This window comes from Xanthomonas sp. NCPPB 3200, assembly GCF_056393585.1.
Window position 1 is genome coordinate 1,777,451 of the sequence record NZ_CM150785.1, and the last position, 455,868, is coordinate 2,233,318.

Genomic DNA, 455,868 nt, shown 5'->3' on the forward strand with positions numbered 1-455,868 from the left:
ATGTCCTCGCTGGTGCAGGCGAAATGCACGAATTCCAGCGCCGGGCCCAGCTCGGCATCGTCCTTGAGCTGTTCCTTGATGAAGTATTCCACCGCCTTGACGTCGTGGTTGGTGGTGCGCTCGATCTGCTTGACCCGCGCGGCATCGCTGACGCTGAAGTCGTCGGCCAGGCGGCGCAGGGTCTGGGTGGCGGCGGCCGAGAACGGCGCCAGCTCGGCGATGCCCGGCTCGGCGGCCAGCGCCAGCAGCCATTCGATCTCGACCTTGACCCGCGCCCTGATCAGGCCGTATTCGGAGAAGATCGGGCGCAGCGCATCCACTTTGGAAGCGTAGCGGCCGTCGAGCGGGGACAGGGCGAGCAGGGCGGAATCCGACATGGGCAGGGCACTGGGAGGCTGGCGGGGGTGCGTATTCTACGCCGCCCCGGCGCCGGCTTCGCCGATCGTCCGCACCGTGATGGCCTGGATCCGGTGCCCGGCCATGCGCCGCACCGTCAGTGCGTGGCCGTCCAGCTCCAGGGTTTCGCCTTCTTCGGGCAGCCGCTGCAATTGGTGCACGATCAGCCCGCCGACCGAATTGACGTGGTCCGGCGCGCTCAGGTCCTGGCCCAGCAGGCGTTCCAGGCGGAAGATCGAGGTGCTGCCGGCCACCAGCAGCGAGCCGTCCTGGCTGCGGATCGGGGCATCGCGTACCACGTGGCGGTGCTCGTCCTCGATCTCGCCGACCACCACTTCCAGCAGGTCTTCCAGGGTGAAAAAGCCCAGGATGCGGCCCTCCTCCCCCACGCACAGCGCCAGATGGGTGGTGCCGGTGCGGAACTGCTCCAGCGCGCTGGGGATCGGCGTTTCCAGGGTCAGCAGGGTGGGCGGGCGTAGCAACGGGCGCAGATCGTCCAGATCCTGGCTGCGTGCCATCGCCACCAACAGATCCTTGGTATGCAGGATGCCCAGCACCTGCTCGCCATCGGCGTCGAACCACGGGTAGCGGCTGTAGCGCGACTCGCTGAACTCGGCCAGCACCGATTCCAGCGTCATGCCTTCGCGCAGGCTGCGCAGGTGCTCGCGCGGGCGCATCAGGTCGCCGGCGACCAGGTCGGGCAGTTCCAGGGCGTGGCTCATCAGGGCCAGCCCGTGATCGGGCGTGGCGGCGTTGGGATCCTGGCGGCCGACGATCAGCATCAGCTCCTCGCGCGAATAGCGGTGCGACTGGTGTTCCACATCGCCCCAGCCCAGCACCCGCAGCAGGCGGTTGGCGCTGGTGTTGAGCACCCAGATCGCCGGGTACATCAGCCAATAGAACACGTAGAGCGGCGCGGCGGTCCACAGCGACATCCGCTCCGGGCGGCGGATCGCCATGGTCTTGGGCGCCAGTTCGCCCAGCACGATGTGCAGGAACGAAATCAGGCTGAAGGCGATCGCCAGTGCGGTGAACTGTGCCGCTTCCGGCGACAGGCCGGCGGTATCGAACAACGGCTGCAGCAGGTGCGCGAAGGCCGGCTCGCCGACCCAGCCCAGGCCGAGCGAGGCCAGGGTGATGCCGAGCTGGCACGCCGACAGGTAGGCATCCAGATGCGCATGTACCCCGAGCAACAACCGCCCACGCCAACCGTTGTTCTGCGCCAGGCCCACCGCCTGCGTGTGGCGCAGCTTGACCAGCGCGAACTCGGCGGCGACGAAGAAGCCGTTCAACAGCACCAGCAGCAATGCGACGAACAACAGCAGCACGTTACCCAACATGGCGTCCGCCTCCATGGCGCGTAGCGGCAGTGACGCGGTATGTCAGCGGCTGCGCGTCGGTGCCGGGGCGGTGTGCAAGCAAGCAAGACGCAAACGATGCGTTTCTACAGTCAGGGTCGTCGCCCATGGCGGCGTGGTACCTCGTATGGATCATTGGGCAGTCTAGCCCAGGGCTTGCGACGACACGGTCGCAACGCTGCGAGCGAGTATCGTAGGCAGCCTCGCCAGCGTGGGCACGCCCGCTGCCAGCCATCCATCACCACAAACCAACCATGTGCGGAGAGTGCAGATGAGCGAACGTTTCAGGACCGAACACGACAGCATGGGTGAGCTTCAGGTGCCTGCCGATGCCTTGTGGGGCGCGCAGACCCAGCGTGCCGTGCAGAATTTTCCGGTGTCCGGCCAGCCGATGCCGCGCGGCTTCATCCGCGCGCTGGGGCTGATCAAGGCCGCTGCGGCCGGCGTCAATGCCGAACTCGGCCTGCTGCCCAAGTCGATCGGCAAGGCCGTGCAGGACGCGGCGCTGCAGGTCGCCGACGGCGCGTATGACGCGCAGTTTCCGATCGACGTCTACCAGACCGGCTCGGGCACCTCGTCCAACATGAATGCCAACGAGGTGATCGCCACGCTGGCCACGCGCGCCGGCAAGGACGCGGTGCATCCCAACGATCACGTCAATCTCGGGCAGAGTTCCAACGACGTGGTGCCCACCGCGATCCGGGTGTCGGCGTTGCTGGCGGTGCAGGAACACCTGCAGCCGGCGCTCAAGCATCTGCGCAAGACCATCGACAAGCGCGGCAAGGGGCTGGACAAGGTGGTCAAGACCGGGCGCACGCATCTGATGGATGCGATGCCGCTGACCTTTGGCCAGGAATTCGGTGCATGGTCGGCGCAGCTGAGTTCGGCGCAGGAGCGCATCGACGATGCCCTCAAGCGCCTGCGCCGGCTGCCGCTGGGCGGCACCGCGATCGGCACCGGCATCAATGCCGATCCGCGTTTTGGCGGCAAGGTGGCCAAGGCCTTGTCGGGCCTGAGCAAGTTCAAGTTCGAGAGTGCGGACAACAAGTTCGAAGGCCTGGCTGCGCAGGACGACGCGGTGGAGTTGTCCGGTCAGCTCAATGCGCTGGCGGTGGCATTGATCAAGATCGCCAACGACCTGCGCTGGATGAATGCCGGCCCCCTGGCCGGACTGGGCGAGATCGAGTTGCCGGCGCTGCAGCCGGGCAGTTCGATCATGCCGGGCAAGGTCAACCCGGTGATTCCCGAAGCCACCGTGATGGCCTGCGCACAGGTGATCGGCCACCACACCGCGATAACCGTGGCCGGGCAGACCGGCAACTTCCAGTTGAACGTGACGCTGCCGTTGATCGCCTACAACCTGCTGGATTCGATCAACTTGCTGGGCAATGTGGCGCGGCTGCTGGCCGATAGCGCGATTGCCGGGTTGAAGGTGCGCCAGGAGCGCGTGCGCGAGGCACTGGACCGCAATCCGATCCTGGTCACCGCGCTCAACCCGATCATCGGCTACGAGAAGGCCGCGGCGATCGCCAAGCGTGCCTACAAGGAACAGCGCCCGGTGCTGGACGTGGCGCTGGAAGACAGCGGACTCAGCGAAGCGGATCTGCGCCGTTTGCTGGATCCGGCTGCGCTGACCCGCGGTGGCATCCAGGCTGGCAGCACTGGCGGCGGTGGCTGACCACCGTAGCGCGCGTGCGTAGGAGCGCACCTGGGCGCGATGGGGCTTTATCGACAACGCCCCGTCGCGCCCAGGTGCGCTCCTACACGGCTTTGCGCGAATCCGCGGCGTCGCCAGGACTCAGTGCCGCTCGGCCTGCACGTTGCCGAAGCTCTCGCGATACGGCTGCAGCGACGGGATTTCATCGAGCAATTCGCCGCTGAGCTTCTGGATCTCCGGCGTGGCCGTCAGCTTGATCGACTTGTATTCCGGGTCCGCGCCAGCCTCGTTGACGGCCTGCTGGCGCAGCATCTGCAGGTGCCCGAACAGCAGCTGCAACTTGGCGCGCGTCGGTTCTTTCTGCGGCAGCGCGATATCGTCGATCTTCAGCGTGCCGTCCGGGGTGATTTCCGCATTGGCGGCCGGTGGGCGGCGGATCATCACCGACTGGGTGGTGATGGCAACGCGCGGCTTGCCGCGTTCGGCGCGCCGCGACGACTGGTCGCCGCAGGCGGTCAGGGCGCATAGCAGGAGCGCCATGCAGAGCATCACCAACTTGTTCATGGGGTCGCCGGATTCAGGGGAGCGTACTAGTGTAATCCCGCTCCGGCCAGCCGATCGGTGCCTGCGGCACATGGCGCGGCTGACAAGATGTCGCAGGCCGATGTTGGGTGCCTGGCGTGCGCGCAGCAATCGGCGTGACGATCCATAAGGTTCCGGTCAGCCGCTGCGCCCGTCGATGCGGGCGCAGCGGCGATCAAGGCCGCGCTTACTTGCGGCAGTCGTCGATATCGTGCTGGCTGAGGGTCGAGTACGGCGCGAATGCCGGCACCAGTTGCGCGGCGGCGTCCTGCGCGTTGCGCAGCTTGGCCAGCTGATCGCAGATCTGCATCGCAGTGTGTTTGAAGGTTTCGGCCTGCGCTTCGATCTTGTCGCCGATCTGGTCGGTGTTGCCGCTGAGCACACCCTTGAGCGCTTCGCCGGCGGCATGCGCACCGAAGGCCGCGCCCTGCGTGCCGATGTCGATGCCTTTATCGGCGACGCCCTGGATCTGCACGTAGAAACCGCGCATCGCCTGGCGCTGCGCATCGTTCAGGCTCACCGGCTTGCCGGCGATGCTGAGCGCGCCATCCGCGCCGATGGTGGCCGCGGGCAGGCCGTCGCGGTGGAGCGTCAGGCTCTTGCCGTTGAAGATCACCCCGTTCGCGTTGGTCTTGCCCGACACCACGACCGTGGGTTCGGACTTGCCGCAGCCGACCAGCAGCGCGCCCACCAGTACCGCACAAATCAACAGTTTCATCAGCCGTTCCCCTCTTGAATGGTCAATGCAATGGTCAGTTGTCGGTCGGCACGCGGGTGGTGCCGGCCACATCGCTGACGTCGATGTCGCCGCTGCCCTTGCGCGCGACGCTGACGTCGCCGCGCACCTTGTGCACGCTCAGGGCGCCGGAGTTGACCGCTTCCACGCCGACATCGCCTTGCACATCGTCGATGTCGACATCGCCGGAGCCGATCGTGCCGAACTTGACGTTGCCTGCCACGCCGCGCAGCTTGACGTCGCCCGAACCGACCTTGCCGACCTCCGCCGCGCCATGCACCTGCCTGGCCTTGAGATCGCCCGAGCCGACCGCCAGCACGCGCAGCGATCCCATCTCTTCCAGTTCGATATCGCCGGAGCCGACCTTGGCGGTGACCCGGCCCCTGGTGCGGCGGATGGCCATGTCGCCGGAACCGACATCGGCACTCACGGCGGCAGCGCCGCTGATCTCGGCGTCACCGGAGCCCACGTCGAACTGCACCAGCAGCGTGTCCGGCACGCTGCCGCGCAGGTCCAGGTACGAATAGCTGTCGCCGATGGAGATGCGCAGCGGGCGGTCGTCGGCCAGCGTGACCACCAGCTTGTCGCCGACCCGCTTCTGGGTGACGGTCAGGCCCTTGAGCAGCTCGGCCCTGGCGGCGCAGGCGCGGCCGCTCAAACGCCCGCCGTTGCCCGGCGCGGCGTCCAGATGCAGGTCGTTGGAGCCGACCTCGAACAGCACCGACTTCACTCCGCTCAGTTTCAACTCCAGGCTGCGCGGTTCGGAGAACTTGCATTGCTCCTCGGCAAACGCAGCGCCGGGCACGGCGAACAGGATGGCCAGACTCAGCAGACGACGCATGGGATGTCCTTCAGGCTTCGGAGCGCCGACGGCGCAGGTAGATGGAGGCGGCGATCAGGGCAACGCCGATTGCAGCGCCGATCCAGATGTCCGGATTGCCGTAGACCCGTGCGCTGTCGGTGTGCTGCAGCGCCCACTGCACCAGATCGCTGGGGTTCTGCATCGCGCTGCTGTCGAGGTTGCCGCTGACCGCGCGCGGCGACCAGGTGCCGGGCAGGGCGCTGAGCAGGCCGCGGTAGCCGACGATGTACCAGATCCAGCCGATCGGCAGCGAGATACCCGGCATCGCCGAGAGGATGCTCAGCATCACGCAGGCCAGCAGCGGGAACAGCACCGCCCACAGGAACGGCTTGCTGGTGGCCCAGGCCGAGCAGAACATCAGCCAGCCCACTGTCGGCAACGCCCACAGCAGACTCATCGGCACGGTCTTCAGCAACAGCCACAGCAACGCGAACGGGTGCGAATGGGTGGCCAGGGCCCAGGGGCTGGGGACGCCGGCGATCGAGGCGCCCACGATGGCGATCAGCCACAGTGCCAGGCCGACCAGCACGCCGATCACGATGGAAATCAGCGGCGCCAGCAGCAGCGCCCAGGCGGCCTTGGACAGCACCGTCTGCACATCGGACACCGGCAGCGATTTCCAGAACAGCACGCTGCGGTCGCGGCGGTCGTCGTACAGGCTGCCCAGCGAATAGAAGAACACCACGAACGCCAGGACCACCGAGGCGATGCCGATGCCGCCGAGCAGCAGGCCGTCGCCGACCTGGCCCAGGGTGCGCGTGTATTCGGCCAGATCGTCCATCGTGATGCTGTCGCCGATCATGTTGCGACGCGCGCTGATCGCGCCGATCACCGCGCCCAGCAGCGCGAAGAACACCGCGATGCCGCCGGTGATGATCTGTGCCCAGACGAAACCGCCACGGTGTTCCCAGTACTCGCGTTTGAGCAGCCAGCCGAACGTGCGTGCGGGAGAAGCTTGGTGGGTGAGTGCATTCATGCGTAGGTCCCCTTCATGACCGCAACGAACAGGTCGGCAAGGCCGGGATTGCGGGTTTCGCCAAAACGGGCGAGCTGCGCTTTCGGCACGCCGTCGAACAGCATCACGGTCTTGCCAAACGGGAGGCTGCGCTCGTCGATCGGCTGCAGGCCTCTGGCGGCGTCGAGATGCTCGGCACCCACCAGCACTTCGGTGTACCGCTCGGCCACGTTTTCCATGTCGGCGGTCAGCACGATGCGGCCGTCGCGGATGAACATCACATCGGTGAGGATGTGTTCGATCTCTTCGACCTGATGGGTGGTGACGATGATGGTCTTCTGCTCGTCGAAGTAGTCCTCCAGCAGGCGTTGGTAGAACTGCTTGCGATACAGGATGTCCAGGCCCAGGGTCGGCTCGTCCAGAACCAGGATGCGGGCATCGATGGCCATCACCAGCGCCAGGTGCAGCTGCACGATCATGCCCTTGGACAACTCGCGCACCCGCGACTTGCGGTTGAGCTGCGTATTGGCCAGGAAGCGCTCGCACTTGGCGCGATCGAAGCGCGGGTGCACGCCGGCGACGAAGTCGATCGCCTCGCCAACCCGCAGCCAGCGCGGCAGTACCGCCACGTCGGCGATGAAGCAGACCTCGTTCATCAGTGCGTTGCGCTGGGTGCGCGGATCCATGCCGAGCACGCTCAGGTCGCCATCGAAATCGGTCAGCCCCAGCACCGCCTTGAGCGCAGTGGTCTTGCCGGCGCCGTTGGGGCCGATCAGGCCGACGATGCGCCCGGCGGCGATGGTGAAGCTGGTGTTGTCCAGCGCGAGCCGATGCTTGTAAGCCTTGCGCAGGCCACGTGCGTCGACCACATGGTCGGAGGAGACGGCGGTCATGGTGTTTTTCCCTGTGGCAACAGATCGTCGATGGACAGTCCCAGGCGCTGGATGCGTTCCAGCACTGCGGGCCATTCTTCATTCAGGAAACGCTCGCGCTCGCTGCCGCGCAATTTCTGTGCGGCCTCCGGGGTCATGAACATGCCCAGGCCGCGGCGTTTCTCCACCAGGTTCTCGTCAGCCAGTTCCTGGTAGGCGCGCGAGACGGTGATGGGATTGAGTTGGTAGTCGGCCGCCACCTGCCGTACCGAGGGCAGGGCGTCGCCAGGCTTGAGGATTCCATCGAGCATCATGGCAATCACCCGTTCCTTGAGTTGGCGGTAGATGGGAGCGCCGTCGCTCCATTGGATGTCGTTCATGGTCAGCTCCGTGGGCGCAGAACCTGCGCGAAGGAGAAATAGGGCATCGACAGCGAAGCGCGCAGGTGCCGGCTGGGCCGGGTGCGCGCCTCGGGGGGAGTTGTCGCGTTTTCCGTAACCGCCTCCGACACGCCATAATCGGCGCCGGACTCCGTGACCTGACTGGAAGCGGCTCCCAGGCAACCAATGGCGAACAGGGCGCTGCCGAACAGCAGCAATGGAGCTGGTCGCGAGAAGCGTGTGCTGTTCATGCTTTCCCCTGCGTTGGATGACTGGTGTTGTATTCAACTATAACACCGACACGCAGGCAGTCAACTGCCTGTCATACCCAACTGATGGCACCCCGCGTCGGCGGGTGGCCCGGACCTATCGAAAGGGATCGCTCATGTTGCTCAAGCGTCTGCTGGTCGTTGTATTCGCTGGCTTTTTCTCCGTCTCGGCGCTGGCTGCTGGCGCGCCGGTGCTGGATCTGGATTACCGGCCGCTGGCCGGCAAGGCGCCAATCAACCTGAACCGTACCTACGGCGGCAAGGTGCTGATGGTGGTCAATACCGCCAGCAAGTGCGGCTACACCCCGCAGTACGAAGGGCTGGAGGCGCTCAACCAGCGCTTCGGCAGCCGCGGTTTTTCGGTGCTGGGCTTTCCGTCCAACGATTTCCAGGGGCAGGAACCCGGATCTGAGAAGCAGATCCAGGAATTCTGCACGCTGACCTATGGCGTCAAGTTCCCGATGTTTGAGAAGGTGCATGTGCTGGGTGCGCAGGCCACGCCGCTGTATCAGCGCCTGACCCAGGCCACCGGTGTGGCGCCGGGCTGGAACTTCCACAAGTATCTGATCGGGCGCAATGGACGGGTGGTGGCGCAGTTCCCCAGCAAGATCAAACCGGACGATCCGAGCGTGCTGGCGGCAATCGAACGCGAGCTCAACGCGCCGTCGCGCTGAGCACGGCGCTCGCAAGGCCACGCGCACATGCGACAATGCGCATTCAGCGCCGGCGTCGGCGTGTCTTTTCACTTTCGGGAAGTGCATCGAATGAAGATGGGAAAGCGCGGCGCGGCGGCGTCGCTACTGATGGTGGCACTGTCGGCATCGATGCCGGCGATGTCGCAGCAACCGGCCGCAGCGGCCACCAAGGAGAAGCCAGTTTTGAATGCATCGTCTGAGAAGAGCACGCGCGACAACGTCAGCTACGCCATCGGTATGGACGTGGCACGTTCGTTCGAGCCGATTGCCCAGGACATCGATGTGAGCGCACTGCAACGCGCCATCGAGAATGCATTCAAGGGCGGCAAGCCGCTGTTGTCCGACGAGCAGACCCAGGCCACCGACACCGCACTGCGCACCGCGCTGGCGGCGCGTAACGGCCAGCAGGTTCCGGGCATGGCGCCGGGTAGCGCGCCGGCCGCGCCGTCCAAGGAAAATGTCGGCCTGATGCTCGGCGATCGCGCGGTCGGTCCGTCGCTGGCCGGCATCAAGGACGAGATCGACCTGTCGATCCTGATGGAAGCGGTGCGCACCGTGTTCGCCAAGGGCACCACGCGTCTGACCCAGCAGGAAGCCGCTGCCACCATGCAGGCGTTCGCCTCTGCCAAGCAGGGCGCTGCCGGTGCCAAGAATCGCGAGGAAGGCAATGCCTTCCTGGCCAAGAACAAGACCGAGAAGGGCGTGATAACCACCGCGTCGGGCCTGCAGTACATGGTGCTGCGCCAGGGCAGCGGCGAGCGGCCGATGCCCACCAACACGGTGCGCGTGAACTACGAAGGCAAGCTGCTCAACGGTCAGGTGTTCGACAGCTCCTACCAGCGCGGCCAGCCGGCCGAATTCGGTCTGAATCAAGTCATTGCAGGTTGGACCGAGGGCGTCGCGTTGATGCCGGTCGGTTCGAAATACCGTTTCTGGATTCCATCCAACTTGGCCTATGGCCCGAACGGCACGCAGGGGGGGCCGATCGGACCAGACGCAACGTTGACGTTCGATGTCGAACTGATGGGTATCCTTCCCTGATCCCCCACAGGAGTACCCCCACCCATGCGAGTTGCGATCTTTGGTACCGGCTATGTTGGTCTTGTCACCGGTACCTGTCTGGCGGAAGTAGGTCATCACGTTATCTGCGTGGATATCGACCAGGCGAAAGTTGATGGTCTCAATCGTGGGGTGATTCCCATCTATGAACCCGGCCTGGAGCCGATGGTGAAAGCCAACCACGCCTCTGGCCGGTTGCGCTTCACCACCGATGCGGCCGAGGCGATTGCGCACGGCGAAATCACCTTCATCGCCGTGGGCACGCCGCCGGACGAGGATGGCAGTGCCGACCTGCAGTACGTGCTGGCGGTTGCGCGTACCGTCGGTCGCCATATCGATGGCCCCTCGGTGGTCGTCAACAAGTCCACCGTGCCGGTCGGCACCGCCGACAAGGTGCGCGTGGCGATCCAGGAAGAGCTGGACGCACGCGGCGTGGACCATGAGTTCGATGTGGTCTCCAACCCCGAGTTCCTCAAGGAAGGCGACGCCGTGGCCGACTGCATGCGTCCGGATCGCATCGTGATCGGCGCCAAGAAGCCGGCGGCCATTGCCCGCATGCGTCGTCTGTATGCGCCGTTCAACCGCAACCGCGACCGCATCGTGGAGATGGACGTGCGTTCGGCCGAGCTGACCAAGTACGCGGCCAACGCAATGCTGGCGACCAAGATCAGTTTCATGAACGAGATCGCCAATATTGCCGAGCGCGTCGGTGCGGACGTCGAGCACGTGCGTAACGGGATCGGTTCGGATCCGCGCATCGGCTGGCACTTCATCTATCCCGGCGCCGGTTATGGCGGCTCGTGCTTCCCGAAGGATGTGCAGGCACTGGCCAAGACCGCCGAGCAGTACGGCATGGAGCCGACCCTGCTCAACGCGGTGGAAAGCGTCAACAACGCGCAGAAGGGGCACCTGTTCGAACTGGTGCAGCGGCATTACGGCGCCGAAGGCACCGGCAGCATTGCCGGCAAGACCTTCGCGGTGTGGGGCCTGGCGTTCAAGCCCAATACCGACGACATGCGTGCCGCGTCCAGTCGCCGTCTGATGGAGCAGTTGTGGGAAGCCGGTGCCACCGTGCGTGCCTACGACCCGGAAGCGACCCATGAAGCCAAGCGCATCTTCGGCGAGCGCGACGATCTGACCTTCTGCGACGAGGCATTTGCCGCACTGGAAGGCGCCGACGCCCTGGTCGTGGTCACCGAGTGGAAGCAGTTCCGCAGCCCGGATTTCGGCAAGATCAAGCAGGCCTTGAAGGACGACGTGGTGTTCGACGGCCGCAACCTTTACGACCCGCAGGAAATCGAAGCTGCAGGTCTGGCCTACTACGCCATCGGACGAGGCCGTTCGTTGCATGCATGAGCAACTCTCGCCGCGCGACCAGGAACTGGACGCGCGGTTGGTTGAACTGGAAACGCGCCTGTCCTTTCAGGAGCAGGCGCTCAATGAACTGAGTGAAGCACTTGCGGACGCCCGTTTGACGGGCGCCCGCAATGCCGAACTGATCCGCCACCTGCTCGAGGATCTGGGCAAGGTGCGCTCCACGTTGTTTGCCGACGCAGCGGATGAACCGCCGCCTCCGCATTATTGATTGCAGATTGCCACCGCCATGAGCGATACCTTACGTGACCAGTTGCTTGGGTTGGGCTTCAAGTCCGCACCCAAGCCCGAACGCAAACCCGACGCACGGCCTGCCGCGCGTCAACATGGCAACGGTGGCAGGCCTGCGCCCGGCGGCAACAAGCCGGGTGGCCAGGGCAGGGGACCGCAGCGGCCGCATGCCGCTGCGGCGACCGACGGCAAGGGCGAGCGCAAACACGACGGCAGGCCGGAGCGTCGCAACGATGGCAAGCCGGCAGGATCGCAGCGTCCGCCGCAGTCCACGGCCGACCGCCGCGGACCCAGGCCGGCACGCACGCGTGAGGACATCGACCTGGCCAAGGCCTATGCGATCCGCGCGCAACGCGAGAAGGACGAGCGCATCGAAGCCGAGCGGCTGAAACAGGAAGAAGCACGCCTGCGTCGCGAAGCCAAGGCCAAGCTCGAAGAGCTGCTCAAGGACAAGGGGCTCAATCTTGCCGATGCGGATATCGCCCGGCATTTCCCGTATGGCGGCAAGATCAAGCGTATCTACGTGACTGCCGATCAGCTCAAGGCGCTCAACGCCGGCGAGCTTGGCGTGCTGCAGCTCAACGGTCGTTACCTATTGGTGACTGCCGAGGTCCTGGCCGACGCCGAAGCGGTATTCGCGCCATCGGTGGCATTGAAGGTGGACCCGAATGCGCCGGCAGGCGAAGACCCGTATGCCGATCCCCAGTACCAGGTGCCCGACGACCTGGTCTGGTAAGGCTGCGTAGATAGGTTTGTGTTGGCACATGGGCACCTGATGGGTGCCCATGTTTTTGTGCGTTGCCTGTGTGTTGCGTCCTTGAATCGTTACTTGCGCGCCTTCTGGTCGAGCTATGCGACAAACGTGCCGCTGGCGATACACGGGCCGGTCACGGCGCGCGCGGCACCATCGCCGCGTTATTGTCGACGCAGCCGGGCATGTTGCCCACTGCGTCGCTGCCCACTTCTGCCGATGGTGCCGCGTATGTCCATGTTGTCGAACGTGTTGAAGTCCCGTGCCGTTGCGTCGGTTGCCTCCACCGCGCGTGGCGCTTCGGGTTTGCAGGCGACGCGCGCAATGGTGTTGGCCGCTGCCATGTTTGGGTTATGCGGGATGAGTGGGCAGGCCGCTGCACAGACGGAGGATGCCCCTGCGTTCGACCGTCCCGGCATTCCGTTTGCCGCCGAAGTGCTGCAGCCCGGCGTGTTCGCCTGGGAGCAGGGTCTGCCGGATGCGAGTACCGATCGCAGCGACGGGCAGCGGATCACCCAGTACACCGCCGATACGGTGCTGCGCCTGGGCCTGTTCCAGAACGTGGAACTGCAGGTCGGCAGCGACAGCTACAACTGGCAGCACGGTGGCGGTGCTTATGTGCGTGGCGGAGGCGATAGCCATATCGGCCTGAAGGTGGCATTGCCGTCGCAGTCGGACAGCTTTCATTGGGCCGCGCTCGGCAGCTACAGCGTGCCGACCGGCAGCGCTGCCTTCAGCGATGGCTACGCGCGCGAACTGGGCGTGACCGCGTCCTGGGATCTGGCCCAGCAGCGCGCACTGGCGCTATACGTCAACTATGCGCGCGACAGCGATGGGCATACCTGGACCTTCTCGCCCAACTACACGTTCTTTTCCGGCGAGCGTTTCAGCAGTTATGTCGAGGCAGGCTTCGATACCGGCAGCGAGCATTCGCGCGTGGCCGGCGCCGGCGGTGCCTGGCAGTTGCCGCATGCGATGCAGCTGGATGTCTCGGTGCTGCGCGGGCTGACCTCGGAGAGCCCGGACTGGCAGGGCGGGATCGGCCTGTCGATTGCCTTTCAGTGATGGCATGATGGAAGGCGGCGGCAGCGTCGCGGCCGCTGTCCATGTTGCACTGCCGCATGCATTGAGTGCCCGGAAAAGGCCTAATTGGATCGATCCAATCGACGCCAGATGCATGCGCACTTCTCCCCTTGCAAGGTCGGCAACGTGACGCGTGCCAAACCGGCGCCCTCCGCTTCGGAGGACGGCGACGCGCGCCGTAACGGACGCGGGGCGGTGACCCTGCGCGATATCGCCAGTGCCATCGGCGTATCGCGCGCGACGGTGTCGTTGGTGCTGCGCGGCAGCCCGCTGGTGCATGCGACCACACGCGCGCGTGTGGAGGCCGAACTGGATCGGCAGCACTACGTCTACAACCGTGCTGCGGCCAATCTGCGCTGCCGCACCTCATCCAGCATCGCGCTGGTCATCAACGATCTGTCCAATCCGTTCTTTGCCGAATTCGCCGCAGGCGTGGACGAAGCGCTGGGCGCGGCGGGTTATGTGACCCTGCTCGGCAGCACCGGCGAATCGACGCAGCGCCAGCAGGCGGTGCTGACCTCGTTGATGGAGCATACCCCTGCCGGCATCATCCTGTCGCCGGCCGAAGGCAGCCAGGCACAGGCGCTGACCCAGGTGCTGGGACGACAACACAACGTGGTGTTGTTCAACCGCGAAGTGGAGGGCGCGGGCTGGGATCTGCTGGCGCTGGACAATGAGCAGGGCGCGTTGCTTGCCTGCGCGCATCTGATCGCGCAAGGCCATCGGCGCATCGTGTTCTTCGGTGGTCATGCCGAATCCAGTTCCTGCCGGCAACGCCGTGCCGGTTACGCGCGCGCAATGGCCGACGCCGGTCTGGCCGTGCATTACGTTGAATCCGCACCGAATCGACAGGATGCTGCGCTGTGCGCCGGTCGCATGTTGGACAGCGCCGAGCACGATCGCGCAACTGCGGCGGTCTGCTACAACGATAGCGTCGCGTTGGGCCTGATGGCGGCGCTGGCGATGCATGGCATCGTGCCGGGGCGCGACTTCGCGGTGACCGGTTTCGACGATATCGCCGAAGCCGCCTTGTTCACGCCCGCGCTGACCACGCTGGCCGCAGATCCGCGCGCGCGCGGGCGCCAGGCTGCGCAATTGGTGTTGCAGCGTATCGGGAGTCCCGCCCTTGCATCGCAGCGCCTGACCGCCGCAGTCGAATTGAAGATCCGCGCCAGCAGCGCCAGCGCGTCAAGCTCCGTGGTTCCGCTTCACTCCCCCAGTGATTCTCCCGCCCATTCCCCCACCAAGGCCTCAGGCCGCTGACCAGGCAATTCCTATGGTTTCCCTTTCCACGCAGTCCACAGTGCCTAGCGGCAACAAGGCGCCCGTCAACAACGGCGTTGCGTTGTCGGTGGTCACCACGATCTTCTTCATGTGGGGCTTTCTCACCTGCCTCAACGACATCCTGATTCCGCATCTGAAGGCGGTGTTCGAGCTCAACTTCGCGCAGGCGATGCTGGTGCAGTTCACCTTCTTCGGCGCGTACTTCCTGATGTCGCTGCCGGCCGGTTGGCTGGTGGCCAGGCTTGGCTACAAGCAAGGCATCGTGGCCGGGCTGGCGGTTGCCGCGGTCGGTGCGCTGGGCTTCTGGCCTGCGGCGGAATTGCGCGTCTATGGCGCATTTCTCGGCGCGCTGTTCGTGCTGGCCACCGGCATCACCATCCTGCAGGTGGCGGCCAACCCGTATGTCGCGCTGCTGGGCCCGGAGCGCAGTGCGTCCAGCCGCTTGACCCTGGCGCAGGCGCTCAATTCGCTGGGTACTGCGATCGCGCCGCTGTTCGGTGGCTGGCTGATCCTGTCCAACACCGTCATGAGCGGCGACCAGCTCAAGGTGCTGCCGGAAGCCGAGCAACTGGCCTATCGCGTGCAGGAAGCGCAAGCCGTGCAGGGGCCGTACATCGGTCTGGGCATTGTGCTGTTTCTGCTGGCGATCTTCGTGTTCCTGTTCCGTCTGCCGGCCCTGACCGATGCGGGCGCGCAGAAGGATGAAAGCAGGCATTCGCTGCTGGATGCGCTGGCGCATCCGCATGTGCGTTTTGGTGTATTGGCGATCTTCTTCTATGTCGGTGCGGAAGTGGCGATCGGCAGCCTGATGGTCAACTATTTCTCGTTGCCGCAGATCGGCGGGTTCACCGAACGCGAAGCGACCCACTACGTGTCGGCGTACTGGACGTTGGCGATGATCGGCCGCTTCATCGGTTCGGCCTTGCTGGCCAAGTTGTCGCCGCGCGTGCTGTTGTCGGTGTTCGCCGGGATCAACGCACTGCTGCTGGGCCTGACCATGGCCAGCGGCGGCATGCTGGCGGTGTATGCGCTGGTGGCGATCGGTCTGTTCAATTCGATCATGTTCCCGACCATCTTTACGCTGGGCATCGAGCGGCTTGGCCCGCTGACCGGCCGCGCCTCGAGCCTGTTGATCATGGCCATCGTCGGCGGCGCCATCGTGCCGTATCTGCAGGGCCTGCTGGCCGACAGCATCGGTCTGCACGAGTCGTTCGTGCTGCCGCTGGTGTGCTACCTCTACATCGTGTTCTACGGCATCTGGGGTTCGCGTCTGCGCGGCGCACTGGCGGAGGCGCGCGCATGAGTGCCTTGAAGAACCGGGTGGTATGTTTTGGCGAGGCCTTGATCGACATGCTGGCACTGCCGCAGGCCGGTCCGGATGAGGCGCGCACGTTTGCGCAATACGCCGGCGGTGCGCCAGCCAATGTCGCAGTCGCGGTGGCGCGCCTGGGTGGCGCAGCGCATTTCGTCGGCATGCTGGGGCGCGACATGTTCGGCGATTTTCTGCTGCAGAGCCTGCAGCAGGCCGGTGTCGCCACCGAGGGCATCGTGCGCACCGATGAGGCCAAGACTGCGCTGGCTTTTGTTGCACTGGATGAAGCCGGCGAACGCAGTTTCAGTTTCTACCGTCCGCCTGCGGCGGATCTGCTGTTCCGGCCGGAGCATTTCGCCGCGGACGGCTTCACGCAGGCTGCCGTGCTGCATGTGTGTTCCAACAGCATGACCGAGCCTGCGATCGCGCAATGCACGCTGGACGGCATGCGCCGCGCACGCGCCGATGGCGCCATCGTCAGCCTGGATCTCAACCTGCGCCCGATGCTGTGGCCGCAGGATGTGGACCCGGCTGCACTGCTGTGGGAGGCGTTGGCGCTGGCCGATGTGGTCAAGCTCTCGCGCGAAGAACTCGATTACCTGGCCGGCACGCTCGATGGCGACGCCAGCGCGGTCACCCGCAAGCTCTGGCAGGGCCAGGCCAGCTGGTTGCTGGTCACCGACGGTGGTGGCCCGGTGCACTGGCAGACACGCACCGATTCGGGTCAGGTTCCGGCCTTCCGCGTGCAGGTGCGCGACAGCACGGCAGCGGGCGATGCGTTCGTCGGTGGCTTGCTGTTTCAGCTGGCGACGCGTGCATCCACGCTGGAGCAGCTGTCCGGCGATGCCGCTGCGATCACCGAGGTGATCCGCTTTGCCGCGGCGGTCGGTGCGCTGGCGGTGACGCGTAAGGGCGCGTTTGCGGCGATGCCGAGCGTCGATGAAGTCCATTCCCTGATCCAGGAACAATCATGAGCCGTTTGCCTGCGAGCCCCGCACCCGATTTCCGTTCGGCCGATGTACTGCGTCAGCATATCGCCGACACCATGGCGTTCTACCACCCGCGCGCGATCGACCCGGCGGGCGGGTTTTTCCAGTATTTCCGCGACGATGGTTCGATCTACGATGCCGGGCATCGGCATCTGGTCAGCAGCACGCGCTTCGTCTTCAACTACGCGATGGCGTATCGCGAATTCGGCGATGCGCAGTACCTGCAGGCGGTGCGTCACGGCCTGGACTATCTGCGCAACGTGCATCGCAATCCGGCCACCGGCGGTTACGCATGGACCTTGCGTGACGGCGTGGTCGAAGACGACATGAATCACTGCTACGGCGTGGCCTTCGTGCTGCTGGCGTATTCGTGCGGCCTGAAGGCGGGTGTCGAGGAGGCGCGCGCATGGATGGACGAGACCTGGCAGCTGCTGGAAAAGTATTTCTGGGAGCCGGAATTCGGCCTGTACCGCGACGAGGCCGATGCGCAATTCAACTTCACCAGCTACCGCGGCCAGAACGCCAACATGCACATGTGCGAGGCGATGATCGCCGCGTACGAAGCCAGTGGCGAGCAACGCTACCTGGACCGTGCGCTGTCGCTGGCCGACACCATGACCCGGCGCCAGGCGGCCAAGGCCGACGGTCTGGTGTGGGAACACTACGATCTGCATTGGAACATCGACTGGGACTACAACCGCGACAATCCCAAGCACCTGTTCCGCCCCTGGGGTTTCCAGCCGGGCCATCAGACCGAATGGGCCAAGCTGCTGATGCTGCTGGATCGCTACGCACCGACCGACTGGTTGTTGCCGACCGCGCAACACCTGTTCGATGTGGCGGTGGAGCGCTCCTGGGATGCGCAGCGTGGCGGGCTGTATTACGGCTTCGACCCGGACGGCAAGGTCTGCGACGACGACAAGTATTTCTGGGTGCAGGCCGAATCGTTGGCGGCGGCGGCGTTGCTGGCGCAGCGCAGCGGCGAGCCGCGCTATTGGCAGTGGTACGACAAGCTTTGGGCGTATTCCTGGGAGCACATGATCGACCATCGCTATGGTGCGTGGTACCGCATTCTGGACGCGGACAACCGCAAGTACAGCGACGAAAAGAGCCCCGCCGGCAAGACCGACTACCACACCATGGGCGCCTGCTACGAGGTCTTGAACGTGTTGCGGCCGGCTGCTTGATGCTGGCGTGATAAAGGGCGCCGCCGTGCAATGCGTCGGCGCCGCGTAGGAGCGCACCCGGGCGCGACGAGGCTTTACCGGTAAAGCCTCGTCGCGCCCGGGTGCGCTCCTGCGATGTCTGTGGTCTGCGGCTGTGCTTATTCCGGGTCGTAATCCAGATTCGATGCCAGCCAACGTTCGGCCACTGCCACGGTGATGCCCTTGCGTTTGGCGTAGTCGGCCACCTGTTCCTTGCCCAGGCGCCCGACCACGAAGTACTGGCTCTTGGGATGGCTGAAGTAGTAGCCGGAGACCGCTGCGGTGGGCAGCATCGCGAAACTTTCGGTCAGCGTCATCGTGGTATGACGCTCGGCATCGAGCAGGTCGAACAGGGTGCGCTTTTCGCTGTGCTCGGGGCAGGCGGGATACCCCGGAGCCGGGCGAATGCCACGATAGCGCTCGGCGATCAGCGCCTCGTTGTCCAGCATCTCATCCTCCACATAGCCCCAGAATTCGGTGCGCACGCGTTGATGCAGGCGCTCGGCCAGCGCCTCGGCCAGACGGTCGGCCAGGGCCTTGAGCAGAATCGCGTTGTAGTCGTCGTGTGCGGTTTCGAACCGCGCCACATGCGGCTCGATGCCGATGCCGGCGGTGACCGCAAACGCGCCGATCCAGTCCTGCTTGCCGCTGCTCTTGGGCGCGATGAAATCGGCCAGGCAGAAGTCGGGGCGGTCGACGGGTTTGTCGACTTGTTGGCGCAGGAAGTGCAGGGAATGGGGAATAGAGAATCGGGAATGGTCGGGCGCTGATGCATCGCCTTGCGATTCCCGATTCCCGATTCCCGATTCTGCAGGCTCGGTCAGCACGACAACATCATCGCCGACTGCATTGGCCGGCCACAGCCCGAACACCGCCTTCGCGGTCAGCCATTTTTCGGCGACGATGGTGCGCAGCATCTTGCGTGCATCGCGGTACAACTCGCTGGCCTGGGTGCCGACCACCTCGTCGCTGAGGATCGCCGGGAACTTGCCGGCCAGCTCCCAGGCCTGGAAGAACGGGGTCCAGTCGATCAGCTCGATCAACTCCTGCAGCGGATAGTCGTCGAACACGTGCAGGCCTGGCTGACGCGGGGCGGGCGGTGTGTAGGTGTCCCAATCACCGTCGAAACGCTGTGCGCGTGCCTTTTCCAGCGACACCAGGCGTTTGGCGTCGCCGCGATTGCGATGGCGCGCGCGGATCTCTGCATAGTCGGCATCGTTGGCGGCGACGAAGGCCTGGCGCAGGTCGCGCGAGATCAGCGATTGCGCAACGCCCACCGCGCGCGAGGCGTCCTTCACCCACACGGTGGGGGCGGTGTAGTGCGGGTCGATCTTCAAGGCGGTGTGCGCCCGCGAGGTGGTGGCGCCACCGATCAACAGCGGAATCTCGAAGCCTTGCCGCTGCATCTCGCGTGCGACATGCGACATCTCTTCCAGCGACGGCGTGATCAGGCCGGACAAACCGATCAGGTCCGCATTCTCTGCGCGTGCACGGTCCAGTATCACCTGCGCCGACACCATCACGCCCAGATCCACCACGTCGAAGTTGTTGCATGCCAGCACCACGCCGACGATGTTCTTGCCGATGTCGTGCACATCGCCCTTGACGGTGGCCATGATGATCTTGCCGTTGGACTTGCCGACATCGCCGGTCCGCAGCTTTTCCGCTTCGATGAAGGGCAGCAGGTACGCCACCGCCTTCTTCATCACACGCGCGGACTTGACCACCTGTGGCAGGAACATCTTGCCAGCGCCGAACAGGTCGCCGACCACGTTCATGCCGTCCATCAGCGGGCCTTCGATCACGTCCAGCGGGCGGGTGGATTGCTGGCGCGCCTCCTCGGTATCGGTTTCCACGAATGCATCGATGCCGTGCACCAGCGCATGCGCCAGCCGCGCACGCACCGGCTTCTCGCGCCAGGCCAGGTCTTCGACTTTCGCCGCGCCCTTGCTGCCTTTGTAGCGCTCTGCAATTTCCAGCAAGCGTTCGGTGCCGTCCTTGCGGCGATTGAGGATCACATCCTCCACGCGTTCGCGCAGTTCCGGGTCGAGCTCGTCGTAGATCGGCATGCCGCCGGCGTTGACGATGCCCATGTCCATGCCGGCCTTGATTGCATGGAACAGGAACACCGAGTGGATCGCCTGGCGCACCATCTCGTTGCCGCGGAACGAGAACGACACGTTGGAAACGCCGCCGGAAACATGGCAATGCGGCAGCGTGCGTTTGATCTGCCGGGTGGCTTCGATGAAGTCCACCGCGTAGTTGTCGTGCTCCTCGATGCCGGTGGCCACGGCAAAGATGTTCGGGTCGAAGATGATGTCTTCCGGCGGAAAGCCCACCTGCTCGGTCAGCACCTTGTAGGCGCGCGTGCAGATCTCGACCTTGCGCGCGCAGGTATCGGCCTGGCCCACTTCGTCGAAGGCCATCACCACCGCGGCAGCGCCATAGCGCAGCACCTTGCGCGCCTGTTCGATGAACAGCGCCTCGCCTTCCTTGAGCGAGATCGAGTTGACCACGCTCTTGCCTTGCAGGCACTTCAGGCCGGCTTCGATCACGCTCCACTTGGACGAATCCACCATCACCGGAATGCGCGCGATATCCGGCTCGGACATGATCAGGTTGAGAAAACGCGTCATCGCCTTTTCCGAATCGATCAGGCCCTCGTCCATGTTGACGTCGAGGATCTGCGCACCGTTGGCGACCTGCTGGCGCGCTACCTCCACCGCCTCTTCGTAGCGCTCTTCCTTGATCAGCTTGCGGAACTGCGCGCTGCCGGTGACGTTGGTGCGCTCGCCCACGTTGACGAACAACAGGTCCGGGGTGATGACCAGCGGTTCCAGGCCGGACAGGCGGGTGTGGCGGGGAGTGCTCATGCGATGCTCTGAAGAAGGGCGGCCGCGTTGCTAGCCCGGATCGGAAAAGGAAGTGACGGGACGCAGCCGTCCGCACTCATCCGGCGCTGCACGCCTGCTTCCCCCGCATGCGGATGAAGGTGCCCGAAGGACGGATGAGTGTCATCGCTCTGCATCACGCTGCCAGCTCCTGCGCGCCAGGCAATTGCCGCGGCGGCAGGTCGGCGACCGCTTCGGCGATCGCACGGATGTGATCCGGCGAGGTGCCGCAGCAGCCGCCGACCAGATTGAGCAGGCCGGCCTGCGCAAATTCGCGCAGGGTTTCGGCCATTTCTTCCGGGGTTTCGTCGTACTCGCCGAAGGCATTCGGCAGGCCGGCATTGGGATGCGCGCTGACGTAGGCGTCGGCAATCTGCGCCAGCGTTTCCACATGCGGGCGCAGGTCCTTGGCACCGAGCGCGCAGTTCAGGCCCACCGACAGCGGCCGCCCGTGCGCGACCGAGGCGTAGAACGCCTCGGCCGTCTGGCCGGACAAGGTGCGTCCGGAGGCATCGGTGATGGTGCCGGAGATCATCACCGGCAGGCGCCCGCCGCGTGCTTCGAACACTTCCTCGATCGCATACAGCGCGGCCTTGGCGTTGAGCGTGTCGAAGATGGTTTCCACCATCAGCGTGTCGGCGCCGCCGTCGATCAGGCCGTCGATGGCCTCGCGGTAGGTGTCGCGCAAGGCATCGAAGCTGGTGTTGCGGTAGCCGGGGTCGTTGACGTCCGGGCTGATCGAGGCGGTGCGGCTGGTGGGGCCGAGCACGCCGATCACGAAGCGTGGCTTGTGCGGGGTCAGCGCCTCGACTTCATCGCAGCAGGCGCGCGCGACCTGCGCGCCGGCCTTGTTCAATTCGTAGACCAGATGTTCCAGGTGATAGTCGGCCTGGCTCACCGAGGTGGCGTTGAAGGTATTGGTTTCCAGCAGGTCGGCACCGGCGTCCAGATAGGCGCGATGGATGCCGGCGATGATCTCCGGGCGCGACAGCAACAGCAGGTCGTTGTTGCCTTTCAGGTCGTGGCCTTCCGGCGCGTGTGCGTGATCGCAGCCCGCGCCATGCACGTGTACCTGCGCGCTGTCGTAACCGTCGGCAAAGCGGCTGCCGCGGTAGTCGCGCTCCTGCAGATCGTGGCGCTGGATCATCGTGCCCATCGCGCCATCGATGATGAGGATGCGTTCGGCGAGCGCGGCAGTGAGTCTGGCGGCGCGCTCGGGATGCAGCCAGGGCAGTGCAAACGGGATTGGGGGTTGGGAATTGGGGGTTGCTGCGGGCGTCATGATGCGATTCTCCGTGAGGCAGTGGCGCCGCTTTCAACGATTCCCGATTCCCGACTCCCAATTCCCGGCTTCACCGCAATCAACGAAATCACCTCGAAATGCGGCGGGCGCTTCTCGCGCGTCACCGTCTCCAGGCTGGACACGTCCAGACCGGCTTTCTCGGCGAACCTGCGCAGTTCCTTGGCAGCAAAGCCAAGATTGACGTGGCCATAGGCATGCACCGCGGCGCGGTGTTCGTGCTTGGCCAGGCTGCACAGCAGCAGGCGGCCGCCGGGGCGCAGCACGCGCGCGGATTCGGCCACTGCCTGCGCCGGCTTGGCTGCGTAGGTGAGCGCATGCATCAGCACCACCAGATCGAAGCTGGCATCGGGAAACGGCAGCGCATGCATGTCGCCCTCGCGCACTTCCACATTGCGCAGCTTGCGCAGGCGCTCGCTGGCGGCGGCGACCACGCGTGCGCTGGTGTCGATGCAGATGTAGCGGGTGGCATGTGGTGCCACCAGCTCGGCCAGCACGCCGTCGCCGGAGGCGATGTCGAGCACGTCGCCGGTTTCCAGCAAGGGCAGGGCGGTGCGCGCCAGCGCCTCCCAGGTGCGCCCCGGGGAATAATGCCGCTCCATGTCGCCGGCCACCGAGTCGGCCCAGTTCTGGTCGGCGGCGCGGTTGGCCAGCACTGCGGCCACGCGCTCGGCGTCCTGACGCAGCAGCGGGTCGTCGCTGCCGGTGCTCAATGCCAGCCACAGGGCGCGCTGCGCCGGGTCCAGCGACACCTCATCGAAACGGTAGTAAGCCGACACGCCGGCGCGGCGGTCGCGCACCAGCCCGGCTTCCTTGAGCTTGGCTAGGTGCGTGGACACGCGCGGCTGGGCCAGGCGGGTGATCGCCGACAGCTCGGCCACGGTGAGTTCTTCCTGCTCCAGCAAGGTCAGCAGGCGGACGCGGGTGGCGTCGGCGAATACCTTCAGGCGCGCCGACCAGTCTTCCAGATCCATGAATATCTCTATATCGCGATATGGAGATATTTTCGGCGGGGCAGGGTGTGGGGTCAACTACATACGCATGCGAATGGTTGGAGCTACAATGGGCGCTCAGCCTAGGCCTGGAGGGGTGCGACGTGGATTTCAGCTTTACCGAAGAACAATTGATGATCCAGGATGTGGCGCGCCGCATCGCCCAGGAAAAGATCGCCCCCAGCGCGGAGCAGTTCGATCGCAGCGGCGAGTTCCCGCTCGAGAACATCCGCCTGCTCGGCGAGAACGGCCTGATGGGCATCGAGGTGCCGGCCGAGTACGGTGGGGCCGGCATGGACCCGATCAGCTATGCGCTGGCAATGATCGAGATCGCCGCCGCCGACGGCGCGCATTCCACCATCGTGTCGGTCAACAACTCGCTGTTTTGCACCGGCATCCTGAAGAACGGCAGCGAGGCGCAGAAACAGCTGTACGTGCGCGCGATCGCCGAAGGCGCGCAGATCGGCGCGTTCGCACTGACTGAGCCGCAGTCCGGTTCGGATGCCTCGGCGATGCGCTGCCGCGCGGTCAAGCAGGCCGATGGCAGCTTTGTGATCAACGGCAAGAAGAGCTGGATCACCTCCGGCCCGGTCGCCAAGTACATCGTGTTGTTTGCGGTGACCGAGCCGGACAAGGGCTCGCGCGGCATCACTGCTTTCATGGTCGACGCCGATCGCGCCGGCTTCCATCGCGGCAAGACCGAGCCCAAGCTCGGCATCCGTGCCTCGGCCACCTGCGAGATCGAATTTGCCGATTACATCGCCCAGCCCGAGGAAGTGCTGGGCGTGGAAGGCGAGGGCTTCAAGACCGCGATGAGCGTGCTCGACGCCGGGCGCATCGGCATCGCTTCGCAGGCGGTCGGCATCGCGCGTGCCGCTTATGAGGCGACCCTGGCCTACGTCAAGGAGCGCAAGGCCTTCGGCGCGGCCATCGGCACCTTCCAGATGACCCAGGCCAAGATCGCCGACATGAAGTGCAAGCTGGATGCAGCGCTGCTGCTGACGTTGCGCGCGGCCTGGTTGAAGGGGCAGGGCCAGAAGTTCGGCACCGAAGCGGCCGTGGCCAAGCTCACCGCCTCGGAAGCGGCGATGTGGATCACCCATCAGGCGGTGCAGATCCACGGCGGCATGGGCTATTCGAAGGAAATGCCGCTGGAGCGTTACTTCCGCGACGCCAAGATCACCGAAATCTACGAGGGCACCTCGGAAATCCAGCGCCTGGTGATCGCGCGTGGCGAGACCGGCTTGCGCTGAAGGGCCTGATCCGGCACTACGCCGCGGTCGACACCATCGGCCCGAGCTGCGCAGCAGTCGATCCGGCGCCGTGGCGCTGGCGATTGCCTCGCACGGTGTAGGAGCGCGCTTGCGCGCGATGGGGCGTTATCGATAACGCCCCATCGCGCGCAAGCGCGCTCCTACGCAAACGTGAGCGGTCAGATATCGCGGAGGCGCCGTGTCAGCGGCCTGGCGCCGGCACACCGCAAGCAACGTCACAGTCTTACATCGCGCGTAGTTGCGCCCGACCTTGTCGCGCGCGGCGCGCGCGGATCACAATCGCAGCTTCTCTGGCCTCTGGTGCGCGCATGCCCCGGTCCTTGCACGCTGTGTTTTCCCGCCTTTCGTTGTCCGCCCGTGTTCCGGTGCTGGTGTGTTGGGGGCTGTTGCTGGTCTGCGCTGCGGCAACTGCGCAAACGCCGCCGCCCTCGATCGTGCCCACCGACCGCCTGCAGGAAGCCTGGTGGGCGCAGCGTCATGCGCAGGTGCTGGAGCAGGTGAAACAGCACGCCGACACGCCGCTGTTGTTGATCGGTGATTCGATCACCCAGAACTACGAAAAAGCCAAGGCACCGGACGAGGATTTTCAGCCGACCTGGCAGACCTTCTACGGCAGCCGTGGCGCGCTCAACCTGGGCTTCAGCGGCGACGGCACCGAGAACGTGCTGTGGCGGCTGGCCAATGGTGAGGTCGATGGCCTGCAGCCCAAGGTCGCGCTGGTATTGATTGGTACCAACAACACCGGCCACCTCGGCCAGACCGCGGAGCAGGCTCAGCTCGGTATCGATGCGGTGGTGGCGGCGATCGAACAGAAATTGCCGCGCACTCAGATCTTGCTGGTGGGCGTGCTGCCCAGTGGCATCTCCAGCGAGAAGTCGCGCCGCGATGCGCAGATCAACCAGGGCCTGGCGGTGCGCTATGGCGACAATGCACGCGTGACCTATCTGGATGTGGGGTCGATCTTCCAGCGCGACGGCAAGCTGCGCACCGAGCTGTTTTACGACACCCGTTTCCGCCCGCCGGCCGCTGCCCTGCATCCGGACACGCAAGGCCAGCGCATGCTGGCCGAGGCGATCGAGCCGACCCTGGCGCGCCTGCTCGGCGAGCCGCCGGTCAAGCCGGTTGCCGCGCTGGGCCGCGATTTTGCGACCTCGCTGATTCCAGTCGACCGGCTGGAGCAGGACTCCTACGACTGGTACGCGCGTCACCATGCGGCGCTGGCCGCAGCGCGCACCCTCAAGCCCGAGGTGGTGATGATCGGCGATTCGATCACGCACTTCTGGGCCGGCCCACCGCAGGCCACGCGTGTCAGTGGCCCCGAGTCCTGGAGCTGGTTGTACGGCAGGCGCCCGGTGCTGAATCTGGGCTTTGGCTGGGACCGCACCCAGAACGTGCTGTGGCGGATCCGCCAGGGCGAGCTCGACGGCCTGGATCCGCGCTGGGTGGTGCTGCATATCGGCACCAACAACCTCACCGGCACCGCGCAAGCGCGCGCCTCCACGCCGGCCGAGACCGCCCAGGGCGTGGAGGCGGTGGTGAGCGAGGTGCGTCGCCGTTTGCCCAGGAGTCAGCTGATCCTGATGGCGATCATGCCGCGCGGCCGCCATGCCGGGGATGCGCAGCGCGCGCCCATTGCCGAGACCAATCGGCTTCTGGCCGCGCGTTATGGCAAGGATCGGTCCGTGCGTCTGGTCGACATCGGCCCTCGGATGCTGCAGCCGGACGGGACCTTGCCCGAGGCGCTGATGCCTGACGGCACCCATCCCAGTGAGACCGGGTATGCGATCTGGGCGACGGCGCTGCGCGAGGCGGGCATCACGGCAACGCCATAATCAGCCTGCGTTGCAGAGTCAGGGCTGCGGCGTCGAAGAGGGCGCCGCCGCCGCGCAGCAGGCTATACGGTTGCCCAGTTGCCGCGTCATGGCGTGAGCGGAATGAAGCGCCGGCCGCCGATCAATAGCGGGCTGCCATCGGCCGGCAACGCAGGCGCACGGCCACCAGCAGAACTTTCCGGACCCCAGAAACCAGAAGACCCCCGATCGCTCGGAGGTCTTTTTAAACTGGTGCCCAGAAGAGGACTCGAACCTCCACGAAGTTGCCCCCGCTAGCACCTGAAGCTAGTGCGTCTACCAATTCCGCCACCTGGGCAGGTGAGCCGCGAATTTTGCAGACTCCCGGCGGGCTTGTCAATGCCTGGCGGCCGGCAATTGCGACCGGCCGGGCGAGGCGTGCCGCCCATGGCGCGGCCGCAAGGGGTACCATGTAAGCAATGACAAAGAAAAACACCCCAGATTCCGATCGGCCCAGTCGCCGCAAGTCCACCAGCCCGGGCGAGTCCACCACCGCCGAAAAACAGAAGTTGCCGGGCTGGATGCCGGACTTCCTGGTCCGCGCCGCCGCCGGTGCGTCGACCAAGTCCGCCAACAAACGCGCTGCCGACAAGGCCGCCAACACTTCGCCAGAGCTGCCGGTAGCGCCCGCGCTGCCCACGCCGCCGGCACCACGCGCACCGCATCCGCGCAAGAGTGGTCCGCCGGCGCCGCCGCCGGAACGCTTCCAGCAGGCGCCGACCGAAGCGCCCGCGCCGGCGGCGGAGTTCAAGGATCCGCATGCCGACCGCGAGGCACTGCGCTACGCCGAGCCGATCGCCAGCCGCGAGGCCATCCTGCAGTTGCTCGACGCCTGCGATGGCCCGCAGACCGCCGAGGAAATCGCCGAACAACTCAATCTCAGCGACCGTATCGACGCGCTGGGCAAACGTCTGGCGGCGATGGTGCGCGAAGCGCAGCTGGTGCAGAACCGTCGCGGCGGCTACGCGCCGGTGCAGCAGACCAGCCTGATTGCAGGCGTGGTGATCGCCAATCCGGAAGGCTTCGGTTTCCTCAAGCCGGACGAGGGTGGCGACGACCTGTTCCTGCCGCCTTATGAAATGCGCAAGGTCATGCACGGCGATCGTGCGCTGGCCAACGTCACCGGCATCGACCGCCGCGGCCGTCGCGAAGGTGCGATCGCCCGCGTGCTCGAACGCCGCATGTCGCGCATGCTCGGACGCTTCTTCTACGAGCATGGCGTGGCCTATGTCGACCCGGACGACAAGCGCGTGCAACGCAACGTGCAGATTGCACCTGACGGTATCGGCGAGGCGCGCGAAGGGCAGTTGGTGGTGTGCGAGCTGATCGCGCCGCCGGACGCGCGGCGCCCGGCGATCGGCAAGATCATCGCGGTGCTCGGTGACAAGCTCACCCCGTCGCTGGTGGTGGAGATGGCCATCCACGGCCATGAGCTGCCGCACGAATTTCCGCAGGAAGTGCTGGACGAGGCCGCGGCAGTGCCGTTGGTGGTCGAGCCGCAGATGATCGGCGGGCGCGTGGATCTGCGGCAGATGCCGCTGGTCACCATCGACGGCGAAGACGCCAAGGATTTCGACGACGCGGTGTATTGCGAGCCCAATGTCGACGGTTTCCGTCTGGTGGTGGCGATCGCCGACGTGTCCAACTATGTGCGTCCGGGCACGCCGCTGGACGATGAAGCACAGAAGCGTGCCACCTCGGTGTATTTCCCGGGGTTCGTGGTGCCGATGCTGCCGGAGACGCTGTCCAACGGCATCTGCTCGCTGATGCCCAAGGTCGACCGCATGTGCTTCGTCTGCGACATGCAGGTGGGGCGCGACGGCGAAGTCACCGGTTCGCGTTTCTACGAAGCAGTGATGAACTCGCATGCGCGCCTGACCTATAACCAGGTCTGGAAGGCGGTGGGCGAAGACGACGCCGACACCAAGGCCTTCATCGGCCCGTTGCTGCCGCAGGTGCAGCGCCTGCACCAGCTGTACAACGTGCTGTCCAAGGCGCGCACGCAGCGTGGCGCGATCGAGTTCGAAACCTCCGAAGTGCGCTTCGTGCTCGACAACACCGGCGAAGTCACCCAGGCCGGCATGCTGGTGCGCAACGATGCGCACAAGTTGATCGAAGAATGCATGATCGCCGCCAACGTCGAGGCCGCGCGTTACCTGCTGAGCATGCATGTGCCGGCGCCGTACCGCGTGCACGAGCGGCCGCCGGAGAGCAAGTACGAAGACCTGCTGGAGTTCCTCAAGGAATTCCAGCTGAGCCTGCCGGCATGGAGCAAGGTGCGCCCCGGCGACTACACCAAGTTGCTGAAGAAGGTGCGTGCGCGCCCGGATGCGGCGCTGCTGGAATCGGTGCTGCTGCGCAGCCAGAGCCTGGCGGTGTATTCGCCGGACAACAACGGTCACTTCGGTCTGGCGCTGGAGGCGTATGCGCACTTCACCTCGCCGATCCGGCGTTACCCGGACCTGCTGGTGCACCGCGCGATCAAGCACGCCCTGACCGGTGCGAGCCCGGAAAAATACATCTATACCCCGCGTCAGATGGCGGCCTTGTCGCTGCAGTGTTCCGAGCGTGGTCGGCGTGCCGACGAAGCCGAACGCGAAGTCGACGAGCGGTATCGCGCCGCGTGGATGGAAAAGCATGTCGGCGGCCAGTTCGATGGCGTGATCAGCGGCGTGACCGGATTCGGCCTGTTCGTGGAGTTGACCCAGTCCAAGGTCAACGGCCTGGTGCATGTCACCCAGCTGCCGCAGGACTATTACCAGTTCGATCCGATTCGCAAGACGCTCAGTGGCGAGCGCCGTGGCCGCACGTTCCGTCTGGGCGATCCGGTGCGGGTGCTGGTGCTGAAAGCCAGCATGGAGGAGCGCAAGATCGACTTCCGCCTGGCAGAGGATCGCGGCGATTCGCCCGAACCGCCGCCGCCGCCGAGCGCTCAGCCGGCCAAGCGCAAGAAGAAGCAGTACTAAGCGCGTCTGCAGGACCGCGAGCCGCCGTCCGGCGGCGGCTCGCGATGCGTACGGACCGCCGGATATGAGCGGCAGGTCGTTGCGGGCAGACGCTCGCAACGCGCGCTGGGTGCCCACTTTCAAGGCTTGAGGCGACGATGGACGCAGCAATCGAGTACAGCGGTGGCTGCCAGTGCGGTGCCGTGCGTTTCCACGTGCGCGGCAGGCTGACGGACGCCTCGATCTGCCATTGCCGCATGTGTCAAAAAGCCTTCGGTGCCTACTACGCGCCGTTGGTTTCGGTGCGCGGTACCGAGTTCAGCTGGACACGCGGCGAGCCGAAGCGCTTCGCCTCTTCATCGTTGGTGTTGCGTGGCTTCTGCGCCGAATGTGGAACGCCGCTGACCTATGAAGCGCCCGACGGCCTGGCGATTGCTGCCGGTGCGTTCGATACGCCCGAGCGGCTGCCTCCGGCAATCCAGTACGGGGTGGAGCGCAAGCTGCCCTTCGTCGATGCATTGGCCGATCTGCCGGCGCGCACCACCGAGGAAGATGTCGCCGCATTGACCTTTCTGGCCGATGTGGTGTCAAGGCAGCACCCGGATCACGATACCGCGCAGTGGCCAATGTGAGTCCGCGCCCGCAGGCGTGAGTGCCTACCGCAGGGGCGCGCGACAGCAAGTGCGTGCAGGTGCCGGCGCCATCACAACGGTGCGAGCGCCATCTTCGATCCCCGCAATCGGCCGTACAGCGTGCTGAAGTTCTGGCCGTGGCCCAGGAGCACCGCGATCTCCTTGCCGCCATCGCCGTCTGCGCTCCGGCCGTGACGTGGCAGGCCGCAGGCCCTACCATTCCCCTTTATCTCTTCGTATCCGGCGCAATGAGCAGCAAGCAGAATCAGTGGATCGTCGGCGTCAACGCCGTCGCCTCGTCCGTCGAGAACGACGCCGACAACGTGCGCGAGGTCTTGATCGAGGCCGGCAGCAAGAATCCGCGCCTGATCGAAATCGAAGAGCAGGCCCGCCGCAAGGGCATCGACGTGCGCCGGGTCAACACCCAGGCACTCGATGGCGTCGGTGGGCAGGTGCGCCACCAGGGCGTGGTCGCCCGCTATGCCGCAGCGCGGCTGTGGGCCGAAAACGAGCTCGAAGCGCTGGTGACCGCCGCCGAGGGACGTGCCTTGCTGCTGATCCTCGATGGCGTGCAGGACCCGCACAATCTCGGCGCATGCCTGCGCAGCGCGGCCGCGGCCGGCGTCACTGCGGTGGTCATTCCCAAGGACAAGTCGGCCACGGTCAACGCGACCGTGCGCAAGACCTCGGCCGGTGCGGCCGACCGTATTCCTGTGGTCGCGGTGACCAATCTGGCGCGTTGCCTGCGCGATCTGCAGAAGCAGGGCGTGTGGCTGTATGGCCTGGCCGGCGAAGCCGAGGCGTCGCTGTACAGCGTGGACCTGCGCGGCAACGTCGGGCTGGTGCTCGGCGGCGAGGCCGACGGCCTGCGTCGTCTCACCCGCGAGCATTGCGATGGTCTGGTCAAGATCCCGATGCCGGGCGATATCGAAAGCCTCAACGTGTCGGTGGCCGCCGGCGTGACCCTGTTCGAAGCGGTACGCCAGCGCCTGGGCGCCTGAAGCGGCGACCGAAACGACTGCGCTTACCGCCAGGTGGGTGCGGGCGCAGCCGATGCCCTGACTCGGCACGCACCCCACCGTGCACTGCGCTTGCTGCACGTCTTCCGCATCCAGCTGGCGACTGTTCGCCCTGTGTTGCCAACCACTCTGCATCGCACGTGCGTGCCAATGGCGAGCGCAGGTCGATCGGCATGGCGAGATCGCGCGTGCGGCGCGGTTTCGATCCGCGCACCCACGCAGTGGCCGATCTGCGCAAACAATGGCGCTGGTGCGCTTGCCGCTGCAGTGCCGGGCGCGCAGGTGGCCCGCCGCGCATGACGTTGACCAAGGCGTACGACAATTGACCGGCGCGCGTGCCCGTTTTTGCCTACCATATCGCCAGCGAACGGCGTGTTATGTCTGATGAGAGATGGGGCGGGGGCCTGGTCGACGGGCGAGAACGGATGCGATGCCAAGGCGTCGGCACGGGGAGACAAGCGGCCGCAGCGCTGGCTCGGTGCCGTTGTCTGCATGCTGCTGGCGCTGTGCTCACTCGCGGCACTGGCTGCACCGGCCGGCACGGCGCCATTGCGCGACTACGCGATCGACAGCTGGAGCTCGCGTAACGGCCTGCCGCACAACTCCTTGCGCGATATCGCCCAGACCCGCGATGGCTACCTGTGGTTCGCCACCTGGGAAGGCCTGGTGCGTTACAACGGCCTGGAATTCGGCATCATCGACCGCAGCACGCGTCCCGGCCTGCCCGACAATGGCGTCGGCGCCTTGTACGTCGACCACGACGGGGCGCTGTGGCTCAGCGATGCGCGCGGCAATCTGGTGCGGCACGGCAGCGACGGGCAGTGGCGGCACTGGCAGCGGCAGGGACCGTGGCCGCAGGCGCTGATCCATGCAATGACCATGGATGCGCGCGGTCGCATGTGGTTGCTGTTCGAGGGCCACGGGCTTGGCTGCCTGTGGCCGGATGGGCGCTTCGAGTATTTTCCGCCGCGCGATGGCGTGCCGCTGCAGAGCAGCTTTCCGCGCATGGCATTCGACGACCAGGGCCGGCTGCTGATCGGCACGCTGGACGGCCTGATCTATCGCGAACCGGACGGGCGCATGCATCGCGCCCCGGCCGCCTTCGGCCTGCCGCCGGGGCTGGCGTGGCCATACCGCGCGCCGGACGGCACGCTGTGGGTCGTCGCCGGCGAGCAGCTGTATCGGCTGCGGGGCGAGACTGCCGAGCTGGTGCGGCGGGTGCCCGGGCAGGGCCATTTCACCGCGATGCTGCAGGACCACCATGGCGACCTGTGGCTGGGCAGCGAAAATCAGGGGCTGCTGCGCATCGGCAGTCATGGAGTGGAGCATCTGCCGGCTGGTCGCAGCCTGCCGACCGGGCGCATCGTCAGCTTGCGCGAGGATGCCGAAGGCAGCATCTGGGTCGGCGCCAACGGCGGGCTGTTTCGGCTGCGCGAGACGTTGTTCAGCAGTTACAGCCAACGCGATGGGCTGAGCGGCGACTACGCCCGCGCGGTGCTGGAAGACCGCGACGGCAGCCTGTGGATCGCCAGCACCGCCGGCCTGGATCGGATGCTGCCGGACGGGCGCATCGTGCCGGTGGCGGTGACCACGCCATCCGGGCGCAAGCTCTCGGTGCTCAGCCTGGCGCTGGATCGGCACGGCGATCTGTGGGTGGGCACCTATGCCGATGGCGTCTTCGTGCTGCGCGACGGACGCCTGCTGCGGCATTACGGCGACGCCGAGGGCATTCCCAGCGGGCATATCCGCGCCATCGTGATCGAAGAATCCGGCGTGGTGTGGCTGGCCACGCAGCGCGGCGTGGTGAAGCTGGTGAACGGCAAGCGGGTGCCCCTGGCGGTCGACGGCCTGCCCGATGGCGTGGTGACCGCGCTGGCCAGCATCGATGGTGCGCTGTGGATCGGCTCGGTCGACGGCGCGGCGGTACTGCGCGCCGGAAAACTGCAGCAATTGAATCTGGAAGCGCTGGGCGGCGCGCGGAGCGTGTTCGGTTTTCAGCGCATCGGTGACGCTGTCTGGATCTCGACCGATCGCGGCCTGTACCGGGTGCGCAACGGCAGGCTCGCACGCGTGGGGCTGGAGCAGGGCATGCCGGTCGATACGGTGTTCCAGCTGGTCGGCGACCGGTTCGGCAATGCCTGGATCAGCAGCAATCGCGGCGTGTTGCGCACGCAACTCACGCAGCTCAACGCGGTTGCCGATGGACGCGCCCGGCTGGTCATCGAACGCTATGGCGAGATCGACGGCATGGGCAACGCGCAGGCCAACGGCAGCTCCGGGCCGAGCATGATCGCGCGTGCCGATGGCTCGATCTGGGTGGTCACCGCTGGCGGCGTGAGCACGGTCGACCCGGCGCGCCTGCAGCGCTTTCGCGAGCGGCGCGCGCCGCCGGCGGTGATCGAAAGCGTGCAGCAGGACGCACGTCCGCTGACATGGCGGCAGCAGGCGCGCCTGCCGGGCGGGCATCGCCTGAACGTGTCCTACGTCGGCATGAGCTTTCTGCTGCCGGAGCGGATCGAGTACCGCACGCGCCTGGAAGGCCTGGACAGCGACTGGACCGAGCGTGGCCGGCAACGCAGCGTGGAATTCATCGGCCTGCCGCCGGGGCGCTACCGTCTGCATGTGGCGGCCCGTCATCCGGGCGGTGCCTGGAGTCCGCACGAGGCGGTGTGGGCGTACGAGGTGCTGCCGCTGTGGTGGCAGCGCCAGGACGTGCGCCTGGCCGCGGTGCTGGGTGCGATTTTATTGCTGGCGCTGGTGTATCGGTTCCTGCTACGCCGCTATAAGAGCCATAACGCACGCCTGGCCGAACTGGTGCGCAAACGCACCGAAGATCTGCAACTGCAGGCGCAGCGTTTGCTGCAGGCCAACCAGGAAAAGAGCGAGCTGCTGACACGGCTGCGCATCAAGTCGGATGTGTTCGAGCGCCAGGCGCACGAGGACGCCCTGACCGGGCTGCCCAACCGCAGGCATTTCGACGAGGCGCTGGCGCGCGACATCAGCCGCGCACGCCGCAGCGGGCGGCCGTTGGTGCTGGCAATTCTGGATATCGATCATTTCAAGCGCATCAACGACCACTATTCGCACGCCAGTGGCGATGCGGTATTGCATGAAGTCGGTGTGCTGCTGACCGCCGCCGCGCGCGCGTCGGACCTGCCGGCGCGCCTGGGCGGCGAAGAGTTCGCCCTGCTGCTGGCCGACACGACGCTGGAGGATGCACAGGCGCTGTGCCAGCGCATCCGCGCGCTGTTCCACGCGCGCCACGGCTGGGGCGGCGTGGAAGGCCTGCAGGTGACCTTCAGTGCCGGCGTGGCCCAGTTGCGCGACGACGACACCGGCTCATCGCTGATGCAGCGCGCCGATCAGGCGCTGTACCAGGCCAAGAGCGCGGGGCGCGATCGCATCGGTGTGGGTTAGGTGCTGGGATTCGGGATTCGGGATTCGGGAATCGGGAATCGGGAATCGCAGAGCCAAGGTGCCTGGCGCTTTCCTTCTCCTGCGGGAGAAGGTGCCCGAAGGGCGGAGGAGGGTAAGGGCACGCGCAGTGGCGCCGCCAACTGCTGATGTCTTAAGCAGGGAGCCCCGCTGCTTTAACGATTCCCCAATCCCGATTCCCGATTCCCGGCTCGCTCAGCCCGCGCCAGGCCCCGGCCAGGCATTGGCGATCGTGCAGAACAGTCGCGCGGTCTGCTCGGTGTCGTAGACCGCGCTATGCGCATCGGCGGCATTCCATTCCAGGCCTGCGGCTTGTGCCGCGCGCGCCAGCACGGTCTGCCCGTAGGCCACGCCGGCCAGGGTCACGGTGTCGAACACGCTGAACGGATGGAACGGGTTGCGTTTGTGGCCCACGCGCGCAACTGCGGCGTTGAGGAAGTTCAGGTCGAAATGCGCGTTGTGGCCGACCAGGATCGCGCGCTGGCAGCCGTATTTCTTCACTGCCGCACGCACCGGCGCGAACACATGGTCCAGCGCGTCCTTTTCCTGCTTGGCAAAGCGGAACGGGTGGTCGAGCACGATGCCGGTGATCTCCAGCGACTTCGGGTCGATCTCCAGTCCTGGCGCCGGCACCAGATGGGCACTGGCGGTGTCGCCGGGGAAAAACCGCCCGTCGGCATCCATTTCGATCGGCACGCAGGCAATTTCCAGCAGGGCGTGCTTGTTCCAGTCGAATCCTCCCGTTTCCACATCCACCACCACGGGCAGATAGCCGCGGAAGCGCCTCGACATGGGCAGGAAGGAGGGGGCAGGTTGCAGGTCGACCGGTTCGTTCATCGGCATAGCCTAGCAGGTCGTACGGCCGGCCCGATCGTGGCAGCTGGCGGCCTGCCCGCGTGTACTGAGCGGCGATCCGGCAAACAAAAGCCCGACCCGTGTTGCCACCGATTGGGCCCGGAAGCTGTGCTACACCGCTGGCGTCAGCGGGCGGCGACCACGCTTGCGATCAGCCCGGTGGCCACCGCAATCAGCACGTAGTTGTTGTCCACGCGGCGCCATTCGTGCCCGCGCTGCGGCGTGTTCAAGTGATGCTTGCGGTAGTCGGCCACCCGCGTGCCGCGATGGTCCGGTGCCAGACGTTCGCCACGCCGGTACGGCGGGCCGCGACGATCGTTGCGGTGGTCGTCGTTGTGTGCGCTGGGGCGGTGGTCACGCTTGTCATCGTGCCTGTCGTCGCGATGATCGTCGCGGCGGTCCGGGCCATGCGCGTCGTGGTGCTGCGCACCGCGGTCGCGGTCGTCATGCTGTTGCGGCGTGGCGAACGCTGCGCCGGACGTCAACAGCGACACAACCATGAGGGATCCGATGATGCGTTTCATCTGCCTACTCCTGCGTCACAGGAACAGCCTGTGCGAGCTCACCGTAGGCATTTGGAGCTGAATACGTAATGAAATAAGGCGTTGCGGGCTGTGCCGGCAAATACCGCCGGCACACGTTGACGATCAGATGACGCCGGTGGTGCTGGTGTCGTCGCGCTTCAGGCGCGGCGGCAGCGGCTGTTCGCCGTGGACCAGGAACCACACGTTCTCGGCGATGTTGGTGGCGTGGTCGCCGATGCGCTCCAGGTTCTTGGCCATGAACAGCAGGTGCGTACACGGAGTGATGTTGCGCGGGTCTTCCATCATGTAGGTCAGCAACTCGCGGAACAGCGCGGTGTATTGCGCATCCAGGCGTGCATCTTCGTCGCGCACGCGGATGGCCGCATCGGCATCCTTGTTGCGGTACGCCTGCACCGCTTCGCGCACGGCATCGGCGGCCATCTGGCCGAGCGCACGCAGGCCCACCGTCTGTGGCAGCGGCGGTGCGGAATTAAGCGCGATCGAGCGCTTGGCGACATTGGCCGCGTAATCGCCAATGCGTTCGATATCGGCCGGAATGCGCAGGCCGGCCAGGATCTCGCGCAGGTCGCGCGCCATCGGCCCACGCAACGCCAGCCGCATCACGTCGTGGCTGATCGCATGCTCCAGCGCATCGATCGCCTCGTCGTTGACCACGATGCGATGCGCGGCGTTGTCGTCGCGACGCTCCACCACATCCAGTGCGGCTTCCAGCTGCGCCACCGCCGTGTCGCCCATGCGCACGATCTCGGCGACAAGACGGTGCTGCTCCTCGTCGTAGCTTTTGACGATATGGTCGTTGAGGTGCTGGTTCATCGTGATCTCGATTCGTGGCGGTGGTGGATGTCCGCCGTACCCCTGGCGACATCGCGGGTGATGCAAATGTCGTGCCGGGCAGTGCGGCGGAGCTGCGTCAATGCGGCGTTGCGATGGCCCGCCTTACATCAACCGAAACGGCCGGTGATGTAGTCCTCGGTCTGCTGCTTGGACGGCTGGGAGAAAATCGTTTCGGTGCGGTCATGCTCGATCAGGTCGCCCAGGTACATGAAGGCGGTGTAGTCGGAGACACGCGCCGCCTGCTGCATGTTGTGGGTCACGATCACGATGGTGTATTCGCGCTTGAGCTCTTCCACCAGTTGCTCGATACGGCTGGTGGAAATCGGATCCAGCGCCGAGGTCGGTTCGTCCAGCAGCAACACGTCCGGGCGCAGCGCCACCGCGCGTGCGATGCACAGCCGCTGCTGCTGGCCGCCGGACAGGCCCAGCGCGCTTTGCCCCAGCTTGTCCTTGACCTCGTCCCACAGCGCGCCCTGGCGCAGCGCCTGCTCGACCCGGTTCTGCATGTCGGCCTTGGACAGTTTTTCGTGGTGGCGGATGCCGTAGGCGACGTTTTCGAAGATCGTCATCGGAAACGGCACCGGCTTCTGGAACACCATGCCGACCTTGCTGCGCAGCCGGTTCATCGGGTACTTCGGCGACAGGATGTTTTCGTTGTCCAGCAGCACTTCGCCGCGCGCTTCCATCTTCGGATACAGCGCATAGATGCGGTTGAAGATGCGCAGCAGGGTGGACTTGCCGCAACCCGACGGCCCGATCAGCGCGGTGACGCGCTTTTCCGGAATCTCGATGTTGATGCCCTTGAGCGCGTGGTACTTGTCGTAATAGAAGTCCAGATTGCGTGCGGCCACTTTCACCGGCGCCTGCGCGGCCGGTGCTCCCTTGGCGGCCGGAACGGCGATGCGATGCATCGGCATGGCGTTTTGGAGATCGTTCATGTCGGGTGTCCGGAGGGAGAGGTCAGTCATTGGAAATCTTGTTGCGCAATAGCAGGGCGCGCGCGCCCAGGCTCACCAGCAGCACGAACACGGTCAGCACCAGCGCACCGGACCAGGCCAGGGTCTGCCAGGTCTCGTAGGGGCTGCCGGCGAACTGATTCATGATCACCGGCACGCTGGCCATCGGCTGGAACACGTTGCTGTTCCAGTACTGATTGCCGAAGGCGGTGAACAGCAACGGCGCGGTCTCGCCGCTGATGCGGGCCAGGGCCAGCAGGATGCCGGTGAGGATGCCGGCCGAGGCGGCGCGATACAGCACCTGCACTGTGACCTTCCAGTGCGGGATGCCCAGCGACAATGCCGCTTCGCGCATCTGCGCCGGCACCAGGCGCAGCATTTCGTCGGTGGTGCGCACCACCACCGGCAGCACGATGAAGGCCAGCGACAGCGCGCCGGCAAACGCGGAGAAGCGCCCGCCGGTCTGCATCACGTAGAGCGTGTAGACGAACAACCCCAGCACGATCGACGGTGCCGACAACAAGATGTCGTTGACGAAGCGCACCACCAACCCGGCCTTGCGTGCATTGCCGTATTCGGCCAGCCAGGTGCCGGCGGCAATGCCCAGTGGCGTGCCGATCGCCAGCGCCAGGCCGCACATCACCGCACTGCCGAAGAAGGCATTGAGCAGGCCGCCTTCCTGCATCGGCGGCGGTGTCATCTTGGTAAACAGGTTGACGTCGATGCCCGGCACGCCCTTGGACAACAAGGTCCACAGGATCCAGGCCAGGAAGAACAGGCCGAATACCGCGGTGACGCAGGACAGCAACAGTGCGATCGCGTTGGTCACGCGGCGGCGGTTGTACAGCGATTGAGAGACCGAGGACATCAGTTGCCCTCCCGACGCGACAGCTGCATCAGCATGAAGCGCGCAATCGCCAGCACGATGAAGGTCACGATGAACAAGACAAAGCCCAGCAGCAGCAATGCCGAGCGATAGGTTTCGGTGGCCTCGCCGAAGTCATTGGCGATCAGCGCGGCGATGGTGGTGCCGGGCTCCAGCAGCGACGGCGACAGCCGCACCGTGTTGCCGACCACGAACGCCACTGCCATGGTTTCGCCCAGCGCACGGCCCAGGCCCAGGAACACGCCGCCGATCACCGCAGAGCGGGTATAGGGCAGCACGATGTCCCAGCTGACTTCCCACTTGGTCGACCCCAGCGCATACGCCGATTCCTTCAGGCGCGTCGGCACGGTCAGGAACACCTCGCGCATCACCGAGGAGATGAACGGAATCACCATGATCGCCAGCACGAAGCCTGCGGTCAGCAACCCGATTCCCAACGGCGGGCCCTGGAACAACGGGCCGATCAAGGGCAGCGTGCCCAGGTGATCGTTGAGCCAGGGCGTCACGTGCTCGGTCATCACCGGCACCAGCACGAACAGGCCCCACATGCCGTAGATGATCGACGGGATGCCGGCCAGCAGTTCGATGGCGGTGCCGACCGGGCCGCGCAGCCAGCGCGGCGCCACCTCGGTGAGGAAGAACGCGATACCGAAACTCACCGGCACCGCAATCACCATCGCAATCAATGCGGTGACCAGGGTGCCGTAGATCGGCGCCAGCGCGCCGTATTTGTTTTCCACCGGATTCCAGTCGGCGGAATAGAAAAAGCTCAGGCCCTGCATCTGCAAGGCATGGCGCCCGCCCCACAGCATCGACAGCGCGGCGCTGCCGAGCGCCAACAGGACGAAGACGACCGTGGCGGCCAGCGCAAGCTTGAACAGGCGATCGGCACGTGCATCGCGCAGGTCGCGGCCGCGCGGGGCGGTCATCGCTTCGGGAATGGCGGTGGCATTCATTCGATTGGACTCGTCACCCGCGCACTGGCGGGAGCGTGAGACAGCAGGAACGGCGAGGCGCCCGCAGGCACCTCACCGCAGCGCAACCCGCCATCACAGCGGGTGCAGGGCATCACTTGAACTCGCTGGCCCAGTAGGCCTGGATTTGCTTGACCAGTTCCGGCGGCAGCGGCACGTAATGCAGTTCGCTGGCCTGGGCCTGGCCGTTGTCCAGCGCCCACTTGAAGAAGTCCAGCGTCGCCTTGCTGCGCGCCGCATCCTTGGGCTGCTTGTGCATCAGCATGAAGTTGGTCGCGGTGATCGGCCAGGCCTTCTCGCCCGGTGCGTTGGTGATCACCAGGTTGAAATCCTTGGCGTTGGCCCAGTCGGCGCTGGCGGCAGCGGCGGCGAAGCTTTCCGCATTCGGCTCCACCCACTGGCCGGCCGCATTCTGCAGCGAGGCGTAGGGCATCTTGTTCTGCAGGGCGTAGGCCAGTTCGACATACCCGATCGAACCCTTGATCTGCTGTACGTACGAGGCCACGCCTTCGTTGCCCTTGCCGCCGACGCCACCTGGCCACTGCACCGAGGTGCCTTCGCCGACCTTGCTCTTCCACTCCGGGCTGACCTTGGACAGGTAGTTGGAGAAGTTGAAGGTGGTGCCCGAACCGTCGGAGCGATGCACCAGGTTGATCTTGGTCGCCGGCAGGGTCACGCCCGGATTGGCCGCGACGATCGCCGCGTCGTTCCACATCGTGACCTTGCCCAGGAAGATGTCGCCCAGCAGCGCGCCGGTCAGGCGCAGCTTGCCCGGTGCGATGCCTTCCAGGTTCACCACCGGCACCACGCCGCCGATCGCCGACGGGAACTGGCCCAGGCCGGCCTGCTGCAGTTCGGCGCTGTCCAGCGGCTTGTCGGTCGAACCGAAGTCCACCGTGCCGGCCTTGATCTGCGCGATACCGCCGCCGGAGCCGATCGACTGGTAGTTCACCTTGTTGCCGGTGGCGGCGTTGTAGTCGGCCGACCACTTGGAGACCAGCGGATAGATGAAGGATGCACCGGCGCCGGAGATCTCGGCGCTCTTGCTGTCGCCAGCGGTGGCACCTGCGGCGGTGGCACCCTTGGCGGTGTCGCCGGACTGCGCATCCTTGCCGGGCGAGCAGGCGGCAAGGGCGAGGGCGATGGTGAGGGACAGGGCGGTCAGGCTGGCCGACTGCAGTTTCATGGAAGCTCCGAGGCTGGGTTGGCCGGGGGACCCGGCAGACCACGCTATGAAATGATGTTTTTGTTACACGTGCATGACAGTGCCTTTTGGAGAAGGCATCACAAAAAAGACGCGACCCCGTGGGGGCCGCGTCCCGGTGCCGACGCCGGGGAGAGAGACGGCGTCGTTCCTGTCGCTGTGGCTGGCGTTACTTGGGCAGGTTCTTGGCCCAGTAGCCTTCGATCTGGGTCACCAGGCTGTCCGGCAGCGGCACGTAGTCCAACTGCTTTGTCTGCGCATCGCCCTTGCTGTAGACCCAGCGGAAGAACTCCAGCGTGTTCTTGAGGCCGGCCGCGTTCTTGGGCTTCTTCTGCACCAGGATGAAGTTGGTGGCGGTGATCGGCCAGGCGTTGTCGCCGGAGGCGTTGGTCATCACCAGGTAGAAGTCCTTGCTGTTGCCCCAGTCGGCGCTGTTGGCGGCGGCGGCAAAGGTCTCGTCAGAAGGCTGCACGAACTTGCCGGCGGCGTTCTTCATCGCGGTGTAGGCCATCTTGTTCTGCAGCGCATACGACAGCTCGACGTAGCCGATGCCGCCCTTGATCTGCTTCACGTACGCGGCCACGCCCTCGTTGCCCTTGCCGCCGATGCCGGTCGGCCACTGCACCGCGGTGCCTTCGCCGACCTTGCCCTTCCAGTCCGGGTTGACCTTGGACAGGTAGTTGGTGAAGTTGAAGCTGGTGCCCGAACCGTCGGAGCGATGCACCACGGTGATCTTGCCGTCGGGCAGCTTCATGCCCGGGTTGAGCGCGGCAATCGCCGGGTCGTTCCAGGTGCTGACCTTGCCCAGGAAAATGTCGCCCAGGGTCTTGCCGTCCAGCTTCAGCGCGCCTGCCGCCACGCCGGGCACGTTGACCACCGGCACCACGCCGCCGATCACCGACGGAAATTGCGCCAGGCCGGCCGCGGCCAGTTCTTCCGGCTTGAGCGGCGCATCGGACGAGCCGAAATCCACGCTGGCTGCCTTGATCTGGGCGATGCCGCCGCCCGAACCGATCGATTGGTAGTTGACCTGCTTCTTGGTGGCCGCGTTGTAGTCGGCCGACCACTTGGACATCACCGGGTAGATGAACGACGCACCGGCGCCGGTGACATCGGCGGCCTGGGCGCACAAGGCCAGCGAGGCGGTGAGCACGCCGACGGCCAGACGGGTCTTCAGAGAGTGGATCACGGAACAGCTCCTGTAGCGAAGGGATGAGGACGTCCCGCGGTCGTGCCATTGCAGGGCAGGGGCATGACGGCGCGATGTCCGGGAGATGACATGCAGATGACGGCGTTGCGGCGGGGCGCGTTGCCGGGTGGGATCAGGGTGATTGCCGCCGTGGCACGCTCACGGGAGCGCAGCACGGCAGCCGATCCAGCGCGCACTTACCAATAGAACTGCGCACGTGCCTCGATGATCGACGGGTTGTCGTCGACCAGGCCACGCGTGGCGCTGTTGTAGCGGGTGCTTTCCACCTTCGCGTAGTCGAGTGCGAACTTGAAGTTGGAGCGCCAGTACCAGTTGGCACCGATCGTCCACACATCCATCTTGCCGCCCAGCACGCCGTCCACGAACGGCGTGGTGCCGTTGGAGACCAGGTGGCCGTCGTTGAGGTCCAGGGTGTCGTAGCGCACCGCCAACTGCCACATCCCCGAGGCCGGCGCGTTCGGCAGCGGGGTGGTCGGCACGCCGGCCTTGTAGCCCCAGGTCTCGCCGGTGATGTTCCAGACGCCGCTGACGTACCAGCCGTCACTCTTGTAATCGTTGGCGTTGTTGCCGATGCGCTTGGCGTTTTCCTGGAAGAACTCGCTCTGCAGCTTGAACGGGCCGGTGATCCACATCGCCTCGGCGCCGGCCACACCCACGCGGTCCACGTTGGTGATGGCGCCGCTGTCGATCAGGCGCACCGTGGTCAGGTCGGCGTCGGGGCGTGCGCGCAGGCGCAGGGTGTCGTCGTCGGTGTCATAACCCAGGTAGCTCAGACCGAAGTGCAGCACGTTGCCGCTCTCGTTGATCGGCGCCCAGGTGCCGCGCGCGCCGTAGCCGCTGCCGTGTGCCTGGTTGCGGGTCAGTTCGCGGCCGAACGCACTGGCGGTGATGCTCCAGTCGTTGTCGCCCATGCCGTAGGCCACGCCCAGCCGGCGCGAGATGCCGTAGGTGTTGGTCACTGCGGCCTTGGAGACGAAGTCGTTGTTCTTGGTGCTGGACAGCTCTTCCAGGCTGTTGGGCTGCTTGAACTGGCCGACCTGCAGGTAGTTGTTGGCGTTGCCGGCGAACTTGTACTTGATGTTGTTGTCGAGGAAACGCCCGGTGCTGCGGATGGTGGTGCCGCGGATGGTGACTTCCTTCAGCACGCTGGGGTCGTAACCGGCCACCCATTCGAAATTGCCCGGGCCCTTGCCCTTGAGCACCAGCTCGGCACGGCGGATGCTGAATTCGGAATTGTCGCCATTGGCACCGATCGGGCCATTGAGGTCCTGCACATCGTTGTGGAACCAGTTGCCGTCCGCCTGGACCAGGCCTTCGAGCGACATCTCCGAGCCGCCGATCACGTCGATGGCGATTTCGGCGTGCGCGGCGGGTGCGGCCAGCGCCAGCAGCAGGGCGGAGCCAAGCAGGGTGGGAGAAAGTTTCATATGTGCCTTGCGACCTGAGAAAGTGAGCGCAGGCTATGGCGTGAAAGTTGCGTTAATGTGACAACTTCAGATCGCGTTGCAATCTGATTTTTGTCAACAAAGACAAAGATTTACGCGTGTTTGTTTTTTGTCAGTGTGTGTCATGAGTCTGAACAGGTCGCGTCGTATGACAGATGTGACAGTGGCGCAGTTCACCGTTTCAGCGAGCTCAAGCTTATTGCGACCTGAACCAACTAAGTGGAACTGCGGCGTATCAAGCGCTTTGTGCGTCGCACCACTTGCACAGGCGCGTTCTAAATTGTTAGTTTCGAGGCCATGTTTCCTCGATTCCTCCAGTTGCTGTTGGTCTGCCTGCTCGCGCTCACTGCGTGGTCGGCGGCCGATGCGCACAGCCGCATCCACGATGCGCTTGTGGGCGACGGCGTGGCGGTAATGGCGGACGCTGGCGAAGAACGTGATGCAGCCGATGAGCTGCAGGGCGACGGGGACGCACAGACCCAGGTCGATACCCATTCTGCAGACGATATCCCCTTGCTCTCCCAGGCATGGCCGGTGGTCGCACGTTATTTCCCCTCTTGGTACGCGCATTACGCGCCGGCAACTCAAAAACGCGACCTGATCCCGCAACTGCGTCCTCCCAACGCAGTGCGCGCCTGATCCTCCGTTAGTCGCGTCAACCGGTGCAGCGCACCGGATTCCTTTGACTTGTTCGTCTTTGCACTTCGCGGTTCGCGCCGCGGAGAGCCATCCGTTGCCTAGAGGTATCTCCCATGGAAAGTTTGCTAGAAGGTTTTCGTCATTTCCGTAAGGAAGTGTATCCGCGCCAGAGTGCGCGCTTTCAGGAACTGGCCGGTGGCCAGAGTCCGCATACGTTGTTCATCACCTGCGCCGATTCGCGTGTCATGCCGGAGCTGATCTTCTCCGCACAGCCGGGCGAACTGTTCGTCTATCGCAATATCGGCAATGTGGTGCCGCCTTACTCCCAGCACGTCAGCGGCGTGGTTGCGGCGATCGAATACGCCATCGCCGTACTGGGCGTGCGGCACATCGTGATCTGCGGTCATACCGACTGCGGTGCAATGAAGGCGGTGCTCAAGCCGGAATCGCTGGAAGACGTGCCGTCCGTGGCGGCCTGGCTCAAGCACACCGATGCAGCGCGTCACGTCACTGCCCATCACGGACACGATCCGCACAGCCAGGAAGCGCTGAGCTGCATGACCGAAGAGAACGTGGTCTCGCAGCTGGACCATCTGCGTACGCAGCCGGTGGTCGCCGCGCGTCTGGCGGCCGGTACCTTGCGCATCCACGGCTGGATCTATGACATCGCCCATGGCGAGATCCGCGCCTTCGATGCCGAGAAGGGTGGCTTCCGTCCGTTGTTGGCGGACAACACCCCCGAAGCCACCCCACGTCCGCGACTGCAGCAAGTCGTGCGCGCTGAACTCGCCTGACGGAGCACATCATGAACACATCAGGTATCGGCGGATATTTCCGCCAGGGACTGTTCGGACGTGATTTGTTGTCGTCTGTCGTGGTCTTCCTCGTCGCGCTCCCGTTGTGTATGGGCATTGCGATCGCTTCCGGCATGCCGCCGGCCGCAGGTCTGATCACCGGCATCATCGGTGGGCTGGTCGTCGGCTTCCTGGCGGGCTCTCCTCTGCAGGTGAGCGGACCGGCCGCCGGCCTGGCTGTGTTGGTGTTCGAGCTGGTTCGCGAGCATGGCGTTGCCGCCCTCGGTCCGGTGATCCTGCTGGCCGGTGCGATTCAGTTGATTGCCGGCCTATGCCGCGCAGGCGTGTGGTTCCGGATGACGTCGCCGGCCGTGGTGGCCGGCATGTTGTCGGGCATCGGCATCCTGATCGTGGCCTCGCAGGCGCATGTGCTGATGGACGCCGCTCCCAAGGCGCGCGGTCTGGAAAACTTCGCTGCATTGCCGGCCGTGGTGTGGCAGGCGATCACCGAAGGAACCGGCCGCACCGCGTTGTTCGTGGGTCTGGCCACCATCGGCATCATCCTGGCTTGGGACAAGCTGCGCCCGCAGCGTCTGCGCTTTTTGCCGGGTGCGTTGATCGCGGTGGTGGTGGTCACGGCGACGGTGCAGTTGCAGGGCCTGAACGTCAACAAGGTCGACGTGCCGACCAATCTGTTCTCGGCGATCAGCATCCCCAGCGTGGCGGACATCTTTGGCGTGTTCAATGCGACCTTGCTGGTGTCGGCGGTGACCTTTGCCTTCATCGCCAGCGCAGAGACCTTGCTGTCGGCGGCAGCGGTGGATCGCATGCATCAGGGCGCGCGTACGCAGTACGACCGTGAGCTGGCGGCGCAGGGTGTGGGCAATATGCTGTGCGGCTTCCTGGGCGCATTGCCGATGACCGGCGTGATCGTGCGTAGCGCGGCCAATGTGCAGGCCGGTGCGGCCACGCGCATGTCCACGGTGCTGCATGGCGGCTGGTTGCTGGTGTTCGCGATGCTGCTGCCGTGGCTGTTGCGGATGACGCCGGTGGCGTGTCTGGCCGGCATCCTGGTCTACACGGGCGTGAAGATGATCAAGATCGGGCAGGTCAAGGAGCTGGCGACCTATGGTCGTGGCACCGCGGCGATCTACCTGGCGACCACCTTCGCGATCGTGGCGACCGACCTGCTGACCGGCGTGCTGATCGGCTTCGGCCTGTCGTTGTTCCGTCTGGCCCTGCATTCTTCGCGCCTGAAGGTGGACGTGCGTGAGCACGAGCACAAGAAGGACGAGATGCATCTGACCCTGCAGGGTTCGGCGACGTTCCTGAAGGTGCCGGCGATGGCGCGTACGCTGGAAAGCGTGCCGCCGAACACCGCATTGCATCTGGACGTGGCCAAGCTGCATCACGTCGACCACGCCTGCATCGAGTTGCTGCGCGACTGGAGCCGGAACGCGGCCTCGCGCGGCTGCGAGCTGGTGGTGGACTGGAACGAGCTGGATCGACGCGTGGAAGGCCAGCCGACGGTGGAAAGCGCGCTGGTCGAACAGCGCGTGGAGCAAGCCAAGGCGGCGTAGACCTGCTGCAGACGCCCGGCGCTCGCGCCGGGTGACATCTATCGTGACCGGGTGATGCATGGCGCCGCAAGACGCATCATCCCGGTCGCGATTTTTTTTTGGGCGGGGATTGGGGAGTCGGGATTTGGGATTCGTAAAAGCGCACGCTGGCCTTGCCGGCGTGATTGCTTGGCCGTCGGTTTGCGGGTTGGTTGGTTGTTGAGACGCGCGTTAGCCTTTTGCTGTTATCGGCCTTTCGGCGGGTGCGGGGGTCTTGTCGCGGTAGCGGCACAGGTCGTGGATCACGCAGCCTGGGCAATCGGGTTTGCGTGCCTTGCAGACGTAGCGGCCATGCAGGATGAGCCAGTGGTGTGCGTCGTGCAGGAACTCGGCAGGAATGACCTTGACTAGCTTGTCCTCGACCACGCGCACGTCCTTGCCCGGTGCAAGACCGGTGCGGTTGGCGACGCGGAAGATATGCGTATCCACCGCCATGGTGGGCTCGCCGAACGCGGTGTTGAGCACGACGTTGGCGGTCTTGCGGCCGACGCCGGGTAAGGCCTCCAATGCAGCGCGATCGTGCGGCACCTCGCCGCCGTATTGCTCCAGCAGAATCCTGCAGGTGGCAATGACGTTCTTGGCCTTGGCGTTGAACAGGCCAATCGTGGCGATGTAGCGCTTCAGCCCTTCTTCGCCCAGATCGAGAATGTCGCGCGGGGTATTGGCCACCGGGTACAGCTTGCGGGTGGCCTTGTTGACGCCGACATCGGTGGCTTGTGCCGACAGCAGCACCGCGATCAGCAACTCGAACGGCGTGGTGTATTCCAGTTCGGTGGTCGGGTGCGGATTGAGCTCGCGCAGGCGCGCGAACATCTCCTGTATTTCGGGCTTGCGCATGTTGCTGCCGCGCCGTGCCGGCGCGGTGACGTGGATCGCGTTCATGGCTGTGCTCCACCAGCGGCCTTGGCCTTGGCGCGCGCCAGGATGGCCGCAGCCAGCGGCGGTAATGCAGCGGCCGCCGGTTGGCTGGGCGCCGCTGCCGGCGTCCGGCGTGCATCGCGTTCGGCAGCGCGACGTTGCAGGCGCGCGGCGCGTGCACGGTAGCGGTCGCGTGCTGCCCAGGCGTCGCGTAGCCGTTGTTGTGCGGCCAGCAGCACCGCGCTCAGTTGCGGGCAGGCCGGATCCAGCAGGTCGTCGCGTGGATCGGGCCGGTACTCCATCAGGCCCAGTGCCAACGCACGATCGAGATCGTCGGCGTGGACGCAGTCGAACAGCTGCAGGGCCAGTGGACGTGGTGCCGATGTGGGGTCGAACGTCATGGCAGGCCGATCAGCGGTTGAGAAAGTGTGCGGGGCGTTTTTCGAGAAAGGCGCCGGTGCCTTCGCGCATGTCGTCGCTGGCGAACAACAGTGCAAATTGCGCGGTTTCCAGCTGCAGGCCTTCTTCGATGGCGCATTCGCCACCGAACACCACCGCATCCAGGATGCCGCGCAGCGCGAGCGGTGCGGCGGCGGCTAGGCGTTGTGCCAGGGCGAGGGTTTCGTCCTGCAATGCCTCCGGCTCGACCACGCGATTGACCAGACCCAACTGGAACGCGCGCGCAGCATCGATCGGCAGGCCGAGCAGGCACAGTTCCAGCGCTGCCGCTCGCCCGGTCAGACGCAACAGCCGTTGCGTGCCGCCGAAGCCCGGGATTAGGCCAAGATTGATTTCCGGCTGCCCCAGGCGCGCGCTGGATGCGGCGATGCGCAGATGGCAGGCCATCGCCAGCTCCAGCCCGCCGCCGAGTGCAAAGCCATTGACCATGGCGATCACCGGCTTGGGCATGCGCTCGATCCGGCGCATCAGCTGCTGGCCGAGCAGCGAGAACTCGCGGCCCTGCATCGCCGACAGATCGCGCATTTCGGCGATGTCCGCGCCGGCGACAAACGCCTTGGGGCCGGCACCGGTCAGTATCACCACGCGGATGTCGTCCGCGCTCGCTGCCTCGGCGAAGGCGTGATCCAGCGCCTGCAGCGTTTCCTGGTTCAAGGCGTTCAGTTTGTCCGGTCGATTGACCGTGATCGTCCGTACACTGGCGTGGTCGGCGATCAGAATGACGTGATTGGACATGGAAATCCTTACGAACGTAAAAAATTAGTAAATGCGGAACTTCCGAAAGCCTTGCTGGTCATAGCTTTCGTGATAAGTAGCGGTTCGCTATCGCGGCCGCTATCCTAGCGCGTCATCTCAGGCGGCAGACCCGTCCTGTGCCACCACCCTGGAGAATTGTTTGATGAAGTTGCGTTCTATCGCGGTCGCTGTGGCGGCCCTGGCCCTGACGGGCAATGCACTGGCCCAGGACACGACGTCCGAGAAGGGCAAGTTGAGCTACTACTTCGGCTATGACTACGGCAACAACCTTGCCGAACTCACCGGCCGCGGTGAGCAGCTCGACATCAACTCGGTGGTAAAGGGTCTGCAGGACGCCTATGCCAAGAAGCAGCCGGCGATCACCGCCGACCAGCTGAAGCCGGCTGTCGAAGCGTTCCAGAAGCGTGAGCAAGGCCGTGCCCAGCAGGCCAAGGCCGAATACGACAAGGCCGCTGCTGCCAACAAGACCAAGAGCGACCAGTTCCTGGCGAAGAACAAGGGCACCGCTGGCGTGCAGACGCTGCCGAGCGGCGTGCAGTACCGCGTGATCGAAGCTGGCAAGGGCGCCAAGCCGACCCAGGCCAGCACCGTGCAGCTGGAAGTGGCCGGTCCGTTCCCGTTCGGCGACCGCGAGAAGGCCCGTCCGGCGCAGCAGATCCCGGCCATCAAGGTCAGCGAAGTCGAAATGCAGGCCATGCGCGACACGCTGCTGCAGATGCCGGCCGGCTCGAAGTGGGAAGTGACCCTGCCGCCGGAGAAGGCCTACGGTGCCGACCCGCGTACCCCGTTTCCGCCGAACGTTGCCGTGCAGTTCGAGATCAAGCTGGTCAGCGTCAAGTAATTGCGTTTGCTGTTGCTGTGACAACGCCGGCCACCAGGCCGGCGTTGTCGTTTGGGTCCACCGGATGCGCGACAGGATGGACGGACGGCGTGAGGATGCGGTGCGGCGGGAGCCAGCGATGAGCGACACGGATTCGAACCGCAGTGGCCTGCCCAGCCCGTGTATCGGTGTATGTTCGTTGGACGCGCAGGCGCACTGTGTCGGCTGCCTGCGCAGCCTGGATGAAATTGCACGCTGGATGAGCATGAGCGACGGCGAACGTCAGGAGTATCTGCACACGGTTCTGCCCGCGCGCGCGTTGGCCGCGCGGCTGCCCGAATGCGCGCAGCTGCAGCGTGCGCTGTATGCGCTGGACACCGCGCCCGACGGGCCGGGCTGGAATCATGCCGAATTGATCGACCTGACCGAAGGCGGCGCGTCTGCCGAGGCCGCAGTGCTGTGCGGTCTGGTGCCGCGCGCGCAGGGCACCATGGTGCTGCTGACCCGGCGCACCGACAGCCTGCGTCACCATGCCGGACAAGTCAGTTTTCCCGGTGGCCGGGTCGAGCCGTCGGATGCGGATGCGGCCGCTGCGGCCTTGCGCGAGAGCTGCGAGGAAATCGCGCTCGGCGCCGGCCAGGTGCATGCGCTGGGATATCTGGATCCGTTTCTGACCGTGAGCGGGTTTCGCGTCACCCCGGTGGTGGCGGTGATCGATCCGGCGTTCGTGGCGGTGCCGCAGCCGGATGAAGTGGCCGAGGTGTTCGAGGTGCCGTTGGCCTATCTGATGGACCCGGACAATCTGCGCAGCGTGGAGCTGGAGTTTCGCGGCAGGCCACGCCGCGTGCTGGAATACGACTGGCCGGGCCACCGCATCTGGGGCGCCACCGCGGCCATTCTCCTCAATCTTCGTCGTCGTCTGGAGCAGGTTGCATGAGTGCGGAACCCCACTGGACCACGCTGGTCGACAGCGCCACGCTGGCCGCGGCGTTGCCGCATCCGCAGTTGCGACTGCTGGACGCGCGCGCTGCGCCACCGACTGCGCCGGACCCGGATGCAGCGCGCAAGGCCTATGCACAGGGGCATCTGCCAGGCGCGTACTACGCCGATCTCGACGAGGATCTGGCCGATCTGTCGCAGCCTGCGCAAGGGCGGCATCCGCTCCCGCAAAGCGCGGCATTCGCCAGGCGGCTGGGCGAGTGGGGGATCGACCCGGACAGCCAGGTGGTGATCTACGATGCCGCCGACGGCAGCATGGCCGCGGCGCGGGCATGGTGGATGCTGCGGTTGCTGGGGCATCGCCGCGTGGCGGTGCTCGATGGCGGGCTGGCCGCCTGGCGCGCGGCGGGGTTGCCGGAAAGCACCGAGCCGCCTGCACTGCACGCTGGCGCGGCGTACCCGAGCAGCTTCGATGGCGGTGCCGTGGTCGAGGCCGGGCAGATCCTGGCGCGGCTGGATCAGGCGCCGGGCTGGTTGCTGGATGCGCGCGCCGCTGAGCGGTTTCGCGGCGAGGTGGAGCCGGTCGATCCGGTGGCCGGGCATGTGCCCGGTGCGGTGAGTCGTCCGTTGGGAGTGAGCCTGCGCGATGGGCGTTTCAAGCCGGCCGAGGAACTGCGCAGCGAGTTGTCAGCGCTGCTGGGCGCGTATCGCCCCGAGCAGGCAGTGGTGATGTGCGGCTCGGGCGTGACCGCCTGCCATCTGCTGCTGGCGCTGGAAGTGGCCGGCTTGTCGGGCGCGCGCGTTTACGCCGGCTCCTGGAGCGGTTGGTTGCAGGATGCGACACGCCCGGTCGCGACCGGCCCCTGATTGCAGGCACAATGGCGGCAGGAACGGTGACCTGTGGGGACGCAGGTTCGCTGCGCGGAGCGCAGTTTCTCGCAGTGCTGGGTGACTCATGCGGTTGCAGTTGCAGGTCGGCGCGCTGTGCGTCGCGATGCTGTCGATGGCGGCCTGTTCGGCGGGATCGACCGCCGACGCCAACGGTGCGCGCATCGCCGGTCGTGGACAGAGCGACCGCCATGCGGTGTATCAGGTCGAACTCGAACGTGCACGCGCCGAGCGCTTGCAGCGCTTGCGCGCGCCCGACGGTTGGCTGAGCTACACCGGCTCCGGGCGTGTGCGCGCAGGCCGTTACCAGGTGGGCAGCGATCCGCGCAGCGATCTGGTATTGCCGGCCGGTCCTGCGCAGCTGGGGCAGCTGACGCTGGATGGCGACGGCCGCGTGCACTTCGACGCCGCCGCACATGTACCGGTGTACTTGAACGGGGAGCGCGTCGATCGCGTACGCCTGGAGCCGGAGCGCGCAGGGCAGCGGGGCGATCGCCTCGATGTGGAAGGGCGGCAGTTCTATCTGGTGCAGACCGGCAGCTTGTTCGGCTGGCGTTTCCGCGACCCGGCAGCGCCGCTGCTGAGCCATTTCGCCGGGCTGGAATATTTTCCGACCGATCCGCACTGGCGCATCCAGGCGCGCTGGCAGGCGTATCCCACCCCGCGCACGACCACGCTGCTGACGTCGATCGGCACGCCGCTTACCGTCGAGATACCGGGCGAGGCGGTGTTCTCGCGCAATGGCCAGGAGTACCGCTTGCAGCCGATCGTCAGCGACGACGGGGAGGGCCTGTTCTTCCTGTTCGCCGATCGCACCAGCGGCAAGGAAAGTTATGGCGGCGCGCGTTATCTCTACACCGCGCCGCCACACGATGGCCGGCTCGTGCTCGACTTCAATCTGGCCGAAAATCCGCCCTGCGCGTTGACGCCGCATGTGGTCTGCCCGATCGCATCGCCGGAAAATCGCCTGGATCTTGCGGTGAATGCGGGCGAGAAGACCTACCGCGCAGCCGAGCGTTGAGCGCTGTACCAGCGAAGGCAGAATGCTGTTTCGATGGGGGCACCGCTGCTAGCGCGGTGCATGCGACCAGCTGACCGCCGCTTCGATCTGCGGCCACGGAAACAGCGGGCCGGGATCGAGCTTGCGCTGGATCTTGCGCGACGGGTCGTCGCTGGCCGCTTCCTGGGTGGTGTCCAGTGCCTGGTGGCCGGCAATCCGGCGTACCGACGGCAACTGTTGTTGCAGCCATTGCAGCAGCGTGATCAGCGCGTTGATCTGCACCTGCGGGTACGGTTCGTTCATGCACTGATGGCGCGAGTCCAGCCAGTGCGGATAACGGCCGCTGTTGACCAGTTCGATGCCCAGCGTATGCGGGTTGTGGCCGCGTACGTGATGCGCGACGCGCTCCAGCGCGACGTACTGCTGGATGCTGCCGTTGCGGTCGATGTAGTAATGCCCGCTGTTGCCGGTGCCGCTGTCGTAGAGCACGCGTTCGCCGTATTCGCGCGCCATCGCCATGTCGGGCAATTCGGTGCAATGGATGACCACCATGTCGATCTGCGTGAGCGCGCGTCGCGCCAGCCGCGATTCGTAGGACAACGGCGCGTAGGTGATCGGTGGCGACGGCAGGACGGCATCGGACATGGGGCGGATGCTAGCATTCGACGATGGCTTTGAATCCCGACAGCCCTTTGGGCAAATTGATGGCAACCCTGCCGCAGACCGGCCAGGTGACCTGGATCGGCGTGCGCCCGGCGCGCGACGTGGACATGATCGAGGTGGACGCGGCGCAGGCCACCACCGGCATCGGCCTGGTCGGCGACCGCTACAAGGGCGGCAGCGGCAAGCGTGGCGTGACCCTGATCCAGGCCGAGCATCTGCCGGTGATCGCAGCGCTGGCCGGTCATACAGAAATTGCGCCGGCCACCTTGCGCCGCAACCTGGTGGTGTCCGGCATCCCGCTGATCGCCTTGAAGGGGCGGCGCTTCCGCATCGGCGATGTCGAGCTGGAAGGCACCGACCCCTGCGATCCGTGCTCGCGCATGGAAGATGCGCTGGGCGCGGGTGGCTATAACGCCATGCGCGGCCATGGCGGCTTGTGCGCGCGCATCCTGCGTGGCGGCGTGCTGCGCATCGGCGACACGGTGCAGGCGCTATGAGCCGCGGTCACTGCATCCTGTCGCACGGCTTCGAGAGCGGCCCGGATGCGCTGAAGGTCACCGCCCTGGCCGATGTCGCCGGGCAGCTGGGCTGGACCCACGAGCGCCCGGACTACACCGATCTGGACGCACGCCGCGATGTCAGTTCGCTCGGCGACGTGCAGGGCCGGCTGCAACGCCTGCTGGAGATCGCGCGGGCGGCGGCCGACAAGGGCCCGCTGGTGCTGGTCGGTTCCAGCCTGGGCTCGTACATCGCCGCGCAGGTGTCGTTGCAGGTGCCCACGCGCGGGCTGTTCCTGATGGTGCCGCCGACCCGGATGGGGCCGTTGCCGGCACTGGATGCGGCGCGCGTGCCGATTTCCATCGTGCATGCCTGGCGCGATGAATTGATTCCGGCCGGTGAGGTGATCGCCTGGGCGCAGGCGCGGCATGCGCGCTTGCTGCTGGTCGACGACGAACACCGGCTGGCGTCGCATGTGGATGCGTCGGCGCGCGCCTTCGCCGAACTGTTGCAGAGCCTGTGATGCGCAATGGTCTGAAGACAAGCGGGCCGCGGGGCCTGCGATGAACGTGCTGATTCGCGAAGCCAGCGATGGCGATGCTGCGGCGATCGAGCTGCTGACGATGGTCGCGTTCATGCGCGACGAACATAGCCGCCACGACGAGCAGCATGTGACCGCCGCCTTACGCAACGACGGCGCGCTGGCGCTGTCGCTGGTGGCCGACCACGACGGGTATGTGGTCGGCCACCTGGCGGTATCGCCGGTGTCGCTGTCGGACGATTCGCCCGGCTGGTACGCATTGGGGCCGCTGGCGATCGGGCCGGGGCATCAGCGCCAGGGGCTGGGCACGCGCCTTGTGCAGGCGGCGCTGGGCAGCTTGCGCGAGCGTGGCGCCGCCGGTTGCCTGGCATTGGGCGAGCCGGCCTTTTTCCGGCGTCTGGGCTTTGCGGTGGAACCGGGGCTGGTGTTGCCCGGCGTCCCGGCGTCCGAGCTGCAGGCGCTGGCGTTCGGCGACCGGCTGCTGCCGCTGGCCGATGTCGCCTATCACCCGGCCTTCGGGCTGGGTTGAGTCCAGCCGTTGGCGACCGCTTGGCATGATCCACGCCAGGCACTGGGTCGGCAGGGGATGGTTTCCGCGGGCTTGAGGACGCAGGGACACCGGATCCCGGCAATTGCGTACCGGCGAGCGCTCGCCGCGGTCTCCGGGGGCGCCAGGAGGTCGGCGAGGTGCTGGCCTGCAGGAGCGTGAACCGCCATGAACGCCGGTGCTCGCCATGCTGGGCTTGACCGCGGCCACGCCTGCGATTTGGCCTGGCTCGCAGGCTGACCTACACTTTGCCGCATTGCCCACTGTCTGAGGATTGGTCCAATGCGCCATTGATGCCGCCGTCGTGATGACGGCCTTACCCGCTGCCGGTCCGGCTGGATCGGTGCGTGTGCTGGCATGCAATGGAGACCCGTATGACCTGTCCGTCGCTGACGCTGGAAAGCGTTGCGTATGTGCTGCCCGATGGCAGCCCGCTATTTTCCGATCTGTCCATCCACATCGACCAACGCGCCACCGGCCTGGTCGGGCGCAATGGCGTGGGCAAGAGCGTGCTCGCGCGCCTGCTGGCCGGCGAGGTGCTGCCCAGCGCAGGGCGTTACGTGCGCAACGGCAGCGTGCATTACCTGCCGCAGCGCGTGCGCGTGGCGCCGGGGCAGAGCATTGCCGAACTGGCCGGTGTCGCGCCGCTGCTGGATGCGCTGGACCGTATCGCCGCCGGCAGCGTTGCGCCCGCCGATTTTGAACTGGTCGGCGAGCGCTGGACCGCCCATGCGCAATTTGCCGCAGAACTCGAACGACAAGGTCTGGGTGGGCGCGATCCGCGTGCACCGGCCGCGCAGCTCAGCGGCGGCGAAGCGACGCGCGTGGCACTGGCCGGTGCGTTTCTGACCCGGCCGGACCTGTTGATTCTGGACGAGCCCAGCAATCACCTGGATGGCCCGCAACGGCAGCGGCTGATGGATCAGTTACTGGCGTGGAGCGGTGGCTTGCTGGTGATCAGCCACGACCGCGACCTGCTCGATGCGATGCAGCGCATCGTTGAATTGTCCGCGCAGGGGCTGCGCAGCTACGGCGGCAATTACACGTTCTATGCACAGCAGCGCGCCATCGAACAGCAGGCGGCCAGCACGTTGCTGGCCCAGCGCAAACAGGCGCGTTCACGCGGTGAGCAGGCGCTGCGCGAACAGCAGCAGCGTCAACAGCAACGCCAGGCACGCGGCGCGCGTGCCGCAGGGCAGGCCAACCAGCCCGCGATCCTGCTCGGCGCGCAGAAGCAGCGCAGCGAGCTCAGCGCGGGGCGGCTGCAACAGCAACGCCAGGGCGAACAGGCGCGGTTGAGCGAGGCGGTGGTGCAGGCCGCAGCGCTGGTGCAGGACGACCCCACGATCGCGCTCCTGGCGCCGACATCGCCCGCCGGCGTATCGCGGCAGCTGGCCACGCTGCAGCAGGTGGAGCTGGCCGACGGACGGCTGGGCGGGCGGCGGGTGGATCTGCTGCTGCATGGGCAGCCGCGGATCGGCCTGGTCGGCCCCAATGGCAGCGGCAAGTCGTCGTTGCTGCAGCTGCTGGCCGGGCGCCTGCAACCCAGCGCGGGGCGTTGCCAGGTGCATGTGCCGGTGGCGTACCTGGATCAGCACCTGGGGCTGCTGGATCCGGCGCGCTCGGCCGCTGCGCAGCTGCAGGATGCAGCTCCGGACGCGCCAGCACACGCGCAGCGGCTGCGCCTGGCGCTGCTGGGCCTGGACCAACAGCGTGCCGACCTGCCCACCGGCCAGCTCAGCGGCGGCCAACGGCTCAAGGCGGTGCTGGCCTGTGCGCTGTACCGGGCGCAGCCGGCGCAACTGCTGTTGCTGGACGAGCCGACCAACCATCTGGACCTGGCCGCGGTGGAAGCGATCGAGGCGCTGCTGCGCAGCTACCAGGGGGCGCTGATCGTCGCCTCGCATGATGCCGCCTTCCTGCAGCGGCTGGGCCTGCGGCAGCGCCTGGAGACTGCGCAGCCGCAGTGGCGGCTGGCGCCGTGGTGAACCGCGCGGTGGGCGATCCGGCCGGCGGGCTGGTAAAGCCGGCTCCGATGGCCGACCATTTGCGCCCCGCCCGCGGCGGCCACGGCTTTGCCCTCCCGGGCGCCGGCCCAGCGTCCTGCTCCCACGCTCGCCCCCACGGCCAGCGTCTCCATCGATACCTGCCTACGTGAAATTCTTCGCATCCTGTGCCAAGGGCCTGGAATACCTGCTTGCCGACGAGCTGCTGTCGCTCGGTGCCAGCAAGGCCACCGCCACCATCTCCGGCGTCAACGTCGAAGGCGACCTGCGCGACGCGCAGCGCGCCGTGCTGTGGTCGCGCCTGGCCAGCCGCGTGTTGTGGCCGCTGAGCGAATTCGATTGCCCGGACGAGGACGCGCTGTATGCCGGGGTGGCCGAATTGCCGTGGGACGAGCACCTGTCCGTCGGCCACACGCTGTCGGTGGACGCGCATGTCTCCGGCACCGCGATCACGCATGCCCGTTACGCGGCGCAGCGGATCAAGGACGCGGTGGTCGACACCATGCGCCGGCAGGGCCTGGAGCGTCCATCGGTGGATGTGGACAACCCGGATCTGCGTTTGAACCTGTCGCTGCGCAAGGGCCGCGCCACCATCTCGGTGGATCTGGGCGGCGGCCCGCTGCACCGGCGTGGTTGGCGCATGGCGCAGAACGATGCGCCGCTCAAGGAGAATCTGGCTGCGGCGGTGTTGCTGCGCGCCGGTTGGCCGCGCGCCTACGCCGATGGCGGCGGCCTGCTGGATCCGATGTGCGGCAGCGGCACCCTGCTGATCGAAGGCGCGCTGATGGCCGCCGACGTGGCGCCCGGCCTGCAGCGCTATGGCAGCGATCTCCCCAGCCGCTGGCGCGGCTTCGACCGCGAGGGCTGGCAGCAACTGGTGGGCGAAGCGCGCGAGCGCGATAGTCTTGGCCGCGCCGCGCTCCGGCAGGTGATCCACGGCAGCGACATGGACCCGCATGCGATCCGCGCCGCGAAAGAAAATGCGCAAGTGGCTGGCGTGGCCGAGGCCATCTGGTTCGGCGTGCGCGAGGTGGGCGACCTGCAGACCCCGCCGCAGGCCACCGGCGTGGTGGTGTGCAATCCGCCTTACGACGAACGTCTGGCCGCCGATGCGGCGCTGTATCGCCGCCTGGGCGATACCCTGCAGCGCGCCGTGCCGCAATGGCGGGCCAGCCTGCTGTGCGGCAACGCCGAGCTGGCGTATGCCACCGGCCTGCGCGCGGGCAAGAAATACCAGTTGTTCAATGGCGCAATCGAATGCGCGTTGATCGTCTGCGACCCGATCGCGGTGCCGCGGCGCACCCCGCTGGCGGCGCCGACCGCGCTCAGCGAAGGCGCACAGATGGTTGCCAACCGCCTGCGCAAGAACCTGCAGAAGTTCAAGAAGTGGCGCGCACGCGAAGGCATCGAATGCTTCCGCGTCTACGACGCCGATCTGCCGGAATACTCCGCCGCCATCGATGTCTATCAGCAAGCCGATGGCGATCGCCGCGTGTTTCTGCATGTGCAGGAATACGCGGCGCCGGCGACGATTCCCGAAGCCGACGTGCGCCGCCGTCTGGGCGAACTGCTGGCCGCCGCACGCGAGGTGTTCGAGGTGCCGGGCGAACGCGTGGCGCTCAAATCGCGCGAGCGCGGCAAGGGCGGCAGCAAGTACGGCCGCTTCGAGCAGCGCAACGAGTTCATCAACGTGCGCGAGCATGGCGCGCTGCTGCGGGTGAATCTGTTCGATTACCTGGACACCGGCCTGTTCCTGGATCATCGCCCGTTGCGCGGCACCATGGCCACGCAATCGAAGGGGCGGCGCTTCCTCAACCTGTTCTGCTACACCGGCGTGGCCAGCGTGGAAGCGGCGGTAGCCGGCGCGAGCTCGACCACCAGCGTGGACCTGTCCGGCACCTATCTGCAGTGGTGTGCCGACAACCTGGCCTTGAACGGCCAGGCCGGCAGCAAGCACAAGCTGGTACAGGCCGACGCGCTGGCCTGGCTGGAAGCCGAGCGCGCGCATTTCGACGTGATCTTCTGCGACCCGCCGACCTTCTCCAACTCCGCACGCGCCGAAGACTTCGACATCCAGCGCGAGCACGTGCGGCTGTTGCGCGCGGCAGTGGCGCGCCTGGCGCCGGGTGGGGTGCTGTATTTCTCCAATAACTTCCGCCGCTTCAAGCTGGACGAGGAACTGGTGGCCGAGTTTGCGCAGTGCGAGGAAATTAGCCCGCGCACCATCGACCCGGATTTCGAGCGGCATGCGCGCATCCATCGTGCCTGGCGATTGACCGCCTGAGGAAGTGGCCCGGTGGCGTCTGGCCGGGCAGTACGCGCAGGGCGCGCGCGGGATTGCCGCGCCCGTTGCGCTGACGTGCGCCGTGTCACCGGTGGCGCCCGATCCCGATCGCGCAGGCGCAGGCGCGTCCGCGCAGGCGCAGGCGCGTCCGCGCAGGCGAGGGCGGGGCGGCTAGCCAACAAGCCCACCACAGCGCTGCGGTATGCTGATTCGCATGCTCTGGAGTCAACGATGACCGCACCACCCCGGATTGCCTTTCTCGCCAGTCACGCCGAGCCGGCGGTGACCGCGCGCGCGCGTCTTGTGCAGCGCTATGGCGATCATGCGCTGGACACCGCCGACATCGTCTGTGCCCTGGGCGGGGACGGCTTCATGCTGCAGACCCTGCACCGGCACGGCGCTGCCAGCAAGCCGGTGTTCGGCATGAAGCTGGGCTCGGTCGGGTTCTTGATGAACCAGTACCGCGACGACGAGGACGACCTGCTCGCGCGTCTGCAACGTGCCGAACCGGCGCACCTGCGCCCGCTGGAAATGCAGGTGCAGACCGAGTCCGGTGCCAGCACGGTGTCGCTGGCCTACAACGAGGTCTCGCTGCTGCGCCAGACCCGCCAGGCCGCGCACCTGAGCGTGGATCTCAATGGCCAGACCCGCATCGCCGAGCTGATCGGCGACGGTGTCATGGTCGCCACGCCAGCCGGCAGCACCGCCTACAACTATTCCGCGCACGGGCCGATCCTGCCGCTGGGCTCGCACACGCTGGCACTGACCCCGATCGCCCCGTATCGCCCGCGCCGCTGGCGTGGCGCCATCCTCAAGGCCGACACCGAAGTGTGCTTCCGCGTGCTGGACCCGTACAAGCGCCCGGTCAGCGTCACCGCCGACTCGCACGAGATCCGCGACGTGGTCGAAGTGACCATCCGCGAATCCACCCAGCGCCAGGTGACGCTGCTGTTCGATCCCGAACACAATCTGGAAGAGCGCATCTTCAGCGAACAGTTTGCGGTTTGAGGAGCGGGGATTGGGGAGTGGGGATTCGGGATTGGCAACGGCAGCAGCGTGCTACGTCGTCTTTAGAACGCGCGCACGCGCTACGATGCTGCGCAGATGGGCGATCAAATCCCGATCCAGTTCCTGCTTTAAACCAATCCCCAATCCCGATTCCCCATTCCCGGCACCCCAATGGCTGATAATTCCCCAAGACTCCTGACCGTCGCAGTGACCTCGCGCGCGCTGTTCGATCTCGAAGAAGGCCACGCGCTGTTCGAGGCCGATGGCGTGGAGGCGTATTCGGCGTTCCAGCGCGAGCATGAGGACGACATCCTGGAGCCGGGCGTGGCCTTTCCGGTGGTGCGCAAGCTGCTGGCGCTCAACCACGATGTGCCCGAAGAAACCCCGCGTGTGGAAGTGATCCTGCTGTCGCGCAATTCCGCCGACACCGGGCTGCGCATCTTCAATTCGATCCAGCACTACAACCTGGGCATCGTGCGGGCGACCTTTACCTCGGGTCAGCCGACCTGGCCGTACGTGAAGCCGTTCGGCACCGACCTGTTCCTGTCGGCCAACCCGGAGTCGGTACGGCGTGCGCTGACCCATGGCATTGCGGCGGCGACCATCATGCCGCGCGCGCCGGGCGAACGCGCCGAGGCCGCCGCGGCGATCGTGGACAACGACGAAAGCCGCCTGTCGACCCAACTGCGCATCGCCTTCGACGGCGATGCGGTGATCTTCGGCGACGAGAGCGAACGCATCTCGCGCGAGCAGGGCGTGGAGGCATTCGGGCGCCACGAGCGCGAACGAGCGCGCGAGCCGTTGTCGGTGGGGCCGTTCCGCAATTTCCTGTCGGCGCTGCATGCGCTGCAGGCGGCATTCCCGCCGGGCGAGGCCTCGCCGATCCGCACCGCGCTGGTCACCGCGCGCTCGGCGCCGGCGCACGAACGGGTGATCCGCACCCTGCGCGAGTGGGGCGTGCGTCTGGACGAGGCGCTGTTCCTCGGTGGGCGGCACAAGGGGCCGTTCCTGGAGGCGTTTGGCGCGGACATCTTCTTCGACGATTCGCAGCACAACATCGACAGTGCGCGCCAGCACCAGCACGTGGCGGCCGGCCACGTACCGCATGGTGTGGCCAACGATCTGCCGGGCAGGTGAGCGAGGCACCGAAGCCGGCCGGACGCGCCGCGCTGCGCTCCAGCTGGCGCCAGCTGGAGTTGTACTTCGCCGACGACACCGTGCAGACCCGCATGTCGCGCTGGGCACCGTACCGGCTGATGCTGCCGTATACGCGCGGCATGCTGGCGGCGCTGTGGCTGCAGCCGCGGCCCGAACGCATCGGTCTGATCGGCTTCGGCGGCGGCGCGCAGGCCAAGTTCTGCCACCGCTATCTGCGCAGCACGCGCATCGAGGCGGTGGACGCCGATGCGCAGGTGCTGGCGTTGCGCGATGCGTTTGGCGTGCCGCGCGACGATGCGCGGCTTGAGGTCACGCATGGCGACGGTGCGCAATGGATCGGTACGCGTGCCGGGCGCTACGACCTGTTGCTGCTGGATGCCTACGATGCCGATGGCATCCCACCGGCGTTGTGCACCCCCGAGTTCTACGCCGCTTGCCGCGCTGCGCTGACGCCCGGCGGTGTGCTGGCGCTGAACCTGTTCCAGGTGCCGCTGGCCGGGCATCTGGCCGCGCTGCGCGAGGTATTCGATGGGCGGGTGCTGCTGCTGCCCGAGCCGGATCCGCGCAACCAGCTGCTATACGCCTGGAACGGCAAACGCACGCCGGGCACTGCGGAGCATGCACTGGCGACATTGCCGTGGCCGGCGCGCCGGCAACTGCGGCCGTCGATGCTGCGGCTGCAGGCAGCGTGGATGGAGCGGGCCTGGCGGTTTTCGTGAGCCGCTGTCCGGCGCGCGGCGTCAGCCTGCGAAGGAGAACACTTCGACCGCGCTCGCAGGCGCGCGGTCATGGGGGCAGCGAAGTTTCCGCATCTGCCAGCGGCAGCTGGATATCGGTCAGCCGCCAGCGCAGCCCTTGCCGGGTCAGCACGAACACCACCGGCGCCCCGGTCGCGGTGCGGGTGGTGGCGGTGAAGCGGCGGGTGGATTCGAAGCGCTGCTCGGCGCCTTGCAGCGGACGCGCCGGCGCCGGGGCCGCATAGGTGTCCGGGCTGACGGTGGTGCCGGTGACGCGATTCCACACGCTATGGCCTTGCAGCAGCGCGCCGATGCCCAGCGGCGTCACCAGCGTGTCCACGCCGGCACCGCTGATACCGCTGGCGAGCTGCAGGGCGAACCCGCCGAGCAGGCTCGATTGCATGCGGCTGCCGGCCTGGCGGACCAGGTAATCGTCCAGCTGCGCCTTGAGGTTGACCCGCAGGCTGGGGAAATCCACATGGCGTTCCAGTTGCGCCGTGTCGCGATTGGCGACGGCTTGGCTGATGCCGCGAATGGCCAGGTACGGGCCTGCAACCACATAGCTGACAAGCAGCAGTACGGCCAGTACGGGCAACAGCAACCAGCGTTTGTTCATGGTGTGCAGTCCATCGCGGTGGTTGGTGCAAGACGCAGCGATGCACAGCGCCGCGCAGCGAGAGATCGCTTCGGTGTGCCGATCGCCGGCGCCGCGTCGATGGCCGTCGGCGCCGCGCGATCCATCAAAATTCCAGATCCAGCGCGGCGCACAGATAATCGACGAACGGCGCCAGCACCACCAGGTCGGCCTCGATGGTCTGACGCAGGCGCGGGCCAGTCATGACGGCATCGTCGAGATGACGCAGGTAGGCCCAGTTGCGGTGCTTGAGATCGTCGATGAACTCGAACTCGTTGGGAAAGCCGCGCGGTGCACGCACCAGTTTCTCGCTGTCATCCAGCGCGAACTTGCGGCGCAGTCTGGGTTCGTAGGCGGCCGCTTTCCAGTTGGCGGGATTGTCGAAGATGAACTGGCGCAGCTTGCGCTGGGTGTCCGGCTCCGGATGCCACAGCCCGGCACCGACGAAGCTCTCGCCCGGCTGCAGATGGATATAGAACGACGGCGCCGGCACCTGGCGGCGGCGCTCATGGAACAGGCGCGCGCCCTGCCAGTTCTTGTACGGCGACTTGTCGTTGGAAAAACGTGCATCGCGGTAGATGCGAAACAGCGAGCCGCCCTGGGTCTTGGGGTCGGCGCGATAGTGCTCGCTGACCTCGGCCAGGGCCGGCTGCAGGTCGGTGATGAGCTGCAGGAACGGCTGGCGCACATGCGCCTCGTACTGATGCCGGTGATCGTTGAACCAGGTCTTGTCGTTGTGGCGCGCCAGTGCGCGCAGGAACTTGAAACTGGCGTCGGAAAAATAGGTGGTCATAGCGTGCGTTGGAGGTCCAAACCCCAGGCGGCGAGCTGATCGAGCAGGGACTGCTTGGTAGCATCGTCGGGGTGAGCAAGCCGTAAATCCGCGATCTGCGCATGGAATTGATCGAGCGTGAGCTCGCCCAGGCCACGGTCGTCGAGCAGGCGTTGACGGCGATAGACGTTCCAGCGTTCCTGCTCTTCGAACGACAACGTCTGCGGCCAGTTGCGGGCGCGGTAGCGGAACAGCAACTCGACCAGGCGCGGGTCGCGAAAGCGCGACTCCAGTGCGCCCAGTTCGGCCGGCGCACTGGCGCGCACCTGCGCCAGCAGGCGCTTGTCGCCTTCGGCCAGGAAGCCGTCGTAGAGCGAGGCATCGGCATCGTTGACCGCCGGCGCGGCAGCGCGCTCGTTGCCGTACACCTGGCGCACTTTTTCGGCCAGCTCAGGGCCGAGCTCGCGCAGGCGTGCAGCCTTGGCCAGCACCGCGTCGTGGTCGATGCCCAGGCGCTGGAAATCCGCTGCGCGCAGATGCTGCCAGGCCACCAGCGCCGGCGACTTGTTCAAGTGCACTTCCTTGAGCGGAATGCGCTGCTCGCCTTCGGGCAGGTCGGCGGCGCGGATATACAGCCGGTCGGCGATCTCGTCCGGGCTCAGGCGCAACAGCACTTCAGGGTCGCCATCCAGATCGAACACGATCACGCGGCTGTCGATGCGCGGATGGCGCGTCAACGGCAGCACCGCGGCGGCGCACATGCGCGAGGCGGGATAGCGCTGCGAGATATGCAGCACCGGCTGCATCGCGATGACGTCCAGCAGCGCCGCAGCAAAGCGCTTGTCGCGCAGGCGCAGTGCGTAGTCCCACAACTTGGGTTGATGTTGCTGGAACCTGCGCGCCATGCCGATGGTGGCGTACACGTCCGACAGCGCCTCGTGCGCGTCGCCTTCGCGCACTGCGTTGGCATCGGCCAGGTGTTCGAGCTTGAACGAGGTGGCGCCGTCTTCGCGCTGCGGCCAGACGATGCCGTCAGGGCGCAGCGCATGCACCAGCCGCAACACGTCGAGCAGGTCCCAGCGCGAATTGCCGCCGCGCCACTCGCGCTCGTACGGGTCGTAGAAATTGCGGAACAGCCCGCAGCGCACGAACTCGTCGTCGAAGCGGATCGAGTTGTAGCCCAGCGTGCAGGTCTGCGGCCGGCTCATCTGCTCGGAGATGCGCGCGAACGCTTCGGCCTCGCTCACGCCTTCGCGCAGTGCGTGTTGCGGGGTGATGCCGGTGACCATGGTCGCGTACGGCGAGGGCAGCAGATCGTCGGCCGGTTGCACATAGAAACTGATCGGCTCTTCGATCACGCGCAGTTGCGCATCGGTACGCACCGCGGCGAACTGTGCGATACGCGTGCGGCGTGGATCCTGGCCGAAGGTTTCCAGGTCGTAGAAGAGAAAGCTGTCAGGCATGCCGTATGAAATCCAGGTCCGCGGCGCGCTGCGCAGGGCGCCGCCAGTGCCGCCTAGTATCTCTTATCCGCGCCTACGCCTGCTGACGCCGGCCTGTGCGGGTGGATCAGTGCGCGCCTTCCAGCGGCTGCAGGCGCGCATGCACGACCGCTTCCAGCGCGGCCCAGTCGATGCGCGACAGGTCGCTGTGCCCGCGCGTGGCCTCGACCAGGATCTGGCGCTGGATCTCGCTGCGCGCCAGGGCGATCGAGTAGCGCGTGCGCAGGAAGGTCACCATCGTGTAATGCGGCACGAAACGGGTGGGCCAGCGCGCCTGCAATTGCTGTTCGAGCGCGCGTTGCAGCAGGAAATCGGGATCGTCGACGCGGTCGCGCATCTCCAGGTAATTCTCCAGCGCCATCTGCTGGATCGCTGCGGCGTCGTCATGGCGTGCGGCCTGGAACGCGGCAAACGCAGTTTCCAGATCCTCGTGCGCATCCAGCTGCTCTGCCAGCGCCACGCAATCTTCGAACGCGCAGTTCATGCCCTGGCCGTGGAACGGCACCATCGCGTGCGCGGCGTCGCCGATCAGCAGTGCGCGGCCGCCCAGATGCCAGCGGTCCAGGGTGAGGGTGCCGAGCAGGCCGGGCGGATGTTCTTCCCAATGCTCCTTGAGCTGCGGGATCAGCGGCAGGGCATCGGGAAAATCACGCGCAAACAGGGCCAGCGCTTCGTCGCCGGTACGCGTGGTGGCAAAGCTGGGCTCGCCGGCGTTGGGCAGGAATAGCGTGACGGTGAAGGTGCCGCCGTCGTTGGGCAGCGCGATGCACATGTAGCGCCCGCGCGGCCAGATGTGCAGCGCATTGCCTTCGATGCGGAAACCGCCACCGGGCAATGGCGGAATTTCCAGCTCCTTGTAGGAGTGATCGAGGAATTCGGTGCGCTCGCCCAGCGGCGACTTGCGCTGCATCGCCGCGCGCAACGCCGAGCCGGCGCCATCGCTGCCGATCAGGCTCTGGAAGTGGATTTCGTGCGGCTGGTCGTCGCGGTCGTCGATGAAGCGCGCATAGCCGGCATCGAAGTCCACCGTGTGCAGGCGGCGATAGAAATGCACGCGTGCACCAGCCTGTTCGGCCAGATCCAGCAGTGCGACGTTCAACGCGGCGCGGTGGATCGACCAGATCACTTCGCTGTCGTCGCGTCCGTAGCGTTGCAGCTGCGTTTCGCCGATCAACGGATGCACCATGCGCCCGCGCATCATCACCGCCTTGGCCATCACCGCGTCTTCGGCACCGGCCTGGCGCAGCGCATGGCGGCCGCGCTCGGCCAGCGCCAGGTTGATCGAGCGGCCGGACTCGTAGCCCTTGATGCGCGGATCGCCGCGGCGCTCGTAGACGGTGACCTGCCAGCCGCGGCGCGACAACAGGATGGCCAGCAGGCAACCGGCCAGGCCAGCGCCGATCAAGGTCAGGGAACGGGGAGAGACTGCGCTCAATGCGGTATCCGGCAGCGGCCGGACGCAAGTGCCGGCGAAGGGGGAGAACGGGGATGGCTGGCAACGGCACCTGCCGCGATCAGCCAGGTGCGGGTTCGGAGTGTACGTGCGCGTGTGCCGGTTCCGGCCCACGCACCGATCTGGTCGATGGCACAGTCTGTGCCGTGCGTACTCAGGCGCTGGCCCAGGTTTCCACCTGTTCGACCAACCGATGCAGATCGCTGAAGCGGTTGTACAGCGGCACCGGTGCGATGCGGATCACGTCTGGCTCGCGCCAGTCGCCGAGCACGCCGACCGACTGCAGGTACTCGAACAGCGAGCGCCCCTGCGCGCGGCCACCGGCCACCCGCAACGACAACTGGCAGCCGCGTTGCGCCGGCTCGGCCGGGGTGATGATCTGCAGCACCTGCGGCACGCGGGCGTGGATCAGCTGTTCCAGGTGCCCGGTGAGTTGTTCGGACTTGGCACGCAGCGCCGGCATGCCGGCCTGATCGAACAGCTCCAGCGACGCGCGCAGCGGCGCCAGCGCCAGCACCGGCGGATTGCTCAGCTGCCAGCCTTCGGCGCCAGGCGAGGGCACGAACTGCGGCTGCATGCGGAAGCGGCTCTGCTGCTCGTGTCCCCACCAACCGGCCATGCGCGGCAGGTCGCTGTTGGCATGGCGTGCGTGCACGAAACAGCCACCCACCGCGCCGGGGCCGGCGTTGAGATATTTGTAGTGGCACCACACCGCAAAATCCGCGCCGTCGTCGTGCAGCGTCAACGCGATATTGCCGACCGCATGCGCCAGGTCGAAACCCACCATCGCGCCCTGCGCGCGTGCCAGCCGCGCGATTTCGCCCAGCTCGAAGGCCTGGCCGGTGCGGTACTGGATGCCGGGCCACAGCACCAGCGCCAGCCGCGGACCGTGCCGTGCGATGGCATCGGCGATCGCCGCCATCGATACCGTGCCATTGGGTTGGTCGGCTTCCACTTCGATCAGCTGCGTGGCCGGATCCAGCCCATGCAGGCGCAGTTGCGATTCCACCGCATGGCGGTCGGACGGAAACGCGCCGGCTTCGATCAGGATGGCGCCACGTTCGGGCGTGGGCCGGTAGAAGCTGGCCATCATCAGATGCAGGTTGACGCTCAGCGTGTTCATCGCGACCACCTCGCCGGGCTGTGCGCCGACCACGCGCGCCAGGCCATCGCGCACCAGCTGGTGATAGGTCAGCCACTGGGTGGGACCAGTGAAGTGGCCTTCCACCGCGAGCGCGCCCCACTGGTCGAGCACCTCGGCCACCATCGCGCGCGCGCCGCGCGGCTGCAGGCCCAGCGAATTGCCGACGAAATAGGTCTGGTCCTGGCCGGCATGCTGCGGGAACACGAAGTCATCGCGCAGGTGGCGCAGCGGGTCGGCGGCGTCCAGGGCAACGGCATGGGCGCGGGACAGCAGGTCGGTCATGATCACGGCTCGCAACGCAGGTCAGTGACGCAGTTTACCCGCCGGCACCGTGTGCGCCGTCATGCGCGGCCGCTGCCTCGGTTGCAGCGGTGGTCGAGGCTGGCCGGGCAGGGCGCAGTAGATGCGTCAAGGTGCCGATACTGTCGGTGATGCGGTCGATGGTGTCGGCCAGTGCGGCGGTGGCGGGCGAGCCGTCGGGCAGGGCGGCCAATGCATCGGACAGCTGGCGCTCGGCGCCGCGCAGGGTGGCTGCGGCGGGAATGCCGCCGTCGACCAGGCAGGCGATCAGCTCGGACAATGCCTGGTCGGCCTGTTGCGCGAAGGCGGGCAGCGCTTCCAGCGCAGGCAGGGGATGGCCGTCGCGCAGCACCGCCTCCAGCGACAGGGTGGCGCGGATCAGCCGGTTGCCGTTGGTCAGCAAGGATTCGGCGAGTTTGAGCTCGTGCAGATTGCGCCGGCTGCGTGGCTCGCCGCGCAGGCGTTCGATCGAGGCCTGCGCGTTGGTGCGCGCCACGCGTGCGGCAGCGCGGGTGTCGCCCAGATCCTCCATCCTGCCGAGCAGCAGATTGCGCAGATGATCGCGATAGGCGCTCAGCAGCTGCGCCAGCGAGGCGCGGATATGCCGACGCTCGCGCGTGGGCCACACCGCGTAGGCGATCAACGCCCATGCACTGCCGGCGACCGTGGCCTGCAGACGCGCACCGATGGCCTCGCCCGGTGCCACGCCTTCGAAGGACAGCAGCAGCACCAGCATGCCGGTCAGAAACGCCACGCCGATGCCGTAATTCACCTGCGTCAGCAGGCGGAAGCCCAGGCAGAACAGCGCCAGCAACGCCAGGCGGACGCTGGCGCCGTCCATCGCCAGGTGCGCCAGCAAGGTCGCCACCAGCAGGCCGACGAAGGTGCCGGCCACGCGCAAGGCGCCGAAGCTGAAAGTGCCGCCGAAATCCGGCTTGAGCACGATGGCGGTGGTCATCGGAATCCAGAAGCCGTGCGGGATCTGCTGCCAGCGCTGGAAGGCGATCGCCAGCGCCAGGCACACGCCGCAACGCAAGGCATGCCGGAACGCCACCGAGGACAGATCCAGGTTCGCGCGCAGCGTGGCCCAGGTCGCCGCGGGCCTGAGTGCCGCCGGCAGGCGCGCTTCGGCCAGCTGCGCCTGGATCTCGCCACGGCTGCTGGCCCAATGCGCGTTGCGGATCAGGGCGCGCAGCTGGCCGCCCAGGCCTTGCGCGCGCGCCACCGCCACCCGCACCAGCCGGCGCTCGCGGGTATCGGCGTTGTCGTGCTGGAACTGCGCCAGTGCGGCGACCAGATCGTCGAAGCCGGTCATCGAGGCATTGGCGGCGAGCGGGTCTTCGCCCACCGTCATCGCATGCGCGAGCTGTTCCAGCACGATGGCGCTGCGTTCGAGCACGCGCTCGATCGCTGGGCGCGCTTGCGAGTCGGTCAGGCGGGTATCGACATCGGCCAGCGACAGCAGCTCGAGCCGTACGCGCTCGCACAGCTCGGCGATGATGCGGAAGCTCTGCACGGCGATCGCGCGCGAGCGATGCTCGCCATGCAGCATCACCATCGCATCGAGCACTTCCTGGGTGGCCGGTGGCGGGGCGCTGGCTTCCGGACGCTGGCGTGCGATGCCGGCCAGTTGACGCATCAGGTCGGCCAGCGCGAAGCGCTCCGGGCGATAGCGTTGCAATGGCCAGGCCGCCAGTGCCAGCACTACCTGGAGCAGGCCGCCGGCGAAGATCAATGCCGCCACGCCCGCGGCCTGCTGCACCGGCAGGCGCATGTCGGCGCTGACCACCAGCAGGATCATGCTGGTCAGCCCCACCCGCGCTGCCACCGGGCCAAGTGCCACCAGCAAGCCGCCGCCAAGACCGAGCAGCAGCCCGGCGATCACCAATGCCGGGGTGTTGTGGCCGACCCAGATGCCAAGCAACGCAGCCAGGCCCGCTGCCAGCGCGGCCATCAGCATGCGCTGCAGGCGCGCACGATACGGGCCGGGCTGGTCTGTGAACATGGTGTTGAGCGCGCCGGTACACACGGCCAGACCGGCGGCGACATGCCCGGTGGCCACGCCGACCGCCAGCGGCAGCACCACCGCGGCGGTGTTACGCAACGCAACGCGCAATGGCACGTCGCGCGGCTTGAGGTCGATCAGCGTGCGCAGCATGGCATGGGGTTCAATGCGGACGCACGGCGCGGCTGCGGCGCGTGCACACGCTCGACACACGGTGCGCTGCGCGCAGCTGCATCGTCATTGCGTTGCGCGGCATTGCGAGGGCGCGGCGGCGCGCCGATGGCCACCGCCGAGCGAATGCGCTCGAAGACCTGTGCGACGCGTGCCTGGAATTGCCCCGGCCATCGCCCACTCATGCCTCGACAGTGGCATAGCGCTCCGGCGCAGGGTGCAGATGCCCGCACTGGCTGCAGGTGCGCAGCGCGAGCGAACGATAGAAATGATCGAACACCGGCGGAAAATCGGTTTCGATGTCCTGCAGCGGAAACATCGCCTCGTACAGTTTGTGATTGCACTGCGGGCAATACCACTGCAGCCCGTCCTGCTCGTTGGGCAAGCGTTCGCGTTCGATCACCAGGCCGATCGAGCCGGCCGCGCGTTGCGGCGAATGCGGCACCTTCGGCGGCAGCAGGAAGATCTCGCCGGCGCGGATCGGGATGTCGCGTGCCACGCCTTCGTCCTGCACCTTCAGCACCATCTCGCCTTCGAGCTGGAAGAACCACTCCGGGCCTTCGTCGTAGTGATAGTCGGTGCGCGCATTCGGCCCACCGACGATCATGATGATGAAGCCGTCCTGCTGGATGCACTTGTTGCCCACCGGCGGCTTGAGCAGGTGGCGGTGTTGCTCGATCCAGGCTTGCAGGTTGATCGGCGGGACCAGCATCGACGTTCCTCGGCAAAGAAGACGTCCAGCATAGCCAACCGACGGCGCCGATGGGCGCCGCGGCTGGATGGCGTGCGGGTGCGGCTCAGCGTTCGGCGTGATCGGCCTGGATGCGCGCCAGTGCGGCGTCGTAACGTTCCTGCAGCAGCTCCGGGCGGTCGATCGACATACCCAGGTCGTGCGCACGTCCGTCGCGCAGGCTGTAGACCCAGCCATGCACCTGCAGTGCCTGGCCGCGGTCCCAGGCGTCGCGCACGATGGTGGTGCGGCAGACATTGACCACCTGCTCGAGCACGTTGAGCTCGCACAGGCGCGCGTGCTGCACCGGGAGGTCGCCCGCCTCGTGCAGGCAGGCCTCGTGCTTGTCGGCCACATCGGTGACGTGGCGGATCCAGTTGTCGACCAGGCCCATGCGCTTCTGGGTCAGGCTGGCGAACACGCCGCCGCAGCCGTAATGGCCGACCACCAGGATGTGCTTGACCTTGAGCACGTCGACGGCGAACTGGATCACCGACAGGCAGTTCAGGTCGGTATGTACCACCACGTTGGCGATGTTGCGGTGGACGAACACCTCGCCCGGGGCCATGTCGATGATCTGGTTGGCCGGCACGCGCGAGTCAGAACAGCCGATCCACAGGTACTCGGGCGTCTGCTGGGTGGACAGCTTGGAGAAGAATTCCGGGTCCTCGCGGCGGATGCGCTCGGACCAGGCACGGTTGTTTTCAAGCAAATGGTTGAGCTCGTTCATGCGCGCAGTATTCCAGAAAACGCAGTGTTGGTGGCCCCTGTCGGGGCCCGGGATGAATCAGCTTTCAGGCTTCGTAGTATCGGTGAAGGGCCGATGTGCCGCTATTGCACCGATGCGGAAACTGGCGCCACCGATCAATTCAACAGGTGGCGCCGATGGCTGACTTCAACATGTTTTTTCCAACCCTGCTCAAGCACGAGGGCGGCTTCGTCAACGACCCCGCCGATCCGGGCGGTGCCACCAACAAAGGCATCACGCTGCTGACCTTCAAGGCCTGCGCCCAGAACTTGCTCGGCGTGGAGCCAAGCTTGGCGAACCTGCGTGCATTGACCGATGCCCAAGCCGGGGTCATTTACAAGACGCAGTACTGGGACCGGCTACGCGCCGACCAAATCGCACTGCAGCCGTTGGCCAACATCTTGTTCGACTTCTATGTCAACGCCGGCGGCAACGCGATCAAGCTGCTGCAGACCGTGCTCAACGCCCAGACCGGCGGCGCGCTGGTGCTGGACGGACGGATGGGGCCGGCGACCTTCGCCGCCCTGGCATCCAGCAACCAGCAAGACCTGTATGCACGCTACAAGGTCGGCCGCAAGGACTACTACCAGCGACTGGTCGCCGCGCGACCGGCGCTTGGCAAGTTTCTCAAGGGGTGGCTGGCACGCGTGGATAGCTTTCCCAGCGCGGTCTGAGCCGTCACCGTCCCCGCGACATCTCCGACCAACGAGCCCAACATGGCGCAAATCTCCCTCAATGATCTGATCGAAGCGCTGGCCGGGGCAGTTATCGACGCCCAGGACCGGATCGAACAGCACCAGATGGCTAACCTGGGCGCGTTCTTTGACGAGGACAACCGTCCCAGAAGCGTTCTGATCCGCTTGCCGTCGCAGCACCCGGAAGCGGGCGAGAACGACGAAGACCTGTATCGCGCACCGCTGTTGCCGCTGGTGTCGTCCAACGTCCTGCGCATCAAGGACGTAGAGATCAGCTTCGATGCACAACTCGGCGAGCTTAGCGAACTGGACGAAGCCGCGTTGCCGGCGTCGCTGGCGGTTCCTGCCGCAGTGGATGACTGGCATCCCAAGCCGCCAGCGCTGCCCGGCCAGATCGGCATCGACCTCGGCTCCAATGCAAAAAGTGCGCGGCACAGTGCGGTGCATGTCGTGTTACGCGTGGAAGGCAGCGAGCCGACCGAAGGCGTGGCACGTCTCATCAATCGCCTTGCGCAGTCGCAAGGCGTGTTCAAGACGGTCAAGGGCGATTGATCCCCGCCGTCATCGATTGTTTTTCAAACAACCACTCTTCAGGAGAACACCATGAGCGATATTGTCAATATGTCCGACCAATTCAAGGGCCTGCCGATGGCGGACCTGATCGGCGCCCCGTTGCGTGCAGCCTGCGATGCGCAAGTCATGCTGGCCCGCGCCACCGCCGACTTCATCAAGGTCATCGGTTTTCTGCCGCCGACCGACCCTGCTGCCGATCCCAACGGAAACGGCGGTACGCGGACCGCGCAGTTCAAGTTCAAACGCCCGGTCGAAGACCCCAGCGGTACCGGGATGGCCGAGGAGGAAGTCGAGATCGTCGTGCCGCTGCTGACCTTGGTCAACGTTCCCAATTTGAGCATTCAGACCGTGGACGTGACCTTCGACATGGAAGTCAAATCCTCGTTTTCGGAAAAGGAAGCCGAAGACAAGAGCCTCAAGGTGGATTTGGAGGCAAGCGTCGGCTGGGGCGTGTTCAAGGCCAAGGTCAACGTGCAGGGGGCGGTGTCCAGCCACAAGGAAAACACGCGCTCTTCCGATAACTCGGCCAAGTATCACGTCGCATTGCACGCCGAAGATCGCGGTACCCCTGAAGGGCTGTCGCGCGTGCTCGACATCCTGCAGACCGCCGCAGCGCCACGTAAAGTCACTGCGCCTGTGCCGGTGCCGTAAGCGTCGCTGTTGAGTCCTACACCTTTCTATCACCCGAGTCGTTGCCGATGATCGATTTGTCAGAAGTGAGCTACATCAAGCGCATCGTCGTCGGCAGCGACAACCCGGCAAAGATGCAGACCGCCGAGCAGGTCGAGGCCGCGCAGCATCTGCTCAATCGCTGCCTCAGTGAAGCACCCAAGGGAACGATTCTCGGGATCGAGAAGAGCTTCACCATTGTGCAGCTGGGCGAGCATCAGGTGGTGCTGCAATGGTTGTGCTATCACGTTGGGTTCAAGCGCAAGCCGATCTGGCTGACGGAGTCGTAGATGGCACACGCGGGCTATTCCCTGGACGCCTTCGTGGAGCTGCTCGACCAGGCCGTCCGACAAGCGCAACAGCGATGCCGTCAGCGCCACGCCGCACTGGTGGATGCTGCGGTGGCCGCCTGCGACATGCAGGTTCGCTGCATGCATGATGAAGGAACGGCCCAGGGCGAAAGGGAGACCCTGCTGTCCATTCCGGTCTGCCAATTGCGTGCGCTGCGGCTATCGCAAATCAGCGAGTTTTCGTTGACGCTGCAAGTGCAAATAGAGCCGGTCACGCAGAGCGACGGCGCTCCCGGACTGGCGCTGCGTATCGCGCCGCCACGCAGCCGTACGCCAAGCCACGCGCTGAAAATCGGCTATCAAGGCAGCGAGTGTCCGCGGGGCGTGCTTTGGTTCGATGGCATCGCGCTGAAGGAATGGACGCTTCATCCGTTCGTGGACGTGCCATCTTCCGATCCCGGAGCGGTGCCGTGAGGTTGCTGCTGTCAGACGCCGATGCCCGCGCGCTCGCCGAGCGGCTGGGAACCGATGTGGCGGCCCTGCATGCGGATCTTTGCCGGCGGTCTCGGTGCCGGCGGCGATCCATCTCCATCATTTGCTTGGTTGCAGTTCTGGTAGTTACTGCAGCCGGTGTGCTGAGCAGCAGCTTGATCGATCTTTCCATCCTGTCCAACTTCTTATCGGAGCTTTCTCATGTCTACCCAACCTCATCATCGACGTCACGTTCTCCGCATCACCTCAGCACTGGCCTTGTGTCTTTCGTTGACTGCAGTACAGGCCGCTCCGGCTGGTAGCATTCCGACGGGTGACTGGCGCGGAATCCTGTCCGCCAGCGGCGGTGCGGGCCCGGTTTATGTCCGCCTGAGCGGGCGCGCGGTGGGAGCCGACGGCACCCAAACGGCGGACGTGCGGTTTGGACCTCCTTTCAATTGTGCGCTGGAGCTACGAGCGCAGCCGGACGGTTACGCGCTGCTGTCTCGCAATGGCGGCAGGTTTTGCGATGCGCTAGCCGGTGGCCGCGCCCAGCTTGAGGTGACGGAGGGTGCGACGTCCGGCATGCAACTCACGCTGCCCGGCCGCGATTCGCCGTTGGTCGTTGCCTTGGATCAGAGCAGCGCAGGTTTGGCCGAAGCGGGGCGCTGGCGTGGGGCGGGCCTGATTTCCGCCCAGCTGGAGATTGTGGCGACCACCGTCCGCCCGGGAGACGTGCTCGGTCGCCTGCGCTATGGCGCCCCCCGCGACTGCCAGGTGGAATTGCGCTATGCCGGGCGTGCGGCAGGCGCGTTGAATGCCTGGGTCGGGGCCAACGATAGAGGCTATTGCCGCCAGCTCAGCGATGGCCAAGCCAGTCTGCGGATTCGCGACGATGGCAGCGCAGAGCTTGCTCTTGTTGTGAAAGGTCAGCGCGATACGGCGCTGTTCGAACGGATGCCCTGAGGTCGGGCTGGATGCGCGCCTGCATGTTGGGAATCATTTATGTGGAAGCGAACCAGGATGCGCGTCGGCCTGCGGCGACGCGCGGTGGCCCAGTCCGTCTCGTCGGCAGGATTCACCGGGCCGGTCTTCTCCAGCGTGCTTGAACAGCTGGAGCTCGAATGTCGGGCCATGGTGTCGTATGCGCTAAAGCAGGGGTTGGCGATGTCCGCCGATCTGCCTGGCCGGTTGGCGGAACTACGGGTGATGCCTGGCACCTCCCTGCATGGCGAAGCTGGCGCGCGCGAACTGGCCGCTTTGCACCGACAGCTAGTTTGCGCGATCCAACCCGCAACGCCGCAAGCGGTGGTGCTGATCGAGCGGGAGCGTTTGCGCGGTGGCTTTTTGCGCTGGCTCGGTCCAATTCCGCTGATCCGCACCTTGACCTTAAGCTCGGTCGGCTGTCTTGCCTCAGTGGTCGGGCTGGCGATGTCCAGCCTTGTCAACGAGCAGAACATCGCGCTGGGATTTCTCGACTCCTCGGGCAGTACGCTGGGCTGGAATGTGATGTTCATCCTGGCCTGTGCCGGGCTTGGCGCAGCGTTTTCCGCCCTGTTCCAGGCCCATCGTTACGTCGCCGACGCGACGTACGATCCGCGATTCGATTCTTCCTATGCCGCGCGCATGATTCTGGGCTTCATCGCCGGTCTGATCTTGGTGGAGTTGTTGCCGGAGGATCTGTTTGCCGAAAGTAGCCTGGGCGCGTTCGGAAAACCCGCATTGGCGATGATGGGTGGATTTTCGGCAAGTGCCGTCTATCGCCTGCTGCAACGCATGGTCGATGTCATGGAAACGGTCGTACGCGGCGATTCCAGCCAACACGCCGCTGCAGCGATCCAGTCTCAGCGCGCATCGGTCGAGTCCGAAGGTATCCGCGCGCGTGGCGAACTTGCCGCAGGTCTGCTGGACCTGCAGCGCGAGTTGGAAGCGGACCCGCGTCTGGATCAGGTGCGTCAGCAACTGACTGGCCTTGCCAGGCAGATGATGTCCGGCGATTCGTAATCTTTCGCGGTTGAGCTGCAGCTGGAACCGCGTTCGCTTTTATCGGCAGTCTTATGCAGAAACGATGTCTGGCACAGCGTGCCAAGCATTAGGTGGCGGTGTGGGTTGGTTCGGAGCGGCACAGTCCGCTTCGGCTCCGGTGCAACGTGCGTAACACACTTCAGTCAAACCTACCCGTCATTGCGTCGCACCGACATCTACACCGTTGTGCAAACCAGCATTCGACGGTCGCCAAATCAGTCCAGAACCGATGGTGTCGAGATGAGCGTATGACAAGCTCGCTCAAGTGCTCCTGCCGAGCATCTGTCGATTCGCTGCAGCGCGCCGCTCGAATGCCGCTGCACATCGCGGTCCCCATTCGTGTAACCGAGGGAATGATGAAGACACGTATCGTCGTCGCTGCTGATCGCACCATCCTCGTGGAAGGCATGGTCGCTTTGCTGCAAAAGGTTCCGGGTTTCGAAGTGGTGGGGCATGCCGAAGACGGACTGGCGTGTCTGCAGATCGCTGCCAGAGAGCAGCCGGATATCGTCCTGGTGGATGTCCTGCTCCCTGGCCTCAATGGCATCGATCTGACGCGACGTTTGATTCAACGCAGTCCCGGCAGCCGGGCAATCTGCATTGCTCCGTCCGATGCCTGCATGCGTGCCAGCGCGGTCTTCGAAGCTGGCGCAAAAGCCTATCTGGCGCGAACCAGTACCTTCGCCGAGTTGCTGCGTGCGATTCAACTCGTTGGTCAGGATCAGATCTATATCAGTCCGCAGATGTCGCGTTCGTTGATCGCAGGACTGCGTCGAGCCGCCAAAGACGATTCTGCGTATACCCGGCTGACCTCACGTGAGCGCGAAATCGTGCAGCTCTACTCCGAAGGCCTGTCGACCAGGCAGATTGCCACGCGCTTGCACTTGAGCGTGAAAACGGTGGGCACGCATCGCGAAAACTGCATGTTGAAACTCAATATTCAAAGCATTGCCCAGCTCACCCGCTATGCAATCGCGCAAGGACTTTCTCCGCTTGATCCCGCATCCGGCTGTGGCAGCGATCCCTGTGAGGCGCTTGTGCCGCAGCGATCGCGCCGGGCTGGCTGAGTTGCACTAGCCTTCGGGGAAATAGGGGGCCAGGCACGCCGGCGTTGGCCGACAATGTGGCCGACGCGTCCCAACCCTCTGGTGATCCGTCTTTCCAATGCGCAACTGAGGCCGTCTCAGCGCGTCGGATTGGCGTCCATGGCCGCCTGCATCAACGCTGCGATCGCGTTCGAGGCTTGGTCGGGTTGCTGCGCCAGGAACTGGCTGACGCTGCGCTGATTGGCGGCCGGATGGTTCTGGCTGAGCTTGAAGGTCAGCTCGATGCGGCTGGGAACGAAGCGGAAGCCAATCAGGCCGCGTAACTGGCGGCGGTGGCTGTCGCGTTCCATCTCGAACAGCCAGTCGCTGCCGACGCGTTGTTCGAAGTGGGTGCTCATGCGGCCGATCAGCTCGCCCAGCGCCGCCTCATCGCTCACCTGCTCGCAGCGTCCATGCAGATGCGCCACGGCGTAGTTCCAGGTCGGCACGCGTGCGGCCGCTTCCTTGTCCGGATACCAGCTCGGCGACACATAGGCGTGTGGACCCTGCACCACGAGGACCGCATCGCCGGGGTTGCGTGCCTGCGGATTGGGGCGCGCCCAGTGGCCTTCGATGACCACGGATTGCGCATCGCGTCGGTACAGCACCGGCAGATGCGAGATCGCCGGCTGTCCGTCCTCGCCGTGGCTGATGATGGTGACGAACGGGTCGCGCGCGATCAGCCAGTCCAGCAAGGCCAGATCGGTCTGCGCGAACGCGCGTGGGGCGTACATGTCAGGCGCGACCGCCCAGGGTCAGCACCATGCGTTCGTGCAGGTCCGCATCGTCGTCGCCGCGCGGCGGCGAGACCTCATCGAGCGAGAAGCCACGCATCAGCGCGTCTTCTTCGTCCAGCCCGTCGAGCGCGACGAATTCGGCATCGAACAAGGCCGCGCGGGCGCTGTCTTCGCTGTCGTAAGGCAGGATCTTGCCGTCGCTGTCCAGGACTTCGGCGGTACCGGCCTGCTTCACGCGCAGGCGCGCCCAGATCAGCGTGCGGCCGATCGTGGCCAGCCACCACGAATCGTGGTCGTCATGTGCGGTGTCTTGCGGTGTATTCATGGCATTACCTTGGAAAGCAGGCCGAGCAGGGCTGCCATGCCCAGGCCGAAGAAGATGGTCAGCAGCGACAGCCAGGCCGGCGTGGCCAGGCCGGACAGCGCACTGTCGCGATGGCTGCGGTAGCGCCGCGCCAGCAACCAGCGCAGCGCCGCAGGACTGATGAAGGCCGGCTCGCCGAAGCTGGCCAGCGCCTCGGGATGTCGGTCGCGCAGGTGCACCAGCGTGAGCGGCCAGAAGATCAGCAAGGCGGTGAGGCCGGCAACCGCCACACCGACAAAACACAGTGCAAAGAACAGGGTCATGTGCCCGCCAGCATCAGTGCGAGTTGGGGAAGTGCTGCGCTGATCACCAGCGCAGTGATGGTCCACCATAGCGGACGCACGGCGTGGATGATCGCCCTGCGTGCCGTGTCACCCTGCCACCACGCGCTGGCACCCGGATGTGCGGCTGCCCGCTGCGCCAGCCGGACGCCGCGCACCCCGGCGATGCCGGCGCCCAGCAACGCCGCCGCGAAGGCCAGCAACTGCAGCGTGGCGGCGGCCAGTAGGCTCACATCAGAACTCGGCGCTGCCCGGCGCGCGCGGGTAGGGGATGGCGTCGCGGATATTGCTCAGCCCGCACACGTAGACCACCAGGCGCTCGAACCCCAAGCCGAAGCCGGCATGCGGCACCGAGCCGTAGCGGCGGAAATCGCGGTACCAGCTGTAGTGCTCCTGGTCCAGGCCGAACTGCGCCATGCGTGCATCCAGCACATCCAGACGCTCTTCGCGCTGGCTGCCGCCGATGATCTCACCGATGCCCGGCGCCAGCACGTCCATCGCCGCGACGGTCTTGCCGTCATCGTTCAGGCGCATGTAGAAGGCCTTGATGTGCTCGGGGTAGTTGGTCACCACCACCGGGCGGCCGATATGTTCCTCGGTCAGCCAGCGCTCGTGCTCGGTCTGCAGGTCCAGGCCCCATTCGACCGGGAAGTCGAACTTCTTGCCCGAGTTCTGTAGCAGTTTCACCGCCTCGGTGTAGTCGATCTGCTCGAACGGGGCATTGATGAAGGCCTCGAGTTTGGCGATCGCGTTCTTGTCCACGCGCTCGGCCAGGAATGCCAGATCGTCGCCACGCTCGTCGAGCACCGCGCGGAACAGGTACTTGAGGAACTGCTCGGCCAGGCGCGCGTCTTCGGCCAGATCGGCAAAGGCGATTTCCGGCTCGATCATCCAGAATTCGGCCAGATGGCGCGTGGTGTGGCTGTTCTCGGCGCGGAAGGTCGGGCCGAAGGTGTAGACCTTGCTCAGCGCCAGGCAGTAGGCCTCCACGTTGAGCTGGCCGGACACGGTCAGGAAGGTTTCCTTGCCGAAGAAGTCGCGGCTGAAATCCACCGCGCCGCTGGCATCGCGCGGCAGGTTGACCATGTCCAGCGTGGAGACGCGGAACATCTGCCCGGCGCCTTCGGCGTCGGAGGTGGTGATGATCGGGGTGCTGATCCAGTTGAAGCCGTTCTGGTGGAAGAAGCGGTGCACCGCCTGCGCCAGGCAGTTGCGGATGCGGGTGACTGCGCCGAACAGGTTGGTGCGCGGGCGCAGGTGCGCCACTTCGCGCAGGAACTCCGGCGACATCGGCTTGGGCTGGATCGGGTAGGTCAGCGGGTCTTCGACCCAGCCGACGATCTCCACGCCGCTGGCCTGGATCTCGAACGACTGACCCTTGCCCTGCGACTTCACTAGCACGCCCTTGGCGATCAACGAGCAACCGCTGGTCAGGCGCTTGATCTCGTCAAAGTTGGGCAGGGTGTCGTTGGCCACCACCTGGATCGGAGCGAAGCAGGAGCCATCGGTCACGTTGATGAAGGCCAGTCCGGCAGATCCGCGCAGCGTGCGCACCCACCCCCGTACCGTGACTTCGCCGCCTTCCGGGAGTTTTCCCGCAAGCGCATGTTCAACGCTGACCACCGTCATGACTTGTCCTCGCCGTAGCGACTTTGAATGGTCTGCGAGTTTACTGGCTGCGGGCGCGCCGGCGCGAGCATCTGAACCGCTTGCGGATGGTTGCGCTTGTCCAAGGCCGGACATGGCCCCATCTGGGGAACACGTCGTCGCAGCGGCTGCAGCCCCGGTGATTGCAGCCTCGCTATACTTGCCACCATCGTTTCCGGAGCACCCCCCATGGCCATCAGCCTCACCCCCGCCGCGCTGGAGCGCGTGCAGCGTTTCGTGCAGCAGACCCCGGGGACGCTGGGTCTGCGCTTTGGCGTGACCAAGACCGGTTGCTCGGGCTGGGGCCATGTCACCGACTTGGCGCGCGAGAAACGCGACGACGACGCGGTGTTCGAGCAGGAGGGCGTGCGCATCTTCGTCGACCCGGTCAGCCTGCCGCTGGTCGATGGCACCTGCATCGATTTCGGCAAGCACGGCCTGAGCGAGACCTTTACCTTCCGCAATCCCAACGCGACTGCCGAGTGCGGCTGCGGGGAAAGTTTCACGACCGAAGCCGAGCATCGCTGAGCTCGCTGGTGCGCGCTATTCCTTCTCCCACCGGGAGAAGGTGCCCGGAGGGCGGATGAGGGTACGGGGCGAAGCCTCGCGCGGTTAGACGTCACCAGTGGCTTCGCCGCGGACCCTCACCCCAACCCCCGCGCCCCGGCCCGCGCCTGCGGCGCGGGCGTTCCAAGGCACGCGCGCCAGTGGCGCGCAAGCGGTGCCTTATCGCCCCGGTGGGAGACGGGCTCAAGCAGTCGCTGCGCAGATGTCCTGTTCGTGGGCTCGCCCGCTGGCTCGGCCAGGTTGCGGCTAAGCGCCTGAACTGCCATACTTTCCTGCTTCCTGCCTGGTTCCGGGTGGGAATCCTTGCTCCACCGGCCGCCGTGCGCGGGTCACCGGGGAGCTGTCCGGCCCACGTGGCCACATCCGAAAGGTAATACAACATGAGTCGTCATTACGAAGTCGTGTTCCTGGTCCACCCGGATCAGAGCGAGCAGGTCCCGGCCATGATCGAGCGCTACAAGTCGCTGATCGAGGGCGGTAACGGCACCATCCACCGTCTGGAAGACTGGGGCCGTCGTCAGCTGGCCTACCCGATCCAGAACTTGGTGAAGGCGCACTACGTGCTGCTCAACATCGAAGTCGACCAGGCCGTGCTGAGCGAGCTGGTGGAAAGCTTCCGCTTTAACGATGCGGTGCTGCGTCACCTGGTCGTCAAGCGCGATGGCCCGGACACCGAGCAGTCGCTGATCATGAAGAGCAAGGACGAGAAGGGCGACAAGCCCGAGCGTAGCGAGCGTCGTCGTCGCGATGACGATGAGGGCGATGCTGCACCTGCCGCCACCGATACCGACGGCGACAACGCCGAAGCCGCTTAAGGAGCGCTGTCATGTCCAAGTTCTTCCGTCGTCGCAAGTTCTGCAAGTTCACCGCCGAGGGCGTGAAAGAGATCGATTACAAGGATCTCAACACCCTGCGTCAGTACCTCACCGAGAACGGCAAGATCGTGCCGAGCCGCGTGACCGGTACCAAGTCCAAGTACCAGCGTCAGCTGGCCACGGCCGTCAAGCGCTCGCGTTTCCTGGCGCTGATCCCGTACACGGACAATCACGACGTTTAATCCGAGTCGTTGATGTGAGTTCCTCACAAGAGCCCGCACGGTTGTATGTGAGTCCCTCACAAGAGCCCGCACATCCATGTGCGGGTTATTAAAAATATAGAGGCCGGTCATTCGAGATGCGGTGTTGATCGTGCTCTTGCGATTCCCAAATCCCGATTCCCGAATCCCGTCTTTTCGGACAGCAAACGTTGCGTCGGCCAAAGTGCCGGCGCTAACGAATAACGGAGCACCACCATGGATCTGATTCTTCTGCAGAAAGTGACCAATCTCGGCGGCCTGGGCGACAAGGTCAGCGTCAAGCCGGGTTACGGCCGCAACTTCCTCGTGCCGCAGGGCAAGGCCGTTCCGGCCACCGCTGCCAACGTCGAAGCATTTGAAGCCAAGCGTGCCGATTACGAAGCCAAGGCCAACACCATCCTGGCCGACGCACAGAGCCGCGCCGGCAAGTTCGAAGGCGCCAGCGTCACCATCGGCGCGCATGCGTCGACCGAAGGCAAGCTGTACGGCTCGGTCGGCCCGCGCGACATCGCCGAGGCGTTCACCGCCGCCGGCCTGCCGCTGGAAAAGAGCGAAGTGATCCTGGGCGAAGGCGCATTCCGCAATGTCGGCGAGTACGACGTTGTGCTGCACCTGCACGCCGATGTGGAAACCTCGGTCAAGGTCATCGTCGAATCCGACGCCTGATCCACGCTGCACGCTGTACCCGAAGGGCGCCTGGTTAGGCGCCCTTCGTTTTTCTGCGGCCACGCCAGCGATGCCAGGGCCGCTATACTCATGCTCCATTGCCGGTTCCACGGCCCATAGATCTTGTGGATCAAGGGCTTAGGAGGCGGCTTCACAGGAAAAAGCGCCTGCCGGCCTCGCCCGTGCGGTGCCCGGAACCTTCAGTCCCATGCGCCTGTCCACGATCAAACTGTCCGGTTTCAAGTCGTTCGTCGACCCGACCACGTTGCACCTGCCCACCAACATGACCGGCATCGTCGGTCCCAACGGCTGCGGCAAGTCCAACATCATCGACGCGGTGCGCTGGGTGATGGGCGAAAGTTCGGCCAGCCGCCTGCGTGGCGACTCGCTGACCGACGTGATCTTCTCCGGCTCCTCGGCGCGCAAGCCGGTGTCGCAGGCGACGGTGGAGCTGATCTTCGACAATTCCGATCACACCATCAGCGGCGAGTTCGCCTCGTTCAACGAGATCTCGGTCAAGCGCCTGGTCAGCCGCGACGGCAACAGCGCCTACTACCTCAACGGCACCAAGTGCCGGCGCCGCGACATCACCGACCTGTTCCTGGGCACCGGCCTGGGGCCGCGCAGCTACTCGATCATCGAGCAGGGCATGATCAGCCAGATCATCGAGGCGCGCCCGGAAGACCTGCGCGTGTACCTGGAAGAAGCCGCCGGCATTTCCAAGTACAAGGAGCGCCGCAAGGAAACCGAAACGCGCATCCGGCATACCCGCGAGAACCTCGATCGCCTGGGCGACCTGCGCGAAGAGATCACCAAGCAGCTGGCGCATCTGCAGCGCCAGGCGCGCCAGGCCGAGCAGTATCAGGCCCTGCAGGAAGAGCGCCGGATCAAGGACGCCGAGTGGAAGGCGCTGGAATACCGCGGCCTGGATGGCCGGTTACAGGGCCTGCGCGAAAAACTGAATCAAGAAGAGACCCGGCTGCAGCAATTGATCGCCGAACAGCGCGATGCCGAGGCGCGGATCGAAACCGGGCGCGCGCGTCGCGAGGAAGCCGCCGAAGCGGTGGCCAAGGCGCAGGCCGATGTCTATCAGGTCGGTGGCGCACTGGCGCGCATCGAGCAGCAGATCCAGCATCAGCGCGAACTCTCGCATCGCCTGCACAAGGCGCGTGACGAGGCGCAGAGCCAGTTGCAGGAGCTGACCCAGCACATCAGCGGCGATTCGGCCAGGCTGGCGGTATTGCGCGAGGCGGTGGACGCTGCCGAACCGCAACTGGAACAGCTGCGCGAGGACCACGAATTCCGCCAGGAGTCGCTACGCGAGGCCGAGGCGCGCCTGGCCGACTGGCAGCAGCGTTGGGAAACCCATAACCGCGACACCGGCGAAGCCTCGCGTGCCGGCGAAGTGGAGCGCACGCGCGTCGATTATCTCGATCGCCAGTCCCTGGAGGCCGAGCGCCGCCGCGAAGCGCTGGTCAACGAGCGCGCCGGGCTGGACCTGGATGCGCTGGCCGAGGCGTTCGAGCAGATCGAGCTGCGCCACGAAACCCAGAAGACCTCGCTGGACGGGCTGACCGAGCAGGTCGAAGCGCGCAAGCACGCGCTCGGCGGGCTGCAGGAACAACAGCGCGCCAGCCAGGGCGAACTGGCCGACGTGCGCAAGCAGGCGCAGGCCGCGCGTGGTCGGCTGTCGTCGCTGGAAACCCTGCAGCAGGCCGCACTCGGCCAGGAGCAGGGCGCCGCAGTGGCGTGGCTGAAGTCGCGCGGGCTGGATTCTGCCGCACGTGTCGGCGAGCGCATCACAGTCGAAAGCGGCTGGGAAAACGCGGTGGAAGGCGCGTTGGGGCAGTTGATCGAAGGCGTGCTGGTGGATGCGCCGGAACAACTGGTCGATGCGCTGGGCGAATTGGGCGAGGGCCGCATCGCGCTGGTGTCCGGTGCCAGCGACAACGCGAGCTTCGCGCCGACCTCGCTGGCGGCCAAGGTGCAGGGGCCGATCGCGATCCGTCGCCTGCTCGCGCGCCTGCACGCGGCCGAGGATCTGGAGGCCGCGCGCACGCTGCAGCGTAGCCTGCCCGAAGGCGATTCGGTCATCACCCGCAGCGGCGAGCGGCTGGGCGAGGGCTGGGTGCGGGTGTCGCGCTCCGGTGCCGCCAAGCAGGGCGCCTTGCTGCGCGAGCGCGAGATTCAGGAGCTGCGTGCGCAGATCGAAACGCTGCAGGAGCGCGAGGCCGAACTCGAGCAGCGCCTGGGCAGCTTCCGCGAGCAACTGCTGGCGGCCGAGCAGCAACGCGAAGATGCGCAGCGCCAGTTGTACATGGCGCACCGCAGTGTGTCCGAGCTGGCCGGCCAGCTGCAGAGCCAGCAGGGCAAGGTCGATGCCGCGCGCACGCGCATCGAACGCATCGAAAACGAATTGTCGCAGCTGCTGGAAACACTGGACACCAGCCGCGAGCAGGCACGCGAGGCACGCGCCAAGCTCGAAGACGCGGTGACCCTGATGGGCGACCTGCAAGGCACTCGCGAGGCGCTGGAGAACGAACGCCGTCAGCTCACCGATGCACGCGATCAGGCCCGCGATGCCGCACGTGGCGTGCGCGATGCGATGCATGCATTGGCACTGACGCTGGAATCGCAACGTACCCAGATCACCTCGCTGAGCCAGACGCTGGAACGTATGGACAGCCAGCGCGGCCAGCTCGATACGCGCCTGGAGGACCTGGTCGCCCAGCTCAGCGACGGCGACTCGCCGGTGGAAACGCTGGAGCACGAGCACCAGGCCGCGTTGAGCGAGCGTGTGCGCACCGAGCGCGTGCTGAGCGAAGCGCGCACCATGCTGGAGAGCATCGATGGCGAGCTGCGCAGCTACGAGCAGACCCGCCAGCAGCGCGACGAACAGGCGCTGGCCCAGCGCGAGCGCATCTCCCAGCGCAAGCTCGATCAGCAGGCGTTGGTGCTCAGCGCAGAGCAATTAGAGGCCGCCGTGGTGAAAGCCGGCTTCGTGCTCGAGGACGTCGTCAATGGGTTGCCGGAAGCCGCGAACGTGGCCGAGTGGGAAGCCGCGGTCGGCCAGATCGACGGCCGCATGCGGCGGCTGGAACCGGTCAACCTGGCCGCGATCCAGGAGTACGGCGAAGCGGCGCAGCGTTCGGAATATCTGGACGCACAGAATCTGGATCTCAACACCGCACTGGAGACGCTGGAAGAGGCGATCCGCAAGATCGACCGCGAAACCCGCGGCCGCTTCAAGGACACCTTCGACCGGGTCAATTCCGGCGTCCAGGCGCTGTATCCGCGCCTGTTCGGCGGTGGTCATGCGTATCTGGAGCTCACCGGCGAAGACCTGCTCGACACCGGCGTGACCATCATGGCGCGCCCGCCGGGCAAGCGCGTGTCCAGCATCTCGCTGCTGTCCGGTGGCGAGAAGGCGATGACCGCGGTAGCGCTGGTGTTTGCGATCTTCCAGCTCAATCCCGCGCCGTTTTGCCTGCTCGACGAGGTGGACGCGCCGCTGGACGAAGCCAATGTCGGCCGCCTGGCCAACATGGTGCGGGAAATGAGCGAGAAGGTGCAGTTCCTGTTCGTCAGCCACAACAAGGCCACGATGGAGGCTGCGCGCCAGCTCTCGGGCGTGACCATGCGTGAGCCGGGCGTCAGTCGACTGGTCAGCGTGGACCTGGAAGAGGCCGCACGTTTGGCGGGTGCGGCATGACGTGCCATGCTTGTCGGAATATCGACACCTGTCACTCTTATGCGGAGGCACGCTGAATGTCCGACATGGCCATGATCCGGATCGGGATCTTGATCGCTGGACTGCTGCTGGTCGCGGCCATCTTCCTGTTTGGTCGCCCGAAAAAATCGCCGCAAGGGCGCCGGGTCGACAAGGACGACGGGCAACCGCGCGAGCGCCGCGAGCCGGTGATCTCCAGCGAGCCTGGCGTGGAGGGCGACCCGTTCGAGCGCAATGAAGGCGCCGAGCAAAGCGAACTGAACCTGGACGATGCCGATACGGCCGGCGGCAACGATGTCGGCAAGCGGCCCAACCAGGATTTCGACAAGATCGTCTCGCTGTTCGTGGCCGCCAAGGCCGGCCAGGTGCTGCGCGGCGAAGATGTGGTGGTCGCTGCGGAGAAGACCGGGCTGGTGTTCGGTCACATGAATGTCTTCCACCGTTTGGTGGAGGGGCATCCGGAGCGCGGGCCTATCTTCAGCATGGCCAGCATCCTCAAGCCCGGCAGCTTCGACATGGCCAACATCCGCGAGATGCAGACCCCGGCGATTGCGTTCTTCCTCACCTTGCCGGCGCCGATGACCGCGCTGGATGCCTGGGAAAAGATGCTGCCGACCGTGCAGCGCATGGCTGAACTGCTCGACGGCGTGGTGCTGGACGACAGCCGCAATGCGCTGGGCCGCCAGCGCGTGGCGCATATCCGCGACGAACTGCGCGCCTACGATCGCCAGCACCAGGCACCGCCGCTGACCAAGTCGCCGCGCTGGTGAGTGCGTATTGCTTTCAAGTGTGCGCTGCTTGTGATGTGCGTGGGTGGTGATTGCGCACCGCTGGTGATCGAGCGTCGCTGAGTCAGTGATTGCGAGCCATTGACCGCGAGTCATCCCGACCGTGAGTCGTCCATACGCGGTCTAAGTCGCGACCTGCCGCAGGACGCGTTCTAGCGTAGAGGTGAACGATGTGGAGCTTGCAGGGCGCGCTGGCGGTGCTGATGTTGCTGGCGGTGTGGGCCATCCTGGCCGCACCGCTGCTATGGATGGCGTCGCGGATTGCGCTGCGTTTGCGCAAAGGCGCGTCGACAAGCCCACATCGCGCGCAATGGAGGTCGATCGGGTTTGCCGCTGCAGTGGCGCTGCTGGTTGCGCCAGTGCCAACGCCCATCGTCACTGTCTTCCTGCCGCATGCGATCGCGCTGTTGGATGCAAGCTACTACGCGCGCATCTTTCAGGGCCCGCCGATGCTGCGCCAGCTCCTGGTGTGGATTGCGGTGTCGATGGCGCTGACGTTTGCGCTCAGCTACGTGTGGATCCGGCGCGTGCTGCGTCCGAATGCTGCCGCGCCGTTTCCAACTCCCACGCGATAGGAAATCAACGCCCCTCTCCGGCGGGAGAGGGGTTGAGGTGAGGGTACGGAGGCGAAGCAGTGCAGCAGTCGGTGATTCAGGTCTGATGGCGCGTGGCGACGCGTTTGTCATTACAGGTGATGGTAGATCTCTTAGGCGCACCCTCATCCGCCCTTTCGGGGCACCTTCTCCCGAGAGGGGAAGTGATGGCCACTCTGTGCTTGGCGATCAGCGCTTGGCCTTGGTAAACGCCTCGCGAAAGCGCAGCATCTCCGCCTCGGTGCCGACGCTCACGCGCACGCGCTTGGGCCAGATCGGCCAGCTGCGGCCGACGATGACGCCCTGTTTCTGCATCGAATCGGCGAACACGCCAGCGTCGCGCTTGACGTCGAGCAGGAGGCAATTGGCCTGCGTGGGCAGGCAGGTGTAGCCCTTGCTCTTGAGCCAGGCGATGGTGTCGTCGCGCACGCGGGCGTTCTCCGCGCGGCGGGTCTGCACCAGCTGCGGGTCGCGCAGGCTGGCGATGCCGGCGGCCATTGCCGGTACCGACAACGGGTTGCTGCCCAGGCTGGCGAGCTTGGTCTGCAGCCCCGGCGGCGCCAGCGCGGCGCCCAGGCGCAGGCCAGCCATGCCGTAGAGCTTGGAGAAGCTGCGCAGCACGATCAGGTCCTGGCGCTGGCGCACCAGGTCCGCCATGGACGGCTCGTTGCTGTAGTGGATATACGCCTCGTCGACCACCAGCACTGCGCTGGCCGGCTTGTTGGCCAGCAGCCACTCGATGTCGGCGCGCGGGGTGATGGCGCCGCTGGCGTTGCCGGGGTTGCACAGGTAGATCAGGCCGGCGGACGGGTCGGCCTTGGCCATCGCCTTGACGTCGTGCGCGCCATCGGCCCGCAGCGGCACCTTGCGTACCGGCACGCCGCGGGCGGTGGCGCTGTCGATGATCGGGTCGAAGCTCGGGTCGGCCACCACCAGCCCGGCACGTGCCGAGGTGAACAGGCTGCCGGCACGAAGCAGTGCGTCCCTGGAGCCGGGAAAGAACGCCAGATGGTCGCCGGGCAGTTGCAGCTCGCCGGTCATCAGGTTGCGCAGGTCCTGCTCCATCTCGAACTGATAGCGGCCTGCACGTGCCAGCGAGCGCGTTGCCGCGTCCACTGCGGCGGGCGAGGGGCCGAGCGGATGTTCGTTGAGATTGAGAAACACCGCGCCCGCTGCCGGCGCCACGCCTGGCTTGGCCGGCGCAGCCGCACGCTTGCGGGCTGCCTCGGCTGCCGGTGCCAGTCCCAGTGCGGAGATCGCCACGCCAACGCTGGCAAGGCTGAGAAACGAACGGCGCGAAACGGGCAACGGCACGGTGAGCTCCAGGCGAGCAGGCAAAGAGGGCGCCACGCTAGCGGGTTTGTGCCTGTCTGCCTATCGGGAAATCGCTGCCGGGCTCGCTGTCGCGCGATTTGGTCGGCGGTCCGGCAGCACTTGCACACCGGCACGGCCCGTTAGAATGGGCGGCCCAGAGCCAGCCCAGCGATCGTATGACTGTCAGCCCGGATCCCGCTCAGCGCATCGACGCCCTGCGTCATCGTATCGAGGACGCCAACTACCGCTATCACGTGCTCGACGAGCCGCAGATGGCCGACGTCGACTACGACCGCCTGATGCGTGAACTTGAGGCCCTGGAGGCGGCGCACCCGGAGCTGGCCAGCGCCGATTCGCCGACCCAGCGCGTCGGCCACCTGGCCGCGTCGCGCTTTGCAGAAGTGCGCCATGCCCTGCCGATGCTGTCGTTGGGCAATGCCTTCAGCGACGAGGAAGTGACCGAGTTCGTACGGCGGATCAGCGAGCGGCTGGAGGTGAAGCAGCCGCTGTTCTCGGCCGAGCCCAAGCTCGATGGCCTGGCGATCAGCCTGCGCTACGAAAACGGCGAGTTCGTGCAGGGCGCAACGCGGGGCGACGGCGCCACCGGTGAGGATGTCAGCGCCAATCTGCGCACCGTCAAGGCGATTCCGCTGCGCCTGCGTGGTGAAGGCTGGCCGCAGGTACTGGAGGTGCGCGGCGAGGTGTACATGCCGCGCGCCGCCTTCGAGACCTACAACGCGCAGATGCGCCTGCAGGGCGGCAAGGTGCTGGCCAATCCGCGCAATGGCGCTGCCGGCTCGCTGCGTCAGTTGGATGCGCGCATCACTGCGCAGCGCCCGCTGAGTTTCTTTGCGTATGGCGTGGGCGAAGTGAGTGAAGGTGCGTTGCCGCAGACGCATTCGGCGATCCTGGCGCAGTTGCGCGCATGGGGTTTCCCGGTCAGCGCCCTGGTCGAGGTGGTGCAGGGTAGCGACGGCCTGTTGGCGTACTACCACCGCATCGGTGAGGCGCGCGACGGCTTGCCCTTCGATATCGATGGCGTGGTCTACAAGCTCGACGATCTGGCCGGGCAGCGCGAGATGGGCTTTGTCTCGCGTGCGCCACGCTGGGCGATCGCGCACAAGTTCCCGGCACAGGAGCAGTCCACCACGGTGGAGGCGATCGAGATCCAGATTGGCCGCACCGGTGCGGCCACGCCGGTGGCGCGGCTCAAGCCGGTGCACGTGGCCGGGGTGATCGTCACCAACGCCACGCTGCACAACGCCGACCAGATCGCGCGGCTGGATGTGCGCGTGGGCGATACGGTGATCGTGCGGCGTGCCGGCGATGTGATTCCCGAAGTGGCCGGCGTGGTTGCCGATCAACGGCCGCCCGGCACCCAGCCATGGCAGATGCCCACGCACTGCCCGGTCTGCGGGTCGGAGATCGTGCGCGAGGAAGGCGAGGCGGTGTGGCGCTGCTCCGGCGAGCTGACCTGCCCGGCGCAGCGCAAGGAAGCGTTCCGGCATTTCGTCTCGCGCCGCGCGATGGATGTCGATGGCCTGGGCGAAAAATTCATCGAGGTGCTGGTCGACAGTGGCGTGGTGCAGGGCGTGGCCGATCTGTATCTGCTCAACGTGGACCAGCTGCTGCAATTGCGCATGATCAGCACTGCCGAAAGCCCGCACGCGTTCCTGCGCGAGGCGCGCGAGCATCTGGCCAGCGGTGCGTACGGCCAGCTGGAAAACACCGTGGTCGGCATCGGTGTGGACCTGGCCGGCGAGCGCGAGGCGCCGCACACCTGGCAGGCGGATCTGTTGCGCGCCGGGCTGCCGGCGTTCGACTGGAACCGCAAGAAGATCGCCACCAAATGGGCGGAAAACCTGATCGAGGCGATCGAGCAATCGCGCGATACCACGCTGGAGCGTTTCCTGTTTGCGCTCGGCATCGAGCATGTCGGCGAGAGCACCGCCAAGGCCTTGTCGGCGTGGTTCGGCGATCTGGAGTTGATCCGCCATCTGCCGTGGCCGCTGTTCAAGCGCGTGCCCGACATCGGTGGCGAGGTGGCGCGCTCGCTCGGGCACTTCTTCGACCAGCCCGGCAATCAGCAGGCCATCGACGACCTGCTGCAACGTGGCGTGCGCATCGGCGATGCGCATCCGCCATCACCTAAACTGCGCGAGGCGCTGAGCTTTGCCAGCGTGCTGCAGGACATGGATATCCCCAAGGTGACGCCGGTGCGTGCGCAGCAGCTGGCTGCCGCGGTGGCCTCCTTCGATGCGCTGCGCAGCGCCGGGTCCGATGCCTTGTTGCAGGCCGGCGTTCCCGCGCCGGTGGTGGCGTCGCTGCTGCAATGGCTGGAGCGGCCGGAAAATGCGGCCTTGGCAAGCGCTGCGCAGCAGGCGATGGAAACGGTGCTGTCGCGTCTGCCCGACGCCGACGCGCTGCAAACCGGCCCGCTCGACGGCCAGAGCGTGGTGATCACCGGGACCCTGGCCGCGCTCACCCGCGATGCGGCCAAGCAACGGCTGGAAGCGCTGGGTGCCAAGGTCGCCGGCAGCGTCTCCAAGAAAACCGCGTTTCTGGTGGCCGGCGAAGAAGCCGGCTCAAAGCTGGACAAGGCGCAGTCGTTGGGCGTGGAGATCTGGGACGAGGCGCGCTTGCTGGCCTTCCTCGGCGAGCAGGGCCAGCAACCATGACTACGATGCAGGTCGATCTGGACGCGTTGCGGTTGCGCGCGCGGCTCAACGCGCTGATCCGCGCTTTCTTCGCCGAGCGCGACGTGCTGGAAGTGGAGACGCCGGTGCTGTCGGAGGCCGGCAACACCGAGCCGAATATCGACAGCTTCAGCACGCGCTTCAGCGGCCATGTCGATGCCGGCGCGCCGGTGCGCTGGTTGCGCACCTCGCCGGAATATCCGCTCAAGCGGCTGCTGGCGGCCGGGGTGGGCGATTGCTACGAGCTGGGGCGGGTGTTCCGCAATGGCGAGGCCGGCGGCCGCCACAATCCCGAGTTCAGCATGCTCGAGTGGTACCGGGTGGGTTGGGACGATCGCGCCCTGGCGCAGGAGACCGTTGAGTTGGTGCGCCGCGCGCTTGCGCTGGTCGGGCGCCAGGCGCAGGTGCAGGTGCTGAGCTATCGCGCGCTGTTCGTGCAGGCGCTGGGCATCGACCCGTTGCGCGATCCGATCGAAACGCTGCGCGCACCGCTACACGACATCGCCATCGATCCGGATGGCCTGACCCGCGACGACTGGCTGGATCTGCTGATGACCCATCGCCTCCAGCCGGGCTTTGCCAGCGACACGCTGACCGTGGTGCACGACTGGCCTGCCAGCCAGTGCGCGTTGGCGCGCATCCGCCCCGGGGAGCCGCCGGTGGCCGAGCGCTTCGAGCTGTATCTGGGCGCTTACGAGGTCGCCAACGGGTACCACGAGCTCAACGATGCGCAGGAGCAGCGGGCGCGTTTCATGCGCGATAACGCGGTGCGTGCGGCGCGCGGATTGCCGCAGCTGCCGGTGGATGAGCGGCTGCTGGCGGTGTTGTCGCAACTGCCCGATTGCGCGGGGGTGGCGGTCGGTGTGGACCGGCTGTTGATGGCCATGCGTGGCACCACGCAGATTGCCGATGTGCTGGCCTTCGCCTTCGCCCGCGCCTGACCCACGGCGGTACCCAGTGTCTGCGCGGCACCGGGCGCGCGCCCGGTGCCATCCCGCTGTCATCGCCACCGTATTGCTATCTTCACATCGATGATGCTCTCATCGTGGCGTCCACGGGGGCGCGGCGCAGAGTGTGTTTGGGTGAGGATTGTCGGCATGAAGTGGCTGATCAGCTTATGCGGTTTGTGGTGCTTGCCGCTGCTGATGCTGGCCGATGCGCGTGCAGCGGATCGCGCCGCCGGCGTGGTGCGCTGCGAGTCCAAGGATATGGCGCGCGTGCATTGTCCGATGGATACCGAGCACGGCGTCCAGCTGGTGCGCCAGCTGTCCGAGACCAGTTGCATCCGTGGCAGCGAGTGGGACATCGAACGCGGTGGCGTCTGGGTTGAACAGGGCTGCCGTGCGGAGTTTGCGACCGCACGGGCGCTGAGCGCTCCGCAGATGCGCCGCGTGGTGCGCTGCGATTCCAACGGCGGCAAGGTGGTATGCCCGGTGGTGCTGCGTGGTGCGCCTGTGCGCCTGCTGCGCCAGCGCTCGGTGTGGCCGTGCAAGGAAGGCCGCAGCTGGGGTGCGCGCCGTAACGAAATCTGGGTCTCGCGCGGCTGCGATGGCGAATTCGAGGTCGCTGCCGAGGACGGTTCCGGGTTCGTGGCCATGCCACGCATGGTGACCTGTGAATCGAAGAAGGGCGCACGCCGCACCTGCGGGATCTCGGTGGAGCGCCAGGTGCGTGTGGGCCGGCAGATCTCCAAGAAGGAATGCGTGGAAGGCCAGACCTGGGGCTGGAGCCGCGACGGCGTGTGGGTCAACGACGGCTGCCGCGCCGAGTTCATCGTCGACTGATGGACTGACGAAGCCGCTGCTCTCCATCGCATAGGTGGGCGTAGCCGGCGCCGTGGCCCCGTCAGCACGCGACCAGGCTGGTGAGGGTGTCTAGCCCTCAACCAGCTCTGCTTGGAACATCCAGACCACGCTGAAGCTCAAGCTCCCAGTTGTCTTGAGATGTGATTGAACGGGGTGCGGATGCGTCGGGTGTGGAGCGGGCGATCTGCGGGTTTTCTGCAGGGCCCTTGCCTGCCCACCATCGCGGGACACGCCGCAAGTACGTCCCTGTAGGCGCTTACGCGGCATCCATGCCGCGTAAGGTCCCGCGACGGTAGGCGGGCAAGGACCCGTCGGGATGGTCGGTGTGCATGGTGCAAGCTGGGCATGACGTGCGCTGGTTGGATCACTGTGCGTCGGCCAGCTTCTCTTTGCCTTGCCATTGCAAGCCGGGCAACTGAAAGGCGTTCAACACGCCACCTGCCAACTTCTCATCCGCCTCGCGCAGGCTGCGCAACGGGCTTTCAAGAAGCAGCCGGCCAACTCTCTGGCGCGGTGCGGGCACCGCGCACTCGACCAGTTCGGTTTGCGGCATCGCCGGCGGGCCGAGCGATGCGGCCACTGACTGGGCTGCCCGCGCGCCTTACAATGTCCGGATGAACGACAGCGCCCATATCGATTACGCCCGCTACGACCATATCCGCCCGCTGCTGTGGACGGGCGATGCCCTGGAACTGCTCGACCAGCGCAAGCTGCCCTTCGTGGTCGAGCATGTACGTTGCGACACCAGCGATGCCGTGGCCGAGGCGATCCATTCGCTGGCCGTGCGCGGCGCGCCGGCGATCGGCATTGCGGCCGGGTGGGGCGTGGTGCTGGCGGCGCGCGACATCGTTGCCGACGACGGCAGTGCGGCCCTGCAGAAGCTCGAACCGGCGCTGTTGCGGCTCAATGCCGCGCGTCCGACCGCGGTCAACCTGGCCTGGGCGCTGATGCGCATGCGTCGCGTGCTCGGCGCTGCCGGTGCCGACTGGCGCGAGGTGATCGCGCGCGAGGCGCAGGCCATCGCCGACGAAGACCTGGCGGCCAACCGGCATATGGGCGCGCTGGGTGCGTCGTTGATCGAGACCGGCAGCGGCGTGCTGACCCATTGCAATACCGGTTCGCTGGCCACCGCCGGCTTTGGCACCGCGCTGGGCGTGATCCGTGCCGGCATGGCGCAGCAGCGCATCGCCAAGGTGTTTGCCGGCGAGACCCGGCCGTGGTTGCAGGGCGCGCGCCTGACCGTGTGGGAGCTGCAGCAGGACGGCATCGACGCGACCCTGATCGCCGATTCGGCCGCCGCGCATCTGATGAAGTCCGGGCTGGTGCAGTGGGTCATCGTCGGTGCCGACCGCATCTGCGCCAACGGCGATACCGCCAACAAGATCGGCACCTATCAGCTGGCGATCGCCGCGCGCCACCACGGCGTCAAGTTCATGGTGGTGGCACCGTCGTCCACGGTGGACATGGACACCGCCAGCGGCGATCAGATCGAGATCGAGCAGCGCGACCCGGGCGAATTGTTCGGGGTCGGCGGCGTGCGCACGGTGGCCGATGGCATCAATGCCTGGAATCCGGTGTTCGATGTCACCCCCGGCAGCCTGATCGATGCGATCGTCACCGAACGCGGGGTGATCGCGCAGCCGGACCTGGCGCGCATGCAGGCGGCGTTCGGCGGCTGAGGCCAGTGCGGCGCACTATCGCCGCATCGTCCCGTCAAAATCCTGCAAGTGCTTGTTTCTGGCCGGTAAACCGGCGGCATCGTGGTGCCCCTTCGTGATACAATCCGGGGCTTGAATCGATCGGCGGGAGCGTGGGGTCGGCAGCCTGTTGTCAGGGCGCCCCCGACGCGGCTTTCCGGCTCGCCCGCCACCTCACTTACGGAACCCGAATGGCAGAAACCGCCAAGGAAATCATCCAGGTCAATCTGGAAGACGAGATGCGCAAGAGCTATCTCGATTACGCGATGAGCGTGATCGTGGGCCGCGCACTCCCCGATGCCCGTGATGGCCTCAAACCCGTGCACCGTCGCGTCCTGTACGCCATGCACGAGCTGGGCGCACACAGCAACAAGGCCTACTTCAAGTCGGCGCGTATCGTCGGCGACGTCATCGGCAAATACCACCCGCACGGCGACCAGTCGGTGTACGACACGCTGGTGCGCATGGCGCAGCCATTCTCGCTGCGCTACATGATGGTGGACGGCCAGGGTAACTTCGGTTCGGTCGATGGCGACTCCGCCGCGGCGATGCGTTACACCGAGTCGCGCATGTCGCGGCTGGCGCATGAGCTGATGGCCGACATCGACAAGGAAACCGTCGATTTCCAGCCCAATTACGACGAGAAGGAACAGGAGCCGACGGTCATGCCGACCCGGTTCCCGAGCCTGCTGGTCAACGGCTCGGCCGGTATCGCGGTGGGCATGGCCACCAATATCCCGCCGCACAATCTGACCGAGGCGATCAACGCCTGCATCGCCTTGATCGACACGCCGGAGCTGGATGTCGAAGGCCTGATGGAATACATCCCCGGCCCGGATTTCCCCACCGCCGGCATCATCAACGGCACCGCCGGCATCGCTGCCGGTTACCGCACCGGCCGTGGCCGCGTGCGCATGCGCGCCAAGGCCGATGTGGAAGTGGCCGACAACGGCCGCGAAGCGATCATCGTCACCGAGATTCCGTATCAGGTGAACAAGGCGCGGCTGATCGAGAAGATCGCCGAGCTGGTCAAGGAAAAGAAGCTCGAAGGCATCAGCGAGCTGCGCGACGAGTCCGACAAGGACGGCATGCGCATCTACATCGAGGTCAAGCGCGGCGAGTCGGCCGAGGTTGTGCTCAACAACCTGTATCAGCAGACCCAGATGGAGTCAGTGTTCGGCATCAACATGGTGGCGCTGATCGACGGCCGCCCGCAGTTGATGAACCTCAAGCAGATGCTGCAGGCGTTCATCCGCCACCGCCGCGAAGTGGTCACCCGCCGCACCATCTTTGAACTGCGCAAGGCGCGTGCGCGTGCGCACGTGCTGGAAGGCCTGACCGTCGCGTTGGCCAACATCGACGAGATGATCGAGCTGATCAAGACCTCGGCCAACCCGCAGGAAGCGCGCGAGCGCATGCTGGCCAAGACCTGGGAACCGGGTCTGGTCGGTGCGCTGCTGGGCGCCGCCGGTGCCGAAGCCTCCAAGCCGGAAGATCTGGCGCCGGGCGTGGGCCTGGCCAACGGCTTCTATCAGCTCAGTGAAGTGCAGGCCTCGCAGATCCTGGAAATGCGCCTGCATCGCCTGACCGGGTTGGAGCAGGAAAAGCTGACCGACGAGTACAAGCAGTTGCTCGAGGTCATCCAGGGCCTGATCCGCATCCTGGAAAACCCGGACGTGCTGCTGCAGGTGATCCGCGACGAGCTGATCAACATCCGCGAGGAGTACGGCGACGAACGCCGCACCGAGATCCGTCACAGCGAAGAAGATCTGGACATCCTGGACCTGATTTCGCCGGAAGACGTGGTGGTGACGCTCTCGCATGCCGGCTATGCCAAGCGCCAGCCGGTGAGCGCGTATCGTGCGCAGCGCCGTGGTGGCCGTGGCCGGTCGGCGGCGGCGACCAAGGAAGAGGATTTCATCGACCAGCTGTGGCTGGTCAACACGCACGACACGCTGCTGACCTTCACCAGCAGCGGCAAGGTGTTCTGGCTGCCGGTGTACCAGTTGCCGGAGGCCGGCTCCAATGCGCGTGGCCGTCCGATCATCAACTGGATTCCGCTGGAACCCGGCGAGCGTGTGCAGGCGGTGCTGCCGGTGCGCGAATACGCCGACAACCGCTATGTGTTCTTTGCCACGCGCAACGGCACGGTCAAGAAGACCCCGCTGAGCGAATTCGCGTTCCGGCTGGCACGCGGCAAGATCGCGATCAACCTCGATGAGGGCGATGCGCTGGTCGGTGTGGCCTTGACCGATGGCGATCGCGACGTGTTGTTGTTCGCCTCCAACGGCAAGACCGTGCGCTTTGGCGAATCCACCGTGCGTTCGATGGGCCGTACCGCCACCGGCGTGCGCGGTATCCGTCTTACCAAGGGCGAAGAAGTGGTCAGCCTGATCGTGGCCGAGCGTGCCGGCGGCATCGAAGGCGATGTCGAGGACGAGGGTGTCGAGGACGTGGTGGAGAGCACGGACGGTGTCGAGGCAGAGGTGATCGACGTCGCCGAGAGCGACGACATGGCCTACATCCTCACCGCCACCGAGAACGGCTACGGCAAGCGCACCCCGCTGACCGAGTACCCGCGCAAGGGCCGCGGCACGCAGGGCGTGATCGGCATCCAGACCACCGAGCGCAACGGTAAGCTGGTGCGTGCGGTGCTGCTGGGCGCCACCGACGAAGTGCTGCTGATTTCCGATGGCGGTACGCTGGTGCGCACCCGCGGTTCGGAGATCTCGCGCGTGGGTCGCAATACCCAGGGCGTGACCTTGATCCGCTTGTCCAAGGGCGAAAAGCTGCAGGCGGTCGAACGCCTGGATGCCTCGCTGGATGAGGCCGAGGACGTGCTGGACGATGCAGCGGTTGCACCGGCAGCAAGTGCAGGCGACCTGCCACCGACCGAAGCGTGATCGCATCTGGCAAGCAACGCAGCTGAAGAAAAACGCCGGCGCACAGCCGGCGTTTTTTATTGCACGCGATGACATCTGCAACGCAGTGTTTTTCGACGGCGTTCGCAAAGAACGCGGTTTTTTCACCGCAGCGGGTCGAAGGTTGGGGGTGGTGCGGCGGCGTTGCGTCGCCGCAGATCGAAGAGGAATAACTGATGACAACATTGCATCGTCCTTCCCGTCGCGGCCACTGGGCGCTGGCGACGTTGGGAGGCGTGATTGGAGTGCTGGGCGCCGTGCTGCTGGCAGGCGGCGTGCGGCTGGCCGCGCTGGGCGGCTCCTGGTATTACGCGCCTGCGGGCGCGGCCTTGCTGATCGCCGGCGTATTGCTGTTTCGCCGTCGCAATGCGGGCGCGTGGTGGTTTGCCGCAGTGGTGGCGGCGACGTTGCCGTGGACATGGTGGGAATCGGGCAGCGACTACTGGCGTTGGGTACCGCGGCTGGGCTTGATCGTCGGCCTGGCGTTCGTGCTGGCGCTGCTGCTGCCGAAGCTGGAGCGCCCGGTGTCGCGTGCGGTGTCGCGCAGCGTGGCCGGCGTTCTGGCGGCGGTGTTCGTGGTGGCCTTCGCGCTCGCCTTCGTGCCGTTTGGGGTGACCGAGGCCGATGGCGCGCTGGCACACGCCGCCGGCATGGCCGCGGGCCTGGTCAAGCGCAGCGCGTCTGCAGCGCCGGCCGCCGCCGACGGGCAGCCGGGCAATGCGCCTGCCGACGACGACTGGGCCGCGTATGGACGCAGCCAGGCCGGGCAGCGCTATTCGCCGTTGCAGCAGATCAACCGCGACAACGTTGCGCAATTGAAGCAGGCCTGGGTCTTCCACACCGGCGACCTGCCGAGCAAGCGCTGGGGTGCGGAAACCACGCCGCTGAAGGTGGGCGACAGCCTGTATCTGTGTACTGCGCGCAATCAGGTGATCGCGCTGGATGCCGCCAGTGGCAAGGAGCGTTGGCGCTACGATCCCAAGGTCAAGGACGAGGCGATTCCGTATACGGCCGCCTGCCGCGGTGTGTCGTACTACCAGGTGCCGGCGGCAGCCAACGACGCAGCAGCAGCAGTGGCAGCGGATGGGGCGCCGCTGTGCCGCACGCGCATCATCGAAGGCACGCTGGATGGCCGCCTGATCGCCCTGGATGCGCGTAGCGGCAAGCCGTGCACGGACTTCGGCAACAACGGCCAGGTCGACATCACCGTCGGCATGGGGCAGACGCCGCCGGGTTATGTGTCGATCAATTCGCCGCCCGCCATCGTGCGCGGGGTGGTGGTCACCGGCCATCAGGTGCTGGACGGGCAGAAGCGTTACGAGCCGTCCGGTGTGATCGAGGGTTTCGATGCGGTGACCGGCCAATTGCGCTGGGCCTGGGACATGACCCATCCGGACTGGAACGGCGCACCGCCGCCGGGCCAGACCTGGACGCGTGGCACGCCGAACATGTGGACCACCGCCGCGGCCGACGAACAGCTGGGCTATGTGTATCTGCCGATGGGCAACTCCACCGCCGATTACTGGAGCAGCTCGCGCACGCCGCAGGAGAATCGCTACGCGACCTCGCTGGTGGCGCTGGATGTCACCACCGGCAAGCCGGTGTGGAATTTCCAGACCACGCATATCGATGCGTGGGATTACGACCTGGGCTCGCAGCCGAGCCTGATCGACTTCCCCAAGGGCGGCGTCAACGTGCCGGCGGTGTTGTTGCCGAGCAAGCAGGGCGAGTTGTACGTGCTGGATCGGCGTACCGGCAAGCCGCTGGTGGGCGTGGAAGAACGCGCAGTGCCAGGCGGTGGCGTGGAGCCGCAGATGCGTGCCAAGACGCAGCCGTTTTCGCTGTACCACACGCTGCGCAAGCCGGATCTGACCGAGCGCGACATGTGGGGGATGACGCCGATCGATCAGCTGGTCTGCCGCATCCAGTTCCGCAAGGCCAGCTACAAGGGCATCTACACGCCGCCGGAAGCCGACCGCCATTCGATCGAATACCCTGGCTACAACGGCGGTTCGGACTGGGGCAGCGTGTCGGTGGATCCGCAGCGCGGCGTGATCGTGGCCAACTACAACGACATGCCCAACTACAACCTGCTGGTGCCGCGCGCCAAGGCCGACAAACTGGGCTGGGCACCGCGCGATGAAGTGCGCGGCGATGCCGGTGGCGCAGAAGGCGCGGGCGATCCGCAGGCCGGCACGCCGTATGCGATCAACGTCAACGCCGGCTGGCGTCTGCCGTTCACCAAGCTGCTGTGCAAGCAGCCGCCGTATGGCGGCATCCGTGCGATCGATCTGGCCAGCGGCAAGACCCTTTGGGACCGCCCGTTCGGCAGCGCACGCGGCAATGGTCCGTTCGGCATCCGCTCGGGTCTGCCGATCGAGATCGGCACGCCCAACAACGGCGGTTCGGTGGTGACGGCCAGTGGCTTGATCTTCATTGCCGCAGCCACCGACGACCTGATCCGCGCCATCGATCTGTCCACCGGCAAGGAGCTGTGGCATGCCAAGCTGCCGGCCGGCGGCCAGGCCAACCCGATGGTCTACGCCTACAACGGCCGCGAGTATCTGGTGATCATGGCCGGCGGCCACCACTTCATGGAAACGCCCGCAGGCGATGCCGTGGTGGCCTACGCGCTGCCGCAGCAGGCACCATGACGCAGGCAGGGACCAAGCTCGCCAACCAAGGCAAGCCGGCCATTCCCGAGGCCTGAAACGAAAAAGCGCACCGCAAGCGGTGCGCTTTTTTCATGGGCAATCGCATCACAGCACTCGCCAAACACCCTGCATCGAGTAGCGGTCAATTACCCGTTGACCTGACAGAACCCCGCACCCACGCTCTTGCGATTCCCGATTCCCGATTCCCGATTCACCCAACGTTAGCCGCAACCGCATCCTCCATCACCGCATCGCGCACATCCTGCGCCAGCGTCGCCTTGACGATGATCGAGCGGATGGCATCGGTGGCATCCGACAGCGGCACATCGCTGCTCAGGCGCTGGAAGGTGTCGCGGCTGTTGTAGCCAGACCCGTCCTTCAGATAGTGGTCGTACATCGACAGCAGATCCTGGCAGGCGGTGATCAGCGCCGCGACGTTGCCGCGCAACAGGGCATAGCCGATCTGGTCGAAGCTGTGCAGGCAATCGGCCAGCCAGTGCAGGTCGTAACGGGCGGTGGCCGGTTCCGGCGCAGTGTGGCCGCGGCTGTAGGCGCTGTAGCGGCGCAGGCTGCGTGCCACCCGTGCGACGTGCGCGAACAACGTGCCGATCTCGTTGGCGATATCCAGCCGCTGCACCATCACCATCGGAATCACCTGGCTGTCGGCAGCCGGCGCCTGTTCGGCGGCCGTCTGTTCCTGCTGCTCCAGCGATTGCTTGAGGATGGTGTAGCTGCGCTGCAGCGATTCCAGCTCCAGCACGCTGGCGGCCGCACGCGCCTTCGCCTGCGAGAGCGCGGCCTGGTAGCGGGCAAGGCTGTCCTGGGTGCTGGCGAGCTGGCCGGATTCGGCGCGCAGCTGCCGGCCACGCACGAACGCCAGCACGGTGGCAATCAGCGCCCAGAGCGCGAATGCAGGCACCAGGTAGATCAAGATGCCCATGGAGAGTCCTCGAAACGTTGCATACCTTGTCGGCCTGCACGCGGCGGACTTGAGGGCAATCGCCGAGAATGTGATGGGCAACGATGTCCTCGCTTGCAACCCGACGCCGGAAGCTGTCGCGCCCCCTGACCAAAGGCACGTGGCGGGCGGTATCCCGGCATGCTCGAATCAGCGCACCCGCCAGCCCGGAGCCTTGCATGCGCAGATGGATCGATCGCTGGCCGCCAACGCTGCGGCGCGTCCGCTCAGCCGGACTGATCTGGGTCGTGATGTGTGCCACCGTGCAGGCCGCGCCGGCCATGCCGTCATCGGCACCCGTGCAGGTGGATTACAGCGAGGCCACGGACCTGTTCAACCTGCTGGATAACCTGTCGGACTGGTTGCCCGGCTATACGGCGCCCGTCTATCGCAGCTATTTCGAAACCCATGGCGGGCTGGACCCGGCCGATCGTGCAGCGCTTGTGGCTTACGCAGCTTTCCGTCGGCGCACCTCGGGGCTGGCAAAGGACGACGATCTGGAGGTGCTCGACCGTGTGTTTGCGCCAGATGCCACCCGTGAGGTAGATCCTTTCTCCCGGCATTTCCTCGGGAATGCGGGATTCGAGGCCTCAGCGGACGCCGCCATTGCCGAGCAGTCGGCAGACGACCAGGCGATGTTGCGCGCGTATTTTGCCCGCTTCGTTCCGCGCGCCAGGCACCTGGTCGCCGTTGCACCGCGCTTCGAGCAACAGGCGCGCGAGCTGGGCGAGGAACTGTCCAACCCCAACGTTTTGCGGTTGGCAGCGCAGATGCGGGCGTTCTTTACGGTACCGGAGCCTGCGGTATTCCAGGCAAGATTCGTCTGGTGGCCGGAGACGGACACCACCCAGGCCAAGGTACGTGGACGCACCATGCTGCTGTATTCGCAGCATGATGCGCGTACCGGCACGGCCTCGATGGACTGGGCGCCGATCGTGTTGCATGAATTGAGTCACTACCTGTCTGCGGGGCAGCCCTCGACGCGCAAACGCATGCTCGCTGCCGACTTCGTGCGGCTGTGTCCGGATGCGGCCACCTTGCGTAACCCACTCAACGCGCTGGAAGAGCCGTTGGCGATCTACTGGGGACAGTATCGCTTCGAGCAGGCGGTGCGCGGGCGTTCGCTGCCGCCGTCGTCGCAGTGGTATATCCAGGCGGACGCCGATCGCGCGGCGAAGGCGATCGCAGCCGCCTATCCAGCAAGCGGGGCGGCACCGGTGCTCGATGACAACGCATTGCTGGCCGCTGCTGCATCGGCCTGCAAGTAGACCGTGATGGAGCTGGAAGCCGCCGGCAGAACGCAGCGGATCGTCGTCGCCTGCTGTGGACGCTGCGCCCACAACCGGTGATCTCCGCGTGCTGCATGCCGACCGCGTGTGGCGTGCACGCGGTCGGCGAAACAGCCGGGGCCGAGAATCCTCAGCCGAGAATGCCGGGCAAATCCAGGCCTTTTTGCTTCGCGCAGTCGGTGGCGATGGCGTAGCCGGCATCGGCGTGGCGCATCACGCCGGTGGCCGGGTCGTTCCAGAGCACGCGCTCCAGGCGTCTGTCGGCTGCCTCGCTGCCGTCGCAGACGATGACCATGCCGGCGTGTTGCGAGAAGCCCATGCCGACGCCGCCGCCGTGATGCAGCGACACCCAGGTCGCACCGGACGCGGTGTTGAGCAAGGCATTGAGCAGCGGCCAGTCGGAGACCGCATCCGAGCCATCGGCCATGGCTTCGGTTTCGCGGTTGGGCGAGGCGACGCTGCCCGAATCCAGATGATCGCGGCCGATCACCACCGGCGCCTTCAGTTCGCCACTGCGCACCATCGCATTGAAGGCCAGGCCGAGCCGATGGCGGTCGCCCAGACCGACCCAGCAGATCCGCGCAGGCAGGCCCTGGAAGGCGATCTTTTCGGCAGCCATGTCCAGCCAGCGGTGCAGATGCGCATCGTCGGGAATGAGCTCCTTGACCTTGGCATCGGTCTTGGCGATGTCGTCCGGATCGCCACTGAGCGCGACCCAGCGAAACGGACCGATACCGCGGCAGAACAGCGGCCGGATATAGGCGGGCACGAAGCCGGGGAAGTCGAACGCGTTGTCGACGCCTGCTTCCAGCGCCATCTGGCGCAGGTTGTTGCCGTAATCGACGGTGGGCACGCCGAGTGCGTGGAAGGTGAGCATGGCGCGGATGTGGTTGGCCATCGAGTCGCGCGCGGCCGCTTCCACCTCCTTCGGTGCGCTCACGCGTTTCGCGTCCCATTCCTCCACCGTCCAGCCCTGCGGCAGGTAGCCGTTGATCGGGTCGTGCGCGGAGGTCTGGTCGGTCAGCAGGTCCGGCTTGACCCCGCGTAGCAGCAGTTCGTCCAGCACGTCTGCGACATTGCCGAGCAGGCCGACCGACAGCGGCTTCTTCGCCGTGCACGATTCCTCGATCAGGCGCAGCGCTTCGTCCAGGTCGTCGGTCCAGGTGTCCAGGTAGCCGGTGCGCAGGCGCATGTCGATGCTGGAACGGCGGCATTCCACCGCCAGGCACGAGGCGCCGGCCATCACCGCGGCCAGCGGCTGCGCGCCGCCCATGCCGCCCAGGCCGCCGGTGAACAGCCATTTGCCGGCCAGGCTGCCGCCGTAATGCTGGCGGCCCATTTCCACGAAGGTTTCGTAGGTGCCTTGCACGATGCCTTGCGCGCCGATGTAGATCCAGCTGCCGGCGGTCATCTGGCCGTACATCGCCAGACCCTTGCGATCGAGTTCGTTGAAATGCTCCCAACTGGCCCAGCGCGGCACCAGGTTGGAGTTGGCGATCAGCACGCGCGGCGCATCGGCATGCGTGCGGAACACCCCGACCGGCTTGCCGGACTGCACCAGCAGGGTCTGGTCGTCGTCCAGGCGCGTCAGCGCGGCGACGATCGCATCGAAGGATTCCCAGTCGCGCGCGGCGCGGCCGATCCCGCCATAGACCACCAGTTCCTGCGGGCGTTCGGCCACGTCCGGGTCCAGATTGTTCATCAGCATGCGCAGCGGCGCTTCGGTGAGCCAGCTTTTTGCGGTGAGCGTGGTGCCGGTGGCGGCGCGGATGACGCGGGTTGCATCGTGACGGGTCATGCCGGTTTCCTTGCAATCAACGGTGCGCCGCAGGCGGCGTGGTGGCGGAGGAGTGAGCGGTGGTATTGGCAAACTGCAGGCAGGCCAGCAGCACGTGGCGCAGCACCGCGCGTAGTGCGACCGCATGCGCGGGGAGCCAGGGCGTGGGCCAGTTCTGCGGGGTGATGGTGTCCGGCTCGCGCATATAGCCGCGGCACGCCAGCTCCATCTGCAGCGTATGCACGCCATGCCCGGGCTGCGCGTAATAGCGGGTGATCCAGCCGCCCTTGAAGCGCCCGTTGCGCACGGTGCTCGAGCCGCTGCTGCGGCATAGCTGCTCCACGGCATCGGCGAGGGCCGGATCGCAACTGCGGTCGTCGTTGCTGCCGATGTTGAACTGCGGCAGCTCGCCATCGAACAGATGTGGAATATGCGAGCGGATCGAATGCGCGTCGTAGACCACGATGCTGGCGTGCTGCGTGCGCAGGCGCGCGATCTCGGCAGCGAGCGCAGCGTGATAGGGGTCGAACCACTGCGTGCGGCGCCAGGCGATCTGCGCTTGGTCGGGTTCGGCGCCGTCGGCATACAGCGGCTGGTTGTCGAAGGTGGTCAGCGGGCACAGGCCGGTGGTGTTCTGGCCCGGGTACAGGGACGCTCCGCTGGGATCGCGGTTGACGTCGATCACCGAGCGCGAGATCGCGGTGCGCACGGTGGTGGCGCCGAGCGATTGCGCGAAGTCGTACAGCTGATGCACCCACCAATCGGCATCGCGGCGTGCCAGCCAGGGCGAGACGAACTGGTCGACCATCTCCTCGGGCAGCTCGGTGCCGGTATGCGGGAAGCTGAGGATCAGCGGCGCATCGCCGCGGTGGATCTCGAGCCAGGGCAGGGCACTCATCGCGGTGCGCCTTGTGCTGGTGCGATCGTCAGGACGCGACGATGTCGTGCCTGCATCCGGCCGGCGCGCACCACGGCCTGACGCGCAAGCAGTCCGCGCGCGCGTATCGGCCGCAGTGCATGTTCGTCGCGCAGATGCGCGCTCGGCAGTGACGCGAGACCTTGCACGCGCGGACACGACGCTGCCGAGCTCATTCCAGCGGCTGCGAGGTGGCGCGTCATGCGTGCTGCTCCACGCCTGGCAAGGCGATGGCGACCGCCTGCGCGAGCGCGCCCGAACGCACCAACGCACTGGCCGCCAGCATGTCGGGATGGAAATAGCGGTCGTCCTGCAGGGTCGGTACCTGCGCGCGCAGCAGGGCGCGCGCGGCTTCCAGCGCGGCGCTGGAGCGCAGCGGCGCATGGAAGTCGCAGCCTTGCACGGCCGCCAGCAGTTCGATGCCAATCACGTGCGCGGCGTTCTCGGCCATCGCCAGCAGACGCCGCGCGCCATGCGCGGCCATCGACACATGATCTTCCTGATTGGCCGAGGTCGGGATCGAATCGACACTGGCCGGATACGCGCGCTGCTTGTTTTCCGACACCAGGGCCGCAGCGGTGACCTGCGGAATCATGAAACCGGAATTCAGGCCCGGGCGCGGGGTGAGGAACGCCGGCAGGCCCGACAAGGCCGGGTCAACCAGCATCGCGGTGCGGCGTTCGCTGATCGAGCCGATTTCGCAGACCGCCATCGCCAGCATGTCGGCCGCGAAGGCCACCGGCTCGGCGTGGAAGTTGCCGCCTGACAACGCCTCGCCGGTATCGCTGAACACCAGCGGGTTATCCGAGACGCCATTGGCCTCGGTCTCCAGCGTGCGGGCGGCCTGACGCATGATGTCCAGCGCCGCGCCCATCACCTGCGGCTGGCAGCGCAGGCAGTACGGATCCTGCACGCGCACATCGCCGAGCCGGTGCGATTCGCGGATGCTCGAATCGGCCATCAGCGCGCGCAGCGCGGCAGCGATGGCGATCTGCCCCGGTTGGCCACGCAAGGCATGGATGCGCGCATCGAACGGCGTGTCCGAGCCCTTGGCCGCTTCCACCGACAGCGCGCCGGTGACCAACGCGGCCTGCAACACGGTTTCGATCTCGAACAGGCCGGCCAAGGCGCAGGCGGTGGAGAACTGGGTGCCGTTGAGCAGCGCCAGGCCTTCCTTGGCGCCCAGCACGCGCGGCTGCAGCTGCGCCTGCGCCAGCGCGTCGGCGGCAGGCAGGCGTTGCCCGCCGACGAAGGCTTCGCCGACGCCGATCATCACCGCGGCCAGGTGCGACAGCGGTGCCAGATCGCCGGAGGCACCGACCGAGCCCTGGCACGGCACCACCGGCGTGATGCCCAGGCGCAGCATCGCGTCCAGCAATGCCAGCGTCTGCGGCTGTACCCCGGAAGCACCCTGGGCCAGGCTGGTGAGCTTGAGCGCCATCATCAACCGCACCACCGGCACCGGGGTGGGCTCGCCGACCCCGGCGGCGTGCGAGAGCACGATATTGCGCTGCAGGGTCTGCAGGTCCTCGCGTTCGATGCGCACGCTGGCCAGCTTGCCGAAGCCGGTATTGACGCCATACACCGGCTCGCCGCGCGCCACGATGGCCTCCACCGTCTGCGCACTGCGCAGCACCGCGGCCGCGCAGGCGTCGTCCAGCACGACGCCGGCGCCGCGATACAGCGCACGCCACTGCGCCAGCGTGACCTGGCCGGGCTGCAAGACAATAGAAGCACTCATGACGACTCCGGATTCAGCAGGAATGCCCGCGCCAGACGCGGGCATGAAGAGGGTTGAAGCCCATGCGATAGACCAGGTCGGCTGGCGCATCGATGTCCCAGATCGCCAGGTCGCAGTGCAGGCCGGCGCGCAGCCGGCCCAGTCGCTCGCCGCGCCCGAGCGCGCGTGCGGCTTCGCGGGTGAACCCGGCGATGCATTCGTCCACGGTCATGCGGAACAGCGTGGCGGCCATGTTCATCGCCAGCAGTGGGCTGGTCAGCGGCGAGGTGCCCGGGTTGCAGTCGGTGGCCAGGGCCAGCGGCACGCCGGCGGCGCGCAACGCCGCGATCGGCGGCAGCTGGGTGTCGCGGGTGAAATAGAACGCGCCCGGCAACAGCACCGCGACGGTGCCGGCGCCGGCCATTGCAGCAATGCCGGCGTCATCCAGGTATTCGATGTGATCGGCCGACAATGCGCCATGGCGTGCGGCCAGTTGCGCGCCATGCTGATTGCTCAGTTGCTCGGCATGGATCTTGATGTCCAGGCCGTGTGCCTGCGCGGCGCGGAAGACCTGTTCGGCCTGCGCGGGCGAGAACGCCAGATGCTCGCAGAACACGTCCACCGCCTCGGCAAGCCCTTGCGCGGCGATCGCCGGAATCATCTGCGTGCAGACGGCGTCGATATAGCTCTGCGCATCGCCGCCCGGCGGCACCGCATGCGCACCGAGGAAGGTCGGTACCACTTCGACCTTGCGCAGCGCAGCGAGCTGGCGTGCCACGCGCAGCTGCTTGGTTTCGTCCTCCAGCGTCAGCCCGTAGCCGGATTTGATTTCCAGCGTGGTCACGCCTTCGGCGAGCATGGCGTCCAGGCGCGGCAGGCTGGCGGCCAGCAGCGCTGCGTCGTCGGCAGCGCGGGTGGCGCGCACCGTGGCCACGATGCCGCCGCCGGCTGCGGCAATCTCGGCATAACTGGCACCGCGCAGGCGTTGCTCGAATTCGTTGGCGCGATTGCCTGCATACACCAGATGGGTATGGCAATCGATCAGGCCGGGGCTGATCCAGCGGCGCCGGCAATCGTGCGCAACGTCCGCTTTTAGCGCCGGGGCCTGCGCGGCCGGGCCGGCGTAGGTGATGCGGCCGTCCTGGCAGGCCAGAACGCCATCGTCCACGATGCCCAGGCCACCATCGGCTGCGTCCAGGGTCATCAGCTGTGCGTTGTGCCAGAGGACGTCGCAATGCATGGCGCAGGCTCGTGGTGTCTGATATGTATATACAATAGAACCGGCAATCGAGGGTGTCCAGTGGCAGACCAACAGGTGCAGGCGTTGTGGGCGGCGCGGGCTCTCCTGCCCGATGGCTGGGCGGGCGACGTGCGGATCACGCTGGCGCAGGGGCGCATCGCCTTGGTGCAGCCCGGCACCGCACCCGCTGCCGGCGACAGCCGGGTCGAGCGGCTGCTGCCCGGGCTGGGCAACCTGCATAGCCACGCATTCCAGCGCGGCATGGCCGGGCTGACCGAAGTGGGCGGGCGCAGTGGCGACAGTTTCTGGAGCTGGCGCGAGTTGATGTACCGCTTCGTCGACCGGCTCGATCCGGACAGCCTGCAGGCGATCGCCGAACAGGCCTATGTGGAAATGCTCGAAAGCGGCTTCACCCGCGTCGGCGAATTCCATTACCTGCACCACAGCCCCGGTGGCGCGGCGTATGCGCAGGCCGGCGAAATGTCCGGGCGCATCGCTGCTGCCGCCGCCAACACCGGCATCGGGCTGACGCTGTTGCCGGTGTTCTATGCGCATGCGGATTTCGGTGGCGTCGCGCCTAGCGCAGCGCAGCGTCGTTTGATCCACGACCTCGACGGTTTCGCGCGGTTGCTGGACGACTGCAAGGGCAGCCTGAAACCATTGCCGGATGCCGTGCTTGGACTGGCGCCACACAGCCTGCGCGCGGTCACGCCGGAGCAGTTGGCGGCGTTGGTGCCGCTCACCGATGGCCCGATCCACATCCATATCGCCGAGCAGCAGCGCGAGGTCCAGGCCTGCCTGGCCTGGTCCGGCCAGCGCCCGCTGCAGTGGCTGCTGGCCAACGCGCCGGTGGATGCGCGCTGGTGCCTGGTGCATGCCACGCATGTGGACGCGAGCGAGCTGCAGGGCATCGTCGGCAGCGGCGCGGTGGTCGGGCTGTGCCCGATCACCGAGGCGAATCTGGGCGACGGCCTGTTCCCGATGCAGGCATTTGCCGCCGCGGGCGGGCGCTTTGGTGTCGGCTCGGATTCGAATGTGTTGATCGACGCGGCCGAAGAACTGCGCCTGCTCGAATACGGCCAGCGTCTGCAGCTGCAGGCACGCAATGTGCTGGCGCAGGCGGGCGCCTCCAGCGGGCGTTGGTTGTTCGAGCACGCGGGCGAGGGTGCGGCGCAGGCCCTGGGCATTGCGCGCAGCGGCATCCGGGTCGGCGCATCGGCCGATCTGCTCGAACTGGACCCGACCCATCCGGCGCTGCTGGCCCGCAACGACGACGCGCTGCTGGACAGTTGGCTGTTCGCCGCGCGCGGCGGTGCGGTGCGCACCGTCTGGCGCGCCGGGCAACCGGTCGTGCGCGACGGGCGCCATGTGGATCGCACGCGGATTGCCGCGCGTTTTGCCGGGGTTCTGCGATCGCTGCTGAGCAAATGAGTGGATGCGCGCACAATGCGGGTCTGACCGGAGACCTGTTTTGACCGCCACCCCCACCGCCGCGCCCGGCACCCTGCATCAACGCATCCGGCAGGATCTGGAACGCCGCATCCACAGTGGCGACTGGCCGCCCGGGCACCGGGTGCCGCCCGAGCACGAGCTGATGGCGCAATACGGCTGTTCGCGCATGACCGTGAACAAGGTACTCGGCCTGCTTGCCGATGCCGGCATGATCGAACGCCGGCGCCGCACCGGCTCGTTCGTGGCGCGCCCGCATCCGCATCTGGAGCAGGTCGCATTGTCGATCCCCGACATCGAAGTGGAGATGACCGCGCGCGGCCACCTCTACCGGTTCGCGCTGCTGTCGCGTCGACTGCGCAGCCCGCGCCTGCGCGTGCCGCAGGAGCGGGCCCTGGGCAGCAGCGGCAAGGTGCTGGCGCTGGAAAGCGTGCACCTGGCAGACGGCAGTCCGTTCGCGCTGGAGCAGCGGGTGATCGACACCACCACCGTGCCCGAGGCATTGCTGCAGCCGTTCACCGACGTGGCGCCGGGCAGTTGGTTGTTGCGCAACGTGCCGTGGACGCGCGCCGAGCACCGCATCAGCGCCGTCAATGCGGACGCTGCGCAAGCCGAACGCCTGCAGGTGGACGATGGCGCGGCCTGCTTGGTCATCGACCGCCACACCTGGCGCGGCGACCAGCCGGTCACCTATGTGCGGCAGCTGTTTCTGGGCGGATCCTACGACCTGGTGGCACGGTTCGCGCCGGGAATGCGCTGAGCCTCAAACCTCGCGCGCAGGCGCATGGGGCGATGCATGAATCAGATCGTCGTGCACTGCCGCCAGCGTACCGCCTCGTCCACGCCGGGGCGCGGATTGAGTTGCACGCGCACGGTGCGCAGGTAGGGGTAGCGCTGCAGTTCGCGGCAGATCAACGGCCACGCCGCCGCATCGTCAACCGAGCGATCCACCGCCAGCGTTGCCTGGGTGATCCAGATGCCGCGCACCAGGCCGGGCGTCTGTGCCAGCGCCTTGGACACCTCGCGCTGATAGCCCTGCATGGTTGCCGCATCCGGTTCGGCATCGCCTGCCAGTGGCGTCGATGCAGGCGGTGCCGCTGATGGCGGCGCGGCCTGCGGCGAGCTTGTGCCCTGCGGTGGAGGTGTTGCAGCGACCGCTGCGGTAGTGCGTGGGGCGGCCACCACCGTTGCCTGCTGCGTGGGCGCAGGCGGCGCCACCGGTTGCAAGGCCAGCACCGCGACCAGCGCCAGGGTCGCCAGCGCTGCACCGGCAATAAGGCTGTGACGGATCGCGCGACGGCGCGCCATGCCGACCACGCCGGTCTCCACATCGCCCGGCAGATACGGTTTGAGCAAGGGCCACAGGCGCACGCCATCCAGCACTTCGATGGACTGCTTCTCGGCGGCCGCCAGGCCTTCGCGTTCCATGCGGCCCTCGGTCACCATCACGCCGCCGCCCGCGCCGGCCAGCCGTGCCATCGCCCCCAGCTCGTTCACCGCTGCCACGCCGATGCGGTAGCCGCGCCCGTGCTTGCAGGCCACCAGGCGCGTGCCTTGCTCGGTCTGCATCATGAAGTCGGCCGTCGGCAGGCCGTCCTGCGGCACCTGGGTGGGTTGCCAGCCGCGTTGCTCCTGCAGCACGCGCTGCACCACGGCGGAAAAGTCGCGCCAGTGCATCGCCGCCAACGCACGCACGCCCTCGCTGGTTTCATTGGCACGGCGGCGCACCAGCCACACATACGCACACACTCCCAGCCAGAGCAGCAGGGAAGCCACAAGCGCCACAATCCAGAAAGGCATGAGCATCAAGCGAAGGTATGGAACGTATGACGAAGCGGTACGCCTAGAAGAATCTTTCGCCGCAGATTCGTCAATGGATCGCGAGCGGCGATACCACGCACCGTGATCCAGATAGCGAAAGACCCGCCAGTCCGAAGCCGTGAGGGGAGGGGAGCAAACGGACTTCGTGTTACAGGACTGGCGGGTCCTTCCCGATTGTCTAAAAAATCATGCTGCTTTGCAACATCATCGGGCCGGCTTATTCACCATCGAATGCAGCATTGTTGGGACTGGAGCTGCCGCCGGCCGAGCCCGCGCCGGTGGTGTCGCTGCTGGCAGCCTGTGCGGCCTGATTGGCGGTGCGGTTGGCGCGCTTGGTCGCGGCAGTATTGGCGCGCACCTGGGCCTTGAGCGATTCCACCTCGCGACGCAGGTTTTCCAGTTCGTCCTGCTCGGGGATGTTGAGCGTGCGCAGCACGCCCTTGACGCGTTCGTCGAAGGCCTTGCCCAGCTTGTCCCAGCCGCGCACGGCAGTGTCGCGTGCCTGTTCGAACTGGGTTTCCACCTCTTCGCGCAGCTCATCGACGCTTTCGGCCGCCTTGCGCTGGCCGCTGCGCTCGTAGGCTGCGCCTTCGCGCACCAGCGAATCGAACAACTTGCCACCCTCGCTCTGCACCCTTCCCAGCGCACCGAGCCCGGCCAGCCACACCGTCTGCGCCGATTCGCCGAGCCGGCGCGAAATCTGTTCTGCCTGCGCCTGGAAGCCGTGCGCGGCATCGTCGCGCTTGCCGTTCTGATCGTATCCGGTCGTCATGGAATGCTCCTGTGGGTTGCCAAAGTGACGTTGCCTTCACCCTAGTCCCGGCACTGCATCGAGCAGGTGAAGCACGTCCAGAGCATCCGCCTGCCACGGGCCGCGCGGGTGACTTGTCGCTGAAGCACCGGTGCGGTCAGGGCATGGCCGGGCGATCAGGCCCGGACCAACGACGCTGCGGCTCAGGCGAGTTTTTCGGCCAGCAGGCGCCGGATCTCCGATTCCACCATCGGCTGCATCGCCGACAACAGGAAGCCGAGCTCGGCGGTGACATGTACCTGCTGCGGCAGCAGGGTGATTGCCCCATCCACGCCGGCCCGCGCGATGCGCAAGGTGTCGCCTTCCCAATGCGAGGCGACGCCATAGCGATCGGTCAACTTGCGCGCCGCCGCGTCGATCGCTGCGCGGGCCTGGGCCGGCGGCAAGGCATGGTCGTGGCGGATATCGATGCTGGACATGGCTTCCATGGGAAAGACGAAAGAAGCGTGCATTGTGCGCATGCGCGGGCCAGGCTCCAAGTGCGGCGCGCGCGTGGCCGAGCAGCGACACACCTCGGTGCCGTACCTGCGTCGGCCGGACGCCGGTCACATTGTTGGCCGCGGCGCGGGGCAAACCTGCTAGGCTGCGGCGGGTGCGCGATCTGCAAGTTCATTTCACCCACCGGCAGCAGCCGGATCATTCCCTCAAGCCCGGCGTCCACCGGATCGTCCGCCATGCCTCCGGCAGCGTGCGGGTGGTTGCCGATGCGCAGGGGGCGTTGCTGTTGGCGCAGTTCTGCCTGGACCAGCGCGGGCTGTGGCTGCAGGTGGCCAACGGGATCCGCGGCATCCACGTCAACGGACGTCCGGTGCGGCGCATGGCGCTGTTGCGCCCCGGCGATGCGATCTACGCCGACGGCGTGGAGATGCTGCTGCGCAGTGCGCCGTCGAGCGCGCCGGCCAACGACGTTGCAGACGACGATGCCGGCCTGAGCGAGGTCTGCCTGTTGTTACGCGGGCTGGGCGGACGCCATCACGGGCGCAGCTTCACCCTGGACCGCTCACGCCTGGTCGGCAGCGACCCGGCGGCGGACATCGTCATCGACGACCCGGCCTTCGCCGCGCAGCACGCGCGCCTGGAACGCCATGGCGACCGCGTGCTGATCCGCGACCTGGGTTCGGAAGAAGGCAGCTGGATCAACGGCGTGCAGGTGCGCGACGGCTGGCTGCAGGCCGGCGACCAGGTCGTGTTCGATGCCCGCCATCGCTTTGTCGTGGAGGTGCCGCGCACCCATCACGGCACCACCTGGGACCTTCCGGAGTCGGAGCCGTTGCCGCCACCACGCGCGCCCGGCGAACCGGCGCGTGCGCCGGTCAAGGTGGCGCGCTGGCCGTGGTTGCTGCTCAGCGCAGTGTTGCTGGCGGCGGCGTTGAGCGCCTTGCTGTGGTTCGGCGCGCGCTGAGTTTCTTCCAGATCCGCCAGCCCAACAGCACCGCCAGAATGCCGGCATATAGCGCCGGTTCGCGGATGTCGGATTTCACCAGCCACCAGAAATGCAGTACCGCCAGCAAGCCGATCGGGTAGATCAGCATGTGCAGGCGGCCCCAGTTGCGCTTGAGCCGCCGCATCCAGCCCTGGGTGGAGGTGATCGCCAGCGGCACCAGCAGCAGCCATGCCGCAAAGCCGACCGTGATGTAGGGGCGCTTGAGGATCTCCTCGAAGATCTGCGTCCAGAAGCCGCGCAGATCCAGGCTCAGGTAGGCCGCCAGATGCACGCTGGCGTAGAAGAATGCGTACAGCCCGAGCATGCGCCGGAATCGGATCAGCGTCGCCTGGCCGGTGAGCTGGCGCAGCGGCGTGATCGCCAGGGTGATCAGCAGGAAGCGCAGCGCCCACAGCCCGGTGCGGTGCTCGATCTCGGCCACCGGATCGGCGCCCAGCGCATCGCTGCCGGTTTGCCAGACCTGCCAGAACTGCCAGCCGAGCAAGGCGATCGGGGTCAGCGCGGCGACATGCACCAGGGTCTTGGCGGCGATCAGGGATGCGGAGGTCTTGGCCATGCGATCTCGAAGAAGGGAGCGATGCCGCGCGGGCATCAACATGCATCGTAGGAGCGCACCCGGGCGCGACTGGCTTTGCTGGTCATGCCAGTCGCGCCCGGGTGCGCTCCTACGACAGGTCGATATCAGATTGTGTGTTGCCTAGAACCACTTCTTCAGGTCCATCCCCGCGTACAGCGAGGCGACCTGGTCCGCATAGCCGTTGAACGGCTTGGTCGCGATGCGCTCGGCGAACAACTTGCTCGCGGTGCCGGCGATACGGCGCTCGGTCTTCTGGCTCCAGCGTGGGTGATCCACCGCCGGATTGACGTTGGAAAAGAAGCCGTACTCGGACGGCTGCAGATCGTGCCACGCGGTCTCGGGCATCTTTTCGACAAAGCGGATTTCCACGATCGACTTGATGCTCTTGAAGCCGTACTTCCACGGCACCACCAGCCGCAGCGGCGCGCCGTTCTGCTGCGGTAGCGGCTTGCCGTACAGGCCGGTGGCCAGCAGGGTCAGTGGATGCATCGCTTCGTCGATGCGCAGGCCCTCGCGGTACGGCCAGTTGATCGAGCGGTAGCGCACGCCCGGAATCTGCTGCGGATCGGCCAGTGTGGTGAATGCCACGTACTTGGCCTTGGAGGTCGGTGCGAAGCGCTTGAGCACCTCGCCCAGCGGCACGCCCGTCCACGGGATCACCATCGACCAGCCCTCCACGCAGCGCAGCCGGTAGATGCGCTCTTCCGCGCTGATGCCCTTGAGCAACTCGTCCAGCGACAGGCTGCCGGGCTTTTCGCACTCGCCGCTGACCTTCACCGACCACGGCGACAGCTTCAGGGTCTTGGCGGCCTTGGACGGGTCGGTCTTGTCGGTGCCGAACTCGTAGAAGTTGTTGTAGCTGGTGACGTCTTCCAGCCGGGTCAGTTCCTCGGCGGTACGGAAGCCGCTGCGCGCCTGCGCCGGGGTCACCACGGTCTTGGGCGGAGGCGGCGGATCGGCCTCGGCGCAGCCGGCCACGCCCAGCGCCGGGGTCAGCGCAAACAGCTGCAGCAGCCGGCGTCGGTCGCGGTAGACGGCCTCATCGGTGATCTCGCTGGACGGCGTCTTCAAGACATCGCGAAGGGACATGGCTCGCTCCTGACAGTGGCTGCTGATGAGAATACCGGACCATGGTGATGACGCTGCCGATGGCCTACGCAAACCATACGTCGCCATGGGTGAGAAGGATGCACATGCAACTTTTCTGCAACGCTGCCAAGGCCGGTGCGCTGCGGCATACTAGAAGGCTAGCTCGCCAAGGTGTGCCATGACACGCGCGTTCAATTTCAGTGCCGGCCCTGCGACATTGCCGGAATCGGTCCTGCGCCAGGCGCAGGAAGAGATGGTCGAGTGGAACGGCGTCGGCGCCTCGATCGTGGAAATCAGCCACCGCAGCGCCGATTTCATGGCCGTGGCGGCCGCGGCCGAAGCCGATCTGCGCACCCTGTTGTCGATTCCCGACGATTACGCGGTGCTGTTCACTGCCGGTGGCGCCACCACCATCCAGGCGCTGCTGCCGCTGAATTTCGCCGCACCCGGCCAGGCCGCCGACTACGTGATCACCGGCCACTGGGGCAAGACCGCGATCAAGCAGGCGTCCACCTATGTGGATGCGCGCATTGCCGCCGACGGCCAGGCGGGCGGCTTCACCGACATTCCGCCGGTGGCCAGCTGGACCTTGTCGCCGCACTCGGCCTACGTGCACATCACCGCCAACGAAACCATCCACGGCGTCGAGTTCCGCGACACCCCGGCAGTGGGTACCTTGCCGCTGTTTGCCGATTTCAGTTCGTCGATCGCCTCCGAGCCGCTGGATGTCTCGCGCTACGGGCTGATCTATGCCGGCGCGCAGAAGAATCTGGGCCCGGTCGGCATCTCGGTGCTGATCGTGCGGCGCGAGTTGCTCGAACGCGCCGGCCAGCCGCGTGCGGACATCTTCAACTACGCCTCGCATGCCGCCCGCGATTCGATGCTCAACACGCCGCCGACCTGGAACTGGTATCTGCTCGGACTCACCGTGAAGTGGATGCTGGAGCAGGGCGGGGTGGACGAGTTCGCCCGCCGCAACGCCGAAAAGGCCGCGCTGGTGTATGGCGCGATCGATGGTTCCGGCGGGTTCTACCGCAACCTGGTCAAGCCGGCGGTGCGTTCGCGCATGAACATCCCGTTCTTCCTGGCCGACGAGCAGCTGGATGCGTTGTTCGTCAGCGAATCCAAGGCAGCCGGTCTGTTGGCGCTGAAGGGGCACAAGGCGGTCGGCGGCATTCGCGCGTCCTTGTACAACGCGATGCCGGTGGCGGGCGCGCAGGCGCTGGCGAGCTTCATGCACGACTTCCAGCAGCGTCACGGCTGAGTCTTTCATTCGACCGCGGCGCATGCCGCGCAGGCGCATACGCCGCAATTTCAAGGAACGCCGAGCGATGGCTCCCAAGTCCAGCAAGCCCAGTGCCGCCACCGGCGGCAAGACCAAACCGCCAGGCAAGTCCGCCGCCAAGTCCGCGGCCAACGCCTCAGCCAAGCGCGCGATCAAGCCGGCCACCGCTGCGCCGGTGCTGGCCGACGTGCGCGCCAAGATCGACGAGATCGACCGCACCATCCAGGCGTTGATCGCCGAACGCGCCAACTTCGCCCATCAGGTCGGCAAGGCCAAGGGCAAGCTCGCCGCAGCGGTGGATTACTACCGGCCCGAGCGCGAGGCGCAGGTACTGCGCATGGTGGTGGACCGCAACGAAGGCCCGCTCAGCGATGAAGTGCTGGTGCACGTGTACCGCGAAATCATGTCCGCGTGCCTGGCCCAGCAGGAGCCGTTGAAGATCGGCTATCTCGGCCCGGAAGGCACCTTCAGCCAGCAGGCGGTGCTCAAGCACTTCGGCCGTTCGGCAGTCGGCCTGCCGATGGCAACCATCGAGGAAGTGTTCCAGGAAGTGGAAGCCGGCAATGCCGATTTCGGCGTGGTGCCGGTGGAAAATTCCGGCCAGGGCACCATCCAGGTCACCCTGGACATGTTCCTGACTTCCAACCTGAAAATCTGCGGCGAAGTCGAACTGCGCGTGCACCAGTACCTGCTCTCGCGCAACGGCCGGCTGGAAGACATCGAGCGCATCTACGCGCATTCGCAGTCGTTTGCGCAGACCGCCGGTTGGCTGCGTTCGCACCTGCCCAAGGTCGAGAAGATCGCCGTCTCCAGCAATGCCGAAGGCGCACGCCGCGCCCGCAATGCCGAGGACGCCGCGGCGATCGGCGGCGAGAGCGCCGCGCATGTGTATGGCTTGAAGAAAGTCATCATGAAGTCGATCGAAGACGACGACGACAATACCACGCGTTTTCTGGTGATCGGCCGGCAGATCTTCCCCACCTCCGGGCATGACCGCACCTCGGTGCTGGTGTTCATCCACGACAAGCCAGGTGCGTTGTTCGACGTGCTCAGCCCGTTCGCGCGGCATGGCATCAGCATGAACCGCATCGAGTCGCGTCCCTCGCACCAGGCCAAGTGGGAATACGGCTTCTTCATCGACCTGGCCGGCCACGTGGAAGACGAGGCGATGAAGCAGGCGCTGGCCGAACTGGAAGCGCACTCGGCGCAGATCAAGGTGCTGGGCTCGTACCCGGTCGCCATTCCCTGAGCGCCGGGCGTCACGCCAGCGCCGTCCTGACAGGCGCGTCGTCACCGGCCGAGGTGACGGCAGCGCCACGACACTTTTCAACGCGCATCACCGCACAGGGCGATGCCGCAGCAATCGGATCACACGCATGAGCAGCAGCACGCACCACTGGATCGCCCGGCAGGGCAGCGCATTGCAGGGCAGCCTGGCCATTCCCGGCGACAAGTCGGTCTCGCACCGCGCGGTGATGTTCGCCGCGCTGGCCGATGGCGTCTCGCAGATCGACGGCTTTCTCGAAGGCGAAGACACGCGCTCTACCGCGGCCATTTTCGCCCAGCTCGGTGTGCGCATCGACACGCCGTCGGCGTCGCAGCGCATCGTGCACGGCGTCGGCGTGGATGGCCTGCAGCCGCCCAGCCAGGCGCTGGACTGCGGCAACGCCGGCACCGGCATGCGTCTGCTTGCCGGCCTGCTGGCCGCGCAGCGTTTCGATAGCGAGTTGGTCGGCGATGCGTCGCTGTCCAAGCGCCCGATGCGGCGCGTGACCGGCCCGCTGGCACAGATGGGCGCGCGCATCGACACCGAGGACGACGGCACCCCGCCGCTGCGTGTGCATGGTGGTCAGGCCTTGCATGGCATCGACTTCGTCTCGCCGGTGGCCAGTGCGCAGGTCAAATCCGCGGTGTTGCTGGCGGGCCTGTATGCGCAGGGAGAGACGTCGGTCAGCGAGCCGCATCCCACCCGCGATTACACCGAGCGCATGTTGTCTGCGTTTGGTGTGGAAATCGATTTCTCGCCCGGCAAGGCGCGGTTGCGCGGTGGTCAGCGTCTGCGCGCCACCGATATCGCGGTGCCTGCCGATTTCTCGTCGGCGGCGTTCTTCATCGTGGCAGCCAGCATCATTCCCGGTTCGGACGTGCTGCTGCGTGCGGTGGGCCTGAATCCACGTCGCACCGGGTTGCTGGCGGCACTGCGGCTGATGGGCGCGAATATCGCCGAAGAACGTCATGCCGAACATGGCGGCGAGCCGGTGGCCGATCTGCGCGTGCGCTATGCACCGCTGCGGGGCGTGCAGATTCCCGAAGCGCTGGTGCCGGACATGATCGACGAATTCCCGGCGCTGTTCGTGGCCGCCGCTGCGGCAACCGGGCAGACAGTGGTCACCGGCGCTGCCGAACTGCGGGTCAAGGAGTCCGACCGCCTTGCAGCCATGGCCACCGGGCTGCGCGCGCTGGGCGTGCGTGTGGACGAAACCCCTGATGGCGCCACCATTCACGGCGGCAGCATCGGCAGCGGCGTGATCGAAAGCCACGGCGACCACCGCATCGCGATGGCGTTTGCCATTGCCGGGCAGCTGTCCACCGGCAGCGTGCGGGTCAACGACGTGGCCAATGTCGCAACCTCGTTCCCGGGCTTCGACAGCCTGGCGCGGGGCGCCGGTTTCGGGCTTGAAACGGCCTGAGTAGTGAAACGGCTTCAGTAGGAAAGGCGGGCAGTTGTCTTGCTGGTTGAGGACTGCTCTTCGGATGAGGAGCGGTCGACCAAAGGCGTCGTAACGCCTGTCAGTCAACGCTTGGATACCGCATTACAGCCAGCACGGCGCCACTGCGATCCGACTTGGTTGATGATCCCGCTCAGTGCTCGGCGGTGAACTCCACCGGCACCTGCACGCTGCTGACGACGGCGTGGCCATCGCGGGTGGCTGGCTCGAAACGCCACTGACGCAAGCTGTCCATCACCGCTGCATCCAGGCGCGGGTCATTGCTGCCGCTGCGATCGACGATACTCACATCGCTCACCCGGCCTTGCACGTCCAGCTGCAGTCGCGCGGTGCGGCTGCCTGCGATCCCGGCCTGCGCGATGTCCGACGGGTAGCTCGGCACCGCATTGCCCGGCAGCGGAATCGCTTCTTGGGTGCTGATCGCCGCGCGCGCGGGTTGGTGCGCGATCATGGTCATCGCACGCGGACCCTCCGAGGTCGGCAGGATCTGGCGACTGGCCGCAGGCGCGGGGCGCGTGTCGGTCGCAAACGATTCATCGCTATGGCGGGCCCACCACCAGGTCGGCACCACCACCAGCAACGCCAGCAGGGTCGCCCACAGCCATGGCGAGGCGCCGTCGGCCGTGTCGTCGCCCACGCGGTCTTCCGCATGCACGGGGCGCTGCGGCAGTGCCTGGGTAGGGTGTGACGAAGGATTGGAGATGAAGGACATGGCCGGCCTCCTGGCGCATCTTTGGGATGACGTGGCCAGTCTGGTCGGACTTGCCTGAGGGCCAGCTAAGGCAGGGCGCTCAGGAAGGTTTAAACGGCGGTAGACATTCAGCTTGGTCAAGCCGAGTCGGGGGCTGGTTCGCCCCGCCTTGTCCGGTTAACGCGCAGTGGTGTTCGTGGATTGCGGCAGTCTGGCCGCCGTCGTGTGCGGTGCGCACGACGCGGCGTATCGGCGGGGCTTACTGCGCCGGCTTGAACTCGAACGGGATATCCAGACTGCCGGCAATCGGCTGGCCGTTGCGCTGCGCCGGATGGAAGCGCCAGTGACGCACCGCTTCCATCGCGGCGCGGTCCAGATCGCGCGAGCCGCTGCGTTGCACCAGTGTCACCCCGCCCGGATTGCCCGCCGCGTCCACGTCCACCCGCACCACCACATCGCCGGCATCGCCGCGACGCAGGGCAGCCGAGGGATAGCGCGGCGGCGGCATCTGGCCCTGCATCGGCACCGGGCGATCTCCGCCTGCAGCCGCCGCGGTGTTTGCCGGTGCTGCGCCCGGCGCGCCGGGAACCGCGTCCTCCGGCAAGGGCGTCGGCGCGGGCGAGGCTGGCGGTGCAGTTTCCACCAGTGTCGGGGTTTCTTCGGGTGGTTTGGCCTGTGGCATGTCGCTGGCGCCGTCCTGGGCCGGCAGCGGCGCGGGCAGCGGCTGGATGTTGTCGTCGGCCTGCGCACCCGCAGCCGGTTGCGCCGGCGAGGCCTTGTAGAAGTCGTCCTTGCGGCCGGTGGCCCACACCAGCAGGAACAGCAGCAGGCCGGCAACGAAGGCGATACCGGCAATTTTCAGGGTGTGGCGGGGCAGTCGCAGGACAATCTGCCGATCGGACGCAGGGCGGGGCGCGGGCATAGGGCTCACCTGAAGGATCGGGCCAATTCTGGCATAGCGGCGGTGAATCGATCGCAGCAGGTGGCGGAACAGGCGATAATCTCGCGCTTCCTACCGACACACAGACTCCCGATGCTAGATCCGGCCCTGCTTCGCCAACATCCCGCCGACCTTGCCGAGCGCCTGCGCAGCACGCGCAGTTTCTCCCTGGACACTGCGGAACTGGAGTCGCTGGAAAGCGAGCGCAAGCGCATCCAGGTGCGCACGCAGGAACTGCAGAGTCAGCGCAACTCCAAGTCCAAGGCGATCGGGCAGGCCAAGGCCAAGGGCGAGGATGTCACTGCGCTGATGGCCGAAGTGGCCGGTTTCGGCGATGAGCTCAAGGCCTCCGAAGACGCGTTGGAGGCGATTCGCGCCAAGCTGGAGACCATCGCGCTGGGCCTGCCCAATTTGCCGGCCGACGACGTGCCGCAGGGCAAGGACGAGAGCGAGAATGTTGAGCAGTCGCGCTGGGGCACGCCGCGCCAGTTCGACTTCCCGGTCAAGGACCATGTGGAACTCGGTGCACCGCACGGCTGGTTGGACGGCGAGACTGCCGCCAAGCTGTCGGGTGCGCGTTTCACCGTGCTGCGCGGGCCGGTCGCGCGGCTGCACCGCGCGCTGGCGCAATTCATGCTCGACCTGCATGTCGGCGTGCATGGCTACGAAGAAACCAACGTGCCGCTGCTGGTCAATGCCGAGTCGATGCGCGGCACCGGGCAACTGCCCAAATTCGAGGACGACCTGTTTCAGACCGAAGTGGGCGAGTCGCGCCGCTATCTGATCCCCACCTCGGAAGTGCCGCTGACCAATATCGTGCGCGACGAAATCGTCGATGCCGAGCGTCTGCCGTTGCGCATGACCGCGCACTCGATGTGCTTCCGTGCCGAAGCCGGCAGCGGTGGCCGCGACACGCGCGGCATGATCCGCCAGCACCAGTTCGAAAAGGTCGAGCTGGTCACCGCCTGCGCACCGGAACACAGCGATGCCGAGCATCAGCGCATGACCCGCTGCGCCGAAGTGGTGCTGGAAAAACTCGGCCTGCCGTATCGCAAGGTGCTGCTGTGCACCGGCGACATGGGCTTCTCGGCAATCAAGACCTACGATCTGGAGGTGTGGCTGCCATCGCAGGACACCTATCGCGAGATTTCGTCGTGCTCGAACTGCGGCGATTTCCAGGCGCGGCGCATGCAGGCGCGCTGGCGTAACCCGGCCAGCGGCAAACCGGAGCTGCTGCACACGCTCAACGGCTCCGGCACTGCCGTGGGACGCGCGATGATCGCGGTGATGGAGAACTACCAGAACGCCGACGGCTCGATCGATGTGCCCGAGGTGCTGCGTCCATACATGGGCGGGCTCGAGCGGATCGGATAAGAGCGGCGGAGGCTCCGGCTGCGCGGTGTCCAGGCGGGCGCGGCCGATGCCTGGAATGGGCGTGTATCTTCATGCTCGATGTCGGGCGGGCAGGCAGCCTCGACTGGCGACTGGCGACTGCCAGCTCCGGCTCGCTCGTCAGCCTTGTTGAGCGTGTTGCTCGCGCGGCCGCTCAGCTGCCCAGGTTGCGATGGCGTAGCTGTTAAACATATTGATGAGGAACGGGGCCATCACTGGCCCCGTTTGCATTTTCATGGCGCACGGCCTGCTGTGGCGCCTGGAAGACCCCGGCGGATCTAGCGAGCGCTACCTGCCGACATCTGTGCCGGGTGCTGGGCGTTGCCTTGGTAAAAAAGATGAAGCTCCATGCGCAAGAGTTCGATGGTCTGGCTGCAAGGAACTACATTTCTGATGTATCAGGTCGTTGCTCTGTTGGAATAAAGGTGGTTAAATGTCACTTATCGTTCTATCCATGGATGCCTGCGCCATGCACGACCTGAATGACCTGTACTACTTCGCGATGGTGGTGGACCACGGCGGCTTCGCCGCAGCCGAGCGTGCGCTCGGGATCCCCAAGTCGCGCCTGAGCCGCCGTATCAGCCAGCTCGAAACGGATCTTGGCGTGCGCCTGCTGCAGCGCTCCACGCGCCGCTTTGCGGTCACCGACGTCGGCACCAGCGTGCACCGGCACGCGCAGACCATGCTGGCCGAAGCCCAGGCCGCGCGCGAGGTGGTGGATCGTCTCAGTGCCGAGCCGCGCGGTCTTGTACGTGTGAGCGTTCCGGTCTCGCTGGCGCAGATCCAGCTGCCCAAGCTGTTGCCGGAATTCCTGGCCAAGTACCCCAAGGTGCGGCTGCAACTCAACATCAGCAATCGCCGCGTCGACGTCATCAACGAGGGCTACGACATCGCGCTGCGCGTGCGATCGCGCCTGGACGACGACGGCAGCCTGGTGATGCGCAGCTTCGGCCAGGTGCAGGAGTTGCTGGTGGCCAGCCCCAAATACCTGGACCGTGCCGGGCGCCCCAAGGACCCGAGCGAGCTGGCCAACCACACCACCATGAGCACCAGCGAAGACGAAGCGCACCAGCGCTGGGAACTGCACGGCCCCAATGGCGAGATGCGCCGCGTGGACCTGCAGCCGCGTCTGGCCGGTTTCGATTTCCCGCTGCTGCAGTCGATGGCGCGCGATGGCTTCGGCATCACCATGCTGCCGGAAACCGTGTGCGCCCAGGCAGTGCGCAGCGGCGAGCTGGAAGTGGTGCTGCCGCACTGGTCGCTGCCGCAAGGCATCTGCCACGCGGTGTTCGCCTCGCGCCGCGGCCTGCTGCCGGCGGTGCGGGTGTTCATCGACTTCCTGGCCGAGCACCTGCCGCAGGAAATTGAGCGTTCGCGCCTTGATTGCGGCGGTAACTGCGCCGAGCTGGCCGAAAAGCTCAAGCGTGCGGCCGCGACCGCACCGCGCCTGGCCGTGGCGGAAGCCGGCTGAGCGCCGTGCCTGTTCGTGGCTGAAGCCGGCCAAGCGCTGCGCCTGGTCATTGACGTCGGCACATCAGTGCTGTCGCCTGGCAGCGCTGCGTAATCGAGAACGCTGCGTAACCCGGCAAACGGAACCGCTTGGCAGAGCTGTGCAGCTCAACAACACGCGGCGCTTAGCAAAGCGCGTCCGGGCATGCGAGAATGCGCGCCCGGGAGCAATCCCGGGTCGATGGCAGCGCGCAAAGCAGAGTTCATCGACACACGTCACCCGCATCGCGCGTGGCGCAAGCGTGATCATCCGACGCCTTTGGCGGTCACGCAAAGCAGCATCGGAGAGATGGCCGAGCGGTTTAAGGCACCGGTCTTGAAAACCGGCGAAGGGTCAAACCTTCCGTGGGTTCGAATCCCACTCTCTCCGCCAGCCCGCCGATTTCACGCCGTGGCGCGAAATTCTGCGCGATGGCGACGCCAAAGCCGCCGATTGCCGCATGGCTGCTGTACCTGCCAAGTCTCATCCTGCCACCATATGGCAGCAGGAAGTGACTATAAGCTTGCTTGCATGTCCCGCTCCGAACGCCTTTTCGACCTTCTCCAGACGCTTCGCCGCCACCGCCGTCCGGTGAGCGGCAAGGTGCTGGCCGAAGAGATCGGCGTCAGCATCCGCACCCTCTATCGCGATATCGCCAGCCTTCAGGCGCAAGGCGCCACCATCGAGGGCGAGCCGGGCGTCGGCTACGTCCTGAAACCGGGATTCCTTCTGCCGCCGCTGATGTTTCCGGTAGAGGAGATCGAAGCGCTCGTCTTGGGCTCGCGCTGGGTAGCGGACAGAGCAGACAATCATCTGCGTGATGCGGCGAGAAGCGCACTGGCGCGGATCGCCGCCATATTGCCACCCGAACTGCGCGACGAGCTGGATGCGTCGTCACTGCTGGTCGGGCCTGGTGCCAACATCCCGGCCGACGCGATCGACCCGGCGCTGCTGCGCAAAGCGATCCGCACCGAACGCAAACTGTCGCTGTCCTATCGCGATGGATCAGGGACAGGATCGGAGCGTGTGGTTTGGCCGTTCGCGCTCGCCTTTTTCGATCAAGTGCGCGTTTTGGTCGGATGGTGCGAACTGCGCCAGGATTTTCGCTCCTTCCGCACGGATCGCATCGCCTGTGCGGAGATAGTCGACGCCCGCTATCCCAAGCGACGTCAGGTGCTGCTGAAACAGTGGCGGGAGATCCAGAAAATACCGCGCCCGGACGCCTGATACTGCCGGAAACTGGCAGCATCAGGTCATAAGGTTATGCCTGTCCAACGAACGACAGGTGCAACTCATGACCAACAGCAACAGCATTCTTCTCTATGTGACCGACGCGCTGAAGAGCGCCGCCTTCTACACGAAACTGCTCGGGCAGGAACCCGCGGACGCAAGCCCGACCTTCGCCATGTTCATCCTGCCCTCCGGCCTGGGGCTCGGCCTCTGGGGCAAGACGGGCGTGGAACCCGCGCCGGCGGCTGTGGGCGGCGGCTGCGACATAGGGTTCAAGGTCGATACGGCTGCCATGGTCGATGCGACCCATGCTGATTGGCGGAACAAGGGCGCGGATATCGCCCTGCCGCCCACCGACCTCGATTTCGGTCGGAGCTTCGTCGCCGCCGATCCGGACGGGCATCGTCTGCGCGTCTACACCGTAAACGAGGAGATGTGAGCCATGTCCAAGGCCTGGATTGCCGTCGCCTCGGCGGAGCATGTCCGGATCGGTCGAGAGGCCGGCTTCATGCAGGCCTGTCACGGCAAAGCGGCGCCGCTCAGGCGCATCAGGCCGGGCGACTGCGTGATCTACTATTCGCCGACCGTCACCTTCGGGGCCAAGGAACGTTGCCAAGCCTTCACCGCGATCGGCGCAGCGCGCGATCGCGCACCTTACCAGGTGGAGATGGCAAGCGGCTTCAGGCCCTGGCGGCGGGATGTCGTTTGGCAGGCTGCGGAAGAAACCCCGATCCGGCCACTGCTTGGCCGGCTCGCCTTCGCCCAGGTCGGCGCCAACTGGGGCTATCAGCTTCGCTTAGGTTTGTTCGGTATCGACGAGGAAGATGCCGACGTGATCGCGCAGGCCATGATGCATGGGCGTCGAGAGAGCGCCTCGAACGTCGCTATTTCCGCCTCATAAACGCAAATTTCCGCGCACGGCGGCAGAGAATGCGGCGTTAGAGGGCTATAGCGTGGACGTAGTGCTCATCATCGTCGGGCGCGGTCCTCCATATGTCGCTGCAGAGCACTAAGGCGCCCGCTTTTTTCGAGACCCGCCGATTCGTCATGGCGGGCAGTGCCGTGCCGTTTGCAGCGGACCGTGCGCAGGGCAGCTGCCAACCGATGTGGCCAACGCGTCTGCAAATCTCTGCCGTCTGTCTCGGCGCAGCAGCTGGTTCATGGCCATCATCTGCTTGCCGTCCCCGCGATTGCTGCAGCCGATGCTGAGCAACGCCGGGACGGCCTTTCCACGCGGTCAAATTCGCCATGGGCGCTTCCAATGTCTGGTCGACATCATCGTCCGCGTCGCATCTTTCGCATGATTTCGGCGCTCGCGCTTTGCCTGGTGCTGCCTGCAGCACCGGCTGCTGCGGCTGACAGCATTTCGCCCGGGGATTGGCGCGGAATCCTGTTCACCCGCGGCGGCACAGGGCCGGTTTATGTCGTTCTGAGAGCGCGCGCAGGCAGGTGCTTTGACTGCCTGGATCGGTGCCAACGATAGAGGCTACTGCCGGGGGCTCAGCGACAGCCAAGCCAGGATGCAGATGCGTCCTGATGGCAGCGCCGTGCTTTCGCTGCTCTTGAATGGTCAACGCGATATGGCGTTGTTTGAGCGGGTGCCCTGACCTCGATGCAGGCGCAGGCTGCCAGCGCGACAACACCGCCGTCTTTCAAACGGTGATTACTGTGTGTCGGCGTGCTGATGGAAGTTAATCCTTGCGGCAGCGAGCGAGGAACAACAGCAAGGACGTGGCCTGGCTATAAATTGTTCATGGAATGATCAAGATCAGCCGCCTGCAAGGACTGCCGCGGGCTTTCTCCAACGAAGCGGCAGCTTCGACTAGAAAAGCGAAACGAATGCCGGGCGTGGACTGGATCGCGCGTCTATTAGCCATTGCCATTGCCATTGCCATTGCAAGGGCAGGGCAGGGCAGGGCAGGGCAGGGCAGATTAAGTGTGCGGCCCTCGACAAGTGACTGTCCCCGGCTTCGACGGAGCGTAAACAGCGGGTGTAGCACATTGGCCTGACCAGCCATAAAGCCAGGAACCTCATGAACGCGCCCGTCGAATACCGCCCCGATCTGGAAACGCCCAGCGTCAGCGAGCAGGAAACCATTCGTTCGCTGGAAGCGCTGTTCGTCGACATGGCAACGACGGTGGCCGAAAAGGAAGGACATGCGCACCGCGCAGTCCATGCGAAAGGGCAGGGCCTGTTTACCGCCAGGCTCAGCGTATTCAACGATCTGCCCGAAGAGCTGCGACAAGGCCTGTTCGCAGGGCCCGGGCAATACGATGCTTACATCCGCCTGTCATCGCCACCTGCAGAACAACTGAGCGATGCTGTCTCGACCCCGCGCGCCCTGGCGTTGAAGGTGTTGGGTGTCAGCGGCGAACGCGTCGAGGGCGGAGACGAGAAGCACAGCCAGGATTTCTTGATGGTCAATGGCCCTTCCTTCACCACCCCCGGTCCCGATGGTTTCTTGCGTAATTTCCGCGTGCTGGCGACGACCACGGAAAAGGCGCCAGGTGCCAAGGCGGCGCTTTCAAAAGTGCTTCGGGGTGTCGAGCACACGCTTGAAAAGATCGGCGGGGGAAGCGGCAGCATCAAGCAGATGGGTGGACAGCCGCAGGTTCACCCCCTGGGCGAGACGTTTTTCTCGCAGGTGCCGTACCTCTACGGGCGTTACATCGCCAAGTTCTCGCTGGCGCCGGTGTCCAGCAATCTCGTTGAACTCGATGGGCAGGAAGTTGGCGACTCCCAGGACGCGCAGCGCGAGGCCGTTCATCACGCCATCAGCACCCTGGACAGCCCGGCCGAGTGGGAGCTGCGCGTGCAGCTGTGCCGGGATGTGGAAAAGATGCCGGTCGAGGATGCGTCGATAGAATGGCCGCAATCCATCAGCCCCTTTGTGGCAGTCGCGCGCGTGGTGGTCGAGCGCCAGGCCGGTTGGGACGGAGAGAACTCGCAGCAGCTGGAAGACCGCATCGCCTTCTCGCCGTGGCATGCCTTGGCCGCGCACCGGCCGCTGGGCGCCATCAACCGGGCGCGCCGTATCGTGATGGCAGCCTCGCGCCGATTCCGCTCCGAATTCAATCGCTGCCCGATCCACGAGCCGACTGGCATCTAGTTGTTCTCGCTGCTTGCCTCGTGTCATGCAGCCTCTCTGCATCCGCGGGCCGGAGTGCCCCGGATCGCAGCTGCCAGGCAAGGATTCTGACAAGTCGTTGAGCGACTGCGGCGACCAGCTTGGCATGCCAGGGTGACCACCGCCGCGTTTGGCAAGGAGTAGCAGGCCTCGGGCTCGATCCATCAGGACTAGTGCTTCTGCCTAGCTGAATGCTCGACTCACCCAGGGTGGTGGATCGGGAAAGGACCATCAAGAAAGGCCGTTTGCCGCCGCTAGGGACGCATCCCCAACGCAAGCAGCAGAGGCCGCTATGTTTTTCTCCGATAGCCACAAGGTGGACGCACTGACCAAGGCGGTTGATGCCACGTTGAAAGGTGGCAGTGCGCAGTGGCCCAACAACGGATCGGCTCTGCTGCTCAAGAAGATGGCCGAGCGCTTGTATGCGGCCCAGCAGGAGCGTGATCTGGCCAAGGCCGAGGCGGAAGACGCGGCCACCGCATTACGCCATCTGGAGGGCCGTTTCGAGCTGGTCGCCAGCGGTACGACTGACGGGCTCTGGGATATTGGCGTCATCGCCGGCGATCCCAGCCACCCCGACAGTCCGGTGTGGTGGTCGCCGCAGATGCGCCGGCTGCTGGGCTTTGCCTCTGAACAGGATTTTCCCAATGTCCTGGACAGCTGGGTTGCATGCCTGCACCCGGATGACAAGCAGCCGACGCTGGATGCCTTTGCGGCGCACCTTGCCGATCGCAGCGGTCGAACTCCTTACGACGTCGAAAACCGCCTGCGTCTGAAATCCGGCGAATATCGCTGGTTTCGCGCATTCGGCACCACCGAGCGCGATGCGCAAGGCTTGCCGCTCCGTGTGGCGGGTTCGCTCACCGACATCACCGAGCGTCGCGAGCGCGAGCAGTTCCTCGACATCACGCTGACGCGCTTCGAGCTCGGCTCACAGATGCTCAGCGATGGCTTGTGGGACATGAGCGTGATCGCGGGTGACCCGATCAATCCGAACAACGAGTTCTGGTGGTCGCAGCAGTTCCGCCATCTGCTCGGCTTCGAGTCCGAGCAGGACTTCCCCAATGTGCTCGATAGCTGGGCGTCACGGCTGCACCCGGAAGACAAGGGGCGTTCTTTGAACGCGTTCGCGGCGCATTTGAACGACCGAAGTGGCCGCACCAACTTCGATATCGAGTATCGCCTGCAGCTCAAGAACGGCCAGTACCGCTGGTTCCGCGCACGCGGCCTGACCAAGCGCGCTGCCGATGGCACGCCGTTGCGCGCGGTTGGAGCATTGATGGACGTGGAAGCCGGGCGTCAGCTGGGCGAGGTGGCAAATACGCTCAGCAGTGCGGCAGGCGACATCGTGCGCAGCAACGATGACCTGTCGCGGCGCACGGAGCAGCAGGCAGCGGCGCTCGAGGAGACCGCAAGTTCCATGGAGGAGATGACCAGTATCGTTCGCAAGAACGCCGAAGGTGCGCGTCAGGCCAATTCGCTGGCGAGCAAGGCCGCAGAAACCGCGCTGCATGGCGGTGAGCTGGTCAATGGTGTCGTCAGCACCATGGCGGCAATCCAGGCGTCGTCGCGGAAGATCGGCGAAATCATCACCGTCATCGATGGCATCGCGTTCCAGACCAATATCCTTGCCTTGAACGCGGCCGTGGAAGCGGCGCGGGCTGGCGAGCAGGGACGTGGCTTTGCGGTCGTTGCGTCCGAGGTGCGCAGCCTCGCGCAGCGCTGCACCATGGCGGCCAAGGAGATCCGCGACCTGATCGCCGATTCGGGTGCGAAGGTGGGGCAGGGCGCGGAGCAGGTCAACGTGGCGGGCAAGGCCATGGAAGAACTGCTTTCCTCGGTGCGGCAGGTCAACGACATCATGAGCGGCATCGCCGCGGCCAGTCACGAGCAGAGCGCTGGCATCGAGCAGATCAATCAAACCATCTCGCAGATGGATGCAGCGACCCAGCAAAACTCCGCTCTTGTTGACACCATGGCATCGTCGGCCCGCGCACTTGAGGATCAGGCGACTGCGTTGGTGGAGAGTGTTGCCAACAGCTCACGCAGCGCCTCCGGCAAGACGAAGCTCGCATTGGCTGCGTAACGCGTGTAGCCAGTGCCGCCCTGTGACCTGGTAATGCCGGGAAGCAGGGCGGTGCACTGGAAACCAGAATGCGTTCAATGGCTTTTCTACACTCGGCCTGAAAAGGCGCCCGGTCTAGACCGATCGCCTGAAATGTTTCATCGGGCAGGTGCGGTGTCGATGCGTGCGCCCGTCGCGAATGAGGCTCTCCGGATTTTTCCATCGACCACCTCGTAGATGCATAGCATCTCAACAAGGCCGATCCCGTCAGGAAAGTTGCGGGTGATGCGCTCCGCGTCGGCGACGATGTTGCCGACGACGGTCCGCGACAACAGCTGCGCATGCAGGTCCGGCTCCTGAAAGCAGGCCAGAAACCGCTCGCGAAGCATGACATGCCCCTTTGCCAGCTGTGGTCCGTGCAAGGTGTAATGCTCGGCATCGTCAGCATAGGTGGCCAGCAAGGCGTCGATATCCTTGGCGTTGTAGGCATCCAGCTGCGCTTGAACGATCGAGAGCAGGCTATCGGTGGTCATGTCTGGACAATCTGCTCATGCAGGGGACGACAGGGCGCTATCGTCCAGCATCCGTGGATGACGTGACAAGGATTTGCTGGCAGTGAGGCACACCGAAGCAAGCGGGTCCTGGTAGGTATTTGCTAGTACCAACCCAGATACAGCGTCGCAATGCCCCAGGTGTCGATCAAGCCATGCGCCAGGATCATCGCCCAGAGGTTGCGCTGTGATCGCAGATAGACATAGCCGAACAAGGCGCCGACAAGCCCGGTCAGCAGCACCCCCGAGATGCCTTGGGTCAGGTGCATCGCGCCAAACAGGGCTCCCCCTGTCACTGCCGCCATCACGCGTCCGCCACGATGGCGGCCCAGCAGGTGATCGAGGTGGTGCATCAGGAACGCACGGAAGACCAGTTCCTCGCCAAGCGCCGCGCTGAGCCAGGCGCCGCCTGCCAGGTGGGCGGCCGCGTTGACGTTGCCAAGCAGTGCGCCGTACCCGCTGTAGTTGGCCTTGGTCCCGGTCAGCGCATCGATCAGCGGTTGCACGAACGGATTGATGACGCCGATGACCAGCGCGAGCAGCAGCAGCGTCCAGCCTAACCAGGCGCGAGACGGCTGAGGCTTTAATCCGCAGGCACTGAGCGAGCGCGTTTCCAGCCAGACCAAGGCAATCCCTAGAATGCCGACAAGCGGCATCCGCCAGGGAAACTGCACCCAGCGGTAGTGCGCCAGTGCGAGGATGACGGCGATCGCTGCGATGCGTGCCAGAGGATGTCCCAGTGCAGGGATGCCCGGGTGGAGATGTGCGCTTGAGGAGCCTTGTTGAAACATGCTGGACAAAGGATCGAGTAGGTCCTCGAACGGTAACCACGAGAGTGACAAGCGTCCTGTGCCAGAGGGCATGGGTTGCTGACTACGAAGAGGGAAAGACATGCGCTGTTTCAGGCGCTCGACCGTGATCCGCACATCAAGTGGGGCCGGCCGATGTCGCCGTGTGCGGTGAAGACGCCGCTGGCAGTGGCTGATTTCAACATTCATCACTGATGGGTTTGCATTGAGTTCAAGCAAGGTCTGCATCAGCACAGCGTTTCAGTTGGCAGCCGCTCCACGCTCTCATTTCATTTTCTGGTGGTGGCCGGGGATTCGTTTCAGGTTGGATTGCAAATCGTTCCGAAGTGACGACGTCCTTGGTGCCTTTGCCATGCGGCCTTGGTTGCCTGATCACAGCTTGAGCATTGATTGCCGCGTTCAACGTCGGATGGCATCGATCATCGATCAACCAGCGTGGTTTCGTCCTGGCATGTTCCTCTTCAAGCAATGGTTCCTCGTTGCAGAAACTGCGTTAGCTGTCGGCAACTGCTGACGTCTGTCATGCAATGCTCTGCTTGAACTCGGCATCACCTTGCTTGTTCAGCTGTTTTTGCGCCGACCGGCAAAACGCACCACCAAGGGCATGTGGATCCGGATACGCTATGCGCTTCCCACAGCGTTGTTGAAAGGTATGGAGCAGTTGAACGAGCAATGGATGACAGCGGTTGTGGATGCCTTGAGCGACCTGCAGTCAGCAAGGGTGGCGCAGGGCGCGGTGCTTGAGGCCCTGGTTGCTTCGCATCCATCTCCGGTGCTGCTCATGCGGTGTTGGGATCGCCTTTCCTCCTCCTTGGTTGCGACCGTTTCGCAACACAAGGCCTCCTCGACAATGGCAAAGCCGATCGAGGCGTATACGCTTGAGCAGTTGGCAGCGTGGACGGATCGAATGGAGCGCTGTTTTCCCCAGGCCAGAGGGCAATCCTAGCCTGGGCTACTGCAAGGCAGCGCTTGCCATTCCGCTCGATGCACAGCACTTGATCATCTAGTGCGTAGCGTAGTCATACGTCGCGCCTGGATCAGCGAAGGCAACAATGAGCAGCCGCTAGCAGTGCTGCGTGCTGGCGCCGGACGCTAGCCGGCCGTTAGGCTCCTGTCCTCAGCCTTGGCGGCTATCAGCGTTGCGTGACAGGGCGGGCGGTCTGCATTGACGCGCTGGACTTTACTGACGCATGCCAATCGCCAAACGATTGAATGCGGCCATCAGCGCGATGGCAAAGCTCAGGTCAGCGATCTCGGCGTCACTGAAATGGGCTTTCAGAATAGCAAAGTCATCATCAGGGGCTCGGCTGTTTGCGATATCTGTCAATGACTCGGTCCACCCCAGGGCCACGCGCTCACGTTCGCTGAAATGCGGACTCACCCGCCACCCGGCCAGGCTGTCCAACTTGGCGTCGGGCATGCCGCCGGCACGTAATGCAGCAGCGTGCATTTCCAGGCAGAAGGCGCAGCCGTTGAGTTGCGAAACGCGCAGGTAGACAAGTTCAATCAGGGGCTTGCCGAGGCTGCTCTGCTCCAGTGCCTTCTTGGTGATGCCAAATCCTTTATAGGCATCTGGAGATAGGGTTTGGTAAGGCAAACGAAGTGTTTTCACGCAGAATCCAGTCTTGAGTCAGTGGCAGCAAGCAGCCGTTTTTAGGAGGCAAACCCGCTGACGCTGCCGCTGCGCCAATGAGGCCGCAGAACAGGGATGAGCGGCGAGCAATGTTCGGGTGCCCGGCGGAACTTCAGCCGCATCTTGTGCGACAACGCCTACTTTAGGAGACTGATGTCCCAGCTGGATGGGGCAAGAATTGAAGATCCGAGTGGGACATGAGTGACAGGGGGCCGTGCGAGCCGGCGCGCGACTTGCCGATGTTTCTGCAGTTGTATTGGCGCTACCGAAACGCAATTGCGCAAGGCGGGCTGCGCCCGGGTGACCGGGTGCCTTCGGTGCGCAGTCTTGCCAGCGAAGTGGGGGTTGCGCGTGGAACGGTAGAGAAGGCTTACGAGCTGCTCGTGAGTGAGGGCTACCTTCTGACCAGGGGGCCAGCCGGAACCGTGGTGTCGCCCATGGCATGTAGCGTGGGCGCTGGCCGGCGTCAGCGTCACCCTCCGCCGCGCGCGGTGCCTTCGCTGGACACGTCGTCTGCAGGCGTGCTCAGCAGGCCCTTCCAACTCGGCGTGCCGGCGTTCGATGCATTCCCCTGCAAGGTGTGGAAACGCCTGGCGGGGCGTCACCTGCGCTCGCTGGATACGGCAGCCATGGGCTACCCTGAAGCGGCAGGTTATGAGCCACTCCGCCGTGCCATTACCAACTACCTGGTCAGCGCTCGAGGCGTTGCCTGCACATACGAGCAGGTGTTCGTGACCGCAGGCTACCCGGGTGCCCTGGACTTGATCTGTCGCACCCTGCTGAAAACAGGAGATGTCGGCTGGTACGAAGATCCGGGCTATCTGTTCGCCCGCCAGTTCCTGCAGCGCTCCGGGATGCAGCTGCAGCCGGTGCCAGTAGACGAGGAGGGCTTGAACGTAGGCGAAGGTCTGAAGCAAAGCCCTGCGGCTCGATTCGCCGTGGTCACACCTTCCCATCAAAGCCCGACAGGCGTAGCGCTGTCATTGCCTCGCCGCCTGCAATTGCTGGACTGGGCCAGCCAGGTCAATGGATGGGTGATAGAAGACGATTACGACAGCGAATTTCGTTACCACGGCAGGCCCCTCCCGGCGCTCAGTAGCCTGGATGACAATGATCGCGTGCTCTATACGGGGTCTTTCAGCAAGGTGCTTTTCCCTGGTCTTCGCCTGGCCGATCTGGTTGTCCCCAAGGCCCAGACCGAACGTTTCACCGATGCAGCCGGGCAGTTTGGCGGTGTGGGATCCTTCGTGTCACAGGCCACGGTCGCCGAGTTCATGGAGCAAGGGCACTTCTCCCGTCACTTGCGCAAGATGCGCGCACTCTACAGTCAGCGGCGCAGCTATTTGGTCGATGCGCTCAGCGATATCTTTGGCTCGCGCATGGCGATCCAGCCCCAGGCAGGCGGACTCCAGGTGCTGGCCTACCCCAGCACGGGGCAAAGTGATGCGCTGCTGGCGCAGGCCGCCCAAGCACACGGACTGCCACTCCAGGCATTGAGCAGGTGGCGAATGCGCCCCTCACCGTCCGGCGGTTTGCTGATGGGATTCTCAGGCTTTGCAACGCGAGAACACGCGTGCGCCTCGGTTCAACGGCTACGAGCAGCGCTGGATGACGTGTGGGCGCCTGCAGGGCATCGCGTCCGTGCTGCATCGCCCCGGGCCTGAAGCACTTTGATCAACGCCCACCCTGAAAGCGGAAGGTGAAGCGCATGTCCGACGCGGCGGCCGTTGCCGAGTCTGCTGGCGGGGCAGTGGCGGCGACCAACGTCAACTGGCCATCGGCCACAGGCACCGGGATGCCAAGCGTGAGATCGATCTGTTTGGACCAGCCGCCGCCGAGCACGGTGGCCCTGACGATCAGCCGGCCCGCCACGACGCATTGCACCTCGGCCGGGCAACGGCTGTCTTCGATGACGCGGTCGGGACGTAACTTGGGGCCATCGACCGCCGCGATTTCTCCCAGCCGCACCGGGCCTTCGATGGGCTGGCTGGTGATGGACCCAGCTGCCGCGCACGCGGCAAGCCAGGCGACCAGAAGCGTTGCAAGCATCAGCGTGCGGAAGGGGCGGAGGCGTTCCATTGCGGCAATCATGCCCGTGTGTTGTGGAGATGCAAGCTGATGTTTCGGTGCGCTGTGCGGATGTAGCGACCACATCAATGCGATGCAGCGTCACTTCGCCGTGATGCGCCCGCGCAAGTGCGCAGCATTGCGCGAGCGCAGGCAGCAACACGGCCAGTCACTAAGGATCGCACTACCCGGTCAGTCAGATCACCGAGGCATTGACCTTGAACACCTCGACCGCCTGCGTCAGCTGGGTCGAATGCGCTTCCAGCGAGCGCGCCGCCGTGCTCGCGGCTTCGACCAGGCTGACGTTCTGCTGGGTGGTTTCATCCATCTGGGCGATGGTCAGGTTGACCTGTTCGATGCCGCCGGCCTGTTCCTGCGAGGCGGCGGAGATGTGGCCCATGATGTCGGTGACATGCTGGACGCTGGTGACGACCTCGCCCATGGTGGTGCCGGCCTTGTGCACCAGCGTTGCACCGTCGGCAACGCGCTGCACGGAGTCGTCGATCAGGCGTTTGATCTCCTTGGCGGCGTCCGATGAGCGGTGCGAGAGGGTGCGCACTTCCGAGGCCACCACGGCAAAACCGCGGCCTTGTTCGCCGGCGCGTGCGGCCTCGACGGCGGCATTGAGCGCGAGGATGTTGGTCTGGAAGGCGATGCCGTCGATGACCGAGATGATGTCGGCAATACGCCTGGACGAGGCTTCGATGCCGGACATCTGTTCGATGACCTGGCCAACCACGTCGCGTCCCTCCGAGGCGATGGCGGCGGCGCCCAGCGCGAGCTGATTGGCACGGCCGGCGTGCTCGGCATTCTGCTTGACGGTGGAGGTCAACTCTTCCATCGAGGCAGCGGTTTCTTCCAGGCTGGCGGCCTGTTGTTCGCTGCGGCGGGACAGTTCCTGGTTGCCGCTGGCGATGTCTTCGGCGGCAAAGCCGATGCTGTTGGAGGTGGTCTGGATATGCGTGACGATGTCGGTGAGGCGATGCACGGTACTGTTGGCATCGTCGCGCATGGAGGCGAACACGCCGTGGAAGTTGCCGGTCATGCGCACGGTCAGGTCGCCATCGGCGATGCACCGCAGCAGGTCGGAAAACCTGGCCAGGTTGGTGTCGGAGGTGGCCATCATGGTGTTGAGGTTTTCGACCATCAGGCGGAAGTCGTGTTCGAACTTTTCCGGCTGGCCGCGCAGCGCGAAGTTGCCGGCGCAGGCAGCCTGGGTGAGCTGCTGGATCTGCGCGTTGATGGCGCGCAGGTTCTGTTTGACCTGCTGCATGGTGGCGGTGATGGCGGCCTTTTCGCCGGGGTATTGCTCGATTTCGGGAGCCAGGTCGCCGATGGCGTAGCTGCCCATGACCTCGGTCATGCGCAGCTGGGTCTGTACGTGCGCATGCACCAGGGCGTTGGTGTCCTGCACCATGTGCCCGTATTCGCCGGGGAACTGCTGGGCGTCGGTGCGGTAGCTGATCTCGCCGGCATCGTGGCGGGCCGCCATGTTGCGTTGGGCGGAGATCACATCCTGCAGGCGGCGCTGCATCTGTTGCATGGCGCGCAGCAACTGGCCGGATTCGTCCTTGCTGGTGGGCAGGTCCTGGCTGCGCAGGTCGCCGTCGTTGATGCGCTCGGCCAACCGCAGCGATTGGCGCAAGGGCAGCACCACGCTGCGGGTCAGCAACCACGCAATGGTGGCGCCCAGCAGCAAGGCGATGACGGTGGAGACCACCATCAGCATTGCAAAGCCGCGCGCGGTGGTCACCGCGTCCTTGGCTGCCGCGCGGTTCTTGGCTTCCTGCAGGTCGATGAAGGCGTTGATGCTGGCCAGCCAGGCGACGAAGGCGGGGCGCGCCTGCTGCAGCAGGCGTTGTTCGGCATGCGGCTTGTCGGCGCCATCGCGGAACGCGCGCACCTGCGCGATCAACGGCATGGTGCGCTGCTCGATGGCCTTGATCCGTTGGAGGATGGCCTTTTCTTCCGCGTCCGTGGAGGCCGCGATCATGTCGTCCAGTGGCTTGGCGGAGCGGGCGTAGTCCGCGGCGAGCTTGTCGATCGATTGCTCTGCCGTGTGCCGCTCTGCCGGGTCGTCCAGCAGCACGACATCGCGCAGGGCGATCGCGCGGTCGTGCACGCTGCCGCGGAAATTGATCGCATAGCGTTGCTTGACGCTGTTCACTTCGTTGATGGCGGTGAGCTGCTGGTCGATGCTGCGTACGCGCTGGATGCCGACGACGGTGAGGATCACCATCAGGACAATGATCGCGAGGAAGCCGAGGGCCAGGCGCTGACCGATGCGCAGATTCGAAAGCAGGGACATAGGGAGTTTGATCGGTGATCCGGCGAGCGGAAGAGCGGGGGAGAATCCCAGCAACAGCTGGGAGGCGATGCGCCCGGGACACCGATGGGGTCGGCAGCGTTGCCGCTGCACGAAGGATGTCTCGACCTGTTCGTTAGCGGCCTGCGTCAGCGGAAATGAAACCGCCGGCGGTGGCAGGATTCATCCACGGTTGGCTTCGCAATGCCGTCAGGCTATGGCGATCAGAACGCAAGCCAGCGGTCGCGGCCCCAGCGCAGCGCTTTGGTGCCGGTCAGCGCCGGGGCAGAAGCGGATTCAGGCACGGCAAGTGACCGAGGCGTGGAGACGGCCGCGGCGCCGGTGCTGCGGCCGATGGCGGGCGTCGATCAGCATGCATCGTGCCGCCACCGCAGCACGGCCGCCATCCAGGCGGCCTCAGTCATAGCGCGACAGATCCGGCGCCTTCATCGACGGCGTCATCAGCTTGGCGGCAATGTTCTGGATGCTGGGTTGGCTGGCGAATTTCAGTGCGCCGTGCAGCAGCTGGATGCCGAGCCGGCTGTGCGGATTCATCAGGCGCGGGCCGATCTTCGGCACGCCCTGGCCTTGTTCCACCATCGGCCGCATGGCGTCGGCGTAGGCGGCGAAGGCCTGTTCCAGCGTTGCGGCGCGTGCGATCTCGTTGGCCAGCACGTAGCCGCCGGTGACCGCAAGAGTGGCGCCGATGCCGGCCAGCGGGGTTGCGCACCAGGCGGCGTCGCCGGTCAGCACGACGCGGCCGGCGTGCCAGCGCGGCATGCGCACCTGCCGTAAGGCATCGAAGTAGAAATCGTCGGTGGTGTCCATGCCGTCCAGCACCCGCGCAGCCTGCCAGCCGGCGTCGGCGAAGCGTTCGCGCAGATAGGCCTTCTGGGTCGCCAGGTCCCAGTCCTGCTCGCCCTCGGGGGCTTTCTGCAGCGACAGCATCGCGCGCGTGGTGCCGTGCTGGTCCGGGCGCAACGAGATGCTGCGCCCGCCGGTGGTGTGATACCAGCGCCACAGGCGGTCGTCGTCGGCGGTGCGTGCGATGGTGAAGTAGGCAATGGTCAGATCCATCCAGCGCGGGTCGTTCTCGCCGGGAAACACCAGCTCGCGTGTGGCCGAGCCGACGCCTTCGGCGACGATGACGGCATCGAAGTGGTCGCTGCGTCCGCTCTGGAAGCGGACGGTGGCAGCCTCGCCGTCGTCGTCGATGCTGGCGATGCGGTCGCCGAAGCGGTACTCGGCCGTCTGGCGTGCGGCGTCGTAGAGCAGGCGGGCGAGGTCGCCGCGCAGGATTTCCAGCTCTGCGGTCGGGCCATCGCCATCGATGTCGTCGGTCGTGAAGGTCGCCACCGCATGGCCGTGGTCGTCGACCCAGGCGGTGCCTTCCTCACCGGTGCCGTGATCGAGTGCGGCCTGCTCCAGGCCCATGCGCTGCAGGACCTCGCGGCCGACGCCGCGCACGTCGATGTTCTGGCCGCCATCGCGAAACTGCGCGGCCTGCTCGACGACGCTGACGTCGAATCCCTGCCGGGCGAGGGCCCAGGCCACGGTGTTGCCGGCGACGCTTGCGCCGGTGATGAGGATGCGACGCGCCATGACAGATCACCCAAAAGAAGAAATATCAGAAGTGATATTACATACCCTGGTCGCGCTGCTCCAGGTTGGCGATCAGGCGCTGCATGAACGCGACAGTCTGCTGCGCCTCCTCGGGGGAGAAGTCCTTCAGCGCATCGGCATTGAGATCGATCAGTATCTTGCCGCCGATCTCGGCGATCTTGCGCCCGCGCGGCGTGAGCGAGACCACTGCGGCGCGGCGGTCCTGCGGCGCCGGGGCGCGCTCGATCAGCTGCAGGCCCTCCAGCTTGTCCAGCAGGGCCACCATTGCCGGCTGCTTCACCGCCGAGTCGATCACCAGGTCGCGTTGCAGCATCGGCCCTTTCCAGGACAGCAGCATGATCGGCCCGAGCAGTGCCAGCGACATCCCATGCGGGCGCAGTTGCGCATCCACCAGACGATTGAAAACCCGCGCAGCATGGTTGGCCAGATACCCCGGGGCCACCGCAGCCAGCGGGTGAATGAGTGCATCGCGATCCTGCATTTGCGTCATCGTGCCACGCCGTTGGGCCATTTCGCGATTTTATCCGGGCACGCGCACCGCCGGGCATCGCCGGCGCGCCGCGGCGCGGCGCGGCATCCATGCCGGCTGCCGCGGCAACACGCCATGGTGGGGCCGGCGCGCAGTCGGCAGGCATCGTCACCTGAGTGTTGTAACGTAGGCGGGCGCTGCACGCCTTGCAGGGCGCCACCGGCAACGCCGGATGGCGCTGGCAGGTGCGGCCGGCATCTCGGCCCGTTCCGTTCCTGCCTGCCGGCGCTGCGCGGCGTTTGATCCTGGTTCTTCTTCAATGGTTCGTCAAAGATGCTTGTTTGGGTGATTGGTAAGCCGTCCGCGCACCGCGTTGCGTATTGTCCGCATGACGACTGCCGCTGGGCGGCAGCGCGCCTGGGCACCACGTGAGCGCGCCGTTTCCGTATGGCGACAGCGCCATGGCGCAGGCCGTGCGCGCCTACGACTGGGCCGCAACACCGCTGGGGCCGACCATGCAGTGGCCGTCGCCGCTGCGCAATGCGGTCAGCCTGATGCTCAGCTCGCCGGAAAGCATGTATGTGGTGTGGGGCGATGCGCTGACCTTCTTCTACAACGATGCCTACACGCCGATTCTGGGTCCGCGGCAGCCGCATGCGCTGGGTGCGCCGCTGCGGGAATTGTGGGCCGATGCCTGGGAGGCGGTACGTGCGCCGATCGAGGCCGCGTTCGCGGGGCGCGCCTCGCGCTTCGAGGAAGTGCCGATCGGCATGAACCGCTACGGCACGCCGGAAGACACCTGGTGGACATTCTCGTTCTCGCCGATCTATCTGGATGATGGGCGTGTGGGCGGCGCGTTCTGCGTCACCAACGAAGTCACCGACCGCAAGGTGGCGCAAAACCGGCTTGCCGATGAGCACGAGCGGCTGATCCGGTTGTTCGAGCAGGCGCCGATGTTCATGGCGTTTCTGAGCGGTCCGCAGCATCGGGTGGAGTTCGCCAACCCGTGCTATTCGCGATTGATCGGGCACCGCGACGTGATCGGCAAGCCGCTGGCCGAGGCCCTGCCGGATCTGGTCGAGCAGGGGCATCTGCATCGCCTGGACGAGGTGTACCAGTCCGGGCGTGCCTATGCGGCCAATGCGCTGGCCTACAACGTGCAGGCCGAGCCGGGCGGCCCGGTGGAGCGACGCCTGCTGGATCTGGTCTACCAGCCGATCGCCGGTGCCGACGGCACCGTTTCCGGCATCTTCGTGCAGGGCCTGGACATCACCGACCGCATCGGCCTGGAACGCGCGGTGCGCGAGGCGGAAGTGCGCAACCGGCAGATCCTGGACAGCGTGATGGACTACGCGATCATCGCCACCGACCTGCACGGCCTGGTCACGTCCTGGAACGAAGGCGCGCAGCGCATTCTGGGCTGGAGCGAGGCCGAGATGCTGGGCCAGACCCTGGAGCGCACCTTCACCCCGGAAGATGTGGAGCGCCGGCAGATCCTGATCGAGGCGGCGGCGGCGCTGGAAAGCGGCAGCGGCATGGACGAGCGCTGGCATGTACGCAAGTCCGGCCAGCGTTTCTGGGCGAACGGGTCGCTGATGGTGCTGCGCGACGAAACCGGCGCGGCGATCGGCTTTGTCAAGGTGTTGCGCGACCGCACCGCCGAGCGGCTGGCCAGCGAAGCCCTGCGCGAGAGCGAGCGCCGGCTGGATGCGCTGGTGCGCGCGTCCTCGCAGTCGATCTTCTCGGCCAGCGCCGACTGGCGCGAGCTTCGCCAACTGGTTGGCGAGGGGGCGCTGAGCGATGCGCTCTCGGCAAGCTTGAACTGGCAGCAGGAGATGGTGAACCCGGACGATCGCGCGCGGCTGGCCGAGGCCATTGCGCATTCGATCGTCAACAAGACCGGGCTGGACGTGGAATACCGCGTGCTGGATGCCGATCAGCGGGTGGGTTGGACCCTGATGCGCGCGATCCCCTTGCTGGACGAGCGCGAGCAGATCGTGGAGTGGTTCGGCACTGCGGCCGACATCACCGACAAGCGGCTGGCCGAACAGCAGCTGCGCCAACTGACCGAAACGCTGGAAGAGCGCGTGCGCGAACGCAGCGCGGCGCTGCTGCTGGCCGAGGAAAAGCTGCGCCAGAGCCAGAAGATGGAGGCGGTCGGCCAGCTGACCGGCGGGCTGGCGCACGACTTCAACAATCTGCTGACGGCGATCAGCGTTGGTCTGGAGCTGTTGCAGACGCGCATCGAACAGGGCAAGTACGACCGCCTGGAGCGCTACGTGGAAATGGCGCAATCCAGCGCCGCGCGCGCCACCGCACTGACCCAGCGGTTGCTGGCGTTTTCGCGCCGGCAGACCCTGGCGCCCACCGCGCTGGAGGTACAGGCGCTGGTGCAGGGCATGCACGACATCATCGCGCGCACGCTGGGGCCTTCGATCGCCTTGCAGCTGCGCCCTGCAGCCGACCCGTGGAAAGTGCTGGTGGATGCGCCGCAGCTGGAAAACGCGCTATTGAACCTGTGCATCAACGCGCGCGATGCGATGCCCGATGGTGGCGAGCTCACCATCGCCGTCGCCAACCGGGTGCTGGACGCCGGCGCCGCCCAGCAGCTGGACCTGCCGATCGGCGAGTACGTGTGCCTGAGCGTGCGGGACACCGGCACCGGCATGAGCGCCGATGTGATGTCCAAGGTGTTCGAGCCGTTCTTCACCACCAAGCCGATCGGGCAGGGCACCGGTCTGGGCTTGTCGATGATCTACGGATTCACCCGCCAGTCCGGCGGCCACGTGCGCATCGATTCGGAGGTGGGCGTCGGCACCACCATGGCGCTGTACCTGCCGCGCTTCGATGGCGTGCTGGCGCAGGACGAGGCGGTGCCGGCGACCGAGCAACCGCTGCGTTCCACCGCGCCAAGTTGCACGGTGCTGCTGGTGGAAGACGAAACCGCGATCCGCGTGCTGATGTCCGAAGTGCTGAGCGAAGCGGGCTACCGCGTCATCGAGACCGCCGAAGGCAGCGCCGCAGTGGAGCGGCTGCGCTCGCAGGAGACGATCGATCTGCTGGTGACCGACGTCGGCCTGACCGGTGGATTGAACGGACGTCAGGTCGCCGACGCGGGGCGGCAGTCGCGGCCGACGCTGCCGGTGCTGTTCGTCACCGGCTACGCGGCAACCGCGGCGGTGGGCGCCGGGCAACTGGAGGACGGCATGGAAGTGCTGACCAAGCCGTTTCTGGCCGTGGACCTGGAACGTCGCGTGGCACAGTTGCTGGAACGCAAATCGCACTGAGGCCTGCGTGCAGGCTTGGCGATGATTCGGTCGGGGTTGCTTACAGCGCGGTCTGCACGATGCCCAGCAGGTCGCGCAACGAAAACGGCTTGGTCAACAGACGCATGCCGGTATCGAGAAAATCCGCACGCTTGGCGATGGACCCGGCATAGCCGGTCATGAACACGATGGGCAGGGCGGGATACAGACGGCGCGCATTGTCGGCAAGGTCGCGCCCGTTCATGCCGGGCAGGCAGATATCGGAGAGCAGCAGATCGAACGGACGCGCCTGGTTGAGCTGCTTCAGCGCCTGCTCGGCGTCTGGCGACGCGATGACCTGGTAGCCCTCGTCACCCAGGATATCTGCGGTCATCGCACGAATGGCATCGTCGTCTTCGACCAGCAAGATACGGGCGTTACATGATGCGTGGTTCACCGCAGTCCTCGAGCGATCGCAACCATGCGATGCACTTCAGGTGCAACGCTAGGCCCACGCGCGTGACGAACGTGTCGGAACTGTCATAAAGCGCGGCGCAGGTCACAGCACGCTACCGATATCGCGGGGGCTCAGCTCGCGCCAAGCAAGCTGATCGATTCAGTGGTGCGCAGCGGGCAGTGATGCGCCCGTGATAAATTTAAGCCTATGGGAAATCTGAAGCCGATGATCGCAAACCGCATTACGACTGGTACGACGGGGCTTGACACCATCCTGCGCGGCGGCCTGCCGCCCAACCGCCTGTACCTGCTGGAGGGCCAGCCGGGCTCGGGCAAGACCACCGCATCGCTGCAGTTCCTGCTCGATGGCGCTGCCAAGGGCGAGAGCTGCCTGTACGTGACCTTGTCGGAAACCATCGACGAGCTCAACGAAGTGGCCGCCTCGCACAACTGGTCGCTGGAGGCGCTGCATATCTTCGAGCTGGCATCGGCCGAAGCGTTTCTGGGCGATGGACGCCAGCAGTCCATCCTGCATCCGTGGGAAATGGAGCTGGACGGCACCATCAAGCTGATCCAGGCCGAAGTGGACCGGGTCAAGCCGACGCGTGTGGTGTTCGACTCGCTGTCCGAGTTGCGCCTGCTAGCGCAGGATTCGCTGCGCTACCGGCGTCAGGTGCTGGCGCTCAAGCAGTTCTTTGCGCCGCGCAACATCACCGTGTTCCTGGTCGATGACCTCACCGGCGAGAACGGCGAACGCGATGCGCATCTGCACAGCCTGTGCCATGGGGTGATTTCGCTGGAACGCATGACGCTGGATTTCGGCGCGGCGCGGCGGCGCATGCAGGTGCAGAAGTTGCGCGGCGTGGATTTCATCGCCGGCTACCACGACATCACCATCACCACCGGCGGCATGCGGATCTTTCCGCGGCTGATCGCCTCCGATCACCATGTGCCGTTCATCGGCGATGCGGTGTCCAGTGGCGTGGCGCGTGTCGATGCGCTGCTGCACGGCGGGCCGCTGCGCGGTACCAGCACCCTGCTGACCGGGCCTGCCGGTTCGGGCAAGACCAATATCGCGCTGCAATACGTGACCGCTGCCTGCGAGCGCGGCGAGCATTGCTGCATCCTGGAATTCGACGAGCGCACCGGCACCTTGCTGACGCGTGCCGAGAGCCTGGGCATGGATCTGCGCAAGTATCTGGACGCGGGCCTGCTGGAACTGCATCAGATGGATCCGGCCGAGCTGACCCCGGGCGAGTTCGCCTGGGCGGTGCGCGCCAGCGTGGAACAGCGCAACTGCCGCGTGCTGGTGATCGACAGCCTCAACGGCTATCTCACCTCGATGCCGCAGGAAAAGCAGCTGATGCTGCAGATGCACGAGCTGCTGTCCTACCTCAACCAGAGCGGCGTGACCACGTTCCTGGTCAATCCGCAGCACGGCCTGGTCGGCACGATGTCCACCGGCAACCTCAACATCTCCTACATGGCCGACACCGTCATCCTGTTCCGCTTCTTCGAGGCGCAGGGGCGCATCCGTAAGGCCGTGTCGGTGATCAAGAACCGCAGCGGGGCGCATGAGGATTCGATCCGCGAGTTGCGCATCGGGACGGGCGGTATCCATCTGAGCGAGCCGCTGGAGAAATTCCACGGCGTGCTGACCGGTACTCCGCATTTCGTTGGGGACGACACGCCGTTGCTGGATCGTCCACTTGACTACCTGTGACCCGGATGGGTCCATCGTCCACATCATCGCGCCGTTCGGCCGCGATGCGGAGAGCATTGCCGGCATCGTCGGTCAGCGCGGACTGACGCGCCGGGTGTACGGATCGCTGGCTGCGCTGGCGGACGACCTGCTCGATGCCTCCGGCGTGGTGGTGCTGACCGAGGAAGCGGTGGGCGGGGATCTGCGTCAGTTCTCGCATGCCCTGCAGAGCCAGGCCGCCTGGTCGGATATTCCGTTCGTGCTGCTGCGTGCGCCGCGCGGCAGCCACAACGGGCGCCAGGCCACGCTGCCGGCGGAAGTGACCAACGTCATCGAGCTGGAACGGCCGCTGAGCTCGTCGTCGTTGTTGAGCGCGATCTCCACTGCGTTGCGCTCGCGCCAGAAGCAGTTCGTGATTCGCGACCAGATGGCGCAGTTGGCCGAAAGCAGGACTGCCCTGATGTCGAGCGAGGCCGAATTGCGCCGCGTCACCGACGCACTACCGGTGCTGATTGCCTTCATCGACAAGGATCTGGTGTACCGCTTCGCCAACCGCTCGTATGAAGACTGGATCGGCATCCCCCCTGCCGAGGTGATCGGGCGGTCCATGGTGGATGTGGTGGGGCCGGCGATGGTGCAGCAGCGCCGCGCCTGGATCGAGGCCGCACTGGCCGGGCAGGCGTTGACGGTGGAGGCCAGTTGGCCGCACGCCGACGGACGCCGGCGCGATGCGGAGATCCGCTACATGCCGCGCCTGGATGCGGACGGCCAGGTGGACGGCTTTCATGTGTTTGCCACTGACATCACCGCGCGCGCGCTGGCGCTGGAATCGATCCAGCAGCAGGCCAGCCTGCTCGAGGTCAAGGTGGCCGAACGCACCGCCGAGCTGCAGCAGCAGATGCTGGCACGCGAGTCCAGCGAAGCGGCATTGCGCCAGGCGCAAAAGATGGAGGCGGTGGGCCAGCTCACCGGCGGCATCGCACACGACTTCAACAACATGCTGACCGGCATCCTGTCGGCGCTGGATCTGGCGCGCCTGCGCATCGACCAGGGCCGCACCGAAGGGCTGGGCCGCTTTCTGGATGTGGCGTCGGCCTCGGCCCTGCGCGCGGCCGCACTGACGCAACGGCTGCTGGCGTTCTCGCGCCGGCAATCGCTGGAAGCGCGGCATCTGCATCTGAACGACCTGGTGGTATCGCTGCAGGAATTGCTGGCGCGCACGCTGGGCGAATCGGTGCATCTGGAAACCGATCTGCAGGCCGACCTGCCGCAGGCGTATGTCGACGAAAACCAGCTGGAAAGCGCGCTGCTCAACCTGGCGATCAATGCCCGCGATGCGATGCCCGATGGCGGGCAGCTACGCATCGCCACCCGGCAGTTGCAGGTCCAAGCGCAGCCGCTGGAACTCGGGCGCGGGGTGACGCTGGCGCCGGGCAATTACGTGGTGGTGTCGGTGACCGACAGCGGCGCGGGTATGCCGGCCGACGTGCTGGAGCGTGTGTTCGAACCGTTCTACACCACCAAGCCGATCGGGCAGGGCACCGGCCTGGGCATGTCGATGATCTACGGCTTCATGCAGCAGTCCAACGGGCAGGTGTGGGTGGAGTCCGAGCTGGGCAAGGGCACCACGGTGAGCCTGTATCTGCCCGCCGGTCTCCATCCGCAGGCGCTGTCGCCGCAACCGCAAGCCGGTGCCGTGGTGTCCGGACGCGGCCAGCAGGTGCTGGTGGTGGAAGACGACGAACAGGTGCGGCTGCTGGTCACCGAACTGCTCAATGAATTGGGCTATGAAGCCGATGTGGTGGCCGACGCCGATGCGGCGCTGCCGATCCTGGCTTCGCAACGGCGCATCGATCTGCTGGTGACCGATGTGGGCCTGCCCGGGCTCAACGGGCGCCAGTTGGCGGAGATCGCGCGGCAGTCGCGGCGGGATCTGCCGGTGATCTTCATGACCGGCTATGCGGAAACCGCGCGCGATCGCGGCGAGTTTCTTGCCGACGGCATGAGCATGATCGCCAAGCCGTTTACCCTGGGCGAGTTCAGCGGAAAGCTGCACGAGGTGTTGGGGCCGTCGGCCTGATGGCGTTGCGCGGTCAATCGCGCCTGATACCACCACGGCGCTGCCATCGGCTGGCACCGGGGGGTCTTTGATGAGGAATGCAGCCTGAGGTTGGCGTCAGGGCGCTGCGCGCCCGGATTGCCGCGCGCTGGCCAGCGACTCGGCCACGGCGATCTTGTCGGCCACCGCCTTCTGCATCGGCGAGCCGGCGTCGAGCAGGCCATGCAGATGCCGCCAGTGCTCGCTGGCGGTGCGGTAGTCGTGCTGCTGAAAGTCGCTGATGCCCAGCAGCCACAGGCCGCGCTGATGGTCCGGCTCGCGTGCGACCACCTGTTGCAGGCGGCTGCGTGAGTCGGCGTCGATGGCGAAATCGCTGCGCGTGGTCATGTCTGCGGCCACCCAGCCGACGATGGCGGCGCTGAGATCCGGCGCGATTTTGAGCGCTTGCGCATAGGCCTCACGCGCATCGGCGGGGCGGTTGTCCTGCTCGTGGGCCCTGGCTTGCTGCATCCACGACTCCAGCGCCTGCGCCTGCGCAGCGTCGGCGTTGGCCTCTGCGGCCCGGGCTTGCTCACCCGCGGCGGCGACGGCAGGCGCGTCTGCCGGTTGTACCTGGGGTTGCGCCGTCGCATACACACGCCGTGCGATCGCATCCGGCGCGCCGACCAGCCGATACAAGCCGGCCGTGGCGATCGGCAAGCCGAGCACCAGCACAATCGGCAGGCTGTAGCGTGCATTGCCCTTGCGCGCGGGCTGGCGCAGCAACGGCACCAGTACCAACAGCAAGGCGACGACCACCAGCGCGGCGCTTGCGACATAGAAACCGGTCATCACCATTCTTCCTCTGCCTGCGGCGCCACTGGCGTGCCGGCGCGGGCACGTTTGCGCACGGTATGGATCACCACGCCCGCACCGGCACCCAGCAGCAGCAACGGGCCGAACCATAGCAGCCAGGTGCCGCGCTTGACCGGCGGGTCGTACAGCACGAAGTCCGAATAGCGATCGACCATGTACTGCTTGATCTGCGCATCGCTCCTGCCGGCCTGCAACTGCGCGAACACCTGGTGGCGCAGATCGCGCGCAAGCTCGGCATTGGAGTCGGCCAGGTTCTCGTTCTGGCACACCAGGCAGCGCAACTGCGCGGTCAGGCGCTGATAACGCGCTTCGTCGCTGCGGTTCTTGAACGGCAGCGGGTCCACCGCCTGCGCCGCCAGCGGCGGTGCAAGCAGCACGCCCAGCAGCAGCACCAGCAGCAGACGCAGTTGCCGGCCGTGCATGCGCCAGTACCAGCGCCAAACCCAGCGCGCCGCCATCACCGCGTGCCCTTGGGCAGTGCGGCGATGGCGGGCAGCAATTCGTCGTTGATGACCGCGGGTGTGAGCACGCCGATGTGCTTGTAGCGGATCACGCCTTGCGCATCGATCAGGAAACTCTCCGGCGCACCATAGACACCGAAATCGATCGCGGTCTGGCCGGCTTCATCGGCAATCACCAACGCATACGGATTGCCGTACTGCGCAAGCCAGGCCGTGGCGTCGGCAGGCGCGTCCTTGTAGTTGTAGCCGATCAACGCCACCCCGAGCCGGCTGGCCTGCGCCATCAGCACCGGATGTTCGTGCACGCATTCGGCGCACCAGCTGCCGAAGACATTGAGGACGTAAGGCTTGCCCAGCAGCTGATCGCGGCTGACGCGTTGCTCGGGCCGATCCAGCCGCGGCAGCGAGAACGCCGGTGCCGGCTTGCCGATCAACGGCGAGGGCACATCGCGCGGGTTGTGCTGCATCGTCCAGTAGATGCCGAAGCCGAACAGCGCCGCCAGCAACAGAAAACCCAGCAAGGGCAGCAGACGGTTCATGCGTGCGATTCCTGCGCAGTGACACTGGTGCCGTGTGCCGGTGCCGTGGCCGCCGTCGTGGCGAGCGCCGGCGCTCGAAACCGGCGGGCACAGGCGCTGACGAAGCCGCCCAGCATCATCAGCAGGCCGCCGGCCCAGATCCAGCGGATGAAGGGTTTGTAGTACAGCCGCAGCGTCCAGTCGTACTCGATGTGTTGATCGTCCAGCGGCTCGCCGAGCGCGACATACAGATCACGGGTGATACCGGGGTCGATCGCCGATTCGGTCTGGATGCGCTCGCTGCTGTACAGGCGTTTTTGCGGATGCAGTTGCGCGACCAACTGGCCATCGCGGCTGACCTGCACGCTGCCTTGTTCGGCCTTCCAGTTCGGCCCGTCGATCAGTTGCACGCCGTCGAAGCGGAAGGCGTAACCGGCGATCTCGGCGGTCTGCCCGGGCGACAGACGCACGTCGCGTTCGACCGACAGGCTTTCCGACACCAGCACGCCGGCCACGAACACCGCCACGCCCGCATGCGCGAGCAGCATGCCGGCCATTTCCGCCGGAAACCGCCGGCCGCGCGGCATCTCGCGCCAGCGCTTGTACATGTACAGCGCGGTGCCGGCCGCCACCCATGCGGCGACGCCGATGCCGGCGATCGCCCTGGGCTGGCCCTCGGCAAACAGGCTGCCGACCAGCGCACAGGCGACCGCGGCGATGCCGGCGCGCGTGCCTAGTGCCTGCAACGGCGCCGCCTCGGCCTTGCCCCAGCGCAGGTACGGGCCGAACGGCAGCAACAGCATCACCGGCAACATCAGCAGCGGGAACAGCAAGCCGAAGTAGGGCGGCCCCACCGACACCTTGCCCAGGCCGAAGGCATCGGCCACCAGCGGAAATAAGGTGCCTAGCAACACCATCGCCGCCGCCACGGTGAGCAGCAGGTTGCCGATCAGGATCGCGGTCTCGCGCGAGGCGGCGGCGAACGGTTTGCCGCTGGCGATCCGGGGCGCGCGCAGCGCGTACAGCAGCAACGAGCCGCCGACCACCGCGACTAAAAAGATCAGGATGTACAGGCCACGGCGCGGATCGGCGGCGAAGGCATGCACCGAGGTCAGCACGCCCGAGCGCACCAGGAAGGTCCCCAGCAACGACAGCGAGAACGCCAGGATCGACAGCAGGATGGTCCAGGCGCGCAGGCTGCCGCGTTTTTCGGTGACCGCCTGGGTGTGGATCAGCGCGGTGCCGACCAGCCACGGCATGAAGCTGGCGTTTTCCACCGGATCCCAGAACCACCAGCCGCCCCAGCCCAGTTCCGCATACGCCCACCAGCTGCCGGCGACGATGCCGGCGGTGAGGCAGGCCCAGGCCACATTGGTCCACGGCCGCGCCCAGCGCACCCAGGCCTGTTCCAGTTCGCCACCCAGCAAGGCCGCCACCGCAAACGCAAACGCCACCGAGAAGCCGACATAGCCGGTGTACAGCACCGGCGGGTGGAAGGTCATGCCTGGGTCCTGCAGCACCGGATTGAGTTCGTTGCCATCCAGCGGAATCGGCGACAGCCGCGCGAACGGATTGGAGGTCAGCAGGATGAAGGCCAGAAAGCCCACCGACACCAGCCCCAGCACCGCCAGCACGCGCGCGGCAAAATGCTGCGGCAGATGCCGGCTGAAGGCGGCCAGCAACAGCGTCCAGCTCGACAGGATCGCGATCCACAGCAGCAACGAGCCTTCGTGCGCGCCCCACACCGCGGCAAAGCGGTAGTACCAGGGCAGGGCGATGTTGGCGTTGTCGGCGACGTAGCGCACCGAAAAATCCAGCGACAGCAGCGACCAGGCGAGCAGGCCGAACGCCATCCACACGAACAGCGCCTGACCGACCGCGGCCGGCCGCGCAATGCCCATCAACGCGCCATTGCCGCGCCAGGCGCCGATCAGCGGCAGCACGCCCTGGGCGAGCGAGAGCAGTAACGCCAGGATCAGTGCGATCTGGCCGAGTTCAGGCGTCATGGGCGAATCGCATCGTGCAGCGAAGAGGCATCATCGAGGGAAGGCACAGCCTGCGCGCCGCATCAGCGCGGCGCAGACAGCGGCACCGCGGCGGCGGGAATCGGCTTGCCGACATGGCCTTCGGCCATCGCGTCCTTCAGTTCCTTCGGCATATAGGTTTCGTCGTGCTTGGCCAGCACTTCGTTGGCGACGAAGCGCCCGCCCTGCATGCGCCCGTTGGCGATCACCGACTGGTTGTCGCGGAACAGGTCCGGAAGAATGCCGGTGTACTCGACCTGCGTCGCGGCATGCCTGTCGATCACGGTGAAGTGGACGGTGAGGCTGTCGGTGGCGCGCTGGATCGAGCCGGCCTTGACCATGCCGCCGAGGCGGAATTGCCGGTAGCCGGCCGCCTCGCCGGCATGCACCTGGCTGGGCGTGAACAGGTAGCTCATGTTCCGCTGCAGCGCGAGCACGATCAGCGTGACCGCCAATGCCGCAGCGGCGAGTGCGCCGATCACCAGCCACAGGCGTTGCTTGCGGGTGGCGTTCATGGGCCGTCACGCTCCAGCGGCGCCGTTGCCGACAACTCGCGCGTGCGCCGCGGCGTTTGCCGTTGCAGCTGGCCGCGCAGCTCGCGCGGAAGGCGGCGGCGACGCAACCATGGCGATGCCAGGTCGGCCAGCAGCACCAGCACGAACAGCGCGTATGCGGTCCACACGTATTGCCCGTAACCGCCCATCGCCAGCAGGGTCGTCATGCGGTGCGCTCCGTCAACACGATGCGGCGCGCCCAGTCCTTGCCGCTTTCCAGGGCGAGCAGGTCCACGCGCACGCGGCCGAACAGGCTGGCCACGTAGTAACACTTGGTCGCCAGCGTCATCGTCAGCAGCGGCCACAGCATGTCCGCGCTCATCGTGGAGGGGCCGAGCAGGCGCACGGTGGAGCCCTGGTGCAGCGTGTTCCACCACACCACCGAGTAATGCACGATCGGCAGATTCACCAGGCCCACCAATGCCAGCAAGCCGGCCGCACGCATCGCCTGGCGGCGGTCTTCCACCGCGTGGTACAGGCCGAGCACGCCCAGATACAAAAACAGCAGCAGCAACTCGGAGGTCAGCCGCGCATCCCAGGTCCACCAGGTGCCCCACATCGGCTTGCCCCACAGCGAGCCGGTGCACAAGGTGATGAAGGTGAAGGCCGCGCCGATCGGCGCCGAGGCCATGGTCACCACCTCGGCCAGCTTGATCCGCCATACCAGTGCGATGAACGCGGATACGCCCATTGCCGCGTAGATGAACAGGCTCATCCAGGCGCTGGGCACGTGGATGAAGATGATGCGGTAGGCATCGTGCTGCTGGTAATCCGGCGGCGCCAGCACCAGCCCACCGTAGGCGGCTACCGCACCAAGCAACAGCGCCAGGCCCAATGCCCACGGACGCACGCGTCCGGCCACGCGATAGAAGGTCGGCGGCGAGCTGAGTCTGTGCAGCCACAAGGGAATCCACTTGGCCATGCCGGTGTCGTCAGTTGGAATGTCTGGCGGGAGGCGCCAGCGCCTGCACGGCGGCACCGGCGTTGACCTGCAACTGGCCGTCGGAGAGCTTGCTGGTGCGCTGCATCAGCTCGCGCAATGCAGTGGCGTCCAGCGACGGCGACAGCGACAACAGCAGCGCGACCACGCCGCTGACATGCGCGGTGGCCATCGACGAGCCGGAGGTGAAGTCGTAGCGGCCGTTTGGCTGGGTGGTCAGGATGTCTTTGCCGGGCGCGCTGAGCACGCCCGGCATGGCCGCGGTGGGGCTGCTGCTGCGCACCACCAGCACGCCCGGCACGTCGTTGGGAAAGCCGTCCAGCCGGCCGTTGGGCGGCATCGCGGCGACCACGATGCGGCCCTGCTGCACCAGGTGCTGCAGCATCTTGCTCAGCAGCGGGTCGGCCGGGCCGCCCAGGCTCAGGTTGATCACGCGCGCGGAGCTGTTGTTGATCGCCGCCAGCGCCTTGGCCAGGGTGAAGGTGTTGCAGCGTGCGGTGGCGCCGACCGTGGGCGCATACCAGCAGGCCTTGTAGATGCTCAGCATGGCCTTGGGCGCCATGCCGACGATGCCTTGATGGTTGTTGCTGCCGGCGGCGATGATGCCGGCCACCTCGGTGCCGTGCGAGTCGCTGCTGGTCATCACCGGCGAATCGTCGACCAGGTCGTGCACGTCGCGGATGCGCGCCTTCAGGTCGGCATGCGTGGTGTCCACGCCGGTATCGACCACCGCCACCACCACGCCGCGGCCCTGGGTGACGGTCTGTGCGCTGGCCGCATCGGTGGCGATGAAGCCGCGTTGCAGATCCACATAGGGGTCGTTGTAGCCGGACAGCGCGGTGGTCTTTTCCGATGCGTCGGCGGAAAACACCGAGAAATCCTGCACCGGTTGTACCAGCTCCACGCCGTCGTCGTCGGCCAGCGCGCTGACCAGTTCGTCGCGCGACACGCCCGGCGGCGGCTGCAGCACGGCGCAATACAGGCCCAGCGAGGTGATCGGCCAGCCGGAGACTTCGCGCAGCTTGTAGCGCTGCTTGAGTGCTTCCATGCGCACGGCGGCCTTCTGACCGGCGCCGTAATAACTGGAGGCGTAGCCGATCAGGCTGGACCCGGCGCGGGCCGGCGGTGCGCTGAGCGGATTGGCCACCGCCAGCAGGATGTCGCGGCTGCTGTCGGGCGTGTGCGCATCGGCCGCCGATGGCGTGCTGGCGCTGTCGGCCACGGGTGCCGGCTCCTGCGCGCTGGCCTGCGTGGCGAGGCCGATGCAGGCGGCGATGATGCCGATGGCGAGCAGGCGCTTCATGGTGCGGACACGATCTCGGCCATGCGGATGCCCGGGTTGGCGCGCAGCTGCTGCACGGTCTGCTGCGGCTGGGCCGGCGGTTGCGGCTGGGCCGGCACCACGGTGTAGGCGCCCATCTCGTTGGGCCCGCCGATCACCTGCAACTGCTGTGCATGCAGCAGGCGGTCCCAGTCGGCCACGGTCATCTTGGCGTCCGGCACCACCCGGATGGCGCCTTGCGGCACCGGCTGGGCGGTGGCGCTGCTGAGCGTGCGGTAGTCGTGCGAGGGCGCAGGCGTGGCCAGCCTGACGCCCATGACGCCCAGGCCGATCGCCTGCACCAGCGCTGCGGCCGCCAGGGCGCGCACCGTCCAGCTACCGGAGCGGCGCGCTGGCGGCGGCGCGGGCGCTGTGGCCTGCTCCGGCGCATCCAGGCGACCGAGCAGGCGCTGCAGGCCGGCGTTGGCGTCCAGCTTCACCGCCGACGGCAGCGCCAGCGCCTGGCGCAGGCGGTTCTGCTGGGCGAACTCGGCACTGCACGAGGCGCACTTGGCCACGTGCGCGATCAGCCAGGTGTTCTCTTCCTCGGTGGCGCTGTCGAGCAGGACCGCGGGCATCAGTTCCCAGGCGTGCGAGCATTCCTTGCCAGGCGCGATGAAAAACGTCTTCATTGCATGGTCTCCGTATAGGGGGCGCCGCCGGCCAGACCGGGCAGCACATTGCGTAATTTGACCCGCGCATGGAACAGCCGGGCCTTGATGGTGCCTACCGGGCACTGCATGATTTCGGCGACTTCTTCCAGCTTGTGGCCGATGCCGTAGACCAGTTCGATCACCAGGCGCTGATCCGGCGACAGCCGTTCCATGCCCTTGTCGAGCCAGTCGCGCAGCTCGCGGTCGTCGTTGTCGTCGGCGCTGGGGGCGTGGTCTTCCACCACCGCTGTATCGTCGATGGCCTCGCCGTCGTGCTGGCGCAGGCATTTGAGGCCGCAGCGATAGGCGATGCCCATGATCCAGGTCGAAACCTGCGAATCGCCGCGGAAGTCGCCGGCCTTCTGCCAGGCGATCCAGAAACAGTCGTTGATGGCTTCTTCGATGATGTCCGGGCGCCGGGTCAGGCGCGACAGGAAGCGGCACAGCCGGCCGTGATAACTGGTGTACATGGTGGACAACGCGGCGCGATCGCCCGCCGCCATGCGGCGCAGCAGCATGCGATCGGTGGCATCACCCAGGGTGTCGGAATCATTCATCGAGGCAGGCACGGCTTAGGACGCATGTCAGTGCCCGCGGGCGGGCAAAAGGTTGCGTGGGGATCAGAAGGTGACCGACGCGGTACTCAGCCAGGGCGTTTCGCCGGGGCCGCCCTGCAGGCGTGGGGTGTTGTCGCTGGTGACGATGCGTTCCAGCTTCAGCGTCCATCGCTCCCGACTCCAGCGCAGGCCGAATTGCCCATACTGATAGCGGCCGGACCGGGCGGCGCCGTAGGCCATCGCCGGGAAACGTGACGAGCCGGCGCCGACCGTCAGGCTGAGGTCGTCGCGCAGCGGGACATTGGCGGTGACGTCGATGGCGACATTCCACGGCGACTGGTCGGCGCGCGGGAAATTGAAGGTCGACACCGAGAAGGTCAGCACGTCGCGATAAGACCAGGCCAGGCTCGCCTCCTGGCGGTCGAAGGTGCGCGTGGCCTGGTTGGTCGGGTAGCCGTAATACAGCGCGCTGGCCTGCATCTGCCAGCGGTCGCCCAGCATCCAGGCGCGTGCGGCCTGGGCGGTCACCGCCACCGGCCGGCTCAGCGAGGGCGATTGCAGCGCGACCGACGCCGACATCGACCAGCCCGGTGCGGGCAGCCAGTAGCCGGCGGTCTGCAGAGTGGCCTTGTTGGGGGCGATCGAGATGCCGCGGTCGATCAATTGCGAGGTCAGCGCCACCGCGCCGCCGACCGTGCCGGCGATGGCGTTGCCCGGGCCCAACACCAGGGCCAGCAGCAGGCAGTGGCGCAACGCGGCGCGTCGGCGTGCGGCTTGCGCGTGCCGGCAGTGCGGCATGCCCCGGGGCGTGTGGCAGCGTCGCCGGCCCGCCCAGTGGCCGCTCGCGAGCCACGGCTGCCCGTCGCAGGCGCAGCTGCGTCGCGTCCGGAGCGGGTAGGACCTGGCAGTCAAGGCATTCGGCAATGGGGTAGACGTCTACATGGAACAGGGGCGCGATAGTGACCCATCACGCAAGACGAGACCGCTGCGACGGCGGTTGTTCCGTCCGTATACGCGAAGGAACCGGCACAGGCAACGCGCACCCGTGCCGGTATGCGCCGGCGATCGCGCTCCCGGATGCCCACCGGCAGCGCGCCGGTGGCGATCAGTGCAGGGTGTTGAGATAGGCGATCAGCGCGTCGAGCTCCTTTTGATCTTCCAGGCCTTCGTACTTCATCTTGGTGCCCGGCAAGGCCTTGGAGGAGGACTGCGACAGATAGGTCTTGAGCTGGGCAGGCGTCCACTGCCACTTGCTGGCCTTGAGCGCATCGGAGTAATTGCTGTAGTCGGCCAGGCTGGCGGCCGGGCGCCCGGCCACGCCGAACATCGACGGGCCCTTCTTGTTCTTGCCCTGGGCGGCGCTATGGCATTCGGCGCATTCGGTCATGAAAACGCCTTTGCCGTCGGCCGCGTGCGCAGGCGGGGCAAGCAGGGCGCCGGCCAGCAGCAGGCCGGCCAGCGGGGCACACAACAGGGTCTGGTGGAATGACTTCATGGGGGTCCTTACGCGTGCGGGGGATCAGAACGAGACATTGACCGACAGCGCGAAGCTGTCGAGATCGCGCGGGTTGGTGATGGGTATGCCGCCACCGAACACATTGGTGGTGCTGCCGTTGAACTTGTCGAAGCGGAACCAGGTGGCCGCGAACCGCACGTTGGCATTGGTGGTGTAGGTGCCTTCCTTGCCGAACGGGGTCCAGTACAGCAGGATCAGATTGGCGGTGGTGTCGGGGATGCCGTAGGGCTGATAGCGCGCCACATCGAACGAGCCGCTGTTGATCAGATGCGCCGCCAGCACGCCGTAGGTCTGCTTGAACGCGTAGTTCATGCTGATGTTCTGATCGCGCACGCTGCCGCGATCGCGCGGGGACATGCTCGGGTCGGTCGGCAGCAGCGGGCTGCCGTATTTGCGGCGCTCGTAGATGTTGACGTAGGCCAGCGACAGCACGTGCTCGCGGGTGCCGAGGAACTGATAGGTCAGGTCGTAGCCCAGGTCGGTGAGGTCATCGCTGGGGCCGCCGCTGCGCAGCCGCTGGCGGCGCGTGGTCATGGCGGTCAGGCCGGCGGAGAAGAACTGCCGCTTCATGTCCTTCATGTAGGCAAGGCGCGCATAGCCGGTGTCGCTGAGCTTGCCCGGGTCGCCGTTGGGGTTCCAGCCCAGGTGGTCCTGCGCGTCGGTGGACAGCGCGCTGTAGCTGCCGACTTCGCCGTACCAGTTGCGGTCGAACAGGCCGTACACGGTGGCGCCGATCACGCGGTTGGAGAGCGAGGACGAACTGAGCATGCTGGCCGAGCCGGCGTTGGACACCGGGCTCAACGTCGATGCATTGGGCAGCACCTGGATCGGGTCGGACACACCGGGATTGTTGTTGATGCTGACGCCGACCATCGCGTCCTTGCCGGCCAGCTGGAACGGCTTGCTGACAAAGCGCAGATCCACATCGTCGAGCTGGGTGTTGAAGGTGTCGTTGCCGCCGTTGTTGGAGCGGATCTTGGAGTAACCGCCGACATGGTCGTTGACCCGTCCGGCCAGATACAGGTCCGCTTCGTTGATGCGTGCGCTGCTGTCGCCGCGGCTGGGATTGCGCCGGGTCCAGGTGACCTGGCCGGAGGCCGGAATCTTGGTGCCGTTGCCGTCGGTATCGGTGAAGCCGCCGAGCTTGAAGCGCATGCCGTATGGCGTCAGCGACGGACCGTAGGAGCCGACATGGCAGTCCGCGCACGACGAACCGGTCTGGCGTGCGAACGAGGGAATCGCCTGCGCCTGGGTGCTGGCCAGCAGCAGCAACGGGCCGGACACGCACAACAAGGAGGTCAGGGAAGCGGTGCGCGTGGCAGTGGTACGACGCGGAGCGGGCTGGGGAGTAGGCATGGAAAGTCCTTGTTCGACGGTACGGGGGTCGGCGCTGCGGGAGCGGGGGATGGCGGGCAACACGGCGGAGCTCATCGGCGTGTTCCCGGCAGCACGCGGTGCAGCAGGCCATCGCGCAACACCAGGTGATGCCAGAGGGCGGCGCCGATATGCGCGATCACCAAGGCCAGCAACACCCAGGCGGCATTCAAGTGCCAGGTGCTCAGGGTGTCGGCCAGGTCTTCGTCCGGCGCAACCAGGTTCGGCAGCGTCAGTCCGAACAGATAGACCGGTTTGGCGTAGGCATTGCTCAACGACCAGCCGATCAGCGGCAGGGCGACCATCAAGCCGTACAGCGCGAGGTGGGTGGCGCCTGCAGCCAGCCGCATCGGCAGCGGCGATGGCGGGCCGGGCGGCAACGCGCGCAGGCGGATGCGCAGGCCCACCCGCAGGACGAACAGCAGCAGCACCATCAACCCGAAGTGGCGATGGCCTTCCATCAGCCACTGCCGCAGGGCGCGTCCTTCCAGCTCGGCGCGCAGCAGGATCAGCGCGGCCGCCATGGCCAGGCAGAACACCGTCAGCCAATGCAATACGCGCATCGGTCTGGGCAGCGGAATGACGCGCGCCGGCAGTGCGGCCTGCTCCGGCAGCGCCGTGGCACTGTCGGCTGCAACCGCATCGGGCGCGTGGGGGGATGAACTCATCGATCGGTGTCCTGCGCTGGTGTCGTTGGATCCGGCAGTGCGCGGTGCGCTGCCAGGCCTGGCTCCCCACGCCGGCCGAGCTGCGGCCACGTGAACGTGCAGCGATATGTGCGGTGCGGCCGCCGAAAGGTTGCATCGCCGTACGCGGATGACGTGCCTTGGCACGGTGTTGGCGGCAGCGACTGCGCTTGCGCGCACCTGGGTTCGCAGCGCCGTGACGCCGCGCAACCTTTCGCGCATGCCGGCGCACTCAGGCATGTCGCACTACGTGCAGTCAGCGGTTACGCCCTTCCGATCATGGCTATCGAACGCATCCAGTTGCATACCCACGGCGACGATCGCGGGCTGCTCATCTCGTTGGAGCAGCAGCGCAATGTCCCGTTCGAGATACGTCGTGTGTATTACCTGTTCGGCACCCGCAACGGCGTCCATCGTGGACAGCATGCACACCGTCGGCTCAACCAGCTGGCGGTGGCCTTGCATGGCTCGGTGACGATCCTGCTGGATCAGGGCGACGGCCACGGCCAGCAGGAAGTAGTGCTGGACGATCCATCGCAGGGCCTGCTGCTCGGCCGCATGGTGTGGCGCGACCTGCATCGCTTCAGCCCCGACTGCGTGCTGATGGTGCTGGCCGACCAGTTCTACGATCCCGCCGACTACATTCTCGATTACGACCAGTTCCTCAGCGAAGTGCGCGCTGGCAGCGGTCTGGATGCACGCAGGCTGGAAGCATGAGCGTGCACAAGCCCCTGGTGATCGTGGGCGCAGGCGAATTTGCGCAGATCGCCTGCGAGTATTTTCAGCACGACAGCGACTACACGGTGGTGGCCTTCAGCGTGGAGCGCGACTTCCTGTTGCGGCCCACGCTGGCCGAGTTGCCGGTGGTGGCCTACGAAGAGCTCGAGCAGCGCTATCCGCCCGAACAGTACGAGGTCTTCGTCGCCATCCCGGCCACCCAGCTCAATCGCCTGCGGACGCGCTTTTTCCAGGACATGCTGCGGCGTGGCTATCGCTGCGCCAGCTATGTCAGCTCGCGTGCGTTCGTCTGGCGCAATGCGCAGATCGGCGCCAACTGTTTCCTGTTCGAAGGCAACGTGATCCAGCCATTCACCCGGATCGGCGACAACTGCATCCTGTGGAGCGGCAACCATATCGGCCACCGTACCGTGGTGCAGGACAATGTCTTCATCGCCTCGCATGCGGTGATTTCCGGCTATTGCGAGATCGGGCGCGGCAGCTTCATCGGTGTCAACGCCACGCTCAGCGACAAGGTGCGCATCGCCGCCGACAACATCATCGGCGCCGGTGCGCTGGTCACCCGGCATACCGATGCCGAGCGTGTCTACGTCGGCTCGCCGGCGCGCGCGGTGGCCGGCAGATCCAGCTTCGACGTGGAGCTGTGAGCATGTTTGCCTGGACCAAGCGCGGCCTGGTCTTCGACGTCGCACGCGATGGCGTGGGCGGCTGGATGCAGCACGCCGCGCTGACGCCGACGCCCTACCGGTTGTCTGCGCAGGTGCTGCGTGTCTATGCGGGCTTTCGCGATGCGCAGGGCGTGAGCCGGATCGGTTATGTGGACGTACGCGCCGACACACCGACGCAGATCATCGGTGTCAGCCCGCAGCCGGTGCTGGACATCGGCCGCGCTGGCTGTTTCGACGACAACGGCTTGATTCTCGGCGATGTGGTGGCCGGGCCAGATGGGCTGTACATGTTCTATGTCGGCTTCCAGCGCGTGGCCAAGGCCAAGTTCCTGGCCTTCACCGGGCTTGCGCTGTCCCGCGATGGTGGCGAGCGTTTCCAGCGCTTGCAGGACACCCCGCTGCTGGATCGCGCGCCCGGGCGCAGCACGATTGCCGCGGTGCATTCGGCTCGTTTCGAGGATGGGCGGTGGCGGCTGTGGTACGCGGTGGGCGACGATTGGGAAACCATCGGCGGCCAGCCGTATCCGCGCTACCACATCCGCTATGCGGAGACCGACGATCTGCGCCATATCCCTGTCGACGATGTGGTGTGCCTGCGCCCGCAGGACGACGAATACCGTATCGGCCGTCCGCGCGTGTATCGCCTGGGCGATCGCTATCTGATGTATTTCACCCGCGGCGATACGCACGGCGGTTATTTCCCGGGTTTCGCTTCCAGTCGCGATGGTGTGCAGTGGCAGCGCGATGACAGCCAGCTGGGGCTGCAGCTGTCCGAGCAGGGCTGGGATGCGCAAACACTCTGTTACCCGGCCTTGATCCAGCAGCATGATCGGGTGTTGATGTTCTACAACGGCAATGCGATGGGCCAGGCCGGCTTCGGCCTGGCCGATGCAGCGTTGCCGCCGGACCTGCAGGGGCGCCATGTTTTCGGTTAGGCCGTATCTGCCCGGCGATGCGCCTGCCTGGGATGCCCTGGTGGCGTCCTCGCGCAATGGCAATGTGTTGCATCGGCGCGGCTACATGGACTATCACGCCGACCGCTTCGTGGACGCATCGTTGCTGATCGAACGCGGTGGCGAGGTGGTGGCGGTGCTGCCGGCGAATGTGGAGGGCGACTGTGTCAGCAGCCACGCCGGCCTGACCTATGCGGGCCTGCTGTCGTCCACGGCCCTGCGCGCGGGTGCGACCTTGCAGGTGTTCGAACAGATCGCCGCGCACTATCGCGTGCGTGGGGTGCGCGAGCTTGTGTACAAGCCGGTGCCGCATATCTTTCACGCATATCCGGCCGAAGAAGACCTGTATGCCCTGTATCGCGTGGGCGCGCAGCTGTACCGGCGCGATCTGTCCTCGGCGATCGCGTTGCGCGAGCCATTTGCGTTCAGCGCCGAACGTCGACGCTCGCTGGGCAAGGCGCGCAAGGCCGGTATGCAGATCCAGGCCAGCACCCGACTCGATGAATTTCATGCCCTGCTGACCGAGGTGTTGCAGCGCCACCACGTGGCGCCGACCCATCGGCTGGACGAGCTGCAATTGCTGCACCGCCGGTTTCCGCAGCAGATCGTGCTGCATGAGGCGCGAGTCGAAGGGGAGCTGTTGGCGGCAGCGCTGGTGCTGGATTTCGGCCGCAGCGTGCACACCCAGTATCTGGCGGTGTCCGCGCGCGGTCGCCAGCTGGATGCGCTGAGCCTGCTGCTGGCCGAGCTGATCACCCAGGTGTATGCGCAGCGCCATTACTTCAGCTTCGGTATCTCGACCGAGCAGGCCGGCCAGGTGCTCAACGACGGTCTGGTCGAACAAAAGGAACGTTTCGGCGCACGCGCCGTGGTACAGGATTTTTATCGGTGGACGCTGTAATGAATGTGCCATTCTTGGATTTGCGCGCGGTCAATGCGCGGTATGCGGATGAGCTGAAGCTGGCTGCGGCGCGGGTGATCGATGCCGGCTGGTATGTGCTTGGGCAGGAGCTGGCCGCCTTCGAGGAAGAATTCGCCAGCTACTGTGGCGCTGCGCAGACAGTGGGTGTGGGCAACGGACTGGATGCGTTGTCGCTGATCCTGCGCGGCTATCGCGAGCTGGGCGTATTGCGCGAGGGCGACGAAATCATCGTGCCCGCCAATACCTTCATTGCCAGCTTTCTTGCGATCAGCCAGAACCACCTAGTGCTGGTGCCGGTGGAGCCGGACCCCGCGACCTTCAACATCGACCCGGCCAGTGTGGAGAAGGCGATCGGCCCGCGCACGCGCGCCATCATGGCGGTGCATCTGTACGGGCAGTTGGTGGATGTGGCAGCGCTACAGACGCTGGCGCATCGCTACGGGCTGCTGCTGATCGAAGATGCCGCGCAGGCGCATGGTGCCAGTGCGCACGGGCGACGTGCCGGCGCCTTTGGCGATGCGGCGGCGTTCAGTTTTTTCCCGACCAAGAACCTGGGCGCACTCGGCGACGGCGGCGCAGTGGTGACCTCGGATGCGCGCCTGGCCGAGCGCATCCGCGCGCTGCGCAACTACGGTTCGCAGGTGAAGTATCACCACCTCTGCCAGGGCGTGAATTCGCGGCTGGACGAGATGCAGGCGGCGTTCCTGCGGGTCAAGCTGGGCTATCTGGACGATGAGATCGCCCGCCGCCGCGCGGTGGCGCAGCGCTACCTGCACGGCATCGACAACCCCCTGATCACCTTGCCGACGGTGGTGGCCGAAGCGCAGCACGTCTGGCATCTGTTCGTGGTGCGCAGCGCCCAGCGCGATGCTTTGCAGGCGCATCTGCTGCGCTCGGGCATCCATACCCAGATCCATTACCCGGTGCCGCCGCATCGGCAGCCGGCCTACACCACCTTGGGCGATGCCTGCCTGCCGGTGAGCGAGCGGCTGCACCGTGAAGTGCTGAGCCTGCCGATGGGGCCGGCGCTGGACGATGCGTCGGTTGCGCGCGTGATTGCCGCATGCCAGTCGTTTGGCGCCCCCGCATGAATGTCGTGCGCAGCAGCGCCTACACCGGCGTTGCGACGCTGGCCAAGCTGCTGGCCGCGCTGGTGGTGGTGAAGCTGGTGGCGGTCTACGCCGGCCCGCAAGGGGTCGGCCGGCTGGGCCAGTTCCTCAATCTGATGTCGGTGCTGGCGGTGCTGGCGGGTGGCGGCATCAGTGCCGGCATCGTCAAGTACGTGGCCGAGTACCGCGACGATACGGCTGCGCTGGCACGTCTGCTCAGCGCGGCGCTGTGGTACGCGTTCTGCGCGGCCTGCGTGATGGCGGCACTGGCGTTGCTGTTCAGTGGCGCCATCGCCGAGCGCCTGCTTGGCGATGCGGCATACCGGCCGCTGATCTGCGTGGCGGCGGTTGCGCAGCTGGGCATCGCACTGGTCAACTACGTCCTGGCGGTGATCAACGGCTTCATGGATGTGCGCCGCCTGGCATTCGTGCAGGTCAGCGGTGCGGTGCTGAGCACGGCACTGGTGGCATGGCTGTCCAGCCGGGCACAGCTGCAGGGCGCCTTGCTGGCACTGGTGCTGGGGCAGGTGCTGTGGCTGCTGGCCGGCGTGCCGGCGCTGCGGCGCAGCGGTTATTTTCGACGCGAGATGTTGCGCATGCGCTTCGATGCGCAGATGACGCGCAGGCTGGCGGCGTTCTCGGTGATGACGCTGACCTCCACGCTGGTGCCGCAGCTGGTGGCCATGCTGGTGCGCGACCATCTGGCGCTGCAGTTCGGCTGGCAGCAGGTGGGTTACTGGCAGGCGGTGAGCCGGGTGTCGGATGCGTATCTGCTGTTCTTCACGACCGCGATCAACGTGTATTACCTGCCCAAGCTGGCATCGCTGCAGGAGCGCGCAGCGCTCGGGCGCGAGCTGCGTGCCGCGTATCGCCATGTGCTGCCGGCGGTGATCGTGATGGCGCTGGGCGTCTACCTGTGTCGCGATTGGCTGACCTGGCTGCTGTTCGACGCCCGGTTTGCCCAGGCCTCCCCGCTGTATGCCCCGCAGCTGCTGGGCGATGTGATCAAGATCGCCGCCTTCGTGCTGTCGTACGTGATGCTGGCCAAGGCGATGACGCGGCTGTTCGTGATCTCCGAATGCGTGTTTGCCGCCAGCTATCTGGCGCTGGTGTATCTGTTCACCGCGCAATGGGGGCTGATCGGTGCGATGTATGCCTTCCTCGCCAACTACGTGCTGTATCTGCTGTTCAACATCGTGGTGGTGCGGCGCTATCTGGTGCAGCCGGCATGAGCGATTCCACCCAACCCCTCGGGCGTGCACGCTGGCCGCTGGTCTCGGTGCTGATCCCGGCCTTCAACCACGAACGCTTCGTGCAACGCTGTCTGGACAGCGTGCTGGAGGACCCGTACCCGTGCAAGGAACTGGTCATCATCGACGATGGTTCCAGCGATGCGACCGGCGAGAAGATTGCGCAGTGGATCGCCAGCCATGGCCACCGGCTGCCGGTGCAGTTCGTACAGCGCGCCAATCGCGGGGTGGCGGCCACACTCAACGAGCTGGCGCTGCGTGCGCGCGGCGAGTACCTGCGGCTGGGCGCAAGCGATGATTATCTGCTGGCCGGCGGGCTGGATGCACAGGTGCGCTACCTGCGTGCGCATCCGCAGAAACTGGCGGTGATCGGCGATGCCTGTGTGGTCGACCAGCATGGGCAGCTGCTGCACGGCAGCGCCATGCGCGACCTGCATCGGGTGGATGTGGACCTGTACCGCTCTGCATCCGGCATCCGCCGCGCGGTGATCCAGCAGTGGGCGGTCGGCGGCGCGGTGGCGCTGCTGCGCCGCAGTGCCTTCGATGCGCGCGCCGGCTGGGACGAGTCGCTGCGGATCGAAGACTGGGATTTCTTCCTGCGTCTGGCCGCGCGTGATGCGCTGGGCTTTGTCGACGTGCCGGTGTGCGCGTACCGGTTGCATGGCCACAACCTCAGCAAGACCGTTGACGTGCGCGCGCGCATCGCCAACCTGAGCGAGTCGCGTCAGGTAGCACGGCGCTGTGCGGAATTGTTCGATGCGCCCGAGCGCAGCTTGCTGCACGCGCAGTCGCACTACATCGCCGCAAAGGTGGCGTTCCTGCAGCGCCGGCCGCACCGGGTGATTGGGCATCTGCTCGCCTATGCCTGGGTGTCGCTGCCGGCCAGGTGGCGGCCCTGGCAGGCGCGCAGCACGGTGAAACCGGCATGAGCACGCTGCTACGCCGGCCGGCGACCTATCTGGCACTGCCGATGCTGCTCAGCTGCGCGCTGACCTTGCTGACCTATGCGCTGCCCGGCGACTACGCGGACGGCATCGCGCTGCTGGCCGCCGCCGCCGCCGCGACCTGTGTACTGGACGCCGTGCTGCGCGTGCAGTTGCCTGCGGTGGAGCGCTTTCGCGCCTACCGTTACGCCGGCACCCGTGATGCGTTCCTGGTGATGACGCTGGCGGCAGTGGTGACGCTGTTCTGCATCGTGGATGTGGCGCTGTTTCCGATTCCGCTATTCAGCGATCCGTCCTCGTATGCCACCTTGAGCCCGCTGCGCGCGCATGTGCGGCACATCTCCAACATGTGCTGGATCCTGCCGCCGATCGCGTTGCTGTGCGTGCGCCATCGCGGGCTGCGTGCGGCGATGCTGACGCTGGGATTCGTGTTTCCGATCGTGGTGATCGACCGCAACCGCATCTTTGCGGGGCTGTTTTCGTTCGTGCTGGTGATGCTGTTGCGCCGCGATCCGGCACGTCGCCTGCCGTGGAAGACCATCGGCCTGCTGGTGCTGGCCGGTGGCGGGGTGTTTTCCATCCTCGGCGCACTGCGTTCCGGCTCGCTGGCCACCGTGGCCCTGCCGTTCAGTGCCTTGTATCGCGCCATGCCGCAGGGTGTGCAGTGGTTGCTGCTGTACATCAGCGCCGGGCCGTACAACTTTGGCGCGATCCTGGCCAAGGGCTATGTCAACGCCAGTTTCCTGGTCAATCAGCTGGTGCCGTTCAGTGGCTCGATCGCCACTGCCGGCACCAGCATTCCGCTGGATGCGCCCAACATCAATGTAGGGACCGAATTCTTTCCGTTCCTGATGGCCTGGGGGGCGCCGGGTGCGTTGCTGGCGCTGCTGGCGTTGTATGCAGGGCTGGTGTGGAGCGTGCGCCTGCTCAACCGCTCGCTGTCGATCTTCCATGTGCTGATCTTCCTGCGCATCGCCTATGCCTGCCTGATGTCGCCATTTGCGCCGCAGGCCTTCACCTGGACCAATTTCGGCTTCATCGCGCTGTGCCTGGTGTTGCATGCCTGCACGGTGCTGTTGCCTACCCGCAATGCCGTACCCACCGCTGCTGCGTAATGCGCGGCCGCTTCGCTTCACCCTGTTCCAGAGCCGGTGCACCATGACTCAACACGACGATATCTATCTGATCGACCTGTGGCGCATCCTGCGCCGCGAATGGCGCTGGGCGCTGGCCGCACTGCTGGTGGTGCTTGCACTGACCTTGGCCTTCACCCGCCTGGCCCGGCCGCAGTGGGAGGCCACCGCCTGGATCCAGGTCGGCGAGATCGGCCCCACGCCGGCCGGGCGCGACCCCAAGGTCGAACCGTTCCAGCGCGTGATCGACCGCATGAAGACGCGGCTGTTCCAGGATGCGGTGCTGCGCCAGGCCGGCGTGCCGCTGAAAAGCCGCGCTGCCCAGCTGTACCGCGGCAGCCTCAAGCCGGACCCGGACCCGTATGCCAATCTGATCGGGGTGACCATCCGGGCCGAATCGTCGGCGCAGGCGCGCAAGCTGGCGATGGCGACGGTGAGCGCCTTGCAGGGCCTGCACGGTGACACCAATGCCGTGGCGCTCGCACTGGCGCGTACACGCCTGCAAGGCCTCACCGACGATCTGCGCGCGGCAATCCGCAACCGCGATCGGTTGCAGCAGCAGGTGCAGGCCGGGCAGGGCGCCGCCGCGGCCACGCCGGCCCAGGTTATGGCAGGCGTGCTGTTGACCGACAGCAACACCACCGTGCGCGCATTGAAGAGCGAACGCGACGATCTGATTGCCCGCCTGACCACGCGCTACACCTACCAGACCTCGCTGGCATGGCCGTTGTACGTGCCCGAGCAGCAGGCGTTTCCCAACGCCGTCACCGCCTGGGCCGCCGGCCTGCTCGGCGGGGCGGGGCTGGCGGTGCTGGCGGCGGTGTTGCGCAATGCATGGCGGCGCCGCACGGTGGCCGTCCCGCAGGCTATCGGCTGATCTGCGCAGCGCCGTGCGGCACGCTGCGCAAGGCTGCCCACGCTGCAACCAAACCGCCGGCGCATGGCACTCACCGGTCAATCAAGCGATGCCGCGTTGGCGGTGTCGCGCCTGGAGAGTGTCGTGAGAACAGCTGGATCGGTGTGGGAGGCTGCGTATGTCGGTGGTCAATGAGCATGCGGCGCGCGGTGGCACGGTGGCCCCGGAGCGCTTGCTGGAGACGCAACGCGCGTTCGACAGCGTTGCGCCCGACTACGACGGCCCACGCGGCAACAACGCGCTGATCCAGCGCATGCGCAGCACCTTGTGGGACACGGTCGCGGCCGAGCTGCCGGTGGGCTCGCATCTGGTGGACCTGGGCTGCGGTACCGGCCTGGATGCCGGCGAATTCGCACGTCGCGGTTACCACGTGCTGGCCACCGACTGGTCGCCGGCGATGGTCGAGCGCACCCGCCATCGGGCGGCAGCGCAGGGCCTGCAAGAGCGCCTGAGCGCGGCCCATGTCGGCATCCAGCAGCTCGACCAGCTGCAGGGCAGCTTCGACGGCATGTATTCCAACTTCGGCCCGCTCAACTGCGCGCCGGATCTGCCGGCGGTGGCGGCCGAATGCGCGCGTCTGCTGCGCGCCGATGGCTGCCTGGTGTTCTCGGTGATCGGGCGCATCTGCCCCTGGGAAATCGGCCATTACAGCGTGCGCGGGCGGTTCAAACGCGCCGCGGTGCGCGCCGCGCGCGGGGTCACCGCGGTGGGCATGAACGGCCACACCATCTGGACCTGGTACCACCTGCCGCGCGAGTTCTACCGCGCCTTCGCCAAGCACTTCGTCCTGGACCGCTATTGCGCGTTGAGCCTGTTCCTGCCGCCGCCGTACCTGGTGGATTTTTGCGAACGGCATCCGCGCCTGTCCGCGCGCCTGGGCCAGTGCGACGACCGGCTGGGCGGCCTGCCGTTGCTGCGCGACATGGGCGACCACTTCCTGATCGTGATGCGCAAGCGCTGAGTGGAGACGCCGATGTCCATGGCCGATGTCTGTCTGCAGGGCGCGCGCTCGATCACTCTGGCCGGCCCCTCGCGCGCGCCGCTGACCATCCGCGCGGGGCGCTTCGGCGGCACGCTTGGCACGCGCAGCCTGCGCCTGGACCTGCAGGGGCATGTGCTGGCGCCCGGCCTGATCAATGCGCACGATCATCTGCAGGTCAACTGCGTGCCGCCGCTGCCGCAGGGCGCGGCGTTTCCCAACAGCTATGCGTGGATCGAGGCATTCCAGGCGCATTTCCAGCATCCCGAGGTGGCCGCCGCCCTGCGTGTGCCCAAGGCGGTGCGTTTGCGTCACGGTGGATTGAAGAATCTGCTGGCCGGCGTCACCTGCGTGGCGCAGCACGACCCGTGGCACGCCACCCTGGACGAGCCCGGCTTTCCGGTTGGCCTGCTGCGTGAGTTCGGCTGGAGCTATGCGCTGGGGTGGACCGGCTATGGCCCACCGGTGCAGGGCAGCTTTGCCGCCACCTCGCCCGAGCACCCCTGGATGATCCACCTGGCCGAAGGCACCGACGCGGTGGCGGCCGCCGAGCTGGAGGAACTGGATCGGCTCGGTTGCCTGGCCTCCAACAGCGTGCTGATCCACGGCGTGGGCATGGGCGAGTACGATATCGAGCAGGTGATCGCACGCGGCGCGGCGGTGGTGTGGTGCCCGTCGAGCAATCTTGCGCTGCTGGGTCGCACGCTCGACCCCTGGCGCCTGTGCATGGCGGGCCGGCTTGCGTTGGGCAACGATTCGCGCGTCAGCGGTTCGCGCGATCTGCTGGAAGAACTGCGCATCGCCGCCAGCAGCGGCTTGGCCGCGGATCTGTTGCTCGGCCTGGTCACCCATCAATCGGCGCGCATCCTGCGCATGGCCACGCGTGGACGCCTGGCGCCGGGGGCGGCGGCGGATCTGGTGATCGTGCGCGACCGCGGTGGCGACCCGGCCGACAGCGTGGTGGGCTGCACACGTAGCGACCTGCGTGCGGTGATACGTGATGGCGTCCCGCGCATCGCCGACCCGGATTTTGCCGACTGGTTCGACGCTGCAGGCGTCCCGACCGTGCCGGTACTGCTGGATGGCCGGCCCAAGCTGCTCGATGCCACGCTGGCCGATCCGGCGGTGCTGGCACTGGAACCCGGCCTGCAGCGCCTGGCGCAGGCTGCGCACCGGCCCGGCATGGCCATGGCCATGGCCGCCAGCGGTGCGCTGTCGTGAGCGCAGTGCCGACGCTGGAGCCGGCAGCGGCGTATGCGCTGTGGGCGCAGGCGTATCCGCCGCATGCGCACAATCCGGTGATGCTGGCCGAGGAGCGCGCCATGCTCGCGCTGATGCCGAGCGTGTTGCAGGGCCAGCACGTGCTGGATGCCGGCTGCGGTAGCGGCCGCTACATGCTGCATGCCTTGCGGCGCGGCGCGCTGCAGGTCACCGGCGTGGATCTGTCGCCGCAGATGCTGCAGCGTGCGCACACCGAGCTGTCGCAGCACTGGCCAGCGGCGCGGATGCGCCTGCAACAGGGCAGCCTGGAGCAGCTGCCGCTGGACGATGCAGTGGCCGATCTCAGCGTCTGCGGCCTGGTGGTCGGCCATCTGCAGCGGCTGTGGCCGGCGCTGGAAGAACTGCATCGGGTCACCCGCGTCGGCGGCATCGTGCTGTGCAGCGACGTGCATCCGATCGGGCATGCGCTGGGCTGGCGGCGCGACTTCAAGGCCGATGGCCAGCAGTACGCGGTGCGGCATACGCAACATCTCTACAGCCATTGGCATGCGGCCTGTGCGGCGCTGGGGATGGAGATCGAAGCGGTGGCCGAGCCGATGCTGGACCCGGCCGACATCGCGCCCGGTGCACGGTTCGATCAGGCCGCGCTGCAGGTGCCGGTTGCGCTGGTGTTGCGGCTGCGGCGCATCGCGTGAGCGCCGTGGCGGTCATGCTGGCGTGTGCCTGCAGCACCTCGGCCGCGGGCAAGCCTTGCCGCTCGCGCACCGCGCAGTGCGCGGCAAGTAGCGGGATCGCGATTGCAGGCCGTGTAATCCGTGCGTGGTCGCTGTCATGAGCTTGCGGGTGGCGCAACTCAATCTAGTGCCGACGCCGGCCGGCCTGACCGCGGAGCAGGTGTTCGCGCAATGGCCATCGCTGGCCGATATCGCCGAGGCCGTCGCCAGCGCCGGGGTGTGCGTGGCGGTGGTCCAGGCATCTGCATTGAACCTGCGGCTCACCCGCCAGGGCGTGGACTACCGCTTCGTCGAGCTGGGTGCGCGCGGCAGTGCGCAGCGCGCAACGCTGCTTGCGGCGATGCTGCACAAGATCGGTGCCGATGTGGTCCATGTCCACGGTCTGGAATTTGCCGGCGATGCACGTCGTCTCGCGCGCCTGCTGCCGCATACGCCGATCCTGCTGCAGGATCACGCCAACCGCCTGCCGCGCTGGTGGGCCCGGAGTGTGTGGCGGCGTCGCTACGCTGCCGCCGCCGGGATCGCGTTCACCTCGCTGGACATGGCGCATCCGTTCGCACAGGCGCGCCTGTTCAAGGCCAGGACGCAGCTGTTTGCGATTCCCGAATCGAGCAGCCGCTTCTCGCCGGGCGATCGCCTGCAGGCACGCGAGCACACCCGCCTGCATGGCGACCCCTGCGTGTTGTGGGTCGGGCATCTGAGCGCGGCCAAGGATCCGCTGTGCGTGCTCGATGCCGTCGCCCTGGCCGCGCGCGTGTTGCCGGGGCTGCGGCTGTGGTGCGTGTTCGACCAGGCGCCCTTGCTGGAGCAGGTACAGCAGCGCCTGCGCGCCGATCCGTCGCTGGCGCGCTGCGTGCAGCTGCTGGGCAAGGTGCCGCATGCGCGCGTGGAAACGCTGCTGCGTGCCTGCGACCTGTTCGTCTCCGCCAGCCATGCGGAGAGCTGCGGTTATGCCGCAGTGGAGGCGTATGCCTGCGGCACCTTGCCGCTCTTGACCGATATCCCGGCCTTTCGTGCGCTCAGCGATGGCGGCGCAGTCGGCGCGTTGTGGCCGGTGGGCGATGCCTCGGCCCTGGCGGAACTGCTGTTGCGGCTCTTCCGGCAACGCCCCGACCGCGCACAGGTGCGCGCGCATTTCGAGGCACGGCTGTCGTTTGCCGCGGTGGGGCAACGCTGGAAGCATGCGTACACCCGGTTGCTGGCCGCGTCAGGGCGGGGCGCATGAAGCTGGCCCTGGTGGTCCCGGGTGGCGTGGACCGCAGCGGCGAGGTCCGCGTGATCCCGGTGTTCCTGACCCTGATCGAATGGCTGGCGCGCCATCACCAGGTGCATGTGTTCGTGCTGCACCAGGAGCCGCTGCCCGGGACCTGGGCATTGCGCGGCGCCACCGTGCACAACATCGGCGCCAGGCGCACCCGCACGCGCGCGATCGCCGCCATTGCCAGTGAACACCGGCGTGCTCCCTTCGATGTGATCCAGGCGATCTTTTCCGGCTATTGCAGTCTGATCGCGGTCGCCGCGGCAAGGCTGTTGCGCCGTCCAAGCGTGGTGCATATCGCCGGTGGCGAGCTGGTCGCGTTGCGTGGCATCGGCTACGGCGGCCGGCAGCGCTGGCGCGGGCGTTTACGCGAAGCGGTGATCCTGCGCCTGGCCGACCGCGTCACTGCGCCCAGCGCGCCCATCCTGGAGTCGCTGAAGGCGCTCGGCATCCACGCCCAGCGGGTGCCGCTGGGCGTGGATCTGCGGGCCTGGCCGGCGGCCGCGCCACGTGCACGCAGCGGCGGCATCGCCCGCTTGCTGCATGTGGCCAGCCTCAATCCGGTCAAGGACCAGACCACCTTGCTGCAGGCGATGGCGGCGCTCAAACGCGCCGGTGTCGCCTTTACCCTGGACATGGTCGGCGTCGATACGCTGGATGGTGCCATGCAGCGCCTGGTGCACCAGCTGGACCTGGGCGCGCAGGTGCGTTTTCTCGGTTTCAAGACCCAGCGCGAGTTGCGCCCGATCATGCAGACGGCCGACCTGCTGGTGCTGTCGTCCTTGCACGAAGCCGGCCCGCTGGTGCTGCTGGAAGCGGCGGTCGCCGGCGTGCCCACCGTCGGTACCGCAGTCGGGCATCTGGTCGAGTGGGCACCGGTGTGCGCGCTCGCGGTACCGCCTGGCGACTGGGCCGGGCTGGCAGAAGCCGTCCGCCAGGTCTTGGCCGACGATGAGCTGCGGCTGCGTCTGGCCTGGGCAGCGCAATGCCGTGCGGTGCGCGAGGACGCGGCGTTGACCACGCGGTTGTTCGAGCAGCTGTATCGGCAGCTGTGCGAGGCGCGGCCGCTGCGCTGACTGCGCCTGCAAGGACGCAGCCTGCAGCGGCCGCCATGCAGTACGCGCGGTGCAGCAACGAGGCTGCCAGGCCGAACCTGGTGACATCCTCGCAAGGGCGATCGGCTGAACAAGCCGGCAGCCTGTGCACGCCTGCCGAAGTCCTGGAATCACCAACAAGACGTCGCGATCGGCCGATGGATGGATGCGGACGGCGCGCCCGGAATCCGACTGTGCGGCTGATACCTGCCGCCGCCGGGCATCGGCCGCGCCGGCGCGGCAGTGAGCGCAGCAGCGTTGTCGGCCGCGCTCAGGCTGGTTGCAGATAGCCGTCCAGCGCTGCACGCACCACATACAGCATGTCGGTGCGCGGCACCGGCCGGGTCAGGCGCGTCATCACCCGGCGCAGCTGGGTCTGCCGCACCCATGGCTGGTCCTGAAGCCACAACTGGGTCTGCAGCATGTCCGCACGTTCCTTGCGGCTCTCGGCCGACGGCACCACCCGGTTGCGCAGGTACTGGCGCGCTTCGCCCAGCGAGCGTGACCATTCGATGCCAGGCAAGGCCGACAACCACAGGTTGGAACACGAAGCGGTGGTCAGGGTCTGGCGAGCCGCACGCATGCGCAGCAGGCGCGGGCAATCGGCCTGCAGCCGCGCCATCACTGCCGGCGGCACCACGCTGCGGTAATAACGTTGCAACAGCAGCAGCGGTGGCAACGCCCACCACGGTGCCATGGCCGGGTCGTCCCACAACTGTTCCCAGTCGCGCAGGCCCATGCGCGTGGCCAGCAATGCCAGGTCATGCAGATGCATCAGGCGGATGCTGCGCTGGCAGATGCCGCCGGCCGCATGCAGCAGCAGATGGCACATCAGCGCGCCGACCGACGGGTAGGGATTCAATCCCGGCTGCGCACGCTCCGGCAGGATGCGCGCGGTGATGTCCACGCTGCTCAGCGGCAGGCGTTCCTGGATGCGGGTATGCAGCTCGAGATTGATCGGCGCATCGCGATGCTCGCCCAGCCCTGCGACCGCCTCGCCCTGCAGCGGCTTGAACACCTGGTGCTTCCATTGTTCGAAGGAGGCCACGTAACCGAGTTCGCACAACAGCGCCGCCGCCGCAGGCGCATCCTCCGGCGCCACCAGCAGATCGATATCGGCCATCGGGCGATCGCCGGGCAGATAGACGCCGAGCCGATGCAGGGCGGTGCCCTTGAGACCGACCAGGGCGATGCCCGCCGCACGCGCCGCCGCGTCGATGCGTGTCAGCAGCAGCGCGATGCGCCGATGGCGGTCTTCGACATGGCTGCGTTGCTCGTGCAGGAACGCGGTCCAGTCGGCGTCCTGCCACAGCGAACGACGTTGCAGCAGCGGCGACACCCCATGCGCGGCCGCCGCGGCTGCGGCCAGCTGCCATTGCAGCCGGTTCCACTGCGGCACCGCCTCGCCGGGCTGCGCCAATTCCCGGGCCAGCCGTTCGGTGGCCGTCTGCAGGCCGTGCTTGATGGTGCGAAGGGAAGGCTGCATGCGGCGGAGATTCCGAGAAAGGCAACGTGAGGTCGGGAGGCGAGGTCGGCGGTTTGCGCGTCAGCCGACCAGCACGCTGGTCAACTGGCGCGGTTGAGGTGCGGCAGTGCCGACAAGCGGCGCGGTGCGGTGCTGCCGTTCGCTGGCGATCAAGGCGGACCAGCGCGTTTCCAGCGCGTCCGAGGCCTGTGCAAACGCATCGGCGCCCAGCGTGACGCGCGCCTGTTGCAGGTCCACCTGCATATGCAGCAGATCGCGCACGCTGCGGTAGAACTCCGAGTCGTACGCGCCATGGAACATCATCGCCAGGTCGTCGCTGTCCTGCCAATGGGTCTTGCCGCCCAGCTGGTTTTTCACTTCCTCGTAGAACTTGGTGCCGGGCAGCGGATAGGACACGCTGACGCCGATGATGTCCGGGTTGGCCTGCGTCACCAGTGCGCGCGTGGCCAGGATGTCTTCGAGTTCTTCGCCCAGGTAGCCGAGTTGAATGAAGAAGCCCACGCGGATCCCGTGCGCACCCAGGCGCCGGCGTGCGGCGATGACCTCGCCAACCTCGGTGCCCTTGGTCATTTTGTCCAGGATGCGCTGGCTGCCGCTTTCGGCACCCAGCCAGGCCTCGGCGCAGCCGGCGCGTGCCAGCGCGGCAGCCATACGCTCGCTGGCCAGGTCGGCGCGGGTCTGGATGGTGAACGGGATCGCGCCATCGGCATCGCTCAGGCGCTGCGCAAAGGTTTCCACCCAATCGATATGGAAGCCGAAGATGTCATCGGCCATCCAGAGGTGATCGGGCTGGAAGCTGCGCTTGAGATGGATCATCTCGGCAGCCACGTCTTCCGCATCGCGGCGCTTGTAGTGATTGCCCCAGATCGGTTTGGCGCACCAGTTGCAGCGGAACGGACAACCGCGCGAGGCGGCCATGTTGAGGCTGAAATAGCCGTGCCGTTGCCGCCAGAACCGCTGATAGCGCGGCATGTCCACCAGGTCCCAGGCCGGCAGGCCGCTCAGGCGCGCGTCCGGCGGTTGCGCGCCACGATGCACGTGTGCTGCAGCAGATGAGCTGACGGCGATACGTGCAACGCCCGCGAGCCAGGCGTCTGTATCGATGATGGGATCTTGTTCGACGCGCGCCACCAGTTCGAGCAGTGGTGCGATGCCTTCGCCGATCAACACCGCGTGCGCGCCGGCAGTCAGAAACACATCCGGGTTGTCGGATGCATCGGAGCCGGCGACCAGCACGCGGCAGCCGGCCGCGCGCGCTTGCGCAATCATCTGGCAGGCCGCCTCGCGCATGCGGCTCAGGCACATCTTGGTGAGGAAGTTGAAGTTGTCCTCGTAGAACACCACCAGGTCAGGCTGCGCAGCGTGCAAGGCGCCGGTGTAGTCCTGCACATCGTCGGCCAGCATCGCGTCGAACAGGCTCAGTGCATGGCCGCGCTCGCGCAATAACGCGGCAACCTGCAGCGTCGCCAGCGGTGGATACGGCTTGCCGCGCTCCCATTGCTTGGGGTCGTAACGCAGGAAATACGAATGACTGACCTGGATCTTTAGCATCTGCACAAGGCTCTCGTTCTGTCGCCAGGTGCGCGCAGCGGCGGCGTGCGCAGGCACCGGCATTCGGCTCGGCAGTAGGTGCGGATGCAGGTGGCTTTGGTTGCGCCGATCGGCATGCCGTCGTTGGCGTGCATGGGGCACAGGTGCCGATGCGGATGCGGCAACCTTTCTGTTGCCGTTCGGCACACACCGGCTGATCGATGCAATGGATGGAAAGGCATGCCGCAGTCGGCTGCGTTGGTGCAATTGATGCCGGTGGGCGATGACGCACGCACTGGTGCGCCGGATGCGGTGGCAGTGGCAGCAGATCCGTTCGACGAACATCGGCCGCGTCGGCAGTGCGTGCGCCGGCAGATCCTCGGCGCACTGTTCCACTTCGAAAGCGACAGCGAAGCGCTGCTGGCATTGGTGGACCTGGCCTACGCGGGCCTGCCTGCGCATCGCCTGCCGGGGGCGCCGGAATTCCATATCACGCTGGATCTGGTGGCGCGTGGTCACGCGGCTTCGAGCGCAGCGCCGCCACCGGTGCGCACCCATGCCAGCGGCGGCTTGCTGTGCGGCGTCATGGATGCCTGCAATTACCTGATGTTGTCGGTGCCCGCGCGCCGCGCCATGCTGGTGGTTTCCGACGACATGCTCGCCCACGCCTACCACGTGCGTTACGAGCTGATTGAATTTTCGGTGTTCCTGCTGGCGGCACGCGGCATGGGCCTGGTGCCGTTGCATGGCGCCTGCGTGGGCCGGCAGGGACGCTGTGTGCTGTTGCTCGGCGCCAGTGGCGCCGGCAAATCGACCCTGGCATTGCACAGCCTGCTGCATGGCCTGGATTTCATCGCCGAAGACGGTGTGTTCGTGGCGCCGGAGAGTCTGCTCACCACCGGCGTTGCCAACTTCCTGCATCTGCGCGCCGACGCGCTGGGCCTGGTCGATGCGGACACCCGCGCGTGGATCAGTGCCGCGCCAACCATCCGTCGCCGCAGCGGTGTGGAAAAGTTCGAGATCGACATCCGTCACGGCCGTGCGCAGCTGGCGCGCGCGCCCTTGCAACTGTGTGCGGTGGTGATGCTGTCGGCAATGCCGGCGAGCGATCCCGCGCAGCCATTGCTGGCGATGCCCGCCGAACGCATCGCCGCTTGCCTGGCAAATGATCAACCGTATGCGGCCGGGCAACCGGGCTGGCAGCGCTTTGTCCAACAGGTACAGCGCATCGGCATGTTCACCCTGCGCCGCGGGGCGCATCCGCAGGCCGCGCTGGATGCGCTGCTGCAGGTGTTGCGGTGAGCGCGCCGGCAGCGCGGCAGCAGCGCGTCCTCTTTCAAGCCGACGCCATGCCGTATCCCACAGTGAGCGTCAGGCGTGACTGAGATACTCGCGGCTGCAGATCGCAAGCCCATGCGCACGCTATGGCGCGATTTCGTCGGCACGCTGGTGCCGGCGGATGTGTCGACCATCGCGCTCTACGTGGGCTTGTCGCTGCTGGCCGCACTGGCCGGCAGCCTGGTCGCGGTCAGCCTGGTGCCGCTGGTGCAGCCTGGTCATGCCGTCCGCCTGGCCGGCTACGCGCTGGCTTCAGCGGATGGTCTGGCGATGCAGGTGGCGCTGTTTGCCGGTGTCAGCCTGGTGTTTGCCGCACTGCGCTGGCATGGCGCACGGCTGGCCGCACGGCTGACCAGCCGCTACGCGATCGGGTTGCGGCAGCGCGTGCATGCGGCGTTGATCGATACGCCGCTGCCGGCCCTGTCCGGTGCCAGCTCGGCGGAAATCGCCAATGTGCTGACCTACAACATCGAGATCGCCACCCAGGGCTTCAGTGCGGCCTTGCAGCTGCTGGTGGCCGGCATGACAGCTTTGGTGAGCATCTGCATCGCGGTCATGATCGCCCCCGCGTTGCTGATGGCGACGCCGCTGCTGCTGGCACTGGCGTGGCTGGGCTTGCGCATCTCCAGCAGCGACACCCAGGCGCGCATCAGCCGCGATTACGTGGCCGACATGACGCAGCTGTTCTGGTTGAGCGAAGATTTCCCGCGTCGCCTGCGGCATGTGCGTTCGTTTCAGCGCGAAGCGCTGGAAACCCGCCACTACGAGCGCATTTCGGCTCGATTGGGGCAGGGCTATGCGCAGCAGCAGGCGCTGGTGGCGGGCAGCCGGCTGATGCTCGAGGCCACCGCAGTGGCCGCCATCGCCGGCATCCTGGTGCTGGCCAACCTGTGGCAGGGCGCGGATCGCGCTGCGTTGATCACCGTCAGCCTGCTGCTCGGGCGCCTGCTGCCGTATCTGGTCAGCACCCGGCAGAGCGTGCAGCAACTGCGCTCGGCCTGGCCGGCGTTGCAGCTGTGGCGGCGCTATGTGGCGCTGGGCACGACGCGTCCGCCAGCGTCGGCCGCACCGGCCCAACCGTTGCCGGCAGCCCTGCATCTCGAACACATCGGCCTGGCACCGCCGTTGCCCAGGCTCGCTCTCGATCCGCTGCTGTTGCTGCCCGGCGAACTGACCTTGGTCGTCGGTCCCTCCGGCATCGGCAAGAGCAGTCTGATGGACGTGCTCTCGGGTCAGACCCCGCCTGCGCAGTTCACCGCGCACATGGCCGGGCGCCGGCTGGATTTCACCGCGTATTGCGCCCTGGTGCGGCATGGCGCCTACCTGGGCCAGGGGGTGCGGCCGTGGCAGCGCACGGTCCGCGCCTGTCTGGACTGGGCATTGCCCGGCACCAGCGATGCACGCATGTGGCAGGTATTGACCGACGTCGGCCTGGGCGCGCGTCTGCAGCGCGCCGGGCAGGGATTGGATACCCCGATCAACGGCCCGGATGGGCGCCTGTCCGGTGGCGAAGCGCAGCGCCTGCTGCTGGCGCAGGTGCTGTTGCGCAAGCCGACCCTGGCGGTGCTGGACGAGTCCACCAGCGCACTGGATGCCGAGGCCGAACAGCAGGTGTTGTGCATGCTGCGGCAACGCCTGCCGCAGACCGTGCTGGTGGTGGTCTCGCACCGCACCAGCCTGGCCGCAGTGGCCGATCGCACGGTTGCCTTGGGCATTGCAGTGGCCGCGCAGACCGCTGCCCACGCCGATGCGATTGCACGCTCAGATGCGTGATGCCAGGTGGCGTGCTCGCGTCGGCAGCGCGATCAGCCGGCAATCTCTTCCAGCGCCCGATTGCGCGTGCGCGGGCCCAATAGCGCAATCACGCTGGCCACGATCGACATGCTGATCACGATAAAGGCCAGCACGCCATGGCTGCCGACCTGGGCGAGCAGCCAACCGATCAGCACGCTGCTCACCGCCGTGGAAAGGCGGCTGAAGGAATAGCAAAAGCCCACCGCCCGCGCGCGCAAGCCGGTGGGGAACAGCTCGGCCTGATAGCCGTGATAGGCAAAGCTCATCCAGGCATTGCAGAACGCGATCATTGCCCCGCACAGCACCATGCCGATTGCCTGATGCTGCAGCGAAAACAGCACGCCGAACAGCACCGCGCCCAGGGCCGATGCGGTGATCTGCCATTTGTTCTCCCAGCGCTGCGCAAAGCGCAGCAACAGCAGCGGCGCCAGCGGGTAGGCCAGCGAAATCGCAAAGGAATAGGCCAGGCTCTTGGTCACGCCGGTGCCTTGCGCCGAGATCAATGCCGGCAACCAGTTGCCGAAGCCGAAGAAGCCGATCGCCTGAAAGATATGGAACACCACCAGCATGCCGATGCGCCCGCGATACGGCGCACGCCACAGCATCGCGGTCTGCGTGTCGCCGGCCGGCGAAGGGGCGGCCACCTGCGGTGCGGCCAGGGGCGCGCCCAGATCGCGCACGCAGCGCGTTTCGAGCTGGGTCACGACCGCATCGGCTTCGGCATGACGTCCCTGCGCCGCCAGCCAGCGGGCAGATTCCGGCAACCGGCTGCGCAGCCACCAGATCGCCAGGGCAAACACTCCGCTCAGCAGCACCACCCAGCGCCAGCCGCTCACCCCCAGCGGTGCATGCGGCACCAGCAGCCAGGCGGTCAGCGCCACCGCAGGCACCGCCAGAAACTGCACGAAGAATGCAAACGCGAATGCGGCACTGCGCATATGCCGCGGCACCAGCTCGGACAGATAGGTGTCGATGGTGACCAGCTCGATGCCCAGGCCGATCCCCACCACCAAGCGCAGCACGATGACCCCGGTGGCGGTGTGCTGCAGGCCCATCGCCACGGTCGCGGCGGTGTACCAGATCAGGGCGAAGGTGAACACCGGACGGCGCCCGAAGCGGTCGGCGAACGGACTCAACAGGGCGGCACCGACGAACAGGCCCAGAAACGTCGCCGCCGCGAACGCGGCCTGGTCGGACATGCCGAACGCGCCATCGGCAGCGCTGGCAAAGATGCCGTCGCGGATCAGCCCCGGGCTGATGTAGGCGGTCTGGAACAGGTCGTACAACTCGAAAAATCCACCCAGCGCGAGCAGGCCGACCAGCCGCCACAGCGTGGCGCTGGCCGGCAGCCGGTCGATCCGCGCGGCGATGTGCAGGGTGGCGGAAGCGGGGTCGAGCGGAGCGGTCGAAGCCATCGTCATGCAGGCGCTGCCAGTGCGGTGTCCATCATAGCCAGCAGCCCTGTCACCCGGCGCCCGTGCTTCGCGGTCAGGCAACTGCATTCGCAGGCGATCCGGCGAGCGCCAGACATCAACAGCCATCGCGCATGGCCCGAAGGCCCGCTCTCCGGGGCGCATGCATGGCTTGCACGCCATTGCCGCGCCTGCGTTGCAGCGCCTGTGCAACGAGGCGCGGGCCCGGGCACGGAGCGGGGCAGTGCCCAGCTGCAGATCCTCCCGTTGTTTGACCACTGGAATGCTGTAATCCCCCCAGCGCCACCTGGGCAGGTGGCAAAGCCGCCTGGCCAGCCCCATCTCTTGCACATCACTCATTCCCCGGAGTCATCCGATGACGCCCATTTCCGTGCTCGACCTGGCGCCGGTCTGCGAAGGCAGCGACACCACCCACGCCTTCGCCAACATGCTCGATCTGGCCCAGCACGCCGAGCGCTGGGGCTACCAGCGTTACTGGCTGGCCGAGCACCACAACATGCCGGGCATCGCCAGCGCCGCCACCGCGGTGCTGATCGGCCATGTCGCCGGCGGCACCAAGACCATCCGCGTCGGCGCCGGCGGCATCATGCTGCCCAACCATGCGCCGCTGCAGGTGGCCGAACAGTTCGGCACGCTGGCCTCGCTGTATCCGCAGCGCATCGACCTGGGCCTGGGCCGCGCGCCCGGCACCGACCAGCCGACCGCGCGCGCCCTGCGCCGCTATTTCGACAGCGCCGACCATTTCCCGCAGGACGTGGCCGAGCTGCTGCGCTATTTCGCGCCGGTGGTGCCGGGGCAACTGGTGCAGGCAGTGCCGGGGGGCGGTCTCGACGTGCCGGTGTGGCTGCTGGGTTCCAGCCTGTTCAGTGCGCGGCTGGCCGCGGCGATGGGCTTATCGTTCGCGTTCGCCTCGCATTTCGCGCCCGACGCGATGGACGAGGCGGTCGCGATCTACCGCCGCGAGTTCCGTCCGTCCACGCAGTTGGCCAAGCCGCACGTGATGCTGGCCTTGAATGTGGTGGCTGCAGAGACCGAAGCGCAGGCACGCCGCCTATTCACCACCCAGCAGCAGAGCTTCGTCAACCTGCGTCGCGGCAAGCCGGGCAAGATTCCCGCGCCGATCGACGATATCGACAGCTTCTGGCAGCCGCACGAGCGTGCCGGCGTGGAGCGTGCGTTGGCATGCACGGTGCTGGGCGATGCCGAGCAGATCGCGCGGGGCGTCGCCGAGTTCATCGAGCGCCACACCCCGGACGAACTGCTGTTCACCGCCAACATCTACGACCATGCCGCGCGTTTGCGTTCGTTCGAAATCGCCGCCATGGCCTGCCGCGAGCTGGACGTGACTCCTGCGTGATTCACGTCGCTTTGCGCGGCGATCCGCTCAGATGCATGCACCTCCATTGGGAAGACCAGCATGCAATTTCAGGAACGCAGCGAGAGCATCAAGCAGTTGGCGGAATTGATCCGCGGCGTGGACATCGCGATGTTCACGACCGTGTCGGCCGACGGCAAGTTGGTGAGCCGGCCGTTGGGGACGCAGGAAGTCGAATTCGATGGCGACCTGTGGTTCGCCACCGCCGCCGACAGCCCGAAGGTGGCTGAAATCGCCGCCGATCCGCGCGTCAACGTGGCCTACGCCTCGGCCTCGAAAAACAGCTACGTATCGGTCGCCGGTACCGCACGCGTGGTCGATGACCGCGCCAAAATCGAGCAGCTGTGGTCGCCGGCGATGAAGGTGTTCTTCCCCGGTGGCAAGGACGACCCCAACCTGCGCCTGATCCATGTGCGCGCCGAATCGGCCGAGTACTGGGATGGCCCGAGCGGGCTGCTGGGCAAGGCGCTGTACTTCGTGATGACGGCCGTGACCGACGATACCGGCAGCCTGTCGGACAACCGCGTGGTCGATCTGAAGTAACTGCGCCCCAGGTGCGCCGGCCGTCGCGCGCTCAGCGCCAGGCGGCCGGCCACCAACCGCGGATCAGTTCCAGCAACTGGTCCGAGGTGACGCCAAACACCGCCACCGAGATCAGCGCAGCGGCCCAGCCCACCAGCAGCAATGCGCCGTCGCGCTCGAGCAGGGCCAGCGCAAACAGCAGCAGGATCAGCCCGAAGATGTAGTTGGTGAACGGAATCGGCAGCGTCAGCAGGATGCCGACCAGCACCAGCAGCGCGCCGGTGACCATCTGCGCCGGCATCCGGTCCAGCATGCCGTGCAGGCGCGGCTTGAGCAGCCGGTCCAGGCGCTGCAACGTCGGCGCAAGCCGCACGACGAAACGCTGGCTGGTACTGCGGCGAGGCCCGCGATCGCCGATGAAACGCGGCACCCACGGCTTGCGCAGGCAGCACATCATCTGCAGCCCGATCAATACCGTCAGCGGGCCACTGATGCCGCCGGCCAGGCCGGGAATCGGAATGAACGACGGCAGGATCGCCAGGAACAGGAACACCCCGAATGCGCTCTGCTGCAGATCGGCCAGGATCTCGCGCACCCGCAGCACATGCTCCGGATCGCCCTCGCTGAAGGCCGCCAGCAAGCTACGGATGCCTTCGTTGCGATAGCGCATCTGCGCGCCGTCCGCTCCATCCGATGGCGGTACGCGGTTATCCGACGATGTCATCGCTGCCCTCGTCGCTGACGCGGCTCAGCAGCAGCTTGTCCACGCGTGCGCCATCCAGATCGACGATCTCGATGCGCCAGCCGGCCCAATCGAAGAATTCGCCCGCCTGCGGAATGCGCCCGAAGTAGTAGATGCACAGGCCGGCGAGCGTGTGGTAGTCGCCTTCATCAGCTTCCGGCAGTTCGGCGCCCAGCACTTCGCGCAGTTCCTCCACCGGCAGCGAGCCGTCGATCAGCAGCGAGCCGTCGGCGCGCGTGACCACCAGCGCATCCTCGTCGGTGTTTTCCACCGCCTGCAGGCGGCCGACCACCGCGCCCATCAGGTCGCTGATGGTCACCAGCCCGCGGATTTCGCCGTATTCGTCCACCACCAGCGCCATCGACTGCTGTTCCTCGCGGAAGATCTCCAGCAGCTTCATCGCATGCGTGGATTCGGACACGAACAAGGTGTCGCGCAGCGCCTGGAACAGCTGCGCGCCGTGTCCGTCCATGCGCGTGACCAGCGACTTGACCTCCAGCACCCCGGCGATGTCCTGGTCGCTGCCGCGGTAGACCGGATAACGCGAGAATTCGTGTTCGCGCATCACCAGCAGATTGCGTTCCGGCTCGGCGTTGGCATCCAGCCAGGCGATGCGGTTGCGTGGCGTCATCAGGCTGTCGGCGGTGCGGTCGCCCAGTCGCATCACGCGGTTCATCATGTCGCGCTCGTGCGCATCGATCACGCCGGCCTCGTGGCTTTCGGCCACCAGCATGCGGATCTCCTCTTCGGTCACCGATGCCGATTCGTCCTTGCCCATGCCGAGCATGCGCAGCACCAGCCGGGTCGAGCGCGCCAGCACCCACACGCCGGGCGCGGCGATCTTTGCCAGCCACGCCATCGGCACCGCGACCACCCCGGCGATGTCCTCGGAGTTGCGCAGCGCCAGCCGCTTGGGCACCAGCTCGCCGAAGATCAGCGTCAGGAAGGTGATCAGGGCCACCGCCAGCGTGCTGCCGATCACCACCGAATACGGGCGCGGCTTGCCGACCAGCTCGAACGAGGCCGATAGCGCCGGGAACAGCCCCTGCAGCCAGCTGCTGATGGCCTCGCCGATCGCCTCGCCACCGAACACGCCGGTCAGGATGCCGATCAGGGTGATGCCGATCTGCACCGTGGACAGGAAGTTTTCCGGGCTTTCGGCCAGCGCCAGGGCGCGGGCGGCGCGCTTGCTGGAGCCGGCCATCTGCTTCAGCCGGCTCTTGCGCGAGGTCATCAGGGACATTTCCGACATCGCGAAGAAGCCGTTCAACAGGATCAGCGCGATGACGATCAGAAACTCAACCACGGGCGTCTTCCCCGGTCAGTGAAGGGGAGGGCGGGCGAGCACTGGGTTGGCCGGCGCGCACGGGGGCGGGGCGGCAACGGGGGAATATAGGGTCGTCTTCCATAGGGTGCACCCGAGGGCGCGGGAGCATGTTAGCAAACCACAGGGTGGTTCGAGCCGGGAAATGCCGATGTGAAGGCCGCCTGCGCCGCCGAGATACCCAGACAGGTCATGGAACGGTCATAATTCGCGCTTGGCGTCCGTCTCTCCCTCGACGGCAGGAAGTTTTCCACCCATGTTCTCGTTGCAGACCATCTTCGGCTCCGGCAAGCAGTTCTATGCGCTTCTGAACGAAGCGGCGCAGGCCGCCTACGACAGCACCAAGGCCTTGCACGCCATGATGCGCACGTCCGACCGCCAACCCGCGCTGGACGCCTTCAAGCTGGCCCGCCTGCGCGAACGCGCCGCCTCGGACAAGATCGGCCAGGCGCTGGTGGACAGCTTCATGACCCCGATCGAGCGCGAGGACATCGAAGCGCTGGGCTCGGCGCTGTACAAGATTCCCAAGCAGGTCGAGAAGTTCGCCGACCGCTACTCGCTGGCCACCAAGCATCTGGAGCACATCGACTTCGCCCCGCGCGCGGCGATGCTGGAACAGGCCGCTGCGGTGGTGGTGGAGATGGTGGCCGACCTGCCGCAGATGAACATCGATCGCATGACCGCGCTCAACGACAAGCTGCGCATGCTGGAAAACGAGGCCGACCGGCTGATGCTCGAGCTGTACCGCGACATCTATTCCGGTCGCCTGGACACGCTGCAGATGTTCCTGCTCAAGGAATTCTTCGAGATTCTGGAAAAGGCCATCGACCGTTGCCGCGAGGCAGGGGTGGTGGTGTACCAGATCGTATTGAAGAACAGCTGAGGTCGCCGCGTGCTTACCTTAGTTCTGGTGGTGATCCTGGCGGCGTTGGTGTTCGAGTTCATCAACGGCTTCCACGACACCGCCAACTCCATCGCCACCGTGGTCGCCACCAAGGTGCTGTCGCCGGGCTGGGCGGTGATGCTGGCCGCCGGCATGAACCTGATCGGCGCGCTCACCGGCACCGCAGTGGCGCTGACGATCGCCTCCGGCCTGCTCAACACCGAGGTGGTCGAAGTCACCCCGCAGGTGATCCTGTGCGCGCTGCTGGGCGGCATCATCTGGAACCTGATCACCTGGTGGAAGGGCCTGCCGTCGTCGTCCTCGCACGCCTTGATCGGCGGGCTGTGCGGCGCCGGCCTGGCCGCCGCGCACAACAACTGGAACGCCTTGATCTGGTCGGAAAACATCGGCAACTGGGCCAAGAACAAGGGCCTGTTGTGGAAGGTGTTCGTGCCGATGATCACCTCACCGATCGCCGGCTTCCTGCTCGGCATCGTGGTGATGCTGCTACTGTGGGCGATCATCGCCGGCATGGCCCGGCTGGGCGGGCCGATCGGGCGGCTGGCGCGTCCGCGCTGGGTCAATGCCTTCTTCGGCAAGGCGCAGATCGCCTCGGCTGCCTACATGGGCTATGCCCACGGCCACAACGACGCGCAGAAGACCATGGGCATCATCGCCATGACCCTGATCGGCGCGCAGTCGGCCGGTGCGCTGGACGATCTGCCGAGCTGGCTGTCGTTCCTGCATCCGGGCACCGGCCTGGCCGCGGGCGCCGGCATTCCGATGTGGATCGTGCTGACCTGTGCGGTGGTGATGGCTGCTGGCACCGCCTCGGGCGGCTGGAAGATCATCAAGACGCTCGGCCACAAGATGGTCAAGCTGCATCCCATCCACGGCTTTGCCGCAGAAACCAGCTCGGCCACCGTGCTGACCGTGGCCGCGCACTTCGGCATGCCGGTGTCGACCACGCACAGCATTTCCACCGCGATCATGGGCGTGGGCTTTGCCAAGAACCCGCGCTCGCTGCGGCTGGGTGTGATCGAGCGCATCGTCTGGGCCTGGATCCTGACCATCCCGGCTGCTGGCGGAGTGGCGTATCTGATCCTGCGCTGCTTCGAATGGTTCGGCTGGACCTGAGCGATGTCGCGCTGTGGTCACCTCGGTGGGCGAGCATGCACGCCAACCGTGGCGTGCCCAGTTGCAGGTCATCCCGTTCGACCCTGATGTGCCAACGCGTCCTGCCTGAGGAAACGCGCCGATGATGCTTGCGCTGGTGTGCGTGCTGTTCTTGCTGTCCTGGTTGATCGGCCGCCGGCGCTGGCTGCGCAGTGCGCGTGCGCTGGCAGCGGCCACATTGGCGTTGCTGCTGCTGGTGGGCTGCGGTCCGTTGGCGAGCTGGATGCTGCACGGGCTGCAGCAGACCGGCGTCAACGATTTCAACGACTGGCGCGCACGCAACATGATCGTGCTGCTGGGCGCGGGCACGGTGCGGCCGGATGGCCCCGACGCCACCGCCGAGGCCAACATGTTCGCCTACGGCCGCATCGTCGAGTCGGCGCGGCTGTACCGGCAGTGTCGTGCGCATGGCGGCGACTGCAAGATCGAGATCAGCGGCGGCGACGCGCGCGGGCTGGGCCTGTCCGAGGCGGTGGTGTATCGAAAGGTGCTGATCGGGCTGGGCATCGCGCAGGCCGATCTGATCATGGAGCCGTCCAGCATGAACACCTGGCAGAACGCGCAGTTCAGCCAGCCCTTGCTGCGCCAGTACCGCCCCGAGCGGGTCGTGCTGGTGTCCTCGGCCACGCATCTGCGGCGTGCCGAGCTGTACTTCCGCCACTTCGGCATCGACGCCACGCCGGTGCGCTCGGACTGGTTGACCGCGTCCTGGGCGTGGTTGCCGCAGAGCTACAACTTCACCGTGGCCGATGTCGCCTTGCACGAGTACCTGGGCATTGCGCGCTATCAGGTTTACGAGTGGCTGGGGTGGAATGTGGAGGCTGTTCGGGCTGGGGCGTTGTGAATGGGGAATCGGGATTCGGGAATCGGGAATGGTGATTCGGGATTCGGAATTCGGGATTCGGAATTCGGGAATCGGGAATGGTGATTCGGGATTCGGAATTCGGGATTCGGAATTCGGGATTCGTAGCAGCTGGTGCGCTGCCTGATATGTGCGGCTGATCAGCGTCCGACAGCGCTTGCCGCTCCGGATTAACGGGGGTAAGGCGTGTGCGCGGCGGTCGGGAGGGTGATTGCGCTGCCTGGTGGCAGCGTGGCTGGTTGCGCGTTTAGTTGCCGCTGGCGTGATGCATCGCCTGCCGCGTGTGCGGCCTGCGATGGTGGTGCTCAGCGGGTTTCGTACATCGTCTTGACGTCGTTGCGGAACGCGGCCTGGCTGTCGGCGCGGTTGTAGAACATGTGGCCGCCGGGATATTCGCGCACCTGTACGCGCTTGGAGTCGCTGCCCATCGTCGGCATCTGGTCCACCGTCAGCATCGAGCCCATGAACGGGCAGGAGAGATCGTTCCAGCCATGCGCGATCAATACGCGCAGCTTGGGGTCGATCGCCACCGACTGGCGCAGCTGGGTCACCGCGCCCTTGCGCAGTTCGTCGTTCCAGTCCCATAGCGTGTTGACGTCGTAATTGAGCGCCTGATAACGCGCATCGACCTTCCAGCCGACCACGCGGGTGACGAAGTCCACCATCGCGGTGGTGGTCGGCGCGATGATGCTGTCCAGCAGCGGGTCGTTGGCGCGCTGCTCGGGATCGTTGGGGAAGGGGTCGAACGCGGTCACGTTGGCGTCGTAGCGGCTGCCCAGCTCGCCCTTGTCGCGGAATACCTCGCGCAAGTAGGCCTGGGTTTCCAGGCGCCCGCCGGAGCGGCGCACGTAGGTCGCGTCCAGCCCGGTCATGCGGGTGACCTGCTGCAGCATCGCCTCGGTCGCCTGCGGATCGGTGCGGCCCTTCATCAGTGCCACCGCGTAGTCGCCGCGGGTGTAATCGATCACCTGGCGCATCGCCGTGTCGCTGAGCTGGCCCTGGCGTTCCAGGTGTGCGGCGGCGATCGAGGGCAGCGTCATCATCCAGGCCAGCGGCGACACATCGCTGTTGTCGTCCAGGGTGGGATTGAGATACGGCGACACCAGCACCACGCCGTTCATCGCCACGCCCAACCGGGTCTGCAGGTACTGGGTGATGCGCGGGCCGCGGAAGCCGCCGTAGCTTTCGCCGACCAGGTACTTGCGTGCCTGCAGGCGGCGGTTCTTCAGCAGCCAGTCGTAGACCACACGCGAGAGATATTCCACGTCGGCCTGCGGGTTGTAGAACTGCTTCTTGGCTTCGTCGTCGCCGATCAGGGCGCGGCTGAAGCCGGTGCCGACCGGGTCGATGAACACCAGGTCGGTAAAGTCCAGCCAGGTGCCGGGGTTATCGCGCAGCGCCGCCGGCGCGGAGGCGCTGTCGCCTTCGGCGCCGAAACCGACCACCTTGGGTCCGATCGCGCCCATGTTCAGATACACCGACGACGCACCGGGGCCGCCATTCAGCGCGAAGGTCACCGGGCGGTCCTTGCCATCGACGGTGTAGGCGGTGAACACCACCTCGCCGGTGGTCTTGCCCTGCGCATCGCGCACCGGCAGCGTGCCGACGGTTGCGGTGTAACTCAGCGTGCGCCCACCCACGCGGGTGCTTTGCCGCACGCTGGCATCGGCCGGCAGTGGCACGGGTTTGGCGGCCGCGGCATCGGATTTGGTGTCGGTTTTTGCAGCGTTCTTGTCGGGCGCGTCGGCCAGCGCGGTTCCGCTGAGCAGGACGCAGGCCAGCAGGCTGGCACGGAGGAAGCAGGGCATGAGCATCGGAGATTCGGCAGGGAGCGACGATGCTAGGCCGCCGATGGCGTCGGATGGATGTGCACAAAGGCATGTGTGTCGCGTTGGCCGACGTGGCCTGCCTGGCTAGAAGCAGCATGTGCCACTGCAGGTGGCCGTCTGAGCCGAAGGGTGGGGATCGGCTTCACCCTCACCCCAACTTCCGCTTCGCACCCCCGGCCCGGGCTGGCAGCGCGGGCGCTCGAAGAGACCTGCGCCAGCAGTGCCTTCTCGCCCCGCTGGGGGGCGAAGCTTTCGCTGCTTGGTGTTTTCAGAATTTCAGCGAACTCAAACCTCCAGCGACGCCAGATCGCCCTTGGTCTCCAGCCACTGCTTGCGGTCGCCGGCGCGCTTCTTCGCCAGCAGCATGTCCATCAGCGAGCGGGTCTGTTCGCCATCGTCGATGGTCAGCTGCACCAGGCGACGCGTATCCGGGTGGATGGTCGATTCGCGCAGCTGTTGCGGATTCATCTCGCCCAGGCCCTTGAAGCGGGTGACGCTGACCTGGCCCTTGAGCTTCTCGCGCGCGATCTTGTCCAGCAGCGTGGTCTTTTCCTCTTCGTCCAGCGCGTAGAACACCTGCTTGCCCACGTCCACGCGGAACAGCGGCGGCATCGCCACGAACACGTGGCCGGCCGCGACCAGCGCGGGGAAATGCTGCAGGAACAGCGCGGTCAGCAAGGTGGCGATATGCAGGCCGTCGGAGTCCGCATCGGCCAGGATCACTACCTTGCCGTAACGCAGCCCGGTGATGTCGTCCTTGCCCGGGTCGCAGCCGATCGCGATCGCCAGGTTGTGCACTTCCTCGGAGGCCAGCACGCTGCCCGATGCCACTTCCCAGGTGTTGAGGATCTTGCCGCGCAGCGGCAGGATCGCCTGGAAGTCCTTGTCGCGGGCCTGCTTGGCCGAGCCGCCGGCCGAGTCGCCCTCGACCAGGAACAGTTCGGTGCGCGACAGATCCTGGCTGATGCAGTCGGCCAGCTTGCCGGGCAGGGCCGGACCCTGGGTGACCTTCTTGCGGACGATCTGCTTTTCGGTCTTCAGGCGCGCGCTGGCGCGGTCGATGGCGATCTGCGCGATCTTCTCGCCGATCTCCACGTTCTGATTCAGATACAGGCTGAAGGCATCGTGCGCGGCGCCTTCGATGAAGCCGGCAGCCTGGCGCGAGGACAGGCGTTCCTTGGTCTGGCCGGAGAACTGCGGGTCGGTCATCTTCAGGCTGAGCACGAAGGTGACCCGGTCCCATACGTCTTCCGGCGCCAGCTTGACCCCGCGCGGCAGCAGGTTGCGGAAGTCGCAGAACTCGCGCAACGCATCGGTCAGGCCCGAACGCAGGCCGTTGACGTGGGTGCCGTGCTGCGCGGTCGGGATCAGGTTGACATAGCTTTCCTGCACCAGCTCGCCTTCTGGCACCCAGGCCGCGGCCCAGTCGACGATCTCGGTGTCCTTCTTCAGGCTGCCCACAAACAGGTCGGCCGGCAGCATCTCGTGCGCGGCCATCTCGCCCTTGAGATAGTCGCGCAGGCCGTTCTCGAAGTACCAGCTGTCCTGCTCGCCGGTGGCCTCGTCGTGGAGCTTGACGGTCAGGCCGGGGCACAGCACGGCCTTGGCGCGCAGCAGATGGCGCAGCGCACGCACGTTGAACTTGGGGGTGTCGAAATACTTCGGGTCGGCCCAGAAGCGCAGCCGCGTACCGGTATTCTTCTTGCCAACGGTGCCGACCACTTCCAGCTTGGAGGCGGCGTGGCCGTCGCGGAACTCCATGCGGTGCTCGCTGCCTTCGCGCTTGATGAACAGCTCGACCTTGGTCGACAGCGCATTGACCACGCTCACGCCCACGCCATGCAGGCCGCCGGAGAAGGTGTAGTTGCGGTTGCTGAACTTGCCGCCGGCATGCAGCCGGGTCAGGATCAGCTCGACACCGGGAATCTTTTCTTCCGGGTGCATGTCCACCGGCATGCCGCGGCCGTCGTCGGACACCTCGCAGCTGCCGTCCTTGTACAGGGTCACTTCGACCTGCCTGGCGTGACCGGCCAGCGCCTCGTCGACCGAGTTGTCGATCACTTCCTGCGCCAGATGGTTCGGGCGCGCAGTGTCGGTATACATGCCAGGGCGGCGTTTGACCGGGTCCAGGCCCGACAGCACTTCAATATCGGCGGCGTTATAACGGGTGTTCATGCATCTCGTTGGCACGTGAAACGACGCGCAAGTGTGGGGGCTGAGCCGATTTTTTGCACGCGACAGGCGTTCAGTGCAGGGCGGGGTGCGGCTGGATACCCTGGCGTTGGATTCGGAACCAAACGTCCCCACCTGAGGATGTCACCGAACCCGGAGGACACCATGAAGTTCAAGCACATCCTGATGCTCACCCTCGGTGCTGCCGCAGTGGCCGCGCTTCCTGCCATGGCCCAGGCCGCTCCTCAGCAGACCGGGCAGGGCGCCGGCGCCAGCGCGCAGAAGGCCGATGACGCCAAGGCCAAGACCGAAGCCGAGCGCAAGGCCGAGCGCCGCGCCGCTGCTGCGGCACACAAGCCCAAGGCCGACGCCGCCATGCGCGAGGAAGAGGAAGAAGAAAAGCCGGCGCGCTGATTCCATCGCGCGACGGCATAACGCCACACGGACGCCCCGGCCTTGGTCGGGGCGTCTGCATTTGCGCGCCAGGCGCAGCGCGTTTTTCGCCGCTGTGACGACATGATCGTCACGCAACCCTTGGGCATTCGCCCGTCACCCGCTAAACTATGGCTTTCCGGGAGGCTTCAAGCCCCATGACCCCCCTGATTTTTGTTACCGGCGGCGTAGTGTCCTCGCTAGGCAAGGGCATTGCCGCCGCTTCGCTTGCCTCCATTCTGGAAGCGCGTGGCCTGAAGGTCACGATGATGAAGCTGGACCCGTACATCAATGTGGACCCGGGCACGATGAGCCCGTTCCAGCATGGCGAGGTCTACGTCACCGACGACGGCGCCGAGACCGACCTGGATCTGGGTCACTACGAGCGCTACGTGCGCACGCGACTGTCGCGCAAGAACTCGGTCACCACCGGCCGGATCTACGAGAACGTGATCCGCAAGGAGCGTCGCGGCGATTACCTGGGCGCCACCGTGCAGGTGATCCCGCACATCACCGACGAGATCCGCCGTTGCATCGACGAGGCCACCGCCGGGTTCGACGTGGCGCTGATCGAGATCGGCGGCACCGTCGGCGATATCGAGTCGCTGCCGTTCCTGGAAGCAATCCGCCAGGTGCGCACCGAGCGTGGTGCCGAAAAGGCCATGTTCATGCACCTCACCCTGGTGCCGTACATCGCCGCTGCCGGTGAGTTGAAGACCAAGCCGACCCAGCATTCGGTCAAGGAGCTGCGCTCGATCGGCATCCAGCCGGACGTACTGCTGTGCCGTTCCGAGCAGGCGGTGCCGGATTCGGAGCGCCGCAAGATCGCGTTGTTCACCAACGTCTCCGAGCGCGCGGTGATCAGCTGCCCGGATATCGACGTGCTGTACGGCATGCCGCTGGAGCTGCGTCGCCAGGGCCTGGACGAACTGGTCATCGATCAGTTCAAGCTGCGCGACAAGGTGGCTGCGCCCGACCTGTCCGAATGGGCTGCGGTGGTGGATGCGGTCAAGCACCCGCTGGACGAGGTCACCATTGCGGTGGTCGGCAAGTACGTCGACCACCAGGACGCCTACAAGTCGGTGGCCGAAGCGCTGCGTCACGGCGGTCTGCGCCAGCGCACCAAGGTCAACCTGAAGTGGCTGGAAGCGCAGGATCTGGAGGGCAGCGACATGGCTGCGCTGCAGGATATCGACGGCATCCTGGTGCCGGGCGGCTTCGGCGACCGTGGTTTCGAAGGCAAGGTGCTCACCTCCAAATATGCGCGCGAGCACAAGGTGCCGTACTTCGGCATCTGCTACGGCATGCAGGCGGCGGTGGTGGACTATGCCCGCCACGTGGCAGATCTGGATGCAGCCAACAGCACCGAGAACGACCGCCAGTCGCCACACCCGGTGATCGGCCTGATCACCGAATGGCGCACCGCCACCGGTGAAGTGGAAAAGCGCGACGAGAAGTCCGACCTGGGCGGCACCATGCGGCTGGGTCTGCAGGAGCAGCGGCTCAAGCCGGGCACGCTGGCGCGCGAGGTGTACGGCAAGGACGTGGTCGCCGAGCGTCACCGCCACCGCTACGAGTTCAACAACCGCTACCGCACCCAGCTGGAAGACGCCGGCCTGGTGATCTCCGGCAAGTCGATGGACGACACGCTGGTAGAGATGGTGGAGCTGCCGCGCGATGCGCACCCGTGGTTCCTGGCCTGCCAGGCGCATCCGGAATTCCTGTCCACCCCGCGCGACGGGCATCCGCTGTTCATCGGTTTCGTGCGCGCCGCGCGCGAGAAGAAGGCGGGCGGGAAGTTGTTGAAGGAAGCGCGTGCCTGAGCCGCTCCTTCTCCCGTCGGGAGAAGCCGGCGCGCAGCGCCGGATGAGGGGCGCTGCAACGCACCGGAAGATGGCAGCCATGACGAACGCGTCGCCACGCGTCAGCCAGGACAAACCATCGCACTTCAGCAGCGCTTCGCAACCGTACCCGCACACCAACCCCTCTCCCGACGGGAGAGGGGCTTTAATCAATAGGTGACCTGATGAAACTGTGTGACTTTGACGTTGGCCTGGATCAGCCGTTGTTCCTGATCGCCGGCCCCTGCGTGATCGAGTCGATGCAGCTGCAGCTGGACGTGGCCGGCAAGCTGAAGGAAATCACCGGCAAGCTGGGGATCAACTTCATCTTCAAGTCGAGCTTCGACAAGGCCAACCGCACCTCCGGCACCAGCTTCCGCGGCCCGGGCCTGGAAGAGGGCCTGAAGGTGCTGGAGGCGGTGAAACAGCAGATCGGCGTGCCGGTACTGACCGACGTGCACGAATACACCCCGATGAACGAGGTCGCCGCCGTCGTCGACGTGCTGCAGACCCCGGCCTTCCTGGTGCGCCAGACCGATTTCATCAAGAACGTCTGCGCCGCCGGCAAGCCGGTCAACATCAAGAAGGGCCAGTTCCTGGCGCCGTGGGACATGAAGCCGGTGGTCGACAAGGCTAAGTCGACCGGCAACGAGCAGATCATGGTCTGCGAACGTGGCGCCTCGTTCGGCTACAACAATCTGGTCAGCGACATGCGCTCGCTGAGCGTGATGCGCGACACCGGCTGCCCGGTGGTGTTCGATGCCACCCATTCGGTGCAGTTGCCGGGCGGGCAGGGCAGCAGTTCCGGCGGCCAGCGCGAATTCGTGCCGGTGCTGGCGCGCGCGGCGGTGGCGGTGGGCATTTCCGGCCTGTTTGCCGAAACCCATCCAGACCCGTCCAAGGCCTTGTCGGACGGCCCCAACGCCTGGCCGCTGGACCGCATGGAAGAGCTGCTCGAGACCCTGATGGAACTGGATGCCGTCACCAAGAAGCACGGGTTCGCGCGCTTCGCATGAGTTCCGATCCCTGGGCGCTGGCCGCGTCGCAGCGCCAGCGTCGGCAGTGGCGCCACTGGCCCTGGGGCTGGATCGCGCTGGTCGCATCGATCGCCGCGTGGGCGTGTATGGCCGCAATGGTGTTTCTGGTCGCTGCCAGCATCGGCATGCCGGGTGACGGCGACCATGCCATGCAGGCCACGCGGGTGCCAATGCTGGTTACGCTGCTGCTGGCCGCGGTGGCGATCACAAGTTGCCTGATCGCCGGCCCGCTGGCGTTGCGGCTGGCTCGCCAATCCGGCGCAGCGATCTTTGCGTTGGTGTTGCTGTCAGTCTTGCTGCTGCTGTCTGGGCTACCGCTGCTGGGCTTGATGGCCTAGCGGCATGTGTGCCGGCCTGTTGCGTGCGGCAGCTTCACGCGATTTGGCAATGTGCCGGTGTGCGGCGATAATCCCGCAGCTTGTTTCCGGTGTACTTCCCCCTTACTGGTAACCGATCGACCTATGACCACTATCGCCAAGATCCTCGCCCGCGAAATCCTCGACTCCCGCGGCAACCCCACGCTGGAGGCCGAAGTCACGCTGGACGACGGCTCGTTCGGCCGCGCTGCCGTGCCCTCGGGCGCCTCGACCGGCACCAAGGAAGCGGTGGAACTGCGCGATGGCGACAAGACCCGCTACCTGGGCAAGGGCGTGCTGCATGCGGTGCAGAACGTCAACGGCACCATCGCCGAGACGCTCAAGGGCTTCGACGCGGCCGACCAGCAGGGTCTGGATCGCCGCCTGATCGACCTGGACGGCACCGAGAACAAGGGCCGCCTGGGCGCGAACGCGCTGCTGGGGGTTTCTTTGGCCGCCGCGCATGCGGTGGCCGCCTCGCGCAAGCAGCCGCTGTGGCAGTACCTGTCCACCATCACCGAGTCCGACGTCGCACTGCCGGTGCCGATGATGAACATCATCAACGGCGGCGCGCATGCCGACAACAACGTCGACTTCCAGGAGTTCATGGTGCTGCCGGTCGGCTGCAGCTCGTTCTCCGAAGCGCTGCGTGCCGGCACCGAAATCTTCCACGCGCTCAAGTCGGTGCTCAAGGGCCACGGCCTGAGCACGGCGGTGGGCGACGAAGGCGGCTTTGCGCCGGACCTCCGCAGCAACGTCGAAGCGCTGGACACCATCCTCGAGGCGATCGGCAAGGCCGGCTACACCGCCGGCGAAGACGTGCTGCTGGGCCTGGACGTGGCCTCCAGCGAGTTCTACGACAACGGCAAGTACAACCTGGTTGGCGAAAACAAGCGCCTGACCAGCGAGCAGTTCGTCGACTTCCTGGCCGACTGGGTCGCGCAGTACCCGATCATCAGCATCGAAGACGGCCTGGCCGAGGACGACTGGGCCGGCTGGAAGCTGCTCACCGACCGCGTCGGCAAGAAGGTGCAGCTGGTCGGCGACGATCTGTTCGTCACCAACCCGAAGATCTTCAAGCAGGGCATCGACTCGGGCACCGCCAACGCGATCCTGATCAAGGTCAACCAGATCGGCACGCTGACCGAGACGCTGGAAGCCATTGCGATGGCGCATGCGGCCAACTACGCCTCGATCGTCTCGCACCGCTCGGGCGAAACCGAAGACACCACCATCGCCGACATCGCAGTGGCCACCACCGCCACGCAGATCAAGACCGGCTCGCTGTGCCGCAGCGACCGCGTCGCCAAGTACAACCAGTTGCTGCGCATCGAGCAGGCGCTGGGCTCCGGCGCGCGTTACGCCGGCCGCGACGCGTTCGTTTCGCTCAAGCGCTAAGCCGTGCGCAACTGGCGCTGGCTACTGCTGGTGCTGGCGGTGCTGCTGGCTTGGCTGCAGTACCGCTTCTGGTTCGGGCCTGGGAATTCCGGCGAAGTGATGATGCTGGAAGCCCAGGTCGCGCATCAGACACAGGACAACGAAGGTCTGCGCCAACGCAACCAGGCGTTGGCAGCAGAGGTGAAGGATTTGAAGGACGGCGAGGCGGCAATCGAAGAGCGCGCGCGCAGCGAACTGGGCATGATCAAACCGGGCGAGACGTTCTATCGCGTGGTCGAGGATGCACCGCCGCTGCCGCCCGCAGTGGCCGCGCCGTCCGCTGCGCCCGTCGAGCCTGACGCTCCGGCGGAACAGCCATGACCGGTTCGATCTGGGCGATCGTGCCGGCCGCCGGGCGCGGCACGCGTTTTGGTGGGCAGACCCCCAAGCAATATCTGTGCGCTGCCGGGCAACCGCTGATGGCCTACACGCTGGCGGCGCTTGCCGCGCATCCGGTGGTGGCCGGCATCGTGGTGGCCATCGCGCCCGACGATGCGGATTGGCCGGGCTGGAGCTCGGTGCAGGGCAAGCCGGTGCTGACCTGCGTCGGCGGCGGGACACGTGCGGCATCGGTACTGGCCGGATTGCTGGCCTTGCCGGAGAGCGTGCGGGCCGACGACTTTGTGCTGGTGCACGATGCCGCGCGGCCCAATCTGGCGCTGGCCGATCTGGAGCGTCTGCTGGAGATCGGCCGCGGCGATCCGGTCGGCGCGATCCTGGCTGCACCGGTGCGCGACACGCTCAAGCGGGCCGGCGACGATGGCGGCATCGATGCCACCGAGCCACGCGAGCGGCTGTGGCGCGCACTGACCCCGCAGCTGTTCCGTCGCCATCAACTGATCCGCGGCCTCACCGAGGCGTCGGCGGCCGGGGTGGACGTGACCGACGAGGCGATGGCGATGGAGCGGCTGGGATTGCGCCCGTTGCTGGTGGAAGGTGCCGAAGACAACTTCAAGGTGACCACGCCAACGGATCTGGCGCGATTCGAATTCGAACTGGCGCGCCGAGGTGTTGCAGTGGATGCCCAGTCGCCTGCAACCGACCCGCGCGCCGGGGCGGTCGTTGGCCACACCGATGCGCTGTCCGCTGGTGCCCACCACGACGCCGACGCTCCCTAATCACCACGGATTACCATGTCTTTCAATTTTCGAATCGGTCAGGGCTACGACGTGCACGCGTTCGGTGCGGGCGACCACGTGATGCTGGGCGGCGTGCGCGTCGCGCACAGCCACGGCGTGCTCGCGCACAGCGATGGCGACGTGGTGTTGCATGCGCTATGCGATGCGATGCTGGGCGCGCTGGCGCTGGGCGATATCGGTCAGCACTTCCCGCCGTCCGACGCGCTCTGGAAGGACGCCGACAGCGCGCAGTTCCTGCAGCATTGCGATCACTTGCTGCGCGAGCGTGGCTGGCGGGTCGGCAATGCCGATGTCACCGTGATCTGCGAGCGTCCCAAGATCGGCCCGCATGCGCTGGCGATGCGCGAGCGTATTGCCGGCCTGCTGGCGATCGAACTCGATGCGGTCAGCGTCAAGGCCACCACCAGCGAAAAACTCGGCTTCACCGGCCGCAGCGAGGGCATCGCCGCCCAAGCTGCGGTGTTGCTCGGCAAGATCGCCGGCTGACCGCGACTGCCAAACGCCTGCGCGCACCGTCGGTGGCATGGACGGTGCCGGGCATGGCGATCATCTCGCATACCCTGCAGTGCTGAGCCTGCCGTCCACGCATCCGGCCACTGCCGGCCAGCTGTTCCAGCCGCTCCAGATCGCGGTTATCTGCGCCGGGCTCGTCTTGGCGTCGCACCGCGACACCACCGCGCCGAGGCATTTGGCACATAGCGCACGATCTGTCGGCGCGAAGGTAAATCACAGCATGAGCGACATCTTTGTTCTGCCGCGCGCGCATGGCGCTGCGGTCCTCGGCGCGGCAATGCGCAGCACGCCCGAAGATTTTCAGGTCGATGAGCTGCCGGCCTTCGAGCCCACCGGCGAGGGCGAGCACCTGTTGCTCACCATCCGCAAGCGTGGGCAGAACACCGCCTATATCGCAAAGAAACTCGCGCAGTGGGCCGGAATCGCCGAGATGGGCGTCAGCTACGCCGGGCTGAAGGACCGCCATGCGGTGACCACGCAGCGCTTCAGCGTGCATCTGCCCAAGCGCATCGCGCCGGAGCTCGCCGCGCTCGACGACGATGAGGTGCAGGTCATCGCCAGCACCTGGCACAACCGCAAGCTGCAACGCGGCGCACTGCTGGGCAATCGTTTCGTGTTGACGTTGCGCCAGGTACACGGCGAGCGTGCGGCGATCGAACAGCGCCTGCAGGCGATCGCCGCGCGCGGTATCCCGAACTGGTTTGGCGAACAGCGCTTCGGCCGCGATGGCGGCAATGTGGCCTCCGCGCTGGCGATGTTCGGTTACGTGTCCAATGCCGACGGCACCTTGTCGGCGGCGCCGGCATCCCGGCGGCGGCTGCGCAACGACCAACGCTCGATGCTGCTGTCGGCGGCGCGCTCGGCGTTGTTCAATCGGGTGCTCACCGCACGCGTGGAGCAGGGCAGCTGGGACACCGCGCTGGATGGCGAGGCGTGGATGCTGGATGGCTCGCGCAGCGTGTTCGGCCCCGAGCCGTTCACCGATGTACTGGCAGAGCGCCTGGCGCGCTTCGATATCCATCCCAGCGGGCCGTTGTGGGGCGCCGGCGAGCTGCGTTCGACCGCGCAGGCCGCGGCGGTGGAGCAGGGCGCGTTGTCCGACCCGCAATCGGAGGTGCTGCGGCAAGGCCTGGAGGCCGCGGGCTTGAAGCAGGAGCGCCGCGCACTGCGCTTGCGTCCGCAACAGTTGGAGTATCGCTGGCTGGATGCGGATAGCCTGCAGATCGAATTCGCACTGCCGCCGGGCTGCTACGCCACCGCGGTGTTATGGGAGCTGGGCGAAGTCAGCGACGCCGGCCGTCTCAACGCCGGCTTGCGTTCCGACGCCTAGGCCTGCCCGGTTGTCGTTGGCTGCCCGGCAAACACGTCACCGCCGTAGGAGCGGACCTGGCGGCGACAGGCCTGCCCATCAACGCGTCCTTTGCGCAAGCGCATGCCTACATCGGCGACCCATCGCCCAATCGGCGCTAACGCCGCGCCAGCAACACCAGCAATGCTCCGGTGCCACCTTGCGTGGCCGGCGCGGAATGAAACGCCAACACGTCGTTGCGCTGACGCAGCAGGCGATCCATCAGGTTTTTCAACACCGGCGCGCCGTTGTCCGACTGCAGCCCCTTGCCGTGGATGATGCGCACGCAGCCATGGTCGTGCGCATGCGCTTCCAGCAGGAACTGCCGCAGCAGGGATTCGGCCTGCGCGGCGGTGGCGCCATGCAGGTCTAGTTCGTCCTGGATCGAGAACTGACCGCGCTTGAGCCGCTGAAACAATCGGGTGGGAAGATTCTCGCGCCGGTAGCTGGCGGTATCGCCCGCCTCCAGCGGCGCACTGTCGCGCAGCAGACGCGCGAATTCGGTGTGCGCTTCCGCATCGTCGCGCTCGGCCATGCGTGCGCGCGGCTTGGGGCGCGGCCTGGCATTGGCCGGTGGGGCGACTTCACGAATCGGCTTGACCGCGCCGATCGCTGCGCGGAACAGCGCGCCGTCGTCTTCGTCTTCAGGATGCGACATGCTCACAGCCTAACCTGCCCAACCTCAGGCGCAAGCGAAGATCAAGCGCGAAGGGCGCGGACGCATCCGGTATCATGACCCGGTTTTCCGAGGAGTCCCATGCGCGTACTGGTTAGCAACGACGACGGTGTCGACGCCCCCGGCATCCAGATTTTGGCCGAGGCGCTGCGCCATGCCGGTCATGAAGTGATGGTGGTCGCGCCCGACCGCGACCGCTCCGGCGCCAGCAACTCGCTGACGCTGGATGTGCCGATCCGCACCCGCCGCATCGACGCGCAGACCTGCGCGGTTGCCGGCACGCCCACCGACTGCGTGCATCTGGCGCTGACCGGCATGCTCGATTACGACCCGGACATCGTGGTCTCCGGCATCAACAACTCGGCCAATCTCGGCGACGACGTGATCTATTCGGGCACCGTGTCCGCCGCGATGGAAGGCCGCTTCCTCGGCCTGCCGGCGGTGGCGGTCTCGCTGGTGACGCACAATCACGAGGCGCATCACTACGAAACCGCCGCGCGCGCCGCGGTGGAGATCGTGGCACGGCTGAAGTCCGACCCGTTGCCCGCCGATACCATCCTCAACGTCAACGTGCCGGACCTGGCCTGGTCGGAGGTGCTCGGTTTCGAGGTCACCCGGCTGGGCAACCGCCATCGGTCCGAGCCCTGCGTGCCGCAGCGCGACCCGCGCGGCCGCACCGTGTACTGGATCGGCCCGGCCGGGCCGGAGCAGGACGCTGGCGCCGGCACCGACTTCCATGCCGTGCGCACCGGGCATATCTCGATCACCCCGATCCATGTCGACCTGACCCGCTATCAGGCGCTGGAGACGGTGGCCGGCTGGGTGGGCGGCCTGACCGCCGCGCTGGATACGCCGGCATGACGCCGAGGCTGCGGCTGCAACCGGAATCGGTCGGGATCGGCATGACCTCGCAACGCGTGCGCGACCGGCTGGTCGAGCGTTTGCGCGAGGCTGGCATCCAGGACGAGGCCACGCTCAATGCGGTGCGCACCGTGCCGCGCCATCTGTTCATCGACGAAGCGCTGGCCTCGCGTGCCTACGAAGACACCGCCTTGCCGATCGGCCACGGCCAGACCATCTCGCAGCCCTGGGTGGTCGCGCGCATGACCGAGGCGGTGCTGCAGGTTGGCCCGACCAAAGTGCTCGAAGTGGGCACCGGCTCCGGCTACCAGGGCGCGATCCTCGCCGCGCTGGGGCTGGAGGTGTACACCGTCGAGCGCATCGGCGACCTGCTGCGGCAGGCGCGCAAGCGCTTCCGCCATCTGGGCATGAACGTGCGCAGCAAGCACGACGATGGCCGCATCGGCTGGCCCGAACATGGCCCTTACGATGCCATCGTGGTCACCGCCGCCGCCCCGGCGCTGGTCGACGCGCTGGTCGATCAGCTGGCGGTCGGCGGGCGGCTGGTCGCGCCGGTCGGTGGCGCCTCGTCGCAGTCACTGGTGCAACTCACGCGTGCTGCCGACGGCGCGATCGAGCAGCAGGTTCTGGCGCCGGTCACGTTCGTCCCACTGTTGTCGGGCATGCTGGATTGAATCCATGAGAGTTTTTCGATGAAGATCTTCGGGCCGTTGTACGACGTGGCCATTCGCTGGTCGCGCAATCGCCGCGCTCCGGCGCTGCTGACCGGCCTCAGTTTCGTGGAGGGCTTCATCTTCCCGGTACCGCCGGAGGTGATGCTGGCGCCGATGTCGCTGGCCGAACCCAGGCGCGCCCTGTGGTTCGCCACCTTGAGCCTGATCGGCTCGGTCTGCGGCGCGCTGGTCGGTTATCTGCTGGGCCATTTCGCCTTCGCCGCCTTGCAGCCGCTGATCGAATGGCTGGGCTGGAGCGCCAAGATCCAGGCGCAGATCGAGACGCTGCGCACGCTGGTCGCCGATTCGCCGTGGAAGGCCTTCTGGGCGCTGGTGCTGGTGGGCTTTACCCCGATCCCGTTGAAGATCTTTACCTGGGCCTCGGGCGTGGTCGGCGTGCCGATCCTGCCCTTCATTGCCAGCATGCTGGTGGGGCGCGGCAAGCGCGTGTACCTGGTCGCCGGCGCGATCCGGCTGGGTGGGGCGCGTGCCGAGGCCGCGTTGCATCGCTGGATCGAGCCGCTGGGCTGGGTGGCCATGGCCGTCCTGGCGGTGGGCGCGGGCTGGCTGGTGTGGAAGACAACCAACGGATGAGCAAGTTGCAGATGAACTCGGTACGTAAGACAGCAGTCCTGCTCGCAGTCGCCGTCGGGCTGGGCGCCTGCAGCAGCGCCACGGTGGTGCGTTCACCCGGAGCCGGCGGCGGTTCGGCGTCCGCGCGTCCGTCCGCGGCGCCGCGTCCGTCGGTGCCGCGCCCGGGTGCGACCGTCACCGTGCAGCGCGGCGACACGCTATACGCCATCTCGCGTCGGACCAACATCACCGCGCCGGACCTGGCGGCCTGGAATGGCCTGTCCTCGCCGAACACCATCTATCCCGGCCAGACCCTCAAGCTCTATCCGCCCGGAGCCAGCAGGCCGGGCGGTGGCGCGGCCAGCGCCGGCACGGTGGTTCCGCCGCGCCCGAGTGCCCCGATCGCAGCACCGGTCAGTAGCGGATTTCCGTGGCGCTGGCCAGCCGACGGCGTGGTGGTCGGCACCTTCGTCAGCGGCGAGACCACCAAGCAGGGCGTGGATATTGCCGGCGCCAGCGGGCAGGCGGTGCGTGCCGCGGCCGACGGTGTGGTGGTGTACTCCGGCGCCGGCCTGGTCGGCTACGGCGAGCTGATCATCATCAAGCACAACGACCAGTGGCTGTCCGCCTACGGGCACAACCGCAAGCGCCTGCTCAACGAAGGCCAGAGCGTCAAGGCCGGCCAGCAGATCGCCGAGATGGGCCGCAGCGGCGCCGCCCGCGACATGCTGCACTTCGAGATCCGCTACAACGGCAAGCCGGTGGATCCGTTGCTGTACTTGCCTAGGAAGTGATTCGGGATTCGGGATTCGCAACGGCAACGGCGCTGGGCTGATGCTGCCGCGTGGAAGATGCGTTCTAGCGGCCTGAAGATTACTCGGGGTGTCGCTCCTGCTGTTGGCATGAGAGCGACACCTGCTCCAGCCCGCGGTTGCAAATCCCCAATCCCGACTCCCTAATCCCGGCCTTCCAGGATCATCGCCAGTGCCACCCGGCGGCCTTCGCTGGCCAGCACGTTGTAGGTGCGCGCCGCGGCCGCATTGGTCATCGCTTCCAGGCCGATGCCGCGGGTCAGGCAGGCTGCCAGCACGTCCGTCTTCGGGAACTGCTGCCGCTCGCCGGTGCCGAGCAGGATCACCGCCGGGGCGAGCGCCAGCACCGCGTCCATATGCGCGACCTGGAGCTGTTCCAGGCCGGAGACCGGCCAGCCTTCCACTAGCTCGTCGGGCATCAGGATGAAGCTGTGCTGCAGAATCTGATCGTTCACCTTGGCGTGGCGGCCATCGGCCGCGCGCAGCGCATAGGTGTAGTCGGGGTGTTCCTGGCTTAAGGGCATGTCGAACTCGTCGGGTCAGCCGCGCGGCAGCACGATCTGACGCTTTTCCTTGCTGGGGCGGTACAGGATGGCGACATGGCCGATCCGCTGCACCAGCGCGCTGCCGGTCTGCTCGGTCAGTTCGGCAATCATGGCGTCACGGGCCTCGCGATCCTCCGATGTCACCTTCACCTTGATCAGTTCGTGGCGCTCGAGCACTTCCTCGAGTTCGGCCAGAAATGCCGGCGTGACCCCTTTGCCGCCGGTTTGCAGCAGTGCCTTGAGATCGTGGGCCTGGCCGCGCAGGAAACGGTTCTGGGCGGAGGTGAGAACAATGGACATGCAGGATCAAAGGGCAGCAAAGGGTGTTCAGGGTATCATGGCGACCCGTTCAGACCCCTTTGCCGATGCCTTCCCGTAGTAAAAGCAGCCAGCGCTGGCTCAAGGAACACTTCGCCGATCCGTTCGTCAAGAAGGCGCAGGCCGAAGGCATGCGCTCGCGTGCGGCCTACAAGCTGGAAGAACTGCTCCAGCGCGACCGCCTGCTCAAGCCGGGCATGGTGGTGATCGACCTGGGCGCGGCGCCAGGCGGTTGGTCGCAACAGGTGCGCAAGTCCATGGGCGACAGCGGCCGGGTGGTGGCGCTGGATATCCTGGAGATGCCGCCGCTGGCCGGCGTGGAGTTCCTTCACGGCGACTTCAGGGAGCAAACCGTCCTATCGGAATTCGAGGCGATGCTGGGCGATGTGCCGGTGGACCTTGTGCTGTCCGATATGGCCCCCAATAAGAGTGGCATGGATGCGGTCGACCAACCGCGGATGATGCACCTGGCGGAACTGGCGATGGAATTTGCCGATACCCACCTCAAACCGGGCGGGGCGTTCCTGATCAAGCTGTTCCAGGGTGTCGGGTCCGACGATTACATTCGTGAGCTTCGCCGCCGCTATGACAAGGTGACGATTCGCAAGCCGGCGGCGTCGCGCAAGCGCTCCCCGGAAGTTTATGCGCTCGGTCAGGGCAAGCGTGCCCAGATCAAGTAAGCTGCCAATGACCACCGTGTTTCAAGAATTTGAAGAGTAGAGGGCACCGGAGCCAATGAGGATGAACGACTTGACCAAGAATCTGCTGCTGTGGGTGGTCGTCGCGGTTGTGCTGATGGTCGTCTTCCAGAGCTTCTCGCCGCGGATGGCGGGCGGTGTCGGCCCCGACTCGATCACCTACACCCAGTTCCTGAAGGAAGTGGACTCGGGCCGCGTGAAGTCGGTGGACTACACCGACGAGACCAATCTGGCGGTCAACGCGATCCGCTTCAAGCGCACCGACGGCAGCGAAGCCACCGTCTACGGGCCGCGCGACGACAAGCTGGTCGACGTGCTGTATAGCAAGAACATCGAAATGACCCGCCAGAAGCCCTCCACCGGGCCCGGCTTCTGGTCGTTGGTGCTCAATTTCCTGCCGGTCATCCTGATCATCGGCTTCTGGCTGTTCATCATGCGCCAGATGCAGGGCGGTGGCGGTGGCGCCAAGGGCGCAATGAGCTTCGGCAAGTCGCGCGCCAAGCTGCAGGGCGAGGACCAGGTCAAGATCACCTTTGCCGACGTCGCCGGCTGCGACGAGGCCAAGGAAGAAGTCGGCGAGCTGGTCGACTTCCTGCGCGACCCGACCAAGTTCACCAAGCTGGGCGGCAAGATCCCGCGCGGCGTGCTGATGGTCGGCCCGCCCGGTACCGGCAAGACGCTGCTCGCCAAGGCGATCGCCGGCGAGGCCAAGGTGCCGTTCTTCAGCATCTCGGGCTCGGACTTCGTGGAAATGTTTGTCGGCGTGGGTGCCAGCCGCGTGCGCGACATGTTCGAGCAGGCCAAGAAGCATGCGCCGTGCATCATCTTCATCGACGAAATCGATGCGGTGGGCCGTCATCGCGGCGCCGGTCTCGGCGGCGGGCATGACGAGCGCGAGCAGACCCTGAACCAGTTGCTGGTCGAGATGGACGGTTTCGAGGGCGGCGAAGGCGTGATCGTGATCGCCGCGACCAACCGTCCCGACGTGCTGGATCCGGCGCTGCTGCGTCCGGGCCGTTTTGACCGCCAGGTCGTGGTCGGCCTGCCGGACGTCAAGGGGCGCGAGCAGATCCTGCGTGTGCACATGCGCAAGCTGCCGCTGGCCGACGACGTGGTGCCGATGGTCATCGCACGCGGTACGCCGGGCTTCTCCGGTGCCGACCTCGCCAACCTGTGCAACGAGGCGGCGTTGTTTGCCGCACGCGGCAGCGAGAAGGAAGTCCGCATGGACCACTTCGATCGTGCCCGCGACAAGATCCTGATGGGTGCCGAGCGCCGCTCGATGGCCATGAGCGAGGACGAGAAGACGCTCACCGCGTACCACGAGGCAGGCCACGCCATCGTCGGCCGTCTGGTGCCCGAGCATGACCCGGTCTACAAGGTCACCATCATTCCGCGTGGTCGTGCGCTGGGCGTGACCATGTACCTGCCCGAGGGCGACCGCTACTCGATGAATCGCGTGGCGATCGAGTCGCAGCTGTGCTCGCTGTACGGCGGCCGCGTTGCCGAAGAACTGATCTTCGGTGGCGACAAGGTCACCACCGGCGCGTCCAACGATATCGAGCGTGCGACCAAGATGGCACGCAACATGGTGACCAAGTGGGGCCTGTCCGACGAGCTCGGCCCGGTGGCCTACGGCGAGGAGGAGGACGAGGTGTTCCTGGGGCGCTCGGTCACCCAGCACAAGAACGTGTCCGACGAGACCGCGCGCAAGATCGACGAAGTGGTGCGCTCGATTCTGGACAAGGCTTACAGCAAGACCAAGGCCATCCTCACCGAGAACCTGGACAAGCTGCACGCGATGTCGCAGCTGCTGCTGCAGTACGAGACCATCGACGTGCCGCAGATCGACGCCATCATGGAAGGCCGCGAGCCGCCGCCGCCGGCGGGTTGGGGCAAGTCCGACAAGGACGGTGGCAACAACAACGACAAGGGCAGCCCGCGTCCGTTGCCGCCGATCGCCGGGCCGGCCGAGCAGCTGTAACCAACGCATCGGTCAGCTGCAGCAGCATCCATCAAGGCCGGGAAGCGATTCCCGGCCTTGATGCGTTGTAGCGACACCTCGCCCCGGCGGCGCTGATCGCAACCATCCAAGGAGACACCACCGATGTTTGACACTGCCCTCAAGCTGGATTGCGCCGGTCGCGCGCTGCGACTGGATGCGCCGCAGGTGATGGGAATCGTCAATGTCACGCCGGATTCGTTTTCCGACGGCGGCCAGCACGCCAGCTGCGACGCCGCCATCGCGCATGGTTTGAGGCTGGTCGAGCAGGGCGCTGCGGTGCTGGATATCGGTGGCGAATCCACCCGCCCCGGTGCCACGCCGGTATCGCTGGAGGAAGAGCTGCAGCGCGTGGTCCCGGTGATCCAGGCATTGGCGCAGCAGACCACTGTGCCGATCAGCGTGGATACCTACAAGCCGGAGGTGATGCGCGCGGCGGTCGCGGCCGGCGCCGGCATGATCAACGACGTGCATGCGCTGCGCTCGCCGGGGGCGCTGGATGCGGCAGCCGAATTGCGGGTGCCGGTGGTGTTGATGCATGCGCGCAGCGCGCCGCATGCGATGCAGGACGCGCCGCACTATGACGACGTGGTGGCTGAGGTGCATCGCTTCCTGGCCGAGCGCATCTTCGCGGCCGAAATGGCCGGGATCGACAAGCGCCGCTTGATCCTCGACCCGGGGTTCGGCTTCGACAAGACCACCACGCACAATCTGACCGTGCTGGCGCAGTTGCAGCGCCTGCAGGAGTTCGGTCTGCCGGTGCTGGCGGGGCTGTCGCGCAAGCGCAGCATCGGTGAGTTGACCGGGCACCAGCTCGCCGCAGAGCGCGTATACGGCTCGGTCGCCGCGCATCTGATCGCCGCCCAACACGGCGCGATGTTGCTGCGGGTGCACGATGTGGCCGCCACCGTGGATGCCCTGAAGGTGTGGAGCGCGATGACGGCGATTCCGCTGCCGCGCGTGAGCGCGCCTGCGGCACCGAGCATTCGCTGGCCGGACGAGGACTGATGCCGGCCGACCGCCGACCGCTGGCGATTGCGCTGATGGGGCCGACCGCCAGCGGCAAGACCGCGCTGGCACTGGACGCCGCGCAGCGCTGGAACGGCGAGATCGTCAGTGTCGACTCGGCGCTGGTGTATCGCGGCCTGGATATCGGCGCGGCCAAGCCGGATGCGGTGATGCGGGCGGCAGTGCCGCATCACTTGATCGATCTGCGCGAGCCCTGGCAGATCTATTCGGCGGCGGAATTCGCCAGCGATGCGCGGCAGGCGATCGAGCAGATCGTGGCGCGCGGCAAGCTGCCGATTCTGGCCGGCGGCACCGGGCTGTACTTCCGCGCCTTGCTGGAAGGGCTGTCGCAGTTGCCCGAGGCCGATCCGGCGGTGCGCGCGGCAATCGCAGCCGAAGCCGGGGAACTTGGCTGGGCGCGGATGCACGCACAACTGGCGGACGTCGACCCGGTCGCGGCGGCGCGCATCCACACCACCGATCCGCAGCGGATCCAGCGCGCCCTGGAGGTCTACCGCATCAGCGGCAGGCCGATCAGCTACTGGCAGGCGCTGCCTTCGGGTCCCCGTTTGCCGGTGCGGGTGCTGAAGGTGGTGCTGGCGCCGCGCGAGCGCGCGGTGCTGCATGCACGCATCGAGCAGCGCCTGGACACGATGCTGGCACAGGACTTTCTGGCCGAGGTGGAACGTCTGCGGGCACTGCCGCAACTGCGTGCAGTCTCCGCGCCGCTGGATCTGCCCGCAGTGCGCGCGGTGGGGTATCGCCAGGCTTGGGAGTACCTGGATGGGGCCGGTCGCCTGGCCGACTTTCGCGACAAGGCGGTGCAGGCCACCCGTCAACTGGCCAAGCGGCAGCTCACCTGGCTGCGTGGCGAGCTCGACGCGCGCTGGTTCGACCCGGAGCATGACCGCCAACGATTGGAAAGTGCACTTGTCGGCTTCCTCGGCCAACGTCCCGCTGTACGGCAGGCTTCAGGCGTGTAACATCCCGTTTCCGGGGCCGGCTGGGGATGGCAGGTGTCGACCGGGACTATAAGAACAATAATGAAGAGGAGTTTTCGATGGCTAAGGGGCAATCTTTACAGGACCCATTCCTCAACGCGCTGCGGCGCGAGCGGGTGCCGGTTTCTGTGTATCTGGTCAACGGCATCAAGCTGCAGGGCACGATCGAGTCGTTCGACCAGTTCGTGGTCCTGCTGCGCAATACCGTGAGTCAGATGGTCTACAAGCACGCCATCTCCACGGTCGTGCCGGCGCGCAATGTGCGCGTGGGACCGGGTGGTGGGTATGTGCAATCCAATGAAGGCAACCAGGCGGAAGATGACGACGTCGAGCAGTAATGGAGTAGTGCGTGTTTGATCGCTCACGCAAGGGTGAACACGCGTTGTTGATTCAGACCCACTCCGGTGGGCCTGCCGAAGAGGATGTGCTGGAGGAGTTCGCCGACCTTGCCAAGTCGGCGGGCGCCACGGTGGCGGCCACGCTCACCGCGCGCATCGACAAACCGAACCCGTCGACCTTGATCGGCAGCGGCAAGCTGGAAGAGATCAAGGCTGCTGCCGAGGCCACCGGTGCGGATCTGGTGTTGGTCAATCACACCTTGTCGCCCGGCCAGGAGCGCAATCTGGAGCGCTATCTGGAGCGGCGCGTGATCGACCGCACCGGCCTGATCCTGGACATCTTCGCGCAACGGGCACGCAGCCACGAGGGCAAGCTGCAGGTGGAGCTGGCGCAGTTGCGGCATATGGCCACCCGGCTGGTCCGCGGCTGGACCCACCTGGAGCGTCAGCGCGGCGGTTCGATCGGCCTGCGCGGCCCTGGCGAAACCCAGCTGGAAACCGACCGTCGCCTGCTGCAGAAGCGGGTGGAGCAGTTGCAGCAGCGGCTGGAAAAGGTCGAGGTGCAGCGCACCCAGATGCGGCGTGCGCGCATGCGCAGCGAACTGCCGCGGATTGCGTTGGTCGGTTACACCAATGCCGGCAAATCCACGCTGTTTAACGCCTTGACCGGTGCGGAGGCCTACGTGGCCGACCAGTTGTTCGCCACGCTCGATCCCACCGTGCGCCGCATCGCGCTGCCGGGCGGCAGTGCGATCCTGGCCGATACGGTCGGCTTCGTGCGTGACCTGCCGCACCAACTGGTCGCCGCATTCCGTTCGACCTTGTCCGAGGCGCGCGACGCCGATCTGCTGTTGCATATCGTCGATGCGGCCGACCCGCTGCGCGAGGAACGCATCCAGCAGGTCGATGAGGTGTTGCATGCGGTGGGTGCGGGCGATCTGCCGCAGCTGCTGGTATTCAACAAGATCGACAAGATCGAAGGCGCGCAGGTGCGTCACGATGCGCAGGACGGCATTCCCGACCAGGCGCGGCGTGAGCGCGTGTGGGTCTCCGCGCGCGACGGACGCGGGCTGCAGGAATTGCAGCATGCGCTCGGGCAGCGACTGGACCTGCGCCATGTGACCGGGCAACTGCGGTTGCCGCCGTCGGCCGGCCGTCTGCGCTCGAAGTTGCACCAACTGGAAGTGGTGCGCGGCGAGCAGTCCGACGAGGACGGCTGGTTGCTGGAGGTCGACCTGCCGATGGTCGAGGCCGAGCGCCTGGCTGCCGGCGACGACGGTGCGCCACTGCGGGCGATGCTGCCCGATCGTCGCGAAGACTGGGAGTCGTGAGCGGCGCTGCACGGTCGGCTTGTGCCAGCCGTGCAGATCGTCGTTGTCGGGGCAGGCCGATATCTGCCGGCGGTGTGGCGATCGCGCTGGGTGACGGTGGGTTCTGTTGCTGGCGCGACCGAATGCGTGTCTGCCGCAGTCGTGCAGGCGTGAGAATGTCCGCCAGCCGCCGATATCCTTGCGATCCGGTTACCAGCGCAGCCGATGCCCGTTGCCATCGGCTGCACACGGCCACTGAACCCTGGCCACGTCGTCGCTGGCGCGGATTGGGCGCCAGCGCAGACAGGCGCGGCGAATTCGGCTAAAACGTCGGTTGCTCTTTCACTCGCCGTGCCCATGTCCATGTCCGCCGATTCCGAACTGCAGCAGCTGGCCGAACGCCTTGGTCAACAGCTGCTTGCCGCGCGCGAGCGCCTGGTCACTGCCGAGAGCTGCACCGGTGGCTGGATCGCCAAGGCAGTCACCGATGTGGCGGGGTCCTCGCACTGGTTCGATTGCGGCATGGCCGCCTACAGCTACGAGGCCAAGCAGGCCTTGCTGGGCGTGCGGCCGCAGACGCTGGAAGTGCATGGTGCGGTCAGCCGCGAAACGGTGATCGAAATGGTGTCGGGCGCGCTGGTCAATTCCGGTGCGAGCATCGCGGTGGCGGTGACCGGCATCGCCGGCCCGGGTGGCGGCAGTGAGGACAAGCCGGTCGGCACGGTATGGATCGGCTGGAAGCGGCGCGGCGGCTATGCCACTGCGCAGTTGTTCCAGTTCGCTGGTGATCGCGATGCAGTGCGGCGTCAGACCGTGGTTGCCGCGCTGCAGGGCTTGAGCGCACTGCTCTAATTCCGGCGAATCCGTCGACCGCTACGAGCTCGGCGCCAGGGCCAGCTGGCTAGGTGACAACCGTCTGCTCAATGCCGCGCTGTCCTACCAGGACTTCAGCGACTTTCAGCGCAGTCATTTCCTCGCAACCAGCTCCTGGTGGGTGCCATTCCCAGCGTGGTGTCGCGCGACATCGATACCGAACTGCTGCGGCAGGGCGTCATCCCAGGCCTGATGCGGCAGGGCGGGCTCAGCTACAAGGATGCTGCGTTTGGTCGCGATCCGCTGCTGCCCGGCAGTCTTGATTGTCTGGGCGCGCCGCGCACGTATGGGGTGACCTTGCGATTACGGGATGAAGGCTTGAAGACCTGGGCACGCCCTTGCCAAGCCACCAGGATGCAAGCGTAGGCGCAACCTCGGCTAAGCCGGCAAACGTCCATGACGCGACAGGCTGGTGCAGATCGGCTACAAACAAGGTCCCGTCTTCAACCCGCATGCCGATGCTTCCGCTGTTTGCTCATGCGTTGTTTTTGTCCGTACCGTGCCGATCTGCTGGCGATGTCCCGGTGTTGCCCGATGGCCTGCGCGCATCCGGCAGGCAACCGATGCCGGAGGCGGCCGCTCGGTGCGCCATCGTGTGCGCAAGCGATCATGCCGCCATGGCGGTTGCGCGTGGTCGTGCATGCTCAATGGGTGCGCGCAGCGACGGCACACATGCAGCGATGCACGTTAACGCCATTTGTCCTGTTGCCGCAGCGCGATCGCAGGCGGTGTGCTGATGTGGGAAGCGCTCGGCACCGTTCGGGACCTGGGGCGGCTGCAGGAAATCGCCGCGGTGCTGATCCGTTACGGATTCGGCGATGTGGTGCGGCGCATCGGGCTTGCCGACGTGCTCGAACGTGCCGGCAAGCTGCTGCACTGGCATAACGCCGAGGGCCGCCTGCGCATGTCCGCCGCGACGCGGGTGCGGCGCGCGCTCGAGGAACTCGGGCCGACCTTCGTCAAGCTGGGGCAGGTGCTGGCCACGCGTGTGGACCTGCTGCCGCCGGAGTGGATCGAGGAGCTGAGTGAGCTGCAGAACGCGGTGCCCGCGCTGCCGTTCGAACAGATCCGCCCGCAACTGGTGGCAGCCCTGGGCGCGGAGCCGGAAAGCGTGTTCGCACGCCTGGACGAGCAGCCTCTGGCTGCGGCATCGCTGGCGCAGACGCATCGCGCCTGGCTGGCCGATGGCACGCCGGTGGTATTAAAGATCCGCCGCCCCGGCATTGGCGATGTCATCGATGCGGATCTGCGCCTGTTGGCACGCCTGGCGGAAATCGTGGAAACGCGTGCTCCCGATCTCAAGCGCTATCGCCCCGCCGAGGTGGTGCAGCAGTTCACCGTCTCCCTGCGGCGCGAACTCGATTTCGCCGCCGAGTGCCGCAATGCCGAGCGCATCGCAGCCAATTTCGTCAACGACCCCCAGGTGGTGGTGCCGTCTGTCTATTGGCAGTGGACCTGCGAATCGCTCAACGTGCAGGAATTCATCGACGGCATCCCGGGGCGGGATCTGGTCGCCGTGGATGCGGCCGGCCTGGACCGCAAGGCGCTCGCACGCACCGGCGCCGGGATCGTGTTGAAGATGGTGCTGCAGGATGGCTGCTTTCACGCCGACCCGCATCCGGGCAACATTTTCTATCTGCGCGACGGGCGCATCGCCGTCATCGATTTCGGCATGGTCGGGCGCGTTTCCGAGCAGCGCCGCTTCCAGGTCGCACAACTGCTGCATGGCATGGTCAGCTACGACGCCGAAGCGGTCATCGACGTACTGCTGGAGTGGGCTGGTACCAGCCTGGAGATCGATGAGTCGCGGCTGCAGCAGGATATCGGTGCCTTCGTCGACGAGTACCGCGGGGTGCCGCTGAAGGAGCTGCGCATCGGCGCGATGCTGGGCGATGTGACCTCGATCCTGCGTGATCACGGGCTGACCCTGCCGTCGGATCTGGCGTTGATGATCAAGGCGTTTTTGACGCTCGAAGGCATGGGACGCCAGCTCGATCCGGATTTCGACATGGCCACCGAGGCGCGCCCGTATCTCGAACGCGTGGTGCTGCAGCGTTATGCGCCCAGCGCGATGCTGCGGCGCAGCCGTCGCACCGTGACCGGTGCGATCGACCTGATCGGCGATCTGCCGCGCGACCTCAAACGGCTGCTGCAGGCAGCGCGGCGCGGCAAGCTGCAACTGCAGATCGAAACGCGTGCATTGCGCGAGTTCGGCGAGCAGGTCGATCGCGCGGCCAACCGGCTCACCATGGGGATCGTGACTGCCGCGCTGGTGATCGGCTCGTCGATCGTCATGAACAGTGTCGGGGGCAGTGCCAGCCGCTGGCTGCTCGCGTTGGGCGTCGGCGGGTTCATCGGAGCAGCCCTGTGCGGCGTCTGGATACTGTTCTCCATCTGGCGCAGCCGACGCTAAACGCGGCACGCGTGCCGACTCCGGTGGCTGCCTCGTGCCTAGCCAGCGACACGGCTATTGCGCAGGCGTCAGTTAGTAGTAATACTACTAACCATGGACCTGACCGATACCCAGCAAGCAATCCTGGCCTTGATCGCCGAGCGCATCGATGCAGACGGCGTACCTCCCTCGCAGACCGAGATCGCGCGCGCCTTCGGCTTCAAGGGTGTGCGCGGCGCGCAATACCATCTGGAGGCATTGGAGCAGGCCGGTGCGATCCGTCGCGTGCCCGGCCAGGCCCGCGGCATCCGTCTGGCCGGGCAGGGCGCCCAGTCGCGCACCCCGCCTGCCGCTGCAGGCGAGCCGGTGCGCGATGATGTGCTGCGCCTGCCGGTGCTGGGACGCGTGGCGGCAGGCCTGCCGATTGGCGCGGATATCGGCTCGGACGACTTCGTGGTGCTGGACCGGGTGTTCTTCTCGCCGTCGCCGGACTATCTGCTCAAGGTGCAGGGCGACTCGATGCGCGACGAAGGTATTTTCAACGGCGACCTGATCGGTGTGCACCGCACCCGCGACGCGCGTTCGGGGCAGATCGTGGTGGCGCGCATCGATGAGGAGATCACGGTCAAGCTGTTGAAGATCGGCAAGGACCGCATCCGCCTGCTGCCGCGCAACCCGGACTACGCGCCGATCGAAGTGTTGCCGGATCAGGATTTCGCGATCGAGGGCCTGTACTGCGGGCTGTTGAGGCCGAATCGTTGAGTACTGCGCCGATGGCCCCACTGGCGTTATCCCGAGCCGGTGCCGCAGGATTTCCCGCTGCCATCGCCATGGCCACCTCCCTAATCTGAGTGTGTCGCAGCCAGTCTCAGCCTGTGCGATACACCGCCGTTACATTCGCCCTACACCGAAATCACTGACAAGGATCACCCAGATGGATGAGAACAAGAAGCGCGCCCTTTCCGCCGCACTGAGCCAGATCGAGAAGCAATTCGGCAAGGGCTCGGTGATGCGCATGGGCGACCGTGTGATCGAGGCCGTCGAAGTCATTCCGACCGGCTCGCTGATGTTGGACATCGCACTGGGGATCGGCGGCCTGCCCAAGGGCCGCGTGGTGGAGATCTATGGTCCGGAATCGTCGGGCAAGACCACCCTGACCCTGCAGGCGATTGCCGAATGCCAGAAGAAGGGCGGCACCGCTGCCTTCATCGACGCCGAGCATGCGTTGGACCCGATCTACGCCGCCAAGCTGGGCGTCAATGTCGACGACCTGCTGCTGTCGCAGCCGGACACCGGCGAACAGGCGCTGGAAATCGCCGACATGCTGGTGCGTTCCGGTTCGGTGGACATCGTGGTGGTCGACTCGGTCGCCGCGCTGACTCCGAAGGCGGAAATCGAAGGCGAAATGGGTGACCAGCTGCCGGGCCTGCAGGCCCGCCTGATGAGCCAGGCGCTGCGCAAGCTGACCGGCAATATCAAGCGTTCCAACACGCTGGTGGTCTTCATCAACCAGCTGCGCCACAAGATCGGCGTAATGATGCCGGGCCAGAGCCCGGAAGTGACCACCGGCGGCAATGCGCTGAAGTTCTACGCATCGGTCCGTCTGGATATCCGTCGTATCGGCGCGATCAAGAAGGGCGACGAAATCATCGGCAACCAGACCAAGATCAAGGTGGTCAAGAACAAGCTGGCGCCCCCGTTCAAGCAGGTCGTGACCGAAATCCTCTACGGTGAAGGCATCAGCCGCGAGGGTGAGCTGATCGACATGGGCGTGGAAGCCAAGCTGGTCGAGAAGGCCGGCGCCTGGTACAGCTACGGCGAAGAACGCATCGGGCAGGGCAAGGACAACGCGCGTGGCTATCTGCGCGACAACCCGCAGGTTGCAGTGCGGCTGGAAGCCGAGCTGCGTGAGAAGTTCCAGCCGGCCGAAGCGCCACGCGAAGCCGGCGACGACGTCGAGAAGGAATAACAGCAGCCAGGCAGTGCGAGCCCAGCCGTCATCAGGCAGGTGTCTCGGCAGCAGCGCGAACCGGGACGTCCGCGTGGGGCCACCCCGGTTCTGCCTACCGGCCGCGTCCGCCTGATGGCAGAACGGCAGCACTGACGGCTGTGGCAGGTTTTCTATCGCGGGGACGGCGGAGTCAGTGCCGTCGCTTCCCGCGGTAGATCTATTGAGGGCCAGGAGGGCAGGCGCCACGGACGGCGCATTGATGCTGTGTGGTTTTGGTACTCGGGACACCCACGATGGACGAGCAACAGCCCGCGCCAAAGCGGGGACGCCGGTTCAAGGAGCAGACGCCGGTACAACGCGCACTGGGATTGCTGGTGCGGCGTGAGCATTCGCGCAAGGAATTGAATCGCAAGCTGCTGGCACGCGGTATCGAGCCGGACGCTGCACAGGCGGCCGTGGAGCGCCTGGCTGAGGAGGGGTGGCAGGACGACACCCGTTTTGCGGCCTCGGTCGTACGCAATCGTGCAGGTTCGGGCTACGGTCCACTGCATATTCGCGCCGAGCTCGGAACCCACGGCCTGGACAGCGATGCCATCAGCGCCGCAATGGCGACGTTTGAGGGCGACTGGACCGAAAACGCGCGCGACCTGATCCGCCGTCGCTTCGGCGAGGAAGGGCCTACCGATCTCCCGCAGCGGCGCAAGGCCGCCGATCTGCTGGCACGGCGTGGTTTCGATGGCAACAGCATTCGCAGCGCCACGCGCTTCGACCTTGAGGACTGAGGGCGTCAGGCCTGCTACCCTTCGTGGTTTCAGGTTGTTCCGCTCATCTGCGCCCACATCTCATTGGGTGACCGGGACTGCCGCCCGCCCAATGCCAGCACATGAACGCATCCGCCAAATTCAGCACTTCCCAGATCCGTAGTGACTTCCTCGCGTTCTTCGAGGGGAAGGGCCACACCATCGTGCCATCCGCGCCGCTGGTGCCGGGCAACGACCCGACCTTGCTGTTCACCAACTCCGGCATGGTCCAGTTCAAGGACGTCTTCCTCGGCGCGGAGAAGCGTAGCTACGTGCGCGCGGCCGACGTACAGCGCTGCCTGCGTGCCGGCGGCAAGCACAACGATCTGGATTCGGTGGGCTACACCGCGCGCCATCACACCTTCTTCGAGATGCTGGGCAACTGGTCGTTCGGCGATTACTTCAAGAAGGACGCCATCAGCTGGGCCTGGGAGCTGCTGACCCAGGTCTGGAAGCTGCCGGCGGAGCGGTTGCTGGTCACCGTCTATCACACCGACGAAGAAGCCTTCGCGCTGTGGCGCGACATGATCGGCATTCCGGAAAGCCGCATCGTGCGCATCGGCGACAACAAGGGTGCGCCGTACGCGTCGGACAACTTCTGGCAGATGGCCGATACCGGCCCGTGCGGCCCCTGCACCGAGATCTTCTTTGATCATGGCGACCACATCGCCGGTGGCCCCCCGGGCTCCCCGGATGAGGATGGCGACCGCTTCATCGAGATCTGGAACCTGGTCTTCATGCAGTTCGATCGCCAGCCCGACGGCACCCTGGTGCCGTTGCCGGCCCCGTGCGTGGATACCGGCATGGGCCTGGAGCGCCTGGCTGCGATCCTGCAGCACGTGCATACCAACTACGAGATCGATCTGTTCCAGGCCTTGATCGGCAAGGCCAGCGCGCTGACCGGCGTCACCGATCTGGAGAACAAGTCGCTGCGGGTGATCGCCGATCACATCCGCGCCTGTTCGTTCCTGATCGTCGACGGTGTGCTGCCGTCCAACGAAGGCCGCGGCTATGTGCTGCGCCGGATCATCCGGCGTGCGCTGCGCCACGGCTGGATGCTGGGGGTACGCCAGCCGTTCTTCAGCAAGATGGTGCCGACCCTGGTCGAGCTGATGGGCGAGGCCTATCCCGAACTGGTGGTCGCGCGGGAGACCGTCGCGCGCGCACTGCTGGCCGAAGAAGAGCGTTTTGCCGAGACGCTGGACGCCGGCATGAAGATCTTCGACGACGTTGCTGCGCGCTCGCAGGAAGTGATTCCCGGCGCCGATGCGTTCCGCCTTTTCGATACCTACGGGTTCCCGGTCGATCTGACCTCCGACATCGCACGCGAGCGCGGCTTGCGCGTGGACATGGAGGGCTTCGAGTTCGCCATGGAGCGTCAGCGCGAGACCGCGCGTGCCGCCGGCAAGTTCGGTGGCGGCGTCGCATTGCCGGCCGATCTGGTCGCCACCATGTCGCCGACGGTGTTTCTGGGCTACGAGGCCTACGATGCCGATGCACTCAAGGTCGTGGCGTTGCTCAAGCAGGGCCGTCCAGTTGAACGCGCGGAAGCCGGCGACGAGGTCATCGTGTTCACCGACCGCACGCCGTTCTATGCCGAGTCCGGTGGTCAAGTCGGCGATAGCGGCCAGCTGAGCGGTAGCGATGTCTCCATCGAGATCACTGACACCCAGAAGTTTGCCGGTCAGTTCCATGGCCATGTCGGGCGCATCACCGAGGGTGCGCTGGCATTGGGCGATGTGCTGGCAGGCGGCATCGACGTGCAGCGTCGCGGCAAGACCATCCTCAACCACTCGGCCACGCATCTGCTGCATGCGGCCCTGCGCGAGGTGCTGGGCACCCACGTGCAGCAGAAGGGCTCGCTGGTTGCACCGGACCGCTTGCGGTTCGACTTCTCGCACTTCCAGCCGATCACACCCGAAGAGCTCGCCGTGATCGAACGCAAGGTCAACGCCGAGGTGCGCACCAACCACAGCGTGGAAGTGCACAACATGGCCATGCAGGAGGCGCTGGATTTCGGCGCGATGGCGCTGTTCGGCGAAAAGTACGGCGAGAACGTGCGCGTGCTGAAGATGGGCGGTTATTCCACCGAGCTCTGCGGCGGCACCCATGTCACCCGCACCGGCGACATCGGTTTGTTCAAGATCACCTCCGAGGGCGGTGTGTCCTCGGGCGTGCGTCGCATCGAGGCGGTGACCGGGCAGGGCGCTCTGGACCATGTCGCCGATGAAGAGCGACGTCTGCTCGAGGCAGCCAGCCTGCTCGGGGGCAATGCCACCGAGGTGGTCGACAAGGTTCGCGCGCTCACCGAACGTCAGAAGCGGCTCGAGCGTGAGCTGGAGTCGCTCAAGGCCAAGCTGGCCTCCGGTGCAACTGCAGACCTGGGTTCCAGCGCGGTCGATGTGGCAGGCGTCAAGGTGGTCGCCGTGCGTCTGGAAGGCTTCGATGCCAAGGCGTTGCGCGATGCGATGGATCGCCTCAAGCAGCAGCTGGGCGATTCGGTCATCGTGTTGGCAGGCGCGGCTGGCGGCAAGGTTGCGCTTGTGGCCGGCGTGAACGGCAGCCCAACTGGCAAGGTGAAGGCGGGGGAACTCCTCGGCCATATCGCCAGTCAGATCGGAGGCAAGGGCGGCGGTCGTCCGGATCTCGCCCAGGGTGGTGGCGAGGATGGTCCCGCCCTTGCGACCGCGCTGGAAGGCGTGCCCTCCTGGGTCAAGCAACACTTGGGCTGAACACTTGTCCTGGTATGCCTTGCTGGTTGGCAGGGTGTCCCGCTACCATTTCCGGTCTATTCCCTTTACCTAGGGCGCGCCTCGTCAGTCGGCCGCCGATGCTGGTGGGAAACCCACCGGTTCCAGGAGATTTGCAAAATGTTGATCCTCACTCGCCGGGTAGGCGAAACCTTGATGATCGGCGACTCGGTCACTGTGACCGTACTCGGCGTCAAGGGTAATCAGGTGCGTATCGGCATCACCGCACCGAAAGATGTTGCTGTACACCGCGAGGAAATCTATCAGCGGATCCAGCGTGGGGATGAGCCGGTCGCTTCCGGTGCGCATCAAGGCGACGATTCTTCGAATTGATCGTCATAAAGGGTTTACGTTAGCCCCTCTTACCCGGTATTCTTCGCGGCCTGCAACGGACACCGCGGCAGGACGCAAAAACTGGAGCGATGCCCGAGCGGCTGAAGGGGCTCCCCTGCTAAGGGAGTATAGGGTCAAAAGCTCTATCGAGGGTTCGAATCCCTCTCGCTCCGCCAATGTCAAGAAGAAAGCCCCCGTAAAGCGGGGCTTTTTTCGTTTATCAGCCGGCGTGCCCCATGCTCTGCCCCACACTCTGTGATCCGGTTTGCTGGATGATCCAGTCGTCCACTTCGGTCGACAGCCAGAGCGAACGCGAGCAGACCTTGTGCGGGTTGGGGAATTTCCCGGCCTTTATCTGCCGGTAGATCGTCGCCTTGCTCAGCCCGATCTTTTTGGGTAGGTCCTTGATGGGGATGAGCCGCAGGTCGGTCTCGGTGTCAGGCATCGGGTGTCTCCTTCAGCAGGTACTTCGTGTCGATGTTCCAGCCGGCCTCGCGCGCGCCCAGCAGGCGCAGCTCGGCCGCGTCGAATTCGTCCAGGCGCAGGAATGCGATCGCGGCATCGATATGGCCCGGCGCCAGCACGCGCCCGCGCGACAGGCGGTCGTAGACGTTCTGCACGCAGCACTGCCACGGCTCGGCCAGGTCCTGGATGCGCTTGCCCTCCTCGAGGAGGTGGCGCTTCAGCACCTGGCGCACGGTGGCCTTGCCGACTGGCACGCGGATGGGTCGGCCGCCGACGGCAAGCCCGTTACTGCGCGATTGGCGGGGAAGGGTGCGGGAGCCGTCAGACATTGCGCACCCCGTTAGCGATGCCAGCCAGCTCGCTGAGCATCTTGCGCAGCTCAGGCACCGACGACGGATCGATAACGATGTGCCGGCCCTCCTGCTCCAGCACGATGGTGCCGCCGGCATCGACAGACGCGCCGATGGCGACCTCGGTCAAGCCATCTTCGGTGGTGGCTTGCCACAGGATGCGCGGCGAATTGAACATCTTGGTGATCACGGCTGCACCTCGCCTGCCGGCTTGGCCTGCTGGTCGGCCACCTTCGCCCAAGAATCGAAGTTGATGCCCGGCCGCAGCTTTGCGCCCCGCCTTGGCACGAACTCAGGCCGGTGGATCGCCGACACCAGCAGCCTGGTCTCGGCTCGCTTGTTCGATGTAGCGCGGAACGGCGCGTCATACCAGTTGCAGTTGCCAAGCGGCACGCCGTGGGCAGGTTTGAGGCAGCTTCCATTCCATTCGAGAAGGCCCCATCCTGCCGGCAGCTCATCCACGGCGATGATGCCGGGCGGCGCAGCGTAGAAGCGCCAATCCCCAACGGCCCTGGATGGATCGGCACGATGTGGCTTCTTCGCGTCCGCCAGGAAGTCGGAGCGGCTGGCCTTCGCTTCTATGGCGACCGATGCACTTTCAAGCCAACCGATGGCATCCGGCTGTTCGGTGATATTGGCTTTAAAGGGATCACACAGAATGGCCGCAGCTCCATTGCGGCGGAGCCAGCGCACAGCAGCCGCCACAATCTGGTCATGGATTGGACCTGCCATCACTCACCATCCTTCGTCGCTGCCGGCTGGGGGTGGATGGCGGCATGACCGGGATGCCCGCTTGGATCTGAAAACCGGGCGAGCATGCGCGCCGCGATGTCGATGGCTTCCTCCAATCCATCCGACAAACCTTGCAGGTCGTCCGCATCCGGCCCGCCTTGTCGAAGGTGACGGCACAAGCCGGTGATGTCGTCGAAAGCGTTGATGAGCTCACTCACATCCACCGGCACAGCAGCAGGCGCGCGCGGCGCGTTCAGTTCTGCCAGCAGGTCATCCAAGCACATCCGGCGAGTATCCCCGGCGAGGCATATAGAACCGTCTCCGCTTGGATGCGCAGCGAATCGGCGCTGCCCCACCGGCTGGCGGGCGGCGAGGTGCACCGCTAGCGCGCACGCGAAGTCGGCGGCCAACCTGGTCTTGATGTACGCGGCGAAGTCATGGCGCTTCAACTCGCCGGCGAAATATTCGGCAATGAAGCTGCGCGCCCCGTCGCTAGTGCTCAGGATGTGGCGGCAATTCCCGCCGCTTCCCGCATCGCCCTTCAAATGTCCGGAATTGCCGGATTGTTCGTTCATCGGTCAGCCCTCCACTTTCGACAGGCGCAACGCCTGTTCGAGCACCAGGAACAGGCGGCGCATCTCAGCCGACTGCAACGCGAAGCGCGCATCCAGCTCGGCGCGCGCGCCATCGCCCTCTGCGGTCTCCAATTGATCCATGGCGCCGTCCAGCAGCTTGAACTTGCGTACCACCAGATCCTCGCCCAGGACGAACGACTGGTTATCGTCCAGCACCAGCGCCAGCTTGGTGACCTGCTTGCCGGCCTCCAGGTGCTTGTTGATCTCGTCGCCGCGCAGCTCCTGGTGCTGGCACTTCACGATGGCGCCGCCCTCGATCGGGTCGCGCAGCTCGGCCTCCTCGCCGATGCTCAGCGATTCCGGCAGCGGCTCGCCGGCGATCCATCCGGTGAGCACGGCGCGCGGCGCCACCTCGGCGTTGAGGGGCAGGGCCGGGAAGCTGCCGAGCATGCCGCGGATCTCCGACACGACGCTTTCGCCGACCTTGCGGCTGGAGGTGTTGACGATGGCCAGGCCGTTCGCAAGGTCGAGGATCACGTCGGTGCGCGAGTTGCGCACGAAGGCCTTGGGCAGCAGCTCGTGGATGATGTCGTCCTTCAGGCGCTTGCGCGAGCGACCGCCCACACGGCCGCCTGTGGCTTTCTCGATCTGCGCGCACTTCTGCTCCAGCGCGTCATTGATGACTGCGCCGGGCAGCATTTTGTCCTGGCCGCCGACGGCCAGCCAGAGGAAGTCGCCCAGCCGGTGGCTGAGCTGCTCGGTCTCCTCGCGGCCGAACGGGGAGACGAAGCCGCGGGAGGCCATCTCCAGCGCGCCGACCGGCTTGAGCGCGCACTGGGGCAGCCGCTCTTCGACGGCGGACAGGTCGAGGGAGGTGGGGAAGCGGAACATGGTGAGGTTGCGAAAGAACATGGTTGGTCCTTGGAGAGAGAATTAGGGGAGGCGACGGAAGGAGATGACCCACACCCAGGGGTTGGCGTCCCAGTTGCCGCCGGTGCCATCCCAGAGGCAGTGGAAAAGCTGCTGGGGCGTCAGGGTTTCGTCGGCGTCAGGTACGTGCCGCAGGAAGTCGATGCCCTCGGCCTCGGCGTCCGCAGCGCTGATCGCCTGCAGCCGCTCGACGCGCACGTCGGTGATCTCCAGCAGCAGGCGGCACATTGAGCGCGGCATGTGGATCGACGGGCGCAGCTTGATCTCGTACGGCTCGACTTCCGTGCAGTCATCGGGCGCCGGCGCAAGCCCCCAGTTGATTACGTCCTCGCCTTCCTGTGAGGCCGCGTAGACCGGTCCGATGTACCCGTGCTCTTCCACGCGCACTGTCGTTTCCTTGACCCACAGCCGGTCGCCGGGCTGTCCAAAGGGGCATGCGCGATCAATCACGTGCTGCGGCTCGCCCCCGAGTACCAGCGCGCCAGGGGTGTAGACGTTGCCAAGGTCCGGATGCTTCACCGGCTTCGCCACCCGGCGCGTCTGCGACTTCGCGCCGGACAGGATGGCGCGCACCATGGCGCCGTTGAACAGGATGGGGCGCTCACGCACGGTTGTGCTCCTTGTCGATCGCCGCGAAGCGCTGCGGCATCTGGGTGAGGTCTGGGCGCTGGCCGTTGCGCCAGGCGGTCTGGTAGTTGCGGCCGAACTGCTCGCGCAGCTGGTCGATCTCGCGGGCTTCGGGTGAGAGCTGGGCGCGGCGCAGCTGGCAGGCGCACTCGTAGCGCTGCAAGCGCGCGGCGTCGGTGATCTGGCGCGGCATGCCGGCGAGGTCGTGCTGCAGGATGGCGTCGAGGCCGCGGCCGAGGAGGGCGATGGTCATGCGGCTTGCTCCATCTCGCACAGGCCAAGATCCGAAGTGCAGCCACCGCCGGCCTGGTCATCGAAAAACATGGCGAACTGCCGGCCGCCGCGATCGGTCTGTGCCCATTCCACCAGCGTGCGAATCCGCGAGTACTCACCCGGTCGGTCGCGGTCGGTCGGGTCAGTCACAGCGGGGAAGAAAGTTGCGGATCGACGCTTGTTCGCCGAGGCCACGATCGATTCCCATTGCTCGATGCGGTCAATCTGCTCCGGGAACCGCGAGGCGATTTCGCGCAGCTCGCTCTTCCGGCAGTTGATGCACGGCATACAGCCAACGCGTCCCATGCCCTGGGCATAGAGCGGGTTAGGTGGGATGCCGTGGCGCCGGTGCTGGGCCCAGACATCGGCCACCGTCCACCGGAAGATAGGGCGCCAGACCATGGAGCCGGACTCGTGTCGATTGAAGCGTGGCTGCTTCGCTCGATTGCGGCTTTCGTCCGCCCGGATGCCAAGCCACTGCAGCACCGGGCCTGCACGCAGCATCTCGCCAACCACTTGCGTGGTGATCGGGATGGTCTTCAGCTCTTCCGTGCAGAACTGCGCCATCCGGCTTGGAAACCGGCCCTTGGAAATACACAGGTCGAGGAACGGATTGCCGGTCGGCTCATGCAGCGCGGCGGCCTGCTCCACGATCGCGTCCGAGATGCCTTGCGCTGGCCACTTCTCCAGGATGTAGGCGCGGTGCTGCGCAAGCTGGCGGGTGAAGTCGGCCCGCACTGTTTCTACAGCCGGCCCGCCGGTTCGTTCCGCCAAGCGCGCCACATACTCCAGCGTGGCCTCGTGCTCGTTGCCGGTGTCGGCGAACACGGCGCGGAACGGCCGGCCGGACTCGATCGCCTTGAGATACGTGGCGGTGCTGTCCTTGCCGCCCGACACATTGACCAGGTGCTGGATCATCGCCGCGCCTCCATACGGTTGAAGGCCCGGCGGACCAGGTAGCCGCGCACGATCGAGATGACCGTGTAGGCCGCGGTGATCCCGAAGGCCTTGCCGGCGCCGACCGAGTAGCCGAACGCGGCCAGGATCGGCGGCGTGACAGCCCAGCTGATGGCGAAGCCGATCGCGGTGCTGACGTTGGCTTCGAGAAACGACTGGAGCTTGGACTGGCTCATGCGGGCATACTCCGTTCGACGGCCGTCGGCCCTGAAGGAGCTGCCCCATGAGCGAACATGAGGTTCGAAGTACGCGTGTTATCCGCGGATTTACCGTGCAGGCGAGCACTGAGCAAATGAACGGGCCGCCTGGCAGGTTTGACCCGAAAATTACTGTCTTGAGTGCCGGCGGCAGCATTGTTGACGCGAAGATTTACCCGACGGGGCAGGATCCTTTCCAGGATGAGACGACAGCGTTCGAGGCTGCGCTGCACTACTTGCAGCGCATAGACGTAACCGAACATGGAAAATTGATCGATCCGTGACAGAACGCTGAGTCGACTCATTTCGTGATCAACCTGGTGGTGTAGGGGACGATGGTTTCGGCGCGGCGCGCGACGGCGCGCTCCTGGCTCGCGGTGCCTTGCCAGACGCGCCACGGGTGCGCGCCGGGCTTCTTGGCGCGGGCCAACGCTGCGCGCTGTTCGGGTGTCTGATTGGCGCTCATGCGTGCGCGCGCTGTGCGTAGGGCGCCAGCGGCGGCGCGATGGGTGGCAGGTTGCGGGGCAGGTCTTCGACCGGCAGCACCGGCGCGACGGCATCCGCGATCGCTTCGTACCAGCACTTGAGCTCGCGCCAGCTGTCTTCCGGCAGGTCGATGAAGGCGCCGCGCACGTAGATGTAGTGGCCCTTAGCGACGTCAGGCTCGGGCGCGACGAAGTCGATGCCGTGGCTGCGGCCAATGACGATCGACACGGACGGCACGCCGCGCACGAGCGACTGCAGCAGCCAGCTGTTGCTGTTGGCGTCCCAGCGCAGGTCCACGTCGTAGTGGAAGCCCTTCACCGTGTGGCGGTAGGACTGGCGGCTCATACGGCACCGCCGGCGGCGCGCAGCGCCTCATCGAACTGGTCGAGCGCCACGCGGATTGGGTGGCGGACGTGCACGGTGTCGGGGCTGCCGGCGTTGGCGATCGCGATAGCGTGCTCAAGGTCGGCGGAGAGCTGGCGGCCTTTCTCGAACAGGTCGGCCACCGCTGCGTGTGCCGCCATCTGGGCGATGTTGGCCTGGCCGGCGTCGACCTCGCGCTGGCCTGCCTGGACCAGCACCGACAGCACATCAACGCAGGCGCTCACGGCTGCACCTCGACGAAGGCGAGGCCATGCATGACGCACTGCGCGTGCGCGGTTGCCGGGAAGGCGGCAGCATCGGCCGGCATCACCGCGTTGGCGCGGGCGCAGGAATTGGGCAGCGCGTAGTCGCCGGAGTCGACCGCGTCTACGGCGTCGAGCGCGTTCTGCCAGCGTCGGGCGCTGAACTCGTCGCGGGTCAGGACGGCGGCGACACCCTCGGCACAGTCCGGCACGCGGCCGGCGGTGGCGAAGCCGTTGAGGGCGGCGCGGGCGATGCCGGCGCGCAGGCTCCAGTCGTCGACGGTGGCCAGCTGATAGACGGCCAGCGCGGCGCAGAAGCGCGGCGAGGTGATCGACAGCTGTTCGGGGATGCCCTCACCGGTGGCGGTGGTGGGCTCTGCGGCGGGCTGGCCAGTGACGGCGCAGCCTGCGGCCAGTGCGGCGGCGAGGGCCAGGCAGGTGAGGCGAGCGGTGACGGCGCGCATCTGAGTCTCCGTGCCCCGCGGCGGAATACCGTGTTACTGGGGCGACGGAGCAACTCTATGGGATTCCATAGACACATGTCAATGGGATTCCATAGAAATTTTCTCGGATCATTTGAAACCCCATCCACATGCGCGCCAGATCTAGGCCTGCGCGCCCTCTATACAAGGAAGCCCATGAAATTTTTGGCTGTGTTAGCGGCTGGACTGCTGCTGTCGCCAGTGTGTGTTGCAGCTGTGCCAAACAAGATCGAAGTCACTGAAATGGCGAACTGCACGGCAGCAGCCATGAAGAGCGGTGACCGCGCACTTTGGAATGAGTGGCTCAGCGCACTTAAGAAGCGCTATGCCAGCATTTACCCCACGAAAAGTGCTGCGGAAATCGAGGAGTACACGTTGAGCAGGGTCCAGGACAAGCGCAAGCGCCTGCAAGGCATGGGCTTCGACAGCACCACCGCATATCGCGGATACATGGACAAGAACTGTAAGGGCTAGCAGCTTTACGGCAAGCCAGCCGCTCACTTCGAGACAGGCGAGCGAGCCGTGATAGCCCTGAGCGCCGGCCGGCACGTCATCACCTCACGATCCGTGGGTGGTAGGGGCCTTTGCGGGGCCAACAGCGAGGAACGTCAGGTGGCGCGCAGCCATAGCATCGAGATATTCGTCGAGGCGGGACAGATGCGCTCCTACCGGATCCACACCAGGACCGAGGGTGAGTCCACGATCGAGCCGGTGCTGTAGCCGCGAGCACCAGACCCCACAAAGCAAAAACCCCGCCTGAGCGGGGTGATCTGATGCACCGGATTTCCCACTAATCAGCTTGTACGTACGTCGCTGATATACAGAAGCTCGATCTCGCCATTTTTCAACGTTGCCTTACCGCGCACCTCGATAGTGGAGCCCTGCGCAAAGGCTGTCAGGTAAGGGTTAGGCGTCATGTCTGCCAAGGGGTCGGTGATCTTGGCGCGGACGCGCTTCGAATCGTCCGAGACAAGGCGCACCTTAGCGGTTTTGTTTTCCCGGTCGAATTCTGAAATGACTAATTTCCAATCCTGCTCTATGGCGACTTCCAGTTCGCCTTCGCTTCGAATTGCTTCCGCGGTGGCTTCATCGACTACGTATTTGTGAGCGATCGTCATCTGGGTACAGGACCGCCCAACGGGCGCGACGGCCTGTTTAATAGCCGGCCGCAGCGAGTCCGCCATCTTCTCCAACGTGGAATGAAGCCTATCTTGGTTGCTGCTCTGCATTGCCAGGACCTTGTCCAAAGCATCTTTGAGCATCTTCATCTCATCACTCTTCCCGCTTGCGCGGCTAAAAATCCAAGCTAGCAATGCCCCAAGTGCCGGGCCTGCAAGGCCGCTGAACAGCTGCTGCTGTTGCGCAAACTTCACAATAGCATCAATTGAAAAACAGTTCGCTCGTGGCTCCCTGACCATGACTCTCACGGCCATGGCCTGGTACTGCTTGGTGTACTCCCCGGTAGCCAGAAAATTACTGCTAACTGCGAGTATTCGGGCCATGCCTTGCAGCGACTCGCCTAACCCATTGAGTTCAATCTCATGCTGAGCTGCGTCGCCGCCGTCATAGCGGATCGGCACGCTGGTCTGGCTCTCTTCTTGATCGTTCGCTTGCATGGTCCCTCCTTGGGATGCCGTGGATGTCAGTCCCGCCAGCCGCCCACCCAGTGGACACGACCGATGATGGTAATGGGGTGTTTCTTCGACACCATGGGCTTGGGCTTGCGCCACTGGTGGTCGCCGGCGGGGTTGTCGCTTTGGAAGTACACGCCGGCCTCGAGCACGAGGGCGCGTTTCACGTAGTACTCGGGGTTGGCCATGCCGTCGACCTGGATGACGTACAGGCTGCCGTCGACCGGCCGCGTGTCCGAGGTATCGAACAGGATGGCGTCGCCGTCCTGGATGGTCGGCTCCATGCTGTCGCCCTTGCCGTAGTAGACGGCTAGCGGCCTGCCAAAGATTCCGCGGCGGCGCAGGCTGGTTTTCTTGAAATGGAGGCTGTGGGTCTCGGCATACTCTTGCGCCTCAGCGCCGGTTCCCAGGCCGGCTGCCTGTGACCAACCCGTAACGGGGAGGTATTCAGATTCATCGGTAAGAGTCGCCTCTGCCTCTCTCGGGCCCTTGCCCGTTTGCAGCCACCTGATGTTGACGCCTAGGGCCTCCGCCAGAGCTGGCAGCTGGGTTGTACCTGCCTGGTCGTTGTTCTCGATGCCGGCAAGCGTTGGGTACTTCACGCCCGAGGCTTCGGACAACTGAGGTCGCGTCATGCCCTTGAGCTGCCGTGCCTGCTTGATTCGTTCACCTATGGTCATTGAGCAATTGTTACGGGATAGCGTTATGGCATCCCGTTGACTTGTATCTATGGCATCCCATAACATGGGTTCCATGGACATGACCTGGTCGGATCGCATCAAGGGGCTCGAAGAGAGCGGCAAGTCGCTGACGGAAATCGGGCGGCTCATCGGCAAGTCACCGCAGGCCGTCAGCGACATCAAACAGGGGCGCACGCGCGAACCCGGCGGTATGGCCGCAGTCCGTCTGCATCACCTCCATCTGTCGATCGTCGGTACCGCGGCGCGCGCGCCTGAAGAGCCGAGCATCTGCGAAGTGCAGGGCGCAGTTCCTTTCACCAAGCGCGCGCTGCGCGCAAAGCTCGGCCTTTCGAACGACGCCGGCCTGGCCGTGTTGTTGAAGCTGCCGCGCGACCGGGTCGAAGCCTGGGGCGAGGACGCGCCGCTGCCTGCGCTGCCCACCGTCCTGGCGCTGGTCGCCACGCAGCCGACCGAGGAACCAAAGGCTCCGTCCGATCTGGACGCAGAGCGAATCGTCCCCGTGGAGGTGGCCTGAGATGGACCACCTCCTGTTCTCGGTCAGTGCTGCGGAGATCCTGCCGATGTCGGCGGTGACGATTCCAGCTGATCGGCAAGCACCGTCAGTGCTTTTGCGAGGTCGCGAAGTTGTGGCGGCATCAAGGCGTACGTGGGCGATGTGTGAGCTTGCGCGACTGATTCCATTGAGCTCACGAGGTATTTGAACGTGACCAGCCCAGCGCCATACGCCTGCACTGCAGATATGTCCCATCCCGAGATTGGGCTCACCGGAATGTCTTCTTGTTCTTTGTCCATGTCGCCCTCCTTGCGGGCAGTCGTTGGAGCCGTGGGGGCACCAGCGTACCGCGCTGAGGGCGACGCCATTTTGATGCGTTCCGGCTGAGGCCGGTGCTGTTCCAGAGCAGTTGTTCTCCATGGCCGTGATGTTGCCGGCCGCCGTCACTCGAAACCACGTTCAGGCAGAAACCCGATGAACATCACCGACGCTGCATACCACACCGTTCACTCCTACCCGGGCGGTAGCGTTGCACTTGCCACTCGCTTGATCACCACGAAGGACGATGGCCGCGAGCGCGCCATGTCCGACGCGGTGCTGCGCAGCAAGGTCAATCCGAACACCACCACGCACCACCTGACCTTGGCCGAGGCGAGCCAGATCATGGGCGTGACCGGCGACGACCGCATCCTGCACGCGCTGGCGGCCGAGCACGGGTACACCCTGACGCGCACCGAGACGCCCACCGGCGGCAACATGCTTTCCGCGCTGCTGCTGGCGTCGTCGGCGAAGGGCAAGCTGGCCCAGATCATCGGCGAGTCGATCGCTGACGGCCGCATCACCGCAAACGAGGCGGCAGAGATTGCAGCTGCGTGCGGCGATGCCCAGGCGATGCTGGCTGAGGTTGCCCAGCATGCCCGTGCGTCTGCTGCAGTGGGAGCGCACTGATGTCCTGGGGATCGAAGCATCCGCTGGTGCTGAAGTCGCTGCAGGCGACACCGGACGGTTTGAAAGCAGAACCGCTGGACAAGGCGGCGCGTGCCCGCTCAATGGCCGCCTCCACGCAGCTCATGAGGGAAACCGCGGGTTTCACACGCCGGGCAACCACGAACCCGTCCCTGCGCGCTCTGCTCACCGCACGCATCAAGGATCTCGACAAGCGAGTCGCCCATTGGGAAGCGGTCGCCGAGGAAGCGGAGAAAGAAGCGGCGCAGGCAGCAGCTCAGGGCGGTGGGGAATGAAGTCCACAGGTTATCCCCGGCAGGCGGACGTACGTGCAGGAAGGGCGGTTGTGCAAGCTGCGCACCGCCATCCAGAGCCGGTTCGGAACATGTCGCGACGCCAGGTGTGGGATTTGTTGAAGCAAGGCTGCAACGCGGCCGAGATTGCAGCTGCAGCGCATGTGAGTGACGCGGTTGCTTCGTCAATGATCGACGAGGCGCTCGGCCGCGTGCGCGGAGAATCGCTGCGCGAACAGGATCGTCAGCTGGCCGACCATCGCGTGGGCCATGCGCTCGGCGGTGTGGTGATCAGCCTATGAGCGTCGAGGCCATCACCTGGGCGCTGAAGCAGCCCGTGGACAAGTCGTCCGCCAAGTTCGTTCTGGTGGTGCTGGCCAACTGCGCCGGCGGCGACAACTGGGAGGCTTACCCGTCTGTCGCATACCTGGCCGAGGCAACAGGCCAGGACCGCAAGACGGTGCTGACGAACATGGCGCGGCTGGTAGCGGCCGGCCTCATTCGCGACACCGGCCATCGCCGCGGGACGACCAACCAGGTGATCGTTTACCGCCTCAATCCACCGAGTGCTGCTGCTCAGCAGGGCGATGCACCGGCTCCTTCGCCGGCCGTGGAACATCAAATCGAACAGTCCCAAAATCGGGACCGTTCTTCCGTGGAACATTTTTACGAGGAACAGGCCCGAAATTGGGACTCTTTCGAAGAAGAAACAGTCCCGTTTTTCCCTGCAAACAGTACCGTTTTTCCGCCGAAACAGTCCCAAAAACGGGACACGGAACCGTCATATAACCATCAGGGAACCAATACACCACACACCACTGGCGCCGACGCTGCGCACGGTGTGTGTGGAACACCGGCAGGTTCCATTGCAGCAGCGTTGAACCGCGGCGCGCTGGCGCTGAACCGCCCCGGCCTGCGCATCACCAGCCAGAACCCCGACCTGATCGCCGCAGCAGGCGAGGGCGTCACCGCCCAGCACCTGCTCGAGCTGTCCGACGTCTACCCGGACAAGCCCGCCGCCTACCTGATCGCCGCGGCCCGCCGTCAGCGCGCCACGGGCGCCAACACCATCACCTCCGGAGCATCTGCCCATGCAGTCCCTCGCGAAAGCGCTGCCGAGCGCACCCAACGTTTTGCCCGTGAAGCCATCCAGCGCGACGCCGCCGGCCACGCCGTCGCCGATTTCGATCACAGCGATTGCCACGGTGTGGACGCGCATGGCTGAGATCTACGGCACGCGGTGGACCAGCGGCTTCGGCGCAGACCCGTCAACCGGCGCCGGCAGCACCTGGGCGAAGGGCTTGGCCGGGGTCACGGCGCAGCAGCTCGGCGCAGGCCTGACGGCTTGCATCGCCGCGGCGGATCCGTGGCCGCCCACGCTGCCCGAGTTCCGCGCGCGCTGTCTCGGCGTGCCGAGCCTGGCACAGGTGTCGAACGAGATGCGCGGCGGCGGTGACCGCAGCGGCTTCACCGTGCTGGTGGGGCTGAAGCTGGACGGCTATCGCTACCGCGGCGCCAGCGCCAGCGATGCCGATCGCATGGTGCGCGAGGCATACGAGCTGGCGCGCGAGCACGTCATGCGCGGCGGTGAGGTGCCGGAGCCTGCAACCACGGCGCTGCCGCCGCCGGCGAAGGCGCCCGAAGTGGTCGACCGCGACGCAGCACGCGCGGCGCTGGAGCGCGCTGCCGCAGAACTTGGCGACGCAACGGCGGTGCAGGCATGAAGGCCTATCCCGCCCGCGTTCGCGAATGGCTCAAGGCCAACCCAGGCGCGCATTCGCCGCGCGTGATCTTGGACGGCATGGGCATCGCCCAGGGTGCCGAGAATCGCCGGCCGTACTACAGCGCCATCAAGGACAATGCCGACGCCGGTTACCTCAAGCGCGTCGGCAACGGCCCGCGCCCGGCATACGCATTCGTGTGCGAACCGCCGCCGCACGAGGGCGAGAGCCTATCCAGGGTCGAGAAGCACCGTGCCTACATGCGCCAGCGGCACCTCGACAAGGGCGGCCGCACGTTGGCGGAACGGCGCCAGGACGAGGCGCTGCAGAAGGCGGCACGCGCGGAAAGGCTGGCGCAGGAGAAGGCAGAACGGCTGGCCCTTCGCCAAGCGGCCAGGGAGGCCAAGCAGCAGGCCCGGCTCGCGGCCAAAGCGAAGCCGGTGCGCTCGCCAAAGGGCTACACGGTCATTCCGATCCGCGCATCCGTGCTCGGCCGGCCCGCTGCCGCCCGGCCGCCGGTGCAGACCGTCGACGACTGGATCCGTGCAGGCGGGCAGGTAACCCGTCTGCCTGGTGTGGAGCAATACATCCCCGACAGGTGCCGCGCTTGATTGCCCTGACGCTCCCGTGGCCGAGCAAAGACCTGTCGCCGAACGCGCGCGTGCACTGGTCGCGCAAAGCCAAGGCGACCAAGAGCGCCCGGCAGCGCGCTGTGCTGACCGCCTTCCAAGCTGGCTGGAAGGGCATGCAGTTGCCGGCAGGCCGTCTGCACCTGTGGATCGACTTCTACCCACCGACGAAGCAGATGCCGGACGACGACAACATGCTAGGCCGCTGCAAGGCATACCGCGACGGCCTAGCCCAGGTGCTGGGCATAGACGACCAGCGCTTCATTTCCCACCCGCTGGTGCGCGCAGAGCCGCGCAAGGGCGGCGAGGTGGTTTTCATCATCACCGGCGCGAGCCAGGACGTGCACCCATGAGCCTCCTCACCATTGCCGGCGACGCGCCGGCGATCACCAGCCGCGAGATCGCCGAGCTCGTCGAAAAGCGCCACGACAACGTCAAGCGGACCATCGAAACCCTGGTTCTGCAGGGCGTGATTGCTTCTCCTCAAATTGAGGAAAAGCCCACTGCCGGCCGTCCCGCCGCCGATTTCGTATTCACCGGTGAGCAGGGCAAGCGCGACAGCATCGTGGTCGTCGCGCAGCTGTCGCCGGAGTTCACTGCTCGCCTGGTCGACCGCTGGCAGGAGCTGGAGCGCCGCGTCGCCGCGCCGACCGATCCGCTGGCGCTGCTGTCGGACCCAGCCGCGCTGCGCGGGCTGCTGGCCAGCTATGCCGGCCGCGTCGAGGAGCTGACGCCCAAGGCTGACGCGCTGGACCGGATCGCGACCGCGCGCGGATCGGTGCCGCTGCGCGAGGCGGCCAAGGCGCTGCAGATCCCAGAGCGCGAGTTCCTGTCGCTCCTCGAGCAGAAGAAGTGGATCTATCGCAACCCGTTCTCCACCACCTGGCTGGCCTACGCCGGCCGGCTGCACAGCGGATGCCTGGAGCACAAGGTCACCACCGGCGCCAAGCCGGACGGCAGCGAGTGGGTGCGCACGCAGGTACGCGTCACCGCAAAGGGCCTCACCAACTTGGCCAAGGCACTGAGCGCCCCGGCCGCGCTTTCCACCAATACGCACCACTGAGGCCCCGATGAGCGAAGACCTTATCTCCGACCAGCCCGCGCCGCAGCCGCGCCGCATGAAGCAGCCGACCAAGGACGTGCTGCGCGCCACCTTGGGCCACCAACGGCGCGAGCTGACCGAACTGCGCGCCGCGCATGCGCGGTTCCGCGCGAGCTGGTGCTGGCCGCTCTACGTCTGGACGCAGCGCCTGCGCACCGCGTTCGGCCGCGGTGGGAACGGCCGGGCATGACCGCGCCGGCCAAGCGCTCGGCCTGGGCGCGCAGCCAAGCCAGCCAGATCCGTGCGCGGCTCGACGGCATCCACAGCAAGCCGGCCATTGGCGAGCGCGAGCGCAGGAGCAAAAGTGCGGCGATCCAGGCCAACGAGTACCAGGCCCGCAAGTTCGAACGCATCGCGGCAGCAGCAGAGAAGAGGGGGAATTGATGGACACGCACACCAACGCAGCCGACCCGCGCGCCTCGCGCCACGAGTTCGAGTCGCTGGACGACGCGACGCACTGGCTGCTGCTGCAGGGTGCCCGCTGGGCAAACGTGCACGTCGACGGTCAGGTGTGGTGCCTGGGCCGGGACGGCAGCGCGGAGCCGGTGCAGGGGAGAGCCTGACCATGGCCGAGTTCGACAGCTTCACCGAGGCGACGCGCTCCGACCTGGAATGGTGGGGCTCCCAATTCGCGCTGCACCGGGACTTCGACTACCTGGGCCTGGCCAGCAAGAACATGCTGCAGGTGCTGATCGAGCACCGCGGCGAGATGCCGCCGCCGAACGTCGGGTTCAAGCCGCTGGAGGTGGACGCCCGCGCCCAGCGCGTGGAGGACGTGATCGGCGGCATTGCCCGGCAGGACGTGGTCATGGCCTGCGTGCTGCGCGGCTACTACTGCGGGCGCGGCCGGAAAAACTTCGAGCGCATGGAGACGGCGAACAACTTGATCGCCAACGCCGGGCACGCGCCGCTGCGCCAGGGTGCCTACCTGACCCTACGCGCGGCCGGGTTCGAGCTGGTCGGCCGCCGCCTACGCCCGCACGTGGCCCGCCCGCTGCTGCAGGTGGTCGCATGACGAACTTTGCCGACGTAGGGGCATGGCTGCACGGCGCAGACATGGGGGAGCTGATTCAGGCCAAAGAGGCGCTGGACAGAGCTCTCCAGGTAAAGAAAGACGAGGATCGGATCCCGGCGCTTCGTGTCGAGGCTTGCGGCCTGATCGTCGCCTATTTCCGCCATGGTGAGGAAGCGAAAGCGCTGGAGTATCTGCTGCAGCACCGCGAGGAGATCGCCGGCGAAGCGATATGCATCCGCCCGGTACGGCTCCTGCAGTCGGAGGCAGAGGCGGATCTAGCCCTGAGGTGGTGGTGATGCGCCACAGCACCGGCATGCCGACAGCCGCGGAGGTGGCGCGGTTCGAGCTTTCGAAGGAAGGGCCGTGCATGGCGTGCGTGGTCCGCATGGCGGCCGGCCTGCTGCCGCGGCAGCTGGTGGTGGTGGGCTGCGACTACAACCACTGCAAGAGCGGCAACCGCCGGCGCGGGCACCTGTTCGGCTATGCGCTGTGCGTGTGGCACCACCGTGCGCACCCGATGCCCGGGCAGACGACCAGCAGTACTCGCGATCGCTACGGGCCATCGCTGATGGACGGGAGCGCGCTGTTCCACGAGACCTACGGCAGCGACGACGAGCTGATCGCGCTGCAGACCGAATGGATTGAACGACAACTGGTGATGGCATGAATCGCGCGCTGAAGCGGTGGTGGGTGTACATGGCGGCAGTGCCGCTGACGAACGGGGTGAGCGCTTTCAGAATAGGGAGATCTTGCGACATCAGCGCCACCCTCAACGCCCTGAATGAGGGTAGTCCCATCCAAGTTGCGCAGGTCTCAGCAATCAGTGTTGGTCCGAATCGCTTCGCTCTTGCCGCAGAGGCTCAGTTGCTTAGACAACTTGCCGGCTATCGGCGGCATGGCAACTGGATTCGCGTGGCAACCAGTGCAGAGGCCGATAGAAGGGCCGTGGCAGCAGCAATGAAGGCTATTGCCGAGCTCGTCACCCCTATGAGCGATGGGGCCGAAGTTGGGTGGCATACCCTTAAATCTGCCCAGCTACTGCGGTAGGGTAGAAGGACCGTCAGTGGCCATCAGGAAGCAGTGTGATCACACTAGGAAAATACCGAGTAAATCCTAGATTTATACTTGCCTATCTCACCCATCAAGAGACCTCGTTGTTCGTCTACGTGGCATCGCAGATGGGGTCTCCAGATAAAAACCCCTTAAAAGTGAACTGCGATAGTGCGCATGATCGGCAGGTCCTTATGGATGAGTTGGAAGCTGCCGTCGATGCCTGCAACCAAGTGCCAGGTGGTGCATCTCCTACTAGTTTTTAAGCACGCGCAGATTCTTCTTGACACCAGGGGTGGAATCCGCAAAATGTAGGCATTGGTGAGAAAAGCCTCCGCAGCGATGTGGGGGCTTTTTTCGTTCTAGCTTTCGAGTCGGTAGTCACGGTGGGTGCGAATCCAGGCAACCGGCCAGCCGTGAGGCTTCCCGCTGGAGTCGCATAGAAGGGGCGCTCCGTGACGGCAGCGCTTCAGCGACGCATCCACCGTGCCGGCTCAACAATCATGCAGGTGGGGTTGGCTGATGCCGGCCGCTGAAGGGTCGGGAACGGCCGCCTGCAATTCCAAACCCTGCCATTCGGCGGGGTTTTTACTTATGGGAACCTTCATGTCTGCGCTGGCCCACGCTGTCGCCCTCATCAAACAATTTGAGGGGTGCCGGCTCACGGCTTATCCGGACCCGGGCACCGGAGGTGAGCCATGGACGATCGGATGGGGCGCGACTGGCCCCGGCATCAAGTCTGGAGTGAAGTGGACACAGGCGCAGGCCGACGACCGGCTGGCGCTGGACGTAGACCGGTTCATGGCCGGCGTTCGATCGGTACTGAAACGCCCAGCGGACGACAATGAGCTGGGCGCGATGACGTCGCTGGCATACAACATCGGCGCCACGGCGTTCAAGAACTCCACGCTGGTCCGCCTGTTCAACGCGGGAGACCGCATCGGCGCGGCCAAGCAGTTCGACGTGTGGCGCAAGGCAAACGGCAAGGTCATGAATGGGCTGATCCGTCGCCGAGCAGCTGAGCGCAAGGTGTTCGAAGGCTGATGCCCGCCAAGAAGGCCCGAGACACGGCAATCGTAAAGCTCCAGACGGCGCTCAACACGATGAATACGCCGGGCATGACGCCGGCGACCGCGCTGAACCTGGTGCGCGGCATGGTCCAGGATGCGCTCGACCTGATTCAGGAGTCGGACCCACTCAAGAAGCGCGTGGCTTTCATCGTGCTGGCGCTGCAGGAGTCCACCGAGGTGCACGTAGTGGCGCTGAGGGGCAAGGAGCACGAACGCATCCTGATTCGTGACCGGCCGCTCTACGAGTGGGCCATGAAGCAGGTGCACAAGCTGGCACAGCCAGAGCGGGAGGTTGCATGAGCTGGGGCGCACGCAACGCAGGATCTTCCCGCACCGGGATCGCCATCCTGGTGCTGGTCATGTACGGCTCGGCCATCGCCATTCAGGCCTACGTGGCCGTTCCGCCAGGCAACGAAAGCGGCCTGAATCAGCTCTTGGGTGGGCTCAACAACGCGCTCGGTGTCGTCGTCGGGTTCTTCTTCAACGTGCAGAGGCGACAGGACGTTGGGCCGTGACCGATCGATGGGATCGCGGTCTGCCGCCACGCGATCCACCGGGCTGGTTGATCACCGCGCTATGCAGCTTGCTGCTGGCAGCGCTGGCCTGGATCTGGACCACCTATACCAACACGAGGGTTTGAGATGGCGAAGTTCCGCAAAAAGCCTGTTGTTATCGACGCTGTGCTGTGGGCCGGCACTGCTGCCGCCGCGACACCTGTGATCGACTGGGTGCTGTCAAATGGCGGCACGGCCCGTTACAGCTGCGGCGCCGCAGCGTCGTCGGACTGCCCGACCCCCGATTACCACGTAACGCATCACTACTGCCCGAGCTGTCCGTTCAACGATGCGCCCGAGAAGATCAGCATCGACACGTTGGAGGGCGTCATAACGGCATCGCCGGGCGACTGGATCATCCGCGGCGTGCAGGGCGAGTTCTACCCGTGCAAGCCCGACATCTTCGCCGCCACCTACGATCCGGCCTGATCCATGAATCGCATCCTGATCGCCATCGCCGCAACGCTCCTGTGGTCGGCCGCCATGTTCGGCGCCGGCTGGGCCTGGCGCGGTGATCGTGCCGAGGCGGCAGTGGCCACCGGCGAGGCCGCAACTGGTAAGCAGGCCTTACAAGTTGAGCAGGCCGCACGTGCCACCGAGCAACAACAGGCCGGAGCGGTGCAGAAAGCCGGCGACCAGGCCACCACCCGAGAGGACAAGATCGATGCTGACTACGACACGCGCCTTGCGGCTGCTATTGCTGGCCATGATTCCGAGCTTGGCCGGATTCGGCAGTTGTGGGCCGGCTGTGAGACCAACCGGCTGTCCGCTGGTGCCGCCGCTGCCGCAGAAGTTGCAGATCAGGACCGACTACGCGGGGCAAGTGCGGCGCGAATTGTACGCGCCTGCGAGCGAGCCCAATCCGAGCGAGACGAGGCCGTCGACCTTTACGAAGCCGTAAGCGGCAAACCGTGAAGAACGAGCCTTGAGCCTTACTCGCTGCTCGCACTTGATGGCGGCTCCCCAGAACGCGAAGGATCGAACGCTTTAAGGCAGAGCCGACGCGGCTCTCAGCCAACATCTTCAACAGTTGAATGCCATACACCGCAATCTGCAGCATGGTCTTCATTTGGTCCGGTGCCATCGCCCACTCCTCATTGTGTGAGCGGTCATGGTCTCCTCAAGGTCTCGGCTGTCGCAATGCCGGATTTTTCCAGCCTGGATGTGCTACCGGCAGTTGACATGCAAAGTATCGGAATCCCACGAATGACTCAGCTAGACCGAATTGAGGCGAAGCTCGACGTGCTTATTGCCGCGCTGGCTGATGATGACGAGGAACACGAAGAACCAGCGCGTACGCTCGACGGTGAGCTGGCCGGTGGTGAACGTGATCAATCGATGGGACTGGACTGATGCCTGGCTTCCCGTCGCGGTACAAGCCGCTTCAGCAGATCGCACCGGTGCACGTGGCGCAGTCCCGGCCCGAGAACTATGGCCAGGGACGCGGCGGCCGGCCATGGCGGCGCAAGCGCGACGCGATAATGAAGCGCGACAAGTACCTGTGCGTCCCATGCAGCGCTGCTGGACGCCTCACGCCCGCCGAGGAGGTCGACCATGTCGTACCCCAGGCGGAAGGCGGCACGGGCGCAGACGACAACCTGCAGGCCATCTGCGTCGAGTGCCACATAGCCAAGACGAAGACCGAAGCGGCTCGTGGTGCGAATCGTTCGCATCCCCGCCGGGGAATGCCACGAAACTGAACAGCGGGCGCAAAGCTGAACGAAAACCCGACCTTGAACCTGAACGAAAAGGCTGAACGAGATTCATGAACGAGAACCTGAACGGGTCGGCGCTACACCAGGGGGGGGAGGGTCAAAACTTCGGCCCGACCAGATCGGACACCGGCCGCTCAGCCAAATTTTCGCACGGTCAAAATTAGGATTTGAAAAATGAGAGGACGGAAGCCGACAGCTCCGGCCCTCAAGGTGATCGCCGGGACGGCCCGGCCGGACCGCGAGGTGCCGGACGTTCCCGAGTTCGACCTGATCGACGATTTTCCCGATGCGCCTCAGCATCTGAACGCCGATGGCGCCGCCATGTGGCGTGATCTCGGCCCGCAGTTGGTCGCGGCGAAGGTGTTGCAGGTCGTCGACCTCTACGCACTCCAGCAACTCTGCTACGCCTGGCAACGCATGGTGATGAAGCAGAAGGCGGGGATGGACATAACGGCCGCCGAGGACACAGCGTTCAAGGCGCTGATGTCCGAGTTCGGCATGACTCCCGCCAGCAGGCGCAAGGTGACTTCGGGTGGCGACAGCAAGAAGCCCGGCAACAAGTTCGCCGCGCTCGCCGCGCCGAGCAAGTAAGCCGGCTGCCAAGAAGGCGCCAGCGAAGAAGCAGGGCAGGGCCGCGCCGCGCGCCCGCAAGCCGGATCCTTCCGACTATGTCGGCGTGGCCATTGCGTACGCGCAGGAAGCGATCGCCGACAAGAAGGGGCTGCGGTTCGGCAAGTTGATCCGGCAGGCCGCGAAGCGGTTTATCGATGACTTGGCACGCGCGAAGAAGCGCGGCGCACCCTTCCGGTTCTCGCCGGAACATGCGTGCCATGCATGCGGGTTCATCGAGCTGCTGCCACACGTCGAAGGCAAGTGGGAAACGCCAGAGATCCGGATGCACCGGTCGCACGTGTTCTTCGTCGTGCAGCTGTTCGGGTTCCGAAAGCCTGACGGATCCAGGCGCTTCACGTCCGCGCTGTTCGCGGTGGCGCGCAAGAATGCGAAATCGACGCTGGCGTCGGCAATCCTGTTGTACTGCCAGTGCTGCGAGAACGAGGAGGGCGCGCAGGTCATCTCGGCGGCAACGACATTCCCGCAGGCGTCGATCATCTTCAACGTCGCCAAGCGGATGGTGGAGAAGACGCCCGACCTGCGCGAGGCCTATGGTCTGGAGACCTGGGCGAAGTCGATCACGCGGATGGAGATCGGCGCGAGCTTCAAGCCAATCCACGCGAAGGCCAGCACGCAAGACGGGCTCAACCCATCGCATGTCGGTCTGGATGAGATCCACGCGCACAAGACGCCGGACCTGCTCAACGTGCTGCAGTCGGCTGCCGGCGCGCGGCAAAACCCGCTCTGGCTCTTCACCACCACCGAGGGCTACACCAACCCCGGGCCCTGGGCGGAGATCCGGCAGTTCGTGAAGCAACTGCTGGCCGGCGTGTTTGGACACGAGGCCGACCATTACCTCGCGCTGTTCTTCGCGATCGACGAGGAGGACAAGGCAACAGGCGTTAAGGCAGACGACACGTTCGACGAGTCGAAGTGGATCAAAGCGAATCCGCTGATCGACTCCAATCCGCACCTGTTGGCAGCCATCCGCAAAGAGGCGGTAGAAGCCAAGCGGATGCCGTCGAAGCTGGCCGAGTTCGAGATCAAGCGTGTCAACCGGCCAGCGGCTTCGGCCAACAGCTGGGTGGCGCTGCCGAAGTGGAACGCGTGTGCTGGCGTTGTGGATCTCGAAGCTCTTCGGGATGTGCCCTGTTGGGCCGGCCTGGATCTTGCCAGCACACGCGACCTGACAGCGCTGCGACTGGTTTGGCGGGTAGACGACCAGATCATTACCTGGGGTCGTCGGTGGGTTCCCGCCGATGCGGTGGCGCAGCGTACCGAGCGTGGAACAGTGCCATACGCAGGCTGGGTGGCGGGAGGCCTGATTGAGCAGACGGAAGGCGAGGTGACCGACTACGCGGTGATCGAGCAGGCAGTTCTTGACGTTGTTGAGCGCTTCAACGTCCAGTCGATCGCGTTTGACAGATGGAACGCAACCGAGATGGTCAGCAGGTTGGTGAAGGCTGAGGTCCCGTTGGTGGAGTTCATCCAAGGAACAAAGTCGTACCACCCCGCAATGCAGGAGCTTGAGCGCGCATACATCGCAGGAAAGCTCGTGCATGACGGCGATCCCGTCCTGACCTGGTGCGCATCCAACCTTGTCGCACGTACCGATCAGAACATGAACAAGGCGCCGGATAAGAAGCGTTCGGCCGACAAGATTGACGACATGACCGCACTGCTGATGGCCGTGGGGATTTCCTTGAACGGAGAGGCAGGCGACGGTATGGATGATTGGCTGAGCAGCCCGGCAAAGGCGGCATGAGCATGAAGCCCAGGCAGAAGCAGATTGGACGTGTGGCTGCGGCTGTGCGTGGTTGGCTTGGCATTTCGTTCGACCTCACGAACGAGGAAGCGTGGAGCAGCGTGGGCGGCGGCTACTCGGTCGCAGGGGTAAGCGTGAACGCTAGCACCGCTATGCAGGTCTCGGCCGTTTGGGCCTGCGTCCGGCTTATCTCGGAGACCATCGCGACCCTACCGCTGTCCCTGTACGAGAAGACCAGCGCCGGCAAGATGCAGGCGACGCGCCATCCACTGCACTTCGTGGTCCACGACCAGCCCAACATCGATTCCACGGCAGCTGTGTTCTGGGAGGCGTTTGTAGCCTCCATGCTGCTGCGCGGCGTGGGCCGAGCGGAAAAGCTGATGTCGGCCGGCCAAGTCATTGGTCTTTTGTTCCTCAATCCGGACCGTCTGAATACAAGCAAGGACAGCAAGGGAAACAAGGAATACCGGTACACCGAAAACGGCAGGCAGCGCGTGATTCCCCGTTCGCGCATCTGGGAGGTCCCAGGCTTCACGCTCGATGGCGAGTGCGGGGTGTCGGTGATTCAGTACGGAGCCAAGGTGTTCGGAAACGCCATTGCGGCAGACCAGGCGGCCAGCAAGACGTTCACCAACGGCATGCTGCAAACCGTCTTCTACAAGGTCGCGGCGTTTCTCAACAAGACACAGCGCGACGAGTTCCGTCGCAATGTGATGGGGACGATCGAGCGCGGGGAGACTCCACTGTTGGAAGGCGGAACAGACGCTGGGACGATCGGCATCAACCCGTCGGATGCCCAGCTTCTGGAGTCGCGTGGCTTCAGCGTCCAGGAGGTCTGCCGCTGGTTCCGCGTTCCGCCGTGGATGGTCGGTCACACGGAGAAGTCGACCAGCTGGGGCTCGGGCATCGAGTCGCAGATGATCGGGTTTCTGACATTCACCCTCGCGCCCTGGCTACGGCGAATCGAACAAGCGATCCGTAAAGACCTGTTGACGCCAGCCGAGGGGCAGCGCTACTACGCCAAGTTTTCGGTAGAAGGCTTGCTGCGCGCTGATAGCGCAGCCCGTGCAGCTTTCTATTCGGTGATGGTGAACAACGGGATTCTGACTCGCGACGAAGTGCGCGAGCTGGAAGACCGTGAGGCGATGGGCGGCAATGCCGCCGTGCTCACCGTTCAGTCGGCCATGGTGCCTCTTGATGCGCTAGGAACAACCGATACCCAAGCAACACAGGCCCGCAGCGCGATGCGCGCTTTGCTGGGCCTGGACGATCAACCGCCCTCGCAGGGCTGAGGAAAAAAATGACCATTCGAGCATTGCCGGGCGTCCCTCAGGGGCGGCCGCAGGTCGACGTGCGCAGCTATGTGTCGCCGATGGCGTTGAACCGTTGGGATTCGAGTCTGCGCGCAGCGGATGAGCAGGATGCCGACGAGCGAACAATCGGCATCTATGACGTGATCGGAGAGGATTGGTGGACGGGCGGCGGGTTCACTGCCAAGCGCATGTCCGCGGCTCTCCGTTCTCTTGGCAAGGGCCCGGTCACCGTAGCGATCAATAGTCCCGGCGGCGACATGTTCGAGGGAATTGCGATGTACTCGATGCTCCGCGAGCATCCGGGCGAGGTGACCGTGAAGGTCATGGGCTTGGCTGCATCTGCAGCATCCATCATCGCCATGGCCGGGGACGCAGTGCAGATTGCGCGGCCTGCGTTCTTGATGGTGCACAACTGCTGGTTAATGGCAGCGGGCAATCGGCACGATCTGCGCGAAATCGCCGATCAGCTGGAACCTTTCGACGCGGCAATGGCTGATGTCTATTCAGCCCGCACCGGTGACGACGCGAAAGCCATGGCCAAGCTCATGGACCGCGAGACCTGGATCGGCGGGAGCGCAGCAGTTGACCAGCGGTTCGCGGACTCGCTGCTCGAGTCGGAAGAAGTCAAGAAAAGCGAAGGGAAGGGCAAAGCGGCAGCGGCTGTACGCCGGCTGGAATCTGCGCTGCGCTCTTCCGGTATGTCCAAGGCGGAGGCCATGTGCCTCATCAGCGAATTCAAATCCGGCGCGGGCGATCCCGTCGGCAGCGGTGAGGGCGATCCCACCGATTCAACCGCGGCAATTGTTGCTGCACTCAAGTCGTTCAACCTCACCAAGGAGTAATCCATGAAGTTCACCCTCTGGACCGTCACAGTGGTCCTGGCAGTTCTTTTCACGTCGGATGCAATCGCCGGCACTCATTTTCTCGCACTGGGACCGGATGGCCTTGCAATGGCATCCGTTGCAGCGGCACTGCCCGAGGCGATCAGTGCCGAATTGAAGAAGATCAGCGATCAGGTCAAGGCGCAGGCCGAGACGGCCGAAAAAGAAATCAAAGCGCATGCGCGACTCTCGGAGGAAACGCGTGCTAGCGTCGATAAGCTGCTAACCGAGCAAGGTGCCTTGCAGGCCCGATTGCAGTCGGCGGAGCAGCTGGTGGCAAAGCTGGAGCACGGCGGCTACGGCGGCGACATCCAGCCCAAGTCCATGGGCGATCAGGTTGTCGAGAACGAAGAGTTCAAGGCATGGGCCGCGCGGCCGAGTTCCAAGTTCCACATGGACGTGAAGGCGGTGGTCACAAGCGACGGCGCGTCTGCTGGTGATCTGATCGTTCCGGACCGTCGTCCGGGCATCATCATGCCGGGGCAGCGTCGCCTGACCATCCGCGACCTGATGAACTCCGTGCCGACCGGATCCAATGCGATCGAGTACGTCCGCGAGTCCGGCTACACCAACAACGCAGCGCCGATCGCCGAAAACCCGGCTGGCATCAAGGCCGAGTCCAACATCACGTTCGAAGCAGACTCGGCGCCGGTGGTCACCATCGCTCACTGGATCCACGCGTCGCGGCAGGTGCTGAGTGACATCCCAACCCTGCGTGGCTACATCGACGGCCGCCTGCGCTATGGCCTGAAGTTCAAGGAAGAGGCGCAGCTGCTGAAGGGTTCCGGTGTCGGCCTGAACCTGAACGGCTTGGTCACCCAGGCAACCGACTATGCCAATCCGGGCGTCACCGTGCAGGCCGAAACCCGCCTTGATCGACTGCGTCTGGCGCTACTGCAGGTCGAGCTGGCCGAAGCCTGGGCCGATGGCATCGTGCTGTCCCCGATCGACTGGGCGGCCATTGAGCTGAGCAAGACCGACGACAACGCCTACCTGTTCGCCAACCCGCGCGGCATTGCCACCCCGGCTCTGTGGGGACGCAACGTGGTGCCGACGCAGGCAATGGATGCTGCCGAATTCCTGGTCGGTGCTTTCGGCGGCGGTATCGCTGCTGAGATCCACGATCGCGAGGACGTGCAGGTCATGGTCGCCACTCAGGACGATCGCGACTTCGTGAAGAACATGGTCAAGGTGCTGATGGAAGAGCGCCTGACGATGACGGTCTACCGTCCCGAGGCGTTTGTCACCGGTGATTTCACCGGCATCGACGCTCCGGCGGCGGGCGGCTGATCGGACCATTTCAACAATAGGGGCGGCGCCTTCGCCGCCCCTCTAGGAGATAGACATGGGTGAAGTGAAAGCGCTACGCGGTTTCGAATACGACGGCTCGCGAAAGCGTGGAGAAGTGTTCGACGTCGTCAACAAGAAGCACCTCGAGCGGCTCATCGACAAGAAGCTCGTGGTGGAACTGGGCGGCACGCCTCAGGGTGGCGAAACCAAGCCGGCGGTCGAACTCGTCGCCGGAAACGCGGCCGACACCTTGGCCAAGGTGAAGTCCACCAAGGATGCAGCATTGCTGCGGCAGGCGCTGACTGTCGAGCAGGCAAAGGGCGATGGCGCTCGCAAGAAGGTCCTGGAAGCGCTGCAGGCAGCCATTGCGGAAGCCGATAAGGTCGAGGGCTAAGAAGTGCCGCTCGTCACGCTGGAGGAGGCCCGCGCTCACTGCCGGGCCGATACGGAGGATTCGCTGCAGCTGTACCTTGATGCTGCCGTGGACGCGGCGCAGAAGTTCCTCAATCGCCGTGTTTTCGGCGACGCCAGCGAGCTCTCCGCAGCGGTGGCTATATTGCCTTCGCGTCTGTCCGAAGCACAGGAGAAGCGCGACGAGGCAGTTGCCGCTGCATATCTGCTGGACGGTGTTGCCCGCTGTGCGGTCAAAGCAGCAGCTGAGGATGAACTGCGCTCAGTGATGCAGGAGGCCGATGCTATCTATCGAGGGATGGTGGTCACGGCAGCCATCAACAGCGCTGTGCTGCTGATCACCGGGCACCTGTATCGAAATCGCGAGGCTGTCGTGAGTGAGCCCGCCAGCCAGCTGCCACTGGGCGCACATGAACTGCTCTGGCCCTACCGTGTGGGCCTCGGCGTATGAGCCTGGCCGCCGGCAAGCTCCGCCAACGCATCCGCATCGAGCAGCAGGTGACCGAGCGTGACGACGATGGTGTCCAGAGCACCACCTGGCAGCCGCTTCACGTCGGTACCCTGGCGGCCGCAATCGAACCGCTGTCCGCGCGCGAGTTCATCGCCGCCGGCGCAGGCCAGGGTGAAGTCTCGGCGCGCATCACCATCCGATACCGCGCCGGCATTCTGGCGAGCATGCGTGCGGTGCACGTTCGCAACGGCGCCGATGCCGAGATCTACAATATCCAGGGTGCACTCGCCGATCGCGAGAGTGGCCTGGAGTATCTGACGCTGCCGGTTTCGACCGGCACCAACGACGGGCAGTAGGCATGAAGGTCGATATCAAGCTGGACGGCATCGGCGATGTTGTCGGCTTGCTGCAGTCGCTGCCTGCCGAAGTGGTGAGCAAGCGCGGCGGGCCGGTGAAGCTGGCCCTGGCCAAGGGCGCGCGGTTCTTGCGCGACCGGGCCAAGGAGAACCTGCAACGCCAGATCACCGCCGAGGGCGACGACAGCACGGGCACCACAGTGAAGGCGGTGATCGCCAGCCGCGGCAAGGCGCCGACCGGCACCAAGGGTGAGCGCCAGCTGGTGCGCGTGCGCCGCGTGTCCTTCGTCAATGCCAAGGGTGCCCGCACCAGCACGCGCCGTGCCGCGCAGCTCATGGAATACGGCTCGGCCCTCCAGCCGGCTCGGCCATGGCTGCGTCCGGCCGTGCAGCGCCGCGGTTCGCAGGTGATCGACATCGTCACCGAGGATCTGCTGACGCGACTGGATCGGCTGACGAAGAAGCTGGCCAAGCAGAGCAGGGTGGTGCGCTGATGCTGCCGAAGGTCTATCGAACCATCCACACGCCTGCGGTCGCCGCCATCGTCGACGATCGCATCGGCCGCCACGGCGAGGTGCCGCAGGACGAGCAGCGGCCCTACATCGTCTGGCAGATCGTCACCGGCCTGCCGTACGACACGCTAAGCGAAGCGCCGAAAGGCGACGCGACCAGCGTGCAGATCGACTGCTACCACGCGACCGACGATGGCATTGAGAAGCTGGCCCTAGCCGTGCGCGCTGCGCTGGACGCGGTGCTGATCGCCAATCGCGTGGTCATCAATAACCGGGACTCGGAAACGAGGCTCTACCGCATCGGCCTCGAGGCCGATTTCATCGACCAGCGCTGACGCCTGGTCGCTTCTACACAGCCGCCCTCGCGCGGCGCACATGAGGATTCAGCCATGACCGAGGGCGTCGTCAAGACCCAGGGCACGCACCTGTTTTTCGTCGATCCGGACGCCGCTGGCGGCCCGGCCATCATCAAGTTCGCATGCCCCACCGGTGCGTCCGGCCTGGGTGGTGCTGCTGACCAGATCGAGTCGACCTGCTTGGACGCGACTACCGACCGCGAGTACGAGCGAGGCCTGGGCAATCCTGGGCAGGTGTCGATCCCGTTCAACTACATCCCAAGTGCGGCGTCGCACGATGCTCTTTTCAAAATGAAGGACAGCGGCGTCAAGGTGCGCTGGTACATCGGCCTGAGCGACGGGACGGCAGTACCAACCCTGAGCGTGGAGGACGAATTGGTCCCACCTCTCGCCAGTGACCGTTCTGGTTTCTCGTTCCTCGCATACGTGGCTGACGTCAACATCGACATCGCGACCAACGAGATCGTGCGCGGCACGGTCACGGTGCAGCGCAGTGGTGGTGTGACGCGTTACGGCAAGCCGCTGGCGGCCTGATTCCAACCTGCAGGGCCGGCCATCGCCGGCCCCCATCTCTGACCGGAACTGTCTATGACCAATCCCATTCCCACCGCGCCGCCGCTGTTCGATTCATCGCTTTTCGTTTCGCCGGATGTGCAGACACGTCAGGTGTCGCTGCCCGACGGCAAGGAGCACACGTTCTACATTCGTGAGCAACAGGCGGGCGTAGTGCGCGCTTTCGCCGTGGGCCAGTCCAGCGACGACCCGGAAAAGCAATCCGAATCCATGGCACGCCTGATTGCCAAGGCGATCTGCACGGAGGATGGGAAGCCGGCATTGACGCTGGAGCAGGCGCGCAACCTGAAGATCAGCGTGCAGTACGCGCTCGCCGCCGCAATCAGCGGGGTGCACAGTTACCAGGGAAACGTCAGCTCGCCGAGCGAGGCACCGGAGAGTGGTTCCGATACACCCTCGCTCTAGCGCTGGGGAAGACGCTCACCGAAATTGATGCGATGCCGGAAACAGAGATGGCCGGCTGGCGCACCTACTACACGCTGTATCCCTTCGACGATCTGCACCGGCACCACCGCCCGGCCGCGATCATCGCCGCCTCGATGGGCGGCAAGTTCGAGCAGGTGCTGACCGCACTCGCTCCAACACCCACCGACCCCGAGCTGAGCGACGCGGACCGCGACATGGTGCGCGCGCTCGGCTTCGACCGCTGATAGGACGACCATGGCAACTGCAGGTTCAATCGTCGTTGATCTGCTCATGCGGACAGGCTCCTTCGAGACCGACACCGACCGCGCGAGCAAGCAGGTGCGTAAGTTCGGCAAGGACTCGCAGAGCGCGGCCGTAGATGTGGGCGCTGCTTTCGGCAAGATCGGCGGCGCGGTGGTGGGCGGCCTGGCAGTGGCAGGCACTGCGATCCTGAACTGGACGCGGCAGCTGGCAACCGCTTCCGGTGAAATCGAGCGATTCGCCCGGCTGTCCGGCACCAGCGAGCAGACGTTCCAGCGCCTCGCGGCGGGCGCGTCGACGGTCGGGATCCAGCAGGACAAGCTGTCCGACATCTTCAAGGACACGCAGGACAAGGTCGGCGACTTCCTGCAAAACGGCGGCGGTGAGCTGCAGGACTTCTTCACCAACATCGCTCCCAAGGTAGGGCTGACCGCCAAGGAGTTCCGCAACCTCAGTGGGCCGGAGGCGCTGGGCAAGTACTACAGCGCCCTCGAGAAGGCTGGTGTGTCGCAGGGCGACATGGTGTTTTACCTGGAGGCGATCGCGAACGACGCGTCGCTGCTCGCCCCGCTGCTCGCCAACAATGGCGAGGGCTTCCGGAAGTGGGGCGACGAGGCCGAGCGCCTTGGCGTCGTGCTAGATGCGCAGACCACGAAGTCGCTGAAGGAGCTGCGCGTTCAGACGGCAGAGATGGATCTGGCGTTCCAGGGGCTGAAAAATCAGGTTGGCGCTGAGCTGTTGCCGCAGGTCAAGGAGCTGACAGCTTTCCTGGGATCGGACAGCACCAAATCAGCCTTCGTCGCGATCACGCAGTTCGTAGGCGGCCTGACGGCCGAGATGGCGAACGGCGTCGTCATGATGGTCAATTACATCGGGCGCGTGAAGGAGCTCCAGGCGCTGCAGGGTGCAGACCCTTCGGCCGTTGCCGACGCATCCACCGCCGGTCTGAATGAGCAGCTTGGCGTGGTTTCTGCGCAGCGGCGACTCGTCCAGGCCGTTGAACCGGAGTCGGTCAAGAAGCAGGAGCAGCTGAATGATCTGCTGCGGCAGCAGCTGGCTCTGCAGCGGGAGATCACGAAGCGCAACCGCCCAGAGGTCAAGCTGCTGGAGAACGGCGCGCTGCCGGACGATGCAGCGCTGGTGCGCCCGGCCAAGACGGCGACCTTCGAATACACCGACAAGGAAGCCGGCAAGGCCGCTGCTGAGCTGCAGAAGACCTACACCGCGATGTCGGCGGAGCTGGCGAAGCAACTGGCCCTCACCGGGCAGAACACCGAATACGCCAAGGTGCTGTACGAGCTCCAGAGCGGATCACTCAAGGGCATCACCGGCGCGCAGGCGCAGAGCCTGCTGCAGCTGGCCGAGATCAAGGACGTCAACGAAGACATCGCGGCGATCTATGGCGCGACCGACGAAAAGGTCAACACCTACCTGGCGAGCCTGGAGCGAGAGTTGGCGCTGCACGGCCAGATTGGCGAGGCCGCCAAGGTTGCTTATGACATCCGCACCGGTGCGTTCGGCGCGCTGAGCGAGGAGCAGGCGCGGCTGCTGGAGAGCTACGCCCAGACCAAGGACGCCATGGACGACTTCGCGGCGATCTACGGCGAAGGCTACGAAAGCATGATCGCTAAGACCAAGGAAGGCAGCGACATGATGAAGGAATTCGGCTTGGAGGCCGCACGAAGCATGCAAGGGGCGTTTTCCGATTTCCTGTTCGACCCTTTCGCGGAAGGCCTAGGCGGCATGGTCAAGGGCTTTGCCAAGACCATTCAGCGGATGCTGGCCGATCTAGCGGCATCGCAGCTGCTGGAGTCGCTCGGCACGATGGCCTCCAACTCCGGGAACAAGTGGGTGGCGGCGATCGGCGGCGCGCTGGCTGGTTCCCGCGCTGGTGGCGGTCCGGTCGGTGCCGGCGGGCTATACGAGGTGGGCGAGGGAAACCGGCCCGAACTTTTTACGGATGGACAGAAGTCCTACCTTATTGCGGGCAACGCTGGGCGGATCACGCCGATCACAGCCGGAGTCGCGGCGTCGGCCGGGGTGGGCACCACAGCGGGAAGCGTCCCGCAGGTGACGGTCACTGTGGTGAAGGATGCGCGCGAGGATCGCCAGGAGGCGGCGATGAACAGCTCGGGAGGGTTGGACATCAAGATCTTCATCAAGAACGAGGTCAATCAGGTTCTTGGCTCCGGCGGCGCAGACAAGGCGATGGGCCAGCGCTATGGACTGAGGCCGCAGGGAGCTAAGCGTGGATAAGTGGCCCGCTTCACTGCCTTGCCCACTGCTGGCTGAAGTCGACTATACGAGCCGTTCCAACGTCATCCGCACCGAGATGGACGCAGGGATCATTCGCATGCGCCGTCGCTACACCTCCGTTCCGGAGAACGTTTCGTTTTCATTGTTGCTCACGCGTGCGCAGCTGCAGGTCCTCTTCGACTTCGTGTCTATCACGCTGGGCGATGTGGGCCGCTTCGAATGGAAGGAATTTCGTGACCCGGCCCGTCGTGCCGCTATCTACCGGTTCCAGGATCGGCCGACCTATATGCCTGCCACGCCGACTCTCTGGCGCGCAGCGATTAAGCTGGATCTCATGTCTGTGCTGAATGGCCAGCACCTCCTGGCCAACGACCTAGGGGCCGGGCTTGTCGATCGCGACGACAACGGTCTGACGAGCTGATGCGCACGCTTTCTCCCACGGCTTCACGCGCCATCCTGGCTCCGGAGACGCCCGAAATCTTCTTGGCGTGCCTGACTATCACGCACCCAGAAATCGAGCCGATTCGGATCGTCAACAACACCGAGGACATCGCGCGCGGTGGCACGGTGTTCCGCGCGTACCCGTTCGAGGCGCCGCTGCCGGACGACGGCGAGGATGCGCCGGCCAGCCTGCAGATTACGATCGACAACATCGACCGAGAGGTGGTGCGCCTGATCCGTGGTCTGCAGGGTATTCCCACCGCAGTTTTGGAGGTGGTGTTGGCCTCATCTCCGGACGTGGTGGAGGTGGGGCCCTTCGATTTCTCCATCATCGCTTCGGACATCGACGTCATGACCGTCGTGCTTACGGCGGGATACCTGGAGGACTTCATGAATCAGGGCGTGCCGGCGCAGGCGTACACACCGAGCAACTCACGGGGGCTGTGGCCATGATCGCTGCCGATCAGCTGAACCTGGCGCGATGGGTTGGCACGCCGTATTCCGGCCAGCGCTTCTGCCGCGCGCTGGTGGATCTGGTGCTTTCTGCGCGGGGGCAGGCTCTGCCGGCCGCGGACGATCCCGCTCAGGCACAGGGATGGCAGCGTGTGGACCGCGCCATGCTCGGCGACGTGGTGGTTTTCAGGGTCGCCGGCCGGGCCGCACACGTCGGCATCTGCGACGGACGCGGCGGCTTTCTGCACTGTGAGGAGGGTAAGCGGGCGGTGATCGAGCGCCTGACATCGCCCATGTGGGGCTCACGAATCGAAGGGATTTACCGGTGCATGAAGTGAACTCGCCTATGGCTGATCTGGTGCTGCGTGGCCACCCGCTCGACGCGCCTGGTGTGATCCAAGTGCTCGGCGGCCAGAGCCTGCTCAAGATGCTGCTTGAAGCCTCTGGCGGCGAGCTGTCGCCTGATCTGCACGTGCGGGTGGGTGGATACGAGGTGCCGCGCGCGCACTGGGACAAGGTGCGGCCCAAGGCTGGCGCCTGCATCACGGTCGTTCGCGACTCGCTGGCCGGTAGTGGCGGTGGATGGAAGCAGATCCTCGGCGCGGTGATTATGATCGTGGTGGCCATCTACGCTCCCTATTTGGGAGGAGCCGCTGCTAGTGCAGCCGGTTTCGGTACCGCTGCGGCATGGGGCACCGCCATTACGTTGGCGGCCTCTCTGGCGGTGGGGGCGCTCCTCGCGCCGCCAACACCGTCAGGCGGCAGTGGTGGGGGCGAGCAGACGCAGTGGAACCAGCTTACCGGCACCCAGAACAGCTATAACCCGTGGGGCGTGATTCCCTTCGTGATCGGCGATTGCCGTTTCTTCCCGCCGATCGCCGCGATGCAGTACAACGAGATGGTCGGCGAGAACGCCTTCTTCCACTGCATGTTTGACCTTGGGCACGGGAACCTGGACGTGTCGGAGATCAAGATCGGCGACACCGCGATCGAGTTGTACGACGACGTGCAGTACGAAATCACCAAGACCCCGACGCTGTACACCAACGACGTGTTCGAGGCTTCGGTCGGCAGCACGCTGGAGAATGGGGACGTCGTCGAGCGCACGACCGCGCCGGCCACCGAGTCCATCAGCATCGACTTGGTGCACGGGCAGGGCCTATTCGGTGCGGGTAACACCGGCAAGACCTATCCCATTTCGAACGCATTCCGCGTCAGCTACCGCCGGGTCGGCACCGCCACCTGGTTACTGCCGCAGAACGTGCGGTGGGGCGGCTTGCGTCTGGTCCCTGCATCCGAAGCGGGCAACTACCCAGCGGCCAATGCATGGGTCAGCAAAGAGACAAAAAAGCCCTTCAGCGGCGGCATGGCCTGGGACGTTCCGGCAGGTCAGTACGAGGTGCGCGTGCAGCGCATTGCGGTGGCCCGAAGCAGCAACAGTCAAAACACCAACGTCGATGCTGTGACGTGGGCGCTACTGCGTTCAGTCAAGTACACCAATCCCTCGAACACTGGCACATGGAAGCTATGCATGCGCATCCGTGCAACAGACCAGCTCAACAACATGCTGAACACCGTGAGTTGCAGGGTCAAGCAGCGGGTCAGGGTCTACGACCGGGGAAGCGGCACCTGGTCCGCGCCGAAGCCATCGACCAACGCGGCATGGTGCGTGTACTGGCTGATGACAGAGTGCCCATCGTTCTCCCGCCACATCGATGCATCCAAGATCGACCTGGATTCTTTCGTCGAATACGCTGCGTGGGTCGATGCGCGCGGCTTCCAGGCGCGCAAGGTGTGTGACAACGCAACCACGGCATGGGAGCTGATCAACAACCTCTTGTCTGGTTCCCTGGGCAGTTTGGGCTTCCGCGACGCGCGCTACAGCATCGTGTTCGACAGCGGGGTGCAAGAACGGAGTTGGACCTTCACGCCACTGGAGACACGAAATCTGCGCGTCAGCCGCCAGTTCGTAGACCTGCCGCATGCCCTGCGCATGCAATTCAAGAACCCTGCCGCCGACTACCAGGAAGACGAGATCATCGTGCTCGCCGACGGGTACAGCTACCGGGGTGTGGATGCACGCGGCAATGCCTCCAGCCTGCCTGAGCCAACGCTGTTCGAGACCATGCGAATCGAGCAAGAGATGGAGGCATTCCAAGTCTGGCAGCTTGGCCGTTATCACCTGGGCCAGGGCAAGTACCGGCCGAACACGGTCGTCTGGGAAAGCGACATTGCCGGCCTGAGCACCACCCGGGGCGACATGGTCGAGGTGGCCCATGACGTGACTGAGTGGGGCGTTGGCTGGGGACGGGTGGTAAGCGTCAGCCCGACCGCGGACATACCAGGCGCACAGGCGCTTTTGAGGTTGGACGAGTCAATCGCGACCGAAGCGGGCAAGTCTTACAGCGTGCAGCTGCGCAAGAGCGACGGCAGCCGCGAGGTCATCCGTATTATCGGTAGCGGTGGCGAAACCAACGTTTTAGCGCTGGCGGCCATGCCCTCAGAGCTGAAGCCCGACGATGCCGCGATCGTCGGTTTGACCGGGCAAGAGACCAAGCGACTGCTGATCACCCGTGTGCGCTACCGCAACCAGCTGGACACGGAGTTCACGGCTGTGGAATACGACGAACGTTTGCTGCCGTATTACAGTGATCCGCCGGACGTGCTGACCTCGGAGATCTTCGGCACGCTGTACGACGGCCCAGATGATCCAGTGGTGATCGGCGTTGTGTCGAATCCGGCGAATGACCAGGTCGACGATGCGGGCATCCGCCGGCCGCAGGTGGTGATCGGCATCAGGCCGCCGACCGGCGTTGCGACGGTGATGGTATGAGCGCACCTGCTGTGCAACGCGAGGTGCGCTGGCGTGTGGCTGGGCCCGAGCCGAGTGACTGGATCACCCAGGTCCAGGTGGCCAGCAGCGAGCTGTCGCTTACGGGCCTGACGCGGGGGGTGCTGTACGACATCCAGATCCGCAACGTAGCCGCCAATGGCAAAAAATCTAACTGGGTGGATATCAGCAAGCTGATCGCCACGACCAATCGCGAGGGCGCCGCAGCGCTGCCGACCAACGCGGTGGCCAATCAGGCATCGATGTGGGACATGTCCACCTCGGTCACCTACAACGCCAGCAGCACCGCCGAGGGAGCCAGCACGGCGACGATCAGCGTCTCGGCCGGCACCTTGATCATCGGCGGGCGCAGCATCAGCTACGCGCCCAGCAGCGCCGCGGTCACCGGCACCGCCGGCAGCCAGAAGACCTACTACCTGTACTACGACGATCCCAACCTGCTGGGCGGTGCACGCACCCTGGGCCTGGCCGACAACGTTGTGGACTCTGCCAATGTCGACGGCCGTATTGCCCTGACCTCGATCACCCTCAAGTTTCCGGCCGCCGGCCAGACCGGCAGCGGTGGCGGTGGAATCGGCGGCAGTGGAGGCAGCGGCGGCACACGGCCCGGGCAGAACCAGCAGATCGCATGAGGACCCTATGAGCTATATCAAAAGAGACGACATCCCTGTGGCCGCCGGCGAGGCCGCGCTGGAGCTGAGCGGCACCGCCGATCTGGTGGCGGTGCAGTGCACCCGCACGCCTCAAGCCGGCGGGATCAGCTATGCCGCGACCGCACGTGCGATCACCCAGGATGGCCTGCCAGTGCTATCCGCTGGCGGTGACCCGATCAGTACCAGCCTGACGCACACCGACCGCGATGCGGCAGCGGCGGATAGCGTTGCGCGCGCGTGCCTGCTCGCGGTGCTCGGCGAGCCGGTGACTGCCGTGCAGTGGGGTTCGGACTTTCTCCGCGACGTCAGCATCCGCAACGCCATCTCCATCAACAACGTCGCCCACGTGGTAGACGCAGCACAGGTGCTCTGATGAACCTCAACGACGTGATCCCCGAAAGCGATCTAGCTCTTGTTGCTCCCTCCTTGACCGACGAGTTGCGCCTGCTTCGAGGCGGCAAGTCGGTCCGGGCACCGATCGCGCAGTTGCCGCCGGCACCGGGCATGGTCGATGCGATCGACGACCTCACCTTGGGCCAGGCCGCGCTTCAGGATTCGGTGGTCGAGTACAACGGCCTCAAGGTCAACAGCGCCGCTGCGCTGTATCCGGCGGCCCAAGCGGTCCGCAAGCTGGACGTGGCGGGATCTCTGGATATCCCGGAGACCGATGGCAACCTCGCCAGCTACATCGACACCGTGCTCACTGGTTCCGGCCGCGTTACCGGGCTTTACCGGAAGAACGTGATCCCTGACTCGGCGCCGGACTTCAAGTTCTCCGCGCGGGATCTGCTGCCCAGGCACATGCCACAGCTACAGGCAGCGGCAGCGCCAGTCGTGGTGATCGTCGGCGACAGCATCAGCACCTACTACGCCAATAGCAACGCCAACGTCGTTGGCATGCTCACCGAGTGCGTCCGAACCGAGATGCGACAGCAGTTGGCCCCGCGCCAAGTCACCTTCTACGACCGCGCGATCGGAGGCACCACCTACACCGACTTGGACGGCAAGCCGACCCTGGCCACCTATCCCGAGTGGTACACGAACACCGCCAGTTCTTGGCTTTCCTACATCCAAGCGCTCAACCCGGACGTTGTGATCTTCTCCTTCGGCATGAACCCGGCCGGAGGTATCAGGACCGCGATCGAGTCGATCGTTTCCAAGATGTCGGCGTGGACCAAGGTCCCGGACCGCGTGTTCTGCACCAACTTGGTACCGAACCCGGCCACGTCCCACAACAGCATCGAAGAGCAGGAGGCACGTGACCGCTCGGCGGGCTTGATCCGTAGCTATGCTCGGCGCAACGGGTTTGGCCTTCTCGATTTCCACCGTGCCACGTGCATGGCGCGCGACGGCTTCGACCCGACCCGAGGCTACGTGCAGCAGCGCAACCCCATAACGCCAGTGGCCGGTGCCTTCCCAGCGCCCATCTTCTCCACGGTGGGCTTCACCGCGCATCTGGTCATCGATGGCAGCAAGATCCCCGCCCAGGGGGCCACCTACCAGCCGGTCACCGTCAAATACGGCTATGGAAGTGAGGAGGCGTTGCACATCTACAGGGATGTAGCGTCGGGCCAGTATCGGCTGCGGGTCTACTACGGCAACTCGGTTTACGGCGATGCCGGCGTGCAACAGCTGGATCAAGCCGTAGTTCTCAACAACACCGGCGGCCAATTGGTCATCAAAGTCGAGCGGTTTGGTTCGAACCTTGCCGTATACGACATGGTCGGTGCCTATAACTCCGGTGAGCATCGCGATCCGGTGTTGGAAGTGGCCCTGGTGAGCATGGGTGGACGGTTCCAGTTCTCCGCCGGTGGCGTGCAGGCCGGAGCGCTCGTGTCTTGCGACTTCGGGCAGATCTACCCGGCACTCAACAAACCTATTGTGAAGAGCAACGATCTGTTCGGCAGGCCGACGAGCCCGAACCCGAATGGCGAATTTGGTGGCTCGGGCTTCAATCACCCCTCTTCGCTGGTGGCTGACGCAATCTATCGGCCCGTGCTGTCGACCAGCCAGTTCGCCGGTGAGCTGATCCGGCGCTTCGGCAGCGGTTTCGAGCAATATGAGGCAGTGATCGATGGACAGAAGCGCTTGGTAACGCGCAATTTTGGAAGGCTGGCCATCAACGTCACGGCTGCTGGCACCTTCAACTGGAGCGCTGCTTTACCCGTTGCCTTGGCCGGGAAGGTGCTGTCGGCGCGGTGCGGCCTGGGTAGCCTTCCCGGCACCACCACGGCCAGCATCTACACCAATAGTTCGTACGGAGCGATCGGTGCACAGGCGAACGTTACGGGCTCATACACCACCACCGCGACGTCCGGAGTTCTGCTGATCGACTGGGAGGTTATCGGGTACTAGGCGACTCAAGCCGCTGGTCATGAGCGATTCTGAAGGAGGAGCGGGGTGTCTTCTGATGGTCCTCGGACCAGCCTGATCGGTATGCGGCTACTTCTGCGACCGGTAGGTCTTTCCTGACGCAGCGGCGCGGATCCTGCCGATGTCGGAAATCCGATATCGCTGCCAATCTACATCTGCCGGTCGCGGTGCCAAGATGGCCGCTCAACCCGCGAGGCGCCTGAGCAGCGCCAAGCCGGCACCCTAGATGTAACCCTCAAGGTCGTCGTGTGTGAGCACGCCCAGACGATGGCCCCAGGACGCGACCAGCTCGACAATCACGGCCGCCTCGGCAGGGAATGCATACAGCAGCTCTGCTTCGAACTGATTGAGCACTTCCAACGGCTCGGAAGCGCACGCCAGCCGCTGCCGCAGTTGCTCGAATAGGCTGGGGGGCGAGGTGTCCATGTCGGCAGATTCTACGTCCCCTTGTCTCACGCCCTGAGACGGCCGTGCCGATACTGCGGGCATGGACCGAGCCGCACTCAGAACGCACCTGGACAACCTCGACGCCGCAGTTCCGGCGCTGTTGAAGAGCAGCCCCGACCGTTGCCACTTCTGGCAGGCCTTTGCCGGCATGGCGGACGTCATTGAGGACGGCGCCATCACGGGCGAGGATGCCCAATTCGTCTCCCGGCGGCTCGATGAGATCTTGGCCTGGCATGGCCTCCAAGATACCGACCGCGACTGTTGAGAGGCGGCCATGTGTTACTCCGCGCAGATCCGAGCCGAGTTCAAAGAGTTCCAGCGGGCGTTCGGCGCCGTGATGGATATCGACACCTACGTGAAAACCTTCTGGTGGGGCGAGGGCGCCCAGGCGCGCCGGATCAAGGCGCCACGCGCGATGGTGCGTGAGCTGCTGGAGATCGGCCCGCCCGAGCTGCAGGAGAACCTGCGCGCGGCGGATGCGGCAGAGGCTGACACGCTCACCCGTGAGATCTTCGACCAGAAGCGCCGTGTCGGCGATGCCGAGCGGGCGCTGCAGCTCAAGGAAACGAAGAAGGCGCGCGAGGACGTACGCATCGGCACGAACAAGATCCAGCAGGCCCAGCGGCGCCTCGACACGCTCAAGGGCACGCGCGGCCAGGACGACAGCCGGATATTCCCGGGCGTCTATTGCCCGGTGCTGATGGTCGAGAACGGCCAGCGTGTCGTCAAGCCGATGCGCTACCAGTGCCGCCCGGCCGGCGCGCCGGCGGTGTACGACCGGAAATTTCCCGGCACCTACAACGCCCGCCGCGACAACCTGGAAGGGTTCTGGCGCCGGCAGTTCGGCTACACCCACGGGCTGATGGTGGCCGACCGGTTCTACGAGAACGTAGAAGGCCCAGACGGGCAGAACCAGCGTATCGAGTTCGTGCCGCGCACTGGCGAGCCGATGCTGGTGGCGTGCCTTTGGTCGCACTGGCGCGATCCCGCAGGCATCGAATCCGACCTGCTGTCGTTCGCCGCGATTACCGACGAGCCGGAGCCCGAGGTCGCTGCCGCTGGCCATGACCGGACGATCATCAACATCAAGCCCGAGCACGTCGACGCCTGGCTCAATCCGGATCCGCGCAATCTTGATGCGCTGTACGCCATCTTCGACGACAAGCGGCACCCGTTCTACGAGCACCGGCTGGCGGCCTGACCATGCTGCCCGACGGTTTCTATTGGACGACGGTGTTCATCGGCCAACAGGGAGTGCCGCGCAAGCTGGCGCTGAGTCTTACCGGCGTCGCCCGAATGGAGCGCCGGGTGGACAATGGGGCTTGGTACATCTACCTCGACTACCACCTGCAGAATATTGCTCGCCCAGCGCGACGACGCGACTGCAGCAGCTTCGAGGCGGGTATGGCTGGTGCTGAGCTATGGGTGTGCCGACACGAGGCTCGTCTGAGAGCTGAGGTCGCGCAGATCGAGGCCGCTTGGCCAAAACACTGCGGTGCCGGGTAACAACGACAGCAGCTCCGTAGCCGTCAGATCTGCGTCGGTTCGCTCCTTGGAAGGAGGTAGTCGGCCCAGGCCTGCATCAGCAACCGTCTCTTATCGATCAGCGCGCCGCGCCGATAAGCGGCCTCTGCCTTGTTGCGGATTGCGTGCGCCAGCGCCATCTCCACCACCTCGCCGGGCGTGTCCTGTGTCTCGGCTGCCCAATCGCGGAAGCACGACCGGAACCCATGCACGGTGAAGGGTAGACCGAAGCCCTTGGGCGCAGGCTTCTGGACCAGGTACAGCATGGTGTTCTCGGACATCGCGAACGGCGGCAGCTTGCGATCCAGGCCGCGCAGGATGGCCAGTGCGTCCGTCGACAGCGGCACAAAGTGATCCCGGCCGCCCTTCATTCGCTCGGCCGGGATAGACCAGATGCCGGCTGCCAGGTCGAACTCATCCCAGCTAGATCCGGTCACCTCTTCAGTCCGCGCCGCGGTGAGGATGGTGAACTGAAGCGCGCGCCGGCTACGGGCGTCGCGCTCACGCAGCCTGGCCATGAACGCCGGCGCATCTCCGTAGGGCATCGCCGCGTGGTGCTGGGGCTTGCGCACCTTGCTCGGCCTGGGCAGCAGATTGTCCAGGTGTCCGCGCCAGCGCGCCGGGTTGTCGCCCTGGCGGTGGCCATGCACCTTCGCCCAGTCGAGCACGCGCTCGATGCGCGCGCGCAGGCGCGACGCGGTCTCGGTCTTCGTGGTCCAGATCTGCCGCAGGCAGGCCATCACGTGCGCCGTGTCGATATCCGCCACCGGCATATCCCGCGCCGGCCCGTGGTCCCGCAGCGACTGCGTCCATTGCTCCGCCTGGGCGTCGTTCTTCCAACCGGCCTTCTGGCTTTCGATGAGCGCATCGGCGCACTCGCCAAACGTCAGGCCGACCGACCTGGCCTGCACGCGCGCGGTGATGGGGTCACGGCCTTCCAGCAGCATGCGCCGGTGCTCGACGACAGCGCGCCGAGCTTCCTGCAGGCTGACCAGCGTGGTCGAGCCCAGTCCCATCTCTCTCCGGCGGCCGCGCAGTTGGAATCTGAAGACCCAGGACTTGGCCCCAGTTGGTCCCACGAGCAGATATAGACCGCCGCCGTCAGCGTGGTAGCCTTGCGCTGTGATGGTTTGGGCCGCCCTGGCGCTCAATCGATTGGTGGGCCTAGCCATGCTGCCCCATGCTTTGCCCCATGTTTCTATGTGCGATTGCGTGATTCAGCATGATCTGAAGAGAGCGTCGCAGGTCATGCGACACAAGCATCTTGAGATCATGTGAGACTGGTTGAGAGGGCAATATCGGCCTCTCGCTCCGCCAGTGTTTCAGACGCCCGCAAATCCCTGATTTGCGGGCGTTTTCATTTGTGCCGGCAGGTCAGTGACGGTCTGCAGTGGCATCGCTGGCGCCACGCTGGCGCCACGCTGGTGGCTGTGCCGGCCGCAGCATCTGAATTGCCACGAACGCGTTGCAGGCGGCGATTCAAGTAAGCCGGGCACGGGTCGCTAAGGCTGTGACACCTCTCTCGGATCTCACCCCGATGCGCCTACCGCCTCTGCTTGGACGCCTGTTTTCTTCCCGGAGCCGTGGGCTGCAGCACAAGGCCGATGCGGTGGACCGGGTGATGGCGGTGATCGAGTTCGATCTTGATGGCCGCATCCTGCATGCGAACGAGAATTTCCTGTCGCTGATGGGCTACCGGCTCGACGAAGTCGTCGGTCAGCATCACCGCATGTTCGTGACCCCCAGCGACCGCGACAGCGAAAGCTATCAGCAGTTCTGGCAGGCGCTGCGTCGTGGCGACTTCAATGCCGGGCGATTCTGCCGGCTGGACAAGAACGGGCGCGAGGTATGGATCAACGCTTCCTACAACCCGTTGCTGGATCGTGCGGGCAAGGCCTACCGGGTGATCAAGTACGCCACCGACATCACCGCGCAGGTGCGCCAGACCGCCGACTTCGAAGGCCGCATCGATGCGATCGACAAGGTCATGGCGGTCATCGAGTTTTCGCTGGATGGCACGGTGCTCGATGCCAACGAGAATTTCCTTGCGGTGATGGGCTACCGGCTCGATGAGATTCGCGGCAAGCACCATGGCATGTTCGTGGACGCGCAAACGCGTCAGTCGGCGGCCTATCGCGCGTTCTGGGAGAAGCTGGGACGCGGCGCGTTCGACGCGGGGCGCTACAAGCGCCTCAACAAGGACGGCAGCGAGGTGTGGATCCAGGCGTCCTACAACCCGGTGCTCGACGAGCACGGGCGGCCCTACAAGGTGGTCAAGTACGCCACCGACGTGACCCGTCAGGTGATCGATTCGGCCGACGCCGATGGTCGCATCCAGGCCATCGACAAGGTGATGGGCGTGATCGAGTTCGATCTGGAAGGGCACGTGTTGAGTGCCAACGACAACTTCCTGGCCATTTTGGGGTACTCCGCCGAGGAGGCGATCGGCCAGCATCACCGCATCTTCGTGGACGCAAACTACGGTGCCTCCGAAGACTATCGGCATTTCTGGGCGAAGCTGGCGCGTGGGCAATTCGATGCGGGCCGCTACCGTCGGCTGCGCAAGGACGGCAGTCCGGTGTGGATCCAGGCGTCCTATAACCCGATCCTGGATGTGTCCGGTCGTCCGTACAAGGTGGTCAAGTACGCCACCGATGTCACCGATCAGGTGCGCTCGGCCGAGCGCATGCGTCAGTTGATGCAGCAGACCATGAGCATTGCGCAGAACGTGCAGCGCGAGGCGCACCATATTTCGGTCAGCAACCAGGACCTGGTGAGCCGCTCGTCAACGCAGTCGGCAGCCGTGGCGCAGACCTCGACCACCATTGATCAGCTGGCAGAGACCGTACGCAGCAATTCCGACAGTGCCGGCTCGGCGCAGCGCATGGCGGAGGCATCGGCAGATGTTGCCCGACGCGGCGCTACCGTCATCGCCGACATGGTCAAGACCACGGCCGGCATACGCTCGGCTACCGATCGTATCGGCCAGATCATCGAGGTGATCGACGGCATCGCGTTCCAGACCAATATCCTGGCCTTGAATGCGGCCGTGGAAGCGGCACACGCTGGCGAGCAGGGGCGTGGATTTGCCGTGGTGGCGACCGAGGTGCGCAGCCTGGCGCAGCGCTGCAGTGTCTCGGCGAAGGAAATTCGCGGCTTGATCGACAATGCAGCCGACCAGGTGGGCGATGGTTCGCGCCTGGCCGAGCAGGCCGGGGCGGTGATGCAGGACATGGTCAGCTCGGTGCTGCGGGTCACCGCGACCGTGGAGCAGATTGCCGCTGCCAGTCAGGAGCAGGCGCGGGACATTTCCACCGCCAACACCGCGCTGCAATCGATCGGTGTGCAGGCGCGCGACCAGGCGCAGATGGTCGACGATCTGGCGCGCTCGGCGCGTGTGCTGGAAGCCGATGCCGATGCGCTGTTTGCGCTGGTCAATGGCGACAGCGATGGCGCGGCGGAGGCGGCTGCCGTGCGCAGCGAACCCGCGAGCAAGTCGCTTGTCAGGCCTGCCAAGCCGCAGGCGGCATGATCCCGCGCAGAGTGCTGCGCGGGATTGTCGATGCGCGGCGTCGTCGCAGCTGCCCTGCAAGCAGAGGTGCCTGAGCACAAAAAAGCCCGCCGGAAGCGGGCTTTTTGATATCGGCCGATCCCCAGTGCGCGGCGTGCCGCCTGGTCTGCGGCACGCCGTGCGCTGAGCTGGTGGCGCTTACCTCGGCAGATCGAACACCAGCACTTCCGCATCGCGTGCATCGGCCAGCACGATCTCCGGCTCGTCGGTGATCTGCAACGCATCGCCGGCCGACAGCGCCTGGCCATTGACGCTCAGGCTGCCGCGCGCCACCTGGACGTAGCCGATGCGGCCCTCGGCCAGTGGCTGCTGCAGACGCACCTCGCCATCGAGGATCGAGGCATACAGGCGCGCGTCCTGGTGCAGGCGCAACGAGCCGTGCTCACCGCCGGGCGAGGCGATCAGGCGCAGCTGGTTGCGCTTGCTGTCGGCATCGAAATGCTTCTCCTCGTAGCTGGGCTCGATGCCGCTGCGCTCGGGCATCACCCAGATCTGCAGGAAGTGCACCGGTTCGCTGGCGGAGTGATTGAACTCGCTGTGGGTGACGCCGCTGCCGGCGCTCATGCGCTGCACATCGCCGTAGTGCAGGACCGAGCCGGTGCCCATGCTGTCCTTGTGCTCCAGTGCGCCACCCAGCACGTAGGAAATGATCTCCATGTCGCGGTGGGCATGGGTGCCGAAGCCTTCGCCCGGAGTCACCTTGTCTTCGTTGATCACCCGCAGCGGGCCGATGCCCATGTGGCGCGGGTCGTGGTAACTGGCGAAGGAGAAGGTATGGCGCGAGGACAGCCAGCCATGTTCGGCGCGGCCACGGGTTTCGCTCTTGCGGACATTCAACATGCTGCTTCTCCTTGAAAGGGTTGGTGTCGCCAGGGAATGAGTCGGTGTCCCGGCGGCTTGGTGGCTAGTCTCTACCTCCGCGCCGGCGCCAAAAAGCGAGTAGATTTGGTCGCTACCATCGAAAAAATCGAACAATGAAGATCAGCCTGGAAGCACTGCAGATCCTGGATGCGATCGACCGCCGCGGCTCGTTCGCGGCCGCGGCCAAGGTGTTGTTCAAGGTGCCGTCGACGATTTCCTACACGGTCTCCAAGCTGGAGGACGATCTGGGCGTGCAGCTGTTCGAGCGGGTCGGGCCGAAGGCGACACCGACCCAGGCCGGGCGCGAACTGCTGCGCGAAGGGCGGCAGCTGCTGCGGGCCGCGCAGGAGCTGGAGGTGCGGGTGCGGCGGGTGGCGTCGGGCTGGGAGTCGGACTTTGCGATCGGGCTGGATGCGATCCTGCCGGTGGCCTTGCTGCAGGCGCAGATCCTGGACTTCTACACGGTGGCCGACAGCACCCGCCTGCGCGTGGTGAGCGAATCCCTGTCCGGCAGCTGGGAGGCGCTGCTGGATCGGCGCGTGGACCTGATCGTGGCGGCGGGCGAGGGGCCGAGCGGTGGCGGCTATGTCGCCGAGACGATCGGCACGCTGGGCTTCGTGTTCGCGGTGGCCTCCACGCATCCGCTGGCGGGCGCCGGCCTGCTGGGCGCGGCCGAGCTGGCCGAACACCGTGCGATCGCGGTGGCGGATTCGGCGCGGCGTCTGCTGCCACGCACGGTGGGCCTGCTCTCCGCGCGCGATGTGCTCACCGTGCCGGACATGCAGGCCAAGCTGCAGTTGCAGCTGGCCGGTGCCGGCTACGGTTTTCTGCCCGAGCCGTATGCGCGCGGCGCGCTGCAGGACGGCCGGCTGTGCGCGCTGCAGGTGGAGACCCGTAAATCCGACGAAACCTTCTACCTGGCGTGGCGGCCGGGCGAGGAGGGCGAGGCATTGGGCTGGTGGCGGCGCGCACTGCGCCGCGATGGAGTGTTCGATGGCTGGTTGCAGTCGCTTGCCGAAACGTATCGTTCCGCCGCCGCCGGGCAGCCGCACGTGTGAGGAAGGGCGGATAATGGGCCCTCGCCGTCGCGCAGGGTCGCCGCATGCAAGGCTTGATCGAACAGTACGGATTGGCGCTGGTCTTTGCCAACGTGCTGGCGTTGTCGCTGGGCCTGCCGGTGCCGGCCCTGCCGACCCTGGTGCTGGTCGGTGCCGGCTACGCGCTGCAGGGCGGCAGCGATGCCTGGCTGGCCGGATTGCTGGCGTTGGCAGTGTCGGTGCTGGCGAGTCTGCTCGGTGACCTGGCCTGGTATCTGGCCGGCCGCCGTTTCGGCAATCGCACCCTGCAGTCGCTGTGCCGGCTGTCGCTGTCGCGCGATACCTGCATGAAGAAGACCGAGCGGTTCTTCTCGCGCTGGGGTGTGCGGGTATTGGCGGTGGCAAAGTTCGTGCCCGGTCTGTCGATGGTCTCGGTGCCGATGGCCGGTGCGATGCGGGTGCGCCCGGCGGCATTCCTGCGCTACGACGCCCTGGGTGCGTCGCTGTGGGCGTTCGTCGGGCTGAGCCTGGGCGCGCTGTTCGCGCATCAGGTCCAGGACGTGCTCGCGTTGCTGTCCGAGCTGGGCTCCGGTGCGGTGGTGGTGCTGGCCGTGTTGCTGGCCTGCTATGTCGGCTGGCGTTGGTGGCGGCGGCATGCCTTGCTGCGCTCGCTGGAGCACGCGCGTATCGCGGTGGACGAGCTGGTGCCGCTGCTCGAAGGCGACGAAGCGCTACGGCCGACGGTGCTGGACATCCGTGCGCCGGGCCACCGCGATCTGCAGCCGTACACGATTCCCGGCGCGGTGTTTGCCGACGAGCGTCAGCTCGCGCAGATCCTGGCCAGCGTGCCGCGCGATCGCAGCGTGGTGATTTATTGCGCGTGTCCGGACGAGGTGTCGGCGGCGTGGTTGGCCGGCCGGATGCGCGAGCGCGGATATGGCGACGTGCGGCCGTTGCTGGGTGGGCTGGATGCATGGCGCGACGCCGGGCATCCGGTGACCTCGCTGCTGCCGGTGGCGGTGGTTGCCCGTACCGATGATGTGCTGGGCGCAATGGCCTGACCGCAGTGACGCGATGTCCTGCGGCGGGTGTGCTGGTCTTTGGCAGTTGCTGCGTCGCGTTTGCTGCGTGGTAACAGCGCAGCCACGCCATGCGCTCGAACGACAGGCAAAAAAAAGACCAGCAAGCTGGTCGTTTTCTTCAAGATTGGTGCGCCCGGAGAGATTCGAACTCCCGACCGCCTGGTTCGTAGCCAGGTACTCTATCCAACTGAGCTACGGGCGCATTATCTTGTTTTGACTTGCATTTCCAACTTGCAGATCCGTCGCAGTGCGATCGAATCCTTGTAACTAAAAAGACAGCGGTTGAAGGCTGTCTCTTATTGTTCTGAAGATGGTGCGCCCGGAGAGATTCGAACTCCCGACCGCCTGGTTCGTAGCCAGGTACTCTATCCAACTGAGCTACGGGCGCGTCGTCAGGAGCGGAATTATGCGGATGCCCGGAGTCCTCGTCAATCCCTTTGTGACATTCGATTGTCGCTACCCTCATCGCCAAGACGCCGGCGCAGCGCGGCGGCCACGGCGGCGGGCGTCTTCATCCATGCGAAGTGATCGCTGCGCGCGCCCAGTTGCGCATCGTCCAAGGCAACACGTTCGGCACGTGCCTGCGGCATTTTCTGCAGCAAGGCCTGCAAGGCGCCGGGCGGGCCGAAGCGGTCGCGTGCGAAGGTCACTGCGCTGATCGGCAGATCGAGTAGGCCCAGTGCCTGCTCGAGATCCCACGACGTGCCTGCCGCACGATAGCGATTGCTGCGACCGACCTGCGCCCAATCGGCGATCAGGCTGCGCGCCTCGGTGCCGCCAAAACCGAGCCTTCGCCCGTGCAGCACGCCTTGCGTGCGTGCCAGCCATGGCAGCAGCCGGAAGATCAGCGGCAGGCCGTAGCGCATCGGCACCGGAAAATTGCGCCAGTACGGCGAGCCGCTGGCGACCAGCCACAGCTGCGCAATCCGTGCCGGCTGCAGCGCGGCATGGCAGCAAGCCAGTTGGCCGCCCAGGCTATGACCGCCCAGCACGCACGGCAGTTGCGGGTCATGCAGGTCGAGCAGCGCGCGGCTGGCGGGGATATCGTCGGCAAGCAGCGTGCGATAGCCCCAGTCGTGCTCGCGCGAGGGGCGCAGGGTGCTGCTGCCGTTGCCGCGCCACTCGTGCAGATACACCGCAATGCCGGCGCTCGCCAAGGCGTGCGCGAACGGCTGGTAGTGCCGGGCGGCAACGCCCAGTGCCGGCAGCCACAGCAGGCTGGCGATCGGCCGCAGCGGTGCGTGGCGCAGCACCTGCCAGGCATGTCCATCCGCTGCTGTCACGGCGAGCGTGCTGGCCTGCACGCTCATGGGCTGGGCGCGGCACCGAAATGGTCCAGCACCAGCACCTCGCTGTGACCGGGGCTGTGGCCGAGGCGGATGGCGCGCGCGATATAGTCGATGGCCGCTTCGCAGGCGTTGAGCAGGGACAGGCCCTGGCACAGCTGCGCGGCAATGGCCGCCGACAGGCTGCAACCGGTGCCATGCGCATCGACCTGCAGGCGCGGATGCATGAACACGTCCTGGGTGACGCCGTCATCGAAACGGTCGATCACCCGCGCGCCCTCGTGCAGGTGACCGCCCTTGAGCAGTACCGCGTTGGCGCCGAGTTCGAGCAGGGCGGCGGTGGCATGCTCGGCGGCGTCGGCATCGTCGATGCGGCGGCCGGTCAGCAGTTCGGCTTCGGGCGTATTCGGTGTGATCAGCGTGGCCAGCGGCAGTAGACGCGCGCGCAGGGCTTCCAGCGCGGCGTCTTCGAGCAGGCGGGCGCCACTGGTGGACACCATCACCGGGTCGAGCACCACGAACGGTGGGCGATGGGTTTCGAGCAGATCGGCCACGCAATGGATGACCTCGGCGTTGGCGAGCATGCCGAGCTTGACTGCCTGAATTTCGAAGTCCGCAAAGCAGGCATCGATCTGCGCCCGCAGAAACGCGACCGGGGGGATATGCACGGCAGTGACGGCGCGGGTGTTCTGCGCGGTCAATGCGGCGATCGCCGACAAGCCGTGCACGCGGTGCGCGGCAAAGGTCTTGAGGTCGGCCTGGATGCCGGCACCACCACCGGAATCGGAGCCGGCGATGGTCAGGGCGGACAGCGTGCTGGACGTGGTCATGGGGGGATTCTGCACTGCTGCCTGGCGGATGTGCGGATCAGCGCGTGCACCAGCGACGCCATTGCAGGTAGGCAACGTAGCCGGCACCGGTCACTCCGGTCAGGCCCGCCGGCAGGTAGAGCGCGTCGTAGTGCCAGCGCTGGAACAGCCAGGTGCCGAGCATGCTGCCGCCGAGAAAGCCGCCGATGATCAGCCCGCTCAGCGTGAGTCGGCGCACCTGCAGCGGGCGCCCGCGCAGCAGATGTCCCAGGCCGATGCCCAGGTCGGTGAACATGCCGCTCAGATGGGTGGTGCGGACTGCGGCGCCGCTGAGGGTGGTGGCCATGGCGTTCTGCAGGCCGCAGGCGCCTGCGGCGACCAGTGCGCCGCCGACATGGTGCAGCTTGAACAGCGGGATTGCGGCCAGCAACAGCAGCGCTTCGAGCAGCAGCGCCGCACCGTAGCGCTGTCCCAGCCGCAAGACATCGTCCTGGATGATCAGGCCGCTGAGCATGGCGCCTGCGCAGAAGGCGATCAGGATGCCCCAGAGAAAGCCGATCTCCGGTGCGCTGTTCTGCACCAGGGCCACGCCGAGCAGGCTGGTGGTGCCGGTGAGGTGGCTCACCACCTGATGCTCGGAGCCCAGGTAGCCGACCACGTTGACCATGCCGGCCACGCCCGATAACGCCACCGCGCCGATCCAGACCCAGCGCGGCAGCAGCAGGCCCATCGCGGGTCAGGGCGTACCGTTGACGGCGATCTGCGAGAACGCGCCGGTTTGCGGATCGTACAGCGCACCCCAGAAGGCGCTACCGCCATCGCACACCCGGATCGCTTCCTTGGCCGGTTTCACCGGCGGATCGTTCGGGAGTTTGAAGGCGTTGATGTAGATCAGCTGCTGGCCCTGGACCACCACGCCCACGTACTGGCGATCGAAATCGCGCGGCTCGGGGATGGTCGGCGTCAAGGCATCCTGCCGGGATTCGAGCTGATCGATTTGCTGCTGGCTTGGTGTCCAGTAGCCGGTGATCTGGCCCGGATGCCGCGCCGGGCTGTCGCGCGAGCAGGTGTCCAGCACCTGCTCGGCGATGCCCTGGCGGTTGATGACCCAGGACTGCCCGTTCTTGAGGTTGGTCGGCACGCTCGCTGGCGGCGGCGTGGTCGCGCAGCCGGCCAGTGCCATCACGGCGAGTGCCGCCGCGCCGCGCAGCCTGTGCATCACAGCACCTCCGAGGCGAAGTCGGCCAGGCGCGAACGCTCGCCGCGCCGCAGCGTGATATGCGCGCTGTGCGGCCAGGCCTTGAAGCGATCCACCGCATAGGTCAGGCCGGAGGTGGTTTCGGTGAGGTAGGGCGTGTCGATCTGTTCGACATTGCCCAGACACACGATCTTGGTGCCGGGGCCGGCACGGGTGATCAGTGTCTTCATCTGCTTGGGGGTGAGGTTCTGCGCCTCGTCCAGGATCAGGTAGCGCGACAGGAAGGTGCGCCCGCGCATGAAGTTCATCGAGCGGATCTTGATGCGGCTGGCGAGCAGGTCGTTGGTGGCCGCACGCCCCCAGGCGCCGCCGTCCTGGTTGTGGGTGAGCACTTCCAGGTTGTCGGTCAGTGCGCCCATCCAAGGCGTCATCTTTTCTTCCTCGGTGCCGGGCAGGAAGCCGATGTCTTCGCCGACGCTGACGGTGGCGCGGGTCATGATGATTTCGCGGTAGCGCTGCTGATCCATCGTCTGTGCCAGGCCGGCGGCCAGGGCGAGCAGGGTCTTGCCGGTACCGGCGGTGCCGAGCAGGGTGACGAAGTCGATTTCCGGGTCCATCAAGGCATTGAGCGCGAAGTTCTGCTCGCGGTTGCGCGCCACGATGCCCCAGACCGCATGTTGGCCGCTGCGGAAATCGTCGACCAGGCACAGCGTGGCCTTGCCGCCGCCGACCTTGGCCACGCGCAGCTCCACTTCGTCCTCGCCCGGCAGGTACAGGTACTGGTTCGGATACCAGTCTTCGTCCTCGGCCAGCACGATCTCGTAATGGGTGCGGCCACGCTCGTTCCAGCTGCGCAGGTCCTGATTGTGCTTTTCCCAGAAGTTGTCCGGCAGCTCGATGGCGCCGGTGAACAGCAGGCTGAAATCGTCCAGCGCGCGATCGTTCTGGTAGTCCTCCGCGTTCAGGCCGCTGATGTAGGCCTTGATGCGCAGGTTGATGTCCTTGGACACCAGGATGACTGGCACATCCGGATGCTCTTCGCACAGCGCCAGCACCGAGGCCAGGATCTTGTTGTCCGGGATCATCGCGCCGAAGGTGCGGCCCGGGTCGATCGGGTGGATCTGGAAATACAGCCGGCCGATCGCCGCCTGGCCCTTGAGCTGGATACCCTGCGGATGGCTGAGCAGGATGCCGGCCTGGATCTGCTCGGCATTCGTGTTCTCCAGCAGTTCGTCCAGGAAGCGGCTGACCTGGCGCGCATTGCGGCTGACTTCGGACGTGCCCTTCTTGGCGTTGTCGAGTTCCTCGATCACCTGCATCGGCAGGAACACGTCGTGTTCCTCGAATTTGAACAGCGCGGTGGGATCGTGCATCAGCACGTTGGTGTCCAGCACGTAGATGCGCTTGCCTCGGGTCATTGGGTCTTCCAAGTGATGGAGCAGGGGCGAGCCATCACGCCTGCAGGGCAGGGTGATGGAGGACACGGGAAACCAGGGGGCGTCACTGTCTGGCGTGCGCCTGCAACGCGGCCAGCACGGCGTCGGCGTGGCCGGCGACCTTGACCTTGCGCCAGGCCTGCACCACCACCCCTTCGGGCGACAGCAGGAAGGTGCTGCGCTCGATGCCGAGCACCTGCTTGCCGTACATGTTCTTTTCCTTGATCACGTCGAAGGCGCGGCACAGGGCCTCGTCGCCATCGCTGACCAGCGGGAAGGTAAATCCCTGCTTGGCGCAGAAATTGTCGTGCGACTTCACCGAGTCGCGCGAAACGCCCAGCACGACCACGCCGGCCTGGGTGAACTGCGGCAGCAGCGCGTTGAAATCCAGGCCTTCGGTGGTGCAGCCGGGCGTGCTGTCCTTCGGGTAGAAGTACAGCACCACCCATTTGCCGGCGTAGCCGCGCAGCGTGGTCTGGGTGCCGCCGGACAGCGACAGTGGCAGATCGAAGCTTGCAGCGGGTAGTTCGAATACAGCGTCGGTCATCGTTGCTCAGCCCTAAGTGGAGGGGCGTACGGCGCGGTCAAGCCGGGCCGACGTCCATCCCATCATAAGCAGCCACATGGAAACGTTTGGCAAGCGCATCGAACTGCGCATTGCGCTGATTCAGCGACTCGATGGTGTGCTGTTCCAGCTTGTCCACGTGCAGGAAGTACGACTCTTCGTCGTCGCCATCGTCTTCGTCGCGTTCGCCCAGGAAGATGTCGATGACCCGATAGCCGTCACGGGTCAGTTGCTCGGCGAGGTGTTGCAGCGGTTGCTGCGCCGGGTCGGCGAAGAAATATTCCCAGCGCAACGGCCCGTCGAGATTCCAGTCGGTCTCGGAGCGGATGTGCTCGAACATCTGTTTCAGGGCGGAAAGGGCAATGGCCATCGGAACGTCTGCCTCAGAACTTCATCGGGTCCATGATCGCGTCGAGATTGAGGTGATCACAGAATTCCAGGAAATCATCGCGCAACGCGGCGATGTGCATGTTGGCCGGCACGCCGATGGTCACCTGCGCCGAGAACATCTCCGCGCCGGTCTGCATGGCGCGGTAGCGCGTGCTCTGCAGATTCTCGATGGTGATGCCCTGGCGGTCGAAGAAATCGGCCAGCTGGAACAGGATGCCAGGCTTGTCGGCGGCGATGACTTCGACGATGTAGGGCAGCAGGTTGGACTGGGTCTGCTTGGGGCCGGTGCGGTACCACACCAGCTTCAGGCCTTCCTCGCGCTCGAGCCGGGTCAGCATCGCTTCGAGCTTGGCGACCGAATCCCAGGAGCCGGTGGCCAGGGCGGTGACCGAGACATCGCGCCCCACCGTGGCCAGGCGGGCGTCCACGAGATTGCAGCCGCTGTCGGCGATGCGGCGGGTGACGGGCAACAGGGGGGACTCCGGATGCGTCGTATAGGCGTTGATCAGGAGGTGGTTTTCGGTCGGCGAAGGCCGGGGAGTCGAGTCGGTCAAAGGGGCTTCCGGCATTGCATCAGGCTGAATGGCCGCCCGGGCAGGCGCCCTGGCGGTGACCAGCATACTTGCCCGTGGTTTCGCGCCGCAAGTAACATGCAGGCGGCCACAACCCGCGTGCGCGCGGGCCTTTCCTGTCACGTAAGAGCAGCAGAATCTTGTCCCTTTCCGGCATCATCACCGCGCTGGCGACCCCTTTCGGTCCGGACGGCGCACTCGACCTGGATGCCTGGCGGCGGTTGCTGGAACAGCAACTGCACGGCGGCGTGCAGGGAATCGTCGTCGCCGGTTCCACCGGCGAGGCCGCGGCATTGAGCGACGAGGAGTACGACACCTTGTTGCGTGCCGCGGTTGCGCAGGTGGCCGGCCGTGTGCCGGTGCTGGCCGGTACCGGCCTGTCGGGCACCGCCAAGACCATCGCGCAGACGCGCCGCGCTGCGGCGCTGGGTGCGCAGTACGCGCTGGTGGTGACGCCGCCGTACGTGCGTCCGACCCAGGCCGGGCTGCAGGCACATTTCCAGGCGGTTGCCGACAACGGCGGGCTGCCGGTGGTGCTGTACAACGTGCCCGGCCGCACCGGATGCGATCTGTTGCCGGAGACGGTTGCCGCACTGGTCGGCCATCCGAATATCGTCGGTATCAAGGAAGCGCGCAGCGAGCCGGAGCGCGTCGCCGCGCTGGTGGCGCTGCGCAGCGAGTCCTTCGTCGTGCTCAGCGGTGACGATGGCAGCGCCGCGCAGGCGATGCTGTCCGGTGCCGACGGGCTGATTTCGGTGGCGTCCAACGCGTTGCCGTCGGCGTACCGGCGGCTGTGCGATCTGGCCCGCGATGGTCAGCGCGAGGCGGCCACCACGTGGGACGCACGCCTGAGCGAGTACCACAGTTTCTGCGGGATCGAATCCAATCCCATCCCGGTCAAGGCGCTGCTGCAGCGCGCCGGGATCGGGCACGGCCTGCGCCTGCCGTTACTGCCCCTTTCTGCGGCGCACCAGCCTGCCGCCGACCGCCTTGCCGCCGACGCTGTTGCGTTGGAAGCGCTTTCCAGCCGCGAAATGCTCGCGGCCTGACCCAGGAGATTTATCGATGCGTCATTCCGTTTCCCCCGTCCGCGTGCTCTCGCTCGCGTTGCTGGCGACCGCCACCGTCGCCGCCACGAGCGGTTGCAGCTGGTTCCACAAGGGCGCACGCGGTGACTACGCGCTGGCCCCGGAAGCCCGTCCGCTGGAAGTGCCGCCGGATCTGAACCTGCCCGACACCTCCGGTGCGATGAAGGTGCCGACGCTGGCATCGAGCGCGCAGCAGAACACTTCGGCGCCACCGTCCGCCAGCGCCAACAGCGGTTTCACCGTGCCGGGCGAGCGCGACGAGGTGTTCGCCAAGGTTGGCGCGGCGCTGGCCGACATTCCCGGCCTGACCATCGCCAGCAAGGCGCAGATGCTCGGTTCCTACGACGTCAGCTACGAAGGCTCCAGCTTCCTGGTGCGCGTGGTGAAGGTCGAAGCCGGCAGCTATGTGTCGGCGGTGGATCCGCGCGGCATGCCGGCCACTGCGGCAGCGCCGGTGGCGGTCATCACGGCGTTGAAGGGCAAGCTGGGCGGCTGAGGCCGCTGCAGCAACTGCAGACAGCAGAACGGGCGCTTCGGGCGCCCGTTCTGCATTCTGATGCGTGGTATCGCTTTGCCGCTGCGTTGTCGCTCGGCTGGATGCTGCCAGGCGCTGTTTCAGCGTTGCAGCAGCGGCAGCTTGTTCGGCTTGCCGTCCCACTCGGCGGCATCGGGCAGCGGCTCCTGGCGTACGGTCAGCACCGGCCAGGCCTTGGCCAGCTCGGCGTTGAGCGCAACGAAGCCTTCCTGGCCTGCCGGGACGTCGTCTTCCGGGTAGATCGCATTGGCCGGGCATTCCGGCTCGCACAGCGTGCAGTCGATGCACTCATCCGGGTCGATGACCAGGAAATTCGGGCCGACATGGAAGCAATCCACCGGACAGACCTCGACACAGTCGGTGTATTTGCACTTGATGCAGTTTTCGGTGACAACAAAAGGCATGGCGGAATCCGGCGTTTAGCCTGTCAATTCTAAAGCAGTCCGGTGGCCGGTGTGGGGTTGGCCGGGATTTGTCGGCCTCCAGCCCTGGCCGCTCGGCGCGGTTCTGACCGTCTCCGGTCAGGCCAGCCCGCGCTGCCTGGCCAGTGCGAACAATCCCGTGGCAGCCAGATCTTCCCGATGCAACTGCGTCCGCACGCCCAGCTGCGCCAGCGCCAGCGCGTAGCGCTGCGCCAGGCCGGGGCTGCCGACCAGGTGCACGGTGGCGTGACTGCCGCGCTGCTCGCGCAGTTCGTGGCCGATCAGCAGGCCCGAGAGGTAGGACGGCAGCGCGGTGGCGGCGAGGCGGTCGAACAGGCCCAGCGTGCGGGCGCCGAACAGGTGATGGCTGAGGCCACCGGGCGCGGCGCTGCGGTCGACGCCTTGCGCGAAGGCATCGGTGTCCAGGTCCGCAGGGTCGTCCTGCATCAGCTTGCCCAGGATGCTGTGCTGGCGCAGCACCGCATACAGCTCGCCGGTCATGACGGTGGCGAAACCGGTCAGCTGGCCGTGCGCGATCTGCGCCCATTTGCTGTGGGTGCCGGGCAGGCAGGCGACGTGCTCGCCGTCGCCGAGTGCGGCGATCAGGCCGACCAGCTGGGTTTCCTCGCCACGCATGACATCGGGCACGCCGTGCTGCTCGCCGGTGCTTACGCCGGGTACGAACCACAGCGTGCGTCCGGGCAGCAGGTCGGCGTAGCTGCGCATCGCCTGCGCCAGGGCGGCGGTATCGGCCGGGCAGGGCAGATAGGCCTGCTCGACCCAGCCATTGCGGCTGCCGATCATGCCCGACAGCAGCAGCGGGCCATCCCAGCCGTCGATCAGCGTGCTCAGCACGTCGGCGAAGCGGCCCTGGCAGGCCAGGATGCCGTCGCTGCCGCGGCGTTGCTCCAGCACCGTGCCGTCGGCAGCGAGCAGGTAGCCACGCAGGCTGCTGGTGCCCCAGTCGATGGCGATCATGCGCTGATCACCCGGCTCTCGGGCAGGCCCTTGATCGGCACGTCGCAGACGTACAGACCGCCGGCTTCCGGCGTGCGCGCCAGTTCTTCGGCGCTGTGGTCCAGGCGCGAGCTGATCACGTGCAGGCGGTCCAGCGCGGCGCCGCCGAGGGCGCTGCAGGTGGGGTGCTTGACCGGCAACTGCACGATGCGCTCGATGCTGCCGTCGGGGCGATAACGCACCACGCGCCAGGCGCGCCATTGCGCATTCCACAGATGACCTTCGCTGTCGATGATGGAGCCGTCCGGCTCGGCATCGTCGCGATCCAGCGTGGTGAACACGCGCACGTTGCCGGTCTGCGCAGTGTCGGCGTCGTAATCGCAGCACAGGATCTGCGGGCGCAGCGAGTCGCAGTAATACAGCGTGCGGCCGTCGGGGCTGAAGCAGATCGAGTTGGGGATCGACACGCCTGGCAGCGGCAATGCACGCAGGCCGTGGCGCAGCGAGAACTGGTACATCGCGCCGCGTGCGGCCTTGTGGTCGTGCTCGTCCATGGTGCCGAACACGAGGTTGCCGTTGCGATCGGCGCGGCCGTCGTTGCTGCGCGTGTGCGGGTTGTCGGCTTCGATATCGGCCAGGTGCTCGAGCGGCAGCGTGTCGGCGTCGGCGTTGTCCGGGTCGGCGATGCAGACCGACTTGGCCAGCGCGATCATCACGCGGCCGTCGTCCATCAGGCCGAGGCAACCGGGGCGGTCCGGCAGCGTCCAGTACTGCGTGCGTGCGCTGTGCGGATGATGCCGCCACAGCCGCTTCTCGCTGATGTCCACCCAGTACAGCGCTTCACGTTGCTCGCACCACAGCACGCCTTCGCCATGCGTGCAGCGGCTGTCGACCGCCAGCACGGCGGTGTGTTCGGGCGTGCTCACCATTCGGCGATGCTGCCATCGCTGTGACGCCAGACCGGGTTGCGCCAGTCCGGCGGATTTTCGTTTGCGCGCTTGAGCATGTCTTCGTCGATCTCCACACCGAGCCCGGGCTTGGGCAGCGCGGCGATACTGCCATCGACACACTGAAAATCGTCTTTATTGATGACGTAATCGAGCAGGTCGGCGCCTTCGTTGTAGTGGATGCCGATGCTCTGTTCCTGCAGCACCGCGTTGTGCGAAACGAAGTCCACGTGCAGGCAGGCGGCCAGCGCGATCGGCCCGAGCGGGCAGTGCGGAGCGAAGCCGACATCGTAGGCTTCGGCCATCGCGGCGATCTTGACGCACTCGGTGATGCCGCCGGCATGCGACAGGTCCGGCTGCACCATGCCGATACCGCCGGCGCACAGCACGTTCTTGAATTCGAAGCGCGAGAACATGCGCTCGCCGGCCGCCAGCGGAATCGAGGTACTCGCGGCCAGGCGCGGGTAGTACTCGGCCTGCTCGGCCAGCACCGGTTCCTCGACGAACAGCGGCTTGAACGGCTCCAGCTCGCGCAGCAGCGCCTTGGCCATCGGCGCGCCGACGCGGCCGTGGAAGTCGATGCCGAAGTCGATGCTGTTGCCGAAGGCTTCGCGGATTTCGGCGACCTTGACCACGGCGGCATCGACGGCGCGCGCGCTGTCGATCAGCTTCATTTCCTCGGTGCCGTTGAACTTGAAGGTGTCAAAGCCCAGCGCACGGTAGTCGGTGATCTGCTGGATGATCGCGCCCGGGCGGTCGCCGCCGACCCAGCGGTAGGTCTTCATGCGATCGCGCACCAGCCCGCCCAGCAGCTCGTACACCGGCACGCCCAGGGCCTTGCCCTTGATGTCCCACAAGGCCTGGTCGATACCGGCGATGGCGCTCATCAGGATGGCACCGCCACGGTAGAAACCGGCGCGGTACATGGTCTGCCACAGGTCGTTGATGCGCGCCGGATCCTTGCCGACGACGTAGCCGGCCAGTTCGTGCACGGCGGCTTCCACCGAGCGCGCGCGGCCTTCGATGACCGGCTCTCCCCAGCCGGTGATGCCCTCGTCGGTTTCGACCTTGAGGAATAGCCAGCGCGGTGCGGCATGGTAGGTGGTGAGGCGGGTGATCTTCATCCTTGCAGTTCCTGGTAGGCCTGCACGAAGGCGCGTGCATGCGTCTGGGTCGTTTCGAGCGATTGCGCGGGTTTGTACAGTTCGCCACCGATGCCGGCACCGGCGGCGCCCTGGGCAAGGAAGCCGGCCAGGGTCTGCGGGCTGACGCCGCCGACCACGTAGACCGGTATGTGCTTGGGCAGCACCGAGCGCAGCGCGCGCACATGTGCGGCGCCATAGGTGGCTGCCGGGAACAGCTTCAGGATCGTGGCGCCGGCATCGATGGCGTCGAACGCCTCGCTGGCGGTGGCGAAACCGGCGACCACGGTGAGCCCGCGCGACACCGCATGGCGGATCAGCGACGGGCGCGTATTCGGGGTGACGATGAAGCGCGCACCGATCTCGGCCAGGGTGTCGACATCGTCGTTGCGCAGCACGGTGCCGGCGCCGATCCAGGCGCGCTCGCCGTAGGTCTGCTGGGCCAGGGCGATGCTCTCGGCCCAGCGCGGCGAATTGAGCGGGATCTCGATCGCGTCGAAGCCGGCGTCGATCAGTGCACCGACATGGTCGAGCGTTTCTTCCGGCGTGATGCCACGCAGGATGGCGATCAGCGGCAGGGCGAACAGGCTGGCGGTGGTGTCTGAGGTCATGGTGTTACTCGCGATAGAGCGGAAAGCGGCCGTCGGCGTCCGGATGGGCGCCAGCGTCGGGGGAAGTTGCAGCGCTGCCTAGCAGCGCGCGGAGGGTGGCAGGCAGCCGCGACGAGGTGGCTGCGGCACTTGCGTGCGCACTCCAACGGCCTGCAATTGGCCGGCAAGTTGCCGTCATCGTCGTCCACCTCCGCAATCATGGCGTGCGTGTTGCCATCCTGTGGAAGATGGGTCACGTCTGTTCTGGCCGCGCCCGGGAGGTAGGGGCTCCTGCTGCGGCGTTCGATAGCCTCGCGCGGGGAGATATGTGCTGCAAATGAAATTTTCGGCATATTCTATTCCTCCTACGAATACAGCTGCGTGGCGATACCCCATGGCAAATTCCGGCACTCCCTGGTTCAACGCTGCCCGCCTCAAGACGCGCCAGCTCCTGCTGCTGCTGCATCTGCACGAACAACGCTCGGTGCTGCGCGCGGCCGAGGCCGCCAGCATGACCCAACCGGCCGCCTCCAAGCTGCTGGCGGAAATGGAAGACATGCTGGGGGTGAAACTGTTCGAGCGGCATGCCCGCGGGGTGGAGCCCACCTGGTACGGCCATGTGCTGATCCGGCGTGCGCGTGCGGCGATGTCGGAGATCGGCCGGGCGCAGGAGGAAATCGCCGCGCTGCGCGCCGGGCGCATGGGCCAGGCCTCGATTGGCACCGTGGTCAATCCGGGTACCAACCTGGTGCCGCAGGCGATCGCCGAGGTCAAGCGCGAGTTCCCCGACATCCTGGTGCGGGTGGAAATGGACTACAGCCGCCCGCTGGTGGCCAAGTTGCTGGACGGCCAGCTGGACATCGTGATCGGCCGCATCCTGGGGCCGGAGGGCGTGGGCGAGCTGGAGTTCGAGCCGCTGGCCGACGAGCCGCATTCGGTGATCGCGCGTGCCGGCCACCCGCTGGCCAGTCGGACCGGCCTGCAGCATGCGGATCTGGTGCGGCATGGCTGGATCCTGCCGCCGGCCGACAGCGTGCTGCGCGCGCGGCTGGATTCGATGTTCATGGAGCACGGCGTGCAGACGCCGACCAACGCGATCGAGACCTCGTCGCTGCCGGTGACCTCCACGCTGTTGCGTGGCACCGACATGCTGACCGCCTTGCCGGTGGAGTCGGTGGCGCCGCTGATCCAGGCCAAGCTGCTGACCGTGCTGCCGATCGAGCTGGGCGTCCGCATGGAGTCGTTCGGCATCATCCGGCGGCGCGATTACATCCTGCCGCCCGGGGCCGAGCGCATTCTGCAGGCGCTGCGCACCACCGCGCGGCGTTTGTACCCCGGTCTGCGCGGGCCGGAATCCACCGGTTAAGCGGGCTCTTCCATTTGTATTCCGGCATGGCATACCAGGCTGTGAATTTTTCATTGGCTGGCGCTAGACCACGCGCCTATATCTGTGAGCCAGATCGCACGCTGAAGCGCACGTGAAGTCGGGCAGGTGATCGGCGGGCAAACCGTCAGATAGAGGGAGGGGCAGGCGTCCGTGCCGGCTCCGCCGTGATCACGCGGGCCGCGTCGCGGCGCCGCGACAACCAGTCTTCAGTCGTCTTGCGTCCTGGGAGGGATTCAGATGTACAAGTTTTCTAGCCATGCCTCGGCAGGGACGGGCGTGCACGCACGTCGTACCCCGCGTTTGCGTCATTCGGCCATGGCCGTCAGCATCGGGTTGCTGCTCGCCGCCCCCGTCTATGCGCAACAGGCGCAGTCGTCGCACGCCGCCTCCAGCGCCAATGGCGGCACCAGCGCGGTGGATCTGGACACGGTGGAAGTGCGCGGCGTGCGCGCCAGCCTGATCAAGTCGCAGGTGATCAAGCGCGATGCCAGCCAGATCGTGGATTCGGTCAGTGCCGAAGACATCGGCGCCTTGCCCGACCGCAGCGTCACCGAAACCCTGCAGCGCGTCAGCGGCGTGACCATCGATCACTTCGCCGCACGCAGCGATCCGGACCATTTCTCCGCCGAAGGCAGCGGCGTGATGATCCGCGGCCTGACCCAGGTGCGCGGCGAACTCAATGGGCGCGATATCTTCAGCGCCGCCAGCGGCCGCGGGCTGAGCTTCGAAGACGTGCCGGCCGAGTTGATGGCCGGTGTGGACGTCTACAAGAACCCCTCGGCGGAAATCATCGAGGGCGGGCTGGGCGGCACGGTCAATCTGCGTACGCGCATGCCGTTCGACAATCCGGGCCGGATCGTCGGCGGCAATGTCGATTACAACTACGGCGACATGAGCAAGAAGTACAAGCCGTCGGCCTCGTTCCTGTTCAGCGACCGCTGGAACACCGGCATCGGCGAAATGGGCTTCATGATCGATGTCGCGCATTCGGAGCTGGCCACGCGCTCGGACGGCATCCAGGTGGAGCCGTACGTGCGGCGGACCGATGAGGCTGTGCTGGCCGGCAGCGGGCGCAGCGAAGTGTTCGTGCCGGGCGGGGTGAACTGGCGTCAGCTGGATTTCGAGCGCAAGCGCGACGGGATCGCGGCGGCGTTCCAGTGGAAGCCCAGCGATGCCACCGAGATCTATGCGCAGTTCTTGCGCTCGCGCTACGAGATGAACTGGCAGGAGCGCGCCGCGTTCTTCAACGACAGCAACAACAGCATCACGCCGGCACCGGGCACCACCTTCGACTACGACGATCGCGGCGCCTTCCTGCGCGGCTCGCCGGTTTCCAGCTCGTGGCGCGGGGTGCTCACCGGCGATGGCGTGCGCTTCAATACCGACAACCGTTATTCCGAACAGCGCACCACCACCACCGACATGTCGGTGGGCTTCAGCCATTTCTTCAACGACAACCTGCAGATCAAGGGCGATATGCAGCTGGTGGAGTCGGAGAACGAGCAGCTGGATTTCACCGTGTTCAGTGCGACCTATCTGCCGGGCCTGTCGTACGACGTGTCGGGCAAGTATCCCAGCGTGCAGATCGCCAATCCGGCCTTTACCCAGGACCCGTCCAACTACTTCTGGGCGGCGGCGATGGACCATCTGGGCAAGAACCGCGGGCGGCAGCTGTCCACGCGCGTGGATCTGGAATACACCTTCGATGACAGCAGCTGGTTGCGCTTTGCGCGCTTCGGCATGCGCGCCACCGACCGCAACCAGATCAACAAGAATTCCGGCTACAACTGGGGCGTGATCTCCGACAACTGGGCCGCCATTCCGGGCACCAGCAACGGCCTGGCGAATATGTCCGAGTTCATGACCGACCAGTCGTCGTTGTTCACCTTCTCCGACTTCTTTCGCGGCGGGGTGAACGTGCCGACCACGCTGGTGGTGCCCAACAGCAGCCTGGTCAACAACTACCGCTCCGCCTCGCAGATGATCCAGCAGATCGTGGCGCTGCGCGGCTACGGCTGGGCGCCGGACACCTATCAGCCGCAGGACACCAACCGCCAGCACGAACGCACCCAGGCCGCCTACGCGGCGCTGTACTTCGGCAACGACGAGGCCTGGGGCGTGCCGGTGGACGGCAACATCGGCATCCGCGTAGTGCAGACCAAGACCCAGGCCGAAGGCTTCGGCCAGTTCCAGAACCTGGCTGGGCTCAATGTCTCACCGGAACTGCAGGCGCGCTATACCGGGCAGTACTTCGAGAACAACTCCCAGGGCAGCTATACCAACGTGCTGCCCAGCCTGAACCTGCGGCTGCGCTTCACCGACAGCCTGCAGTGGCGCTTTGCCGCCTCCAAGGCGATGGCGCGCCCGGACTACACCCAGTTGCAGCCGTATGTGTTGCTCAACGTGGAAACCAACGACGCCGGCCAGGCGACCGATTTTGTCGGCACCGCCGGCAACCCGAACCTCAAGCCGATGGTGGCCAACCAGTTCGACACCGCGCTGGAGTGGTATTTCGACACCAGCGACATGCTGTACGCCACGCTGTTCTACAAGAAGGTCAAGGATTACTTCTCCACCCAGACCCGCAGCGAGATCTACGACAACCGCCCCTGGCTGGTGACACGCCCGTACAACATGGACGAGGGCACCATCCGCGGCGCGGAGCTGGGCTATACCCAGTTCTTCGACCAGTTGCCGGGCTGGTTGAGCGGGTTCGGCGTCAATGCCAACTTCACCTTCGTCGACAGCCAGGGCGGCGCCAACACCGCCACCGACCCGTACACCAATACCACCGTCACCGGTGTCGAGCTGCCGCTGGAAGGCCTGTCGCGGCGCAGCTACAACCTGGCCGGTATCTACGAGAAGGGCCCGTTGTCGTTGCGTCTGGCCTACAACTGGCGCTCGCGTTACCTGCTGACCACCAGCGATGCGTCCACCCGTCTGCCGACCTGGGCCGACGACTATGGCCAGCTCGACGGCTCGTTCTTCTACCGCTTCAACGAGCACCTGCAACTGGGCGTGCAGGCCAACAACCTGGCCAACACGGTGACCAAGGTGCTGATGGGGCCGACCTCGTACGAAGGCGGCGAGGTGGATCCGCGTCTGTATACGCGCTCTTCGTTCGTCAACGACCGGCGCTATTCGCTGGTGCTGCGCATGAACTGGTAAGCGAAGGCCATCACGGAACTGCCGTGTGCGGGCTCGCAGACTTGAGCCCGCTTTGGCCGCTCCGGCCGTCCGGATCCGCAATGCCAGACCCAGCGGGTTTGTCGGCGTTGCTATAGTTTTTACGAATAGCTTTCCAGGAATATTTCATTGGTGTGGCACGACAGCGCCGCCCTATGCTCCGGCCGCAGCCGCTAGGTAAGCCTTGTCAGGATTACCACGCATCGCACCGCCCGGCCTTCCGGTCGTGGGCGGATGCGGGCCAGCACCAACGACGGGCAGGGCGTTCGCGCACCGGCCCGCTAAAAATTAGAAGTACATGCGTCCTGGGAGGGAGCACCATGTCAGTGCAACATCGCCACATTCCGGCAAGCCGGACTGTGGGTCAGCGTTCGATCCGTGATTTCCGCCGCTCCGTGATGGCCCTCAGTGTGGCCACGCTGTTGAGCACGCAGGCCTACGCGCAGGACGCGACCACCACAGCCACCCCGGCTCAGGACGCCACCACCCAGCAGCTCGACACCGTGCAGGTCACCGGCACGCGCAGCAGCGTCACCAAGGCGCAGCTGGTCAAGCAGAACGCCGAGCAGATCGTCGATTCCATCGTTGCCGAAGACATCGGCAAGCTGCCCGACAACAACGTCGCCGAGGCGCTGCAGCGCATCTCCGGTATCCAGATCTCGCGCAACTACGGCGAAGGCAGCTCGATCGCCATCCGCGGCCTGACCCAGGTGCGCACCGAACTCAATGGCCGTGACATCTTCACCGCCAACGATGGCCGTGGCCTGAGCTTCGAGGACGTGTCGGCCGAACTGCTCGGCGGCGTCAACGTGTACAAGAATCCCTCGGCCGACATGATCGAAGGTGGCCTGGGCGGCACCGTCGACCTGCGCACGCGCCTGCCGTTCGACTACGACGGCCGCAAGATCGCCGGCAGCGTCCAGTACAACTATTACGACCTGGCCGACGACGGCAAGCCGGCGTTCTCGGGCCTGTTCAGCGATCGCTGGCAGACCGGCATCGGCGAGATCGGCCTGCTGGTGAATTACTCGCAGCAGAAGAGCCCGTTCCGCCAGGACACCATCTCGATCGAGCCGTGGTACACGCAAACCGATCTGCCGGGCTATGAAGGCCAGGGCGTGTCGGTGCCGCACGGCGCCGGCATCAACACCACCATCGGTGAGCGCGAGCGCAAGACCGGTGCGTTCGCGATGCAGTGGCGCCCGAACGATTCAGTCGAGGTCTACACGCAGGTGCTGCGTTCGGATTACGACTTCAGCTGGCACGACTATTCGTTCTTCGCCCTGACCGGCGCCAACCCGATGCAGGGCTTGCCGGGCATCCAGGTCAACGACCGCAACGAGTTCGTCAATGGCTCGTTCCAGAATGTGCCGACCGAATCCAACACCAGTCTAACCGAGCGGCATTCGGTGACCACCGATTACTCGCTGGGTGCCAAGTGGACGGTCAACGAGAAGCTGACCCTGAGCACCGACTTCCAGTACGTCGATGCCACCACCAAGGGCACGCGCTACATCGTCGCCACCGGGCAGGACACCAGCCCGCAGTTCAACGTCGACTTCCGTGGCGATCTGCCGCGCCTGTCGGTGACCGACGCCAGCGGCGCGGAAGGCTATCTGGCCGATGCCAACAACTACGACGGCTGGCGCTGGCACCTGGACAACAAGGACGACAACAAGGGCACCGAGTTCGCCTGGCGCGCCGACATGGACCTGGCCTTCGACAGCGACTTCGTGCGCAGCTTCAAGGCCGGTGTGCGTTACACCGACCGCGATGCCGAGACCAAGGGCAATATCTACCGCTTCATGTGCATCAACGATTGCTCGGGTACGCCGTTCTCGCAGTACCCGACCATCGGTCTGGTGACCAACCCGATCACCGACTTTTTCCGCGGTGAGAGCAGCACCTTCGGCCGCACGCTGACGGCTGCCGACTCGGCAGTGGCCAACTACGAGCAGACCCTGGCTACCTTCGGCGCCAGCCCGCTGGAATTTGCGCCCAACAACATCAATACGCAGAACGAGAAGACCTACGCGGCCTATGGCGTGCTGCGCTTCGGCGTGGACAGCGACTCGATTCCGTTCGACGGCAACATCGGCGTGCGCGTGGTGCGGACCGAGGTGGGCTCGCAGGGCGTGCGCACCGGGACCGACAGCGAAGGCGGCGGACTGATCCCGGTGGATGCGCAGCAGACCTATACCGACGTGCTGCCCAGCTTGAACCTGCGCTGGATGCTGAGCGATCAGCTGCAGTGGCGTTTTGCGGCCTCGCGCGGCATCTCCCGTCCCACCTTCGACCGGCTCAACCCAAACCTGAGCCTGAGCACCGGCACCTCCAATGGTGCCTCGACCTTCACCGGCACCGCGGGTAACCCGAGTCTGGAAGCGGTCAAGGCCGACCAGTTCGACACCGCGCTGGAGTGGTACTTCGGCCAGGGCTCGATGATGTACGGCACCTTGTTCTACAAGAAGGTCGAAGGCTTCATCGCCAATGCCGTCTTCAACGAGGTCTACGACGGCCAGGTCTGGCAGATCACCCGTCCGGTCAACGGCGATGCCGGCAAGATCCGCGGTGCGGAACTGGGTTATACGCAGTTCTTCGACTTCCTGCCGGGCTGGTTGAGCGGCTTCGGCCTGCAGACCAACTACACCTATGTCGACAGCGAGGCGCCGAGCCCCACCGCCACCGACACCAACGGCCAGGCGCTGACCGTGCCGCTGGAAGGTCTGTCCAAGAACAGCTACAACGCGATCCTCAGCTACGAAACCTCGCGCTTCCAGGGCCGTGTGGCCTACAACTGGCGCAGCGACTGGCTGGTGACCACCGCGGGCAACGGCACCGGCAACCTGCCGGTCTACAACAAGGGCTTCGGCCAGCTGGATGCCTCGCTGCGTTTCAACATCAATGATGTGTGGTCGATTTCGCTCGATGGCGTGAATCTGCTCGATACCCGTCGCGAAAGCTATCTGGGCACCGAGTCGCGCTACCGTGACTTCGTGATCAACGATCGTCGGTATGGCCTGACATTGCGGGCCAGCCTGTAGAACGCGCCGTAGGAAGTGCGTCTCCGGTCCGGCGAGCTGTGCAGGCAGCCCGTCGGGCCGGTGTTTTTCCTATCGACGGCAGGCCGTCGATCGCAAGAGGAGCCGGAGGAATGATCGCTGTGATCGATCCGCCTACTGTGCGCCGCGTTACCGCAGCGATGTGGCCGGTCCGTGTATGGCTGGCACTGCTGGTGCTGTTGTCGCTTTCGATTTTGCCGCTGCAGGCCGCCGATCTGGCGTCCCAGGGGCCTTACCAATGGCGCAGCGTCGCCATCGGCGGTGGCGGATTCGTCACCGGTGTGCTGTTTCATCCCGCCGAGCGCGACCTTGCGTATGCACGTACCGATGTCGGCGGTGCGTACCGCTGGGATGCGCGCGCGCAGCAGTGGGTGGCTTTGACCGACTGGCTGGGTGCCGACGACTGGAACCTGATGGGGATCGATGCGTTCGCGGTCGATCCTGCCGACCCGCAGGCGCTGTATCTGGCTGCGGGCACCTATATGCACGAGCGCGCCGGCAATGCTGCGGTGCTGCGTTCGTTCGATCGCGGCCGCAGTTTCGAGCGTGCCGAGTTGCCGTTCAAACTCGGCGGCAATCAATTGGGCCGTGCCAATGGCGAACGGCTGGCGGTGGACCCGCACGATGGCCGTGTGCTGTTGCTGGGCTCACGCGATGCAGGCCTGTGGCGCAGCGACGATCGCGGCGCGCACTGGGCGCGGGTGGATGCATTTCCCGCCGAGGCAATGGCGGGCGCGACGGCGCGCAATCATGTCGGACGCGAGCAGGCGGTGGGCATCGCCTTTGTGGTCTTCGATGCCGCCAGCGGCCGTGCCGGCCGCCCGACCCCGCGCATCTATGTCGGCGTGTCCACCGCGCAGACCAGTCTGTATGTTTCCGACGACGCCGGTCGCAGCTGGTCGGCGGTGGCCGGGCAGCCCAAGGGCCTGCGTCCCAGTCATATGGCCGGCGGCAGCGATGGGCAGTGGTACCTGAGCTACGGCGACCAGCCCGGGCCGGACCTGATGGCCGGCGGTGCGCTGTGGAAATACACCCCGGCGCAGGGGCGCTGGACCGAGATCAGCCCGATCGCGCAGCCGGCCGGCGGCGATGGTTTCGGCTGGGGCGCGGTGGCGGTGGATCCGCAACAGCCGCAGGTGCTGCTGGCCAGCACCTTCCGCCGTCGTAGCCCGCGCGATGAGCTATTCCGCAGCGTCGACGGCGGGCGCAGCTGGACGCCGTTGCTGGCGGGCGCGCAGTTCGATCACAGCGCAGCGCCGTGGACCGCGCAGGCCACGCCACACTGGATGGGTGCGCTGGCGATCGATCCGTTCGACAGCAACCACGCGCTGTTCGTCACCGGCTACGGCATCTGGGCTTCGCGCAACCTGCAGGATTTCGCCAGGCAGCAGCGGCCGTTGCAGTGGTGGTTCCAGGATCGTGGGCTGGAAGAGACCGTGCCGCTGGATCTGCTGAGCCCGATGCAGGGCGCGCACCTGCTCAGTGCGCTGGGCGATATCGACGGCTTCCGGCATGACGATCTGGAGCGTGCGCAGCTGCAGTACGCCGGCCCGCGCCTGACCAATGGCGAAAGCATCGATGCCGCCGGGCAGGCCGCGCAGTGGGTGGTGCGCAGCGGTACTGTGCGCGATCGCCGCAACAACGAGATCCGCGCGCTGTACTCGCGCGATGGCGGTACGCAGTGGACGGCGTTCGCCAGCGAGCCGCCAGCCGGGCAGGGCGCCGGCAACATCGCCATCGCCGCCGATGCATCCCATGTGGTGTGGGCGCCCGAGAAAGGCGGCAGCTGGCGCACCGCCGATTTCGGCAAGCACTGGCAGCGGGTGCAGGGGCTGCCCGAGACCGCGGTGGCGGTGGCCGATCGCGTCGATGCGCGGCGCTGGTATGCAGTGGATACCGCCAGCGGGCGCTTGTACGAGAGCGGCGATGGTGCAGCGAGCTTTCGCGACACCGGTGCCCAGGCCGGCAACCCGGCGCGTGACGAACGGGCGCGCCCGCAGCTGCGCCCGGATCCGTGGCGGGCGGGGGTGGCATATCTGGCCAGCCCCGCGCTGGGCGTGATGCGCTGGCAGGACGGGCATTTGCAGACCTTGTCCAGGCCGGATGAGGCGCGTTCGCTGGGCATCGGCAAGGCACTGCGCGATGGCGCACCGCCGGCGCTGTATCTGGCCGGCCGCGTGGATGGAGTGGACGGCGTATTCCGCTCCGACGATGAAGGCGCGCACTGGTTGCGCATCAACGACGACGCGCACCGGTTCGGCAAGCCCTACAGCGTCACCGGTGATCCGCGCCTCCCCGGGCGCGTGTACTTCGCCACCGGTGGGCGTGGCATCTTCTACGGCGATCCACGATGAGCGCTGCGTCCCTGTGCGCGTCATCGCGCTGTCTTACCGTGTACGGCGGCATGCGCCGTCGCATCGCTGCGCGCCGAGTGGCCGCGCCGACCCTGGAGATCACTGCATGACCGTTTCCCTCATCCGTCGTGGCTGCCTGTTGGGCCTGGTGCTCGCCAGCCCTGCCGCATTGGCGCAACCGAGCCTGCCGTTGTTGTTCGCCGATGGCGCGGTGCTGCAGCGCGACCAGGCGATGCCGGTGTGGGGCTGGGCCACGCCCCATGCCGCCATCACGGTCAGCTTCGACGGCAAGCGGGCCACCGCCAAGGCCGATGCCAAGGGTCAGTGGAAGGTCAGCCTGCCCGCACACAAGGCCGGCGGCCCCTATGTGCTGAGCGTGCAGGGCGACGGCGGCGAGTTGCAGGTGCGCGATGTGCTGGTCGGCGATGTGTGGCTGGCCAGCGGTCAATCGAACATGGAGTGGCCGCTGGCGCAGGCCAGCGATGGCCCGCAGGCGGTGGCGGCGGCCAACGACCCGCAGTTGCGGCACTTCAAGGTGCCCAAGTCGTGGTCGCTGCAGCCGGAAGCGCGCCTGACCGGCGGCGACTGGAAGCCCGCCACACCGGACAACGCCGGCGAGTTCACCGCAGTCGGTTATTTCTTCGCCAAGGAGCTGCGCGCCAGCACCGGCGTACCGATCGGCATCGTCAACAGCACCTGGGGCGGCAGCGCGATCGAGGCGTGGATGGATGCGACCTCGCTGGGCCTGGATGCCGGGCAGAACCAGGGCGCGATCGAGGCGATCAAGCAGCGCGATGCCGCTGCGCAGGCGGCCACCGGCAAGCGCATCGCGCGCTGGCCCAAGGTGGATGGCGAGATGCCGCAGTGGCGCGAAGCGACATTCGACGACAGCGACTGGGACAGCATCCCGACCACCCAGCAGTGGGAATCCAGTGGTTATGACGGCATGGACGGGATCGCCTGGTATCGCACCACGGTCACCCTGAGCGCTGCCGAAGCCAAGGCCGGCATCACGTTGGGCGTGGGACAGATCGACGACTCGGACATCACCTACGTCAATGGCCAGCAGGTCGGCACGACCGAAAAGCAGTGGAACCTGCCGCGCGTCTACAGCGTGCCGGCCTCGGCCTTGCATGCAGGGGTCAACCACATCGCGGTGCGGGTGGAAGATCTCAGTGGCGGTGGCGGCATGCATGGCCCGGACGAGCAGCGCTTCGTGCAGACCAACGCCGGTGCCAAACGCGCGTTGGGCGGCTGGAAGTTCCGCCCCGCCGCCGTGCGCGTGTCGCTGGTCGACAACAAGAATCAGCTGCCCACGCTGCTGTACAACCAGATGATCCATCCGCTGCAGCCGTTCCCGGTCAAGGGCGTGATCTGGTACCAGGGCGAAACCAATGCCAGCGACACCGGCGCGGTGAAGTACCGTGAACAGTTCGCCGCGATGATCCAGCAATGGCGCGCCGAACGTGGCGCGAAAACGCTGCCGTTCCTGTGGGTGCAGCTGGCCAACTTCAAGGCCGGCGGCGACAAGGGTGAGCTGAGTCCGTGGGCACTGTTGCGCGAGTCGCAGTCCAAGACGCTGGCGCTGCCGGCGACCGGGCAGGCGGTGATCATCGATATCGGCAACCCCACCGATATCCATCCCACCAACAAGCGCGATGTCGGCCATCGCCTTGCGCTTGCTGCACGTCATGTGGCGTACGGCCAAACGCTGGTGTACAGCGCGCCGGTGTTCAAGCAGGCGCGCTTTGTCGATGGTCAGGCAATGCTGAGTTTCGATCTGCAAGGCAGTGCCTTGCAGGTGCGTAATGGTGGCGAAGTGCAGGGCTTCCGCGTCGCCGGTGCCGACAAACACTTCCATCCGGCCACCGCACGCATCGAGGGCGATCGCGTGATCGTGCGCAGCGACGCGGTGGCTGCACCGGTCGCGGTGCGCTACGGCTGGAGCGAAAATCCGGACGACGCCAACCTGGTCAATCGCGAACAGCTTCCCGTTTCCCCTTTCCGCACCGATACCTGGTGACACGGAGTCTTATGTCCATGCATTCCCCCGTTGCACGTGTGATCGCTCCTTCCCCTGCACGCCGTTACCTGCGTCCGCTGCTGCTGTCCGCGCTGACGCTGGCCCTGGCGGCGTGCCACTCCGGCGAGCAGGACGACCAAGCCAAACCGGCCGCAGTCGCACCGACTGCCGCTAGCGCAGCGACCGCGCCTGCCACGGCAGCGGCGCCGGCTGCGCAGACGCCGATGCCGCAGTTCGTCAACAAGGACGGCAAGCACGCGTTGATGGTCGATGGTGCGCCGTTCCTGATTCTGGGCGCGCAGGTCAACAACTCCAGCAACTATCCCGGCGTGCTGGACAAGGTGTGGCCGGCGATGCAGGTGCTGGGCCCCAATACCGTGCAGGTGCCGATCGCCTGGGAGCAGGTCGAGCCGGAAGAAGGCAAGTTCGATTTCTCCTTCGTCGATACGCTGCTCACGCAGGCACGCGAGCACAAGGTGCGGCTGGTGCTGCTGTGGTTTGCGACCTGGAAGAACAACGGCCCGGCGTATGCGCCGCATTGGGTCAAGACCGACAACCAGCGCTTTCCGCGCGTGGTGACGCGCGAGGGCAAGGCGATCGGGTCGCTGTCGCCGCATGCGCAGGCCACCCTGGATGCCGACCGCAAGGCCTTTGTCGCCTTCATGCAGCACCTCAAGCAGGTCGATCCGCAGCACACCGTGATCATGATCCAGCCCGAGAACGAGCCGGGCACCTACGGCAGCGTGCGCGACTTCTCGCCGATGGCGCAGAAGCTGTTCGACGGCCCGGTGCCGGAAGAGCTGCTCAAGCGCTTGAACAAGCAGCCGGGCAGCTGGGCACAGGTGTTCGGTGCCGATGCAGACGAGATCTTCCATGCCTGGTCGATCGGTCGCTACATCGACCAGGTGGCCGAAGCCGGCAAGGCCGAATACCCGCTGCCGATGTACGTCAACGCCGCACTGCGTGGCCCGTTCAATCCCGGCCAGCCCGGCCAGTACGCCAGCGGCGGCCCCACCGACAACGTGCTGGATGTGTGGAAGGCCGCCGGCCCGCATATCGACCTGCTGGCGCCGGACATCTACATGCCCGAGTACCGTACCTACACCACGGTACTGGAGCGCTACGCCCGCCCGGACAATGCGCTGTTCGTCGCCGAAACCGGCAACCGCCCGGAATACGCGCGCTATCTGTTCCCCGCGCTGGGCCACGACGGCATCGGCTGGTCGGCGTTCGGCATGGACTACACGCGTTATTCCAACTATCCGCTGGGCGCCAAGCACGTCAACGAGGAAACCCTGGCCCCGTTCGCGCTGGGGTTCGAGCTGGTCAAGCGCGGCATGCGCCCGTTCGCCAAGGCCGCGTCCGAAGGCAAGCTGCACGGCACTGCCGAAGAACCCGGCCAGGCGGTGCAGGAGCTGCAGCTCAACGAGCGTTGGGGCGCCACCATCACCTACGGCGTGCCGCAGTTCTGGTTCAAGGGCGAGCCGCCGGGCAACCCCGAGCCGATCGGTGCGGCCTTGATCGCCGAGCTCGGCCCTGACGAGTTCCTGGTCACCGGCTACCACGTGCGCGTGACCCTGCATCCGGCCAGCGAGGCGACCGCCAACATGCTCTACGACCGCGTCGAGGAAGGCGTGTACGACGGCAGCGACTGGAAGTTCGAGCGCAACTGGAACGGCGACCAGACCGATTACGGCGTCAATTTTTCCAGCGCGCCGCAGCTGCTGAAGATCAAGCTGGCCACCTACAAGTAAACCTGCACGGCCACTTGCTGCGCAGCCAGATCGCTGCGCAGCACGCCGGCTTCCAGGTCGAACGCAATGAACCCATGCGTTGCCGCCCCCGCGGCAGCGTTTCGTAATTCCAAGGGAGTGAACATGCAAACCATCAACCGTTCCGCCGGCCATGCGCCTGCTACCCGACGTACCCCGCTTGCGCAGTGCCTGGCGTTGTCGCTGGCCTTGCTGGCCAATGCCGCGCACGCGCAGGAAGTGCGCAAGGCCGCCGATGGCGTCACCGTGGTGCCGAGCGCCAAGGGCGCCGTACCGGTGCGTCTGCAGGTGGTCGATGCCGGCATCATCCGCGTCAGTGCCGACCCGGACGGCGACTTCGCGCGCAGCCCCAGCCTGATGCGCGTCCCGGTGCAGGGCGATGGCAACTTCCAGCTGGCCGAGCAGGGCGACAGCGTGCAGCTGAAGACCGGCAAGGTCACCGCCACCGTGTCCACCGTCGATGGCCATGTCAGCTTCGCCGATGCCAATGGCAAGCCGGTGTTGTCGGAGGTTGCCGGCGGGCGCAGTTTTGCGCCGCTGAAAGTGGAGGGCAAGCAGTACCTGAGCGTACGTCAGCGCTTCCAGTCGCCCGACGACGAAGCCCTGTACGGCTTCGGCCAGCACCAGCAGGGCTGGATGAACCAGAAGGGCCGCAACATCGAGTTGCAGCAGAACAATATCGACATGGCGGTGCCGTACCTGGTGTCCAGCCGCAACTACGGCCTGCTGTGGGACAACAACTCGATCAGCCGCCTGGGCGACCCGCGCGGCCTGCAGCCGCTGCCCAAGACGCTGAAGTTGTATGACGCCAAGGGCAAGGCCGGTGCGCTGACCGCGCGTTATGCGATCAACGGCAAGCAGATCGTCGAACGCCGCGAGAGCGAGGTGAACTACCAGTACCTCAGCGACCTGACCAAGTATCCGAAGAAGGCGATCACCAAGGACAAGGACAGCCGCATGCAGGTCACCTGGGAGGGCGAGATCGAAGCGCTCACCGGTGGCGAGCACACCTTCTCGCTGTATTCGAGCGAGTACGCCAAGCTGTACGTGGACGGCAAGCTGGTCGTCGATCGCTGGCGCCAGAACTGGAATCCGTGGAATCACGAGTTCAAGCTGGATCTGGAGCCGGGCACGCGCCACACCGTCAAGGTCGAGTGGGACCTGATCGACCCCAGCTACATCGCGCTGCTGCACCGCGACCCGCTGCCGGCCGCCGAAGCGAAGGACCTGTCGCTGTGGTCCGAAGCCGGCCAGATGATCGACTACTACTTCGTCTCGGCCGATTCCTACGAGCAGGCCGTGGCCGGCTACCGCGAGCTGACCGGCAAGTCGGTGATGCTGCCCAAGTGGGCCTACGGCTTCTGGCAGAGCCGCGAGCGCTACAAGAGCCAGGACGAGTTGGTCGGCGCGGTGGCCGAATACCGCAAGCGCAAGTTGTCGCTGGACAACATCGTGCTCGACTGGTCGTACTGGCCCGAGAATGCCTGGGGCTCGCACGATTTCGACCCGCAGCATTTCCCCGATCCGGACGGCATGGTCAAGGCCGTGCACGACATGCATGCGCAGATCATGATTTCGATCTGGCCCAAGTTCTATCCCACCACCGCCAACTACAAGGAACTGGACGCGGCCGGTTTCATGTTCAAGCGCAACGTGGAAGTGGGTGAGCTGGACTGGATCGGCAAGGGCTACAAGAACTCGTTCTACGATCCGTATTCGGAAAAGGCGCAGGCGATCTACTGGCGCCAGGTCAACGAGAAGCTCAACAGCAAGGGCTTCGATGCGTGGTGGATGGACGCCGACGAACCTGATGTGCATTCCAACCTGGACATCGGCGAGCGCAAGGCGCGCACCACGCCCAACGCGCTGGGCTCGTCCACCGAATACTTCAACTCCTACCCGTTGCCGCACACCCATGGCGTGTACGTGGGCGACCGTGCGGCCGACGACAAGCGCGTGTTCATCCTCTCGCGCAAGGGCTACGCCGGCACCCAGCGCAATGCGGTGGCAGTGTGGAGCGGCGACATCGTCTCGCGCTGGGACGACATGCGCGACCAGATCTCCGGTGGCGTCAACATGGCGCTGTCGGGCCTGCCCAACTGGACCTTCGACATCGGCGGCTTTGCGGTGGAGAAGCGCTACGAGAACCAGGACCCGGCACACCTGCCGGAATGGCGCGAACTCAACACGCGCTGGTTCCAGTTCGGCGCATTCGTGCCGATCTTCCGCTCGCACGGCCAGTTCCCGTACCGCGAGATCTGGAACATCGCCCCGGAAGGCACGCCGTTCTACGACAGCATGGCGTACTACAACCGCCTGCGTTACGCGCTGCTGCCGTACATCTACAGCCTGGCCGGCGACACCTATCAGCGCGATGGCGTGATCATGCGCGGCATGATGATGGACTTCCCGAACGACCCCAAGGTCCGCGACATCAACGACCAGTACCTGTTCGGCCCGGCCTTCCTGGTCGCACCGGTGACCCGCTTCGGCGCCACCTCGCGTCAGGTCTATCTGCCGGCCGGCAGCAGCTGGCTGGATTTCGCCACCGGCAAGCGCTACGAAGGCGGCCAGAGCATCGAAGCGGCCGCGCCGATCGAGCGCATGCCGTTGTTCGTGCGCGCCGGTTCCATCGTGCCGACCGGCCCGGTGCAGGAATACGTGGATCAGAAGCCGGATGCGCCGCTCACCGTGGTGGTCTACACCGGTGCCGACGGCCAGTTCTCGCTGTATGAGGACGACGGCAAGGGCTACGGCTACGAGAAGGGCGAGTTCAGCCGCATTCCGCTGAGCTGGAACCAGGCCAAGGGCGAGCTGAGCATCGGCAAGCGCGAAGGCAGCTGGACCGGCATGCAGGCCAAGCGCACCGTCAACGTGCGCTTCGTCGACGGCCCGCGCGAGGACGCCGGTGCGCTGGAGCCCAGGACCGATGCCAGCATCCAGTACGACGGCAATCCGGTCAGCGTGTTGCAGCGCAAGATTGCGTCCGGCAAAGCGCGTCGTCGATGATCGCAACTCGTTGTCAGCCAGTGAGTGCGCAGATGCCGGATCGCCGCAAGGCTCGGGCGTGCAGGTCCGGTCATGCAGCACGGTGGTGCACGTGCTGACCCGCAGGGAAGTCTGCAAGGCAACCGGTGCCGCACTCGCGGCGCTGGGCGCTGCGCCGGCTGCGTCCGCCATTGCTGCGCCGGCCAAGGCTGCCGGCGAGCAATCGCTGCCTGCCGTTGCTGCGGGCGATGCCTTGCAGCTGTGGTACCGCGAACCAGCCAACGAGTGGGTGCAGGCGCTGCCGGTCGGCAACGGCCGGCTGGGCGCGATGGTGTGGGGCGGCATTGCCCACGAGCGCCTGCAACTCAACGAGGACACGCTGTACGCAGGTGGCCCGTACGATGCCACCAGCCCCGACGCGCTGGCGGCCTTGCCACAGGTGCGCGCGCTCGTGTTTGCCGGGCGCTATGCCGAAGCCGAAACCCTGGCCGACGCCAAGATGCTCTCGCGTCCGCTCAAGCAGATGCCGTATCAACCGCTGGGCGATCTGTTGCTGGATTTCGATCGTGCCGACGGCATCAGCGAGTATCGCCGCCAGCTCGATCTGGATACCGGCGTGGCCACCACCACGTTCCGCTCCGGCGGTGCTGTGCACAAGCGCGAAGTGTTCGTGTCGGCACAGTCGCAATGCATCGTGGTGCGCCTGTCCTGCGATCGGCCACGCGCGATTTCCCTGCGCGTGGGCATCGACAGCCCGCAGACCGGCGCGGTCACGGTGGAGCAGGGCGGGCTGCTGTTCAGCGGCCGCAACGGCAGCTTTGCCGGCATCGACGGCAAGCTGCGTTTTGCCTTGCGCGTGCTGCCGCAGGTCAAGGGCGGCACGCTCAGCGGGCTGCGTGACCGCCTGCGCATCGACGCCGCCGATGAAGTGGTGCTGCTGCTCACCGCCGCCACCAGCTACCAACGCTTTGATGCAGTCGATGGCGATCCGTTGGCATTGACCGCAGCAAGCATGCAGAAGGCCGGCAAGCTGGACTATGCCGCATTGCTGCGTGCGCATCTGGCCGATCACCAGCGGCTGTTCCGGCGCGTGGCGATCGATCTGGGGACCAGCGAGGCGGCGGCACTGCCCACCGACGAGCGCGTGCAGCGTTTTGCGCAGGGCAACGACCCGGCGCTGGCCGCGTTGTATCACCAGTTCGGCCGTTACCTGCTGATCTGCAGCTCGCGGCCCGGCACCCAGCCGGCCAATCTGCAGGGCATCTGGAACGACCTGATGCAGCCGCCGTGGGAAAGCAAGTACACCATCAACATCAACACCGAGATGAACTACTGGCCCAGCGAGGCCAACGCGCTGCACGAGTGCGTCGAACCGTTGGAATCCATGTTGTTCGATCTGGCCAAGACCGGCGCGCACACCGCACGTGCGATGTACGACGCACCGGGTTGGGTGGTGCACAACAACACCGATCTGTGGCGCCAGGCCGGGCCGATCGATGGCGCCAAGTGGAGCCTGTGGCCGATGGGTGGCGTCTGGCTGTTGCAACAGCTATGGGACCGCTGGGATTACGGCCGCGACCGTGCCTATCTGGGCAGGATCTACCCCTTGTTCAAGGGCGCGGCGGAGTTCTTCGTCGCCACGCTGGTGCGCGATCCGCAGACTGGCGCGATGGTGACCAACCCGTCGATGTCGCCGGAAAACCAGCATCCGTTCAACGCCGCGCTGTGTGCCGGCCCCACCATGGATGCGCAGCTGCTGCGCGATCTGTTCGCGCAATGCATCGCGATGAGCAAGCTGCTCAGGGTCGACGACGCCTTCGCGCAACAACTGAGCACGCTGCGCGAGCAATTGCCGCCCAACCGCATCGGCAAGGCGGGGCAATTGCAGGAGTGGCAACAGGACTGGGACATGCAGGCGCCGGAGATCCATCACCGTCACGTCTCGCATCTGTACGCCTTGCATCCTTCGAGCCAGATCAATCTGCGCGATACGCCCGAGCTTGCCGCCGCAGCCAAGCGCACGCTGGAAACGCGCGGCGACAACGCCACCGGCTGGGGCATCGGCTGGCGGCTGAATCTGTGGGCACGGCTGGCCGATGGCGAGCATGCCTACCGCATCCTGCAACTGCTGATCTCGCCCGAGCGCACCTACCCGAATCTGTTCGACGCGCATCCGCCGTTCCAGATCGACGGCAACTTCGGCGGCACCGCCGGCATCACCGAAATGCTGCTGCAAAGCTGGGGCGGCAGCGTGTTCCTGCTGCCTGCCTTGCCCAAGGCATGGCCGCGCGGCAGTGTGCGTGGCTTGCGCGTGCGCGGCGGTGCCAGCGTGGACCTGCACTGGGAGGGCGGCCGCCTGCAGCAGGCACGCGTGCACAGCGAGCGGGGCGGGCGCTATCAACTGTCTTACGCAGGGCAGACCCTGGACCTGGAACTGGGTGCTGGCCGCACCCAGCAGGTGGGCCTCAACAACAACCGATTGGTGACGCAATGAGCTTGTACGTAGGACTGGATGTGGGCACGCAGAGCGTCAAGCTGGTGGCCTACGATCCGCAGGAGCGCGCCGTGGTCGCCACGATCGCCGCGCCGATGGAACTGATCAGCCGCGACGACGGCACCCGCGAGCAACAGGCGCAGTGGTGGATCGACGGCATCGTGCATTGCTTCGCGCAGCTCGATGGCGAGCAGCGTGCGCAGGTGCGTGGCATCTCGGTCTCCGGCCAGCAGCACGGTTTCGTGCCGGTGGCCGCCGATGGCAGCGTCACCGCACCGGTGAAGCTGTGGTGCGATACCAGCACCGCACTGGAATGCGAGGAAATCATGGATGCGGTGGGCGGCGCCGCAGGCAGTGTGGCCACCGCCGGCAACCCGATCATGGCCGGCTACACCGCCTCCAAGCTGCCGTGGACGCGCAAGCATCGCCCCGAGGCGTATGCGGCGATGACCACGGTGATGCTGCCGCACGACTACGTGAACTTCTGGCTCACCGGCGAGCGCTTTGCCGAAGTCGGCGATGCCTCCGGCACCGGCTGGCTGGACGTGCGCACGCGGCAGTGGTCCGAGCGCATGCTCGGCGCGGTGGACGCGCAGCGCGACCTGCGCGAGGCACTGCCGCCGCTGGTGGAGACCGGCGCGGTCTATGCCTTGTCCGACGCAGCCGCCGATGCCTTGAATCTGCCGGCCGGCGTGCGTGTCACCACCGGCGGCGGCGACAACATGATGGCCGCCATCGGCACCGGCAACGTGGTGCCGGGGCGCCTGACCATGAGCCTGGGTACCTCGGGCACCTTGTTCGCCTACGCCGATCACCCGGTAGTGGACGACGAGGCACGCTGGGCCGCGTTCTGCTCGTCCAGCGGCGGCTGGCTGCCGCTGATCTGCACCATGAACTGCACCGTCGCCACCGAGGCGGTGATGCGCATGTTCTCGATCACCCGCGAGCAGACCGACGCCTTGATCGCGAGTACCACGCCGGGCGCCGATGGGCTGGTGCTGCTGCCGTTCTTCAACGGCGAGCGCACCCCGGACTTGCCGGCCGCCCGCGGCTGCCTGTTCGGCATGGACCTGCACAACACCACCCCGGCGCACTTCTACCGCGCCGCGATGGAAGGGGCGACCTATAGCCTGCGCAACGGCTTCGATGCGTTCGTTGCGGCGGGTCTGCAGTTCGACACCATCCTGCTCACCGGCGGCGGCAGCAAGAGCGCGCAATGGCGGCAGATGGTGGCCGATATCTTCAACCTGCAGGTCGTGGTGCCGACCCAGCCCGAAGGCGCTGCCTTCGGTGCCGCGTTGCAGGCCTTGTGGGCCTGCGATCGCGATGACGGCGGTACGCACGCGTTGTCGGATGTGGTGCTGGAGCATCTGCAGGTCGACGACAGCCTGTCGGCGCGCCCGGATCCGCAGCGCGTGGCCCAGTATCAGCAGCACTACCAGCACTTCCTCAAGCACCTGCATGTGGTCAGCCCGCTCTACGCCGGCTGATCGACACGCTTTCTACAACTCCCCCAGCAGCAAGGACATTCCACCCCATGAGCAACACCGTCTACATCGGCGCCAAGGAATATTTCCCCGGTATCGGCAAGATCGGCTTCGAAGGCCGCGACTCGGACAACCCGCTGGCGTTCAAGGTCTACGACGCCAACAAGCAGGTCGGCGACAAGACCATGGCCGAGCATCTGCGCTTTGCCGTGGCCTACTGGCACAGCTTCTGCGGCAACGGCGCCGATCCGTTCGGCCCGGGCACGCGCGCGTACCCGTGGGATATCGGCAACACCGCGTTGAATCGCGCCGAAGCCAAGGCCGATGCCGCGTTCGAATTCTTCACCAAGCTCGGCGTGCCGTACTACTGCTTCCACGACATCGACCTGTCGCCCGATGCCGACGACATCGGCGAGTACCAGAGCAACCTCAAGCACATGGTCGGCATCGCCAAGCAGCGCCAGGCCGATACCGGCATCAAGCTGTTGTGGGGCACCGCCAACCTGTTCTCGCACCCGCGTTACATGAATGGTGCGTCGACCAACCCGGACTTCAACGTGGTGGCGCGTGCGGCGGTGCAGGTCAAGGCCGCCATCGATGCCACCGTCGAGCTGGGCGGCGAGAACTACGTGTTCTGGGGCGGCCGCGAAGGCTATGCCTGCCTGCACAACACCCAGATGAAGCGCGAGCAGGACAACATGGCGCGCTTCTTGACCCTGGCACGCGACTACGGCCGCGCGATCGGCTTCACTGGCAACTTCCTGATCGAGCCCAAGCCGATGGAGCCGATGAAGCACCAGTACGACTTCGACAGCGCCACGGTGATCGGCTTCCTGCGTCAGCACGGCCTGGACCAGGACTTCAAGCTCAATATCGAAGCCAACCACGCCACCTTGTCGGGCCACAGCTTCGAGCATGACCTGCAGGTGGCATCCGACGCCGGCCTGCTCGGCAGCATCGATGCCAACCGCGGCAACCCGCAGAACGGCTGGGATACCGACCAGTTTCCGACCGACCTGTACGACACCGTCGGCGCGATGCTGGTGGTGCTGCGTCAGGGCGGGCTGGCACCGGGCGGGCTGAACTTCGATGCCAAGGTGCGCCGCGAGTCGTCCGACCCGCAGGATCTGTTCCTGGCGCATATCGGCGGCATGGACGCGTTCGCACGCGGGCTGGAAGTGGCCAATGCGCTGCTGACCTCCTCGCCGCTGGAGCAGTGGCGCGCCGAGCGCTACGCCAGCTTCGACAGCGGTGCAGGCGCGGATTTCGCCAACGGCAGCAGCACGCTGGTGGATCTGGCCAAGTACGCCGCCGGCAACGAACCCAAGCAGCTCAGTGGCCGTCAGGAAGCCTACGAGAACCTGATCAACCAGTATCTGACGCGTTGATGTCCCGTGGCCGGCGGCGCACTGCGCGTCGCCGGCCGATGTCGGCCGCCCCCGTGGCCGCTCCCTTGCATGCTTCCAGGTGAATCCATGTCCAGTGTCTCCGTAAACGGCGCCCCCGATGCCGGTGAGAACACCCGTTTTATCGTCCTGATCAGTTGCGTAGCCACGATCGGCGGTTTTTTGTTCGGTTTCGATAGCGGTGTGATCAACGGCACTGTCGACGGCCTGAAGCAGACCTTCAATTCCAGTGCCGCCGAGACCGGGTTCGAAGTCGCCTCGATGCTGCTGGGCTGCGCCATCGGCGCCTTCTTTGCCGGCCGTCTGGCCGACCGCTGGGGCCGCCGCGCGGTCCTGATCATTTCGGCGGCACTGTTCCTGCTCTCGGCCATTGGCGCCGGTGCCTCGCACAGTTCCGGCTTCTTCATCTTCGCTCGCGTGATGGGCGGCTTTGCGGTGGGCGCCGCCAGCGTCATCTCGCCGGCCTACATCGCCGAGGTCGCCTCCGCGCGCTATCGCGGCCGGCTCGCCACGATGCAGCAGATCGCCATCATCAGCGGGCTGTTTTGCGCATTCCTGAGCAACTACCTGCTGGCCAACGCCGCCGGTGCCTCCACCGAGCCGCTATGGGCCGGGCAGGCCGCCTGGCGCTGGATGTTCTGGATGCAGGCGGTTCCCTCGCTGCTGTTCCTGTTGCTGTTGCTGGTCATCCCGGAAAGCCCGCGCTACCTGGTGGTCAAGGGCCGCCGCGAGCAGGCGCTGGTGGTGCTGAAGCGGCTGTACGGCAACGCCGCCGCGCAGACCAAGCTGGCCGAGATCTCGGCCTCGATGTCGGCCGACCAGCACAAGCCCAAGTTCTCCGACCTCATCAACAAGGCCACCGGCAAGATCCGCCCGATCGTCTGGATCGGCGTGGGCCTGGCGGTGTTCCAGCAACTGGTCGGCATCAACGTGGTGTTCTATTACGGCGCCGTGCTGTGGCAGGCGGTGGGCTTCTCCGAGCAGGACGCGCTGCTGATCAATGTGCTCTCCGGCGGCCTGAGCATCGGCGCCTGCCTGGTCACGGTGATGCTGGTGGACAAGATCGGCCGCAAACCGTTGCTGTGGATCGGCTCGGCCGGCATGGCGGTCTCGCTGGCCCTGGTGACCTATGCCTTTGCCACCGCCTCGCTGGACCCCAACGGCAAGCTCGCCATGTCCGATGCCATGGGCATGCTCGCGCTGGTGGCCGCCAACGTCTACGTGGTGTTCTTCAATGCCTCGTGGGGCCCGGTGATGTGGGTGATGCTGGGCGAGATGTTCCCGAACCAGATCCGCGGCTCGGGCCTGGCCATTGCCGGCGCCGCGCAGTGGACCTCCAACTTCGCCATCACCGTCAGCTTCCCGATCCTGCTCGGCAGCATCGGCCTGGCCGGCGCATACGGCATCTACACCGTCGCCGCCTTCATCTCGGTGTTCTTCGTGCTCAAGTACGTCTACGAGACCAAGGGCAAGGAGCTGGAGCAGATGGAGGGCTGATCTCCCCCGTTATGCTGATAGCGGCATGGAAGACGAACAAGGCCGCGCACTGCGCGGCCTTGTTCGTTGACGGTCTCGCCGGGATCTTGCCGATGTCTCGCATACCTGCGGGCGCCTCAATCGCGCTGGCTGTCATCGTCGGGCTGGATTGGGTGCGTGCGTCGTCTCGTGACTGCCGGCAGCTCTGACCTGTGCTGTGTCAGGCGGCCTGATTCCCGCGTGGCCCAATGCACCAGCAAAGTGCAATGCGCGTCTTCAACGGCGATAACCGACTGAAAGGGCACCGGCTCTTTTTGCAAATTGTGCGCCACCGCTATACTCCACCAGGCAGTTTCCCTCCAGACTAGGGCGAATCGTGGAACCAAGGAGTGGTGGTATGGCAGTAGCTAAAGAGCTTGTCAGGGGCATGCTGATCAGCGTGTGCTACTGCCTGGTGTTTCTGATGCTTTGGCGTTTTTCCCTTGATCAGTGGTACCTGCCAGTTGGCTTGCGGGTTGTTACCTTGCTCTATCGACCTTATCGGGAGTGGCCGTTTCTGTTGGCGGGGGACGCCGCAGCGATGTTGTTCCTGCGGATTCCTTTGGGCGAGCTTCAGGGGTTCAGCCCGCTCTGGTCGTATTTGAGCCCCCTGTTGCACGCGCCCTTGATTGCCTGTGCGATTGGACTACTGCGTTACCGCGCTCCTTACATCGTCAAGCGGGAGCAGTGGCTTGTCCCCGCGGCTCTCGCGCTAGCGCTTTGGAATGCGTTATGCAGCCTGTTATTGAATGGGCTGCTCGGTGGGCCGCCGATCTACCCTGTAATCGACCTGCTGTTGCGATATGGGGCGGGCAGCTATCTCGGCGTGCTCACCCTGTTGTTGCCGGTAATGTTGTGGGCCAATTGGAATGAGAGCCCTGTGCGTTCCAGTTTTCCGCGGGATGTTGGCGTCGCTGTGGTTGTTGTCCTCAGCTTCTTCTTCACCCTTAGTGTCCTGAATGATCCATCGATTCGAAACGTTTTGATGGTCGCGATGCTCGTACCGATGGTGGTACTGACTTTCAGGCATGGGTGGAGAGGGAATGCCTTAGGGGCGCTGTTGGCAAGCTTTGCGCTTGAGTTCTCGATGCCTAAGGTGTATCAGCTCGGGTTCTTTGATCAGGCTGTTTTCCATATCCAACTGCTTTATGCGTTTGTGACGACGATTCTGTTTGTCTTCAACGCCCGTCTGCGTGAGCCTGTCCGCGGCGGTATATCGAATCAGTCGAAGGATGATATTTATACCTTTGGTCGCGCAAGTTACGCCAGCGCCGAGCGCCTGTTACGCAATCGCGTGCTTGAATACTCCGACATCAATGTGCAGATCAATCGGATGCGCAAAGATGTGGTGGCCGATTTGAGAGCAAAAGGGCAGCATTCGGTTGCGATGGAGATGACACGAGTGGGTGTTATCGAATCGCAGCTGTTGCAGCAATATGTGGCTGCATTGTATCCGTTGGAAATAGAGACGCATGGGTTGTATCAAGCGCTATGTTCGCCGGCGCTTGAGCGCTTCTGCGCTTCCAAGTTCCAGTGTGTGTTTCGTGGCGACTGTAGGAGTCTGTCTTTGGAGCTACAGTTGAGCGCCTATCGCAGTGTGCTCAATTGCGTCGAGATTCTGCCTCCGGCTGGTAGGCATTTCATCCAGGTGCGTGCATGGATAGCGAGGGAGACCCGTGGTGTTGCAGTACGTGTTATTGCTGATTCCTCATCGGTTGACACAGTACGGCGCGACTCGAATGACGTAGAGGCAGAACTGAAAGCAAGATTGAAAGCGCATGGCGGCATGTTTCATCGCCGCCATGCATTGGTTCTGACATTCCTGGTCGCTGAAGCCAATCCCGTGCTGGTCAGGGGGACACGATCCACTGATCGCCAGTTGCTCCGCGCCGTGTGAGCACTGTGAAGTTTCTTGTCTTATAGACAAGCTGGGCTTGACTGCGCTGGGCTATATCGTTTGCAGTCAGCTCGCTCACGCTCGGAGCTGAGGAGATTTTATTTTTCTTGGGCAATACAACGCGATCTACATCCTTGCCCATTGGTAGTGTCCATAGAGCGTCATCCACCCGGGCGACGACAGCGTGGACCACGCCAGTGACATCGTTGATTTGCAAATATGTCACGCCATCACGATGGAACTCGTAGATGGCAAGCGAGGAGTCCATAGCGAGGTTGGCTGCCTTGGGATTGCTATCGCCAAGCCCGACGGCGGGCGCGCCGATGCCGCCACTGGGGCAGCAGTCAGCCATCGCTGCGCTGGACGCGAAGAGTCCGACGATTAAACAAAAAGCCATAGGCCAGGTTTTTGCGTTCTTCATGATTTTGCCTTCCCCCTGCATGGGGCAACTCCGCCTGCGATTCAGGCGCTTATACGTTACGTGTTGAATGGCAGATTTTGTTGATTGTTTGTCGCAGAAAATCGCTGCGGCATACCGTTCGCCGATCAGCGAGGAACAGTCAACCGCATCCGCTGTTACCTGGACCTATCCGGTCAGGCGTGATGTGCAGGGCTGGAGCGCGCGCGCTATTTAGCGGCTCGGCTCGAGTTCGCCACCGGCACGTTCAAACCATCCAATCACTCGCCGGTGATGAGATTCGCCCCAACGACGCGAGAACTGCTGGGTGTGGTGGTCGCCGAGGTCGCGCAGGCTGGCGAGTCGTTGGGTGATGAAGGGGGCTGTCAGCGGCTGGGCGCAGTCGACTTCGATGCAGTGGCGCCAGGCGGTATAGCTGTCTGGGATGACGGGCGACATCGTGGTGCTCTTCGGCAAGAGTGAACGTGAGGGCGTTGGCGAGCCGCGGCGGGCTTGCTTTTGCGTGATTAGTGTTACTTTATAACACTTAATTCCATCGTTCGTCTGGTCACGCCGTGTCGCGTCCCTTACCGCAGAGTGCTGTTTGCCTGGTCACCATGCCGAACCCCCCGTGCTCGAAGCGGCGCGGTGGCCGCGTCGATCCAGCGGGGTTGGCCCGATGAGGCGGCGGCAGGTGTTGCACGCCGTCGGTGCCGCCTTGGTGCTGTCGCCGCACCTGGTCCACGCGCAGCCGCAGCCGCTGCTGCGCAGTTGCAATCTGCAGCGTCAGGGCGCGGGACTGCGACTTCGGCTCGCATTGAGTACGCAGGTCGCCTACCGCAGCTTCAGCCTGTCCAATCCAGCGCGCTTGGTCATCGACCTGCCGGGCGTTTCGACGCAACCACCGCAGATCGATCCTTTGCCTGACGATCTCGCGGTCGTCGCCATCCGTAGCGGCCCGCACGGCGATGGGCTGCGCGTGGTGCTCGATCTGGCGCAGCCGCTGACAGCCACGGCGCGCTGGGAGGATGGTGCACTGGTGGTCGATCTTGCTGCTGTGTCCGGCACTGCGTCGTTGTCCGCGGCCGATCCGACCGAGCCGGCCGTTGCGGCGGCTGCGCCCACGCGCTCCCGCCTGCATCCCTACGTGGTCGCCATCGACGCCGGTCACGGCGGCAAGGATCCCGGCGCGGTCAGTGCCGATGCGCGCTACGAGAAGCATGTGGCCATGGCGGTCGCGGGGCGGCTGCACCAGCGCCTGGCGGCCGATCCGCGTTACCGGCCGACCATGATCCGCAGCGACGATCGTTTCGTGGCGTTGCACGAGCGGGTGTTGATCGCCCATCGCCGCAATGCCGATCTGTTCGTATCCATCCATGCCGATGCTGCGCCCAGCAGCCAGGCGCGCGGCGCATCGGTGTTTGCCTTGTCGCAGAACGGCGCCAGCTCTGCATTGGCGCGCTGGATCGCCGACAGCGAAAACGCCGCCGACGACATGGGCGACAGTGCGCGCCGTCTGCGGGTGCCCAGCAATCCGGTGTTGTCGCAGGTGCTGGCCGACCTGTCGCTGAGCGGCACCATCGCCAGCAGCGTGGCGTTCGGCAAGTTGATGCTCGGGCGGCTGCAGCAGGTGACGCAGCTGCATCAGGAGCAGGTCGGGCAGGCCGGCTTTGCCGTGTTGAAGTCGCCGGACATTCCGTCGCTGCTGGTGGAAACCGGCTTCATGAGCAATCGCGACGACTGCCGGCGGCTGTGCGGCGATACGCATCAGGACGAACTGGCGCAAACGCTGCATGCCGGTATCGACGATTACTTCCAGATGTTTCCCGGTCGCGCCTGAGGCGCGATTGCCCTCATCTCCTTCTACGAGCTTTCGATGTCCACCACGCTTCCCGATGTTGCCGTTACCGAACCTTCCCCGCTGAGCGCGCCGCTGCGCTGGGTCGGCATGCAGGACATCGCCGTGCCGCTGCGCCTGGCCGATGCCGGGCCCGGCGGCAGCGTGGCCGCGCGTGCCAGTGTGCAGGTGGATCTGCCGCGCCCGGAACTCAAGGGCATCCACATGTCGCGCTTGTACCGCCTGCTGGATCGGCATCTGGAGCAGCCGGTGTCGCCGGCGATGGTGTCGCAGTTGCTGCAGGCGCTGATCGACAGTCATGCCGATTGCGGCAGCCGTGCGGGGCGGCTGGCGCTGAACTTCGAGTTGATGCTGCGGATGCCGGCGCTGCGCAGCGAAGGGCTGAGCGGTTGGCGCGCCTATCCGATGCGCATCGATGCGCAATCCAGGGCAGGCCACACCGAGATCCAGTTGCAGGTCGATGTGCTGTATGCCTCCACCTGTCCCTGTTCGGCGGCCTTGTCGCGCCAGTTGCTGAGCGATGCGTTTTTGCAGCAGCACCAAGGGCGCGATGCGTTACCGCTCGCAGAGGTTGCGCAATGGCTGCAACACAACGGTTCGTACGCCACGCCGCATAGCCAGCGCAGCGTGGCGCAGGTGCGCGTGGAGCTGAGCGCATGCGCGCAGCGCTTGGACATCCGCGAGCTGGTCGGCCTGTGCGAACAGGCACTGGCGACGCCGGTGCAGGCGGCGGTACGGCGCATCGACGAGCAGGCGTTTGCCCGCTTGAATGGCGCCAACCTGATGTATGTCGAAGATGCCGCGCGGCGGTTGCGCAAGGTTCTGGCCGAGCGCCATGCCGTCTTCCATGTGGCGGTGCGCCACCTGGAAAGTCTGCATGCCCATGACGCCACCGCCGAAACCGACAGTGGTGCCGATGCCGATGCGTTTCCTTCCTTCGCCGAGTGAGGAGTTGCCATGCAGTGCAAACATCCACGTCGATCTGCCGTTGCTGCGTGCAAGTGCGAGGTCGATCGCACGCTGCGGCGATGCGGACGCGCCGTCGCGCAGGCCTATGTGTTGATCGGGCCGTACATGATTTTTGTAGTGGGGTGATCGGCAAGAGCCACGCCCATGCGCCGCCGCCAGGGTGCACGACGTGCAGCCGCAGACTGAAGTGCGCGATCGACGGCAAGGCGCAACCCGCTGCGCCCGGCGCCGTAACCGGCCTCAGCCAGTCGGCGCATCTCAGCGCATTGGCTCGATGGCATTGCCATGGGAGCTGCGCTTGTCTGACCGATGCGAGATCGAGGCGCGTCCATCCGACCAGCGGCAACCACCCATGCCAATAACGCAAAAACCCCGCAATGCGGGGTCTTGGCGTGTTCTGCAGTCAGACGACGGTGGTGCTCCCTAGGGGACTCGAACCCCTGTTTTAGCCTTGAGAGGGCCACGTCCTAACCATTAGACGAAGGGAGCGTTTGGTGCGTCTTGTGCAGCGCGCTAGTATAGTGCGCTAAAACCCGTTGGGCAATCCTGCAACACAAGACGGAAGCGCCATCATCGAACCCTCAGTTACATCTCCGTTCACGCTGCGCGTCATCCCACGCGATCAGCACACCATCTCGCGCAAGGACATCAGCCCCAACGCGCTGCGCGTGCTGTACCGCCTGCGCGAGTCGGGCTTTGGTGCCTACCTGGTCGGCGGCGCCGTCCGCGACCTGCTGGTCGGCGGCCATCCCAAGGATTTCGACGTGGCCACCAGCGCCACGCCGGAAGAAGTCAAGGCGCTGTTCCGCAACTGTCGCCTGATCGGCCGCCGCTTTCGCCTGGCGCACGTGGTGTTCGGCCGCGAGATCATCGAAGTGGCCACGTTCCGCGCCAACATCGACGATGGCAGCGGCGACCGCGAACTGGATAACGGCCGGCTGGTGCGCGACAACGTCTATGGCACCATCGAAGACGATGCGATCCGTCGCGACTTCACCTGCAACGCGCTGTACTACGCGATCGAGGATTTCTCGGTACGCGACTACTGCGGCGGCTTCGAGGACGTGCAGGCACGCCTGATGAAGCTGATCGGCGCCCCTGAGCTGCGCTACCAGGAAGATCCGGTGCGCATGCTGCGCGCGGTGCGTCTGGCGGCCAAGCTGAACTTCGATATCGAAGCCGGCACCGCAGAACCCATCCCGCGCCTGGCCGGTCTGTTGTCCGAGGCCGCGCCGGCGCGCTTGTTCGAAGAAATTCTCAAGCTGTTCCTGTCCGGACACGGTGTGGCCAGTTTCGAGGGGCTGGAGCGTTACGGCCTGCTCGGTGCGCTGTTCCCGGAGAGTGCGGCCGCATTGCGCTCCAACCGCAGTGGCGCATTGCGCGCCATGGTGCTGGAAGGCCTGCGCAATACCGATGCGCGCGTGGCCAACGACGAGCCGGTGTCGCCGGCGTTCCTGTTCGCCCTGCTGCTCTGGCCGGCGTTCTGCCGCACCTTGATGGGTCTGCAGGCGCAGGGCGTGCAGCCGGAAGACGCGCAGCGTCGCGCCGCCGACCGGGTCACCCTGCATCAGCTCGAGCGCGTGGCGCTGCCGCGCCGTTTCTCGCTGCCGATGCAGGAAATCTGGCTGCTGCAGACGCGCTTCTCCTCGCGTCAGCGCAAGCGCGTGTTCCGCACCTTGTCGCACCCGCGTTTCCGCGCCGCGTTCGATTTCCTGGTGTTGCGCCAGTTCGCCTCGGCCGATCACGCCGCCGATGTGGAGTTCTGGCGTGAGGCGCAGAAGTCCTCCGGCCAGGAACTGGTCGATGCGATCGAAACTGCGCAGGCCGATCACGAAGGCGAGGAAGGTGCACCGCGCAAGCGCCGCCGCCGCCGCCGTCGCACCGGCGCGCCTGCAGGCGAGTAGGGCGTGCACACCGCCTTCGTCGGCCTGGGCGCCAACCTGGGCCCGGCCGAGGCCAGCGTGCGCGCGGCCATCGCCGCACTGGGTGAGCTGCCGCAATCCACCCTGATTGCCGCCTCGCGCCTGTATCGCACGCCGGCCTGGGGCCGCGAAGACCAGCCCGATTTCATCAATGCGGTGGCGCAGCTGCGTACTGCGCTGGCGCCATTGCAACTGCTGGAGGCCTTGCTCGGCATCGAGCAGGCCTTCGGTCGGCAGCGTATCGACGGCGAGCGCTGGGGCCCGCGCACGCTGGACCTGGATCTGCTGTTGTACGCCGATCAGGTGATCGACCTGCCACGCCTGCAGGTCCCGCACCCGCATCTGCAGGCGCGCGCCTTTGCGCTGCTGCCGCTGTCCGAGCTCGCTCCGGAGGCGATCATTCCGGGCCATGGAACAGTGCGACACGCACTGCAGGCCATCGATGTCTGCGGGCTGGAGCCGATTGGGTAGATAATGAGCGGCTTATCACCCCACGTAATGACTTCATGAGCAGCCATACCGACAGCAAGCCCTGGACCGTGCCCGCCTTGGCGCAGGCCAAGCGCGAGGGTCGAAAACTGGTCATGTTGACCGCCTACGACGCCGGCTTTGCGCGGACCTTCGATGCCAACGGCGTGGACCTGATCCTGGTTGGCGATTCGCTGGGCATGGTGGTGCAGGGGCACGATTCCACCTTGCCGGTGACCACCGCCGACATGGTCTACCACACCGCCGCAGTGGCCAGGGTGCTGGAGCGGGCGTTGCTGGTGGCCGATCTGTCGTTCCAGGCCGATGCCACGCCCGAGCGCGCACTGGACGCTGCCACCCAACTGCTGCAGGCTGGCGCGGAGATGGTCAAGATCGAGGGCGCCGGGCACAAGCTCGAGGTGATCCGCTATCTGGTCGAGCGCGAGATCCCGGTCTGCTCGCATCTGGGGCTGACCCCGCAATCGGTGCTGCGTTTCGGCGGTTACACGGTGCAGGGGCGCGGCGAAGCCGGCGAACAGTTGCGCCGCGACGCGCAGGCCGTGGTCGATGCCGGTGCCAGCCTGGTCGTGCTGGAATGCGTGCCGACGCCGATCGCCACCCAGATCAGCGCCGCGCTCGGCGTGCCCACCATCGGCATCGGCGCCGGCCCCGGCTGCGATGGCCAGGTGCTGGTGATGCACGACATGCTGGGCCTGGACAGCGGCCACCGCCGGCCCAAGTTCGTCAAGGATTTCCTCGCCGAAGGCGGCTCGGTGGCGGGCGCGGTGCGCGCTTACGCGCAGGCCGTGCGCGACGGCAGCTTCCCCGACGCAGCGCACGCGTACGCCGCATGATCCAGACCCTGACCGATCTTTCCACCCTGCGCGCACTGGTCACCGGCTGGAAGCGCGAGGGCCTGCGCGTGGCGCTGGTGCCGACCATGGGCAACCTGCATGCCGGCCACTATTCGCTGGTGATGCTGGCGCGCCAGTACGCCGACCGCGTGGTGTCGAGCGTGTTCGTCAACCCGACCCAGTTCGGCCCCAACGAAGACTTCGCACGTTACCCGCGCACGCCCGAGGCCGACCTGCGCGGCCTGGAAGACGCCGGTTGCGATGCGCTGTGGCTGCCCGACGTGGACACTATGTATCCACTCGGCACCGCACTGGCCACGCCGATCCACGCGCCGGGCGTCAGCGACGTGCTGGAAGGGGTGTGCCGGCCGGGGCATTTCGACGGCGTGTGCACGGTGGTGGCGCGGCTGTTCAACCAGGTGCAGCCGGACGTTGCCGCTTTCGGCAAGAAGGACTATCAGCAGCTGGCGGTGATCCGCCAGATGGTGGCCGACCTGGCGTTTCCGATCGAGATCCTGGGCGGCAGCATCGTGCGCGAGGCCGACGGCCTGGCGATGAGCTCGCGCAACCAGTATCTGACCGCCGACGAGCGCCCGCGCTCGACCCAGATCCGCAAGGTGCTGCTGCAGATGCGCGACAGCTACGCCGCCGGTACGCCGCGTGCGCAGGTCGAGGACGCCGCCACCCAGGCGCTGGAGCAGGCCGGTTTCCGCGTCGATTACGCGGTGGTGCGGCTGCCCGACCTGAGCGAACCGGGCGACAGCCATGCCGGCGCGCGCGTGGCCCTGATCGCCGCCCGTCTGGGCAGCACGCGGCTGATCGACAACCTGGAATTCTGAGCGGTCTGATGCCGCTGCAGGCGCTGCGTCAGGCCGCGACCGGCGACGCCTGCGATCCTGCGCACAGGCGCGTTTGTCCGGTGCCGGCCTGAAGCCCTCACCACCGGTTGCGCGGCAGGCCGGTGGACATCGGCGCTTTCCGCTAAAATGCCGGCTTTCCTTTGCCGTTGCCCGTCATGCACCTGTCCCTGCTGAAAGCCAAGATTCACCGCGCCACCGTCACCCACTCCGAGCTCAATTACGAAGGCTCGATCGCCATCGACGGCCTGCTGCTGGAAGCCACCGGCATCCGTGAGTTCGAACAGGTGCATATCTGGGACGTCACCAACGGTGCGCGCTTCAGCACCTATGCCATCCGTGCCGACGAAGGCAGCGGCATCATTTCGCTCAACGGCGGCGCCGCGCGTCACGTGCAGGTCGGCGACCTGATCATCGTGGCCGCCTTCGCCAGCATGAGCGAAGCCGAAGCCGAGACCTTCAAGCCCAATCTGGTATACGTGGACGGCAGCAACACGATCACCCACACCAACCACAGCATCCCCACGCAGGCCGCATGACACATACCAACGGATTCGACGCGCTTCACGCCCACGCCCAGCGCCTGCGCGGCGCTGCCATCCCCGCATTGCTTGCCGCCGAGCCGCAACGGCCGACGCAATACGCCAGGCAGGTCGGTCCGTTGTATTTCAATTTCGCGCGGCAGAAGTACGACCGCGCCGCGCTGGATGCCTTGTTCGCCATCGCGCGCGAGCGTGACCTGGCCGGCGCGTTCCAGCGCCTGTTCCGCGGCGAGCAGGTCAATGTCACCGAACAGCGCGCTGCGTTGCACACCGCATTGCGCGGCGACCTGACCGATGCGCCGGTGGCCTCCGAAGCGTATGCCACCGCCGCGGAAGTCCGCCAACGCATGGGCGCGCTGATCCAGCAGCTGGAAGCCACCGACGTCACCGATATCGTCAGCGTCGGCATCGGCGGTTCGGACCTGGGGCCGCGGCTGGTGGCCGATGCCTTGCGGGCGCCGTCGGGTGCGCGTTTCCGCGTGCATTTCGTCTCCAACGTCGATGGCGCGGCGATGCAGCGCACGCTGGCCACGCTGGACCCGGCCCACACCGCCGGCATCCTGATTTCCAAGACCTTCGGCACCCAGGAAACGCTGCTCAACGGCAGCATCCTGCACGCCTGGCTGGGCGGCAGCGAGCGCCTGTATGCGGTGAGTGCCAATCCCGAGCGCGCTGCCAAGGCCTTCGACATCGCACCGAGCCGCGTGCTGCCGATGTGGGACTGGGTCGGTGGGCGTTATTCGTTGTGGTCGGCGGTGGGTTTCCCGATCGCGCTGGCGATTGGCTTCGAACGTTTCGAACAATTGCTGGAAGGTGCTGCGCAGTTCGACGCGCATGTGCTCGACACGCCATTGGAAGAAAACGTCGCCGTGCTGCACGGCCTGACCGCGGTGTGGAACCGCAACCTGCTCGGCAGCGCCACGCATGCGGTGATGACCTATGACCAGCGCCTGGCCCTGCTGCCGGCCTACCTGCAGCAACTGGTGATGGAAAGCCTGGGCAAGCGGGTCAAGCTCGACGGTTCTGCAGTGGACAGCGACACCGTGTCGGTGTGGTGGGGCGGTGCGGGCACCGATGTACAGCACAGCTTCTTCCAGGCGCTGCACCAGGGCACCAGCGTGGTGCCGGCCGATTTTATCGGCACCGTGCACAACGACGATCCGTATGCGGAGAACCACGTCGCGCTGATGGCCAACGTGCTGGCGCAGACCGAAGCGCTGGCCAACGGCCAGGACAGCAGCGATCCGCACCGCAGCTATCCGGGCGGCCGCCCGAGCACGGTGATCCTGCTCGATGCGCTGACCCCGCAGGCGCTGGGTGCGCTGATCTCGATGTACGAGCACAGCGTCTACGTGCAGTCGGTGATGTGGGGCATCAATGCGTTTGACCAGTTCGGCGTGGAGCTGGGCAAGCAGCTGGCCAGCCAGTTGCTGCCGGCGCTGAAGGGCGAGTCGGCCGACGTGGCCGACCCGGTGACACGCGAGCTGCTGGCCAAGTTGCGCGGCTGAGCCTGTCGCGCATCGATGGTGTCAGACGACGGGGCCTGCGGGCCCCGTTTCGTTTTGCTGGAGATCCCGCCTGGCAGGAGGTTGGGCCAAAGTAGCCAAATTTCCCAAAACGGGACGTTGGGAGTAGGCTGAAGCCACCACAGCGCGCAGGACCGTCCCATGTCTCGCCTCCAGGATCTGCCCGAGCTCGAAAAATCCCCCGCCGCCGACATCAAGGTGAAGGGCTGGCCCAGCCTGATGCGCAAGGTGCGCTCGCATGGCGCAGTGGTCATCACCAACCACAATCACCCCGAGGCGGTGGTGGTGGACGCGGAGGAATACCGCCGGCTGGTCAGCCAGGCGAGTGCAGCGACGGCCGCCTCGACGCGTGCGCAGTCGCTGCAGGCACTGCAGGCCAGGTTCGATGCACATCTTGCGGCGGTGACCGATGGCGCAGGCCTGGCCCAGGTGATCGGCAAGCCGGCACGCCGGGGCAGCAAGATCGCGCTGGGGCCGTCGCTCTAAATCGTGGGGAACATTCTGGTGCTGGCCGGCGTCAACGGCGCCGGCAAGAGTTCGCTGCTGGGCAGCCTGCTGCGGGAAGCCGGAGCCACCTGGTTCAACCCGGATGCGTTCACCCGGGACCTGGTGGAGCAGGGCTGGTCACCCGAAGACGCCAATGCACAAGCCTGGCAGGAAGGCGTTCGGCGGCTGCGTCAGGCCATGGACGCCGGCCACGACTATGCGTTCGAAACCACCCTGGGCGCGACCACCATCCCGCGCCTGCTGTGGCAGGCCTGCGCGACGCACACGGTGGCGGTCTGGTTCTGCGGCCTGTCGAGCGTCGAGCTGCATATCGCACGTGTGGCGGCGCGCGTGGCCGCAGGCGGGCATGCCATCCCCGAGCACAAGATCCGCGAACGTTACGATGCCTCGCGCGCCAACCTGATCGCGCTGTTACCGCACCTGTCGGTGCTGCATGTCTACGACAACAGCGCGCCTGCCGACGCGACCGGGCAGGTCGCGCCGCTGCTGGTGCTGGAACTGGACCGCAACGGCCTGCAGCACCCGCAAACGCCCGAAGAACTGGCGCAGGTTCCCGATTGGGCCAAGCCCATCGTGATGGCGGCGCTGGAGTTGCGGCAGTCCTGACCGCGCTCAGGCACTTGCGGTCTGATCCGCTTCTCGCGCCCAGGTGCGCTCCTACCGGCATTGCGACATCAGGGAGAACGCCAAGCTGCACGCGTCGGCCTCACCCGTAGGAGCGCACCCGGGCGCGACAGGCATACCGGGACAGCTCCTCGCGCCCGGGTGCGCTTCTACTGGCCTTGCGACAGTAGCGAGAACGCCATGCTGCACGTGTGAGTCTCACCCGTAGGAGCGCACCCGGGCGCGACAGGCCATACCGGGAAAGCTCCTCGCGCCCGGGTGCGCTCCTACTGGCATTGCGACAGCAGCGAGAACGCCATGCTGCACGTGTCGGCCTCACCCGTAGGAGCGCACCCGGGCGCGACAGGCATACCGGGAAAGCTCCTCGCGCCCAAGTGCGCTCCTACTGGCCTTGCGACAGCAGCGAGAACGCCATGCTGCACGTGTGAGCCTCACCCGTAGGAGCGCACCCGGGCGCGACAGGCATACCGGCAAAGCTCCTCGCGCCCAGGTGCGCTCCTACTGGCCTTGCGACAGCAGCGAGACGCCATGCTGCACGTATGAGCTGTAGCGTCACGCGGCGCTGTAACTGCAACGGCGGCGCTTACGCCTTGCCCAGCTTCACCGCCACCGGGTCGCCGGTGAGGTAGCCCACCGCCGCGCCGAAACGGTTCTTGTAGTTGGCGCGGATCAGCGGGTCCAGCGTGGCCTTGACGGTGTCGTGCAGCGGGCTTTCCCAGTCGCCGGGATGCTGGAAATTGCTCATCACGTAGGTCCAGCCGTGGATCTGGTCGACCGCGTGCAAGCCGGTGGATTCGGCGCCGGCCGGCACCGACAGCACCCGCGTCAGCGTGCCGCTGTCCACGTTGTAGGCCCACAGGAAATTGTTCACGTGCAGGCTGCTGTCTTCGCCGATGAACAAGGTGCGCAGCGCTTCGGAGAACTTGAGGTTGTCCGGGTTGGCCAGCCGCTCCGGGTCGGCCAGGTTGCCCAGCGCGTCGGCCTTGGCCAGATCGTGGCCGGTGAGTGCGGCCGGTGCGGCCATGTCGATCGGCACCCAGTCGCTGTGGATCGGCGCGCCGTGGTTGTCGCGCTGGCCGCCACGCAGATTCAGGGCGTACACCGCACCCGCATCCGGGCCTTCCACCTTCACGTCGCCCGAGCCGTTGCGCATGCTGGTGACGATGTAGGACATCGCCATGTAGGCGATCTTGTCGCGCGCGTTGACGGTGGTGCCTTCGAGCTTGGTGAAGCCCAGGCTGCCGCCGGCCAGCGCCGCGTAGCGATGGGTTTCCAGATAAGTCGCCGCCTTCTCCATGCCCGGCTTGATGCGGATCCAGTTGAAGGTGCCGTTGAACGGGATCTTGGCAAACGAGGCATCGCCCGGGTCGCTCAGATGCACGTCGAGGATGTCGGCAGCGGTCAGGCGGTCGGCCATGGCCTGGATCTCGGCACTGGTGGCGTGGCCGAGCTTGATCCAGCGCAACGTGGCCGCGCCCGGGCCCACGCCCGAGGTCTGCTGCCACTTGCCCACGTACAAGGTGCCGGCCGACAGGTCCGCCTTGCGGTCGGCGATGAACATGAAAAGACCGCCATTGGTGGCGTCGTCGCCCATCAGCACGGTGCGCTGGTCGGGCATCACCTGCACCAGCTCGTGCGAGATGCGGCCCAGGCAGTAGTGCTTGCGCACGCTCCCGGTGCCGTCCGGGTGCACGGTGATTTCGGGCAGGTGGCCGTAGTGGTACGGATTGGCTTTTTCCGGGTCGCCGTACAGATGCGTGCTGTAGCTGCGGAACTGGGTGTTGCCGGCCAGCGCGGTGGCGTCGGGTTCGTACTCTTCGCTGGACAGGTGGGTATTCCACGGCGACAGGCTGGCGCCGCAGGTGGTCCAGAGCCCGTGCACCGGCGCGGTGTCGACGTTGTGGTATTTCACCAGCGACAGCTTGCCGGTGGCCGGGTCCTGATCCAGCGTCAGCACCGCGATCGGCGCGGGCAGGTGGCGATTGGTGTCGTTGCCGGCCTGGTCGCGGGTGGTGTATTCGAACTGCACCACCGCAAACACGTGGTTGCCCTTGACCCCGGGCACCTTGGCATCGGGCAGGGTCAGCAGCGAGGAGCCGTCCGGGCAATCGGAAAAGAACGGGCGTTCGGCACCGGGTTTGGAGCGGTCGATGATCGGCCGATGCTGGATGTCGTAATAGCCACCGGCCAGCACGGTGCCGCCCTTGCCGTCGGGCACCTGGTCGCCGGTGACGAAGAACGGGTGGTACGCAAGCGCATAACGCTGGGTACTGCCGTCGCTGCGCGCCACCGTCAGCGCCGACCCCACCGTGGTGGTGGCCATCGCCGCGGGGTTGGCCAGGCTGGGTGCGGGCATGCCATGGAAGGTGGCCGACACAAGCTGGGTCGAGTTGTCCGACGGCCGCAACGGGTGCGCGGCGAGTGCCGCGCCGCCGAGGTGTTGCAGGGCGGCGGCGCTGGCGCTGCCCAGCGGCAACAGCGGGACGGACGCCAGCAACTGCATCAGGCGGCGGCGGGCGGGATCGGGGGAGGCAGACATCGAAACTCCAGGCAAAGACGGCGATCAACGATGGCCGGTGGCGCATCGGCAAGCCGGTCACGCTAGGCCCGGGGTATGACAGTTGTTTGACGGCGAGCTCACCCGTTGGCGGGCGTTCGTACACGGTGCAACAAGCGAACCCAGCAACGCGCGTGCAGGTGACAGGAGCTGCGCAATAGTGATCGCGGACAGTGGTGCATTGCAGCAAACTGCGCCGCCGCGAAAGATCAAGCGCCACGCCGGATTCGGCGCTTTGCCGTGGTTTGACAGGTGCTGCCGGTATTCCAAGCCTATAGCCCGGGCCAATAAGTTGGCCGGCGTTTGGCATACAAGCGCGTGTTGTTGACAGGGTAGGGGAATCACGCAAGCGTACGCCGCCTAATGGCCTGCGGCGTCACGCATTGCCGTGGGGAGAACCACCTGGAGATCTGGATCTTGGACAAGCTGCTTCGTCGTACCGCCGCGCCCGGGGCGCGTCGTGCCCTCTCTCTGGCCACCGCCGCTGCGGTGTTGATGCTGGCCGCCTGCCAAGGCAAGGACACCGCTGCCGAGGCGAGCAAGACCGCGCCGGCCGCCGCACCTGCCGAGGCGTCCACCACGATCCATCCCGACCAGTGGCCGTCGCCGAAGTGGCCATTCGCCCAGGACCAGGCCCTGGAGCAGCGCATCACCGATGTGATGGCCAAGATGAGCGTCGAAGAGAAGGTCGCGCAGACCATCCAGGGCGACATCGCCAGCATGACCCCGGACGATGTGCGCAAGTACCGCATCGGCTCGGTGCTGGCCGGCGGCAATTCCGATCCGGGCGGCAAGTACGACGCCAGCCCGGCCGAATGGTTGAAGCTGGCCGACGCCTTCTATGAAGCGTCGATGGACACTTCCAAGGGCGGCAACGCGATTCCGATCATCTTCGGCATCGATGCGGTGCACGGCCAGAGCAACATCGTCGGCGCCACGCTGTTCCCGCACAACATCGGCCTGGGCGCCACGCGCAACCCGGAGCTGATCAAGCAGATCGGCGAAGTCACCGCCGCCGAAACCCGCGTCACCGGCATGGAGTGGACCTTCGCGCCGACCGTGGCGGTGCCGCAGGACGACCGCTGGGGCCGCAGCTACGAAGGCTATTCCGAGTCGCCGGACGTGGTGGCCAGCTTCGCCGGCAAGATGGTCGAAGGCGTGCAGGGCGTGCCGGGCACCCCGCAGTTCCTCGATGGCAGCCACGTGATTTCCTCGGTGAAGCATTTCGTCGGCGACGGCGGCACCACCGACGGCAAGGACCAGGGCGACACCAAGGTGTCCGAAGCCACCATGCGCGATATCCACGCGGCCGGTTACCCGCCGGCGATCGCGGCCGGTGCGCAGACGGTGATGGCCTCGTTCAACAGCTTCAATGGCGAGAAGATGCACGGCAACAAGGTCATGCTGACCGACGTGCTCAAGGGCCGCATGAACTTCGGCGGTTTCGTGGTCGGCGACTGGAATGGCCACGGCCAGGTCAAGGGCTGCACCAACGAAAACTGCCCGGCCTCGTTCATTGCCGGCGTCGACATGGCGATGGCCTCCGACAGCTGGAAGGGCATCTACGAGACCGAACTGGCGGCTGTGAAGTCGGGCCAGATCTCGGCCGAGCGCCTGGACGATGCGGTGCGCCGGATCCTGCGCGTCAAGCTGCGCCTGGGCCTGTTCGAAGCCGGCAAGCCGTCCAAGCGCCCGCTTGGTGGCAAGTACGAATTGCTGGGCGCGCCGGAACACCGCGCGATCGCCCGCCAGGCGGTGCGCGAGTCGCTGGTGCTGCTCAAGAACCAGGCCGGCATCCTGCCGCTGGATCCGAAAAAGCGCGTGCTGGTGCTGGGCGACGGCGCCAACGACATGGGCAAGCAGTCCGGCGGCTGGACGCTGAACTGGCAGGGTACCGGCACCAAGCGCAGCGACTACCCCAATGGCAACACCATCTGGGAAGGCCTGGACAAGCAGATCAAGGCTGCCGGCGGCAAGGCCGAGCTGGCAGTCGATGGTGCGTACAAGACCAAGCCCGACGTGGCGGTGGTGGTGTTCGGTGAGAACCCGTACGCCGAGTTCCAGGGCGACATCGCCACCCTGCTGTACAAGCCGGGCGACGAGAGCGAGCTGGCGCTGATCAAGAAGCTCAAGGCCGAAGGCATCCCGGTGGTGGCGGTGTTCCTGAGCGGGCGTCCGTTGTGGATGAACCAGTACATCAACGCCGCCGATGCCTTCGTCGCCGCCTGGTTGCCGGGTTCGGAAGGCGAGGGCATTGCCGACGTGCTGCTGCGCAAGGCCGATGGCACGGTACAGAACGACTTCAAGGGTAAGCTGAGCTTCTCCTGGCCCAAGACCGCGGTGCAGTTCGCCAACAACGTCGGGCAGAAGGATTACGACCCGCAGTTCAAGTTCGGCTTTGGCCTGACCTATGCCGACAAGGGCGACCTGGCCGCACTGCCGGAGGAGTCGGGCGTGTCCGGCGAGCAGTCGGTGGGCGGGGTGTACTTCGTGCGCGGCAAGCCGGCGCTGGGTATTGCGATGCAGCTGTCCAATGCCGGCCAGGCCAACATGCCGGCGACCACGCTGCCGGTGGGTCTGTCCGATGGCAGCCTGAAGATGACCGCGGTCGACCACAAGGCGCAGGAAGATGCACGACGTCTGGTCTGGTCCGGTGCCAAGGCCTCCAGCGTATTGCTGGTGTCCGGCAAGCCGGTCGATGTCTCGCGTGAGAGCAACGGCGATGTGCAGTTGCAGCTGACCGTGCGCCGCGACAGCGCGGTGACCGCGCCGGTATGGCTGGGCGTGGGCTGTGGCGACAAGTGCGGCGGCCGCGTCGATGCACAGAAGACCCTGGCCGCGCTGCCGCAGGGCCAGTGGAAGGTGGTCGGCGTGCCCTTGAAGTGCTTCGCGGTGGCCGGTGCGGATGTGACCAAGCTGACCCAGGTCGCCAGCATCGAAAGCGCTGCGGCGCTGGACCTGTCGGTGTCGAAGATCGCGCTGGGCGCGCTCAACGAGGCTGAAGTCACGCTCGACTGCCCGGTCAAGTAAGCAGCACGCCCGCAGGCGCGCTTGCGGGTATGCCCAGGTAAGAACCCCATACATGCGTCGCCGGCCCCGGCGACGTGTCAAAGCGGCCACCCTCAGCGGTGGTGTCATCAGCCGCCGCGGGACGCGCGCGTCGATCGGCCGGGACGGCCTGCAGCTGCGGTTCGCCGCGCTGCCGCCACGCACGCAGTGCGGGCGGCGGCAGTCTGCAGACCTGTCCGGTCCACGACGCTCGGCCCAGAGCCAGACAGGAGAGTGCAGTGGGTTTGGCGACGTTGGATATCGTGATTGTGCTGGTCTATCTGACCGGCATCTTCGTGCTCGCACAGTGGGTCTCGCGCGAGAAGGCAGGTCACAGCAAGAGCGCCGAGGATTACTTCCTGGCCAGCAAGTCGTTGCCGTGGTGGGCGATCGGCGCCTCGCTGATCGCCGCGAACATCTCGGCCGAACAGATCATCGGCATGGCCGGTTCCGGCTATGCGATCGGTCTGGCGATCGCCTCCTACGAGTGGATGGCGGCGCTGACGCTGCTGATCGTCGGCAAGTTCTTCCTGCCGATCTTCCTGCGCAACGGCATCTACACCATGCCGCAGTTCCTGGAACAGCGGTACGGCAAGTGGATCCGCACCCTGATGGCGGTGTTCTGGCTGCTGCTGTACGTGTTCGTCAATCTCACCTCGATCCTGTGGCTGGGGTCGATCGCGGTCAGCCAGGTCACCGGCATGGACCAGACCCTGGCGCTGGCGTTGATCGGCGTGTTCGCGCTGGTCTACCAGCTGTACGGCGGTCTTAAAGCGGTGGCCTTGACCGATATCGTGCAGGTCACGCTGCTGGTGCTGGGCGGCCTGCTGGTGGCCGGGCTGACCCTGGCACGGATCGGCGACGGTGCCGGCGTGCTGGCCGGCTTCAAGCACCTGTGGAATGCGCACCCCGAGCACTTCCACATGATCCTGAGCAAGGACAACCCGTTCTACAAGGACCTGCCCGGCCTGAGCGTGCTGCTGGGCGGTCTGTGGGTGATGAACATCAGTTACTGGGGTTTCAACCAGTACATCATCCAGCGCGCGCTGGCGGCCAAGAACATCGGCGAGGCGCAGAAGGGCATGGTGTTCGCCGCGTTCCTGAAACTGCTGATGCCGTTGGTGATCGTGGTGCCGGGCATTGCCGCGGTGGTGCTGGCGCCGGATCTGGCCAAGCCCGACCAGGCCTATCCGACCATGATGCAGCTGTTGCCGACCGGCATCCTGGGCCTGGTGTTCGCGGCGCTGGTGGCGGCGATCGTGGCCTCGCTGGCCTCCAAGATCAACTCGGTGGCGACGATCTTCACCCTGGATTTCTACGCCAAGTTCCGCCCGCAGACCGAGCAGAAGCAGCTGGTGCGCGTGGGTCGCATCGTGGCCATCGTGGCGGTGGTGATCGGCATCCTGACCGCGCGGCCGCTGCTGGGCAACTTCGATCAGGGCTTCCAGTTCATCCAGGAATTCACCGGCTTCTTCACGCCTGGCGTGGTGGTGATCTTCATGCTTGGCCTGTTCTGGAAGCGCGCCAACGAGGCCGGCGCACTGACCGCGGCGATCGGCTCGGTGGTGCTGTCGTTCGCGCTCAAGTTCGCCTGGCCGGAACTGCCGTTCATGGACCGCATCGGCGTGGTGTTCGTGGCGGCGCTGGTGCTGGCAGTGCTGGTGTCGTTGATGACCGCGCCCACCCAGGCGCGCGACCTGATCCGTACCGACGATGTGGCCTACGGCACTACGCTGGGCTTCAAGGTCGGTGCGATCGGGGTGGTGGTGATCCTGGTCGCGCTGTATGCGGTGTTCTGGTAATCGCCCAGCCAGTCCGCTGAAATTGGTTGTGCGCACGCGGCGCGACACTCAGGTGTCGCGCCGCGTGCGTTTTGGCTGCTGTGCTGCTTCCGCTTACACCCGCGCCGCGGCCAGGCTTGCGGCGAGCAGATTGACCGGCGCTTCCAGCTGCTCATGCCACGGCGTCTGCAGCCAGGTTTCCAGTGCGGCCGCCGGCATCGGCTTGGCGATCCAGTAGCCCTGACCTTCGTCGCAGCCCCAGGTGCGCAGCTGCGCGTAGGCCTCCGCCGACTCGATGCCTTCGGCGACCACGCGCTGGCCCAGGCTGTGGCCGAGCTGGATCATCGCCGGCACCAGGGTGCGGTCGGTGCGGTTGTCCGGCAATGAGCGGATGAAGGATTGATCGATCTTCAACGAGCTGGCCGGCAGCTGCTTGAGATAGCTGAAATTGCTGTAGCCGGTGCCGAAGTCGTCGATGGCGATATGCACGCCCAGCGCCGCGATGGCCGCCAATTGCTCGGCCAGATGCTCGGGGTGGCGGATCATCGCGCTTTCGGTGAATTCGATCTCCAGCCGGCGCGGATCCAGGTTGTGGCGCTCCAGGCCACGCCGCAGCAGGCCGACGAATCCGGGCCGGTCCAGATCGGCGGCCGACACGTTCAGGGCCAGGTTGAAATCCAGGCCCTGTTGCTGCCAGCGCGCGGCCTGGGCGATGCCGTTGTCGATGACCCAGGCGGTAATGCGGTTGATCAACGCGGTTTTCTCGGCCATCGGCACGAAGTCGGCGGGCATCACCGGGCCGATCATCGGATGCTGCCAGCGCAGCAGCGCTTCCACTCCGACGCAGCGGTGATCGTGCAGGTCCACGCGCGGCTGGTAGTGCAGGCGCAGCTGGCTGGCGCTGTCCAGCGCGGCGGGCAGGGAAGCCAGTAGGCGGAAGGTGTTGCGCTGGGCCACGTCGTGCTTGCGCTCGTACATGCTCCACGGCACGCCGCGTTCGCGCGAGATGTCCACCGAGGTGGTCAGCGAGCGGATGGTGTCGGCCGCGCCATAGCTGGTCTGCAGCGAGACCGCGCCGATCGAGGCCACTGCGGTATGCGGAATGCCCTGATGTTCCAGCGTTTCGGCAAAGGCCTTGGAGACCTTGGTGCACAGCGCGGACAGACGCTGCGTTTCGGCCTGGGCCAGAAAACCGAAGGTGGTCGGGTCCAGCCGATACAGCGCGGTGCCGGTAGGCAGATAGGCGGCCAGCCGACGCTGCGCGATCGCCACATAACCATCGGCGTAGTCCCAGCCCAGCGCCTTGACCATGTCGCGGAAGTAATCGCTGCCGCAGATGTCGACCGCCACCGCGGTGGTGGCCGGCGCGCTGTCGCGTTGCGACAGCCAGGCATCCAGGTCTTCGGCAAAGCGCGACCGATTGGGCAGCCCGGTCGGTCCGTCGCGGTAGGTGGTGCTGCGCAGGTTTTCCACCCGCAGCACCGCCAGGTCGCGCAGGCCTTCCAGCTGGGTGATCGCTTCGGCATCCAGGCCCGGGCGCGGGCTGGTCCCGATCACGCACAAGGTGCCGATGCGGTGGCCGTCGCGCAGCGTCAGCGGCGCGCCGGCGTAGAAACGGATGAAGGGCGGTCCCAGCACCAGCGGGTTGTCGCAAAAGCGCGGATCCAGTTGCGCGTCGGGCACCACCATCACCTCGGGGGCGCGGATCGCATGCGCGCAGAACGCCTGGTCGCGCGGCGTTTCCTGCGGTTCCAGGCCGATGCGGGCCTTGAACCACTGACGATGCTCATCCACCAGCGACACCAGCGCGATTTCTGCGCCAAGGTTGCGGGCGGCCATGGCGGCGATGGTCTCGAACACCGGGTCCGGCGGCGAGTCCAGCAGGCACAGGCCACGCAGGACGGACAACCGGGTCGACTCGTCGACCACGGGCGGAAGAGGGGAATTGGCAGGAGCAAGCACGGATTGCATGTGCTTCTATCGGCCTGAAGCGTAATCCCTTGATCGACGCTGCTAGGTGGCGTTCAGTTGAGGCAGCATTGCCGCGCGATGGCTGCGCCAACGCCGCTGCAGGGACAACAGCGGTGCGATGGCATCAGGCCACAGCATGACGAGGCGGCCTACGCGCCAGGTCGACGGTCGCTCTGACTCACGCGTCATGCGTGATGTAAGCAAACGTGCGGCGTCGCGGTCGGCGCTGGCGCACGACCGCTAAACATTGCCGTCCCCTTGCCGATGACTGAGGGTGCGCCTGCTTCGTTGCCCCGCAACAACGTAATCGTTCAGCGCGCTTGTCTCGGCGCCTGTTCGTTATGTGACACAGATTGCATCGAGCGGCACGTCAAATTGACACAGTGTTCACGCGCGCTGTGAGTTTCGCCGCCGCTCGTTAACCTCCCTCTGTCTGGAAATCGACCGTGAAATCACCGTTGTCTCGTTTTGCCCACCGTATGCTGCTGGTCGTTGCAGGCCTGGCAGTGTCGTCTGTCGCGCACGCGGGGCTGTCGGTGTCCGGCACACAACTGCGTGAGTCCAATGGCAACACCGTGGTCCTGCGTGGCGTCAATCTGCCGCATGCCTGGTACGCGAGCCGCACCGACGCGGCCCTGGCCGCCATCGCTGCCACCGGCGCCAATAGCGTGCGCGTGGTGCTCAGTTCCGGTTATCGCTGGAACCGCACGCCGGAGGCCGAGGTGTCGCGCATCATCGCGCGCTGCAAGAGCCTGGGCCTGATCGCGGTGCTGGAAGTGCACGACACCACCGGCTATGGCGAAGACGGCGCTGCCGCTGGCCTCGCCCACGCTACTGCGTACTGGACCAGCATCCGCAAGGCGCTGATTGGCAACGAAGACCAGGTCATCATCAACATCGGCAACGAGCCGTTCGGCAATCAGTTGAGCGCCAGCGAATGGGTCAACGGCCATGCAACCGCAATCGCCGCATTGCGCAAGGCCGGGTTGACTCACGCACTGATGGTGGATGCGCCGAACTGGGGCCAGGACTGGAAGTTCTACATGCGCGACAACGCTGCCGCGTTGCTGGCGCGCGACAGCCGCCGCAACCTGATCTTCAGCGTCCACATGTACGAAGTGTTCGGCAGCGATGCGACGGTCAACAATTATCTTCGCGCCTTCCGCGATAAAAAGCTGGCGCTGGTGATCGGCGAGTTCGGTGGAGACCATCGCGGCGCGCATGTGGACGAGGCGGCGATCATGCGCCGCGCCCGCGACTACAACGTCGGCTATCTGGGCTGGTCGTGGTCGGGCAATGACAGCAGCACGCAATCGCTGGATATCGCAATCGGCTGGAACGCCACGCGCCTCAGCAGCTGGGGGCGCAACTTGATCCTCGGCGCCGATGGCATCACCGCGACCTCGCGCAGGGCGAGCGTGTTCGGGCCACGGTGAGAGTAGTGACGCCCTGCGGTCAGTGTCTCTGGTTTTCGGGATGCCTGGATAGTTTGCTGCAGAGCTGCAGCGCAGTTGAACTGCGGCTTGGCTGCAGGTCCCTTGCCCGCCCACCATCGCAGGACACGCCGCAAGTACGTCCCTGTAGGCTCTTACGCGGCATCCATGCCGCGTAAGGTCCCGCGACGGTGGGCGGACAAGGACCCGTCGAGATGGTCGGTGCCATAGTGGAAGCGACGCAGGACGTGTGCTGGTCGGATCACTAAGCGGTCGATCAACCTCTGACCATTTTCGCGTCGCAAGCCGAGCAGCAAACTGGCTTTCAACACGCAAGCTGCAAACGTCGCATCTGCTGCCGCAAGCCGAGCAACACGCTTTCAAGAAAGCAGCCGATCAACTCTCTGGCGCGGTGTCCTTGCCGGTTGCTAGACCCTTGGCGGCATGGGTGTCGCCAAGGAGCCTCCATGGACGGATGCACGGCGTGTCCCGCAAGCGGCGAGGGCACCGCGCTCTCGACTCACCGAGCGTTTGAGCTATGTATCGGACCGCGCCCAAAACAGCGCCATGGTTGAACGGAATCAAGCCTCGCGTAGAGCCTGAAAAACGCAATGGTTCAACGTCTCGATGTCAGGCCTCAACGCCCGGGCTCGCGTAACGGCCCCGGGCTTGGCCGCTTGGTCAGCTTGCGCTGCAGCGAGCGGCGGTGCATGCCGAGCAGGCGGGCGGCGGCGGAGACATTGCCGCCGGTCTCGTGCAGCGCCTGCTGGATGTGCTCCCACTGCAGGCGGCTGAGCGGTGTCATCATTTCCCGCGCGGTTTCTTCTTCGTCCGGCTCCGGCAGCTCGTCGTCCTCTTCGCCCAGCGCCCGCATGATGGTGGGGATATTGGCCGGCTTGGGCAGGTAGTCGTCGGCGCCGAGCTTGATCGCCTCCACCGCGGTGGCGATGCTCGCATAGCCGGTGACCAGCAGGATGCGCATGTCGGCGCGGATCTCGCGCAGCGGCTGGATCAGGCTCAGGCCGGAATCGTGGCCGAGCTTGAGATCGATCAAGGCGAAATCGGGCAGGGCGCTGCGTGCGGTCGACAGGGCACTGGCCGCGTCGGTGGCGGTCAGGGTTTCCACGCCGCGGCGGGCGAGGCTGCGCTGCAGCGTGCGCAGGTACAGGGTGTCGTCGTCGACCAGCAGGCCGGTACGCAGGGGAGTGCTTGTCATGCGAGTGACTCGTGTTCGGAGAGCGGCAGACGGAAACCGACGCGGGCGCCGCTGCCTTCGGCGGGCAGCATCCACAACTCGCCCTGCAGCCGCTCGACGGTGGCGTGCGAGAGCGCCAGCCCGACGCCCATGCCGTCGTGTTTGCCGCTATTGAACAAGGTGCCCGGCAGCATGGCCTGCGAGGTGTCGAAGCCCGGACCATAGTCGCGGACTTCGCCGCTGAGATGGTCCTGCTCCACGCGCAGGGTCAGATCGATCTGCGGCCGGCCGGCACGTTCGCCGGCATCGGCCGCATTGTTGAGCAGCACCATCAGCAGATGGCTGACGCCTGGCTGCAGCAGCAGGCGCATCGGTGCGTCGTCGTTGCGGCGCAGCTCGATGGTCGGGCGCACCAGCCGCCATTGTTCCAGCACGTCCTTGACCGCCACTTCGCGGCTGAGGTGGCCGTTGTCGGCCGGTGCGGCCAGCGCCAGCACGCGCTCGTGACACTGCACCAGCAGCTCGCGCAGGGTGTCCAGATCCTCGCGCAATTCGCCCTGGTCGCATTGATCGGCGATGTCGTCGACCAGCAGGGTCATCGTCGCCAGTGGCGTGTTGAGCTCATGCGCCACCGAGGCGGCATGGGTGGCCAGCGCGACGATGCCCTCGTTACGCGCAAAGCGCTCGCGCAGCGTGGAGATCTCGCGCTCGCGTTCGCGCATCGACAAGGCCAGCCGGGTGGCGAAGGCCAGCACCACCACCGTCGACAGCAGGAAGTTGGCGGCCATGCCCCACATGTGCAGGCTGAGCGGGTCGAAGCTACCGTAGGGCAGCGGCAGGCCGAACGCCGCACTGATCACATACCCGGCCACACAGGATGCCGCCACGGCCATCGCCCAGCCCAGCGGCAGGGCCAGCGCGGCCAGCGCGATCAGCACCAAGAACAGCGAGCCGAACGGGTTGGCGATGCCGCCGCTCCAGCCCACCATCCAGGTCAGCACGGTGACATCGACCAGGATGTGGCCGAACTCGGTGGCCGGGCTGACCGCGCCGCGGTGGGCCACCCGCAGTTGCGCATACAGGTTGAATACCGCCAGTGCGGCCACGCCGGCCCACAAGGGTTGCTGCGGCAGGTCCAGGCCCATCAGGCCGGTGGCGACCAGGATGGTGGCGGCCTGACCGGCGGTGGCCAGCCAGCGCAGGCTGCACAGGGTCCGCAGGAAGGAGGCGTCTGAGGAATTCATCACGGCAATGCTATGCGCTCGGGGGCGTGGCGGCCTGCGACAAACCGTCGCATCGGCCCGGAAGACGACCCGCGCAGCGCTTCAGCTGTGAGCGGACCGATGACAGGCTAAAATACCCCGATGTACGACGCCGTGACTCGCCCAACCCCTCCCGCCGACGCCACCGCCTGGCCGCGCCGCATCACCCAGGCCGTCAAGATCGGCAGCGTGACTGTGGGCGGCGGCCACCCGGTGGTCGTCCAGTCGATGACCAATACCGATACCGCCGACATCGCCGGCAGCGTCAAGCAGGTGGCCGACCTGTGGCGCGCCGGCTCGGAAATGGTGCGCCTGACCGTCAACAATGCCGAGTCGGCCGCGGCCATTCCGCGCATCGTCGACAAGCTGCGCATGATGGGGATCGAGGTGCCGTTGATCGGCGACTTCCATTACAACGGTCACCAGTTGCTCGCCGCCGAGCCGGCCTGCGCCGAAGCGCTGGCCAAGTACCGCATCAATCCGGGCAATGTCGGCTTCGGCAAGAAGAAGGACCTGCAGTTCGCGCAGCTGATCGAGTTCGCGATCAAGTACGACAAGCCGGTGCGCATCGGCGCCAACTGGGGCTCGCTGGACCAGTCGCTGGCTGCGCAGCTGATGGACGAGAACTCGCAACGCGCCACGCCCTGGGATGCCGGCCGCGTGTTGCGTGAGGCCTTGATCCGTTCGGCAGTGGATTCGGCCGAGCGCGCGGTGGAACTGGGGCTGGCGCGCGAGCGCATCATTTTGTCGGCCAAGGTATCCGGTGTGCAGGAACTGATCGCGGTGTATCGCGACATGGCGAGCCGCTGCGACTTTGCGCTGCACCTGGGCCTGACCGAGGCCGGCATCGGCAGCAAGGGCATCGTGGCCTCCGCCGCCGCGCTGAGCGTGCTGCTGCAGGAAGGCATCGGCGACACCATCCGCATCTCGCTGACGCCGGAACCGGGCCAGTCGCGCACCCAGGAAGTGATCGTCGCGCAGGAACTGCTGCAGACCACCGGCCAGCGCGCCTTCACGCCGATGGTCACGGCCTGCCCGGGCTGCGGCCGCACCACCTCCGAGTTCTTCCAGGAACTGGCCGGCGTGGTGCAGAACCATGTGCGCGCCAAGATGCCGGAGTGGAAGATCAGCAACCCCGGCGCGGAAAACATGACCCTGGCGGTGATGGGCTGTGTGGTCAACGGGCCGGGCGAATCGCGCCACGCCAACATCGGCATTTCGTTGCCGGGCACCGGCGAGGCGCCGTCGGCACCGGTGTTCATCGATGGCGAAAAAAGCGTGACCTTGCGTGGCGAAAACATCGCCTACGAGTTCATCGATCTGATCGATCAGTACGTCGAACGCACCTATGTCCGTCGCGCCGGCTGAATCGCCGGCCGGTTTCAGGGGATGGCTGCGCAGCAATGCGTGGCGCACGGCGTTGCTGTTTGCCGGCGTGCTGTTGCCGTTGGGCTTGTTCGTCGACCTGGCCGACGAAGTCCACGAGCTGGAAAATTTCTATTTCGACGAGCCCCTGCTGTGGAGCATGCGCAGCATCGCCACGCCGGGGCTGGATGCGTTTTTCGGGGTGGTCTCCAAGATCGGCTACCAGTACGGGGTGATCCCGGCCGATATCGCCATCGTGCTGGTGTTGCTGATGTTGCGGCGCTGGCGCGAGGGAACCTTTGCCGCACTCGGTTTTGGCGGCTCGGCCTTGTTGAACATGGGCGCCAAACAGGTGTTCCAGCGCGACCGCCCGAGCCTGTGGGAATCGATCGCCCCGGAAAGCACCTTCAGCTTTCCCAGCGGGCATGCGATGGGCTCGATGACGCTCGCTGCGGTGGTCATCGCGCTGGCCTGGAACACGCGCTGGCGCTGGCCGGTGACCACTGCCGCCAGCCTGTTCGCGGTGCTGGTCGGCGTGTCGCGGATCTACCTGGGCGTGCATTATCCCTCCGACATTCTGGGCGGCTGGTCGGCCGCGCTGGTATGGGTGGTCGGGCTGTATCTGGTGATGTTTCGCGGCGCACGGCGGCCGCATTGGCGCCGCCATCTCACCTCGGCCTGAGGGTACGGCCGCGCGACGTCGAACGTGGTCGGCGCAGGTGTGTGACCGGGACTGGCGCAGACCGGCACGGCGTTCGACTCAGTAACGACGTACGCGCTCCCCGCGCCACAACTGCAGCCCGATCACGCTGCCGATTGCGGCCAGCAGAATCATGTAATACGCCGGGCCCATCGGGTGCTGCTTGAGCAACATCACCACCACCAGCGGGGTCAGGCCACCGAATACCGCATAGCCCAGGTTATAGGCGAACGACACGCCGGACAGGCGCACCACCGGCGGAAACGCTTCGACCATGACGCGCGGAACCGCCCCCAGGACGCCGAGCGCCGCGCCCAGCAGGGCGTACAGCGGGAACAGCAACTGCGGATCACCGGCCAGGCGATAGAACAGCCAGGCGCTGGCGCCCAGGAACACGCTGCCGGCAAGCAGCACGCGTCCGTTGCCGTAGCGATCGGACAAGGCGCCGGCCACGATCGAGCCGATCGCCTGCAGCAGGACCGCGAGCAGGTTGGCCTGCAAGGCGACCGCTGCCGGGTAGTGGTACGCGCTCTGCAGCAGCGTCGGCGTCATCAACGACACCACCAGCACCCCGGCTGCCACCATCCAGGTCAGCCACAACGACTGCGCCACACTGCGTGGATGATCGCGCAGCACCAGCTTGAGCGGCGTTTCGCGCGCGACGGCACGCATCGCCATCAGCTCGGCGAACACCGGTGTTTCGTGCAGCCAGCGCCGCAGATACACGGAAAGCAGGCCGAAGAGGCCGCCAGCCAAGAACGGCAGGCGCCAGGCGTCGTCGGCGATTTCCTGCGGCGTGAAGGCGCGATTGATCGCCCCGGCGCTGAGCGAACCGAGCAACACGCCGGCGGCCAGGCCGGCGGTCAGTGTTCCGCAGGCCAGTCCCCTGCGTTGCGCAGGCACGTGCTCTGCGACGAAGACCCATGCACTGGGAACTTCGCCGCCGATGGCCGCGCCCTGCAGCAACCGCATCGTCAGCAGCAGGAGCGGTGCGGCCAGGCCGATCTGCGCATAGGTCGGCAGCACGCCGATGGCCAGCGTCGGCAAGGCCATCAACCCGATGCTCAGCGCGAACATGCGCTTGCGACCGAGCAGGTCGCCGAAGTGCGCCATCACGATCCCCCCCAGCGGACGGATGAGGTAGCCGGCAGCAAAGATGCCGAAGGTCTGCAACTGCCGCATCCAGTCCGGTATGCCCGGCGGAAAGAACAGCTCTCCCAGCACCGTCGCGAAGAAGATGAAGATGATGAAGTCGTAGAATTCCAGCGCGCCGCCCAGCGCGGACAGGGCCAGGGTCTTGTAATCGCCGCGTGTGAGCTGGCTTGTGGGTGCAGTGCCTGTTGCGGAAGGGGTCTTCAAGGCATGACATCCTGTGGCAGGTGCTCGCGCGCATGCGCGTGCTGGAGCAGGGACGCTTCGGTCATCCGTACTGTCTGTGCGGCAATGCCCAGCTTGCACGCTTGCCCGCCACGGCCAGGCGCATGCACTTCGGGAAAGGCGCGCTGGCTGCGCCTTCGGTGCCGATCAGTCGCGCACACTTGCGTGCGCCGCCGCTTCGGCATGCAGTGCGGTGGTGTCGAACAACGGCAGCTGCGCATCGCTGCTGTCCACCAACAGCGAAATCTCGGTGCAGCCCAGGATGATCGCTTGCGCACCCTCCTGGCCGAGGTCGGCCATGACCTGGCGGAAATAGCCGCGCGACTCCGGCCGGATGATGCCCTGGCAGAGTTCGTCGTAGATCACCCGATGCAGTTGCGCGCGTGCGTCGGCCGGCGGTACCAGCACCTGCAGGCCACGCGCAGCCAGGCGCTCGCGATAGAACGGCTGTTCCATGGTGAAACGTGTGCCGAGCAGCCCGACCCGGATGACCCCTGCGGCAATCAACGCATCGGCGGTGGCATCGGCGATATGCAGCAAGGGCAGCGGCGTTGCGGAGGTGATCGCATCTGCAACGCAATGCATGGTGTTGGTGCACAGCACCAGGAAGTCGGCACCGCCGGCATGCAGCGCGCGCGCCGCTGCCGCCATTGCCTGGCCTGCGCCGTCCCAGTCGCCGGCGTGTTGCAGGCGCTCGATCTCATGGAAATTGACGCTGTACAGCAACAGCCTGGCCGAATGCAGGCCGCCGCAGGCCAGGCGCACCCGCTGGTTGATGATGCGGTAATAGGGCAGGGTGGATTCCCAGCTCATGCCGCCGATCAGGCCGATGGTTTTGCTTGGAACCGGCATGCCGACCTCACCTTGGAACAGTCAACGAAGTGGGTGCGCATCGCCCCTTCGATGGCCGGGGAGCGCGTACCAGCGCAGTGTACGTCGGCATCGTCGCCACGCCACCGCGCAGGCCGGTCAGGCCGCTCGCAGACGCTCGATCACTCGCCCGGTTTTGCGCCTTCCAGCGGTGCGTGCGTGGCGGCGCGACGTGCCAGCACGCTTTCACGATGGGCGATGTAGACATTGGCGCAGATGATGATGGCCGCACCGATCAGGGTATGGTGTTCGATCGCCTCGCTGAACAGCCACCAGCCCAGCAGCGCCACCAGCGGCAGCTGCATGAAGCTGATCGGCTGCAGTGCGGAGACTTCGCCCAGCTTGAGCGCGCGCGTCCAGAACAGCTGGCCGGCGGTGCCGAAGATGCCCGTCGCCGCCAGCCAGAGCCAGTCGATGCCCTGCGGCCAGCTCCACTGAAACAGTGCCGGAATCAGCGACATCGGCACCCAGAACACATAGGTGTAGAACACCACGGTGTCCGAGTCGTCGCTGCGCGAGAGCTGCTTGATCTGGATCGCCACCACGGCGCTGATCACCGCTGCCAGCAGCGCAATCAGCAGACCGGGCGTAAAGGTGGACGAGCCTGGCCGCAGGATCACCAACACGCCGATGAATCCGGCCGCCACCGCCAGCCAGCGGCGCAGGCGCACCTGTTCGTGCAGCCACACCACGGCCAGCACGGTGACGAACAACGGGGTGGAATACGACAGCGAGATCGCCTGCGACAACGGCAGGTGGCCGATCGCCCAGAACCCGCACAGCATCGAGGCCAGGCCGATCAGGGTGCGTGCCAGGTACTGCGGCAATTGCCGCGTGCGCGGCGCCTTGCCGGCGCGCAGGATCAGCGGCAACAGGGCCAACAGCCCGAACGCATTGCGAAAGAACGCGATCTCGGTGGTGGCGATCGTGCCCGACGCCAGCCGGATGCAGATGGCCATCAGGCCGAAGGCGAAGGTACTGGTGAGCATCCACAGCGCAGCACGTCGTGATGCCTGCTGCGCTGTCACCAATGCGCTCCGATGATGCGCGGCTCCGGCTCCAGGATCACCGAGTAACGCTCGCGCACCGATTCGGCGATGCGCCGCGCAAAGTCCAGCAGCTGCGCACCGCTGGCGGTGCCGTAATTGACCAGCACCAGGGCGTGATCCGGCGACACCCCGGCATCGCCTTCGCGCCGGCCCTTCCAGCCGCACTGCTCGATCAACCAGGCCGCCGACAACTTGCCCTGGCCGGGCTGTTCGCCGGGGTAGACCGGCATATCGGCAAAGGTGGCCTGCAGCGCGGCAATCTGCTCGCTGGGCAGCAAGGGATTCTTGAAGAAGCTGCCGGCATTGCCGAGCACATCCGGGTCCGGCAGTTTGCGCCGACGGATGTTGATCACCGCCTGCGCCACATCGGCGGCACCGGCCAGGTCGGCGCCCATGCTGGCCAGCTCCTCGCGGATACCGGCGTAGTCCAGCCGCAACTCGTGCAGCAGCGGCAGATTGAATTCCACCGCGACGATCAGATAACGCTCCGGCTGCTGCTTGAACACGCTGTCGCGATAGGCAAAGGCGCACTCGGCCGCGGTCAGCCGCACGAACTGCTGGGCATGCAGATCGAAGGCGTCCACCACATGGATGAAGTCGCCCACCTGCGCGCCGTATGCGCCGATGTTCTGGATCGGGCAGGCGCCGACGGTGCCGGGAATCAAGGCCAGATTCTCCAGCCCCGACAGGCCTTGCTGCAGCGAATACAGCACCAGCGCGTGCCAGTTGACGCCGGCACCAGCGCGCACGATGGCGTGGTCGGCGTGGTGCGCGATGATGGCGATGTCGCGGTTTTCGAAACACAGCACGCAGCCCGGTGGGTCGCCGGCCAGCAGCACGTTGCTGCCGCTGCCCAGCACCAGCAGCGGTTGCCCGGCGATCTCCGGCGCTGCCAGCGCCTGCGGCAAGGCATCGGGTGCGTGGATGCTCAGCAACCAGCGCGCCGTGGCATTGACATGAAAGGTATTGAGCGCGCGCAGGGGCGCGTGTTCGCTCAAGTGCCAGCCGGCCTGCGCTGCAGCGCTCATAGCGGCGACACCGCACCGCCGCTGGGCGCTTCGCGGCGGCGACGGATCGCGTCCACGCATTCGCCGATCAGCGGCGGCCCGCGATACACCAGGCCGCTGTAGCACTGCACCAGGGTCGCGCCGGCCGCCATCTTGGCCACCGCATCCGCACCGGAGTTGATGCCGCCCACGCCGATCAACGGAATCGACTCGGGCAGGCGTGCGCGCAGGCGGCGCAGCACCAGCGTGGATTGCCCCAGCAACGGTGCGCCCGACAGGCCGCCGGCTTCGGCCGCCAGCGGATGGTTGGCGATCAGGGTGCGCGTCACCGTGGTGTTGGTGGCGATCACGCCATCCACCGCCAGATCGGCCAGCACACGCGCGGCCGCATCGATGTCGCGGTCGTTGAGATCCGGCGCCACCTTCACCAGCATCGGCACGCGCTTGCCGTGTTGCGCGGCCAGGGCTTCCTGGGTGTCGCGCAGATCGGCGATCAGCCGGCGCAGCGCCTGTTCTTCCTGCAGTTCGCGCAAGCCGGCGGTGTTGGGCGACGAGATGTTGACCGTAATGTAGTCGGCCAGCGGGTATACGCGCTCCATGCAATAGCGGTAGTCGCTGGTGGCTTCCTCGTTGGGCGTGTCCTTGTTCTTGCCGATGTTGATGCCGAGCAGGCCGCCACGCCGCCGCGCGCGTTGCACGTTGGCCACCAGCATATCCACGCCCAGGTTGTTGAAGCCCATGCGGTTGATCACCGCCTGGTATTCCGGCAAGCGGAACATGCGCGGCCTGGGATTGCCTTCCTGCGGCCGCGGGGTCACCGTGCCGATCTCGACGAAGCCGAAACCCAGCGCGAGCAGCGCATCGATGTGTTCGCCGTTCTTGTCCAGGCCGGCACCGAGCCCGACCGGGTTGGGGAACATCAGACCGAAGGCCGGCGTCGGCAGCGGCACCGGGCGCTTGGCCAGCAGCGGCGTGGTGCCGGTGCGGTAGGCGACGTCGATGGAGCGCAATGCCAGCGCGTGGGCGCGCTCGGCATCGAGGGAAAACAGCAAGGGGCGGGCAAGCGAATACATGCGGGTCAGTTCAATCCCCCGGCGAACACCCGGGTCTGGTATTGGAAGTCGATCAGCCCGTCGCGTGCATGCGCATCGAACAGCGTGCGCAGCGCGGCGAGCATCGGGGCATGGCGTGTGTCATGCGCGAGCGGCGCATACGACGAAGACAACAGCCGGCCTCGCAAGGCATCGAAGTCCAGCCGTTGCACATTTGGAAAGCGTGCCATCGCGCGGAAGCCTTCGCCGAACCACGCCCGCATGGTGGCATCGTCCTGATAGCGTTCGGCCACGGCCGAATAGTCGGTGCCGTAGTCCAGCAGCAGTTGCTCGTAGCCGCGCAGGAAGTCGGTGGTGTCCAGCTCGCGGCTGTTCCAGTAGATCACCGCCAGCCCGCCGGGCTGCAGGATGCGCGCCCACTCGGCACGAACCGCCTGCACGTCGAACCAGTGGAAGGCCTGCGCCGCAGACACCAAGCCGACGCTGGCATCGGCCAGACCGGTGGCCTCGGCGGTGCCGTCGACCGCGCGGAACTTGGGGAACTCCGTCAGCCACTGCTGCGCGGCCGCGCGCATGGCCGGGTTGGGTTCCACCGCCGTGACCGGATAACCGGCCTCCAGAAACAGCCGGCTGGAGATGCCGGTGCCGGCACCGATATCGGCCACTGCGGTGGCCGGCGTCAGGCCCAGCTCTTCGTGCAGCCAGCGCAGCAGCTGCGGCGGATAGCTCGGCCGGTAGCGCACATAGGCCGCGACGCGGTCGTTGAAGCGTTGGGCGGAGGAGGGCGCGGCCATGCTCAACTGTTGGCGGCCGCAAGCCAGGCCAGGCCGCCGAAGAACAGGATGAAGATCGCCACCCCTGCCACCCAGAGCGCAACCGCCAGCCAGCCAAGAATCAGCCCGCCGATGGCCAGCCCGTCGCCGTCCAGCCCCTGCGGATTGCGGCGGATTTCGCCGCGCGCCAAGTGGCCGGTGATGATGGCACAGAGGCTGCCGAGGAACGGGATCAGCGTCCAGCCGAGAATGCCCGAGACCAGGCTGACGATGGCCATGGCACTGGTCTGTCGAACGACGACGTTCATCATGAACTCCTGAAGTGGCGGCAGCCGACGGCTGGCGTGGGCCGATTATCCCAGAGCCGCCGCCCGAATGGCGTGCCGTCTGCGGCCTGACGCGGTGCGTGGCCGGTTTTGATCGGAATGGGCGAGGCTGCATCTCTGGCCGTGCCCGACATCGGGACTAGCGGCCGATGAAACGTTGAGCACCGAGGTCGTGCGCAACAGCGTGACTCACTGCAAATGATCCAGGCACCCGACCGCCGCTGATTGGCCGAGCCGTGCGCAGGCCAATCAGCGGCGGCCATGCTTCGGCAAGCTTGCGACAGCGCGCCGGCTCGATACCCGGCGCGCCTGCGTGTTAATCAAAGATCGAACTTGATGCCCTGCGCCAGCGGCAGCGAGTCGGAGTAGTTGATCGTATTGGTCTGGCGACGCATATAGACCTTCCACGCATCCGAGCCGGATTCGCGGCCACCGCCGGTCTCCTTTTCGCCACCGAACGCACCGCCGATCTCCGCACCCGAGGTGCCGATGTTGACGTTGGCGATGCCGCAGTCGCTGCCGGCCGCCGACAGGAACTTCTCGGCCGCCTTCAGGTTCTGGGTGAAGATAGACGACGACAGGCCCTGCGGCACGCCGTTCTGCAGCTCGATCGCCTCGTCCAGCGTGCTGTACTTCATCACGTACAGGATCGGCGCGAAGGTCTCGTGCTGCACCACCGCGTCGCTGTTCTGCAGCCCGGTGACGATGGCCGGCAGCACGAAGTTGCCGGGGCGGTCGATCGCGGTGCCGCCCACTTCAACCGTGCCGCCAGCGGCCTTGGCCTTGGCGATCGAGGCCAGGAACTGCTCCACCGCGCCCTGGCTGTTGAGCGGGCCCATCAGGTTTGCCGGGTCGGTCGGGTCGCCGATCTTGCTGTCGAGCTGCTTGTACGCCTTGACCAGCGTGGCCAGCACGTTGTCGTAGATGGATGCGTGCACGATCAGGCGGCGCGTGGTGGTGCAGCGCTGCCCGGCGGTGCCCACCGCGCCGAACACGATGCCCGGGATGGCCAGCTTCAGGTCGGCGGTCTCGTCCAGGATGATGGCGTTGTTGCCGCCCAGCTCCAGCAGGCAACGCCCCAGGCGGTGCGCGACCTTTTCCGCAACCACGCGACCGATCTGGGTCGAACCGGTGAAGCTGATCAGCGGCACGCGGCCGTCTTCGACCAGCTTCTGCGACAGCGCCGTGCCGGCATCGTTGATCAGGAAGAAGATGTCCGGGAAGCCGGCGTCCTTCAATGCCGCATTGCAGATCTTCATCGTCGCGATCGCGGTCAGCGGGGTCTTGTTGGACGGCTTCCAGATGCAGATATCGCCGCAGATGGCCGCCAGGAAGGCATTCCAAGCCCACACCGCCACCGGGAAGTTGAACGCGCTGATGATGCCGACCAGGCCCAGCGGCTGGTACTGCTCGTACATGCGGTGGCCCGGGCGCTCCGAGTGCATGGTGTAGCCGTACAGCATGCGGCTCTGGCCGACCGCGAAGTCGGCGATGTCGATCATCTCCTGTACTTCGCCGTCGCCCTCGGGCTTGCTCTTGCCCATTTCCAGCGCCACCAGCGAGCCCAGCGCATCCTTGTGCGCACGCAGCGCCTCGCCACACAGGCGAACGGCTTCGCCGCGGCGCGGCGCAGGCGTGGTCCGCCAGATCTTGAAGGCGGCCTGCGCACGCTGGACGATCAGCTCGTAGTCTTCCGGCGTGGTGGCCTGCACCTCGGCGATCACCGCGTTGGTGGTCGGATTGAGCGGCTGCAGCACCCCGGCGCCGGTGGCCTGCGACCAGGTCGCCTCGCCAAGATAGGTACCGGAATTGGACGCGGCGAGGTCGAGCGCCTTGAGCAGGTCAGCGGACATGGGATCTCCAAAGGTCGGGACGGTCGCGTGGCGGCCAGCGGCCCCCCACGACACGGGTAGCCGCCGATTTTAGCAGGCTCCGCCCACCACCCGCCGGCTTGGCAATCGCAACGATCGTGCGACAATGCCCACCTTGGCCCCGTAGCTCAGCTGGATAGAGCGTCCCCCTCCTAAGGGGAAGGTCGCCCGTTCGAATCGGGCCGGGGTCACCAGGAATCAATCACTTAGCGTTTTAGTAAAGTTGCCGAGCCGGCATGGATCTATAAAAGTTACGAAACTCGCAGATCAACTCGTGGAGCGCTATCAACTCAACGAAGTTTCGTAATTGCCGGGACGAGCGTCTTTTTTCGTCGGTATCCCGCGCATAGCAGCTAATCTTTCTTTACATTACGAATTTACCTAGTTGAGGACATGTTGCTGTACTGCCTTAAGGACTTTGGAATGACTGAAGGTCTGTGATGGCTCAAAGCGATAAGTTGCTCTGACCAGGCTAACATTTAAGGTGCGCTGCACCGGCAGCATTGGTCACATTAGGATGGGACTGACTCGCTTGCTCACGGCTCTGTGTCTCGTACATGCAGTTTTTGCCAATCCGCCCATCATGACCTCGCTGCGCGAAATGCTATTACGCCGCATAGCTCTCAGCTTCTATACCTTACGTCTGCGTTTGGCCAAGAATTTTAGTTCGTTGGCAAGGCTGGTGCGCTCGCATCTTTGTGGTGCGCGTTGAAGGGGGTGAAGGCGCTCGTTGCGTACCTGCCTTGCTACTCGGGGGCCGGTTTGTCGCGCAGAGGTTCCCCAGCTAAGGCACCATCGTGCGAGTTTAGGGCAACGACGTTCGGGAAATGCGGGGCACTGAACTGCACCAGGACGGTTTCGTCGAAACAGTTAACGCAGTGGGAGTGAATGTCTGCATCTGCGGGGCGCTCGTCTGAACCTGCGCTGGCATGGCGGCAAATTCATAGGCGATCGGCAATGCCACACATGCCGCAATCTCGAGGGCTGGAGGCAAAGATCACTTGGCGAGGCCGTTGTCGATGCGGATATTTGCGTAAGCGTGACGTCACCTGTGAAAAAGTAACGTAGCAAGATAAGGAGGGTCAAAGCGGCTGTTGGGTTGGCAAAAAGCGGCGGCATTGGTGTGCTGTGGAAGCTCTCCGCCACGGGCATGCCGCACTATCCAACCATCGCTGCACGCCTTGACGCGCGCCAAGCGGGTCAGTAGGCTGCGTACATAGTATCGTCAAATTTTTGACATCTATCCTAGCTAGTATCAAGTACTCGATAAACTAAAATTTAATCACAAGGAGAGTGATGTGAATATCATGCCATCGGAAGGTATTAAGGCTTTCCGCCTGTTCGTTCTAATGCTAGTAGGTTTGTTATCGGTAACGTCATTTGACGTGATAGCTGCGTCTTACTACGGCGCGCCGTATTACGTCAATTCGATCTATGGAAGTCGTTCATTTGGTTCGGCGAGCGCGGGCGCCGAGTGGCTGGTTGGGCAAATGACCAAAGGTTGCATGTCGAAACCTCAGGGTTGTTCATCTTGGCCAGTTGTCAAATATAGCGCAACCACAACGGGCGCGTTTGTGATGTGGCCCAATGACCCAGCCGGACTGGGCTATTTCGTGGAAGCGACAAAGTATGCCGTCGGCTCGCCAAAGAAGAATCTTGGCAGCTGCAGCATGCCCTGTAGCGGCGGTCTCGGCGCTGGCAGGGACGGAACTGGCCCACGCGGTAGCCGTGATAGTGCTGCCGTGGCGAACAAGCCTGGATCAGTTTTTGAAGGCGATCCAATCAATACCGCGACAGGGAATTTTTATCGTCAAGATACAGACTACGATAACCCGAGTGGTCTTGTGTTTCGTCGATTTTACAACAGCTCGTTGTCGGTTTCCTCGACCTCAATGGGGCAGCAGTGGCGCCATTTCTTTGATCGGAGTCTGGAGATTCAGCGCTCCACGAGCGCGGTAACTGACACGCAGGCGATCAATGCATATCGTCCAGATGGAAGCTCAGTGACGTTCCAGCTGACTAACGGAGTATGGAAGGCTAGTGCTGATTACTCAGAGACGCTTGTCGAACGGCCCGACGGAGCAGGCTTCGCATTGGCGATTTCAGCGACGCAGCAGACAGAGATTTATGATGCAAAGGGTCTCTTGCAGGAGGTCTACGATAAGGCAGGTCAGAGGGTGTATTTACTGACCTATAGTCTACCTGATGCTACAGGTATGGGCGGCGGAATTCTTTTGAGTGTGGCCGATAGAAGCGGCCGGCAAATGCTCTTTGATTACGATAGTGCGTCAAGATTGGCTGGAGTAACGCTACCTGATAAAGGCAGGATGTTTTACTCATATGACGCAAATGGGTACCTTGCTTCGGTGAAATACCCCGATGGAAAATCGATCGGCTATCTTTACAATGAGAGCAGCTTTACGGCGGGGAATAAGCTTCCTGGCGTGCTGACTGGCGTAATTGATGAAAAAGGTGTTAGGTATGAAACGATCACATATCAATCATCGAGAAAAGCAACCTCTGCATCATTTGCTGGTGGAGTTGACACTACGAAAATTGATTACGATGCATATTCTACTAATGGAATAGTCAATTCTTCTGTGATTGGCCCCTTAGGTGTGCGTAGCTACTTGAAGTTTGTTGATGCTGCGACTGGCGCAATACGCTTTGCAAGCTCTGGTTTGCCTTGCGGCACGCAATGCAATCAACCGTACAAGGCCATTACATACGATGCGAATGGTTACATCGCGTCTACGATGGATTTTCAGGGTAACAAAACACAGACCAGCTTCGATACCAATGGTTTGCTTCAGCAGCAGATTGATGCGGTAGGCTCTGCGCAACAGAGAACTATAAATACTGTCTGGGACACGGCTATCCGTGAACCGCTTGAACGAACTGTTCTTGACGCTACTAATGCAATCAAAGCGAAATCGAAATGGACTTACAACGTCAGCGGTTTGCAGACCGCCAGCTGCGAGATCAACACCGCTGTGACGACAGCTGTTTCCTACGTGTGTGGAAGCGCGGCAAATGCACCTGCTGGCGTCCGTCAGTGGCGCACAAGCTACTGTGAAAAAGTCGACGCAGTCAATTGTCCGCAGGTCGGTTTGGTTCTCTCGGTAGACGGGCCTCGTACAGATGTGAGCGATGTCAAGGCGTACCGCTATTTCAGCTCTAGTGATGAATCTGGATGTGGCACGGTAGGCGGGCAATGCCACCGGGTTGGTGACATCTTTCAAATCACAGATGCGTTAGGGCATGTCACCACATATGCGTCATATGACAGCAATGGGAGGCCGGCACGAGTTCTCGATTCGAATGGGGTCACGACTGACTTTAGCTATTCGCCTCGCGGATGGCTGACGTCCAAGATCACCAGATCCGATGCCAGTGGCGGTGCTTCTGCCCAGGATCGTGTAACGATGATCAAGTATGACGAGACAGGCAACGTCAGTCAGGTTATCGGGCCTGATGGCGACGTAGTGACGTATGACTATGATGCGGCGCACCGTTTGACAGACATAACTGACGGTGCTGGTAATAGTTTGCATTATTCGCTGGATGTTGCAGGAAATCGGCTGAAGGAAGATGTCAAAGATCCGTCCGGCAATGTCAAAAAAACTCTAACTCGCATTTACAACAAGCTAGGGCAATTGCAGACACAGGCGGATGCGTCTGCTAATCCGACTGATTTTTCGTATGATCTCAACGGTGATCTAAATTTAGTGACTGATGCGCTGGGGCGCAAGGCACAGCTGGATCCGGACCCTCTGCGTCGTGTCGCACATACGCTTCAAGATGTGGGCGGGCTGGCGGTGGAGACAACGCAGCAATTGGATGCGCTGGACCGCGTTACCGCCGTAGTCGATCCCAAGGGTCTGACTACTCGTTACGATTACAACAGCCTCGGCGACCTCAGCAAGCTGACTAGTCCGGATACCGGCGCAACGACCTACAGCTACGATGCTGCCGGTAACCGTACACTCGAAGCGACTGCCCGCGGGGTCAAAATCAGTTCAAGCTACGACGCGTTGGGACGATTGACCAAGCTGAGCTATCCGACTAGCGCTTTCAACATTACTTATACCTACGATTCCGCGCCCGCCAGTTGCCAGGCAGGAGAGACCTTTGCAATAGGCCGCCTTGCTTCTATCAAGGACAGCAGCGGGACGACAGACTATTGCTACAACGGCTTCGGTGAGCTTGTGCGTAAGTTGCAGACCACCAATGGCAAGGCCTTGGCGTTGCGCTATGCCTACACCGCAGCCGGTCGCCTGACCAGCGCGGTCTATCCCGATGGCGCCAAGGTGGACTATGTCCGCAACAGGCTGGGGCAGGTTACAGAAGTGGGCTATACGCCCGCGGCAGGTACCCGCCAGATCCTGTTGAAGAACATCAGCTATCTGCCGCTTGGCCCGATCGCAGGCTGGACCTATGGCAATGGCCGCGTACTGACACGCGCCTATGATCAGGACTATCGCCCGAAAGCAATTCAGGACACGAGCGCCGGAGGTCTGGATGTCGGTTTTGGTTTCGACCCGGTCGGCAATCTGTCCAAACTGACCCCGGCCGGCGGCACTGTTGCGGATGTCACGCTGGGCTATGACCCGCTTGGCCGGTTGACCGAGTTCAAAGACGGCGTGACCGGCACGGTGCTGGATGGCTACACCTACGACAAAACAGGTAACCGTCAGAGCAGTAAATCGGCAGCCGGCGAAGTCGCTTACACCTATGAGGTAAACAGTCATCGCCTGACCAAAGTAGGTGCGACACCACGTGTCTACAATGCAGTAGGCGATACCACTTCGATCAACGGAACCGAGCGCGAATTCGTTTACGACGTGACCGGCCGCATGAGCCAAGCCAAGCGCAATGGCGTAGTGGTACGCGAGTACCGTTACAACGGCAAGGGCGAGCAGATCCGTCGCTTCCTAGGCACTGCAAATACTTACACGCTCTATGACGAGTCCGGCCACTGGATGGGTGATTACGACAATGCCGGCAAGCCACTGCAGCAAGCGATCTGGCTGGATGACATGCCGGTGGGAGTCACCGGTACAGATGCCAAGCTGGCCTATATCGAGCCTGATCACTTGGGTAGCCCGCGTGTGGTGGTTGATCCAGCGCGTAATGTGGCCATGTGGGCCTGGAATTTGAAGGGAGAGGCGTTTGGGAATACCGCGCCGAATCAAGATCCTGATCAAGATGGTGCAGGTTTCGTGTTGGATATGCGGTTTCCAGGGCAGCGCTACGATGCAATGAGTGGGCTAAATCAGAACTATTTTCGGGACCTTGATGTTGCCGCCGGGCGATATATTCAGAGCGATCCGATTGGGTTAAATAGCGGATTTTCTACATATTCATACATCGAAGGCGATCCCCTCTTTTCTAAAGATCCACTTGGTCTGGAAAAGTGGGTTTGGATTTCCCCTATTCGAGATCCGGTCATTTATTCGGGAGCTAGGGCTGATGAAGACAGGCCTGGCATCTTGACAATTTATGCGCATGGAGGTCCGAATGCAGTGAACGGTCCATCCTTCTTTAATAAGTATGGCCTTGCATTCAGTGCTGATCAGGTTGCTGATATTATCGAGGATAGTTCTTGGAACCGTAAGGATGTTGTTTGGTTGAAATCTTGCAACACGGGTAAAGATCCCAATGGGTTTGCTCAACAGTTAGCTAATCGGCTTGGCGTGACCGTTTATGCGCCAAATGCCCAAGTTTGGTTTAATAAGCAAGGAGTTATTGGTCCGATGCCAAGGGTGGGTGGAGTAGGAAAAGCTGATTATTCAAACCCTGGGCAATACACTCCATTTCGCCCAATGCCTCAAGTTGGGAAATAATGAAAAAAAACATTTATTTATTTCTGATGATCTTGTTAGCCGCTTGCGGTACTAAAAGTCCAAGTGATGCTTTTATTGTTTCAGATTCAAAATTAGAACGTCTGACTAGGCAAGCTGATTCTGGTGATCTGGCAGCAGTAAAATTTCTTATAGCGCATTATGATGCTACTTCGGGAAATGAAGAGGCCAGTGAAAAGTGGAGGGCTAAGGCAAGGTTGCTTGGAGATGCGGATGAGTTATATTATTATTCAGCAAGGCTATCTGCGGAGGCTAGGAGGAGTAATGATAATAAAGAAAGGCGTGCAATGTTATTAGAATCGCTTAAAGCAGCAAGGCATTCATATGCAATTCGCCCTAACGAATCTGCTAAAAAATTAATTGATGAGGCAAGTCAATCTCTTGATTATTTGGAGAGGGCTGATTAGGGAGGGGCTGTTGGTCAGCTGAACATGTTAGTTAGGATGATGTGGTGATTAAATTTCACTCCTGACTGTATGAGTCATCCTAGCCTTCTAGCTTTTGCAGTTTGATATGGTTTTAAGTGAAATCGAATTTTTAGGTAATGGGATGAGAATTGGCTTGGCTAATTACGGGGTCTGTTCGAGATTGAGATATTTATAGTTGTGACGTTGGTTTTTCAATTGGAGCTGATGCTGGCTTTTATCGAAGCGATCATCGTAAAAAGATGGTGCGAGTATGGCTATTCATCTATTTCTGAGGTAACAAGTTATCAGAGCATTTTTCAGGTAACTGGCGATGCAGAAATGTTGGTATAGGATTAACTGCAGCGGGGCTGGATAAAGTGACGAAGTCATCAAATTTCTAGTGGTTGTAGAGGAGTAAAGCGGTTTGCTGTTTGCAGCAGACATAAAAGGCTTTGAAGCAAACGCTGCGCTACCGTCATCCAGCCTACCGATGCCTAACCACTCGCACTCCCACCGGCCTTGCAAACTTGTCCATCGCCACCGAGGAGATGCGGCTATGGCGCAGCAGGCTGCCGAGTTGCTCGGGGACGCCCAGGCGTTGATCGACTTCCGGTTCGAGCACGGTGCGGCGGCGTTTGCGTTGATCGGCCTTGGCGAAGCGGATGCGGTTGTACTCGGCCCAGCCGACGGTGGTGATGGCGCTCATCAGGGCGATTACCGGCAGGGCGCCCAGTGCGAACGGATCCAGCGCGTTGTGCTTGAGATACAGCTCCGTGTAGGCGCTGCGCAGGCCGAAAAACCAGGCGATCAGCGTTGCCAGCGGTGCCCACAGATAGAAGTAGACCATCCAGGCGCCGGCGGTGGCGGCGCCGTAGGCGAGTCGGCGCGAGCGGCCGAGGCGTTGCGGCAGGTTGATGATGGGCGGTGTCATTGGATTCCTCGGTCGGGGCTTTTCCAGCGGGCGCGTTTGCTGCGGCGCGCGAGCAGGGCACGGGGGAAGGCGATGACGGCAGTGAGCATGCCGATCATCCAGAAGGCGACCGGATACCAGATCACCCAGAAGAACTGGCGCGCCAGGCCTTTTTCGTAGCGGCGTTCGATCACCAGGCTGGTGGCGAACTGCATCAGGCACACCACCGCCAGCACCAGGCCATGCCAACGCGGCAGGATGGTGTCGACGTACAGGGCAGGCGGCAGCGGGATGACCTTGCCGAGCAGCCACAGCACGATGATGAAGAGCATCGTGTAGGCCCAGGCCAGGCTGAGCGCGTATTCCAGCAGCACGCCCCACATGCGTCGGCTGCGCCAGGACAGCACGCGGCGGCCATGGCTCAGCAGCACTTCCACACCACCGCGCGCCCAGCGCAGGCGCTGCATCCACAGGCCGCGGAAGGTCTCCGGCATCAGGATCCAGCACAGCGCGTTGGGTTCGTAGCGGATGTCCCAGTCGTCGAGCTGCAGGCGCCAGGAGATGTCGATGTCTTCGGTGACCATGTTGTCGGACCAGAAGCCGACGTGATGCAGCGCCGACCGCCGGAACGCGCAGATCACGCCCGACACGGTGAACAGCCGCCCGTAAACACGCTGCGCACGCTTGATCAAACCGACGATGGCGGAAAATTCGCCCACCTGCATGCGGCCCATCAGCGTGGTGCGGTTACGCACCCGGGGATTGCCGGTGACACCGCCGACGCGCGGGCCGGAGATCAGGTGGCCGACCATCCAGCGGGTGGCGTTCGGGTCCAGGATGGCGTCGGCATCCACGCACACCAGATAGTCCGAGCGCGACGCCAGCGTGCCGACGCGCAGCGCGTTGGCCTTGCCGTGATTCTGCTCCAGATGGACCACGCGCAGGCGCGGATGCTGGTGGGTGAGATCGTCGAGCGCTTGGGCGGTGTCGTCGCTGCTGCCATCGTTGATGGCGATGATCTCGAAGTCCGGGTAGTTCTGCGCACTCATCGCGGCGATGGTTTCGCCGACATGCTTGGCCTCGTTGTAGCAGGGCACGAGCAACGACACGAACGGCTCGCTGGCCAACGGTGGCGGCGACGAGGGACCCGGTGTGCCGCGTTCGCGTCGCAGGTAGTAGTACGTGCCTCCGATCATCCAGAAGAACGCCATGATGATGGGATAGAAAAACGCGAAGTTGAACAGGGCGCCCAACAGGAGGCTGGTCGTCATCGGCTACCGCTCGATATATGGGAATTGCCGAGCCGACATGGCCTCGCGCGCTTCGGGAAGAGACGGGTGGCCGCCGATGAAGTCGTCGGGGTAGTACGCCAGGTGGCGCACGCCCGCAGCCAGAAGCAACTTGCTGTGTTCGAGCAGCACGCCCTCCGGCAAGGGCTTGCCGGTGCGCCAATCCACGGTCTGCAGTTCGAAAATGGTGTTCTCGAAACCATGCGGCTGCTGGCCGACCCGCTGCGCCAGCTGCTGCAACCACTGCTGTGGGTCGTTGGCTTGCTCCATGTACGGCATCGCCATCAGCGCGGTGTAGTCGTAGGCCGAAGCAAATGCGTCCAGGCGCTGCGCGAACCAGGCCTCGCTATGCGGCTGCAGCACTGGCTGCGCGAACAGGTTGCGCACGGTCACCAGCTTGGGGCGCCAGCGTTCGGCGGCTGCTTTCAGCTCCTGGGTGAAGCCGATCAGCTGCTGCGTGCGCGTGGCAGGATCGCCATTGCCGTAGGCAGGCACTTCGTCGTCGCGCAGATAGGCATCGTCGTGGAACAGCAGGCCTTCGAAGTAGGTGTTGGCGGCCAGGTCTTCGTAGATGTCGGCGACCAGCTGATGCGTGCGCGGATTGCCCGGATCCAGGCGCGGCACATCCTTCGGGTCCTTGCCGCGAATCTGCAGCGCCGCCTGCTGCTGCGCGTCGGGCAGATGGAAGCCCAGCACCGGCAACCAGGCGAACACGCGCACGCCGGCACGGGTGCGCAGCTGCCAGGCCACACGCCCGAACAGATCCGCGCGCATCGGCAGATGCCGGTTGGGGAAGTACAGCGCATCGGCTGCGCCATCGCCATCCGGGTCGGCGAAGGCCTGCAGGAACACATGGCTGGGGCCGATGTCCTTGACGCGCTGGACCAGGATGTCGAGATTGCGTGCCAGCTGCGCCGGGTCCGGGTCGTAGACGTAATCCAGATCGATCTGGATCGCACGCAGGCCATCGCGCGACAGATCGCGTCGCAGTTCGCCGGCCAGGTCGCGCACATCGGGGTTGTTGAACAACAACAGGCGGCCGAGACTGGCCAGCGATTGCCCGTCTACGCGGTCGCGGCCCTGTTGGCCGATATCGGCTTCGTGCGAACGGCCTTCCAGGTCAAAGCTGAGCGTCATGCCCAGTTGCGCGGCAATGGCGTTGCTGGCGCGGTTGTAGGCGGCATACGGCCACACCATGGCGCGCGGCGGTTTACCCAGATGCGCCACGATGGCGTCGCGGCTATGGCGCAGATCGGTCTGGATGCGCTGGCGATAATCCGCTTCGCTCTCATAGCCCTTGCCTGCCTCCCAACGACGGGTGACCGCTGCCGGGGTCTGATTGCCAAATGGATTGCCGGGGATACCTTTGTGTAGATCATCGCTGTGCGAGCCGATTTCGATCAGGCCGCTGTCCTGCATTTCGCGCAGTTGCGCCCAGGTGACGAAATCATCGTGGGTGAAATCGCGATGGCCGTAGGGCACTATCTGGTCGGCCGGCAATTCGACCCAGCTGGTGACCGGTGCGACCAGCGCGGGATAGCCATAAGCCTGCAGTAATGGGAACACACGCGTGTAGACGCTGCGCAAGCCGTCGTCGAAGGTCAGCAACACCGGCCTGGAGGGCAGGGCGCGCCTGCCGGCACGTGCATCCAGGACCTGCTGCACGCTCACTGGGTGGTAGGCGTGCGAACGCAGCCAGTCCAGATGCGCGGCGAAGTTGCTGGTGGACACTGCATAACGATCGGGATCGCCCTTGGCGGCGACGTCGTCGCGAACATCGTGGTAGCTGAGCACCAGCAGGCCCGCCTGCGCCGACGACGCGAATGTCATCAGCAGCAAGGCGACCAGCAACAGCGGCAGGCGGATCAAGGCGTACCTCCCCATCGGAAATCCAGGTCGAATCCAAGTTGTTGTTCGCGCTGGCCGTCGTAGACCGGGCGAGACCAGCTCAGGCCGTAGCTCAGCGCACTGCCGTCGCCCAGCGACCACAGGTGCCGGTAGGCCGCACTGGGCACCCACTGGCTGCCGAAGCCGGACTGATAGGTCGGCCCGACGGTGACCTCCAGCCGCTGCCGGAAGGCGTAGTCGTAGCGACGCCAGCCGATCTGATCGATGCGCACGCCAGCGGCCACCGCAGAGTTGCGGCGCGGATTGAAGTAATTGACGGCGCGGTCGTCTTCGGCGCGTCCGGCCGAAGCGGTGAACAGGCCATCGAGCAGCACGTGCGGGCTGGCCCACAGGCGCTGGCTGCCGGACAGATCCAGCTGATCGCGCCGATTGCCGTCGCTGTAGCGCAGCTGGCGTGCCTGCAGTTCCCAACGGCTTTCGTCGTTGGGTGTCCAGCGCAGGGCGGCGCCGATGCTGTCGCCAGTGATGCCGAAACGGCGTGCCTGCAATGAGGCGTCCGGATCGCGTGTGCGCCAGGCCAGGCTGCCGTACCAGGCATCGGAAAACCGCCAGCCGGCATCCAGCGCCCAGGCGGTGCCATCGCGATCGAATTCGTCGAGCGCGCGTCCGCCGTAGGCGCTGACATCCAGGCGGTCGTAGCGGTAGTGCGTGCCCAGCCAGAAGCTGCGGTAACGCACGCGCGTGTCCTGGAAATCGGCCCAATCGTCGCGTGCACGCAATCCCACGCGCCAGCGCTCGCCGAGCAGCGGCGATTCGGCTTCCAGCAGCGTGCTGCCGAAGTCGTTGCCGAGCGGCGAGGTGCTGTTGGTCAGGGTGTCGTTGTCGCTGCGGGCGCGCGCATGGCTGAGATGTACCTGCCAGCCGCGTTGGCGTTCCAGCGAGGCGCCAAGCCGCTGCAGGCCGGCGTCATCCGGATATTCCTTGCGCAGCGGCGCAAAGGTCGCTGCGGCCAGATCCAGGCGATCCAGATCGCGCTGCGCTTCGACCACGCCACTGCGCGCCTGTTTCTGGTGCGGATCCAGCGTCAAGGCCATCGCATTGCGTTGCAACGCGGCGCTCGGGTGCCCGCGACGGAATTCGATCGAGGCCAGTGCCGCCTGCAGCTCTGCATTGTCGGGGCCGATGGCCACACGTTCGCGCAACAGGGCGTCTGCGTCGCGATTGTGGTTGGCCGCCGAGCGTGCGGTGGCTAGGGCGATGTCTGCGCTGAAGCGATCCCAATTTTCATAACCGCTGCTGGCACCGTTGCGGCGCGGCCACGGCGCCTGCATGGCCGCGAGTCTTTCAAACAGCGGCATCGCCAGGTCGAAGCGTTCCTGCTCGAGCAAGGCATAGCCCAGCAACAGCTGCGTATTGAAGTCGTCGGGATTGTGCTGCAGGGCCTGCCGGAGCACGGCTTCGGCCTCGGCCGGGCGACGCAGGCCCATCAGCGAATCGCCGACCGTCGGCAGCACATAGGCGGGAACCTCAATACCTTCTGCTTTCAACGCCTGATAGTTGGCCACGACGTCGCGATGGCGCTGCCGCTGGTTGAGCGCGACCAGGCTGTCGACGCGCAGCCGCGTGGCTTCCCACGTCAGCGTCGGCGGTGATTCGCGTTCGATGCGGGCGACATTGACCAGGGCCTGATCGGTCTCGGCATAGCGGTGCGCCGCATCGATGGGCTCGGCGCTGGCCCAGCCGATCATGCGGGCGACACGATCGTTTTCGATGCGCTCGCGCTCCTGCTGCGAAAACCAGTCCGGATGCCGCCACATGGCCTCTGCCGCGAGCTGTGCGCTGCCGAGGTCGCTTAGCGTGATCGCACGCATGGTGTAGGCGCCACGGTCCCGCGGGTTCGCACGCAGTACGCGCTCGTAGATGGCCAAGGCATCCGCATGGCGCTGCTGGCCGCGCAATTGCTCAGCCTGCTGCATGGGAGTGAGGGCGGTGGAGGCGTCAGTCACCCCGTTCGGCCGCACTTCACCACCGTGCGCCTGGGGCACACCTGCGGCGATCAAAGCGAGGCTGAGCAGAGGAGTGAGTGCGCCCGTGCGGTCAGGACGGCCGCGACGCACGTGGTTGCGAAAGCTGGGGGAAAAGGCAGTGCATTAGCGGTCCAGGCGTATGACGATTGGCGATACTGCGTATGCCCCTGTAAAGCCTACGTCATCACGAATTTAACGCGATCTTCATCTGATCAGTCCGCTTTAGATGTGACTTGAGTCACGAAAAATGCCTTAAGGCAATCTTCCTGCCTAATTAATTGCCTTAAAGCGGCGCCACGAAGACCTGAAGATTGACCAGACCGGCATCACTCAACTACGCCGCTGATTTGCCACGCTGGTCGCAGTTAGATATGCATTAACGGTAATTACTCTGTTGTCTACGATGGCGGCACGTTGCCGGATGTTTCAAGTTTGGGAGCAACGGACTTCGGTAGTGAGCGCGTGGGCCGAGATATCTTCGCCCGCTTTTTAAGTGATTTACGTCACAAAAGTGAAAGGGTCGGGTTTTTCTTACAGGGTGGCCCCTACATAGCGCGTTGACCAGTTCTTAACGTTCCATCACAGTTGCGCCGCGTTCGTTGTGCTGAAGGTTGCGTCGCCGTCTTGGTGGCCGGGCATGGCGGTGTGAGCGACGGGGCGCCCAAGCGCGGCCCGCCGGACAGGGGGCAGGACAAATGTGGATGCGTTCGGCGCCAATGGCGCTGGCGGCTTGCCTATGGGCTGTCGCCGGGCTGGCGGCTGCACAACAAACAGCACCGACAACGCTGGATCGCCAGGAGCAATTGCGCCAGGCCGAGGAGATTCAGCGGCGTCAGGAACAGGAGCGACAAGCACCCTTCGCCGGCCCGCGCGAGGATGCCGAGCGCGTGGATGCGCGCAGCACCGTGCTGCCAAAGGAGGAACTATGTTTCCCGATCGCCCGCGTGCGCCTGGCCGGTGCAGGGAACGACGGTGCACGCTTTGCTTGGTTGTGGACCTCGCTGCGTCGTTATGAGGGCCGCTGCATCGGTCGCGCGGGTATCGACATCATCCGCCGTCGCGCCCTGGACCAACTGGTCGCGCGCGGTCTGGTCACCACCCGCATCGGCGTGCCCGAACAGGATCTTTCGCGCGGCGAACTGCGTTTCGAACTGATGCCCGGCCGCTTGCGTGCGGTGCGCGTGGTTACCGACACCGGCGGCGAACATTGGAAGAGCGCGCTGCCGCTACGGCATGGCGACCTGCTGGACCTGCGTGCGATCGAGCAGGCGGTGGAGCAGTTCAAGCGACTGCCATCGCAGGACGCCAAGATCGACATCGCGCCGGGCGAGGCACCGGGCGAATCGGATCTGGTCATCACCTTGCAGCATGGTCGGCGCTGGCGCGGCGTGGCCAATGCCGACGATTCTGGCGTGGAAGCCACCGGGCGCGTGCAGAGCGGGCTGGATTTTTCGCTGGACAACCCGCTGGGGCTCAACGATCTGCTCAGCGTCGGCTACAGCCATGACCTGGCCACGCGCGACGAAGAGCGCGGCACGCGCGGCAATAGTCTCAGTTACAGCCTGCCATGGGGCTGGTGGACGTTTGCGTTGTCGGCCTCGTCGTACCGCTACCACCAGCGCGTGGACGGATTTTTGCAGACCTTCCAGTCCAGCGGCGAATCCAGCAACGCGCAGCTGGATATCCAGCGCGTATTGCATCGCAACGGCACCAGCAAGACCTCGGCCGGTGTCACGGTTGGCCGGCGGCGTGCGCGCAGTTATCTGGATGGCGTGGAGATCGGCATCCAGCGTCGCGATACCAGCAGCGCGGAGTTCTACGTCACCCATCGCCGCTATCTGGGGACGATGCAGTTGGACGTGCGTATCGCGCATCGGCGTGGCACGCCGTGGTTCAACAGCCAGTGGACCGGTTACGACCCGCAGATCGGCTTCCCGACATTCCGTTATGGCGTGACCACGCTGGACGTGAGCACCGCCATGCCGTTCAAGCTGGGACCGGTGCCGATGGCGTGGGAAAGCAGCCTGCGTGCGCAAACCGCAGGCGAGCTGTTGCTTGGCTCGGAGTTCGTCACCATCGGGGGCCGCTACAGCGTGCGTGGCTTCGATGGCGAAGCGACCTTGGGCGCGGAAAAAGGCGCGTATTGGCGCAACACCTTGAGTTTTCCGATCCAGCAGATCGGGCTGACACCGTACCTGGGCCTGGATGCCGGTCGCATTGATGGCACCAGTGCCAGCGGCCTGCGCGGCCGCAGTCTGGTGGGCGGCGCGGTGGGTCTGCGCGGGGGCTGGTTCGGTGCCAGCATCGATGCGTTTGCCGGCTGGGCGATCCATCGCCCGGATGGGTTTGGAAGTGCGCAGCCGGCGTATGGCGCGCGTGTGATCTACCAGTTCTGACATGGATCGCGCCGCCAGCCGGCAGCGCGCTGTTGATTGATGACGCCGACCAGTGGCGAGAGAGAAACGATGGACACCGAAGCGATGAGCGTACGTGCTTACCTGGCCGAACAAAGCAAGCGCGCGCTTGCGTTGCTGCTGTGCTGCACGGTCACCTGGACATCGTTTCCGGCGTGGGCACAGGTGGCACCAACGCCAAATCCCGGCGGCCAGACACCCGGTCAACAGGTCGCCGCCAATGGCGTGCCGGTGGTGGACATCGTCGCGCCCAATGCGCGCGGCATCTCGCATAACCGCTACAGCAATTTCAACGTCGGCCCGAACGGGTTGATCCTCAACAACAGCGCGCAGATCTCCAAGACCGAGCTGGGCGGCTATGTCGCCGGTAACGACAATCTGCAGCGCAGCGGTGCCGCCTCACTGATCCTCAATGAGGTCACCTCGGCCAGCAGCCGCTTGCAGGGGTACACCGAAATCGCCGGTGCCAAGGCGCAGTTGGTGATCGCCAACCCCAACGGCATTTCCTGCGATGGCTGCGGGTTTCTCAACACTTCGCGCGTGACCTTGACCACCGGCACGCCCAACCTGGGCAGCGATGGTGCGTTGAACGGCTTCAGCATCACCGGCGGTGCGCTGAGTATCGGCAGCAACGGTCTGGATGCGTCTAACGTGGATCGCCTGGACCTGCTGTCGCGTCAGCTCAGCGTGGAGGGCTCGATCTGGACCAGGGAACTGGTCGCTGCCGCGGGTGCAGGGCGGGTCAGCTACGACGGCCTGCTGCTGGACGTGATGCCGCGCACCGATGACGCCGCACCGTCGATCGGCATCGACGTGGCGCAGCTGGGCGGCATGTATGCCGACCGTATTCGCCTGATTGCGACCGAAGCCGGTGTCGGCGTGGTAAGTCGCGGCACCCTGGCGGCGCAGAGTGGCGATCTGCAGATCGACAGCGCGGGCCAGGTGAGCCTGAGCGGGACCACGGTGGCGCGCGATGGAATGGGTGTGCGTGCAGCCGGTGACCTCGACCAGCGCGGCGTGCTCGGCTCGCAGCAAGGCGATGTGCGTCTGCGCGGCGCGCGCATGACCCTGGCAGGCGATCTGGTCGCCGCCGGTATCCTGGATGCACAAGCCAGTGGCACCTTGAGCCACAGCGGCCGCAGCAGCGCCGGCGCCATCCGTCTGTTCGGTTCGGAATTGAATGCCGATGGCAGTCTGCATACGACGGGTGCGCTGGATCTGGGCGCCGACGGTGTATTGCGCAGCAATGGGGTGGCCTATGCGGCAACCGCTGCAACCCTGCGCGCGGGGCAGATCGGCCTGACCGGCACGCTGCAGAGCGGTGGCACCATCGGGCTGAATGCAAACGCGATCGATGCACTGGGCACCCTGGACGCGGCCACCGCCTTGCGCGTGAACAGCAGCGGCAACGTGCGCCTGGGTGGATTGGCGCAGGCCGGGCAGGGTGCTGATGTGCAAGCCGGCGGTCGGCTGGAACTGCAGGGTCAGCTGATTGCAGCGGATGCAGTGGCGCTCGATGCGGCGGGTATCGACATCGCACAGCGCGGCGCAGTGTCTGCGGGTGGCGATCTGGAGTTGCGCAGTGCAGGTGCGTTGAACAATGCCGGTAGCGGCTACGCCGGCCGCGACCTGCGTCTCCAGGCGGCGACTGCCACCACGACGGGCAGTCTGGCGGCCGCACGCGATGCGCAGGCGGCGGTTGCCGGTGGTCTGGTCAATAGCGGCACGTTCGTTGCAGGCAATGCGCTGACCATCGACGCGGCGCAGCTGGGCAGTCGTGGCGATATCGGCAGCCAGCGTGGGGAGACGCTGCTGCGCAGCCGCGGCGGTCTGGCGCTCAGCGGCAACACCGTGGCAGGTACTGCTTTGGGCCTGGACGCCGCAGCGGATGCGCAAGTCTCGGGCATCGTCAACGCTGGTCGCGTAAATCTTCGTAGCGGCAGGGATGCCGCACTCTCCGGCACCCTGCAGACCACCGCCGGTGGGTTGGTGATCGCCGCAGGCGGTGAGCTCGTCAGCGATGCCGTGGTGAGTTCGACAGGCACGATCGATTTGCAGGCGAACGGCGCGCTGCGTCAGCGTGGTCAGCTCCGCGGCGACGGCGCGGTACAATTGCGTGGCGCGGCGGTCGAGCACAACGGTGTCATCGATGCAGCTGGCGACCTGCGCATCACCAGTGCTGCCGAGCTCGCGTTGGACGGCACCGTGCAGAGCGCTGGCTCAGCCACATTGCAGGCGGGCGCAGCACTGCAGAGCCGCGCGAAGGTGATTGCAGCTGGTGCGCTGGATGTAGAGGCAGCCTCGTTGCGCAACGCGCAAAGTGGCGCGTTTTCGTCGGATGCCGGTGCGCGCGTGCGCACGGCCGGCACATTGGACAATGCCGGCAGCCTGTATGCGGCGAGCGATCTGCAGCTGACCGCAGGCGCGTTCACGCAAAGCGGCAGCGCCAGCTCGGGCAACACGCTTTCGGCAGCTGTGAGCGGGTCATTCGACAACGCTGGCAACGTGATTGCCAGGAACGCGCTACAGATCGATGCCGGCAGCGTGCGCAGCAGCGGTCAACTCGGCAGCGAAGCGGCAGGTGTCCGTCTGGGCAGCCAGGGCGATATCGCGCTGCAAGGCGTGGTTGCCGCTGCGACCACGCTGCAGGCCAGCGCCGCTGGCGATCTGCAGCAGGCAGGGTCGCTAAGAGCGCAATCGCTGGCATTGAGTGCCGGGCGTGATCTCACCGCTGCTGGCAACCTGCAATCAGCGTCCACGCTGGATCTGCAGGCACAACGTGCTCTGACATTTGCTGCCCAGGGCCAGGCTGGCGGTGATGCTTCGATGCGCGCCACCACACTGACAACCAGCCAGGATGCGGTGTTGCAGAGCACGGGAGCGATTGCGCTGGACAGCGCGGCCATCGACAGCCGCGGCAAGCTGGATGCAGGGAGCGATCTGCACATCCGCAGCCAGGGCGATCTGGCGCTGGCGGGTGTGGCACAAGGCGGGCGCGACGTTGTTTTGAATGCTACCGGCGCGCTCAGTAACGCAGCGCAAGTGTTTGCAGGCCGCGATCTGTCGTTGCAGGCAGCTAGCCTCGACAACACCACGAGCGGTGTGTTGGCGGGCGAGGGCAACATCGCCCTGACCACTACGGCACTGCTGAACAACGCTGGCCGCGTGCAGGCCGGTGGCGATCTGCAGATCAGCGCAGCCAATATGGACCAGGGCGGCAGCGCGTCTGCAGGCAAGGCATTGCGCGCCGCCATCGCAGGTACGCTGGCCAATCGTGGCAATCTGATTGCCAAGGATGCGTTGCAGGTCGATGCGGCCACGCTGCGTAGCAGTGGGCAGTTGGGTAGCGAGCGGGCCGATGTCACGTTGAACAGCCGAGACACGCTGCAACTCGAGGGTGTGGTTGCAGCGGCCAATGCATTGCGTGCGACTGCTGGCGGCGATTTGCAGCAGGCCGGTTCGCTCAAGGCACAGTCGATCGCATTGCAGGCGGGGCGCGACCTCACTGCAAATGGCACTCTGCAATCGGCATCCACGTTGGACCTGCAGGCGCAGCGCACGCTCGCCATGAATGGACAAGCATCGAGTACGGGTGAGGCAACCGTCACCGGCGCAACGGTTCTGACAGGCGCTGCAGCAGTGCTGCAGAGCGGTGCCGGCATCACCCTGGATGGCGGCTCCATCGATAGCCGCGGTTCGCTCGATGCGGGGACCGATTTGAGCGTGCGTAGCGCCGGTGATCTTGCACTGGCTGGCGTGGTCCAGGGCGGGCGCGATGTTGCGCTGACCGCTGCGGGCGCGTTGAACAATGGCGCTCAAGTCGTCGCAGCCCGCGATCTGCACGTGCAGGCCGCCAGTGCCAACAACGCCGCAACGGCAACCCTGGGTGCACTACGCGACCTGCGCGTCGATGTCGCTGGGGTGCTGGAAAACAATGGCAGCCTGCATGGCGAGCGTGGCCTTGCACTGAACACCGGCACGCTGCTGCAGCGCGGCCGTGTCTACAGCGGGGATGCGGTATCGATCTCGTCGACAGGCGCATTCGAAAACGCGGGTCAGTTGGTAGCGGGCAAGGATCTTAGCATCGCTGCCGACAGCATCGTCAGCAGCGGGCAACTCGGCTCGGTCAACGGAGCATTGACGTTGACTAGCCAGAACGCGATCGATCTGCACGGTGTGGTGGCTGCGGCGACCACGCTGCAAGCCACCGCTGGCACCGATCTGCTGCAGGCCGGCGCGCTCAACGCGCAGGCCGTGACATTGCAGGCTGGCCGCGATCTCACTGCCGGTGGAACCCTCCAGTCCGCGTCTGCGTTGGATCTGCAGGCGCAGCGCAGCCTGACGTTGAACGGTCAGGCGCAGGCGGGCAGTGACGCCAACCTGCGCGGCAACAGCATCGCCACCGGCCGCGACGCCGTGCTGAAAAGCGTCGGCGCGATCAGCCTGGATGGTGCGGCAATCGACAGCCGTGGCACGCTCGACGCCGGCACGGACCTGCGCCTGCGCAGCACGGGAGCACTTGCGCTCGCAGGCGTGGCGCAAGCCAATCGCGATGTTGTGTTGAGCGCAACCGACACCTTGAGTAATGCGAGCCAGGTGATTGCCGGCCGTGATCTGTCGGTGCAGGCGGGCAACATCAATAACGTGGCGGCCGGCGTGTTGGCGGCCGATGGCAGCGTCACGCTGACCTCTGGCGCGTTGCAGAACGCCGGCAGCCTGCAGAGCGGTGGCGATCTGCGCATCACCGCCGCAAGCATGGACCAGAGCGGCACTGCGATTGCAGGCAAGGCACTGACCGCGAAGGTCACTGGCACGCTGGACAACCGCGGCAACCTCATTGCCAAAGACACGCTGCAGGTGGAGGCAGGCAGCTTACGCAGCAGCGGCCAGCTCGGTAGCGAAACTGCCAACGTCAGCTTGATCAGCCAAGGCGACATGACGCTGCAAGGCGTTGTCGCCGCAGCGACCACACTGCAGGCCACTGCAGTTGGCGATCTGCAGCAGGCCGGCTCGCTCAAGGCGCAATCGATCGCGCTACAGGCCGGTCGCGATCTCATCGCCGCAGGCACGCTGCAGTCGGCAACGCAACTGGATCTGCAGGCGCAGCGCGCACTGACAATGAACGGACAGGCGGTGGCGACGGGCGATGCAACCCTGCGCGGCGCGCGGATCGGCACCGGTCAGGCTGCCGTGCTGCAAAGCGGTGGCGCGATCAGCCTGGATGGTGCCGCGATCGACAGCCGTGGCGCACTCGATGCAGCCGCTGATTTGAATCTACGCAGCACCGGCGACCTGGCGATTGCCGGTGTCGCGCAAGCCGACCGTAATGTGGTGCTGAGCGCAGCTGGCGCGTTGACCAATGCGGCGCAAGTCGTCGCTGGTCAGAGCTTGAACGTCACCGCAGCCAGCGCAAGCAATGCCGCCAGCGGCGTGCTGCTCGCGCAGGGCGACGCTACCTTCGCCATCGGCGGCTTGCTCGACAATGCTGGCGCCGTGCGCGCCGGTAATCAACTCGCCTTGGGCGTCGGGTCGCTGCGCCAGACTGGCCAGGCCTACGGCTTGCAACGCCTGGGCGTCATCGCCACTGGAGCGGTGGACAATCGCGGTGACCTGATCGGCGGCAATGGCTTGCGCGTGGAAGCGGCGCAAGTCAGCAGCAGTGGCCAGCTGGGCAGCGAGCGCGGCGATGTCGCATTGATCAGCCGCGGCAACCTGGAGCTCGGCGGCAACCTCGCATCGGCAGGCAGCTTCTCGGCGCAGGCCGATGGCGCGCTGGCACAGAGTGGCACCTTGAGCGCTGGCAGCACGCTGGAGTTACGCTCCAAGGGCGATCTGGGTGTGGCCGGTCAGCTCGGCGCTCAGCAGGTCACCTTGACCAGCGACGCCGTGTTGCGTCAGCAGGGCACCGTCAGCGGTACGACGGTAGGTCTGCAGGGGGGCCGCATCGAGAACGCCGGGCAGACCACCGCTTCGGGCAACTTGAGCCTGCGTGCGGGTGAGATCAGTATCGCCGGCACGGTGGGCGCCGGTATCAGCGCAGACGGCAGCCTCGGCAGCGGACGCACGCTGAGCCTGATCGCCGATCGCCAACTCAGCGCCTCCGGCAAGCTGTTGGCTGGCGGCAACCTCACGGCGCAGGGCAGCCAGCTGCAGCTGGCGGGTGCCAGCACACGCGCAACCGGCAATGTCGCACTGACCACCGGCGGCAACCTCGATCATCGTGGCGGTGATTTGCTTGCCGGCGGCACGCTCACCGTGCAGGCCGGCGGCAACATCGACAACGGGCGTCTCAACGCTGTTGCCGGCCAGATGCAGGCCAACCAGCTGAGTATCGACGGCGCCAGCCTGAGCAATGCCGGCGGGCGGTTGGTGCAAAGCGGCAACGGACTGACCCGCGTCAGCATCGGCGGCGCGATCGACAACACCGGTGGCACGCTGGCCAGCAATGCGCAGGATCTGACCATCACTGCAGCCAGCCTGGAAAATGCACAAGGACGCATCGAGCACGCCGGTGCCGGCGTCCTGTCGGTCACCAGCCGTAGTGCGCTGGGCAACAGCAGTGGACGCATCCTCACGCAAGGGCAACTGCACCTGGACGCGAGTGGCGCGTTGAACAACCAGGGCGGCGCGATTGCCGCAGCGGGCGATGCAGCACTCACTGTTGCTGGCCTCAATAACATCGGTGGTTCGGTCTCAGCACGTGAATTGAAGGTGCAAAGTACCGGCGCGGCCGACAACCGCAACGGCTTGCTGCAGGCCAGCGGTGGTGCGCTGACCTTGCGTGCCGACAGCCTCAGCAATGCCGGCGGCATTGTGCAGGCGGTCGCGAACGCTGGTGCGGGTGGAAGCCTGCGCGTCGAACTCAATCGTGGCCTGGACAACGGCAACGGTACGATCGGTGCCGGCACCGACGCAGTGGTTACTGCGGAAAACATCAGCAGTAGCGGAGGCAGTCTGCAAGCAGCGCGCGACCTCAGCGTCACGGCACGCGGCCAGCTAGACAATCACCAAGGCGGCAAGCTCAGTGCTGGCCGTGATCTCAACGTTGCCGTCGCCGGCGCGTTGCTCAACAGCGGCGGCCAGCTCGATGCCGGCAATACGCTGACCGCCTCCGGCGGAAGTATCGACAATAGCCAAGGCAGTATCGTCAACAACGGCGGTGGACTGACACGCATCACCACCGGTGGTGCATTGACCAACAGCGGCGGCAATCTCGGTGGACGCGGCAGCGTGGTGATCGATGCCGCCAGCATCGCCAACAACAGCGGCCAGCTGGTCGCCGGCGGCGACCTGATCGCCACCACCAATGGCTTGAACAACCAGGGCGGCAACGTCTATGCCGGCGCGAGCTTCCTGCTGCAGCGCGCAGGCGCCACGCTAGACAATCAGAACGGCACCATCAAGGCCGAGCAGGCAGTCCGCTTGAACCTGCAGAACTTGAACAACGCGGGTGGCAAGATTGGCGCCGGCAGCATGACCGGCGGCGCCGGCGATGTGGTGATCGACACCGTCGGCTTCGACGGTGGCGGCAGCATCCTGGCGCAGAACCTGCTGGACCTGACCTTGCGTAGCGACTACACCCACCGCGCCGGTGCAGACCTGACCAGTAACGGCACTTTCAACCTGCGCGTCGGTGGGAGCCTGGTCAACGAGTCCACGCTCAAGGCTGCGCGCAGCCTGGACATTACGGCCGGCAGCATCACCAACCGCGCAGGCGCCAACATCCTGTCCAATGACACGCGCCTCAACGGCGGCAACATCATCGACAACGCCGGCAGTATCTCCGGCAATGGCGCACTGTCGCTGGTGGCGAACAGCATCAACAACACCGGCAGCATCGTCGGCGGCAACGTCTCGGTGAACACCGGCACATTGGTGAATGGCGCCGACTTCGGCGGCGCGACCGACAACGCAGCCTATGGCTCGGCCTTGCTCGGTTCCACCGGCAACATGAATCTGATCGTGCGCGATCAACTGCTCAATCGCGACGCGCGCATCTTCAGCCTGGGCAATATCGCCATCGGCGGCGCGCAGGATGGAGGCGGTACCTTGGTATCGCGTACGGGTGTGGTCAATAACCTGTCGGGCAGTATCGAGGCTGATGGGAGCATCTTGATTGCGGCCAATCAGCTGAATAATCGGCGGCGGGTTTTGACTGCCGCATTGGGTACATTGACCGACCAAGAAAAGGCAGCTGCGAATGCAACGATGCCCGAGGAGCTTATTGAGTCACGCGGAATCGTCTATCCAAGGCAGTCTTACTTCATTCGTATTCCTTACGTCGGAAAAAATCCTGGTGTTTATCGTTCCTATTCGGTCGAGCAGCAAGAGCGTCTCATCGCTGCAAGTGCGGAAGGACGAATCGCGGCTGGAGGAAATATAGCGATTTCCGGAAGCGTCACCAATAACACTTCGTCGATTGCGGCGGCTGGTGCGCTGCAAATAAATCAACGTGGTGTGGGTGGATTGAGTGATGGGCTTTTCGTTGGTGGAGAGTCGATCTTCAACGAATCGCTTGCCTTGAATAGGCAAGTCGTACAGAGAGACTACGAGTATGCAGTAACAGCGGTCATTGACGACTGTGCGCTGAACCAAGGAAATCGGCGTCCTATCTGTACATATGATGCTGAATCAAAAACCATTTCTTCTTCCACGATCAATACGAGCTATATCGCCCTGGGCGCCAGCATGACCGGTGGCCAAGGCGTCAGCATCAATGGTGCCAACATCAGCAATGGTGCCGTCGGCAGCGACGGTCGTGGTATCAGCGGCGCTTCACTGAATGGTGTCGGCGCACAAGGTGGCTTGACTGGTCGCGCCATGCAAAGCGCCGGTGGAGTGGGCGGCCAGGCAGTGATCGGCCGTGCCAATGGCGGCGCGAACAGTATTCGTGTTGCCACCGGTACGACCGGCAGTGCAGGCACCCAGGTGGGCGCCAACACGCAGGACGCAACGCTGGCCACATCGGGTGGCATCGTCAAGATGTCGGTTGCACCTGTCGCGTCCAACGATAGTGGGCTTGTACGCAGCAGCGTCGATCAGGCAGACGTGCAGGCCACCGCGGCCGGTACCGGCGTCACTGCCGTCGCAACCGACAGCCGTACCCGAGTCGATCCGGCCACCATTCCGGTGACCAACATTGTGGGTAGCGGGCAAACCTCGCTGACGCAGATCGATCTGCCCATTGGCGGGCTGTATCGCCTATCCGGCGGCACCGGTACCGATCTGACCGCAATGGGCCGCGCCGCCAACGGGCTGGGCGGCATCAATGCCTGGCGCAGCAATGGCCCCGGCCGTCGTTACCTGATCGAGACCGACCCGCGCTTCGTCAACTACGACAACTTCATCAGCAGCGACTTCCTGCTGGACAAGCTGGGTGTTGACCCGGAGTGGACCCAGACCCGCCTGGGCGATGGCTTCTACGAGCAGCGCCTGGTGCTGGACCAGATCACCCAGCTCACCGGCCGCCGCTATCTGGGCAACTACGCCGATGGCGTGGCGCAGTACCGCGCCTTGCTGGAGTCGGGCGTGGCCGCCGCAGGCCAGCTGCAGCTGAGCATGGGCGTGGGCTTGACCGCCGCACAAGCGGCCGCACTGACGCAAGACATCGTGTGGATGGTCGAACAGGACTACCAGGGCCAGAAGGTGCTGGTGCCGGTGGTGTATCTGGCCTCCAACTCGCTGCAGTTGCGCGGCAACGGCGCATTGATTGCAGGCGGCAACGTCGAGCTCAACGCCACCAATTCCATGAGCAACCAGGGCGTCATCGCCGGTGCCGACGTCAGCGTCACCGCCGGTAACCTGCTCAACCAGGGCCGCATCAGCGGCACTGGCAGCGTTGCCCTGGAAGCGCGCAACGACCTGCTCAATCAGGGCCAGATCCAGGGTCGCGACGTGGCACTGGTGGCCGGCAACAATCTGGTCAGCGAAGCATCCAAGGCCATCAACGGCGTTGGCATCCTGTCCGGCATCACCGCCAGCAACACCCTGCAGCTATTCGCCGGCAATGACATGACGTTGACCGGTACCCGCGTGCAGGCCGATGGCAGTGCGGCGTTGATCGCAGGCAACAACCTCAGCCTCACGCCCAGCGCCTTGCGCGACGACAACGGCCTGCTACGCGGTGGCGATGCGGTGTCGGTGACCACTGGCAAGGATCTGGTGATGTCTGCAGGCAACGACCTGCAACTGCATGGCGTGACCATCAAGGCCGGCGGCAGTGCCGCACTGCAGGCAGGCAACAACCTCTCGCTGACCCCGACCACTGGCCTGGATGGCAAGGTCGCCACGCGCACCAACATCAGCACCGGCGACAGCCTGCAATTGACCGCCGGCAACGACCTGACCATCCGCCAGGCCGACGTCAAGGCCGGCGGCGATCTGATTGCCGCAGCAGGCAACAACCTCAACGTCGAGTCCGTCCTCAACGAGACCGAAACCAACAGCTACAAGACCCGCAACGGCAAGACGCGCGTCACCACCACCACGACCACGCAGAGCATCGATCAGCAGGCACTTACCGCCGGCGGCAACCTGATCCTCAGCGCCGGCAACGACGTCAATCTGGTCGCGGCCAAGCTGGACGCCGGAAAGGGCCTGGGCATCAGCGCCGGCAACGACATCAATGCCAGCACGCTGACCACGGTGGACACCAGCAACACGCTGGAAACGCGAAAGCGCTTTAAGCAGACGACCAGTACCAGCGACGAAACCGTCCACGGCACCGAGTTCAGTGCCGGCGGAAACCTGGCGATGCAGGCCGGCAATGACATCGCCCTCACCGCCGCATCTGCCGCCACCAAGGAAGGCGGCATCACCCTGGCTGCCGGCAACGACGTCAACCTGCTCGCCGCCAGCGAGCAGCACGACGCCGTGCAGGACATGACCAAGAAGAAGAAGGGCACGTTCTCCAGCAAGACCACAACCACGCATGATGAGTGGCACGACAACGTGGCGGTCACCACCACGCTCAGTGGTGACACGGTGCAAATTGCGGCGGGTAACGATCTGCTGTCGCAAGGTGCGCAGATTGTCGGCACCGGCGACGTCACGCTTGCAGCAGGCAACAACCTGACCTTGGAAACTGCTCAGAACACGCATAGCGAAGAGCATGACAAAGTCACCACCAAGTCCGGTCTGTTCGGAAGTGGCGGTATTGGGGTGACGCTCGGTAAGCAAAAGGTCACCACTGGCGCCGACATCGACCAGATCACGCATACCGGAACGACGGTCGGCAGCCTTGGGGGTGACGTCACCCTGGTGGCCGGCAACAAGTTGGCGATTACGGGCAGCGATGTCATGGCGTTGCAGGGCGACCTGACCGCGACCGGCAAGGACATCGCGATCACGGAGGTCTATAACGACAGTGATGCGGAACAGCGCAGCAAGTTTAGCCAAGGCGGTTTGTCGCTGACCTTGAGCTCGGCTGCGATCAGCCTGGCGCAGGCGGCAAACGACAGCTACAAGGCCAGCAAGGAGGTCAAGGGCGACAGTCGCATGGAAGCACTTGCGCTCGGATCGGCGGCCTATAATGCATATGGGGCAGGACAGGCGCTGGGCCAAGCTGGCAGCGCGTTGAGCAGTGGCAGCGCCGCCGGCGCAGCTCAGGGGGCCAATCTGAGCATTGCCATCAGCATTGGCGGCAGCAAGAGCGAGAGCAAGAGCACGCAGACGGCCAGTCTCGCACAAGGCTCCAAGCTACAGGCAGGTGGTGACGTCAACCTGATTGCCACCGGCGGTGGCGACCAAAGTAATTTGTTGATTCGTGGGAGCGACATCAAGGCGGGCAATGATCTGCTGCTGGCAGCCGATCACGATGTACTCATCGAAGCAGCCAAGAACACCGCCGAGCAAAAAAGTACCAGTAAGAGCAGCAGCGCGTCGCTGGGTGTCGGTATCACTTACGGCCCGGATGGTGCCGCATTTGGCGTGATGATCAGTGCAGCTGGATCGCGCGGCAAAGCCAATGGCGAAGACGTGACCTACAGTAATAGTCATCTGGTTGCCGGCAACACGGCCACGGTCATCAGTGGCAATGACACCACGCTCAAGGGCGCGCAGCTGTCGGCGGACAAGGTGATCGCCGATGTCGGTGGCAATCTGAGCATCGAGAGCCTGCAGGACACCAGCACGTACGACAGCAAGGACAAGAGTGTTGGCGCGAGTGTGACCTTTGGCGCAGGGTTCAGTGCCAGCGCCAGCTATAGCAGTAACAAGGTCAGTGGCGACTTTGCCAGCGTGACCGAACAGAGCGGTATCCAGGCCGGCGACGGCGGCTTCAACATCCGTGTCGGCGGCAATACTGATCTGAAAGGCTCGGTGATCGCCAGCACCCAGGCGGCGGTGGATGCCGGCGTCAATCGCCTGCAGACCGGCACGCTGACCTATAGCGATATTGAAAACACTAGCAGTTACGACGCCAAAGGGTTCAGTCTGTCGGGCGGATATAGCAAGGGAACAGGCGACAAGAAGCAGCAAGGAGAAACCGGTCAGGTCCAGCCGACAGTCAATAACGGCGCAAACTGGTCGTGGCAGAACTTCCAGACTGGAAGCACCGGTACAGCGGCTGGCATTGGGAGCAAGAGTGGCGATGCGACATCGACCACCACCAGCGGGATCAGTGGTGGCAGCTTGCTCATCACCGACGAGGCTGGGCAACTCGCCAAGTCTGGTAAGACCGCTGCAGATGCATTGGCGGGTCTTAAGCGCGATGTGATCAGCGGCGATGACGCAGGTGGCTTGACCAAGCAATGGGATGGTCAGGCACTGCGTGACCAAGTTGCCGCGCAAGCGCAGATCACCGCCACCGCAGGGCAGCAGGCAACGAAGTTTGTTGGCGATTACGCACAGGGAAAAGTTGACAAGGCGGCCGAGCTCTATGCGGAAGCAGATGCAACCGGTGACGACAGCAAGCGGGCTGAAGCTGATCAGTTGATGAAGGATTGGGGCAATGGCGGCACGTTGCGTGTGCTGTCACATGCGGTTGTGGGTGGTCTGACAGGTGGCACGGAAGGAGCGCTAGGCGCAGCCGCAGGCACCGTGGCGGCACCATACCTGGCAGAAGCGTTGGAGAAAGCCGGAATCAATAAAGCGGTGGCTGCCACGTTGACAGGGTTGTCAGCGAGCGCGCTAGGCGCTGCGGCCGGTGGTGCTGCAGGCGGTGCCGCAGCCTTGAATGAGGTGTCCAACAATTACCTCGGCCATCAAGAGCGGATGGAATATGCCACAGCCCTGATCGCTTGTTCCAAGTCTGGCACCCAGTGTGAGCGCGCCGAGCAACTGAAGGCGCTGTCGGAAGAACGCAATCTCGCGTTGCGCGGTGCGTGTAGCGATCCAGCCAGCGGCGGATGCGCGGAGCAAAAACAGCTGGCCGCCGCAGCCATGCAAGATCAGCTCGATCACGCTGGGGAATACACCGCTTGGCTTGCGGGTCACGTGCCTGAGTTGGTTGGCCTGTTCAACTCCGACAAGGACGGTTCACTGACCAAGGACTTCGTCACCCATGTGACGACTGCAGATCTTGGCCACAAGCTTGCGTGTGCGATGGCAGGTGATTGCAGCAACCAAGCGCTGGCTTCGGCAGCATGGAACGGTAGCATCCCGCTATCAGTTGCAACCGCTGATTCTGCGCTGCGCGCGGCGCTGGGTATGGGAGCAGGTACGGTCGGTGCTACCGGCCGGGTTTGGGAAATGGTTGCCGGTGTGGCAGAGCTGGCCAAAGGTATGAGTCCTGCAGGCCAGGTTGGACAAACGATTGATCAACTAGCCTATCTGTGGGGGAATGGTTACGCAGCTACTGCCGAGAAGAACTTTAACGACGCAAAGGGCGCGTTAAATGCAATAAAAACTGGTATCAGCGGCTATGCAGAGGATCTTGCATTTGCGGCCTACACGAACACGCACGGCTCTTGGGATATCTATGACATAGCCAAGGCGGGTGCAATTGGTGGCAAGGTCAGCGTTGACGTATTGTCACTCGTTGCTCCAGAACTCTATGTGGGGAAGGGTGGTGTCGCTGCAAAGGCAGCCACAGGTGTGGGTGATGCGTTTAAGGCCGATAATGTAATTGATTATATAAATTCACTTCGGCCCGGGAAAATTCCGGCAGCCGGGGCGCGTGGACCCATAGCCAACCCGACAGCCGCACAGGCGGCGACGGCTGAGAAATTGAAGGTTGACCCTAGATGGGTTAAACCGGACGGGAGTCCAGACTGGCCTACAAAAGAAAATAATGGTTTTGCTGACGGATTTGATGCGGCACCAAAAGTTATTGAACTTGGGCCGGGAGAAACTTTTGATAGGTTTGGGGGTCGATTTGATGAGAATGGCAATTTTACCGATCGTGGAAACTTTGTTGCGCCGCCGGATGTGCCGTTTGATCAGCGCGCGTTGCCAAGCTCAAGCATGGAGTCGCCGCGGAAGAAGTATGTGGTTATAAAACCTATTCCTAAAGTAGAATCGGGTAACGCATCTCCGTGGTTCGGGAAGCCGGGCGGAGGAGTTCAGCATAAACTGCCCATGAGCATCGATGAATTGAAGTCAAATGGGTTTATTAAGGAAATTGAATAGATTGAAGGTGATTTAAATGAAAATTGATGAAATATCCTATTTTTTCTTTAGATATGCTGAGGCACAAGGGAGGCCTTACAAGGCTCTTCCTATGGGGACTGATGTCGAGGAATTTGGTGCTCCATACATAGAAATTAATGAATCTGGAGTTTTAGCAATTGTCGCAAAGGATCGTGGCAATGAATGTCTAAGGAAAGAAACAAATTCTCCTGAAATTCTAGCGAAGTGGATTTATGAAATTTATAACAAATAAATTTGTTGAAAATAAATAGCCGGGAAGAATAAAATGTTGTAAAAGTAAATATTTTTGAAATCTGCGACTGATAGTCGGCACCAGCTTCAAGGGTAAGGGCCGCGTTGTAACCGAACTGGGCGGCATCAGCGCCTGGCGCAGCAACGGCCCCTGCCGTCGTTACCTGATCGAGACCGACCCGCGCTTCGTCAACTACGACAACTTCATCAGCAGCGACTTCCTGCTGGACAAGCTGGGTGTTGACCCGGAGTGGACCCAGACCCGCCTGGGCGATGGCTTCTATGAGCAGCGCCTGGTGCTGGACCAGATCACCCAGCTCACTGGCCGCCGCTATCTGGGCAACTACGCCGATGGCGTGGCGCAGTACCGCGCCTTGCTGGAAGCTGGCGTGGCGGCGGCAGGTCAGCTGCAGCTGAGCTGCAGCTGAGCATGGGAGTTGGCCTCACCGCCGCGTAGGCCGCCGCGCTTACGCAGGACATCGTGTGGATGGGGCAGCAGGACTACTACGCCAGAAGGTGCTGGTACCGGTCGTGTATCTGGCCTCCAACTCGCTGCAGTTGCGTGGCAATGGCGCCTTGATCGCCGGCGGCAACGTCGAGCTCAACGCCACCAACGCCATGAGCAACCAGGGCGTCATCGCCGGCGCCGACGTCAGCATCACCGCCGGCAATCTGCTCAACCAGGGCCGCATCAGTGGCACCGGCAGCGTTGCCTGGAAGCGCGCAATGACCTGCTCAATCAGGGCCAGATCCAGGGCCGCGACGTGGCACTGGTAGCCGGCAACAACCTGGTCAGCGAAGCATCCAAGACCATCAACGGCGTTGGCATCCTGTCGGGCATCACCGCCAGCAACACCTTGCAGATGATGGCCGGCAACGACATGACGCTGACCGGTACCCGCGTGCAGGCCGATGGCAGCGCTGCGTTGATCGCAGCCAACAACCTCAGCCTTACCCCAAGCGCGTTGCGCAACGACAACGGCCTGCTGCGAGGCGGCGATGCAATGTTGATTACTACCGGCAAGGATCTGGTGATGTCTGCAGGCAACGACCTGCAACTGCACGGCGTCACCATCAAGGCCGGCGGTAGTGCCGCACTGCAGGCAGGCAACAAACTCTCGCTGACCCCGACCACTGGTCTGGATGGCAAGGTTGCCACCCGCACCAATATCAGCACTGGCGACAGCCTGTAGTTGACCGCCGGTAATGACCTGACCATCCGCCGTGATTAGTAAATGCACATAATTGTCCGTCAATACATGGGCGCTAGCACGCAAGCTGCTTGGCTTCCAGACGCTCTGGTTCACTCTACGGTTTGTTACCTGCACAGCACTAAGGCCGGACGCAGCAGTGTTTTCATTGCCTGGACATGCGGTATGGCAGGGTTCCGGGCGTAAGTTAGATGCCTTCGCGTCGCGTCCGCACTTTCTGCTCTTGGTTGGAGAGTTCGATGACAAAGAAATCGCCGTGGTTTGGACTCCTGGGGTGGTTGGTGCTGTGTTATCTGGTCGCGGCCCTGGGAGCGGCGGCATCGATCCAAGCGGCGAGCTTCTACGCCGGCTTGCAGCGGCCGGACTGGGCCCCGCCGGGATGGTTATTCGGGCCGGTGTGGACTGTGCTGTACGGGATGATGGCGATATCGGTGTGGCTGGTCTGGCGCCGCGGCGGATGGAGCAGTGCGCGTGGGGCGCTGGGTCTGTTCGTACTGCAGTTGGGGTTGAACGGGTTGTGGAGCTGGTTGTTCTTTGCCTGGCACATGGGCGCCTGGGCGTTTGTCGATATCGTGGCACTGTGGGTGGCGTTGATGCTGACGCTCGTAGCGTTCGCCAAGTGGCAGCGGGTTGCTGCGTGGTTGCTGGTTCCGTATCTGCTGTGGGTGAGTTTTGCGGCGGCGTTGAACTATGCGGTGTGGCAGCTCAATCCGCAGGTGCTTGGCTAAGGGCTGTATGGGTCAAAAGTGGCTGATGCACCTCTGCGTTTGGCGCGAGAAGGGTGCGCGGCGGCTACTCGCATCAGCCGGATCCGACGTCGTCTAGCACCAGGTCTCACTATGGGATGCTGCGCAAGCGCCGCTTGGTCCGGCGCATAAAAAGTTTCCATAGCAATCAATCGTTTGGGACTGCCTTGCTTAAATCTTTGTCCCGCAAGGCTTTCTGTATAGGCGCCGCGTTGCGCAAGGCTGCTTTGATACACAGCGCTTGACAGGCCTCGGCCCGGTGATGTCTTTTGCGTACATGCATAACGCCTGCGCCACCGCTTCGCTTACCTGCCACCCGCACCTGCGGCCGGGTGCGGGCGTGGCCGGCATTAGCACCACCATTACCACCGTCACCATTCGCCCGGTGCGGCCCGTCGTCTTCGCGTAACTTCCGAAAACAACGGCCCCGCACCCGGATCAGGATGCGGGGGCTTTCCTCCCTCATCTGATGCGGACGGGGCCTCCCTAACGAGGTCTGTCGATGTCATCGCCTGTTGTTTTGCTCGAACCCGCCGCTGTTGCCGCATCTTCCGCACGCACCGTCGTGCACAAATTCGGCGGTACCTCGGTGGCCGATGCCGAGCGCTACCGGCATGTGGCGCAGTTGTTGCTGGCACGCGTCGAGTCGGTGCAGGTCACCGTGGTGTCGGCGATGAAGGGGGTGACCGATGCCTTGATCGCGCTGGCCGAACTGGCCGCGCAGAACCGCCCCGAATGGCGCGAGCGCTGGCATGAGACGCGGGCGCGCCATCGCGGTGCGGCGGTGGCCCTGCTGGGCGAGCATTCCGGGCCGACGGTGGAGTGGCTGGACGAGCGCTTCGAGCATCTATCGCAGATCCTGGGCGCATTGGCGGTGATCGGCGAGCTGCCGCGCGAGGTGCTCGACCGCGTGCAAGGCCTGGGCGAGGTGTATTCGGCGCAGTTGCTGGGCGACCATTTCCGTGCGCTTGGCGAGGATTGCGCGGTGCTGGATGCGCGCGATGTGCTGGTGGTCAACCGTGGCGAACTTGGTGTCGATGTGGACTGGGACACCAGCGCGCAGCGCCTTGCGACCTGGCGCCAGGCGCATCCGCAGACGCGCGTGGTGGTCACCGGGTTTGTGGCGCGCGACCGCGCCGACCGCATCACCACGTTGGGGCGAAACGGCAGCGATTATTCCGGTGCAATTTTCGCGGCCTTGTTCGATGCCGATGAGCTGCATATCTGGACTGACGTGGACGGCGTACTGTCGGCCGACCCGCGCGTGGTGCCCGAAGCGGTGCAGCTGGAAACGCTGAGCTACGACGAGGCCTGCGAGCTGGCCTATTTCGGCGCCAAGGTGGTGCACCCGCAGACCATGTCGCCGGCGATCGAGCGCGGCTTGCCGATCATCATCCGCAACACCTTCCAGCCGGAACATCCGGGCACGCGCATCACCGCCAGCAGCGCGGTGAGCGGGCCGATCAAGGGGCTGACGCTCAGCCCCGACCTGGCCGTGCTGAATCTGGAAGGTACTGGATTGATCGGCGTGCCCGGCACCGCCGAGCGGGTATTCGCGGCGCTGCGCACGGCGCAGGTGTCGGTGGTGATGATCTCGCAGGGTTCGTCCGAGCATTCGATCTGTTGCGTGGTCAAGCAGCATGAATCCGAGCGCGCACGCAATGCCTTGCTGCAGGCGTTTGCGCATGAACTTACGGTCGGTCAGGTGCAGCGTGTGCAGCTGACCACCGGCATCAGTGTGCTCGCTGCAGTGGGCGATGGCATGGCCGGCCAGCCGGGTGTGGCGGCGCGGTTGTTCGAGTCGCTGGGGCGTGCGCAGGTCAATATCCTGGCGATCGCACAGGGTTCGTCGGAGCGCAACATCTCGGTGGCCATCGACGCGGCGCATGCGACCAAGGCCTTGCGTGCGGCGCATGCCGGCTTCTGGCTGTCGCCGCAGACGTTCTCGGTGGGCGTGATCGGCCCGGGTAACGTGGGTGCGGCGTTGCTGGACCAGTTGCGCATTGCGCAGCCGCAGTTGCTGGGCAAGGCCAACCTGGATCTGCGCCTGCGCGCGGTGGTCTCGCGCGGCCGCATGCTGCTGGACGAGCGCGGCCTGGTCGGCAACTGGCGCGATGCCTTCGCCTCGGCAGCCACCGCGACCGATCTGGAGCGTTTCACCACGCACCTGTTGTCCGCGCATCTGCCGCATACGGTGATCATCGATTGCAGCGGCAGCGCGGAAGTGGCCGATCGCTACGCGGACTGGTTGGCTGCCGGCATCCATGTGGTGACGCCGAACAAACAGGCCGGCTCCGGTCCGTTGCAGCGGTATCAGGCGATCCGTGCGGCGGCCGATGCCAGCGGCGCGCGCTTCCGTTACGAAGCCACGGTGGGCGCCGGCTTGCCGGTGATCACCACGCTGCGCGATCTGGTCGATACCGGCGATGCGGTGACCTCGATTGAGGGCATCTTTTCCGGCACGTTGGCCTGGCTGTTCAACAAGTACGACGGCAGCGTGCCGTTCGCCGAGCTGGTGACGCAGGCGCGCGGCATGGGCTATACCGAACCGGATCCACGCGACGATCTGTCCGGCGTGGATGTGGCGCGCAAGCTGGTGATCCTGGCGCGCGAAGCCGGGCGCGAGATCAGCCTGGAAGATGTGCAGGTCGAGAGCCTGGTGCCTGAAGCACTGCGTCAGGCCAGCGTGGACGATTTCATGGCGCGCCTGCATGAGGTGGATGCGACGTTCGCGCAGCGCCTGGCCGATGCACGTGCACGCGGCAATGTGCTGCGCTATGTCGCGCAGCTGCCACCGGATCGTGCTCCCAGCGTGGGTCTGGTCGAACTGCCGGCCGATCACGCGTTCGCCAACCTGCGCCTGACCGACAACGTGGTGCAGTTCACCACGCGTCGCTACTGCGAAAACCCGTTGGTGGTGCAAGGCCCGGGCGCTGGCCCGGAAGTCACCGCAGCCGGCGTGTTTGCTGATTTGCTGCGGGTGGCGGCGGGCGAGGGGGCACGCTTGTGAATCAGGCGGTTGCAGACCAGTCTGCGGAGATGCAACGGGTGGCGATCGCTGCGCGCGAGCTTGGCCAGGCACGCGCCTTTGCACCGGCCTCGGTGGCGAATGTGGCGGTGGGATTCGATCTGCTCGGCTATCCCATCGACGGCGTCGGCGACACCGTCACGGTGCGGCGCATCGATGCGCCACTGGTGCGCATCGCCGCCATCCGCGGCACCACCGTGGCCTTGCCGCTGGATGCCGAACGCAACACTGCGGGTGCGGCCTTGATGTCGTTGCGCGCGGCGCTGGCGCTGCCGTTCGGCTTTGAAATCGAAATCGACAAAGGCATCGCCTTGAGTTCGGGCATGGGCGGCTCGGCAGCGTCATGCGTGGCGGCGTTGGTTGCCGCCAACGCGCTGCTGGATGCGCCGCTGAGTAACGAGCAGCTGTATCAGCACGCACTCGATGGCGAGGCGGTGGCCAGCGGTAGCCGCCACGGCGACAATCTTGGCCCGTTGTTTTTGGGCGGCCTGGTGCTGTGCACGCTGGAGCGTCTGGTGCCGATCAGCGTGCCGGCGGCGTGGCACAGCCTGCTTGTGCATCCGGATGCGGTGCTGGAAACCCGCCGCGCGCGCGAAGCCCTGGCCGGCGACTATCAGCTGCGCGAGTTCGTCGCGCAGAGCACCAACCTGGCCTTGGTACTGGCCGGCTGCCATGCCGGCGATGCGGGGCTGGTGCGTGCGGGCCTGCGCGATGTGCTGGTCGAACCACGCCGCGCGCCGTTGATCGCCGGCTTTGCCGCTGCCAAGCAGGCCGCGCTGGATCACGATGCCTTGGGCGCCAGCATCTCCGGCGCCGGACCCAGTGTGTTCGCCTGGTTCGCATCGCGCGCGGCCGCCGACGCGGCCGCCGCATCGGTCAAGGCCGCCTTCGCAGGCGTTGGCCTGGACAGCCAGCACTGGGTGTCCCCGATCGCCAGCCCGGCCGCGCGGTTGCTCGCATGAGCCGTCGCGCGGATGTCGTCGTCGATCGATCGCCCGCGCACGGCAGGCAGGCCGTGCAGCGCGCAAGGCACGCTTCAACCGACCACGACCTCACTGATCTGCATGACCGGCGCAAGATCGGTGTAGTTGGCGATATCGGCGAGAATCTCCTCGGCGTGCGGCCCGAAGCTGGCGCCGAAGGCCTCCACCGACTCGCAGAAGATATGGCACATGCCGATGAAGGCCGGGGGGCTGCCCGGCTCGCCGCCGCTGATGCCCTTGTCCACCGTATAGCGCAGGCAGGCCGCGCCCATCCGCGCGCTCACCAGTGGCATGTGCGAGTCGCGGTAGTAGGCATGGTCGAAGCGGGCGCCTTCGCGGTACGGGTACATCACGCTGACCTTGATCATCTGCCGGCTCCACTGGAAGGTGCGCGCAGCATAGCGCTGCGCCGCCCTTGCCGGGCGCCGCCGCGACGCGGCGCGGCCATGCCGCAGTGTCCGGCCTTCTCATTCACGGGCAACGCCCCGTCTTCGTCTTGTCTGGAGTCGTCACCATGAACTTTCTCTCCACCCGTGGCGGCGCGCCCGCCGCAAGCCTGAGCCAGGCGATTGCCGCCGGCCTGGCGCCCGATGGCGGCCTGTACGTGCCGCAGACCCTGCCACCGGCACGCACGCTGACGGCCGGCACCACCTTGGCCGACACCGCCGCCACGTTGCTGCAGCCGTTCTTCGACGGCGATGCGCTGGCGGCCGAGCTGCCTGCCATCTGTGCCGAAGCGTTCGACTTCCCGGCGCCGCTGGTGGCCCTGGGCACGCCCGGCGATTACGCGCTGGAGCTGTTCCATGGCCCGACCGCCGCGTTCAAGGATTTCGGCGCACGCTTTCTTGCCGCCTGCCTGACCCGCCTGCGCCGTGCCGAAGACCGCCCGCTCACCATCCTGGTTGCCACCTCCGGCGACACCGGCGCTGCCGTGGCCGCGGCATTCCACCGCCAGCCGGGTCTGCGCGTGGTGGTGCTGTATCCGGACGGGCGCGTGTCGCCGCGCCAGGCGCATCAGCTGGGCTGCTTCGGCGACAACATCCACGCCCTGCGCGTGGCCGGCTCGTTCGACGATTGCCAGGCGATGGTCAAGCAGGCCTTGAACGATGCCGACCTGCAGGCGCAGCTGCCGCTGAGTTCGGCCAACAGCATCAGCCTGGGCCGCTTGCTGCCGCAGATGAGCTATTACGCGCACGCCGCCCTGCAGCACCATGCCGGCGCGGGGGCGGCGCTGAATCTGGTAGTGCCCACCGGCAACCTGGGCAACGGGCTGGCGGCGATCCTGGCGCGCGCGCTCGGTGTGCCGCTGGGCCGTATCGCGTTGGCGTCCAATGCCAATCATGTGTTGCCGGATTATTTTGCCGGCGACGATTACGCGCCGCAGCCCAGCATCGCCACGCTGGCCAATGCGATGGACGTGGGTGCGCCGAGCAACTTCGAACGGCTGCGCTGGCTCTACCAGGGCGACGATGCGGCGCTGCGCGAGGCCTTCCGTGCGCTCTCGGTGGACGATGCCGCGATCCGCCACACCGTGCAGCAGCGCTTTGCGCGCTATGGCGAAGTGCATTGCCCGCATACCGCCACCGCCGTGCATGTGCTCGAGCAGCTGCGCGCAGAAGGGGCCGAGGGCGGCACCGGCGACTGGGCGGTGGCGGCCACCGCACATCCGGCCAAGTTCGAGGGCGTGGTCGAGCCGCTGATCGGGCGTGAGGTGGAGGTGCCGCCGGCACTGGCCGCGCTGCTGCAGCGTCCTGCGCATGCCGAAACGCTGGCGCCGGACTACGCGGCGTTCCGGCAGCGCCTGCTTGCGGATGCGGCATGACCGAACGCGTTCAGCCTGCCGGGGTTGGAAAGTGCGGCACATGCGGCTATTTGTAGGGTGTGCGGTTCCGCCATGGCGCCGCGTCCGATGTGGGTCGTTGCATGTCTTATCGAGTGATCGCCGTTGCCGCCGCGTTGTGCGGGTGGGCAGCGGCTGGAATGGCCAGTGCGGCCGATGCCATCTCCGCCGCGCCGTTGCCGGGGCTAGGCGCACCGCGTATGGGTCTGGTCGATGCACTGGCGCGGCAGGCACCGTCGCTGGATCGCCAGGTGCTGGCCCTGGCGGCCGAGGCGCTGCAATGCGCGCGGCAGCGCCAGCAGGTGGGCGCCGAACGCGTGCTCAGCGTCATCGACTACAGCCGGCCCTCGACCGAGCGCCGGCTGTGGGTGTTCGATCTGGAGCGGCAGCGGCTGCTGTTTCAGGAATGGGTGGCGCACGGGCGCAATACCGGCAACAACCTGGCGGCCAAGTTTTCCAATGACGACGGCAGTTTCCAGTCCAGCCTGGGCGCGTTCACCGCGCAGGAGTCGTACACCGGCCACAACGGCTATTCGTTACGGCTGAAGGGCCTGGAGCCCGGCTTCAACGACCATGCGCGCGACCGCGCGATCGTGATCCATGGCGCGCCCTATGTCAGCGAGGCGGTGATCCGTACGCAGGGCCGGCTCGGCCGCAGCCTGGGCTGCCCGGCGGTGCGTCCGGCGGTGGCCAGACAGTTGATCGATACCCTGCGTGAAGGCGCCTTCGTGTTCGCCTACTACCCGGACCGGGCCTGGCTGCGGCAATCGCGGTTGCTGGGCGGCGGCTGCGGCGCATCGGTGGCGAGTGCGAGTGCGAGTGTGGGCGGCCGCTGAGTCGTTGTCAGCGGTGCGGGCGGTGATGATCGCGCGAGCGGCCTGAAGTGCTGGAATCGCGTTGGAATCTGCGGGTCAATCACGCGGCGATGCCTGCTATCTGCGCGAAGAGCAAAGCAAAGCTTGGTCGATGGCCTGGTGCGGACGGGCGCGCAGGAATCCCGCGTTTGATGATGCCAACCTCCGCACCGCTTGCGCCTATGGGTGCGTGCGCTCGCTGGTCGCATCGTTCCTGCTGGCCGTCGCGTCTCAGACGGTATCGCCCGCCAGGCTGCGCAGCGCCGCGTAATCCAGGATCTGCACCAGATGCAGCTGCGGCAGCGCGATCAGCTGCTGTTGCCGCAGCTTGGTGAAGGTTCGGCTCACCGTTTCCACGGTCAGCCCGAGGTGGTCGGCGATATCGCTGCGGCTCATCGGCAACGCCACCGTGTCGCCGGTCGCGCCGGGCTGGGTGGAGCGGGCGGCCAGTCGCAGCAGGAAGTGCGCCAGCCGTTCGCCCGGTTGCAGGCGTGCCAGCAGCAGGCCGGTGTCCTGCGCGGCGGCCAGCTCCATGCTGGCACGCTGCAGCAGCTTGCGTTCCAGCTGCGGGTAGCGCTCGCGCAACTGGCGCATCTGCGCCAGCGGCGTGCGGCAGACCCGGCTGTCGATGATGGCTTCGATATCGTGGCGGTGCTGCGGGGTTTCGGTCAGCCCCACGTAATCGCCCGGCAGCACGAAGCCGGTGACCTGGCGGCGGCCGTCGGCCAGCGTGCGCACCATGCGCAGCGCACCGGAGGTGAGCGTATAGACGTGGTGGCGGGTGTCGCCGGCGCGCACCAGGGTGCTGCCGGGCGCGTAGGACTGGGCGCTGGTGGCCTGGTCGAGTGCGTCCATTTCCTGCGGCGACAGCGCCGCGCAGATGGCCCGGCCGCGGACCGCACACTGTGCGCAGTCGGAGCCGCGCGCATCGGTGCGCGTGGCCGCGCCGGGCGCCGGGCAGGTCGTGCTGGGGTCTGGAAGCTGCCGGTACATGAGTCACGCACTGCTGGAATGCGTGTGAATGATACGCCATGCGGTCAGCGCGGCCGGCAGCCGGTAGAATTGCGCGTTCGCCACATTGCCCTGCAGGAGTTTCGCTCGTGATCAAGCCCCGTACGCCGCCCGGCATCATGGAATTGCTGCCGCGCGAGCAGATCGCGTTCCAGCGCATGCTGGACGTCATCCGCCGCAACTACGAGCGGTTCGGGTTCCTGCCGGTCGAAACCCCGGTGTTCGAGCTGTCCGACGTGTTGCTGACCAAGTCCGGCGGCGAGACCGAGCGCCAGGTCTACTTCGTGCAGTCCACCGGCGCGCTGGCCAATGCCGCCGCGGCGGCAGACGAGGGCGGCGAGGGCGGCCTGCCGGAGCTGGCACTGCGTTTCGACCTGACCGTGCCGCTGGCCCGCTACGTGGCCGAGCACGAGCACGACTTGAGCTTCCCGTTCCGCCGCTACCAGATGCAGCGCGTGTATCGCGGCGAGCGTGCCCAGCGCGGGCGGTTCCGCGAGTTCTACCAGTGCGACATCGACGTGATCGGCAAAGATGCGTTGAGCATCCGCTACGACGCCGAAGTGCTGGCGGTGATCCACGCGGTGTTCGCCGAGCTGGGCATCGGCGCGTTCAAGGTGCAGTTGAACAACCGCAAGCTGCTGCGCGGCTTCTTCGAAAGCCTGGGCGTGGCCGAGGGCGAGCTGCAGCTGGCGGTGTTGCGCGAGGTCGACAAGATCGACAAGCGCGGCGCCGACTACGTGCGCGACACGCTGGTGGGCGAAGGCTTCGGCATCGCCGCCGCGCAGGTCGACAAGATCCTGGCCTTCGTGGCGGTGCGCTCGAACGGGCATGCCGATGCGCTGGCGCAGCTGCACGCGCTGGAGGCCTCGGTCGCTGCGAGCACGACGCTGGGCGAGGGCATCGCCGAGCTGCGCGAGGTGCTGGAACTGGTCAAGGCGCTGGGCGTGCCCGAGAGCGCGTACTGCCTGAACTTCTCGATCGCGCGCGGGCTGGACTACTACACCGGCACGGTCTACGAGACCACGCTGACCGACCACCCGCAGATCGGCTCGATCTGCTCGGGCGGCCGTTACGAAAGCCTGGCCAGCCACTACACCAAGTCCAAGTTGCCCGGCGTGGGCATCTCGATCGGCCTGACCCGGCTGTTCTGGCAGCTGCGCGAGGTCGGCCTGATCCAGGGCATCGCCGAGAGCAGCGTGCACGCGATGGTCGCGCTGATGGACGAGTCGCGCCTGGACGACGCGCTGGATATTGCGCGCCGGCTGCGCATCGGCGGCATCAATACCGAAGTGCAGATGGAGCCGAAGAAGATCGGCAAGCAGTTCCAGTACGCCGCACGCGCGGGCATCCGCTTCGTGGTGCTGGCCGGCGACGACGAGCTGGCGCGCGGAGTGGTGGCGGTCAAGGACCTGGTGCGCGAGCAGCAGTTCGACGTGGCCCGCGACGAGCTGGCCAGCACCTTGCTGGTGGAGCTGGAGCAGGCCAGGGCGATGCTGGTGGCTGGTAACGTCAACGGCGATTGACGCCTCCGAAAGCAGCGCGATAGCGTCGCTAGGTTGGTAAAGATGGGTAGCGGCGCTCACCCCTGCCAAAGCATGCACAGGCCCACTGGCACCTCGGTGTCGGTGGGTTTGTCGTTTCTGGTCCGCCGCCACGGTCCGGGACTTCTCTGAACGCTTCGCCCATCGGGCTTGTCTCAGGGTCTGCCTTTGCGTTAATGTGCTAACACGCTATTACATTAACGCAATGAAACAACGACCTGCCCCCCGTGAAAGTGCCGATGCTGCCGCCTCCCTCAAGATGCTGGCCGATGCGCTGGCGTGCCTGAAGGAGCCCAGTGCGGTTGAGGCCTTTCTGCGCGACCTGTGCACGCCCGCCGAGCTGGAGGCCATGTCCGACCGCTGGCGAGTGGTGCCCTTGTTGATCAAGGGCGTGCCGTATCGCGAAATCCACGAGCTGACCCAGGTCAGCGTGACCACCATCGGGCGCGTTGCGCGCACCCTGGAACATGGCGCCGGCGGCTATGCCGAGGCCCTGCGCGAGCAATCGTCGCGCCCTGTCGAATCCCACTGAGAGAACAAGATGAGTGCTTCCACGGCAGCACCGGCACGTGACCGGTTGCGTATCGCCATCCAGAAGAGCGGCCGCCTGGCCGAACCGGCGCGCAGCCTGCTGGCGGCCTGCGGGCTGAGCTGGCGGCAGAGCCGCGACAAGCTGTTCTGCTACGGCGAATCGCTGCCGGTGGACCTGCTGCTGGTGCGCGATGACGACATCCCCGGCCTGATCGCCGATGGCGTCTGCGATCTGGGCATCGTCGGCCAGAACGAACTCGAAGAGCAGGCATCCGAGCGACGCCGCAACGGCCTGCCGGCCGCGTATCACGCGGTGCGCGGAGTCGGTTTCGGCCAGTGCCGGTTGATGCTCGCGGTGCCGGAAGAGTGGGACTGGCAGGGCGTGGCGCAACTGGCCGGCAAGCGCATCGCCACCAGCTACCCGTCAATCCTGGCCGACTGGCTGGAGCGCCAGGGCATCGACGCGGCGGTGGTGGAGCTGTCCGGCTCGGTGGAGATCGCCCCGCGCCTGGGCACCGCCGATTTGATTTGCGATCTGGTTTCCAGCGGCGCCACCCTGGCCGCCAACCAGCTCAAGCCGGTCGAGCTGGTGATGGAGAGCGAAGCAGTGCTGGCCGGTGCGGTGCGCGAGCCGGCCGACGCACGCGCCGCGCTGCTGGCGATGCTGTTGCGGCGCATGGACGGTGTGCTCAAGCTGCGCGACAGCAAGCTGCTGATGTTCCGCGCTGAACACGGCAACGTGGATGCGCTGCGCCGTCTGCTGCCCGATGCCGAGCCGCTGGTGCAACTGCCCGACGATGGCAACGGCGCGTTGCGCCTGCAGACCATGTGTCATGGCGCGGTGACTTGGCAACGCTTGGAAGAACTCGAACGCGCAGGTGCGCAAGGTCTGATGGTGTTGACGGTGGAGCGCTCGCTGGCATGAATATTCTCGATTGGTCGCAACTGGATGCCGCTGCGCGGACGCAGGCATTGACCCGCCCGGTGCAGACCGTGGCCACGCAGACGCGCGACGCGGTGGCTGCATTGATTGCCGATGTGCGCACACGCGGCGATGCCGCCTTGCGCGAGATCACCGCGCGTTTCGATGGCGTGGCGCTGGACAGCTTTGCCGTGAGCGAGGCCGAATTCGCTGCCGCCGAAGCGGCGGTGGCGCCGGAACTGCGTCAGGCCATGCAGGATGCGGTGGCGCGCATCGACACCTTCCACCGCGCCGGCATGAGCGAGGGGTATGCGGTGGAGACCGCGCCGGGCGTGGTGTGCGAAAAGATCGTGCGGCCGATCGGCCGGGTCGGCCTGTACGTGCCGGCCGGCAGTGCGCCGTTGCCGTCGACTGCGCTGATGCTGGGCGTGCCGGCACGTCTGGCCGGATGCCGCGAGGTGGTGTTGTGCACGCCGCCGCGCAAGGACGGCAGCGTGGACCCGGCGGTGCTGGTCGCCGCGCAGCTGACCGGCGTGCGCCGGGTGTTCAAGCTCGGCGGTGCGCAGGCGATTGCGGCAATGGCGTATGGCAGCGAATCGGTTCCGAGTTGCGACAAGCTGTTCGGCCCGGGCAACAGCTTCGTCACCGAGGCCAAGCAGCAGGTGGCGCAGTCCGGCGCGGCGGCGATCGACATGCCGGCCGGTCCGTCCGAAGTGCTGGTGATTGCCGATGCCGGTGCGCAGCCGGCCTTCGTTGCCGCCGATCTGCTGTCGCAGGCCGAACACGGCCCGGACTCGCAGGTGCTGCTGCTGTCCGACAGCGATGCGCTGATCGCGGCGGTGCAGGTGGAGCTCGATGCCCAACTGGCGCAACTGTCGCGCGCCGGGATCGCACGCCAGGCGCTGGCGCAATCGCGCCTGATCAAGGTGCAGACCCTGGACGAGGCGTTTGCGATCAGCAACCGCTACGCACCTGAGCATTTGATTCTCGCGTTGCGCGAGCCGCGTGCGTGGCTGAGCCAGGTCGAAGCGGCTGGCTCGGTGTTTCTCGGCGATTACACGCCCGAAGCATTGGGCGATTACTGCAGCGGCACCAACCATGTGTTGCCGACCAGCGGCGCGGCGCGCGCCTACAGCGGCGTGAGCGTGGCAAGCTTCCAGAACATGGTCAGCGTGCAGGCGGCCAGCAAGGCAGGCATCGACGGCATCGGCGCATGCGCGCTGATTCTGGCGCGCGCCGAAGGCCTGGATGCGCACGCCAATGCAGTGGCATTGCGCATGGGAGTGGCAGCATGAACACGTCATCGATTCTGGATCTGGTGCGCGAGGACCTGCGTGCGTTCGCCGGCTATTCGTCGGCACGCACCAGCGCCTTGCAGGGCGATGTGTGGCTCAACGCCAACGAGTCGGCCTGGGGCAATCCGGCCGACCCGGGCGCAAGCACGCGGCGGTATCCGGATCCGCAACCCAAGGGTTTACGCAGCGCCCTGGCGGCGCTGTACGGCTGCGCGCCCGAGCAGCTGTTGATCGGCCGCGGCAGCGACGAGGCGATCGATCTGCTGGTGCGCGGCCTGTGCGCCCCCGGGCGCGATGCGGTGGTGGTGACGCCGCCGGTGTTCGGCATGTACGCGGTGTGCGCACGCCTGCAGAACGCACCCCTGGTCGAGGTGCCGCTGGTGGACGGGCCTGCGGGTTTCCACGCGGATATTCCGGCGATCGTCGCGGCAGCGCTGGCCTCGCAGGCCAAGCTGGTGTTCCTGTGTTCGCCGTCCAACCCGGCCGGCTCGGCGATTGCCCTGGACGCGATCGAAGCCGTCGTGCAGGCCCTGCAGGGCAAGGCGCTGGTGGTGGTCGACGAGGCCTACGGCGAATTCTCCGATGTGCCATCGGCTGTGAGCCTGCTTGCGCGCTACGACAATCTGGCGGTGTTGCGCACGCTGTCCAAGGCGCATGCGCTGGCAGCGGCGCGCATCGGCAGCCTGATCGCCAACGCCGAGCTGATCGCCCTGCTGCGGCGCTGCCAGGCGCCGTACCCGGTGCCGACGCCGTGCGCGGCAATGGCCGAGCAGGCCTTGTCGGCGCCTGCGCTGGAGGTCACGCGTCGGCGCATCGCCGAGGTGCGCAGCGAGCGCACGCGCGTGCACCAGGCGCTCGAGCAGCTTGCCGGTGTGCGTCAGGTGTATCCCTCGCAGGGCAACTTCCTGCTGGTGCGCTTCGACGATGCCGAGGCGGCATTCCAGGCGCTGCTGGAGGCCGGTGTGGTGGTACGCGACCAACGCGCGGTTGCGCAGCTGTCCGACGCGCTGCGCATCACCCTGGGCACGCCCGAACAGAACGAGCGCGTGCTGAGCGCGCTGCAACGCAAGCAGGAGGCCGCCGCATGACCCCGATTCTTTTCGTCGACCGCGACGGCACACTGATCACCGAGCCGGCCGATTACCAGATCGACGCCTACGAAAAACTGCGCCTGGTCGACAACGTGATTCCGGCGATGCTCAAGTTGCGCGATGCCGGCTATCAGTTCGTCATCGTCAGCAACCAGGACGGGCTGGGCAGCGACAGCTATCCGCGCGCGTCCTTCGATGGCCCCAACAACCTGATGCTGCAGATCTTCGCCAGCCAGGGCATCGTGTTCCGCGAGGTGTTGATCGACTGCAGCTGGCCGGCTGACAACGCGCCCACACGCAAACCCGGGGTCGGCCTGATGGTGCCTTACCTGCAGGACCGCACGATCGACTGGGCACGCTCGGCAATGGTGGGCGACCGCATCACCGACATCCAGTTCGCGCAGAACCTCAATATCCGTGGCTTCCAGTTGCGCACCGACGAGTTCGGTGGCGAGTGGGACTGGCCCGGCATCGCGCACGAGCTGGCCGATGCGCCAAGGCGTGCGGTGGTTCAACGCAACACCAAGGAAACAAAGATCCGCGTCGAACTGGATCTGGACCGCGTGGCCGAGCCGAAGACCGCCACCGGCCTGCCGTTCTTCGATCACATGCTGGAACAGATCGGCAAGCACGGTGGTTTTGCGCTGGACATCCGCGCCGAAGGTGACCTGCACATCGACGAGCACCACACCATCGAAGACACCGGTCTGGCGCTGGGCCAAGCGCTGCGCGAAGCGCTGGGCGACAAGCGCGGCATCGGCCGTTACGGCTTCGATCCCGACGACAGCCCGTGGCGCGTGGCCGGCGCCACCGCGCAGCATGGTTTCACGCTGCCGATGGACGAAACCATCGCCAGTGCCGCGCTGGATTTCAGTGGCCGGCCGTACTTCGTGTTCGAAGGCGAGTTCAAACGCGAACGTGTGGGCGACATGCCGACCGAACTGGTGCCGCATTTCTTCCGTTCGATCTGCGATGCCTCCGGTTTGAACCTGCACCTGAGCGTGCGCGGCGAAAACGATCACCACAAGGTCGAAGCCTGCTTCAAGGCCCTGGCACGTGCGTTGCGCCAGGCGATCCGTCGCGAAGGCACCGCGTTGCCCACCACCAAGGGTGCGCTATGACCGATGTCGCGTTGATCGATGCCGGCGGCGCCAACCTGGGCTCGGTGCGCTACGCGTTGGAGCGGCTGGGCGTGGAAGCGCGGCTGGTACGCGATGCAGCCGGGTTGCAGGGCGCGCAGCGGGTGATCCTGCCTGGCGTCGGCGCTGCGCCCGAAGCGATGTCGCGCCTGCGCGCACAGGGCCTGGTTGAGCCGTTGCGACAACTGCAGGTGCCGCTGATCGGCATCTGCTTAGGGATGCAATTGCTGTTCGAACATTCCGAAGAAGGCGATGTCGATTGCCTGGGTCTGCTGCCGGGCATCGTGCGTCACATGACGCCGGCGCTCGGCATTCGCGTACCGCATATGGGTTGGAATCAGCTGGTGCCGATGCGCGCGTCCGCGCTGCTGGACGGCCTGCCGGAGCGTGCCAGTGCGTATTTCGTGCATGGTTATGCCGCGCCGGTGACGGCCGACACCGTGGCCGCCTGCGATCACGGCGGTCTGTTCACGGCGGTGGTGCAGCAAGGCCTGCGCTGCGGCGCGCAGTTCCACCCCGAGCGTTCGGCCGAAACCGGTGCACGCATCCTGCGCAATTTTCTTGAGATGAGCTTCCCATGAGTTTCACCGTTTACCCGGCCCTGGATATCCGCAACGGTCGCGTGGTGCGCCTGCTGCAAGGCGACTACGCACGCGAGACGCAGTACGGCGACGATGTGCTGCCGCGCGCGCAGGCGTTTGCCGATGCCGGCGCGCGGTGGATGCATCTGGTCGATCTGGATGCGGCAAAGGCCGGTGGTTACACGCTGGCCACCACGCTGGGCGAGATTGCACGTGCCACCGGCTTGCGGGTGCAGACCGGTGGTGGCGTTCGCTCACGCGCCGATGTGGCGCGTATCCTCGATGCTGGCGCCGCACGCGTGGTAATCGGCTCGTTGGCGGTGCGCCAGCCCGACAGCGTCATCGAATGGCTGCAGGAATTTGGCGCCGATCGGTTGACCATCGCGCTGGACACGCGCCAGTACGCCGACGGCGTATGGCAGTTGCCGGTGCACGGCTGGACCGAGCCCGCCGAGGCCACGCTGGATCAGTTGGCCGTACGTTACGCGCAGGCCGGCCTGCAGCATCTGCTGTGCACCGACATCGCACGCGACGGCATGCTGTCCGGCCCGAATATGGATTTGTACGCGCACCTGCGCACGCTGGCGCCGCAGTTGCAGGTACAGGTGTCCGGCGGTGCGCGCAACCTGGCCGATGTCGCGGCCGCCAAGGCTGCCGGCTGCGCCGGTATCGTGCTCGGCAAGGCCTTGCTGGAAGGGCATCTGGCGTTGAAGGAGGCACTGGCATGCTGAGCCGCCGTATCATTCCGTGCCTGGACGTGCGCGACGGGCGCGTGGTCAAGGGCGTCAAGTTCCGCGACCACATCGACATGGGCGACATCGTCGAACTGGCGCTGCGCTACCGCGACCAGGGCGCAGACGAACTGGTGTTCTACGACATCGGTGCCAGCCCGGAAGGGCGGTCGGTCGACTACACCTGGGTCGAGCGGGTGGCGCGGCTGATCGATATCCCGTTCTGCGTGGCCGGTGGCATCGGTAATGTCGAAACCGCGCGCGCGGTGCTGCATGCCGGTGCCGACAAGATTTCGATCAACTCGCCGGCGCTTGGCAGGCCGCAGTTGATCTCCGAGCTGGCCGACGCCTTCGGCGTGCAATGCGTGGTGGTCGGTATCGACTCGATTCGTGAGGACGATGGGCAGTGGAGGGTGCGTCGCTATACCGGCGACCCGAGCAAGACCCAGGCCTTGCCGATGCGCACGCTGGACTGGGTGGCCGAAGCGCAGCGCCTGGGTGCCGGCGAGATCGTGCTCAACTGCATGGACAACGACGGCGTGCGGCGCGGTTACGACATCGCGCAATTGCGTCAGGTGCGTGCACTCTGCAGCGTGCCGTTGATCGCCTCCGGCGGTGCTGGCGAGATGCAGCATTTTGCCGACGTGTTCGACCAGGCCGATGTCGATGGCGCGCTGGCGGCAAGCGTGTTTCACAGCGGCGCGATTCCGATCCCGGCACTCAAGCAATTTTTGCGCGCGCAACAGATCGAGGTACGTGATGGGCAGTAACGAGACGGCAGCGGGCGACGCGCTCGCCGCGCTGGACTGGAGCAAGGGCGAGGGCCTGTTGCCGGTGGTCGTGCAGGACGCCGACAACCTGCGCGTGCTGATGCTGGGCTACATGAACGCCGAAGCGCTGGCGGTGACGCAGCAGCGTGGCGAAGTGACCTTCTTCAGCCGCAGCAAGCAGCGCCTGTGGACCAAGGGCGAGAGCTCGGGCAACGTGTTGCGGGTGGTGTCGATCGAGACCGATTGCGATGCCGACACGCTGCTGGTGCAGGCACGCCCGCACGGGCCGACCTGCCATCTGGGCCGCACCAGCTGTTTCCCGGGCGCGCCTGGCCAGTTCCTCGGCAGCCTGGACGCCTTGATCGCCACGCGCGAGCAGGAGCGCCCGCATGGCAGCTACACCACCAAGCTGTTCGAGCAGGGCATCCGCCGCATCGCGCAGAAGGTGGGCGAGGAGGGCGTGGAAACCGCGCTGGCCGGCGTGGTGCAGGGCGATGCCGAGTTGCTCGGCGAGTCTGCCGATCTGCTGTATCACCTGATCGTGCTGCTGCGCGCGCGCGGCCTGGGCCTGGGCGATGCGGTGGCGCTATTGGAGTCGCGGCACAAGTAACGTAATCATGTAGGAGCGCACCCGGGCGCGACGGGCGTTATCGGTAATGCCCGTCGCGCCCGGGTGCGCTCCTACGGGGCACGTGTCGGCGTGTCTTTCGCGCCGTGCGCCTGGCGAGGGCGGGTACAATTTCCGCTGATCTTCGCGCGGGAAAACGCATGCAGCTTCGCTTCGCTCTGTTGGCCCTGGGTGTGCTTGCGGGAAGCGCGCACGCGCGCGATGCCGTGGTCGATGGCACCGTCTACGAAGAACGCGACGGGCGTGCCGGGCGCAGCGCCGATGAGCCCGGCATTGCCGATGTAGCGGTCTCCAACGGCGAGCAACTGGTGCGTACCGACGCGCAAGGCCGCTATCGCCTGCCGGTGCGTGACGGGCAGACGGTGTTCGTGATCAAACCGGGCGAGCGCAGCTTCGTGCCAGCCGCCGACGGACTGCCGGGTTTCTGGCGTCACTACGCGCCCAAGGGCTCGGCCAAGCGCAAGTATCCAGGCATCGCCGCAACCGGGCGCAATACGCAGCACTGGGATTTTGCGCTGACCCCGCGCGCCAGTGCCGGCAAGGAAGGCTTCCAGATGCTGGTGTTTGCCGACAGCCAGACCGCCAGCCTGACCGACGTGGGCTACTACCAGCGCGATATCGTGGCACCGATCGTCGGCAAGACCTCGGCCAGGCTGGGCACCACGCTGGGCGATATCGTCAGCGACGATCTGAGCCTGTACCCGGCCCTGAACAAGGTGACCACCCAGCTCGGCGTGCCGTGGTTCCATGTGCCGGGCAATCACGATCTCAACGTCGACGCGGGCGACGATGCGCATTCGCTCGACAGCTGGCGTGCCGTCTATGGCCCGGACACCTATGCGGTGGAAGAGGCCAACGCCAGCTTTGTGTTCCTGGACGATGTGATCTATACGCCAGGCGGCAAACCGGCTTATGTGGGCGGCTTGCGCGAGGATCAGTTCGCGTTCCTGCAGGCCTATCTGGCGCAGCTGCCGCGCGAGCGGCTGCTGGTGCTGGGCATGCATATTCCGTTGTTCGACGCGGCGCCGGGGCAGGAGACCTTTCGGCATGCCGATCGTCGCCGCCTGTTCGCCTTGTTGAAGGATTTTCCGCATGTGCTGGTGCTCAGCGCACACAGCCATACCCAGCGACAGGTCGATCACGGCGCCGACGAAGGTTGGCAGGGCGCCCGCCCGCTGCACGAATACAACGTCGGCGCGGCCTGCGGGGCGTTCTGGTCCGGTGCCAAGGATGCCGACGGCATTCCCGACGCGACGATGAGCGACGGCACGCCGAACGGGTACGCGGTGCTGCAGGTCGCGCCCGGCGGCGACTACACGCTGGCCTATCACGTGGCGCGTTCGGTCGATGATGCGCAACTGCTGCTGCACGCGCCCAAGGTGCTGCGCCAGGGTGCGTATGCTGCCTGGGGGATCTACGCCAATGTCTTCATGGGCCAAGACGACACCCTCGTCGAGATGCGCATCGACAATGGCGCATGGCAGCCGATGAAGCGGGTGGAGCGCGCCGATCCGCGCCTGCTGGCCGAGAACGTGCGCGACGATGCGGCCGAGCAATTGCGCGGCTACGACCGCTCGCCCGAGGCCACGCCGTCCACGCATCTATGGCGCGGTGCGTTGCCGACCACGCTGGAAGTGGGCGAGCACGCGGTGGATGTACGCGCATCGCTGCCGACCGGGCAGTACAGCGCACGCACGGTGTATCGCTTGCAGCGCGCCGATCCTTGATAGGGAGGCGTGCGTGGTGCGGGGGTTCTTGGGTGAAGCCCGTCGCGCATCAATGCGCTCTTACGGTGATTGGTTGTTGGTTCGTTGACGCTTGAACCCTATCGCCGGAAACACAAACGCCTCCACGAGGGAGGCGTTTCGGGATCCGGGCTGGCAGGCGATGGCGCGCTGGCGGGGATCGGTGCTGGCTGGCGTGAGCTGGCTCGCCGGGCGAGTGTAGCGAGGCTGCGCCAGCGCTGACGAAATGAGAATTAGTCTCAGCGCGTGGCAATCTTCATGGCGTTGCGGGTGCCGGCACGGGCGACGGTTTGCGCGGGCTGGCCGGTGCGGCCGGCACCTTGACCTTGGTCGGGTCGTCCAGCGACCTGCTATCGGGATCGGATTCCGGATCCTGGTCCTGCCCGGCATCCGGAGCGGTCTCCAGCGGCGGATACGGGTAGGCTACGGCCGCGCCTGCATGTAGCCCTGCACGCCAGCGTGCCAGCACCGGCGCGATGCGCTTGCCGAGCGATTGCTGCGGCAACGACGGCAGTTCGCCTTCCTGCTTCTCACGCGCAGTGATCGCCGTCCTGGCCATATCGAACGCGGCCAGCGGGTCGTCGCTGCGGTTCATCGCATCGATCAGCCAGGCCTGGCCGAAGTAGGTTGCATTGGAGGTGTTGCCGCAGCCGAACGAGGGTCGGTCCGCGCGCGCGGCGGTGAGGATCAGCGTGTCCGGCGAACGCAGCGCCGGAATGAAGCCGCCCGAGTAGCACGCCGACAGCACGATGATGCGATTGCCGATGCCGGCATCGTCCAGTGCCTGGCGCAGATCCTGCGGGCTGATGAAGTCTTCCTCGTTCTGGTCCACCTGCACGTACAGCGTGTGGTCTTCGGTGCCATGGGTGGTGACGAACAGCAGCAGCGCGTCTTGCTTGCGATCCATGCGCTTGCCAATTGCGGCGAGCGTGTCGTACAGGTTGTCGTAGGTCGCCAGCGGTGCGTACGGCCGCTCGCCCAGATTGTCGGGGTTGTTGACCAGCGTCACCACGCGGCCGCGCGCAGCGAAGCGTTGTTCGAACAGCTGCCTGAGGTAGAGCGTCTCGTTGCGAAACACATCGTCGCTGGCATCGCCGGCGAAGCCGACCACATACAGGTCGGTCACCCCAGGACGCTGTGGCTGCAGCGCGTTCAATGCCTGCGCAAGCGCCGCCTGGTCGACCGGGTTGACCTCATCCTTGCCTGCCGCCGCCTGCTTGGGCAGTGCGGCACCGGCATCGGGGTGACAGCCGGCCATCAAGGCCACGATGACGATCAACAAGGAGAGTCGCCGCAACAAGGCGTTCGGTCCGAAGGGGGAATGCAGCGACATGACAAACGCCGAGGTCTGGGAGGACGGGTAGAGCGCGGGGGCGCAGTGATCGCAACGCAGGCCATGACGTTGCACAACGTCCATCGATCCGCTTCAAGCACATCTTGCAGAACACGTTGCCTGCAGCAGGCCTGCCAAGTCTCGCCACTGCGCAGCGACAAGGTCGGCTGAGCCACGCCTGCAACAGCGCCGCGAGCCTGCCGTCAGGCGGGTGCGCACGGCGCGCTTGATCCGCAATGCATCAGGAGCGCATGCAACGCGGAGTAACGACTGCGCTCACCCGAGGATGAGCGCAGCGGGCTTGCCGATCGCGCTTACAGCGCCAGCTCGGTGAAACTTTCCACGCGCTGGTGGCTGCCGATCTCGTCGGCCGAGCGTGGGGTCGGGTAATCCTCGCGACGGTCCAGCAACGCGGTACGCATGCCGGCACGCTTGGCGGCGTCCAGCTCTTCGATCACGTCCGACAGGAACAGGATCTCGCCCGGCGGCACGCCGATGCGTTCGGCGATGCGGCGGTAGCTGGCGCTCTCGCGCTTGGGGCCGACCTCGGTATCGAACCAGTCGCTGATCAGCCCGCTCAGGTCGCCGGCATCGCTATGGGCGAAGAACAGCTTCTGCGCCGGCACCGAGCCGGACGAATACACATACAGCGGAATGCCGGCCGCATGCCAGGCCTGCAGCTGGATCGCCGCATCGGCATAGATGTGCGCGGTGAAGTCGGCGGTCTTGTAGCCGTCGCTCCAGATCATCCCCTGCAGCGCCTTGAGTGCGGTGTGCTTGCGATCCTCGTCGATCCAGGTCTGCAGGGTGCTGACCAGGACTTCGTCCGGCACGTCCTCGCCGATCTCGTCGGCCACCTGGTTGAGCCAGTGCCGCACCTGCGGGTGACCGCCGTGCTCCTGCACGTAAGCCGGCATGGCGCGGCGCGCATACGGAAACAACACGTCCTTGACGAACGAGATGCTGCTGGTGGTGCCTTCGATATCGGTGAGGATCGCTTGCGGTCGTGTCATCGTCAGCTGGCCTTTGGAGGTTTCTCGGGGGCGTAGCGGGGGAATTGTTGGGCGATTTCGGTGCCGGTGAAGTGGCCGACCCAGCCATCGGGCTCGGTGAAGAAGCGGATCGCCACGAAGTGCGGCTCCGGCCCCATGTCGAACCAGTGCAGGGTGCTGTCGGGCACGGCGATCAGGTCGTCCTTCATGCATTCGATCTCGTAGACCTTGTTGCCCACGTGCAGCGTGAACTGGCCCGAGCCGGCGACGAAGAAGCGCACCTCGTCTTCCTTGTGGAAGTGCTCGTCCAGGAACTTGGCGCGCATTTCCTCGCGCTTGGGATTGTCCGGCGCGATGCTGACCACATCGACGGTCTTCAGGCCGCGCTCGGCGCTGAGCCGCTCGATATCCTCGCGGTAGGCTGTCATCACCTGCTCGGGTGATGCGCCCGGCTCGATCGGCTGAGTGGCCTTCCAGCGCTCGAAGGTCACGCCGATCTTGCTCAGCTCGGCGGCAATCTGCTCGCCGTCGCGGCTATCGAGCTGCGGCAGGTTGGGATCGGAATCGTTGTAGATGCGAAGTCGGCTCATGGCGATCTGGCTCACAAGGAAGGGGGGAGGTGGCGAGGACTCAGCGCGGGCCGCGCAGCTTCAGCAGTTCGAGTTCGCAATGCAGCAGGAATTCGAAGGCCTCCAGGTGACGGCGCGCCTCGGCCATGTTGCGGCCCCAGGCATACAGACCGTGTCCTTCGATGAGATACCCCCACAGGCTCTGTTTGTCCAGCAGGGCCTCGACCTGCGCGGCCAGCACCTGCATGTCCTGCGTATTGGCGAACACCGGCACGTCCACTGCCGTTTCATGTGTGGTGTTGCCTTCGAAGGCTTTCAACAGCTCATAGCCCTCCAGCCGGATCATGCCGCTGCCGGCGTACAGCCGCGAGGCAATGGTCTGCACCGGCGAATGCGTGTGCAGCACGCAGCCGATCTCGGGGAAGCGGCGATACAGTTGGGTGTGCAGCAGTGTTTCCGCAGACGGGCGCAACGGACGGCCAACCGCCAGGCCATCGAAGTCCACCACCATGATGTCTTCTTCGACCAGGCGGCCCTTGTCGCGGCCGGACACGGTGATCGCCGCGTGCTGTTCGTCCAGGCGATGGGAGAAATTGCTGCTGGTGGCCGGCGTCCAGCCGGCCTGGGCCAGCTCGCGGATATTGCCGATCAGCAGGTGCGCCAGCTCGTGCAGACGCGCGGCGCTATAGGGCAGGGGGGCAGTGGTCGCATTCATGGACCTATTCTACTGCCCCGCCGGATTACGGTCAGGTGCAGCGCAGCAGGGTTTTGTTCCCGCCACGCCCGTACCCAGAGCGGCCTACTAAACGTGAGGAGCGCGCGCCTGGCAGTGAGCGCGGTGGGTTTGTCAGTCGTCTGTTGTTGGATGCAGTCACCAGCCTATGTCAAATGCCTGGTCGGTCGAGGGCGCGGTGCCCTCACCACTTGCGGGACACGCCGTGAATCCGTCCATGGAGGCTCCTTGGCGGCATCCATGCCGCCAAGGGTCCCGCAACCGGCGAGGACACCGCACCAGGAAGCTGGTCGGTGGTCGCATGAAAAGCCGCTTGTCGCCCCCGTGTCGCACTTCGAGCCAGCGCACCAGTATCGAACAACGCGCATCACGCACTGCGCTAACTGCTCTTCACTGTGCACACCGATTATCCCGACAGGTCCTTGTCCGCCCACCGGCACGGGACCTTACGCGGCATGGATGCCGCGTAAGAGCCTACAGGGACGTACTTGCGGCGTGTCCCGCGCCGGTGGGCGGGCAAGGGCCCTGCAGCCAGGCCGCAGACCAGTGCCCACCAACCAAGCTCTAGATCAGCCCCCTGCAGCGAAGGCCCGAATCATCGCTCCGCCATGGACGACCGGTGCGCAGGCGTTAACCCACTGGTGTACTCAGCGACCGTCGCGCAGACGGCTGTGGCGGTAACCGTAGCCGAAATAGACCACCAGCCCGACCAGCGTCCACACCCCCATCAGCATCCAGTTGTGCAGGGTCATCGCCGACAGCAGGGCCAGGCAGCTCAACACGCCGGCGCTGCAGATCAGCCCGGCCACCGGCATGCGGAACGGACGCGGCAGTTCCGGGTGGGTGCGGCGCAGGATCAGCACGCCGGCGCACACCGCGGCAAACGCGATCAGCGTGCCCATCGAGGTCAGCTCGCCCAGCACATCCAGCGGGAACACCGCTGCCAGCAGGGCGATGCCCACGCCGGTGATCACGGTATTGACGTGCGGGGTGCGGTACTTGGGGTGGATGCGGGTGAAGATCGACGGCAGCAGCCCGTCGCGCGCGATGATCATGAAGATGCGCGGCTGGCCGATGATCATCACCAGCACCACCGACGACAGCCCGATCAGCGCGCCGACTTCCACCACCACGCGCAACCAGGCCAGCTGCGGATGCGCCGCCACCGCGGTCACCACCGGCTCGTCGGTGCCGAGCAGGGTGTATGGCACCAGGCCGGTCATCACCGCCGCCATGGCGATGTAGAGCACGGTGCAGATGACCAGCGACAGGATCATGCCGATCGGCAGGTCGCGTTGCGGGCGGTGCGACTCCTGCGCCGCCACCGACACCGCCTCGAAGCCGATATAGGCAAAAAACACCATCGCCGCGCCGCGCAGCACGCCTTCCATGCCGTACTTGCCCGGACCTTCGTTGGCCGGAATGAACGGGTGCCAGTTGGCGGTATCCACGTACTTCCAGCCCACCGCAATCACCAGCAGAATCAGCCCGGTCTTGAGGATCACCATCGCCATGTTCATCGCCGACGACTTGCGGATGCCTACGTAGCACAGCCAGGTCAGCAGCAGCACGATGCCGGCAGCGGGCAGGTTGGCGATCGCGCCGGTGCGCTGCAGCTTGCCGTCCAGCGGCGCGCTGACCAGGGCGGCCGGCAGGTGGATGTTGAAATGCTCCAGCAGGCTGAGGAAATAGCCGGTCCAGCTGACCGCTACCGCCGAGGCGGACACGCCGTACTCCAGCACCAGCATCCAGCCGATGAACCAGGCCGCCAACTCGCCGAAGGTGGCATAGGTATAGGTGTAGGCGCTGCCGGATACCGGCACCATCGCCGCGAACTCGGCGTAGGCCATTGCGCAGAACGCGCAGCACACCGCGGCCAGCACGAACGACAGCATGATCGCCGGGCCGGCGTGGTCGGCCGCGGCCTGGCCGGTGATGACGAAGATGCCGCCGCCGATCACCGCCCCGATGCCCAGGGCGGTCAGCCCCCACGGCCCGAGTGCGCGTTGTAGGCCCAGCCCATCGGCCGCCTCGTGGCTGGCGTGCGGGTGCTTGGTGGCCCAGAGTTGCTTGAACATGCAGCGGTTCCTGTTGAATCCCTGCACATGGCGGTGCGGGCGTGTGCGAGATGTGCGGGCTGTTGCGAAGGACGCGTGTCGTCAAATCCCCGCACACGGATGTGAGGGCTCTTGCGAGGGACTCGCAATCACGCCTTGCGGGCCAGCCGGCTATGGCGAATGCCATAACCGAAATAGATGACCAGGCCGATCATGGTCCAGCCCACGAACACCTTCCAGTGTTCCTGGAACGCCTGGAAGAACAGGAACAGGCAGGCCAGCGCGCCCAGCGGACAGATCAGCATCGCCAGCGGCACCCGGAACGGGCGCGGCAGATCCGGCTTGGTGAAACGCAGCACCATCACCCCGGCGCACACGGTGGCAAAGGCGAGCAGGGTGCCCATCGACACCAGTTCGCCCAGCACGCTGAGCGGGATCAACCCTGCCAGCAACGCCGCGACCACGCCGACGAAGATCGTCCCGACATAGGGGGTATGGAACTTCGGATGCACCTTGCCGAACAGTCGGGGCATCAACCCGTCCTTGGCCATGGTGTAGAAGATGCGCGGCTGCGCCATCAGCATCACCAGCACCACCGAGGACAGGCCGGCGATCGCACCGATCTCCACCGCGGTCTTGAGCCAGGTCAGTTGCGGGTGCGCTTCCAGCGCGGTGGCTACCGGCTTGGCGGTGCCGAGCTGGGTATAGGGCAGCAGGCCGGTCAGCACCGCGCAGACGATGATGTAGATGACGGTGCAGACCGCCAGCGATACCAGAATGCCGATCGGCATGTTCTTCTGCGGATCCTTGGTCTCGCCAGCGGAGGTGGAGACCGCGTCAAAGCCGATATACGAGAAGAACACGATGGAGGCGGCGCGGAACACGCCGTCCCAGCCGAACTGGCCCGGCCCGGTATTTTCCGGGATGAAGGGATGCCAGTTGGCCGGGTCGATGTAGGCGATACCGAAGCCGACGAACAGGCAGATCACCACCACCTTGATCGCCACCACGATGGCATTGGCGAACGCCGACTGGGTGACGCCCACGTAGCACAGCATGCTCACCGCAGCCACGATCAGCACGGCCGGCAGGTTGATGAGGTTGCCGGAGCTGACAAAGTTGTGGCCGTCCCAGGCCAGTGGCGCGCCGGCCAGCTCGGCCGGGAACGGCAATCCAAGCGTGCCGGTCAGGAAACTGATCAAGTAGGCGGACCAGCCGACCGCAACGCTGGAGCCGGCGAACAGGTATTCCAGCACCAGGCACCAGCCGATGAACCAGGCGATGCCCTCGCCGAGGGTGGCATATGAATACGAGTAGGCGCTGCCGGAGACCGGCATCATCGCCGCGAATTCTGCGTAGCACAGGCCGGCGAACGCACAGGCGATGCCGGCGAACACGAAGGACAGCATCACCGCCGGGCCGGCGTGGTTGGCAGCGGCCTGGCCGGTCAGTACGAAGATGCCGGCGCCGATCACCGCGCCGATGCCGAGCATGATCAGGTGCTTGGCGGTGAGGGTGCGTTGCAGGGTGGCTTCGCCTTGCAGGCTGCCTTCGACCGGTTCGCCCCCGTCGACATGTCCAGCGGGCTCGATCGGTTTGACCCTCAACAGAGACTTCAGCATTCGGTACATCCCTAAGTGGCAACTAAGGCGCGCGCGCCTGGGCGAAGGTGGTGCGCCGCGTCCCGGTGGGACAGGCAAGCGGCCTACCTTGCCAAAGCTACACGCTCACGACAAGCGCGTACGCAGCATGAATGGCGATAATGGCCGCCTGGCCCGCAACGGGCGACCGGGAACGACAGATGGTGGATGCAACCCTGCAACAGCGATTGGCCGACTACCGCGCACGCTGGCCGGACGAAGCGGAGCTGGCCGAGCAGTTCGCTCAGCTGCTGGACGATGCCACCAACCCGTTCCTGCGCGAGCGTGTCGAAGGTCATTTCACCGGCTCGGCGTGGGTGGTCAGTGCCGATGGCACGCGCACGTTGCTGACCCATCACCGCAAGTTGCAACGCTGGCTGCAGCTGGGCGGGCACGCCGACGGCGACCGCGACCTGGCGCAGGTGGCCTTGCGCGAGGCGCAGGAGGAGTCCGGATTGACCGGCTTGCGCCTGGCTGACGCGGCCATCTTCGACCTGGATCGGCACTGGATTCCCGCGCGCGGCGAGGTGGCCGGGCACTGGCATTACGATGCGCGCTATGTGGTGGTGGCGGGAGCGGACGAGGCATTCGAAGTCAGCGAGGAATCGCTGGCCCTGGCTTGGCGCCCGGTCGCCGAACTGCTTGCCGATCCGCAGCTGGATCCGTCGATGCGGCGCATGGCCGAGAAGTGGGTGGCGCACGCGCATTGAGCAGCTTCTTAGCGCCCCTTTCGTCGGGGTAATAAGGCGCTGCTTGCGTGCCACTGGCGCTCGCGCCGCAAGCGCGGGCACTGCGCTTGTTAGTTGCCGGCTTCGGTGGGCGGCAGCAGCGCGGCCGGCGATCGGCTGCTCGGCTCGGTCAGACATCCTGTCTGACTCGCCGCCGCGGCACATCCGTGTGCCGCTCTCCGCCAATCCCCGGCCACGCTGCTGCCTCGGCCATTCGCTGTCATGGCCTTGGAAGCAGTGGGTGAGTGATGAGACGTTGTTTCGTGCTCAGGTCTGCGAAAGCCCCTCTCCCGTCGAGACGAGCAGGCACAGCTTGCGCGCCACAAGCGCGGCCTGGCCTGTCGCTTAGCGGCTTCGGTGGGTGGCAGCAGCGCGGCCGGCGATCGGCTGCTCGGCTCGGTCAGACATCCTGTCTGACTCGCCGCCGCGGCACATCCGTGTGCCGCTCTCCGCCAATCCCCGGCCACGCTGCTGCCTCGGCCATTCGCTGTCATGGCCTTGGAAGCAGTGGGTGAGTGATGAGACGTTTTTTCGTGCTCAGGTCTGCGAAAGCCCCTCTCCCGTCGAGACGAGCAGGCACAGCTTGCGCCATGGGCGCGCGTGCCTGGGAGCGCCCGCGCCGCAAGCGCGGGAGGGCCGCGGAGCGGAGGTTCGGGGTGAGGGAACGGGTGGCTAGAGTTCTCGAGTCACCCGTACCCTCATCCGGCCCTTCGGGCCACCTTCTCCCGATGGGAGAAGGAAAGGCTGCGCAGTTTTGTGCTGGCTTCCTTATTGGCGCGTGGCGACGCGTTTGCCATGGCAGACGCGCCGAAGTTCGCCGCAGCGCGCCTCATCCGGCCCCTCGGGCCACCTTCTCCCGTTGGGAGAAGGGATCACCTCGGTACAAAGTCCGCTCAGTACAAAATGCGCGTCCGCAAGGTCCCTTCGATCAACGCCAGGCCTTCCTTCAGTGCGGTGGCCTGCGCCTCGCTGGCGCTGACGTCGATGACCACGTAGCCCACCTTGGGATCGGTGCGCAGGAACTGGCCGTCGATGTTGACGTTGTGGCGCGAGAACAGTTCGTTGATCTTGGACAGCACGCCCGGCACGTTGCGGTGGATATGCAGCAGACGCAGGCTGTCGGGGTGCTCGGGCAGGGTGACCTCGGGGAAGTTCACCGCCGACAGGGTGCTGCCGTTGTCGCTGTAGCGCACCAGCTTGGCGGCCACTTCGATGCCGATGTTGTCCTGGGCTTCCAGCGTGCTGCCGCCGACGTGCGGGGTCAGGATCACGTTGTCGTGTGCGGTCAACTTTGATTCGAACGCATCGCCATTGCCCTTGGGCTCGATCGGGAACACGTCCACCGCCGCGCCGCCGATCTGGCCGGAGCTCAGCGCCGCGTCCAGTGCGTCGATGTCGATCACCGTGCCGCGCGAGGCGTTGATCAGATGCGCGCCGTGCTTCATGCGCGCGATTTCCGCCGCGCCGATCATGTCCTTGGTCGACGGCGTCTCCGGCACATGCAGGGTCACCACGTCCGAGCGTGCCAGCAGGTCGTCCAGATCGATCGCCGCGCGCGCGTTGCCCAGCGACAGCTTGGTTTCGATGTCGTGGAAGATCACCTGCATGCCCAGCGACTCGGCCAGCACGCCGACCTGGGTGCCGATATGCCCGTAACCGACGATGCCCAGCACCTTGCCGCGCGTTTCGTGGCTGCCGGCGGCCGACTTGGACCACCCGCCGCGATGGCATTCGGCGTTCTTCTGCGGGATGCCGCGCAACAGCAGGATCGCCTCGGCGATGACCAGCTCGGCCACGCTGCGGGTGTTGGAGTAGGGCGCGTTGAACACCGGGATGCCGGCCAGCTCGGCCGCGTCCAGATCGACCTGGTTGGTGCCGATGCAGAAGCAGCCCACTGCGATCAGCCGCTTGGCATGCGCCAGCACCTCGGCGCTCAACTGCGTGCGCGAGCGGATGCCGACGATATGCGCCTCAGCGATGCGCGCGATGAGCTCGTCTTCCGGCAACGACTTGGCGTGCAGTTCGATCTGCGAATAACCGGCGGCGCGGAACACATCCACGGCAGTCTGGCTGATGCCTTCCAGCAACAGGACGCGGATGTCCTGCTTGGGAAACGAGGTTCTCTTCGGCGACATGGGGGAGCGCATTGCAGCAATCGGGTCGGCAACTATGCCAGATGGGCCGCGCGATGGGGCGCCCGCAACGCAGTGTTTGCGCAGGCTAAGTCCTTGCGGTGCAACGGTTTCAGCTGAATCCAACGCCGTGGCGGCGCCACGCCGTGCAACTGGACGCGCCTGGCGCGCACTGGCACGCTGTGCGGTTCCTACCGCAGCGCCGTGTGCCATGACCGATCCCCGCATCCTTTCGTTGCAACAGGCCGTGCCCGCGTTGCGTTTGAAGACCGAGCCGGCTGACCTGGAACACTACGGCCGCGACTGGACGCGGCGCTGGACGCCCAACCCGCTGGCGATCGCCTTGCCCGGTGCGGTGGACGAGGTGCAGGCGGTGCTGCGCTGGGCCAATGCGAACGCGGTTGCAGTAGTGCCTTCGGGCGGGCGCACCGGCTTGTCCGGCGGTGCGGTGGCTGCCAACGGCGAGCTGGTGCTGAGCCTGGAGCGCCTGAACAAGCCGCTGGAGTTCAATGCGGTGGATCGCACGCTCACCGTCCAGGCCGGCATGCCGCTGGAAGCGGTGCACAATGCCGCGCGCGAGCATGGTCTGGTGTATCCGGTGGATTTCGCCGCGCGAGGCTCGTGTTCGATCGGCGGCAATATCGCCACCAATGCCGGCGGCATCCGCGTGATCCGCTACGGCAATACCCGCGACTGGGTGGCCGGCCTGAAGGTGGTCACCGGTGCCGGCGAACTGCTGGAGCTCAACAACGCGCTGGTGAAGAATTCCAGCGGCTACGATTTCCGCCATTTGATGATCGGCTCCGAAGGCACGCTCGGCGTGGTGGTCGAAGCGACATTGCGGCTGACTGACCCGCCGCCGCCCAGCAACGTGATGCTGCTGGCGCTGCCTTCATTCGAGGTGTTGATGCAGGTGTTTGCCGCGTTCCGCGCGCAGCTGCGGCTGGAGGCATTCGAGTTCTTCACCGACCGCGCGCTCGAACACGTGCTGGCGCACGGCGCGCAGGCGCCATTTGCGCAGGTGTATCCGTATTACGTGGTCACCGAATTCGCTGCTGGCGACGAGGCGCAGGAAGCCGCAGCGATGGCGGCATTCGAGACCTGCATGGAGCAGGGCTGGGTCAGCGACGGGGTGATCAGCCAGAGCGATGCGCAGGCCGCGCAACTGTGGCGGCTGCGCGAAGGCATCACCGAAGCGCTGGCGCGCTACACGCCGTACAAGAATGACGTGTCGGTGCGCATCTCGGCGATGCCGGCGTTCCTGGCCGAAACCCAGGCGTTGCTGCACGATGCGTATCCGCATTTCGATGTGGTCTGGTTCGGCCATATCGGCGATGGCAACCTGCATATCAACGTGCTCAAGCCCGATGGCACTAGCCAGGCCGATTTCGTGGCGGCCTGCGATCAGGTGACCAAGTTGCTGGCGCAGGCCTTGCAGCGTTTTGGCGGCAGCATCTCTGCCGAACACGGCATCGGCCTGGTCAAGAAGGCCTATCTGTGGAGCACGCGCTCGGCCGAGGAGATCGCCTTGATGCGCGGGATCAAACATGTGCTCGATCCTCATCTTTTGCTGAATCCCGGCAAGCTGTTCGAGATGGACGACGCGCCTGCCGCCACGCGTGCCGGTTAGTCTTTCACCACCTTCACATGGAATCGATACGCCAATGATGCGCTCCCTCGTGTTTTGCGCTTTGACGCTGCTGCCGCTGGCGGCCTTCGCATCCAGCCTGGCCGGAACCTCGGCGGGTGCATCGTCGGCCGGTTCCTCCAATTCCTCCGGCAGCAGTTCCGGCGACGACAAGGTGGTGGCCGACGCACGCGAAGATGCCGCCGGCTTCGTCGCCAGCGATGGCGCGATCCGCGGGGCGCGGCTGGAAGCGGCGCTGCTGCAGTTGCGCAGCCGTAGCGATGCGGCGCGGCTGTCCAGCGACCTGGAGCTGGCGCAGTCCATCCTGGCCCAGTGAGTTTTCCTCGCCGGTGCTGGTGGCTGTGGCTGGCCGCAGCGATCGCACCGGCGGCGCAGGCCGAATTACGCATCGATGTCGATCCGCAGGGCCTGTCTGCGGCGCAGATCGACACCACGCACGCATTGGTGGAACAGGTGGCGCAGCGTCTGCCGCCTGCCTGGATGCAGCGCATCGACGCACCGATCCAGCTGCAATGGCGCACGGATTTGCCGGCACACGTGCACGGCCGCGCGATCGGCCGGCGCATCCTGCTCGATCGTGCGCTGCTGGATGCCTGGAGCGCGCAGGCGACGGCCACGCAGACCGACCCCGAGGCACCGGCCACGCGCGCGGCAATGGCCGCCGTGGTGCATGAACTGGCGCATGTGCTGGACCGCGGTGCGCACGGCGGCCTGTCGCGCGACCCGCGACTGCGCGATCTGGCCGGCTGGCAGGTGCGTCCCTGGCGGATCGGGCGTGGCGCAAACCGGTTCAGCGATCGCAGTCCCGACGATTACGAGCGGCGCAGCCCAGCCGAATTCGTCGCGGTGAATCTCGAACACTACGTGCTCGATGCCGACTATCACTGCCGGCGTCCGGCGCTGGCGGCCTGGTTCGCCGAGCAGGTCGGTGGCATGCCCGGTGCAACCCATTGCGAGACGACGCTACCGTACCTGCAGGCCGATAACGATGCCGGCGCGATGTCGCTGCTGGCACTGGATCCAGCGCGTGTGTACGCGGTGGACTACCTGCTGGCCGAGGGCAATGCGCAGCCGATGAGCCGCTGGGGCCACAGCATGCTGCGTCTGGTGATCTGTGCCCCTGGCCGCGCGCCCGGTCCCGATTGCCGTCTGGATCTGCAGTATCACCGCGTGCTGTCGTTCCGCGCCTTCGTCGGCGATGTGCAGATTTCCAGCTGGCGCGGGCTGACCGGTTCGTATCCCTCGCGGCTGTTCGTATTGCCGTTGAATCAGATCGTGGACGAATACACCAAGGTGGAGCTGCGCGCGCTGTCGTCGGTGCCGCTGACACTGACGCGCGGGGAGATCGCCGCGCTGCTAGCACGCGCCGCGCAGGTGCATTGGAGTTACGACGGCCGCTACTACTTCATCGGCAACAACTGCGCGGTGGAGACCTTCAAGCTCCTGCACGACGGCGTGCCGCGGCTGGCCGCGGCACGGCTGTCGTCGATCACCCCGCGCGGCGTGAGGCAGCGCTTGCAGCGCGCCGGCATCGCCGACATGCAGGTGCTGGACGACCCTGCGCAGGCGATTCGCCAGGGCTATTACTTCGAGTCGGCGGCAGCGCATTACCAGACCATGTTCGAGGTGATCCGCCGCGGCCTGCCGGTGCCGCAGACCAGCGTGGAGCAATGGCTGGACGCGCGCGCGGATGCGCGTGCGCAGTGGTTCGACCGCGGCGGTCTGCGCGAGACCGCTGCAGCGTTGTTGCTGGAACAGGCCGCGTTGCGCCGCCAGGAATTGCTGGCACGCGATGCGCTCAAGCGCCTGCTGACACCCGGCGCGGCCGCGCGTGACTCGGTGCAGGGTCAGCTGCAGTCGCTGTTCGCGCGGCAGGCCCGGCTCAGTCATCCGGCCACGCTGTTGGGCAGCGCCAGCTACGGACTGCCGCAAGCGGAAGAGCGGCAGGACCTGAGCGCGCGCGTGGCGCAGGAAACCGGCGTACTGGTCGACGGCTGGAAACAGCTGCAGGCGCTGGGGCGGCAGCAACTGCCCGCCGACGTCCGCGCCGGACTGGAGCAGGGCGAGGCGAATGTGCAGCGCCTGCGCGCACGCCTGCGCGAGCTAGCGCGCGGTGATACGGCTGCCGACAAACGCCTGCAGCGGTAGGTCCCAGTTCCCGGTGCTCCGGCCAGGGACGACGCATTGCACCAGCTGGCACCTGTCACACCAGCCGGCGCACCTCAGCCAGCCGGTTGCAGATCCGCCTGCACCGAATACTTGCGCAGCCAGTCGCTGACCTGCGCGTTGTTGCGGTACTGCTGCATCAGCTTTGCAAGCCGTGCCGGTGCGGGCGTGCAGAATTGCGCGATCGCCACCTCGATCTCGTGGCGACGATCGGCGTCGTACGGGTCCTCGCCCGCGAAGTGCTCGCAGGTGTCGTAATCCTCCACCAGCGTGCGTACGTCCTCCGGCATGCCGCACAGGCCGGGCGGATGTTGCAGCCACTCCTCGTCCACCTTGGCATCGGTGCAGGCCACCGGCGTAGGTGCGGGCGTGGCTGTCGGCGCCGGGGCTGGTTGCGCCGTGCAGGCGCCCAGCAGCCCCAGCGTCACCACAACGACCAGCTTGCGCATCAGTCGGCGCGGCCCGCGAATTCGCCGGTGGTGGTGTTGACCAGCACGCGCTCACCGTTGGTGATGTACTCGGGCACCATGATTTCCAGGCCGGTATTGAGCTTGGCCGGCTTGGGCCGCTTGGTGGCGGTGCCGCCCTTGAGTTCGGGCGGGGTTTCGACCACTTCCAGCGTCACCGTCTGCGGCAGTTGCACGGCCACCGGCTGGTCGTCGATCACCTGCACGTAGATGCCGGTCAGCCCGTCGATGATGTAGCCGGCATCGGTGCCGATCACGTCAGCATCCAGCGTGTAGGGAGTGAAATCCTCGTCGTCCATGAACACGAACGCCTCGCCATCCTTGTACGAGAACGTCGACAGGCGACGCAGCAACTCCACTTCCGGCAGGTTGTCGTCGGCGTCGAAGCTGGCATCCAGCTTGGCGCCACCGGGTACGCTGTACATGATGAAGCGGAAGCGCACGTTGCCACCGCGGCCCTGCGGCGAGCTGCGCTCGATGTCGCGGATCTGGTAGATGCCGCCGTTGTATTCGACGACGTTGCCTTTCTTGATGTCGTTAGCTTTCATGGGAATCGGGAGTTGGGAATGGGGAATCGGAAAAGCCGGGGCCGGGGTGCTGAGAATAGGGCGCCGTTACGATTCCCCATTCCCGATTCCCCATTCCCCGCTACTTGGGCGCCAACCGCACGCCGCCGTCCAGGCGAATCACGTCGCCGTTGAGGTAGCGATTGCGCAGGATGAAGGCGACGGTGTCGGCGTATTCGTCGGGTTGGCCCAGACGCGAGGGGAACGGGATCGCTGCGGCCAGCGATTGCTGCACCGCCTCGGGCATGCCGTCCACCATCGGGGTCCAGAACACGCCCGGTGCGATCGTCATCACGCGGATGCCGAAGCGCGCCAGCTCGCGCGCCATCGGCAAGGTCATGCCGACCACACCCCCCTTGCTGGCGGCATAGGCGGCCTGGCCGATCTGGCCTTCGTAGGCGGCCACCGACGCGGTGTTGATGATCACGCCGCGCTCGCCGTCGTCGCCGGCGCTGTTGTGCTGCATTACGTCGGCCGCGGCCTTGGCGACATTGAAGCTGCCGACCAGGTTGACCAGCACCGTGGTGCGGAAGGTCGCCAGCGGCATCGGCGCTTCCTTGCCGAGCACGCGGCCCGAGCCCAGGATGCCGGCGCAGTTCACCGCCAGGTTGAGCCCGCCCAGCGCCTGCGCGGCCTGCGCCACGTTGGCGGCGACCTGCGCTTCGTCGGTGACGTCGGTGGCGAAATACTGCGCGTTGCCGTCACCGAGCAGCGCCAGCGCCGCCTCGGCCTTGTCGGCGTTGACGTCGAACAGGGCGACCTTGCCGCCGTCGGCCACGATGCGCTGCGCCACGGCCAGGCCCAGGCCGGAAACGCCGCCGGTGACGATGGCAAGAACAGAAGAAGGCTGCATGCGGTGGTTCCTTGGAAATCCTGGAAGCCGGTGGATGCCGGCAGGCGAACGGGTGACGACGCAGCCGGCGATTCTAGCCGAAGCGTCCGTGTGACCGCCCTGGAAGATGTGCGGGTGCGGCAGCGTGCGGGACTGAAATCTCAGCCGGCCGCCGCCAAGGCCTTGCCGACCTTGCTGCCGGTCTCGCGGCCCAGTAACTGCGCCAGCCAGCGGCCGGTACGGGCGAGGGCAGGCAGGTCGATGCCGGTCGACATGCCCAGCCCATGCAGCAGATACACCACATCTTCGCTGGCCACATTGCCGCTGGCGCCCTTGGCGTAGGGGCAGCCGCCGGCACCGGACACCGCCGCATCGACCACGCGCACGCCTTGCTCCAGACAGGCGGCGATGTTGGCCAGCGCCTGGCCGTAGGTGTCGTGGAAGTGCACGGCCAATGCCGGCATCGGGACCGCCTGCGCAACCGCGGCCAGCATCTGGCGTGCCTTGGCCGGGGTGCCGACGCCGATGGTGTCGCCCAGCGAAATCTCGTAGCAGCCCAGTGCGTACAGCCGTTGCGCGACATCCACCACGTCGGCCACCGGCACCTCGCCCTGATACGGGCAGCCCAGTACGGTGGAGACATAACCGCGCACGCGCACGCCGTCGAGCGCGGCCTGTTCCAGGATCGGCCGAAAGCGCGCGATCGATTCGTCGATGCCGGCGTTGGTGTTGGTGCGATTGAAGGCCTCCGACGCCGCGGTGAACACCGCCACCTCCTGTGCGCCGGCGGCGCGTGCGCGCGCATAGCCCTGCAGGTTCGGCACCAGCACCGGATAGGCGATGCCCGGCGCCTGGGTGATGCCGGCAAACACCTCGGCCGCATCGGCCAGCTGCGGCACCCAGCGCGGGCTGACGAAGCTGGTCGCCTCGATGCTGCGCAGCCCGGTCGCGGAGAGTTGATCGATCAAGGCGATCTTGTCGGCGGTGGCGATCGGCATCGCTTCGTTCTGCAGGCCATCGCGCGGGCCGACCTCGACAATGCGGACGAAGTCGCTCACGCCGCGCCCTCCGGCACCCAGGCCGGGCTGCGCTTGTCGAGGAAGGCGCCCAGGCCTTCCTGACCTTCCGGGGAAACGCGCAGGCGTGCGATCCACGCGGCATTGGCAGCGTCGATGGCATCGCGGTCGATCGGCGGCAGCACCGCGCGTACCAGCGCCTTGGCGCTGGCCGCGGCCAATGGCGCTGCCGCCAGCAACAGGCGGACCTGGCGCTCCACCGCGATATCCAGTTGGTCGGCGGCCACCAGTTGATGCAACAGGCCCAGCAGCTGCGCGGTGGCCGCATCGAAGATCTCGGCAGTGGCGAACCAGCGCCGTGCCTGGCGCGCGCCGATCGCTGCGATCACATACGGCGAAATCACCGCCGGCAGCAGGCCGAGCTTGCTCTCGGTCAGCCCGAAGCGTGCCTCGGTGCAGCCGATCGCGATATCGCAGCACGCCACCAGGCCCACGCCGCCGCCAAACGCCGCGCCGTTGACGCGCGCGATGGTCGGCTTGGGCAACTCGTCCAGCGTGCGCATCAGGCGTGCCAGGGCGAGCGCATCGGCCGCGTTGTCGGCCTCGCTGGCGCCGGCCATGCCGCGCATCCAGTTCAGGTCCGCTCCTGCAGAGAACGCAGCGCCGGCACCGGTGATCACGACGACGCGGATCTGCGCTGCCCGGCCGGCCTGCTGCAAGGCGTCGGTGAGCGCGCCAATCAAGGTCGCATCGAAGGCGTTGTGCACCGCCGGGCGGTGCAGTCGCAACGTGCGGACCGCTCCCTGGTCCTCCACGATCAAGCCGGTGTCCTGCATTGCGTCAACGTCCATGAATGGGATGCGAACCATGATAGCGGCACGGGTCGGCTGAGCCATGACGCGGTGCGTCGATGCTAGAATTGAGAACCATTCCTAACAATCAGGCCGTCTTTGTGACGCTGTCCGACATGCCCTTGCATCGCGCCGCCATCGTGGATTCCGTGGAGGATCGCCTCCCCAACGACACGATCGCCCGGCGTCTGCGCGAACTGGGGTTTGTCGCCGGCGAAGAAGTCACGGTGCTGGCGACCGGGCCGGTCGGGCGCGAACCGCTGCTGGTACAGGTCGGTTACACCCGGTTCGCCCTGCGCCGCAGCGAGGCCGCACGCGTGCAGGTACGCGTCGATGGAGCACAGGCATGAGCGCGGCGAGCGTCCCGTTGCGGCTGGCGCTGGTGGGCAATCCCAACAGCGGCAAGACTGCACTGTTCAATCAGCTGACCGGCAGCCGGCAGAAGGTCGCCAACTACACCGGCGTCACCGTCGAACGCAAGGAAGGGCAGTTCCGTGCGCCATCCGGGCGCGACTTCGCGGTGCTGGATCTGCCCGGCGCCTATAGCCTGCAGCCGGCCAGCCTGGACGAGGCGATCACCCGCGACCTGTGCCGTGGCTTCTACCCCGGCGAACCGGCACCGGACGTGCTGGTCTGCGTGATGGATGCGACCAACCTGCGCCTGCACCTGCGCTTTGCGCTGGAGTTGCGCGAGCTGGGCCGGCCGATGATCGTGGCCTTGAACATGGTCGACGCCGCGCAACGACGCGGCATCGTCATCGACCTGCCGGCGCTGGAACAGGCGCTCGGGGTGCCGGTGGTGGAAACCGTGGCGGTACGCCGCGGCGGTGCCAAGGCGCTGGTCGAGCGGCTCGATACGCAGGCCGCGCGCCTGGTCGCCCCCAGCGCCGCGCCGCCGGCCGATGGCAACTATCACGCCCAGGTGCGGCAGATTCTGAGTGCGGCCGTCAGCATGCCGACCCGCACCTCGCGGGTGGACGATGCGCTGGACCGCTGGCTACTGCACCCGCTCTGGGGCCTGGTCACGCTGGCGGTGGTGATGTTCCTGATCTTCCAGGCGGTGTATGCCTGGGCCACGCCGGTGATGGACCTGATCGACGGCGGCACCTCGGCACTGGGCGAGTGGGTCGGCGCCACCTTGCCGGAAGGACCGCTCAACAGCCTGCTCAAGGACGGCATCATCGCCGGCCTGGGCGGGGTGGTGATCTTCCTGCCGCAGATCCTGATCCTGTTCGCCTTCATCCTGGCGCTGGAGGAGTCCGGCTACCTGCCGCGCGCGGCCTTCCTGCTCGACCGCATGATGTCTGCCGCCGGCTTGTCCGGGCGCTCGTTCATCCCGTTGCTGTCGAGCTTTGCCTGTGCGGTGCCGGGCATCATGTCCACCCGCAGCATCCAGGACCCGCGCGACCGGCTCGCCACCATCATGGTCGCGCCATTGATGACGTGTTCGGCGCGCCTGCCGGTGTATGCCTTGCTGATCGGCGCCTTCATCCCGCAGAAGACCGTGTGGGGCATCTTCAACCAGCAGGGCCTGATCCTGTTCGGGTTGTATGCCGCGGCCATCGTCAGTGCGCTGCTGGTGTCGTGGACGATGAAGAAGTGGCGCCGCGACAAGAGCGAGCATCCGCTGATGCTGGAACTGCCGTCGTACCGCCTGCCGCATCTGCCCGACCTGGCGCTGGGGCTGTGGGAGCGTGCGCTGATCTTCCTCAAGCGCGTCGGCGGCATCATTCTGGCCCTGACCATCCTGCTGTGGTTCCTGCTGTCGTTCCCGGCCGCGCCGGCCGACGCCACCTTGCCGGCGATCGATTACAGCTTCGCCGGGCGCATCGGCCATGCGATGGCGGTCTTCTTCGCGCCGCTGGGCTTCAACTGGCAGATCTGCATCGCGCTGATCCCGGGCCTGGCCGCGCGCGAAGTGGCGGTGGCCTCGCTGGCGACCGTCTACGCGCTGTCGGCGGCCGACGACGATGCTGCCGCGCAGGCCTTGTCGCCGCTGATCAGCGATGGCTGGTCGCTGGCCACCGCGCTGTCGCTGCTGGTCTGGTACATCTACGCGCCGATGTGCATCTCCACGCTGGCCACGATCAAGCGAGAAACCAACTCGTGGAAGCAGATGACGGTCAGCGCGGTGTACCTGTTCGCACTGGCCTACCTGGCCTCGCTGGTGACCTACCAGCTGGCCGTGCTGCTGGGAGCCGGCTGAAGTGGATCTGTCGCTCACGCTGCAATACGTTGTCATCGCGCTGGCGGTGTTGCTCAGCCTGTGGGTGGTGATGAAGAAGCAATTTCCCGGCACGCTGCGGCGTCTGCGCGGCGCAGTGGCGATCGGCCTGCTGCGCGATGGGCGGCCTGCGTGGATGCGGGCGCTGGGCCGCCGCGTGGCGCCGCCGGCGGCGCAGAACGCCGCAGCCTGCGGCGGCTGCGACAGCTGCGGTCCGGCGCCGCCACGTCGTCACTGATCCATCGCATCCCTTACACTTGCGCGGCCGCAGGACGCGGCGGTGCAGGGGACACAGATGCGGTTGTTGGTGTTATTGGCAATCCTGGCGGCGGTTGCCGGCATTTATAACTACGGTGGCAACGCGCTGGACGAAGCGCAGGTGCGCGATTTCTACGCCGCGCACGACAAGGCGATGCTCGGTCAGGACGGCGAAGCGCTGTGCGCGATGACCGCGCCGGCGTTCGAAATGGTGGTGCTGTACCGCATGGATTCGCACCAGAAGCGGCAGACCACCACGCGCGAGCAGTACTGCAAATCCAATGGCGAATGGGCGCAGGTGCTGCGTCAGATGCGTCATGTGACCAACCCGGAAGAGGTGATCGACTACAAGCAGTCGATCACCAAGGTCGAGATTGCTGCCGATGAGGCCTCGGCCATGGTCGAGACGCGTGCCACGCTCGGCTTGCCGGGCTTGCGCATGACCTTCCGCTCGCGCGACAAGCTGGTCCGCAAGCGCTGGAAGACCTTGATCGAACGCAGCGAAGGCACTGCGTGGGTCGGCCCGGCGTACGACTGAACGCCGTCGGCACGATTGCCGCCGCATTGTCGTGCCGGCGCCATCGATGCGCAGAAGGGCTGCCTGTTACCGGTACGCGCTGCCCTGGCTCGCGGCCCAGCCGATTTGCGCAGGTAACCCGCGTCGACGACAGAAGCCGGTGACCATCCTGGGCGAGGGGATGCGCGTGTAGCGATTGCCTTGCCGGCTGGCATCGACGCCAGTGCATCGGCATCACTGTAGCGGGTGTTCGTTAGCGCCGCTGCAACCCAGGCGAGCGTCGTGACGCGTGGCAATGATCGGTGCAGCAGCAACACTGTCACTAGCCGAGTTGCGTCGTCGACGCTGCAGTGCACAGCGCGTCGGCCACTGGCCTTCGCTATGCTTGCGCGATGACGACCTCTTTCCAGATCTCCCGACGTGCGCAGGCGCTGACCAGTTCGGCGATTCGCGAAATCCTCAAGGTGACCGAGCGGCCGGAGGTGATTTCCTTCGCCGGCGGGCTGCCGTCGCCGGCCACCTTTCCGGTGGAGCGCATGCGCGCGGCCAGCGATCAGGTGCTGCGCGATGCGCCGCAGGCCGCGCTGCAATACGGCCCCACCGAAGGCTATGCGCCGCTGCGCGAATGGGTGGCCGCACGCCTGAGCCGCGACGGCGCCAACATCCGGCCCAGCCAAGTGTTGATCACCACCGGCTCGCAGCAGGGCTTGGACCTGCTCGGCAAGGTCTTCATCGACGAAGGCAGCAAGGTGCTGGTGGAAACGCCAAGCTACCTGGGCGCGCTGCAGGCGTTCTCGCTGTTCCAGCCGAGCTTTGTCGGCATGCCCTCGGACGAGGACGGAGTGGTGGTGGAGGCGCTGGATCCTGCAGTGCTGGCCGATGCGCGCTTTCTGTATTGCCTGCCGAATTTCCAGAACCCCACCGGTCGCCGGCTGCCGCTGGCGCGCCGTCAGGCCCTGGTGGCGCGCGCGGCGGAGGCGGGCGTGCCGATCGTCGAAGACGATCCGTATGGCGAGCTGTATTACAGCGGCCAGCCGCTGCCGAGCCTGCTGTCGCTCAACCCGGAGGGCGTCATATACATGGGCTCGTTCTCCAAGGTGCTCGCGCCTGGGTTGCGGCTGGGCTACGTGGTCGCGCCCGAAGCGGTGCTGGGCAAGCTGATCCAGGCCAAGCAGGCGGCCGATCTGCATACACCCTCGTTCACCCAGCGCGTGGTCCACCAGACGTTGCAGGACGATTTCCTGGACACGCACATCCCGCAGATCCGCGCGCTGTATGCGCGTCAATGCAGCCTGATGCTGGAGGCACTGGATCGGCATTTCCCGCCCCAGGTGCAATGGAATCGCCCCGAAGGCGGCATGTTCCTGTGGGTGACCCTGCCACCCGGGCTGGACGGCACCGCGCTGCTGGCGCGTGCGATCGCGCGCAATGTCGCGTTCGTGCCGGGCGCGCCGTTCTACGCCACCTTGCCGCAGGTCAATACCTTGCGGCTGTCGTTTGTCACCGTGCCTGGCGACAGGATCGACGCCGGCATCCAGGTCCTGGGCCAGGTGCTACGCGAGGCGCTGGCCGAATTGCCCGGGCAGGGCGCGTGAGCACGCAGGCCGCTGGCATGCAGGCGCCTGCGCTTGCGATCACCATCGATAGCGTTGCGATCGGTGTCGCACGCGACTTCACCCGGCCCGGTAGCCGCAGCGCGATCGACAAGCGGGCGGTGGACGGCAGGGTGCACGTCGGTCCCGACGGTCTGCACGGCGACGAGCAGGGCGACCGGCGTGTGCATGGCGGGCCGGACAAGGCGATCCATCACTATCCACGCGATCACTACGCCGCCTGGCAGGCCGAGCTCGGTGCGCAGGCATTGCTGGAGACGGCCGGCGCATTCGGCGAGAACCTGAGCAGCCTCGGCCTTACCGAAGCCGAGGTCTGCCTGGGCGATCGCTTTGCGTTGGGTACGGCAGTGGTGGAAGTGTCGCAGCTGCGTCAGCCATGCTGGAAGCTGTCCGACCGTTTCGGCCTGCGCGACATGGCGCGCCGCGTGCAGGACACCGGCCGCACCGGTTGGTATTACCGCGTGCTGCAGTCCGGCGACGTTGCGGCCGGCGACATGCTGACACTGCAGCAGCGACCGCATCCGCAATGGACGCTGTCGCGCCTGCAACAGCTGCTGTATGCGCGCGATGTCGACGTCGCCGCCATCACCGAGGTGCTGCAACTGCCGCTGGTGCCGTCATGGCAGGCGCTGTTCCAACGCCGCCTGCAACGCCGCGAAATAGAGAGCTGGAGCAAGCGCCTGCAAGGCGCAGGCGACTGAGAGCCGCCAACACCATCGCGCGCGACCAAAGGCCGCGGCCGCGCCAGCTGCAGCGTGTGCCATGCGTATACCGACGTCGAACACGCATGGCGCCAACCCACACCTGCCGGCCAAGCCGTGTCGCCCCCAACTCAGCAATCAACCACCACGCACACCTCGCGGATATCACCAAGCCAAAGCGCCACCGCACGTAAAACGTGCACACCCGCACGCGCTCTAACGATTCCCCAGTCCCCATTCCCGACTCCCGCCCCCAACCAATCCCCAATCCCAACTCCCCAATCCCGGCTATCTTGTACAACCCCATCGCCCAGCTAGGCCTGCCGCCATGACACCGTCTCCTGTGAAAGTTCTGATCCACGGCGCCTCCGGGCGGATGGGCAAGGCATTGCTGCGCCTGGCTGCCGAAGACGAGGCGCTGCACGTCGTCGGTGCGGTGGTGGGGCGCTCGCCTTCGCAGCGCGTGGTGGACGGCGTGCCGTACTTTGCCGCCAGCGAACTCGGCGGTGCGCCGGCCTTCGATGTGGCAATCGACTTCAGCCTGCCGCAGGGCTTCGCACCGATCCTGGCGCTGTGCGCGCAGCGCGGCAAACCGCTGGTGTCCGGCACCACCGGTCTGGATGAGGCGCAGCGCGCCGCGTTGCTGGAGGCCGCGCAACAGATCCCGTTGGTGTGGGCGTCCAACTTCAGCCTGGGCGTTGCGGTGCTGACCGAACTGGTGGAGCGTGCCGCCGGCAGCCTGCCGGGCTGGGATTGCGACATCGTCGAGGCGCATCACGTGCACAAGCAGGACGCACCCTCCGGAACCGCACTGACGCTGGGGGAGGCGGCCACCGGCAGCGGCGCGCAGCCGCGCTTTGCCAGCCTGCGCGCCGGCGACATCGTCGGCGAGCACACGGTGCAGTTCACCGGGCTGGGCGAGCGGGTGGAGCTGGTGCACCGCGCCACCAACCGCGACATCTTCGCGCGCGGTGCCCTGCATGCGGCCAAGCGGTTGCTCGGCAAGCCGGCCGGCAGCTATCGCGTGCGCGATCTGGTGCTGTAAGCCGGCGCGTCGCCGCGCATGAATGGCGAGTGATCGCGGTGGCGCATTCATCCCGCCATTGCGGTGGCACTGCGGCGACCGGTGTTCTCCAGGCTGGCATGCCGGGGCACTTGCCTTTACAATTCTCGCTTGCCCGAACCAGCGTCGGACCGGTCCTCAGCACCGCGTCCGCGCTTTGCTGCAACCGGAATTTGGCCGGAAGCGCATCGGAGTCCCAGGCAGCCAGAGCGAGACCCCCACGTGACCCAACCCGCAATCCTTGTCCTCGAAGACGGCACCGTGTTCGAGGGCGAATCCGTAGGCGCCAACGGGCTTTCCGTCGGCGAAGTGGTGTTCAACACCGCCATGACCGGTTACCAGGAAGTCCTGACCGATCCCTCCTACGCCCGCCAGATGGTCACGCTGACCTATCCGCATATCGGCAACACCGGCTTTACCGATCAGGATGACGAGGCCAGCAAGATCTGGGCCGCCGGCCTGATCGTGCGCGACGTGCCGCGTCGCCCCAGCAGCTGGCGCAGCGAAGTCGCACTGCCGGAGTGGCTGCAGGCCCGCGGTGTGGTGGCCATTTCCGGCATCGACACCCGCAAGCTGACCCGCCTGTTGCGGCAGAAGGGCGCCCAGAACGGCGCACTGATGGCCGGCGAGATCGATGTCGCCAAGGCGCTGGAAGCCGCGCGCAGCTTCCCCGGCCTGAAGGGCATGGACCTGGCCAAGGTGGTTTCCACCGAGACCAGTTACAGCTGGCAGGAAGGCTCGCTGGATCTGAATTCCGACACCTTCGTGCGCGCCGAGCTGAAGCACAAGGTTGTTGCTTACGATTACGGCGTCAAGCTCAACATCCTGCGCATGCTGGCCGACCGTGGATGCGACGTCACCGTGGTGCCGGCGCGCACGCCAGTGGCCGAGGTGCTGGCAATGCAGCCCGACGGTGTGTTCCTGTCCAACGGCCCGGGCGACCCGGAGCCCTGCGATTACGCCATCAGCGCCATCCAGGAACTGATCGCCAGGCAGGTGCCCACCTTCGGCATCTGTCTGGGCCATCAGCTGCTGGCGCTGGCCGCCGGCGCCAGCACGGTCAAGATGACCACCGGCCATCACGGCGCCAACCATCCGGTGCAGGATCTGGACGGCGGGCGGGTAATGATCACCTCGCAGAACCATGGCTTTGCGGTCGACGAAAGCACGCTGCCGGCCAATGTCCGGGTGACCCATCGGTCGCTGTTCGATGGCACCAATCAGGGCATCGCGCTGACCGACGCACCGGCGTTCTCGTTCCAGGGCCACCCGGAAGCCTCGCCGGGCCCGCGCGATGTGGGGCCGTTGTTCGACAGGTTCGTGGAGTTGATGGCCAAGGATGCCAAGCGCGCATGAGCGCTCGTTTGATGGGTGTGCTGATCGTGCTGATGGGCGTTGCGCTGACATATTGGGGCGTGTGGATGCCGCTGGAGCAGGCACGCGCTGGCGCACAGTCGATCACGCTGCACGGCGGCATGAAGCTGGCCTTGCTGGTGCCGATGTGCTTCGTTTTCGGTGTCGGCTATGTGGCTGGAGGGGGATCCTTTCACCACCGCATGCAGAACACCGACCCGGACAAGGTACGCCGTTGGGGCAAGACCTCCGGGATCGGCTGGCTGCTGATCCTGGGCAGCTTTGCCGCGTCCTTCGGGCTGTATCAATGGATGCAGCACACCCTGCGCGCCCTCGGCTATGGATCTGCCGGATGAACCCGGCATTCGGCTCTGCCGAGCCGATGCACTATCACGCCGCGTCGCGATGCGATCGCCGCGGCCACTCTTCCGCACCTGCGGCTTGCCGCATGTTCCTAATCGAGTAAAGAAATGCCAAAGCGCACCGACCTAAAAACCATCCTGATCATCGGCGCCGGCCCGATCGTCATCGGCCAGGCCTGCGAGTTCGATTACTCCGGCGCGCAGGCGTGCAAGGCGCTGCGCGACGAGGGCTATCGCGTGGTGCTGGTCAACAGCAATCCGGCCACGATCATGACCGACCCGGACATGGCCGATGCGGTGTACATCGAGCCGATCAACTGGCAGACGGTCGAGAAGATCATCGCCAAGGAAAAGCCCGATGCCCTGCTGCCGACCATGGGCGGGCAGACCGCGCTGAACTGCGCGCTGGATCTGGCCGACCACGGCGTGCTGGAGAAGTACAACGTCGAGCTGATCGGTGCCAAGCGCGAAGCCATCCGCATGGCCGAAGACCGCGAGCTGTTCCGCGTGGCGATGGGCGAGATCGGCCTGGATTGCCCCCGCGCCGAAGTGGCGCACACGCTGGAAGAGGCGCTGGATATCCAGACCCGGGTCGGCTACCCGACCATCATCCGTCCCAGCTTCACCCTGGGCGGCAGCGGCGGCGGCATCGCCTACAACCGCGAAGAGCTGATCGAGATCGTCGGCCGTGGCCTGGAACTGTCGCCGACCACCGAAGTGCTGGTGGAAGAATCGGTGCTGGGCTGGAAGGAATTCGAGATGGAAGTGGTCCGCGACACCGCGGACAACTGCATCATCGTCTGCGCGATCGAAAACCTCGATCCGATGGGCGTGCATACCGGCGACTCGATCACCGTGGCGCCGGCGCAGACGCTGACCGACAAGGAGTACCAGCGCCTGCGCGATGCCTCGATCGCAGTGCTGCGCAAGATCGGTGTGGATACCGGCGGCTCCAACGTGCAGTTCGGCATCAGCCCGACCACCGGCCGCGTGGTGGTGATCGAGATGAACCCGCGCGTGTCGCGCTCTTCGGCGCTGGCGTCCAAGGCCACCGGTTTCCCGATCGCCAAGGTCGCCGCCAAGCTGGCGGTGGGCTACACGCTGGACGAATTGAAGAACGAGATCACCGGTGGCCTGACCCCGGCCTCGTTCGAGCCGTCGATCGACTACGTGGTCACCAAGATCCCGCGCTTTGCGTTCGAGAAGTTCCCGCAGGCCGATGCGCGCCTGACCACCCAGATGAAGTCGGTGGGCGAGGTGATGGCGATGGGCCGCACCTTCCAGGAATCGCTGCAGAAGGCGCTGCGTGGCCTGGAAACCGGCAAGATCGGGCTGGACCCGACCGGCCTGGATCTGAGCAGCGAAGACGATATCGCCGCGCTCAAGCGCGAGCTCAAGGCGCCGGGCCCGGAGCGTCTGTTCTATGTCGCCGATGCGTTCCGCGCCGGCATGAGCGTGGCCGATGTCTACGCGCTGTCGTTCATCGACCCGTGGTTCCTGGACCAGATCGAAGAACTGATCAGCCACGAACAGCAACTGGCCGATGACGGCATGCCGGCACTGGATGCGGCGCGTCTGCGCACGCTCAAGCGCGCCGGTTTCTCCGACGCGCGGCTGGCCGAGTTGACCGGCACCAACGAAGAGTCGGTGCGCACGCTGCGTCGCGCGCTCAAGGTGCGCCCGGTCTACAAGCGCGTGGATTCCTGCGCCGCCGAATTCGGCACCAGCACCGCGTATCTGTATTCGACCTACGAGGACGAGTGCGAGGCGCTGCCGACCGACCGCGACAAGATCATGATCCTGGGCGGTGGCCCCAACCGCATCGGCCAGGGCATCGAGTTCGACTACTGCTGCGTGCATGCGGCGCTGGCGCTGCGCGATGACGGCTACGAGACCATCATGGTCAACTGCAACCCGGAGACCGTGTCCACCGACTACGACACTTCCGACCGTCTCTACTTCGAGCCGCTGACGCTGGAAGACGTGCTGGAAATCGTCGAGCTGGAAAAACCCAAGGGCGTGATCGTGCAGTACGGCGGCCAGACCCCGCTGAAGCTGGCGCGCGCGCTGGAAGCCAACGGCGTGCCGGTGATCGGCACCTCGCCCGATTCGATCGATCTGGCCGAAGACCGCGAGCGGTTCCAGCAACTGGTCGACAAGCTGGGCCTGAAGCAGCCGCCGAACCGCATTGCCCGCAATGCCGAGGAAGCGCTGGTGCTGGCGCGCGAAATCGGCTATCCGCTGGTGGTGCGCCCGAGCTACGTGCTGGGCGGCCGCGCGATGGAAATCGTCTACGGCGAATCCGACCTGGCGCGCTATGTGCGTGACGCGGTCAAGGTCTCCAACGATTCGCCGGTGCTGCTGGACCGCTTCCTCGACAACGCGGTGGAAGTGGACGTGGACATCATTGCCGACAAGGACGGCAACGTGCTGATCGGCGGGCTGATGGAACACATCGAAGAGGCTGGCGTGCATTCGGGCGATTCGTCCTGCTCGCTGCCGCCGTACTCGCTCTCGCCCAAGACCCAGGCCGAGCTGCGCCGTCAGGTGGTGATGCTGGCCGAAGGCCTGAACGTGGTCGGCCTGATGAATACCCAGTTCGCGGTGCAGGTGAACGAGGCCGGCGACGATGTGGTGTTCCTGCTGGAAGTGAATCCGCGTGCCTCGCGCACCGTGCCGTTCGTGTCCAAGGCGATCGGCATGCCGCTGGCCAAGATCGCCGCGCGCTGCATGGCCGGCAAGACGCTGGCCGAGCAGGGCGCCACCAAGGAAATCGTGCCGGGCTATTACTCGGTGAAGGAGGCGATCTTCCCGTTCGCCAAGTTCCAGGGCGTGGACCCGATCCTCGGGCCGGAGATGCGCTCCACCGGTGAGGTGATGGGCGTGGGCCGCAGCTTCAGCGCCGCGTTCGCACGCGCGCAGGAGGCCGGCGGCATCAAGGCCCCGCCGGTGGGCAAGGCGTTCGTGTCGGTGCGCGATCCGGACAAGCAGCGCGTGTTGCCGGTGGCGCAGGCGCTGGTGGAGCGTGGCTATACGCTGGTCGCCACGCGCGGCACCGGTGCCTGGCTGCAGCAGAACGGGCTGAGCTGCGAGATCGTCAACAAGGTCGCCGAAGGGCGCCCGCATATCGTCGATTCGATCAAGAACGGCGAGATCGTGTATATCGTCAACACCACCGAAGGTCGCGCCGCCATCTCCGACTCGTTCTCGATCCGGCGTGAAGCGTTGCAGCATCGCGTGACCTATTCGACCACTGTTGCCGGCGCCAAGGCGCTGGTGCATTCGCTGGAATTCCGCGGCACCGGCCCTGTGTGGTCGCTGCAGGAACTGCACAAGGAGCTGGAAGCATGAGAGCACCCATGACGGCAAAGGGCGCGCAGCGTCTGCGCGAAGAGCTGGACCAGCTGAAGTCGGTCAAGCGTCCGGCGGTGATCAACGCGATCGCCGAAGCGCGCGCGCACGGCGATCTGAAGGAAAACGCCGAATACCACGCCGCGCGCGAGCAGCAGAGCTTCATCGAAGGCCGCATCAAGCAGCTGGAAGGCGAGCTCTCGCATGCCGAGATCATCGACATCACCAAGCTGTCGGCCGGCACCAAGATCGTGTTCGGTGCCACGGTGACGCTGGCCGACACCGAGACCGACGAAGAGAAGCGCTACCAGATCGTTGGCGATCTGGAAGCGGACATCAAGCTGGGCATGATCGCGATCTCCTCGCCGCTGGCGCGTGCGTTGATCGGCAAGCTGGAAGGCGACTCGGTCACCATCGATGCGCCGGCCGGCCAGCGCGAGTACGAAGTGGTCAGCGTTGCCTATCTGGACTGACGGGCCGGGATTGAACGACGCCACCGCCCGATGACCACCGCCACGCTGCTGCTGCCGGAAAAACGCCGCCTGCCCGGTGAACTGGGCGACACGCCGGTGGCACGCGCACTGGCGCGTGCCGACCAGCACGGTGCCGAGCCCGGCGAAGTGGCTCAGCTGCAGCGCCACTTCACGCTGACGCCTGCGCACTGGCCGGTGGCCGCGTTGACCCGCCAGCTCGATGCCGGCGATGCGGCGGGTGCGACCTGGGTGCGTGCCGATCCGGCCTATGTGGTGCCGGATATGCAGGGCGCGCGCTTGATGGGCTACGGCGAGGCACTCGGCCCCACGGCCGAGGACCTGGCGGTGTTGCTGCCCATCCTCAAGCCGATGTTCGGCGATGCCGGCTTCCTGCTGGATGCGCCCACGCCTGCGCGCTGGTACCTGCGGTTGTCGCCGGATGCCAAATTGCCGAAATTTGCGCCACCGGATCTGGCGATCGGCGACGACCTGTTCGAGCATCTGCCGGCCGGCGAGATCGGCCGGCGCTGGCGCGCCTTGCTGACCGAGGCGCAGGTGCTGCTGCATCAGCATCCCTGGAACGAGGGCCGCGTGGCCAGCGGCAAGCCGGCGATCAATTCGCTGTGGTTCTGGGGCGGTGGCGTGCTGCCGCATGCGGTGAGCTCGCCGCACCGTCAGGTACGCAGCCGCGAATCGCTGCTGCGTGCGCTGGCGCTGGCGGCCGGTGCCGATGCGCAGGGCGAACAACGCGTGGATGCGTTGGTGGACCTGCGCCATCTGCGCTCGCTGCAGCAGTTCAGCGACGATGCGGTGGCGCCGTTGCTGGCGGCGATGGCACGTGGCGAACTGGATCGGCTGGTACTGGATTTCCAGGACGGCGAAACCGTGTCGCTGACGCATGCGCAACGCTGGCGTTTCTGGCGCAAGCCGCGCATACAGCTGGCGCAATGACCTCCACCCCGCGGATCGTCCGGCGCCCGCCCGGGCAGGCCGGCAGCTGGCCCGATGCCATGTTGCCGCTGCTGCGCCGCATCTATGCCGCGCGCGGCGTCACCGATACCCACGGCGCGCACCCGCGCCTGGGTCAGTTGCTGTCGCCGCAGTTGCTGCACAACAGTGACGTGGCCGCCGAGTTGCTGGCCGATGCGATCGCCCGGCAACGGCGCATCCTGGTGGTGGGCGATTTCGACTGCGATGGCGCCACCGCCTGTGCGGTCGGCGTGCGTGGCTTGCGCATGCTCGGCGCGCTGGATGTGCATCACGCGGTACCCAATCGCATGGTGCATGGCTACGGCCTATCGCCGGCACTGGTGGAGGAACTGGCCGCATTGCAGCCGGATCTGCTGGTCACGGTCGATCACGGCATCGCCTGCCACGCCGGCGTGTCTGCGGCCAAGGCGCGTGGCTGGACGGTGCTGGTCACCGACCATCACCTGCCTGGCGAGATATTGCCGCCGGCCGATGCGATCGTCGATCCGAATCTGGCCAACGATCGCTTCCCGAGCAAATCCCTGGCCGGGGTCGGGGTGATCTTCTATGTGCTGATGGCCTTGCGCGGTGTGCTGCGCGCGCGCGGCGCCTTCGCCGAACGCGCCGAGCCGGATCTGTCGGTATTGCTGGACCTGGTGGCAGTCGGCACCGTCGCCGATCTGGTGCCGCTGGACACCAACAACCGGGCGCTGGTGTCGGCCGGCCTGCGCCGCCTGCGCGAGGGCAAGGGTTGCATCGGCCTGCGCGCCTTGATCGATGCCAGCGGCCGCGACGTGGCGCGCCTGAGCGCCAGCGATATCGGATTTGCGTTGGGCCCGCGTCTCAACGCAGCCGGCCGGCTGGAAGACATGGCGCTGGGCATCGAGCTGTTGCTCAGCGAGGACTGGAACCGGGCGCGCGAGATCGCCGGCATGCTGGAAGAGATCAACGCCGAGCGCCGCGCGGTGCAGCAATTGATGACCGACGATGCCGAACAGGTCGTCACCAAGGTGGTGCTGGATGCCGATGGCGCGTTGCCGATCGCCGCATGCCTGTTCGATGCCGACTGGCACCCGGGCGTGATCGGCCTGGTGGCCTCCAAGCTCAAGGACCGCCTGCATCGCCCGGTGATTGCATTGGCGCCGGCCGAGCCGGGCAGCAGTCAGCTGCGTGGTTCGGCACGCTCGATCCCCGGCCTGCATATCCGCGATGTGCTGGCGGCAGTGGATGCGCGCCACCCGGGCCTGATCCAGAAGTTCGGCGGGCATGCGATGGCCGCCGGGCTGAGTCTGGAGCATGCCGCGCTGGCGACCTTCGAACAGGCATTCCAGCGCCAGGTACAGGCGATGGTCGACGCCTCGCTGCTGCATGCCGAATTGCACAGCGATGGCGAACTGGCCGCGCACGAACTCGATCACCTGCATGCCGAGGCGCTACGCGTGGCCGGGCCGTGGGGGCAGGGCTTTCCCGAGCCGCTGTTCGATGGTCAGTTCGAAGTGCTGCAATGGCGCCTGCTCAAGGAACGCCATCTCAAGCTCACGCTGCGCTGCGCCGGCCGTGCCGAACCGCTCAACGCCATCCACTTCAACGGCTGGCGCGGCAGCGAGCCGGCACGTATGGTGCGGCTGGCGTACCGCCTGGTCAGCGACGACTATCGCGGCGGCACCGCGGTGCAGTTGATCGTCGAGCACTGCGAGCCGGCGACAGTCACGGGCTGAGCGCGCGGCTGTCAATCGCTTGCTTCGGCAGGGGCGACAGCGCGGCCCTGCAGCCAGGCTGCACATCAACCGCTCTGCACGGGACGGCGCACCCACAGCCGGCATGTACGTGGTGATACATGCCGCAAGTGGCGCCTGCCTGATGATGGCGGCAAAGTAGTTTCGTTCGTCGCTCAAGGCATCTTGCAAGACAGTGCAAGCGCACGCTCGCACAGTCCTCGCCTCGGTCAGGGCGCCTTCTTGACCTCGGTCACCAAGGTCGGCAATTCCCACGCTCCGCCAGCGGCGACCAATCTGCACAGGCCGGAGGTGGATTCGGAGGTCGGCACGAAACGGCGGCCGTCCCAGGTCCAGCTGGACTCGCTGTAGCAGTCACCCAGGCCGCGTCCCTTCTGCGATGCAAGGATGGTGGAGCCGTCGATATCGCTGGCGTGCGTGGTCACCAACGTCGGCGCGAACGGCGGACGTGCATTGATGACCCAGAAACCGGTGCCGATGTTGTAGGCGCCCATCCAGCAGTCGGTCGAGACCAGCAGTTTGTCGCTGCTGAGCCGGGTAACCGACAGCGGCTCGGCTGCATCGCCAGCCTGCAGCCCCTTGCATTCCTCATCGGCCGGCAAGCTGGCACGCAGCGCTTGGTACAACGCCGGCAGCGTGCCCAGGCGCGCATCGGCTGCTTGCGTTGCTGCGAGTTTGACCGCTCGCACCTGCGGTGCGGGCACGGCCGGCAGCACTGCAGCCTCGTCGCGATCGCCCTTGCGCACCAGGGCGCCGCGCGTGCCCAGCCGGCCCTGGAACTCGTCCATCTTCAGCAGCACCGCTGCGGCGCCGCGGTCGGACAGCTGCCAGCGGCGACCATCGTTGCCGAGCGCCACGATCTTGCTGCTGCGGGTCAGTGCGGCCAGCAGTGCGGTCACCTGCGCGCTGGTCAGCGGGGCGGTGCCGCTGTCGCGATTCAATGCCAGCTTGCCCAGGTCGCGCTGGTCGATGCGCAAGGTGAGCGATGCCGGCATCTTGACCTCGTCGTACTGGCCTAGCATCAACTCAGCAGTGACCTGCTGCCCCGCACCGGCCTTGCGCGTCAGCAAGACCGACACCGGCGTGCTGCCGTCGTCATCCGGCTGATAACCGGCAGCGCGGCAGGTGCGGGTGTTGTCGCAGGCGATGGTCCAGTCCTGGTGATCGAAGGCGATGCCGACCGGCGCATCGGCAAGGGCGGCGACGGGTGCGAGCAACAAGGTGGCGGCGAGCAGGGTAGGGCGCATGGTGTCTTCGAAAGAGCGTATCCGGCGGGCATCTTGCGTTGCTGCCGACGGGCCGTCCAGTACGTCGCATGCCGAAGCGGGACACGCCTGCGCAACATTCTCATGACGGCACCGGCGCGCTGTCGGTCTCGCTCGCCAGGCGCGGCCTGCGCGCACGCAATCCGAACAAGGGACGCAACCAGCGCACCCGGCGGATCGCAAACTCATGCAACGCCAGGCAGCCGATCACGGTGGCGGCGATCACCAGCGCCGGCTCCAGCCAGGCATGCAGATGCAGCGGCATCAGCCAGTACAGCGTCACGATGATCAGGCTCTGGTGCAGGATGTACCACGGGAACACCGCCTCCGTGCAGTACGGCAGCCAGGGGAACGGGCGATTCAATCGAAGCCTGGCCCAGCCAAGAATCGTCAGCAGCGCCAGCCAGGTGTAGGCAGCCCGTGCGCTGTGTTCGATCGCCTCCCACGGCAGCGCGGCCAGCGGTGCACCCAGTTGCGCAGTCTGCCCCTGGATGCTGGCATAGCGAATGCTCAGTTCGGTGCCGATCGCCACCAGCGCGGCGACCGAGGTGAGCCAGCGCAGTTGTACGGCCAGCTGCCAGAAGCGTTCGCGGCGTGCCAACAGATACCCCAGGACGAACAGCGGAAACGATTCGGCGTGCACGAACCAGTCGCCAAACAGCGCGTGGGTGGGCGGATGCCGCGGCATCACCCACAGCACGCAGAACGCTTCCCACAGGATCGGCAACAGCAGCAGTGCCGGCACCGCCAGCGCGGCGGGTAAGCGCGGCCACGCGGCCAACCGCAGCGGTCGGGTCAGCGATACCAGCGCCATCAAGGCGATGGTGTAGGGCAGCAGATAGGCCAGATACCACAGATGGTTCCAGGTGATGCCGTGCTGCCAGCCATCGAAACTGCCGGCCGGCCATGGCCGCACCTGCCAGTAGCGCAGCAGGAAGCTGCCGAAGCCTGGGCTGACCTTGCCGTTGCTCACGCCCTGGCAATAAGCCTGCACCGCGACCACCACGAACATGCCGAACAACAGCGGCGGCAGCAATCGCCCGCAGCGTTGCAGGGCGAAATGCCAGGGCCTGGCCTGCTGCCGCGCCAGCCCGATCGCGATGCCGGAGATCATGAACAACAGCGGCATCCGCCAGCGGTTGAGCACGATCATCGGCCATTGCAGCCACTGCGCGGTGTGCACGCTCTTGAGATGGAAATCCCAGTCGGCCACATAGGCCATGCCCACGTGATAGAGGATCAGCAGTGCGAAGGCGAAGACGCGCAAGGCATCGATATCGTGACGGCGTTCGGTCATGGTGGTGTCGGCAGGAGGCATACCCGCATCCTCGGCAACGCAGGCCCCAAGCAGCTGCGCCAAGGGCGGCAATGCCGTCCCCGAGTGACCAGTTGCAGTCCCACAGGGACGAACCGGGGACGGCAAGCGGGCGGTTTGCATAGAATGCGCGGATGAATTCACCTGTGTCCGGGGCTATCGCACGCGAGACCGACAGCGATTCCGGCGCGGGCAGGCGCTGGGTAGCGTTGATCTGGCTGCTGGTTTTCTATGGCAGCGCGCTGGGCAACACTGCGAGCATATGGCTGGCGGCACGGCGCGACGGTCAGCCGCTGCTGCTGTGGCAGGTGCTGACCTGGGAGCTGAGCAGCGCGACCGTCTCACTGCTGCTCTTGCCGCCGCTGATCTGGCTCTGCACGCGTTGGCCACTGCATGCCGATGTCTGGCGGCGGCGCGTTCCTCTTTATCTTGCGGCCGCACTCGTCTGGTGGCTGCTGCACGTGAGCGGCATGGTGCTGCTGCGCAAGCTGGTCTATCTGGCGGTCGGTGCGCACTACGATTTCGGTGCCTTGCGGTTGCAGTGGCTGTACGAACTCTCCAAGGATCTGCGCACCTTTGCCTTGCTGGTGGCGCTACGGCATGCGCTGGCATGGTATGGCCGGCGTCGGCAGGGCGAGGCACATCTGCTGGCCGCCCCGGACGAAGGCCCGCCGGTCGAGCCGCTGGACCGTCCGGAACGTTTTCTGGTGCGCAAGCTGGGGCGCGACTTCCTGGTCGCCACCGCCGACATCGAATGGATCCAGGCGTCGGGCAACTACGTAAATCTGCATGTGCGCGGCCACGATTACCCGCTGCGCAGCACGATGGCCGCGATCGAGGCCAGGCTCGATCCGGCCGTGTTCGTGCGCATCCACCGCAGCTATCTGGTGCAGCTGGCACGCGTACAGGCGATCGAGCCGCTGGAATCCGGCGACGCCCGCGTGCACCTGGCCGACGCCACCGTGCTGCCGTGCAGTCGCCGTTACCTGGCCGCGTTACGGGCGATGGCAGGGCAGGCGTCTACGCCGCAGCGTGTCGAGGCCGCACAGGGCTGACGGTTGTCCAGGCTGTCAGCCCTGCGATCGCACCGAGGGCTTTGCAGTGGCAGATGGGCCCAGGCGCTCGTCATCTGAGCCGCCTCCTGGCTGCCTTGTTCCGGTCTGAGCTTGCAGTGCTGGCCATGACGTCCACCGCCGGCACGAAACTGCGGCCCGTCACGATCGCCACCGCGTTCCGCCACCGTCGCCCGCTTGCTAAACTAGCCAGCTTGTTTGCCGGAAGTCCGTCATGATCGAAACCAATCCGATCCGCCAGCGCATCACCGATCTCAACGATCGCGTGCTCTCGCTCAGGGGGTATCTTTGACTACGACGTCAAGAAAGAGCGTCTAGAAGAAGTCAGCCGGGAGCTTGAGAGCCCCGATGTGTGGAACGACGCCGAGCGCGCGCAGGCCCTGGGCCGCGAACGCTCGCTGCTGGAAAAGACCGTCATCGGCATCGCCGATGTGCTGGCCGGCCTGAGCGATGCGGCCGATCTGCTGGAACTGGCCGAAAGCGAGCAGGACGAGGACACCGCGGTGGCGGTGATCGCCGATCTGGACAAGTACCAGACCCATGTCGAGAAGCTGGAATTCCAGCGCATGTTCTCCGGCCAGATGGACGGCGCCAACGCGTTCGTCGACATCCAGGCCGGCGCCGGCGGCACCGAGGCGCAGGACTGGGCCGAAATCCTGTTGCGCATGTACCTGCGCTGGGCCGAGTCGCGCGGCTGGAAGACCGAGCTGATGGAAGTGTCCGGCGGCGAAGTCGCGGGCATCAAGTCGGCCACGATCCGCATCGAGGGCGAGTACGCCTATGGCTGGCTGAAGACCGAGATCGGCGTGCACCGGCTGGTGCGAAAGTCGCCGTTCGATTCGGACAACCGCCGGCATACCAGCTTCACCTCGGTGTTCGTGTCGCCGGAAGTGGACGACAACATCGAGATCGACATCAACCCGGCCGATCTGCGCACCGACGTGTATCGCTCATCGGGCGCCGGTGGTCAGCACGTCAACAAGACCGAATCGGCAGTGCGCATCACGCACATCCCGACCAATACCGTGGTCGCCTGCCAGACCGGCCGCAGCCAGCACCAGAACCGCGACAACGCGATGAAGATGCTGGCCGCCAAGTTGTACGAGCTGGAAGTGCAGAAGCGCAACGTCGAGCGCGACGCGCTGGAAGCCACCAAGTCCGACATCGGTTGGGGCAGCCAGATCCGTAACTACGTGCTCGACCAGAGCCGCATCAAGGATCTGCGCACCGGCATCGAACGCAGCGACACGCAGAAAGTGCTGGACGGCGACCTGGACGAATTCGTCGAGGCCAGCCTCAAGGCCGGTCTGGCGGCAGGCTCCAAGCGCCTGGATGCCTGATCGCAGCAAGACCTCGCCGCGCCTGCCGCGCGGCGACGTGTTCCGCGCCCGCTGCGGCAGCTGCAGCGCCACCGGCCCGGCACATCGTCACGCAGTCCCGTCGCGCCGTGCAGTTGTCACCGATACACCGTAAAACGCAGGAACCGGCCAGCCCGGTTCCGCATTCTCCACCGGGCACGCGCCCGACCTATCGCAGACCGATTCCCGCCATGACCGAGCAGACCCCCGCGCCGCAGATCCCCGCCGACGAGAACAGCCTCATCGCCGAGCGTCGCGCGAAACTGGGCGCGTTGCGCGGCCAGGGCATCGCCTATCCCAACGATTTCGTGCGCGAACACTTCGCCGGCGATCTGCAGGCCGAATTTGCCGATGCCGACACCTGGACATCCGAAGCGCTGGAAGCGAGCGGGCGCACGGTCAGGATGGCCGGCCGCCTGATGGCCAAGCGGGTGATGGGCAAGGCCAGCTTTGCGCAGATCCAGGACGAGTCCGGGCGCGTGCAGCTGTTCCTGCAGGGCAATGTGCTGGGCGATGCCTATGCCGCGTTCAAGGGCTGGGATGTCGGCGACATCGTGGCGGTGGAGGGCGGGCTGACCCGCACCAAGACCGGCGAGCTGTCGGTCAAGGCCAGTGCGTTGCGCCTGCTGACCAAGTCGCTGCGTCCGTTGCCGGACAAGTGGCACGGCCTGTCGGACGTGGAGCAGCGCTATCGCCAGCGCTACGTCGATCTGATCGTCACCCCGGAGGCGCGCGAGGTCTTCATCAAGCGCTCCAGGATCATCCGCGCGATCCGCGCCTGGCTGGATACGCGCCGCTTCCTGGAAGTGGAAACGCCGATGATGCATTACATCCCCGGTGGCGCCACCGCCAAGCCGTTCACCACCCACCACAACGCGCTGGATCTGGACCTGTACCTGCGCGTGGCGCCGGAGCTGTACCTCAAGCGGCTGGTGGTCGGTGGGCTGGAGCGGGTCTACGAGATCAACCGCAACTTCCGCAACGAGGGCGTGTCGACCCGGCACAACCCCGAGTTCACCATGCTCGAACTCTACGAGGCCTATGCCACGTACCACGAGATCATGGACCTGACCGAGCAGGTGATCCGCGACACCGCGCAGTCGGTATTGGGCACCGCCCAGGTGAACTGGGACGGCGCCGCCATTGATCTGGCGCCGGCTTTCCGGCGCTGGCGCATGGATGAGGCCGTTCGTCACCACAATCCGGAGATCAGCGCGGCCGATTGCACCGATCGCGATGCGCTGCTGCGCCATTGCGAACGGCTGAAAATCAAGGTCAAGCCGTCCTACGGCTGGGGCAAGTTGCTGCTGGAGATCTTCGAGGCCACCGTGGAACACACCCTGGTGCAGCCGACCTTCATCACCGACCACCCGGTCGAGGTGTCGCCGCTGGCGCGTTCCAGCGACACCGAGCCGGGGTACACCGACCGCTTCGAGCTGTTCATCAACGGCAAGGAGCTCGCCAATGGCTTCTCCGAGCTCAACGACCCGGAAGACCAGGCCGCGCGCTTCCAGGCGCAGGTGCAGGCCAAGGACGGTGGAGACGACGAAGCGATGCATTACGACGCCGATTACATCCGTGCGTTGGAGTACGGCATGGCGCCGACCGGCGGCCTGGGCATCGGTATCGACCGGCTGGTGATGCTGCTGACAGGCAGCACCTCGATCCGCGATGTGCTGCTGTTCCCGTACATGCGTCCGGAAGCCTGATCTTTTTTGTGCCGTCGGCGTGCCGACGGCACAGATACTGCATATGCTAGAGCGGAGCCCCGAATGGCGTATCGTCGGGGGAGTCGGCACAGCGGCCGGCGTCATCGCTTTTCCGTTCTCGGGATAGAGGAGCAACGGCTATGCAGGATGTTTTGGGTAATCTTGCCGGCGTATCGTCGGCGGATCCATCGGGAAGCTGGTCGGAAAAGGCGGATCTGGGATTGAACATCGTCATTGTCGATGACCAGATGTCTGCGCGGACGATGCTGCGCCACGTCATCGAGGACATCGCACCGGAGTTGAAAGTCTACGATTTCGGTGACCCGCTCGACGCGCTGGCGTGGTGCGAGGCCGGACGGGTGGATCTGTTGCTGCTCGACTACCGCATGCCCGGCATGGATGGGCTGGAGTTCGCCCGGCGTCTGCGCCGGCTGCCCAGCCATCGCGATATTCCGATCATCCTGATCACCATCGTCGGCGACGAGCCGATCCGCCAGGCGGCGCTGGAAGCGGGCGTGATCGATTTCCTGGTCAAGCCGATCCGCCCGCGCGAACTGCGTGCGCGCTGCGCCAATTTGCTGCAGCTGCGTCAGCAGAGCGAAAGCGTCAAGCAACGCGCACTGTCGCTGGAGCAGCGTCTGCTGGCCAGCATGAACGAGGTCGAGGAGCGCGAACGCGAGACGCTGTCGCGGCTGGCGCGTGCCATCGAGTACCGCGATTCGGGCACCAGCGCCTTCCTGGAGCGCATGTCGCACGTGGCCGGCCTGATCGCCGAGCAGCTCGGCTTGTCGGAAGAAGAAGTGCGCATCATCGAGATGGCCGCACCGCTGCACGACATGGGCAAGATCGCCATTCCCGATGCGGTGCTGCTCAAGCCGGGCAAGCTCACCGACGACGAGATGAGCATCATGAAGCGGCATCCGCGGATCGGCTACGAGCTGCTCAGCGGCAGCCAGAACCGCTTCATCCAGGTCGGCGCCCTGATCGCGCTGCGTCACCACGAGCGCTACGACGGCACCGGCTATCCGGATGGACTGGTGGGCGAGGCGATTCCGCTGGAAGCGCGCATCGTGGCGGTGGCCGACGTCTTCGACGCGCTGTTGTCGCCGCGCCCGTACAAGGAGGCCTGGACCATGGACGCCGCGCTGGCTTATCTCTACGCACAACGCGGTCGCCTGTTCGACCCACGCTGTGTGGATGCGCTGCTGCGCGGCCGCGCGCAGCTGGACCAGATCTGCGGCGAATTCTCGACCGCATCGGCACGACCCGGGGTGTAAGGCTATGAATCCGTTCGGAAGGATCCGGCAGCGGTTGATGAATCGACCTGACAGCGAACATGGCCAGGCGATCGTCCGCATCGTTCTGATCAGCCTGATCCTGTCGTACGTCCTCGTGCCGAGTGTCCGGCACAGTTTGCCGCTGCACCAGCACACCGGTGTCTTGGTCATCGTGCTGACAGGTCTCGGGCTTGGCCTGGCGTTGTTCGGATGGCTGCTGTGGCGACCCGACCGCTCGGATGCGCGTCGCATCCTGGGCATGCTGGCCGATTACGGGTTGATGGCGGCCGGCATGATCCAGATGGGCGAGCCGCTGGCCTGGGTCTATGTCGTGGTGATGTGGGTCACCGTCGGTAATGGCCTGCGCTACGGCAACCGCTATCTGTATCTTGCGGTGGCAATGGCGGTGGTGAGCTTTTCCACGACGCTGTCGATGACCGAATACTGGCAACGCAACCAGCGCCTTGGGGTCGGGCTTGCGGTTGGTCTGGCCGCCGTTCCGCTGTATTTCTCCAGTCTGCTGCGGCAGTTGACCCGTGCAACCGCCGAGGCGCGCCGCGCCAGCGAGGCCAAGAGCCGCTTTCTGGCCAACATGAGTCACGAGTTTCGGACACCGTTGAACGGTCTGTCCGGCATGACCGAGGTATTGGCAACGACGCGTCTGGACGATGAGCAGCGCGAATGCCTGAAAACCATTCAAGCCTCCACACGCAGTCTGCTGGCGCTGGTGGAGGAGGTGCTGGACATCTCGGCCATCGAAGCTGGCAAGCTCCGCATCAATGCGTCCGATTTCGCATTGCGCGATACGCTGCAGGCCATTGCGCTGATCTTGGAACCGCAGGCGAAGACCAAGGGCCTGGACTACCGGGCGAACGTGGCAGAGGACGTGCCGACGCTCTTGCATGGGGATGCGATCCACCTGCAGCAAATCCTGCTCAATCTGGTCGGCAATGCGGTCAAGTTCACCGATCATGGCCGCGTGCAGCTGACCGTGGCGGTCAGCAATGCCCAGGCGGCGACCGCAGTGCATGCCCGCGCCGGACTGCGGCTGCGGTTCGAGATTCTGGATACCGGTATCGGCGTGCCGGTCGACATGCGCCCGCGCCTGTTCGAGGCCTTCGAACAGGCCGATACCGGACTGGCCCGGCGGTTCGAAGGCAGCGGGCTGGGAACGACCATCGCGCGGGGACTGGTCCAGTCGATGGGCGGCGCAATCGGTTTCGATGAAAATCCAGAAGGCGGTAGCCTGTTCTGGTTCGAGCTCCCGTTCGGTCCGGCGACCGCCAAGCCGGCCACCTCGACACCGCCCGTGTTGCAGGACGCCGATGCCACAACGATCCCGGGCAACGTGATCGCGTTTGCCGATCCATTCCTGCGCCACCGTGCCCGCGTACGCAGCATGATGATCCTGGTGGCAGACGATCACCTGGCCAACCGCCTGGTCCTGCAGCGGCTGTTGCAGAAAGCGGGACATCGCGTGACCTGCGTGGATGGGGGTGAGGCCGTGCTGGACGCGTTGGCCGAAACCGACTACGACGCCGCCATCGTCGACCTGCACATGCCCGGCGTCAGCGGCCTGGACATGCTCAAGCAACTGCGGGTCATGCAGGCGGGTGGCAAACCGGGCACCCCGGTGGTGGTGCTGAGTGCCGACGTGACACCCGAGTCGATTCGCAGTTGCGAGCAAGCGGGTGCATATGCATTTCTGGCAAAGCCCGTTGCGGCGGTCAAGCTGCTGGACACCCTGGCCGACATTGCCGTCAACCAGAAGTTGCGTCAGGCCGATCCGGTCATCGTCCAGCGTGGCCCGGCGTTGAGCGGTGTGGTGCTCGATCCTGCGGTCCTGGACGAACTGGCCGAACTGGGCATGGGGAAGGAATTCGAACGCGAGTTCATCCAACAGTGCCTCAGCGATGCGGCTGCCTGTGTGGTGCAGCTTGGCAAGGCCGCCGCCGACCAGGACTGGGAGCGGTTGCGCGAGCATGCGCATGCCGTCAAGGGGGTGTCCAGCAATCTCGGGCTGGTCGGACTGGCCGAGCAGGGCGGTGAGTTGATGCGGCTTTCCGAAGCCCAGTTACGCGCCGAATGGCGGCAGCGGCTGGAGCAGCTCAATCACGGGTTGATGCAAGGACGCGAAGCGCTTGCCCTGCGGGCCCAGAAAGCATCCGATGGCGACGTCACGGGCAACGGCGATTCGGGCTGAGCAAAGCCCGGCCATCGGCCGGGCCTGATTCCCCCAGTATTGGATCGACCAAAAATCAGGCAACGCTTGCGCCGGCTCGGCGATTTTGTGCCTTGACCAGGCGGTCCATCGTACGCAGCGATTTGTCGCTCAGTGCCAGCGCCGTGTCGACCCAGACTTCGGTAATGCGCAGCAATTCGTCGTAAGGCACTGCCTGTGCCAGATTGCGCGCCGCGTTCATTGCCAGATAGGAATTGGAGATGCGCTTCTGCTGGCGGATGAGGGTCTGGGTAGCCGCGACGCCCTGTCCCTTGGGCACCAGCACGTCCACGATCCCCATCGCATGCATCTCTTCGCTGCTGTAGATGCGTCCATCGAGAATGATCTTCTCTGCCAGTTGGGGCGAAACGCGACGGCACAGGAAGGAATACGCGCCCATGCCCGGAAACAGGCCGAACAGGACCTCGGGCAGCCCCATGCCGATGCCTTCCTCGGCAACGATGGTGTGGCAGGCCAGGGCCATCTCCAGCCCGCCTCCCAATGCATCGCCTTGCAGCAGCGCAATGCTGCGTACGTCCCCACCGAAGCCGACATGCAGGTGATGGACGCCTTCCACGCAGCGAATCGCATAACGCATGAGCTGCTCGCGATTCTGTTCGCGGATCAAGCGTGCGAACAGGTCCAGATCGCCGCCGAGATTGAATGCGTTCGCGTCGGAGGCCAGTACGAAATGGCGGAGCTCGCCGGTGCGACGCTCATGCGGAGCGCGGGTAATGGTGCTCATGATCTCCCACATGTCTTCCAGCAAGTCGGTCCGGCAGCACGGCCGTACTCCGGCATCCGCGTCCGCATGCATAAACAACCAGTGGGTGCCGTCGGCGACCGATGAGTCAACACGAATGGTGGAGTGAGGACGGCCGAGGTAGCGCTTTTCAATCGTGTTCATGGGCATGATCCTGGGAGGGCCCGCGATGGGAGAGTGGATGCCGGCGGGCGCGCACGATCCACTCCAAATCGATGCTACACCGGCACTATCTCCATGAACGCAGAGGGCTTCCTTTCTATCCGGTGAGCCCTATGACCTGAATCTTTCAGTGAATTTCCGCAAGCAAAAGTAGTTTATTGTGAATTGCACATTCTTGAAATTATGTGTTCCGTGATTCTGCGTTCCGGGTCCACCGAAGTACTCCCTGGGGGACTGTCATGAGCTTTAAAAACGCATGGTATTTCCATGCATCGGAACGGCGCAGATAACCAAGTGCAAATCGGCCCTTATTCCGGCGCGCGCGTCGTCGCACGCTGGCCGTCCGAAACGAACGTTCCGTCCGAAGCGTGCAAAAGCAAACGCCCGCAAGCCTGGCGGCAGTACGGGCGTTGGATGACAGCCGGGTGGCTGTCGATCTGCGCTGGCGTAGGTGGATTATCCCTTGGGCGTATCCCGCAATTCGCGGCGCAGGATCTTGCCGACGTTGGTTTTCGGCAGTTCCTTGCGGAATTCGATCACTCGCGGCTGCTTGTAGCCGGTCAGGTTGGCGCGGCAGTGCGCCTTGACGGCGTCGGCGGTCAGGGCAGGGTCCTTCTTCACGATGACGGCCTTGACGATCTCGCCGGACTTCTCGTCCGGTACGCCGACGGCGGCCACTTCCAGCACGCCGGGCATCTCGGCAATCACGTCCTCGATCTCGTTCGGATACACGTTGAAGCCGGACACCAGGATCATGTCCTTCTTGCGGTCGACGATGTAGACGAAGCCCTGTTCGTCCATCCGCGCGATATCGCCGGTATGCAGCCAGCCGTCGGCATCCATGACCTTGGCGGTTTCTTCGGGCTTCTTCCAGTAGCCCTTCATCACCTGCGGGCCCTTGATGCACAGCTCGCCGATCTCGCCCAATGGCAGCGCCGCGCCGGCGTCGTCCTTGATGCAGGCATCGGTGGACGGAATCGGCAGGCCGATCGAGCCGTTGTAGTCCTTCAGGTCCATCGGGTTGATGCACGCGGCCGGCGAGGTTTCGGTCAGGCCGTAGGCCTCGACCAGGGTCAGGCCGGTGACTTTTTTCCAGCGTTCGGCGACCGAACGTTGCACCGCCATGCCGCCGCCCAGGGTCATCTTGAGCGAGGAGAAATCCACCTGATCGAAGCCGGGGGTATTGAGCAGGCCGTTGAACAGCGTGTTGACCCCGGTGAAGGCGGTGAAGCGGGTCTTCTTCAGTTCCTTGACGAAGCCGGGCATGTCGCGCGGATTGCTGATCAGGTGATTGCAGCCGCCGATCTTCATGAAGACCAGGCCGTTGGCCGTCAATGCGAAGATGTGGTACAGCGGCAGCGCGGTGATCACCACCTCGGCGCCTTCTTCCAGCTTGCCGGTGCCGGCAAGCCACTGATGGGCCTGCTGCATGTTGGCCACCAGATTGCGGTGGGTGAGCATCGCGCCCTTGGCCACGCCGGTGGTGCCGCCGGTGTACTGCAGGAAGGCGATGTCGTCGGGCTCGATCTGCAAGGTCGGCACGCTGTGCTTGCGGCCCAGCGCCAGTGCGTCGCGGAAACGGATCGCGCCATTGATGCGGTAATCGGGCACCAGCTTCTTGACGTACTTGACGACGAAATTGACCAGCGCCGCTTTCGGGAAGCCGAGCATGTCGCCCAGCCCGGTGGTGATCACCTGCTTGACCGGGGTGTCGGCGATGACCTGCTGCACGGTGGTGCCGAAGTTGTCGATCACCACCAGCACGCTGGCGCCGGAGTCGATCAGCTGATGCTTCAGCTCGCGCGGGGTGTACAGCGGATTGACGTTGACCACGGTTAGACCGGCACGCAGGATGCCGAAGGTGGCGACCGGATACTGCAGGCAGTTGGGCATCATCAGGGCGACGCGGTCGCCTTTCTTCAACTGCAGTTCGCCAAGCAGATAGGCGGCGAACTGCTCGACCAGTTGGTCAGCTTCGCGATAGGTGATGGTCTTGCCGAAGCTGTGATACGCGGGGCGGTCGGCAAACCGCTTGACCGAGGTGGCGAACACCTCGGCCACGGTACGGAACTGCTCCAGATCGATCTCGGCGGCGACGCCGGCCGGATAACTTTGCAACCAAGGACGTGCCTGATTCATCTGCCCCCCTCCAGGGTATTCGGTACGTGACGCGGTGTGTTCCACGGCACTACAACAGCGGGCAGCATACCGTCATGGATGGAAAAGGCGAAGCGTGATGCAGAGCAGCATTCAAGCGTGGTGGCGGGTCGGGCTGGTCGCGATTTTGGTCGTGGCCTTGAGCGGTTGCACGCGTGCCGCACCGGAGCAACGGCTGCGCACAACACTGGAAGCGATGCATCAGGCGATCGAGGCGCGGCAGATTGGCGCGGCGATGGCGCCGGTGGCCGAGGACTTTGTCGGCGAACAAGGACTGGACGCAGCCAGCCTGCGGCGCTTGATGCAACTGCAGATGCTGGGCAACCGCCGCATCGGCGTGACCCTGGGGCCGGTGGATGTGCAACTGCGCGATGACACCGCGCGCGTGCGCTTCACCGCGCTGCTGACCGGTGGCGGCGGGCACTGGCTGCCCGAGCAGGCACAGACCTATCAGGTGACCACCGGCTGGCGCCTGCAGGACGGCGACTGGCAGCTGACGCACGCGCAATGGGAGCCCGCGGGGCGCTGAGCACGGCGACTCCAGTGTGCGCATCGCCAGGCGAGCGCGACCGGTGTCTGGTGGCAAGGTATCTCCCCGTCGCGCTGCGTTTGTGTGCAGCGTCTTGCTGCGTCCGACGATGGTTCGCCCGTCCAGCGTCGGCAAGTTCTGGCCACCCAAAACGACACTCCCGCCAGGTGGCGGGAGTGTCGTCGAGCTGATGGCGCAGCGCGCCTTGCGATCAGGCTGCCTTGCGTGCGGCCAGTTGGCGCAGCACGTACTGCAGCAGGCCGCCGTGCTTGAAGTACTCCACTTCCTTGGGCGTCAGCAGCAGCACCTTGACCTGGAACTGCTTGACGCTGCCGTCGGACTTTCTGGCATCCACGGTGGCACGGCGGCTGGCGCCGTCCTGCAGGCCGGTAATGTCCAGCACTTCGGAACCATCCAGGCCGAGCGTCTGCGCGTTTTCGTTCTCCAGGAACTGCAGCGGCAGCACGCCCATGCCGACCAGGTTGGAGCGATGGATACGCTCGAAGCTCTCGGCGATCACCGCCTTGACGCCGAGCAGGTTGGTGCCCTTGGCCGCCCAGTCGCGCGAGGAGCCGGTGCCGTATTCCTTGCCGGCCAGCACCACCAGCGGCACGCCGTCGGCCTTGTACTTCACTGCCGCATCGTAGATCGCCAGTTTTTCCGGTGCCGCGCCGTCCTTTCCGTAGTACAGCGTGTTACCGCCTTCTTCGCCGCCGAACATCAGGTTCTTGATGCGGATGTTGGCGAAGGTACCGCGCACCATCACGTCGTCATTGCCGCGGCGACTGCCGTAGCTGTTGAAGTCGGCAGGTTGCACGCCGCGTTCCTGCAGGAAGCGGCCCGCTGGCGAATCCTTCTTGATGTTGCCGGCCGGCGAGATGTGGTCGGTGGTGATCGAGTCGCCGAACAGGCCCATGATGCGCGCACCGTGCACGTCCTCGACATGGCCGACCTGCATGGTCATGCCGTCGAAGTAGGGCGGGTTCTTGATGTAGGTCGAGGCCGCGTCCCATTCGTACAGCGCACCATCCGGGGAGGCGATGGTGTTCCAGCGGCTATCGCCCTTGAACACGTCGGCATAGTTCTGCTTGAACATTTCCGGGCCGACGGTGGCGGCGATGGTGTCGCCGATTTCCTTGTTGCTCGGCCAGATGTCGCGCAGATACACCGGCTGCCCGTCGCTACCGGTGCCCAGCGGATCGGTGGTGAGGTTGATGTCGGTGGTACCGGCGATTGCATACGCCACCACCAGCGGCGGCGAGGCGAGGTAGTTCATCTTCACTTCGGGATGCACGCGGCCTTCGAAGTTGCGGTTGCCCGACAACACCGAAGACACCACCAGGTCGTCCTTGGCGATCGCCGCAGACACATCGTCCGGCAGCGGGCCGGAGTTGCCGATGCAGGTGGTGCAGCCGTAGCCGACCACGTAGAAACCGAGCGTTTCCAGATCGGCGAGCACGCCGGCCTTGCTCAGGTAATCGGTGACCACGCGCGAGCCAGGCCCGAGCGAAGTCTTCACCCACGGCTGCGCTTTCAGCCCCTTGGCCGCCGCGTTACGCGCGAGCAAGCCGGCGCCCAGCATCACTGCCGGGTTGGAGGTGTTGGTGCACGAGGTGATCGCGGCGATCACCACCGAGCCGTCGCGCAGCTGCCAGCCGGCACCGCTGTCGGTGGAACTCTCGGCCTGCGCTGCCTTGGCGCCGACCGCAGTGCCGCCGCCGCCTTCGTTCTTCAGCCGGTCTTCCTGCTTGATATCGGTCAGGCGCTTGCTGCGCGCGTCCACGAACGGCTTGAGGCTCTCGCGGAAGTTGGACTGCATGTCTTCCAGCAGCACGCGGTCCTGCGGGCGCTTGGGGCCGGCCAGCGACGGCTTGACCTCGCCCATGTCCAGCTCCAGCGTGGCGCTGTACTGCGCCGGAGGGGTGTTGGCGTCGTGCCACAGGCCCTGCGCCTTGGCATAGGCCTCGACCAGCGCGATCTGCTCCTCGCTGCGGCCGGACAGGCGCAGATAGGTCAGCGATTCGTCGTCGACCGGGAAGATGCCGCAGGTGGCGCCGTATTCCGGTGCCATGTTGCCGATGGTGGCGCGGTCGGCCAGCGGCAGATGCTGCAGGCCTTCGCCGTAGAACTCGACGAACTTGCCGACCACGCCGGCCTTGCGCAGCATCTGGGTGACGGTGAGCACCAGATCGGTGGCGGTGGCGCCTTCGGGCAGCTTGCCGCTGAGCTTGAAGCCGACCACCTGCGGGATCAGCATCGACGAGGGCTGCCCCAGCATCGCGGCCTCGGCCTCGATCCCGCCCACGCCCCAGCCCAGCACGCCGATGCCGTTGATCATGGTGGTATGGCTGTCGGTGCCGAACACGGTGTCCGGGTAGGCGATCTGTGTTCCGTCCTTGTCCGCGCTCATCACCACGCGCGCCAGATTCTCCAGGTTCACCTGGTGGACGATGCCGGTGTTGGGTGGCACCACCTTGAAGTTTTCGAATGCCTTCTGGCCCCAGCGCAGGAAGCCGTAGCGTTCCTGGTTGCGCTGGAATTCGATCTTGCCGTTGAGGTCGAGCGCATCGGCCGAGCCGAACACGTCCACCTGCACCGAGTGGTCGATAACCAGTTCGGAGGGGATCTGCGGGTTGATCTGGTCGGCGTTGCCGCCGAGCTTGACCACGGCATCGCGCATCGCGGCCAGGTCGACCACGCATGGCACGCCGGTGAAGTCCTGCAGCACCACGCGGGCGGGCATGAAGGCGATTTCGATATCGGGCTCGGCGGTGGGGTCCCACTTGGCGACCGCTTCGATATGGTCCTTGCCGACGGTGACACCGCCGTCCTCATGCCGGAGCAGGTTCTCCAGCAGGATCTTCATCGAATAGGGCAGATGGCCGATATCGAAGCGCTCGCCCAGCTTCGGCAGGCTGTAGTACTCGTAGCGCTTGCCGTGGACCTCAAGCGAGGTGCGGGTGGAAAAGGAATCGCTCATGCATCACTCCTATGGCTGCAGGCTGTAGGTCTGTTTGGAACAGTGTGACCAATTCAGTGTGTACGTTCGGTTGCAGGACAGGGTATGTGGCCTTGAGTACGACAAGTCAAGTATGTAAAATTGGCGCATACTTTCTGCCGGGGTCACCTCCATGGAAGCCACAGTTGCCGAACGCGGACAGATCACGCTGCCCAAGGCCGTGCGCGATGCCCTGGGCCTGACCAAGGGCACCACGCTCAAGATCGAGCTCGACGGCGGGCGCATCATCCTGCGCAAGGACGTCAGCGAGGCACTGCGCAAGGTGCGCGGCAAGTTCAAGCTGGTCGACGGGCTGACCAGCACCGACGAGGCGATGCGCGCCATCCGCGGCCGCGCCCCCGGGGATCCGTTCGACCCATGATCGCCCTGGATTCATCGGTGCTGCTGGACATCCTGGTCGGCGATGCGGTCTACGGCGAGGTGTCGGAGATCTGCATCGGCGATGCGCTGGCGCGCGACGAGGTGGTGGTCTGCGATGCAGTGGTGGCCGAGGTGCTGGCCATGCTCGATACCCAGGTCGACCTGATGGAAACCCTGGCCTCGATCGGGGTGCGTTACGAAGCCACCCAGGAAGCGGCGGCGGTGCGCGCCGGCCATATGAACAAGCGCTTCCGCGCGCGCGGCGGCAAACGCGAGAGGGTGGTGGCCGATTTCCTGATCGGCGCCCACGCGCTGCTCCAGTGCGACGGGTTGATCACCCGCGACGAGGGCTTTTTCCGCGACTACTTCAAGGGTTTGAAGATCGTTGTTCCCAAACCCGCAAGCTGATCCACGTTTCGCGTCTACACATTCACTGTTGTCTTTCGGAGAATCCGCATGTTGGAAGCCTACCGCCACCACGTTGCAGAGCGCGCCGCGCTCGGTATCCCGCCGCTGCCGCTGACCGCGCAGCAGACCGCCGAGGTCATCGAGCTGCTGAAGGCTCCGCCGGCGGGCGAAGAAGAATTCCTGGTCGAGCTGCTCAGCCAGCGCGTGCCGGCCGGCGTCGACGATGCCGCCAAGGTCAAGGCTTCGTACCTGGCCGCGGTGGCCTTCGGCACCGAGAAAACCGCGCTGATCAGCCCCACCCGTGCGACCGAGCTGCTCGGCACCATGCTGGGCGGCTACAACATCCAGCCGCTGATCGACCTGCTCGACAACGCCGAGCTGGGCGCAACCGCCGCCGAAGCGCTCAAGCACACCTTGCTGGTGTTCGACGCCTTCCACGACGTGCAGGAAAAGGCCGAAGCCGGTAATGCGCATGCCAAGGCCGTGCTGCAGAGCTGGGCCGACGCCGAGTGGTTCACCAGCAAGCCGGAAGTGCCGCAGAGCATGACCGTCGCCGTGTTCAAGGTGCCGGGCGAGACCAACACCGACGACCTGTCGCCGGCTCCGGATGCGACCACGCGCCCGGACATCCCGCTGCACGCGCTGGCGATGCTGAAGAACAAGCGCGACGGCGCGGCCTTCGAGCCGGAAGAAGACGGCAAGCGCGGCCCGATCCAGGCCATCGCCGATCTCAAGGACAAGGGCCATCTGGTTGCCTACGTGGGCGATGTGGTCGGTACCGGTTCCTCGCGCAAGTCGGCGACCAACTCGGTGCTGTGGTGGACCGGCGAGGACATTCCGTTCATTCCGAACAAGCGCTTCGGCGGCGTGTGCCTGGGCAGCAAGATCGCCCCGATCTTCTACAACACGATGGAAGACGCCGGCGCGTTGCCGATCGAGCTGGACGTGTCGCAGATGGAGCACGGCGATGTGGTCGAGCTGCGTCCGTACGACGGCAAGGCGCTGAAGAACGGGCAGGTGATCGCCGAGTTCGCGATGAAGTCGGATGTGCTGTTCGACGAAGTGCGCGCCGGTGGCCGCATTCCGCTGATCGTCGGCCGCGGCCTGACCGCCAAGGCGCGCGAGTTCCTGGGCCTGCCGGCCTCGGACCTGTTCCGCCTGCCGATGGACCCGCCGGACACCGGCAAGGGCTTTTCGCTGGCGCAGAAGATGGTCGGCCGCGCCTGCGGCTTGCCGGAAGGCCAGGGCATGCGCCCGGGTACCTATTGCGAGCCGAAGATGACCTCGGTGGGCTCGCAGGACACCACCGGCCCGATGACCCGCGACGAGCTCAAGGACCTGGCCTGCCTGGGCTTCTCGGCCGACCTGGTGATGCAGTCGTTCTGCCACACCGCCGCTTATCCGAAGCCGGTCGACGTCAAGACCCACCACACCCTGCCGGAGTTCATCTCCACCCGTGGCGGCGTGTCGCTGCGTCCGGGCGATGGCGTGATCCACAGCTGGCTCAACCGCATGCTGCTGCCTGACACCGTCGGTACCGGTGGCGACTCGCACACGCGGTTCCCGATCGGCATCTCGTTCCCGGCCGGCTCCGGCCTGGTGGCCTTCGCCGCCGCCACCGGAGTGATGCCGCTGGACATGCCCGAGAGCGTGCTGGTGCGCTTCAAGGGTGAGATGCAGCCGGGTGTGACCTTGCGTGACCTGGTCAACGCGATCCCGCTGTACGCGATCAAGGACGGTCTGCTGACCGTGGCCAAGCAGGGCAAGAAGAACATCTTCTCCGGCCGCATCCTGGAAATCGAAGGCCTGCCGAACCTGAAGGTGGAGCAGGCGTTCGAGCTGTCCGATGCCTCGGCCGAGCGTTCGGCGGCCGGTTGCACCGTGCACCTGGACAAGGCGCCGATCATCGAATACCTGACCAGCAACATCACCCTGCTGCGCTGGATGATTGCCGAAGGCTATGCCGATGCGCGCACGCTGGGCCGCCGCATCAAGAAGATGGAAGAGTGGCTGGCCGATCCGCAGCTGCTGCAGCCCGATGCCGACGCCGAGTACGCCGCCGTCATCGAGATCGACCTGGCCGACATCCACGAGCCGATCGTGGCGTGCCCGAACGACCCGGACGACGTCAAGACGCTGTCCGACGTGGCCGGTGCGGCGATCGACGAGGTGTTCATCGGTTCGTGCATGACCAACATCGGTCACTTCCGTGCCGCTGCCAAGTTGCTGGAAGGCAAGCGCGATATCCCGACCCGTCTGTGGGTTGCACCGCCGACCAAGATGGACGCCTCCGAGCTGACCAAGGAAGGCCATTACGGTACCTTCGGCGCGGCCGGTGCACGCATGGAAATGCCGGGCTGCTCGCTGTGCATGGGCAACCAGGCGCAGGCACGCGAGGGCGCCACGGTGTTCTCCACCTCCACGCGTAACTTCCCGAATCGTCTGGGCCGCAACACCAACGTGTACCTGGGTTCGGCGGAACTGGCGGCGATCTGCTCGCGTCTGGGCCGCATCCCGACCAAGGACGAGTACATGGCCGATGTGGGCGTGATCAAGACCAGTGGCGATCAGATCTACCGCTACATGAACTTCGATCAGATCCAGGAATATCAGGACGTGGCCGACACCGTCGCTGCCTGATCCAGCTGGTTGCTCAGCTGTTCGAAAACGCCCGGCAACGCCGGGCGTTTTTCGTTATTCGGGCGATGACTTCGTTTTGGCTGCGTAATGTCGGAAGTTAAGGCAATCGCAGTTAACTCGTCTGTCGCATTGCAACAAAAATCTGAAGTCGGCAGGTCTAGAGTGGCGCCGCTCCCATCGCTCTGATTGATCTCCAATGCCTACTTGCACGATCGCTGGTCAAACGCTGCATTACGCACAATACGGTCAAGGGTTTCCGGTGTTGCTTGGCCACAGTTATCTCTGGGACGCGGCCATGTGGGAACCGCAGATCCAGGCGCTCTCGCCGCACTATCGGGTCATCGTTCCCGAGTTGTGGGGGCACGGGCAATCGGCGGCACTGCCAGCGGGCACGCAGACGATGGGCGACCTTGCCAGGCAGATGCTGCTGTTGCTGGATGCGCTGGAGCTACCGCAATGCGCAGTGGTCGGCCTGTCGGTCGGCGGCATGTGGGGCGCCGAGCTGGCGCTGCTGGCACCGCAGCGTGTGCGCAGCCTGGTGCTGATGGATACCTTCCTGGGTGCCGAGCCGCAGGCCACGCAAACGCGTTATTTCGCTTTGCTCGATGCGATCGAAGCAGCCGGGCAGGTGACGCCTGCGTTGATCGAGGCGATCGTGCCGATCTTTTTCCGCCCCGGCATCGATCTGAATTCCGCGCTGCCGGCTGCGTTTGCGCAGCGTCTGGCGGCGCTGTCGGCCGAGCAGTTGCGCACCTCGATCGTGCCGCTGGGCCGGCTGATCTTCGGGCGCGCGGATCGCCTGGAGGCGATGTCCGCGCTGAATCCGGCCAGCACCTTCCTGCTCGGCGGCGCAGACGATATTCCGCGCCCGCCCGAAGAGCTGTGGCTGATGGCCGAGGTGATCGGGTGCGACTATGAGCTGATCCCCGATGCCGGGCACATCGCATCGCTGGAGAATCCGGCCTTCGTCACTGCGCAATTGCTGGGTTGGTTGAAGCGCACCGTGGCATCGGATTCGACGCGGATGCAAAGGCGCGCGCTTGAAGACAACAGTCAGGCACAGGCATCGCTCTCATGATGTGCCGCTGATCTGGCAATCAGAACGACACCATGCGTTGCTTGCAAGCATGAGCACCGGCCACCTCAGTTGGCGCTGCTTGCAACGATGAGCACCGACCACCTCACTTGGTCCTTGCCTGCGCACCGTCGCCGGACCTTGCGCGGCATGGATGCCGCGTAAGCGCCTACAGGGATGTACTTGCAGCGTGTCCTGCGAGGGTGGGCGGGCAAGGGCCCTGCACAGAAGCACCAGATCAGATGCTTTGCCTTCTGGCAGTTTGCTTCGATCTGCTGATGCGTGCGTAAAACGCTATGAGAACAGCCTGACGAACGAGGAGGTCGTGTCGTGAGCCGCTCTAAGGCTGCGCACCCAGCCAGGCTTCCAGTGCCGCCGCCGGCAATGGCCGCGAAAACAGATAGCCCTGCAGCACTTCGCAGCCGAGGTCGGCGAGGAACAGGCGTTGGGCTTCGTTTTCCACGCCTTCGGCAACCACGTGCTTGCGCAGATGCTCGCCGATGCGCAGCACCGAGGTGGTGAGGGCGCGGGCGTCTTCGCTGTGTTCGATGTCGCGCACGAAGCTCATGTCCAGCTTGAGTTCGTCGATCGGCAGGCGATGCAGGTGGCTCAGGCTGGAATAGCCGGTGCCGAAGTCGTCCAGCGACAACGAGATGCCGGCTTCGCGGATGGCGTGCAGGTTTTCCAGGACGCCGGGTTGCCCGGAGAGCATCACGCTCTCGGTCATTTCCAGCGTGAGGTCGGAGGGCTGCACGCCCATGTCGGCGATCAGGCGCAACAGGTCGCTGAGCATGCGCGGGCTTTCGAAGCTGCTCGCCGACAGGTTCACCGACACGCGCGACACCGGCACGCCACGCTTGCGCCAATCGGCGATCTGCCGGCAGGCGCTGCGCAGCACCCAGTCGTTGAGCTGCGGCATCATGCCTTGCTCTTCGGCCACGGGCAGGAACCGCGCCGGCGAAATGGCGCCCATCTGCGGATGATTCCAGCGCAACAGCGCTTCCACGCCGTATAGCGCATGCGGTGCGGCGCTGTGCAACTGCGGTTGGTAGTGCAACTGCAGTTGATCGCGGTCGATCGCCTGGCGCAGTTCCGCTTCCAGCGCAACGCGTTCCTGCGCCATGCGGTTCATGTCGGAACTGAAGAAACGGAACCGTCCACCGCCTTCCTGCTTGGCGCGGTTCATGGCCAGATCGGCATGCCGCAGCAGGATGTTGATGTCGCGCCCATCTTCGGGAAACATCGCCACGCCGATACTGGCCGACGGATGCACGGTCATGTGCCCGACCGGCAACGGCCTGGCGATGGTGCCCAGCACGCGTTCTGCGGCGGCACTGGCCTGCTCGGCACTGCATTGCGGCAGCGCGAGCGCGAATTCGTCGCCGGCCAGGCGCGCCAGCATGGCGGTGGCGGTCAGCTGTTCGCCGATGCGCAAGGCGATGTCGCGCAACAGGCCATCGCCGGCGGCATGGCCCTGGCTGTCGTTGATCAACTTGAAGCGGTCGATGTTGATGAACATCAACGTGGCCGGTTCGCCGGCGTATTCGGCCTGTGTCAGGGCTTGCTCGGCGCGTGCGCTGAACATGATGCGGTTGGGCAGGCCGGTCAGCGCATCGTAGAACGCCAGTTGATGCACGCGCTGGCGGATCTGTTCGCGTTCCAGCGCCAGCGTGCACAACTGCTGGCACAGATCGGTGAGGCGTACGTGCCAGGCATCGGCACGCTGCGCCTTGCGGTAGTACAACGCGAAGGTACCCAGCACGCGTGCGCTGTTGGAGCGGATCGGTGTGCTCCAGCAGGCGCGCAGACCCATCGGCAGCAGCAGTTCGCGGAATTGCGCAAACAATGGGTCGGTGGCGATGTCTTCCACCATTACCGGGCGGCCGCGCCAGGCGGCCGTACCGCAGGCGCCTGCACCCGGCGCGATCTTCAGCCCGTTGACCGCATCGGCATATTCCGGCGGCAGGCTGGGTGCGGCCAGCGAATGCAGGCAGCCCTGGTTGTCCGCGCTCATGACCGTGGCCAGCACGTCCGGTGCGATGCGCTCGACCTCGGTGCAGATCAGCGTCATCACCTCGATCAGCGGCCGTTCCTGCACCAGCGCCTCGAGCACGCGGTGCTGCAGCACCTCATGCATCTTGGTGTCGGTGATGTCGGTCAGCACCGCCACGTAATGCGACGGCAGATGCCTGGCGTCGTAGATCGGATTGAAGTTGAGCGAAATCCACAGCGGCGTGCCGTCCTTGCGGTATACCAGCAGGTCGGCCTGGGTCTGCTGCAACGCATCGGCGCGGTCGCGGATGCGCGCCACCTCGTCCTGGTCGCTTTGCGCGCGGGTCAGCACGTCCGAGGGACGCTTGCCGACCAGTTCGGCTTCGGTATAGCCGAACATGCGCTGGAAGCCGTCGTTGGCGTAGAGCAGGCGCGATTGCAGATCGCAGATCAGGATCGCACTGCTGCTGCCGTCCAGCGCTTCGGCCAGCAGGCGCGAGCGCGTGGCATCGGGATGTTCGTCCGGCCTGCTCACGCCGGCGGTGATCGGCCCGACCTTGAACGTCCTGGGGAGGGGCGCGTGATCTGCCGGCGTCTCCGCCGTCGCCAGCGATGCGGTTACCGCGACGCCGGGAACCGCCGCCTGTTCAGCCGGATGCGGGGGACGAACGGTCATGCCGAATCAACGCGCCTGTGCCGACAGCGCGATCAGGCGCTCGGCAACGCGGCTCAGCGGCACCACTTCCTGCGCGGCACCGAGCTTGTAGGCGGCGCCTGGCATGCCCCACACCACGCTGCTGGCTTCGTCCTGCACCAGCGTGGGCGCACCGGCCTGCAACATTTCCAGCAGGCCGCGTGCACCGTCGTCGCCCATGCCGGTGAGGATGGCGCCGACCGCGTTCGGGCCGGCGTTGGCGGCGACGGAGCGGAACAGTACGTCCACCGCCGGCTTGTGGCGATTGACCGGCGGGCCGTCGTCGATGCGGCAGCGCCAGCGCGCACCGTCGCGGATGATGCGCAGGTGCTGGCCGCCCGGCGGCAGGTAGGCGTGACCCGGCAGGATCGCCTCGCCATCGCTGGCCTCGCGCACCGACATCGCCGAGTGGCGATTGAGGCGTTCGGCGAAGGCGGTGCTGAAGCTGGCCGGCAGATGCTGGGTCATCACCACCGCCGGGGCATCGGCGGGCATGTGTTCGAGCACCACGCGCAGGGCTTCGGTGCCGCCGGCCGAGGCGCCGATGGCGATCAGGCGGTCGGTGGTGCGGAAGCGCAGCGCGCTGCCGGGAACCGGTGCGGACTGCATGTCCAGGGTGACCTTGGGCGCGCTGGGACGATTGAGCGCGCTGACCCTGGCCTTGGAGGCCATCTTGACCTTGCTGACGATTTCTTCCGCGTAGCCTTCCAGCCCGCGTGCGACGTCGATCTTGGGCTTGGAGACGAAATCCACCGCACCCAGCGACAAGGCCTGCAAGGTGGTGTCGGCGCCGCGCTCGGTCAGCGACGAAATCATCACCACCGGGGTGGGGCGCAGGCGCATCAGGTTTTCCAGAAACACCAGACCGTCCATGCGCGGCATTTCCACATCCAGCGTGATTACGTCCGGATTGAGGCGTTTGATCTTTTCGCGCGCCAGGATCGGGTCGGCGGCCGAGCCGATCACCTCGATGCCTGCATCGCGCGAAAGAATTTCGGTCAGCATCTGGCGTACGACCGCCGAGTCGTCGACGATCAATACACGCACAGGGGTTTCCAGCGTCATTCGAACAACTCCACTCCACCGGTAACCGGTGCTTTGGACAGACTGGCGCGCACGGCCGATTCGGCGGCGGCGACTTCGGCTTCGTGTGCATGCGGCAAGCGCTGCACGACCACGCGTCCGGTCGTCGGGAAGAACCACACCTTGCGCGGATGGATGCCGCACAGATCTTCGGCAATGATGGGAATGTGTTCGGCCTGCAGGTACTGGCGCACGAACTCGGCGTTGCGGGTGCCGACCGGGTTGCTGGTGAAGCCCTTGAGCACGTTGGCGCCGCCGAAGACCTTGGCTTCGATACGTTTGCGGTGCGCGCCGCGCTTGAGCATGTCGTTGATCAGCAACTCCATCGCATAACTGCCGTAACGCGCGGGTGCGCCATCGCCGACCTGGCCTTCCGGCAACAGGAAGTGATTCATGCCGCCGATCTTCAGGACCGGGTCGCGCAGGCAGGCGGCAACGCACGATCCCAAGGTGGTCGTCAACGCGGTGTCGTCGTCGACCACCAGGTACTGGGTGGGCAACAGCTTGGCGGTGATGGTCTGGAACCGCGAATCGCGGTAGCGCATGACATCGTCGACCTGCACGGCGGTACTCATGCAGACGCTCCCGCGCGCGGGCTGCGCCGATACAGCGTGCGCCCGCACGGCTGGATCAGATCGGCCGCGTGCAGGTAGTTCTCCGAATGCCCGGTGTAGAGCAGACCGTCGTCGCCCATGTGGCTGACCAGCCGCGACAGGATGCCGCGCTGGGTCGGTTTGTCGAAGTAGATCATCACGTTGCGGCAGAACAACGCCGCATACGGGCCGCCCACGTCGTAACGCGGTGCCAGCAGGTTCAACTGGCGGTATTCGATGAGCTGGCGCAATGCCGGGATGACCCGGCACTTGCCTTCGTTGGGGCCGCTGCCGCGCTGGAAGTACTTGCGCTTGATCGATGCGTCCAGCGAGGCGACGCGGTCGATGGCGTAGACGCCGCGCGAGGCGGTCTCCAGCACCTGGGTGTCGACGTCGGTGGCGACGATGCTGACCGGCGGGGTCAAGGTGCCGAAGGCTTCGCAGGCGGTGATGGCGATGGAGTAGGGCTCTTCGCCGGTGGAGGCCGCGCACGACCAGATCTTCAACGGCGCCTGCGAGGCGCGCTTTTGCAGTTCTTCGCGCAGCTTGTCGAAGTGGTGCGGCTCGCGGAAGAACGAGGTCAGGTTGGTGGTCAGCGCGTTGGTGAACGCCTGCCATTCCTCCTCGTCGTTGCCTGCTTCCAGCTGGTCCAGGTAGTCGCGGAAGGAGCGCAGGCCGAGCACGCGAAGGCGACGCGACAACCGGCCATACACCATGTCGCGCTTGGCCGGAGCCAGGGCGATGCCGACACGCTGATAGATCAGGTCGCAGACGCGCTTGAAATCGCGGTCGCCAAAATCAAATTCGCGTGTGTCTGAAGCGGGAGTCGAGGTGGTCGTCATATCCATACGCGTCGTTAGCTATGACTGGATATCGGCCATGTGGTCATGCAACTGAAGCACCAATCGTGCATTGCAGACAGCCGGGTCCGCTGGCGGTGCACGGCGCTGCGCGGGCGGTGCGATCGCAGCCGGCGGCAGGGCAGTGCGCGCTGCGCCGGGGGCAGATACACAAAGCCCCGGCAGTGCCGGGGCTTTGTGGGGAGACAGCAGCGGCTTAGAACTCCTGCCAGTTACCGTCGGCCAGCGCGGCCTGCGGCTTGGCCGGGCGCGATGGGGTGGCTTCACGCGTCGCCGCCTTGGCTGCGGACTTCACCGCGACCGGGCGCGAGGCGACCGGGCGTACGCGCGCGGCCGGGGCGGCCGGCTCGTCCAGCTTGAACACCGACACCGCTTCGGCCAGGTGGCCGGCCTGTTCTTCCATCGAGCGTGCGGCCGCAGTGGCTTCTTCCACCAGGGCGGCGTTCTGCTGGGTGGTCTCGTCCATCTGGGTGATGGTCTGGTTGACCTGCTCGATGCCGGTCGACTGTTCCTGCGAGGCGGCAGAGATCTCGCCCATGATGTCGGTCACGCGCTGCACGCTGGCCACGATCTCGGCCATGGTTGCACCGGCCTTGCGTACCAGGGCCGAGCCCTCGGCCACCTTGTGCACGGAGTCGTCGATCAGGCCCTTGATCTCCTTGGCGGCACCGGCCGAGCGCTGTGCCAGCGTACGCACTTCCGAGGCGACCACGGCAAAGCCGCGACCCTGTTCGCCGGCACGGGCGGCTTCCACCGCCGCGTTCAGGGCCAGGATGTTGGTCTGGAACGCGATGCCGTCGATCACCGAAATGATGTCGGCGATCTTCTTCGACGAGGCTTCGATGCCCGACATGGTGGTGACCACCTGCGAGACCACCTCGCCGCCCTGCGAGGCCACGCCGGTGGCGCCGATGGCCAGCTGGTTGGCCTGACGGGCGCTTTCGGCGTTCTGCCGGACGGTGGAGGTGAGCTCCTCCATCGAGGCGGCGGTTTCTTCCAGATTGGCGGCCTGCTGCTCGGTACGATGCGACAGATCGCTGTTGCCGGAGGCGATCTCGCCGGCCGCCGAGTTGATCGCTGTGGACGAGACCTTGATGCGCCCGACGATGTCGGCCAGCTGCTCGGCGGTGGCATTGGCATCGTCGCGCATCTGCGCGAACACGCCGCTGAATTCGCCATGCATGCGCACGGTCAGGTCACCGCGCGACAGCGCCGACAGCAATGCCGAGATCTGCTCCAGGCTGCCGGCATTGGCATCCAGCAGGCCGTTGAGCTGCTGGGCCAGCTGCAGGAAGAAGCCCTGCTTGCCGTCGGTTTCCACCCGGCCGCTCATGTCGCCGCTGGCGGCGGCACGCACGATGCGGGCGACTTCTTCTTCGACCTGGACTTCGATGGTGCGGTCGCGCCACTCGCAGACCTCGCCGGTGCTTTCGCCGTGCTCGTTCTTGATCGAGGTGACGGTCTGGGTCACCACGAACTCGCCATAGCGCTCTTCGAAGCTGGTGATGCCGTCGCGTTCCAGTGCTGCGATGGCCTTGCGCACGGTCGATTCGGGCATGCCGAGATAGCTGATGTGCTGGCCGATGATCTTGGTCGCATCGAAGTCGGACGATGCCAGGCGGATGCTGCCTTCGTAATGCGTCACAATCTTCATGAACGCCTCGTTGGCGTAGATGATGGTGCGATCGGCATTGGTGATGAAGGTGCCAGTGGACGATTCGTCCAGCGCGGTGCGGATACGCAGGTTTTCGTCGGCGATCTTCTGATCGCGTTCGATGCGTTCCTTCAGGTCGCGCTGCATGCGGTGCATGGAGCGCATCAGTTCGCCCACTTCGTCCTGGCCCTGCACATTGATCTGGCCATCGAGCTTGCCGCTGGCGATTTCGGTGGCGGTGGACACGGCGCCGCGCATGCTCTTGACGATGGAGCGTGCGAACAGGAATGCCAGGCCCAGGCCACCGGCGATGCCGATCAACAGCACCATCACGGTCAGCGAGACCGAGGTGGCATGGACCTTTTCGGCCTTGCTCTTGGCAGCCTGCGCCAACTTGTTGTCTTCGACGATCAATGCGGCCAGCGAATCCTTGGCCTTGTTGTGCAGGGTGCGGGTCTCGCCCACGAAGGTGTCGACGGCATCGTCGGGCAGATTGAGCTCGATCATTTCGTCGACGCTGGCGTAGGACGCGGCTGCCTTCTTCCAGTCGGCCACGAACACGTCGAACAGCTTCTTCTGCTGCGGGCTCTCGATCAGACGGGGATAGCCCTTGATCGTGGCATCGATTTCGCCATGGAGCCGCTTGGCGCGGACCTTGGCTTCCTGCTTGACCGAGTCGCTGGCGCGCACCAGATTTTGATAGGCCGCATTTCGATATTCGCCGAGCATGCCGCGCAGGTCGCCTGCTTCGCGCACGCTGGACATGGTGTTGCCGGCCAGGTCGCGGGTGACGTTATTGAGCGACGCCAGGCCCGCATAGGCGATGATGCCCTGCACCAGCATGATCAGCAGCACGATGCCGAACGCCAGCATCAGCTTGGGCATCAGTTTGAGATTGTTGATCCATTGCATTGACACGATTCCCCGATAGAAGTCAGTGCGCATAACCGCAAACGGCAGATCGCCACGCACGAGGGCGTGGCGATCTGCGGGGCGATTACTTGATGGTGGCCAGCTTCAGGCTGGCCGGCGAGCTGACTTCGATTTCGGCACGCGAGCTGTCGCGCTGGATCTTGCCGAGCACACAGACGTCCTTGCCTTCCAGGCTTTCCGGGGCAAAGCTGAACTTGCCGCGGTTGGCGCCGTCGATGCGGGCCGAGAAGGTGTGACGCGGGAACATGCCGCCCATGTACAGGAAGGTGGGTTCACCTTCCGAGCTCTGGGCGTACTTGGCCTTTTCGACCTTGCCGCACACCATGCCGTCCTTGCCGACGAAACGGGTCGCCATTTCCGGCGGAATCATTTCCTGCGACTGAGCCGACAGCGTGGGAGCAACAATCACGAGAGCAGCGACGGGGAGGAGCGAGAGCAGGAACTTCATAGGGATTCTCCAGAATCAAAAGTCGAACGGTGACCCGTTTGTGTACGCGGGCTTCTATTCAGCTATCGGCTAGCCGCCGTTCAACTTGAATCCGAAAAACGTGATTTCTATCTCACTTCAACTTCGTTGTGCGTCTCGTGTCGGGAAGCTCCCGACACCAGATGGTCTGAATCAGGCCGCTTCTTCGGCCAGCTGCTGCTGCCCGAGCTCGGTGCTGTCCAGCAGGGTCTCGATATCGAGCAGGATCAGCATGCGATCGTCTTGGGTACCGATGCCCGAGATGAAGCGGGTGTCGACCGAGGCGCCGAATTCGGGGGTGGGGCGGATCTGGTCGTCGTTGAGCGGAATCACGTCCGAGACGCTGTCCACCACGATGCCGACGACGCGGTCTTCGACGTTGAGCACGATCATCACGGTGAAGGCGTCGTAGCGCGCTTCTTTCAGGCGCAGCTTCAGGCGCAGGTCGATCACCGGCACGATGGTGCCGCGCAGGTTGATCACACCCTTGATGTAGTCCGGTGCGTCGGGCAGGCGGGTGACCGAATCGTAGCCGCGGATTTCCTGCACCTTCAGGATGTCCACGCCGTAGTGTTCTTCGCCCAGGGCGAAGCTGAGGAATTCACCACCGGTGCCGGTGGTCGTGCTTTTGTCGTTCATGGAAACTCCGGGCGTTGCGGCTGAGTGTCGGATTGCAGCTATAGGAAAAGCATGCGGATGAGGATTGCCCTAGCAACATCGGCGCAGCGCAGGGCAACTTTAGCCGTGCGCCGTGGCTGGTGCGGGTGGGTTCAGAACACGCCGCTCTTGCGCGCATTGCGCTGGCGGTCGACCCGGAAGATATAGCGCTGGATGGTCTCGTCGGCGCCGCGCGGCAGGTCGCTGAACTGCATGCCGACACGGAAACCTTCGCTGCCGTTGGGCAGGGTCTGCTTGTACTGGCTGCACACCGTCAGGGGCAGGGTGATCGGCGCGGTGTCGGGCAGTTGCAGCGTGCAATTGCGGTAGGTGCGCTGCGGTTCGAGCAGAGGCATGCCATCGGTGAGCGAGACCGCCAGGCCGCCGCTGCTGATATCGATCACGCGCAGCTGCAGGTTGAGATTGCCGCCCTGTGCCTCGTCCTGGCGAATGATGCAGACGGGCGAGTCGGTGATCGGCGTTTCCAGCCGGTACGACTCGCGACGCTGCAGGTGATACATCGCCTCGGGCAGCTCGGCGCGGAAGGCGACGTGGATGTCGCGCTCCAGCCGCTCGGGCGTTTCCAGGCGGAAGCGGATATTGACCCGTTCCAGTTGTGCGTAGCACAGCAGGTACCTGGCGTCCTGGATGGCGCGGTTGGAGGCCTCGTTATGGCTGCCGTCCAGAATCACGCAGTCGTCGTCTTCGTCCACCTCGAGCACGGCGGTGGGCACGGCCATGTCGCGCCCGGCCACATGCATGGTCACGATGGCGCGCTGGTCGAGCAACTGGCGTAGCAGGCCACGGATCTGCCGTTTGTTGCGCAGCAGATAGCGCTCGTCACCTTCGGCGAGGTGGTCGGCGTCGTGGTCCAGCTCTGAGGTATCGCCTTGGGACATGGGCACAGGCACAGTAGATGCGGGAAGCCGCCGGAACGGTTGTCCCGGCGTCGCCTTGATATCGGCGGCAAAGCGAAATCTTTAAGAGCAGCTGGCAAAAACTATTGCGTGAAGCGTTGGTTGCTTTGGGCGTTGTGTTCCCAGCGGATGAATAGTGCACATGGATCAAGTGTAGAGCGCGTGGTGCTGCCGCTTGGCTGCAGGGCCCTTGCCCGCCCACCATCGCAGAACACGCTGCAAGTACATCCATCTAGGCGCTGGCGCGGCATCCATGCCGCGCAAGGTCCCGCGACGGTGGGCGGACAGGGACCAGTGGAGATGGTCGGTGTGCACGGTTCCAGGCCTCTTTTTTTGTTGCCGTGTTTCGATGGACTTGGGGAGTGCAGATATATAAGTCGAAGAGCGGGTGATCTGTGACTTTGCTGCAGGGCCCTTGCCCGCCCACCGTCGCAGGACACGCCGCAAGAACGTCCCTGTAGGCTCTTACGCGGCATCCATGCCGCGTAAGGTCCCGCGACGGTGAGCGGGCAAGGACCAGTTGAGATGGTCGGTATGCATAGGGGAAGCGATGCATGACATGTGCTGGTCGGATCACTAAGCGTTCGATCAATCTCTGACCATTTTCCATTCGCAAGCCAAACAATACGCTTTCAAGAAAGCAGCCGACTAACTCCCTGGCGCGGTGTCCTTGCCGGTTGCGGGACCCTTGGCGGCATGGATGCCGCCAAGGAGCCTCCATGGACGGATTCACGGCGTGTCCCGCGAGCGGTGAGGGCACCGCGCACTCGACTCAACGGGCTTTTGATTCGCGCCTAAACGACGAGGCGCAGTCTCCACTGACAGATTGATGGCCTGTCCCGCAAGCGGCGAGGGCATCGCGCCCTCGACTTACATATTCGATGGGCGCGCCGTCGTCGTCTGTCGCATCAGGTGTAGGCGTGGCGTGCGTTGGCCAGCAAGGTGTTCAGTTGGTCCTGCTGTTCCAGGCGGAACACGGCCACTGCATCCACCAGTTGCGCGGCCTGGTCTTCCATCGCGCGTGCAGCCGCGGTGGCTTCTTCCACCAGGGCGGCGTTCTGCTGGGTGCTTTCGTCCATCTGGGTGACGGTCTGGTTGACCTGGGTGATGCCGGCGGCCTGCTCGCGCGAGGCGCTGGTGATCTCGCTCATGATGTCGGTGACGCGCTGCACCGAGCTGACCACCTGCTGCATGGTGCTGCCGGCTTCGGACGCCAGTGCGGCGCCGTTGCCGATGCGGGTGACCGAGTCCTGGATCAGGTGCTTGATCTCCTTGGCTGCGCCGGCCGAACGCTGTGCGAGCGTACGTACTTCCGAGGCGACCACGGCGAAGCCGCGGCCCTGTTCGCCGGCGCGTGCGGCTTCCACTGCCGCGTTCAAGGCCAGGATATTGGTCTGGAAGGCGATGCCGTCGATGACGCCGATGATCTCGGCGATCTTCTTGGACGAGGTGTCGATGTCGGCCATGGTGGTGACCACGCGGCCGACCACATCGCCGCCCTGGGCCGCCACGCCGGCGGCGTCCAGCACCAGGCGGTTGGCCTGGTCGGCGTTGTCGGCATTCTGCTTGACGGTGGCGGTGAGCTCCTCCATCGAGGCGGCGGTTTCTTCCAGGGCCGCGGCCTGCTGTTCGGTGCGACGCGACAGGTCGCCATTGCCGGTGGCGATCTCGGTGGCGGCCGAGTTGATCGCCAGCGAGGAGTCCTTGATCCGGCGCACGATGCCGGCCAGCTGGTCGGCAGTGGCATTGGCATCGTCGCGGATGGTGGCGAACACGCCTTGCAGGTCGCCATCCATGCGCGCGGTCAGATCGCCCTGCGACAACGCAGAGAGCAGGGCGGACACGCGCGACAGCCCGTCCGCATTGTTGTCCAGCAGCGCGTTGAGTTGCTGGGCGAGCAGCAGCAGGAAGCCCTGCTTGCCTTCCAGGCCGACGCGCTCGCTCAGGTCGCCGGCGGCGGCAGCCTGCACGATACGTGCGACCTCCTGTTCCACCTGGACTTCCTGGGTGCGGTCGGCCCATTCGACCACAAAGCCCATGCGCTCGCCGGCCGCGCCCAGCACCGGGTTGACCACCAGCCGCATGGTGCGGCCACCGACATGGATCTGCGCGGTGTGCGTGCCGGTGAGCTGGTCGAGCATGCGTGCCTGGTGCTCGGGCTTGCGATGGAACTGGTCGATGCTGGCATCGATCAGCGCATCGGCATCGAAGTTGGGCAGGTCGCGGCGCAGTTCGTCCTGCACGCTCTTGAGCATGCGCTGCAGCGGGCGGTTGACGTAGATGATGCGGCGATCGGCATCGGCGATCATCACGTTGGTGCTGACATCGTCCAGCGCGGTGCGCACGCGCAGCGCTTCGCTGGCGATCAGCTGATCGCGTTGCAGCCGCGCGCGCAGGTCGTCGCGCATGGCGCGCGCGTTGAGCAGCAGGCGACCGAGTTCGTCGTGGCGGTCGATCTCGATCGGGTTGTCCAGGCGCCCGGCAGCCACATCGCCGAGCACGCGTTCCACCGCCAGCAGCGGGCGGGTGACCATCTTGCGCGCGGCGATGAAGACCACTGCGATGCACAGGCCCAGCACCACCAGCGAGAACAGCAGCATGCTGCCCATCAGCTCGTCCAGCGGGCCGTCGATGGCACTGCGCGGCTGGGTGCCGATCACCGCCCACTGCCACGGCGCGTAGCGCTGGGCGGTGACTTCGAAGGCCTGGGCGTTGCCCTGGGCATCGCGCAACTGCAGGTTGGCGCTGGGCTGCTTGCCGTCCAGCACCGACTGCAGCAGCGATTGCTGCTCGGCCGGCACCAGCGCCGCCAGCGTGGCCGGTGTGCCCGGCGGTGCGGCGATGACCTGGCCCTGGTGCTCGCCCGGCGCCATGTCGACGATGACGAAATAACCGTCCTGGCCCAGCTTGGTGGTGCTGACCTGCGCCTTCAGCGCGGCCAGGCCCTGGGTGTAGTTGCGCCCGACGAACAGTGCGCCGATCACCTCGCCGGCGGCATTGCGCAGCGGCTGGTAATGGGTCATGTACTGCTCGCCGAACAGCTGCGCCTGGCCGGTGAAGGCCTTGCCTTGCGACAGTGCGGCGTAGGCCTTGCCCTTGCGGTCGAGCAGGGTGCCGATCACGCGCTCGTTCTGCTTGTTGCGCAGCGAGGTGGTGATGCGCACGAAGTCGTCACCGGTGCGCGCAAAGATCGTGGCGACCCCGCCGGCGGTCTGCGCGAAGCGATCCACGGCGTCGAAGTTGAGATTCAGTGCCTGCTTGCCGGCACGCAGCGACGGCGTCTGCTGCGCGCCGATGGCGACGGTGCTGGCGGTGTCGAGAGTGCGCTCGCCGCTGGGGAGCATGGTCTCGAATACGCTGCCCAGGCGCTGGGTGCCCTCGGTCAGGGTGACGTCGTACATCGCCACCGACTGCTGCATCAACCGGGTGCTGGAGCGCAGCTCGGCCTTGACCTGGGATTCGATGTCGTCGGCGGACTGGCGGTAGATGGTCAGGGCCAGCAGGCCGAGGGAGAGCGCGATCACCACGGTCAGCAGCGCGGACAGCCGGGTGCCGACGGACAGGCGGTTGAAGGAGTGCATGAGGAATCGACCTTGCCCGGGGGAGGGCGTTACGGATGCGTGAAGTCGATAGCGGCCGTTTATGCAATTAATTGATGGTTTGTGTCGAAATCCGCACAATTGTCCAGTTCGCTTTCCCGATTGGGCCGCTGCGGTGATGTAGTAATTGTTAATTATTGATGAAGTATGACGCGTCGCCTGACGCCCGCCGGCGGATGTCGACAGATTCTCGGAACAAAAAAAGGGCCGCTTCCCTCGCCAGGAAGCGACCCTCAAGATTCGTCACCGAATCAAACTGCGCTCGAATGGTATTTCTGGAGACTGCGGGTGTGACGCGTTGCGGTGGGGCTCAGAACTCCTGCCAGTCGCTCGGATCGGCGGTGGCTGCCACCGTCGTCTTGCCGGTGTTGCTGCGGCGCGGGGCCGCGTTGCTGCCGGCACGGGCAGCCGGGCGGGCGGCAAAGCGTGCATTGACCGGCGCAGCGACCATCGACGCGGGCTGACGTGCGGCCGGGCCCTGCTCGACGATCTTGAACACGGCCACCGCCTCGGTGAGCTGCTGGGCCTGTTCTTCCATCGCGCGGGCGGCGGCGGTGGCTTCTTCCACCAGCGCGGCGTTCTGCTGGGTGGCTTCGTCCATGTGGGTGACGGTCTGGTTGACCTGCTCGATGCCGGCCGACTGTTCCTGCGAGGCGGCGGAGATCTCGCCCATGATGTTGGTGACACGTTGCACGCTGGCCACGATCTCGGCCATGGTCTTGCCGGCCTGGTCCACCAGCTGCGAACCGTCGGCCACCCGCTGCACGGAGTCGTCGATCAGGCTCTTGATCTCCTTGGCTGCCGCCGACGAACGCTGTGCCAGGGTGCGCACCTCGGAGGCGACCACCGCAAAGCCGCGGCCCTGGTCGCCGGCACGCGCCGCTTCCACTGCTGCATTCAGGGCCAGGATGTTGGTCTGGAACGAGATGCCGTCGATGACGCTGATGATGTCGGCGATGCGCTTGGACGAGGCCTCGATGCCGCTCATGGTGTCGACCACCTTGCTGACCACCTCGCCGCCCTGCGAGGCCACGCTGGCGGCGCCGATGGCGAGTTGATTGGCCTGGCGTGCGCTTTCGGCGTTCTGGCGCACGGTGGAGGTGAGTTCCTCCATCGAGGCGGCGGTTTCCTCCAGGTTGGCGGCCTGCTGTTCGGTGCGCTGCGACAGGTCCTGGTTGCCGGCGGCGATCTCGCTGGCGGCGGCGTTGATCGAGGTGGCCGAGTGCTGGATGTGCCCGACGATGCCGGACAACTGGGTCGCGGTGGCGTTGGCGTCGTCGCGCATCTGTGCAAACACGCCCTTGAACTCGCCGTCCA

Annotated in this window: 414 protein-coding genes, 7 tRNA genes, 1 other RNA gene and 4 pseudogenes (2 of these 426 only partly in view); 256 read left to right on the forward strand and 170 right to left on the reverse strand. The window is 65.6% G+C overall.

Features of this window, described 5'->3' with window-relative positions; translation table 11 throughout:
• Positions 1-377 carry the start of an adenylosuccinate lyase gene (gene purB, locus AC06DU_RS07670; protein ID WP_167708725.1) on the reverse strand. It extends 991 nt beyond the left edge of the window, so only the first 377 of its 1,368 coding nucleotides appear in the window; it begins with the start codon at positions 375-377; its stop codon lies off the left edge, out of view.
• A 36-nt stretch (positions 378-413) separates the two neighbouring features.
• Positions 414-1,736, reverse strand: a complete 1,323-nt coding sequence (locus AC06DU_RS07675; protein ID WP_478203962.1) for a hemolysin family protein — start codon at positions 1,734-1,736, stop codon at positions 414-416.
• Between the two features lie 289 nt (positions 1,737-2,025).
• Here AC06DU_RS07675 and AC06DU_RS07680 point away from each other — a divergent pair, with 289 nt between their 5' ends.
• Complete coding sequence (locus tag AC06DU_RS07680) at positions 2,026-3,432, forward strand: class II fumarate hydratase (protein WP_039520488.1); 1,407 nt, start codon at positions 2,026-2,028, stop codon at positions 3,430-3,432.
• 120 nt (positions 3,433-3,552) lie between these two features.
• Here AC06DU_RS07680 and AC06DU_RS07685 read toward each other — a convergent pair whose 3' ends face one another.
• The 7 genes from AC06DU_RS07685 to AC06DU_RS07715 all read right to left on the reverse strand — a co-directional run bounded on the left by AC06DU_RS07685 (position 3,553) and on the right by AC06DU_RS07715 (position 8,049).
• Positions 3,553-3,975 carry a hypothetical protein gene (locus AC06DU_RS07685; protein WP_016901538.1) on the reverse strand — a complete coding sequence of 141 codons (423 nt, stop codon included), beginning with the start codon at positions 3,973-3,975 and terminating at the stop codon, positions 3,553-3,555.
• Positions 3,976-4,180: 205 nt separating this feature from the next.
• The gene (locus tag AC06DU_RS07690) at positions 4,181-4,711 is read right to left on the reverse strand and encodes a DUF2884 family protein (protein ID WP_440584322.1); all 531 of its coding nucleotides are present in this window, start codon (positions 4,709-4,711) and stop codon (positions 4,181-4,183) included.
• Positions 4,712-4,745: 34 nt separating this feature from the next.
• Positions 4,746-5,570 (reverse strand): GIN domain-containing protein, encoded by an 825-nt coding sequence (locus AC06DU_RS07695; protein WP_065032429.1) that lies wholly within the window; start codon positions 5,568-5,570, stop codon positions 4,746-4,748.
• Between the two features lie 10 nt (positions 5,571-5,580).
• Complete coding sequence (locus AC06DU_RS07700; protein ID WP_024939339.1) at positions 5,581-6,567, reverse strand: hypothetical protein; 987 nt, start codon at positions 6,565-6,567, stop codon at positions 5,581-5,583.
• Positions 6,564-7,439, reverse strand: a complete 876-nt coding sequence (locus AC06DU_RS07705) for an ABC transporter ATP-binding protein (protein ID WP_046342254.1) — start codon at positions 7,437-7,439, stop codon at positions 6,564-6,566. The genes AC06DU_RS07700 and AC06DU_RS07705 overlap by 4 nt, the downstream gene beginning before the upstream one ends.
• Positions 7,436-7,798, reverse strand: coding sequence for a GntR family transcriptional regulator (locus AC06DU_RS07710; RefSeq protein WP_003483692.1), 363 nt, complete (start codon positions 7,796-7,798; stop codon positions 7,436-7,438). Before AC06DU_RS07710 ends, AC06DU_RS07705 begins: the two co-directional genes overlap by 4 nt.
• Before the next feature lie 2 nt (positions 7,799-7,800).
• Positions 7,801-8,049, reverse strand: a complete 249-nt coding sequence (locus tag AC06DU_RS07715) for a hypothetical protein (RefSeq protein ID WP_478203964.1) — start codon at positions 8,047-8,049, stop codon at positions 7,801-7,803.
• Between the two features lie 134 nt (positions 8,050-8,183).
• Between AC06DU_RS07715 and AC06DU_RS07720 the strand changes: the two genes are divergently transcribed.
• The 10 genes from AC06DU_RS07720 (at position 8,184) to AC06DU_RS07765 (ending at position 18,032) form a co-directional block, all read left to right on the forward strand.
• Positions 8,184-8,741: a glutathione peroxidase gene (locus AC06DU_RS07720; RefSeq protein ID WP_024939342.1), complete on the forward strand. Its 558-nt coding sequence runs from the start codon at positions 8,184-8,186 to the stop codon at positions 8,739-8,741.
• A gap of 90 nt (positions 8,742-8,831) precedes the next feature.
• A complete protein-coding gene (locus tag AC06DU_RS07725; RefSeq protein ID WP_016901531.1) occupies positions 8,832-9,803 on the forward strand; it encodes an FKBP-type peptidyl-prolyl cis-trans isomerase in 972 nt (323 codons plus the stop codon).
• A gap of 24 nt (positions 9,804-9,827) precedes the next feature.
• On the forward strand, positions 9,828-11,177 hold the full coding sequence (locus AC06DU_RS07730) for a UDP-glucose dehydrogenase family protein (RefSeq protein WP_024939343.1): 1,350 nt from the start codon (positions 9,828-9,830) through the stop codon (positions 11,175-11,177).
• Complete coding sequence (locus AC06DU_RS07735; RefSeq protein WP_024939344.1) at positions 11,170-11,406, forward strand: SlyX family protein; 237 nt, start codon at positions 11,170-11,172, stop codon at positions 11,404-11,406. The genes AC06DU_RS07730 and AC06DU_RS07735 overlap by 8 nt, the downstream gene beginning before the upstream one ends.
• Positions 11,407-11,424: 18 nt before the next feature.
• Positions 11,425-12,162, forward strand: coding sequence for a DUF2058 domain-containing protein (locus AC06DU_RS07740; RefSeq protein WP_478203966.1), 738 nt, complete (start codon positions 11,425-11,427; stop codon positions 12,160-12,162).
• A gap of 234 nt (positions 12,163-12,396) precedes the next feature.
• The gene (locus AC06DU_RS07745) at positions 12,397-13,242 is read left to right on the forward strand and encodes a transporter (protein WP_478203967.1); all 846 of its coding nucleotides are present in this window, start codon (positions 12,397-12,399) and stop codon (positions 13,240-13,242) included.
• A gap of 108 nt (positions 13,243-13,350) precedes the next feature.
• A complete protein-coding gene (locus tag AC06DU_RS07750) occupies positions 13,351-14,523 on the forward strand; it encodes a LacI family DNA-binding transcriptional regulator (protein WP_478204380.1) in 1,173 nt (390 codons plus the stop codon).
• Between the two features lie 13 nt (positions 14,524-14,536).
• Positions 14,537-15,847, forward strand: coding sequence for an L-fucose:H+ symporter permease (fucP, locus tag AC06DU_RS07755; RefSeq protein WP_039812780.1), 1,311 nt, complete (start codon positions 14,537-14,539; stop codon positions 15,845-15,847).
• Entirely contained in the window at positions 15,844-16,830 is a 987-nt protein-coding gene (locus AC06DU_RS07760; protein WP_179464856.1) for a carbohydrate kinase family protein, read from the forward strand. The genes fucP and AC06DU_RS07760 overlap by 4 nt, the downstream gene beginning before the upstream one ends.
• The gene (locus AC06DU_RS07765; protein ID WP_478203969.1) at positions 16,827-18,032 is read left to right on the forward strand and encodes an AGE family epimerase/isomerase; all 1,206 of its coding nucleotides are present in this window, start codon (positions 16,827-16,829) and stop codon (positions 18,030-18,032) included. Before AC06DU_RS07760 ends, AC06DU_RS07765 begins: the two co-directional genes overlap by 4 nt.
• 137 nt (positions 18,033-18,169) lie before the next feature.
• Here AC06DU_RS07765 and metH read toward each other — a convergent pair whose 3' ends face one another.
• The 3 genes from metH to AC06DU_RS07780 form a co-directional block, all read right to left on the reverse strand.
• Positions 18,170-20,923, reverse strand: a complete 2,754-nt coding sequence (gene metH, locus AC06DU_RS07770; RefSeq protein WP_478203971.1) for a methionine synthase — start codon at positions 20,921-20,923, stop codon at positions 18,170-18,172.
• 154 nt (positions 20,924-21,077) lie between these two features.
• Complete coding sequence (locus AC06DU_RS07775) at positions 21,078-22,223, reverse strand: homocysteine S-methyltransferase family protein (protein WP_478203973.1); 1,146 nt, start codon at positions 22,221-22,223, stop codon at positions 21,078-21,080.
• A complete protein-coding gene (locus AC06DU_RS07780) occupies positions 22,220-23,215 on the reverse strand; it encodes an ArsR/SmtB family transcription factor (protein ID WP_039520530.1) in 996 nt (331 codons plus the stop codon). Before AC06DU_RS07780 ends, AC06DU_RS07775 begins: the two co-directional genes overlap by 4 nt.
• A 152-nt stretch (positions 23,216-23,367) precedes the next feature.
• On the opposite strand from AC06DU_RS07780, the gene AC06DU_RS07785 reads away from it, so the two are divergent.
• Together AC06DU_RS07785 and AC06DU_RS07790 are read left to right on the forward strand one after the other, a co-directional pair.
• Positions 23,368-24,486 (forward strand): acyl-CoA dehydrogenase family protein, encoded by a 1,119-nt coding sequence (locus AC06DU_RS07785; protein WP_223571058.1) that lies wholly within the window; start codon positions 23,368-23,370, stop codon positions 24,484-24,486.
• A gap of 329 nt (positions 24,487-24,815) precedes the next feature.
• Positions 24,816-26,339, forward strand: a complete 1,524-nt coding sequence (locus AC06DU_RS07790; RefSeq protein ID WP_478203975.1) for a platelet-activating factor acetylhydrolase IB subunit — start codon at positions 24,816-24,818, stop codon at positions 26,337-26,339.
• A 229-nt stretch (positions 26,340-26,568) separates the two neighbouring features.
• On the opposite strand, the gene AC06DU_RS07795 is transcribed toward AC06DU_RS07790, so the two are convergent.
• Positions 26,569-26,655: transfer RNA gene (locus AC06DU_RS07795), tRNA-Leu, on the reverse strand.
• A gap of 121 nt (positions 26,656-26,776) precedes the next feature.
• Between AC06DU_RS07795 and rnr the strand changes: the two genes are divergently transcribed.
• The 5 genes from rnr to AC06DU_RS07820 all read left to right on the forward strand — a co-directional run bounded on the left by rnr (position 26,777) and on the right by AC06DU_RS07820 (position 34,370).
• Positions 26,777-29,323: a ribonuclease R gene (gene rnr, locus AC06DU_RS07800; protein WP_478203976.1), complete on the forward strand. Its 2,547-nt coding sequence runs from the start codon at positions 26,777-26,779 to the stop codon at positions 29,321-29,323.
• A 137-nt stretch (positions 29,324-29,460) separates the two neighbouring features.
• Positions 29,461-29,934, forward strand: coding sequence for a GFA family protein (locus AC06DU_RS07805; protein ID WP_478203978.1), 474 nt, complete (start codon positions 29,461-29,463; stop codon positions 29,932-29,934).
• 248 nt (positions 29,935-30,182) lie between these two features.
• Entirely contained in the window at positions 30,183-30,935 is a 753-nt protein-coding gene (gene rlmB / locus AC06DU_RS07810) for a 23S rRNA (guanosine(2251)-2'-O)-methyltransferase RlmB (protein ID WP_024940443.1), read from the forward strand.
• Positions 30,936-31,002: 67 nt separating this feature from the next.
• Positions 31,003-31,079: non-coding RNA, sX9 sRNA (locus AC06DU_RS07815), on the forward strand.
• Between the two features lie 258 nt (positions 31,080-31,337).
• A complete protein-coding gene (locus AC06DU_RS07820; protein ID WP_478203980.1) occupies positions 31,338-34,370 on the forward strand; it encodes a diguanylate cyclase domain-containing protein in 3,033 nt (1,010 codons plus the stop codon).
• Positions 34,371-34,583: 213 nt separating this feature from the next.
• Here the strand turns inward: AC06DU_RS07820 and rnt are convergent, their stop codons facing one another.
• The 9 genes from rnt to AC06DU_RS07865 all read right to left on the reverse strand — a co-directional run bounded on the left by rnt (position 34,584) and on the right by AC06DU_RS07865 (position 43,279).
• A complete protein-coding gene (gene rnt / locus AC06DU_RS07825) occupies positions 34,584-35,231 on the reverse strand; it encodes a ribonuclease T (protein WP_102252196.1) in 648 nt (215 codons plus the stop codon).
• A gap of 137 nt (positions 35,232-35,368) precedes the next feature.
• Positions 35,369-35,767 carry an RcnB family protein gene (locus AC06DU_RS07830; RefSeq protein WP_478203982.1) on the reverse strand — a complete coding sequence of 133 codons (399 nt, stop codon included), beginning with the start codon at positions 35,765-35,767 and terminating at the stop codon, positions 35,369-35,371.
• A gap of 123 nt (positions 35,768-35,890) precedes the next feature.
• Positions 35,891-36,601, reverse strand: a complete 711-nt coding sequence (gene phoU, locus AC06DU_RS07835; RefSeq protein ID WP_005994733.1) for a phosphate signaling complex protein PhoU — start codon at positions 36,599-36,601, stop codon at positions 35,891-35,893.
• Positions 36,602-36,729: 128 nt separating this feature from the next.
• A complete protein-coding gene (pstB, locus tag AC06DU_RS07840; RefSeq protein ID WP_016902480.1) occupies positions 36,730-37,560 on the reverse strand; it encodes a phosphate ABC transporter ATP-binding protein PstB in 831 nt (276 codons plus the stop codon).
• Positions 37,561-37,582: 22 nt separating this feature from the next.
• On the reverse strand, positions 37,583-38,446 hold the full coding sequence (gene pstA, locus AC06DU_RS07845; RefSeq protein WP_478203984.1) for a phosphate ABC transporter permease PstA: 864 nt from the start codon (positions 38,444-38,446) through the stop codon (positions 37,583-37,585).
• Positions 38,446-39,420 carry a phosphate ABC transporter permease subunit PstC gene (gene pstC, locus AC06DU_RS07850; RefSeq protein ID WP_006450306.1) on the reverse strand — a complete coding sequence of 325 codons (975 nt, stop codon included), beginning with the start codon at positions 39,418-39,420 and terminating at the stop codon, positions 38,446-38,448. Before pstC ends, pstA begins: the two co-directional genes overlap by 1 nt.
• A 112-nt stretch (positions 39,421-39,532) precedes the next feature.
• Positions 39,533-40,624: a phosphate ABC transporter substrate-binding protein PstS gene (pstS, locus tag AC06DU_RS07855; RefSeq protein WP_016902478.1), complete on the reverse strand. Its 1,092-nt coding sequence runs from the start codon at positions 40,622-40,624 to the stop codon at positions 39,533-39,535.
• A 187-nt stretch (positions 40,625-40,811) separates the two neighbouring features.
• Positions 40,812-41,831 (reverse strand): phosphate ABC transporter substrate-binding protein PstS, encoded by a 1,020-nt coding sequence (gene pstS / locus AC06DU_RS07860; RefSeq protein ID WP_478203985.1) that lies wholly within the window; start codon positions 41,829-41,831, stop codon positions 40,812-40,814.
• 197 nt (positions 41,832-42,028) lie between these two features.
• On the reverse strand, positions 42,029-43,279 hold the full coding sequence (locus tag AC06DU_RS07865) for an OprO/OprP family phosphate-selective porin (protein WP_024940436.1): 1,251 nt from the start codon (positions 43,277-43,279) through the stop codon (positions 42,029-42,031).
• Between the two features lie 336 nt (positions 43,280-43,615).
• Between AC06DU_RS07865 and AC06DU_RS07870 the strand changes: the two genes are divergently transcribed.
• The 3 genes from AC06DU_RS07870 to AC06DU_RS07880 all read left to right on the forward strand — a co-directional run bounded on the left by AC06DU_RS07870 (position 43,616) and on the right by AC06DU_RS07880 (position 46,310).
• Positions 43,616-43,936, forward strand: coding sequence for a hypothetical protein (locus AC06DU_RS07870; RefSeq protein WP_478204382.1), 321 nt, complete (start codon positions 43,616-43,618; stop codon positions 43,934-43,936).
• A 113-nt stretch (positions 43,937-44,049) separates the two neighbouring features.
• Positions 44,050-44,730: a carbonic anhydrase gene (locus tag AC06DU_RS07875; protein WP_016902474.1), complete on the forward strand. Its 681-nt coding sequence runs from the start codon at positions 44,050-44,052 to the stop codon at positions 44,728-44,730.
• Positions 44,731-44,741: 11 nt separating this feature from the next.
• Positions 44,742-46,310, forward strand: a complete 1,569-nt coding sequence (locus AC06DU_RS07880) for a SulP family inorganic anion transporter (RefSeq protein ID WP_046342271.1) — start codon at positions 44,742-44,744, stop codon at positions 46,308-46,310.
• A 210-nt stretch (positions 46,311-46,520) separates the two neighbouring features.
• Here the strand turns inward: AC06DU_RS07880 and nth are convergent, their stop codons facing one another.
• From nth to AC06DU_RS07895, 3 genes are read right to left on the reverse strand one after another with little or no spacing between them, the layout of a single operon-like run.
• Entirely contained in the window at positions 46,521-47,231 is a 711-nt protein-coding gene (nth, locus tag AC06DU_RS07885; protein WP_054592285.1) for an endonuclease III, read from the reverse strand.
• Positions 47,228-47,608 (reverse strand): hypothetical protein, encoded by a 381-nt coding sequence (locus AC06DU_RS07890; protein WP_024940433.1) that lies wholly within the window; start codon positions 47,606-47,608, stop codon positions 47,228-47,230. The genes nth and AC06DU_RS07890 overlap by 4 nt, the downstream gene beginning before the upstream one ends.
• A gap of 10 nt (positions 47,609-47,618) precedes the next feature.
• Entirely contained in the window at positions 47,619-48,401 is a 783-nt protein-coding gene (locus tag AC06DU_RS07895) for an enoyl-CoA hydratase-related protein (protein WP_054592283.1), read from the reverse strand.
• Between the two features lie 163 nt (positions 48,402-48,564).
• Between AC06DU_RS07895 and AC06DU_RS07900 the strand changes: the two genes are divergently transcribed.
• The 4 genes from AC06DU_RS07900 (at position 48,565) to AC06DU_RS07915 (ending at position 52,090) form a co-directional block, all read left to right on the forward strand.
• Positions 48,565-49,263 carry an FKBP-type peptidyl-prolyl cis-trans isomerase N-terminal domain-containing protein gene (locus AC06DU_RS07900; RefSeq protein WP_016902469.1) on the forward strand — a complete coding sequence of 233 codons (699 nt, stop codon included), beginning with the start codon at positions 48,565-48,567 and terminating at the stop codon, positions 49,261-49,263.
• Between the two features lie 118 nt (positions 49,264-49,381).
• The gene (locus tag AC06DU_RS07905) at positions 49,382-50,179 is read left to right on the forward strand and encodes a CoA pyrophosphatase (RefSeq protein ID WP_039511746.1); all 798 of its coding nucleotides are present in this window, start codon (positions 49,382-49,384) and stop codon (positions 50,177-50,179) included.
• The gene (locus tag AC06DU_RS07910) at positions 50,176-51,048 is read left to right on the forward strand and encodes a sulfurtransferase (RefSeq protein ID WP_478203987.1); all 873 of its coding nucleotides are present in this window, start codon (positions 50,176-50,178) and stop codon (positions 51,046-51,048) included. The genes AC06DU_RS07905 and AC06DU_RS07910 overlap by 4 nt, the downstream gene beginning before the upstream one ends.
• An 88-nt stretch (positions 51,049-51,136) precedes the next feature.
• Complete coding sequence (locus AC06DU_RS07915; RefSeq protein ID WP_184434147.1) at positions 51,137-52,090, forward strand: DUF1684 domain-containing protein; 954 nt, start codon at positions 51,137-51,139, stop codon at positions 52,088-52,090.
• 48 nt (positions 52,091-52,138) lie between these two features.
• Here AC06DU_RS07915 and AC06DU_RS07920 read toward each other — a convergent pair whose 3' ends face one another.
• A complete protein-coding gene (locus tag AC06DU_RS07920) occupies positions 52,139-52,714 on the reverse strand; it encodes an N-acetylmuramoyl-L-alanine amidase (protein ID WP_115043289.1) in 576 nt (191 codons plus the stop codon).
• 23 nt (positions 52,715-52,737) lie between these two features.
• Between AC06DU_RS07920 and AC06DU_RS07925 the strand changes: the two genes are divergently transcribed.
• The 9 genes from AC06DU_RS07925 (at position 52,738) to AC06DU_RS07965 (ending at position 61,493) form a co-directional block, all read left to right on the forward strand.
• Entirely contained in the window at positions 52,738-53,229 is a 492-nt protein-coding gene (locus AC06DU_RS07925; RefSeq protein WP_102252204.1) for an MOSC domain-containing protein, read from the forward strand.
• Positions 53,226-53,753, forward strand: a complete 528-nt coding sequence (locus tag AC06DU_RS07930) for an alpha/beta hydrolase (protein ID WP_054592279.1) — start codon at positions 53,226-53,228, stop codon at positions 53,751-53,753. Before AC06DU_RS07925 ends, AC06DU_RS07930 begins: the two co-directional genes overlap by 4 nt.
• A gap of 40 nt (positions 53,754-53,793) precedes the next feature.
• Positions 53,794-54,300, forward strand: a complete 507-nt coding sequence (locus tag AC06DU_RS07935; RefSeq protein WP_478203989.1) for a GNAT family N-acetyltransferase — start codon at positions 53,794-53,796, stop codon at positions 54,298-54,300.
• Positions 54,301-54,692: 392 nt separating this feature from the next.
• Positions 54,693-56,306, forward strand: a complete 1,614-nt coding sequence (locus tag AC06DU_RS07940; RefSeq protein ID WP_478203990.1) for an ABC-F family ATP-binding cassette domain-containing protein — start codon at positions 54,693-54,695, stop codon at positions 56,304-56,306.
• Positions 56,285-56,476, forward strand: a complete 192-nt coding sequence (locus tag AC06DU_RS07945; protein ID WP_081008586.1) for a hypothetical protein — start codon at positions 56,285-56,287, stop codon at positions 56,474-56,476. Before AC06DU_RS07940 ends, AC06DU_RS07945 begins: the two co-directional genes overlap by 22 nt.
• Positions 56,473-58,608 carry a bifunctional 23S rRNA (guanine(2069)-N(7))-methyltransferase RlmK/23S rRNA (guanine(2445)-N(2))-methyltransferase RlmL gene (rlmKL, locus tag AC06DU_RS07950; protein WP_228912403.1) on the forward strand — a complete coding sequence of 712 codons (2,136 nt, stop codon included), beginning with the start codon at positions 56,473-56,475 and terminating at the stop codon, positions 58,606-58,608. Before AC06DU_RS07945 ends, rlmKL begins: the two co-directional genes overlap by 4 nt.
• A gap of 231 nt (positions 58,609-58,839) precedes the next feature.
• Positions 58,840-59,616: an NAD kinase gene (locus AC06DU_RS07955; protein ID WP_016902458.1), complete on the forward strand. Its 777-nt coding sequence runs from the start codon at positions 58,840-58,842 to the stop codon at positions 59,614-59,616.
• A gap of 171 nt (positions 59,617-59,787) precedes the next feature.
• On the forward strand, positions 59,788-60,753 hold the full coding sequence (locus AC06DU_RS07960; RefSeq protein ID WP_184380067.1) for a 5'-nucleotidase: 966 nt from the start codon (positions 59,788-59,790) through the stop codon (positions 60,751-60,753).
• On the forward strand, positions 60,750-61,493 hold the full coding sequence (locus AC06DU_RS07965; protein ID WP_478203992.1) for a spermine/spermidine synthase domain-containing protein: 744 nt from the start codon (positions 60,750-60,752) through the stop codon (positions 61,491-61,493). Before AC06DU_RS07960 ends, AC06DU_RS07965 begins: the two co-directional genes overlap by 4 nt.
• Positions 61,494-61,560: 67 nt before the next feature.
• Here AC06DU_RS07965 and AC06DU_RS07970 read toward each other — a convergent pair whose 3' ends face one another.
• The 8 genes from AC06DU_RS07970 to can all read right to left on the reverse strand — a co-directional run bounded on the left by AC06DU_RS07970 (position 61,561) and on the right by can (position 70,952).
• Positions 61,561-62,127 carry a DUF2939 domain-containing protein gene (locus tag AC06DU_RS07970; protein WP_478203993.1) on the reverse strand — a complete coding sequence of 189 codons (567 nt, stop codon included), beginning with the start codon at positions 62,125-62,127 and terminating at the stop codon, positions 61,561-61,563.
• Between the two features lie 124 nt (positions 62,128-62,251).
• The gene (locus AC06DU_RS07975) at positions 62,252-62,938 is read right to left on the reverse strand and encodes a DUF2461 domain-containing protein (RefSeq protein ID WP_024940671.1); all 687 of its coding nucleotides are present in this window, start codon (positions 62,936-62,938) and stop codon (positions 62,252-62,254) included.
• Positions 62,935-64,380: an exodeoxyribonuclease I gene (gene sbcB / locus AC06DU_RS07980; protein ID WP_184516955.1), complete on the reverse strand. Its 1,446-nt coding sequence runs from the start codon at positions 64,378-64,380 to the stop codon at positions 62,935-62,937. Before sbcB ends, AC06DU_RS07975 begins: the two co-directional genes overlap by 4 nt.
• Positions 64,381-64,486: 106 nt before the next feature.
• Positions 64,487-65,854 (reverse strand): FAD-dependent oxidoreductase, encoded by a 1,368-nt coding sequence (locus tag AC06DU_RS07985; protein WP_167708748.1) that lies wholly within the window; start codon positions 65,852-65,854, stop codon positions 64,487-64,489.
• A gap of 172 nt (positions 65,855-66,026) precedes the next feature.
• On the reverse strand, positions 66,027-67,298 hold the full coding sequence (kynU, locus tag AC06DU_RS07990; RefSeq protein WP_104569011.1) for a kynureninase: 1,272 nt from the start codon (positions 67,296-67,298) through the stop codon (positions 66,027-66,029).
• Positions 67,299-67,332: 34 nt separating this feature from the next.
• Positions 67,333-69,474, reverse strand: coding sequence for an FUSC family protein (locus AC06DU_RS07995; RefSeq protein ID WP_478203994.1), 2,142 nt, complete (start codon positions 69,472-69,474; stop codon positions 67,333-67,335).
• 199 nt (positions 69,475-69,673) lie between these two features.
• Positions 69,674-70,204 carry a 3-hydroxyanthranilate 3,4-dioxygenase gene (locus AC06DU_RS08000; RefSeq protein ID WP_024939857.1) on the reverse strand — a complete coding sequence of 177 codons (531 nt, stop codon included), beginning with the start codon at positions 70,202-70,204 and terminating at the stop codon, positions 69,674-69,676.
• 85 nt (positions 70,205-70,289) lie between these two features.
• The gene (gene can, locus AC06DU_RS08005; RefSeq protein WP_104574135.1) at positions 70,290-70,952 is read right to left on the reverse strand and encodes a carbonate dehydratase; all 663 of its coding nucleotides are present in this window, start codon (positions 70,950-70,952) and stop codon (positions 70,290-70,292) included.
• 155 nt (positions 70,953-71,107) lie between these two features.
• Here can and AC06DU_RS08010 point away from each other — a divergent pair, with 155 nt between their 5' ends.
• The 8 genes from AC06DU_RS08010 to AC06DU_RS08045 all read left to right on the forward strand — a co-directional run bounded on the left by AC06DU_RS08010 (position 71,108) and on the right by AC06DU_RS08045 (position 76,760).
• Complete coding sequence (locus AC06DU_RS08010) at positions 71,108-71,644, forward strand: glycoside hydrolase family 108 protein (protein ID WP_478204383.1); 537 nt, start codon at positions 71,108-71,110, stop codon at positions 71,642-71,644.
• Positions 71,645-71,686: 42 nt separating this feature from the next.
• Positions 71,687-72,217, forward strand: a complete 531-nt coding sequence (locus AC06DU_RS08015) for a DUF2589 domain-containing protein (RefSeq protein WP_039520615.1) — start codon at positions 71,687-71,689, stop codon at positions 72,215-72,217.
• Between the two features lie 51 nt (positions 72,218-72,268).
• On the forward strand, positions 72,269-72,889 hold the full coding sequence (locus tag AC06DU_RS08020) for a DUF2589 domain-containing protein (RefSeq protein ID WP_167704157.1): 621 nt from the start codon (positions 72,269-72,271) through the stop codon (positions 72,887-72,889).
• 47 nt (positions 72,890-72,936) lie between these two features.
• Positions 72,937-73,197 (forward strand): hypothetical protein, encoded by a 261-nt coding sequence (locus AC06DU_RS08025; protein ID WP_126968397.1) that lies wholly within the window; start codon positions 72,937-72,939, stop codon positions 73,195-73,197.
• A complete protein-coding gene (locus tag AC06DU_RS08030; protein WP_478203995.1) occupies positions 73,198-73,671 on the forward strand; it encodes a hypothetical protein in 474 nt (157 codons plus the stop codon). It begins immediately after the preceding gene.
• A gap of 219 nt (positions 73,672-73,890) precedes the next feature.
• Positions 73,891-74,634: a hypothetical protein gene (locus tag AC06DU_RS08035; protein ID WP_228600863.1), complete on the forward strand. Its 744-nt coding sequence runs from the start codon at positions 73,891-73,893 to the stop codon at positions 74,632-74,634.
• 168 nt (positions 74,635-74,802) lie between these two features.
• Positions 74,803-75,672: a hypothetical protein gene (locus tag AC06DU_RS08040; protein ID WP_478204385.1), complete on the forward strand. Its 870-nt coding sequence runs from the start codon at positions 74,803-74,805 to the stop codon at positions 75,670-75,672.
• A 374-nt stretch (positions 75,673-76,046) separates the two neighbouring features.
• Entirely contained in the window at positions 76,047-76,760 is a 714-nt protein-coding gene (locus tag AC06DU_RS08045) for a LuxR C-terminal-related transcriptional regulator (RefSeq protein ID WP_052767946.1), read from the forward strand.
• A gap of 116 nt (positions 76,761-76,876) precedes the next feature.
• Here the strand turns inward: AC06DU_RS08045 and AC06DU_RS08050 are convergent, their stop codons facing one another.
• Genes AC06DU_RS08050 through asnS form a run of 5 tightly spaced genes read right to left on the reverse strand, consistent with a single transcriptional unit; the run spans position 76,877 to position 79,789 of the window.
• On the reverse strand, positions 76,877-77,512 hold the full coding sequence (locus AC06DU_RS08050) for an FMN-binding negative transcriptional regulator (protein ID WP_478203997.1): 636 nt from the start codon (positions 77,510-77,512) through the stop codon (positions 76,877-76,879).
• Position 77,513: 1 nt separating this feature from the next.
• On the reverse strand, positions 77,514-77,840 hold the full coding sequence (locus tag AC06DU_RS08055; protein WP_478203998.1) for a hypothetical protein: 327 nt from the start codon (positions 77,838-77,840) through the stop codon (positions 77,514-77,516).
• Complete coding sequence (locus AC06DU_RS08060) at positions 77,837-78,142, reverse strand: hypothetical protein (RefSeq protein WP_047125582.1); 306 nt, start codon at positions 78,140-78,142, stop codon at positions 77,837-77,839. Before AC06DU_RS08060 ends, AC06DU_RS08055 begins: the two co-directional genes overlap by 4 nt.
• A complete protein-coding gene (locus AC06DU_RS08065; RefSeq protein ID WP_478204000.1) occupies positions 78,139-78,393 on the reverse strand; it encodes a hypothetical protein in 255 nt (84 codons plus the stop codon). Before AC06DU_RS08065 ends, AC06DU_RS08060 begins: the two co-directional genes overlap by 4 nt.
• A gap of 1 nt (position 78,394) precedes the next feature.
• Positions 78,395-79,789 (reverse strand): asparagine--tRNA ligase, encoded by a 1,395-nt coding sequence (gene asnS / locus AC06DU_RS08070; RefSeq protein ID WP_039511777.1) that lies wholly within the window; start codon positions 79,787-79,789, stop codon positions 78,395-78,397.
• A gap of 207 nt (positions 79,790-79,996) precedes the next feature.
• On the opposite strand from asnS, the gene AC06DU_RS08075 reads away from it, so the two are divergent.
• The 7 genes from AC06DU_RS08075 to AC06DU_RS08105 all read left to right on the forward strand — a co-directional run bounded on the left by AC06DU_RS08075 (position 79,997) and on the right by AC06DU_RS08105 (position 87,208).
• On the forward strand, positions 79,997-80,335 hold the full coding sequence (locus AC06DU_RS08075) for a HesB/IscA family protein (protein WP_016904198.1): 339 nt from the start codon (positions 79,997-79,999) through the stop codon (positions 80,333-80,335).
• Positions 80,336-80,754: 419 nt separating this feature from the next.
• The gene (gene rpsF / locus AC06DU_RS08080; protein ID WP_006451585.1) at positions 80,755-81,189 is read left to right on the forward strand and encodes a 30S ribosomal protein S6; all 435 of its coding nucleotides are present in this window, start codon (positions 80,755-80,757) and stop codon (positions 81,187-81,189) included.
• An 11-nt stretch (positions 81,190-81,200) separates the two neighbouring features.
• Positions 81,201-81,431, forward strand: a complete 231-nt coding sequence (rpsR, locus tag AC06DU_RS08085) for a 30S ribosomal protein S18 (RefSeq protein ID WP_005991243.1) — start codon at positions 81,201-81,203, stop codon at positions 81,429-81,431.
• A 234-nt stretch (positions 81,432-81,665) separates the two neighbouring features.
• Complete coding sequence (gene rplI / locus AC06DU_RS08090) at positions 81,666-82,115, forward strand: 50S ribosomal protein L9 (RefSeq protein WP_016904199.1); 450 nt, start codon at positions 81,666-81,668, stop codon at positions 82,113-82,115.
• A 208-nt stretch (positions 82,116-82,323) separates the two neighbouring features.
• On the forward strand, positions 82,324-85,827 hold the full coding sequence (gene smc, locus AC06DU_RS08095; RefSeq protein WP_054592266.1) for a chromosome segregation protein SMC: 3,504 nt from the start codon (positions 82,324-82,326) through the stop codon (positions 85,825-85,827).
• 56 nt (positions 85,828-85,883) lie between these two features.
• A complete protein-coding gene (zipA, locus tag AC06DU_RS08100; protein WP_065032401.1) occupies positions 85,884-86,615 on the forward strand; it encodes a cell division protein ZipA in 732 nt (243 codons plus the stop codon).
• Between the two features lie 188 nt (positions 86,616-86,803).
• Entirely contained in the window at positions 86,804-87,208 is a 405-nt protein-coding gene (locus tag AC06DU_RS08105; RefSeq protein ID WP_478204001.1) for a hypothetical protein, read from the forward strand.
• A gap of 207 nt (positions 87,209-87,415) precedes the next feature.
• Here AC06DU_RS08105 and AC06DU_RS08110 read toward each other — a convergent pair whose 3' ends face one another.
• The gene (locus AC06DU_RS08110; protein ID WP_228912393.1) at positions 87,416-88,540 is read right to left on the reverse strand and encodes a pyridoxal phosphate-dependent aminotransferase; all 1,125 of its coding nucleotides are present in this window, start codon (positions 88,538-88,540) and stop codon (positions 87,416-87,418) included.
• Positions 88,541-88,716: 176 nt separating this feature from the next.
• On the opposite strand from AC06DU_RS08110, the gene ligA reads away from it, so the two are divergent.
• From ligA to AC06DU_RS08125, 3 genes are all read left to right on the forward strand, one after another.
• Entirely contained in the window at positions 88,717-91,218 is a 2,502-nt protein-coding gene (gene ligA, locus AC06DU_RS08115) for an NAD-dependent DNA ligase LigA (protein WP_478204002.1), read from the forward strand.
• Positions 91,215-92,177 carry an EF-P lysine aminoacylase EpmA gene (epmA, locus tag AC06DU_RS08120; RefSeq protein WP_478204003.1) on the forward strand — a complete coding sequence of 321 codons (963 nt, stop codon included), beginning with the start codon at positions 91,215-91,217 and terminating at the stop codon, positions 92,175-92,177. Before ligA ends, epmA begins: the two co-directional genes overlap by 4 nt.
• A gap of 156 nt (positions 92,178-92,333) precedes the next feature.
• Positions 92,334-93,020 carry a DUF3011 domain-containing protein gene (locus tag AC06DU_RS08125; protein WP_102580948.1) on the forward strand — a complete coding sequence of 229 codons (687 nt, stop codon included), beginning with the start codon at positions 92,334-92,336 and terminating at the stop codon, positions 93,018-93,020.
• 385 nt (positions 93,021-93,405) lie between these two features.
• Here AC06DU_RS08125 and AC06DU_RS08130 read toward each other — a convergent pair whose 3' ends face one another.
• Complete coding sequence (locus AC06DU_RS08130; RefSeq protein WP_478204004.1) at positions 93,406-93,621, reverse strand: hypothetical protein; 216 nt, start codon at positions 93,619-93,621, stop codon at positions 93,406-93,408.
• 34 nt (positions 93,622-93,655) lie between these two features.
• Here AC06DU_RS08130 and mtnA point away from each other — a divergent pair, with 34 nt between their 5' ends.
• The 3 genes from mtnA (at position 93,656) to AC06DU_RS08145 (ending at position 100,313) form a co-directional block, all read left to right on the forward strand.
• Positions 93,656-94,720 (forward strand): S-methyl-5-thioribose-1-phosphate isomerase, encoded by a 1,065-nt coding sequence (mtnA, locus tag AC06DU_RS08135; protein ID WP_039812638.1) that lies wholly within the window; start codon positions 93,656-93,658, stop codon positions 94,718-94,720.
• 209 nt (positions 94,721-94,929) lie between these two features.
• Positions 94,930-97,641, forward strand: a complete 2,712-nt coding sequence (gene gyrA / locus AC06DU_RS08140) for a DNA gyrase subunit A (protein ID WP_039520640.1) — start codon at positions 94,930-94,932, stop codon at positions 97,639-97,641.
• A gap of 194 nt (positions 97,642-97,835) precedes the next feature.
• Positions 97,836-100,313 (forward strand): membrane-bound PQQ-dependent dehydrogenase, glucose/quinate/shikimate family, encoded by a 2,478-nt coding sequence (locus tag AC06DU_RS08145; protein ID WP_478204006.1) that lies wholly within the window; start codon positions 97,836-97,838, stop codon positions 100,311-100,313.
• A 211-nt stretch (positions 100,314-100,524) separates the two neighbouring features.
• On the opposite strand, the gene AC06DU_RS08150 is transcribed toward AC06DU_RS08145, so the two are convergent.
• Positions 100,525-101,253 carry a hypothetical protein gene (locus AC06DU_RS08150; protein WP_039527945.1) on the reverse strand — a complete coding sequence of 243 codons (729 nt, stop codon included), beginning with the start codon at positions 101,251-101,253 and terminating at the stop codon, positions 100,525-100,527.
• A gap of 197 nt (positions 101,254-101,450) precedes the next feature.
• Here AC06DU_RS08150 and AC06DU_RS08155 point away from each other — a divergent pair, with 197 nt between their 5' ends.
• A complete protein-coding gene (locus tag AC06DU_RS08155) occupies positions 101,451-102,539 on the forward strand; it encodes a hypothetical protein (RefSeq protein WP_478204007.1) in 1,089 nt (362 codons plus the stop codon).
• A gap of 151 nt (positions 102,540-102,690) precedes the next feature.
• On the opposite strand, the gene hutU is transcribed toward AC06DU_RS08155, so the two are convergent.
• The 4 genes from hutU to hutI all read right to left on the reverse strand — a co-directional run bounded on the left by hutU (position 102,691) and on the right by hutI (position 108,213).
• A complete protein-coding gene (hutU, locus tag AC06DU_RS08160) occupies positions 102,691-104,358 on the reverse strand; it encodes a urocanate hydratase (protein WP_039527941.1) in 1,668 nt (555 codons plus the stop codon).
• A 16-nt stretch (positions 104,359-104,374) separates the two neighbouring features.
• Positions 104,375-105,235 carry an N-formylglutamate deformylase gene (gene hutG, locus AC06DU_RS08165; RefSeq protein ID WP_478204009.1) on the reverse strand — a complete coding sequence of 287 codons (861 nt, stop codon included), beginning with the start codon at positions 105,233-105,235 and terminating at the stop codon, positions 104,375-104,377.
• Positions 105,236-105,452: 217 nt separating this feature from the next.
• A complete protein-coding gene (hutH, locus tag AC06DU_RS08170) occupies positions 105,453-106,994 on the reverse strand; it encodes a histidine ammonia-lyase (RefSeq protein ID WP_478204011.1) in 1,542 nt (513 codons plus the stop codon).
• Positions 106,995-107,007: 13 nt separating this feature from the next.
• Positions 107,008-108,213 (reverse strand): imidazolonepropionase, encoded by a 1,206-nt coding sequence (gene hutI / locus AC06DU_RS08175; RefSeq protein ID WP_166771182.1) that lies wholly within the window; start codon positions 108,211-108,213, stop codon positions 107,008-107,010.
• Between the two features lie 60 nt (positions 108,214-108,273).
• On the opposite strand from hutI, the gene AC06DU_RS08180 reads away from it, so the two are divergent.
• Both AC06DU_RS08180 and hutC read left to right on the forward strand, forming a co-directional pair.
• Positions 108,274-109,644 (forward strand): formimidoylglutamate deiminase, encoded by a 1,371-nt coding sequence (locus AC06DU_RS08180; protein ID WP_478204012.1) that lies wholly within the window; start codon positions 108,274-108,276, stop codon positions 109,642-109,644.
• A 4-nt stretch (positions 109,645-109,648) separates the two neighbouring features.
• Positions 109,649-110,422, forward strand: coding sequence for a histidine utilization repressor (gene hutC / locus AC06DU_RS08185; RefSeq protein WP_181142311.1), 774 nt, complete (start codon positions 109,649-109,651; stop codon positions 110,420-110,422).
• A 41-nt stretch (positions 110,423-110,463) separates the two neighbouring features.
• Here hutC and AC06DU_RS08190 read toward each other — a convergent pair.
• The 4 genes and pseudogenes from AC06DU_RS08190 to AC06DU_RS08205 all read right to left on the reverse strand — a co-directional run.
• A pseudogene (locus tag AC06DU_RS08190) lies at positions 110,464-110,769 on the reverse strand (restriction endonuclease); the annotation flags it as partial.
• A 95-nt stretch (positions 110,770-110,864) separates the two neighbouring features.
• A pseudogene (locus AC06DU_RS08195) lies at positions 110,865-111,462 on the reverse strand (restriction endonuclease); the annotation flags it as partial.
• A 238-nt stretch (positions 111,463-111,700) separates the two neighbouring features.
• Positions 111,701-112,255 (reverse strand): phasin family protein, encoded by a 555-nt coding sequence (locus AC06DU_RS08200; protein WP_166771186.1) that lies wholly within the window; start codon positions 112,253-112,255, stop codon positions 111,701-111,703.
• A gap of 182 nt (positions 112,256-112,437) precedes the next feature.
• On the reverse strand, positions 112,438-112,713 hold the full coding sequence (locus tag AC06DU_RS08205; protein ID WP_024939833.1) for a polyhydroxyalkanoic acid system family protein: 276 nt from the start codon (positions 112,711-112,713) through the stop codon (positions 112,438-112,440).
• A gap of 173 nt (positions 112,714-112,886) precedes the next feature.
• On the opposite strand from AC06DU_RS08205, the gene AC06DU_RS08210 reads away from it, so the two are divergent.
• Positions 112,887-113,696, forward strand: a complete 810-nt coding sequence (locus AC06DU_RS08210; RefSeq protein ID WP_065032371.1) for an FHA domain-containing protein — start codon at positions 112,887-112,889, stop codon at positions 113,694-113,696.
• Here AC06DU_RS08210 and msrQ read toward each other — a convergent pair.
• Both msrQ and msrP read right to left on the reverse strand, forming a co-directional pair.
• Positions 113,638-114,294: a protein-methionine-sulfoxide reductase heme-binding subunit MsrQ gene (gene msrQ, locus AC06DU_RS08215; protein WP_054592824.1), complete on the reverse strand. Its 657-nt coding sequence runs from the start codon at positions 114,292-114,294 to the stop codon at positions 113,638-113,640. The genes AC06DU_RS08210 and msrQ overlap by 59 nt on opposite strands.
• A 141-nt stretch (positions 114,295-114,435) precedes the next feature.
• Complete coding sequence (gene msrP, locus AC06DU_RS08220; RefSeq protein WP_478204014.1) at positions 114,436-115,404, reverse strand: protein-methionine-sulfoxide reductase catalytic subunit MsrP; 969 nt, start codon at positions 115,402-115,404, stop codon at positions 114,436-114,438.
• Between the two features lie 178 nt (positions 115,405-115,582).
• Here msrP and serC point away from each other — a divergent pair, with 178 nt between their 5' ends.
• From serC to aroA, 3 genes are all read left to right on the forward strand, one after another.
• Positions 115,583-116,668, forward strand: a complete 1,086-nt coding sequence (serC, locus tag AC06DU_RS08225) for a phosphoserine transaminase (protein WP_065032369.1) — start codon at positions 115,583-115,585, stop codon at positions 116,666-116,668.
• A gap of 67 nt (positions 116,669-116,735) precedes the next feature.
• Positions 116,736-117,938, forward strand: coding sequence for a prephenate dehydratase (gene pheA, locus AC06DU_RS08230; RefSeq protein WP_478204016.1), 1,203 nt, complete (start codon positions 116,736-116,738; stop codon positions 117,936-117,938).
• Between the two features lie 127 nt (positions 117,939-118,065).
• A complete protein-coding gene (gene aroA, locus AC06DU_RS08235; RefSeq protein ID WP_184614249.1) occupies positions 118,066-119,379 on the forward strand; it encodes a 3-phosphoshikimate 1-carboxyvinyltransferase in 1,314 nt (437 codons plus the stop codon).
• Between the two features lie 172 nt (positions 119,380-119,551).
• Here aroA and AC06DU_RS08240 read toward each other — a convergent pair whose 3' ends face one another.
• Together AC06DU_RS08240 and AC06DU_RS08245 are read right to left on the reverse strand one after the other, a co-directional pair.
• Entirely contained in the window at positions 119,552-120,019 is a 468-nt protein-coding gene (locus tag AC06DU_RS08240) for an energy transducer TonB (protein WP_065032393.1), read from the reverse strand.
• Between the two features lie 349 nt (positions 120,020-120,368).
• A complete protein-coding gene (locus tag AC06DU_RS08245) occupies positions 120,369-121,031 on the reverse strand; it encodes an energy transducer TonB (RefSeq protein ID WP_478204018.1) in 663 nt (220 codons plus the stop codon).
• A gap of 111 nt (positions 121,032-121,142) precedes the next feature.
• On the opposite strand from AC06DU_RS08245, the gene serS reads away from it, so the two are divergent.
• The 8 genes from serS (at position 121,143) to AC06DU_RS08285 (ending at position 130,374) form a co-directional block, all read left to right on the forward strand.
• Positions 121,143-122,423: a serine--tRNA ligase gene (gene serS / locus AC06DU_RS08250; protein WP_478204019.1), complete on the forward strand. Its 1,281-nt coding sequence runs from the start codon at positions 121,143-121,145 to the stop codon at positions 122,421-122,423.
• Positions 122,424-122,895: 472 nt separating this feature from the next.
• Positions 122,896-123,912, forward strand: coding sequence for a LysR family transcriptional regulator (locus AC06DU_RS08255; RefSeq protein ID WP_016903391.1), 1,017 nt, complete (start codon positions 122,896-122,898; stop codon positions 123,910-123,912).
• A gap of 321 nt (positions 123,913-124,233) precedes the next feature.
• A tRNA-Ser gene (locus AC06DU_RS08260) sits at positions 124,234-124,323 on the forward strand.
• Positions 124,324-124,461: 138 nt separating this feature from the next.
• Positions 124,462-125,157 carry a helix-turn-helix transcriptional regulator gene (locus AC06DU_RS08265; protein WP_435014610.1) on the forward strand — a complete coding sequence of 232 codons (696 nt, stop codon included), beginning with the start codon at positions 124,462-124,464 and terminating at the stop codon, positions 125,155-125,157.
• A 67-nt stretch (positions 125,158-125,224) separates the two neighbouring features.
• Positions 125,225-125,599: a VOC family protein gene (locus AC06DU_RS08270; RefSeq protein ID WP_435014611.1), complete on the forward strand. Its 375-nt coding sequence runs from the start codon at positions 125,225-125,227 to the stop codon at positions 125,597-125,599.
• A gap of 3 nt (positions 125,600-125,602) precedes the next feature.
• Positions 125,603-126,061, forward strand: coding sequence for an EVE domain-containing protein (locus AC06DU_RS08275; protein WP_478204021.1), 459 nt, complete (start codon positions 125,603-125,605; stop codon positions 126,059-126,061).
• 1,132 nt (positions 126,062-127,193) lie between these two features.
• Positions 127,194-128,270: a catalase family protein gene (locus AC06DU_RS08280; protein WP_478204023.1), complete on the forward strand. Its 1,077-nt coding sequence runs from the start codon at positions 127,194-127,196 to the stop codon at positions 128,268-128,270.
• 310 nt (positions 128,271-128,580) lie between these two features.
• Entirely contained in the window at positions 128,581-130,374 is a 1,794-nt protein-coding gene (locus AC06DU_RS08285; protein WP_478204025.1) for a methyl-accepting chemotaxis protein, read from the forward strand.
• Between the two features lie 137 nt (positions 130,375-130,511).
• Here the strand turns inward: AC06DU_RS08285 and AC06DU_RS08290 are convergent, their stop codons facing one another.
• Positions 130,512-130,886: a nuclear transport factor 2 family protein gene (locus tag AC06DU_RS08290; protein WP_478204026.1), complete on the reverse strand. Its 375-nt coding sequence runs from the start codon at positions 130,884-130,886 to the stop codon at positions 130,512-130,514.
• 122 nt (positions 130,887-131,008) lie between these two features.
• On the reverse strand, positions 131,009-131,560 hold the full coding sequence (locus tag AC06DU_RS08295) for a CPBP family intramembrane glutamic endopeptidase (RefSeq protein WP_478204386.1): 552 nt from the start codon (positions 131,558-131,560) through the stop codon (positions 131,009-131,011).
• Positions 131,561-132,266: 706 nt separating this feature from the next.
• On the opposite strand from AC06DU_RS08295, the gene AC06DU_RS08300 reads away from it, so the two are divergent.
• Positions 132,267-132,659, forward strand: coding sequence for a hypothetical protein (locus tag AC06DU_RS08300; protein ID WP_478204028.1), 393 nt, complete (start codon positions 132,267-132,269; stop codon positions 132,657-132,659).
• A 234-nt stretch (positions 132,660-132,893) separates the two neighbouring features.
• Here AC06DU_RS08300 and AC06DU_RS08305 read toward each other — a convergent pair whose 3' ends face one another.
• The gene (locus AC06DU_RS08305; RefSeq protein WP_478204030.1) at positions 132,894-133,325 is read right to left on the reverse strand and encodes a carboxymuconolactone decarboxylase family protein; all 432 of its coding nucleotides are present in this window, start codon (positions 133,323-133,325) and stop codon (positions 132,894-132,896) included.
• A 260-nt stretch (positions 133,326-133,585) separates the two neighbouring features.
• Here AC06DU_RS08305 and pdxR point away from each other — a divergent pair, with 260 nt between their 5' ends.
• Positions 133,586-135,010, forward strand: a complete 1,425-nt coding sequence (pdxR, locus tag AC06DU_RS08310) for a MocR-like pyridoxine biosynthesis transcription factor PdxR (RefSeq protein WP_478204031.1) — start codon at positions 133,586-133,588, stop codon at positions 135,008-135,010.
• Positions 135,011-135,020: 10 nt separating this feature from the next.
• Here the strand turns inward: pdxR and AC06DU_RS08315 are convergent, their stop codons facing one another.
• From AC06DU_RS08315 to AC06DU_RS08330, 4 genes are all read right to left on the reverse strand, one after another.
• Positions 135,021-135,425: a hypothetical protein gene (locus tag AC06DU_RS08315; protein WP_478204033.1), complete on the reverse strand. Its 405-nt coding sequence runs from the start codon at positions 135,423-135,425 to the stop codon at positions 135,021-135,023.
• 184 nt (positions 135,426-135,609) lie between these two features.
• On the reverse strand, positions 135,610-137,721 hold the full coding sequence (locus AC06DU_RS08320; protein ID WP_054592772.1) for a methyl-accepting chemotaxis protein: 2,112 nt from the start codon (positions 137,719-137,721) through the stop codon (positions 135,610-135,612).
• A gap of 414 nt (positions 137,722-138,135) precedes the next feature.
• A complete protein-coding gene (locus AC06DU_RS08325; protein WP_478204035.1) occupies positions 138,136-139,320 on the reverse strand; it encodes an FAD-dependent monooxygenase in 1,185 nt (394 codons plus the stop codon).
• A 37-nt stretch (positions 139,321-139,357) separates the two neighbouring features.
• Positions 139,358-139,822 (reverse strand): MarR family winged helix-turn-helix transcriptional regulator, encoded by a 465-nt coding sequence (locus tag AC06DU_RS08330; protein ID WP_102580913.1) that lies wholly within the window; start codon positions 139,820-139,822, stop codon positions 139,358-139,360.
• A gap of 449 nt (positions 139,823-140,271) precedes the next feature.
• Here AC06DU_RS08330 and AC06DU_RS08335 point away from each other — a divergent pair, with 449 nt between their 5' ends.
• The gene (locus tag AC06DU_RS08335; RefSeq protein ID WP_478204388.1) at positions 140,272-143,097 is read left to right on the forward strand and encodes a hybrid sensor histidine kinase/response regulator; all 2,826 of its coding nucleotides are present in this window, start codon (positions 140,272-140,274) and stop codon (positions 143,095-143,097) included.
• A gap of 40 nt (positions 143,098-143,137) precedes the next feature.
• Here the strand turns inward: AC06DU_RS08335 and AC06DU_RS08340 are convergent, their stop codons facing one another.
• Positions 143,138-143,482 carry a response regulator gene (locus AC06DU_RS08340; RefSeq protein WP_104575153.1) on the reverse strand — a complete coding sequence of 115 codons (345 nt, stop codon included), beginning with the start codon at positions 143,480-143,482 and terminating at the stop codon, positions 143,138-143,140.
• Positions 143,483-143,719: 237 nt separating this feature from the next.
• Between AC06DU_RS08340 and AC06DU_RS08345 the strand changes: the two genes are divergently transcribed.
• Both AC06DU_RS08345 and AC06DU_RS08350 read left to right on the forward strand, forming a co-directional pair.
• Positions 143,720-145,234: an ATPase domain-containing protein gene (locus AC06DU_RS08345; protein WP_024940164.1), complete on the forward strand. Its 1,515-nt coding sequence runs from the start codon at positions 143,720-143,722 to the stop codon at positions 145,232-145,234.
• Positions 145,221-147,293, forward strand: a complete 2,073-nt coding sequence (locus tag AC06DU_RS08350; RefSeq protein ID WP_102252253.1) for a PAS domain-containing sensor histidine kinase — start codon at positions 145,221-145,223, stop codon at positions 147,291-147,293. Before AC06DU_RS08345 ends, AC06DU_RS08350 begins: the two co-directional genes overlap by 14 nt.
• A 96-nt stretch (positions 147,294-147,389) precedes the next feature.
• Here the strand turns inward: AC06DU_RS08350 and AC06DU_RS08355 are convergent, their stop codons facing one another.
• From AC06DU_RS08355 to AC06DU_RS08420, 14 genes are all read right to left on the reverse strand, one after another.
• The gene (locus tag AC06DU_RS08355) at positions 147,390-148,109 is read right to left on the reverse strand and encodes a tetratricopeptide repeat protein (RefSeq protein WP_478204037.1); all 720 of its coding nucleotides are present in this window, start codon (positions 148,107-148,109) and stop codon (positions 147,390-147,392) included.
• Positions 148,103-148,585 (reverse strand): cytochrome c-type biogenesis protein, encoded by a 483-nt coding sequence (locus tag AC06DU_RS08360; protein WP_016904802.1) that lies wholly within the window; start codon positions 148,583-148,585, stop codon positions 148,103-148,105. Before AC06DU_RS08360 ends, AC06DU_RS08355 begins: the two co-directional genes overlap by 7 nt.
• Positions 148,585-149,127 carry a DsbE family thiol:disulfide interchange protein gene (locus AC06DU_RS08365; RefSeq protein ID WP_102253900.1) on the reverse strand — a complete coding sequence of 181 codons (543 nt, stop codon included), beginning with the start codon at positions 149,125-149,127 and terminating at the stop codon, positions 148,585-148,587. Before AC06DU_RS08365 ends, AC06DU_RS08360 begins: the two co-directional genes overlap by 1 nt.
• Complete coding sequence (locus AC06DU_RS08370; RefSeq protein WP_478204038.1) at positions 149,124-151,112, reverse strand: heme lyase CcmF/NrfE family subunit; 1,989 nt, start codon at positions 151,110-151,112, stop codon at positions 149,124-149,126. Before AC06DU_RS08370 ends, AC06DU_RS08365 begins: the two co-directional genes overlap by 4 nt.
• Positions 151,113-151,174: 62 nt before the next feature.
• A complete protein-coding gene (ccmE, locus tag AC06DU_RS08375; RefSeq protein WP_104575161.1) occupies positions 151,175-151,645 on the reverse strand; it encodes a cytochrome c maturation protein CcmE in 471 nt (156 codons plus the stop codon).
• Positions 151,642-151,851, reverse strand: a complete 210-nt coding sequence (ccmD, locus tag AC06DU_RS08380; RefSeq protein WP_039520727.1) for a heme exporter protein CcmD — start codon at positions 151,849-151,851, stop codon at positions 151,642-151,644. Before ccmD ends, ccmE begins: the two co-directional genes overlap by 4 nt.
• The gene (gene ccmC / locus AC06DU_RS08385) at positions 151,848-152,606 is read right to left on the reverse strand and encodes a heme ABC transporter permease CcmC (RefSeq protein ID WP_104559210.1); all 759 of its coding nucleotides are present in this window, start codon (positions 152,604-152,606) and stop codon (positions 151,848-151,850) included. Before ccmC ends, ccmD begins: the two co-directional genes overlap by 4 nt.
• A gap of 10 nt (positions 152,607-152,616) precedes the next feature.
• Positions 152,617-153,927: a S8 family serine peptidase gene (locus tag AC06DU_RS08390; RefSeq protein ID WP_478204040.1), complete on the reverse strand. Its 1,311-nt coding sequence runs from the start codon at positions 153,925-153,927 to the stop codon at positions 152,617-152,619.
• Positions 153,924-154,577 (reverse strand): zf-HC2 domain-containing protein, encoded by a 654-nt coding sequence (locus AC06DU_RS08395; RefSeq protein ID WP_478204042.1) that lies wholly within the window; start codon positions 154,575-154,577, stop codon positions 153,924-153,926. The genes AC06DU_RS08390 and AC06DU_RS08395 overlap by 4 nt, the downstream gene beginning before the upstream one ends.
• Positions 154,574-155,155 (reverse strand): sigma-70 family RNA polymerase sigma factor, encoded by a 582-nt coding sequence (locus AC06DU_RS08400; protein WP_046342333.1) that lies wholly within the window; start codon positions 155,153-155,155, stop codon positions 154,574-154,576. The genes AC06DU_RS08395 and AC06DU_RS08400 overlap by 4 nt, the downstream gene beginning before the upstream one ends.
• A 63-nt stretch (positions 155,156-155,218) precedes the next feature.
• The gene (locus tag AC06DU_RS08405) at positions 155,219-155,953 is read right to left on the reverse strand and encodes a TorF family putative porin (protein WP_184631830.1); all 735 of its coding nucleotides are present in this window, start codon (positions 155,951-155,953) and stop codon (positions 155,219-155,221) included.
• A gap of 307 nt (positions 155,954-156,260) precedes the next feature.
• The gene (locus AC06DU_RS08410; RefSeq protein ID WP_016902092.1) at positions 156,261-156,650 is read right to left on the reverse strand and encodes a c-type cytochrome; all 390 of its coding nucleotides are present in this window, start codon (positions 156,648-156,650) and stop codon (positions 156,261-156,263) included.
• A gap of 24 nt (positions 156,651-156,674) precedes the next feature.
• Complete coding sequence (locus AC06DU_RS08415) at positions 156,675-158,027, reverse strand: cytochrome C (RefSeq protein WP_184517099.1); 1,353 nt, start codon at positions 158,025-158,027, stop codon at positions 156,675-156,677.
• A gap of 71 nt (positions 158,028-158,098) precedes the next feature.
• The gene (locus AC06DU_RS08420; protein WP_104552729.1) at positions 158,099-158,713 is read right to left on the reverse strand and encodes a cytochrome b; all 615 of its coding nucleotides are present in this window, start codon (positions 158,711-158,713) and stop codon (positions 158,099-158,101) included.
• A 297-nt stretch (positions 158,714-159,010) separates the two neighbouring features.
• Here AC06DU_RS08420 and AC06DU_RS08425 point away from each other — a divergent pair, with 297 nt between their 5' ends.
• The 14 genes from AC06DU_RS08425 (at position 159,011) to AC06DU_RS08490 (ending at position 172,632) form a co-directional block, all read left to right on the forward strand.
• The gene (locus AC06DU_RS08425; RefSeq protein ID WP_016902088.1) at positions 159,011-159,448 is read left to right on the forward strand and encodes a sugar 3,4-ketoisomerase; all 438 of its coding nucleotides are present in this window, start codon (positions 159,011-159,013) and stop codon (positions 159,446-159,448) included.
• On the forward strand, positions 159,445-160,116 hold the full coding sequence (locus tag AC06DU_RS08430) for an acetyltransferase (protein ID WP_016902086.1): 672 nt from the start codon (positions 159,445-159,447) through the stop codon (positions 160,114-160,116). Before AC06DU_RS08425 ends, AC06DU_RS08430 begins: the two co-directional genes overlap by 4 nt.
• Before the next feature lie 2 nt (positions 160,117-160,118).
• Entirely contained in the window at positions 160,119-161,072 is a 954-nt protein-coding gene (locus AC06DU_RS08435; RefSeq protein ID WP_478204044.1) for a hypothetical protein, read from the forward strand.
• A gap of 7 nt (positions 161,073-161,079) precedes the next feature.
• On the forward strand, positions 161,080-161,991 hold the full coding sequence (locus tag AC06DU_RS08440) for a GNAT family N-acetyltransferase (RefSeq protein WP_478204389.1): 912 nt from the start codon (positions 161,080-161,082) through the stop codon (positions 161,989-161,991).
• On the forward strand, positions 161,991-163,103 hold the full coding sequence (locus AC06DU_RS08445) for a DegT/DnrJ/EryC1/StrS family aminotransferase (protein ID WP_478204045.1): 1,113 nt from the start codon (positions 161,991-161,993) through the stop codon (positions 163,101-163,103). The genes AC06DU_RS08440 and AC06DU_RS08445 overlap by 1 nt, the downstream gene beginning before the upstream one ends.
• A complete protein-coding gene (locus AC06DU_RS08450) occupies positions 163,100-164,353 on the forward strand; it encodes an O-antigen translocase (protein WP_478204046.1) in 1,254 nt (417 codons plus the stop codon). Before AC06DU_RS08445 ends, AC06DU_RS08450 begins: the two co-directional genes overlap by 4 nt.
• Positions 164,350-165,300 (forward strand): glycosyltransferase, encoded by a 951-nt coding sequence (locus AC06DU_RS08455; protein WP_478204048.1) that lies wholly within the window; start codon positions 164,350-164,352, stop codon positions 165,298-165,300. The genes AC06DU_RS08450 and AC06DU_RS08455 overlap by 4 nt, the downstream gene beginning before the upstream one ends.
• The gene (locus AC06DU_RS08460; protein WP_478204050.1) at positions 165,297-166,430 is read left to right on the forward strand and encodes a hypothetical protein; all 1,134 of its coding nucleotides are present in this window, start codon (positions 165,297-165,299) and stop codon (positions 166,428-166,430) included. Before AC06DU_RS08455 ends, AC06DU_RS08460 begins: the two co-directional genes overlap by 4 nt.
• A gap of 43 nt (positions 166,431-166,473) precedes the next feature.
• Positions 166,474-167,325, forward strand: a complete 852-nt coding sequence (locus AC06DU_RS08465) for a Wzz/FepE/Etk N-terminal domain-containing protein (RefSeq protein WP_478204052.1) — start codon at positions 166,474-166,476, stop codon at positions 167,323-167,325.
• Between the two features lie 157 nt (positions 167,326-167,482).
• On the forward strand, positions 167,483-168,325 hold the full coding sequence (locus AC06DU_RS08470) for a class I SAM-dependent methyltransferase (RefSeq protein ID WP_102253890.1): 843 nt from the start codon (positions 167,483-167,485) through the stop codon (positions 168,323-168,325).
• A 12-nt stretch (positions 168,326-168,337) separates the two neighbouring features.
• A complete protein-coding gene (locus AC06DU_RS08475; protein ID WP_184517129.1) occupies positions 168,338-169,564 on the forward strand; it encodes an amidohydrolase family protein in 1,227 nt (408 codons plus the stop codon).
• Positions 169,561-170,259, forward strand: a complete 699-nt coding sequence (locus AC06DU_RS08480; protein WP_047125534.1) for a class I SAM-dependent methyltransferase — start codon at positions 169,561-169,563, stop codon at positions 170,257-170,259. Before AC06DU_RS08475 ends, AC06DU_RS08480 begins: the two co-directional genes overlap by 4 nt.
• A 136-nt stretch (positions 170,260-170,395) precedes the next feature.
• A complete protein-coding gene (locus AC06DU_RS08485) occupies positions 170,396-171,523 on the forward strand; it encodes a glycosyltransferase family 4 protein (protein WP_349782140.1) in 1,128 nt (375 codons plus the stop codon).
• Positions 171,520-172,632: a glycosyltransferase family 4 protein gene (locus tag AC06DU_RS08490; protein WP_478204054.1), complete on the forward strand. Its 1,113-nt coding sequence runs from the start codon at positions 171,520-171,522 to the stop codon at positions 172,630-172,632. Before AC06DU_RS08485 ends, AC06DU_RS08490 begins: the two co-directional genes overlap by 4 nt.
• Positions 172,633-172,921: 289 nt before the next feature.
• On the opposite strand, the gene AC06DU_RS08495 is transcribed toward AC06DU_RS08490, so the two are convergent.
• Together AC06DU_RS08495 and AC06DU_RS08500 are read right to left on the reverse strand one after the other, a co-directional pair.
• A complete protein-coding gene (locus AC06DU_RS08495; RefSeq protein ID WP_478204055.1) occupies positions 172,922-174,136 on the reverse strand; it encodes a nucleotidyltransferase family protein in 1,215 nt (404 codons plus the stop codon).
• 60 nt (positions 174,137-174,196) lie between these two features.
• A complete protein-coding gene (locus AC06DU_RS08500) occupies positions 174,197-175,750 on the reverse strand; it encodes a B12-binding domain-containing radical SAM protein (RefSeq protein WP_478204057.1) in 1,554 nt (517 codons plus the stop codon).
• 156 nt (positions 175,751-175,906) lie between these two features.
• On the opposite strand from AC06DU_RS08500, the gene AC06DU_RS08505 reads away from it, so the two are divergent.
• Both AC06DU_RS08505 and AC06DU_RS08510 read left to right on the forward strand, forming a co-directional pair.
• Complete coding sequence (locus AC06DU_RS08505; RefSeq protein WP_478204059.1) at positions 175,907-176,968, forward strand: phosphoenolpyruvate carboxykinase (ATP); 1,062 nt, start codon at positions 175,907-175,909, stop codon at positions 176,966-176,968.
• A gap of 111 nt (positions 176,969-177,079) precedes the next feature.
• Positions 177,080-178,777, forward strand: a complete 1,698-nt coding sequence (locus tag AC06DU_RS08510; RefSeq protein WP_478204390.1) for an ATP-binding cassette domain-containing protein — start codon at positions 177,080-177,082, stop codon at positions 178,775-178,777.
• A gap of 32 nt (positions 178,778-178,809) precedes the next feature.
• On the opposite strand, the gene AC06DU_RS08515 is transcribed toward AC06DU_RS08510, so the two are convergent.
• Positions 178,810-180,219, reverse strand: a complete 1,410-nt coding sequence (locus AC06DU_RS08515; RefSeq protein WP_478204061.1) for an MFS transporter — start codon at positions 180,217-180,219, stop codon at positions 178,810-178,812.
• 367 nt (positions 180,220-180,586) lie between these two features.
• Between AC06DU_RS08515 and AC06DU_RS08520 the strand changes: the two genes are divergently transcribed.
• Positions 180,587-181,588 carry an LLM class flavin-dependent oxidoreductase gene (locus AC06DU_RS08520; RefSeq protein ID WP_478204063.1) on the forward strand — a complete coding sequence of 334 codons (1,002 nt, stop codon included), beginning with the start codon at positions 180,587-180,589 and terminating at the stop codon, positions 181,586-181,588.
• Positions 181,589-181,648: 60 nt separating this feature from the next.
• Positions 181,649-182,149: a pyridoxamine 5'-phosphate oxidase family protein gene (locus AC06DU_RS08525; protein ID WP_016902069.1), complete on the forward strand. Its 501-nt coding sequence runs from the start codon at positions 181,649-181,651 to the stop codon at positions 182,147-182,149.
• 31 nt (positions 182,150-182,180) lie between these two features.
• Here the strand turns inward: AC06DU_RS08525 and AC06DU_RS08530 are convergent, their stop codons facing one another.
• Together AC06DU_RS08530 and AC06DU_RS08535 are read right to left on the reverse strand one after the other, a co-directional pair.
• Complete coding sequence (locus AC06DU_RS08530) at positions 182,181-182,852, reverse strand: exopolysaccharide biosynthesis protein (protein WP_478204064.1); 672 nt, start codon at positions 182,850-182,852, stop codon at positions 182,181-182,183.
• Complete coding sequence (locus AC06DU_RS08535) at positions 182,836-184,176, reverse strand: hemolysin family protein (protein ID WP_016902067.1); 1,341 nt, start codon at positions 184,174-184,176, stop codon at positions 182,836-182,838. The genes AC06DU_RS08530 and AC06DU_RS08535 overlap by 17 nt, the downstream gene beginning before the upstream one ends.
• Before the next feature lie 274 nt (positions 184,177-184,450).
• Between AC06DU_RS08535 and AC06DU_RS08540 the strand changes: the two genes are divergently transcribed.
• From AC06DU_RS08540 to AC06DU_RS08550, 3 genes are all read left to right on the forward strand, one after another.
• Entirely contained in the window at positions 184,451-185,077 is a 627-nt protein-coding gene (locus tag AC06DU_RS08540) for a DUF47 domain-containing protein (protein WP_016902066.1), read from the forward strand.
• 9 nt (positions 185,078-185,086) lie between these two features.
• Entirely contained in the window at positions 185,087-186,214 is a 1,128-nt protein-coding gene (locus AC06DU_RS08545; protein WP_024939559.1) for an inorganic phosphate transporter, read from the forward strand.
• Between the two features lie 121 nt (positions 186,215-186,335).
• Positions 186,336-187,097 carry a YdcF family protein gene (locus AC06DU_RS08550; RefSeq protein ID WP_154831821.1) on the forward strand — a complete coding sequence of 254 codons (762 nt, stop codon included), beginning with the start codon at positions 186,336-186,338 and terminating at the stop codon, positions 187,095-187,097.
• A gap of 323 nt (positions 187,098-187,420) precedes the next feature.
• Here the strand turns inward: AC06DU_RS08550 and AC06DU_RS08555 are convergent, their stop codons facing one another.
• Together AC06DU_RS08555 and parE are read right to left on the reverse strand one after the other, a co-directional pair.
• Complete coding sequence (locus AC06DU_RS08555; protein WP_478204065.1) at positions 187,421-188,923, reverse strand: S10 family peptidase; 1,503 nt, start codon at positions 188,921-188,923, stop codon at positions 187,421-187,423.
• 306 nt (positions 188,924-189,229) lie between these two features.
• Positions 189,230-191,119, reverse strand: coding sequence for a DNA topoisomerase IV subunit B (gene parE / locus AC06DU_RS08560; protein ID WP_046342354.1), 1,890 nt, complete (start codon positions 191,117-191,119; stop codon positions 189,230-189,232).
• Positions 191,120-191,281: 162 nt separating this feature from the next.
• On the opposite strand from parE, the gene AC06DU_RS08565 reads away from it, so the two are divergent.
• The 9 genes from AC06DU_RS08565 (at position 191,282) to truD (ending at position 199,201) form a co-directional block, all read left to right on the forward strand.
• Positions 191,282-191,530 (forward strand): hypothetical protein, encoded by a 249-nt coding sequence (locus AC06DU_RS08565; protein ID WP_478204067.1) that lies wholly within the window; start codon positions 191,282-191,284, stop codon positions 191,528-191,530.
• 176 nt (positions 191,531-191,706) lie between these two features.
• Positions 191,707-193,371, forward strand: coding sequence for a CTP synthase (locus tag AC06DU_RS08570; protein ID WP_024939564.1), 1,665 nt, complete (start codon positions 191,707-191,709; stop codon positions 193,369-193,371).
• Between the two features lie 203 nt (positions 193,372-193,574).
• Positions 193,575-194,405, forward strand: coding sequence for a 3-deoxy-8-phosphooctulonate synthase (gene kdsA, locus AC06DU_RS08575; protein WP_054592805.1), 831 nt, complete (start codon positions 193,575-193,577; stop codon positions 194,403-194,405).
• A 116-nt stretch (positions 194,406-194,521) separates the two neighbouring features.
• Positions 194,522-194,764, forward strand: a complete 243-nt coding sequence (locus tag AC06DU_RS08580; protein ID WP_024939566.1) for a hypothetical protein — start codon at positions 194,522-194,524, stop codon at positions 194,762-194,764.
• Between the two features lie 123 nt (positions 194,765-194,887).
• A complete protein-coding gene (gene eno, locus AC06DU_RS08585; RefSeq protein WP_478204068.1) occupies positions 194,888-196,180 on the forward strand; it encodes a phosphopyruvate hydratase in 1,293 nt (430 codons plus the stop codon).
• A gap of 3 nt (positions 196,181-196,183) precedes the next feature.
• Positions 196,184-196,540 carry a cell division protein FtsB gene (ftsB, locus tag AC06DU_RS08590; protein ID WP_016904016.1) on the forward strand — a complete coding sequence of 119 codons (357 nt, stop codon included), beginning with the start codon at positions 196,184-196,186 and terminating at the stop codon, positions 196,538-196,540.
• Entirely contained in the window at positions 196,537-197,337 is an 801-nt protein-coding gene (ispD, locus tag AC06DU_RS08595) for a 2-C-methyl-D-erythritol 4-phosphate cytidylyltransferase (protein WP_102252499.1), read from the forward strand. The genes ftsB and ispD overlap by 4 nt, the downstream gene beginning before the upstream one ends.
• 15 nt (positions 197,338-197,352) lie before the next feature.
• Positions 197,353-197,844, forward strand: a complete 492-nt coding sequence (ispF, locus tag AC06DU_RS08600) for a 2-C-methyl-D-erythritol 2,4-cyclodiphosphate synthase (protein WP_478204070.1) — start codon at positions 197,353-197,355, stop codon at positions 197,842-197,844.
• Positions 197,845-198,091: 247 nt separating this feature from the next.
• Positions 198,092-199,201: a tRNA pseudouridine(13) synthase TruD gene (gene truD, locus AC06DU_RS08605; RefSeq protein WP_478204072.1), complete on the forward strand. Its 1,110-nt coding sequence runs from the start codon at positions 198,092-198,094 to the stop codon at positions 199,199-199,201.
• A gap of 136 nt (positions 199,202-199,337) precedes the next feature.
• Here the strand turns inward: truD and AC06DU_RS08610 are convergent, their stop codons facing one another.
• Positions 199,338-199,877, reverse strand: coding sequence for a Smr/MutS family protein (locus AC06DU_RS08610; RefSeq protein WP_166771214.1), 540 nt, complete (start codon positions 199,875-199,877; stop codon positions 199,338-199,340).
• 99 nt (positions 199,878-199,976) lie between these two features.
• Here AC06DU_RS08610 and surE point away from each other — a divergent pair, with 99 nt between their 5' ends.
• From surE to AC06DU_RS08630, 4 genes are read left to right on the forward strand one after another with little or no spacing between them, the layout of a single operon-like run.
• On the forward strand, positions 199,977-200,756 hold the full coding sequence (gene surE, locus AC06DU_RS08615) for a 5'/3'-nucleotidase SurE (RefSeq protein ID WP_024939572.1): 780 nt from the start codon (positions 199,977-199,979) through the stop codon (positions 200,754-200,756).
• Positions 200,753-201,430, forward strand: coding sequence for a protein-L-isoaspartate(D-aspartate) O-methyltransferase (locus AC06DU_RS08620; RefSeq protein WP_016904010.1), 678 nt, complete (start codon positions 200,753-200,755; stop codon positions 201,428-201,430). Before surE ends, AC06DU_RS08620 begins: the two co-directional genes overlap by 4 nt.
• Positions 201,431-201,448: 18 nt before the next feature.
• Positions 201,449-202,063 (forward strand): YqaA family protein, encoded by a 615-nt coding sequence (locus tag AC06DU_RS08625; RefSeq protein ID WP_016904009.1) that lies wholly within the window; start codon positions 201,449-201,451, stop codon positions 202,061-202,063.
• Positions 202,060-202,836 carry a peptidoglycan DD-metalloendopeptidase family protein gene (locus AC06DU_RS08630; protein WP_184614314.1) on the forward strand — a complete coding sequence of 259 codons (777 nt, stop codon included), beginning with the start codon at positions 202,060-202,062 and terminating at the stop codon, positions 202,834-202,836. The genes AC06DU_RS08625 and AC06DU_RS08630 overlap by 4 nt, the downstream gene beginning before the upstream one ends.
• Positions 202,837-202,997: 161 nt before the next feature.
• On the opposite strand, the gene AC06DU_RS08635 is transcribed toward AC06DU_RS08630, so the two are convergent.
• Positions 202,998-203,378 carry an Mth938-like domain-containing protein gene (locus tag AC06DU_RS08635; RefSeq protein WP_126965764.1) on the reverse strand — a complete coding sequence of 127 codons (381 nt, stop codon included), beginning with the start codon at positions 203,376-203,378 and terminating at the stop codon, positions 202,998-203,000.
• A 15-nt stretch (positions 203,379-203,393) separates the two neighbouring features.
• Entirely contained in the window at positions 203,394-203,699 is a 306-nt protein-coding gene (yhbY, locus tag AC06DU_RS08640) for a ribosome assembly RNA-binding protein YhbY (RefSeq protein ID WP_024939574.1), read from the reverse strand.
• A 65-nt stretch (positions 203,700-203,764) separates the two neighbouring features.
• Here yhbY and rlmE point away from each other — a divergent pair, with 65 nt between their 5' ends.
• The 15 genes from rlmE (at position 203,765) to AC06DU_RS08715 (ending at position 219,349) form a co-directional block, all read left to right on the forward strand.
• Positions 203,765-204,397: a 23S rRNA (uridine(2552)-2'-O)-methyltransferase RlmE gene (rlmE, locus tag AC06DU_RS08645; protein ID WP_478204391.1), complete on the forward strand. Its 633-nt coding sequence runs from the start codon at positions 203,765-203,767 to the stop codon at positions 204,395-204,397.
• 61 nt (positions 204,398-204,458) lie between these two features.
• On the forward strand, positions 204,459-206,399 hold the full coding sequence (gene ftsH / locus AC06DU_RS08650) for an ATP-dependent zinc metalloprotease FtsH (RefSeq protein ID WP_024939575.1): 1,941 nt from the start codon (positions 204,459-204,461) through the stop codon (positions 206,397-206,399).
• Between the two features lie 123 nt (positions 206,400-206,522).
• Positions 206,523-207,425 carry a dihydropteroate synthase gene (folP, locus tag AC06DU_RS08655; RefSeq protein ID WP_167762707.1) on the forward strand — a complete coding sequence of 301 codons (903 nt, stop codon included), beginning with the start codon at positions 206,523-206,525 and terminating at the stop codon, positions 207,423-207,425.
• Positions 207,425-208,408 (forward strand): tRNA (adenosine(37)-N6)-dimethylallyltransferase MiaA, encoded by a 984-nt coding sequence (gene miaA / locus AC06DU_RS08660; RefSeq protein WP_478204392.1) that lies wholly within the window; start codon positions 207,425-207,427, stop codon positions 208,406-208,408. The genes folP and miaA overlap by 1 nt, the downstream gene beginning before the upstream one ends.
• Before the next feature lie 77 nt (positions 208,409-208,485).
• Positions 208,486-208,764, forward strand: a complete 279-nt coding sequence (gene hfq, locus AC06DU_RS08665; protein WP_005915027.1) for an RNA chaperone Hfq — start codon at positions 208,486-208,488, stop codon at positions 208,762-208,764.
• 11 nt (positions 208,765-208,775) lie between these two features.
• On the forward strand, positions 208,776-210,095 hold the full coding sequence (gene hflX / locus AC06DU_RS08670) for a ribosome rescue GTPase HflX (protein WP_024939578.1): 1,320 nt from the start codon (positions 208,776-208,778) through the stop codon (positions 210,093-210,095).
• Between the two features lie 336 nt (positions 210,096-210,431).
• Positions 210,432-210,926, forward strand: a complete 495-nt coding sequence (locus AC06DU_RS08675) for a CinA family protein (protein ID WP_039515969.1) — start codon at positions 210,432-210,434, stop codon at positions 210,924-210,926.
• 138 nt (positions 210,927-211,064) lie between these two features.
• Positions 211,065-211,313 (forward strand): hypothetical protein, encoded by a 249-nt coding sequence (locus AC06DU_RS08680; protein WP_146091078.1) that lies wholly within the window; start codon positions 211,065-211,067, stop codon positions 211,311-211,313.
• 370 nt (positions 211,314-211,683) lie between these two features.
• A complete protein-coding gene (ubiB, locus tag AC06DU_RS08685; protein ID WP_054591131.1) occupies positions 211,684-213,360 on the forward strand; it encodes a 2-polyprenylphenol 6-hydroxylase in 1,677 nt (558 codons plus the stop codon).
• A 93-nt stretch (positions 213,361-213,453) separates the two neighbouring features.
• Positions 213,454-214,101, forward strand: a complete 648-nt coding sequence (lexA, locus tag AC06DU_RS08690; RefSeq protein ID WP_102256348.1) for a transcriptional repressor LexA — start codon at positions 213,454-213,456, stop codon at positions 214,099-214,101.
• A gap of 172 nt (positions 214,102-214,273) precedes the next feature.
• Complete coding sequence (gene recA / locus AC06DU_RS08695; RefSeq protein ID WP_016904265.1) at positions 214,274-215,308, forward strand: recombinase RecA; 1,035 nt, start codon at positions 214,274-214,276, stop codon at positions 215,306-215,308.
• Between the two features lie 275 nt (positions 215,309-215,583).
• Positions 215,584-216,072, forward strand: coding sequence for a recombination regulator RecX (recX, locus tag AC06DU_RS08700; RefSeq protein WP_024939583.1), 489 nt, complete (start codon positions 215,584-215,586; stop codon positions 216,070-216,072).
• A gap of 101 nt (positions 216,073-216,173) precedes the next feature.
• The gene (gene alaS, locus AC06DU_RS08705; protein WP_154831830.1) at positions 216,174-218,822 is read left to right on the forward strand and encodes an alanine--tRNA ligase; all 2,649 of its coding nucleotides are present in this window, start codon (positions 216,174-216,176) and stop codon (positions 218,820-218,822) included.
• A 138-nt stretch (positions 218,823-218,960) separates the two neighbouring features.
• On the forward strand, positions 218,961-219,173 hold the full coding sequence (csrA, locus tag AC06DU_RS08710; protein WP_024939585.1) for a carbon storage regulator CsrA: 213 nt from the start codon (positions 218,961-218,963) through the stop codon (positions 219,171-219,173).
• Between the two features lie 83 nt (positions 219,174-219,256).
• Positions 219,257-219,349, forward strand: a tRNA-Ser gene (locus tag AC06DU_RS08715).
• 44 nt (positions 219,350-219,393) lie between these two features.
• Here AC06DU_RS08715 and AC06DU_RS08720 read toward each other — a convergent pair.
• From AC06DU_RS08720 to AC06DU_RS08765, 10 genes are read right to left on the reverse strand one after another with little or no spacing between them, the layout of a single operon-like run.
• On the reverse strand, positions 219,394-219,618 hold the full coding sequence (locus AC06DU_RS08720; protein WP_478204074.1) for a helix-turn-helix transcriptional regulator: 225 nt from the start codon (positions 219,616-219,618) through the stop codon (positions 219,394-219,396).
• A complete protein-coding gene (locus AC06DU_RS08725) occupies positions 219,611-219,967 on the reverse strand; it encodes a hypothetical protein (protein ID WP_478204076.1) in 357 nt (118 codons plus the stop codon). The genes AC06DU_RS08720 and AC06DU_RS08725 overlap by 8 nt, the downstream gene beginning before the upstream one ends.
• On the reverse strand, positions 219,960-220,178 hold the full coding sequence (locus AC06DU_RS08730; protein WP_478204078.1) for a hypothetical protein: 219 nt from the start codon (positions 220,176-220,178) through the stop codon (positions 219,960-219,962). Before AC06DU_RS08730 ends, AC06DU_RS08725 begins: the two co-directional genes overlap by 8 nt.
• A complete protein-coding gene (locus AC06DU_RS08735) occupies positions 220,175-220,720 on the reverse strand; it encodes a hypothetical protein (RefSeq protein WP_478204079.1) in 546 nt (181 codons plus the stop codon). Before AC06DU_RS08735 ends, AC06DU_RS08730 begins: the two co-directional genes overlap by 4 nt.
• The gene (locus AC06DU_RS08740; RefSeq protein ID WP_478204081.1) at positions 220,720-221,295 is read right to left on the reverse strand and encodes a hypothetical protein; all 576 of its coding nucleotides are present in this window, start codon (positions 221,293-221,295) and stop codon (positions 220,720-220,722) included. The genes AC06DU_RS08735 and AC06DU_RS08740 overlap by 1 nt, the downstream gene beginning before the upstream one ends.
• A gap of 3 nt (positions 221,296-221,298) precedes the next feature.
• A complete protein-coding gene (locus tag AC06DU_RS08745; RefSeq protein WP_478204082.1) occupies positions 221,299-222,207 on the reverse strand; it encodes a recombination-associated protein RdgC in 909 nt (302 codons plus the stop codon).
• 21 nt (positions 222,208-222,228) lie between these two features.
• The gene (locus tag AC06DU_RS08750) at positions 222,229-222,834 is read right to left on the reverse strand and encodes a hypothetical protein (RefSeq protein ID WP_478204083.1); all 606 of its coding nucleotides are present in this window, start codon (positions 222,832-222,834) and stop codon (positions 222,229-222,231) included.
• Positions 222,827-223,105: a hypothetical protein gene (locus AC06DU_RS08755; protein ID WP_478204084.1), complete on the reverse strand. Its 279-nt coding sequence runs from the start codon at positions 223,103-223,105 to the stop codon at positions 222,827-222,829. Before AC06DU_RS08755 ends, AC06DU_RS08750 begins: the two co-directional genes overlap by 8 nt.
• Positions 223,102-224,043, reverse strand: a complete 942-nt coding sequence (locus AC06DU_RS08760) for a phosphoadenosine phosphosulfate reductase domain-containing protein (RefSeq protein ID WP_478204085.1) — start codon at positions 224,041-224,043, stop codon at positions 223,102-223,104. Before AC06DU_RS08760 ends, AC06DU_RS08755 begins: the two co-directional genes overlap by 4 nt.
• Positions 224,040-224,258 carry a DUF7220 family protein gene (locus tag AC06DU_RS08765; RefSeq protein WP_046933447.1) on the reverse strand — a complete coding sequence of 73 codons (219 nt, stop codon included), beginning with the start codon at positions 224,256-224,258 and terminating at the stop codon, positions 224,040-224,042. The genes AC06DU_RS08760 and AC06DU_RS08765 overlap by 4 nt, the downstream gene beginning before the upstream one ends.
• Positions 224,259-224,305: 47 nt before the next feature.
• Here AC06DU_RS08765 and AC06DU_RS08770 point away from each other — a divergent pair, with 47 nt between their 5' ends.
• The gene (locus tag AC06DU_RS08770; protein WP_478204086.1) at positions 224,306-224,563 is read left to right on the forward strand and encodes a hypothetical protein; all 258 of its coding nucleotides are present in this window, start codon (positions 224,306-224,308) and stop codon (positions 224,561-224,563) included.
• Between the two features lie 17 nt (positions 224,564-224,580).
• Here AC06DU_RS08770 and AC06DU_RS08775 read toward each other — a convergent pair whose 3' ends face one another.
• Genes AC06DU_RS08775 through AC06DU_RS08790 form a run of 4 tightly spaced genes read right to left on the reverse strand, consistent with a single transcriptional unit; the run spans position 224,581 to position 225,855 of the window.
• Complete coding sequence (locus AC06DU_RS08775; protein WP_478204087.1) at positions 224,581-224,745, reverse strand: hypothetical protein; 165 nt, start codon at positions 224,743-224,745, stop codon at positions 224,581-224,583.
• Entirely contained in the window at positions 224,742-225,110 is a 369-nt protein-coding gene (locus AC06DU_RS08780; RefSeq protein WP_478204088.1) for a hypothetical protein, read from the reverse strand. Before AC06DU_RS08780 ends, AC06DU_RS08775 begins: the two co-directional genes overlap by 4 nt.
• Positions 225,107-225,373 (reverse strand): hypothetical protein, encoded by a 267-nt coding sequence (locus tag AC06DU_RS08785; RefSeq protein ID WP_478204090.1) that lies wholly within the window; start codon positions 225,371-225,373, stop codon positions 225,107-225,109. Before AC06DU_RS08785 ends, AC06DU_RS08780 begins: the two co-directional genes overlap by 4 nt.
• The gene (locus tag AC06DU_RS08790) at positions 225,370-225,855 is read right to left on the reverse strand and encodes a hypothetical protein (protein WP_478204092.1); all 486 of its coding nucleotides are present in this window, start codon (positions 225,853-225,855) and stop codon (positions 225,370-225,372) included. The genes AC06DU_RS08785 and AC06DU_RS08790 overlap by 4 nt, the downstream gene beginning before the upstream one ends.
• 174 nt (positions 225,856-226,029) lie before the next feature.
• Between AC06DU_RS08790 and AC06DU_RS08795 the strand changes: the two genes are divergently transcribed.
• Complete coding sequence (locus tag AC06DU_RS08795) at positions 226,030-226,347, forward strand: hypothetical protein (RefSeq protein WP_478204094.1); 318 nt, start codon at positions 226,030-226,032, stop codon at positions 226,345-226,347.
• A 320-nt stretch (positions 226,348-226,667) separates the two neighbouring features.
• Here the strand turns inward: AC06DU_RS08795 and AC06DU_RS08800 are convergent, their stop codons facing one another.
• The gene (locus AC06DU_RS08800; RefSeq protein WP_478204095.1) at positions 226,668-227,489 is read right to left on the reverse strand and encodes a DUF7946 domain-containing protein; all 822 of its coding nucleotides are present in this window, start codon (positions 227,487-227,489) and stop codon (positions 226,668-226,670) included.
• 26 nt (positions 227,490-227,515) lie between these two features.
• Complete coding sequence (locus tag AC06DU_RS08805) at positions 227,516-228,184, reverse strand: XRE family transcriptional regulator (protein ID WP_478204097.1); 669 nt, start codon at positions 228,182-228,184, stop codon at positions 227,516-227,518.
• A gap of 73 nt (positions 228,185-228,257) precedes the next feature.
• On the opposite strand from AC06DU_RS08805, the gene AC06DU_RS08810 reads away from it, so the two are divergent.
• The gene (locus AC06DU_RS08810; protein ID WP_478204099.1) at positions 228,258-228,719 is read left to right on the forward strand and encodes a hypothetical protein; all 462 of its coding nucleotides are present in this window, start codon (positions 228,258-228,260) and stop codon (positions 228,717-228,719) included.
• 23 nt (positions 228,720-228,742) lie between these two features.
• Here AC06DU_RS08810 and AC06DU_RS08815 read toward each other — a convergent pair whose 3' ends face one another.
• Complete coding sequence (locus tag AC06DU_RS08815; protein ID WP_478204101.1) at positions 228,743-228,997, reverse strand: hypothetical protein; 255 nt, start codon at positions 228,995-228,997, stop codon at positions 228,743-228,745.
• A gap of 175 nt (positions 228,998-229,172) precedes the next feature.
• On the opposite strand from AC06DU_RS08815, the gene AC06DU_RS08820 reads away from it, so the two are divergent.
• From AC06DU_RS08820 to AC06DU_RS09035, 44 genes are all read left to right on the forward strand, one after another.
• Positions 229,173-229,646, forward strand: coding sequence for a phage regulatory CII family protein (locus AC06DU_RS08820; RefSeq protein WP_104567172.1), 474 nt, complete (start codon positions 229,173-229,175; stop codon positions 229,644-229,646).
• Positions 229,646-229,939 carry a hypothetical protein gene (locus tag AC06DU_RS08825; protein ID WP_478204102.1) on the forward strand — a complete coding sequence of 98 codons (294 nt, stop codon included), beginning with the start codon at positions 229,646-229,648 and terminating at the stop codon, positions 229,937-229,939. Before AC06DU_RS08820 ends, AC06DU_RS08825 begins: the two co-directional genes overlap by 1 nt.
• 89 nt (positions 229,940-230,028) lie before the next feature.
• Positions 230,029-230,238: a hypothetical protein gene (locus AC06DU_RS08830; protein ID WP_212579442.1), complete on the forward strand. Its 210-nt coding sequence runs from the start codon at positions 230,029-230,031 to the stop codon at positions 230,236-230,238.
• The gene (locus tag AC06DU_RS08835; RefSeq protein WP_478204103.1) at positions 230,235-231,161 is read left to right on the forward strand and encodes a helix-turn-helix domain-containing protein; all 927 of its coding nucleotides are present in this window, start codon (positions 230,235-230,237) and stop codon (positions 231,159-231,161) included. The genes AC06DU_RS08830 and AC06DU_RS08835 overlap by 4 nt, the downstream gene beginning before the upstream one ends.
• Entirely contained in the window at positions 231,142-231,660 is a 519-nt protein-coding gene (locus tag AC06DU_RS08840) for a hypothetical protein (protein WP_478204105.1), read from the forward strand. The genes AC06DU_RS08835 and AC06DU_RS08840 overlap by 20 nt, the downstream gene beginning before the upstream one ends.
• Positions 231,657-232,268 (forward strand): hypothetical protein, encoded by a 612-nt coding sequence (locus AC06DU_RS08845; protein WP_478204107.1) that lies wholly within the window; start codon positions 231,657-231,659, stop codon positions 232,266-232,268. Before AC06DU_RS08840 ends, AC06DU_RS08845 begins: the two co-directional genes overlap by 4 nt.
• On the forward strand, positions 232,265-232,639 hold the full coding sequence (locus tag AC06DU_RS08850; RefSeq protein WP_478204109.1) for a RusA family crossover junction endodeoxyribonuclease: 375 nt from the start codon (positions 232,265-232,267) through the stop codon (positions 232,637-232,639). Before AC06DU_RS08845 ends, AC06DU_RS08850 begins: the two co-directional genes overlap by 4 nt.
• On the forward strand, positions 232,636-233,349 hold the full coding sequence (locus AC06DU_RS08855; protein WP_478204110.1) for a phage antirepressor KilAC domain-containing protein: 714 nt from the start codon (positions 232,636-232,638) through the stop codon (positions 233,347-233,349). Before AC06DU_RS08850 ends, AC06DU_RS08855 begins: the two co-directional genes overlap by 4 nt.
• Positions 233,350-233,356: 7 nt before the next feature.
• On the forward strand, positions 233,357-233,578 hold the full coding sequence (locus AC06DU_RS08860; protein WP_478204112.1) for a hypothetical protein: 222 nt from the start codon (positions 233,357-233,359) through the stop codon (positions 233,576-233,578).
• Positions 233,575-233,772 (forward strand): hypothetical protein, encoded by a 198-nt coding sequence (locus AC06DU_RS08865; RefSeq protein ID WP_102256231.1) that lies wholly within the window; start codon positions 233,575-233,577, stop codon positions 233,770-233,772. The genes AC06DU_RS08860 and AC06DU_RS08865 overlap by 4 nt, the downstream gene beginning before the upstream one ends.
• On the forward strand, positions 233,772-233,951 hold the full coding sequence (locus tag AC06DU_RS08870; protein ID WP_478204114.1) for a hypothetical protein: 180 nt from the start codon (positions 233,772-233,774) through the stop codon (positions 233,949-233,951). The genes AC06DU_RS08865 and AC06DU_RS08870 overlap by 1 nt, the downstream gene beginning before the upstream one ends.
• A gap of 2 nt (positions 233,952-233,953) precedes the next feature.
• Positions 233,954-234,403, forward strand: coding sequence for a hypothetical protein (locus AC06DU_RS08875; protein WP_478204116.1), 450 nt, complete (start codon positions 233,954-233,956; stop codon positions 234,401-234,403).
• Positions 234,400-234,699 carry a hypothetical protein gene (locus tag AC06DU_RS08880; protein WP_440584225.1) on the forward strand — a complete coding sequence of 100 codons (300 nt, stop codon included), beginning with the start codon at positions 234,400-234,402 and terminating at the stop codon, positions 234,697-234,699. Before AC06DU_RS08875 ends, AC06DU_RS08880 begins: the two co-directional genes overlap by 4 nt.
• Positions 234,699-235,070 carry a Ref family recombination enhancement nuclease gene (locus tag AC06DU_RS08885; protein ID WP_478204118.1) on the forward strand — a complete coding sequence of 124 codons (372 nt, stop codon included), beginning with the start codon at positions 234,699-234,701 and terminating at the stop codon, positions 235,068-235,070. The genes AC06DU_RS08880 and AC06DU_RS08885 overlap by 1 nt, the downstream gene beginning before the upstream one ends.
• A gap of 29 nt (positions 235,071-235,099) precedes the next feature.
• Entirely contained in the window at positions 235,100-235,450 is a 351-nt protein-coding gene (locus AC06DU_RS08890; RefSeq protein WP_478204393.1) for a GIY-YIG nuclease family protein, read from the forward strand.
• Between the two features lie 609 nt (positions 235,451-236,059).
• Entirely contained in the window at positions 236,060-236,497 is a 438-nt protein-coding gene (locus tag AC06DU_RS08895) for a lysozyme (protein WP_478204119.1), read from the forward strand.
• Positions 236,497-236,823, forward strand: a complete 327-nt coding sequence (locus AC06DU_RS08900; RefSeq protein WP_478204120.1) for a hypothetical protein — start codon at positions 236,497-236,499, stop codon at positions 236,821-236,823. Before AC06DU_RS08895 ends, AC06DU_RS08900 begins: the two co-directional genes overlap by 1 nt.
• Positions 236,820-237,038, forward strand: a complete 219-nt coding sequence (locus AC06DU_RS08905) for a hypothetical protein (protein ID WP_478204121.1) — start codon at positions 236,820-236,822, stop codon at positions 237,036-237,038. The genes AC06DU_RS08900 and AC06DU_RS08905 overlap by 4 nt, the downstream gene beginning before the upstream one ends.
• Positions 237,035-237,163, forward strand: coding sequence for a hypothetical protein (locus tag AC06DU_RS08910; RefSeq protein ID WP_478204123.1), 129 nt, complete (start codon positions 237,035-237,037; stop codon positions 237,161-237,163). Before AC06DU_RS08905 ends, AC06DU_RS08910 begins: the two co-directional genes overlap by 4 nt.
• Before the next feature lies 1 nt (position 237,164).
• Positions 237,165-237,506 carry a hypothetical protein gene (locus AC06DU_RS08915; protein ID WP_478204124.1) on the forward strand — a complete coding sequence of 114 codons (342 nt, stop codon included), beginning with the start codon at positions 237,165-237,167 and terminating at the stop codon, positions 237,504-237,506.
• Positions 237,507-237,509: 3 nt separating this feature from the next.
• Positions 237,510-237,992, forward strand: a complete 483-nt coding sequence (locus AC06DU_RS08920) for a lysis system i-spanin subunit Rz (RefSeq protein WP_478204126.1) — start codon at positions 237,510-237,512, stop codon at positions 237,990-237,992.
• A gap of 291 nt (positions 237,993-238,283) precedes the next feature.
• Positions 238,284-238,430, forward strand: a complete 147-nt coding sequence (locus AC06DU_RS08925) for a hypothetical protein (RefSeq protein ID WP_478204127.1) — start codon at positions 238,284-238,286, stop codon at positions 238,428-238,430.
• Positions 238,430-238,777: an HNH endonuclease gene (locus tag AC06DU_RS08930; protein ID WP_478204129.1), complete on the forward strand. Its 348-nt coding sequence runs from the start codon at positions 238,430-238,432 to the stop codon at positions 238,775-238,777. Before AC06DU_RS08925 ends, AC06DU_RS08930 begins: the two co-directional genes overlap by 1 nt.
• 189 nt (positions 238,778-238,966) lie before the next feature.
• Positions 238,967-239,383 (forward strand): hypothetical protein, encoded by a 417-nt coding sequence (locus tag AC06DU_RS08935; RefSeq protein ID WP_478204130.1) that lies wholly within the window; start codon positions 238,967-238,969, stop codon positions 239,381-239,383.
• An 85-nt stretch (positions 239,384-239,468) separates the two neighbouring features.
• Positions 239,469-241,169 (forward strand): terminase large subunit, encoded by a 1,701-nt coding sequence (locus tag AC06DU_RS08940; protein ID WP_478204132.1) that lies wholly within the window; start codon positions 239,469-239,471, stop codon positions 241,167-241,169.
• Positions 241,166-242,461, forward strand: coding sequence for a phage portal protein (locus AC06DU_RS08945; RefSeq protein WP_478204133.1), 1,296 nt, complete (start codon positions 241,166-241,168; stop codon positions 242,459-242,461). Before AC06DU_RS08940 ends, AC06DU_RS08945 begins: the two co-directional genes overlap by 4 nt.
• An 8-nt stretch (positions 242,462-242,469) precedes the next feature.
• Positions 242,470-243,324, forward strand: coding sequence for a head maturation protease, ClpP-related (locus AC06DU_RS08950; protein WP_478204134.1), 855 nt, complete (start codon positions 242,470-242,472; stop codon positions 243,322-243,324).
• Positions 243,325-243,327: 3 nt separating this feature from the next.
• On the forward strand, positions 243,328-244,653 hold the full coding sequence (locus AC06DU_RS08955) for a phage major capsid protein (protein WP_478204136.1): 1,326 nt from the start codon (positions 243,328-243,330) through the stop codon (positions 244,651-244,653).
• 55 nt (positions 244,654-244,708) lie between these two features.
• Positions 244,709-245,047 carry a hypothetical protein gene (locus tag AC06DU_RS08960; RefSeq protein WP_478204138.1) on the forward strand — a complete coding sequence of 113 codons (339 nt, stop codon included), beginning with the start codon at positions 244,709-244,711 and terminating at the stop codon, positions 245,045-245,047.
• Between the two features lie 3 nt (positions 245,048-245,050).
• Complete coding sequence (locus tag AC06DU_RS08965) at positions 245,051-245,515, forward strand: head-tail connector protein (protein ID WP_478204139.1); 465 nt, start codon at positions 245,051-245,053, stop codon at positions 245,513-245,515.
• Positions 245,512-245,871 carry a phage head closure protein gene (locus AC06DU_RS08970; RefSeq protein WP_478204140.1) on the forward strand — a complete coding sequence of 120 codons (360 nt, stop codon included), beginning with the start codon at positions 245,512-245,514 and terminating at the stop codon, positions 245,869-245,871. The genes AC06DU_RS08965 and AC06DU_RS08970 overlap by 4 nt, the downstream gene beginning before the upstream one ends.
• Positions 245,872-245,873: 2 nt before the next feature.
• A complete protein-coding gene (locus tag AC06DU_RS08975) occupies positions 245,874-246,365 on the forward strand; it encodes a hypothetical protein (protein ID WP_478204141.1) in 492 nt (163 codons plus the stop codon).
• On the forward strand, positions 246,365-246,718 hold the full coding sequence (locus AC06DU_RS08980; RefSeq protein ID WP_478204142.1) for a DUF3168 domain-containing protein: 354 nt from the start codon (positions 246,365-246,367) through the stop codon (positions 246,716-246,718). The genes AC06DU_RS08975 and AC06DU_RS08980 overlap by 1 nt, the downstream gene beginning before the upstream one ends.
• A 54-nt stretch (positions 246,719-246,772) precedes the next feature.
• Positions 246,773-247,273 carry a phage tail tube protein gene (locus AC06DU_RS08985; protein ID WP_478204144.1) on the forward strand — a complete coding sequence of 167 codons (501 nt, stop codon included), beginning with the start codon at positions 246,773-246,775 and terminating at the stop codon, positions 247,271-247,273.
• Between the two features lie 54 nt (positions 247,274-247,327).
• Positions 247,328-247,717 (forward strand): phage tail assembly chaperone family protein, TAC, encoded by a 390-nt coding sequence (locus AC06DU_RS08990; RefSeq protein ID WP_126965813.1) that lies wholly within the window; start codon positions 247,328-247,330, stop codon positions 247,715-247,717.
• A gap of 47 nt (positions 247,718-247,764) precedes the next feature.
• Entirely contained in the window at positions 247,765-247,962 is a 198-nt protein-coding gene (locus AC06DU_RS08995; RefSeq protein WP_166768341.1) for a hypothetical protein, read from the forward strand.
• 10 nt (positions 247,963-247,972) lie between these two features.
• Positions 247,973-250,234: a hypothetical protein gene (locus tag AC06DU_RS09000; RefSeq protein WP_478204146.1), complete on the forward strand. Its 2,262-nt coding sequence runs from the start codon at positions 247,973-247,975 to the stop codon at positions 250,232-250,234.
• Positions 250,227-250,655, forward strand: a complete 429-nt coding sequence (locus AC06DU_RS09005) for a hypothetical protein (RefSeq protein ID WP_478204148.1) — start codon at positions 250,227-250,229, stop codon at positions 250,653-250,655. Before AC06DU_RS09000 ends, AC06DU_RS09005 begins: the two co-directional genes overlap by 8 nt.
• Positions 250,655-251,128 carry a DUF1833 family protein gene (locus tag AC06DU_RS09010; RefSeq protein ID WP_478204150.1) on the forward strand — a complete coding sequence of 158 codons (474 nt, stop codon included), beginning with the start codon at positions 250,655-250,657 and terminating at the stop codon, positions 251,126-251,128. Before AC06DU_RS09005 ends, AC06DU_RS09010 begins: the two co-directional genes overlap by 1 nt.
• Positions 251,125-251,466 carry an NlpC/P60 family protein gene (locus AC06DU_RS09015; RefSeq protein ID WP_478204152.1) on the forward strand — a complete coding sequence of 114 codons (342 nt, stop codon included), beginning with the start codon at positions 251,125-251,127 and terminating at the stop codon, positions 251,464-251,466. Before AC06DU_RS09010 ends, AC06DU_RS09015 begins: the two co-directional genes overlap by 4 nt.
• A gap of 8 nt (positions 251,467-251,474) precedes the next feature.
• Positions 251,475-253,961: a TipJ family phage tail tip protein gene (gene gpJ / locus AC06DU_RS09020; RefSeq protein WP_478204154.1), complete on the forward strand. Its 2,487-nt coding sequence runs from the start codon at positions 251,475-251,477 to the stop codon at positions 253,959-253,961.
• Entirely contained in the window at positions 253,958-254,611 is a 654-nt protein-coding gene (locus AC06DU_RS09025) for a hypothetical protein (RefSeq protein WP_478204156.1), read from the forward strand. Before gpJ ends, AC06DU_RS09025 begins: the two co-directional genes overlap by 4 nt.
• A gap of 7 nt (positions 254,612-254,618) precedes the next feature.
• A complete protein-coding gene (locus AC06DU_RS09030) occupies positions 254,619-255,005 on the forward strand; it encodes a hypothetical protein (protein WP_478204157.1) in 387 nt (128 codons plus the stop codon).
• Positions 255,005-256,987: an SGNH/GDSL hydrolase family protein gene (locus tag AC06DU_RS09035; RefSeq protein ID WP_478204159.1), complete on the forward strand. Its 1,983-nt coding sequence runs from the start codon at positions 255,005-255,007 to the stop codon at positions 256,985-256,987. Before AC06DU_RS09030 ends, AC06DU_RS09035 begins: the two co-directional genes overlap by 1 nt.
• A gap of 240 nt (positions 256,988-257,227) precedes the next feature.
• Here the strand turns inward: AC06DU_RS09035 and AC06DU_RS09040 are convergent, their stop codons facing one another.
• The gene (locus AC06DU_RS09040) at positions 257,228-257,431 is read right to left on the reverse strand and encodes a hypothetical protein (protein WP_478204161.1); all 204 of its coding nucleotides are present in this window, start codon (positions 257,429-257,431) and stop codon (positions 257,228-257,230) included.
• 61 nt (positions 257,432-257,492) lie between these two features.
• On the opposite strand from AC06DU_RS09040, the gene AC06DU_RS09045 reads away from it, so the two are divergent.
• From AC06DU_RS09045 to AC06DU_RS09055, 3 genes are read left to right on the forward strand one after another with little or no spacing between them, the layout of a single operon-like run.
• The gene (locus AC06DU_RS09045) at positions 257,493-257,717 is read left to right on the forward strand and encodes a hypothetical protein (RefSeq protein WP_478204162.1); all 225 of its coding nucleotides are present in this window, start codon (positions 257,493-257,495) and stop codon (positions 257,715-257,717) included.
• A gap of 9 nt (positions 257,718-257,726) precedes the next feature.
• The gene (locus tag AC06DU_RS09050) at positions 257,727-258,653 is read left to right on the forward strand and encodes an SOS response-associated peptidase family protein (protein ID WP_478204164.1); all 927 of its coding nucleotides are present in this window, start codon (positions 257,727-257,729) and stop codon (positions 258,651-258,653) included.
• Positions 258,654-258,655: 2 nt separating this feature from the next.
• Positions 258,656-258,958 (forward strand): hypothetical protein, encoded by a 303-nt coding sequence (locus AC06DU_RS09055; RefSeq protein ID WP_102256202.1) that lies wholly within the window; start codon positions 258,656-258,658, stop codon positions 258,956-258,958.
• Between the two features lie 23 nt (positions 258,959-258,981).
• On the opposite strand, the gene AC06DU_RS09060 is transcribed toward AC06DU_RS09055, so the two are convergent.
• Positions 258,982-260,148 (reverse strand): tyrosine-type recombinase/integrase, encoded by a 1,167-nt coding sequence (locus tag AC06DU_RS09060; protein ID WP_478204165.1) that lies wholly within the window; start codon positions 260,146-260,148, stop codon positions 258,982-258,984.
• 392 nt (positions 260,149-260,540) lie between these two features.
• Between AC06DU_RS09060 and AC06DU_RS09065 the strand changes: the two genes are divergently transcribed.
• Positions 260,541-262,508 carry a methyl-accepting chemotaxis protein gene (locus AC06DU_RS09065; RefSeq protein ID WP_478204394.1) on the forward strand — a complete coding sequence of 656 codons (1,968 nt, stop codon included), beginning with the start codon at positions 260,541-260,543 and terminating at the stop codon, positions 262,506-262,508.
• Positions 262,509-262,685: 177 nt separating this feature from the next.
• Here AC06DU_RS09065 and AC06DU_RS09070 read toward each other — a convergent pair whose 3' ends face one another.
• Positions 262,686-263,387 (reverse strand): pirin family protein, encoded by a 702-nt coding sequence (locus AC06DU_RS09070; protein WP_046342365.1) that lies wholly within the window; start codon positions 263,385-263,387, stop codon positions 262,686-262,688.
• A 134-nt stretch (positions 263,388-263,521) separates the two neighbouring features.
• Between AC06DU_RS09070 and AC06DU_RS09075 the strand changes: the two genes are divergently transcribed.
• Positions 263,522-264,466 (forward strand): LysR family transcriptional regulator, encoded by a 945-nt coding sequence (locus tag AC06DU_RS09075; protein ID WP_478204166.1) that lies wholly within the window; start codon positions 263,522-263,524, stop codon positions 264,464-264,466.
• Between the two features lie 44 nt (positions 264,467-264,510).
• Complete coding sequence (locus AC06DU_RS09080) at positions 264,511-265,506, forward strand: DedA family protein/thiosulfate sulfurtransferase GlpE (RefSeq protein WP_478204168.1); 996 nt, start codon at positions 264,511-264,513, stop codon at positions 265,504-265,506.
• Positions 265,507-265,652: 146 nt separating this feature from the next.
• On the opposite strand, the gene AC06DU_RS09085 is transcribed toward AC06DU_RS09080, so the two are convergent.
• The 10 genes from AC06DU_RS09085 to AC06DU_RS09130 all read right to left on the reverse strand — a co-directional run bounded on the left by AC06DU_RS09085 (position 265,653) and on the right by AC06DU_RS09130 (position 271,831).
• Positions 265,653-265,729, reverse strand: a tRNA-Arg gene (locus AC06DU_RS09085).
• Positions 265,730-265,838: 109 nt separating this feature from the next.
• A tRNA-Arg gene (locus tag AC06DU_RS09090) sits at positions 265,839-265,915 on the reverse strand.
• Between the two features lie 40 nt (positions 265,916-265,955).
• Positions 265,956-266,837, reverse strand: a complete 882-nt coding sequence (locus AC06DU_RS09095; RefSeq protein ID WP_478204170.1) for an alpha/beta hydrolase family protein — start codon at positions 266,835-266,837, stop codon at positions 265,956-265,958.
• A complete protein-coding gene (gene thiD / locus AC06DU_RS09100) occupies positions 266,834-267,643 on the reverse strand; it encodes a bifunctional hydroxymethylpyrimidine kinase/phosphomethylpyrimidine kinase (RefSeq protein WP_065032314.1) in 810 nt (269 codons plus the stop codon). Before thiD ends, AC06DU_RS09095 begins: the two co-directional genes overlap by 4 nt.
• Positions 267,644-267,680: 37 nt before the next feature.
• Positions 267,681-268,352 carry a YoaK family protein gene (locus tag AC06DU_RS09105; RefSeq protein WP_478204172.1) on the reverse strand — a complete coding sequence of 224 codons (672 nt, stop codon included), beginning with the start codon at positions 268,350-268,352 and terminating at the stop codon, positions 267,681-267,683.
• Positions 268,353-268,358: 6 nt separating this feature from the next.
• Positions 268,359-268,841, reverse strand: coding sequence for a hypothetical protein (locus AC06DU_RS09110; protein ID WP_478204173.1), 483 nt, complete (start codon positions 268,839-268,841; stop codon positions 268,359-268,361).
• Positions 268,841-270,238, reverse strand: a complete 1,398-nt coding sequence (locus tag AC06DU_RS09115) for a PhoH family protein (protein ID WP_016904785.1) — start codon at positions 270,236-270,238, stop codon at positions 268,841-268,843. The genes AC06DU_RS09110 and AC06DU_RS09115 overlap by 1 nt, the downstream gene beginning before the upstream one ends.
• Before the next feature lie 82 nt (positions 270,239-270,320).
• Positions 270,321-270,803 carry a peroxiredoxin gene (locus AC06DU_RS09120; protein WP_478204175.1) on the reverse strand — a complete coding sequence of 161 codons (483 nt, stop codon included), beginning with the start codon at positions 270,801-270,803 and terminating at the stop codon, positions 270,321-270,323.
• A 37-nt stretch (positions 270,804-270,840) separates the two neighbouring features.
• The gene (locus tag AC06DU_RS09125; RefSeq protein ID WP_039515997.1) at positions 270,841-271,191 is read right to left on the reverse strand and encodes a ribonuclease E inhibitor RraB; all 351 of its coding nucleotides are present in this window, start codon (positions 271,189-271,191) and stop codon (positions 270,841-270,843) included.
• Positions 271,192-271,204: 13 nt separating this feature from the next.
• Positions 271,205-271,831, reverse strand: a complete 627-nt coding sequence (locus AC06DU_RS09130; RefSeq protein WP_002813792.1) for a glycine cleavage system transcriptional repressor — start codon at positions 271,829-271,831, stop codon at positions 271,205-271,207.
• 92 nt (positions 271,832-271,923) lie between these two features.
• Between AC06DU_RS09130 and dapA the strand changes: the two genes are divergently transcribed.
• Positions 271,924-272,832, forward strand: coding sequence for a 4-hydroxy-tetrahydrodipicolinate synthase (gene dapA / locus AC06DU_RS09135; RefSeq protein ID WP_016905099.1), 909 nt, complete (start codon positions 271,924-271,926; stop codon positions 272,830-272,832).
• 16 nt (positions 272,833-272,848) lie between these two features.
• Entirely contained in the window at positions 272,849-273,367 is a 519-nt protein-coding gene (locus tag AC06DU_RS09140) for a hypothetical protein (RefSeq protein ID WP_024939787.1), read from the forward strand.
• A gap of 119 nt (positions 273,368-273,486) precedes the next feature.
• On the opposite strand, the gene fdxA is transcribed toward AC06DU_RS09140, so the two are convergent.
• The 5 genes from fdxA to AC06DU_RS09165 form a co-directional block, all read right to left on the reverse strand.
• Positions 273,487-273,810, reverse strand: a complete 324-nt coding sequence (gene fdxA, locus AC06DU_RS09145; RefSeq protein ID WP_006453280.1) for a ferredoxin FdxA — start codon at positions 273,808-273,810, stop codon at positions 273,487-273,489.
• A 117-nt stretch (positions 273,811-273,927) separates the two neighbouring features.
• On the reverse strand, positions 273,928-274,806 hold the full coding sequence (locus AC06DU_RS09150) for a 2-dehydro-3-deoxygalactonokinase (RefSeq protein ID WP_065032310.1): 879 nt from the start codon (positions 274,804-274,806) through the stop codon (positions 273,928-273,930).
• On the reverse strand, positions 274,803-275,714 hold the full coding sequence (locus AC06DU_RS09155; RefSeq protein ID WP_478204177.1) for an SMP-30/gluconolactonase/LRE family protein: 912 nt from the start codon (positions 275,712-275,714) through the stop codon (positions 274,803-274,805). The genes AC06DU_RS09150 and AC06DU_RS09155 overlap by 4 nt, the downstream gene beginning before the upstream one ends.
• A complete protein-coding gene (gene dgoD, locus AC06DU_RS09160; RefSeq protein ID WP_024939784.1) occupies positions 275,708-276,856 on the reverse strand; it encodes a galactonate dehydratase in 1,149 nt (382 codons plus the stop codon). Before dgoD ends, AC06DU_RS09155 begins: the two co-directional genes overlap by 7 nt.
• Positions 276,853-277,485 (reverse strand): 2-dehydro-3-deoxy-6-phosphogalactonate aldolase, encoded by a 633-nt coding sequence (locus tag AC06DU_RS09165; RefSeq protein WP_039520823.1) that lies wholly within the window; start codon positions 277,483-277,485, stop codon positions 276,853-276,855. The genes dgoD and AC06DU_RS09165 overlap by 4 nt, the downstream gene beginning before the upstream one ends.
• Positions 277,486-277,858: 373 nt before the next feature.
• Here AC06DU_RS09165 and AC06DU_RS09170 point away from each other — a divergent pair, with 373 nt between their 5' ends.
• The 6 genes from AC06DU_RS09170 (at position 277,859) to galD (ending at position 291,230) form a co-directional block, all read left to right on the forward strand.
• Entirely contained in the window at positions 277,859-278,830 is a 972-nt protein-coding gene (locus tag AC06DU_RS09170) for a LysR family transcriptional regulator (RefSeq protein ID WP_024939782.1), read from the forward strand.
• A 258-nt stretch (positions 278,831-279,088) separates the two neighbouring features.
• The gene (locus tag AC06DU_RS09175) at positions 279,089-282,019 is read left to right on the forward strand and encodes a TonB-dependent receptor (RefSeq protein WP_478204179.1); all 2,931 of its coding nucleotides are present in this window, start codon (positions 279,089-279,091) and stop codon (positions 282,017-282,019) included.
• A 338-nt stretch (positions 282,020-282,357) separates the two neighbouring features.
• A complete protein-coding gene (locus tag AC06DU_RS09180) occupies positions 282,358-285,081 on the forward strand; it encodes a TonB-dependent receptor (protein WP_478204181.1) in 2,724 nt (907 codons plus the stop codon).
• Positions 285,082-285,191: 110 nt separating this feature from the next.
• Positions 285,192-287,453, forward strand: coding sequence for a cellulase (locus tag AC06DU_RS09185; protein WP_478204183.1), 2,262 nt, complete (start codon positions 285,192-285,194; stop codon positions 287,451-287,453).
• Positions 287,454-287,559: 106 nt separating this feature from the next.
• Positions 287,560-289,476: a sialate O-acetylesterase gene (locus tag AC06DU_RS09190; protein WP_478204184.1), complete on the forward strand. Its 1,917-nt coding sequence runs from the start codon at positions 287,560-287,562 to the stop codon at positions 289,474-289,476.
• Positions 289,477-289,559: 83 nt separating this feature from the next.
• Positions 289,560-291,230 carry a GH35 family beta-galactosidase GalD gene (gene galD, locus AC06DU_RS09195; protein ID WP_478204396.1) on the forward strand — a complete coding sequence of 557 codons (1,671 nt, stop codon included), beginning with the start codon at positions 289,560-289,562 and terminating at the stop codon, positions 291,228-291,230.
• Here galD and AC06DU_RS09200 read toward each other — a convergent pair.
• Positions 291,221-291,355 carry a hypothetical protein gene (locus AC06DU_RS09200; RefSeq protein ID WP_255618376.1) on the reverse strand — a complete coding sequence of 45 codons (135 nt, stop codon included), beginning with the start codon at positions 291,353-291,355 and terminating at the stop codon, positions 291,221-291,223. The genes galD and AC06DU_RS09200 overlap by 10 nt on opposite strands.
• Between AC06DU_RS09200 and AC06DU_RS09205 the strand changes: the two genes are divergently transcribed.
• From AC06DU_RS09205 to AC06DU_RS09230, 6 genes are all read left to right on the forward strand, one after another.
• Positions 291,354-294,257: a TIM-barrel domain-containing protein gene (locus AC06DU_RS09205; RefSeq protein WP_478204186.1), complete on the forward strand. Its 2,904-nt coding sequence runs from the start codon at positions 291,354-291,356 to the stop codon at positions 294,255-294,257. The genes AC06DU_RS09200 and AC06DU_RS09205 overlap by 2 nt on opposite strands.
• Before the next feature lie 91 nt (positions 294,258-294,348).
• Positions 294,349-296,730, forward strand: a complete 2,382-nt coding sequence (locus tag AC06DU_RS09210; RefSeq protein WP_184434438.1) for a glycoside hydrolase family 95 protein — start codon at positions 294,349-294,351, stop codon at positions 296,728-296,730.
• Complete coding sequence (gene xylB, locus AC06DU_RS09215; protein WP_016903224.1) at positions 296,727-298,220, forward strand: xylulokinase; 1,494 nt, start codon at positions 296,727-296,729, stop codon at positions 298,218-298,220. Before AC06DU_RS09210 ends, xylB begins: the two co-directional genes overlap by 4 nt.
• A gap of 47 nt (positions 298,221-298,267) precedes the next feature.
• Positions 298,268-299,605: a xylose isomerase gene (gene xylA / locus AC06DU_RS09220; RefSeq protein WP_046342382.1), complete on the forward strand. Its 1,338-nt coding sequence runs from the start codon at positions 298,268-298,270 to the stop codon at positions 299,603-299,605.
• An 87-nt stretch (positions 299,606-299,692) separates the two neighbouring features.
• Positions 299,693-301,120, forward strand: coding sequence for a sugar porter family MFS transporter (locus tag AC06DU_RS09225; protein ID WP_016904374.1), 1,428 nt, complete (start codon positions 299,693-299,695; stop codon positions 301,118-301,120).
• Between the two features lie 376 nt (positions 301,121-301,496).
• The gene (locus tag AC06DU_RS09230) at positions 301,497-303,035 is read left to right on the forward strand and encodes an MASE1 domain-containing protein (protein WP_478204188.1); all 1,539 of its coding nucleotides are present in this window, start codon (positions 301,497-301,499) and stop codon (positions 303,033-303,035) included.
• Here the strand turns inward: AC06DU_RS09230 and AC06DU_RS09235 are convergent.
• Positions 302,989-303,477, reverse strand: a complete 489-nt coding sequence (locus AC06DU_RS09235) for a hypothetical protein (RefSeq protein ID WP_052767842.1) — start codon at positions 303,475-303,477, stop codon at positions 302,989-302,991. The genes AC06DU_RS09230 and AC06DU_RS09235 overlap by 47 nt on opposite strands.
• 189 nt (positions 303,478-303,666) lie before the next feature.
• A complete protein-coding gene (locus AC06DU_RS09240) occupies positions 303,667-303,891 on the reverse strand; it encodes a hypothetical protein (protein WP_478204190.1) in 225 nt (74 codons plus the stop codon).
• Positions 303,892-304,111: 220 nt separating this feature from the next.
• Here AC06DU_RS09240 and AC06DU_RS09245 point away from each other — a divergent pair, with 220 nt between their 5' ends.
• Entirely contained in the window at positions 304,112-305,272 is a 1,161-nt protein-coding gene (locus AC06DU_RS09245; RefSeq protein ID WP_478204191.1) for an N-acetylmuramoyl-L-alanine amidase, read from the forward strand.
• Between the two features lie 36 nt (positions 305,273-305,308).
• Positions 305,309-306,238 carry a GTP cyclohydrolase FolE2 gene (gene folE2, locus AC06DU_RS09250; RefSeq protein WP_478204193.1) on the forward strand — a complete coding sequence of 310 codons (930 nt, stop codon included), beginning with the start codon at positions 305,309-305,311 and terminating at the stop codon, positions 306,236-306,238.
• Positions 306,239-306,673: 435 nt separating this feature from the next.
• Here the strand turns inward: folE2 and AC06DU_RS09255 are convergent.
• Positions 306,674-306,748, reverse strand: a tRNA-Glu gene (locus AC06DU_RS09255).
• 47 nt (positions 306,749-306,795) lie between these two features.
• Between AC06DU_RS09255 and pcnB the strand changes: the two genes are divergently transcribed.
• The 8 genes from pcnB (at position 306,796) to AC06DU_RS09295 (ending at position 313,541) form a co-directional block, all read left to right on the forward strand.
• Positions 306,796-308,163: a polynucleotide adenylyltransferase PcnB gene (gene pcnB / locus AC06DU_RS09260; RefSeq protein ID WP_104552700.1), complete on the forward strand. Its 1,368-nt coding sequence runs from the start codon at positions 306,796-306,798 to the stop codon at positions 308,161-308,163.
• A 3-nt stretch (positions 308,164-308,166) separates the two neighbouring features.
• Positions 308,167-308,652, forward strand: a complete 486-nt coding sequence (gene folK / locus AC06DU_RS09265; RefSeq protein ID WP_047125494.1) for a 2-amino-4-hydroxy-6-hydroxymethyldihydropteridine diphosphokinase — start codon at positions 308,167-308,169, stop codon at positions 308,650-308,652.
• Between the two features lie 35 nt (positions 308,653-308,687).
• Positions 308,688-309,503: a 3-methyl-2-oxobutanoate hydroxymethyltransferase gene (gene panB, locus AC06DU_RS09270; RefSeq protein WP_039510407.1), complete on the forward strand. Its 816-nt coding sequence runs from the start codon at positions 308,688-308,690 to the stop codon at positions 309,501-309,503.
• On the forward strand, positions 309,500-310,342 hold the full coding sequence (gene panC / locus AC06DU_RS09275) for a pantoate--beta-alanine ligase (protein ID WP_039510409.1): 843 nt from the start codon (positions 309,500-309,502) through the stop codon (positions 310,340-310,342). Before panB ends, panC begins: the two co-directional genes overlap by 4 nt.
• A 176-nt stretch (positions 310,343-310,518) precedes the next feature.
• On the forward strand, positions 310,519-310,899 hold the full coding sequence (gene panD, locus AC06DU_RS09280) for an aspartate 1-decarboxylase (RefSeq protein ID WP_024939767.1): 381 nt from the start codon (positions 310,519-310,521) through the stop codon (positions 310,897-310,899).
• Positions 310,896-312,410: a glucose-6-phosphate isomerase gene (pgi, locus tag AC06DU_RS09285; protein ID WP_065048970.1), complete on the forward strand. Its 1,515-nt coding sequence runs from the start codon at positions 310,896-310,898 to the stop codon at positions 312,408-312,410. The genes panD and pgi overlap by 4 nt, the downstream gene beginning before the upstream one ends.
• 159 nt (positions 312,411-312,569) lie before the next feature.
• On the forward strand, positions 312,570-312,914 hold the full coding sequence (locus AC06DU_RS09290) for a type II toxin-antitoxin system prevent-host-death family antitoxin (protein ID WP_024939765.1): 345 nt from the start codon (positions 312,570-312,572) through the stop codon (positions 312,912-312,914).
• A gap of 3 nt (positions 312,915-312,917) precedes the next feature.
• Positions 312,918-313,541 (forward strand): ATPase, encoded by a 624-nt coding sequence (locus AC06DU_RS09295; RefSeq protein WP_478204195.1) that lies wholly within the window; start codon positions 312,918-312,920, stop codon positions 313,539-313,541.
• Between the two features lie 601 nt (positions 313,542-314,142).
• Here AC06DU_RS09295 and AC06DU_RS09300 read toward each other — a convergent pair.
• Positions 314,143-316,098 carry a PhoX family protein gene (locus tag AC06DU_RS09300; protein WP_478204197.1) on the reverse strand — a complete coding sequence of 652 codons (1,956 nt, stop codon included), beginning with the start codon at positions 316,096-316,098 and terminating at the stop codon, positions 314,143-314,145.
• A gap of 435 nt (positions 316,099-316,533) precedes the next feature.
• Here AC06DU_RS09300 and AC06DU_RS09305 point away from each other — a divergent pair, with 435 nt between their 5' ends.
• Entirely contained in the window at positions 316,534-319,146 is a 2,613-nt protein-coding gene (locus AC06DU_RS09305) for a glycoside hydrolase family 3 protein (protein ID WP_184610556.1), read from the forward strand.
• A gap of 257 nt (positions 319,147-319,403) precedes the next feature.
• Complete coding sequence (locus AC06DU_RS09310; protein WP_226427750.1) at positions 319,404-320,966, forward strand: sodium/sugar symporter; 1,563 nt, start codon at positions 319,404-319,406, stop codon at positions 320,964-320,966.
• A 93-nt stretch (positions 320,967-321,059) separates the two neighbouring features.
• Here the strand turns inward: AC06DU_RS09310 and AC06DU_RS09315 are convergent, their stop codons facing one another.
• Positions 321,060-322,916, reverse strand: a complete 1,857-nt coding sequence (locus tag AC06DU_RS09315; protein ID WP_024940761.1) for a putative bifunctional diguanylate cyclase/phosphodiesterase — start codon at positions 322,914-322,916, stop codon at positions 321,060-321,062.
• Between the two features lie 479 nt (positions 322,917-323,395).
• On the opposite strand from AC06DU_RS09315, the gene AC06DU_RS09320 reads away from it, so the two are divergent.
• Positions 323,396-324,352 carry a glycoside hydrolase family 5 protein gene (locus tag AC06DU_RS09320; protein WP_184627599.1) on the forward strand — a complete coding sequence of 319 codons (957 nt, stop codon included), beginning with the start codon at positions 323,396-323,398 and terminating at the stop codon, positions 324,350-324,352.
• 634 nt (positions 324,353-324,986) lie between these two features.
• On the opposite strand, the gene AC06DU_RS09325 is transcribed toward AC06DU_RS09320, so the two are convergent.
• Together AC06DU_RS09325 and AC06DU_RS09330 are read right to left on the reverse strand one after the other, a co-directional pair.
• Positions 324,987-325,565 carry a response regulator transcription factor gene (locus AC06DU_RS09325; RefSeq protein WP_016903100.1) on the reverse strand — a complete coding sequence of 193 codons (579 nt, stop codon included), beginning with the start codon at positions 325,563-325,565 and terminating at the stop codon, positions 324,987-324,989.
• Complete coding sequence (locus AC06DU_RS09330; protein ID WP_478204199.1) at positions 325,562-326,788, reverse strand: ATP-binding protein; 1,227 nt, start codon at positions 326,786-326,788, stop codon at positions 325,562-325,564. The genes AC06DU_RS09325 and AC06DU_RS09330 overlap by 4 nt, the downstream gene beginning before the upstream one ends.
• A gap of 120 nt (positions 326,789-326,908) precedes the next feature.
• Between AC06DU_RS09330 and ispG the strand changes: the two genes are divergently transcribed.
• Both ispG and AC06DU_RS09340 read left to right on the forward strand, forming a co-directional pair.
• Complete coding sequence (gene ispG, locus AC06DU_RS09335; protein WP_016903102.1) at positions 326,909-328,174, forward strand: flavodoxin-dependent (E)-4-hydroxy-3-methylbut-2-enyl-diphosphate synthase; 1,266 nt, start codon at positions 326,909-326,911, stop codon at positions 328,172-328,174.
• Complete coding sequence (locus AC06DU_RS09340; RefSeq protein ID WP_478204201.1) at positions 328,155-328,853, forward strand: phosphatase PAP2 family protein; 699 nt, start codon at positions 328,155-328,157, stop codon at positions 328,851-328,853. The genes ispG and AC06DU_RS09340 overlap by 20 nt, the downstream gene beginning before the upstream one ends.
• A gap of 78 nt (positions 328,854-328,931) precedes the next feature.
• Here AC06DU_RS09340 and AC06DU_RS09345 read toward each other — a convergent pair whose 3' ends face one another.
• The 8 genes from AC06DU_RS09345 to amaB all read right to left on the reverse strand — a co-directional run bounded on the left by AC06DU_RS09345 (position 328,932) and on the right by amaB (position 337,178).
• Positions 328,932-330,230 carry an MFS transporter gene (locus AC06DU_RS09345; RefSeq protein WP_184631873.1) on the reverse strand — a complete coding sequence of 433 codons (1,299 nt, stop codon included), beginning with the start codon at positions 330,228-330,230 and terminating at the stop codon, positions 328,932-328,934.
• A gap of 165 nt (positions 330,231-330,395) precedes the next feature.
• Entirely contained in the window at positions 330,396-331,100 is a 705-nt protein-coding gene (locus AC06DU_RS09350) for an aspartate/glutamate racemase family protein (RefSeq protein ID WP_102581212.1), read from the reverse strand.
• Between the two features lie 140 nt (positions 331,101-331,240).
• Positions 331,241-332,149, reverse strand: coding sequence for a DMT family transporter (locus tag AC06DU_RS09355; protein ID WP_478204203.1), 909 nt, complete (start codon positions 332,147-332,149; stop codon positions 331,241-331,243).
• Positions 332,143-333,195, reverse strand: coding sequence for a UDP-N-acetylmuramate dehydrogenase (murB, locus tag AC06DU_RS09360; RefSeq protein WP_478204205.1), 1,053 nt, complete (start codon positions 333,193-333,195; stop codon positions 332,143-332,145). The genes AC06DU_RS09355 and murB overlap by 7 nt, the downstream gene beginning before the upstream one ends.
• Positions 333,192-334,247, reverse strand: a complete 1,056-nt coding sequence (locus AC06DU_RS09365; RefSeq protein WP_478204207.1) for a quinone-dependent dihydroorotate dehydrogenase — start codon at positions 334,245-334,247, stop codon at positions 333,192-333,194. Before AC06DU_RS09365 ends, murB begins: the two co-directional genes overlap by 4 nt.
• A gap of 5 nt (positions 334,248-334,252) precedes the next feature.
• The gene (locus AC06DU_RS09370; protein ID WP_478204209.1) at positions 334,253-335,020 is read right to left on the reverse strand and encodes a class I SAM-dependent methyltransferase; all 768 of its coding nucleotides are present in this window, start codon (positions 335,018-335,020) and stop codon (positions 334,253-334,255) included.
• 2 nt (positions 335,021-335,022) lie between these two features.
• Complete coding sequence (locus AC06DU_RS09375; RefSeq protein WP_016903110.1) at positions 335,023-335,307, reverse strand: DUF4190 domain-containing protein; 285 nt, start codon at positions 335,305-335,307, stop codon at positions 335,023-335,025.
• A gap of 338 nt (positions 335,308-335,645) precedes the next feature.
• Positions 335,646-337,178 carry an L-piperidine-6-carboxylate dehydrogenase gene (amaB, locus tag AC06DU_RS09380; protein ID WP_478204211.1) on the reverse strand — a complete coding sequence of 511 codons (1,533 nt, stop codon included), beginning with the start codon at positions 337,176-337,178 and terminating at the stop codon, positions 335,646-335,648.
• Between the two features lie 135 nt (positions 337,179-337,313).
• On the opposite strand from amaB, the gene AC06DU_RS09385 reads away from it, so the two are divergent.
• From AC06DU_RS09385 to AC06DU_RS09395, 3 genes are all read left to right on the forward strand, one after another.
• Positions 337,314-337,390: transfer RNA gene (locus AC06DU_RS09385), tRNA-Arg, on the forward strand.
• Between the two features lie 1,113 nt (positions 337,391-338,503).
• On the forward strand, positions 338,504-343,042 hold the full coding sequence (locus AC06DU_RS09390) for a DUF6531 domain-containing protein (protein WP_478204398.1): 4,539 nt from the start codon (positions 338,504-338,506) through the stop codon (positions 343,040-343,042).
• The gene (locus tag AC06DU_RS09395) at positions 343,042-343,467 is read left to right on the forward strand and encodes a hypothetical protein (protein WP_478204213.1); all 426 of its coding nucleotides are present in this window, start codon (positions 343,042-343,044) and stop codon (positions 343,465-343,467) included. Before AC06DU_RS09390 ends, AC06DU_RS09395 begins: the two co-directional genes overlap by 1 nt.
• A 484-nt stretch (positions 343,468-343,951) precedes the next feature.
• On the opposite strand, the gene pgaD is transcribed toward AC06DU_RS09395, so the two are convergent.
• From pgaD to AC06DU_RS09415, 4 genes are read right to left on the reverse strand one after another with little or no spacing between them, the layout of a single operon-like run.
• Positions 343,952-344,398, reverse strand: a complete 447-nt coding sequence (pgaD, locus tag AC06DU_RS09400) for a poly-beta-1,6-N-acetyl-D-glucosamine biosynthesis protein PgaD (RefSeq protein WP_478204215.1) — start codon at positions 344,396-344,398, stop codon at positions 343,952-343,954.
• The gene (gene pgaC / locus AC06DU_RS09405; RefSeq protein ID WP_039527593.1) at positions 344,395-345,648 is read right to left on the reverse strand and encodes a poly-beta-1,6-N-acetyl-D-glucosamine synthase; all 1,254 of its coding nucleotides are present in this window, start codon (positions 345,646-345,648) and stop codon (positions 344,395-344,397) included. Before pgaC ends, pgaD begins: the two co-directional genes overlap by 4 nt.
• 3 nt (positions 345,649-345,651) lie before the next feature.
• Positions 345,652-347,550: a poly-beta-1,6-N-acetyl-D-glucosamine N-deacetylase PgaB gene (pgaB, locus tag AC06DU_RS09410; RefSeq protein WP_478204217.1), complete on the reverse strand. Its 1,899-nt coding sequence runs from the start codon at positions 347,548-347,550 to the stop codon at positions 345,652-345,654.
• On the reverse strand, positions 347,532-349,490 hold the full coding sequence (locus AC06DU_RS09415) for a tetratricopeptide repeat protein (protein WP_478204400.1): 1,959 nt from the start codon (positions 349,488-349,490) through the stop codon (positions 347,532-347,534). Before AC06DU_RS09415 ends, pgaB begins: the two co-directional genes overlap by 19 nt.
• Before the next feature lie 746 nt (positions 349,491-350,236).
• Between AC06DU_RS09415 and AC06DU_RS09420 the strand changes: the two genes are divergently transcribed.
• The 7 genes and pseudogenes from AC06DU_RS09420 to AC06DU_RS09450 all read left to right on the forward strand — a co-directional run bounded on the left by AC06DU_RS09420 (position 350,237) and on the right by AC06DU_RS09450 (position 372,722).
• On the forward strand, positions 350,237-351,937 hold the full coding sequence (locus AC06DU_RS09420; protein WP_478204219.1) for a ShlB/FhaC/HecB family hemolysin secretion/activation protein: 1,701 nt from the start codon (positions 350,237-350,239) through the stop codon (positions 351,935-351,937).
• Between the two features lie 69 nt (positions 351,938-352,006).
• Positions 352,007-366,523 carry a hemagglutinin repeat-containing protein gene (locus AC06DU_RS09425; RefSeq protein ID WP_478204221.1) on the forward strand — a complete coding sequence of 4,839 codons (14,517 nt, stop codon included), beginning with the start codon at positions 352,007-352,009 and terminating at the stop codon, positions 366,521-366,523.
• Positions 366,524-366,539: 16 nt separating this feature from the next.
• A complete protein-coding gene (locus AC06DU_RS09430) occupies positions 366,540-366,776 on the forward strand; it encodes a hypothetical protein (protein WP_076038861.1) in 237 nt (78 codons plus the stop codon).
• 205 nt (positions 366,777-366,981) lie between these two features.
• Positions 366,982-367,965, forward strand: a pseudogene (locus tag AC06DU_RS09435) (hemagglutinin repeat-containing protein); the annotation flags it as partial.
• Positions 367,966-368,225: 260 nt separating this feature from the next.
• The gene (locus tag AC06DU_RS09440) at positions 368,226-368,714 is read left to right on the forward strand and encodes a TspO/MBR family protein (protein ID WP_478204223.1); all 489 of its coding nucleotides are present in this window, start codon (positions 368,226-368,228) and stop codon (positions 368,712-368,714) included.
• A gap of 520 nt (positions 368,715-369,234) precedes the next feature.
• On the forward strand, positions 369,235-371,742 hold the full coding sequence (gene thrA / locus AC06DU_RS09445; protein WP_478204225.1) for a bifunctional aspartate kinase/homoserine dehydrogenase I: 2,508 nt from the start codon (positions 369,235-369,237) through the stop codon (positions 371,740-371,742).
• Positions 371,743-371,771: 29 nt separating this feature from the next.
• Entirely contained in the window at positions 371,772-372,722 is a 951-nt protein-coding gene (locus tag AC06DU_RS09450) for a homoserine kinase (protein WP_478204226.1), read from the forward strand.
• 74 nt (positions 372,723-372,796) lie between these two features.
• On the opposite strand, the gene AC06DU_RS09455 is transcribed toward AC06DU_RS09450, so the two are convergent.
• Positions 372,797-373,111: an EthD family reductase gene (locus AC06DU_RS09455; RefSeq protein ID WP_065032272.1), complete on the reverse strand. Its 315-nt coding sequence runs from the start codon at positions 373,109-373,111 to the stop codon at positions 372,797-372,799.
• 146 nt (positions 373,112-373,257) lie between these two features.
• Here AC06DU_RS09455 and thrC point away from each other — a divergent pair, with 146 nt between their 5' ends.
• Entirely contained in the window at positions 373,258-374,565 is a 1,308-nt protein-coding gene (gene thrC, locus AC06DU_RS09460) for a threonine synthase (RefSeq protein WP_104574217.1), read from the forward strand.
• Positions 374,566-374,666: 101 nt separating this feature from the next.
• Complete coding sequence (locus AC06DU_RS09465) at positions 374,667-375,419, forward strand: murein L,D-transpeptidase catalytic domain family protein (RefSeq protein WP_478204228.1); 753 nt, start codon at positions 374,667-374,669, stop codon at positions 375,417-375,419.
• 249 nt (positions 375,420-375,668) lie between these two features.
• On the opposite strand, the gene AC06DU_RS09470 is transcribed toward AC06DU_RS09465, so the two are convergent.
• The gene (locus AC06DU_RS09470; protein WP_181098348.1) at positions 375,669-376,292 is read right to left on the reverse strand and encodes a Crp/Fnr family transcriptional regulator; all 624 of its coding nucleotides are present in this window, start codon (positions 376,290-376,292) and stop codon (positions 375,669-375,671) included.
• 245 nt (positions 376,293-376,537) lie between these two features.
• Here AC06DU_RS09470 and hisS point away from each other — a divergent pair, with 245 nt between their 5' ends.
• The 11 genes from hisS to AC06DU_RS09525 all read left to right on the forward strand — a co-directional run bounded on the left by hisS (position 376,538) and on the right by AC06DU_RS09525 (position 387,404).
• On the forward strand, positions 376,538-377,971 hold the full coding sequence (hisS, locus tag AC06DU_RS09475; protein WP_184380233.1) for a histidine--tRNA ligase: 1,434 nt from the start codon (positions 376,538-376,540) through the stop codon (positions 377,969-377,971).
• 223 nt (positions 377,972-378,194) lie between these two features.
• The gene (locus AC06DU_RS09480) at positions 378,195-378,521 is read left to right on the forward strand and encodes a YerC/YecD family TrpR-related protein (RefSeq protein WP_046342429.1); all 327 of its coding nucleotides are present in this window, start codon (positions 378,195-378,197) and stop codon (positions 378,519-378,521) included.
• A gap of 9 nt (positions 378,522-378,530) precedes the next feature.
• Entirely contained in the window at positions 378,531-379,445 is a 915-nt protein-coding gene (hisG, locus tag AC06DU_RS09485; RefSeq protein ID WP_024937748.1) for an ATP phosphoribosyltransferase, read from the forward strand.
• Positions 379,442-380,737 carry a histidinol dehydrogenase gene (gene hisD, locus AC06DU_RS09490; RefSeq protein WP_184455780.1) on the forward strand — a complete coding sequence of 432 codons (1,296 nt, stop codon included), beginning with the start codon at positions 379,442-379,444 and terminating at the stop codon, positions 380,735-380,737. Before hisG ends, hisD begins: the two co-directional genes overlap by 4 nt.
• Positions 380,734-381,825: a histidinol-phosphate transaminase gene (gene hisC / locus AC06DU_RS09495; RefSeq protein WP_478204230.1), complete on the forward strand. Its 1,092-nt coding sequence runs from the start codon at positions 380,734-380,736 to the stop codon at positions 381,823-381,825. The genes hisD and hisC overlap by 4 nt, the downstream gene beginning before the upstream one ends.
• Positions 381,822-382,949: a bifunctional histidinol-phosphatase/imidazoleglycerol-phosphate dehydratase HisB gene (gene hisB, locus AC06DU_RS09500; protein ID WP_046342437.1), complete on the forward strand. Its 1,128-nt coding sequence runs from the start codon at positions 381,822-381,824 to the stop codon at positions 382,947-382,949. Before hisC ends, hisB begins: the two co-directional genes overlap by 4 nt.
• A complete protein-coding gene (hisH, locus tag AC06DU_RS09505; RefSeq protein ID WP_039521347.1) occupies positions 382,946-383,548 on the forward strand; it encodes an imidazole glycerol phosphate synthase subunit HisH in 603 nt (200 codons plus the stop codon). The genes hisB and hisH overlap by 4 nt, the downstream gene beginning before the upstream one ends.
• Entirely contained in the window at positions 383,545-384,279 is a 735-nt protein-coding gene (gene hisA / locus AC06DU_RS09510; protein ID WP_478204231.1) for a 1-(5-phosphoribosyl)-5-[(5-phosphoribosylamino)methylideneamino]imidazole-4-carboxamide isomerase, read from the forward strand. The genes hisH and hisA overlap by 4 nt, the downstream gene beginning before the upstream one ends.
• Complete coding sequence (gene hisF, locus AC06DU_RS09515; protein ID WP_054592455.1) at positions 384,273-385,049, forward strand: imidazole glycerol phosphate synthase subunit HisF; 777 nt, start codon at positions 384,273-384,275, stop codon at positions 385,047-385,049. Before hisA ends, hisF begins: the two co-directional genes overlap by 7 nt.
• Positions 385,039-385,659 carry a bifunctional phosphoribosyl-AMP cyclohydrolase/phosphoribosyl-ATP diphosphatase HisIE gene (hisIE, locus tag AC06DU_RS09520; RefSeq protein ID WP_104608513.1) on the forward strand — a complete coding sequence of 207 codons (621 nt, stop codon included), beginning with the start codon at positions 385,039-385,041 and terminating at the stop codon, positions 385,657-385,659. The genes hisF and hisIE overlap by 11 nt, the downstream gene beginning before the upstream one ends.
• 158 nt (positions 385,660-385,817) lie before the next feature.
• The gene (locus AC06DU_RS09525; protein ID WP_104568506.1) at positions 385,818-387,404 is read left to right on the forward strand and encodes a calcineurin-like phosphoesterase C-terminal domain-containing protein; all 1,587 of its coding nucleotides are present in this window, start codon (positions 385,818-385,820) and stop codon (positions 387,402-387,404) included.
• Between the two features lie 274 nt (positions 387,405-387,678).
• Here the strand turns inward: AC06DU_RS09525 and AC06DU_RS09530 are convergent, their stop codons facing one another.
• The 6 genes from AC06DU_RS09530 to AC06DU_RS09555 form a co-directional block, all read right to left on the reverse strand.
• Complete coding sequence (locus AC06DU_RS09530) at positions 387,679-388,755, reverse strand: C13 family peptidase (RefSeq protein ID WP_478204233.1); 1,077 nt, start codon at positions 388,753-388,755, stop codon at positions 387,679-387,681.
• 314 nt (positions 388,756-389,069) lie between these two features.
• Positions 389,070-389,768 carry an acireductone synthase gene (gene mtnC, locus AC06DU_RS09535; protein WP_104570141.1) on the reverse strand — a complete coding sequence of 233 codons (699 nt, stop codon included), beginning with the start codon at positions 389,766-389,768 and terminating at the stop codon, positions 389,070-389,072.
• Between the two features lie 2 nt (positions 389,769-389,770).
• On the reverse strand, positions 389,771-390,337 hold the full coding sequence (locus tag AC06DU_RS09540) for a 1,2-dihydroxy-3-keto-5-methylthiopentene dioxygenase (RefSeq protein ID WP_478204234.1): 567 nt from the start codon (positions 390,335-390,337) through the stop codon (positions 389,771-389,773).
• A 40-nt stretch (positions 390,338-390,377) separates the two neighbouring features.
• Complete coding sequence (locus tag AC06DU_RS09545) at positions 390,378-391,031, reverse strand: methylthioribulose 1-phosphate dehydratase (protein ID WP_016904399.1); 654 nt, start codon at positions 391,029-391,031, stop codon at positions 390,378-390,380.
• Between the two features lie 665 nt (positions 391,032-391,696).
• Positions 391,697-393,127, reverse strand: a complete 1,431-nt coding sequence (locus AC06DU_RS09550; protein WP_478204235.1) for an amino acid permease — start codon at positions 393,125-393,127, stop codon at positions 391,697-391,699.
• Positions 393,128-393,255: 128 nt separating this feature from the next.
• A complete protein-coding gene (locus tag AC06DU_RS09555; protein WP_026064795.1) occupies positions 393,256-394,728 on the reverse strand; it encodes an amino acid permease in 1,473 nt (490 codons plus the stop codon).
• Positions 394,729-394,868: 140 nt separating this feature from the next.
• Between AC06DU_RS09555 and AC06DU_RS09560 the strand changes: the two genes are divergently transcribed.
• Positions 394,869-395,456, forward strand: a complete 588-nt coding sequence (locus tag AC06DU_RS09560) for an NUDIX hydrolase (protein WP_478204237.1) — start codon at positions 394,869-394,871, stop codon at positions 395,454-395,456.
• Between the two features lie 911 nt (positions 395,457-396,367).
• Here the strand turns inward: AC06DU_RS09560 and serA are convergent.
• Positions 396,368-397,609 (reverse strand): phosphoglycerate dehydrogenase, encoded by a 1,242-nt coding sequence (gene serA, locus AC06DU_RS09565; RefSeq protein WP_024937734.1) that lies wholly within the window; start codon positions 397,607-397,609, stop codon positions 396,368-396,370.
• 208 nt (positions 397,610-397,817) lie between these two features.
• Between serA and AC06DU_RS09570 the strand changes: the two genes are divergently transcribed.
• Genes AC06DU_RS09570 through AC06DU_RS09580 form a run of 3 tightly spaced genes read left to right on the forward strand, consistent with a single transcriptional unit; the run spans position 397,818 to position 401,402 of the window.
• Positions 397,818-399,236: an FAD-binding oxidoreductase gene (locus tag AC06DU_RS09570; RefSeq protein WP_478204239.1), complete on the forward strand. Its 1,419-nt coding sequence runs from the start codon at positions 397,818-397,820 to the stop codon at positions 399,234-399,236.
• A 34-nt stretch (positions 399,237-399,270) separates the two neighbouring features.
• The gene (locus AC06DU_RS09575) at positions 399,271-399,570 is read left to right on the forward strand and encodes a DUF2388 domain-containing protein (RefSeq protein ID WP_024937732.1); all 300 of its coding nucleotides are present in this window, start codon (positions 399,271-399,273) and stop codon (positions 399,568-399,570) included.
• Complete coding sequence (locus tag AC06DU_RS09580) at positions 399,567-401,402, forward strand: DUF7844 domain-containing protein (RefSeq protein WP_478204240.1); 1,836 nt, start codon at positions 399,567-399,569, stop codon at positions 401,400-401,402. Before AC06DU_RS09575 ends, AC06DU_RS09580 begins: the two co-directional genes overlap by 4 nt.
• A 74-nt stretch (positions 401,403-401,476) precedes the next feature.
• Here the strand turns inward: AC06DU_RS09580 and AC06DU_RS09585 are convergent, their stop codons facing one another.
• From AC06DU_RS09585 to AC06DU_RS09605, 5 genes are all read right to left on the reverse strand, one after another.
• The gene (locus AC06DU_RS09585; RefSeq protein WP_478204241.1) at positions 401,477-401,869 is read right to left on the reverse strand and encodes a hypothetical protein; all 393 of its coding nucleotides are present in this window, start codon (positions 401,867-401,869) and stop codon (positions 401,477-401,479) included.
• Positions 401,869-402,435, reverse strand: a complete 567-nt coding sequence (gene yeiP / locus AC06DU_RS09590) for an elongation factor P-like protein YeiP (protein ID WP_016904354.1) — start codon at positions 402,433-402,435, stop codon at positions 401,869-401,871. Before yeiP ends, AC06DU_RS09585 begins: the two co-directional genes overlap by 1 nt.
• Positions 402,436-402,535: 100 nt before the next feature.
• Positions 402,536-403,306 carry an SDR family oxidoreductase gene (locus tag AC06DU_RS09595; protein WP_039527531.1) on the reverse strand — a complete coding sequence of 257 codons (771 nt, stop codon included), beginning with the start codon at positions 403,304-403,306 and terminating at the stop codon, positions 402,536-402,538.
• A gap of 140 nt (positions 403,307-403,446) precedes the next feature.
• Positions 403,447-404,343 (reverse strand): hydroxymethylglutaryl-CoA lyase, encoded by an 897-nt coding sequence (locus AC06DU_RS09600; RefSeq protein WP_104568498.1) that lies wholly within the window; start codon positions 404,341-404,343, stop codon positions 403,447-403,449.
• Positions 404,340-405,137, reverse strand: coding sequence for an enoyl-CoA hydratase-related protein (locus AC06DU_RS09605; RefSeq protein WP_016904357.1), 798 nt, complete (start codon positions 405,135-405,137; stop codon positions 404,340-404,342). Before AC06DU_RS09605 ends, AC06DU_RS09600 begins: the two co-directional genes overlap by 4 nt.
• 116 nt (positions 405,138-405,253) lie before the next feature.
• Here AC06DU_RS09605 and AC06DU_RS09610 point away from each other — a divergent pair, with 116 nt between their 5' ends.
• From AC06DU_RS09610 to recJ, 13 genes are all read left to right on the forward strand, one after another.
• Positions 405,254-405,502, forward strand: coding sequence for a FeoA family protein (locus AC06DU_RS09610; RefSeq protein ID WP_016904358.1), 249 nt, complete (start codon positions 405,254-405,256; stop codon positions 405,500-405,502).
• Entirely contained in the window at positions 405,499-407,358 is a 1,860-nt protein-coding gene (gene feoB / locus AC06DU_RS09615; RefSeq protein ID WP_104589242.1) for a ferrous iron transporter B, read from the forward strand. Before AC06DU_RS09610 ends, feoB begins: the two co-directional genes overlap by 4 nt.
• Position 407,359: 1 nt before the next feature.
• A complete protein-coding gene (locus tag AC06DU_RS09620; RefSeq protein WP_478204242.1) occupies positions 407,360-407,614 on the forward strand; it encodes a DUF6587 family protein in 255 nt (84 codons plus the stop codon).
• Between the two features lie 57 nt (positions 407,615-407,671).
• Complete coding sequence (locus tag AC06DU_RS09625) at positions 407,672-408,172, forward strand: autotransporter outer membrane beta-barrel domain-containing protein (protein WP_478204243.1); 501 nt, start codon at positions 407,672-407,674, stop codon at positions 408,170-408,172.
• 371 nt (positions 408,173-408,543) lie between these two features.
• Positions 408,544-409,746 (forward strand): aminotransferase-like domain-containing protein, encoded by a 1,203-nt coding sequence (locus AC06DU_RS09630; protein WP_478204245.1) that lies wholly within the window; start codon positions 408,544-408,546, stop codon positions 409,744-409,746.
• A gap of 17 nt (positions 409,747-409,763) precedes the next feature.
• The gene (locus tag AC06DU_RS09635; RefSeq protein WP_478204401.1) at positions 409,764-410,465 is read left to right on the forward strand and encodes an MOSC domain-containing protein; all 702 of its coding nucleotides are present in this window, start codon (positions 409,764-409,766) and stop codon (positions 410,463-410,465) included.
• Between the two features lie 328 nt (positions 410,466-410,793).
• Positions 410,794-411,510, forward strand: coding sequence for a 4-hydroxy-tetrahydrodipicolinate reductase (gene dapB, locus AC06DU_RS09640; protein WP_039521385.1), 717 nt, complete (start codon positions 410,794-410,796; stop codon positions 411,508-411,510).
• Positions 411,511-411,750: 240 nt separating this feature from the next.
• Entirely contained in the window at positions 411,751-412,884 is a 1,134-nt protein-coding gene (gene carA / locus AC06DU_RS09645; protein ID WP_039515060.1) for a glutamine-hydrolyzing carbamoyl-phosphate synthase small subunit, read from the forward strand.
• A complete protein-coding gene (locus tag AC06DU_RS09650; RefSeq protein ID WP_184551913.1) occupies positions 412,881-413,237 on the forward strand; it encodes a hypothetical protein in 357 nt (118 codons plus the stop codon). The genes carA and AC06DU_RS09650 overlap by 4 nt, the downstream gene beginning before the upstream one ends.
• 114 nt (positions 413,238-413,351) lie before the next feature.
• Positions 413,352-416,594 (forward strand): carbamoyl-phosphate synthase large subunit, encoded by a 3,243-nt coding sequence (gene carB / locus AC06DU_RS09655; RefSeq protein WP_435014753.1) that lies wholly within the window; start codon positions 413,352-413,354, stop codon positions 416,592-416,594.
• 8 nt (positions 416,595-416,602) lie between these two features.
• Positions 416,603-417,067: a transcription elongation factor GreA gene (gene greA, locus AC06DU_RS09660; protein WP_024937720.1), complete on the forward strand. Its 465-nt coding sequence runs from the start codon at positions 416,603-416,605 to the stop codon at positions 417,065-417,067.
• A gap of 30 nt (positions 417,068-417,097) precedes the next feature.
• Entirely contained in the window at positions 417,098-418,018 is a 921-nt protein-coding gene (locus AC06DU_RS09665) for a phosphoglycerate mutase (protein ID WP_478204246.1), read from the forward strand.
• The gene (gene recJ / locus AC06DU_RS09670; protein WP_478204248.1) at positions 418,015-419,754 is read left to right on the forward strand and encodes a single-stranded-DNA-specific exonuclease RecJ; all 1,740 of its coding nucleotides are present in this window, start codon (positions 418,015-418,017) and stop codon (positions 419,752-419,754) included. The genes AC06DU_RS09665 and recJ overlap by 4 nt, the downstream gene beginning before the upstream one ends.
• Positions 419,755-419,981: 227 nt before the next feature.
• Here the strand turns inward: recJ and AC06DU_RS09675 are convergent, their stop codons facing one another.
• Positions 419,982-421,019 (reverse strand): DUF1176 domain-containing protein, encoded by a 1,038-nt coding sequence (locus AC06DU_RS09675; RefSeq protein ID WP_478204250.1) that lies wholly within the window; start codon positions 421,017-421,019, stop codon positions 419,982-419,984.
• 100 nt (positions 421,020-421,119) lie between these two features.
• Positions 421,120-422,334 (reverse strand): acyltransferase family protein, encoded by a 1,215-nt coding sequence (locus AC06DU_RS09680; RefSeq protein WP_478204402.1) that lies wholly within the window; start codon positions 422,332-422,334, stop codon positions 421,120-421,122.
• Positions 422,335-422,486: 152 nt separating this feature from the next.
• Here AC06DU_RS09680 and AC06DU_RS09685 point away from each other — a divergent pair, with 152 nt between their 5' ends.
• The 5 genes from AC06DU_RS09685 (at position 422,487) to AC06DU_RS09705 (ending at position 429,972) form a co-directional block, all read left to right on the forward strand.
• A complete protein-coding gene (locus AC06DU_RS09685; RefSeq protein WP_478204251.1) occupies positions 422,487-423,407 on the forward strand; it encodes a LytTR family DNA-binding domain-containing protein in 921 nt (306 codons plus the stop codon).
• 232 nt (positions 423,408-423,639) lie between these two features.
• A protein-coding gene (gene prfB, locus AC06DU_RS09690) for a peptide chain release factor 2 (RefSeq protein WP_102252050.1) occupies positions 423,640-424,765 on the forward strand; the annotation gives its coding sequence in 2 pieces (ribosomal slippage) (positions 423,640-423,714 and positions 423,716-424,765; 1,125 coding nt in all).
• Between the two features lie 209 nt (positions 424,766-424,974).
• Positions 424,975-426,492, forward strand: a complete 1,518-nt coding sequence (lysS, locus tag AC06DU_RS09695; RefSeq protein ID WP_046342469.1) for a lysine--tRNA ligase — start codon at positions 424,975-424,977, stop codon at positions 426,490-426,492.
• Positions 426,493-426,632: 140 nt separating this feature from the next.
• Positions 426,633-427,769, forward strand: a complete 1,137-nt coding sequence (gene rpfG / locus AC06DU_RS09700) for a cyclic di-GMP phosphodiesterase response regulator RpfG (protein WP_029219717.1) — start codon at positions 426,633-426,635, stop codon at positions 427,767-427,769.
• Positions 427,770-427,773: 4 nt separating this feature from the next.
• Positions 427,774-429,972, forward strand: coding sequence for an ATP-binding protein (locus AC06DU_RS09705; protein WP_181097770.1), 2,199 nt, complete (start codon positions 427,774-427,776; stop codon positions 429,970-429,972).
• Positions 429,973-430,027: 55 nt separating this feature from the next.
• On the opposite strand, the gene AC06DU_RS09710 is transcribed toward AC06DU_RS09705, so the two are convergent.
• Both AC06DU_RS09710 and rpfB read right to left on the reverse strand, forming a co-directional pair.
• On the reverse strand, positions 430,028-430,897 hold the full coding sequence (locus AC06DU_RS09710; RefSeq protein WP_104568489.1) for a crotonase/enoyl-CoA hydratase family protein: 870 nt from the start codon (positions 430,895-430,897) through the stop codon (positions 430,028-430,030).
• Positions 430,898-431,371: 474 nt separating this feature from the next.
• Positions 431,372-433,054 carry a fatty acyl-CoA ligase RpfB gene (gene rpfB, locus AC06DU_RS09715; RefSeq protein WP_166771266.1) on the reverse strand — a complete coding sequence of 561 codons (1,683 nt, stop codon included), beginning with the start codon at positions 433,052-433,054 and terminating at the stop codon, positions 431,372-431,374.
• 97 nt (positions 433,055-433,151) lie between these two features.
• Between rpfB and AC06DU_RS09720 the strand changes: the two genes are divergently transcribed.
• Positions 433,152-433,601 (forward strand): Cif family virulence factor, encoded by a 450-nt coding sequence (locus AC06DU_RS09720; RefSeq protein WP_478204252.1) that lies wholly within the window; start codon positions 433,152-433,154, stop codon positions 433,599-433,601.
• Between the two features lie 211 nt (positions 433,602-433,812).
• Here the strand turns inward: AC06DU_RS09720 and acnA are convergent, their stop codons facing one another.
• On the reverse strand, positions 433,813-436,581 hold the full coding sequence (gene acnA, locus AC06DU_RS09725) for an aconitate hydratase AcnA (protein ID WP_039527487.1): 2,769 nt from the start codon (positions 436,579-436,581) through the stop codon (positions 433,813-433,815).
• A gap of 151 nt (positions 436,582-436,732) precedes the next feature.
• On the opposite strand from acnA, the gene AC06DU_RS09730 reads away from it, so the two are divergent.
• From AC06DU_RS09730 to AC06DU_RS09745, 4 genes are all read left to right on the forward strand, one after another.
• The gene (locus tag AC06DU_RS09730; protein WP_016903180.1) at positions 436,733-436,981 is read left to right on the forward strand and encodes an AbrB/MazE/SpoVT family DNA-binding domain-containing protein; all 249 of its coding nucleotides are present in this window, start codon (positions 436,733-436,735) and stop codon (positions 436,979-436,981) included.
• Positions 436,978-437,388 carry a type II toxin-antitoxin system VapC family toxin gene (locus tag AC06DU_RS09735; protein WP_024937706.1) on the forward strand — a complete coding sequence of 137 codons (411 nt, stop codon included), beginning with the start codon at positions 436,978-436,980 and terminating at the stop codon, positions 437,386-437,388. The genes AC06DU_RS09730 and AC06DU_RS09735 overlap by 4 nt, the downstream gene beginning before the upstream one ends.
• 48 nt (positions 437,389-437,436) lie before the next feature.
• Positions 437,437-440,028 carry a bifunctional aconitate hydratase 2/2-methylisocitrate dehydratase gene (gene acnB / locus AC06DU_RS09740; RefSeq protein ID WP_478204254.1) on the forward strand — a complete coding sequence of 864 codons (2,592 nt, stop codon included), beginning with the start codon at positions 437,437-437,439 and terminating at the stop codon, positions 440,026-440,028.
• Positions 440,029-440,224: 196 nt separating this feature from the next.
• On the forward strand, positions 440,225-441,106 hold the full coding sequence (locus tag AC06DU_RS09745; protein ID WP_478204256.1) for an alpha/beta fold hydrolase: 882 nt from the start codon (positions 440,225-440,227) through the stop codon (positions 441,104-441,106).
• Positions 441,107-441,443: 337 nt separating this feature from the next.
• On the opposite strand, the pseudogene AC06DU_RS09750 reads toward AC06DU_RS09745, so the two are convergent.
• From AC06DU_RS09750 to AC06DU_RS09795, 10 genes and pseudogenes are all read right to left on the reverse strand, one after another.
• Positions 441,444-443,648: pseudogene (locus AC06DU_RS09750) on the reverse strand (sensor domain-containing protein); the annotation flags it as partial.
• A 129-nt stretch (positions 443,649-443,777) separates the two neighbouring features.
• Positions 443,778-444,854 carry a protein-glutamate methylesterase/protein-glutamine glutaminase gene (locus AC06DU_RS09755; RefSeq protein WP_039510453.1) on the reverse strand — a complete coding sequence of 359 codons (1,077 nt, stop codon included), beginning with the start codon at positions 444,852-444,854 and terminating at the stop codon, positions 443,778-443,780.
• The gene (cheD, locus tag AC06DU_RS09760) at positions 444,851-445,447 is read right to left on the reverse strand and encodes a chemoreceptor glutamine deamidase CheD (RefSeq protein WP_228911210.1); all 597 of its coding nucleotides are present in this window, start codon (positions 445,445-445,447) and stop codon (positions 444,851-444,853) included. Before cheD ends, AC06DU_RS09755 begins: the two co-directional genes overlap by 4 nt.
• Positions 445,444-446,313: a CheR family methyltransferase gene (locus AC06DU_RS09765; protein WP_046342487.1), complete on the reverse strand. Its 870-nt coding sequence runs from the start codon at positions 446,311-446,313 to the stop codon at positions 445,444-445,446. Before AC06DU_RS09765 ends, cheD begins: the two co-directional genes overlap by 4 nt.
• Positions 446,314-446,521: 208 nt before the next feature.
• Entirely contained in the window at positions 446,522-448,891 is a 2,370-nt protein-coding gene (locus AC06DU_RS09770; protein ID WP_166771268.1) for a methyl-accepting chemotaxis protein, read from the reverse strand.
• Positions 448,892-448,976: 85 nt separating this feature from the next.
• Entirely contained in the window at positions 448,977-449,282 is a 306-nt protein-coding gene (locus tag AC06DU_RS09775; RefSeq protein ID WP_372358778.1) for a hypothetical protein, read from the reverse strand.
• Between the two features lie 249 nt (positions 449,283-449,531).
• Positions 449,532-450,017: a chemotaxis protein CheW gene (locus AC06DU_RS09780; protein WP_016904902.1), complete on the reverse strand. Its 486-nt coding sequence runs from the start codon at positions 450,015-450,017 to the stop codon at positions 449,532-449,534.
• A 131-nt stretch (positions 450,018-450,148) separates the two neighbouring features.
• On the reverse strand, positions 450,149-450,934 hold the full coding sequence (locus tag AC06DU_RS09785) for a flagellar brake protein (RefSeq protein ID WP_167708892.1): 786 nt from the start codon (positions 450,932-450,934) through the stop codon (positions 450,149-450,151).
• Positions 450,935-451,860: 926 nt separating this feature from the next.
• Positions 451,861-454,533: a methyl-accepting chemotaxis protein gene (locus tag AC06DU_RS09790; RefSeq protein WP_478204258.1), complete on the reverse strand. Its 2,673-nt coding sequence runs from the start codon at positions 454,531-454,533 to the stop codon at positions 451,861-451,863.
• A gap of 328 nt (positions 454,534-454,861) precedes the next feature.
• A protein-coding gene (locus AC06DU_RS09795; RefSeq protein ID WP_104608483.1) for a methyl-accepting chemotaxis protein crosses the window boundary here: on the reverse strand, positions 454,862-455,868 show its 3' portion. Its footprint extends 1,258 nt past the window's final position; only the last 1,007 of its 2,265 coding nucleotides appear in the window; its start codon lies beyond the right edge, outside the window — the gene reads right to left on this strand; its stop codon occupies positions 454,862-454,864.

Excerpts from the sequence above, each read along its gene's own strand:
- AC06DU_RS08405 (WP_184631830.1), bottom strand. The coding sequence starts at position 155,953 with ATGCCGCACTGCCGGCACGCGCAAGCCGCACGCCGACGCGCCGCGTTG.
- AC06DU_RS07895 (WP_054592283.1), bottom strand. The coding sequence starts at position 48,401 with ATGTCCAATCACGTCATTCTGATCGCCGACCACGCCAGTGTACGGACG.
- AC06DU_RS08520 (WP_478204063.1), top strand. The coding sequence starts at position 180,587 with ATGACGCCCATTTCCGTGCTCGACCTGGCGCCGGTCTGCGAAGGCAGC.
- AC06DU_RS09365 (WP_478204207.1), bottom strand. The coding sequence starts at position 334,247 with ATGTATTCGCTTGCCCGCCCCTTGCTGTTTTCCCTCGATGCCGAGCGC.
- AC06DU_RS09650 (WP_184551913.1), top strand. The coding sequence starts at position 412,881 with ATGAGCGCTCGTTTGATGGGTGTGCTGATCGTGCTGATGGGCGTTGCG.
- rlmB (WP_024940443.1), top strand. The coding sequence starts at position 30,183 with ATGAGCAGCAAGCAGAATCAGTGGATCGTCGGCGTCAACGCCGTCGCC.
- AC06DU_RS08630 (WP_184614314.1), top strand. The coding sequence starts at position 202,060 with ATGAGCAAGTTGCAGATGAACTCGGTACGTAAGACAGCAGTCCTGCTC.
- AC06DU_RS07865 (WP_024940436.1), bottom strand. The coding sequence starts at position 43,279 with ATGAAACTTTCTCCCACCCTGCTTGGCTCCGCCCTGCTGCTGGCGCTG.
- AC06DU_RS08820 (WP_104567172.1), top strand. The coding sequence starts at position 229,173 with ATGAACATCACCGACGCTGCATACCACACCGTTCACTCCTACCCGGGC.
- AC06DU_RS08945 (WP_478204133.1), top strand. The coding sequence starts at position 241,166 with ATGAGCATGAAGCCCAGGCAGAAGCAGATTGGACGTGTGGCTGCGGCT.
- kynU (WP_104569011.1), bottom strand. The coding sequence starts at position 67,298 with ATGACCGACCTGCTGTCCCGCGCCCATGCCGTTGCCCTGGACGCCGCC.
- can (WP_104574135.1), bottom strand. The coding sequence starts at position 70,952 with ATGAACGAGCTCAACCATTTGCTTGAAAACAACCGTGCCTGGTCCGAG.
- thiD (WP_065032314.1), bottom strand. The coding sequence starts at position 267,643 with ATGACCACGTCCAGCACGCTGTCCGCCCTGACCATCGCCGGCTCCGAT.
- AC06DU_RS08430 (WP_016902086.1), top strand. The coding sequence starts at position 159,445 with ATGAGCGTGCACAAGCCCCTGGTGATCGTGGGCGCAGGCGAATTTGCG.
- AC06DU_RS09070 (WP_046342365.1), bottom strand. The coding sequence starts at position 263,387 with ATGTTGAATGTCCGCAAGAGCGAAACCCGTGGCCGCGCCGAACATGGC.
- AC06DU_RS07930 (WP_054592279.1), top strand. The coding sequence starts at position 53,226 with ATGAGCCGCGGTCACTGCATCCTGTCGCACGGCTTCGAGAGCGGCCCG.
- AC06DU_RS08510 (WP_478204390.1), top strand. The coding sequence starts at position 177,080 with ATGCGCACGCTATGGCGCGATTTCGTCGGCACGCTGGTGCCGGCGGAT.
- AC06DU_RS09075 (WP_478204166.1), top strand. The coding sequence starts at position 263,522 with ATGAAGATCAGCCTGGAAGCACTGCAGATCCTGGATGCGATCGACCGC.
- AC06DU_RS08845 (WP_478204107.1), top strand. The coding sequence starts at position 231,657 with ATGAAGGCCTATCCCGCCCGCGTTCGCGAATGGCTCAAGGCCAACCCA.
- AC06DU_RS07685 (WP_016901538.1), bottom strand. The coding sequence starts at position 3,975 with ATGAACAAGTTGGTGATGCTCTGCATGGCGCTCCTGCTATGCGCCCTG.
- AC06DU_RS08155 (WP_478204007.1), top strand. The coding sequence starts at position 101,451 with ATGCGCAGATGGATCGATCGCTGGCCGCCAACGCTGCGGCGCGTCCGC.
- AC06DU_RS08355 (WP_478204037.1), bottom strand. The coding sequence starts at position 148,109 with ATGGTGATGACCGGTTTCTATGTCGCAAGCGCCGCGCTGGTGGTCGTC.
- ccmC (WP_104559210.1), bottom strand. The coding sequence starts at position 152,606 with ATGGCCAAGTGGATTCCCTTGTGGCTGCACAGACTCAGCTCGCCGCCG.
- AC06DU_RS08900 (WP_478204120.1), top strand. The coding sequence starts at position 236,497 with ATGCCCGCCAAGAAGGCCCGAGACACGGCAATCGTAAAGCTCCAGACG.
- AC06DU_RS09350 (WP_102581212.1), bottom strand. The coding sequence starts at position 331,100 with ATGCCGGTTCCAAGCAAAACCATCGGCCTGATCGGCGGCATGAGCTGG.
- AC06DU_RS09370 (WP_478204209.1), bottom strand. The coding sequence starts at position 335,020 with ATGGCCGCGCCCTCCTCCGCCCAACGCTTCAACGACCGCGTCGCGGCC.
- AC06DU_RS08745 (WP_478204082.1), bottom strand. The coding sequence starts at position 222,207 with ATGTTCTTTCGCAACCTCACCATGTTCCGCTTCCCCACCTCCCTCGAC.
- AC06DU_RS09450 (WP_478204226.1), top strand. The coding sequence starts at position 371,772 with ATGCAACGGGTGGCGATCGCTGCGCGCGAGCTTGGCCAGGCACGCGCC.
- AC06DU_RS07920 (WP_115043289.1), bottom strand. The coding sequence starts at position 52,714 with ATGTCCGATGCCGTCCTGCCGTCGCCACCGATCACCTACGCGCCGTTG.
- AC06DU_RS08335 (WP_478204388.1), top strand. The coding sequence starts at position 140,272 with ATGGCGCAGGCCGTGCGCGCCTACGACTGGGCCGCAACACCGCTGGGG.
- AC06DU_RS09570 (WP_478204239.1), top strand. The coding sequence starts at position 397,818 with ATGACCGATCCCCGCATCCTTTCGTTGCAACAGGCCGTGCCCGCGTTG.
- AC06DU_RS09705 (WP_181097770.1), top strand. The coding sequence starts at position 427,774 with ATGAATCCGTTCGGAAGGATCCGGCAGCGGTTGATGAATCGACCTGAC.
- rpfG (WP_029219717.1), top strand. The coding sequence starts at position 426,633 with ATGCAGGATGTTTTGGGTAATCTTGCCGGCGTATCGTCGGCGGATCCA.
- AC06DU_RS08050 (WP_478203997.1), bottom strand. The coding sequence starts at position 77,512 with ATGTACGCCCCACGCGCGTTCGCGCAGACCGATCTGGCCTTGCTGGAC.
- AC06DU_RS08000 (WP_024939857.1), bottom strand. The coding sequence starts at position 70,204 with ATGCTGGTCCCGCCGATCAACCTGCAAGCCTGGATCGAGCAACACCGC.
- AC06DU_RS08805 (WP_478204097.1), bottom strand. The coding sequence starts at position 228,184 with ATGACCATAGGTGAACGAATCAAGCAGGCACGGCAGCTCAAGGGCATG.
- csrA (WP_024939585.1), top strand. The coding sequence starts at position 218,961 with ATGTTGATCCTCACTCGCCGGGTAGGCGAAACCTTGATGATCGGCGAC.
- truD (WP_478204072.1), top strand. The coding sequence starts at position 198,092 with ATGAGCGACATCTTTGTTCTGCCGCGCGCGCATGGCGCTGCGGTCCTC.
- lexA (WP_102256348.1), top strand. The coding sequence starts at position 213,454 with ATGGACCTGACCGATACCCAGCAAGCAATCCTGGCCTTGATCGCCGAG.
- AC06DU_RS09110 (WP_478204173.1), bottom strand. The coding sequence starts at position 268,841 with ATGCACAGGCTGCGCGGCGCGGCGGCACTCGCCGTGATGGCACTGGCC.
- carB (WP_435014753.1), top strand. The coding sequence starts at position 413,352 with ATGCCAAAGCGCACCGACCTAAAAACCATCCTGATCATCGGCGCCGGC.
- AC06DU_RS09775 (WP_372358778.1), bottom strand. The coding sequence starts at position 449,282 with ATGATTCCGCCGGAAATGGCGACCCGTTTCGTCGGCAAGGACGGCATG.
- AC06DU_RS08625 (WP_016904009.1), top strand. The coding sequence starts at position 201,449 with ATGAAGATCTTCGGGCCGTTGTACGACGTGGCCATTCGCTGGTCGCGC.
- hisH (WP_039521347.1), top strand. The coding sequence starts at position 382,946 with ATGACCGATGTCGCGTTGATCGATGCCGGCGGCGCCAACCTGGGCTCG.
- AC06DU_RS07730 (WP_024939343.1), top strand. The coding sequence starts at position 9,828 with ATGCGAGTTGCGATCTTTGGTACCGGCTATGTTGGTCTTGTCACCGGT.
- panC (WP_039510409.1), top strand. The coding sequence starts at position 309,500 with ATGATCCAGACCCTGACCGATCTTTCCACCCTGCGCGCACTGGTCACC.
- ispF (WP_478204070.1), top strand. The coding sequence starts at position 197,353 with ATGTCTTTCAATTTTCGAATCGGTCAGGGCTACGACGTGCACGCGTTC.
- AC06DU_RS08465 (WP_478204052.1), top strand. The coding sequence starts at position 166,474 with ATGACTCAACACGACGATATCTATCTGATCGACCTGTGGCGCATCCTG.
- AC06DU_RS08055 (WP_478203998.1), bottom strand. The coding sequence starts at position 77,840 with ATGAATACACCGCAAGACACCGCACATGACGACCACGATTCGTGGTGG.
- AC06DU_RS08890 (WP_478204393.1), top strand. The coding sequence starts at position 235,100 with ATGGCGGCAGTGCCGCTGACGAACGGGGTGAGCGCTTTCAGAATAGGG.
- AC06DU_RS09785 (WP_167708892.1), bottom strand. The coding sequence starts at position 450,934 with ATGTCCCAAGGCGATACCTCAGAGCTGGACCACGACGCCGACCACCTC.
- panB (WP_039510407.1), top strand. The coding sequence starts at position 308,688 with ATGAGCAGCCATACCGACAGCAAGCCCTGGACCGTGCCCGCCTTGGCG.
- AC06DU_RS08145 (WP_478204006.1), top strand. The coding sequence starts at position 97,836 with ATGACAACATTGCATCGTCCTTCCCGTCGCGGCCACTGGGCGCTGGCG.
- rplI (WP_016904199.1), top strand. The coding sequence starts at position 81,666 with ATGGATCTGATTCTTCTGCAGAAAGTGACCAATCTCGGCGGCCTGGGC.
- thrC (WP_104574217.1), top strand. The coding sequence starts at position 373,258 with ATGAACTTTCTCTCCACCCGTGGCGGCGCGCCCGCCGCAAGCCTGAGC.
- serS (WP_478204019.1), top strand. The coding sequence starts at position 121,143 with ATGCTAGATCCGGCCCTGCTTCGCCAACATCCCGCCGACCTTGCCGAG.
- hutU (WP_039527941.1), bottom strand. The coding sequence starts at position 104,358 with ATGACCCGTCACGATGCAACCCGCGTCATCCGCGCCGCCACCGGCACC.
- AC06DU_RS09040 (WP_478204161.1), bottom strand. The coding sequence starts at position 257,431 with ATGGACACCTCGCCCCCCAGCCTATTCGAGCAACTGCGGCAGCGGCTG.
- ispD (WP_102252499.1), top strand. The coding sequence starts at position 196,537 with ATGACCGGTTCGATCTGGGCGATCGTGCCGGCCGCCGGGCGCGGCACG.
- AC06DU_RS08330 (WP_102580913.1), bottom strand. The coding sequence starts at position 139,822 with ATGCAGGATCGCGATGCACTCATTCACCCGCTGGCTGCGGTGGCCCCG.
- AC06DU_RS08955 (WP_478204136.1), top strand. The coding sequence starts at position 243,328 with ATGAAGTTCACCCTCTGGACCGTCACAGTGGTCCTGGCAGTTCTTTTC.
- AC06DU_RS08570 (WP_024939564.1), top strand. The coding sequence starts at position 191,707 with ATGACCCCCCTGATTTTTGTTACCGGCGGCGTAGTGTCCTCGCTAGGC.
- AC06DU_RS08400 (WP_046342333.1), bottom strand. The coding sequence starts at position 155,155 with ATGAATGATTCCGACACCCTGGGTGATGCCACCGATCGCATGCTGCTG.
- AC06DU_RS08015 (WP_039520615.1), top strand. The coding sequence starts at position 71,687 with ATGGCGCAAATCTCCCTCAATGATCTGATCGAAGCGCTGGCCGGGGCA.
- AC06DU_RS07905 (WP_039511746.1), top strand. The coding sequence starts at position 49,382 with ATGAGCGACACGGATTCGAACCGCAGTGGCCTGCCCAGCCCGTGTATC.
- AC06DU_RS08455 (WP_478204048.1), top strand. The coding sequence starts at position 164,350 with ATGAGCGATTCCACCCAACCCCTCGGGCGTGCACGCTGGCCGCTGGTC.
- AC06DU_RS09105 (WP_478204172.1), bottom strand. The coding sequence starts at position 268,352 with ATGGGCCTGCTGCTGCCGCGCTGGGTCTGGATCGGCGCGGTGGCGTTA.
- AC06DU_RS08580 (WP_024939566.1), top strand. The coding sequence starts at position 194,522 with ATGGTGTTTCTGGTCGCTGCCAGCATCGGCATGCCGGGTGACGGCGAC.
- AC06DU_RS09730 (WP_016903180.1), top strand. The coding sequence starts at position 436,733 with ATGGAAGCCACAGTTGCCGAACGCGGACAGATCACGCTGCCCAAGGCC.
- AC06DU_RS08565 (WP_478204067.1), top strand. The coding sequence starts at position 191,282 with ATGAAGTTCAAGCACATCCTGATGCTCACCCTCGGTGCTGCCGCAGTG.
- pgaC (WP_039527593.1), bottom strand. The coding sequence starts at position 345,648 with ATGACGACCAGCCTCCTGTTGGGCGCCCTGTTCAACTTCGCGTTTTTC.
- AC06DU_RS09735 (WP_024937706.1), top strand. The coding sequence starts at position 436,978 with ATGATCGCCCTGGATTCATCGGTGCTGCTGGACATCCTGGTCGGCGAT.
- smc (WP_054592266.1), top strand. The coding sequence starts at position 82,324 with ATGCGCCTGTCCACGATCAAACTGTCCGGTTTCAAGTCGTTCGTCGAC.
- AC06DU_RS08505 (WP_478204059.1), top strand. The coding sequence starts at position 175,907 with ATGCCGCAGTCGGCTGCGTTGGTGCAATTGATGCCGGTGGGCGATGAC.
- AC06DU_RS08200 (WP_166771186.1), bottom strand. The coding sequence starts at position 112,255 with ATGACGACCGGATACGATCAGAACGGCAAGCGCGACGATGCCGCGCAC.
- AC06DU_RS09555 (WP_026064795.1), bottom strand. The coding sequence starts at position 394,728 with ATGCTGAAGTCTCTGTTGAGGGTCAAACCGATCGAGCCCGCTGGACAT.
- AC06DU_RS08865 (WP_102256231.1), top strand. The coding sequence starts at position 233,575 with ATGACCGCGCCGGCCAAGCGCTCGGCCTGGGCGCGCAGCCAAGCCAGC.
- lysS (WP_046342469.1), top strand. The coding sequence starts at position 424,975 with ATGACCGAGCAGACCCCCGCGCCGCAGATCCCCGCCGACGAGAACAGC.
- AC06DU_RS08800 (WP_478204095.1), bottom strand. The coding sequence starts at position 227,489 with ATGCAAGCGAACGATCAAGAAGAGAGCCAGACCAGCGTGCCGATCCGC.
- AC06DU_RS08060 (WP_047125582.1), bottom strand. The coding sequence starts at position 78,142 with ATGACCCTGTTCTTTGCACTGTGTTTTGTCGGTGTGGCGGTTGCCGGC.
- AC06DU_RS08265 (WP_435014610.1), top strand. The coding sequence starts at position 124,462 with ATGTCCCGCTCCGAACGCCTTTTCGACCTTCTCCAGACGCTTCGCCGC.
- AC06DU_RS09625 (WP_478204243.1), top strand. The coding sequence starts at position 407,672 with ATGCGGTTGTTGGTGTTATTGGCAATCCTGGCGGCGGTTGCCGGCATT.
- pheA (WP_478204016.1), top strand. The coding sequence starts at position 116,736 with ATGGCTCCCAAGTCCAGCAAGCCCAGTGCCGCCACCGGCGGCAAGACC.
- AC06DU_RS09480 (WP_046342429.1), top strand. The coding sequence starts at position 378,195 with ATGAAACAACGACCTGCCCCCCGTGAAAGTGCCGATGCTGCCGCCTCC.
- rpsR (WP_005991243.1), top strand. The coding sequence starts at position 81,201 with ATGTCCAAGTTCTTCCGTCGTCGCAAGTTCTGCAAGTTCACCGCCGAG.
- AC06DU_RS08025 (WP_126968397.1), top strand. The coding sequence starts at position 72,937 with ATGATCGATTTGTCAGAAGTGAGCTACATCAAGCGCATCGTCGTCGGC.
- AC06DU_RS08755 (WP_478204084.1), bottom strand. The coding sequence starts at position 223,105 with ATGACCATCGCCCTCCTCGGCCGCGGCCTCGACGCCATCCTGCAGCAC.
- AC06DU_RS09780 (WP_016904902.1), bottom strand. The coding sequence starts at position 450,017 with ATGAACGACAAAAGCACGACCACCGGCACCGGTGGTGAATTCCTCAGC.
- hisC (WP_478204230.1), top strand. The coding sequence starts at position 380,734 with ATGAACACGTCATCGATTCTGGATCTGGTGCGCGAGGACCTGCGTGCG.
- AC06DU_RS08295 (WP_478204386.1), bottom strand. The coding sequence starts at position 131,560 with ATGCCGCTTGTCGGCATTCTAGGGATTGCCTTGGTCTGGCTGGAAACG.
- AC06DU_RS08425 (WP_016902088.1), top strand. The coding sequence starts at position 159,011 with ATGGCTATCGAACGCATCCAGTTGCATACCCACGGCGACGATCGCGGG.
- AC06DU_RS09175 (WP_478204179.1), top strand. The coding sequence starts at position 279,089 with ATGTACAAGTTTTCTAGCCATGCCTCGGCAGGGACGGGCGTGCACGCA.
- AC06DU_RS08320 (WP_054592772.1), bottom strand. The coding sequence starts at position 137,721 with ATGTCCCTGCTTTCGAATCTGCGCATCGGTCAGCGCCTGGCCCTCGGC.
- AC06DU_RS07910 (WP_478203987.1), top strand. The coding sequence starts at position 50,176 with ATGAGTGCGGAACCCCACTGGACCACGCTGGTCGACAGCGCCACGCTG.
- recA (WP_016904265.1), top strand. The coding sequence starts at position 214,274 with ATGGATGAGAACAAGAAGCGCGCCCTTTCCGCCGCACTGAGCCAGATC.
- acnB (WP_478204254.1), top strand. The coding sequence starts at position 437,437 with ATGTTGGAAGCCTACCGCCACCACGTTGCAGAGCGCGCCGCGCTCGGT.
- AC06DU_RS08675 (WP_039515969.1), top strand. The coding sequence starts at position 210,432 with ATGTCCATGTCCGCCGATTCCGAACTGCAGCAGCTGGCCGAACGCCTT.
- murB (WP_478204205.1), bottom strand. The coding sequence starts at position 333,195 with ATGAGCGCTGCAGCGCAGGCCGGCTGGCACTTGAGCGAACACGCGCCC.
- recX (WP_024939583.1), top strand. The coding sequence starts at position 215,584 with ATGGACGAGCAACAGCCCGCGCCAAAGCGGGGACGCCGGTTCAAGGAG.
- AC06DU_RS08045 (WP_052767946.1), top strand. The coding sequence starts at position 76,047 with ATGATGAAGACACGTATCGTCGTCGCTGCTGATCGCACCATCCTCGTG.
- hisD (WP_184455780.1), top strand. The coding sequence starts at position 379,442 with ATGAATATTCTCGATTGGTCGCAACTGGATGCCGCTGCGCGGACGCAG.
- AC06DU_RS08035 (WP_228600863.1), top strand. The coding sequence starts at position 73,891 with ATGTCTACCCAACCTCATCATCGACGTCACGTTCTCCGCATCACCTCA.
- AC06DU_RS09525 (WP_104568506.1), top strand. The coding sequence starts at position 385,818 with ATGCAGCTTCGCTTCGCTCTGTTGGCCCTGGGTGTGCTTGCGGGAAGC.
- AC06DU_RS08470 (WP_102253890.1), top strand. The coding sequence starts at position 167,483 with ATGTCGGTGGTCAATGAGCATGCGGCGCGCGGTGGCACGGTGGCCCCG.
- AC06DU_RS08930 (WP_478204129.1), top strand. The coding sequence starts at position 238,430 with ATGCCTGGCTTCCCGTCGCGGTACAAGCCGCTTCAGCAGATCGCACCG.
- AC06DU_RS07960 (WP_184380067.1), top strand. The coding sequence starts at position 59,788 with ATGGCTGATAATTCCCCAAGACTCCTGACCGTCGCAGTGACCTCGCGC.
- AC06DU_RS09025 (WP_478204156.1), top strand. The coding sequence starts at position 253,958 with ATGAGCGCACCTGCTGTGCAACGCGAGGTGCGCTGGCGTGTGGCTGGG.
- AC06DU_RS09290 (WP_024939765.1), top strand. The coding sequence starts at position 312,570 with ATGTCTCGCCTCCAGGATCTGCCCGAGCTCGAAAAATCCCCCGCCGCC.
- AC06DU_RS09665 (WP_478204246.1), top strand. The coding sequence starts at position 417,098 with ATGACCACCGCCACGCTGCTGCTGCCGGAAAAACGCCGCCTGCCCGGT.
- AC06DU_RS08495 (WP_478204055.1), bottom strand. The coding sequence starts at position 174,136 with ATGCAGCCTTCCCTTCGCACCATCAAGCACGGCCTGCAGACGGCCACC.
- AC06DU_RS07675 (WP_478203962.1), bottom strand. The coding sequence starts at position 1,736 with ATGTTGGGTAACGTGCTGCTGTTGTTCGTCGCATTGCTGCTGGTGCTG.
- xylA (WP_046342382.1), top strand. The coding sequence starts at position 298,268 with ATGAGCAACACCGTCTACATCGGCGCCAAGGAATATTTCCCCGGTATC.
- AC06DU_RS09095 (WP_478204170.1), bottom strand. The coding sequence starts at position 266,837 with ATGAGCGTGCAGGCCAGCACGCTCGCCGTGACAGCAGCGGATGGACAT.
- AC06DU_RS09575 (WP_024937732.1), top strand. The coding sequence starts at position 399,271 with ATGATGCGCTCCCTCGTGTTTTGCGCTTTGACGCTGCTGCCGCTGGCG.
- msrP (WP_478204014.1), bottom strand. The coding sequence starts at position 115,404 with ATGTCCCTTCGCGATGTCTTGAAGACGCCGTCCAGCGAGATCACCGAT.
- AC06DU_RS09125 (WP_039515997.1), bottom strand. The coding sequence starts at position 271,191 with ATGGCCATTGCCCTTTCCGCCCTGAAACAGATGTTCGAGCACATCCGC.
- AC06DU_RS09245 (WP_478204191.1), top strand. The coding sequence starts at position 304,112 with ATGAGGCGGCGGCAGGTGTTGCACGCCGTCGGTGCCGCCTTGGTGCTG.
- AC06DU_RS08445 (WP_478204045.1), top strand. The coding sequence starts at position 161,991 with ATGAATGTGCCATTCTTGGATTTGCGCGCGGTCAATGCGCGGTATGCG.
- AC06DU_RS09315 (WP_024940761.1), bottom strand. The coding sequence starts at position 322,916 with ATGCAATCCGTGCTTGCTCCTGCCAATTCCCCTCTTCCGCCCGTGGTC.
- AC06DU_RS09155 (WP_478204177.1), bottom strand. The coding sequence starts at position 275,714 with ATGGTGAGCACGCCCGAACACACCGCCGTGCTGGCGGTCGACAGCCGC.
- AC06DU_RS08390 (WP_478204040.1), bottom strand. The coding sequence starts at position 153,927 with ATGAAGCGCCTGCTCGCCATCGGCATCATCGCCGCCTGCATCGGCCTC.
- AC06DU_RS08420 (WP_104552729.1), bottom strand. The coding sequence starts at position 158,713 with ATGAGTTCATCCCCCCACGCGCCCGATGCGGTTGCAGCCGACAGTGCC.
- AC06DU_RS09240 (WP_478204190.1), bottom strand. The coding sequence starts at position 303,891 with ATGTCGCCCGTCATCCCAGACAGCTATACCGCCTGGCGCCACTGCATC.
- AC06DU_RS08525 (WP_016902069.1), top strand. The coding sequence starts at position 181,649 with ATGCAATTTCAGGAACGCAGCGAGAGCATCAAGCAGTTGGCGGAATTG.
- AC06DU_RS08885 (WP_478204118.1), top strand. The coding sequence starts at position 234,699 with ATGCGCCACAGCACCGGCATGCCGACAGCCGCGGAGGTGGCGCGGTTC.
- AC06DU_RS09630 (WP_478204245.1), top strand. The coding sequence starts at position 408,544 with ATGACGACCTCTTTCCAGATCTCCCGACGTGCGCAGGCGCTGACCAGT.
- metH (WP_478203971.1), bottom strand. The coding sequence starts at position 20,923 with ATGAGCACTCCCCGCCACACCCGCCTGTCCGGCCTGGAACCGCTGGTC.
- AC06DU_RS08720 (WP_478204074.1), bottom strand. The coding sequence starts at position 219,618 with ATGCCTGACACCGAGACCGACCTGCGGCTCATCCCCATCAAGGACCTA.
- AC06DU_RS09120 (WP_478204175.1), bottom strand. The coding sequence starts at position 270,803 with ATGACCGACGCTGTATTCGAACTACCCGCTGCAAGCTTCGATCTGCCA.
- greA (WP_024937720.1), top strand. The coding sequence starts at position 416,603 with ATGACGGCAAAGGGCGCGCAGCGTCTGCGCGAAGAGCTGGACCAGCTG.
- AC06DU_RS09340 (WP_478204201.1), top strand. The coding sequence starts at position 328,155 with ATGTCCGTCGCGCCGGCTGAATCGCCGGCCGGTTTCAGGGGATGGCTG.
- hutI (WP_166771182.1), bottom strand. The coding sequence starts at position 108,213 with ATGCATTGCGACGTCCTCTGGCACAACGCACAGCTGATGACCCTGGAC.
- AC06DU_RS09030 (WP_478204157.1), top strand. The coding sequence starts at position 254,619 with ATGAGCTATATCAAAAGAGACGACATCCCTGTGGCCGCCGGCGAGGCC.
- serA (WP_024937734.1), bottom strand. The coding sequence starts at position 397,609 with ATGTCGCCGAAGAGAACCTCGTTTCCCAAGCAGGACATCCGCGTCCTG.
- AC06DU_RS08020 (WP_167704157.1), top strand. The coding sequence starts at position 72,269 with ATGAGCGATATTGTCAATATGTCCGACCAATTCAAGGGCCTGCCGATG.
- AC06DU_RS08285 (WP_478204025.1), top strand. The coding sequence starts at position 128,581 with ATGTTTTTCTCCGATAGCCACAAGGTGGACGCACTGACCAAGGCGGTT.
- AC06DU_RS09595 (WP_039527531.1), bottom strand. The coding sequence starts at position 403,306 with ATGCAGCCTTCTTCTGTTCTTGCCATCGTCACCGGCGGCGTTTCCGGC.
- AC06DU_RS08990 (WP_126965813.1), top strand. The coding sequence starts at position 247,328 with ATGACCAATCCCATTCCCACCGCGCCGCCGCTGTTCGATTCATCGCTT.
- AC06DU_RS08485 (WP_349782140.1), top strand. The coding sequence starts at position 170,396 with ATGAGCTTGCGGGTGGCGCAACTCAATCTAGTGCCGACGCCGGCCGGC.
- AC06DU_RS08555 (WP_478204065.1), bottom strand. The coding sequence starts at position 188,923 with ATGCCCTGCTTCCTCCGTGCCAGCCTGCTGGCCTGCGTCCTGCTCAGC.
- AC06DU_RS07785 (WP_223571058.1), top strand. The coding sequence starts at position 23,368 with ATGATCCAGGATGTGGCGCGCCGCATCGCCCAGGAAAAGATCGCCCCC.
- AC06DU_RS09035 (WP_478204159.1), top strand. The coding sequence starts at position 255,005 with ATGAACCTCAACGACGTGATCCCCGAAAGCGATCTAGCTCTTGTTGCT.
- AC06DU_RS09455 (WP_065032272.1), bottom strand. The coding sequence starts at position 373,111 with ATGATCAAGGTCAGCGTGATGTACCCGTACCGCGAAGGCGCCCGCTTC.
- AC06DU_RS07805 (WP_478203978.1), top strand. The coding sequence starts at position 29,461 with ATGGACGCAGCAATCGAGTACAGCGGTGGCTGCCAGTGCGGTGCCGTG.
- AC06DU_RS08125 (WP_102580948.1), top strand. The coding sequence starts at position 92,334 with ATGAAGTGGCTGATCAGCTTATGCGGTTTGTGGTGCTTGCCGCTGCTG.
- AC06DU_RS08860 (WP_478204112.1), top strand. The coding sequence starts at position 233,357 with ATGAGCGAAGACCTTATCTCCGACCAGCCCGCGCCGCAGCCGCGCCGC.
- AC06DU_RS07830 (WP_478203982.1), bottom strand. The coding sequence starts at position 35,767 with ATGAAACGCATCATCGGATCCCTCATGGTTGTGTCGCTGTTGACGTCC.
- AC06DU_RS08915 (WP_478204124.1), top strand. The coding sequence starts at position 237,165 with ATGGCGAAGTTCCGCAAAAAGCCTGTTGTTATCGACGCTGTGCTGTGG.
- pstB (WP_016902480.1), bottom strand. The coding sequence starts at position 37,560 with ATGAACGATCTCCAAAACGCCATGCCGATGCATCGCATCGCCGTTCCG.
- AC06DU_RS08460 (WP_478204050.1), top strand. The coding sequence starts at position 165,297 with ATGAGCACGCTGCTACGCCGGCCGGCGACCTATCTGGCACTGCCGATG.
- AC06DU_RS08205 (WP_024939833.1), bottom strand. The coding sequence starts at position 112,713 with ATGTCCAGCATCGATATCCGCCACGACCATGCCTTGCCGCCGGCCCAG.
- dgoD (WP_024939784.1), bottom strand. The coding sequence starts at position 276,856 with ATGAAGATCACCCGCCTCACCACCTACCATGCCGCACCGCGCTGGCTA.
- AC06DU_RS09530 (WP_478204233.1), bottom strand. The coding sequence starts at position 388,755 with ATGTCGCTGCATTCCCCCTTCGGACCGAACGCCTTGTTGCGGCGACTC.
- AC06DU_RS09205 (WP_478204186.1), top strand. The coding sequence starts at position 291,354 with ATGCAAACCATCAACCGTTCCGCCGGCCATGCGCCTGCTACCCGACGT.
- serC (WP_065032369.1), top strand. The coding sequence starts at position 115,583 with ATGACACGCGCGTTCAATTTCAGTGCCGGCCCTGCGACATTGCCGGAA.
- mtnC (WP_104570141.1), bottom strand. The coding sequence starts at position 389,768 with ATGACACGACCGCAAGCGATCCTCACCGATATCGAAGGCACCACCAGC.
- AC06DU_RS07735 (WP_024939344.1), top strand. The coding sequence starts at position 11,170 with ATGCATGAGCAACTCTCGCCGCGCGACCAGGAACTGGACGCGCGGTTG.
- AC06DU_RS08395 (WP_478204042.1), bottom strand. The coding sequence starts at position 154,577 with ATGAAGACGTTTTTCATCGCGCCTGGCAAGGAATGCTCGCACGCCTGG.
- AC06DU_RS08775 (WP_478204087.1), bottom strand. The coding sequence starts at position 224,745 with ATGAGCGCCAATCAGACACCCGAACAGCGCGCAGCGTTGGCCCGCGCC.
- AC06DU_RS09540 (WP_478204234.1), bottom strand. The coding sequence starts at position 390,337 with ATGAGCCGACTTCGCATCTACAACGATTCCGATCCCAACCTGCCGCAG.
- AC06DU_RS08760 (WP_478204085.1), bottom strand. The coding sequence starts at position 224,043 with ATGATCCAGCACCTGGTCAATGTGTCGGGCGGCAAGGACAGCACCGCC.
- AC06DU_RS07700 (WP_024939339.1), bottom strand. The coding sequence starts at position 6,567 with ATGAATGCACTCACCCACCAAGCTTCTCCCGCACGCACGTTCGGCTGG.
- AC06DU_RS08835 (WP_478204103.1), top strand. The coding sequence starts at position 230,235 with ATGAGCGTCGAGGCCATCACCTGGGCGCTGAAGCAGCCCGTGGACAAG.
- AC06DU_RS09585 (WP_478204241.1), bottom strand. The coding sequence starts at position 401,869 with ATGCGCAAGCTGGTCGTTGTGGTGACGCTGGGGCTGCTGGGCGCCTGC.
- AC06DU_RS08105 (WP_478204001.1), top strand. The coding sequence starts at position 86,804 with ATGTGGAGCTTGCAGGGCGCGCTGGCGGTGCTGATGTTGCTGGCGGTG.
- AC06DU_RS08830 (WP_212579442.1), top strand. The coding sequence starts at position 230,029 with ATGTCGCGACGCCAGGTGTGGGATTTGTTGAAGCAAGGCTGCAACGCG.
- AC06DU_RS09395 (WP_478204213.1), top strand. The coding sequence starts at position 343,042 with ATGAAAAAAAACATTTATTTATTTCTGATGATCTTGTTAGCCGCTTGC.
- AC06DU_RS09080 (WP_478204168.1), top strand. The coding sequence starts at position 264,511 with ATGCAAGGCTTGATCGAACAGTACGGATTGGCGCTGGTCTTTGCCAAC.
- AC06DU_RS07820 (WP_478203980.1), top strand. The coding sequence starts at position 31,338 with ATGAGAGATGGGGCGGGGGCCTGGTCGACGGGCGAGAACGGATGCGAT.
- hutC (WP_181142311.1), top strand. The coding sequence starts at position 109,649 with ATGCGCGCACAATGCGGGTCTGACCGGAGACCTGTTTTGACCGCCACC.
- AC06DU_RS09430 (WP_076038861.1), top strand. The coding sequence starts at position 366,540 with ATGAAAATTGATGAAATATCCTATTTTTTCTTTAGATATGCTGAGGCA.
- AC06DU_RS09055 (WP_102256202.1), top strand. The coding sequence starts at position 258,656 with ATGCTGCCCGACGGTTTCTATTGGACGACGGTGTTCATCGGCCAACAG.
- hisA (WP_478204231.1), top strand. The coding sequence starts at position 383,545 with ATGAGTTTCACCGTTTACCCGGCCCTGGATATCCGCAACGGTCGCGTG.
- AC06DU_RS09015 (WP_478204152.1), top strand. The coding sequence starts at position 251,125 with ATGATCGCTGCCGATCAGCTGAACCTGGCGCGATGGGTTGGCACGCCG.
- AC06DU_RS08245 (WP_478204018.1), bottom strand. The coding sequence starts at position 121,031 with ATGCCCGCGCCCCGCCCTGCGTCCGATCGGCAGATTGTCCTGCGACTG.
- AC06DU_RS09465 (WP_478204228.1), top strand. The coding sequence starts at position 374,667 with ATGTCTTATCGAGTGATCGCCGTTGCCGCCGCGTTGTGCGGGTGGGCA.
- hfq (WP_005915027.1), top strand. The coding sequence starts at position 208,486 with ATGGCTAAGGGGCAATCTTTACAGGACCCATTCCTCAACGCGCTGCGG.
- fdxA (WP_006453280.1), bottom strand. The coding sequence starts at position 273,810 with ATGCCTTTTGTTGTCACCGAAAACTGCATCAAGTGCAAATACACCGAC.
- AC06DU_RS09225 (WP_016904374.1), top strand. The coding sequence starts at position 299,693 with ATGTCCAGTGTCTCCGTAAACGGCGCCCCCGATGCCGGTGAGAACACC.
- AC06DU_RS07970 (WP_478203993.1), bottom strand. The coding sequence starts at position 62,127 with ATGAACAAACGCTGGTTGCTGTTGCCCGTACTGGCCGTACTGCTGCTT.
- AC06DU_RS08610 (WP_166771214.1), bottom strand. The coding sequence starts at position 199,877 with ATGTCGCATCCTGAAGACGAAGACGACGGCGCGCTGTTCCGCGCAGCG.
- pdxR (WP_478204031.1), top strand. The coding sequence starts at position 133,586 with ATGTTTCTGCAGTTGTATTGGCGCTACCGAAACGCAATTGCGCAAGGC.
- AC06DU_RS07705 (WP_046342254.1), bottom strand. The coding sequence starts at position 7,439 with ATGACCGCCGTCTCCTCCGACCATGTGGTCGACGCACGTGGCCTGCGC.
- AC06DU_RS07940 (WP_478203990.1), top strand. The coding sequence starts at position 54,693 with ATGACCTGTCCGTCGCTGACGCTGGAAAGCGTTGCGTATGTGCTGCCC.
- AC06DU_RS08450 (WP_478204046.1), top strand. The coding sequence starts at position 163,100 with ATGAATGTCGTGCGCAGCAGCGCCTACACCGGCGTTGCGACGCTGGCC.
- AC06DU_RS07680 (WP_039520488.1), top strand. The coding sequence starts at position 2,026 with ATGAGCGAACGTTTCAGGACCGAACACGACAGCATGGGTGAGCTTCAG.
- AC06DU_RS09165 (WP_039520823.1), bottom strand. The coding sequence starts at position 277,485 with ATGACCTCAGACACCACCGCCAGCCTGTTCGCCCTGCCGCTGATCGCC.
- mtnA (WP_039812638.1), top strand. The coding sequence starts at position 93,656 with ATGAACGACAGCGCCCATATCGATTACGCCCGCTACGACCATATCCGC.
- acnA (WP_039527487.1), bottom strand. The coding sequence starts at position 436,581 with ATGAGCGATTCCTTTTCCACCCGCACCTCGCTTGAGGTCCACGGCAAG.
- AC06DU_RS08895 (WP_478204119.1), top strand. The coding sequence starts at position 236,060 with ATGTCTGCGCTGGCCCACGCTGTCGCCCTCATCAAACAATTTGAGGGG.
- AC06DU_RS09230 (WP_478204188.1), top strand. The coding sequence starts at position 301,497 with ATGGCAGTAGCTAAAGAGCTTGTCAGGGGCATGCTGATCAGCGTGTGC.
- AC06DU_RS09130 (WP_002813792.1), bottom strand. The coding sequence starts at position 271,831 with ATGCTGGTCACCGCCAGGGCGCCTGCCCGGGCGGCCATTCAGCCTGAT.
- AC06DU_RS08795 (WP_478204094.1), top strand. The coding sequence starts at position 226,030 with ATGAAATTTTTGGCTGTGTTAGCGGCTGGACTGCTGCTGTCGCCAGTG.
- AC06DU_RS07720 (WP_024939342.1), top strand. The coding sequence starts at position 8,184 with ATGTTGCTCAAGCGTCTGCTGGTCGTTGTATTCGCTGGCTTTTTCTCC.
- miaA (WP_478204392.1), top strand. The coding sequence starts at position 207,425 with ATGCCGGCCGACCGCCGACCGCTGGCGATTGCGCTGATGGGGCCGACC.
- folP (WP_167762707.1), top strand. The coding sequence starts at position 206,523 with ATGTTTGACACTGCCCTCAAGCTGGATTGCGCCGGTCGCGCGCTGCGA.
- AC06DU_RS08790 (WP_478204092.1), bottom strand. The coding sequence starts at position 225,855 with ATGCGCGCCGTCACCGCTCGCCTCACCTGCCTGGCCCTCGCCGCCGCA.
- AC06DU_RS09140 (WP_024939787.1), top strand. The coding sequence starts at position 272,849 with ATGCGTCATTCCGTTTCCCCCGTCCGCGTGCTCTCGCTCGCGTTGCTG.
- epmA (WP_478204003.1), top strand. The coding sequence starts at position 91,215 with ATGACTACGATGCAGGTCGATCTGGACGCGTTGCGGTTGCGCGCGCGG.
- AC06DU_RS07710 (WP_003483692.1), bottom strand. The coding sequence starts at position 7,798 with ATGAACGACATCCAATGGAGCGACGGCGCTCCCATCTACCGCCAACTC.
- AC06DU_RS09320 (WP_184627599.1), top strand. The coding sequence starts at position 323,396 with ATGCTGCTGGTCGTTGCAGGCCTGGCAGTGTCGTCTGTCGCGCACGCG.
- AC06DU_RS08370 (WP_478204038.1), bottom strand. The coding sequence starts at position 151,112 with ATGACGCCTGAACTCGGCCAGATCGCACTGATCCTGGCGTTACTGCTC.
- recJ (WP_478204248.1), top strand. The coding sequence starts at position 418,015 with ATGACCTCCACCCCGCGGATCGTCCGGCGCCCGCCCGGGCAGGCCGGC.
- AC06DU_RS08075 (WP_016904198.1), top strand. The coding sequence starts at position 79,997 with ATGGCCATCAGCCTCACCCCCGCCGCGCTGGAGCGCGTGCAGCGTTTC.
- AC06DU_RS08880 (WP_440584225.1), top strand. The coding sequence starts at position 234,400 with ATGACGAACTTTGCCGACGTAGGGGCATGGCTGCACGGCGCAGACATG.
- pgi (WP_065048970.1), top strand. The coding sequence starts at position 310,896 with ATGACACATACCAACGGATTCGACGCGCTTCACGCCCACGCCCAGCGC.
- AC06DU_RS07765 (WP_478203969.1), top strand. The coding sequence starts at position 16,827 with ATGAGCCGTTTGCCTGCGAGCCCCGCACCCGATTTCCGTTCGGCCGAT.
- AC06DU_RS08345 (WP_024940164.1), top strand. The coding sequence starts at position 143,720 with ATGGGAAATCTGAAGCCGATGATCGCAAACCGCATTACGACTGGTACG.
- AC06DU_RS09010 (WP_478204150.1), top strand. The coding sequence starts at position 250,655 with ATGCGCACGCTTTCTCCCACGGCTTCACGCGCCATCCTGGCTCCGGAG.
- AC06DU_RS08365 (WP_102253900.1), bottom strand. The coding sequence starts at position 149,127 with ATGAACCGTCTGCTGCCCTTGCTGGGTTTTCTGTTGCTGGCGGCGCTG.
- AC06DU_RS09770 (WP_166771268.1), bottom strand. The coding sequence starts at position 448,891 with ATGCAATGGATCAACAATCTCAAACTGATGCCCAAGCTGATGCTGGCG.
- AC06DU_RS08975 (WP_478204141.1), top strand. The coding sequence starts at position 245,874 with ATGAAGGTCGATATCAAGCTGGACGGCATCGGCGATGTTGTCGGCTTG.
- AC06DU_RS07890 (WP_024940433.1), bottom strand. The coding sequence starts at position 47,608 with ATGACGTTCGACCCCACATCGGCACCACGTCCACTGGCCCTGCAGCTG.
- AC06DU_RS09440 (WP_478204223.1), top strand. The coding sequence starts at position 368,226 with ATGACAAAGAAATCGCCGTGGTTTGGACTCCTGGGGTGGTTGGTGCTG.
- AC06DU_RS09115 (WP_016904785.1), bottom strand. The coding sequence starts at position 270,238 with ATGACCCGAGGCAAGCGCATCTACGTGCTGGACACCAACGTGCTGATG.
- amaB (WP_478204211.1), bottom strand. The coding sequence starts at position 337,178 with ATGTCCGCTGACCTGCTCAAGGCGCTCGACCTCGCCGCGTCCAATTCC.
- AC06DU_RS09185 (WP_478204183.1), top strand. The coding sequence starts at position 285,192 with ATGATCGCTGTGATCGATCCGCCTACTGTGCGCCGCGTTACCGCAGCG.
- AC06DU_RS08415 (WP_184517099.1), bottom strand. The coding sequence starts at position 158,027 with ATGCCTACTCCCCAGCCCGCTCCGCGTCGTACCACTGCCACGCGCACC.
- pgaD (WP_478204215.1), bottom strand. The coding sequence starts at position 344,398 with ATGACACCGCCCATCATCAACCTGCCGCAACGCCTCGGCCGCTCGCGC.
- AC06DU_RS09635 (WP_478204401.1), top strand. The coding sequence starts at position 409,764 with ATGCAGGCGCCTGCGCTTGCGATCACCATCGATAGCGTTGCGATCGGT.
- ccmE (WP_104575161.1), bottom strand. The coding sequence starts at position 151,645 with ATGAACGCCACCCGCAAGCAACGCCTGTGGCTGGTGATCGGCGCACTC.
- surE (WP_024939572.1), top strand. The coding sequence starts at position 199,977 with ATGCGCGTACTGGTTAGCAACGACGACGGTGTCGACGCCCCCGGCATC.
- hutH (WP_478204011.1), bottom strand. The coding sequence starts at position 106,994 with ATGAGTGCTTCTATTGTCTTGCAGCCCGGCCAGGTCACGCTGGCGCAG.
- AC06DU_RS09300 (WP_478204197.1), bottom strand. The coding sequence starts at position 316,098 with ATGTCTGCCTCCCCCGATCCCGCCCGCCGCCGCCTGATGCAGTTGCTG.
- AC06DU_RS07790 (WP_478203975.1), top strand. The coding sequence starts at position 24,816 with ATGCCCCGGTCCTTGCACGCTGTGTTTTCCCGCCTTTCGTTGTCCGCC.
- AC06DU_RS09325 (WP_016903100.1), bottom strand. The coding sequence starts at position 325,565 with ATGACAAGCACTCCCCTGCGTACCGGCCTGCTGGTCGACGACGACACC.
- AC06DU_RS07740 (WP_478203966.1), top strand. The coding sequence starts at position 11,425 with ATGAGCGATACCTTACGTGACCAGTTGCTTGGGTTGGGCTTCAAGTCC.
- AC06DU_RS08920 (WP_478204126.1), top strand. The coding sequence starts at position 237,510 with ATGAATCGCATCCTGATCGCCATCGCCGCAACGCTCCTGTGGTCGGCC.
- AC06DU_RS09390 (WP_478204398.1), top strand. The coding sequence starts at position 338,504 with ATGCCATCGGAAGGTATTAAGGCTTTCCGCCTGTTCGTTCTAATGCTA.
- AC06DU_RS08870 (WP_478204114.1), top strand. The coding sequence starts at position 233,772 with ATGGACACGCACACCAACGCAGCCGACCCGCGCGCCTCGCGCCACGAG.
- AC06DU_RS08725 (WP_478204076.1), bottom strand. The coding sequence starts at position 219,967 with ATGTCTGACGGCTCCCGCACCCTTCCCCGCCAATCGCGCAGTAACGGG.
- AC06DU_RS08360 (WP_016904802.1), bottom strand. The coding sequence starts at position 148,585 with ATGGCGGCGCGCTGGGTTTGGCGCTGGTACTGGCGCATGCACGGCCGG.
- pstA (WP_478203984.1), bottom strand. The coding sequence starts at position 38,446 with ATGTCCTCGGTCTCTCAATCGCTGTACAACCGCCGCCGCGTGACCAAC.
- rpfB (WP_166771266.1), bottom strand. The coding sequence starts at position 433,054 with ATGAATCAGGCACGTCCTTGGTTGCAAAGTTATCCGGCCGGCGTCGCC.
- xylB (WP_016903224.1), top strand. The coding sequence starts at position 296,727 with ATGAGCTTGTACGTAGGACTGGATGTGGGCACGCAGAGCGTCAAGCTG.
- gyrA (WP_039520640.1), top strand. The coding sequence starts at position 94,930 with ATGGCAGAAACCGCCAAGGAAATCATCCAGGTCAATCTGGAAGACGAG.
- AC06DU_RS09545 (WP_016904399.1), bottom strand. The coding sequence starts at position 391,031 with ATGAATGCGACCACTGCCCCCCTGCCCTATAGCGCCGCGCGTCTGCAC.
- feoB (WP_104589242.1), top strand. The coding sequence starts at position 405,499 with ATGAGCGCGGCGAGCGTCCCGTTGCGGCTGGCGCTGGTGGGCAATCCC.
- alaS (WP_154831830.1), top strand. The coding sequence starts at position 216,174 with ATGAACGCATCCGCCAAATTCAGCACTTCCCAGATCCGTAGTGACTTC.
- AC06DU_RS08150 (WP_039527945.1), bottom strand. The coding sequence starts at position 101,253 with ATGGGCATCTTGATCTACCTGGTGCCTGCATTCGCGCTCTGGGCGCTG.
- AC06DU_RS09745 (WP_478204256.1), top strand. The coding sequence starts at position 440,225 with ATGCCTACTTGCACGATCGCTGGTCAAACGCTGCATTACGCACAATAC.
- AC06DU_RS09060 (WP_478204165.1), bottom strand. The coding sequence starts at position 260,148 with ATGGCTAGGCCCACCAATCGATTGAGCGCCAGGGCGGCCCAAACCATC.
- AC06DU_RS08010 (WP_478204383.1), top strand. The coding sequence starts at position 71,108 with ATGGCTGACTTCAACATGTTTTTTCCAACCCTGCTCAAGCACGAGGGC.
- AC06DU_RS08315 (WP_478204033.1), bottom strand. The coding sequence starts at position 135,425 with ATGGAACGCCTCCGCCCCTTCCGCACGCTGATGCTTGCAACGCTTCTG.
- cheD (WP_228911210.1), bottom strand. The coding sequence starts at position 445,447 with ATGAGTACCGCCGTGCAGGTCGACGATGTCATGCGCTACCGCGATTCG.
- AC06DU_RS08490 (WP_478204054.1), top strand. The coding sequence starts at position 171,520 with ATGAAGCTGGCCCTGGTGGTCCCGGGTGGCGTGGACCGCAGCGGCGAG.
- folE2 (WP_478204193.1), top strand. The coding sequence starts at position 305,309 with ATGTCCACCACGCTTCCCGATGTTGCCGTTACCGAACCTTCCCCGCTG.
- AC06DU_RS08780 (WP_478204088.1), bottom strand. The coding sequence starts at position 225,110 with ATGAGCCGCCAGTCCTACCGCCACACGGTGAAGGGCTTCCACTACGAC.
- AC06DU_RS09710 (WP_104568489.1), bottom strand. The coding sequence starts at position 430,897 with ATGAACACGATTGAAAAGCGCTACCTCGGCCGTCCTCACTCCACCATT.
- AC06DU_RS07900 (WP_016902469.1), top strand. The coding sequence starts at position 48,565 with ATGAAGTTGCGTTCTATCGCGGTCGCTGTGGCGGCCCTGGCCCTGACG.
- AC06DU_RS09470 (WP_181098348.1), bottom strand. The coding sequence starts at position 376,292 with ATGGACGCACTCGACCAGGCCACCAGCGCCCAGTCCTACGCGCCCGGC.
- AC06DU_RS08635 (WP_126965764.1), bottom strand. The coding sequence starts at position 203,378 with ATGCCCTTAAGCCAGGAACACCCCGACTACACCTATGCGCTGCGCGCG.
- AC06DU_RS08935 (WP_478204130.1), top strand. The coding sequence starts at position 238,967 with ATGAGAGGACGGAAGCCGACAGCTCCGGCCCTCAAGGTGATCGCCGGG.
- AC06DU_RS07925 (WP_102252204.1), top strand. The coding sequence starts at position 52,738 with ATGGCTTTGAATCCCGACAGCCCTTTGGGCAAATTGATGGCAACCCTG.
- AC06DU_RS08875 (WP_478204116.1), top strand. The coding sequence starts at position 233,954 with ATGGCCGAGTTCGACAGCTTCACCGAGGCGACGCGCTCCGACCTGGAA.
- AC06DU_RS08620 (WP_016904010.1), top strand. The coding sequence starts at position 200,753 with ATGACGCCGAGGCTGCGGCTGCAACCGGAATCGGTCGGGATCGGCATG.
- hisG (WP_024937748.1), top strand. The coding sequence starts at position 378,531 with ATGAGTGCTTCCACGGCAGCACCGGCACGTGACCGGTTGCGTATCGCC.
- AC06DU_RS09150 (WP_065032310.1), bottom strand. The coding sequence starts at position 274,806 with ATGATCGCCATCGACTGGGGCACCAGCAGCCTGCGTGGCTACCTGCTC.
- zipA (WP_065032401.1), top strand. The coding sequence starts at position 85,884 with ATGTCCGACATGGCCATGATCCGGATCGGGATCTTGATCGCTGGACTG.
- AC06DU_RS08815 (WP_478204101.1), bottom strand. The coding sequence starts at position 228,997 with ATGGACAAAGAACAAGAAGACATTCCGGTGAGCCCAATCTCGGGATGG.
- hisB (WP_046342437.1), top strand. The coding sequence starts at position 381,822 with ATGACCCCGATTCTTTTCGTCGACCGCGACGGCACACTGATCACCGAG.
- AC06DU_RS09675 (WP_478204250.1), bottom strand. The coding sequence starts at position 421,019 with ATGCGCCCTACCCTGCTCGCCGCCACCTTGTTGCTCGCACCCGTCGCC.
- AC06DU_RS09330 (WP_478204199.1), bottom strand. The coding sequence starts at position 326,788 with ATGAATTCCTCAGACGCCTCCTTCCTGCGGACCCTGTGCAGCCTGCGC.
- AC06DU_RS08855 (WP_478204110.1), top strand. The coding sequence starts at position 232,636 with ATGAGCCTCCTCACCATTGCCGGCGACGCGCCGGCGATCACCAGCCGC.
- gpJ (WP_478204154.1), top strand. The coding sequence starts at position 251,475 with ATGGCTGATCTGGTGCTGCGTGGCCACCCGCTCGACGCGCCTGGTGTG.
- AC06DU_RS07995 (WP_478203994.1), bottom strand. The coding sequence starts at position 69,474 with ATGCTGCGCACGCTGATCGACCTCAAGCCGCGCGACGTGCCATTGCGC.
- eno (WP_478204068.1), top strand. The coding sequence starts at position 194,888 with ATGACCACTATCGCCAAGATCCTCGCCCGCGAAATCCTCGACTCCCGC.
- AC06DU_RS07690 (WP_440584322.1), bottom strand. The coding sequence starts at position 4,711 with ATGAAACTGTTGATTTGTGCGGTACTGGTGGGCGCGCTGCTGGTCGGC.
- AC06DU_RS08500 (WP_478204057.1), bottom strand. The coding sequence starts at position 175,750 with ATGCCGGTGCCTGCGCACGCCGCCGCTGCGCGCACCTGGCGACAGAAC.
- AC06DU_RS09375 (WP_016903110.1), bottom strand. The coding sequence starts at position 335,307 with ATGAACGTCGTCGTTCGACAGACCAGTGCCATGGCCATCGTCAGCCTG.
- pstS (WP_016902478.1), bottom strand. The coding sequence starts at position 40,624 with ATGAAACTGCAGTCGGCCAGCCTGACCGCCCTGTCCCTCACCATCGCC.
- AC06DU_RS09720 (WP_478204252.1), top strand. The coding sequence starts at position 433,152 with ATGCAGAGCAGCATTCAAGCGTGGTGGCGGGTCGGGCTGGTCGCGATT.
- AC06DU_RS08435 (WP_478204044.1), top strand. The coding sequence starts at position 160,119 with ATGTTTGCCTGGACCAAGCGCGGCCTGGTCTTCGACGTCGCACGCGAT.
- AC06DU_RS08530 (WP_478204064.1), bottom strand. The coding sequence starts at position 182,852 with ATGACATCGTCGGATAACCGCGTACCGCCATCGGATGGAGCGGACGGC.
- AC06DU_RS09605 (WP_016904357.1), bottom strand. The coding sequence starts at position 405,137 with ATGCAGGACACCGGCTTGATCGTGGAGGACCAGGGAGCGGTCCGCACG.
- hisIE (WP_104608513.1), top strand. The coding sequence starts at position 385,039 with ATGGGCAGTAACGAGACGGCAGCGGGCGACGCGCTCGCCGCGCTGGAC.
- hisF (WP_054592455.1), top strand. The coding sequence starts at position 384,273 with ATGCTGAGCCGCCGTATCATTCCGTGCCTGGACGTGCGCGACGGGCGC.
- AC06DU_RS08030 (WP_478203995.1), top strand. The coding sequence starts at position 73,198 with ATGGCACACGCGGGCTATTCCCTGGACGCCTTCGTGGAGCTGCTCGAC.
- AC06DU_RS08905 (WP_478204121.1), top strand. The coding sequence starts at position 236,820 with ATGAGCTGGGGCGCACGCAACGCAGGATCTTCCCGCACCGGGATCGCC.
- sbcB (WP_184516955.1), bottom strand. The coding sequence starts at position 64,380 with ATGCCTGACAGCTTTCTCTTCTACGACCTGGAAACCTTCGGCCAGGAT.
- yeiP (WP_016904354.1), bottom strand. The coding sequence starts at position 402,435 with ATGAAAGCTAACGACATCAAGAAAGGCAACGTCGTCGAATACAACGGC.
- AC06DU_RS08995 (WP_166768341.1), top strand. The coding sequence starts at position 247,765 with ATGGCCGGCTGGCGCACCTACTACACGCTGTATCCCTTCGACGATCTG.
- AC06DU_RS07875 (WP_016902474.1), top strand. The coding sequence starts at position 44,050 with ATGGAAAGTTTGCTAGAAGGTTTTCGTCATTTCCGTAAGGAAGTGTAT.
- AC06DU_RS08970 (WP_478204140.1), top strand. The coding sequence starts at position 245,512 with ATGAGCCTGGCCGCCGGCAAGCTCCGCCAACGCATCCGCATCGAGCAG.
- AC06DU_RS08270 (WP_435014611.1), top strand. The coding sequence starts at position 125,225 with ATGACCAACAGCAACAGCATTCTTCTCTATGTGACCGACGCGCTGAAG.
- ubiB (WP_054591131.1), top strand. The coding sequence starts at position 211,684 with ATGTGGGAAGCGCTCGGCACCGTTCGGGACCTGGGGCGGCTGCAGGAA.
- AC06DU_RS07695 (WP_065032429.1), bottom strand. The coding sequence starts at position 5,570 with ATGCGTCGTCTGCTGAGTCTGGCCATCCTGTTCGCCGTGCCCGGCGCT.
- AC06DU_RS07935 (WP_478203989.1), top strand. The coding sequence starts at position 53,794 with ATGAACGTGCTGATTCGCGAAGCCAGCGATGGCGATGCTGCGGCGATC.
- AC06DU_RS09045 (WP_478204162.1), top strand. The coding sequence starts at position 257,493 with ATGGACCGAGCCGCACTCAGAACGCACCTGGACAACCTCGACGCCGCA.
- AC06DU_RS09200 (WP_255618376.1), bottom strand. The coding sequence starts at position 291,355 with ATGTTCACTCCCTTGGAATTACGAAACGCTGCCGCGGGGGCGGCAACG.
- ispG (WP_016903102.1), top strand. The coding sequence starts at position 326,909 with ATGTACGACGCCGTGACTCGCCCAACCCCTCCCGCCGACGCCACCGCC.
- AC06DU_RS08515 (WP_478204061.1), bottom strand. The coding sequence starts at position 180,219 with ATGACGATGGCTTCGACCGCTCCGCTCGACCCCGCTTCCGCCACCCTG.
- AC06DU_RS09790 (WP_478204258.1), bottom strand. The coding sequence starts at position 454,533 with ATGCACTCCTTCAACCGCCTGTCCGTCGGCACCCGGCTGTCCGCGCTG.
- pgaB (WP_478204217.1), bottom strand. The coding sequence starts at position 347,550 with ATGGGGAGGTACGCCTTGATCCGCCTGCCGCTGTTGCTGGTCGCCTTG.
- rnr (WP_478203976.1), top strand. The coding sequence starts at position 26,777 with ATGACAAAGAAAAACACCCCAGATTCCGATCGGCCCAGTCGCCGCAAG.
- AC06DU_RS07975 (WP_024940671.1), bottom strand. The coding sequence starts at position 62,938 with ATGACCACCTATTTTTCCGACGCCAGTTTCAAGTTCCTGCGCGCACTG.
- panD (WP_024939767.1), top strand. The coding sequence starts at position 310,519 with ATGCACCTGTCCCTGCTGAAAGCCAAGATTCACCGCGCCACCGTCACC.
- rpsF (WP_006451585.1), top strand. The coding sequence starts at position 80,755 with ATGAGTCGTCATTACGAAGTCGTGTTCCTGGTCCACCCGGATCAGAGC.
- AC06DU_RS08740 (WP_478204081.1), bottom strand. The coding sequence starts at position 221,295 with ATGAACGAACAATCCGGCAATTCCGGACATTTGAAGGGCGATGCGGGA.
- AC06DU_RS09685 (WP_478204251.1), top strand. The coding sequence starts at position 422,487 with ATGAATTCACCTGTGTCCGGGGCTATCGCACGCGAGACCGACAGCGAT.
- kdsA (WP_054592805.1), top strand. The coding sequence starts at position 193,575 with ATGAAACTGTGTGACTTTGACGTTGGCCTGGATCAGCCGTTGTTCCTG.
- AC06DU_RS08770 (WP_478204086.1), top strand. The coding sequence starts at position 224,306 with ATGAGCGAACATGAGGTTCGAAGTACGCGTGTTATCCGCGGATTTACC.
- AC06DU_RS08475 (WP_184517129.1), top strand. The coding sequence starts at position 168,338 with ATGTCCATGGCCGATGTCTGTCTGCAGGGCGCGCGCTCGATCACTCTG.
- AC06DU_RS08550 (WP_154831821.1), top strand. The coding sequence starts at position 186,336 with ATGATGCTTGCGCTGGTGTGCGTGCTGTTCTTGCTGTCCTGGTTGATC.
- AC06DU_RS09050 (WP_478204164.1), top strand. The coding sequence starts at position 257,727 with ATGTGTTACTCCGCGCAGATCCGAGCCGAGTTCAAAGAGTTCCAGCGG.
- AC06DU_RS08290 (WP_478204026.1), bottom strand. The coding sequence starts at position 130,886 with ATGACCACCGATAGCCTGCTCTCGATCGTTCAAGCGCAGCTGGATGCC.
- AC06DU_RS07725 (WP_016901531.1), top strand. The coding sequence starts at position 8,832 with ATGAAGATGGGAAAGCGCGGCGCGGCGGCGTCGCTACTGATGGTGGCA.
- pstC (WP_006450306.1), bottom strand. The coding sequence starts at position 39,420 with ATGAATGCCACCGCCATTCCCGAAGCGATGACCGCCCCGCGCGGCCGC.
- AC06DU_RS07915 (WP_184434147.1), top strand. The coding sequence starts at position 51,137 with ATGCGGTTGCAGTTGCAGGTCGGCGCGCTGTGCGTCGCGATGCTGTCG.
- AC06DU_RS08410 (WP_016902092.1), bottom strand. The coding sequence starts at position 156,650 with ATGAAGTCATTCCACCAGACCCTGTTGTGTGCCCCGCTGGCCGGCCTG.
- AC06DU_RS08980 (WP_478204142.1), top strand. The coding sequence starts at position 246,365 with ATGCTGCCGAAGGTCTATCGAACCATCCACACGCCTGCGGTCGCCGCC.
- AC06DU_RS07955 (WP_016902458.1), top strand. The coding sequence starts at position 58,840 with ATGACCGCACCACCCCGGATTGCCTTTCTCGCCAGTCACGCCGAGCCG.
- ligA (WP_478204002.1), top strand. The coding sequence starts at position 88,717 with ATGACTGTCAGCCCGGATCCCGCTCAGCGCATCGACGCCCTGCGTCAT.
- parE (WP_046342354.1), bottom strand. The coding sequence starts at position 191,119 with ATGAACACCCGTTATAACGCCGCCGATATTGAAGTGCTGTCGGGCCTG.
- AC06DU_RS08810 (WP_478204099.1), top strand. The coding sequence starts at position 228,258 with ATGGACATGACCTGGTCGGATCGCATCAAGGGGCTCGAAGAGAGCGGC.
- ccmD (WP_039520727.1), bottom strand. The coding sequence starts at position 151,851 with ATGACGACCCTGCTGGCGATGGGCGGTTACGGGCAATACGTGTGGACC.
- AC06DU_RS08925 (WP_478204127.1), top strand. The coding sequence starts at position 238,284 with ATGACTCAGCTAGACCGAATTGAGGCGAAGCTCGACGTGCTTATTGCC.
- AC06DU_RS08825 (WP_478204102.1), top strand. The coding sequence starts at position 229,646 with ATGTCCTGGGGATCGAAGCATCCGCTGGTGCTGAAGTCGCTGCAGGCG.
- AC06DU_RS08765 (WP_046933447.1), bottom strand. The coding sequence starts at position 224,258 with ATGAGCCAGTCCAAGCTCCAGTCGTTTCTCGAAGCCAACGTCAGCACC.
- AC06DU_RS07715 (WP_478203964.1), bottom strand. The coding sequence starts at position 8,049 with ATGAACAGCACACGCTTCTCGCGACCAGCTCCATTGCTGCTGTTCGGC.
- thrA (WP_478204225.1), top strand. The coding sequence starts at position 369,235 with ATGTCATCGCCTGTTGTTTTGCTCGAACCCGCCGCTGTTGCCGCATCT.
- asnS (WP_039511777.1), bottom strand. The coding sequence starts at position 79,789 with ATGACGGTGGTCAGCGTTGAACATGCGCTTGCGGGAAAACTCCCGGAA.
- AC06DU_RS09560 (WP_478204237.1), top strand. The coding sequence starts at position 394,869 with ATGGCCGCCTGGCCCGCAACGGGCGACCGGGAACGACAGATGGTGGAT.
- AC06DU_RS09755 (WP_039510453.1), bottom strand. The coding sequence starts at position 444,854 with ATGACGCTGGAAACCCCTGTGCGTGTATTGATCGTCGACGACTCGGCG.
- AC06DU_RS07780 (WP_039520530.1), bottom strand. The coding sequence starts at position 23,215 with ATGGATCTGGAAGACTGGTCGGCGCGCCTGAAGGTATTCGCCGACGCC.
- AC06DU_RS07745 (WP_478203967.1), top strand. The coding sequence starts at position 12,397 with ATGGTGCCGCGTATGTCCATGTTGTCGAACGTGTTGAAGTCCCGTGCC.
- ftsH (WP_024939575.1), top strand. The coding sequence starts at position 204,459 with ATGAACGACTTGACCAAGAATCTGCTGCTGTGGGTGGTCGTCGCGGTT.
- AC06DU_RS09425 (WP_478204221.1), top strand. The coding sequence starts at position 352,007 with ATGGACACCGAAGCGATGAGCGTACGTGCTTACCTGGCCGAACAAAGC.
- AC06DU_RS08950 (WP_478204134.1), top strand. The coding sequence starts at position 242,470 with ATGACCATTCGAGCATTGCCGGGCGTCCCTCAGGGGCGGCCGCAGGTC.
- AC06DU_RS08255 (WP_016903391.1), top strand. The coding sequence starts at position 122,896 with ATGGATGCCTGCGCCATGCACGACCTGAATGACCTGTACTACTTCGCG.
- AC06DU_RS07760 (WP_179464856.1), top strand. The coding sequence starts at position 15,844 with ATGAGTGCCTTGAAGAACCGGGTGGTATGTTTTGGCGAGGCCTTGATC.
- AC06DU_RS08540 (WP_016902066.1), top strand. The coding sequence starts at position 184,451 with ATGTTCTCGTTGCAGACCATCTTCGGCTCCGGCAAGCAGTTCTATGCG.
- AC06DU_RS08040 (WP_478204385.1), top strand. The coding sequence starts at position 74,803 with ATGGTGTCGTATGCGCTAAAGCAGGGGTTGGCGATGTCCGCCGATCTG.
- AC06DU_RS09420 (WP_478204219.1), top strand. The coding sequence starts at position 350,237 with ATGTGGATGCGTTCGGCGCCAATGGCGCTGGCGGCTTGCCTATGGGCT.
- AC06DU_RS08280 (WP_478204023.1), top strand. The coding sequence starts at position 127,194 with ATGAACGCGCCCGTCGAATACCGCCCCGATCTGGAAACGCCCAGCGTC.
- AC06DU_RS09765 (WP_046342487.1), bottom strand. The coding sequence starts at position 446,313 with ATGGATATGACGACCACCTCGACTCCCGCTTCAGACACACGCGAATTT.
- dapB (WP_039521385.1), top strand. The coding sequence starts at position 410,794 with ATGACACCGTCTCCTGTGAAAGTTCTGATCCACGGCGCCTCCGGGCGG.
- fucP (WP_039812780.1), top strand. The coding sequence starts at position 14,537 with ATGGTTTCCCTTTCCACGCAGTCCACAGTGCCTAGCGGCAACAAGGCG.
- AC06DU_RS08960 (WP_478204138.1), top strand. The coding sequence starts at position 244,709 with ATGGGTGAAGTGAAAGCGCTACGCGGTTTCGAATACGACGGCTCGCGA.
- AC06DU_RS08985 (WP_478204144.1), top strand. The coding sequence starts at position 246,773 with ATGACCGAGGGCGTCGTCAAGACCCAGGGCACGCACCTGTTTTTCGTC.
- AC06DU_RS09000 (WP_478204146.1), top strand. The coding sequence starts at position 247,973 with ATGGCAACTGCAGGTTCAATCGTCGTTGATCTGCTCATGCGGACAGGC.
- rnt (WP_102252196.1), bottom strand. The coding sequence starts at position 35,231 with ATGCCGATGAACGAACCGGTCGACCTGCAACCTGCCCCCTCCTTCCTG.
- nth (WP_054592285.1), bottom strand. The coding sequence starts at position 47,231 with ATGAACGCGATCCACGTCACCGCGCCGGCACGGCGCGGCAGCAACATG.
- AC06DU_RS08735 (WP_478204079.1), bottom strand. The coding sequence starts at position 220,720 with ATGGCAGGTCCAATCCATGACCAGATTGTGGCGGCTGCTGTGCGCTGG.
- AC06DU_RS08275 (WP_478204021.1), top strand. The coding sequence starts at position 125,603 with ATGTCCAAGGCCTGGATTGCCGTCGCCTCGGCGGAGCATGTCCGGATC.
- AC06DU_RS09680 (WP_478204402.1), bottom strand. The coding sequence starts at position 422,334 with ATGACCGAACGCCGTCACGATATCGATGCCTTGCGCGTCTTCGCCTTC.
- phoU (WP_005994733.1), bottom strand. The coding sequence starts at position 36,601 with ATGAACCAGCACCTCAACGACCATATCGTCAAAAGCTACGACGAGGAG.
- AC06DU_RS09170 (WP_024939782.1), top strand. The coding sequence starts at position 277,859 with ATGGCAAATTCCGGCACTCCCTGGTTCAACGCTGCCCGCCTCAAGACG.
- AC06DU_RS08325 (WP_478204035.1), bottom strand. The coding sequence starts at position 139,320 with ATGGCGCGTCGCATCCTCATCACCGGCGCAAGCGTCGCCGGCAACACC.
- AC06DU_RS07775 (WP_478203973.1), bottom strand. The coding sequence starts at position 22,223 with ATGACGCCCGCAGCAACCCCCAATTCCCAACCCCCAATCCCGTTTGCA.
- hutG (WP_478204009.1), bottom strand. The coding sequence starts at position 105,235 with ATGAGTGCCCTGCCCTGGCTCGAGATCCACCGCGGCGATGCGCCGCTG.
- yhbY (WP_024939574.1), bottom strand. The coding sequence starts at position 203,699 with ATGTCCATTGTTCTCACCTCCGCCCAGAACCGTTTCCTGCGCGGCCAG.
- AC06DU_RS09235 (WP_052767842.1), bottom strand. The coding sequence starts at position 303,477 with ATGCAGGGGGAAGGCAAAATCATGAAGAACGCAAAAACCTGGCCTATG.
- AC06DU_RS09415 (WP_478204400.1), bottom strand. The coding sequence starts at position 349,490 with ATGCAGCAGGCTGAGCAATTGCGCGGCCAGCAGCGCCATGCGGATGCC.
- AC06DU_RS09550 (WP_478204235.1), bottom strand. The coding sequence starts at position 393,127 with ATGTTCAAGCAACTCTGGGCCACCAAGCACCCGCACGCCAGCCACGAG.
- AC06DU_RS09190 (WP_478204184.1), top strand. The coding sequence starts at position 287,560 with ATGACCGTTTCCCTCATCCGTCGTGGCTGCCTGTTGGGCCTGGTGCTC.
- aroA (WP_184614249.1), top strand. The coding sequence starts at position 118,066 with ATGAGCAGCAGCACGCACCACTGGATCGCCCGGCAGGGCAGCGCATTG.
- AC06DU_RS07880 (WP_046342271.1), top strand. The coding sequence starts at position 44,742 with ATGAACACATCAGGTATCGGCGGATATTTCCGCCAGGGACTGTTCGGA.
- AC06DU_RS09180 (WP_478204181.1), top strand. The coding sequence starts at position 282,358 with ATGTCAGTGCAACATCGCCACATTCCGGCAAGCCGGACTGTGGGTCAG.
- AC06DU_RS07750 (WP_478204380.1), top strand. The coding sequence starts at position 13,351 with ATGCATGCGCACTTCTCCCCTTGCAAGGTCGGCAACGTGACGCGTGCC.
- rlmE (WP_478204391.1), top strand. The coding sequence starts at position 203,765 with ATGCCTTCCCGTAGTAAAAGCAGCCAGCGCTGGCTCAAGGAACACTTC.
- msrQ (WP_054592824.1), bottom strand. The coding sequence starts at position 114,294 with ATGGCCAAGACCTCCGCATCCCTGATCGCCGCCAAGACCCTGGTGCAT.